Annotated in this window: 418 protein-coding genes, 3 tRNA genes, 1 other RNA gene and 10 pseudogenes (2 of these 432 only partly in view); 246 read left to right on the forward strand and 186 right to left on the reverse strand. The window is 34.5% G+C overall.

Going from position 1 to position 461,373, the window contains the following annotated elements; all coding sequences use genetic code 11:
* The 11 genes from FAF07_RS13065 to FAF07_RS13115 form a co-directional block, all read left to right on the forward strand.
* A protein-coding gene (locus tag FAF07_RS13065; RefSeq protein WP_221930758.1) for a VCBS repeat-containing protein crosses the window boundary here: on the forward strand, positions 1 to 742 show its 3' portion. Its footprint begins 2,495 nt before the window's first position; 742 of the gene's 3,237 nt are visible here — the last part of the coding sequence; its start codon lies off the left edge, out of view; it ends in the stop codon at positions 740 to 742.
* 38 nt (positions 743 to 780) lie between these two features.
* Complete coding sequence (locus FAF07_RS13070) at positions 781 to 2,145, forward strand: glucoamylase family protein (protein WP_142785520.1); 1,365 nt, start codon at positions 781 to 783, stop codon at positions 2,143 to 2,145.
* A 6-nt stretch (positions 2,146 to 2,151) separates the two neighbouring features.
* Positions 2,152 to 2,943, forward strand: coding sequence for a carboxylesterase family protein (locus FAF07_RS13075; protein WP_142785521.1), 792 nt, complete (start codon positions 2,152 to 2,154; stop codon positions 2,941 to 2,943).
* Between the two features lie 3 nt (positions 2,944 to 2,946).
* Positions 2,947 to 5,202, forward strand: a complete 2,256-nt coding sequence (locus FAF07_RS13080) for a glycoside hydrolase family 3 N-terminal domain-containing protein (RefSeq protein ID WP_142785522.1) — start codon at positions 2,947 to 2,949, stop codon at positions 5,200 to 5,202.
* Between the two features lie 71 nt (positions 5,203 to 5,273).
* Entirely contained in the window at positions 5,274 to 7,901 is a 2,628-nt protein-coding gene (locus FAF07_RS13085) for a glycoside hydrolase family 2 TIM barrel-domain containing protein (RefSeq protein WP_142785523.1), read from the forward strand.
* Positions 7,901 to 8,788, forward strand: coding sequence for an alpha/beta hydrolase (locus tag FAF07_RS13090; RefSeq protein WP_142785524.1), 888 nt, complete (start codon positions 7,901 to 7,903; stop codon positions 8,786 to 8,788). The genes FAF07_RS13085 and FAF07_RS13090 overlap by 1 nt, the downstream gene beginning before the upstream one ends.
* On the forward strand, positions 8,785 to 10,452 hold the full coding sequence (locus FAF07_RS13095; protein WP_142785525.1) for a sulfatase family protein: 1,668 nt from the start codon (positions 8,785 to 8,787) through the stop codon (positions 10,450 to 10,452). The genes FAF07_RS13090 and FAF07_RS13095 overlap by 4 nt, the downstream gene beginning before the upstream one ends.
* 108 nt (positions 10,453 to 10,560) lie before the next feature.
* On the forward strand, positions 10,561 to 12,420 hold the full coding sequence (locus FAF07_RS13100) for a family 43 glycosylhydrolase (protein ID WP_142785526.1): 1,860 nt from the start codon (positions 10,561 to 10,563) through the stop codon (positions 12,418 to 12,420).
* A gap of 40 nt (positions 12,421 to 12,460) precedes the next feature.
* On the forward strand, positions 12,461 to 14,509 hold the full coding sequence (locus tag FAF07_RS13105) for a glycoside hydrolase family 97 protein (protein WP_317130298.1): 2,049 nt from the start codon (positions 12,461 to 12,463) through the stop codon (positions 14,507 to 14,509).
* Between the two features lie 10 nt (positions 14,510 to 14,519).
* Positions 14,520 to 15,359 (forward strand): endonuclease/exonuclease/phosphatase family protein, encoded by an 840-nt coding sequence (locus FAF07_RS13110; RefSeq protein ID WP_142785528.1) that lies wholly within the window; start codon positions 14,520 to 14,522, stop codon positions 15,357 to 15,359.
* Positions 15,360 to 15,369: 10 nt separating this feature from the next.
* Positions 15,370 to 16,746 carry a sugar porter family MFS transporter gene (locus FAF07_RS13115; protein WP_142785529.1) on the forward strand — a complete coding sequence of 459 codons (1,377 nt, stop codon included), beginning with the start codon at positions 15,370 to 15,372 and terminating at the stop codon, positions 16,744 to 16,746.
* 317 nt (positions 16,747 to 17,063) lie between these two features.
* Here FAF07_RS13115 and FAF07_RS13120 read toward each other — a convergent pair whose 3' ends face one another.
* The 4 genes from FAF07_RS13120 to FAF07_RS13135 all read right to left on the reverse strand — a co-directional run bounded on the left by FAF07_RS13120 (position 17,064) and on the right by FAF07_RS13135 (position 20,726).
* Entirely contained in the window at positions 17,064 to 17,792 is a 729-nt protein-coding gene (locus tag FAF07_RS13120; protein ID WP_142785530.1) for a head GIN domain-containing protein, read from the reverse strand.
* A gap of 130 nt (positions 17,793 to 17,922) precedes the next feature.
* Complete coding sequence (locus tag FAF07_RS13125; RefSeq protein ID WP_142785531.1) at positions 17,923 to 19,746, reverse strand: PspC domain-containing protein; 1,824 nt, start codon at positions 19,744 to 19,746, stop codon at positions 17,923 to 17,925.
* Positions 19,739 to 20,083, reverse strand: a complete 345-nt coding sequence (locus FAF07_RS13130) for a PadR family transcriptional regulator (protein ID WP_142785532.1) — start codon at positions 20,081 to 20,083, stop codon at positions 19,739 to 19,741. Before FAF07_RS13130 ends, FAF07_RS13125 begins: the two co-directional genes overlap by 8 nt.
* A gap of 196 nt (positions 20,084 to 20,279) precedes the next feature.
* Positions 20,280 to 20,726 (reverse strand): DUF4870 domain-containing protein, encoded by a 447-nt coding sequence (locus FAF07_RS13135; protein WP_142785533.1) that lies wholly within the window; start codon positions 20,724 to 20,726, stop codon positions 20,280 to 20,282.
* A 146-nt stretch (positions 20,727 to 20,872) separates the two neighbouring features.
* Here FAF07_RS13135 and FAF07_RS13140 point away from each other — a divergent pair, with 146 nt between their 5' ends.
* The 3 genes from FAF07_RS13140 (at position 20,873) to FAF07_RS18705 (ending at position 22,668) form a co-directional block, all read left to right on the forward strand.
* Positions 20,873 to 21,328, forward strand: coding sequence for a DUF4442 domain-containing protein (locus tag FAF07_RS13140; RefSeq protein WP_142785534.1), 456 nt, complete (start codon positions 20,873 to 20,875; stop codon positions 21,326 to 21,328).
* Positions 21,329 to 21,546: 218 nt separating this feature from the next.
* A complete protein-coding gene (locus FAF07_RS13145) occupies positions 21,547 to 22,347 on the forward strand; it encodes a TIGR00266 family protein (protein ID WP_142785535.1) in 801 nt (266 codons plus the stop codon).
* Between the two features lie 123 nt (positions 22,348 to 22,470).
* The gene (locus FAF07_RS18705; RefSeq protein ID WP_142785536.1) at positions 22,471 to 22,668 is read left to right on the forward strand and encodes a hypothetical protein; all 198 of its coding nucleotides are present in this window, start codon (positions 22,471 to 22,473) and stop codon (positions 22,666 to 22,668) included.
* 41 nt (positions 22,669 to 22,709) lie between these two features.
* Here FAF07_RS18705 and FAF07_RS13155 read toward each other — a convergent pair whose 3' ends face one another.
* On the reverse strand, positions 22,710 to 23,648 hold the full coding sequence (locus FAF07_RS13155; RefSeq protein WP_142785537.1) for a hydrogen peroxide-inducible genes activator: 939 nt from the start codon (positions 23,646 to 23,648) through the stop codon (positions 22,710 to 22,712).
* A 105-nt stretch (positions 23,649 to 23,753) separates the two neighbouring features.
* On the opposite strand from FAF07_RS13155, the gene FAF07_RS13160 reads away from it, so the two are divergent.
* Positions 23,754 to 24,233 (forward strand): Dps family protein, encoded by a 480-nt coding sequence (locus FAF07_RS13160; RefSeq protein ID WP_142785538.1) that lies wholly within the window; start codon positions 23,754 to 23,756, stop codon positions 24,231 to 24,233.
* Between the two features lie 169 nt (positions 24,234 to 24,402).
* On the opposite strand, the gene FAF07_RS13165 is transcribed toward FAF07_RS13160, so the two are convergent.
* Together FAF07_RS13165 and FAF07_RS13170 are read right to left on the reverse strand one after the other, a co-directional pair.
* Entirely contained in the window at positions 24,403 to 24,816 is a 414-nt protein-coding gene (locus FAF07_RS13165) for an RDD family protein (protein WP_142785539.1), read from the reverse strand.
* Positions 24,817 to 24,905: 89 nt separating this feature from the next.
* On the reverse strand, positions 24,906 to 25,379 hold the full coding sequence (locus tag FAF07_RS13170) for a DUF2141 domain-containing protein (protein WP_246067702.1): 474 nt from the start codon (positions 25,377 to 25,379) through the stop codon (positions 24,906 to 24,908).
* A 189-nt stretch (positions 25,380 to 25,568) separates the two neighbouring features.
* Between FAF07_RS13170 and FAF07_RS13175 the strand changes: the two genes are divergently transcribed.
* Complete coding sequence (locus tag FAF07_RS13175) at positions 25,569 to 26,171, forward strand: trimeric intracellular cation channel family protein (protein ID WP_142785540.1); 603 nt, start codon at positions 25,569 to 25,571, stop codon at positions 26,169 to 26,171.
* 155 nt (positions 26,172 to 26,326) lie between these two features.
* Here the strand turns inward: FAF07_RS13175 and FAF07_RS13180 are convergent, their stop codons facing one another.
* Positions 26,327 to 27,031: a peptidylprolyl isomerase gene (locus tag FAF07_RS13180; RefSeq protein ID WP_142785541.1), complete on the reverse strand. Its 705-nt coding sequence runs from the start codon at positions 27,029 to 27,031 to the stop codon at positions 26,327 to 26,329.
* Positions 27,032 to 27,069: 38 nt separating this feature from the next.
* Here FAF07_RS13180 and FAF07_RS13185 point away from each other — a divergent pair, with 38 nt between their 5' ends.
* From FAF07_RS13185 to FAF07_RS13200, 4 genes are all read left to right on the forward strand, one after another.
* Positions 27,070 to 27,711 carry an NUDIX hydrolase gene (locus FAF07_RS13185; protein ID WP_142785542.1) on the forward strand — a complete coding sequence of 214 codons (642 nt, stop codon included), beginning with the start codon at positions 27,070 to 27,072 and terminating at the stop codon, positions 27,709 to 27,711.
* A gap of 52 nt (positions 27,712 to 27,763) precedes the next feature.
* On the forward strand, positions 27,764 to 28,561 hold the full coding sequence (locus tag FAF07_RS13190; RefSeq protein ID WP_142785543.1) for a lysophospholipid acyltransferase family protein: 798 nt from the start codon (positions 27,764 to 27,766) through the stop codon (positions 28,559 to 28,561).
* A gap of 537 nt (positions 28,562 to 29,098) precedes the next feature.
* Positions 29,099 to 31,390: a DNA topoisomerase 3 gene (locus tag FAF07_RS13195; protein WP_142785544.1), complete on the forward strand. Its 2,292-nt coding sequence runs from the start codon at positions 29,099 to 29,101 to the stop codon at positions 31,388 to 31,390.
* A gap of 4 nt (positions 31,391 to 31,394) precedes the next feature.
* On the forward strand, positions 31,395 to 31,967 hold the full coding sequence (locus FAF07_RS13200) for a pseudouridine synthase (RefSeq protein WP_142786628.1): 573 nt from the start codon (positions 31,395 to 31,397) through the stop codon (positions 31,965 to 31,967).
* A 196-nt stretch (positions 31,968 to 32,163) separates the two neighbouring features.
* Here the strand turns inward: FAF07_RS13200 and FAF07_RS13205 are convergent, their stop codons facing one another.
* On the reverse strand, positions 32,164 to 32,799 hold the full coding sequence (locus FAF07_RS13205) for a hypothetical protein (protein WP_142785545.1): 636 nt from the start codon (positions 32,797 to 32,799) through the stop codon (positions 32,164 to 32,166).
* A 3-nt stretch (positions 32,800 to 32,802) separates the two neighbouring features.
* The gene (locus FAF07_RS13210) at positions 32,803 to 33,297 is read right to left on the reverse strand and encodes an RNA polymerase sigma factor (RefSeq protein WP_142785546.1); all 495 of its coding nucleotides are present in this window, start codon (positions 33,295 to 33,297) and stop codon (positions 32,803 to 32,805) included.
* 673 nt (positions 33,298 to 33,970) lie between these two features.
* Between FAF07_RS13210 and FAF07_RS13215 the strand changes: the two genes are divergently transcribed.
* Complete coding sequence (locus tag FAF07_RS13215; RefSeq protein ID WP_142785547.1) at positions 33,971 to 36,124, forward strand: TonB-dependent receptor; 2,154 nt, start codon at positions 33,971 to 33,973, stop codon at positions 36,122 to 36,124.
* A gap of 132 nt (positions 36,125 to 36,256) precedes the next feature.
* Here the strand turns inward: FAF07_RS13215 and FAF07_RS13220 are convergent, their stop codons facing one another.
* Together FAF07_RS13220 and FAF07_RS13225 are read right to left on the reverse strand one after the other, a co-directional pair.
* Positions 36,257 to 36,811, reverse strand: coding sequence for a hypothetical protein (locus tag FAF07_RS13220; protein ID WP_142785548.1), 555 nt, complete (start codon positions 36,809 to 36,811; stop codon positions 36,257 to 36,259).
* A gap of 212 nt (positions 36,812 to 37,023) precedes the next feature.
* On the reverse strand, positions 37,024 to 38,883 hold the full coding sequence (locus FAF07_RS13225; protein WP_142785549.1) for a PLP-dependent aminotransferase family protein: 1,860 nt from the start codon (positions 38,881 to 38,883) through the stop codon (positions 37,024 to 37,026).
* A 463-nt stretch (positions 38,884 to 39,346) separates the two neighbouring features.
* Here FAF07_RS13225 and FAF07_RS13230 point away from each other — a divergent pair, with 463 nt between their 5' ends.
* Positions 39,347 to 40,489: a saccharopine dehydrogenase family protein gene (locus FAF07_RS13230; protein WP_142785550.1), complete on the forward strand. Its 1,143-nt coding sequence runs from the start codon at positions 39,347 to 39,349 to the stop codon at positions 40,487 to 40,489.
* A gap of 95 nt (positions 40,490 to 40,584) precedes the next feature.
* Here FAF07_RS13230 and FAF07_RS13235 read toward each other — a convergent pair.
* The 5 genes and pseudogenes from FAF07_RS13235 to FAF07_RS13265 form a co-directional block, all read right to left on the reverse strand.
* Positions 40,585 to 40,786, reverse strand: a pseudogene (locus tag FAF07_RS13235) (integrase core domain-containing protein); the annotation flags it as partial.
* Positions 40,786 to 41,702, reverse strand: a pseudogene (locus FAF07_RS13240) (IS1595 family transposase). The pseudogenes FAF07_RS13235 and FAF07_RS13240, both read right to left, overlap by 1 nt.
* 69 nt (positions 41,703 to 41,771) lie before the next feature.
* Positions 41,772 to 42,814 (reverse strand): annotated as a pseudogene (locus FAF07_RS18890) (IS3 family transposase); the annotation flags it as partial.
* 338 nt (positions 42,815 to 43,152) lie between these two features.
* Positions 43,153 to 43,512, reverse strand: a complete 360-nt coding sequence (locus FAF07_RS13260; protein WP_142785554.1) for a hypothetical protein — start codon at positions 43,510 to 43,512, stop codon at positions 43,153 to 43,155.
* 2 nt (positions 43,513 to 43,514) lie between these two features.
* The gene (locus FAF07_RS13265; protein ID WP_142785555.1) at positions 43,515 to 45,584 is read right to left on the reverse strand and encodes a hypothetical protein; all 2,070 of its coding nucleotides are present in this window, start codon (positions 45,582 to 45,584) and stop codon (positions 43,515 to 43,517) included.
* Between the two features lie 604 nt (positions 45,585 to 46,188).
* Between FAF07_RS13265 and FAF07_RS19110 the strand changes: the two genes are divergently transcribed.
* A complete protein-coding gene (locus FAF07_RS19110) occupies positions 46,189 to 46,470 on the forward strand; it encodes a group II intron maturase-specific domain-containing protein (protein ID WP_394344977.1) in 282 nt (93 codons plus the stop codon).
* 113 nt (positions 46,471 to 46,583) lie between these two features.
* On the opposite strand, the gene FAF07_RS13275 is transcribed toward FAF07_RS19110, so the two are convergent.
* From FAF07_RS13275 to FAF07_RS13305, 7 genes are all read right to left on the reverse strand, one after another.
* Positions 46,584 to 46,979 carry an XRE family transcriptional regulator gene (locus tag FAF07_RS13275; protein ID WP_142785557.1) on the reverse strand — a complete coding sequence of 132 codons (396 nt, stop codon included), beginning with the start codon at positions 46,977 to 46,979 and terminating at the stop codon, positions 46,584 to 46,586.
* 4 nt (positions 46,980 to 46,983) lie between these two features.
* Positions 46,984 to 47,172, reverse strand: a complete 189-nt coding sequence (locus tag FAF07_RS13280) for a type II toxin-antitoxin system HicA family toxin (protein ID WP_142785558.1) — start codon at positions 47,170 to 47,172, stop codon at positions 46,984 to 46,986.
* 310 nt (positions 47,173 to 47,482) lie between these two features.
* Positions 47,483 to 50,839, reverse strand: a complete 3,357-nt coding sequence (gene secA / locus FAF07_RS13285; RefSeq protein ID WP_142785559.1) for a preprotein translocase subunit SecA — start codon at positions 50,837 to 50,839, stop codon at positions 47,483 to 47,485.
* A gap of 173 nt (positions 50,840 to 51,012) precedes the next feature.
* Positions 51,013 to 51,234, reverse strand: coding sequence for a DUF2795 domain-containing protein (locus tag FAF07_RS13290; RefSeq protein ID WP_019387375.1), 222 nt, complete (start codon positions 51,232 to 51,234; stop codon positions 51,013 to 51,015).
* Between the two features lie 196 nt (positions 51,235 to 51,430).
* A complete protein-coding gene (locus FAF07_RS13295) occupies positions 51,431 to 52,003 on the reverse strand; it encodes a cob(I)yrinic acid a,c-diamide adenosyltransferase (protein ID WP_142785560.1) in 573 nt (190 codons plus the stop codon).
* Positions 52,004 to 52,101: 98 nt separating this feature from the next.
* The gene (locus FAF07_RS13300) at positions 52,102 to 52,875 is read right to left on the reverse strand and encodes an O-methyltransferase (RefSeq protein ID WP_142785561.1); all 774 of its coding nucleotides are present in this window, start codon (positions 52,873 to 52,875) and stop codon (positions 52,102 to 52,104) included.
* 119 nt (positions 52,876 to 52,994) lie between these two features.
* Complete coding sequence (locus FAF07_RS13305; RefSeq protein ID WP_142785562.1) at positions 52,995 to 54,857, reverse strand: ABC-F family ATP-binding cassette domain-containing protein; 1,863 nt, start codon at positions 54,855 to 54,857, stop codon at positions 52,995 to 52,997.
* 102 nt (positions 54,858 to 54,959) lie between these two features.
* On the opposite strand from FAF07_RS13305, the gene FAF07_RS13310 reads away from it, so the two are divergent.
* From FAF07_RS13310 to FAF07_RS13465, 32 genes are all read left to right on the forward strand, one after another.
* Positions 54,960 to 55,754, forward strand: a complete 795-nt coding sequence (locus tag FAF07_RS13310) for a polysaccharide biosynthesis/export family protein (RefSeq protein WP_142785563.1) — start codon at positions 54,960 to 54,962, stop codon at positions 55,752 to 55,754.
* An 8-nt stretch (positions 55,755 to 55,762) separates the two neighbouring features.
* Entirely contained in the window at positions 55,763 to 58,228 is a 2,466-nt protein-coding gene (locus FAF07_RS13315; RefSeq protein ID WP_142785564.1) for an exopolysaccharide transport family protein, read from the forward strand.
* A gap of 46 nt (positions 58,229 to 58,274) precedes the next feature.
* Positions 58,275 to 59,153, forward strand: a complete 879-nt coding sequence (locus FAF07_RS13320; RefSeq protein WP_142785565.1) for an ABC transporter permease — start codon at positions 58,275 to 58,277, stop codon at positions 59,151 to 59,153.
* Entirely contained in the window at positions 59,153 to 60,433 is a 1,281-nt protein-coding gene (locus tag FAF07_RS13325; protein WP_142785566.1) for an ABC transporter ATP-binding protein, read from the forward strand. Before FAF07_RS13320 ends, FAF07_RS13325 begins: the two co-directional genes overlap by 1 nt.
* The gene (locus FAF07_RS13330; protein ID WP_246067703.1) at positions 60,430 to 61,191 is read left to right on the forward strand and encodes a TylF/MycF/NovP-related O-methyltransferase; all 762 of its coding nucleotides are present in this window, start codon (positions 60,430 to 60,432) and stop codon (positions 61,189 to 61,191) included. The genes FAF07_RS13325 and FAF07_RS13330 overlap by 4 nt, the downstream gene beginning before the upstream one ends.
* Before the next feature lie 2 nt (positions 61,192 to 61,193).
* Positions 61,194 to 61,895, forward strand: a complete 702-nt coding sequence (locus FAF07_RS13335) for a class I SAM-dependent methyltransferase (RefSeq protein ID WP_142785567.1) — start codon at positions 61,194 to 61,196, stop codon at positions 61,893 to 61,895.
* Entirely contained in the window at positions 61,892 to 63,019 is a 1,128-nt protein-coding gene (locus FAF07_RS13340; protein WP_142785568.1) for a glycosyltransferase, read from the forward strand. Before FAF07_RS13335 ends, FAF07_RS13340 begins: the two co-directional genes overlap by 4 nt.
* A gap of 1 nt (position 63,020) precedes the next feature.
* Positions 63,021 to 63,851, forward strand: coding sequence for a glycosyltransferase (locus tag FAF07_RS13345; RefSeq protein WP_142785569.1), 831 nt, complete (start codon positions 63,021 to 63,023; stop codon positions 63,849 to 63,851).
* Positions 63,848 to 64,819: a glycosyltransferase family 2 protein gene (locus FAF07_RS13350; protein ID WP_142785570.1), complete on the forward strand. Its 972-nt coding sequence runs from the start codon at positions 63,848 to 63,850 to the stop codon at positions 64,817 to 64,819. The genes FAF07_RS13345 and FAF07_RS13350 overlap by 4 nt, the downstream gene beginning before the upstream one ends.
* Before the next feature lie 4 nt (positions 64,820 to 64,823).
* Positions 64,824 to 65,648: a glycosyltransferase family 2 protein gene (locus tag FAF07_RS13355; RefSeq protein ID WP_142785571.1), complete on the forward strand. Its 825-nt coding sequence runs from the start codon at positions 64,824 to 64,826 to the stop codon at positions 65,646 to 65,648.
* Positions 65,649 to 65,664: 16 nt separating this feature from the next.
* Positions 65,665 to 66,459 (forward strand): methyltransferase domain-containing protein, encoded by a 795-nt coding sequence (locus FAF07_RS13360; RefSeq protein ID WP_142785572.1) that lies wholly within the window; start codon positions 65,665 to 65,667, stop codon positions 66,457 to 66,459.
* Complete coding sequence (locus FAF07_RS13365; RefSeq protein WP_142785573.1) at positions 66,456 to 67,310, forward strand: glycosyltransferase; 855 nt, start codon at positions 66,456 to 66,458, stop codon at positions 67,308 to 67,310. Before FAF07_RS13360 ends, FAF07_RS13365 begins: the two co-directional genes overlap by 4 nt.
* Positions 67,274 to 68,134: a glycosyltransferase family 2 protein gene (locus tag FAF07_RS13370; RefSeq protein WP_142785574.1), complete on the forward strand. Its 861-nt coding sequence runs from the start codon at positions 67,274 to 67,276 to the stop codon at positions 68,132 to 68,134. The genes FAF07_RS13365 and FAF07_RS13370 overlap by 37 nt, the downstream gene beginning before the upstream one ends.
* The gene (wecB, locus tag FAF07_RS13375) at positions 68,134 to 69,249 is read left to right on the forward strand and encodes a non-hydrolyzing UDP-N-acetylglucosamine 2-epimerase (protein ID WP_142785575.1); all 1,116 of its coding nucleotides are present in this window, start codon (positions 68,134 to 68,136) and stop codon (positions 69,247 to 69,249) included. Before FAF07_RS13370 ends, wecB begins: the two co-directional genes overlap by 1 nt.
* Positions 69,242 to 70,486: a glycosyltransferase family protein gene (locus FAF07_RS13380; RefSeq protein WP_142785576.1), complete on the forward strand. Its 1,245-nt coding sequence runs from the start codon at positions 69,242 to 69,244 to the stop codon at positions 70,484 to 70,486. The genes wecB and FAF07_RS13380 overlap by 8 nt, the downstream gene beginning before the upstream one ends.
* A 3-nt stretch (positions 70,487 to 70,489) precedes the next feature.
* Positions 70,490 to 71,401, forward strand: a complete 912-nt coding sequence (locus tag FAF07_RS13385) for a glycosyltransferase family 2 protein (protein ID WP_142785577.1) — start codon at positions 70,490 to 70,492, stop codon at positions 71,399 to 71,401.
* Between the two features lie 178 nt (positions 71,402 to 71,579).
* A complete protein-coding gene (locus tag FAF07_RS13390) occupies positions 71,580 to 72,230 on the forward strand; it encodes a methyltransferase domain-containing protein (protein ID WP_142785578.1) in 651 nt (216 codons plus the stop codon).
* Positions 72,230 to 73,231: an N-acetylneuraminate synthase family protein gene (locus tag FAF07_RS13395; protein ID WP_142785579.1), complete on the forward strand. Its 1,002-nt coding sequence runs from the start codon at positions 72,230 to 72,232 to the stop codon at positions 73,229 to 73,231. Before FAF07_RS13390 ends, FAF07_RS13395 begins: the two co-directional genes overlap by 1 nt.
* On the forward strand, positions 73,228 to 74,388 hold the full coding sequence (gene neuC / locus FAF07_RS13400; RefSeq protein WP_142785580.1) for a UDP-N-acetylglucosamine 2-epimerase: 1,161 nt from the start codon (positions 73,228 to 73,230) through the stop codon (positions 74,386 to 74,388). The genes FAF07_RS13395 and neuC overlap by 4 nt, the downstream gene beginning before the upstream one ends.
* Positions 74,388 to 75,086 carry an acylneuraminate cytidylyltransferase family protein gene (locus FAF07_RS13405; RefSeq protein WP_142785581.1) on the forward strand — a complete coding sequence of 233 codons (699 nt, stop codon included), beginning with the start codon at positions 74,388 to 74,390 and terminating at the stop codon, positions 75,084 to 75,086. The genes neuC and FAF07_RS13405 overlap by 1 nt, the downstream gene beginning before the upstream one ends.
* Position 75,087: 1 nt before the next feature.
* Positions 75,088 to 76,794 (forward strand): asparagine synthase (glutamine-hydrolyzing), encoded by a 1,707-nt coding sequence (gene asnB, locus FAF07_RS13410; protein ID WP_142785582.1) that lies wholly within the window; start codon positions 75,088 to 75,090, stop codon positions 76,792 to 76,794.
* Between the two features lie 56 nt (positions 76,795 to 76,850).
* Positions 76,851 to 78,248, forward strand: a complete 1,398-nt coding sequence (locus FAF07_RS13415) for a hypothetical protein (protein ID WP_185956435.1) — start codon at positions 76,851 to 76,853, stop codon at positions 78,246 to 78,248.
* Positions 78,239 to 79,324, forward strand: a complete 1,086-nt coding sequence (locus tag FAF07_RS13420; RefSeq protein ID WP_142785584.1) for a glycosyltransferase family 4 protein — start codon at positions 78,239 to 78,241, stop codon at positions 79,322 to 79,324. The genes FAF07_RS13415 and FAF07_RS13420 overlap by 10 nt, the downstream gene beginning before the upstream one ends.
* A gap of 88 nt (positions 79,325 to 79,412) precedes the next feature.
* The gene (locus FAF07_RS13425; RefSeq protein WP_142785586.1) at positions 79,413 to 80,558 is read left to right on the forward strand and encodes a glycosyltransferase family 4 protein; all 1,146 of its coding nucleotides are present in this window, start codon (positions 79,413 to 79,415) and stop codon (positions 80,556 to 80,558) included.
* Complete coding sequence (locus tag FAF07_RS13430; protein WP_246067704.1) at positions 80,552 to 82,090, forward strand: glycosyltransferase family 2 protein; 1,539 nt, start codon at positions 80,552 to 80,554, stop codon at positions 82,088 to 82,090. Before FAF07_RS13425 ends, FAF07_RS13430 begins: the two co-directional genes overlap by 7 nt.
* A gap of 2 nt (positions 82,091 to 82,092) precedes the next feature.
* Positions 82,093 to 83,085, forward strand: coding sequence for a glycosyltransferase family 2 protein (locus FAF07_RS13435; RefSeq protein WP_142785588.1), 993 nt, complete (start codon positions 82,093 to 82,095; stop codon positions 83,083 to 83,085).
* A gap of 29 nt (positions 83,086 to 83,114) precedes the next feature.
* Positions 83,115 to 84,026, forward strand: a complete 912-nt coding sequence (locus FAF07_RS13440) for a class I SAM-dependent methyltransferase (protein ID WP_185956436.1) — start codon at positions 83,115 to 83,117, stop codon at positions 84,024 to 84,026.
* Position 84,027: 1 nt separating this feature from the next.
* The gene (locus tag FAF07_RS13445) at positions 84,028 to 85,149 is read left to right on the forward strand and encodes a glycosyltransferase family 4 protein (RefSeq protein ID WP_142785590.1); all 1,122 of its coding nucleotides are present in this window, start codon (positions 84,028 to 84,030) and stop codon (positions 85,147 to 85,149) included.
* Positions 85,146 to 86,231, forward strand: a complete 1,086-nt coding sequence (locus tag FAF07_RS13450) for a glycosyltransferase (protein WP_142785591.1) — start codon at positions 85,146 to 85,148, stop codon at positions 86,229 to 86,231. Before FAF07_RS13445 ends, FAF07_RS13450 begins: the two co-directional genes overlap by 4 nt.
* Positions 86,218 to 87,576, forward strand: coding sequence for an O-antigen ligase family protein (locus FAF07_RS13455; RefSeq protein ID WP_142785592.1), 1,359 nt, complete (start codon positions 86,218 to 86,220; stop codon positions 87,574 to 87,576). The genes FAF07_RS13450 and FAF07_RS13455 overlap by 14 nt, the downstream gene beginning before the upstream one ends.
* A complete protein-coding gene (locus FAF07_RS13460; RefSeq protein ID WP_142785593.1) occupies positions 87,530 to 88,540 on the forward strand; it encodes a glycosyltransferase family 4 protein in 1,011 nt (336 codons plus the stop codon). The genes FAF07_RS13455 and FAF07_RS13460 overlap by 47 nt, the downstream gene beginning before the upstream one ends.
* Before the next feature lie 59 nt (positions 88,541 to 88,599).
* Positions 88,600 to 89,991, forward strand: a complete 1,392-nt coding sequence (locus FAF07_RS13465; protein ID WP_142785594.1) for an exopolysaccharide biosynthesis polyprenyl glycosylphosphotransferase — start codon at positions 88,600 to 88,602, stop codon at positions 89,989 to 89,991.
* Here FAF07_RS13465 and FAF07_RS13470 read toward each other — a convergent pair.
* Both FAF07_RS13470 and FAF07_RS13475 read right to left on the reverse strand, forming a co-directional pair.
* A complete protein-coding gene (locus FAF07_RS13470) occupies positions 89,985 to 91,154 on the reverse strand; it encodes a lipoprotein N-acyltransferase Lnb domain-containing protein (RefSeq protein WP_142785595.1) in 1,170 nt (389 codons plus the stop codon). The genes FAF07_RS13465 and FAF07_RS13470 overlap by 7 nt on opposite strands.
* Before the next feature lie 173 nt (positions 91,155 to 91,327).
* Positions 91,328 to 92,398: a putative type IX sorting system protein PorV2 gene (locus tag FAF07_RS13475; RefSeq protein ID WP_246067705.1), complete on the reverse strand. Its 1,071-nt coding sequence runs from the start codon at positions 92,396 to 92,398 to the stop codon at positions 91,328 to 91,330.
* Positions 92,399 to 92,615: 217 nt separating this feature from the next.
* Here FAF07_RS13475 and FAF07_RS13480 point away from each other — a divergent pair, with 217 nt between their 5' ends.
* The gene (locus tag FAF07_RS13480; protein WP_142785596.1) at positions 92,616 to 93,347 is read left to right on the forward strand and encodes a CDP-alcohol phosphatidyltransferase family protein; all 732 of its coding nucleotides are present in this window, start codon (positions 92,616 to 92,618) and stop codon (positions 93,345 to 93,347) included.
* Between the two features lie 16 nt (positions 93,348 to 93,363).
* Positions 93,364 to 94,233, forward strand: coding sequence for a DUF808 domain-containing protein (locus FAF07_RS13485; RefSeq protein ID WP_142785597.1), 870 nt, complete (start codon positions 93,364 to 93,366; stop codon positions 94,231 to 94,233).
* 55 nt (positions 94,234 to 94,288) lie between these two features.
* On the opposite strand, the gene FAF07_RS13490 is transcribed toward FAF07_RS13485, so the two are convergent.
* The 6 genes from FAF07_RS13490 to FAF07_RS13515 all read right to left on the reverse strand — a co-directional run bounded on the left by FAF07_RS13490 (position 94,289) and on the right by FAF07_RS13515 (position 98,603).
* The gene (locus tag FAF07_RS13490; protein WP_142785598.1) at positions 94,289 to 94,465 is read right to left on the reverse strand and encodes an Arc family DNA-binding protein; all 177 of its coding nucleotides are present in this window, start codon (positions 94,463 to 94,465) and stop codon (positions 94,289 to 94,291) included.
* A 46-nt stretch (positions 94,466 to 94,511) separates the two neighbouring features.
* A complete protein-coding gene (locus tag FAF07_RS13495; protein WP_142785600.1) occupies positions 94,512 to 95,375 on the reverse strand; it encodes an SPFH domain-containing protein in 864 nt (287 codons plus the stop codon).
* A gap of 335 nt (positions 95,376 to 95,710) precedes the next feature.
* Positions 95,711 to 96,451 carry an LPS export ABC transporter ATP-binding protein gene (gene lptB, locus FAF07_RS13500; protein WP_142785602.1) on the reverse strand — a complete coding sequence of 247 codons (741 nt, stop codon included), beginning with the start codon at positions 96,449 to 96,451 and terminating at the stop codon, positions 95,711 to 95,713.
* 22 nt (positions 96,452 to 96,473) lie between these two features.
* On the reverse strand, positions 96,474 to 96,821 hold the full coding sequence (locus FAF07_RS13505) for a carboxymuconolactone decarboxylase family protein (RefSeq protein WP_142785603.1): 348 nt from the start codon (positions 96,819 to 96,821) through the stop codon (positions 96,474 to 96,476).
* A complete protein-coding gene (tatC, locus tag FAF07_RS13510; protein WP_142785605.1) occupies positions 96,814 to 97,638 on the reverse strand; it encodes a twin-arginine translocase subunit TatC in 825 nt (274 codons plus the stop codon). The genes FAF07_RS13505 and tatC overlap by 8 nt, the downstream gene beginning before the upstream one ends.
* Positions 97,638 to 98,603 carry a KpsF/GutQ family sugar-phosphate isomerase gene (locus FAF07_RS13515; protein WP_142785607.1) on the reverse strand — a complete coding sequence of 322 codons (966 nt, stop codon included), beginning with the start codon at positions 98,601 to 98,603 and terminating at the stop codon, positions 97,638 to 97,640. The genes tatC and FAF07_RS13515 overlap by 1 nt, the downstream gene beginning before the upstream one ends.
* 194 nt (positions 98,604 to 98,797) lie before the next feature.
* On the opposite strand from FAF07_RS13515, the gene FAF07_RS13520 reads away from it, so the two are divergent.
* From FAF07_RS13520 to FAF07_RS13535, 4 genes are all read left to right on the forward strand, one after another.
* Positions 98,798 to 101,002 carry a RecQ family ATP-dependent DNA helicase gene (locus tag FAF07_RS13520; protein ID WP_142785609.1) on the forward strand — a complete coding sequence of 735 codons (2,205 nt, stop codon included), beginning with the start codon at positions 98,798 to 98,800 and terminating at the stop codon, positions 101,000 to 101,002.
* A gap of 360 nt (positions 101,003 to 101,362) precedes the next feature.
* On the forward strand, positions 101,363 to 102,295 hold the full coding sequence (locus FAF07_RS13525) for a peptidylprolyl isomerase (RefSeq protein WP_142785610.1): 933 nt from the start codon (positions 101,363 to 101,365) through the stop codon (positions 102,293 to 102,295).
* Between the two features lie 171 nt (positions 102,296 to 102,466).
* Positions 102,467 to 104,104 (forward strand): lipocalin-like domain-containing protein, encoded by a 1,638-nt coding sequence (locus FAF07_RS13530; protein WP_142785611.1) that lies wholly within the window; start codon positions 102,467 to 102,469, stop codon positions 104,102 to 104,104.
* A 50-nt stretch (positions 104,105 to 104,154) separates the two neighbouring features.
* On the forward strand, positions 104,155 to 104,637 hold the full coding sequence (locus tag FAF07_RS13535; protein WP_142785612.1) for a GNAT family N-acetyltransferase: 483 nt from the start codon (positions 104,155 to 104,157) through the stop codon (positions 104,635 to 104,637).
* Here FAF07_RS13535 and FAF07_RS13540 read toward each other — a convergent pair.
* Positions 104,634 to 105,191, reverse strand: a complete 558-nt coding sequence (locus FAF07_RS13540; protein WP_142785613.1) for a thioredoxin family protein — start codon at positions 105,189 to 105,191, stop codon at positions 104,634 to 104,636. The two genes, FAF07_RS13535 and FAF07_RS13540, sit on opposite strands and share 4 nt — an antisense overlap.
* Before the next feature lie 342 nt (positions 105,192 to 105,533).
* On the opposite strand from FAF07_RS13540, the gene FAF07_RS13545 reads away from it, so the two are divergent.
* Positions 105,534 to 105,869, forward strand: coding sequence for a tRNA-binding protein (locus tag FAF07_RS13545; protein ID WP_142785614.1), 336 nt, complete (start codon positions 105,534 to 105,536; stop codon positions 105,867 to 105,869).
* Positions 105,870 to 105,925: 56 nt separating this feature from the next.
* Here FAF07_RS13545 and FAF07_RS13550 read toward each other — a convergent pair whose 3' ends face one another.
* Positions 105,926 to 106,309 carry a PUR family DNA/RNA-binding protein gene (locus FAF07_RS13550; RefSeq protein WP_142785615.1) on the reverse strand — a complete coding sequence of 128 codons (384 nt, stop codon included), beginning with the start codon at positions 106,307 to 106,309 and terminating at the stop codon, positions 105,926 to 105,928.
* 157 nt (positions 106,310 to 106,466) lie between these two features.
* On the reverse strand, positions 106,467 to 108,224 hold the full coding sequence (locus tag FAF07_RS13555) for an ABC transporter ATP-binding protein (protein WP_142785616.1): 1,758 nt from the start codon (positions 108,222 to 108,224) through the stop codon (positions 106,467 to 106,469).
* A gap of 223 nt (positions 108,225 to 108,447) precedes the next feature.
* Between FAF07_RS13555 and nusB the strand changes: the two genes are divergently transcribed.
* The 7 genes from nusB to FAF07_RS13590 all read left to right on the forward strand — a co-directional run bounded on the left by nusB (position 108,448) and on the right by FAF07_RS13590 (position 114,568).
* The gene (nusB, locus tag FAF07_RS13560) at positions 108,448 to 109,392 is read left to right on the forward strand and encodes a transcription antitermination factor NusB (RefSeq protein ID WP_246067706.1); all 945 of its coding nucleotides are present in this window, start codon (positions 108,448 to 108,450) and stop codon (positions 109,390 to 109,392) included.
* Positions 109,393 to 109,637: 245 nt separating this feature from the next.
* Positions 109,638 to 110,132 (forward strand): DUF1573 domain-containing protein, encoded by a 495-nt coding sequence (locus FAF07_RS13565; RefSeq protein WP_142785617.1) that lies wholly within the window; start codon positions 109,638 to 109,640, stop codon positions 110,130 to 110,132.
* A gap of 8 nt (positions 110,133 to 110,140) precedes the next feature.
* Positions 110,141 to 110,440, forward strand: a complete 300-nt coding sequence (yajC, locus tag FAF07_RS13570) for a preprotein translocase subunit YajC (protein WP_142785618.1) — start codon at positions 110,141 to 110,143, stop codon at positions 110,438 to 110,440.
* A gap of 491 nt (positions 110,441 to 110,931) precedes the next feature.
* Complete coding sequence (locus FAF07_RS13575; RefSeq protein ID WP_142785619.1) at positions 110,932 to 111,123, forward strand: hypothetical protein; 192 nt, start codon at positions 110,932 to 110,934, stop codon at positions 111,121 to 111,123.
* 194 nt (positions 111,124 to 111,317) lie between these two features.
* Positions 111,318 to 112,124 carry a pyrroline-5-carboxylate reductase gene (gene proC, locus FAF07_RS13580; protein WP_142785620.1) on the forward strand — a complete coding sequence of 269 codons (807 nt, stop codon included), beginning with the start codon at positions 111,318 to 111,320 and terminating at the stop codon, positions 112,122 to 112,124.
* Between the two features lie 147 nt (positions 112,125 to 112,271).
* Positions 112,272 to 114,038 (forward strand): ABC transporter ATP-binding protein, encoded by a 1,767-nt coding sequence (locus tag FAF07_RS13585; protein ID WP_142785621.1) that lies wholly within the window; start codon positions 112,272 to 112,274, stop codon positions 114,036 to 114,038.
* An 8-nt stretch (positions 114,039 to 114,046) separates the two neighbouring features.
* Positions 114,047 to 114,568: a DinB family protein gene (locus FAF07_RS13590; RefSeq protein ID WP_142785622.1), complete on the forward strand. Its 522-nt coding sequence runs from the start codon at positions 114,047 to 114,049 to the stop codon at positions 114,566 to 114,568.
* A 223-nt stretch (positions 114,569 to 114,791) separates the two neighbouring features.
* On the opposite strand, the gene FAF07_RS13595 is transcribed toward FAF07_RS13590, so the two are convergent.
* From FAF07_RS13595 to FAF07_RS13630, 8 genes are all read right to left on the reverse strand, one after another.
* A complete protein-coding gene (locus FAF07_RS13595; RefSeq protein WP_142785623.1) occupies positions 114,792 to 114,998 on the reverse strand; it encodes a hypothetical protein in 207 nt (68 codons plus the stop codon).
* Positions 114,967 to 115,542, reverse strand: a complete 576-nt coding sequence (locus FAF07_RS13600; RefSeq protein ID WP_142785624.1) for a hypothetical protein — start codon at positions 115,540 to 115,542, stop codon at positions 114,967 to 114,969. The genes FAF07_RS13595 and FAF07_RS13600 overlap by 32 nt, the downstream gene beginning before the upstream one ends.
* Before the next feature lie 362 nt (positions 115,543 to 115,904).
* Positions 115,905 to 117,008, reverse strand: coding sequence for a hypothetical protein (locus FAF07_RS13605; protein ID WP_142785625.1), 1,104 nt, complete (start codon positions 117,006 to 117,008; stop codon positions 115,905 to 115,907).
* Between the two features lie 61 nt (positions 117,009 to 117,069).
* Entirely contained in the window at positions 117,070 to 117,846 is a 777-nt protein-coding gene (locus FAF07_RS13610) for a helix-turn-helix transcriptional regulator (RefSeq protein WP_142785626.1), read from the reverse strand.
* Between the two features lie 265 nt (positions 117,847 to 118,111).
* Complete coding sequence (locus tag FAF07_RS13615; RefSeq protein WP_142785627.1) at positions 118,112 to 119,152, reverse strand: serine hydrolase domain-containing protein; 1,041 nt, start codon at positions 119,150 to 119,152, stop codon at positions 118,112 to 118,114.
* A gap of 101 nt (positions 119,153 to 119,253) precedes the next feature.
* Positions 119,254 to 119,991 carry an NAD(P)-dependent oxidoreductase gene (locus FAF07_RS13620; RefSeq protein ID WP_142785628.1) on the reverse strand — a complete coding sequence of 246 codons (738 nt, stop codon included), beginning with the start codon at positions 119,989 to 119,991 and terminating at the stop codon, positions 119,254 to 119,256.
* Positions 119,992 to 120,006: 15 nt separating this feature from the next.
* Entirely contained in the window at positions 120,007 to 121,095 is a 1,089-nt protein-coding gene (locus FAF07_RS13625; RefSeq protein WP_142785629.1) for an acyltransferase family protein, read from the reverse strand.
* A 22-nt stretch (positions 121,096 to 121,117) separates the two neighbouring features.
* Entirely contained in the window at positions 121,118 to 121,711 is a 594-nt protein-coding gene (locus FAF07_RS13630) for an ankyrin repeat domain-containing protein (protein ID WP_142785630.1), read from the reverse strand.
* Positions 121,712 to 121,945: 234 nt separating this feature from the next.
* Here FAF07_RS13630 and FAF07_RS13635 point away from each other — a divergent pair, with 234 nt between their 5' ends.
* The gene (locus FAF07_RS13635; RefSeq protein WP_142785631.1) at positions 121,946 to 124,009 is read left to right on the forward strand and encodes a helix-turn-helix domain-containing protein; all 2,064 of its coding nucleotides are present in this window, start codon (positions 121,946 to 121,948) and stop codon (positions 124,007 to 124,009) included.
* A 111-nt stretch (positions 124,010 to 124,120) separates the two neighbouring features.
* Here FAF07_RS13635 and FAF07_RS13640 read toward each other — a convergent pair whose 3' ends face one another.
* Positions 124,121 to 125,329 carry a multidrug effflux MFS transporter gene (locus FAF07_RS13640; protein ID WP_142785632.1) on the reverse strand — a complete coding sequence of 403 codons (1,209 nt, stop codon included), beginning with the start codon at positions 125,327 to 125,329 and terminating at the stop codon, positions 124,121 to 124,123.
* A 133-nt stretch (positions 125,330 to 125,462) separates the two neighbouring features.
* Here FAF07_RS13640 and FAF07_RS13645 point away from each other — a divergent pair, with 133 nt between their 5' ends.
* Positions 125,463 to 126,071: a DEAD/DEAH box helicase gene (locus FAF07_RS13645; RefSeq protein ID WP_142785633.1), complete on the forward strand. Its 609-nt coding sequence runs from the start codon at positions 125,463 to 125,465 to the stop codon at positions 126,069 to 126,071.
* Between the two features lie 233 nt (positions 126,072 to 126,304).
* On the forward strand, positions 126,305 to 126,442 hold the full coding sequence (locus FAF07_RS18575; protein WP_185956438.1) for a hypothetical protein: 138 nt from the start codon (positions 126,305 to 126,307) through the stop codon (positions 126,440 to 126,442).
* Positions 126,443 to 126,450: 8 nt separating this feature from the next.
* On the opposite strand, the gene FAF07_RS13650 is transcribed toward FAF07_RS18575, so the two are convergent.
* The gene (locus FAF07_RS13650) at positions 126,451 to 126,945 is read right to left on the reverse strand and encodes a hypothetical protein (protein WP_142785634.1); all 495 of its coding nucleotides are present in this window, start codon (positions 126,943 to 126,945) and stop codon (positions 126,451 to 126,453) included.
* A gap of 11 nt (positions 126,946 to 126,956) precedes the next feature.
* Positions 126,957 to 127,457: a pyridoxamine 5'-phosphate oxidase family protein gene (locus FAF07_RS13655; protein WP_142785635.1), complete on the reverse strand. Its 501-nt coding sequence runs from the start codon at positions 127,455 to 127,457 to the stop codon at positions 126,957 to 126,959.
* A 195-nt stretch (positions 127,458 to 127,652) separates the two neighbouring features.
* Between FAF07_RS13655 and FAF07_RS13660 the strand changes: the two genes are divergently transcribed.
* Together FAF07_RS13660 and FAF07_RS13665 are read left to right on the forward strand one after the other, a co-directional pair.
* Entirely contained in the window at positions 127,653 to 128,741 is a 1,089-nt protein-coding gene (locus FAF07_RS13660) for an amidohydrolase family protein (RefSeq protein ID WP_246067707.1), read from the forward strand.
* 48 nt (positions 128,742 to 128,789) lie between these two features.
* The gene (locus tag FAF07_RS13665; RefSeq protein WP_142785637.1) at positions 128,790 to 129,965 is read left to right on the forward strand and encodes a C45 family autoproteolytic acyltransferase/hydolase; all 1,176 of its coding nucleotides are present in this window, start codon (positions 128,790 to 128,792) and stop codon (positions 129,963 to 129,965) included.
* Positions 129,966 to 129,972: 7 nt separating this feature from the next.
* Here FAF07_RS13665 and FAF07_RS13670 read toward each other — a convergent pair whose 3' ends face one another.
* The 7 genes from FAF07_RS13670 to FAF07_RS13700 form a co-directional block, all read right to left on the reverse strand.
* Positions 129,973 to 131,514 carry an acyl-CoA carboxylase subunit beta gene (locus FAF07_RS13670; protein WP_142785638.1) on the reverse strand — a complete coding sequence of 514 codons (1,542 nt, stop codon included), beginning with the start codon at positions 131,512 to 131,514 and terminating at the stop codon, positions 129,973 to 129,975.
* 11 nt (positions 131,515 to 131,525) lie between these two features.
* The gene (gene accC, locus FAF07_RS13675; protein WP_142785639.1) at positions 131,526 to 132,965 is read right to left on the reverse strand and encodes an acetyl-CoA carboxylase biotin carboxylase subunit; all 1,440 of its coding nucleotides are present in this window, start codon (positions 132,963 to 132,965) and stop codon (positions 131,526 to 131,528) included.
* A gap of 3 nt (positions 132,966 to 132,968) precedes the next feature.
* Positions 132,969 to 133,454, reverse strand: a complete 486-nt coding sequence (locus tag FAF07_RS13680; RefSeq protein WP_142785640.1) for an acetyl-CoA carboxylase biotin carboxyl carrier protein subunit — start codon at positions 133,452 to 133,454, stop codon at positions 132,969 to 132,971.
* A 132-nt stretch (positions 133,455 to 133,586) separates the two neighbouring features.
* A complete protein-coding gene (locus FAF07_RS13685; protein ID WP_142785641.1) occupies positions 133,587 to 134,258 on the reverse strand; it encodes a PrsW family intramembrane metalloprotease in 672 nt (223 codons plus the stop codon).
* A gap of 9 nt (positions 134,259 to 134,267) precedes the next feature.
* On the reverse strand, positions 134,268 to 134,825 hold the full coding sequence (locus tag FAF07_RS13690; RefSeq protein ID WP_142785642.1) for an NUDIX hydrolase: 558 nt from the start codon (positions 134,823 to 134,825) through the stop codon (positions 134,268 to 134,270).
* Positions 134,826 to 135,992, reverse strand: coding sequence for an aminotransferase class V-fold PLP-dependent enzyme (locus FAF07_RS13695; RefSeq protein WP_142785643.1), 1,167 nt, complete (start codon positions 135,990 to 135,992; stop codon positions 134,826 to 134,828).
* Positions 135,993 to 136,000: 8 nt separating this feature from the next.
* Positions 136,001 to 137,089, reverse strand: coding sequence for a M42 family metallopeptidase (locus FAF07_RS13700; protein ID WP_142785644.1), 1,089 nt, complete (start codon positions 137,087 to 137,089; stop codon positions 136,001 to 136,003).
* Between the two features lie 263 nt (positions 137,090 to 137,352).
* Between FAF07_RS13700 and FAF07_RS13705 the strand changes: the two genes are divergently transcribed.
* The 5 genes from FAF07_RS13705 (at position 137,353) to FAF07_RS13725 (ending at position 144,073) form a co-directional block, all read left to right on the forward strand.
* Positions 137,353 to 138,240, forward strand: a complete 888-nt coding sequence (locus FAF07_RS13705; RefSeq protein WP_142785645.1) for an ABC transporter ATP-binding protein — start codon at positions 137,353 to 137,355, stop codon at positions 138,238 to 138,240.
* Between the two features lie 32 nt (positions 138,241 to 138,272).
* The gene (locus FAF07_RS13710) at positions 138,273 to 141,926 is read left to right on the forward strand and encodes an ABC transporter permease/M1 family aminopeptidase (protein WP_142785646.1); all 3,654 of its coding nucleotides are present in this window, start codon (positions 138,273 to 138,275) and stop codon (positions 141,924 to 141,926) included.
* Between the two features lie 347 nt (positions 141,927 to 142,273).
* Positions 142,274 to 142,951: a DUF4294 domain-containing protein gene (locus tag FAF07_RS13715; RefSeq protein WP_142785647.1), complete on the forward strand. Its 678-nt coding sequence runs from the start codon at positions 142,274 to 142,276 to the stop codon at positions 142,949 to 142,951.
* Positions 142,951 to 143,577, forward strand: coding sequence for a PAQR family membrane homeostasis protein TrhA (gene trhA / locus FAF07_RS13720; protein ID WP_142785648.1), 627 nt, complete (start codon positions 142,951 to 142,953; stop codon positions 143,575 to 143,577). Before FAF07_RS13715 ends, trhA begins: the two co-directional genes overlap by 1 nt.
* Before the next feature lies 1 nt (position 143,578).
* Positions 143,579 to 144,073, forward strand: a complete 495-nt coding sequence (locus FAF07_RS13725) for a GNAT family N-acetyltransferase (RefSeq protein WP_142785649.1) — start codon at positions 143,579 to 143,581, stop codon at positions 144,071 to 144,073.
* 100 nt (positions 144,074 to 144,173) lie between these two features.
* On the opposite strand, the gene FAF07_RS13730 is transcribed toward FAF07_RS13725, so the two are convergent.
* The 3 genes from FAF07_RS13730 to FAF07_RS13740 form a co-directional block, all read right to left on the reverse strand.
* The gene (locus FAF07_RS13730; protein ID WP_142785650.1) at positions 144,174 to 144,602 is read right to left on the reverse strand and encodes a DUF4268 domain-containing protein; all 429 of its coding nucleotides are present in this window, start codon (positions 144,600 to 144,602) and stop codon (positions 144,174 to 144,176) included.
* Positions 144,603 to 144,680: 78 nt separating this feature from the next.
* Entirely contained in the window at positions 144,681 to 145,355 is a 675-nt protein-coding gene (locus FAF07_RS13735; protein ID WP_142785651.1) for a ZIP family metal transporter, read from the reverse strand.
* A gap of 49 nt (positions 145,356 to 145,404) precedes the next feature.
* Positions 145,405 to 146,136, reverse strand: coding sequence for a class I SAM-dependent methyltransferase (locus FAF07_RS13740; protein WP_142785652.1), 732 nt, complete (start codon positions 146,134 to 146,136; stop codon positions 145,405 to 145,407).
* A gap of 294 nt (positions 146,137 to 146,430) precedes the next feature.
* On the opposite strand from FAF07_RS13740, the gene FAF07_RS13745 reads away from it, so the two are divergent.
* Positions 146,431 to 147,588: a THUMP domain-containing class I SAM-dependent RNA methyltransferase gene (locus FAF07_RS13745; protein WP_142785653.1), complete on the forward strand. Its 1,158-nt coding sequence runs from the start codon at positions 146,431 to 146,433 to the stop codon at positions 147,586 to 147,588.
* A 202-nt stretch (positions 147,589 to 147,790) separates the two neighbouring features.
* On the opposite strand, the gene FAF07_RS13750 is transcribed toward FAF07_RS13745, so the two are convergent.
* From FAF07_RS13750 to rlmD, 3 genes are all read right to left on the reverse strand, one after another.
* Positions 147,791 to 148,522, reverse strand: a complete 732-nt coding sequence (locus tag FAF07_RS13750; RefSeq protein WP_142785654.1) for a DUF6048 family protein — start codon at positions 148,520 to 148,522, stop codon at positions 147,791 to 147,793.
* Positions 148,488 to 149,033: a DUF6452 family protein gene (locus tag FAF07_RS13755; RefSeq protein WP_142785655.1), complete on the reverse strand. Its 546-nt coding sequence runs from the start codon at positions 149,031 to 149,033 to the stop codon at positions 148,488 to 148,490. Before FAF07_RS13755 ends, FAF07_RS13750 begins: the two co-directional genes overlap by 35 nt.
* 129 nt (positions 149,034 to 149,162) lie before the next feature.
* Positions 149,163 to 150,575: a 23S rRNA (uracil(1939)-C(5))-methyltransferase RlmD gene (gene rlmD, locus FAF07_RS13760; RefSeq protein ID WP_142785656.1), complete on the reverse strand. Its 1,413-nt coding sequence runs from the start codon at positions 150,573 to 150,575 to the stop codon at positions 149,163 to 149,165.
* Positions 150,576 to 150,730: 155 nt separating this feature from the next.
* Between rlmD and FAF07_RS13765 the strand changes: the two genes are divergently transcribed.
* The 3 genes from FAF07_RS13765 (at position 150,731) to rocD (ending at position 153,178) form a co-directional block, all read left to right on the forward strand.
* On the forward strand, positions 150,731 to 151,273 hold the full coding sequence (locus tag FAF07_RS13765; RefSeq protein ID WP_142785657.1) for an RNA polymerase sigma factor: 543 nt from the start codon (positions 150,731 to 150,733) through the stop codon (positions 151,271 to 151,273).
* Positions 151,274 to 151,372: 99 nt separating this feature from the next.
* Entirely contained in the window at positions 151,373 to 151,759 is a 387-nt protein-coding gene (locus FAF07_RS13770) for a DUF6768 family protein (RefSeq protein ID WP_142785658.1), read from the forward strand.
* Between the two features lie 135 nt (positions 151,760 to 151,894).
* Positions 151,895 to 153,178, forward strand: a complete 1,284-nt coding sequence (gene rocD / locus FAF07_RS13775; protein WP_142785659.1) for an ornithine--oxo-acid transaminase — start codon at positions 151,895 to 151,897, stop codon at positions 153,176 to 153,178.
* A gap of 95 nt (positions 153,179 to 153,273) precedes the next feature.
* Here the strand turns inward: rocD and FAF07_RS13780 are convergent, their stop codons facing one another.
* The 3 genes from FAF07_RS13780 to FAF07_RS13790 are packed head-to-tail and all read right to left on the reverse strand — an operon-like array spanning position 153,274 to position 155,935.
* The gene (locus FAF07_RS13780; protein WP_142785660.1) at positions 153,274 to 153,609 is read right to left on the reverse strand and encodes a CCC motif membrane protein; all 336 of its coding nucleotides are present in this window, start codon (positions 153,607 to 153,609) and stop codon (positions 153,274 to 153,276) included.
* Between the two features lie 9 nt (positions 153,610 to 153,618).
* Positions 153,619 to 153,924 carry a DUF2752 domain-containing protein gene (locus FAF07_RS13785; protein WP_317130300.1) on the reverse strand — a complete coding sequence of 102 codons (306 nt, stop codon included), beginning with the start codon at positions 153,922 to 153,924 and terminating at the stop codon, positions 153,619 to 153,621.
* Positions 153,925 to 153,967: 43 nt separating this feature from the next.
* Positions 153,968 to 155,935, reverse strand: coding sequence for a T9SS type A sorting domain-containing protein (locus FAF07_RS13790; RefSeq protein WP_185956439.1), 1,968 nt, complete (start codon positions 155,933 to 155,935; stop codon positions 153,968 to 153,970).
* 136 nt (positions 155,936 to 156,071) lie between these two features.
* Here FAF07_RS13790 and FAF07_RS13795 point away from each other — a divergent pair, with 136 nt between their 5' ends.
* A complete protein-coding gene (locus FAF07_RS13795; RefSeq protein WP_246067708.1) occupies positions 156,072 to 156,308 on the forward strand; it encodes a hypothetical protein in 237 nt (78 codons plus the stop codon).
* Positions 156,298 to 156,855: a Smr/MutS family protein gene (locus FAF07_RS13800; protein WP_142785662.1), complete on the forward strand. Its 558-nt coding sequence runs from the start codon at positions 156,298 to 156,300 to the stop codon at positions 156,853 to 156,855. Before FAF07_RS13795 ends, FAF07_RS13800 begins: the two co-directional genes overlap by 11 nt.
* A 5-nt stretch (positions 156,856 to 156,860) precedes the next feature.
* Here the strand turns inward: FAF07_RS13800 and FAF07_RS13805 are convergent, their stop codons facing one another.
* Entirely contained in the window at positions 156,861 to 157,772 is a 912-nt protein-coding gene (locus tag FAF07_RS13805; protein WP_142785663.1) for a hypothetical protein, read from the reverse strand.
* Positions 157,773 to 157,874: 102 nt separating this feature from the next.
* Here FAF07_RS13805 and FAF07_RS13810 point away from each other — a divergent pair, with 102 nt between their 5' ends.
* The gene (locus FAF07_RS13810) at positions 157,875 to 159,038 is read left to right on the forward strand and encodes a cysteine desulfurase family protein (protein ID WP_142785664.1); all 1,164 of its coding nucleotides are present in this window, start codon (positions 157,875 to 157,877) and stop codon (positions 159,036 to 159,038) included.
* A gap of 113 nt (positions 159,039 to 159,151) precedes the next feature.
* On the opposite strand, the gene FAF07_RS13815 is transcribed toward FAF07_RS13810, so the two are convergent.
* Positions 159,152 to 161,617, reverse strand: a complete 2,466-nt coding sequence (locus FAF07_RS13815; protein ID WP_142785665.1) for a TonB-dependent receptor plug domain-containing protein — start codon at positions 161,615 to 161,617, stop codon at positions 159,152 to 159,154.
* A gap of 12 nt (positions 161,618 to 161,629) precedes the next feature.
* Positions 161,630 to 163,315, reverse strand: a complete 1,686-nt coding sequence (locus FAF07_RS13820) for a M23 family metallopeptidase (RefSeq protein WP_142785666.1) — start codon at positions 163,313 to 163,315, stop codon at positions 161,630 to 161,632.
* Between the two features lie 175 nt (positions 163,316 to 163,490).
* Here FAF07_RS13820 and FAF07_RS13825 point away from each other — a divergent pair, with 175 nt between their 5' ends.
* From FAF07_RS13825 to rny, 4 genes are all read left to right on the forward strand, one after another.
* A complete protein-coding gene (locus FAF07_RS13825; protein ID WP_142785667.1) occupies positions 163,491 to 163,781 on the forward strand; it encodes a hypothetical protein in 291 nt (96 codons plus the stop codon).
* 15 nt (positions 163,782 to 163,796) lie between these two features.
* Positions 163,797 to 164,090 (forward strand): cell division protein ZapA, encoded by a 294-nt coding sequence (locus FAF07_RS13830; protein WP_142785668.1) that lies wholly within the window; start codon positions 163,797 to 163,799, stop codon positions 164,088 to 164,090.
* A gap of 55 nt (positions 164,091 to 164,145) precedes the next feature.
* Positions 164,146 to 164,252, forward strand: a non-coding RNA gene (gene ssrS, locus FAF07_RS13835) — 6S RNA.
* Positions 164,253 to 164,309: 57 nt separating this feature from the next.
* Positions 164,310 to 165,884, forward strand: coding sequence for a ribonuclease Y (gene rny / locus FAF07_RS13840; protein WP_142785669.1), 1,575 nt, complete (start codon positions 164,310 to 164,312; stop codon positions 165,882 to 165,884).
* 273 nt (positions 165,885 to 166,157) lie between these two features.
* Here the strand turns inward: rny and xerD are convergent, their stop codons facing one another.
* Complete coding sequence (gene xerD, locus FAF07_RS13845; protein ID WP_142785670.1) at positions 166,158 to 167,066, reverse strand: site-specific tyrosine recombinase XerD; 909 nt, start codon at positions 167,064 to 167,066, stop codon at positions 166,158 to 166,160.
* Between the two features lie 222 nt (positions 167,067 to 167,288).
* On the opposite strand from xerD, the gene FAF07_RS13850 reads away from it, so the two are divergent.
* Complete coding sequence (locus tag FAF07_RS13850; RefSeq protein ID WP_142785671.1) at positions 167,289 to 167,771, forward strand: outer membrane beta-barrel protein; 483 nt, start codon at positions 167,289 to 167,291, stop codon at positions 167,769 to 167,771.
* Between the two features lie 134 nt (positions 167,772 to 167,905).
* Positions 167,906 to 168,319 (forward strand): type II 3-dehydroquinate dehydratase, encoded by a 414-nt coding sequence (gene aroQ, locus FAF07_RS13855; protein ID WP_142785672.1) that lies wholly within the window; start codon positions 167,906 to 167,908, stop codon positions 168,317 to 168,319.
* Positions 168,320 to 168,478: 159 nt separating this feature from the next.
* Here the strand turns inward: aroQ and lpdA are convergent, their stop codons facing one another.
* Positions 168,479 to 169,855, reverse strand: a complete 1,377-nt coding sequence (gene lpdA / locus FAF07_RS13860) for a dihydrolipoyl dehydrogenase (RefSeq protein ID WP_142785673.1) — start codon at positions 169,853 to 169,855, stop codon at positions 168,479 to 168,481.
* Positions 169,856 to 169,972: 117 nt separating this feature from the next.
* Here lpdA and FAF07_RS13865 point away from each other — a divergent pair, with 117 nt between their 5' ends.
* On the forward strand, positions 169,973 to 171,268 hold the full coding sequence (locus FAF07_RS13865; RefSeq protein ID WP_142785674.1) for an NAD(P)/FAD-dependent oxidoreductase: 1,296 nt from the start codon (positions 169,973 to 169,975) through the stop codon (positions 171,266 to 171,268).
* On the opposite strand, the gene FAF07_RS13870 is transcribed toward FAF07_RS13865, so the two are convergent.
* From FAF07_RS13870 to msrB (FAF07_RS13880), 3 genes are read right to left on the reverse strand one after another with little or no spacing between them, the layout of a single operon-like run.
* Positions 171,252 to 171,812: a DUF1572 family protein gene (locus tag FAF07_RS13870; RefSeq protein ID WP_394344959.1), complete on the reverse strand. Its 561-nt coding sequence runs from the start codon at positions 171,810 to 171,812 to the stop codon at positions 171,252 to 171,254. The genes FAF07_RS13865 and FAF07_RS13870 overlap by 17 nt on opposite strands.
* Complete coding sequence (gene msrB, locus FAF07_RS13875; RefSeq protein WP_142785676.1) at positions 171,796 to 172,197, reverse strand: peptide-methionine (R)-S-oxide reductase MsrB; 402 nt, start codon at positions 172,195 to 172,197, stop codon at positions 171,796 to 171,798. The genes FAF07_RS13870 and msrB (FAF07_RS13875) overlap by 17 nt, the downstream gene beginning before the upstream one ends.
* On the reverse strand, positions 172,190 to 172,675 hold the full coding sequence (msrB, locus tag FAF07_RS13880; RefSeq protein WP_142785677.1) for a peptide-methionine (R)-S-oxide reductase MsrB: 486 nt from the start codon (positions 172,673 to 172,675) through the stop codon (positions 172,190 to 172,192). Before msrB (FAF07_RS13880) ends, msrB (FAF07_RS13875) begins: the two co-directional genes overlap by 8 nt.
* A 169-nt stretch (positions 172,676 to 172,844) precedes the next feature.
* On the opposite strand from msrB (FAF07_RS13880), the gene FAF07_RS13885 reads away from it, so the two are divergent.
* On the forward strand, positions 172,845 to 173,660 hold the full coding sequence (locus FAF07_RS13885) for a M48 family metallopeptidase (RefSeq protein WP_142785678.1): 816 nt from the start codon (positions 172,845 to 172,847) through the stop codon (positions 173,658 to 173,660).
* A gap of 88 nt (positions 173,661 to 173,748) precedes the next feature.
* Complete coding sequence (locus FAF07_RS13890; RefSeq protein WP_142785679.1) at positions 173,749 to 175,044, forward strand: MFS transporter; 1,296 nt, start codon at positions 173,749 to 173,751, stop codon at positions 175,042 to 175,044.
* 184 nt (positions 175,045 to 175,228) lie between these two features.
* Here the strand turns inward: FAF07_RS13890 and FAF07_RS13895 are convergent, their stop codons facing one another.
* From FAF07_RS13895 to FAF07_RS13915, 5 genes are all read right to left on the reverse strand, one after another.
* A complete protein-coding gene (locus FAF07_RS13895; protein ID WP_142785680.1) occupies positions 175,229 to 175,942 on the reverse strand; it encodes a head GIN domain-containing protein in 714 nt (237 codons plus the stop codon).
* 25 nt (positions 175,943 to 175,967) lie between these two features.
* Positions 175,968 to 177,056 (reverse strand): hypothetical protein, encoded by a 1,089-nt coding sequence (locus tag FAF07_RS13900; protein ID WP_246067709.1) that lies wholly within the window; start codon positions 177,054 to 177,056, stop codon positions 175,968 to 175,970.
* Positions 177,034 to 177,591, reverse strand: a complete 558-nt coding sequence (locus tag FAF07_RS13905; protein ID WP_142785681.1) for a hypothetical protein — start codon at positions 177,589 to 177,591, stop codon at positions 177,034 to 177,036. Before FAF07_RS13905 ends, FAF07_RS13900 begins: the two co-directional genes overlap by 23 nt.
* Before the next feature lie 7 nt (positions 177,592 to 177,598).
* Positions 177,599 to 178,165 (reverse strand): RNA polymerase sigma factor, encoded by a 567-nt coding sequence (locus FAF07_RS13910; RefSeq protein ID WP_142785682.1) that lies wholly within the window; start codon positions 178,163 to 178,165, stop codon positions 177,599 to 177,601.
* A gap of 117 nt (positions 178,166 to 178,282) precedes the next feature.
* The gene (locus FAF07_RS13915; RefSeq protein ID WP_142785683.1) at positions 178,283 to 180,832 is read right to left on the reverse strand and encodes an ATP-dependent Clp protease ATP-binding subunit; all 2,550 of its coding nucleotides are present in this window, start codon (positions 180,830 to 180,832) and stop codon (positions 178,283 to 178,285) included.
* Between the two features lie 260 nt (positions 180,833 to 181,092).
* Here FAF07_RS13915 and gyrA point away from each other — a divergent pair, with 260 nt between their 5' ends.
* Both gyrA and FAF07_RS13925 read left to right on the forward strand, forming a co-directional pair.
* Positions 181,093 to 183,627, forward strand: a complete 2,535-nt coding sequence (gene gyrA / locus FAF07_RS13920; RefSeq protein WP_142785684.1) for a DNA gyrase subunit A — start codon at positions 181,093 to 181,095, stop codon at positions 183,625 to 183,627.
* A 16-nt stretch (positions 183,628 to 183,643) separates the two neighbouring features.
* Positions 183,644 to 184,897 (forward strand): tetratricopeptide repeat protein, encoded by a 1,254-nt coding sequence (locus FAF07_RS13925; protein WP_142785685.1) that lies wholly within the window; start codon positions 183,644 to 183,646, stop codon positions 184,895 to 184,897.
* 47 nt (positions 184,898 to 184,944) lie between these two features.
* On the opposite strand, the gene FAF07_RS13930 is transcribed toward FAF07_RS13925, so the two are convergent.
* Both FAF07_RS13930 and FAF07_RS13935 read right to left on the reverse strand, forming a co-directional pair.
* Positions 184,945 to 185,694, reverse strand: coding sequence for a C40 family peptidase (locus FAF07_RS13930; protein WP_142785686.1), 750 nt, complete (start codon positions 185,692 to 185,694; stop codon positions 184,945 to 184,947).
* A gap of 9 nt (positions 185,695 to 185,703) precedes the next feature.
* Positions 185,704 to 186,882: an acetyl-CoA C-acyltransferase gene (locus tag FAF07_RS13935; RefSeq protein ID WP_142785687.1), complete on the reverse strand. Its 1,179-nt coding sequence runs from the start codon at positions 186,880 to 186,882 to the stop codon at positions 185,704 to 185,706.
* Between the two features lie 210 nt (positions 186,883 to 187,092).
* On the opposite strand from FAF07_RS13935, the gene FAF07_RS13940 reads away from it, so the two are divergent.
* The 7 genes from FAF07_RS13940 to FAF07_RS13970 all read left to right on the forward strand — a co-directional run bounded on the left by FAF07_RS13940 (position 187,093) and on the right by FAF07_RS13970 (position 192,231).
* Positions 187,093 to 189,141: an HD family phosphohydrolase gene (locus FAF07_RS13940; protein WP_142785688.1), complete on the forward strand. Its 2,049-nt coding sequence runs from the start codon at positions 187,093 to 187,095 to the stop codon at positions 189,139 to 189,141.
* Positions 189,142 to 189,233: 92 nt separating this feature from the next.
* Positions 189,234 to 189,321 (forward strand) — tRNA-Ser (locus FAF07_RS13945).
* 32 nt (positions 189,322 to 189,353) lie between these two features.
* Positions 189,354 to 189,428 (forward strand) — tRNA-Pro (locus FAF07_RS13950).
* Between the two features lie 228 nt (positions 189,429 to 189,656).
* A complete protein-coding gene (locus FAF07_RS13955; protein ID WP_142785689.1) occupies positions 189,657 to 190,913 on the forward strand; it encodes a site-specific integrase in 1,257 nt (418 codons plus the stop codon).
* Positions 190,914 to 191,101: 188 nt separating this feature from the next.
* Positions 191,102 to 191,509, forward strand: a complete 408-nt coding sequence (locus FAF07_RS13960) for a hypothetical protein (RefSeq protein WP_142785690.1) — start codon at positions 191,102 to 191,104, stop codon at positions 191,507 to 191,509.
* Positions 191,510 to 191,681: 172 nt separating this feature from the next.
* Complete coding sequence (locus FAF07_RS13965; protein ID WP_142785691.1) at positions 191,682 to 191,948, forward strand: addiction module protein; 267 nt, start codon at positions 191,682 to 191,684, stop codon at positions 191,946 to 191,948.
* The gene (locus FAF07_RS13970; protein ID WP_142785692.1) at positions 191,938 to 192,231 is read left to right on the forward strand and encodes a type II toxin-antitoxin system RelE/ParE family toxin; all 294 of its coding nucleotides are present in this window, start codon (positions 191,938 to 191,940) and stop codon (positions 192,229 to 192,231) included. Before FAF07_RS13965 ends, FAF07_RS13970 begins: the two co-directional genes overlap by 11 nt.
* Before the next feature lie 254 nt (positions 192,232 to 192,485).
* On the opposite strand, the gene FAF07_RS13975 is transcribed toward FAF07_RS13970, so the two are convergent.
* Entirely contained in the window at positions 192,486 to 193,001 is a 516-nt protein-coding gene (locus FAF07_RS13975; RefSeq protein ID WP_142785693.1) for a hypothetical protein, read from the reverse strand.
* Between the two features lie 150 nt (positions 193,002 to 193,151).
* Entirely contained in the window at positions 193,152 to 193,712 is a 561-nt protein-coding gene (locus tag FAF07_RS13980; protein ID WP_142785694.1) for a hypothetical protein, read from the reverse strand.
* Positions 193,713 to 194,368: 656 nt separating this feature from the next.
* Between FAF07_RS13980 and ltrA (FAF07_RS13985) the strand changes: the two genes are divergently transcribed.
* Positions 194,369 to 195,649, forward strand: a complete 1,281-nt coding sequence (ltrA, locus tag FAF07_RS13985; RefSeq protein WP_142783376.1) for a group II intron reverse transcriptase/maturase — start codon at positions 194,369 to 194,371, stop codon at positions 195,647 to 195,649.
* Positions 195,650 to 196,250: 601 nt separating this feature from the next.
* Positions 196,251 to 197,504, forward strand: coding sequence for a group II intron reverse transcriptase/maturase (gene ltrA / locus FAF07_RS13990; protein ID WP_142785222.1), 1,254 nt, complete (start codon positions 196,251 to 196,253; stop codon positions 197,502 to 197,504).
* 105 nt (positions 197,505 to 197,609) lie between these two features.
* Here ltrA (FAF07_RS13990) and FAF07_RS13995 read toward each other — a convergent pair whose 3' ends face one another.
* Positions 197,610 to 198,143 carry a toxin-antitoxin system YwqK family antitoxin gene (locus FAF07_RS13995; RefSeq protein WP_142785695.1) on the reverse strand — a complete coding sequence of 178 codons (534 nt, stop codon included), beginning with the start codon at positions 198,141 to 198,143 and terminating at the stop codon, positions 197,610 to 197,612.
* Between the two features lie 700 nt (positions 198,144 to 198,843).
* On the opposite strand from FAF07_RS13995, the gene ltrA (FAF07_RS14000) reads away from it, so the two are divergent.
* On the forward strand, positions 198,844 to 200,124 hold the full coding sequence (gene ltrA, locus FAF07_RS14000; protein ID WP_142783376.1) for a group II intron reverse transcriptase/maturase: 1,281 nt from the start codon (positions 198,844 to 198,846) through the stop codon (positions 200,122 to 200,124).
* Between the two features lie 500 nt (positions 200,125 to 200,624).
* Here the strand turns inward: ltrA (FAF07_RS14000) and FAF07_RS14005 are convergent, their stop codons facing one another.
* Positions 200,625 to 201,971, reverse strand: coding sequence for an IS110 family RNA-guided transposase (locus FAF07_RS14005; RefSeq protein ID WP_142785696.1), 1,347 nt, complete (start codon positions 201,969 to 201,971; stop codon positions 200,625 to 200,627).
* A gap of 409 nt (positions 201,972 to 202,380) precedes the next feature.
* The gene (locus FAF07_RS14010) at positions 202,381 to 203,154 is read right to left on the reverse strand and encodes a hypothetical protein (protein ID WP_142785697.1); all 774 of its coding nucleotides are present in this window, start codon (positions 203,152 to 203,154) and stop codon (positions 202,381 to 202,383) included.
* 398 nt (positions 203,155 to 203,552) lie between these two features.
* Between FAF07_RS14010 and ltrA (FAF07_RS14015) the strand changes: the two genes are divergently transcribed.
* On the forward strand, positions 203,553 to 204,833 hold the full coding sequence (gene ltrA / locus FAF07_RS14015) for a group II intron reverse transcriptase/maturase (protein ID WP_142783376.1): 1,281 nt from the start codon (positions 203,553 to 203,555) through the stop codon (positions 204,831 to 204,833).
* Positions 204,834 to 204,924: 91 nt separating this feature from the next.
* Here the strand turns inward: ltrA (FAF07_RS14015) and FAF07_RS14020 are convergent, their stop codons facing one another.
* Both FAF07_RS14020 and FAF07_RS14025 read right to left on the reverse strand, forming a co-directional pair.
* Positions 204,925 to 205,284 (reverse strand): MmcQ/YjbR family DNA-binding protein, encoded by a 360-nt coding sequence (locus tag FAF07_RS14020; protein WP_142785698.1) that lies wholly within the window; start codon positions 205,282 to 205,284, stop codon positions 204,925 to 204,927.
* Entirely contained in the window at positions 205,281 to 206,171 is an 891-nt protein-coding gene (locus FAF07_RS14025) for a LysR family transcriptional regulator (RefSeq protein WP_142785699.1), read from the reverse strand. Before FAF07_RS14025 ends, FAF07_RS14020 begins: the two co-directional genes overlap by 4 nt.
* A 98-nt stretch (positions 206,172 to 206,269) precedes the next feature.
* On the opposite strand from FAF07_RS14025, the gene FAF07_RS14030 reads away from it, so the two are divergent.
* Positions 206,270 to 207,037 carry a hypothetical protein gene (locus FAF07_RS14030; protein WP_142785700.1) on the forward strand — a complete coding sequence of 256 codons (768 nt, stop codon included), beginning with the start codon at positions 206,270 to 206,272 and terminating at the stop codon, positions 207,035 to 207,037.
* Between the two features lie 180 nt (positions 207,038 to 207,217).
* Here FAF07_RS14030 and FAF07_RS14035 read toward each other — a convergent pair whose 3' ends face one another.
* Positions 207,218 to 208,033, reverse strand: coding sequence for an FRG domain-containing protein (locus FAF07_RS14035; protein ID WP_142785701.1), 816 nt, complete (start codon positions 208,031 to 208,033; stop codon positions 207,218 to 207,220).
* A gap of 92 nt (positions 208,034 to 208,125) precedes the next feature.
* The gene (locus FAF07_RS14040) at positions 208,126 to 209,232 is read right to left on the reverse strand and encodes a tyrosine-type recombinase/integrase (RefSeq protein WP_142785702.1); all 1,107 of its coding nucleotides are present in this window, start codon (positions 209,230 to 209,232) and stop codon (positions 208,126 to 208,128) included.
* Between the two features lie 148 nt (positions 209,233 to 209,380).
* Between FAF07_RS14040 and FAF07_RS14045 the strand changes: the two genes are divergently transcribed.
* From FAF07_RS14045 to FAF07_RS14060, 4 genes are all read left to right on the forward strand, one after another.
* Positions 209,381 to 209,764 (forward strand): LIM domain-containing protein, encoded by a 384-nt coding sequence (locus FAF07_RS14045; protein WP_142783758.1) that lies wholly within the window; start codon positions 209,381 to 209,383, stop codon positions 209,762 to 209,764.
* A gap of 959 nt (positions 209,765 to 210,723) precedes the next feature.
* Positions 210,724 to 211,062, forward strand: a complete 339-nt coding sequence (locus tag FAF07_RS14050) for a single-stranded DNA-binding protein (RefSeq protein ID WP_142785703.1) — start codon at positions 210,724 to 210,726, stop codon at positions 211,060 to 211,062.
* Between the two features lie 70 nt (positions 211,063 to 211,132).
* Positions 211,133 to 211,516, forward strand: coding sequence for a DUF6876 family protein (locus FAF07_RS14055; protein WP_142785704.1), 384 nt, complete (start codon positions 211,133 to 211,135; stop codon positions 211,514 to 211,516).
* Between the two features lie 17 nt (positions 211,517 to 211,533).
* Positions 211,534 to 211,731 carry a hypothetical protein gene (locus tag FAF07_RS14060; protein WP_142785705.1) on the forward strand — a complete coding sequence of 66 codons (198 nt, stop codon included), beginning with the start codon at positions 211,534 to 211,536 and terminating at the stop codon, positions 211,729 to 211,731.
* Positions 211,732 to 212,808: 1,077 nt separating this feature from the next.
* Here FAF07_RS14060 and FAF07_RS14070 read toward each other — a convergent pair.
* Together FAF07_RS14070 and FAF07_RS14075 are read right to left on the reverse strand one after the other, a co-directional pair.
* Positions 212,809 to 213,171, reverse strand: coding sequence for a hypothetical protein (locus tag FAF07_RS14070; RefSeq protein WP_142785706.1), 363 nt, complete (start codon positions 213,169 to 213,171; stop codon positions 212,809 to 212,811).
* Positions 213,172 to 213,181: 10 nt separating this feature from the next.
* Entirely contained in the window at positions 213,182 to 214,054 is an 873-nt protein-coding gene (locus tag FAF07_RS14075; protein WP_142785707.1) for a hypothetical protein, read from the reverse strand.
* 124 nt (positions 214,055 to 214,178) lie between these two features.
* Between FAF07_RS14075 and FAF07_RS14080 the strand changes: the two genes are divergently transcribed.
* Positions 214,179 to 214,595, forward strand: a complete 417-nt coding sequence (locus tag FAF07_RS14080; protein WP_142785708.1) for a helix-turn-helix domain-containing protein — start codon at positions 214,179 to 214,181, stop codon at positions 214,593 to 214,595.
* A gap of 608 nt (positions 214,596 to 215,203) precedes the next feature.
* Positions 215,204 to 216,463, forward strand: a complete 1,260-nt coding sequence (locus FAF07_RS14085) for a site-specific integrase (protein WP_142785709.1) — start codon at positions 215,204 to 215,206, stop codon at positions 216,461 to 216,463.
* Between the two features lie 148 nt (positions 216,464 to 216,611).
* Here FAF07_RS14085 and FAF07_RS14090 read toward each other — a convergent pair whose 3' ends face one another.
* On the reverse strand, positions 216,612 to 217,148 hold the full coding sequence (locus tag FAF07_RS14090) for a BfmA/BtgA family mobilization protein (protein WP_142785710.1): 537 nt from the start codon (positions 217,146 to 217,148) through the stop codon (positions 216,612 to 216,614).
* Between the two features lie 449 nt (positions 217,149 to 217,597).
* On the opposite strand from FAF07_RS14090, the gene FAF07_RS14095 reads away from it, so the two are divergent.
* Positions 217,598 to 218,593 carry an IS110 family RNA-guided transposase gene (locus tag FAF07_RS14095; RefSeq protein ID WP_142785711.1) on the forward strand — a complete coding sequence of 332 codons (996 nt, stop codon included), beginning with the start codon at positions 217,598 to 217,600 and terminating at the stop codon, positions 218,591 to 218,593.
* A gap of 110 nt (positions 218,594 to 218,703) precedes the next feature.
* Here FAF07_RS14095 and FAF07_RS14100 read toward each other — a convergent pair whose 3' ends face one another.
* From FAF07_RS14100 to FAF07_RS14130, 7 genes are all read right to left on the reverse strand, one after another.
* Positions 218,704 to 219,216, reverse strand: a complete 513-nt coding sequence (locus tag FAF07_RS14100; protein ID WP_185956440.1) for a hypothetical protein — start codon at positions 219,214 to 219,216, stop codon at positions 218,704 to 218,706.
* Complete coding sequence (locus tag FAF07_RS14105; protein ID WP_142785712.1) at positions 219,213 to 220,415, reverse strand: hypothetical protein; 1,203 nt, start codon at positions 220,413 to 220,415, stop codon at positions 219,213 to 219,215. The genes FAF07_RS14100 and FAF07_RS14105 overlap by 4 nt, the downstream gene beginning before the upstream one ends.
* Complete coding sequence (locus FAF07_RS14110) at positions 220,415 to 222,613, reverse strand: general secretion pathway protein GspD (RefSeq protein ID WP_142785713.1); 2,199 nt, start codon at positions 222,611 to 222,613, stop codon at positions 220,415 to 220,417. The genes FAF07_RS14105 and FAF07_RS14110 overlap by 1 nt, the downstream gene beginning before the upstream one ends.
* A 23-nt stretch (positions 222,614 to 222,636) precedes the next feature.
* The gene (locus FAF07_RS14115; protein WP_142785714.1) at positions 222,637 to 224,043 is read right to left on the reverse strand and encodes a GspE/PulE family protein; all 1,407 of its coding nucleotides are present in this window, start codon (positions 224,041 to 224,043) and stop codon (positions 222,637 to 222,639) included.
* Positions 224,044 to 224,047: 4 nt separating this feature from the next.
* Positions 224,048 to 224,527, reverse strand: coding sequence for a hypothetical protein (locus tag FAF07_RS14120; RefSeq protein WP_142785715.1), 480 nt, complete (start codon positions 224,525 to 224,527; stop codon positions 224,048 to 224,050).
* Positions 224,528 to 224,920 carry a prepilin-type N-terminal cleavage/methylation domain-containing protein gene (locus tag FAF07_RS14125; protein WP_142785716.1) on the reverse strand — a complete coding sequence of 131 codons (393 nt, stop codon included), beginning with the start codon at positions 224,918 to 224,920 and terminating at the stop codon, positions 224,528 to 224,530.
* A 116-nt stretch (positions 224,921 to 225,036) separates the two neighbouring features.
* Positions 225,037 to 225,702, reverse strand: a complete 666-nt coding sequence (locus FAF07_RS14130) for a response regulator (RefSeq protein ID WP_142785717.1) — start codon at positions 225,700 to 225,702, stop codon at positions 225,037 to 225,039.
* A gap of 311 nt (positions 225,703 to 226,013) precedes the next feature.
* Here FAF07_RS14130 and FAF07_RS14135 point away from each other — a divergent pair, with 311 nt between their 5' ends.
* The 15 genes from FAF07_RS14135 to FAF07_RS14205 all read left to right on the forward strand — a co-directional run bounded on the left by FAF07_RS14135 (position 226,014) and on the right by FAF07_RS14205 (position 246,396).
* Positions 226,014 to 226,835, forward strand: a complete 822-nt coding sequence (locus FAF07_RS14135) for a tail fiber domain-containing protein (RefSeq protein ID WP_185956441.1) — start codon at positions 226,014 to 226,016, stop codon at positions 226,833 to 226,835.
* A gap of 61 nt (positions 226,836 to 226,896) precedes the next feature.
* Positions 226,897 to 227,442: an OmpH family outer membrane protein gene (locus FAF07_RS14140; protein WP_142785719.1), complete on the forward strand. Its 546-nt coding sequence runs from the start codon at positions 226,897 to 226,899 to the stop codon at positions 227,440 to 227,442.
* 71 nt (positions 227,443 to 227,513) lie between these two features.
* A complete protein-coding gene (locus tag FAF07_RS14145; protein ID WP_142785720.1) occupies positions 227,514 to 229,328 on the forward strand; it encodes an O-antigen ligase family protein in 1,815 nt (604 codons plus the stop codon).
* Entirely contained in the window at positions 229,321 to 231,333 is a 2,013-nt protein-coding gene (locus FAF07_RS14150) for a hypothetical protein (RefSeq protein ID WP_142785721.1), read from the forward strand. The genes FAF07_RS14145 and FAF07_RS14150 overlap by 8 nt, the downstream gene beginning before the upstream one ends.
* Positions 231,334 to 231,548: 215 nt before the next feature.
* Positions 231,549 to 235,700, forward strand: coding sequence for a hypothetical protein (locus FAF07_RS14155; RefSeq protein ID WP_142785722.1), 4,152 nt, complete (start codon positions 231,549 to 231,551; stop codon positions 235,698 to 235,700).
* Between the two features lie 2 nt (positions 235,701 to 235,702).
* Positions 235,703 to 239,545, forward strand: coding sequence for a DUF6443 domain-containing protein (locus FAF07_RS14160; protein WP_142785723.1), 3,843 nt, complete (start codon positions 235,703 to 235,705; stop codon positions 239,543 to 239,545).
* Between the two features lie 12 nt (positions 239,546 to 239,557).
* On the forward strand, positions 239,558 to 239,983 hold the full coding sequence (locus tag FAF07_RS14165) for a hypothetical protein (RefSeq protein ID WP_142785724.1): 426 nt from the start codon (positions 239,558 to 239,560) through the stop codon (positions 239,981 to 239,983).
* 137 nt (positions 239,984 to 240,120) lie between these two features.
* Positions 240,121 to 240,852 (forward strand): hypothetical protein, encoded by a 732-nt coding sequence (locus tag FAF07_RS14170; RefSeq protein WP_142785725.1) that lies wholly within the window; start codon positions 240,121 to 240,123, stop codon positions 240,850 to 240,852.
* A 4-nt stretch (positions 240,853 to 240,856) separates the two neighbouring features.
* Complete coding sequence (locus FAF07_RS14175) at positions 240,857 to 241,216, forward strand: hypothetical protein (protein ID WP_142785726.1); 360 nt, start codon at positions 240,857 to 240,859, stop codon at positions 241,214 to 241,216.
* The gene (locus FAF07_RS14180) at positions 241,206 to 241,667 is read left to right on the forward strand and encodes a hypothetical protein (protein ID WP_142785727.1); all 462 of its coding nucleotides are present in this window, start codon (positions 241,206 to 241,208) and stop codon (positions 241,665 to 241,667) included. The genes FAF07_RS14175 and FAF07_RS14180 overlap by 11 nt, the downstream gene beginning before the upstream one ends.
* Positions 241,664 to 242,932, forward strand: coding sequence for a hypothetical protein (locus FAF07_RS14185; protein WP_142785728.1), 1,269 nt, complete (start codon positions 241,664 to 241,666; stop codon positions 242,930 to 242,932). Before FAF07_RS14180 ends, FAF07_RS14185 begins: the two co-directional genes overlap by 4 nt.
* Positions 242,920 to 243,252 carry a hypothetical protein gene (locus tag FAF07_RS14190; protein ID WP_142785729.1) on the forward strand — a complete coding sequence of 111 codons (333 nt, stop codon included), beginning with the start codon at positions 242,920 to 242,922 and terminating at the stop codon, positions 243,250 to 243,252. Before FAF07_RS14185 ends, FAF07_RS14190 begins: the two co-directional genes overlap by 13 nt.
* The gene (locus FAF07_RS14195) at positions 243,242 to 243,706 is read left to right on the forward strand and encodes a hypothetical protein (protein WP_246067710.1); all 465 of its coding nucleotides are present in this window, start codon (positions 243,242 to 243,244) and stop codon (positions 243,704 to 243,706) included. The genes FAF07_RS14190 and FAF07_RS14195 overlap by 11 nt, the downstream gene beginning before the upstream one ends.
* A complete protein-coding gene (locus tag FAF07_RS14200) occupies positions 243,706 to 244,839 on the forward strand; it encodes a type II secretion system F family protein (protein WP_142785730.1) in 1,134 nt (377 codons plus the stop codon). The genes FAF07_RS14195 and FAF07_RS14200 overlap by 1 nt, the downstream gene beginning before the upstream one ends.
* Before the next feature lie 576 nt (positions 244,840 to 245,415).
* The gene (locus FAF07_RS14205; RefSeq protein ID WP_142785731.1) at positions 245,416 to 246,396 is read left to right on the forward strand and encodes a site-specific integrase; all 981 of its coding nucleotides are present in this window, start codon (positions 245,416 to 245,418) and stop codon (positions 246,394 to 246,396) included.
* On the opposite strand, the gene FAF07_RS18710 is transcribed toward FAF07_RS14205, so the two are convergent.
* From FAF07_RS18710 to FAF07_RS14220, 4 genes and pseudogenes are all read right to left on the reverse strand, one after another.
* A complete protein-coding gene (locus FAF07_RS18710; RefSeq protein ID WP_221930751.1) occupies positions 246,347 to 246,607 on the reverse strand; it encodes a transposase in 261 nt (86 codons plus the stop codon). The two genes, FAF07_RS14205 and FAF07_RS18710, sit on opposite strands and share 50 nt — an antisense overlap.
* A 149-nt stretch (positions 246,608 to 246,756) precedes the next feature.
* Entirely contained in the window at positions 246,757 to 247,290 is a 534-nt protein-coding gene (locus FAF07_RS14215) for a hypothetical protein (protein WP_246067694.1), read from the reverse strand.
* Positions 247,291 to 247,344 (reverse strand): annotated as a pseudogene (locus FAF07_RS19115) (hypothetical protein); the annotation flags it as partial.
* Complete coding sequence (locus tag FAF07_RS14220; RefSeq protein ID WP_142785348.1) at positions 247,337 to 247,924, reverse strand: transposase family protein; 588 nt, start codon at positions 247,922 to 247,924, stop codon at positions 247,337 to 247,339. The pseudogene FAF07_RS19115 and the gene FAF07_RS14220, both read right to left, overlap by 8 nt.
* A 152-nt stretch (positions 247,925 to 248,076) precedes the next feature.
* Between FAF07_RS14220 and FAF07_RS14225 the strand changes: the two are divergent.
* Positions 248,077 to 248,607 (forward strand): annotated as a pseudogene (locus tag FAF07_RS14225) (IS1595 family transposase); the annotation flags it as partial.
* 448 nt (positions 248,608 to 249,055) lie between these two features.
* Complete coding sequence (locus FAF07_RS14230) at positions 249,056 to 249,385, forward strand: hypothetical protein (RefSeq protein WP_142785732.1); 330 nt, start codon at positions 249,056 to 249,058, stop codon at positions 249,383 to 249,385.
* A 163-nt stretch (positions 249,386 to 249,548) separates the two neighbouring features.
* On the opposite strand, the gene FAF07_RS14235 is transcribed toward FAF07_RS14230, so the two are convergent.
* Together FAF07_RS14235 and FAF07_RS14240 are read right to left on the reverse strand one after the other, a co-directional pair.
* On the reverse strand, positions 249,549 to 250,907 hold the full coding sequence (locus tag FAF07_RS14235; protein WP_142785733.1) for a DEAD/DEAH box helicase: 1,359 nt from the start codon (positions 250,905 to 250,907) through the stop codon (positions 249,549 to 249,551).
* Positions 250,908 to 250,949: 42 nt separating this feature from the next.
* Positions 250,950 to 251,840, reverse strand: coding sequence for an aldose 1-epimerase family protein (locus FAF07_RS14240; RefSeq protein ID WP_142785734.1), 891 nt, complete (start codon positions 251,838 to 251,840; stop codon positions 250,950 to 250,952).
* Positions 251,841 to 251,934: 94 nt separating this feature from the next.
* Between FAF07_RS14240 and pabB the strand changes: the two genes are divergently transcribed.
* Positions 251,935 to 253,227 carry an aminodeoxychorismate synthase component I gene (pabB, locus tag FAF07_RS14245; RefSeq protein WP_142785735.1) on the forward strand — a complete coding sequence of 431 codons (1,293 nt, stop codon included), beginning with the start codon at positions 251,935 to 251,937 and terminating at the stop codon, positions 253,225 to 253,227.
* Here pabB and FAF07_RS14250 read toward each other — a convergent pair.
* A complete protein-coding gene (locus FAF07_RS14250; protein WP_142785736.1) occupies positions 253,224 to 253,916 on the reverse strand; it encodes a sigma-70 RNA polymerase sigma factor region 4 domain-containing protein in 693 nt (230 codons plus the stop codon). The genes pabB and FAF07_RS14250 overlap by 4 nt on opposite strands.
* A 148-nt stretch (positions 253,917 to 254,064) precedes the next feature.
* Between FAF07_RS14250 and tilS the strand changes: the two genes are divergently transcribed.
* The 9 genes from tilS (at position 254,065) to FAF07_RS14295 (ending at position 265,450) form a co-directional block, all read left to right on the forward strand.
* Positions 254,065 to 255,351 carry a tRNA lysidine(34) synthetase TilS gene (tilS, locus tag FAF07_RS14255; protein WP_246067711.1) on the forward strand — a complete coding sequence of 429 codons (1,287 nt, stop codon included), beginning with the start codon at positions 254,065 to 254,067 and terminating at the stop codon, positions 255,349 to 255,351.
* Positions 255,352 to 255,382: 31 nt separating this feature from the next.
* A complete protein-coding gene (gene ade, locus FAF07_RS14260; protein WP_142785738.1) occupies positions 255,383 to 257,005 on the forward strand; it encodes an adenine deaminase in 1,623 nt (540 codons plus the stop codon).
* A 2-nt stretch (positions 257,006 to 257,007) separates the two neighbouring features.
* Complete coding sequence (locus FAF07_RS14265) at positions 257,008 to 257,976, forward strand: YheT family hydrolase (RefSeq protein ID WP_142785739.1); 969 nt, start codon at positions 257,008 to 257,010, stop codon at positions 257,974 to 257,976.
* Positions 257,977 to 258,054: 78 nt separating this feature from the next.
* On the forward strand, positions 258,055 to 258,516 hold the full coding sequence (locus tag FAF07_RS14270; RefSeq protein WP_142785740.1) for a (2Fe-2S)-binding protein: 462 nt from the start codon (positions 258,055 to 258,057) through the stop codon (positions 258,514 to 258,516).
* Between the two features lie 20 nt (positions 258,517 to 258,536).
* The gene (locus FAF07_RS14275; protein ID WP_142785741.1) at positions 258,537 to 260,690 is read left to right on the forward strand and encodes a xanthine dehydrogenase family protein molybdopterin-binding subunit; all 2,154 of its coding nucleotides are present in this window, start codon (positions 258,537 to 258,539) and stop codon (positions 260,688 to 260,690) included.
* Between the two features lie 8 nt (positions 260,691 to 260,698).
* Positions 260,699 to 261,715: an XdhC family protein gene (locus FAF07_RS14280; protein WP_142785742.1), complete on the forward strand. Its 1,017-nt coding sequence runs from the start codon at positions 260,699 to 260,701 to the stop codon at positions 261,713 to 261,715.
* A 211-nt stretch (positions 261,716 to 261,926) separates the two neighbouring features.
* Entirely contained in the window at positions 261,927 to 262,547 is a 621-nt protein-coding gene (locus FAF07_RS14285) for a nucleotidyltransferase family protein (RefSeq protein WP_142785743.1), read from the forward strand.
* Complete coding sequence (locus FAF07_RS14290; protein WP_142785744.1) at positions 262,547 to 264,853, forward strand: FdhF/YdeP family oxidoreductase; 2,307 nt, start codon at positions 262,547 to 262,549, stop codon at positions 264,851 to 264,853. Before FAF07_RS14285 ends, FAF07_RS14290 begins: the two co-directional genes overlap by 1 nt.
* 6 nt (positions 264,854 to 264,859) lie before the next feature.
* On the forward strand, positions 264,860 to 265,450 hold the full coding sequence (locus FAF07_RS14295) for a DUF4202 domain-containing protein (RefSeq protein WP_142785745.1): 591 nt from the start codon (positions 264,860 to 264,862) through the stop codon (positions 265,448 to 265,450).
* 238 nt (positions 265,451 to 265,688) lie between these two features.
* Here FAF07_RS14295 and FAF07_RS14300 read toward each other — a convergent pair whose 3' ends face one another.
* From FAF07_RS14300 to FAF07_RS14355, 12 genes are all read right to left on the reverse strand, one after another.
* Positions 265,689 to 267,353 (reverse strand): ABC1 kinase family protein, encoded by a 1,665-nt coding sequence (locus tag FAF07_RS14300; protein ID WP_142785746.1) that lies wholly within the window; start codon positions 267,351 to 267,353, stop codon positions 265,689 to 265,691.
* Positions 267,354 to 267,481: 128 nt separating this feature from the next.
* A complete protein-coding gene (gene moaA / locus FAF07_RS14305; RefSeq protein ID WP_142785747.1) occupies positions 267,482 to 268,489 on the reverse strand; it encodes a GTP 3',8-cyclase MoaA in 1,008 nt (335 codons plus the stop codon).
* A gap of 86 nt (positions 268,490 to 268,575) precedes the next feature.
* Positions 268,576 to 269,487 (reverse strand): bifunctional molybdenum cofactor biosynthesis protein MoaC/MoaB, encoded by a 912-nt coding sequence (gene moaCB / locus FAF07_RS14310; RefSeq protein WP_142785748.1) that lies wholly within the window; start codon positions 269,485 to 269,487, stop codon positions 268,576 to 268,578.
* A gap of 23 nt (positions 269,488 to 269,510) precedes the next feature.
* Positions 269,511 to 269,876: a four helix bundle protein gene (locus FAF07_RS14315; RefSeq protein ID WP_142785749.1), complete on the reverse strand. Its 366-nt coding sequence runs from the start codon at positions 269,874 to 269,876 to the stop codon at positions 269,511 to 269,513.
* A gap of 45 nt (positions 269,877 to 269,921) precedes the next feature.
* A complete protein-coding gene (locus tag FAF07_RS14320) occupies positions 269,922 to 270,365 on the reverse strand; it encodes a molybdenum cofactor biosynthesis protein MoaE (RefSeq protein ID WP_142785750.1) in 444 nt (147 codons plus the stop codon).
* A 62-nt stretch (positions 270,366 to 270,427) separates the two neighbouring features.
* On the reverse strand, positions 270,428 to 271,510 hold the full coding sequence (moeB, locus tag FAF07_RS14325; RefSeq protein ID WP_142785751.1) for a HesA/MoeB/ThiF family protein: 1,083 nt from the start codon (positions 271,508 to 271,510) through the stop codon (positions 270,428 to 270,430).
* A 73-nt stretch (positions 271,511 to 271,583) separates the two neighbouring features.
* A complete protein-coding gene (locus FAF07_RS14330) occupies positions 271,584 to 271,817 on the reverse strand; it encodes a MoaD/ThiS family protein (protein ID WP_142785752.1) in 234 nt (77 codons plus the stop codon).
* Entirely contained in the window at positions 271,801 to 272,385 is a 585-nt protein-coding gene (gene mobA, locus FAF07_RS14335; RefSeq protein ID WP_142785753.1) for a molybdenum cofactor guanylyltransferase, read from the reverse strand. The genes FAF07_RS14330 and mobA overlap by 17 nt, the downstream gene beginning before the upstream one ends.
* On the reverse strand, positions 272,386 to 273,126 hold the full coding sequence (locus tag FAF07_RS14340; protein ID WP_142785754.1) for a sulfite exporter TauE/SafE family protein: 741 nt from the start codon (positions 273,124 to 273,126) through the stop codon (positions 272,386 to 272,388).
* A 52-nt stretch (positions 273,127 to 273,178) separates the two neighbouring features.
* The gene (locus tag FAF07_RS14345) at positions 273,179 to 273,526 is read right to left on the reverse strand and encodes a four helix bundle protein (RefSeq protein WP_142785755.1); all 348 of its coding nucleotides are present in this window, start codon (positions 273,524 to 273,526) and stop codon (positions 273,179 to 273,181) included.
* Positions 273,527 to 273,570: 44 nt separating this feature from the next.
* Positions 273,571 to 273,909, reverse strand: coding sequence for a winged helix-turn-helix domain-containing protein (locus tag FAF07_RS14350; protein ID WP_142785756.1), 339 nt, complete (start codon positions 273,907 to 273,909; stop codon positions 273,571 to 273,573).
* Position 273,910: 1 nt separating this feature from the next.
* The gene (locus FAF07_RS14355) at positions 273,911 to 275,089 is read right to left on the reverse strand and encodes a molybdopterin molybdotransferase MoeA (RefSeq protein WP_142785757.1); all 1,179 of its coding nucleotides are present in this window, start codon (positions 275,087 to 275,089) and stop codon (positions 273,911 to 273,913) included.
* A gap of 101 nt (positions 275,090 to 275,190) precedes the next feature.
* Here FAF07_RS14355 and FAF07_RS14360 point away from each other — a divergent pair, with 101 nt between their 5' ends.
* Together FAF07_RS14360 and FAF07_RS14365 are read left to right on the forward strand one after the other, a co-directional pair.
* The gene (locus FAF07_RS14360) at positions 275,191 to 276,729 is read left to right on the forward strand and encodes a YifB family Mg chelatase-like AAA ATPase (protein WP_142785758.1); all 1,539 of its coding nucleotides are present in this window, start codon (positions 275,191 to 275,193) and stop codon (positions 276,727 to 276,729) included.
* 199 nt (positions 276,730 to 276,928) lie between these two features.
* Positions 276,929 to 277,669 (forward strand): DUF6503 family protein, encoded by a 741-nt coding sequence (locus tag FAF07_RS14365; protein ID WP_142785759.1) that lies wholly within the window; start codon positions 276,929 to 276,931, stop codon positions 277,667 to 277,669.
* On the opposite strand, the gene FAF07_RS14370 is transcribed toward FAF07_RS14365, so the two are convergent.
* Genes FAF07_RS14370 through deoC (FAF07_RS14385) form a run of 4 tightly spaced genes read right to left on the reverse strand, consistent with a single transcriptional unit; the run spans position 277,670 to position 280,121 of the window.
* Positions 277,670 to 278,191: a phosphoglycerate mutase family protein gene (locus FAF07_RS14370; protein WP_142785760.1), complete on the reverse strand. Its 522-nt coding sequence runs from the start codon at positions 278,189 to 278,191 to the stop codon at positions 277,670 to 277,672.
* Between the two features lie 15 nt (positions 278,192 to 278,206).
* A complete protein-coding gene (locus tag FAF07_RS14375) occupies positions 278,207 to 278,746 on the reverse strand; it encodes a GNAT family N-acetyltransferase (RefSeq protein ID WP_142785761.1) in 540 nt (179 codons plus the stop codon).
* A gap of 7 nt (positions 278,747 to 278,753) precedes the next feature.
* On the reverse strand, positions 278,754 to 279,452 hold the full coding sequence (gene deoD / locus FAF07_RS14380) for a purine-nucleoside phosphorylase (protein WP_142785762.1): 699 nt from the start codon (positions 279,450 to 279,452) through the stop codon (positions 278,754 to 278,756).
* Between the two features lie 3 nt (positions 279,453 to 279,455).
* Complete coding sequence (deoC, locus tag FAF07_RS14385) at positions 279,456 to 280,121, reverse strand: deoxyribose-phosphate aldolase (protein ID WP_142785763.1); 666 nt, start codon at positions 280,119 to 280,121, stop codon at positions 279,456 to 279,458.
* A 164-nt stretch (positions 280,122 to 280,285) separates the two neighbouring features.
* On the opposite strand from deoC (FAF07_RS14385), the gene FAF07_RS14390 reads away from it, so the two are divergent.
* Positions 280,286 to 280,939, forward strand: a complete 654-nt coding sequence (locus FAF07_RS14390) for an OmpW/AlkL family protein (protein ID WP_142785764.1) — start codon at positions 280,286 to 280,288, stop codon at positions 280,937 to 280,939.
* 143 nt (positions 280,940 to 281,082) lie between these two features.
* Here the strand turns inward: FAF07_RS14390 and FAF07_RS14395 are convergent, their stop codons facing one another.
* The 3 genes from FAF07_RS14395 to clpB form a co-directional block, all read right to left on the reverse strand.
* The gene (locus FAF07_RS14395) at positions 281,083 to 281,487 is read right to left on the reverse strand and encodes a hypothetical protein (RefSeq protein ID WP_142785765.1); all 405 of its coding nucleotides are present in this window, start codon (positions 281,485 to 281,487) and stop codon (positions 281,083 to 281,085) included.
* A 156-nt stretch (positions 281,488 to 281,643) separates the two neighbouring features.
* Positions 281,644 to 282,327: a deoxyribose-phosphate aldolase gene (gene deoC, locus FAF07_RS14400; RefSeq protein ID WP_142785766.1), complete on the reverse strand. Its 684-nt coding sequence runs from the start codon at positions 282,325 to 282,327 to the stop codon at positions 281,644 to 281,646.
* A gap of 443 nt (positions 282,328 to 282,770) precedes the next feature.
* Positions 282,771 to 285,380: an ATP-dependent chaperone ClpB gene (gene clpB, locus FAF07_RS14405; RefSeq protein WP_142785767.1), complete on the reverse strand. Its 2,610-nt coding sequence runs from the start codon at positions 285,378 to 285,380 to the stop codon at positions 282,771 to 282,773.
* Between the two features lie 201 nt (positions 285,381 to 285,581).
* Between clpB and ytxJ the strand changes: the two genes are divergently transcribed.
* The 4 genes and pseudogenes from ytxJ to FAF07_RS14425 all read left to right on the forward strand — a co-directional run bounded on the left by ytxJ (position 285,582) and on the right by FAF07_RS14425 (position 289,660).
* Positions 285,582 to 285,971 (forward strand): bacillithiol system redox-active protein YtxJ, encoded by a 390-nt coding sequence (gene ytxJ / locus FAF07_RS14410; RefSeq protein ID WP_142785768.1) that lies wholly within the window; start codon positions 285,582 to 285,584, stop codon positions 285,969 to 285,971.
* Positions 285,972 to 286,064: 93 nt separating this feature from the next.
* Positions 286,065 to 286,499: pseudogene (gene tnpA / locus FAF07_RS14415) on the forward strand (IS200/IS605 family transposase).
* Between the two features lie 145 nt (positions 286,500 to 286,644).
* Positions 286,645 to 288,420 (forward strand): DUF885 domain-containing protein, encoded by a 1,776-nt coding sequence (locus FAF07_RS14420; RefSeq protein WP_142785769.1) that lies wholly within the window; start codon positions 286,645 to 286,647, stop codon positions 288,418 to 288,420.
* A 406-nt stretch (positions 288,421 to 288,826) separates the two neighbouring features.
* Positions 288,827 to 289,660: an IS5 family transposase gene (locus FAF07_RS14425; RefSeq protein WP_142785770.1), complete on the forward strand. Its 834-nt coding sequence runs from the start codon at positions 288,827 to 288,829 to the stop codon at positions 289,658 to 289,660.
* 65 nt (positions 289,661 to 289,725) lie between these two features.
* Here FAF07_RS14425 and FAF07_RS14430 read toward each other — a convergent pair whose 3' ends face one another.
* On the reverse strand, positions 289,726 to 290,904 hold the full coding sequence (locus FAF07_RS14430; protein WP_142785771.1) for a hypothetical protein: 1,179 nt from the start codon (positions 290,902 to 290,904) through the stop codon (positions 289,726 to 289,728).
* A 201-nt stretch (positions 290,905 to 291,105) separates the two neighbouring features.
* Positions 291,106 to 292,389 carry a fumarylacetoacetase gene (gene fahA / locus FAF07_RS14435; RefSeq protein WP_142785772.1) on the reverse strand — a complete coding sequence of 428 codons (1,284 nt, stop codon included), beginning with the start codon at positions 292,387 to 292,389 and terminating at the stop codon, positions 291,106 to 291,108.
* Positions 292,390 to 292,591: 202 nt separating this feature from the next.
* On the opposite strand from fahA, the gene glyA reads away from it, so the two are divergent.
* Positions 292,592 to 293,863 (forward strand): serine hydroxymethyltransferase, encoded by a 1,272-nt coding sequence (glyA, locus tag FAF07_RS14440; protein WP_142785773.1) that lies wholly within the window; start codon positions 292,592 to 292,594, stop codon positions 293,861 to 293,863.
* 143 nt (positions 293,864 to 294,006) lie between these two features.
* Here glyA and FAF07_RS14445 read toward each other — a convergent pair whose 3' ends face one another.
* Positions 294,007 to 294,360, reverse strand: coding sequence for a nuclear transport factor 2 family protein (locus tag FAF07_RS14445; protein ID WP_142785774.1), 354 nt, complete (start codon positions 294,358 to 294,360; stop codon positions 294,007 to 294,009).
* Between the two features lie 70 nt (positions 294,361 to 294,430).
* Entirely contained in the window at positions 294,431 to 295,996 is a 1,566-nt protein-coding gene (locus tag FAF07_RS14450; protein ID WP_142785775.1) for a hypothetical protein, read from the reverse strand.
* Positions 295,997 to 296,245: 249 nt separating this feature from the next.
* Between FAF07_RS14450 and FAF07_RS14455 the strand changes: the two genes are divergently transcribed.
* Positions 296,246 to 297,355: a formylglycine-generating enzyme family protein gene (locus FAF07_RS14455; RefSeq protein WP_142785776.1), complete on the forward strand. Its 1,110-nt coding sequence runs from the start codon at positions 296,246 to 296,248 to the stop codon at positions 297,353 to 297,355.
* Between the two features lie 603 nt (positions 297,356 to 297,958).
* Here the strand turns inward: FAF07_RS14455 and FAF07_RS14460 are convergent.
* Positions 297,959 to 298,043, reverse strand: a tRNA-Ser gene (locus FAF07_RS14460).
* A gap of 184 nt (positions 298,044 to 298,227) precedes the next feature.
* Here FAF07_RS14460 and FAF07_RS14465 point away from each other — a divergent pair.
* The 3 genes from FAF07_RS14465 (at position 298,228) to FAF07_RS14475 (ending at position 301,999) form a co-directional block, all read left to right on the forward strand.
* Positions 298,228 to 298,857 (forward strand): NAD(P)H-dependent oxidoreductase, encoded by a 630-nt coding sequence (locus FAF07_RS14465; protein ID WP_142785777.1) that lies wholly within the window; start codon positions 298,228 to 298,230, stop codon positions 298,855 to 298,857.
* A 285-nt stretch (positions 298,858 to 299,142) separates the two neighbouring features.
* Positions 299,143 to 300,336 (forward strand): DegT/DnrJ/EryC1/StrS family aminotransferase, encoded by a 1,194-nt coding sequence (locus FAF07_RS14470; RefSeq protein ID WP_142785778.1) that lies wholly within the window; start codon positions 299,143 to 299,145, stop codon positions 300,334 to 300,336.
* 124 nt (positions 300,337 to 300,460) lie between these two features.
* A complete protein-coding gene (locus tag FAF07_RS14475) occupies positions 300,461 to 301,999 on the forward strand; it encodes a family 16 glycosylhydrolase (protein ID WP_246067712.1) in 1,539 nt (512 codons plus the stop codon).
* Here the strand turns inward: FAF07_RS14475 and ribB are convergent.
* The 6 genes from ribB to tpx form a co-directional block, all read right to left on the reverse strand.
* On the reverse strand, positions 301,996 to 303,156 hold the full coding sequence (gene ribB / locus FAF07_RS14480) for a 3,4-dihydroxy-2-butanone-4-phosphate synthase (protein WP_246067713.1): 1,161 nt from the start codon (positions 303,154 to 303,156) through the stop codon (positions 301,996 to 301,998). The two genes, FAF07_RS14475 and ribB, sit on opposite strands and share 4 nt — an antisense overlap.
* 16 nt (positions 303,157 to 303,172) lie before the next feature.
* Positions 303,173 to 305,098, reverse strand: a complete 1,926-nt coding sequence (locus tag FAF07_RS14485; RefSeq protein WP_246067714.1) for an LptF/LptG family permease — start codon at positions 305,096 to 305,098, stop codon at positions 303,173 to 303,175.
* A 177-nt stretch (positions 305,099 to 305,275) separates the two neighbouring features.
* The gene (locus tag FAF07_RS14490; protein ID WP_142785780.1) at positions 305,276 to 305,911 is read right to left on the reverse strand and encodes a LolA family protein; all 636 of its coding nucleotides are present in this window, start codon (positions 305,909 to 305,911) and stop codon (positions 305,276 to 305,278) included.
* A gap of 94 nt (positions 305,912 to 306,005) precedes the next feature.
* On the reverse strand, positions 306,006 to 308,390 hold the full coding sequence (locus tag FAF07_RS14495; RefSeq protein ID WP_142785781.1) for a DNA translocase FtsK: 2,385 nt from the start codon (positions 308,388 to 308,390) through the stop codon (positions 306,006 to 306,008).
* Between the two features lie 63 nt (positions 308,391 to 308,453).
* Entirely contained in the window at positions 308,454 to 308,822 is a 369-nt protein-coding gene (locus FAF07_RS14500) for a diacylglycerol kinase (RefSeq protein WP_142785782.1), read from the reverse strand.
* Positions 308,823 to 308,834: 12 nt separating this feature from the next.
* Positions 308,835 to 309,335, reverse strand: a complete 501-nt coding sequence (tpx, locus tag FAF07_RS14505) for a thiol peroxidase (RefSeq protein WP_142785783.1) — start codon at positions 309,333 to 309,335, stop codon at positions 308,835 to 308,837.
* Between the two features lie 268 nt (positions 309,336 to 309,603).
* Here tpx and katG point away from each other — a divergent pair, with 268 nt between their 5' ends.
* The gene (gene katG, locus FAF07_RS14510) at positions 309,604 to 311,853 is read left to right on the forward strand and encodes a catalase/peroxidase HPI (protein WP_142785784.1); all 2,250 of its coding nucleotides are present in this window, start codon (positions 309,604 to 309,606) and stop codon (positions 311,851 to 311,853) included.
* A 548-nt stretch (positions 311,854 to 312,401) separates the two neighbouring features.
* Here katG and FAF07_RS14515 read toward each other — a convergent pair.
* From FAF07_RS14515 to nhaC, 4 genes are all read right to left on the reverse strand, one after another.
* On the reverse strand, positions 312,402 to 312,659 hold the full coding sequence (locus FAF07_RS14515) for a DUF6952 family protein (protein WP_142785785.1): 258 nt from the start codon (positions 312,657 to 312,659) through the stop codon (positions 312,402 to 312,404).
* A 53-nt stretch (positions 312,660 to 312,712) separates the two neighbouring features.
* Positions 312,713 to 313,021, reverse strand: a complete 309-nt coding sequence (locus FAF07_RS14520; protein WP_142785786.1) for a thioredoxin family protein — start codon at positions 313,019 to 313,021, stop codon at positions 312,713 to 312,715.
* A 6-nt stretch (positions 313,022 to 313,027) separates the two neighbouring features.
* Entirely contained in the window at positions 313,028 to 313,672 is a 645-nt protein-coding gene (locus FAF07_RS14525) for a peroxiredoxin (protein WP_142785787.1), read from the reverse strand.
* A gap of 137 nt (positions 313,673 to 313,809) precedes the next feature.
* Complete coding sequence (gene nhaC, locus FAF07_RS14530; protein WP_142785788.1) at positions 313,810 to 315,285, reverse strand: Na+/H+ antiporter NhaC; 1,476 nt, start codon at positions 315,283 to 315,285, stop codon at positions 313,810 to 313,812.
* 93 nt (positions 315,286 to 315,378) lie between these two features.
* Between nhaC and FAF07_RS14535 the strand changes: the two genes are divergently transcribed.
* Complete coding sequence (locus FAF07_RS14535; RefSeq protein WP_142785789.1) at positions 315,379 to 316,395, forward strand: metal-dependent hydrolase; 1,017 nt, start codon at positions 315,379 to 315,381, stop codon at positions 316,393 to 316,395.
* A 9-nt stretch (positions 316,396 to 316,404) separates the two neighbouring features.
* On the opposite strand, the gene FAF07_RS14540 is transcribed toward FAF07_RS14535, so the two are convergent.
* A complete protein-coding gene (locus tag FAF07_RS14540; protein ID WP_142785790.1) occupies positions 316,405 to 317,610 on the reverse strand; it encodes an aminotransferase class I/II-fold pyridoxal phosphate-dependent enzyme in 1,206 nt (401 codons plus the stop codon).
* 157 nt (positions 317,611 to 317,767) lie between these two features.
* Here FAF07_RS14540 and FAF07_RS14545 point away from each other — a divergent pair, with 157 nt between their 5' ends.
* From FAF07_RS14545 to FAF07_RS14560, 4 genes are all read left to right on the forward strand, one after another.
* Positions 317,768 to 318,226 carry an Lrp/AsnC family transcriptional regulator gene (locus tag FAF07_RS14545; protein WP_142785791.1) on the forward strand — a complete coding sequence of 153 codons (459 nt, stop codon included), beginning with the start codon at positions 317,768 to 317,770 and terminating at the stop codon, positions 318,224 to 318,226.
* A gap of 14 nt (positions 318,227 to 318,240) precedes the next feature.
* A complete protein-coding gene (locus tag FAF07_RS14550) occupies positions 318,241 to 318,867 on the forward strand; it encodes a CPBP family intramembrane glutamic endopeptidase (RefSeq protein WP_142785792.1) in 627 nt (208 codons plus the stop codon).
* A 98-nt stretch (positions 318,868 to 318,965) separates the two neighbouring features.
* Complete coding sequence (locus FAF07_RS14555; protein ID WP_142785793.1) at positions 318,966 to 319,481, forward strand: hypothetical protein; 516 nt, start codon at positions 318,966 to 318,968, stop codon at positions 319,479 to 319,481.
* 51 nt (positions 319,482 to 319,532) lie between these two features.
* Positions 319,533 to 320,222 carry a hypothetical protein gene (locus tag FAF07_RS14560; RefSeq protein WP_246067715.1) on the forward strand — a complete coding sequence of 230 codons (690 nt, stop codon included), beginning with the start codon at positions 319,533 to 319,535 and terminating at the stop codon, positions 320,220 to 320,222.
* 793 nt (positions 320,223 to 321,015) lie between these two features.
* On the opposite strand, the gene FAF07_RS14565 is transcribed toward FAF07_RS14560, so the two are convergent.
* Positions 321,016 to 321,231 carry a hypothetical protein gene (locus FAF07_RS14565; RefSeq protein ID WP_142785795.1) on the reverse strand — a complete coding sequence of 72 codons (216 nt, stop codon included), beginning with the start codon at positions 321,229 to 321,231 and terminating at the stop codon, positions 321,016 to 321,018.
* Between the two features lie 395 nt (positions 321,232 to 321,626).
* On the opposite strand from FAF07_RS14565, the gene FAF07_RS14570 reads away from it, so the two are divergent.
* From FAF07_RS14570 to FAF07_RS14585, 4 genes are read left to right on the forward strand one after another with little or no spacing between them, the layout of a single operon-like run.
* Positions 321,627 to 322,142, forward strand: a complete 516-nt coding sequence (locus FAF07_RS14570) for a hypothetical protein (protein WP_142785796.1) — start codon at positions 321,627 to 321,629, stop codon at positions 322,140 to 322,142.
* Positions 322,143 to 322,194: 52 nt separating this feature from the next.
* Positions 322,195 to 322,884: a hypothetical protein gene (locus FAF07_RS14575; RefSeq protein ID WP_246067716.1), complete on the forward strand. Its 690-nt coding sequence runs from the start codon at positions 322,195 to 322,197 to the stop codon at positions 322,882 to 322,884.
* On the forward strand, positions 322,878 to 323,585 hold the full coding sequence (locus tag FAF07_RS14580; RefSeq protein ID WP_142785798.1) for a hypothetical protein: 708 nt from the start codon (positions 322,878 to 322,880) through the stop codon (positions 323,583 to 323,585). Before FAF07_RS14575 ends, FAF07_RS14580 begins: the two co-directional genes overlap by 7 nt.
* Positions 323,578 to 324,393, forward strand: a complete 816-nt coding sequence (locus FAF07_RS14585) for a sensor histidine kinase (protein ID WP_246067717.1) — start codon at positions 323,578 to 323,580, stop codon at positions 324,391 to 324,393. Before FAF07_RS14580 ends, FAF07_RS14585 begins: the two co-directional genes overlap by 8 nt.
* Positions 324,394 to 324,396: 3 nt before the next feature.
* Here FAF07_RS14585 and FAF07_RS14590 read toward each other — a convergent pair whose 3' ends face one another.
* From FAF07_RS14590 to FAF07_RS14605, 4 genes are all read right to left on the reverse strand, one after another.
* Positions 324,397 to 325,776 (reverse strand): aldehyde dehydrogenase, encoded by a 1,380-nt coding sequence (locus FAF07_RS14590; protein ID WP_142785799.1) that lies wholly within the window; start codon positions 325,774 to 325,776, stop codon positions 324,397 to 324,399.
* A 29-nt stretch (positions 325,777 to 325,805) separates the two neighbouring features.
* Positions 325,806 to 326,501 carry an RluA family pseudouridine synthase gene (locus FAF07_RS14595; protein ID WP_142785800.1) on the reverse strand — a complete coding sequence of 232 codons (696 nt, stop codon included), beginning with the start codon at positions 326,499 to 326,501 and terminating at the stop codon, positions 325,806 to 325,808.
* 58 nt (positions 326,502 to 326,559) lie between these two features.
* Positions 326,560 to 327,378 carry a 3-methyl-2-oxobutanoate hydroxymethyltransferase gene (gene panB, locus FAF07_RS14600; protein WP_142785801.1) on the reverse strand — a complete coding sequence of 273 codons (819 nt, stop codon included), beginning with the start codon at positions 327,376 to 327,378 and terminating at the stop codon, positions 326,560 to 326,562.
* A 342-nt stretch (positions 327,379 to 327,720) separates the two neighbouring features.
* A complete protein-coding gene (locus FAF07_RS14605) occupies positions 327,721 to 329,145 on the reverse strand; it encodes an L-serine ammonia-lyase (protein ID WP_142785802.1) in 1,425 nt (474 codons plus the stop codon).
* Positions 329,146 to 329,643: 498 nt separating this feature from the next.
* On the opposite strand from FAF07_RS14605, the gene dnaK reads away from it, so the two are divergent.
* Positions 329,644 to 331,548, forward strand: a complete 1,905-nt coding sequence (gene dnaK, locus FAF07_RS14610) for a molecular chaperone DnaK (protein WP_142785803.1) — start codon at positions 329,644 to 329,646, stop codon at positions 331,546 to 331,548.
* 111 nt (positions 331,549 to 331,659) lie between these two features.
* On the forward strand, positions 331,660 to 332,889 hold the full coding sequence (locus tag FAF07_RS14615) for a class I SAM-dependent rRNA methyltransferase (protein ID WP_142785804.1): 1,230 nt from the start codon (positions 331,660 to 331,662) through the stop codon (positions 332,887 to 332,889).
* Between the two features lie 219 nt (positions 332,890 to 333,108).
* Here the strand turns inward: FAF07_RS14615 and FAF07_RS14620 are convergent, their stop codons facing one another.
* Both FAF07_RS14620 and FAF07_RS14625 read right to left on the reverse strand, forming a co-directional pair.
* The gene (locus FAF07_RS14620) at positions 333,109 to 333,537 is read right to left on the reverse strand and encodes an acyl-CoA synthetase family protein (RefSeq protein WP_142785805.1); all 429 of its coding nucleotides are present in this window, start codon (positions 333,535 to 333,537) and stop codon (positions 333,109 to 333,111) included.
* 104 nt (positions 333,538 to 333,641) lie between these two features.
* Positions 333,642 to 334,409, reverse strand: a complete 768-nt coding sequence (locus tag FAF07_RS14625; protein WP_142785806.1) for a hypothetical protein — start codon at positions 334,407 to 334,409, stop codon at positions 333,642 to 333,644.
* 306 nt (positions 334,410 to 334,715) lie between these two features.
* On the opposite strand from FAF07_RS14625, the gene FAF07_RS14630 reads away from it, so the two are divergent.
* From FAF07_RS14630 to FAF07_RS14640, 3 genes are all read left to right on the forward strand, one after another.
* Complete coding sequence (locus FAF07_RS14630) at positions 334,716 to 335,663, forward strand: NAD(P)H-dependent flavin oxidoreductase (protein WP_142785807.1); 948 nt, start codon at positions 334,716 to 334,718, stop codon at positions 335,661 to 335,663.
* A 75-nt stretch (positions 335,664 to 335,738) separates the two neighbouring features.
* A complete protein-coding gene (locus tag FAF07_RS14635) occupies positions 335,739 to 336,344 on the forward strand; it encodes an MSMEG_1061 family FMN-dependent PPOX-type flavoprotein (RefSeq protein WP_142785808.1) in 606 nt (201 codons plus the stop codon).
* Positions 336,345 to 336,578: 234 nt separating this feature from the next.
* The gene (locus tag FAF07_RS14640) at positions 336,579 to 337,784 is read left to right on the forward strand and encodes a hypothetical protein (RefSeq protein ID WP_246067718.1); all 1,206 of its coding nucleotides are present in this window, start codon (positions 336,579 to 336,581) and stop codon (positions 337,782 to 337,784) included.
* Between the two features lie 7 nt (positions 337,785 to 337,791).
* Here FAF07_RS14640 and FAF07_RS14645 read toward each other — a convergent pair whose 3' ends face one another.
* Together FAF07_RS14645 and FAF07_RS14650 are read right to left on the reverse strand one after the other, a co-directional pair.
* A complete protein-coding gene (locus tag FAF07_RS14645) occupies positions 337,792 to 338,367 on the reverse strand; it encodes a GNAT family N-acetyltransferase (RefSeq protein ID WP_142785810.1) in 576 nt (191 codons plus the stop codon).
* Between the two features lie 2 nt (positions 338,368 to 338,369).
* Positions 338,370 to 339,008: an alpha/beta hydrolase gene (locus tag FAF07_RS14650; protein WP_142785811.1), complete on the reverse strand. Its 639-nt coding sequence runs from the start codon at positions 339,006 to 339,008 to the stop codon at positions 338,370 to 338,372.
* A 52-nt stretch (positions 339,009 to 339,060) separates the two neighbouring features.
* On the opposite strand from FAF07_RS14650, the gene FAF07_RS14655 reads away from it, so the two are divergent.
* The 5 genes from FAF07_RS14655 to FAF07_RS14675 all read left to right on the forward strand — a co-directional run bounded on the left by FAF07_RS14655 (position 339,061) and on the right by FAF07_RS14675 (position 343,776).
* A complete protein-coding gene (locus FAF07_RS14655; protein WP_142785812.1) occupies positions 339,061 to 339,486 on the forward strand; it encodes a PaaI family thioesterase in 426 nt (141 codons plus the stop codon).
* Between the two features lie 5 nt (positions 339,487 to 339,491).
* Positions 339,492 to 340,613, forward strand: a complete 1,122-nt coding sequence (locus tag FAF07_RS14660) for a chorismate-binding protein (RefSeq protein ID WP_142785813.1) — start codon at positions 339,492 to 339,494, stop codon at positions 340,611 to 340,613.
* A gap of 51 nt (positions 340,614 to 340,664) precedes the next feature.
* Positions 340,665 to 342,422 (forward strand): 2-succinyl-5-enolpyruvyl-6-hydroxy-3-cyclohexene-1-carboxylate synthase, encoded by a 1,758-nt coding sequence (gene menD / locus FAF07_RS14665; RefSeq protein WP_142785814.1) that lies wholly within the window; start codon positions 340,665 to 340,667, stop codon positions 342,420 to 342,422.
* Positions 342,423 to 342,523: 101 nt separating this feature from the next.
* The gene (locus tag FAF07_RS14670) at positions 342,524 to 342,862 is read left to right on the forward strand and encodes a DUF2853 family protein (RefSeq protein WP_142785815.1); all 339 of its coding nucleotides are present in this window, start codon (positions 342,524 to 342,526) and stop codon (positions 342,860 to 342,862) included.
* 83 nt (positions 342,863 to 342,945) lie between these two features.
* Positions 342,946 to 343,776 carry a CvfB family protein gene (locus FAF07_RS14675; protein WP_142785816.1) on the forward strand — a complete coding sequence of 277 codons (831 nt, stop codon included), beginning with the start codon at positions 342,946 to 342,948 and terminating at the stop codon, positions 343,774 to 343,776.
* On the opposite strand, the gene FAF07_RS14680 is transcribed toward FAF07_RS14675, so the two are convergent.
* Together FAF07_RS14680 and FAF07_RS14685 are read right to left on the reverse strand one after the other, a co-directional pair.
* Positions 343,768 to 344,199, reverse strand: coding sequence for a hypothetical protein (locus tag FAF07_RS14680; RefSeq protein WP_142785817.1), 432 nt, complete (start codon positions 344,197 to 344,199; stop codon positions 343,768 to 343,770). The genes FAF07_RS14675 and FAF07_RS14680 overlap by 9 nt on opposite strands.
* A gap of 342 nt (positions 344,200 to 344,541) precedes the next feature.
* Positions 344,542 to 345,675: a TlpA disulfide reductase family protein gene (locus FAF07_RS14685; protein WP_142785818.1), complete on the reverse strand. Its 1,134-nt coding sequence runs from the start codon at positions 345,673 to 345,675 to the stop codon at positions 344,542 to 344,544.
* Between the two features lie 85 nt (positions 345,676 to 345,760).
* Here FAF07_RS14685 and mnmE point away from each other — a divergent pair, with 85 nt between their 5' ends.
* From mnmE to FAF07_RS14710, 5 genes are all read left to right on the forward strand, one after another.
* On the forward strand, positions 345,761 to 347,170 hold the full coding sequence (mnmE, locus tag FAF07_RS14690; RefSeq protein ID WP_142785819.1) for a tRNA uridine-5-carboxymethylaminomethyl(34) synthesis GTPase MnmE: 1,410 nt from the start codon (positions 345,761 to 345,763) through the stop codon (positions 347,168 to 347,170).
* Between the two features lie 475 nt (positions 347,171 to 347,645).
* Positions 347,646 to 348,443, forward strand: coding sequence for a type IV toxin-antitoxin system AbiEi family antitoxin domain-containing protein (locus FAF07_RS14695; RefSeq protein ID WP_142785820.1), 798 nt, complete (start codon positions 347,646 to 347,648; stop codon positions 348,441 to 348,443).
* Positions 348,444 to 349,307: a nucleotidyl transferase AbiEii/AbiGii toxin family protein gene (locus FAF07_RS14700; protein WP_142785821.1), complete on the forward strand. Its 864-nt coding sequence runs from the start codon at positions 348,444 to 348,446 to the stop codon at positions 349,305 to 349,307.
* Between the two features lie 95 nt (positions 349,308 to 349,402).
* Entirely contained in the window at positions 349,403 to 350,155 is a 753-nt protein-coding gene (locus FAF07_RS14705; RefSeq protein WP_142785822.1) for a metallophosphoesterase, read from the forward strand.
* An 802-nt stretch (positions 350,156 to 350,957) separates the two neighbouring features.
* Positions 350,958 to 351,488: a hypothetical protein gene (locus tag FAF07_RS14710; protein ID WP_142785823.1), complete on the forward strand. Its 531-nt coding sequence runs from the start codon at positions 350,958 to 350,960 to the stop codon at positions 351,486 to 351,488.
* A 590-nt stretch (positions 351,489 to 352,078) separates the two neighbouring features.
* Here the strand turns inward: FAF07_RS14710 and FAF07_RS14715 are convergent.
* The 6 genes from FAF07_RS14715 to FAF07_RS14740 form a co-directional block, all read right to left on the reverse strand.
* The gene (locus FAF07_RS14715) at positions 352,079 to 352,561 is read right to left on the reverse strand and encodes a hypothetical protein (RefSeq protein WP_142785824.1); all 483 of its coding nucleotides are present in this window, start codon (positions 352,559 to 352,561) and stop codon (positions 352,079 to 352,081) included.
* A 93-nt stretch (positions 352,562 to 352,654) separates the two neighbouring features.
* Positions 352,655 to 352,954, reverse strand: coding sequence for a cytochrome c (locus FAF07_RS14720; protein ID WP_142785825.1), 300 nt, complete (start codon positions 352,952 to 352,954; stop codon positions 352,655 to 352,657).
* Positions 352,955 to 352,977: 23 nt separating this feature from the next.
* Positions 352,978 to 354,165, reverse strand: coding sequence for a porin (locus FAF07_RS14725; RefSeq protein ID WP_142785826.1), 1,188 nt, complete (start codon positions 354,163 to 354,165; stop codon positions 352,978 to 352,980).
* The gene (locus FAF07_RS14730) at positions 354,165 to 354,593 is read right to left on the reverse strand and encodes a c-type cytochrome (protein ID WP_142785827.1); all 429 of its coding nucleotides are present in this window, start codon (positions 354,591 to 354,593) and stop codon (positions 354,165 to 354,167) included. Before FAF07_RS14730 ends, FAF07_RS14725 begins: the two co-directional genes overlap by 1 nt.
* 305 nt (positions 354,594 to 354,898) lie before the next feature.
* The gene (locus tag FAF07_RS14735; RefSeq protein WP_142785828.1) at positions 354,899 to 355,321 is read right to left on the reverse strand and encodes an HYC_CC_PP family protein; all 423 of its coding nucleotides are present in this window, start codon (positions 355,319 to 355,321) and stop codon (positions 354,899 to 354,901) included.
* Positions 355,322 to 355,500: 179 nt separating this feature from the next.
* Complete coding sequence (locus tag FAF07_RS14740; protein ID WP_142785829.1) at positions 355,501 to 357,729, reverse strand: TonB-dependent receptor family protein; 2,229 nt, start codon at positions 357,727 to 357,729, stop codon at positions 355,501 to 355,503.
* A gap of 320 nt (positions 357,730 to 358,049) precedes the next feature.
* On the opposite strand from FAF07_RS14740, the gene FAF07_RS14745 reads away from it, so the two are divergent.
* Positions 358,050 to 358,580 carry a Cif family virulence factor gene (locus FAF07_RS14745; RefSeq protein ID WP_142785830.1) on the forward strand — a complete coding sequence of 177 codons (531 nt, stop codon included), beginning with the start codon at positions 358,050 to 358,052 and terminating at the stop codon, positions 358,578 to 358,580.
* Between the two features lie 101 nt (positions 358,581 to 358,681).
* Here the strand turns inward: FAF07_RS14745 and FAF07_RS14750 are convergent, their stop codons facing one another.
* Positions 358,682 to 359,182: an RNA polymerase sigma factor gene (locus tag FAF07_RS14750; protein ID WP_317130302.1), complete on the reverse strand. Its 501-nt coding sequence runs from the start codon at positions 359,180 to 359,182 to the stop codon at positions 358,682 to 358,684.
* Positions 359,183 to 359,387: 205 nt separating this feature from the next.
* Between FAF07_RS14750 and FAF07_RS14755 the strand changes: the two genes are divergently transcribed.
* The 60 genes and pseudogenes from FAF07_RS14755 to FAF07_RS15040 all read left to right on the forward strand — a co-directional run bounded on the left by FAF07_RS14755 (position 359,388) and on the right by FAF07_RS15040 (position 428,285).
* Entirely contained in the window at positions 359,388 to 360,545 is a 1,158-nt protein-coding gene (locus FAF07_RS14755; RefSeq protein WP_142785832.1) for a FecR family protein, read from the forward strand.
* A gap of 186 nt (positions 360,546 to 360,731) precedes the next feature.
* Positions 360,732 to 364,001, forward strand: coding sequence for a SusC/RagA family TonB-linked outer membrane protein (locus FAF07_RS14760; RefSeq protein ID WP_142785833.1), 3,270 nt, complete (start codon positions 360,732 to 360,734; stop codon positions 363,999 to 364,001).
* A 41-nt stretch (positions 364,002 to 364,042) separates the two neighbouring features.
* Positions 364,043 to 365,383: a RagB/SusD family nutrient uptake outer membrane protein gene (locus tag FAF07_RS14765; protein ID WP_142785834.1), complete on the forward strand. Its 1,341-nt coding sequence runs from the start codon at positions 364,043 to 364,045 to the stop codon at positions 365,381 to 365,383.
* Positions 365,384 to 365,621: 238 nt separating this feature from the next.
* Positions 365,622 to 368,051: a fused MFS/spermidine synthase gene (locus tag FAF07_RS14770; RefSeq protein WP_221930760.1), complete on the forward strand. Its 2,430-nt coding sequence runs from the start codon at positions 365,622 to 365,624 to the stop codon at positions 368,049 to 368,051.
* A 734-nt stretch (positions 368,052 to 368,785) separates the two neighbouring features.
* Positions 368,786 to 369,199, forward strand: a complete 414-nt coding sequence (locus FAF07_RS14775; protein WP_142785836.1) for an HYC_CC_PP family protein — start codon at positions 368,786 to 368,788, stop codon at positions 369,197 to 369,199.
* A 109-nt stretch (positions 369,200 to 369,308) separates the two neighbouring features.
* The gene (locus tag FAF07_RS14780) at positions 369,309 to 373,148 is read left to right on the forward strand and encodes an efflux RND transporter permease subunit (protein WP_142785837.1); all 3,840 of its coding nucleotides are present in this window, start codon (positions 369,309 to 369,311) and stop codon (positions 373,146 to 373,148) included.
* Positions 373,141 to 374,406: a TolC family protein gene (locus tag FAF07_RS14785; RefSeq protein WP_142785838.1), complete on the forward strand. Its 1,266-nt coding sequence runs from the start codon at positions 373,141 to 373,143 to the stop codon at positions 374,404 to 374,406. The genes FAF07_RS14780 and FAF07_RS14785 overlap by 8 nt, the downstream gene beginning before the upstream one ends.
* Before the next feature lie 10 nt (positions 374,407 to 374,416).
* Positions 374,417 to 376,264, forward strand: coding sequence for an efflux RND transporter periplasmic adaptor subunit (locus FAF07_RS14790; RefSeq protein ID WP_142785839.1), 1,848 nt, complete (start codon positions 374,417 to 374,419; stop codon positions 376,262 to 376,264).
* A gap of 23 nt (positions 376,265 to 376,287) precedes the next feature.
* Positions 376,288 to 376,839: a DUF3347 domain-containing protein gene (locus tag FAF07_RS14795; RefSeq protein WP_142785840.1), complete on the forward strand. Its 552-nt coding sequence runs from the start codon at positions 376,288 to 376,290 to the stop codon at positions 376,837 to 376,839.
* Between the two features lie 448 nt (positions 376,840 to 377,287).
* The gene (locus FAF07_RS14805; RefSeq protein ID WP_246067719.1) at positions 377,288 to 377,734 is read left to right on the forward strand and encodes a hypothetical protein; all 447 of its coding nucleotides are present in this window, start codon (positions 377,288 to 377,290) and stop codon (positions 377,732 to 377,734) included.
* A gap of 144 nt (positions 377,735 to 377,878) precedes the next feature.
* On the forward strand, positions 377,879 to 380,266 hold the full coding sequence (locus FAF07_RS14810) for a multicopper oxidase domain-containing protein (RefSeq protein ID WP_142786643.1): 2,388 nt from the start codon (positions 377,879 to 377,881) through the stop codon (positions 380,264 to 380,266).
* A 44-nt stretch (positions 380,267 to 380,310) separates the two neighbouring features.
* Complete coding sequence (locus tag FAF07_RS14815; RefSeq protein WP_142785841.1) at positions 380,311 to 380,841, forward strand: hypothetical protein; 531 nt, start codon at positions 380,311 to 380,313, stop codon at positions 380,839 to 380,841.
* A gap of 47 nt (positions 380,842 to 380,888) precedes the next feature.
* The gene (locus FAF07_RS14820) at positions 380,889 to 381,080 is read left to right on the forward strand and encodes an SHOCT domain-containing protein (RefSeq protein ID WP_246067720.1); all 192 of its coding nucleotides are present in this window, start codon (positions 380,889 to 380,891) and stop codon (positions 381,078 to 381,080) included.
* Between the two features lie 4 nt (positions 381,081 to 381,084).
* Positions 381,085 to 381,471: a DUF302 domain-containing protein gene (locus tag FAF07_RS14825; RefSeq protein ID WP_142785842.1), complete on the forward strand. Its 387-nt coding sequence runs from the start codon at positions 381,085 to 381,087 to the stop codon at positions 381,469 to 381,471.
* Between the two features lie 28 nt (positions 381,472 to 381,499).
* A complete protein-coding gene (locus tag FAF07_RS14830; protein ID WP_142785843.1) occupies positions 381,500 to 382,129 on the forward strand; it encodes a DUF3347 domain-containing protein in 630 nt (209 codons plus the stop codon).
* The gene (locus FAF07_RS14835) at positions 382,130 to 382,582 is read left to right on the forward strand and encodes a heme-binding domain-containing protein (RefSeq protein ID WP_142785844.1); all 453 of its coding nucleotides are present in this window, start codon (positions 382,130 to 382,132) and stop codon (positions 382,580 to 382,582) included.
* A gap of 15 nt (positions 382,583 to 382,597) precedes the next feature.
* Positions 382,598 to 383,161 (forward strand): DUF3347 domain-containing protein, encoded by a 564-nt coding sequence (locus FAF07_RS14840; RefSeq protein ID WP_142785845.1) that lies wholly within the window; start codon positions 382,598 to 382,600, stop codon positions 383,159 to 383,161.
* 979 nt (positions 383,162 to 384,140) lie between these two features.
* Complete coding sequence (locus tag FAF07_RS18715; protein WP_221930761.1) at positions 384,141 to 384,326, forward strand: hypothetical protein; 186 nt, start codon at positions 384,141 to 384,143, stop codon at positions 384,324 to 384,326.
* A gap of 196 nt (positions 384,327 to 384,522) precedes the next feature.
* Positions 384,523 to 385,059, forward strand: a complete 537-nt coding sequence (locus FAF07_RS14850; protein WP_142785846.1) for a YybH family protein — start codon at positions 384,523 to 384,525, stop codon at positions 385,057 to 385,059.
* A 7-nt stretch (positions 385,060 to 385,066) separates the two neighbouring features.
* Entirely contained in the window at positions 385,067 to 385,633 is a 567-nt protein-coding gene (locus tag FAF07_RS14855; protein ID WP_142785847.1) for a helix-turn-helix domain-containing protein, read from the forward strand.
* An 88-nt stretch (positions 385,634 to 385,721) separates the two neighbouring features.
* A complete protein-coding gene (locus FAF07_RS14860) occupies positions 385,722 to 386,042 on the forward strand; it encodes a four-helix bundle copper-binding protein (RefSeq protein ID WP_142785848.1) in 321 nt (106 codons plus the stop codon).
* A 60-nt stretch (positions 386,043 to 386,102) separates the two neighbouring features.
* The gene (locus FAF07_RS14865) at positions 386,103 to 386,336 is read left to right on the forward strand and encodes a heavy-metal-associated domain-containing protein (protein ID WP_142785849.1); all 234 of its coding nucleotides are present in this window, start codon (positions 386,103 to 386,105) and stop codon (positions 386,334 to 386,336) included.
* Positions 386,337 to 386,376: 40 nt separating this feature from the next.
* Positions 386,377 to 387,378, forward strand: a complete 1,002-nt coding sequence (locus tag FAF07_RS14870; protein ID WP_142785850.1) for a potassium channel family protein — start codon at positions 386,377 to 386,379, stop codon at positions 387,376 to 387,378.
* Positions 387,379 to 387,432: 54 nt separating this feature from the next.
* Entirely contained in the window at positions 387,433 to 389,937 is a 2,505-nt protein-coding gene (locus FAF07_RS14875) for a heavy metal translocating P-type ATPase (RefSeq protein WP_142785851.1), read from the forward strand.
* Positions 389,938 to 389,950: 13 nt separating this feature from the next.
* Complete coding sequence (locus FAF07_RS14880) at positions 389,951 to 390,538, forward strand: DUF2911 domain-containing protein (protein ID WP_142785852.1); 588 nt, start codon at positions 389,951 to 389,953, stop codon at positions 390,536 to 390,538.
* A 37-nt stretch (positions 390,539 to 390,575) separates the two neighbouring features.
* Positions 390,576 to 390,943: pseudogene (locus FAF07_RS14885) on the forward strand (hypothetical protein); the annotation flags it as partial.
* A gap of 21 nt (positions 390,944 to 390,964) precedes the next feature.
* Positions 390,965 to 391,447: a DUF305 domain-containing protein gene (locus FAF07_RS14890; RefSeq protein ID WP_142785853.1), complete on the forward strand. Its 483-nt coding sequence runs from the start codon at positions 390,965 to 390,967 to the stop codon at positions 391,445 to 391,447.
* Between the two features lie 89 nt (positions 391,448 to 391,536).
* Entirely contained in the window at positions 391,537 to 391,713 is a 177-nt protein-coding gene (locus FAF07_RS18580; protein WP_185956445.1) for a hypothetical protein, read from the forward strand.
* A 12-nt stretch (positions 391,714 to 391,725) separates the two neighbouring features.
* Entirely contained in the window at positions 391,726 to 392,292 is a 567-nt protein-coding gene (locus FAF07_RS14895; protein ID WP_142785854.1) for a helix-turn-helix domain-containing protein, read from the forward strand.
* A 107-nt stretch (positions 392,293 to 392,399) separates the two neighbouring features.
* The gene (locus FAF07_RS14900; protein WP_142785855.1) at positions 392,400 to 392,942 is read left to right on the forward strand and encodes a hypothetical protein; all 543 of its coding nucleotides are present in this window, start codon (positions 392,400 to 392,402) and stop codon (positions 392,940 to 392,942) included.
* A 111-nt stretch (positions 392,943 to 393,053) separates the two neighbouring features.
* A complete protein-coding gene (locus FAF07_RS14905) occupies positions 393,054 to 393,797 on the forward strand; it encodes a helix-turn-helix domain-containing protein (protein ID WP_142785856.1) in 744 nt (247 codons plus the stop codon).
* A 70-nt stretch (positions 393,798 to 393,867) separates the two neighbouring features.
* Entirely contained in the window at positions 393,868 to 394,182 is a 315-nt protein-coding gene (locus tag FAF07_RS14910; protein ID WP_142785857.1) for a DUF2147 domain-containing protein, read from the forward strand.
* A 6-nt stretch (positions 394,183 to 394,188) separates the two neighbouring features.
* Positions 394,189 to 394,842 (forward strand): class I SAM-dependent methyltransferase, encoded by a 654-nt coding sequence (locus FAF07_RS14915; RefSeq protein ID WP_142785858.1) that lies wholly within the window; start codon positions 394,189 to 394,191, stop codon positions 394,840 to 394,842.
* 256 nt (positions 394,843 to 395,098) lie between these two features.
* Positions 395,099 to 395,569 carry a DinB family protein gene (locus FAF07_RS14920; protein WP_142785859.1) on the forward strand — a complete coding sequence of 157 codons (471 nt, stop codon included), beginning with the start codon at positions 395,099 to 395,101 and terminating at the stop codon, positions 395,567 to 395,569.
* Positions 395,570 to 395,964: 395 nt separating this feature from the next.
* Positions 395,965 to 396,540, forward strand: coding sequence for a sigma-70 family RNA polymerase sigma factor (locus tag FAF07_RS14930; protein WP_185956446.1), 576 nt, complete (start codon positions 395,965 to 395,967; stop codon positions 396,538 to 396,540).
* A gap of 346 nt (positions 396,541 to 396,886) precedes the next feature.
* A complete protein-coding gene (locus FAF07_RS14935; protein ID WP_142785861.1) occupies positions 396,887 to 397,687 on the forward strand; it encodes an arsenite methyltransferase in 801 nt (266 codons plus the stop codon).
* A 526-nt stretch (positions 397,688 to 398,213) separates the two neighbouring features.
* Positions 398,214 to 398,768: an RNA polymerase sigma factor gene (locus FAF07_RS14945; RefSeq protein ID WP_142785862.1), complete on the forward strand. Its 555-nt coding sequence runs from the start codon at positions 398,214 to 398,216 to the stop codon at positions 398,766 to 398,768.
* 74 nt (positions 398,769 to 398,842) lie between these two features.
* Complete coding sequence (locus FAF07_RS14950) at positions 398,843 to 400,072, forward strand: FecR family protein (protein ID WP_185956447.1); 1,230 nt, start codon at positions 398,843 to 398,845, stop codon at positions 400,070 to 400,072.
* Positions 400,073 to 400,227: 155 nt separating this feature from the next.
* Positions 400,228 to 403,656, forward strand: coding sequence for a SusC/RagA family TonB-linked outer membrane protein (locus tag FAF07_RS14955; protein WP_185956448.1), 3,429 nt, complete (start codon positions 400,228 to 400,230; stop codon positions 403,654 to 403,656).
* Positions 403,657 to 403,666: 10 nt separating this feature from the next.
* Positions 403,667 to 405,088 carry a SusD/RagB family nutrient-binding outer membrane lipoprotein gene (locus FAF07_RS14960; protein ID WP_142785865.1) on the forward strand — a complete coding sequence of 474 codons (1,422 nt, stop codon included), beginning with the start codon at positions 403,667 to 403,669 and terminating at the stop codon, positions 405,086 to 405,088.
* A 198-nt stretch (positions 405,089 to 405,286) separates the two neighbouring features.
* A complete protein-coding gene (locus tag FAF07_RS18585; protein WP_185956449.1) occupies positions 405,287 to 405,457 on the forward strand; it encodes a hypothetical protein in 171 nt (56 codons plus the stop codon).
* Positions 405,454 to 405,627: a hypothetical protein gene (locus FAF07_RS18590; RefSeq protein ID WP_185956450.1), complete on the forward strand. Its 174-nt coding sequence runs from the start codon at positions 405,454 to 405,456 to the stop codon at positions 405,625 to 405,627. The genes FAF07_RS18585 and FAF07_RS18590 overlap by 4 nt, the downstream gene beginning before the upstream one ends.
* Before the next feature lie 155 nt (positions 405,628 to 405,782).
* Positions 405,783 to 407,264, forward strand: coding sequence for an aminotransferase class V-fold PLP-dependent enzyme (locus FAF07_RS14965; RefSeq protein WP_142785866.1), 1,482 nt, complete (start codon positions 405,783 to 405,785; stop codon positions 407,262 to 407,264).
* Between the two features lie 24 nt (positions 407,265 to 407,288).
* The gene (locus FAF07_RS14970) at positions 407,289 to 410,327 is read left to right on the forward strand and encodes an amidohydrolase family protein (RefSeq protein ID WP_142785867.1); all 3,039 of its coding nucleotides are present in this window, start codon (positions 407,289 to 407,291) and stop codon (positions 410,325 to 410,327) included.
* 18 nt (positions 410,328 to 410,345) lie between these two features.
* On the forward strand, positions 410,346 to 411,662 hold the full coding sequence (locus FAF07_RS14975; protein WP_142785868.1) for an amidohydrolase family protein: 1,317 nt from the start codon (positions 410,346 to 410,348) through the stop codon (positions 411,660 to 411,662).
* Positions 411,655 to 413,034 (forward strand): alanine/glycine:cation symporter family protein, encoded by a 1,380-nt coding sequence (locus tag FAF07_RS14980; protein ID WP_221930762.1) that lies wholly within the window; start codon positions 411,655 to 411,657, stop codon positions 413,032 to 413,034. Before FAF07_RS14975 ends, FAF07_RS14980 begins: the two co-directional genes overlap by 8 nt.
* 10 nt (positions 413,035 to 413,044) lie before the next feature.
* A complete protein-coding gene (locus FAF07_RS14985; RefSeq protein ID WP_142785869.1) occupies positions 413,045 to 414,310 on the forward strand; it encodes a M14 family metallopeptidase in 1,266 nt (421 codons plus the stop codon).
* A gap of 80 nt (positions 414,311 to 414,390) precedes the next feature.
* Positions 414,391 to 414,483, forward strand: a pseudogene (locus FAF07_RS18895) (IS1595 family transposase); the annotation flags it as partial.
* A gap of 16 nt (positions 414,484 to 414,499) precedes the next feature.
* Positions 414,500 to 414,671: pseudogene (locus FAF07_RS18900) on the forward strand (IS1595 family transposase); the annotation flags it as partial.
* Positions 414,672 to 414,747: 76 nt separating this feature from the next.
* Entirely contained in the window at positions 414,748 to 415,029 is a 282-nt protein-coding gene (locus FAF07_RS14990; RefSeq protein WP_142785870.1) for an NHL repeat-containing protein, read from the forward strand.
* 140 nt (positions 415,030 to 415,169) lie between these two features.
* Complete coding sequence (locus FAF07_RS14995; RefSeq protein WP_142785871.1) at positions 415,170 to 417,428, forward strand: heavy metal translocating P-type ATPase; 2,259 nt, start codon at positions 415,170 to 415,172, stop codon at positions 417,426 to 417,428.
* A gap of 187 nt (positions 417,429 to 417,615) precedes the next feature.
* The gene (locus tag FAF07_RS15000) at positions 417,616 to 417,828 is read left to right on the forward strand and encodes a heavy-metal-associated domain-containing protein (RefSeq protein ID WP_142785872.1); all 213 of its coding nucleotides are present in this window, start codon (positions 417,616 to 417,618) and stop codon (positions 417,826 to 417,828) included.
* Positions 417,829 to 417,842: 14 nt separating this feature from the next.
* A pseudogene (locus tag FAF07_RS15005) lies at positions 417,843 to 418,619 on the forward strand (M90 family metallopeptidase).
* Between the two features lie 136 nt (positions 418,620 to 418,755).
* A complete protein-coding gene (locus tag FAF07_RS15010; protein WP_142785873.1) occupies positions 418,756 to 419,067 on the forward strand; it encodes a DUF6660 family protein in 312 nt (103 codons plus the stop codon).
* A 122-nt stretch (positions 419,068 to 419,189) separates the two neighbouring features.
* Entirely contained in the window at positions 419,190 to 423,524 is a 4,335-nt protein-coding gene (locus FAF07_RS15015; RefSeq protein ID WP_142785874.1) for a CusA/CzcA family heavy metal efflux RND transporter, read from the forward strand.
* A gap of 4 nt (positions 423,525 to 423,528) precedes the next feature.
* Positions 423,529 to 424,740, forward strand: coding sequence for an efflux RND transporter periplasmic adaptor subunit (locus FAF07_RS15020; protein WP_142785875.1), 1,212 nt, complete (start codon positions 423,529 to 423,531; stop codon positions 424,738 to 424,740).
* Positions 424,741 to 424,743: 3 nt separating this feature from the next.
* On the forward strand, positions 424,744 to 425,157 hold the full coding sequence (locus tag FAF07_RS15025; RefSeq protein ID WP_142785876.1) for a Fur family transcriptional regulator: 414 nt from the start codon (positions 424,744 to 424,746) through the stop codon (positions 425,155 to 425,157).
* A gap of 224 nt (positions 425,158 to 425,381) precedes the next feature.
* The gene (gene merTP / locus FAF07_RS15030) at positions 425,382 to 426,026 is read left to right on the forward strand and encodes a mercuric transport protein MerTP (protein WP_142786645.1); all 645 of its coding nucleotides are present in this window, start codon (positions 425,382 to 425,384) and stop codon (positions 426,024 to 426,026) included.
* Positions 426,011 to 426,217 carry a GDCCVxC domain-containing (seleno)protein gene (locus FAF07_RS18905; protein WP_142785877.1) on the forward strand — a complete coding sequence of 69 codons (207 nt, stop codon included), beginning with the start codon at positions 426,011 to 426,013 and terminating at the stop codon, positions 426,215 to 426,217. The genes merTP and FAF07_RS18905 overlap by 16 nt, the downstream gene beginning before the upstream one ends.
* 115 nt (positions 426,218 to 426,332) lie before the next feature.
* A complete protein-coding gene (locus FAF07_RS15040) occupies positions 426,333 to 428,285 on the forward strand; it encodes a heavy metal translocating P-type ATPase (RefSeq protein ID WP_142785878.1) in 1,953 nt (650 codons plus the stop codon).
* Positions 428,286 to 428,539: 254 nt separating this feature from the next.
* Here FAF07_RS15040 and FAF07_RS15045 read toward each other — a convergent pair whose 3' ends face one another.
* The 3 genes from FAF07_RS15045 to FAF07_RS19120 all read right to left on the reverse strand — a co-directional run bounded on the left by FAF07_RS15045 (position 428,540) and on the right by FAF07_RS19120 (position 429,739).
* Positions 428,540 to 428,914 carry a GerW family sporulation protein gene (locus FAF07_RS15045; protein ID WP_142785879.1) on the reverse strand — a complete coding sequence of 125 codons (375 nt, stop codon included), beginning with the start codon at positions 428,912 to 428,914 and terminating at the stop codon, positions 428,540 to 428,542.
* 11 nt (positions 428,915 to 428,925) lie between these two features.
* Positions 428,926 to 429,426: a hypothetical protein gene (locus FAF07_RS15050; protein ID WP_142785880.1), complete on the reverse strand. Its 501-nt coding sequence runs from the start codon at positions 429,424 to 429,426 to the stop codon at positions 428,926 to 428,928.
* A gap of 145 nt (positions 429,427 to 429,571) precedes the next feature.
* Complete coding sequence (locus FAF07_RS19120; RefSeq protein WP_394344960.1) at positions 429,572 to 429,739, reverse strand: hypothetical protein; 168 nt, start codon at positions 429,737 to 429,739, stop codon at positions 429,572 to 429,574.
* 120 nt (positions 429,740 to 429,859) lie between these two features.
* On the opposite strand from FAF07_RS19120, the gene FAF07_RS15060 reads away from it, so the two are divergent.
* The 3 genes from FAF07_RS15060 to FAF07_RS15070 are packed head-to-tail and all read left to right on the forward strand — an operon-like array spanning position 429,860 to position 432,407.
* Positions 429,860 to 430,642 carry an MlaE family ABC transporter permease gene (locus tag FAF07_RS15060; protein ID WP_142785881.1) on the forward strand — a complete coding sequence of 261 codons (783 nt, stop codon included), beginning with the start codon at positions 429,860 to 429,862 and terminating at the stop codon, positions 430,640 to 430,642.
* The gene (locus FAF07_RS15065; protein ID WP_142785882.1) at positions 430,639 to 431,406 is read left to right on the forward strand and encodes an ABC transporter ATP-binding protein; all 768 of its coding nucleotides are present in this window, start codon (positions 430,639 to 430,641) and stop codon (positions 431,404 to 431,406) included. The genes FAF07_RS15060 and FAF07_RS15065 overlap by 4 nt, the downstream gene beginning before the upstream one ends.
* A complete protein-coding gene (locus FAF07_RS15070) occupies positions 431,403 to 432,407 on the forward strand; it encodes an MlaD family protein (RefSeq protein ID WP_142785883.1) in 1,005 nt (334 codons plus the stop codon). The genes FAF07_RS15065 and FAF07_RS15070 overlap by 4 nt, the downstream gene beginning before the upstream one ends.
* A gap of 222 nt (positions 432,408 to 432,629) precedes the next feature.
* On the opposite strand, the gene FAF07_RS15075 is transcribed toward FAF07_RS15070, so the two are convergent.
* From FAF07_RS15075 to FAF07_RS15160, 18 genes are all read right to left on the reverse strand, one after another.
* Positions 432,630 to 432,938, reverse strand: a complete 309-nt coding sequence (locus tag FAF07_RS15075) for a carboxymuconolactone decarboxylase family protein (protein ID WP_142785884.1) — start codon at positions 432,936 to 432,938, stop codon at positions 432,630 to 432,632.
* Position 432,939: 1 nt separating this feature from the next.
* Complete coding sequence (locus tag FAF07_RS15080; RefSeq protein WP_142785885.1) at positions 432,940 to 434,487, reverse strand: alpha/beta hydrolase; 1,548 nt, start codon at positions 434,485 to 434,487, stop codon at positions 432,940 to 432,942.
* A 49-nt stretch (positions 434,488 to 434,536) separates the two neighbouring features.
* Entirely contained in the window at positions 434,537 to 435,736 is a 1,200-nt protein-coding gene (locus FAF07_RS15085) for a S41 family peptidase (RefSeq protein ID WP_185956451.1), read from the reverse strand.
* Between the two features lie 74 nt (positions 435,737 to 435,810).
* On the reverse strand, positions 435,811 to 436,509 hold the full coding sequence (locus tag FAF07_RS15090; RefSeq protein WP_142785887.1) for a CPBP family intramembrane glutamic endopeptidase: 699 nt from the start codon (positions 436,507 to 436,509) through the stop codon (positions 435,811 to 435,813).
* On the reverse strand, positions 436,502 to 436,987 hold the full coding sequence (locus FAF07_RS15095; RefSeq protein WP_142785888.1) for a hypothetical protein: 486 nt from the start codon (positions 436,985 to 436,987) through the stop codon (positions 436,502 to 436,504). Before FAF07_RS15095 ends, FAF07_RS15090 begins: the two co-directional genes overlap by 8 nt.
* Positions 436,988 to 436,997: 10 nt before the next feature.
* Positions 436,998 to 437,573: an outer membrane beta-barrel protein gene (locus FAF07_RS15100; RefSeq protein ID WP_246067721.1), complete on the reverse strand. Its 576-nt coding sequence runs from the start codon at positions 437,571 to 437,573 to the stop codon at positions 436,998 to 437,000.
* A gap of 148 nt (positions 437,574 to 437,721) precedes the next feature.
* Positions 437,722 to 437,910: a YgaP family membrane protein gene (locus tag FAF07_RS15105; RefSeq protein WP_185956452.1), complete on the reverse strand. Its 189-nt coding sequence runs from the start codon at positions 437,908 to 437,910 to the stop codon at positions 437,722 to 437,724.
* Between the two features lie 10 nt (positions 437,911 to 437,920).
* Positions 437,921 to 438,226, reverse strand: coding sequence for a hypothetical protein (locus tag FAF07_RS15110; RefSeq protein ID WP_142785890.1), 306 nt, complete (start codon positions 438,224 to 438,226; stop codon positions 437,921 to 437,923).
* Positions 438,227 to 438,408: 182 nt separating this feature from the next.
* On the reverse strand, positions 438,409 to 441,603 hold the full coding sequence (locus tag FAF07_RS15115) for an efflux RND transporter permease subunit (RefSeq protein ID WP_142785891.1): 3,195 nt from the start codon (positions 441,601 to 441,603) through the stop codon (positions 438,409 to 438,411).
* 102 nt (positions 441,604 to 441,705) lie between these two features.
* A complete protein-coding gene (locus FAF07_RS15120; protein WP_142785892.1) occupies positions 441,706 to 442,788 on the reverse strand; it encodes an efflux RND transporter periplasmic adaptor subunit in 1,083 nt (360 codons plus the stop codon).
* Positions 442,789 to 442,880: 92 nt separating this feature from the next.
* Complete coding sequence (locus FAF07_RS15125; RefSeq protein WP_142785893.1) at positions 442,881 to 444,194, reverse strand: TolC family protein; 1,314 nt, start codon at positions 444,192 to 444,194, stop codon at positions 442,881 to 442,883.
* A gap of 289 nt (positions 444,195 to 444,483) precedes the next feature.
* Complete coding sequence (locus tag FAF07_RS15130; RefSeq protein ID WP_142785894.1) at positions 444,484 to 444,939, reverse strand: pyridoxamine 5'-phosphate oxidase family protein; 456 nt, start codon at positions 444,937 to 444,939, stop codon at positions 444,484 to 444,486.
* A gap of 57 nt (positions 444,940 to 444,996) precedes the next feature.
* Entirely contained in the window at positions 444,997 to 446,217 is a 1,221-nt protein-coding gene (locus FAF07_RS15135) for a metallophosphoesterase (protein WP_142785895.1), read from the reverse strand.
* Positions 446,218 to 446,808 (reverse strand): CDP-alcohol phosphatidyltransferase family protein, encoded by a 591-nt coding sequence (locus tag FAF07_RS15140; RefSeq protein ID WP_142785896.1) that lies wholly within the window; start codon positions 446,806 to 446,808, stop codon positions 446,218 to 446,220.
* A 98-nt stretch (positions 446,809 to 446,906) separates the two neighbouring features.
* Positions 446,907 to 448,880: a heavy metal translocating P-type ATPase gene (locus FAF07_RS15145; RefSeq protein WP_142785897.1), complete on the reverse strand. Its 1,974-nt coding sequence runs from the start codon at positions 448,878 to 448,880 to the stop codon at positions 446,907 to 446,909.
* A 515-nt stretch (positions 448,881 to 449,395) separates the two neighbouring features.
* Entirely contained in the window at positions 449,396 to 450,274 is an 879-nt protein-coding gene (locus FAF07_RS15150; RefSeq protein WP_142785898.1) for a hypothetical protein, read from the reverse strand.
* A gap of 68 nt (positions 450,275 to 450,342) precedes the next feature.
* Positions 450,343 to 450,993, reverse strand: coding sequence for a DUF6799 domain-containing protein (locus tag FAF07_RS15155; protein ID WP_142785899.1), 651 nt, complete (start codon positions 450,991 to 450,993; stop codon positions 450,343 to 450,345).
* Positions 450,994 to 451,124: 131 nt separating this feature from the next.
* The gene (locus tag FAF07_RS15160) at positions 451,125 to 451,577 is read right to left on the reverse strand and encodes a DNA-binding protein (protein WP_142785900.1); all 453 of its coding nucleotides are present in this window, start codon (positions 451,575 to 451,577) and stop codon (positions 451,125 to 451,127) included.
* A 150-nt stretch (positions 451,578 to 451,727) separates the two neighbouring features.
* Here FAF07_RS15160 and FAF07_RS15165 point away from each other — a divergent pair, with 150 nt between their 5' ends.
* Together FAF07_RS15165 and FAF07_RS15170 are read left to right on the forward strand one after the other, a co-directional pair.
* On the forward strand, positions 451,728 to 452,102 hold the full coding sequence (locus FAF07_RS15165; protein WP_142785901.1) for a hypothetical protein: 375 nt from the start codon (positions 451,728 to 451,730) through the stop codon (positions 452,100 to 452,102).
* Between the two features lie 79 nt (positions 452,103 to 452,181).
* On the forward strand, positions 452,182 to 454,272 hold the full coding sequence (locus FAF07_RS15170) for a TonB-dependent receptor domain-containing protein (RefSeq protein ID WP_142785902.1): 2,091 nt from the start codon (positions 452,182 to 452,184) through the stop codon (positions 454,270 to 454,272).
* Between the two features lie 443 nt (positions 454,273 to 454,715).
* Here FAF07_RS15170 and FAF07_RS15175 read toward each other — a convergent pair whose 3' ends face one another.
* The 9 genes from FAF07_RS15175 to FAF07_RS15215 all read right to left on the reverse strand — a co-directional run.
* Positions 454,716 to 455,114 carry a hypothetical protein gene (locus FAF07_RS15175; RefSeq protein ID WP_142785903.1) on the reverse strand — a complete coding sequence of 133 codons (399 nt, stop codon included), beginning with the start codon at positions 455,112 to 455,114 and terminating at the stop codon, positions 454,716 to 454,718.
* A gap of 120 nt (positions 455,115 to 455,234) precedes the next feature.
* Entirely contained in the window at positions 455,235 to 456,131 is an 897-nt protein-coding gene (locus tag FAF07_RS15180; protein WP_142785904.1) for a mechanosensitive ion channel family protein, read from the reverse strand.
* A gap of 9 nt (positions 456,132 to 456,140) precedes the next feature.
* The gene (locus FAF07_RS15185) at positions 456,141 to 456,437 is read right to left on the reverse strand and encodes a chaperone modulator CbpM (RefSeq protein ID WP_142785905.1); all 297 of its coding nucleotides are present in this window, start codon (positions 456,435 to 456,437) and stop codon (positions 456,141 to 456,143) included.
* Between the two features lie 2 nt (positions 456,438 to 456,439).
* Positions 456,440 to 457,327, reverse strand: coding sequence for a DnaJ C-terminal domain-containing protein (locus FAF07_RS15190; RefSeq protein ID WP_142785906.1), 888 nt, complete (start codon positions 457,325 to 457,327; stop codon positions 456,440 to 456,442).
* A 218-nt stretch (positions 457,328 to 457,545) separates the two neighbouring features.
* Positions 457,546 to 457,998 (reverse strand): hypothetical protein, encoded by a 453-nt coding sequence (locus FAF07_RS15195; RefSeq protein ID WP_142785907.1) that lies wholly within the window; start codon positions 457,996 to 457,998, stop codon positions 457,546 to 457,548.
* Between the two features lie 163 nt (positions 457,999 to 458,161).
* Positions 458,162 to 458,836 carry an ABC transporter ATP-binding protein gene (locus FAF07_RS15200; protein WP_142785908.1) on the reverse strand — a complete coding sequence of 225 codons (675 nt, stop codon included), beginning with the start codon at positions 458,834 to 458,836 and terminating at the stop codon, positions 458,162 to 458,164.
* Position 458,837: 1 nt separating this feature from the next.
* A complete protein-coding gene (locus FAF07_RS15205; protein ID WP_142785909.1) occupies positions 458,838 to 460,100 on the reverse strand; it encodes an ABC transporter permease in 1,263 nt (420 codons plus the stop codon).
* Positions 460,100 to 461,179, reverse strand: a complete 1,080-nt coding sequence (locus FAF07_RS15210; protein WP_142785910.1) for an efflux RND transporter periplasmic adaptor subunit — start codon at positions 461,177 to 461,179, stop codon at positions 460,100 to 460,102. Before FAF07_RS15210 ends, FAF07_RS15205 begins: the two co-directional genes overlap by 1 nt.
* A gap of 102 nt (positions 461,180 to 461,281) precedes the next feature.
* Positions 461,282 to 461,373 carry the 3' portion of a site-2 protease family protein gene (locus tag FAF07_RS15215; RefSeq protein WP_142785911.1) on the reverse strand. It continues 994 nt past the right edge of the window, so the window shows 92 of its 1,086 coding nt (coding positions 995-1,086); its start codon lies off the right edge, out of view; the stop codon is at positions 461,282 to 461,284.

Consider the following 461,373-nt stretch of genomic DNA (forward strand, 5'->3'; position numbering starts at 1 on the left):
AAATAGTTCAGATAAATGGGGATTAAAAGATACAAGAGGATTATGGTGGTCAATTACGACAAGTGATTTGGACAACGATGGCGATGATGACTATATTATTGGAAATCTTGGTGAAAATAATAAATTTAAAGCTTCTAAAGAACATCCTTTTAAAATCTATGCAAATGATTTCGACAATAATGGTAGCAATGATATAGTATTGTCAAATTTTTATAAGGATAACTATGTTCCCGTTAGAGGCAAAGAATGTACGAGTCAGCAGATGCCCTTTATATCGGAAAAATTTAAGGATTATAGCACTTATGCCTCGGCAAACCTAGTAGATATCTTTACCGAACAAAAACTACAGAACGCCGTAGAATACGAGGTCAGTAATTTTGAGAGTATTATTTTGATTAATGATGGTAAACGGTTAGTCCGTAAACCTTTAGTTATTCAAGTGCAGGTTTCCCCAATTAAATCCTCAATAGTTGAAGATTTTGATAATGATGGAAATAAAGATATTCTGATAGTGGGTAATCATTATCCAACAGAAGTTGAAACGGTTCGCTATGATTCAGGAATAGGAACAGTTCTTATGGGAGATGGCAAAGATAATTTTAATGCCATACCTCCTTCAAAAAGTGGCTTTTATGTTCCTTATGATAGCAGGAGTGTTGCATTGGTTAAGGGAAAAGATAAAAATTATATATTAATTACTAATAACAACGACATGCCAATATTGTATACCTATAACAAATGAAAAGAAGTTTAATTTTACAAATCCTTATATTGAAGCGAATGGATAACGTAAAAATACTTTTACTAGTACTTTTTGTAACTATCCTCTCTTGTAGTAAAAATACACAAAACAATAGTCCAACAGGCGATCTTCCTGACCCTGATCCTGAGCCAAAAATAACTAATGAAGAACTAATGGATTTGACCCAACAAACTACATTCAAATATTTTTGGGATTTTGCCAATGCAAATTCCGGTGCTGCAAAAGAGCGCTACCACCCTAATGAACCAACACTCAATCAAAATGTAGTAACTTCTGGTGGTACAGGTTTCGGGTTGATGAGTATTCTTGTAGCCATTGAGCGGGGATTTATTACAAGAGCACAAGGGGTTGAAAGATTAACTAAAATACTCGCTTTTTTAGAAAATGCCGATAGATTTCATGGCGCATGGTCACATTGGATTGATGGAAATTCAGGGCGTGTGATACCTTTCAGTGCCAATGATGATGGGGGCGATTTGGTGGAAACCGCATTTTTGGTACAAGGACTTATTTGCATAAAAGAATATTTAAAAAATTGCTCAGATACCGAAAAAGCTCTGGCAACAAAAGCAGATACCCTTTGGAAAGGTGTAGAATGGAATTGGTATACCCAAAATCAAGACGTTTTATACTGGCATTGGAGTCCTAACTTTGGCTTTGAGAAGAACTTAAAACTCACGGGCTATAACGAGGTATTGATTACTTATATTTTAGGAGCAGCCTCTCCCGATTATAGCATCACTAAAGGGGCATACGAAAAAGGTTGGGCAAGTTCTGGGGGCATTGTTTCTTCTAGCTCACAATATGGTTTTCCTTTGGTACTTAAGCATGCAGGTGGCTCAAATTTTGGAGGGCCTTTGTTTTTTAGCCATTATTCTTTTTTAGGATTGAATCCTAAAAATTTAAGCGATCAATATGCCAATTACTGGAACCTTGTTGTGAATCACACTAAAATTAACCGTCAATATTGTATTACAAATCCAAAAAGCTATACTGATTATGGTCCAGATTGTTGGGGTCTAACGGCTAGTTATTCTAGAAATACCGATGGTGCTAGAGGGTATTCAGCCCATAGTCCATCAAACGACAAAGGTGTTGTGTCGCCCACAGCAGCTATAAGTTCTATACCATATACCCCATCCGAATCTCTAAAAGTTATGCATTATCTATATCAAAATAAGGACAAATTATTAGGTCCCGCAGGATTTTATGATGCCTTTAGTCCGCATTTTAATTATTGGGTGACCGAAACCTATTTAGCTATCGATCAAGGGCCGCAAATTGTCATGATTGAAAACCATAGAACGGGTTTGCTTTGGAATTTATTTATGCAAAATGAGGATGTTAAAAAGGGATTGAATAAATTAGGGTTTAATTATTAATATAGAATGGCATATTCAAAAAACATAAAATTATTGGTATTGCTATTCATTTTCTTCGGAAGTAAAATGAGTGCACAAGAAACATTTTATAAGGCGGAAAATTTCATCAATAATCAAGATACATTACAGTACCGCATTATGTATCCTAAAAATTTTGATAAAACAAAGCCATATCCAATAGTATTATTTCTGCATGGAGCAGGAGAGCGCGGTAATAATAATAAAACACAATTGGTTCATGGAAGCTCGGTATTTGCTTCAAAAAAGAACAGAAAAAATTTTCCAGCCATCGTTATTTTTCCACAGTGCCCCAAAACATCCTATTGGGCAAATGCAAAAATCGATAGGTCAACAAAACCCATAAAATTGGAGTTTCCTCTAGACATCGATCCTACAAAACAGCTCGATTTGGTTATGCAGTTAATGGATAATATGCTTGCTAAGCCATACGTTGATGACACTAGAATTTACGTCGGTGGTCTATCAATGGGAGGTATGGGTACTTTCGAAATTTTGTATAGAAAACCTGAACTGTTTGCGGCAGCCTTTACTATTTGTGGCGCTGGTAATCCTGAAGCCACAGAGAAATATGCTAAGACAACGCCACTTTGGGTATTTCATGGAGCCAATGATGATGTTGTAAATCCGCAATCTTCAGTCGATATGATAAGTGGAATATTAAAATATGGTGGAAAGCCGAATTTTACACTTTATGCTAAAGACAATCACAATAGTTGGGATTCTGCATTTTCAGAACCTAATTTATTATCCTGGTTATTTTCAAACACTAAACAATAACATATGACCACATCAACTAAATCCAACATTTTTATAGTTAGCATTTTAATACTTTCTGTTTTGGGGTGTAAAAACCCGAAACCAAACGTAAAATTAAGTGAGACAGTATTTGATTCTAAAGTGGATTCCTTAATGAATTTAATGACTTTAGAAGAAAAAATTGGACAAACTGCTATGTATAGTGGTGGTTGGTCTGTTACTGGTCCTACGGTAAGTACAAATAATAAAAAGTATATTAAGGAAGGTAATGTGGGTGCGATGCTAAATGTATATTCTGTAAAAGGCACCAGGGAATTGCAAAAACTGGCAGTTGAAGAGACCCGATTGGGTATCCCATTATTATTCGGGTATGATGTAATTCATGGCTTCAAAACTATTTTTCCTATCAATTTGGGACTTGCTGCAAGTTGGGATTTAGAAGATATTGAAAAAGGTTCAAGAATTGCAGCCGAAGAAGCTTCGGCAGTTGGTATTCATTGGACGTTTGCACCTATGGTGGATATTGCGCGCGATCCACGTTGGGGTCGTATTTCCGAAGGCGCTGGCGAAGACGTGTATTTAGGAAGTAAAATTGCAAAGGCCTACGTTAAAGGGTTTCAAGGAGACGATTTATCAAAGCACAATACAATCCTTGCCTGTGCAAAGCATTTTGTAGGATACGGAGCAGCCCAGGCTGGACGCGATTATCATACCGTTAATATGGGTGAAGGTGAATTACGTAATGTGTATTTACCACCTTTTAAAGCTGCCGTTGATGCTGGGGTAGAAACCTTTATGACCGCTTTTAATGAAGTAAACGGTGTTCCTGCAACAGGCAATAGTTTTATCTATAGGGATATATTAAGGGATGAATGGGATTTTAAAGGCTTTGTTCTTTCAGATTACACAGCAATTTTCGAAATGGTGCAACATGGTTTTGCTGTAGATAATAAAGATTCGGCGCGTTTGGCAATGAATGCAGGCATTGATATGGATATGATGGGTGATGTAAACCGGTTATATTTAAAAGAACTTGTGGATGAAGGCAAAGTAGATGTCGCTTATATTGAAGATGCTTGCAGAAGAATTCTTTTAACTAAATTCAAATTAGGTCTATTTGATGATCCTTACAGGTATTGTGATGAAGACCGCGAAAAAGAAGTTATTTATAAACCAGAATTTTTACAAGCTGCCCGTCATAGTGCCGCTATTTCCTCGGTTTTATTAAAGAATAATGATGAGGCGCTCCCACTTTCTTCAGAAAAAACCATTGCGCTTTTGGGACCTTTAGTTAAAGACAAGGAAAATATACTGGGTAATTGGGGAGCGGCCGGTGATCGGAAAGGAAAAGCAATAAGCGTTTATGAAGGAATTCAGGAATATTTGACCGACAGTAAAATTATTTATGCCCAAGGTTGTGATATTGAAACTGATGATGAAAGTAAATTTAATGACGCTGTAATCGCTGCAAAAAAAGCAGATATGGTGGTTATGGTAATGGGCGAAGATTATGATATGAGTGGGGAAGCGGCCTCTAGAACGAATATTAAATTACCCGGCAATCAAACAAAATTTATTAAGCGTATTCGTGAAGCTGTGCCAAATAAAAAGATCGTGTTGGTCTTAATGAATGGTCGACCACTTGATTTAAGTGAAGAGGATACGCTTGCCGATGCCATTTTAGAAACTTGGTTTCCAGGAACCATGGGTGGTAATGGGGTTGCCGATGTGCTTTTCGGAACATATAATCCGTCAGGAAAATTAACTGTTACGTTTCCGCGCAATTTGGGGCAAGTGCCAATTTATTACAATATGAAAAACACGGGACGCCCAATTCCTGCAAGTAATCCTCATGAAGATTATAAATCTCATTATCTAGATTCTCCAAATACACCTTTATATGTGTTTGGTCATGGATTGAGCTACACAACTTTTGAGTATTCAGATTTTAAGTTGTCTGCTGAAACCATTGGGATGTCCGATTCCTTAACGGCATCGGCAACTATAACAAATACAGGGGATTATGATGGGCATGAGGTCGTGCAACTATATGTACATGATAAAGTGGGCAGTGTTACTAGACCTGTAAAAGAACTTAAAGGGTTTGAAAAAATATTCCTTAAAAAAGGCGAAAGTAAAACGGTAAGTTTTGATTTAAAAGTTGAAGATTTAAAATTCTATAACAGTAAAATGGAATTTACCGTGGAACCTGGCGAGTTTGAAATAGCCATCAAAGGGACTTCAGATTTTGATTTTGAACATGTATTCACACTGGAATGATTAATAGCAATTAACCAACCTGCATGGTTTCCAAAACCTTGTAGGTTTTTTTAAAACCAAAACCTTTAAACATGTTGAAATTTAAAACCACATTTAAGACAAGTTGCACTGTATTGGTTTTAATGTGCATTATGTTTTCATTTGAAATCATGGCTCAAAAAAGCACGATAAATTCAGGTTGGCAATTTACATTAAATGATAAATCATCAAGCGATTGGGAAACTATAAACATTCCCCACACATGGAATAAAGAGGATGCTTTTGATGATATAAGAGGGTATTATAGAGGCATAGGTTGGTATAAAAAAACACTTTTTTTTTCGAAAGATGGTGAGGATTTAGAGCACTATTTGCATTTTAAAGGGGTTAATCAGGAAACTGATGTCTTTTTTAACGGTAACCTTGTTGGTAATCATAAAGGGGGTTATACCGTGTTTAATTTTAATATTACTGAATTAATAAAATTTGATGCTTATAACTTAATTGAAGTAAAAGTCGATAATAGTCACAACGAAAATATTCCACCATTGGATGCCGATTTTACGTTTTATGGTGGGATTTATCGTGATGTCCAATTAATTTCAAAACCAAAACAACATATTTCGCTTTCCGATTTTGCTTCAAGTGGATTTTATGTAGATTATTATCATGTTTCGGAAGAAAAAGCAGGCATTGAGATAAAAATATTGATTGATAATTTTGAAAATAAGCCATCAAACAACAAGGTTAAAGTAATAATTTCAGATGCTGAAAATAAAATTGTATATACTAAAACTTTAGATTTTCAAAGTAGTGCAAAGGCTTCTGAAGCTTTAAATATGAAGTTGTCGGAGGTTTACAATCCCAAATTGTGGTCGCCAGAAAATCCTTATTTATACAAATTGCACATATCATTATTAGACAGAGATAACAATCTTTTGGATAAAAGGCGACAGAATATTGCCTTTCGTTGGGTAAGTGTAGATGCCAATAAAGGCTTCTTTTTAAACGGAAAACCATATAAATTAGTTGGCGTAAATCGGCATCAGGATTATGAGGGTTTTGGTAATGCGGTTCCTATGCATCTTCAAGAAAAGGACATCCATTTAATAAAAAACATGGGGGCAAACGTCATTCGATTTGCTCATTATCCGCACTCTCAGGATTTATATAAATTATGTGATGAGTTAGGCATTTTGGTATGGTCTGAAATTCCAATTGTGAATAAAGTTACCAATACCAAAGCATTTTTTGATACCTGTTTAAAAGTGCAGGAAGAACATCTAAAACAGTATTATAATTATCCATCGGTGGTCATGTTTGGGTATATGAATGAGATTTTTTTGAGACAAGCTTTTGATAATACATCAACCAAAGCAGAAAAAGAAACCTCAAAGATTTATACCTATGAGTTAGCAAAACTGTTAGAAGATTTTACCAGAAAACACGCACCAAACAGGATTACGGTTATGGCCTTACATTTTAACGAACTTTATAATGAAACCAAAATAGCAGATCTTTCTATGTTGATTGGTTGGAATTTATATTTTGGTTGGTATCATGATACTATTGAAGACTTAGGCATATTTTTGGATGACCAGCATAAGCGTTATCCAAATCGATGCATTATGGTTTCAGAGTACGGGCCTGGAGCAGACGTAAGGATTTCTGCAAACCCACCAATTAAATATGATTATTCGCAGGATTATCAATTAAAACTTCATACCAGTTATCATCAGCAAGTTATGGATCGTGATTTTGTGGCAGGTATGACCGCATGGGACTTTGCCGATTTTGGTTCAGAGTTTAGAGGAGAAACCATTCCGCATGTCAACCAAAAAGGATTAGTGCAATACAATAGAGAACCTAAAGAGGTATATTACTGGTATAAATCGGTTTTGAACAAAAAAAATCCTTTTGTCCATATAGCACTAGACCATAAAGAAGAACTCATTTTGATAAACCAAAGCGAACAGAATATTACATTTTTTTCAAATCAAGATAAAGGAAAATTATATGTTAATAATGTGTTTTTCCAAGATGTGATATTCAGTAATGGAATGGCCAACATAGCAATCTCTTTTGTTAAAGGCAAAACCAAACTAAGGATTGAAACTGATTCTGGATTCGACGAAAAAATCATTAGGGTTAATAGCATACAGAATTTAAAAACCGACCCCATAACGGTATTGGCAATCAATACAGGCACGCCAATTAATTTTGTTGATAGTGAGTCTGGTATCACCTTTTTAGGCGACAGGGCCTATTCAGAAAACCTATATGGCTATGTTACTAATACTTCTGGTAACTGCCTACAGAAATTAATACCCAACAACGTTAAGAATACACATCTAGAAGCCGTATTTCAAACCATTCTGGAAGATTGCTCAACATATAAAGTGGATATTCCAAATGGGAATTATAAAGTTACGCTATATTTTGTTGAACCTCAACTAAAAGGAAATATGGATATTATTTATAATTTGAATACGGATGAAAAAACGGAGACAAGTGATATATCGCGGCGTATTTTCGATATTTTTTTGAACGATCAATTGGTAGCCGGTCATTTTGATATGGCCAATGAATATCCTGAAAAATATGGCATAACAAAAAGTTCTACACTTAACATCAATGATGATTCAGGTCTAACCATTTCCTTTATTCCAATAGAGGGCAAACCCGTATTGAGCGGTATTTTAATAGAAAAAACATTTTGATGAACCTTAAATATTTTATACCAGTATTATTTTTTAACTGTTTTGTGTTTTCTCAAAACTTAACAACTTATACGTATGCAATAAAAGGAATAGATACTTTAAAAATGGATGTTTATAGTCCGAAAAAAATAAAGAAAACAGATAGTTTGCCAGTATTGCTATGGATGCATGGTGGTGGTTTTTCGGGTGGCAAACGGGATAATGTGGATGAAGTAAAAATGATGAAATACTTAGCAACGAAAGGCTATATTGGCATTTCAATAAATTATAGGTTACTTAGAAAAGATGATACGCTTAGCTTTGGTTGTAATTGTCCTAGAGCCGTTAAGTTGGAAACCTTTAAGCAAGCAACTATCGATTATTTGGATGCCGCAAAGTTTGTTTTTGAAAATAGATTGCTACTTCAAGTCGATGTGTCACATATTATAGCTGGTGGCAGTAGTGCCGGGGCAGAAGGGATTTTAAATGCTGTCTATATGAAAGAATATTTTATTGATGACCTAAAAGAATATACGCAAGTTAAGTTTGCAGGTGTTTTTTCATTGGCTGGGGCTGTAGTAAATGCAGATTATATAACCAGCAAAAATGCCTTACCCACGGTAATGTTCCACGGAACAGCAGATGATTTGGTGCCTTTTGGAAGTGCAGCACATCATTATTGCACGCCTGAAGAGCCAGGGTATTTAATGTTAGATGGCTCTGAAACCATAGCTAAAAAATTGGACAATCTAGGAAAAGCTTTCTATCTAAATAAAGTGATAGGTGGTAAGCACGAACTGGCTTCCATCCCTTTTGATCAATTGCAGAACGTATTACGGTTTTTCGAGAAAACCATATTTAAATCAGAAATTATTCAAACCAAAAAAATAATAACCAAGAACCCATGAAAAAGCTTTTGTTCTTTATTCTAATTCCGGTCGTATTTCAATCTTGTAAAGAGGCGAAAAGTAACGAGGTTGTTGAAACCCAAAAACCGCGTCCGAATATCATCTTTATCATGGCTGATGACCATGCTACTCAAGCTATTAGTGCCTATGGGCATCCTATTAGTAAATTAGCACCTACACCAAATATTGATAGAATAGCAAAAGAAGGTGCAATCTTTAGAAATAATTTTTGCACTAACTCCATTTGCGGACCAAGTCGTGCCGTCATCCTAACAGGAAAACACAATCATATTAATGGTTTTAGAATGAATGGCGACCGTTTTGATGGCAGCCAACAGACCTATCCAAAAATTTTACAAAAGGCAGGTTATAAAACCGCCATGTTTGGGAAATGGCACCTGCATGGGGAACCAGAAGGGTTTGATTATTGGAATATTCTTCAGGACCAAGGCAATTACTATAATCCCAACTTTATTTCCGTAAATCAACAAACGCAAAAAGTGGATACTACTATGGTTATGGGGTATGCTACCGATATTGTAACTGAAGACGCCATACGTTATTTAGATAAGATCAAAGATAAAAATCAACCTTTTATGCTTATGGTTCAGCACAAGGCGCCACACAGAAATTGGATGCCTGCTTTACGCCATGTTAACAAATATGATTCAATTCAATTTCCTGTTCCCGACACCTATTTTACAGACCATAAAGGCTCTACGGTTTCAAAAGAACAATACCAAACCATTTATAGGGATATGTACGAAGGCCATGATTTAAAAATGACCAAGAAAAAAGGAAGTTCAGAATTGGCCCATAATCCTTGGAAAACAGATTTTGAACGGATGACGCCGGCGCAACGAGCTGCTTGGAACAAAGCTTATCAGCCAAAAAATGATGCTTTTCATGATGCTGATTTAGCAGGGAAAGATTTAGATCTATGGAAACTGCAACGCTACTTGCAAGATTATTTGGCAACAATAGCCGCGGTTGATGAGGGCGTTGGGAGGATTTTAGATTATTTAAAAGCGCATGATCTAGAGGACAACACCATCGTGGTCTACACCACAGACCAAGGATTTTATCTGGGTGAAAAAGGCTGGTTCGATAAACGTTTTATGTATGAAGAATCCTTGGCAATGCCCATGCTTATGAAATATCCCGGAGTGGTAAAACCCGGAACGGAAATTACGGCATTGACCCAAAACCTTGATTTTGCTGAAACATTTTTGGACTTTGCACAAGTGGACATTCCAGAAGATATGCAAGGAAAATCTTTAAAACCAATATTGACGAATACTATTGAAGATGAAGATTTTAGAGATGCTATTTATTATCATTATTATGATTTTCCTGCGTTTCACATGGTCAAAAAAATGTATGGTGTAAGAACGAAACGTTACAAATTATTTCATGTGTATGATGATATTGATGCATGGGAATTGTATGATTTAAAAGAAGATCCTTCAGAGGTCAACAATGTAATAAATGATGATGCTTATAATGAAATTGAACAGATTTTAAGAAAGCGATTGGCCGAATTGCAACAACAATATCAAGTGACCGAAAAAGAATTTGAACGTGCCAGAAAAGACCAAATCAAAAGAAATTATAAAGGATTTGAACGTTTAAGAGGGAAACCTATGGAAGCTTATGAGCATTAATATCCTGCAAGGTTTTTGTAACCTTGTAGGTATAATTTAAATCAAAGAGAAGAGACCTACAAGGTTACAAAAACCTTGCAGGTCTTATTAAAAAACAACTATTTATAGATGAAACACTTACTAGCACTTACTGCAATAACTTCTCTATTGGCTGCCTTCTTGTTAGTGAATTCTTGTCAAGAAAACATATTCAAAGGAAACACCTCAGATACGACAAAATCAGAAATAAGTACTAAAAAGCATTTTAAAACCTATTGCAACCCAATTGATATAGACTATTCCTATATGTCGCATTATCGAGCTAAAAATAATGTATCCTATCGTTCGGGCGCAGACCCAGCTATTGTAAATTTTAAAGGAAGGTATTATATGTTCGTAACACGTTCGCATGGCTATTGGGCTTCGGATGATATGAGTAATTGGACATTTATAAAACCCCAGAGCTGGTATTTTAATGGGTGCAATGCGCCCGCTGCGGCTGTAAAAAATGGTAAAATTATTTTGTTGGGGGATCCTTCAGGTAGAGGAGCAGTTATCGAAACCGAAAACCCGGAATTAGGCGATTGGAAAACCAATTATGCCGTCATAAATGTTCCGGGCGGCGTGCAAGACCCTAATTTATTTGTTGATGATGATAATAAGGTTTATTTATATGAAGAATCTTCTAATAAATGGCCCATTCACGGCATTGAGTTAGATGCTGAAAATTATTATATTCCAATAGGTGAACAAGTGGATTTGTTCAATCTGCAACCAGAAAAACACGGTTGGGAACGTTTTGGTCAAGATCACGATTCCGATTTAAAACCCTTTATAGAAGGTCCTTGGATGGTAAAATATAACGGCACATATTATTTGGAATATGGTGCACCGGGAACCCAATGGAATGTCTATGCCGATGGGGTTTATACCAGTAAAAATCCGTTGGGGCCTTTTGAATACGCACCCTACAATCCGATTTCATACAAACCTGGGGGTTTTTTAAAAGGCTCTGGCCATGGTAGTACGGTTAAAGATAACAACGGAAATTATTGGCATTTCTCAACCATGGCCATTTCGGTAAATTTTAAGTTTGAACGTCGTTTGGGCATGTATCCTGCAGGTTTTGAAGATAATGGACAAATGTATGTCAATACGGCTTATGGTGATTATCCGCATTATTTGCCGAACACCAAAGTTGATAACCATAAAAACCGATTTACGGGTTGGATGTTGTTATCCTATAAGAAGCCTGTAAAGACCAATTCGGGATTAGTGAAAAAGGAAATTAATGTAGTTGATGAAAGTGAAGGCGGATTTATGCAGGAACAAATTACCGATTTCAATATCCATAAAATCAATGATGAAGAAATACGTTCCTATTGGGTATCAGAAGCCAATAACGATTCTATTTATGTAGAAATGGATTTGTTGAAGCCTATGAGCGTGAAGGCAATCCAGCTGAATTTTCAAGATTTTAATGCCGAAGTTTTTGGAAGACCAAAAGGCATCAAGCAGCAATTTGTAATTCAAAGTTCCCTTGATGGAAAAACTTGGAGAACCATCGCCGATTATTCTGAAAATGTAAAAGATATGCCCCATGCTTATCTAGAACTCGAAAGCCCAGTAAATGTGCGATATGTTAGATATAACCATGTGTATTGTTATAATAAATATTTGGCCATTTCAGAATTCAGGGTTTTTGGAAACGGCAAGGAGCCATTACCCCAAACCCCATCAAATTTTAAAGCGGAAAGGCAAAAAGATAGAAGAAACACCAACCTGACTTGGAATAAAGTCGAAGATGCTACTGGCTATGTGATTTATTGGGGAATATCAAAAGACAAACTAAACCTTTCGGCTTTAATGTATAACAAACCAAATTACAACTTACGAGCTTTAACCACAGATCAATCTTATTATTATCAGGTGGAAGCGTTTAATGAAAACGGGATTTCCGAAAAGAGCCCTATATTATTTACAAAATAAACAAGAACAAATGATTCGATTTTCAATACTTTTTTTAAGCGTGATAGTATTATTTTCCTGTACTTCCGAAGAAAAAAATCTTTTAACCGAAGTGCTTTCGCCAGATAAAAACATTCAGGTAACCTTTTTTTTATCAGAGAATCAGGAACCATTTTATACGGTAAATTATAAAAATGAAAAAGTAATCGATTCCTCGAAAATGGGATTTGAATTTAAAGATGCGTTACCCTTAAGTTCAAATTTTAAAATAAAAAACAGTCAAGAATCCACTACCGATGATACTTGGGATATGGTATGGGGTGAAGATGCACAAGTCCGTAATCATTATAACGAACTTAAAATTGAATTGGAAGAAACTTCAGAATTAAAAAGAAAACTGAACATCATTTTTAAAGTCTATAATGATGGGGTGGGGTTTAGATACGAATTCCCCAAACAAGAGCATTTAAATGATGTGGTTATTACAGATGAAAATACTGAATTTAACCTAACAGGCGACCATAAAGTCTGGTGGATCCCGGGGGATTGGGATATTTATGAATATTTGTACAATACTACTAAATTTTCAGAAATTGATGCCTTAAAATACTATGAGCCGGGAACACATTTAGGGCAAACTTATATGCCTGAAAATGCCGCAAATACCCCACTGACCATGAAAACAGAGTCTGGGGTGTATTTAAGTTTCCATGAAGCAGATTTAACGGATTATGCAGGCATGACTTTAGCGGTGGACACCTCAGCATTAAAAATGAAAAGCGAGTTGGTAGGTAATAGTCAAAACATAAAAGTAAAACGTCAAACGCCTTTCGAAACGCCTTGGCGAACCATTCAAATTGCAGATAGAGCAGGCGATTTATTGGAGTCTAAACTTATTTTGAATCTTAATGACCCAAATACCGTAGCCGATATGGGTTTTTTCAAACCCACAAAATATATGGGTATTTGGTGGGACATGCATATAGGAACTGGCAATTGGGATTATTCAGGAGCATACCATGCCGCTAACACAAAATATGCCAAGGACATGATAGACTTTGCTTCCAAACACAAGATACACGGGATGCTGGTAGAAGGCTGGAATACCGGTTGGGAAAAATGGTGGGATAAAAAGAACAAGAAAGAGCATTTCGATTTTGTAACCCCTTATCCTGATTATGACTTAGAAGAAGTTGTAAACTATGGAAAATCAAAAGGTGTAGAATTGGTGATGCATCATGAAACTTCGGCAGATATTATACGTTATGAAAAGCAATTGGATACCGCTTTTGCATTGATGAAAAAACTTGGAATTCATTCAGTAAAAACAGGTTATGTAGGCAGTATCATTCCAGAAGGTGAATATCATCATGGGCAATATATGGTCAACCATTACCAAAAAGTTCTGGAAAAAGGCATAGCATCCCAAGTGGCGATAAATGCACACGAACCCATAAAGGCAACTGGCAAAAGACGCACATTTCCGGTAGCTATTTCGCGTGAAGGCGTTCGTGGGCAAGAGTACAATGCATGGTCCAAAGACGGTGGCAATCCGCCAGAACACTTAACTATTGTACCGTTTACGCGTATGCTGGGTGGCCCTATAGATTATACCCCGGGAATTTTTAATACGACGTTAAAACCGTATGCCGAAAACAATCAAATCAATACCACTTTGGCCCACCAATTGGCTTTGTATGTGGTTTTGTACAGCCCGATCCAAATGGTGCCAGATTTAATCAAGCATTATGAAAACCATCTGGCTTTAAAATTCATTGAAGATGTTGGTGTAGATTGGAACGTCTCTAAAGTTTTAGACGCTGAGATTGGTGATTTTATTGCTGTTGCTCGCCAAGAAAAAGGGACAGAAAACTGGTTTGTGGGTTGTATAACCGATGAAAATAAACGCATTGTTAAAGTGAACTTGGATTTTTTAGATGATAGTAAAACTTATATTGCCAAAATATATAAGGACGCCAAAGATTCACATTATATGACCAATCCTGAAGTTTATGAAATCTCTGAACAAGAGGTCAATAACAGCACTGTTTTGGAAATCGATTTAGCCGCCGGTGGTGGGTGTGCTATATCATTAATGCCAAAAAAATAAACCTAAAGACATGAAAAACATTTGCTGTTTTTTTATATTGTTCAGTTGCTTGGGCGTTTTGTTTGGTCAAGAGACCACAAAAGTAATGACTTATAATATTAAACTGGATTATCCGAAAGGAGGGGAGAGCAGTTGGAATAATCGGAAGGAATCTGTGATGGGTCAAATTAATTTCTACGAACCAGATATTTTTGGTGTTCAGGAAGCTTTACCAAATCAAATGAAATACATGGATAGTACGCTGGTAAACTATAATTATGTAGGCGTTGGTCGTGATGATGGTAAAAATAAAGGGGAGTATTCCGCTATTTTTTATAAAAGGAACGCATTCAAGATCTTAGAAAGTTCAACATTTTGGTTGTCTGAAACACCAGGGAATGTGTCAATGGGCTGGGATGCCGTTTGTAATCGTATTTGTACGTATGTTCTTTTGGAAAATAAAAATTCGAATGAGCGTCTTTGGGTATTCAATACACATTTTGATCATGTTGGGAAAATTGCACGTATGGAAAGCTCTAAATTAATTCTTCAAAAAATAAACAATTTAAACAGTGAAAATCTTCCTGTAATTTTAATGGGTGACCTTAATTTAACACCCGAGACCAAGAGCATTCAAATCATAAAAACTGTGTTACAAGATGCTATTGAGGTTTCAAAAACAAAACCATTTGGACCATCTGGTACATTTAATGGATTTCATTTTGACCGGCCAGTTACCAAAAGAATTGATTATATTTTTGTAAGTAATAATATTAACGTCTATAAATATGCGATATTGAGTGATTCTAAAGATTGTAAATACCTTTCAGATCATTTACCTGTTTATATAGAAATTCAATTAATTAACTAAAACACAGATTATGAATAAAAAAACTTTTTTATTATTAATAGCGGCAGTGTCTGCATTAGGCGGATTATTATTTGGCTATGATACCGGTGTCATTAATGGTGCTCAATATTATTTAAGTAAACATTTCGATTTAGATTCGGCAATGAAAGGTTGGGTTGTAGGAAGTGCTCTTTTAGGATGTTTAGTTGGCGCCATTGTAGCTGGCCCTTTAAGTATAAAATTTGGCAGAAAATACTCTTTAATAATTTCAGCTGTGCTATTTTCAATTTCAGCCTATGGTTCTGGTTTGCCATCGATTTTTCCAGAATCCGTTTCTTTATTGGTCTTTTTTAGAATTATAGGAGGTCTTGGTATTGGTATTGCATCTATGAATGCACCCATGTATATTGCAGAGATTGCACCAAGTAGCATAAGAGGTAAAATGGTTACTTATTACCAATTGGCAATAGTTGTTGGTTTTTTTGTGGTGTTTTTAGTAACCTATTTTATTGGAAATAATTTATCTGAAGAACAAAACATAGCATTTGGATGGAAACGTATGTTTTGGTCGGAATTAATTCCAAGTTGTCTCTTTTTAATATTGCTGTTCTTTGTGCCTAAAAGTCCACGTTGGTTGGCGCTTAAAGGAAAAGATGATGATGCTTTGGCAACATTGGTAAAAATACATGGTCCGGAGCAAGCTAACAAAGAGATATTAGAAATTAGACACTCACTAAAAACAAGTGATAAGACTCATAAGGTGAATTACTTTTCAAAAGTAATATTGGGAATCATTGTTATAGGAACTACTTTGTCTGTTTTACAGCAGTTTACAGGAATTAATGCCGTACTATATTACGGTGCGGATATTTTTGAAAAATCATTAGGATTTGGGAAAGAAGACGTTTTGGCACAACAAATACTACTAGCGTTTATTAATCTAATATTCACTTTTATTGCGATGTTTACTGTAGATAAATTTGGTAGAAAACCATTAATATATATTGGATCCATAGGAATGATTGGCGGGTTTTTATTATTAGGAATCTCTTTACAACAACAAGCTGTTGGGATTATATCTTTGCTTGGCGTGCTCCTTTTTATAGCGTCATTTGCACTTTCCATGGGACCAGTAGTTTGGGTCTTGCTATCAGAAATGTTTCCAAATAAAATACGCAGCGTTGCCATGTCTGTTGCAGTAGCAGGACAATGGGCAGCAAATTATGTGGTTTCGCAATCTTTCCCTATGGTTATGGATAGCAAAGTAAATAATAGTGCTTCTTGGAATGGTTCGTTACCCTATTTTATATTTATTGCATTTATTATTGTTATTATAATTATTACTTATAAATATATCCCTGAAACTAAAGGAAAAACTCTTGAGGAAATTGAAGGATTTTGGAAGTAATAATTTTAATGAGTTGTTCTATGCTATTTTTCAGGAATGTGAGTAAATATTGACTAAGGTTTTATTGCAAAAACCAATGATCTGATTATCTAATATTTAGGTTTGCTAAATATTTTTATGGTATAAAAAACAGTTTCATATAATTCAATGTACTTAAATTTAATAAAAAACTAGATTAACGTTTCAAGCTCTCACTATAATCAAAATAGTTTATAGTACTTATAAATCAAATATAATTTACCCTAAATGTAAAAGGCCTTCAAATACATGAAGACCTTTTTTTGGTTGATTGTTTTAATTAGCGCTAAAAATATTAACTATTGCTTTCTAATACTGCCAGAAGTGCCATCTTCTGTATTCACGATTTCTGGATTGCCGTAATATTTAATATCGCCACCACTAGTCGCTTTCGCTGTTAGCTCTTTAGCAGTATTAACACTAATATCTGCGCCACTGGTGGCCTTCACATTACTGGATTGTGCTATTAAATCTGAAGCTTTTATATCACTTCCACTAGTAGCTTCTGCACTTAGGGTAGTCGTCTTTCCAGACACTCTTAAGTCACTTCCACTGGTTGCTTTACAAATTAAGTTTGAGGTATTTACATCTAAGGTCATATCACTACCACTAGTCGTTTTAAGTTGTAAGTCATCTACTGAAATAGTGTTCGTTGAGTAAACATCGCTCCCGCTAGTCGCTTTAATTTTTGAAATTGATTTAAAGGTGACATGTACTTTCTTCGACGTTGATTTTCCAATATTTTCTGAGGTGTGAATTTTTAGAACATTGTTTTCAACCTCTGTAATGATAATGTCGTGCAGATTCTCATCGGCTTCAATGGTGACACTGGCAGTATTGTCTTGAGTTAAATACACATCTAAACCCTCACTGGCTTCGATTGCGGTAAAAGGTTCATTAATGGTTCTATCCTCCATTTGAACGTTTCCATTACCTCTTACGCCAGGTTGAAGACGCATATCAAAATTGCAGGAAAAGAGGGTTAAACTTAATAAAGTGGCTAAAATAATTTTTGTTAATGTTGTCATGATGAGTGGTTTTTTTTGATTAATTGCTATGGTTACTGTATCGCTTTTTGATTGATGATTCAAATATCTAATAATATGATGTGGTTTTATAACTTAATTATCTGAACTGTCATGTTTTATGGATGACTTGTTAATCGTCATCCGATTTTATGCTAATCCCATTTTGGTCAATATTCACTCGTACGGTTTCGCTATTGGCTTTCAAACCATTTTTATCTATAACTAAACCAGAGCTATCAACCGTTACTTCTAAGCCGTCATTATCTATTTTTAATGACCCATCGTCATCTTCTAAGTCCACATCTATTTCGTATTCACTCGGGCAATCCAAACACGCGATGTCATCTTCTTCAATTTTTAAATAATGACTTACATCATTAGAAGATACAATGTTGTCGTTGTATTTTCTGTAATTCAAATAAGACTTGGTATTCTTATTAAAGTTAACTACCGATCCTTCGGGTAAATGAAGAATAATAGTGATTTCTTGGTCGCTAAACTTATTATCTGGATCTGTAGTTAAATAAGCGTCTAGGAGCAATGTATCACCATGTTGTGTATAGCTGTAGTTAATGTTTTTAGCGCGCGCTATGGCTTGGTCGTAATTCCTGCCGTCTGCACTTTTTTCAATACTTATAGTCGCAAGACTATCTGTGGTAGATTTCACTATAATTTCTATATCTGATGAGTATATGGTTTTTTCACCGTTTTCATTGTGGGCGACTCTAAAAGCAGAATGTCGTCGATAGGAATCATCACCATACACATCATTGCTTATCATTTTCACATTCAGCGTGTCGTTCGAAATAATATTAAATTCCTTCTTGTCAATAACCCGCTCATTAAAAGCATGCGCACTCGCTTGTCTTATTCCAACAACGGTTAGACCAATAATAGAAATTAACCATAAGCCCAAAAGTGTGAATTTTGCAATTCTTCCAATAGATTTTAGGTTGTTAACTAATATTTTCAATCCTAAATACGAGAGTAAGAAAAATGGAATCCCAACGGCGAAAAACACAAGTAAAGATACCAACCAAACTGGCGTGTTACCAGCATTTACAACATCTACTAGATCTAAACCTGGAATATGAATCACATCGGCGACACCTATTGAAAATAAAGCAATAATCAGCCCTATTAAAGTAGCTGCTCCAATTATAAGTAAGATAATGCCAATGAACTTTGCAAACACTTTAAAGAAAAACATGATGATTTCACCAATAGTATCGAAAAAAGTTCTTGAAGACGATTTTATTCGGTTGCCTTGTTTCGGTAAATCGACATTTTTAGCGGCATTCGAAACTGAGTCTGAAACGTTTTTCGCTGCTACCGAAACCGAATCGGTTACATTTTTGGCAACATCGGAAACACTGTCAAACCCGTCTTTAATTTTTTTTTCGATGTTCGAAATGTTTACGGGTTCTCCGGTCATCATTATTTTTTCGGCAGTAGTTTTTGCCTCAGGAACTAAAATCCATAACAAAATATAGAGTAGAATTCCAGTACCAGCACCAAATATTAAAAGGATCCAGGCGAGTCTAATCCATATGGCGTCAATTCCAAAATAATGTGCCAATCCAGAGGATACGCCACCTATATAAGAGTTGTCTGTATCTCTAAACAATTTCCGAGATGTGCTCGTTTTTTTAGTGTAAGTGCTTTGAGGTTCATCTTCAAAAATCTCGTCATCGACTAAGTAATCTTCAGGTTGTCCCATAATCGAGATCACTTCATCTACCTCTTTAATTCGGATGACCTGTTTATCATTTTCTACGCGCTCGTTAAAAAGTTCTGCTATACGCGATTCTATATCAGATATGATTTCAGATCGTCCTTGAGAGTCTGTAAATGAACGTTTTATAGCCTCAAGATAGCGCTGTAATTTTAAGTATGCATCCTCATCTATATGAAAAAATATACCTGCTAAATTTATGTTGACTGTCTTATTCATTGTTAGTTGTTTTTTGGCTTGTTACTATATTTACTGCATTCTGTAATTCACTCCAAGTCGTGTTCAGTTCTTTTAAAAATAACTTTCCGGTTTCTGTTAAACCGTAATACTTTCTTGGTGGTCCGGAAGTCGATTCTTCCCATCGGTAATTCAAAAGACCGGCGTTTTTAAGTCGTGTAAGTAGTGGGTAAATAGTTCCCTCAACCACAAGCAACTTAGCGTCCTTTAAGGTGCCCAGTATTTCTGCAACATAAGCATCGTCGTCTTTTAAGACCGATAGTATGCAGAACTCTAGCACGCCTTTGCGCATCTGTGCTTTTGTGTTTTCTATCTTCATGTTTTAAAGTGTTTTAATAAATTGAAACTGTTCATTTTTTGATTGATTAAAATTGATTATTGATGAAATTATTTTTTCTTTTTCTGGGCGTTACCACAAGGGTCGGGCTTTCCGTTGCAATCTTTTTTCTCGTGCCTCAAAAAAAGGATTTCCACTGCAATCCCTAACGCAGTTCCGTCTACCATTTTACGAGTCGTTATTTTAAAAAATTGATAGTTAATGGGTATTTATACACTTCGCCATCTCTCGCTTTTAAACTTGCAATCACGATAAAAACGAGTTCGAGTATAAACCCGATTACTGCCAAAACACCAAGTGCGCCACCTACATAAAGTAGGGGTGAGGGTTTCCCAATATTAATATGAAAATCATGAAACCCATTAAAATCTATAAAATCAATGCCGTTAAAAAGTTTAAATATGAAAAACGGAATTGTTAAAGTGCCTAAAATTACTGCGTACAACAAAATGCTAATTTGAAAATTGATGGCTTGTTTACCATTAGCATCTATAAATTCAGATTTTTCCTTATTGGTTACCCATAAAATAATAGGGCCTATAAAATTTCCAAACGGAACTATAAATCTACTAAAGGTGGACAAATGAATGAAAGTGGCGATGTTTTTTTGATGATTATCTATCATGATTTAAAAGCATATAATAGTTTCTTATACAAATATATGTCTTTTAAAAGGTATTATGTTACACATAGTACTAAAAATTAACATAAATTTAACATTTACTGATCTGTATTTATTTCATAACTTAGTAAAAAATTAAAATTCTTAAAATGACCTTAACACGAAGAAAACTAAATACTTACACCATGTTTAAGCTGCCAGCAGCCTATTTATGTGGCGTAAGAACTAAATATATTGATAATGAAAAATGTATAGTAGGTGTTAGATTCAAATGGATAAACCAAAACCCATTTAAGTCTATGTTTTGGGCCGTACAAGGTATGGCGGCAGAGTTTTCAACAGGAGCATTAATGATTTCTAAAATCCAAGAATCAGGTAAACGCGTGTCTATGCTAGTCACAACAAATAATGCAACATTTAGTAAAAAAGCAATAGGTAAAATCAATTTTACATGTAATGAAGGAAAAGCCGTTGACGAAGTTCTTGAAAAAGCTATAGAAACAGGAGAAGGGCAAACACTTTGGATGCAATCTGTTGGTAAAAATGAAGATGGTGTTATAGTTTCAACTTTTAATTTTGAATGGAGCGTGAAAGTGAAACAGTAAGCAGTCTCAGTCTCAGTTAACAGTGAGTCACGTAACACTTTGCGGCTTTGTGTCTTTTCGAGGTTTTTTTTGTCTCCGTGCATCTCTGTGTAAACTCCGCTAAACTCTGTGAAATAACTTTTTCATATACTTAAAATTTTAAAAATTTTGTAACAAAACTCAAAGCAAATCAACATATAAACGTATCAACAACAAACAACTTAACGAAATACAGTATTATGACAGCACACGAAATCGATTACAGAATTTACGGCGAGGAAATGCAATACGTAGAGATTGAACTAGATCCTCAAGAAGGCGTTATTGCCGAGGCAGGAAGTTTTATGATGATGGACGATGGTATTAAAATGGAAACTATTTTTGGTGACGGTTCTCAAAAAGATTCGGGCTTTTTAGGTAAAATATTAGGAGCCGGTAAACGCATACTTACGGGAGAGAGTTTATTTATGACAGCTTTTTATAATAATGTTATTGGAAAGCGCAATGTGTCTTTTGCATCGCCATATCCAGGTAAAATACTTCCCATAGACTTAACGGAATATAGGGGTAAGTTTATTTGTCAAAAAGATGCCTTCCTTTGTGCGGCAAAAGGTGTAAGTGTAGGTATTGAATTTTCTAAAAAACTTGGACGTGGGTTGTTTGGTGGTGAAGGTTTCATCATGCAAAAATTAGAAGGAGATGGGATGGCTTTTGTACACGCTGGTGGTACCATGGCAAAAAAAGTATTGCAAGCCGGTGAGATTATGAAGGTAGATACTGGATGTATTGTTGGGTTTACCCAAGATATTGACTACGATGTTGAATTTGTTGGTGGCATTAGAAATACCGTATTTGGTGGTGAGGGGTTATTCTTTGCTAAACTTCAAGGTCCAGGAACCGTCTATATACAATCATTACCATTTAGTAGACTGGCTGGCAGGGTGTTAGCATCTGCTCCAAGAGGCGGTGGTAAAGATAAAGGTGAAGGCAGTATTTTGGGTGGTCTAGGTGATATTTTAGATGGCGATAATCGATTTTAATGTTAAATTCATCCTTTTATTAAATAAATATTAATTTTTTTCACTACATTTAGGTATTAAATTTTAAATAAAAAAAGCCTATTCTAAATTCTACTTTATTTACAACCTAAACCTAATTAAATCATGGCAAGAGCAATGTTAGAATATACCAAAACTGTGCTTAAAAAAGTTAGTTTTGACACAACGTTGTTTTGCAGAGAAGTACAAAAGGCCATATCTCGTTTATTGCCTTATGAGATTGAAGAACTTAAAATTTTCATTCATTCTCTTGTACAGCAAAACCCCGAATTAAATCAATGTTTAATTTATTTAAAACCTTAATAAAAAAAGCGACCCATGGGTCGCTTTTTTATTGGACTATTTTATTTAGGTAAAGGACTTATAATCTTTACGTTTTGAAAAGCAATAGCACCACGAATAATACCAGATATAACATCTTGTAATGCCTCTACAATTTGCATTTTTAATTCACTTTTATGGTAAATAATACTAACCTCTCTTGCAGGTGTTGGCTCATTAAAGTAATGGAGATTTTGTTTTTCATCATCATTAATATCTAGCGTGTGTAAATAGGGAAGGAGTGTCATTCCTAAACCTTCGTTTGATAGTTTTACAAGTGTTTCTATACTTCCACTTTCTAACTGAAATTCATCCTCAGTTTGACTTTTCAATACTTTGCATAAATTTATAACACCATCACGAAAGCAATGCCCATCTTCTAACAGTAGCATATCATGAATATCTAGGTCGGCCACATCAATTTTTTTTGAACTGTGTAAACGATGACTTTTTGGTATATAGCTTACAAAAGGCTCAAAGTAAAGTACACGTTCTTTAATAATCTCATCATCTAAAGGCGTTGCGGCAATGGCGGCATCTAAATGGCCATCTTTAAGTCTGGCTATTATTTCTTCAGTATTTAATTCTTCAATTTTTAATTTTACTTTGGGGTGCTTTTTAATGAAGGTCTTTAAAAACATGGGTAGCAGTGTCGGCATTATAGTAGGTATAATTCCTAATTTAAATTCGCCACCAATAAATCCTTTTTGTTGATCTACAATATCTTGAATTCTATTCGATTCGTTCACAATGTTTCTGGCCTGTTTCACAATTTTTCTACCAACATCAGTTAACTCAATAGGCTTTTTGCTCCTATCGAATATGAGAACATCTAGCTGATCTTCTAATTTCTGAATTTGCATACTCAAGGTGGGCTGGGTTACAAAACATTTTTCAGCAGCTTTTGTGAAGTTTTGGTTTTCGGCGACAGCCAAAACATAATACAATTGGGTTATGGTCATTAGGGTATCAAATTAGGCTATAAAAATATAAAAACTATCAATAAAATTGATGCTAAAAATTGTTAATAATAGATTAAATTAGTGGTATATAAAAACTAAAAGAAAATGACATTAAATAGTATAGGTTTAGACACCTCAAAAACGAAAGATTTAGCAAACGATTTAAATGACTTGCTGTCTAATTTTCAAATATATTATCAGAATTTACGAGGCCTTCATTGGAATATTAAAGGGAAGCGTTTTTTTGATTTACATGTTAAGTTTGAAGAATTATATACGGATGTTAATCTAAAAGTAGACGCCATCGCAGAACGTATTCTAACCTTAGGCGTGACGCCGTTACATACTTTTGAAGATTATTCGCAAAAGGCAAAAGTACCTGTGGGGAAGAATATTTCTCAGGATGATAAAGCGGTGCGATTAATAGTGGATTCTTTAAGCGAGCTATTGACGATTGAGCGCGCAATTTTAAATAAATCTGATGATGTAAATGATGAAGGCACAAATTCGATGATGAGTGATTTTATCACAGAACAAGAAAAGACCGTTTGGATGATGAAAGCATGGTTAAACGAAACCATTTAAAAAAAACAGAATTCATAATAAAAAAAGAGACTGTCTTAAAAGTCGATTTTATTCGTCATTACGAGAAATTTTAATTTCGAAGTAATCTGTTAATCGATAACTTAAATTTAGCAGATTGCTTCTCCCGAATACTCGGGATCGCAATGACGGTTTTTTAGACACCCTCTTCTTATCGCCTTGCAATAAGCGTATTTGAGGCTATGTCGTATAACGTCTTGGAACCTTTATAATAGATAGCGCTAATAATATAAGATAGCGCAATGACTTCTGGAATGATTATGAGTGCCCAAATCCACATGGGAAGTTCTGGGTTATCAAAGCCATAATAGCCCATCCAATGCATGCCAGCATGAGCGAATTCCCATGGTAAAAATTTGAAGATGTTCCTTTTTGGAGGTTTGTTATGAGATATTTCAACATAAATTTTCATAAGTCGCTTTCCTATAGTACCTCTATTTTTACTTATCTCAGAGAGGTAGAAATATAAAAATGTGGGTAGGCTAAGCGTTATAAAACTGACTATTTGTGCTCTGTAGGGGTGAACTTTTTCTATGTTGATAGAGTAGTTAGATGTAATTAACATGGTTACTCCAAATAATAAAGAAGCATTGGCATAATATGACTAGGTAATCAATAATGATGGCTAAGAGTCGTTTCCCTAAGAGTATGATTCTAAAAAATAATGGTCACTTCCAAGTCCTCTGTGCTTAATTCAAACTTTGCAGATTCAAATTGTGGTGGACCAAAACTCATTGAATTATTAGACATACCATACGATTCTATTGGCATGCCATTATCTTCAAAATCCATACGCTTATTATCATTTTCATCATGTATCGCTAAAATGGCATAATTGCCAGGAGCTACACCTGAAAAGATTGCCGTAATCTTGCCGTCTACAATGTCTTTTGATTTAGATTGGATGCCTTCACTTTTCATAAAGGTGTCTTCGTTGTGTAACGAAAGGATGACGTGACCTTTGTTGTTATGGATATTCTCAATAGTTACAGTGATTGATTTGGTGTTATCCTCTTGTGAATATCCAAATGTGACTGTCCCAATGATAGCCATAACGAGCATTATTAATTTGTGATACCTTACTATTGAACGTTTTTGGCTGTGTTTAGCTGTTAAGAAATTTTTCATGTTATAAGTTTTATTATTATATTTTTCAAACCTAAAAAGAAAGAACCATTATAAATAATAGAGCTTACCGAATTGTCGTTTTTAAATGACGAATTGTTGAGGTGTTAATAAATGAAACTATTCAATCCGGCTATTGGTTTGTAAATGCCGAATTTAAAGCCTATTATTACTGCCAATTTGTTTTAAAAAATGTTTTACACACTTGATATTTTAGGAACCATCGCTTTTGCCATTTCAGGTGTGTTGGTAGCATTTAATAAGCGCATGGATTTGTTCGGGATCTTAATTATTGCATTCGTAACAGCAGTTGGCGGTGGCACACTTAGAGATATACTTATTGGGGAAACTCCCGTAAGTTGGATGAAGGATATGACGTTCTTTTACGTTGTATTTATTTCAGCAATTTTCGCCATCATTTTCAGAAGTAAAATCAATTATTTGAGAACCTCTCTGTTCCTATTCGATACCATTGGCATCGGTTTATATACCGTGGTTGGTATTGAGAAGGGCATAAATGCAGGTTTACATCCTATTGTTTGTATTGCCTTGGGAACCATGACAGCCTCCTTTGGTGGTGTGATTAGGGATATTTTGTGTAATGAAATCCCAGTTATTTTCAGAAAAGAAATTTATGCCACAGCTTGTATAATTGGAGGTATTGGCTATTTTGTTTTACGAAAATTGCCTATTCAAGATAATTGGGTGTTTGTTATAGCTGGCGCAACAGTTATAATTATTAGACTGCTCGCAGTAAAATTCAAGATTGCACTGCCTAATATCTATAGAGATTAGTTTATAATTTCTGCTTTCCTAATATAAATATTACGCAATGGCCAGTAAGCTTCATCTGTTTTCTGTTTTTCGAACATTTTTGAAACACCCTCTGAAAGCCATGTAAATACTGGAAATTTTTTAAATTTGGGTATTGCAAAGCAGAAAACAAAAGGTTAATTTAAAATCTCAACTTTTCTAATATAAATATTGCGCAAGGGCCAGTCGGCTTCATCTGTTTTTACGGCTGCTATTTTATCAACAACACTCATTCCGCTTATTACCTTTCCAAAAATAGTATAATCACCATCTAAAAAATGCGCGCCTCCATGCTGCTGTATAATAAAAAACTCAAACGGAGATGCTAGTTTGTAGGGGTTGTCAATTTCGCTACTGGGCATAGATACAACACCGCGCTCATGCGTGTAACCGCGTTTAGTGTCTGTGGGCAATAAGTATTTTCCAATTTTGGCACGTTTGCGTGCTGTTTTTCTATCGTCACTATTTCCAGCCTGAACAATAAAATTATCAATCACCCGATAAAATTGGGTGCCATTAAAGTATTTCTGTTTTGTTAGAAAAATAAAATTAGCACGATGGAATTTAGTTTTAGTGAACAATTCAATATCAATAACTCCAAAATCAGTGGTTAAGCGTACGGTATTTTCTTTATTTTCTTTTTCATACTGAAGAAAAAATTCCATAGCATTTTTAGAATTTAACTTGGGAAATTTGCGTTCTGGTTTTTTAATGGAATCTTTAGTGGATATCTTTTTTTCTACAGATGACGTATCGGTTTTAGAAACCGTTTTTTTATCAGATTGCTTATCTTCACAATTCAGAAATAAAAGGAATACACATAAAAAGGATAAACGTCTCATTAATCTTTTTAAATTAAAAATAAAGCGCACTAGAGCTTATGAATTTTGATGATTTTTTAAAATCGATAGCTAAAATAAAAAATATCCAGCTACCAGCCGAAGCATCCCAGTTTAAAATGGTGCCTCCGTTTAGGCAAACCTTATTGAAACGCCAACAAAAAATGATGAAAGATGTTAAAAGAGCAGGTGTGATGGCCTTGTTTTATCCCGACAATCATGGGCAAACCCACTTTGTATTAATATTAAGAAACACGTATAATGGCGTGCATTCTGCGCAAGTGGCATTTCCCGGTGGCAAATTGGAGCCTGATGATGCGTCTCTAAAAGATGCCGCTATTAGAGAAACCTATGAAGAAATCGGTGTGCCGCAACGTACTATTGAAGTCGTTAAAACACTATCTGAAGTCTATATTCCTCCAAGTCATTTTTGTGTCCAACCCTTTTTAGGTGTTTTGCAGGCAACTCCCACTTTTAATAAGCAAGATGACGAGGTTGAAGCTATTATTGAAATTAGTTTGAAGCATTTTCTCGATGAGCAAAATGTAATCACAGAGCGTATTTCAACATCCTATAGTGTTGAGGTTGAAGTGCCTGCCTTTCATTTAAACAATCACGTGGTTTGGGGAGCCACAGCCATGATGCTTAGCGAAATTAAAGACTTATTGAATGAAGCATTCTAGTTTGATAGATTTGTTACATTTGTAAATATCTAACACAATGTAAAATTGATTTATGGGGTTATTTAAAAAAAATCCTTTCGGGCATATACTATTCGTAAAGAAATGGTTGATTAGAATTTTCGGACTTCTAACCCACAGAAGGTTTCGAGGGTTTAACGAACTCCAAATAGATGGCTCCGAGATAATTAAAAATCTTCCAGAAACTAATGTGTTGTTCATTTCTAACCATCAAACCTATTTTGCAGACGTGGTTTCTATGTTTCACGTATTTAATGCCAGCTTAAGTGGACGGGTAGATTCCATAAAAAACATTGGCTATATATGGGATCCGAAATTAAATATATATTATGTCGCTGCAAAAGAAACCATGAAGTCAGGCCTATTGCCAAAAATATTGGCTTACATGGGATCTATTAGTATAGAACGCACATGGCGAGCAGAAGGAAAAGATGTGAATCGCCAGGTGAAAATGAGTGATATTTCCAGTATTGGGAAAGCGCTGGATGATGGTTGGGTCATCACTTTTCCGCAAGGCACCACCACACCCTTTAAACCTATTAGAAAAGGTACAGCACATATTATTAAGCGCTACAAGCCTGTGGTAGTGCCTATTGTTATTGATGGTTTCAGACGTTCATTTGATAAAAAAGGATTGCGAATTAAGAAGAAAAACATTCTACAATCTTTTGAAATTAAGGAGCCATTGGTTATCGATTATGATAATGAAAGCACTGAAGATATTGTAAAACGCATTGAATATGCCATTGAACAGCATCCATCATTCTTAAAGGTCATTCCTCAAAAAGAATTGGAAGCTCTTGAAGAATTGAATAAACAACGGAGGTGGTAATAATTTCATTTATTAACTGTTTTCAATTCAGTTTCAATTAAAAAGATTGCTTCGTGCCTCGCAATGACGAATCTGAATTTCACTTAACTATATAATTATAACTTTTAGAGTTTATGCTAAGTGTCATTGCGAGGACGTAGGACGCGGCAATCTGTTAATTGGTTAGATAATTACAAGGAGTTAGGACGTGGTAATCTATCAAGTGGAACTCAACTTAAATAAAAATTTGGGCGTTACCCTATCGGGTCGGGCTTTCCGTTACAAGTTCGCGCTCGTAGCTCGCTGTGGGCTTTTATTCATGTCTTTCTATTTTAGAATAATGAATTCATGAACATAAATGTTTCACTGCAATCCCTAACGCAAATAGCGGCATGAATAAAAGTATATTGTAGCCTCTCTCGTTTTTAGGACACTTCTAAATTCGACAAAAATTTGATATTAATTCCAACCCAACATATAGTTAATAACTCCTAACAAATCTCTATCAAAAAACATATCAAAATTTCTATTTTGCAAGTCATAATTTAAGAAAAAAAAATGAAAGTCTGTATTGCTGAAAAACCTAGTGTAGCCCGCGAAATTGCTTCAGTTCTTGGAGCGAACACCAAACGTGATGGCTATTACGAAGGTAACGGCTATGCGGTAACCTACACCTTTGGTCATTTGTGTACACTCAAGGAGCCCAATGATTATAAGCCGTATTGGAAAAGTTGGGATTTAAACAACTTGCCCATGCTCCCTGAAAAATTTGAAACTAAAGTGGTAGCAAATTCAGGTATTCAAAAGCAATTCAAAATAGTTAAAAGTTTATTTGATAGAGCAGATTTGGTGATTAATTGTGGCGATGCAGGGCAGGAGGGAGAATTGATTCAGCGCTGGGTGATGAATGAAGCCAATTATAAAGGCGAGGTGCAGCGCTTGTGGATTTCGTCATTAACAACCGAAGCGATTAAGGAAGGGTTTGAAAACCTAAAACCCTCTGCAGATTATGATAATTTATATTACGCAGGGTTTTCCAGAGCCATTGGGGACTGGTTATTGGGCATGAACGCCACCAGATTGTATACCGTAAAACATGGTGGGTATAAGCAAGTGTTGTCTGTTGGCCGTGTGCAAACCCCAACTTTAGCGATGGTAGTCAATCGTTTTGCAGATATTCAAAATTTTAAGCCGCAACCGTATTGGGAATTGCAAACGCTGTATCGGGATACCCTTTTTAGCTATGAAGAAGGGCGTTTTTTGAAAAAAGAAGATGGTGAAGCGTTAGCTAATAAAGTCAAGGAAAGCAATTTCGAAATAGAATCTGTTACCAAAAAGAAAGGGAAAGAGTATGCACCTAAACTATTCGATTTAACTGGGCTACAGGTGTATTGCAATACCAAGTTTGGATTTTCGGCAGATGAAACCTTAAAAATAGTTCAGAAATTATACGAACAAAAGGCAGTGACTTACCCAAGAGTGGACACCACATTTTTACCAAACGATGTCTATCCTAAAGTATCTGGCATACTTCAGAAGCTTTCTAACTACGCCACATTAACACAACCGCTTTTAGGAAAAAAGATTAAAAAATCCACCAAGGTTTTTAACGATAAAAAAGTAACCGATCACCATGCTATTATTCCCACGGGGATTCAAATCAATCTGCAATACAATCAACAACAGGTTTACGATATTATTGTAAAACGCTTTATTGCTGTGTTTTATGACGATTGTACGGTTGCAAATACGACAGTTATTGGGCGTGCTGCTCATGTAGCATTCAAAACCACGGGAAAGGAAATTTTGAGTAAAGGTTGGCGGGTAGTTTTTGAAAACCCGAATGCCAAGGAAAAGGAATCAGGGATTTTACCCACGTTTGAAAAAGGTGAGAAGGGCCCGCATACGCCCTCTTTTTTAGAAAAGGAAACCAAGCCGCCCAATCAGTTTACAGAAGCCACTTTACTGCGTGCTATGGAAACGGCTGGCAAACAGGTGGAAGATGAGGATTTACGGGATTTAATGAAAGAAAATGGTATTGGCCGCCCCTCAACACGCGCCAATATTATTGAAACACTTTTTAAAAGAAAATATATTAAACGTAACAAAAAGCAGGTGTTACCAACGGATACGGGGATTCAGCTTATTAATACGATTCAAAATGATTTACTCAAATCTGCCGAATTAACAGGCTCCTGGGAAAAGCAGTTAAAAGATATTGAAAAAGGCACATTTAGTGCTGGTGCCTTTATAAAAAACATGAAGCAGATGGTAGATGCTTTAGTGTACGAGGTGCGCAGTGAAACCAAACGCGCCAATATATCGCATGCCATCACGGTTCAAAAACGAGAAGCTAAGGCGGTTAAAAAGAAAGCGGCAGGCATAACCTCAGAAACCTGCCCAAAATGCAAAGCGGGGTCTTTAATAAAAGGTAAAAACGCCTATGGTTGTAGTAGGTATAAATCGGGTTGTGATTTTGTGATGCCTTTTAGTGTTTACGGAAAGAAAATTTCAGAAAAACAATTTATACGTTTACTTCAAAAGGGCAGTACCGTTAACCTTAAAGGTTTTAAAACAGAAACTGGAGTGGTGGAAGGGTTACTGCGTTTTGATGATGACTTCAAATTAAAGTTAGAACCTAAAAAGGTTTCCGAAAAAGTAAAAACTGGTGAATTAACTTGTCCGAAATGTAAAAAAGGAACTGTTATAAAAGGCAATTCGGCTTATGGATGCAGTGGGTATAAATCGGGCTGTGATTTTAAAATGTCCTTTGATACCATTAGAGAAAAAATAAATGGACAAAAACCAACCAAGGAATTGGTTTATAAGATATTGAATGGATCAGTCTGAAGTTATGCATAAACACTATATATTGTACAAACCCTATGGTTATTTGAGTCAGTTTATGAGCAATTCACGACAGCAAAAAACAAAAAATTTTCTCGGTTCGCTCTATGATTTTCCTGAAAACAGTATGGCTGTTGGTCGATTGGATGAAACGTCAGAAGGTTTGCTTTTAGTGACTACCGACGGTAACATGAGTCATACTATAAATAGCCAGAAAGTAGAAAAAGAATATTATGCTCAGGTGGATGGCGACATGTCTTTGCGTGCGATTGAGCGATTAAAGGCTGGTGTAGACATAGGTTTTAATGGATCTAAATACTTTACCAAACCTTGTAAAGCATTTAAATTGGATGCTATCCCAGGATTGCCTTCGCGTTCAAAGAAAATACGGGATGATAGGCATGGGGTAACATCTTGGGTGTCTGTAACGCTCACCGAAGGCAAATTTAGGCAAGTTAGAAAAATGACTGCTGCTGTTGGTTTTCCAACACTGCGTTTGGTTCGGGTTCGAGTGGGTGCTATCGAAATTGGTAATATGCAATCTGGTGATGTTGTTGAGGTTGATGGTTTTGTGCGTTAGGGATTGATGCGGCATCCTTTTTAAAACTTATTTGTTATAAGACATGTATGATACTTAAAATCATTAAAATACCCAGTATGTCCTTTTTGAAATGACACTTTAAAAAGATATAGCGAAACATTTGTGTTCATGAATTCAATAATTCAAAATAGAAGTGCATGAATAAAAGCCCGACCTTTAGGTAACGTTCATAAAACTATACTTCTAGCTTTTTTAATTCCTTATAATTCCTGTTTAAGCGTTTTAATAACCAGCCGTAGATGAGCTTGTAAAAGAGCCAAATAATTGCCACGAAAATGGTAATAGTTATAAACATAAAGCCGTAAAGGAAGAGCATCTGTTTGTCATTAAAATGGGATATTTTACTCATGACCTTGGGGTCGTTTGTAAAGGTGAAGTAAAAGCCAATAATTAATGAAATACCCGCCATAATTAAATTATAAAGCACGTAGTATTTGATAATTTTACGAGTTTTTAAGATGCTTTCCATGAGTCTTTTTGCGTTGTCTGTAACGGAAATAGACTTATAAGCCTTGAAGAGCAGGTAAATAAACAGTAAAATAACGGCATAGCTAAAAATGGTAAGTGCGGTAAATAAACCGGTATTAGCATACATAGTCTCTAACTTGCTTCTATATGAGTCTGATACTATATAAGGTATGGTATTAACCAAAATCCAAAATAGTAACTCTGCTATGCTAATGTACAAGAGCGTCTTAACTATTGAAGACGATTTTTTATGTAACATCGGGTAGATGTCTGTCACCGAAAGTTTCTTGTGCTCTGCATCTTGTTTCTTCCAGTCTTTCTTTAATAAATCTAATTCATCCATAGGTTACGGATTTAAAATGGTTCTAAGTTTTGTTTTAATCCTATTCATCTTCACACGTGCATTCACTTCACTAATACCAAGTGTTTCACTTATTTCTCTATAATCTTTATCTTCTAAATAAAGAAATACCAGTGCTTTTTCAATGTCGTTTAACTTGTGCACCGCTTTATACAATGTCTTTAACTGTTGTTCTTCGGTGTCATCATAATCCTCAGCTTTCATTTTAAAGGCGACACCTTCAAAATCTTGGGTGGTTATTTGACGTTTGGATTTTCGGTATAAGGTAATCGCCGTATTTAAGCCCACGCGATACATCCACGTGCTGAATTTTGAGTCACCCCTAAACTTCGGATAGGCTTTCCAAAGTTGTATGGTGATCTCTTGAAATAAATCATTATGAGCGTCATAATTATTGGTGTATAAACGACACACTTTATGAATGATATTTTGATGCTTTTCAAGCAATTCAACAAAGCTATGTTCTAGTTGTTTATTCAAAAGTTTCGGTTAGTTATTCTGTAAGTAGCATTTCAGGGTTAATTGTTACAGTATTTGTTGTATCATATCTTAAATTCTTCTTTTAAGAGCCGTGTTATTTTATAATTAACGTGATGAGTAATAGAATGTAGCTCATTTTAAAATTATTAAATTAAGACTTTATATTATATTATATAAAAATTTGATAATTAATTTGTTAATAACACTTAATAGATTTTGTCTATGAGCCTCTTTTGGTCTAAAATCTACTGTCTGAAGGTGTTATAAGATAAGTGAAAAATTATACTCACATATGAAAAATCAAAAGACGCATCAAACAAATATATGGTAAATTAATTATCAGAAATACCACGCAATGCCTGCCTTGTCTATGCTAATATATAACTTTTTATTTAAGACTTTTTGTGATGAAAAAGATGCTATTTTACTTAGGTATAAATCGCAATAGTAGATACAATTTGAGGAACCAAAATCGGACTGTCTGCCATAAAAATTATAGGAACGATTCTATACATACAATAGTAATATTTAACATAAAGAAGCTGTTAGTTTTCCAAATGCTTCAATTCAGCATTAGATAATTACAATTCGGTTATTAAATGTTTTAGGTATAAAATGTTTAGTTCAATTTTACGATATCAAATTAAAAACGAACGATACCATAACTTAAATCATGCAAAAGCTACCAATCATTTTTATCACATGTTTAACCCTCCAAATAACGGCGCAAACAACCGTCAACGGCACCGTTGTCAATTCGAAGAACACACCCATAGAAGGCGCAAATATATATTTAGAAGGAACATATGATGGCGGAACAACAAATGAAAAAGGTAGGTTTTCATTTAAAACTAACGAAACAGGAAGTCAAACCTTAATGGCTTCTTACCTCTCTTATGAAACGTTTACTATGATGGGCGATGTATCGTACATGGAAAACTTATCCATCAAGTTGCGCGATGATGTGAATACACTAGATGCTGTTGTGCTGTCTGCTGGAACATTTCAAGCAGGCGATAACAGCAAAGTAAATGTTTTAAAGCCCTTAGACGTCGTAACTACGGCTAGTGCCTTGGGTGACTTTGTTGGCGCCTTACAGACCTTGCCAGGTACTACAACGGTAGCCGAAGATGGGCGTCTGTTTGTGCGAGGTGGAGATGCCGAAGAGACTCAAATATTTATCGACGGTATTCGAGTGTTCACGCCTTATACGCCTACAACCAATAATGCCCCTACACGCGGACGTTATTCGCCATTTCTATTTGATGGAATTACTTTTTCCACAGGCGGCTATTCGGCGGAATTCGGGCAAGCCTTATCCAGTGTCTTGTTGCTAAATACGATCGATGAACCCGATCAAGAAAAAACCGATATTGGTATCATGTCGGTCGGAGCTACGCTTGGAAATACTCAAAAATGGGAAAGCAGTTCTTTGAGTGTTAATGCATCTTATATTAATTTGGCGCCTTATAATGCTCTATTTCCTAACAGGAACGACTGGGTGTCTCCATTTGAAACGTTTTCAGGAGAAACGGTGTTTCGGAAAAAAACAAATTTGGGTTTATTTAAATTGTATGGTGCGTTTGATGCCACCAATTTCGAAGTCATACAAGAAGATATTAATTATGCCGATGGTGTACGTATTAAACTGAATAATAAAAATTTATACTTTAATAGCTCGTATCAAGGGACTTTAAATGATATGTGGTCTGTGTTTGGAGGCATGAGCTATACGCTTGCAAATAATAAATTAAATTTTATGGATAGCTCAATTAATGATATCCAAAACTCATTACACGCTAAATTGAAATTTAAGAACAGAATTAGTAATCGCTTAAAGCTTTATTTTGGAGGTGAATACTTTTTAACCGATTTTGAAGAAGACTATTCAGATACTACCGTTAATGATGCACGTTACGGTTTTGACAATAATATAGCCGCTGTTTTTGCTGAAGCTGATGTTTTTATATCGAAAAAATTGGCCTTTAAAGCTGGAATCCGTGGTACATACAGTGAGCTATTTAAGGCGTTTAATTTGGCTCCGCGTCTGTCGTTGGCATATAAAACATCTGAAAAAACTCAAATCTCGCTGGCCTATGGAAACTTTTATCAAAATCCATCCAGCAACGTTTTGAAGTTTAATCAAAATTTAAAGTCTCAAAATACGACACATTATATCATTAACTATCAGTATAATGCAGATAGAAAAATTTTTAGAGCAGAGGCCTACTATAAGAAATATGACGATTTAGTAAAGTATGACACAGAATTCCCGCTATTTGATAGTGCCTTTAATAACAACGGGTACGGTTCAGCCAAGGGCATTGATTTTTTCTGGCGTGATAGTAAAACCATTAAAAATTTAGATTATTGGGTGAGCTATTCCTTATTGGATACAGAGCGCGATTATAAAAACTACCCTTCAAAAGCACAACCAAATTTTGCAAATACTCATAATTTGTCAGTTGTTGGAAAATATTGGATCAATGACTGGCGCAGTCAAGTTGGTTTTAGCTATGCATTTGCTTCAGGGAGAACATATACGAATCCAAATAGCCCTGGTTTTTTGAATGACAAAACAAAATCCTTTAATAGCTTAAGTATCAATTGGGCATATTTAATTAGTCCGCAAAAAATCTTGTATGCCTCTGTAAACAATGTTCTAGGTTTTAAAAACATTAACGGCTATCAATATGCCGATATACCAAATGAAAACGGTCAATTTAATAGGCGGGCACTAACGCCTGCCACAGATCAATTTTTCTTTGTCGGTTTCTTTTGGACCATTAGTGATGATAAAAAAAGCAATCAATTGGATAACTTGTAGGGGTAAAAAAAGGTGAACATAAGACTCTAGGTAATACACATTTAAATTATAAAGAGTAGGCGCAGAATATAGCAAGATTCTTATTTGACAACATGTCTGCTATGATGTTAAAATTTGTTTTCAATTTTACATTTACACAGATAAATATTTTATAGCATCCTCAATAGATTTTATGAAGTTTTTAGATGTGTCAAAATATCTTATCCTATTTTCTTTGCAGGATTTTTCTATTTGTCTACTATGAGCTATCATATTTTTAACATGATCTATTACATATGCATCAGATTTATCTTCTAGCCAATCATTTTTTTCATTGCTAAAATCCTTTATTTCTTTAACCTTTTTATCAATACTAACATCTGTATAGCCCATAAAACATATAGTTAGTTTGTCTGGATATTTTTTAAATAATTCTATTATTAATTCAGGGAGTATGGCTTCTCCTTCAATAATACAATCCGTTTCAACAGATAACATACTTTCAAACATGGCTTTCAAGAAACTCCATAATCTTTGAGCTATGTCATCTGGAAATAATTTATCATGTATTCCATACTCTGGAATACCGTTTGTAAATCCCATCATAATCCAATCAAGAGATACATATGGTATTCCCTTTTGGATCGATAATTTTTTTGCAATTATTGTCTTTCCGGACCTTGATGCTCCGCTAATTACATATAACATATTAATTACACCTCTTTTTAAATTTACTATCTATTATATAAGCCCGTCTGTATGTTTCTTTTAACCAAAAAATTAATTTATTATGAATGTTTTTGGCATTGTTTTTAATATGAACCTCCTAGGTTTTTTTGCTTGAAATAATCCTTAATCATTCTAAAAAAATCACTCATTAAAAGGATTATGTTGGAAGGCTCTTACCACCTTACAAATTTTCAAATTTGTCCAACAAAATCCAAAAAGACTTTTTTGTGACGTTCAAGATCCATATTGGGAGAAAGTGCTACACGGGCAATATAATCTTTGTCGCCTTCTTTAGTCGTCCCTTGAGTAGATGTTGCAGGAATCGTCCAATAACACCCATTTAACTGCCCATAGCTCACACAATACTTGCTTTCATTGGGGATTTTTGTAATCATTAAATTGATTAATTTATGATTTAATGCTCTTTTATAGGCTTCTTTTTCTTCATCCGTATTGCCTTTAGTGGGAAGATCTAATGAAAACACAGACGGAGTAAAGCCTTGTTCTGCCAATGCTGACGAAACAAAATTAATTTTCGCATCTGGTAAAGTATCGTGGATAAAGTTTACAAATTCACGTGTATTCTTATAAGCATCCTTAATTCTTTGATTCATGGAAGGCAATTGCTTAGCTAATATTTCCATTTGAAGATCTGTAGCCTCGTTATCGCAAAGTCTTAGATGCATCTCTATTTTTTCCATCAAATCATCCGTTTTTTTATTTCCTACACAATAGCCGGCAGTGCATTGCCCGCCACTTGGGAATTTAGATCCACTAGCATAGGAAATTGCCCTAACCTTTGACAGTATGTCGCCTTCACCTAAAAAGTGCACATTGGGACAAAATGTTTGATCTAAAATAAAAATGGGATCGACAGCAATTTCACCTTTACTAGTTTTACGTCCTTTACTTAAAACATCTCTTAATTTTATAAGATCTGGAACTTCAACTCTAGGATTGGTGGGTATTTCAGCAATTATGTATGGAATAGCATCTTCTTTTGCAATTTTGTTTAAAACGATATCAATACTTTGCACCATGTCATTGTCGCCATCCACTGGTAAATCCACCACTTCAACATTATCTATGCAAGTAGCCACACGTCTTGCTTGGTCATTTGTGCCACCATAACAATTTGGAGGAACAACAAATTTTATAGCTTTCCCTTCATGATTTTCTAACGCATCGTGAACTAGCCCCATCATAATTGCATATTGGATAGATAGTCCACTTGAACCCACTAGTGCCTTTGTATTTGTGCCGGTAATGGTTGCAATAGATTCTAAGACATGTTTTTTGTTTCTCTCGACATTGCTTTTCTTACTATGAAAAGAAGACTTCTCAATGAGTGTCTCTAATGCAGCAAGACAATTGGCTGGCGTCATGGCTATGGTCTCTCTTCTTCGGACATGCTGAATTTCTGAAATATAACTTTCATTTTGCTCACCATTTACTAATAAAACACTTCCAAGATGCCCATGAAGATTAACAAAAAAGTCAATCCCGAGAGCTATCGGGATTGGGGTGAGATCAAGAGTGCTGATTTCATCTTGTTCTGAAATGAAAATGGTACTTCCGTCAAACACAGAAATATTTTCTAAATTCTTAACATGCTTTAATTCAAAGTTATAACCATAAACACGTTTGATTACTTCAGTATCAAAAAAATCAGGTAATTGATCTGTATAAACAATTTGGGTTTTTTTATTAATCAATAAATTCTTTCTCAGAATGGCTAAAATGGGGATTGTTTTTGATGAAAAGCTGATTACACTTTCTGGTTTTAGATGATGCAAGTTAGCAATTACCCATTCTAGAATACAAGATAATGGGTGACCTAATCTTATATAGTCATAAGCAGTCGGTAATTCACTTAGTGCCGATGCTTCAGAATTATTGTCATTAAATAAGGTTTCAAACTGTTCTGAAAATTGAATTTTGGCCAAATTTTCATCATAAATATCCAGTCGATGAGTTGTTAGACTCAACCAGCCAGCTGGCATATTTTCTAAAACATCTTTAATATAATTTAGCATTTTATTGTATTCCATATTTTACACTATTAGAGGACCGGTAATCTACATTAATTAGATTTGTTTTAAAAGTGTTAATTGAATTTTATTATGTCGTGCCTAACGGTCTAGTTTAAAAAAGTAGGCAAATAAAAAAATTCTTGAAACCGACTATCCTTGAGGCAGAGCCATAGGGGTATTTCGCCGGTTTCATTTTGGCCTTTAGGCCAAAAACCGAAATTTTATATTTTACCTCACCCGGAACTGCAAAAAGGCAGTTCCGGCCTCTCCAAAAGAGAGGTGAATCGGAAACCCCGAGGCAGAGCCATCGGAGAATTATTTAGATTAAATAGTGTCCAAGAGGCATAAATTGAACTGATGATTATCATAGTAATTTATAATTATCAAAACTATTTTTATCACATATTTTGAAAATAATAATGCGGAATTGATATGGGCATTTTTATTTGTAAATTGATTTTGTTTTAAAAAACGTTAAGCTATGAATAAGTATCATACTATTATAATTGCAGGAGCAGGTGGTATTGCTCAGGCCGTAGGACTCATACTTGCCGAATGGAGTAAAGTATCTCCAACTATTTTTATTGGCAATAGAACACTTTCTAAAGCGCAAAGCCTAGTAAAATGGATTGAAGATGGCAGTACCAAATCTTGCTCCATAAAATCATTCCACCTTTCTGAGAAAGGTCTTACTAGAGAAATGAAAGATATATTTAATCAAGCAGATATAATCCTTGACTGCTTACCAGGAACCCAAGCACCAAAAATAGCACGCTATGCCAATGATTATAATATGCATTATGCAAACCTGACTGAATATGTTGCAGAGACTCAAGAAATCATAGAATTAGCAAAAGATGCAACAACAGGTTTTATCCTGCAAACAGGTCTCGCTCCAGGTTATATTGATGTGTTGGCTAATCATCTTTTTAAAGAATTTTGCACTGATTTTCAAGTTAGTAAAGTAGATAATTTAGTTTTTAAGGTAGGAGCGCTTACAAAAAATGCTGTTGCACCTCATTATTATGGATTCACTTGGAGTCCTGTAGGTGTCGCTACAGAATATATAAAAGAAGCCGAAGTGATTAGAAATTTTAAAAAAACAAGGCGTCCTTCCTTATCAGAACGTGTACCTATAATAATTGATGGAACTACCTATGAAGAAGACCTCACTTCGGGAGGTGCGGCAGACTTACCTGATGCATTAATAGGAAAGGTAAATTCGCTTGATTATAAGACTTTGAGGTATCCAGGACATTATGCTTGGATACAAGAACAAATTAATAATATAGACACTATTGATAAACCTATTGAAACCTTACAGTTAATTATGGAAAAACAAATTCCACATATTGAAGATGACCAAATTGTATTATATGCAGCAGTACAAGGTAAAGATGCCAATGGAAAATTGCAAAGACGAGAAGTCTCAAAGCAAATTTTTCCTCAAAAAGTAGGCAAGCATAAATTAAGAGCCATTCAAACAACAACAGCTGTACCTTTAATACAATCAGCTCAACTATTACTTGAATCTTCTTGTAAAGGAATCATATTGCAAAGTGAGATTGAACCAAAATGTTTTTTAAACGGAAATTTTATCGTTCCAGTTTATGGAAAGGTTTAAATATGTACTGCTTGTTAGCTCTTTTGAAGCGTTCAATACTTTAAGCTACTTCGAAATTTGACTTGCAACAAAAAAGTGGACAATTAGTTAAGAGACTATGCGGCTAAATTATTATTATACAATTCTAATTCAAATTCGTTAATGGATTTCATTCCTAAAGCAGAATGTCTTCTGTTTTTATTATACCAAGTTTCTATCCAACTAAAGATTGATAATTCAGCTTGAGATCTATATTGGTATTTATGTTTATATATCCATTCTACTTTTAAAGATAAAGAAAGATTTTGCATATCCGTTTAATGTCCATTAGCTGTAATGCTAACTATAACAAGTCTATCGAAAACCTTTTCACCAAAATATCTTCTATTGAGCTTATAAATGAACTCATTTAAACAAAGCTGTAAATATTTGGCTTTAATCTTGTGATATGTTCCCACGAAGTTCCTTTTTGCATTGCTTATAGCAATATGCACCCATTTCAAGGTCTCTTTTGTTGTTCGTTCGTTTGGCTTTTCGCTGATATGTATATCTACATAGTCGGCGATGTTCACATATGATGTGCTCTTATCGGTAAAAACTATAGAATCATCATTATCTATTGCTTTCTGTAGTGTTTGATCGTTCCCTCCATTTTATGGCCCGTAAGAACCTTCGCTTTGAAGTATCTAGCTTGACGCCCTACTTTTCCTGTATTTATACCTTCTAAAACAGTACTCTCTGCCATTATCATCACATTGGATTTGGTCCCACTGCCACGCCCTGCTTTCTGTGTCCGATGTTTATGGGCAGATGCCTCTATTGTAAAATATCCTTCGTCAGCCTCTATCATTCCCTCAAGAGTATAACGGTCGTCTCGCTGCCCCATTGCCTTGCGAAGCTTATGAACCATAGCCCAGACTGGTTCATAGCGCTTCAACCCCAATTGGCGCTGAATTTCCTTACTGGAAAAACCTTTTTTAGTTGTGCCCAATAAAAATATTGTCCTGTACCAAACCATAAAGGACAGTTTGGAACTCTCCATTATAGTGCCGCTACGCAAAGATATTCTTGCATTGCAAGATTTACATTGGTAACTCCACTTATTTTTGAGCCAATGGTGATTTGTGCCTCGGCACCGATGACAAACAACACCCTGTTGGTCACGTTGTTCTTTAAAATGCATTCTGCAACTATGCTCATCTGTAAAGTGTACTCCAAAAGAAAATATATCCATATTCAACTGTCTTGATATCAATTAAATATATGGAATTTTATTCAAATTAGGGATATTTACGGATATACAAAAGAAAGGTTCAGCTACAGCATTATCCCAACAATTACCTTTTCTACTCATAGACTGTCTTATCATTCCATCATAATTCTTAATCATTTTAGTAAAAGCATAACTTGCATACTGTGAACCTCTGTCAGAATGAAAAATAAGTTCTTCTGTTATATGATTATTTTTAATAGCCATATTCCAAGCTCTGACAATGGTATTCTCCGTGGTTAAATCATCACTCATAGACCAGCCTACCACTTTTCTGTTGAATAGATCAATAATGACCGTTAAATACATCCAGCCTTGGCCTGTTTGTACATAGGTCATATCTGATACCCATACTTGATTTATTCTAGAAGCTCTAAAATTCTGATTCAAAATATTTGGAGCTATAGGGTGTTTATGGTTAGAATTTGTTGTGACTCTAAATTTACGTGTCCTTCTTGCATATAAATAGTTAGCCCGCATGATTCTAGCTACTCTAGGTCTTGAAACATACTCGCCATAGGTTTGTTCTAATTCTACTTGAATTCTTGGAGCTCCATAACTATCAAAACTATCATCAAAAATAGTCGATATAAGTGCTGTCGACTTTTGATTGTAAACCCATCGCTTTGAAGGGCCTTGTTTTAACCAATTATAATAACCACTTTTACTCGCTGCTAATACACGTCACATCTTTTCAACTGGAAATTTCAATTTATGCTGTTTTATGAACGTAAATTTTTCCTGTCGCTCTCGGAAATGCGAAGCATTCATGAATACCTTAATTGAAAATAAAAAACTATGAACTAAAAGATGCTGATCGCCTTTTTTAAGATATCGCGTTCTAACTCCATATCTTTTAACTGTCTCTTCAATGTTGCAATCTCTCGCTGTTCATCGGTCTGTTTTGGCTTACCATGTCCTGGAAAACTGGTTTTTGACTCTCGTCGCCAACGATGTAAAACTGAAGTAGGTATATCTAATTCTTTACATGCTTGTGAAACATTGCCCCGGGAATAGCTTAATCCTATAGCTTTCTGCTTAAATTCTATTGTGTAATTTCTGTGGCTTCTGGTCATAATTCAAAGTTAAGTTATTAACCTAGAATCTCTCTTCTTACTGTCCAGTCAAATATAGTAAGTCCAGTGTTCTATTACCTGCATAATTGTATGATCAGATAGATATTGAACAAGTACAAAAGCTTTAAAGGAAGCAAAATCAAAGCAGTAAAATGGCTTAGGTTTATTACAAAGTCATATCCAAATCTGTTCAATCATTGGGGACTGGGATACAAACTGGTCTAAATACAATTTAGGCTTTATCGACTGTATAACAAGAGCCGTATGAATCGAGAGGTTCACGTACGGTTCTGTGAGAGGTTTAGGGGTGAAATTCCCCTTTACCTACTCGACTTTATTTACCATGGTCTGTTTCCTATATTTAAATCAATATTTTTAATGATTTTTCCATTAGTGTAATTTACAGCAACCCTTTGCCCTTTCGCTTTAAATAAAATTAAATAAAAACCATTAAATAAAGCTCCTTCATAAGGGTTTTCTAAATCGTATTTCTCATCTGATTCGACTTCCCAAATCAAAATTCCATTAGCATTAAAAGCAATAACATTGTTATAATTGATTTTTTTTAATGGTCGTGATGCATTTAAAATAACAATATGTAAATCATTAAAGTCATATACTTTGTAAATAGTTTCGTTTTGAAATTCTAAACTTTTTTTATTTAAAATAACTGATTTCTTATCACTTGAAATTTTCATAATTATAAATTTTGAATATTACTAAACCAAGATGGGTCAAAAGTATCTGGATAAGGTATTTCAAATTGGGTAACACCTCCGTTTGTCCCAAATTGAGTAACATCTCCTGCTTCGCCTGTTCTCATTTTTGTACCAGATGGAATATTTACATCAACAATTTTATTAGGAGTGTTAGGTAAAGATAGAAAGTCTTGGATTTGAGTAGGTGTCATTCCTTGAATATCACTTGCTTTTACCATCCATCTACCATCTGGAAGGGTCGACCCCTCTGTAAATACTCTGACAAATTGTTCGGTTTCTGACGTAACAAATTCTGTTACAGGCTTTCCTAATTTATATGGAGCATTTAACCCAGCTTGTATGAATTCAGCATTCACATCATCCGCTTTTCTAAACAGAACAGAGCCATCCATAGCTTTAATACCATGTTTGGAAACCTCCATAACATTATTTGCAATTCTCCCCACTTGGTTACCAGAATTATCAAGTAATTTCAAGATACCGTTACTATCTAAAACAGTTTTTATTCCATTCTCTATGGCTGTGGCAATACTTCCCAAAAAGTTGTAGGCAAGTTTAAAAATCTTAAAGGCACTCTTGCCGACATCGTAAATCTTGGAAACTATTTTGGCAAGTTTAGCCCAAGGCACGAATTCCATAATAATGCCGACCACACCAATTACGGCGGTCGTATAATCTCCGCTACTTAAACCAGCTAAAGTATCTTTACCAGCATTGAAAACACCGCCACCCGGAAGGAACTCAATGCCAATTTCCAACAAAAGAGGTCCCATAAGTTTAAAGAGCGCCCCCCATTCCTCGGCATTTTGAGGCCAAAACTCACCAACAATGGATTTTACACTTGAAAACAAAGCGGTTTCCATAGTGTTTTTCGTGTAGCTTTCCTGTTCCTGTAAATCTAAACTGGAAAAGAACATATTAAATGTAGAATGAATAGTAGGGTTGTTGTTCTTTACAATATCATAAATAGCCCTACTCTTTGCCCATAAATTAGCTCTATCTGTAACATTAAGTGTACTGTCATAAAGGTTTATGGCCAATAAAGTGCTTAAATCTTGAAATACAGGTTGGTTGGTCTCCATGAGATAACCAATCAAAGCACTATTTTTTTGTGCGATCTCACCTTCAGATGGAATTCTGGACAAGGGCGCTTCAATAATTTCGGTAAGTACATCAATAACATTAAAATCTTCTTCTTGCCCAGCTGGAGGAGGCATGGTTGTAATTGGAGATGGTGTTCCCCCATTATCTGGGACATCACCAACATATCCTCCGCCAGTGTCCGTTCCTCCACCAGAACCATCAGAACCGCCTGTATCACCACCAGTTCCAGAACCACCACCACCGCCAGTACAAGTAATTGTGTACTCAATAATAACATCGCATTCACCAGGATGTTGGCAAACAGAACCTTCTCCATATACGAATTCCCTACCATCTGGAATACGATGGTATACTACAAAAGTTACAGTACAACCACCACTGGATTTTGCAGATAAGCCTCCTTTGGAAGATGATTTTCCCGAAATAGCAGAAGTATCATTACTGGACGAAATAAAATTATAATCTGTGTCAAACTTTGAAACGGATAGAAATTTTTTAGAGTTGTTTTTAACAAACTCCAACTGGTCATATTCGTACCTTAAGATGAATTCCTCTATTGTTCCGTCATGATTTTTTTGGATGACGTAATTATCAAAGGTAAATAATGGTTGGGTTGGGTTTTTAATCCTAAAAGTATAGGCTTCATATTCTTTATAGGAAGCTTTAGAGATATCATCTGTTAATATACTATAATCGTTAGTGCTTTTTGATGTTGATGAAGTTTTGGATTTATAAATGTCAATTTTTGAGGACTTTGTTGAAATAATTGAACTAAAAAGTGGGTTGCTCTCAATTTCATTAAGAGAAACCGTTTCTACGATGAGATTATTGTTCTTAAATTCCTGTAAATCGATGATTTCATCTTTGCTACAGGATTGAAAGAAGAGCGAAATACCGAAAATCAGAATTCCGATTCTTAAATAATTTTTAAGTTTTTGTTTTTTCATACCGTTTGGTTTAAAGTTAATAAAAATGTTAATTGGTTTGGTCAAATTAACCACAATGTGTTTGTATATGGTTTGTTGCGTGTTTAAGCACCTAATTTAGCAAATACAAACCAAATAGAAAATCCGCGAGGATTTTCGTAAGTAGGCTAGAACCAAGCAATTTCATAGGACACGGTGTTGAACGAATCCTCCCAAAAGGTCGGAAGCCCTTCTGAATAGTTCAGATGGATTTTTTTTATAAAAGCAATAGATTTATTAACTTATAGCTAAATTTTAAATCTATTATTATGTTTAAAAAAAAGTAAAACCATTGCTGAACGCGCCTTTTCGGAAGTAGAAGGTTTCAGCGTTGCGGTTGTTGGAGGCAATAAAGGAGCGGTTCAGAGCCTGTAAATTGGAACTGAACCGTGAAAGGACCAAGATAGTCTATTGCCGAAGAAACCAAAAACGCCAACCACCTTTTAAAGTTTATTATCAGAAATTCGATTTCTTGGGCTACACATTCAAGCCGAGAATGGAAATGAAAGGGGGTAAAATTCGAATGGGTTTTACCCCTGCCACCAGCCAAAAGAGCATCAGCAGGATAACGGCAGATTTGTTCAGGATGAAGATACACCGATGGGTGCATTTTCCATTGAGCAAGATAGCCGCATTGCTACGGCTCAAAATACGAGGATGGCTCAACTATTACGGCGTGTTCCGAAAGTCCGAAATGCGCAGGTTGTTCAAGGTGCTGAACCAACGGCTCGTGAAATGGGTACGCAACAAATACAAACGGTTCAAGCGAAGACATTGGTATTACGCGCTCAAACATCTTAAAGGTATAGCCAAAAGCTATCCCAATATGTTTGAGCATTGGAAATACGAGGGTTTTCGTCCGTGCTGACTTGGATTTAAAAGAGCCGTATGAACCGAGAGGTTCACGTACGGTTCTGTGAGAGGTTTAGGGGTGAAACTCCCCTTTACCTACTCGACTGTGGCAAATGCATCTACGTTCTGCTATGCCGTTTGCAACAGATTTAATCCACTTAATTCCTGTCCGATTTGGTGGATTCCGCTCAAAATTTTCTCGGTCTGTTTCACTGACGGTTTTTTCGTTCCCGAAACATATTGAGATAATAAAGTTGCGTTCATTCCAATTTTATCGGCAAGGAATTTTGCGTTTAAAACTTTATAAAATTTGAAGAACTGCTTAAAGTCAATTTCAAATCCGATGTCACTCGGTTTAACTTTTACTTTCTCGTCCTCAAAATGTAATTCGGTCGCCTCGTAAGCATTATTAATCAGCTCGGGAATTGATAGTCCAGTCGTAAATATTGGATAATCCGCAGAAAATGCAGAAAATCCAGTACTTGTTTTCTCGACCGTCAGTTTTATTTTTTTCATTTTTGCCATAATCCTATCTTTTAATTCCAGCGTCTTTAAGGATTTTCTTTTCCAAACCTTTACCCATTTCTGAACTTCCGTGATTTGGAAAGATAATTGTTCCCTTTTTTGTTTCGTGTCGCATTTTTACGTGCGAACCTTTTTGCGATACCGCATACCAGCCATCTTTGGTCAATATTCGATAAAGTTGAGAACATTTCATTCAGTTTCGCTTTGGTTTCAGAACTCAAAGGTAAACTATTATTTACTTTTTACAAACTAAATTTTAATGCGAGGACGATTTTTTTCCATTCAAAATGTTAAAAGCCCACTAGACACACTTTAAACCATAAAGAGGCCGTCTAAAAAGTCATTTTTATTCGTCATTACGAGAAATTTTAATTTAGAAGTAATCTGTTAATCAGTAACTTAAATTTAACAGATTGTTTCTCCCGAATACTCGAGATCGCAATGACGATCTTTTTAGACAGCCTCTTTTTTTAAACTTAGATTAATAGCTATGCAGATATAAATTAATCTTCTACCAAAACCCAGTCGCCTTTGGCAATTAAAGGTTCTGCTTGTTTGTATTTCAAGGTCTTATTTTCGCCATTGAGCACATGTTTAATGGTCACACGATCATTACGCCCAATTTTCGGGCGTTCACGTACTATGGTTTCTACTACTTCCTGTTGACGTTGTGTATTTCCTGCAGCTCGGTTTTGTGCAGAACGTTCATCTAGATTAGGAATCTCGTCTTTTTGCGTTTTTAAGTTTTCCTTTTTACGGGTTTGTCGCGCTTCCTGAATGGTGTTTTGGGTTTCCTGTGGCAATTCACCTTTAAATAAGAATGATATCACATCTTTATTCACTTGGTCAATCATCGCTTTAAACAACTCAAAGGCTTCAAATTTGTATATTAACAATGGGTCTTTCTGCTCATGTACTGCTAATTGAACAGATTGCTTTAGCTCATCCATTTTACGTAAATGGTTTTTCCAAGCATCATCAATTATAGCTAAAGTGATATTCTTTTCAAAATCGGTAATTAATTGTTTACCACCAGTTTCATAAGCCTTTTCAAGATCGGTGACTACGTTTAAACTCTTTACGCCATCTGTAAACGGCACGACGATACGTTTAAATTTATCGCGCTGCGTTTCATATACATTTTTAATTACAGGATACGCAATATCGGCATTGCGCGCCATTTTTTCCTTATAATGCTCAAATGCCGCTTTGTAAATTTTAGAAGTGATTTCTTGAGCCGGTAGCGTACCAAATTCTTCTTTGGTAATTGGGGAACTCATTGAAAAATACCGAATTAATTCAAATTCGAAATTCTTAAAATCGTTGGCACCTTTGTTAGTTTCGGCAATACCTTCCGAAGTATCAAAAATCATATTGGCCAAATCGACGCGAAGACGTTCGCCAAACAGAGCATGATGACGTCGCTTATAAACAACCTCACGTTGCGCATTCATAACATCATCATATTCCAATAAACGTTTTCTAACACCAAATTGGTTTTCTTCTACTTTTTTCTGTGCACGTTCAATAGATTTTGAAATCATAGAATGCTGAATCACTTCGCCTTCTTTCAATCCCATTTTATCCATCATTTTCGCGATACGTTCGCTACCAAATAAGCGCATTAAATTATCTTCAAGCGAGACGTAAAATTGCGAGCTTCCTGGATCTCCCTGACGTCCGGCACGACCACGTAACTGTCTGTCAACACGACGCGAGTCATGACGTTCTGTACCTACAATAGCTAAACCACCAGCGGCTTTCACTTCGTTCGATAATTTAATATCGGTACCACGACCCGCCATATTGGTGGCAATGGTCACTTGACCTGTTTTACCGGCTTGATCGACAATTTCTGCCTCTTTTTTATGCTGTTTTGCATTTAATACATTATGTGGTATTTTTCTAATGCTAAGCATTTTCCCCAATAACTCACTAATTTCTACAGAGGTTGTACCAATTAAAACGGGACGACCAGCTTCTGCCAGTGTCGTGACATCATCAATAACAGCATTGTACTTTTCGCGCTTGGTCTTATAAACTAAATCTTCCTTATCATCACGTGCAATAGGGCGATTGGTAGGGATCTCAACCACATCCAGTTTGTAGATTTCCCAGAATTCTCCAGCTTCCGTTACCGCGGTACCTGTCATACCTGACAGTTTGCGGTACATTCTGAAATAATTTTGAAGGGTAACCGTGGCAAAAGTTTGGGTGGCATCTTCAATTTTTACATTTTCTTTGGCTTCAATGGCTTGGTGAAGTCCGTCACTATAACGACGACCATCCATAATACGGCCCGTTTGTTCATCAACAATCATCACTTTATTATCCATCACCACATATTGGGTGTCTTTTTCAAATAAAGCGTATGCTTTTAATAGCTGATTTAATGTGTGGATGCGTTCCGATTTTACACCAAATTCCTTAAACAACTCTTCTTTAAGATTCGCTTCTTCTTCCGACGATAAATTTTGATTTTCAATTTTAGCAATTTCAATCCCAATTTCCGGCATCACAAAAAAGTCTGGATTGTCCTTTCCTGAAATGTACTCGATCCCTTTATCGGTTAATTCAATTTGATTGTTTTTTTCTTCAATAACATAATACAGTTCGGCATCAACCTGCGGCATTTCGCGGTTGTTGTCCTGCATGTAATGATTTTCTGTTTTCTGAAGTAATAGTTTAACGCCTTCTTCACTTAAAAACTTGATAAGGGCTTTGTTCTTTGGAATACCACGATACACACGAAGTAATTGTAGACCTCCTTCTTTAGTATCTCCAGCTTTTATCAGTTTTTTGGCTTCGGCCAGAACACCCGTTAAATATTTGCGTTGTACACCAACAATATCATCAACTTTTGGTTTTAATTCGTTAAACTCATGACGTTCGCCTTGCGGAATAGGACCGGATATAATCAAAGGGGTTCGCGCATCATCAACCAACACAGAATCCACCTCATCTACAATGGCAAAATGGTGCGGGCGTTGTACGAGATCGTCTGGTGAGTTGGCCATATTATCACGTAAATAATCAAAACCAAATTCGTTATTGGTTCCGTAAGTGATATCTGCATTATACGCTTTTTTACGTGCTGCAGAATTGGGTTTGTGATAATCTATACAATCTACCGTCAATCCGTGAAAATGAAATATAGGCGCCATCCACGCACTATCACGTTTTGCTAAATAATCATTCACGGTGACGAGGTGAACGCCTTGACCTGAAAGGGCATTTAAATACATGGGTAAGGTCGCTACAAGGGTTTTACCTTCACCAGTTTGCATCTCTGCAATTTTACCTTGATGCATGGCAACGCCACCAATAAGCTGTACATCATAATGAATCATATCCCATATAATAGGTTTTCCAGCCGCATCCCAAGAGTTAGACCAAATAGCCTTCTCATCATCTAATGTCACATAATCATTTTCTCCAGACAATTCCCTGTCAAACGCATTCGCGGTAACTTCTATAGTGGTGTTGTTTGTAAAACGTTTGGCCGTTTCTTTAATAACCGCAAAGGCTTCTGGTAAAATATCATTTAATACGGCTTCCGTAGTATTGTAAATATCATCTTTAAGCTTATCTACATCTTGATAAATATCTTCTCGTCTATCAATGTCTTCTGTGTTTTCAGCTTCTTCAAGTAAGTTAGCAATTTGCTCATTAATGGCTTTTGTCGCTTCTGCAATAGTGGCTTTAAAGGCTGTAGTTTTAGCTCTTAATTCGTCATGTGATAAACTGGATATGGCAGATTCAAAGGTTTTAACTTGATCTACAATAGGGCTGATGGCTTTAACGTCTTGTTTAGACTTGTCGCCAACAAATATTTTTAATACAGAATTTAGAAAACTCATGTGTTTTATGTTTAAAATAACACGATTAAATGAACGTGCTGTAAAGGTTTGTTTGTTATTGGTTGAAGCTTTTATAAAAGCATTCAAAGATACATTTTGTTATGATGTTTATAAAGATTAGAGCAAAAAAAAAGTCTCATTTTGAGACTTTTTTAACTATTCATTATGCTTTATTAATATTCGTCCTCATTCCAGAGGTAATCTTCGTCTGTTGGGTAATCTGACCAAATTTCTTCAATGGAGTCGTACGAATCGCCTTCGTCTTCAATAGACTGTAGGTTTTCAACAACCTCCAAAGGAGCACCAGTTCTAATAGCGTAATCTATCAACTCGTCTTTTGTTGCTGGCCAAGGTGCATCGCTTAAATAAGATGCCAATTCTAATGTCCAATACATTTCTTTATGTGTTTAAATTTTTGCAAAAATAATTTTTTAGTTTAAACAGACAAGAAAAAAATGAATTATTTAATCATTATTTTTAAGAACGTATTCTTTTGTAATTTAAACAGTTGAAATTAAGTTTTGCGTTGTTACTGCTTTTTGCAATTTTTTAACTGGAATACTTTTATAAGAATCTTGATTAGAAAAGGGGTTATTCTTTTTCAGGAATCCATTTAATTTCATTTGCTTGTAAGTCGTAGGACAACTTTCGTGCCAATACGAAAAGGTAGTCAGAAAGGCGGTTTAAGTACATTAAAGCTTTTGGGTCTATTGGTTGCATATCATTTAAAGCTGTTGCTAAACGCTCGGCCCTTCGGCAAACACAACGGGCTATGTGACAGAATGACACCGTTTGATGACCGCCAGGTAAAACAAAATGCGTCATAGGTGGTAAAGCATCATTCATGCTGTCCATTTCTTTTTCTAGAAGATTTATGTTTTCCTCAGAAATTTTAGGAATGTTTAAACGCGCTTTACCATTTTTTAAAATAGCTTTCTCAGGATCTGTAGCCAAAATGGCGCCTACCGTAAATAACCGATCCTGAATATGAACAATTAAATCTTTATAGTTTTGGTGGATGTCTTGATCGCGAATTAATCCTAAATGAGAATTGAGTTCATCCACAGTGCCATAACTTTCAATTCTAATATGATGTTTTGGTACACGTGTGCCACCAAATAATGCTGTAGTGCCTTTATCTCCTGTTTTTGTATAAATCTTCATAGTACGAAGTTAAAAGTTAAAAGTGAAAAGTGAAAATTTTTTTGCCATGAATTCCCGAATATTTCTAAAGACTAAAGACTAAAGACGGCAAACTCTTTTCAAACTCTTATTATAAAGTGTTCCTTAACTTGTTCCTTTCTAAAAAACACAAATCCCCAGAAAAAAGTATCTACGGTGATGGTGACTTTGGGATGTTGTTTGATGGTTTCCCAGGCTGCTGTCATGTCTTTAGACCAATAAATATCATCAAAAATAAAAACCGAGTCATTATGAGCTGTTTTTAGCAGCTGTTCAAAATAATTTAAAGTCGCTTTTTTTTGATGATTGCCATCAAAGAAAATAAGGTCAAAAGTCGATGATGGTATTGTTTTAATAACCTCATCAAAATTACCAGTTAATAATTTGATATCACTAAGATGATGCTTTTTAAAATTTTTCTTTGTGAATGACGAAATATTTGGACAGCCTTCAATAGTCGTGATTTTAGATTCAGGATAGCCTAAGCTCATAGCATGAGTTGCTATACCTAACGATGTGCCCAATTCAAGAATGTATTTCGGTTTGAAATAGTGCGTAATTCTGTATAGAAGCTGCACTCTTTTTTTTGTAGTACCAGCATTTCTAGCCATGTCTGAAATCTGGCGAATTTGCTTTGACATGACTTGAGAGCCGACACCCAAATCTGTTACTTTTATTTTGGTTTTATTATGAATAAGCGTTTTTCTGAAATGTAATAGCTTTATATAATCATCAAAATACGAACGATCATAAAAACATGTAGTGACCAAATTATAGATAAAAGGGGAGTGGACACCATGTTGATTTTTAGATTTGAATATGAATTTTATGTATTGATATATTTGATACCACATTTATACTTTTGTTAAAAGTTGAAAAGTTGAAAGGAATTTCGTGTTTACATATATTACCATAAACCATAAACCATAAACCATAAACCATAAACCATAAACCATAAACCATAAACCAATATCTATGCTTCCAGTTTAGACGATAATTCAAACCAGCGTTCTTCTTTTTGATTGATGTTGTCAATGATGGTCTGTAATTCTAGTGATAATTTAGTAATCTCATCCTGTGAGAGGGACGTATCCAGAAATTTATCTTCCAGTTCTTTTTTGTTAAAACCTAAGGCTTTCAACTTGCTTTCGATACTGTTAAGTTCTTTTTCCTCTTTATAGGACAATTTGTTATCTTCGGTTTTTTTCCAACTTTTCTTTTCTTTTTTGTCTTCGGAAGTATTTGAAATTACAGGTTGACTATCTTCATAAACACGATAATCTGTGTAATTACCTGGAAAATTTTCAATAAGGCCATCGCCCTTAAAAACGAATAAATGATCGACAACCTTATCCATAAAATATCGGTCATGCGATACGACGATAATGCAGCCCGGAAAATCCAATAAGAAGCTTTCTAATACATTAAGCGTAACAATATCCAAATCGTTTGTAGGTTCATCTAAAATCAAAAAATTAGGATTTTGAATTAAAACAGTACACAGGTATAAGCGTTTACGTTCACCACCACTTAGTTTTTCGACAAAATCGTACTGCTTTTTTCTACTGAAAAGAAAGCGCTCTAAAAGTTGCTGTGCGCTAATCTGTTTCCCTTTTTTTAGTGGAATATAATCTCCAAATTCTCTAATAACATCAATAACCTTTTGCTCAGGCTTAATGGTGATGCCATTTTGTGTGTAATAGCCAAATTTAACCGTGTCCCCTGTAATAACCTTACCAGAGTCTGGTTGAGCGCTTTGCGTTAAAATATTTAGAAAGGTTGTTTTTCCAGTTCCGTTTTTACCAATAATTCCTGCACGTTCCCCTTTTTGGAAAGTATAGTCAAATCCGTCAAGAATGATCTTGTCTTTAAACGATTTTGATACTTTATGAAACTCCAAAATCTTGCTACCCAAGCGCTCCATATTCAGTTCTAGTTGCACTTCATGGTCATTACGTCGCTGCCCTGCGCGATGTTTTATATCCTGAAAATCGTCAATTCTAGATTTAGATTTTGTGGTTCTCGCTTTAGGTTGGCGACGCATCCAATCTAATTCCTTCTTAAAAAGCTGTTTGGCTTTCCCTGTTTCTACCGCTTCTTGTTCTATTCTAGCTTCACGCTTTTCCAGGTAATATGAATAATTTCCTTTGTAACTATAAAGCTGTCCTTCATCCAGTTCAATAATTTCATTACAGACCCGCTCCAAAAAATAGCGGTCGTGAGTCACCATAAACAAAGTGATATTTTCTTTTGCAAAAAAGGCTTCCAACCACTCAATCATTTCTAAGTCCAGATGATTGGTAGGCTCATCTAAAATAAGCAAATCGGGTTTGTTAATAAGCGCATTTGCAAGTGCTAAACGTTTTTTTTGTCCGCCAGATAAGGTACTGACCTTGGCATTTAAATCTTCTAATTTAAGCTTAAAAAGAATTTGCTTATACTGGGTTTCAAAATCCCAAGCTTGATGCTGCTCCATGGCTTCAAAAGCGATTTGGTAGGCTTCAGCATCTTCAGAGTTTAAAAGGGCTTTTTCGTAATTCGAAATGACTTTTAAAATATCGTTATCACTGGCGAAAATAGTTTCCTCAACCGTAAGGCTTTCATTAAATTTCGGGTCTTGGGAAAGAAAGGAAACCGTAATGTCATTTCTATAGATGATGTTTCCAGAATCTGGGGCATCATCACCGGCGAGCATATTTAGAATGGAGGTTTTACCCGTACCGTTTTTTGCGATAAATGCAATTTTCTGGTCTTTATGTACGCTAAACGAAATGTCTTGAAAGAGCTTTAATTCGCCGTAAGATTTCGATATATTTTCAACAGTTAAGTAATTCAAAATGTCTTTCTTGCAAATAACGTACAAATTGCCAAAATTTACTAGATTAGTTTTGGTTTTCCTATTGAAAGGCTATATTTGTGAATAATCAATTTTCCGAAAATGAAACGATTAACCCTTATAACTTGTTTAATCGTAGCTACGCTGTTTTCTTCATGCATTACAAATAAAGATGTTGTTTATTTACAGGATAAGGGCACTGCTACAGATAGCACAAGTATTATTAAGCAGCTATCCAAACCCTATAGGGTTCAAGTAAACGACATTTTAAGTATTAATGTGAAGGCTTTAGATAATGAGTTGACTGCCATTTTTAACCCGGCTGGAAGTGTTGGGGGGACTTCTCAAGGTCAAGGAGCGCTTTATTTTAATGGCTTTACTGTAGATTTACATGGCGATATTGAATTTCCTATTTTAGGAGAAATCAGTGTCTTGGGGTTTACCATTAATGAAATTGAAGAAAAAGTAAAACAGCTATTATTGGAAATCTATTTTAAGGAGACCGCAGATATATTTGTGACTGTTAAATTAGCAGGGTTAAGATACACCGTAACGGGTGAGGTGGGCGGTACTGGTGTGTACACACTTTTTCAAGATCGTGTAAATATTATTGAGGCCTTAGCCAACGCAGGTGACATTAGTCAAACGGGGGATAGAACGGATGTCTTGGTAATAAGGCAATATCCCGATGGACAAAAAATACATCATATTGATTTGACTGATATAGCTGCCATGCAGTCATCGTTTTATTATATACAACCCAATGATATGATATTGGTAAAACCTTTGAGGAGAAAGGCTTTAGGAGCAGGTCAAACAGCCATACAGAATATAACCACCATAGCTTCTATATTATCTGTGCTGGTGTCCACTTATTTTTTAACTCGAAACCTATAATTTTAGATATGACTGAAGAATTTGATATGTCAGAGTCTAACAGCTCATCATTTGATATCAAAAAATTCCTATTTAGAGCGTTAAGCTATTGGAAGTTTTTTTTAATTCTTTTAGCGGTTGGTTTCTTTATTGTATATCAACAAAACATACGGGAAGAGTTTTCATATCGGTTAGGAACTAAAATTTCAATTGAAGACGATAGTAATCCGCTGTTTACCTCTAATGCGAGCTTGACATTTAACTGGGGTGGTGTTACCTCTAAGGTACAGACCATGATTGTGACCTTAAAATCAAGGTCGCATCATGAGAAGGTGGTAGATAGATTAGAGTTTTATAAGAGCTACTTAAAACAAGGCCGGTTTAGAATGCAGGATGTTTATAAGGCCGTGCCTTTCATTTTTAATCATGATTATAATGCGCCACAACTTCTTAATACACCTGTTAAAATAACATTTTTAAGTTCAGATTCCTTTGAGTTGGAAACCCAATTTTTGAGTTCAGTAGTGTCTGCACAAAATTACTTAACAAAACAAATTTCGAGCATTGACGTACCAATTGGACTTTATAAAAAACAATATAAATTAGGGGATTCCATTTCACTTCCTTTTTTGAAAGGGGAGGTCGTATTGCGAGAAAATCGTCAAGCTATTATAGGAAATCCATTTTTTATTCAATTTGGCAATTTTAATGCTATTGTTTCCAGTTACCAAGCACGAATGGCTGTCGCCAATACTAGTAATTCGCCCATTATTGATATTTCACTCATTGATAAAAATACAGTTAAAATCGTTGACTATTTGAATGCTGCTGTAGCAGTTTTGAGCGAAGATCAATTAAATAGAAAAAACCAATATGCCACAAATGCCATTGCTTTTATTGATAAGCAGATCGCTAGGGTAAAAGGAGAACTGTCTGATAATGCGGAAGCATTGAATGATTACAGAAAGAAAAATAAGATATACAGTTTAGATGATCAGGGCACATTGCTAAATGAAAAGCTGACGAGATTTGACAATGAAAAAGAAGCCATTAACAGACAATTAAATTATTATTCTAGTCTGAAAAATTATTTACTTACAAGTAGCACGTTCACCGAAATACCGGCACCTTCTGTGGCAGGAATTGAGGACGGCAACATTTTAAGTAATGTCTCTAAAATAAACGATCTGTCTGTTCAGAAATCTAAATTGCAATACTCTGTACGAAGTGATGCCTCAGTGTTTAATGATTTAAACAGGCAAATTGAAGGTCTGAAGAACGTGCTTTTAGAAAACATCAGCTCGGTTACTAATGGATTACGAAGAGATTTAGAAGCGGTAAGTACGAATCTTAGAAAGGTAGAGTCTCAATTTTCAAAACTCCCAGAAGATCAGCAAAAACTGATCAGTATTACGCGCCAATATTCATTAAGTGAACAAACTTACAATGTGTTTTTGGCAAAACGTGGCGAGGCTGAAATTATTAAAGCATCTAACGTTTCAGACATACTCGTTATAGATTCAGCTAAAAATACAGGTGCTATGGTCTTGGGCAGAAATCTTAATATACGCTATGTTTTTGCATTCTTTATTGCGCTATTGATTCCGTTACTTTTGGCCTTTATATTGACTTTTCTAGATAATAACATTCATAGTCCAATGGATGTCGAAAAACTATCAACCATTCCTATGTTGGGTGTGATAAGTAAAAACACTCTAGATAATAACTTAGTGGTTCATAGAAAGCCAAAATCGGCGGTTGCCGAAGCTTTTCGTGCCATTCGCTCTAATTTGCAATATTTTTATAAAGTAAACACAAAGAATGGCGATGGTACAAAAACTATAATGATTACCTCTTCTGTGAGTGGGGAAGGGAAAACATTCTGCTCTATCAACGTCGCTACTGTATTTGCTTTAAGCGGAAAAAAAACCATCTTGGTTGGACTGGATTTAAGAAAACCGAAAATTTTTGGAGATTTTAACATTCAGAACGATATAGGCGTTGTGAACTATTTAATAGGGCAAGAATCAATTGATAATATTATCCAGGCTACAGACGTTGAACATTTAGATGTGATTACCTCTGGTCCTATCCCGCCAAACCCATCGGAATTGTTGATTAGTGAAAGGTTAAATGATCTTATTTCAGATTTGAAATCTAAGTACGAATATATCATATTAGATACACCTCCAATTGGGTTAGTGGCCGATGCGTTGGAATTACTGGATTACGTTGATGTAACCCTGTATGTTATTAGACAGGATTTTACTAAAAAAGGCATGTTCAATCTGATTAACGAAAAATATAGAACAAAACAGATTAAAAATATTAGCCTCATTTATAATGGTTATGATCAGCGAGCAAATTATGGTTATGGCTACGGTTATGGTTATGGCTACGGTTATGGTTATGGAAACTATGCCAACGGGTATCATGAGGAAGACAATAAAAAATTAACCTTGTGGATGAAAGTTAAGACATTCTTTATCAAATGAAACTAGCTAGATTGATTTATCTGAAATTGATATTAATATAAGATAATTGGATAAAAAACAACCACATGATAATTGGCTTTATACAATCACGCCAAAAAGCCAATTAATTAACTTAAACATCAAAGAAATTTGGCGCTATCGTGATTTGCTCTTTTTATTTGTAAAACGGAATGTTATAACCGTTTATAAACAAACTATTTTAGGTCCGCTGTGGTATTTTATCCAGCCTCTTTTTACCTCTGTAATATTCACCTTAATTTTTAACAATTTAGCAAATATACCCACAGGAAGTGGCATTCCTTCTTTTTTGTTCAATCTGGCGGGAATTACGACTTGGAATTATTTTAAAGAGTGCCTAACAGGAACAAGTGACACATTCGTACAGAATCAAGGAATATTTGGAAAGGTGTATTTCCCCAGAGTGATTGTACCATTATCTACGGTTGTAACCAATTTGGTAAAGTTTGGAATTCAGCTTTTAGTGTTTATAGGGTTTTATATCTACTTTGTTTTCTTTACAGATAGCGCTTATAACGTTACGCTTCAAAAAGCCATTATCCTATTACCCATATTAATTGTTTTAATGGGAATTTTCGGATTGGGTTTAGGTATGATAATTTCATCGATGACCACCAAATATCGAGATTTAAAATTCCTCATAGCATTTGGGGTGCAATTGTTAATGTATGGCTCTGCAGTCATGTATCCTTTATCTTATTTTAAAGAAAAACTACCTCATATTTCTTGGGTAGTAGAATACAACCCTATGACAACTATGATAGAAACCTTTAGATATATGACTTTAGGTATTGGTGATTATTCCATGTCAAAAATAATGTATGCGACACTTATTAGTATGGCCACGTTTTTAATAGGGCTTATTATATTTAACAAAACAGAGAAAAGCTTTATAGACACCATTTAATGCAAAAAGATATTATTTTAAAAGCCGAAAACATTTCTAAACAGTACCGACTAGGTTTGGTGGGAACAGGCACTATCAGTCATGATTTTAATAGATGGTGGCATAGGATACGAGGGAAAGAGGATCCTTATTTAAAAATTGGTGAGGCTAATGATAGAAGTACTAAAGCAGATTCAGACTATGTTTGGGCGTTAAAAGATATTAATTTTGAGGTAGAACGTGGGGAGGTATTAGGGATTATAGGAAAAAATGGTGCAGGTAAATCGACGCTTTTAAAAATTCTATCTCGGGTTACTGCACCTACAACAGGGGTAATAAAAACAAAAGGCAGAATCGCCTCATTATTAGAAGTAGGCACTGGATTTCACCCAGAAATGACTGGACGGGAAAACATCTATTTGAACGGCGCTATTTTGGGCATGACCAAAAAGGAGATCAATTCAAAAATAGATGAAATCATCGAATTTTCTGGTTGCGAGCGTTATATTGATACCCCAGTAAAAAGATATTCGTCTGGTATGACAGTACGGTTAGCCTTTGCTGTTGCAGCTTTTTTAGAACCTGATATTTTAGTGATAGATGAGGTTTTAGCAGTAGGTGATGCAGAATTTCAGAAAAAGGCGATTGGCAAAATGCAGGATATTAGCAGGGGAGAAGGAAGGACGGTTTTGTTTGTGAGCCATGATATGGATGCGATATCTATTTTAACGTCCAGACTTATTGTTCTTAAAAATGGTATGATACATTTTAATGGACCATCTGATTTAGGAATAAAAGAGTATTTAAAAACAGGTTCAAACGATTCTAATTATTTATATATAGGGGGCAGTAATGAAAAACCAAAAATCACAGAGATTTTCATAGATACAAGTCTTCCAAATAATGTTCATGAATTCGGAAAAAAAATAAATTTCATCTTTACTGTTCAAATGCCTTTTAAAGTTGATAATTTAGCGTTATCCTTTCAAATACTTGATGATTCAGAAGTGCCAGTAACCCACTTATGGATAATAGATTCAGAGAAAAGCATAAACAGGGAAGCTGGTAAATATAAATTTAATTGTGAAATAAGATATCCAAAATTATATATGGGAAATTATTCATTACGAGTTTATTTGTCTGATTCTAAGCTAAAGCAACAATATGATTATTTAGAGTCGGTTTGTGATTTTAAAATTCAAATGATGAAAAATGTACGTCAAGATTATAAATGGAGTAAAGGAGCTTGTAAGTACATAGAAGACTCTAATTGGGAAGTTATTAAAGAAAAGGAGTTATGATAACAAAGATTAAAAGAAAGATTTATACTAGGTTCTTTAAGGAATTTCAAAATAAAGCAAACCCAAACCCTCCTATTAACTATTCAGATATTGAGAATGATGAAAAAAAAATAATTGATGAAGTTGCTCAATTTACATTAACAAGTTATGAAAGGATAGTTAGTTTAATAAGATCAATAAAGCATGTAGAAACAAATAATATTAAAGGAGACATAGTTGAGTGCGGCGTGTGGAAGGGCGGTAGTATGATGGCAGCATTGAAGACTCTAAATGCTTTAAAAAGTTTTAACCGGAATATATATTTATACGACACTTTTGAAGGAATGAGCGAGCCTACAGAATATGATAAGTCTTTTAAGGGAGAATCTGCCACAGATGCATATAAAACCAAAGATGAATATTGGAATAGGATAAAATGTTTTTCTACATTAAATGAAGTTCAAAAAAATATTTTTAGTATAGGATATCCTAAAGATAAAATCCATTTTGTTGAGGGAAAAGTAGAAGACACTATTCCTAATGTTAAGATCCCAGAAAAAATAGCAATTCTAAGATTAGATACGGATTGGTATGAATCTACTTTACATGAATTAGAATATTTGTTTCCCAAGCTTGTAAAAGGTGGCATACTAATAATTGATGATTATGGTCATTGGCAAGGCTGTAAAAAAGCGGTTGATGAGTATTTGGATAAGAATAAAATAGAAATGTTTTTACAAAGAATAGATTATACTTGTAGAATGGGGGTAAAAATGTAGTCATGGATAATTTCATTAATATTAATTTTAATAAAAAAAGTTTAGACACCTATTCAATTCGGAAAGCTATATTAAGAGCGCTAACAAAAAACCTTTCTAATTTGTCAGGCAATTTATTGGATATAGGGTGTGGAAAAATGCCTTATAAACAATATATATTAAAAAATAGTTCAGTAAAAAGATATATAGGTTTAGACATAGAAAATGCTATAGAATATGATGCATATATAAAACCAGATTATACATGGGATGGGGTTACCATGCCTTTTGAAAACAATAGTTTTGATTGTGCATTGGGAACAGAGGTTTTGGAGCATTGTCCTGAGCCAGATATTATATTAAACGAAATTTTCAGAGTGTTAAAACCAAAAGGTGCTTTCTTTTTTACAGTTCCTTTTTTATGGAATTTACACGAAGTTCCAAATGACGAATACCGGTACACCCCTTTTTCGTTAGAACGCCATTTAAAAAATTCTGGATTCAAAAAAATTGATATAAGGGCAACAGGGGGGTGGCATGCTTCCATGGCTCAAATGATGGGGCTTTGGGTTAGAAGAAGTGATATGTCTGACATTAAAAGACGTATTTTGTCAAGATGTATAAAACCCGTGATGCGCTTTTTAATTAAACATGATAAACCTGATACCGTTATTTTTAAAGAAGGACAAATGATAACTGGTTTGTATGGAATAGCTATAAAATGAGTATAAAAAAATTGAATATAGCAATATTTTCACCTAGTAAAAACCCTTATTCTGAAACTTTTATTCAAGCACATAAAAACTGCTTAAAAGGGAACGTTTTCTACTACTATGGAATTGGTTCGGGAATTAATCTAGAATCTGGACAAATTAGGATGTCTAGATTTAAAATTCTATTACTCAAAATTTATGCTAAACTAACTAAGAAACCTTCAGCTTTTATTTGGGCACAAAAATTATTGCACTCTTTAAAAATTAATAAGATAGATGTCATTCTTGTGGAGTATGGTGTGCATGCGCACCACCTAAGAAACATGTTAAAGGTTTCCGCTTTACCCATTGTAGTCCATTTTCACGGATATGATGCTAGCATCTATAAAGTAATTGAAGACTGTGAAAAATATAAGGAAGTATTTCAATTATCTACAACCATAATTGCTGTATCCAAAAAAATGGAAGATGCCTTATTGGAACTTGGGTGTCCTAAAAATAAATTAATATATAATGTTTATGGACCCCAACTTGAATTTGCTAAAATAAAGCCAAAATTTTTAAAAAAGCAATTCATAGCAGTTGGTAGATTTACAGATAAAAAAGCACCATATTATGTTATTTTAGCTTTTAGAAAAGTATTGGAAGTTTATCCCAATGCAAAGTTGTTGTTTGCTGGAAGTGGTTATTTAAAAGAAACTTGTGAGAATTTGGTTAAATATTTTGACCTAACCAATAATATTCGTTTTATGGGTGTCATTTCCGCAAAACAGTATCGTTTTTTATTAGAAGAGTCACGGGCTTTTGTACAACACTCAATTACAGCTTCCAATGGCGATATGGAAGGTACGCCATTATCAATATTGGAAGCCAGCATTTCAGGTCTACCTATAATTTCTACTCATCATGCGGGAATACCAGATGTTGTTTTTCATGGTAAAACAGGGCTTTTGTCAAAAGAACATGATATTGATACCATGAGTAAGCATATGCTAATGCTGTTAAAGGATAAAAAATTGGCCAAAAAACTTGGTGCTAATGGAAAAAACCATATTAAAGAGCATGTGAGTTTAGAAAGGCATATTGAGGGGTTACAGAGAGTTTTGGAAATGGCTAGGAATAGTAAACAAGATTAATATGATGCTGCTTCATATTTTGATTACACGTTTTAACATAAAAGAATTAACTTGGCAAAAAAGTAAAAATGAGAAAGCCGTGGGCGACTTGGTGTGGCTTGAAAAAAGAATTGATTTATTTCTTAGGTTTTGTTTGCCGTCGGTACTTAATCAAACTTCCAAAAACTTCTATTGGCTAATTTTTTTTGAAGAAGGCACTCAAAGGTACTTGGCAAAAGTTTTAGAGGAATTAAAAATGAATAGTTTTATAATTCCTATTTTTGTAAATGGGATGGATGGATTTAACACGGCCTTGCGTTCTAAAATTCATGAATTGATGCCCATAACGACTTCAAGACTCATAACAACCCGATTGGATAACGATGATGCCATACACAAAGATTTTATTGAAAATATCCAAAAAGCTTCAAATGAAAATATTGATAAAATGCTATTGGACTTCTCTAATGGCTTATGTCTTTATATTGTGGGAACACCAAAACTAGCTGAGTATAAGTTTCCAAAAAACCAGTTTATATCACTTGTTGAGGAAATTAATAAAGAAGAACAGCCCAAGTTTGTTTTTAGTAATTATCACCACGATTTAGACAAAGCATACTCATTAAAAACTTTGCCCGAAAAAGCCCAGTGGCTTCAGATTGTTCATGAAGATAATTTAATTAATACATTTAAAGGGGAGCTTACTTTTGAAAAATCTTTAGAGGGCTATCCCGATTTTAAAATCCATTTCCCTAGAAATTACAGTTTATTGGTTATTGAACAAAAAGTAAAAAGAGGACTTCACAAATTACCAGGCTACTATTTTTTTAAAAATCTTTTTAATCCAAAATGACTACTCTAGTTTCCATTATTATTCCAACATATAATAGAGCACATTTAATAAATGAAACTTTAGATAGTATAATGGCGCAAACTTATACCAATTGGGAGTGTATAGTTGTGGATGATGGTTCTACCGACAATACCCCGGAAGTTATTGAGATATTTAAAAAGAAGGATAAAAGGTTTAAGTTTTATAGTAGGCCAAAAAATAGGAAAAAAGGAGCTAGTGCTTGTAGGAACTATGGTTTTGAATTAAGTAAGGGAGACTATATAAATTGGTTTGATGATGATGATATAATGCACCCTGATAAGCTTAAAATCCAAATGGAGGCCTTAAGTAGGAGTATCTTTAATTTTTCAGTTTGCCAGTCTTTAGTATTTGATAAATCTATTAAAAATATTATTGGCTTAAGACATGGCAGTATTTATTCAAATCAAACACTTAAAGATTATATTTCAAGAGCAGTTATTTGGATGACACCTTCTGCGTTATGGAAGAAATCCTTTTTAGAGACTTTTGATAAGTTGTTTGATGAGAATTTACAAGCCGCCCAAGAATGGGAATTTCATTGTAGGGCTTTATTTTTTTCTCCAGGTTATCAAGTTTGTAATAAGCCTTTAATATACTTAAGAAAACATTCCGACAGTATTTCTTATAACAATGATGTTGAAAAAAGGGACTTAAATTACTATCTAGCTAGAGATAAAATATATTATTTTTTAAAGGAAAAGGGAGTTAGAAGTGATTTTTTATCTCTTTATTTTATTTCTTGTTATAAAAACGCTCTTAAAAAGAAACAATATAGTTTTGCTTTTTCAGAATTGTTAAGTAAAATAATTAATAACAAATACATATTAGTGACTTGTAAATTAAAATTAATGACTTCTTTTTTTATATATAGGGTCTTTAATAAAGGAGAATTCTTATTTAAAGGGAATTATTTAAAACAAAAAACTATTTTTAGTAACGATACGTAAAAAAATGCTAGTTTCAGTTATAGTGCCAACTTACAATCAAGCAGAATATATTAATGATGCTTTGCAATCTGTTTTAAACCAATCTTTTAAAAACTGGGAGTGTATCATAGTTGATGATGGTTCAACTGACAATACAGCTGAAATCGTAAAAAACTGGCTAAGTAAAGATAATCGATTTAAATACTTGTATATAGAAAACAACGGGGTAAGCCATGCTAGAAACAAAGGTATAGAACAGGCTAAAGGTTGTTTTATACTACCTCTAGATGCCGATGATTGCTTAGGTATAAATTATATGGAAAAATGTTTAACAAAAATAAGGAATCCTTCTGTTAAAATAGTATATGGTAAAGCGTCGTTTTTTGGTGGAAAAGAGGGAGAACTACTTTTAAGACCACCATCATTAGAAAACTTATTGAAATTTAATTGTATACATTGTTCAGGGCTTTTTAGAAAAAAGGATTGGGAAATAAATAAAGGATATGATGAAAACATGACATTTGGTTTTGAAGATTGGGAGTTTTGGATCAATATGTTAAAAAAAGGAGGTCATGCATGTTTAGCAGAAGAATGTACATTACATTATAGAATTAAATCAGTATCAAGAAGTACAAAGATTGTTTCGGATAACGATAAGAACAAACAAATGAGGAATTATATATTTAAAAAGCATATAAAATTATATGGATATGATTATGCTTATGAAGCCTATATAGACAAGTTGAATTTAGAAAAAAAGTTAATCAACATACAATCTTCATTATCATTAAAAGGATTAATAAATATATTGGTTATAAAAATCAAAGCTTATTTTTTTGGCAATACTTAAATACAAAACAAATAAAATGACCAAGTTTGTAGCACTTTATAGTGCATTAAAAACCAAATCTTTTAAGCAGGTCGTTCTGTTTATTGTAAATAAATTATTTCCATATAAAGAAGAATCCATTAAAATAAGTGAAATTTATTTAAGTCATTTCAAAAACAAATGTGGCATTGAAATAGGTGGTCCTAGTAATATATTTTCAATTAAAATCCCACTATATTCAGTCGTTAAAACATTAGATGGCTGTAATTTTAGTAATAAAACTATATGGGAAGGAAATATTATTGAAGGCGACAATTACATTTATTTTAAGAATAAATCTGGTAAGCAGTACATTTGTGAAGCCAATAATTTGAGCATGATAAAAAATGAAAAATATGATTTTTTAATTGCAAGTCATTGTTTAGAGCATTGTGCAAATACACTTAAAACTATTGAAGAATGGCTTCGAGTTGTTAAAAAAGGAGGGGCTATTTTACTTATTTTACCGGACAAGAAATATACTTTTGATAATAAACGCCCTATAACAACTTTTAAGCATTTAACTGAAGATTACAACAATAATATTGATGAAACAGATTTAAGTCATTTAACAGGGGTTTTGGAATTACACGATTTAAATTTAGATAAAGCAGCGGGAACAAAAGAGGCGTTTAAAAAAAGATCTTTAGATAATTTTAATAATAGGTGTTTACATCATCATGTTTTTGATTTTAAATTACTTGAAGATGTTTTTACTTATTTTAATATTAAAATCTTAGATTTAACTTTCAAAAAACCACATCATCAAATAATCCTAGGTGTAAAACAATGATTTCAATTGTTATCTGTTCTCGACAAAAAGATATTGATCAAAAATTAAAGGACAATATTAAGGCTTCTGTTGGGTGTGATTTTGAGTTAATCGTTATTAATAATTCAAATAGCACTTACTCAATTTTTCAAGCCTATAATATTGGGTTGAAAAAAAGTAAAGGTGCGTATGTTTGTTTTTTACATGATGATATTTCTATACATACTTTGGGCTGGGGAACTATTATAAATAAGATTTTTAACAATAATAACGATATCGGCTTATTGGGAGTTGCTGGTGCAACTGCAAAGTCTAAAATGCCATCAGCATGGTGGCGTTGCCCTGAAAGCCACAAACGAATTAAAATCACTCAGCATTCAAAACATACATCCGTTGAAGATTATAATAGCGGGTTTGTGGATAGTTTGTTAGAACAAGTTGTGGTTATTGATGGTGTTTTTATGGTATTGCGAAAAGATGCTCGCATTAGTTTTAGAAATGATATTGCGGGCTTTCATAATTACGATTTAAATATTTCTTTTGAATATGTTAAACATAAATACAAAATTTTTGTAACTAATGAAATTAGTGTTGAGCATTTTTCGGCAGGTTCTTTAAATAAAGACTGGATTGAATCAACGTATAGAATCCATAAACTTTATGCCGATGTTTTACCTTTATCCATACAGAATGAAGGTCTGGGTAAACATCTGGAAATAAATAACTCTAAAAGGTTCATAAAGGATTGTTTTAAATATAATTTAAATGAAATAGCTTTTTCAACTTGGACCAAACTGTTTTTAATTAATCCTGTATCAAAGTATCATATTAAGTTTTGGACTATTTTAATAAAAAAATTTTCATGGATGTAAGTATTATTTTTGTTAATTACAATACATCTCAGCTCACACAAAATGCTATAGAATCTGTCTATAAGAAGACTAAAAACATTGAATTTGAAATTATTGTGGTAGATAATAATTCAGTAGATAATTCAGTGTCCGAAATCAAAGCCATATTTCCTAAAGTCGTGATTATTGAAAATAAAGAAAATATAGGTTTTGGTAGGGCGAATAATAAAGGTATAAAAGTAGCTAAGGGCAACTATTTATTTTTATTAAATACAGATACGTATTTAATAAATAATGCAGTAAATATTTTGTTTGATTTTATGGTAAAAGAAGCAAGCCATGATATTGGAGTATGTGGTGCAATGCTGTATAAAGAAGACTTAACAGCAAATGTTTATGCTGGAAATTTTCCTAGGTTTGAATTGTTTTTAAAAGGTTCTTTTTGGAGATATTTTTATTTAAATTCTAATTTTGACAATAAAATGAGAAAACAACTCCCTGAAATACCTAGTACATTGTTAGAAGTCGATTATGTTTCAGGGGCAGGTTTTTTTGTAAAAAGGAACGTAATAGATGAAGTTGGGTTTTTTGATCCACGATTTTTTATGTATAGCGAAGATGTTGAACTTTCATATAGAATAAACCATATCGCAAAAAAAAAGTGTGTAATTGTTCCAGATGCAAAAATAGTGCATATAAGTCAGGGTTCTAGTAACCTAAAAAGTAACGGCAAAAAATTTCAAAAGCAAATTATAAATAGTAGAGGTGTTTTTTATAGAATAACTAAAGGTAGGCTGGCAGAATGGATTTATATAATAACAAGTTATAAAAGGTTGTATTTTTAATGAAACTACTTATCTGTTTTGGCACGCGACCAGAAGCTATAAAAATGGCACCTATTTGTTTAGTGCTCAAAAAAGAGAACATACCATTTAAATTATGTGTAACTGCCCAGCATAGAGAAATGCTTGATCAGGTTCTAGGTTTTTTCGATTTAGCACCAGATTATGATCTTAACATTATGCAACCTAACCAAAGTTTGAATATGTTAAGTTCAAGAATATTATCTGAAATGGATAACATATTTGAAAAAGAAAGTTTTGATTTGGTTTTGGTTCATGGCGATACTACAACATCATCTTTAGTTGCCTTGGCTGCCTTTCATAGAAATTGTAAGGTCGCTCACGTAGAAGCTGGTTTAAGAACTTACAATAAACATTCCCCCTTTCCAGAAGAACTTAACAGGCAACTCACTGGGAGAATAGCTGATTTTCATTTTTCGCCAACAAAAACATCAAAGCAAAATCTTTTAAATGAGAATGTTCAAGAATCAAAAATTTTAATTACAGGAAATACCGTCATTGATGCATTGTTTATCACATTAAATAGAATTGATAATGGATATACGAATGCTTCAATAGAAAATTTAAAAAAGAGAATAGATTGTAGCAAAAAAAATATTTTAGTCACTGGACATAGAAGGGAAAGTTTTGGAATTGGATTTGAAAATTTATGCAACGCAATTTTAAAATTATCTCAAAATAAAGACATTGAAATTGTGTACCCAGTTCACCTAAACCCTAAAGTACAAAAAACAGTATATCACAGATTGTCTGGAATAAAAAATATTCATTTAATAGCACCTTTAGATTATCCCTCGTTTATTTGGTTGATGAGTAAATCCAATTTAATAATATCAGATTCAGGAGGTATTCAAGAAGAGGCTCCTTTGTTAAATATTCCAGTGTTGGTAACTAGAGAGACCACCGAACGTAATGAAGGAATAAAATCGGGATGTTCAATTTTGGTTGGGACAAATACAACCAGAATTATTGAAGAGGCAAATAGAATATTGAATGCTGGGAATATAAAATATAAAATGAGTAATCCCTATGGGGATGGATTTGGGGCAGTAAAAATCGTGGATTTTATTCAAAATAATATTTTTGAAGATGCCTAAACATATTGTAATTGTTGTAGATTCTATTGATATTGATGATAGTAGCGGCTCTAAAGCTAATGTGGCTTTAATTAAGAGCTTAATTAAGTTGGGATATAAAGTTTCAGTTTACCATTATACCAGAAAACAGATTGAAATTGAAAAAGCTACTTGTCAGGTTATTAAAGAAAAGAACAATAATTTGCTGTATGTTTTAAGTCGTCTACAAAGAGTTTTTCAAAGAACATTTAAAATAAATTTAGCTAAATATTTAGAGCCATTATTTGGATTTTCTTTTACGTTTTTTAATGATGTAAACAGTATTAAAGCTGAGCTGGAGAAGATTGATATTTCAAAAGTAAATTTAATATTAACGCTAAGTAAAGCGGCAAGTTTTAGACCGCATTATGCTGTAAATAAATCACCAAAATTCCATGATAAATGGATGGCATATATACATGATCCTTATCCATTTAGTTGTTACCCAAAGCCATATGATTGGAAAGAACCTGGATCTAAAATAAAAGAACAATTTTTTTTAGATATTTCCAGTAATGCTAAATATTCTGCTTTTCCAAGTTTATTGCTTAAAGAATTTATGGGAGAGACTTTCAAGAATTTTAAAAAAACAGGAATTATTATTCCACATCAAATTATTGATATTGATTTGAAAGGACATAAGGCGCAAAGTTATTTTGACAGCAATAAATTTAATGTTTTACATGCTGGTAGTTTACTTAAACAGCGTAATCCCGAAGGTTTGATTAAAGGATTTCAATTGTTTTTAGATAAAAATATAAAAGCTAAGGAGCACACAAAATTAATACTGTTAGGAAGTGCAGATTATCATAAAAAAATGATAGAAAACTACTCTAAAAAATTACCGCAACTACATATTGATTTATCTCATATTTCATTTAAAGACGTTTATTGGCTCCAAAACCATGTTTCAGTAAATGTTATATTAGAAGCAGATTCGGAGATTAGCCCGTTTTTACCAGGTAAATTTCCACATTGTGTATCTGCAAACAAGCCCATTTTTCATTTAGGGCCAAAAAACAGTGAAACTTTTCGATTACTAGGAGGAAACTACTTGCACCATTCATCCATTGATGATGTTAATAACATAGCATATTGTATAGGGCAATTATATAATTTATGGTTGAAAAATGGAGATAAATTAGAATTAAATAGGCAAGACTTAGAATATTATATTTCAGCAGACTATTTAGAAAAAGTACTCTTAAAAGTAATTTAATTCATGAAAAAATTCTCTATAATTATTACTACAAAGGATAGAATTAAAGACTTGTCTTTAACCCTAAATAAAATAAAACACTTATTTGATAGGGTGGATGTGGAGTGTATTATTTGTGATGATGGATCAAACGATGGCACGTCTAAATATATTAATGAGCACTGGCCAAATATTTTATTAATACAGCATCAAAAATCTATTGGATTAATAGCATGTAGAAATAAGTTGCTAAATTTAACTAAAGCAAAATATGCTATAACCTTAGATGATGATGCACATTTTATTATTGAAAATCCTTTAGGAATAATAGAATCTTATTTTAATAGCAATTTACGGTGTGGTGCATTGGCATTTAGATTATATTGGGGTAAGCTACCACCAAAAAGTACTGATTCTAATGATATTTCAGAACGCGTTAGAAGTTTTGTAGGTTGTGGTCATGTGTGGAATATGGTAGCTTGGAAATCCATTCCTAATTATCCCGAATGGTTTGTGTTTTATGGAGAGGAAGAATTTGCATCATACCAGTTGTTTAAAAATAATTGGGAAATACATTACCTTCCTGCGGTTTTGGTTAACCATCGCGTGAATATAAAAGAACGTAAAAAGAATAAGGATTATAGAATACGTTTAAGACGATCTTTAAGGTCTGGCTGGTATCTTTATTTTTTATTCTATCCATATAATACCATTCCAAGACGATTTTTTTACACCTTATGGATTCAAATAAAAACTAAAGTGTTTAAAGGGGACTTCAAAGCCTTAATGGCAATTTTACAAGCATTGGCAGATGTAGTGATTAACTTCCCGCGCTTAAATAAAAATGCCAATAGATTATCAAAAAAAGAGTTTACTGAGTATTTAAAACTTGAAGAAACAAAGTTATATTGGACTCCAAAAGATGAACTCGTTTAAACTTTTTGTTTTTAACCGAAAATGAGTTAAAATTTGTTTAGATAAGGCACTTTTTGCAAGGCATTACAGCGTTACGCATAAGAAAAGTAACGAAATATGGGCAAATTTCAGCCATTTTTTAGGAAATAGAAAAAGTTTAAACGAGTTCGATTTATAAATTTATGGGCACTAAGTAAAATTGAATATAGATATCAATACATATAAGAATAGAGGTGGTTTTGCAAAAGCCATGTTGGATAAATATATCCCGCACGCACCAAATAAAACTGTTAGTGATATTGGTGCTGGATTTGGGCACATGCGTAAAGACATTGAAAACGTAAACGCTAAGTGGCAACCTTTCGATTTCATTAAAAAAATGGATGAAACCATTATCTGGAATTTAAATAATCCTGCACCAACAACGGCTGATAAAGCAGGAATAGTTATACTTTTAGAAGTTTTAGAGCATCTTGATAATCCGCTTTTAGGCATACAAAATATTTCAAATCATATAGAAAAAGGGGGCGTTTTAATTTTGAGTACCCCAAATCCGCAGTCTAGTAAAAATACATTAAGTTTGTTTTTAAGAGGGTCGCTTTACGCGTTTCAAAAAAAGCACATTAAAGAAAATCATGTTTTCACGCCATGGAAACATGTAGTTTGCGAATTTTTAAATCGAAGTGGTTTTGAGATTTTAGAATATGCTATTGTAGATATGCAATATAAAGATAAAAAAAGTACCTCTTTAAAAGATTGGTTTAAGTCTAAAATAGAAGCATACATAGAATATAGAAATCCATTTGCAAAAGGGATGAGTTACGGTATAGTAGCAAGAAAGATAAAATAATGAGCATTAAACTAATAGCTGAAATTGCACAAGCACATGATGGAAGTATTGCTACTGCCCATAGTTATATTGATGCGCTCGCAACGACAGGTATTGATGTTATTAAATTCCAAACTCATATAGCCGAGGCTGAGAGCAGTATTTATGAACCTTTTAGAGTGAAATTCTCAAAACAAGATAAAACCCGTTTTGATTATTGGAAACGCATGGAGTTTACACTAGAGCAATGGATAGATTTAAAACGACATTGTAATGATATGGGTTTAGAGTTTATGAGTTCTCCTTTTAGTAATATGGCGGTAGATTTGTTGGAGCAAGTAGGGGTGAAAACATATAAAATAGGCTCTGGAGAAGTGAATAATTTTTTGTTATTAGAAAAAATAGCTCAAACGGGTAAACCTATTATATTATCTTCAGGGATGAGCTCTTTTCAAGAATTGGATAAAACGGTAGCATTCCTAAAATCTAAACAAGTAGCGTTTTCAATAATGCAATGTACCACATCATACCCTACAAAACCAGAGCAATATGGTATAAATGTCATTCAAGAACTAAAATCAAGATATCATGTTCCGGTTGGATTTTCAGATCATTCTTCAAAAATTGAAACGGCTATCGCTGCTGTAGCTTTAGGTGCTGAGATTTTGGAGTTTCATGCCGTTTTTAGTAGCAATGATTTCGGGCCAGATGTTACGTCATCACTTACTATTGAAGATGTTAAAACGCTTTCAGAGGCTGTTCGGAACATCGAAAAAGCCCAAATGCATCCAGTTGATAAATCCGATAATTCAAAATTTAGCGAACTTAAATCTATTTTTGAAAAATCTTTAGCCATAAACAAAGACTTACAATCTGGACAGATTATCAAGTTTTCTGATTTAGAAGCAAAGAAACCAGCCAATAAGGGAATTCCTGCATCTAATTTCGAAGCTATTATTGGAAAACAGATAATAAGAAATATGAAAAAGTGGGATTTTTTAACCATACACGATATCAAATGAGTTTAAGAAGAATATGTGTTGTTATTACGGCAAGACCATCATACAGTCGAATAAAAACAGCTTTAACAGCAATAAAAAAGCATCCTAAATTAGAATTACAACTTGTTGTGGCTGGTTCTGCTTTGTTGGATAGATATGGTAATGCGGTTGATTATATTGAAAATGACGGATTTAAAATAGACGCAAAAGTATTTATGGTTTTAGAGGGAGAAAACAAGACGTCGATGGCAAAAACTACAGGATTGGGAGTAATGGAGTTAGCAAATACCTTTTATAATTTAAAACCAGATGCGGTAGTTACGATTGCAGACCGTTTTGAAACCCTGGCTACCTCAATTGCCGCTTCTTATCAAAATATCCCTCTAATTCATGTTCAAGGAGGAGAAGTTACGGGGAATATTGATGAAAAAGTCCGTCATGCAAATACAAAACTAGCTGATATACATTTAGTAGCTTCGGAAGATGCAAAAGCAAGAGTTATTAGAATGGGAGAGGATGCTGATTATGTTTTTAATACAGGTTGCCCTTCAATCGATATTGCGTATCAGGTTAGTAAATCTCCAGAATTGAATTTTAACCCTATAACAAAATATGGTGGTGTAGGACATACAATTAATTGGCAAGAAGGTTATATTGTCGTGATGCAACACCCTGTTACTACAGAATATAATCAAGCAAAAGAAAATGTGTTAACGACGTTAAAAGTAGTTCATAACTTAGGAATTCCCACATTCTGGTTTTGGCCAAATGTTGATGCTGGTGCCGATGGTACTTCTAATGGAATTCGATCGTATCGAGAAATTCATAAACCCGAAAACATTCACTTTTTTAAAAATATGGTTCCCGAAGATTTTTTACGTTTACTCATAAATAGTAAGTGTTTAGTGGGTAATTCTAGCGTTGGAATTAGAGAGTGTGCTTATCTGGGAGTACCAGTTGTAAACATAGGTACTCGGCAAAACGGAAGAGCAAGGGGGAATAATATGATAGATGTTTCTTATGTGTTGGATGAAATTAAATTAGCCATATTAAATAGAATTGAAGTTAAAGATGTTATATCTAATGATGCTATGTATGGCGATGGGAATTCAGGTGAGAAAATCGCTGATATTTTAGCAGAAGTTGAATTGCGTTTTCATAAAACTATTGCTTATTAATGAGGATTTTAGGACTTATACCAGCAAGAGGAGGCTCTAAATCCATACCTAAAAAGAACATTAAAATCCTTAATGGTAAGCCTTTAATTCAATATACCATTGAAGCTGCTCAAGATTCGAAAAAATTAACTAATTTAATTTTAAGTTCGGATGACGAAGCTATAATTGAAGTTGCAAAAAAACTTAATTTGGAAGTGCCTTTTGTGAGACCAAAACATCTTGCGGAAGATAAATCGCCCACTCTTGGGGTAATTCAGCATGCTTTAAAATTTTACGCTGAACAAAATATTTGTTTTGATGCAGTTTGCTTACTTCAAGTTACTAGTCCTTTTAAAACGGGTAAGTTTATAGATGAAGCTATAAAAAAGTTTAAAGAAAGTGATTGTGATGCTTTAGTTTCTGTTCAAAGAGTTCCAGATGACTATAACCCACATTGGACTTTTAAAAAAGACAAAAAAGGAAATTTAGAATTATTTACTGGTGAAAAAGAAATAGTTTCCAGACGTCAGGATTTACCAGAAGTGTATCATAGAGATGGACTAATCTATATTACAAAAACCAATGTTCTGTTAGAACAAAATTCTTTATACGGTTCCAAATTAGCTTATATAAAATCACCTTCGAATTATACCATAAATATTGATACTCTGGAAGATTGGAAAAAGGCAGAGGCTTTTTTAAACTTAAATAACATGTAGAATGTGTGGTATTGCAGGTCTTATTGGAACAGGAGATTATGAGTTTCAATTAAAAAGTATGCTAGAGCTTCAAGCTCACAGAGGTCCAGATTTTACAGGAACTTTCTTTGATAAAGGCTTTATTGCATTAGGACACAACAGACTTTCCATAATTGATTTATCCCAAAATGCTAATCAGCCTTTTAGAGATACTTCAGGCAGATATATAATGGTCTATAACGGTGAAATCTATAATTATTTAGAACTTAAAGAACATTTGAAGCACGACTACAATTTTAAAACCTCGTCTGATACTGAAGTATTATTGGGAGTTTTTATAAAGTATGGTAAAGATTGTTTAAAAATGCTTAATGGTATGTTTTCGTTTGCCATTTGGGATACGCTTAAAAAAGAATTATTTGCTGCAAGAGACCGTTTTGGTATCAAGCCATTTTATTATTATAAGAATAAAGATATATGTATTTTTTCTAGTGAAATCAAAGCGATTCATAATTCTGGAGTTAACAGAAAACCAAATGAAACGGCTTGGTCTAATTATTTTGCAAATGGAAGTTATGGTTTGCCAAATGAAACATTTTGGGAGGACATCAATCAATTATCAGGAGGTCATTATTTAGAATTTTCTGATAATCAAGTAAAAATAACAAAGTGGTATGATTTTGTAGCTAATGTAAAACATCAAAACAAAATAAATGATTATAAAGAAGCTAAAGAGATTTATGAGGACTTACTGATAGATAGTATTAGTTTAAGGTTTCGTGCAGATGTTCCTGTTGGGTTTAACTTAAGTGGTGGTTTGGATAGTTCGGCGTTACTTACTATGGCAAATATTTCGCAAAAAGATATGTCGAAGATTGAGGCATTTACATTTTACACAGGAGATAAAAATTATGATGAACTGCCATGGGTAGAACAAATTATTGCGCGTTATAAGAGTCCGTTAAATAAAGTTTTGCTATCTTCATGTGAAGTCCCTAGTTTATCTCGTTTTATATCGAATATGCAGGATGAACCTTTTGGAGGCATACCAACATTAGCGTATTCAAAATTATTTGCTTCTGCATCAAGAAAAGGCGTAAAAGTGCTTTTAGATGGACAAGGAATGGACGAACAATTAGCGGGTTACGATTATTATAGAAATAATTCTAATACTACAATTCAAGGCGTAAAAAAGAATCCGTTTAGAAAGCATATTTTGCATGCATCTTTCATGGGTAATATCTCAAAAAACGAATATCCTAAGCCTTTTGATTCAGCATTAAAAAATATTCAGTACAGAGATTTATTTTACACTAAAATACCCAGGACTTTACGTTTTAATGACCGGATTTCTATGGCACATTCAACAGAGTTAAGAGTACCATTCTTAGATTATAGATTAGTGGAATTTGGTTTTTCGCTTCCTACTGAATTTAAAATAAAAAATAATCAGGGTAAGTGGCTTTTAAGGAATATAATAAACCGCTACGTTGATAGTCATGTTTCCTATACACCAAAACGCCCTTTACAGACTCCCCAACGTGAATGGATGGGTACGGATTTAAAGGATTTTGTTCAAAATCATATAAATAATATTAAATCTGGTGCGCATAGATCGTGGTTTAATGAAAAGGAAATAGATTTGGAATGGAACAAGTTTTTAGCTGGTGATAATCAATCAAGTTTTCATATTTGGCAGTTGGTTAACTTCTCTATGTTATCTACTTAATAACCCCATTTTTATCACTAAAATGGTATCTTTAACGTTTAACAATCAATCTAAATTTGCAAGACACAAAATCAAAATTGGCTTTAGTAATCACCGATGGTGTTGGTTTTAGAAATTTTATTTTAAGTGATTTTTTAAAATTTGCAACACAATCTTTTAAGGAGGTCGTTATTTTATCGTGTTTACCAAAAAAAATCTACAACGAACATACTAATTTAAGAGTAATCGAATTAGATGTTTTTGAAGAAATATTTAAAACATGGTTTTTTAGAAAAGCAAAGGAAATAGCACATCTTAAATTGCACGAGAAAGGAAATCTAGGTATTCAAGATAATTTAAAAACCAATGATTCAAAACTTAAAACCACTAGGGGTTATGCGACGCGTTTTATTTATAGATTAACAGCGCTTTTTCATTCAGAATCAGCGATACAAAAGTTTCAGAAACTTCAAAATTCGACTTTTAAAAGCCATAAAATAACAAAAACATATCAGTCTATTTTAAAAGAAGAACAATTTAGTATGTTGTTTTTTACGCATCAAAGGCCGCCATATATCGCGCCATTGGTTTATGCGGCACAACAACTTAAATTAAAAACGGCAGCCTTTATTTTTAGTTGGGATAATTTAGCTTCAAAAGGACGAATGGCTTCAAATTTTGATTATTATTTAGTGTGGAGCAATTTAATGAAACAAGATTTACTTCAATTTTACACATCAATTAAAGAGCATCAGGTTAAAGTTGTGGGTACGCCTCAATTTGTTCCTTATGTCATGGAAAAATATAAGATGTCTAAAAAAGAATTTTTAGATGTATTCAATTTAGACCCAAATTTAAAAACCATTTGTTTTAGTTGCGGTGACATTTCTACAAGTAAAAACGATGAATTATATATTGAAGCCATTGCCGAAGCTATTCAAAATAAAATTATAGGACCTGTAAATTTTATTGTTAGAACCTCACCTGCTGAAGATCCAGTACGCTTTGAATCTCTAGGATATTTTTTTCCATTTATTAAATGGCATTTCCCAAAGTGGAAACAAGTCCGTCCAAATCATCAAGAATCTTGGTCACAACGCATACCCACACTAGAAGATGTTAAACAATTACGGGCTTTATTGGAATATTGTGATTTAAATATCAACATGCTTTCGACTATGAGTTTAGATTTTATGTTGTTTAATAAACCTGTAATTAACCCTGTTTTTGGTAATGCTAACAATGGTTTGTATAACGATCAGCGTTTTCTTGGATATGCCCATATTGAACATTTGGTAAATAGTAAAGCATCAAAGGTGGTGAAGAGTAAAGCCGAATTTTTAAATGCTATTTCAGAATATTTAGTAGAGGATAACGGTGCGATAAATCGTGAAAAATTTATAAAGCAACAAGTAGGAGTGGCCTTAGAACAAACAAATAAATTACTAGTAGATAGTATAAAGGCATGGGCATAAACCCCAAATACATCGCCATTATTTGCAACTACGAACTTCTTGAAGATCGCGTAGGGGGTATGGATCATTTTTTTTGGGCTTATAATAAAAAATGCACTGAACAGCATATTAAAGTGGATTGGTTTTTTCCTAATGTAGCGAGGCATGGCGATTATCATAAGTTTAATATCATGCCATCTAATAACATAAAGTTAGAAGATTATGTTATAAATTATCTGAAATCAAACCGTCCAAAATATTCACATATCATTACCCATTTTGTCGAGTTATGCACATCTTTTTTTTTAGAAATCAAAACCTGTCAAAATGCTAAAGTTATAGTCGTAGATCATAACCCAAGACCGTTACATGGCTATTCTTTTAAAAAAAAATCAAAAAAAAGAATAAAAGGCATCTTATATTCAAAATATATTAATCAATTTATAGGGGTCTCAGAATATACAAGCAATGCTATTTTAAATGATTTTGGAGGTTTTTTAAAGCCCAAAACCCAAACTATTTATAATGGGGTTTTAATAGATGATATCATCGCTAAAACTACCAAAAGAAGTAAAGGGAATCCAAAGTTTTTAGTGGTTTCCCACTTGCGGGAATCTAAAGGGATTCAAGATTTAATTAAAGCTGTTGATTTTTTGGCAGATGATTTGAAATCGGACCTAAAAATTGATGTATATGGTAATGGCCCGTTTAAAAGGGAATTATTGACACTGGTGACGTTTTATAATTTAGAATCTGTTTTTAACTTTAAAGGCAATCAATCCAATTTAAATGCCTTGTATCAAAATTATGATTATTTAATTCAACCCACGCATATGGAATGTTTTAGTTTATCAATTTTAGAAAGTCTTGCTGCTAATATTCCTGTAATAACGACGCCTGTTGGAGGTAATACTGAAGTTGTGACCCATAACAAAAATGGATTTATATTTGATGCTAAGAATATAAAAAAACTATCTCTTTTATTGAAGATTATCATCAAGGGAGAACAAAGTATAAAAGGAAATACCAGAACTTTAATTGAAACCAGATTTACAATTGATAGTATGGTTAAAAATCATTTAAATCTTTTGAACTAATGAAATGCCAGCATTAAATTTTATTCAATTATTTACTCATAATTATAGGCATTACATTTGACTTTTAAAAATAAATGGATACGAACAAATGAAAATTGCATTTTTAACCCCAGAATATCCACACCCTAAAACAGGGAATGCAGGAGGTATTGGTACAAGTATTTTAAATTTATCCAAAGCATTGTCTAATTTAGGACATGAAATAAGTATTCTTATTTATGGACAGGATGAAGACGACTATTTTACTGAGGAAAATATATGTTTTTACAAAATAAAAAATATAAAAGTAAAGGGTTTGTCTCTCATCCTTACCCAAAAAAAAGTAGAACGATTAATTAATTCATTATATGAATCTGGAAAAATTGACATTGTAGAAGCCCCTGATTGGACGGGTTTTACAGCTTTTGTTAATCCCAAATGTCCATTAGTTGTTAAAGAACATGGCAGTGACACCTATTTTTGTTATTTAGACCATAGAAAAGTAAAGTATAAAAACAAATTTTTAGAAAAACGGGCATTAAAGAAAGCAAATGGCATTATAAGTGTAAGTAACTTCACAGGCAAATTGACCAATGAATTAATGGGATTAAATAAAAGTTTTACGGCTATTCCAAATAGCATTAATGCTTCTTTATTCAAACCAAAAGAAAGGGATGGCAAAACGTTAACTATACTTTATTTTGGAACATTAATCCGTAAAAAAGGACTTTTTGAATTACCAGAAATATTCAATTTAGTAAATAAATCCAACACAGAGGTTAAATTACTTCTTGTTGGAAAAGATAGCATGGATATCCAAACAGGTTCATCGTCAACTTGGGAACTAATGAAACCACTTTTTAATGAATCATCTATAAAAAAAGTCGATTATCTGGGCACAGTTGCACATTTTAAAATCCAAAATTTAATTAACGATGCTACAGTTTGTGTTTTTCCAACCTTTGCGGAAGCCCTGCCAATTTCTTGGTTAGAGGCTATGGCTATGGAAAAGGCTATTGTTGCATCTAATATTGGATGGGCAAACGAAATGATTGCCAATAAAAAAGAAGGTTTTTTAGTGCATCCCACAAATCATAAGCAATTTGCTGAACGTATTTTAGAGTTGTTAAACGATTCTAAAAAACAAGAACTATTTGGTAAAGCAGCAAGAGAGAAAGTTAAAAAACATTTTAGCCATAATCTAATTGCAAAATGCTCAGTTAAATTTTATAAAAAAGTAATAGAATCTTGCTGAAATTAAAAGAATATATTGCACCAAACGGCAACGTTTTATTATATAACGGTTTGCCAGATTTTAAACGTCTTGCTAAATTAGCACAGGAAGAAGGCGATATTTGGCATAGCAGCTTAGACCAAGGTTATAAGAATGCATTTCCAGAAATTATATATCAAACAGTCGTGTTTTTTTGGTATGCTAAAGATTTCGACAATTTAAACCACTGCGTAAGTTGGCGAATTAGTCCAAACGCACTTGTTATACGAAAACATGTTTGGGAAACTTTTGGTGGCTTTGATAGTGATTATGAAAATTTAGAGATGGCTGCCTTGGATTTTGGTTTTAATATACTTCGGTATCAAGCTGCTATTCCTTTATATATAAATGGATTATTCGAAAATATAGAAAAAGAAATAAAGGTATCAACTAATGATATTTACACATTTTACGCCAAGAATTTTAAGCGTTCACATAGTGTTTATATGCTATTTCGTCGTGGGATTTGGAAAATAAAAGAAATCAAGGCGTATAGTTTCGCAAGAAAAAAATTTGAGTTTAAAGATAAGACTAAGGTTCTTAAACCACGTAAATTACATGACATAGAAGGAAGGCCCAATGTAAGTTATATTATTCCAACCATGATGCGTCAGCAGTTTACTTTAAGTCTTTTAAACGATTTAGAGACTCAAACGTATAAGCCTTTTGAAGTGATTGTAATTGATGCTACACCAGAAGCAGCCCGCAATACATCTCTTTATAATGCAAATAATTATTCTTTCAATGTGGTTTTTAAATGGCAAACTACAAAAGGAAGCTGTAAAGCAAGAAACGAAGCGATAGATTTATGTACTGGAGATTATATTGTTTTTGGTGACGACGATATTAGAATTCAACCTGAATTTATTGAAAATCATATCAGATTATTACAAACCTACAATGCAGATGCTTGTAATGGTTTAGATATTAGAGCAGATAATCAACAGCAGGATTTGGATGATTTAGATGAAAAGTTAACTATTTTAGGAGATGCCCGTTGGAAGGTTGGAGCAGCCCACTCATTTAGTAATGCTAATTCATGTGTATCCAGACGTATACTAAATCTTATAATTGGAAATGATATAAATTATGATGGCGGATATGGTGAAGACAGCGACTTTGGTTTATCTATAGTCAAATTAGGTGTAACCGTTTTACATAATCCGTTTTCAGTTAATTTACATTTAAAGCCACCAGTAGGAGGTTATCGTTTGTGGAACCTACAAGCTGGTTTAAAAGGCAAAAAAAGAAAAATGCAACCTTGGGAATTAGATAAACCCGTTAAGCACATTATTCCAAAACCGAGCCCTACCATTATGTACCTATTGTTTAAACATTTTGATAATGCTCAGCGCAGGGAGTATAAAATTAAATACTTTGTATTTTATTTTACAAAAGCTAAATTGATAGATATACCTTTAAAAATTTTAAAGCTTCCTGTTAAGATTTTACAGTTTAATAAGTCAGTGTTTTATGCCAAAAAATTGATTGTTTTAGGGAAAAGAACTAAATGATTATGAATTTTTCATTGATTGTATGTACTTACATGAGAGCAGAGCCATTGTTAAGCCTACTCAGGTCTGTAAATGAACAAACCCTATATCCCAACGAAATTATAATCGTTGACGGATCAACAAACAATGACACGCAAATTATTTTAAACGAAAATAGTTTTAAAAATCTAAATTATTTTAAGGTTGAAGATGCACAAAGAGGTCTGACCAAACAACGCAATTTTGGGATTGAACAGGTTTCAGAAAACTCCGGGATTATCTGTTTTTTAGATGACGATGTCATTTTAGGACCTGCATATTTTGAACAATTAATGGCCACGTATGTAAATTACCCTGATGCCATTGCGGTAGGAGGTTATATCACCAATGAAGTGACATGGCAATTAGCAGATGATAAAAAAGACCCTTCAAAATTTTATTATGATGGTTGGATGCGAAAGGAATCTTTTCGATTTAAAATAAGACAATTTTTTGGTCTACAACCCGATACTAACCCTGGTTTTTTGCCAACGTTTTCGCACGGGCGATCTATTGGATACTTGCCACCATCAAATAATATATATCCAGTGGAGTTTTTTATGGGTGGTGTGTCTTCTTATAAAAAAGAGGTGTTCAGCGGCATCAAGTTTTCTACTTATTTTGAAGGCTATGGCCTGTATGAAGATTTAGAGTTTTGTTTACGGGTATCCCGCTTGGGAAAGTTATATTTAAACACGGCTGCAAGATTGGAGCACCATCATGAAGCAGCGGGGCGTCCAGATAATTTTGTGCATGGTAAAATGATAGTACGCAACAGTTGGTATGTTTGGAAAGTTAAATATCCAGATCCCACCTTTAAAGCGACGCTAAAATTTCACTTGACGGTATGGTTGCTCATGATAGTTCGATTTTCCAATAGTTTTTATGGAAACAATAAAAAGGAAGCACTCACTGAAACTTTTGGTAGATTTACAGGATGGCTGTCCTTATTTTACAATAAACCCAACATGCAATGACCAAGTTAGAGTTTCTGAAAAAACACCTAATGAATCCCTTGACAGAAAAGCAGGGTGTGACTATTGGTGATGAGAATGTGATTTTTGATGATGGCACTAGGTTCAAATCAATAAATAGTGTACCAATCATTATTGACGAATCCAGAAGTATTTTTAAAGTAGATGATATATTAAAAAGGAGACCTACAGCTCAAAATTTAAATTATAGAAAACGCAGTTTAAAAAATGATATTAGAAAAAAGGTATTGCCCGGTTTGTCAAAAGACTTTAATCAGATCAAAAGATATAAAGCATTGGCAAACAGATCTGGGATTAAAAGCGTTTTGGTCATTGGAGCTGGAGATAAAGTCGGTTTTTATAATGACATGTTTAAAAACGCATTGGTTATCACTTCTGATGTCCATTTGCAATTTCATCCAGATGTCGTTTTTGATGCACACCAAATCCCATTTATAGATGGAAGCTTTGATTTAATAATTGCTTCACAGGTATTGGAGCACACCTTTAAACCATGGGAAGTGGCAAATGAGCTTGAGCGCGTGGTTAGTAGGTCTGGGTATTTGCTGGTTGAGACCCCTTTCAATTTTCCTTATCACAGTCCACCCTATGACTTCTTTAGGTTTACATTTACCGGTCTAAGAAGTTTATTTCCAAATTGCGAATTGGAAACATTTGAAGCTTCTGAAGGCAGTGCCAGTGCTGTGGCCACCTATAATGCCCAGTTTTTAATCGATTTATTTTCCAATCGCTATTTAAGAATGCTCATGGTATTCCTTACAAGATATTTATTTGGGTGGATGAAATATCTCGATAAATTAAAGAGCAATACATCATATTTAAGCTTATTTTCACCTATGGGATTTAGTATGGTATTCAAGAAGGATGACGTGAAACGCTCCAATATGGAGTTGCTGGATGACTATTATAAGCTGAAATCGTGATATGAGGTTTGCCGTAATTACACATGTAGAACATAAGATTGTAAGCGGTAAAATTTACGCTTATGCGCCCTATGTACGTGAAATGAATCTCTGGTTCAAACATGTTGATGAGGTGGACATAGTCGCACCAACTAGTCAAGGCACACCATCGGATATTGAGATAGCCTATCAGCATGACCAGATTCACTTTGAAACGATTCCATCCATAACATTCACAAGCATAAAGACATCGGTTTTGTCTGTATTTAAGTTACCGTCAATCCTCTCTGCCATCTTTACGATGTGCCAGAAAGCAGATCATATCCATTTACGTTGTCCTGGGAATATTGGACTGTTAGGATGTTTGGTCCAGATTTTATTTCCCAAGAAAACCAAAACCGCGAAGTATGCAGGAAATTGGGACCCTCGTGCAAAACAACCATTTACGTATAAGCTCCAAAAATGGATTTTGAGCAATAGTGTTTTAACCAAAAACATGCAGGTGCTTGTGTATGGTACATGGGAAAATCAATCAAAAAATATTAAACCTTTTTTTACGGCATCTTATTCGAATTCAGAAAGAGAGCGTTATCAAGAGAAACAATATAATTATAAACTGTACTTTATTTTTACGGGCGGCATAGTAAAAGGAAAACGCCCATTATTGGCTATTCAGATTATAGAAACATTAAATAAAAAAGGATATCAGGCGACCTTAGATATGTATGGTGAAGGAGAATTGCTGTCAGAATTAACAAGTTATATTTCTGATAATCAACTGCAGCACGTGGTGAGTCTAAAGGGTAATTGCAGTAAAGCTGTCATTAAAAACGCTCTAAAGTCTGCTCACTTTTTAATGTTACCATCGAAATCTGAAGGATGGCCCAAAGCAGTGGCAGAAGCCATGTTTTTTGGTGTCATTCCCATTGCGACCAACATATCCTGTGTTCCTAATATGTTAGATTTTGGGCAACGAGGAATTTTAATTGAACCCAATAGATCGCAGGCCGTAAAGGAAATTATTGCTCATCTAAATGAAGAAGAACGCTTAAAACAAATGAGCAAGGCGGCGCTTAATTGGTCTCAAAATTATACTTTAGATGTGTTTGAAAAAGAAATTTCTAAATTATTGATTTCTGGATGAGGGTTTTACAATTAATTGATTCATTGGATGCAGGGGGCGCAGAGCGCGTGGCGGTTAACATGGCCAATGCCTTGAGTTATAAAATTGATTCTTCTTATTTATGTGCTACTAGAAAGGAAGGCTTATTAAAATCAAGCTTGAGTACAAAGGTGAGTTATCTTTTTTTGAACAAAACGAAGACCATTGATTTTAAGGCCATTATTAGATTAAATGGTTTTATTAAAAAGCATGATATTGAAATTATTCATGCACACTCCACCTCTTTTTTTTTAGCTGCTGTGATGAAATTTTTCAACTCAAAACTTAAGATTATTTGGCACGACCATTATGGCCATAGTGAACACCTTGATAAAAGAAAATTTTTAATATTGCGTTTGTGTTCAGGCTATTTTTTACATATAATAAGTGTGAACAGGATTTTGGCAGATTGGGCTAAAAAACATTTAAAGACTAAAGGCGTTACCTATTTGCCAAATTTTGCTATACGTGATACCTCTAAACCCAAGACGACATTAAAGGGTAAAGATGGAAAGCGCATTCTTCATTTGGCTAACTTACGACCACAAAAAGACCATTTGAACTTGCTACATGCCTTTTCAAAAGTTAGAAAAAATCATCCAGATTGGAGTTTACATGGTGTGGGTAAAGATTTTGATGATGCCTATTCAGAAGATGTTAAAAACCTTATTAAAACGCTAGATTTAGATAATCATGTTTTTTTATACGGAAGCAGATTGGATATCACACATATTATCAATCAATCTGATATTGGAGTATTATCATCAAAGTCAGAAGGATTGCCTATAGCATTACTGGAATACGGTTTGGCAGGCTTACCAACAATCGCTACAAATGTCGGTAATTGCAAGGAGGTCATTTCAAATGATAGTGAAGGTCTGCTGATAAATCCCGAAAATGAAGAGGCTCTAAGTATAGCATTAAAAACGTACATTACGGATGTTAGTGGTAGGGTCAAGTCGGGACAGCATTTAAAACGCAAGGTAGAGACCAGCTTTTCAGAAGAACAAATCATTAATAAACTTTTAAAAATATACAGTAAAGCCACAAATGGAACTGTCTAATTACCATAAACTTTTAATTTTTCATGTGTTTTTAGGAGCAGCTATTTTTGTGTTTAGACCACTTGCTACGCTGTATTTCTTTATAATAACCATATTCTTTAGTTACAAGATTTTGATGGTCTCTAAAAAAAACAAGTCATTCTATGTCTTATTGGCTTGTGCCTACATAGTAGGAATTGAAGTATTCCTCAGAATGAACAATGGCACCTTTTTCTATGAGGCAATTAAATATTTAGTAATAATTTTCATTTTAATGGATATGTTTAGCTCCAGTTTTAATTCAGGGGCACTGGTATATGTCATTTATATATGCTTATTAATACCGGGTATATTTGTGGCCTTTACCAATATGGGTTTTGATACTGATATAAGAAAGGCGGTAGCCTTTAATTTGAGTGGGCCAGTATGTCTGGGCATTTCGGCTATATTTTGTTACAGGCGAAAAGTAAGTTTTAAACAACTTAAAATGGTTTTGACAACCTTTGTACTACCGCTAGTGAGCACCATGGTGTATTTATTTTTATATACTCCCGATTTACAGTCTGCCATTACTGGAACAGAATCTAATTTTGCGGCATCAGGAGGCTTTGGTCCAAACCAAGTCGCAACCGTTTTAGGGATTGGTATGTTTGCACTGGCAGCTCGTTTTTTTATGTCCAGAGGAAACATACTATTGAAATATTTAGATTTGCTGTTATTGGGGCTAATGGGGTTTAGAGCCATTGTAACCTTTAGTAGAGGTGGCGTATTTACAGCGTTGATTATGATAGTAGTATTTATTGCAATTTACTACTTCAAAGTAAATACAAAATCAAGGCGGACTGTGTTAAGGTCAATATTTGTTTTTTTAGGGATAGCATTGTTTACATGGATGATTAGTTCCATTCAAACATCAGGATTTATTGATAAGCGTTATGCGAACCAAGATGCAGCGGGACGGGATAAACAAGATTTGACTACGGGACGCACCGATTTAGTTACTTTTGAAATTAATGAATTCGTTAATCATCCTTTTTTAGGAATCGGGGTGGGTAAGGTGAAGGAAGTTCGTTTATATGAAACAGGTATTTTGGCAGCATCCCATAACGAAATTAGTCGTATTGTCGCAGAACACGGTTTATTGGGCATATTTGCTTTCTTGATTTTGTTATTTACACCATTAATTTTGCGAACTAAGGATCGATCAAACTTATTTTTTTATTCGTTTTATCTGTTTTGGTTGCTTACTATAAACCATTCTGCAATGAGAATAGCTGCTCCAGCATTTCTGTATGGTTTGTGCCTATTAAATATAACATATGAAAAAAATCCTGTACATAGGAAACCAGTTATCACAAAAAGGTAAAACCGCTACCGCTATTGATACGCTTGGGGATTTGTTAATTGCTGAAGGATTTGTGGTCAAGAGAGCTTCCAACAAAAAAAACAGGGTTTTAAGATTACTGGATATGTTGTTTAGTGTTTTAAAATTCTCGAATAAAACCGATTTGGTTTTAATAGATACCTACAGTACTCATAATTTTTATTATGCTTATTTCGTGAGTCAATTGTGCAGGGTATTACGTTTGAAATATATTCCTATTCTTCATGGGGGTGATTTACCACAGAGAATAAAAAAAAGCCCTAAATTAAGTAGGGCTATATTTAGTCATGCGCATATTATTGTGGCACCTTCATTATATACAAAATCAAGATTTGAAGCCTTAGGTTATAACAATTTGATTTGTATTCCAAACGCTATTGAAATTAAAGATTATGAATATCGAAAACGGATTATAGATACACCCAAATTACTTTGGGTGCGTACATTTGCCAAAATATATAATCCGTTATTAGCCATAAAAATTTTAAAAGATTTAAAAGATAAAGGACTAAACGCACAATTATGTATGGTGGGTCCCGAAAAAGATGAAACTTTAGAAGATGCTAAAGCATTGGCAAAATCATTAGATCTCGACATTAATTTTACGGGCAAATTATCAAAACACGAATGGATAAAGTTATCAAAATATTACAATATATTTATAAATACCACAAATGTTGATAACATGCCCGTTAGCGTTATTGAGGCCATGGCACTTGGTCTTCCTATTGTTTCTACAAATGTTGGAGGATTGCCTTATTTGATTGAAAACGACAAAGATGGTATCCTGGTAAATGCCGAAGCAATTGATGAATTTCTAAAGGCGATAGATGATTTAATGAATAATCCTGAAAAAGTGAAAAGAATTAGCATTAATGCCAGGGCTAAGGCCGAAAGTTTTCAATGGAATACCATTAAACACCTATGGTTTGAGATCTTACGCTGAATCATCGTCAAATTAAATTAACTTATTATCTTTACTGGTATCCAAATTACTCATCTCTCATGTCTAATTCGAGTATCCATTTTAATATTTCTGAACGCAAAATTTTACTCAGGATAATAGATATTCTATCTATACTGTTCGTGTTATACTTTGTAAGTAACACGTTCAATTTTGATTATTTTACCATAACCAAAGAGAATTGGAGATGGGTTTTTGTTCTAATAATATATATAAGCATATTCGGAACTATTTTTGAACTTTACGATTTGCAAAAATCCAGTAAAATAGATAAAACATATGCCAACATAGTACTTGCTGTTTCTGTTACTGTGCTATTTTATTTTTTAACACCGTATTTTACACCGCTATTACCAGATAATCGTTTACAAATATTATACTTTTATTTTTCTATAATGTTTGCATTGTTTGGTTGGCGGTCCGCATATATCACATTTATTGTGTCCCCACGATTTTTTAAAAAAGTGCTTATAGTTGGAGAAACGTCTAATATCGATGTCATTTTGGAGGCTTTCAAAGAATCTGATCCTAATTATAAAATTGTTGGTTTTATAAATTGTGAAATCGAAAACCAAGGGCGTCTTCAATTTGAAGCTATTAAGGAGTATAAACCTAGTGAGATTTATAAAGTTATTGCCGACGAACATATCTCTGAAATAATAGTAGCCAGTTATAATTCTGATATCATTACACCAAAAATAAATGGTATGCTTATTAAATTATTAGAAGAAGGTTTTCCCATTAAGGAATATACACAAGTGTTTGAGGACATGACACAACGTGTCCCTATACAATTTATTGGAAAGGATTTTTACAAGTATTTTCCATTTAGCCGAAACAATAAAAATAAACTGTATCAATTCTTTCATCGCTTACTGGATATTGCTATTTCTATTATAGGTATTATCTCTGGTATCGTTGTATTGCCTTTATTTTTTTTAGGTAATGTTATAGGAAATAGAGGGGATTTATTATATTTTCAGGATAGAATTGGAAAGAACGGAAAAGTTTTTAAGATGATTAAGTACCGTACAATGATCAAAAATGCGGAATCTTCTGGAGTAGTGTGGGCAAAGAAAAATGATAACAGAATAACCCCTTTCGGAAAATTTTTAAGACATTCAAGACTCGATGAAATACCACAATTCATAAATATCTTGATAGGAGATATGAGCATCATTGGCCCACGGCCAGAGCGCCCTCATTTTGTTAAACAGTTGTCGCAATTGCTGCCATTTTATGAAACGCGACATATTATCAAACCTGGTCTAACGGGTTGGGCTCAGGTTAAAACACGTTACGGCTCATCTGTGGATGACAGCTTGTTAAAATTACAGTATGATTTGTATTACATAAAATACCGCAGTTTCTTTTTGGATGCTAATATTATTATAAAAACATTAAGCACTATAATTTTCTATAGGGGTCAATAAGTTTTTTTAAAATGTTTGATTAGAAATAGGTAACGCAAGAATAAAGCTATAAGTAATGGCATTAACCCTATAGCAAATACCTGTACCCCTATTATCCAATGCAATGTTAACAGACATAATAAAATAACAAGAAACTTTACATAATTTATAAACCAAGCTTTAGCCTGTTTTTTATACACTTGACCTACCATCAAAATATTTAATGCGCAGGCCCATAGCAGATTATAATTCTGGTGCGTGGCAGTATGATCGGTAGCAAACCACAATAATAATATAATCACACCAACTATACCTGTTATAGCGAATAGTGTCACATCTAACCAAATTTGTCTTGTGTTATTCTTGTTATCTTTATACGTCAACCATATAATAATGGCGCCTATTATACCCAATATAAATAGCGGACTTGTTAAAAAGTTTGATGGCTTAGCGATTTCTTTTTGCGTGAATAAAATTTTTGTGTCTTTCACCAGAGCCTTATTGTTTATTTGAGCTGAGTCAAAGAATGTATAGATATTCTCGGGTAAAAACATGTGTTGTTCTGGTGTGGCTGCTCGATCAATTACAGATCCCAAAGCTAAATCGATGCCAAAACTTCCCCATGAATTTTTGTTGAGATTATTTTGAATTAATGTTCTAAAGGTTTCAGGCTTATAATCTTTTGGTAGATTGAATGTAAGGTCGCCATCTATCGCTTTATTAGTAACATCCTTTATTTTAGTCGCGCAATTGTCATAAAAAAAGTCATATAAATAGGCTCTGTTTTCAGGTTTGTAGTTGTTAATTAGAAAATTATACAAGCTCTGCTTTTCATCCTGTGTAAGATTTAGAACTTGTTCTGTGATGCTTCTGTTATAGTAAACATAGGATTGGTAAAATTGATTAAATTCTGTTCTGTCAATCAAATAGTTAAGCTTGCCTTGGGCAAATTTTAAATAGAAGTTTGGTGTATCAAAATCGTATTTGCCGTATCCATAAGTCACGTCAATCCTGTTTGAACGATCCTTAATTCTATAGGCATTATGGCCAAAGGCATCGTTTAATGAGACACCTGGCTCAATAGTTAGGACACTTATTTCGGCATCATTCGAAAGTATTTGACCTTGTGCATATATTGAAATTGAAACAAATAGGAATACAAAGTAGAATAATGATTGTCGCATAAAGGCCATATTGAACTCGTTTAAACTTTTTGGATTGAGGCGAAAATTAGCCATTTTGTAACCAGTTGAAGGCTTTTTTGAGTTGCATAGCATCGCTACGGAACGAAAAAAAAACAAAAAAAGAGTGCAAAAGGACAGTTTTTTAGCTAATTTAAAAAGTTTAAATGAGTTCATTATCTAAAGATACTAAAATTGAGTTTCAATGAAAATACATTGGAATACAAAGCAATGCTTTGATCGCCTATATCTGTAAAGGCGTAATCTATTTGAATCCCGTTATATTTGAAGCCAACGCCAAAACTAGGTTGAAAACTTAACTGCTCGGAGTTATCAAATTGTCTTTCATTTTGAAAATTACCAACCCCAGCTCTTAAATAGACCATATCAATATAACCAAATTCTAAACCCAAGGCGGGATTAATACTTGCAAAAGAAGATGAGATGACATCGTTATTTTCTTCAAAGCGGACATTTACATTGGCGGCGGCCAGTAAGGTATAATCATAGTGGAAGGTCATTAATTTAGACACTCCAATTTGTAATTTAGGTATCGTAATTTCTGTAGTTTCTGGTAATTCTTGGTTTTGACCTTCAACAGCATCTTGAATGGTCTTAAATTCATCTTCATTAATACTCCAAGAATTGTAGGTGGTTGTAATATCACGTGCCATAACGCCAAACTTCCAATCGTTATCAGTTTCAAATTGAATGCCTACATCTAAACCAAAACCCCAAGAAGAAGCAAAATTGCCAATAATTCTTCGAATCACTTTAGCATTCACTCCATAATTCAGACCTTGAATTGGCAATTTTCTGGCATAGGAAAAGGTGAGACCATAATCGGCGGTTGAAAAAAGACTGATCCGGTCATAGTTTATATTGCCCTGTTCATCAATAAGCTGCGTAGTATTTAGAATATCATCCACAGCAAACCTAATAAGAGACAGACCTACCGCACTTCTATCGTCCAATGGCATGGCAAAAGCGGCATAATCATAATTGGCAATATTGGCAAAGTAACTGGAATGCATTAAAGCGAGCTGATTATCTTCAAGATTGGTCAGTCCTGCGGGATTCCAATATCCAGAATTAACGTCGGCCGAATGCGAAGTCACCGCGCTACTCATCCCCAGTGCAGCAGCGTCTACACCAATATTCATAAACTCATTAGAATACTTTCTAACCGTTTGTGAAAATAATGAGACCGATAAAACACAAAATAATGTGGTTATGTAAGGTTTCAATCGCAATTTTTTTACAAATATGCACATAATTTATAACCTATAAACTTGAAATTATAATAGATATTGTTTGATGATTGTTTTAGACGCCATTTGTTTATTATTTTTACAAAAATTTAATTCAATCTACATGAAACATCTATAACTAAAACTTGATACCCAAGTTAAATGATTAAATGGATGTCGCATGTGACCAATAAAAAACAATAAATATAAACACATGAAAAAATATATTCCGAATGCGCTAACACTTCTTAATCTATTCAGTGGTTGTATTGCCGTCATTTTAGCAGTAAATAACAATTTCGTTTTAGCGGCGTTATTTGTTTTCTTAGGAATCTTTTTTGATTTCTTTGATGGCTTTGCCGCCAGAAAACTGAATGTTCAAAGCGAATTGGGATTGCAGTTGGACTCCTTGGCAGATATGGTTACCAGTGGTTTGGTGCCGGGGATTGTCATGTTTAAACTACTTCAGTTAACAGATCCAAATTGGAGTAGTGGTTCAGAGTCTGCTTACGAATTTTCAAATTTAGGAATTCTGCCGTTATTGGGATTGTGTATAACGCTGGCCTCGGCATACCGTCTGGCTAAGTTTAATTTAGACGAAGAACAAAAAACATATTTTAAAGGTCTCCCCACGCCTGCCAATGCCTTATTGATTATGTCATTGCCGCTTATTATGGAATTTCAGAATAACGATATCATCAATGCCATCATTTTAAATAAATGGTTTTTAATAGGAGTCACGCTTTTAAGCTGTTATATACTTAATTCTAATATTAAGTTATTCGCTTTAAAGTTCAAAGATTATAGTTTTAGAGCTAATATGACTCGCTATATCTTTTTAGTTTTGTGCTTAGTATTATTAATCGTATTGCATTATGCAGCAATTCCTATAATCATCATATTATATGTAGTGATGTCGGTTTTGGACAGGGTTAATATTAAATAATTAAATAAGATAATACATGGCATCAGGGTTTTTTGCGTTATTCGACGACATAGCAGTTTTAATGGATGACGTTGTTGTCCTGAGTAAAATAAGCACAAAAAAAACGGCTGGTATTTTAGGTGATGATTTAGCTGTGAATGCAGAAAAAGCAACTGGCTTTGTGGCTTCAAGGGAAATACCTGTTCTATGGGCAATTACAAAGGGTTCTGCAAAAAACAAATTAATTATACTGCCCATTGCCTTCTTGTTAAGTGCATTTGCACCATGGGCCATTACTTTAGCTTTAATTTTAGGTGGTATTTATTTAGCATTTGAAGGTGTTGAAAAAATTTATGAATATGTTGTTCCACATCATCATGAAGTTGAACATTTAAGTACAGAGCCTATATCTAAGGAAAAGGTTTTAAGCTTGGAAAAGAAGAAAATTAAATCGGCCATATTTACAGATTTTATTCTTTCGGTAGAAATAGTAATCATCGCTTTAGGTACGGTATTGGATCAGCCCATTTTAACTCAGATATTGGTAGTGACCGTTGTGTCCATAATTGCTACCATCGGTGTGTATGGTATTGTGGCACTTATAGTAAGAATGGATGATTTAGGATACAGATTGGTGCAGTTGAATGATAAGGAGCGCAGTGTTTCTAATGCTATTGGTAATTTTTTGGTGAATGCCTTGCCTTGGGTAATCAGAAGTTTATCTGTAATCGGGACCATCGCCTTGATTTTGGTAGCTGGTGGTATTTTTTCTCATAATATAGAATTCCTTCATCACTTTTTAGAAGGGATTCCTAGTTTCCTAAAAGATGCTATTATCGGATTGGCAGTAGGTTTCGCTGCTCTACTATTGGTGAAACTCTTTAAATCTATTTTTTCAAAGAAATAAGTCGCTAATTTATAGTGAATCCAATTTTTTTTGAGCAGTTAAAGGTCTATAAGTTTTACTCGTCTAAATTAGAATCTTTATTTTTAGGGAGGCGTTTAGCTTTTTTTAAACTTTCATTTAATATCCATTCTATTTGACCATTGGTACTACGGAATTCATCCGAAGCCCATTTTTCTATAGATTTCATTACATCTTCATTTATACGTAAAGCAAATGCTTTTTTCTTCGCCATTATTTTAAAGTAACAAACTGTTTACAGTAAAAAGTAATTTTAACAATTAATGATTTAATGTGCCTGCATTTACTACGGGCGCCGCATCTTTATCGCTACAAAGTATTACTAGAAGATTGCTGACCATAGCTGCTTTGCGTTCTTCGTCTAAATCAATAATATCTTTTTTATCCAATTCATCAAGTGCCATTTCAACCATGCTTACGGCACCTTCAACAATTTTGTGTCTAGCAGCAACAATAGCAGTAGCCTGTTGGCGTTTTAACATGGCGTTTGCAATTTCCTGTGCGTAAGCTAAATAACCTATTCTAGCTTCAAGAACTTCAATACCAGCAGTATCCAATCGTTCCTGAATTTCTTTTTCCAGGGCTTCACTTACTTCATTTATACTGGAACGTAAAGTAATATCTTCCGTAAGGCCTTCATCGGCAAAATTATCATAAGGATACATGCTAGCAAGTTTTCTAACGGCGGCATCAGTTTGCACACGCACAAAATTTTCGTAATTGTCAACCTCAAACGCTGCTTTATAGGTGTCTCTTACGCGCCATACTAAAATGGTACTGATCATAATGGGATTGCCCATTTTGTCATTAACCTTTAAACGTTCACTATCAAAATTACTTGCCCGTAATGAAATTTTCTTCTTGGAATAAAAAGGCAAGATCCAAAACAAGCCATTCTTTTTAACCGTGCCAATGTATTTTCCAAAGAGTAACAATACTCTAGAATTATTAGGTTGCACCATAATAAACCCGGGTAATATAAAAAATACAACTAGTAATAAAAACAAAGTGTATGTCACGGATTCGGTAAAAAAAATAAGCAATATACCAGAGATGATGATACTTAAAATGATGAACAACATAAGGTATCCGTTTAGTGGGACTATTATTTTCTCGTCTTTCATAATTAGTAATGTTATTTAAAATGATATCATATTGATATTATAAAGATATGAAATAATTATATAGCGTTCCAAAAAAATGTCATTATTTTTTGGAATGAATAAAATTTTGTGTTTTTTGGAATTGTTGTTTTGGGTTATAGTGCAGAAGGAAAGCTAAATGAAACACAGTAGAAGGTAATTACAATACTGAGTTCTATAATTAGTCATTTTGTCTTGATGTAGTTATGTTCTCCTGAAAAGTTTGAAAACCATGGTAGCATACCATAGGTTTTTTAGAGTGATAATGAGTATAAGGCTAGTATTTTAAGTCTTTTTCAGAAAGAATGAAAAAGTGCCTACTCTCGAATCTTCTTTTTCCGAAGTTCAAAGTTTTGACCTAAATACACCTTTCGTACCATCTCATCATTGGCCAGTTCTTCAGGTTTCCCAGCTTTTAGAATACTGCCTTCAAACATTAAATAGGTTCTATCTGTAATGGCCAAGGTTTCCTGTACGTTGTGATCGGTAATTAAAATACCAATATTCTTTTTGGTGAGTTGCGCTACAATACGCTGAATATCCTCTACGGCAACAGGGTCGACACCAGCAAAAGGTTCATCTAATAAAATAAAACTTGGATCTGTAGCTAAAGCACGGGCAATTTCTGTACGTCGGCGCTCCCCACCAGATAATAAATCGCCTCTACTTTTTCTAATATGACCTAAACCAAATTCTTCAATAAGCGATTCCATTTTGTCCTGTTGCTCTTTCTTGCTAAGCTTGGTCAATTGTAATACGCTTAAAATATTATCTTCAATACTTAATTTTCGAAACACCGAAGCTTCTTGAGCCAAATAACCAATACCGTTCTGGGCACGCTTATACATGGGGTACTTTGTAATGTCTTGATTGTCCAAATAAATAGAGCCCCCGTTGGGTTTAATTAAACCAACAATCATATAAAATGATGTTGTTTTCCCCGCACCATTAGGTCCCAAAAGTCCCACAATTTCCCCTTGTTTTACTTCAAGGGAAACATCTTTTACCACTTTTCGTCCGCTATAGGACTTCATCAAATTTTCGGCTCTTAAAATCATATTGCAATAACGTAATATTTATTTAATTATTGGCTTCTAAAGCATCCCAAAACTCATAGGCGCGACGTAAATGAGGAATAACAATAGTACCGCCAACTAGGGTGGCAATACTTAAAGCTTCAACAACTTCTTCTTTATTTAAACCCAATTTATAGCTGGTTTCCATATGGTATTTAATACAGTCATCGCAACGTAACACGGCCGATGCCACTAATCCGAGCAGCTCTTTTGTTTTGACATCTAAGGCACCTTCCGCGAAAGCGTTGGTATCTAAATTAAAGATGCGTTTGATAACTTTATTGTTATCTGCCAAAATTTTATCATTCATTTTAGAACGATAGTCGTTAAACTCATTAACAATATCAGACATGTTGTTTTTCTTTTATTTTCTGATTTCTAACTACAACTTTTGAAATATAAATACTCACTTGATATAATATCAAAATGGGGATGGCTACAATAACTTGACTTGCAATATCTGGAGGCGTTATAATTGCCGAAAGAATTAATACAATGACCAAAGCATATTTTCGATAGGTCTTTAAGAATTCTGGTGTTACTAAGCCTATTTTAGTTAAAAAATAGACGATGATGGGTAATTCAAAAATTAATCCTGATGCTAAAGCGGAAGACCGAACCAAAGCGATATATGAACTGATATCAATTTGATTATCTACAACTTTTGAAATACTATAATTCGCTAAAAAATTAAGAGATAAAGGCGTTACAATATAGTATCCAAATAATACACCAATAAAAAACAACAAGGATGAAATTATGATAAAACCACGAGAATGTCTGCGCTCGTTTGAATGCAGCCCTGGGCTAATAAATTTCCAGAGTTGGTATATAATGTATGGAAATGCTATGATGAAGCCTGCTAAAATAGCAGTCCATATATCTGCCGAAAACTGTCCGGCCATCGTACGGTTTTGGATAATCATAGGCATTTCTTCAGCACAAAATGTGGTATTGACACCTATAAAATTTGCTACACTACATAAAAAATGATAGGTTGGGAAATTCATTTCCAATGGAGCAAAAATAATAGCATCAAAAATAAACCTGCTAAAAATAAAAGCAAATGTTGCTACAATAACTACAGCCAAACAAATCCGAATTAAATGCCATCTTAAATCTTCAAGATGATCTAAAAAAGACATCTCATTTATATCTTTTGTCGCCATTATATAATCCCTTCTTTTATTAAATCATGAATATGAACAACCCCAGCATATTTACCATTTTCTTCAACCAAAAGCTGCGAAATATCGTTGATTTCCATAAGCTCCATAGCATCCACAGCCATAGCCTCATTTTGAATGCGCTTTGGGTTGGCACTCATAATATCCTTTGCGGTTAATTTGGAAAAATCATCCACTTTGGTAAGCATTCTACGTAAATCGCCATCCGTAATGATGCCTACAATGTCTCCGTTTTCAACAACTGCGGTGACTCCGAGCATCTTTTCTGTAATCTCTATAATCACATTTTTAATACTGGTACTACCATTTACTTGAGGTTTTTCATTAACCGATGAAATATTATGAACACGTAAATATAATTTTTTCCCTAAGGCACCTCCTGGATGGTATTTAGCAAAATCTTTGCTTGAAAAACCACGTAACTCTAATAGGCATACCGCTAGGGCATCGCCTAATACTAATTGTGCAGTGGTACTTGTTGTGGGGGCCAGATTATTGGGGCAGGCTTCTTTTTCAACATAAGCATTCAAAATATAATCTGCGTGTTGCCCCAAAAATGATTCTGTATTACCAGTAATGGCTATAATTTTATTTTTTGCACTTTTAATAAGCGGTACCAAGACTTTTATTTCGGGTGTATTACCACTTTTTGAAATACAGATTACTACATCGTCTTCAAGAATAAGACCTAAGTCACCGTGAATGGCATCTGCAGCATGCATAAATATAGCGGGTGTGCCTGTAGAATTTAAAGTAGCAACAATTTTGTTGGCAATTATGGCACTTTTACCAATACCCGTGATAATGACGCGTCCTTTAGAATGGTATATAAGCTCTACAGCCTCAGCGAAATGGTGATTAACTAAGCTAGATAAATTAAAAATGGCTTTACTTTCCAATTCAATGGTTTGTTTGGCAACATTAATAATGGAATCTTTACTATTCAAAATTTATCATTTTTTTTAGTTGATGCTTTTAAAGATTTTATTACCTTTAAACTTAATCAAAATTACAATTCAAAAATTCGTTACAAAACTAACGAAAAAAATATGAGGGTTCTCTAAATACTGCGCTAAATTAATCAGTATCAATTCAAATATTTAGTGCGTATTAAATAAGTAAATTAATTTTTAAATAATTCATGTTAACAGCAAAAAGTGACCTGCATGCTTCGCTAAAAAAATATTTTGGATTTAGTAAATTCAAAGGACTTCAAAAACCCGTTATTGAAAGCCTGGTAGCACGTAATAATACATTTGTTATTATGCCAACGGGCGGTGGAAAATCGCTTTGCTATCAATTGCCAGCATTAATGCAAGAAGGCACGGCCATAGTAGTCTCGCCTCTAATAGCTTTAATGAAAAACCAAGTGGATGCGATTCGTGGTATTTCAAAAGAAGAAGGCGTGGCACACGTTTTAAATTCTTCACTTAATAAAACAGAGGTTAAACAGGTTAAAGAAGATATTACCAATGGTGTGACCAAGCTACTTTATGTAGCACCAGAATCATTAACAAAAGAAGAGAATGTTGAATTTTTGCGCTCTGTAAAAGTGTCTTTTCTAGCCATTGATGAGGCCCATTGCATTAGCGAATGGGGTCATGATTTTAGACCAGAGTATCGAAATTTGCGGCATATTATTGGCAGGATTGGAGATGATATTCCTATCATAGCACTTACGGCAACGGCGACTCCTAAAGTACAGGAAGACATTATTAAGAACTTGGGTATTCATGGGGCTACAACATTTAAAGCCTCTTTTAATAGACCCAACTTATATTATGAAGTTCGTCCAAAAACAAAAGATGTTGATGCAGACATCATTCGATTTGTAAAACAAAACGAAGGAAAATCAGGCATTATTTATTGTTTAAGTAGAAAACGTGTAGAAGAACTGGCGCAAGTACTCCAAGTTAACGGTATTAAGGCCGTACCTTATCATGCTGGTTTAGATGCCAAAACACGATCGAGTCATCAAGATAAATTCTTAATGGAGGATGTCGATGTGGTGGTGGCTACCATCGCCTTTGGTATGGGCATTGATAAGCCCGATGTGCGCTTTGTTATTCATCATGATATTCCTAAAAGTATAGAAAGTTATTATCAGGAAACTGGTAGGGCAGGACGTGATGGTGGTGAAGGGCATTGTTTAGCATTTTATGCCTATAAAGACATTGAGAAGCTTGAAAAATTTATGTCTGGCAAACCCGTTGCAGAACAAGAAATAGGGCATGCTCTATTACAAGAAGTAGTGGCATTTGCAGAAACGTCTATCTCTAGACGTAAATTTATTTTACATTATTTTGGAGAAGCATTTGATAATGAAACAGGTGAAGGCGGGGAGATGGACGATAACATTAGGCATCCGAAGAAACAAAACGAGGCCAAAGAGAATGTTAAATCGCTTTTAGAAATCATACAGAATACTCATGAAAAATATAAGTCTAAAGACCTTGTAAATGTTATAATCGGTAAAGAAAATGCCTTAATCAATTCTCATAAAACAAATGAGCAACCCTTTTTTGGAAACGGAAAACACGAGGATAACAAATATTGGATGGCACTGTTGCGGCAAGTCCTAGTAGCTGGCTATCTTAAAAAAGATATTGAAACTTACGGTGTTATAAAGCTTACCGATTCTGGAAAAGCATTTATTGAAAAACCAGTGTCTTTTATGATGACGGAAGATCATCTATTTGATGGTGCACAAGAAGATGGCTCAATCATTACCGCAGAGAAAGGTAGTGGTGCGGTGGCAGATGAGATGCTAATGGGCATGTTAAAAGATCTGAGAAAAAAGAATGCCAAAAAATTAGGCGTACCTCCATTTGTTATTTTTCAAGATCCCTCTTTAGAGGACATGGCACTTAAATATCCTATTAATGTTTCCGAGTTAGCCCATGTGCATGGTGTTGGAGAAGGAAAGGCTAAAAAGTACGGAAAGGATTTTGCGGCATTGATTTCTAAATATGTAGATGAAAATGACATCACCAGACCCGACGATTTAGTAGTGAAATCAACAGGGAGCAATTCGGCAAATAAGCTATATATCATTCAAAATATAGATCGAAAATTGCCCCTTGACGATATAGCATCTTCCAAAAGAATGAAGATGCCAGATTTAATTAAGGAGATGGAAATGATTGTCTATTCAGGCACCAAACTCAATATAGATTATTGGATTCAGGATATTTTAGATGAAGATCAGCAAGAAGAAATCCATGAGTATTTTATGGAATCCCAAACGGATAACATTGATACCGCTATTGATGAATTTGATGGCGATTACGATGATGAAGAACTCAGACTCTATCGTATCAAATTCATCAGTGAGGTTGCTAATTAAATTTAAACACATCTTAAAAATTTGGGCGTTACCATCCCGATAACTATCGGGATGGTCGGGCTTTCGGCAGTCGCTTTTTTTGAGAAAAACAAAAAAAGAGCTCCAACAAAGCCTCAATCCCTAACACAACCTTTCTGCCAAGGCACAGCATTACACCCTATTAGGGCTTATCAAATAATATCGTCTACAAAAAAACAACTAGTCATTTTAAAGTGACTTCCATTCTGTTAAAAACCAGTGACTTCGTTACAAATCGTAAATGTAAATTTTAAAATTTCTAGCGCTTAAGCCATTACTGTTTTAACTTACTTTTATATCTTTGCACTCCCAAAAGCACACGGGATTTAAAAAAACAAAACAATGCAAGACGGTATATACGCAAAATTTAATACAACAAAAGGAGCCATTTTAGTAGCCTTAGAATATAAAAAAACACCAGGAACAGTTGGTAACTTTGTTGCTTTGGCAGAAGGTAATTTAGAGAATTCGGTAAAGCCTCAAGGCACACCATATTATGATGGTTTAAAATTCCACAGAGTCATTCCAGATTTTATGGTTCAAGGTGGTTGCCCACAAGGTTCTGGCTCTGGAAATCCAGGGTACCAATTTGATGATGAATTTCATCCTAATTTAAAACACGACGCACCAGGTATACTATCTATGGCTAATGCAGGCCCTGGAACTAATGGAAGTCAGTTTTTTATCACGCATATTGAAACACCTTGGTTAGATAACAAGCACACTGTTTTTGGAAAAGTCATAGAAGGACAGGATGTCGTTGATGCTATCCAGCAAGGTGACAATATTGAAAGCATTGATATTATTCGTCAAGGCGTTGATGCTGAAAAGTATAATGCTGTAGAAGCCTTTAGAACCTTTGAAGGTTCAAGAGAACAAAAATTAGCTGAATCTAAACAAGCTGCAGAAGTAGAATTAGAGAAATTGGCATCAGGTTTTAAAAAAACAGATAGCGGATTGCGTTATCAAATTCTTCAAAAAGGAAATGGTACAGATGCACAAGCTGGAAAAACGGTGTCTGTTCACTATAAAGGGCAATTGTCAGACGGAACTGTTTTTGATTCATCTTATAAGCGTAACGAACCTATTGATTTTCAGTTAGGCTCAGGTCAAGTTATTTCTGGTTGGGATGAAGGCATTCAATTATTAAAAGTAGGTGATAAAGCACGTTTTGTCATTCCAAGCCATTTAGGTTACGGTAGCAGAGGTGCTGGTGGTGTGATTCCTCCAGACGCTACTTTGATATTTGATGTAGAACTTGTCAATGTAGATTAAATTTTCATAAAATAAATTTATTAAGCACCTGTCAGTCAGGTGCTTTTTTGTTTTTATAGTATAGTGGATTTTTTATTTGTAGTGCCATTTGTAGTATTTATTTAGTTAATCATCTTAATTTTTTGTCATAAACTGGTTTTAGAATTAGATTTATGCTCTAAATCGGAATCCATGAATTATAAAACGACGCTATCCATATTAGTAACCTTACTATCGCTATTCGCATATTCACAAGATTGGAAAGTATATCCCTATACGCCTAGCACGACGCCTGCAAGTGAAATTGCATTCCCAGTTGATGAAGGACGCCATACAGCAGATCCTGTTGAGTGGTGGTATACATCCGGCTCATTTACGGGTGATACCTCTGGAAACGTATACAGTTTTATGCTCACGTATTTCTATTATCCGCAAAGTGGTTTTGACGGCTTTAGGATTTTGAATGTAACGGATGAGGCTACTGGGGAGTTTTTTCAGGACACGCAACCGGTTAATTATACATTGCTGTCAGAAACAAATGTAAATATTCAAACGGAATCATCTTTTTTCTTACCCGTTGTCGAGTCATGGAAAAACAAAATGAATGCAGGAAATCCAATCGCTTTTGAATATGAGCTATTTGCATCCAGCTCAGCGATAACCTTAGATGTCGAGTTGGTAACAACCAAGCGACCGCTAATTGTGGGTGGTGATGGGTTTTTTGATCAAGGACTAGATAATTATACATACTATTATTCCCAAACGGGTAACGCTTTAACAGGGGATTTTACATTAAATGGAACTACAGAGACCGTTAGCGGGAATGCGTGGATTGATAGACAGTATGGCGATTTTAATCCGTTTACAGGCGAAGATTATGAATGGTTTAGTATTCAGTTAAGCAATGGAACCGATTTAAATTTTTGGAATGTTTTTAATGCAGCCAGACAAATTCCTAACAATTCTAATTATGTCATGTTATCTGCCTACGTAGATGAAAATGAAAGTACGCAATATGTTACCAGTGACTTTGAAATAGAACGATTAGAGTATTTTACAACAACTGATGATGCTAAAAGTTACTCAAAAAAATGGCGATTAACGTCGGCATCTAAAAATTTAGATTTGGTTATTACGGCGAATCATACCACAACCGAAGTCGATATCAGTTTGATAGCATTTCGCTTTTTTGAAGGTTCAGTTTCTGTTTCTGGTACAGATAATGGCGTTGCAGTTACTGGTGTTGGTTTTGCGGAATTATTGCATGATTATTTTGATCCAGATGTTAGTATGTCATCACCTTCGGGAGGTACATATAATCCAACATCACCAATTACATGGACCCTTAATAATCCAGATGAAGGAAGACCAGTAACATACGATTTGGAATACAGTATTGACAATCAAGCCACTTTTACACCAATTGCTACGGGATTAACGGTAACATCCTACACATGGGATGGCAGCGGATTAACTACTGGCGACGACGTTTGGTTTAAAGTTAAAGCCTACTCTGTTGATAATACCTTAAACTCTGAAGTTATAAGTACGTCGGCGTCTTCTGCAACTTTTTCAAGCCAAGACTTAAGCAAAAACTTATTACGGTTCTATCCCAATCCAGTTCAGGATAACATGTATATTACATTTTCAGAGGTAATAAATTCAGGGACTTACGATATTATTAATTTGAATGGGAAATCCATATTTTCTCAAGACTTTGCCAGTACAAAAAATTTGGAAATTAATACGAGTTCATTTGCATCTGGTCTTTATTTTCTAAGCGTCCGTTCTAATAATACCCAAGAGCTCATAAAATTTATTAAACAATAGGAGTGCGTTTTTTTGAGTTAATTTGTATAAGTAGATCGTAATTGCAAAATATGATAAGGTTAGTAACTATTAAAGATGCACCACAATTATTAAATATCTACAACTATTATGTTTTAAATACCATTTTGACATTCGATATAGAACCCTTGTCCTTATCGGCTTTTAAAGTTAAGATGACTGACATTTTATCCCATTATCCCTTTATCGTATTTGAAGAAGACCATGATATTTTAGGGTATGCCTATGGTAGTAAATGGCGGCCAAAACCTGCGTACAAGAAAACGGTAGAAACTACGGTTTATGTTAAACATGGTCTTCATGGGAAACAGATTGGAACAAAACTTTACGCAAAATTGCTGGAATTATTGGAGCAAGAACAATATCACAGTGCACTTGGTGCTTTAACGCTGCCTAACGATGCTAGTGTAAACCTTCATGAAAAATTCGGTTTTAAAAAAGTAGCCCACTTTAAAGAAGTTGGTTATAAGTTTGATATATGGTTAGATGTTGGTTTTTGGCAATTACAATTCTAATTTTTCCATTTGATATTGCAACCTATACTTGGTTTCTGCGGGTTTAAATTTTCTTTTTCATCAATTAAACAATCAACAGCATGTCTAATGTCTTTACCAGTAACAGGAATGCCATTTCCAGGTCTTGAATCGTCAAGTTGACCACGATAGACCAATTTTAAATCCGAATCGAAAACATATAAATCAGGCGTGCACGCCGCATCGTAGGCTTTTGCTACACTTTGGTCTTCATCATACAAATAGGGGAAGGGGTAATGTTCTGCTTTAGCGTGAATGGTCATTAATTCTGGACCATCTTGCGGATAATTTATAGCATCATTACTTGAAATGGCAATAAAGCCAATACCTTTTTTCGAATAATCATGCGCTAATTTTACTAGTTCACTATTCACATGAATTACAAAAGGGCAGTGGTTGCAAATAAACATAATCACCGTGCCTTTATCTCCTTTACCGTTTTTTAGTGATAATTCATTATTACTAATGGTATCTATCAAGCTGAAGGATGGAGCGGTATTTCCCAATGGTAGCATATTTGATGGAGTACGAGCCATAATTTTATTTTTATTCAAAGTACGTTATAATTTGTATTTTTAAAAAATGAAATGTTTAAAAAATGGCTTTTTTATATAAGATTATTTTACATGACATTTTCAATAACATTTTATAATTAACGTGAACTCAATATAAACTTAAACAGATGAGTAGTATTTATGTTATTGATAGACAGGGTTTTGTCATATCGACTGAGCGAAGCATGAGCGACGAGATATCACAGAAGGATGAGATTCCTCCTCGTACCTCGGTCGGAATGACATAGTTTCTTTATTAAAATGCTTAAATCCCTAATTATCAATGAATAATATATCGAACTCACGTTAATTAAATTCCATGAGATGACCGATACCATTACTTTTGACGATTTTACGAAGGTTGATCTGCGCGTAGGAACGATAATAGAAGTCTTAGATTTTCCTAAAGCGCGAAACCCATCCTACCAGCTTACTATTGATTTTGGAGCATTAGGTATTAAAAAATCCTCAGCTCAAATAACATCGCTGTACAAAAAGGAGGACTTATTGCATAGACAAATTGTGGCGGTTGTAAATTTTCCCAAAAAACAGATTGCCAATTTTATGAGTGAATGTTTGGTAGTAGGCGCTGTAAACAAAAAAGATGTGATGCTTTTAAAGCCTGAAGAACCGGTTAAAAATGGCAGTTCGGTTAATTAGCATTTTCACTAAATTAAAAAAACCGCTAACTAGCGGTTTTTTATAATGTATTAATACTAAATATCGTCGAAATCGATATCTGTGAAACTCTCTGGAGTTTTTAATTCATCTTCAGTAACTTTAGGTGTATCATCGTATTCTTTTTTGAAATCTTTTTGATGACGCTCACTAATTACTTCATCACCTTTTTCATTAATAATGTAATCGGTCATTTCGGCTAAGATTTCTTTAAATTCAGAAAAGTCTTCTTTGTAAATGTAAATTTTATGTTTTTTATAATGAAACGATCCGTCGTCGTTTGTAAACTTTTTACTCTCAGTAATGGTAAGATAATAATCTTCTGCTTTTGTTGCTCTTACATCAAAGAAATATGTACGCCTACCTGCACGCAATACTTTTGAAAATATCTCCTCTTTCTCCATCATATCATTATTGTTCATAGTTGTGGTGTAATTTATTTTGTTAAGGTTATCTGTACCAAAAATCTAAAAAAAACACTTACAAAGCAACAATTTGAGAAGTTTCTTTTGTTAATATTGAATTTTATTTTAAAGTATGCGTATTTTAATAAAAGAATTACAACTGAAGAAATATAGATTATGAGCTACTCGAAGGGGTTTCGCTAGATTGTTTTAAATACAAATGTTGGTAGTAGCCATCCTCATTAATAAGGGATTCATGCGTGCCTTTCTGCACAATTTTACCATTATCTAAAACAATGATTTTATCAGCATTTTTAGCTGAAGAGACTCTATGGCCCACTATTATAGTGGTTTTTCCCTTGGTGAGTTTATTTAATTTTTTTAGTATTTTCTCTTCGGTTTCTGTATCCACTGCTGATAAGCAATCATCAAACAATAAAATTTTTGGTGCTTTTATAATGGCTCTAGCTATAGATACACGTTGTTTCTGCCCACCAGAAAGCGTAATACCGCGTTCACCTAAAACGGTATCGTAACCCTTATTGAAATCTATAATATTTTTATGAACTTGAGCATTTTTTGCCGCTTCAATTACTTCAGCATCTGTGGCGTCTTCCTTACCAAACTTGATATTATTTTTAATACTGTCTGAAAACAGAAATGCATCCTGTGGCACATAGCCAATGCTATTACGTAAATCGGTTAAATTGTGGTCTTGAATTGGTAAATTGTTTATTACAATATGACCTTCATCAATATCATAAAGGCGACCTATTAAATCTAAAATAGTGGATTTTCCAGAGCCAGTCTTTCCTAAAATAGCTAATGTTTCACCTTCCTTAATACTAAAACTTATACCATTTAAAGCAGTGATATTAGTATCGTCATAAGTAAATTTTACATTTTCAAAACGAATATCACCAGTAATGTCTGTGTGGGTTTGTGCCGTATTTTTTATTTCTGGTTCAAGTTTTAGAAATTCATTTATACGCTTCTGTGAGGCTTCGGCTTGCTGCACAATGGAAGTCACCCAGCCTACCGTGGCTACTGGCCATGTTAACATATTTACGTAAATTACAAATTCGGCAATTGTTCCTAAACTTTCAATCTCACCGTTAATATATTGCATCCCGCCTATGTAAATAACCAATAAATTACTCACACCAATTACTAAAATCATCATTGGAAAAAACCAGGCTTGCACTTTTACTAAACTGATTTGCTTTGCCTTACTAGTAGCGGAGAGTGTATCAAAATTTTTGGACGTAAGTGGCTCTATACCGTAGGCTTTAATAACCGAGATACCGCTAAAAGACTCTTGTGTATAAGTGGATAGTTTAGATAAGTATTCTTGTACAACGGTACTTCGCTTATGTATTTCCTTACTTAATTTATAGATGGCAAGTGAAAGAATGGGTAGTGGGACTATGGTGTAAACTGTCAATAGGGGCGCTTCCCTAAACATGTATATTAATGCAATAACAAAAAGCGTGACGGTATTAATACTGTACATAATGGCGGGACCAGCATACATGCGCACCCGACCAACATCTTCGCTTATTCTGTTCATTAAATCGCCAGTTCTGTTCTTTTTATAAAAATTTAAAGACAGTTTTTGATATTGTTCATACACCTCGTTTTTTAAATCGAATTCAATATAGCGCGACACGTTGATGATGGTCTGGCGCATAAAAAATGTTAATATTCCGGCAATAATGGCGGCCCCAATAATGTAGAAAATAATTTCGGCAAGTTCGCCTTTAATATTTCCGCCAGGGCCGTTTTTATATTTTTCAACTACTACAAAAATTTCCTTGACATAGCGTGGTGTAAATAATAGAAATATTCTAGCTACAATGGTAATAATGATACCAATAACAAGGTGTGCTTTATATTTTAGAAAGTATTTATTTAGATGTTTAAGTTCCTTCATATCTCGATAATAATCATTGAGGCTTTATGCGGTATTAAAGAACGCAAAGATACAGGTTTAAAACAATAATCGGCATTTTCAACATTTCCATCACTGTTAAATATAGCCTAAATTATAGATAAAATATTCTGCTTTTAATGGAAGGTATTTTTTAAAATAGTATTATTTTTGCGGCTCAAAAGCAATAACGATTATTCGTTTTTAAACTAAGTTCCTTGTAATTATGCTAAACAGAAGACATATACGTGTAAAAGTCATGCAAACCATATATGCCTATAAAGGCAGTGAAAGCGATGATTTTAGTAAAGATCAAAAATTCCTACTGTTCAGTATAGATAACATGTACAACCTGTACCTTCTGTTGGTGTCGCTCTTGAGTGAAGTTCAAAAAAGAGCCGAAGCCGATTTACAAAAAAAACAAAAGAAACATTTAGCAACCTCTGAAGATAAAGATCCAAACAGGAAATTTGTTAATAATGAGTTGTTATTACTGTTAAAAGAAAACCTTCCACTTAAAGATCATTTAGAAGCACATAAAATCACCAATTGGGATTTAGATGCTGAATATGTTGATATCATTTTTAAAGCCATCACTTCAAGCGAATTGTATAAAGACTATATGCAGACCAGAGTTTCAGGGTTTAGGGAAGACAAAGATTTTATTGTAGATATTTTTAAGGAAATTATAGCGCCCAATGAAAAGCTTTACGAGTATATGGAAGATAAAAACCTAACTTGGTTAGACGACCTTCCTACAGTAAATACAACTATCTTGAAGTTGTTGCGTAAAGTGAAACCAAGTTCATCAGAAAATCATTTTATACCGAAGCTTTATAAAGACGCGGAAGATAAACAGTTTGCAATAGACTTATTTAAAAAAACACTTCTGAATCAAACGACATTAAATAGTGAGATTGCGCTTAAAACCCAAAACTGGGATTCAGATCGTATTGCCGATGTGGATTTTGCTTTACTGCAAATGGCTATTTGCGAATTGAAAAATTTCCCGTCTATACCAGTTAAAGTCACCATGAACGAATACTTAGAGATCGCCAAAGAATATTCAACCCCTAAAAGCAGCATTTTCATAAATGGTATTTTAGATAAGTTGGTTAAGGAATATCAGGAAAGTGGTGATTTGAAAAAAGTGGGTCGTGGCTTGCTTTAATTTTTGAACTCATCTTGGTTTTTTTCTATTTCCTAAAAAGCGGCTGTAATTTGCCCATATTTCGTTACTTTTATTATGTGTAGCCATGCTATGCTTTTCAAAAAGTGCCTCATCTGGACAAATTTCATCTCATTTTCGGTTAAAAACAAAAAACCAAGATGAGTTCTTTATTAAGAGTTAAGTAAAAAGTTTTTAATCGATTAAATAATTCTTACTTTTATCCCCAAATTATAAAATTACATATTGTGAAAAAATTAATATTAGCATTAAGTGCACTGTGTTTAGTGGCATTTACCTCCTGTAAGGAGGACGCATCAAAAAAGATTGATGAAAATAATGTAGCTGAAGCTGCTGAAAGGGACGCAAGTTCTTCTGAGTTTCCAATTATAACGTTTGACAAACAGGTTCATGATTTTGGCGAAATTGAAGCCAAGACTCCAGTTGAAACGGTATTTAAATATACCAACACTGGTGATGCACCTTTAGTTATTACAGATATTAAAAGTTCATGTGGTTGTACGGTACCACAAGATTGGAGTAGAGAGCCTTTAGCCGCTGGAGAATCTGGACAATTTACTGTTAAGTTTAATGGAAGTGGTGCTAACAAAGTATCTAAAAGCATTACGGTTACAGCAAATACAGAAAAAGGAACAGAAGTAGTAAAAATTACGGCATTCGTAAAGGCAGACCCTAATGCGAAAGCAAAAGGAATTAGTGCTGCTGCAAACCCTGTACAATAAATTATATAATGGGAGAAGGAGGAATAGGTCAGTTTTTACCGTTTGTTTTAATGTTTGTTATTGTGTATTTCTTTATGATTGCACCACAAATGAAGCGCGCTAAAAAAGAGAAGAAGTTTGCTGCAGAATTAAAACGAGGCGATAAGGTGATTACCAAAAGTGGTTTACACGGTAAAATTTTAGAGCTGAATGATAAAGACGGTAGTTGCATTATTGAAACGATGTCTGGTAAAGTTAAGTTTGAACGCTCAGCCATATCAATGGAAATGAGTACTAAACTCAATGCACCAGCCGTAGTAAAAAAGTAAATAAAATCTATATTTAATAAAAAGAGCTTCCTTTAAGGAGGCTCTTTTTTTGCTTTAATAGCTTGAAGGATCACGTATTATAATTATCTTAACCATTAGCATTTGCTATCGGCGGTCTGTTTTTGTACATTTGCGCCATGGAAAAGAGAAATCATGAAAGACGGAATTGCAGAATATTTAACTTCAACTATCTGGTTTTTAGAAATCAGTCAGACAAATTTATTCCTCCAGCGAATTAATTTGAACTTCAAGAGCAGCTAAAGTTCGCTCTATTATCGGTAGTGATTAAAAAGAAGTGCTTTATTAAGATTTGCCATTTTTTTTTAAAATCTACGATTAACATTTTCACACTTACAGTCTTAAGTAAAGAATCTCATTAGCATGCAGCAATAATAGAAATAAAACTATTAACACTTGTTCTAAGCTATCGCAAATTGATAAGGATAGGATTTACAAATAAACAATTGTCAACTATTACAAACATCAAACAAATGAAAATTATATATATTAAAAGAAAAACAACCCAAGAAAAAAGACATAGTGTTGCTATGGGTGAATTAACTACAAAAGTGACCTATATTAAAAAGTATTTATTGGGTTTACCGCTTAAAACGATACATAAATACAGAGAAACATATTACGGTGAAGTAAAAGACTGTAATGATTGTATGTTGTTCGTTTAGAGTATTTTTAAAGCCACTATTAAGTTACCTAGAAACAGAATAACACATGAAACATCCATAACTAATCCCGATAGCTATCGGATAAGAAACAATAAGTATAGATACATGAAACGAGCATGCTAAAAGCTTTATCACCCAAGGGAATGATTAATAGCGAACAGCATGTGACCTGTGAAAACAATAGATATAAACACATGAAAGTACTCGTAATTGGAGCTGGTAATATGGGGCTCACCTATGCCGAAGGCATGTCTAAATCTAAACTTCTTAAGAAGGAGAATATTATGGTTTTAGATACCTCTGAAGAAAAACTTCAAGAGCTTAATAAAATAGCGCATTTTGATACTTTTGAAAAACTGGATGATTGTGTTCCTGAAGCAGATATTATTTTTGTTGCAGTCAAACCGTACCATGCGGAAGGTGTATTTGCAGCTCTTAAGCCGCTTGTCCAATCGCAGCAAATTATTGTATCCATAATGGCTGGGGTTACCATTGAATCCATTCAAGAACTAACAGACCTGGAGAAAATAGTTAGAGCCATGCCAAATTTACCGGCAAAAATTGGAAAAGGATTAACATCCTTTGTTATTTCTTCAGAAGTGTCCAGAATTGAAATGCTAACTATAGAAAGTCTATTGGATACCACAGGGAAATCAATTCAGGTTTCAAGCGAAAAATTAATTGATGCTTCCACGGGAATTTCAGGGAGTGGCCCAGCATATGTTTTTTATTTTATGCAAAGTATGATGGAAGCTGCATTAAAAATGGGCTTTTCAAAAAAGGATTCAACCGTTTTAGTAAGTCAGACTTTTTTAGGTGCCATTGAACTATTTAATCAATCCAACTTATCACCAAATTCGTGGATGAAAAAAGTAGCATCAAAGGGTGGAACAACACGTGCAGCATTAGATTCTATGGAAGATAATAACGTAAACGAATTAATAAAAGATGCCGCTTTTGCTGCGTTTAACAGAGCAGTAGAATTAGGTAAAGAACACTAAGTTTATTATAAGAAATTACAGTTCTTACATATTTATCGTTTAATCCAAGCCCTTGAAGTATGAGTGGTTTTTTAATTTACACGGTTACCACATATTCAGGCTTATAATGAGTATTTTTACAACTTATTTTATAGAATAATAATTTAGATGCAACACCTTAAAGGCTCTCCAAAAGATAAAACAAAATCAAAAGTAACCATGGCGCAAGCCTTTAAAACCATTATTTGGCCACGCCGAAATCTGGTTTTTATTGGCTTAATTCTTATCGTCATTAGAAGTTTGTCCGGTTTAATTCTACCCTGGCAGAGTAAAGTATTACTGGATGAGGTCGTGCCAAGTAAAGATGTGTCACTATTATATAATTTGATAGTTATTGTCCTAATCGCTATTTTAGTGCAAGCCGTGACCTCCTTTCTTTTAACACGTATCTTAAGCGTGCAGGCACAATACCTCATTAGCGAATTACGGGCACAAGTGCAGAAAAAAGTACTGTCCCTGCCCATCAGTTTTTTTGATAATACCAAATCTGGTGCCTTGGTATCTCGTATTATGAATGATGTTGAAGGTGTGCGAAATTTAATTGGGACGGGTTTAGTGCAACTCGTAGGCGGCACATTTACAGCTATTGTTTCTTTGGTGATTTTGATAAAAATAAATCCATGGATGACCCTTTTTGTATTCATTCCACTATCTATATTTGGGTACATAGCCTTAAGAGCCTTCAAATACATTCGACCTATTTTTAGAAATCGAGGTAAAATAAACGCCGAAGTCACCGGGCGATTAACAGAAACATTAGCGGGTGTTCGCGTCATAAAAGCCTTTAATGCTGAAGCGCAAGAAAACGTCGTGTTTGAAAAGGGTGTTGACAAATTATTTCAAAATGTTAAAAAAAGCCTGACGGCCACAGCTTTAATGACCAGTTCATCAACCTTTTTAATAGGTGTTGCTACCACAGGTATTATGGGTATTGGCGGGTATTATATGATGCAAGGTGAAATGACGACTGGAGATTTTTTGTTCTTCACTTTAATCCTCGGGTTTATGATTGCACCCATTGTTCAAATGAGTAATATAGGGAGTCAATTAACCGATGCCTTGGCGGGTTTGGATAGAACTGAAGAGCTTATGAATATGACAGCTGAGGAGGACGATTTGGAAAGAAGTATCCAGCTCAACACCATTCAAGGGGATATTGCCTTTGAGGATGTATCGTTCTCATATGAAGCAGGTAAAGAAGTCCTTCATAATATAAATTTTAAGGCACCAGCAGGATCTGTTACAGCTTTAGTGGGTAGCTCGGGGTCAGGAAAATCTACTATAGCAGGCTTATCTGCTACATTTTTAAATCCAAAATCTGGTAAGGTGACCATTGATAATCAAGATTTATCCAAAGTTAATTTGAGCAGTTATCGCAAGTTTTTGGGCGTGGTGTTGCAAGATGAATTTTTATTTGAAGGCACTATAAGAGAAAACATCATGTTTCCGAGACCAAATGCATCAGAAAGCGATTTGCAGAATGCTGTTAAAGCGGCATACGTTAACGAGTTTACAGACCGTTTTGATGATGGTTTGGAAACGTTAATAGGCGAACGCGGGGTAAAACTTTCTGGCGGACAACGTCAACGATTGGCCATTGCAAGAGCCATATTAGCAAATCCTAAAATAATTATTTTGGATGAAGCGACCTCAAATTTAGATACAGAGAGTGAAGCATTGATTCAGAAAAGTTTATCTGAACTTATAAAAAACAGAACCACTATTGTCATAGCGCACCGGTTAAGTACAATTAGACGCGCAGATCAAATCCTTGTGATTGAAGCTGGACACATTATGGAACGTGGTACGCACGACGAATTAATCGCCACTCAAGGCAGGTATTATGATTTATATACTTATCAAGCTAAAATTTAATTCATCCTATGAAAACTAAAGATTTGTCATTCACTGAATATAATGCATACTATAGTCAATACCTCAATATGCTTTCGGGTAATTTAGATTTGATAGGTGGTTATAATCAGGGCTTATCACAGATTATAGAATTTTTTAAAACAATTCCAGAAGGCAAATTGACTTATAGCTATGCAGCTGGAAAATGGACCATAAAAGAAGTGTTTCAGCACATAATAGATACTGAACGTGTATTTATGTATCGATGTTTTCGAATAGCAAGACGTGATATAACAGCTCTGGCAGGGTTCGAGCAGGATGACTATATAGCACCTTCTAAAGCGAATAAAAAATCTTTAGAACAATTGCTTGAAGAATACCGAACAGTAAGGGAAAGTAGTATCGTGTTTTTAAAGAGCCTTTCTGAAGTGGATTTAGAGTATTTAGGAAACGCCAATGGAACATCGCTTTCCGCTCGGGCAGCAGCTTTTATACTCTTAGGGCATGAAAAGCATCATGTGGAAATTATTCAAAATAGGTATTTAGCGTAATCTATTTATAGAACCCTGTAAAATTAACTCCGAGTTATACGTTGTGACGTTCGGCGGTATTAGCCCGATAGGGCTAGATACTGCTGAATGAATTTGGTTATGGTTCCGTTACGGTATAGTGTGCGAGTTTCATTCTACTCTCACTATAAATTAAACAGAAAGACTTGGATCTCTAATTAGGAATTTTAGAAGTAATGAACTAGAGTAACTGTTACCACATGTTTTATTTGTCATCAGGAAATTCACCAACCAATTTACCATTCTCGTTAAAAAATTGAAGTTTAGCAATATCTGTAGAATCAATAAATATTTTTACTCTTTCTTTTCCCAATCTATCTCTCATTGACAGTTGAGGAATTTCATTCTCACTGCCAAGAAATAATCTTTCAGAACCTAATTCACGAGACTTTTTCAGTGCATTTATTTTCATTAATTATTTCTTTTTTCCTTTTATCCGAGATGCTATCATATTTAAATTCATGTATTAAATCTAAGTTTTTTCCAAAACTGCCATTTCCTTTTCTATCATAAAAAGTTATACCGGATTTTACAAGATCGTGAATATTTTCTTTATGCTCTAAATTTATTACTTGATTGTCATTATATCTGTCAAAAGATAAATGACCAACACCGTATTTTCTTCCATCCGGAAATTCACCACTATTAAAGACAAGCCCACCTATTTCATCACCTTTTTCATTGAAGAAAATCATTCCTGCCATATGCTGTCTTTCAATCATATTTACAGGATATTCTTTTCCGTTTATTCTTGGTGCAGCAATACGTTGTTTATTGGAAATTGCCATAACAGTTGTACCGTCTTCATTTACAATATTTATTCTTTCAGCAGTTAATACTTCAAATTTGGTATTTGTTTTTTGGGTAAAACTCATTAAAAGAAATGAAAATAATATAGCCCAACAAAAAATATTGCTTACAATTAATAATCGAATTTGATTTTTAGATAAGTTCATTTTAATAAATTATTTATTGGTTAATATATTAAAGACGAATTAATTAAATGTCTGTTGCAATTCTCTTTAAATGTGTTGCGGTTTGTATATGGTTTGCTCCGTTCGTGTGTTACGTTGGATAGGTATTAATTAATAAAAGAAATAACCTAAATGGAAATCTTATGGATTTTTCTATTACCGATTAACATTCTTTATTATTGGTACGAAGAAACCATTCACTGAAATTGTCTTGTATATCTTTCACTTGAGAATACAACTAATACAACTTAATGTTACAACCAAAAGCACTTTGTAAGCTCCGAGCTTGTAATATTATTGTAATAGATAATTTGTTTTTTTTATAATTTATATTTAGGTCGCCGTCACAATGTTATGAGTTTAGTTATCGTATCTGATCCTATTCCCCTTAGTCTTGAAGTATGTTGTTTATATAGCAACTCACTATTCTTTTTGATACGGTAGGTTTCGATACTCATCCATTTTTCTTTTTCAGTCATATAGTCTTCATTAAAAAGTAGCTTTGACAAATCCCTTATAACTTTATAGTTTGAAAAACCGTGGGCATTCTCTTTCTCTTCTGTAGCATTGTTGATGAATTTGCCTATAATTTGAATTGTGGTTTTATCAGATTTTACCAATTCAACTAGTTTTGCCCTGTATTCTAGATCTGTTTGTTGAAGTAAAGGGAATTCAACATAATCGGAAAAATGTTGCCCTTCATGTGTTAGGTAGCTAACCTTGAAATTTTCTGTATCCTTATCATAGGCTTTATCTACTGCATAAAGAGCTTTCCTCTTTGCCCAACCACTTGCATAACTTCTTCCGAAAGTTGTATAATGGGACCATCCTGTTGAAATAAAATCATGCATTAGGTGTACAGTTACATTAACTGAGTCGTCAATCAGTTCAATATGGTATTTTTTGACGTGCTCTTTTTTCCAAAGAAATAAATCATAGAGATGTCCTGTTTTGCCAAATGCATTTGAGTAATAACCTCTTTCATTCAAAAAATCGTTAGAGTATTTGTATAAATCATGTTGAATAGAACCTAGAGGAATTTTCTCAAATTTATATTTGTTCTCATACAAATAGTTAGCCATGGTTTTGATGAATAATGAGTCAGCCTTTTCCACGGTTAAACTATCTAGCATTACAGTCTTCCAATAGTTATGAAACTTGTCCACAATCTCAATAATTATTGAATCTTTTGTTTTATAATCATAGGTGTCAGATTTGTTAATAAAACGTGCATAATACTTATCTTTTAACCTCAAATCTTTTTCATTGAGAGTTTTTTCATTAATTGTATCTAATATATTAAATACATTAACCAGTTCCCCTCTTAAAGCAAGTGGGTATATCTTTTCAAAGTTAGGATTGCTTGAATCAGTAGTGCTTTCTGAATTCTTCTTTGTCATGCAGGAAATAAGAAATAAAAGTAAAAATGCTACATATATTAATTTCATGGAATGAATATTTTAGAGACTTTAAAAATACTCTTAGCATTTCAAATAAACTTGTATCAGATTAACCCAAAAACAAGTCTTTTAAGGATTTAGGTGAGATTTTAAATGCAGAACGAAATGAATTTGAAAAATGAGATTGATCATAAAACCCTGCTTCTAATGCAATATCAGTAAGGCGTTTATTAGAATGTAACATCAAGCTGGCATTTTTGAGTCTTACCATTCTTATATAATCACCTAATGTGATTCCACTTATTTTCTTAAACTTTCTTGCAAGATAGTTTGGATGTAAAGCAACTGAGCTTGCAATTTCACTCAAAGTCAATGAATCACAATATTCTTCTTTTACCTTGCTAATCACTTGATTGTACCAATTTGGAATTTTTGTTAATAGTTGAGTGTTATACCTATCAGCTAATGTCTCAGTAATTAGACAGTCCAATTCATTATCTGAATAATTATTAAATGTTTTAATTAAAATTTGTAGAAATTCAAAATAAGCAAAGTTGATATTTTTATTATTGAATAGCTGCAATACATTATTATTAGAAATGGTGATTACTTCAATATTGAAGCAAAATCCAACATTATTTATAAATGTGTTTTCATGTTCATATTCTTTAGGCCGTAAAATAATTGTTCCAGGATCTATAATACTTTTAGAGAAGTTATTGTTTTCTATATATGCAGCTCCAAGATTTACTGAGTAATATGGATTAGCATGGTTATGTTTTGGAATTTTTTCTCCAATATTATGATGCGAAATAGAAACGTGATAATTCTTGAGTGTGCGCTCAAATTTGATAGATCCAAAATATTTTGTAGGAGGTAAATTCATATCGCTTCAAAATGTGTGGTATTACACAGATAAAGCTCCGTTTCAAAGAACGTTATCGGGTGTTAAACGAAATTATCATTTTTTTCTGATAAAATAAAAAAACGATCGGTATCAGAATAATTTTCTTATGTCAACTAGAGAGGATAATAATCTAAGTATTTATCAGAGTAATTTTCCACGTTAATACCAAATTAAAAAATTGGCGGTGTTTTTAAAGGTAACGAACTTTTGATTTATAACGATTTCCTTATTGATTAAATAAAATTTATGAATTTTTTTCCCTTCTCAATATTTTCACAATACGATTAATGACGATTTGTGATAAATTCCAATGGTATCCATTAAAATCAGTTGTATTCATAAATTGAACCACAACCATGTCTTGATCTTTGTGGTATTCAGCAAGACATTGATAACCAGGAATCAGACCTCCGTGTTCATACTCGTAAATGGAAGAATAGATTTCCTGTTCATCTCCGTTAAAAACAGAACCATCATTTAATGCACGCAAAAATATCCCAACATCTTGTGCTGTCGCTATCATTGAGCCATAATTATTTGCTTTTAAATCGGCTTCATATCCAACGTAATAGCCACTCATCACATCGTCTATATTCACTTCATTAAGCGAACTGAACGTATGGTTAAGCTCCAGTGGTATTAAAATCTCCTTCTTGATAAATTGGTGATGGCTATAACCCACTATTTTGTCAATGAGTCTGGAAAGCAACAAATAATTGGTGTTGCAATATTCATAGTCTTCACCAGGTTCGAAGTTAGCCGGCAAATCAAGTGCGTATTCAAGGACATCCTTATCACCTTCCTGTGGATTATCCCAAAAACCAGGATGGTTGGTAAAAATAGGAAGGCCACTGCGGTGTTGCGCCATCAACCTTAAAGTGATTTTATCTGCATATTCAATTCTGCCCATAAGCTCCGGGAAGTAATCAGCGAGCGTTTTATCTAAAGACAAACGTTTATCATTGACTAATTTTGCTATAGAAACAGCGACATATAACTTGTTGATACTCCCAATTTTGAATAAGGCGTGTGGGTCGGCAGGTATTTTGTTTTCTCGGTCTTTCCAGCCAGCTGCATAAAATGCTGGTGGTTTGCCTGCTTCGTCTACATAAACAATCATGCCATCAAACCCATGACCAATGGCTTCATTTACTTGTTCTTGAACCGTATCGGGTAATGGTAATATCCAAGCCTTAACCAATATCCACGGGACGAAGAACAACGAGGATATACTCGCCATAATAAATACTATTCTTAGTATTCGTTTTGTTTGTTTTTTTATCATACTGTCATATTTTTTTAGGACGGTGCACTTTTAAATTGCTCATAACTATAAGGATATGAAATCGTTTTAATATTTTATCACTAAAATTAAACGACTTAAGTTTATTTTTTATCAACAGACGATTTATTGTAGATTACAGGCATTTGTCCTTTCCACTTCTTCCATAAATCATCATCGCTTATTAAATTAGCCATAAAGTGCCCAACATTAATACGACTGATTTTACCTGCATTAAAAATAGCGCTTTTGGTAGGCGAAGGGTGTATTTCGTAATCGGTAACTTCATTTTCATTTGTTAGCCCATCTGGTCTAACAGCAGTCCATTCTATACATTCATTGTTCTGTCCGATTTTAGTTCGTAAATAATCTGCTGCTGTTTCGTTATCTACATGTGGCGGTAAAAGTAAACGAAGAAGGGCAATAACACATTTTTGTGCAAATGATATCGGTTCATTTAAGTCACGATTGCGATTACCTGTAGTATTCATCAAAACAAATCGTACAGCTTGCTCTGGTTTATTAGCTTTTATGGCATCACATAGTCTGCGCGTAGCATCTGTAACCAATTTCCTAGGCTGCCCATAGATACCTTTCCAGGTTAGATTATGACCAAGACACGATACAATGGCCTGACAATCCCGACTATATTCGCTCATTTCCCTGTCACTTAACTCTAAAATACTTGCAGAGATGATTTGAAAGTTGTCATTATTTCTCCATGATTCTGGCAACTTTTCCGGAGACCTTACAATTGCTTTAACTTTATGCTTTTGAATGAGAAGTTGTTCAACCAAATGTCTTCCTGTTGCGCCACTTGCACCTACTACTAAAACTGTCATATTATTTTTATCTATTTATTTTTTCAAAATACTTATTTGCTGTTCTGCTTTGTTGAATTTCCATTTAAGTCCAAACAAAGGTCTTAAGACATTTACCCTTCTAATGATGAATTCATAAATGAGATAACAAAAACTACCAGTAAAAGCTACTACAGCTATGAATTTTAGCATGGGATGTATCGCCAAAGGTAAGATAATCGAGGCTCCTACATACAATCCAATCATATGGATTATATAAACTGGATAAGCAGCTTGACTTAAGTAGCTCAGTAAAGTGCTAGGTTTATTTAGATATTTATAACTAAAGCCGAAAACCCCAAATATCCAACAGTTCGATTCGATAGCCATGAGATATCCTGGTGTTATGGTTTCAAATACAAATAATCGAATGGCATATAAAATTCCCGCTAGGCCTATATACAACCATCGCCATTTTAAAACCGTTTGCCAGAATTCTTTCCCGCTATAAACCAGAAGAAAACCAAAAAAGAAGGCAATAAAACCTAGAATAAATCCGTGCCAAGTCTGAGCATACATTTCAAATAACCGAGGCTTAACTAAAACAGCTTCCAATATAAAAAAGACAGTTATTGATAAGGGACCAATGGGATGCTTCATTAGCGATGATAATCCTTTCCTGAATCTGCCTTCCTCATGTTTCTTTAAATAGAAAAAAAGAGGCAACAGCACTATCACATAAACAAAAATATTCCCTAAAAACCACAAATGACCCATATGTGGATAATAACTCAAAGGCATATTGTAGTAGTCTTGAAAAATATACATATGTAAAGGCGTTATAGCAATAATCCCAAAGATGAATGGTAATAGGATTCGCTTTGAACGCTCAACAAGCAATTGTTTCCAATTTCGCTTTTTTAAGGCAAAATAAAGTCCCATACCAGATACATAAAATAAAAGTGGAATTCGCCAGACGTTAAGCATAGTCATTGGTGTCCATAAATCTTCAATAGGTTCGTCGTTTCTTATAAAACCAATAAACATGGCCCATGGTTGGAATATTATGGCTATATGATAGATCAATAATAGACCAATAGCAATTATGCGAAGCCAATCAATATCGTGTCTTCTTTCTGTTGTCATTTGAATGGTGTTTTTCATCTAATTACTGTAACATCATAGCAATAACTGGACGCGTTTTCTCTATTTCGGTTAAATCAATCTGCATGCCAATTGGCTCGAATTGTAGTTGGAGCATTTCATAGAATGGCTTAATTTCGTCAAAAGGTACCATTACAGTTTCTCTAGGTGTAGCATCAAAGTTATTTCGAATCGTTTTATCTGCTTTGGCGTCTATAAGCATTTGCACAATTTCAACACGACAAAAGAAAGCGGCAGCATGCAAAGCTGTAGATCCATCATTGTTTTTAATAGATAAATCTGCACCAGCATCTATCAATGCTTGAGCTATATCATTTTTGCCAAAAGAGGCTGCAGAAATCAAAGGCGTCGAACCACTCATGGCTTCTTTTTCGTTAATATCTGTATGTGCTTTAATATGTTGTTTAACAACCTCAAGGTTTCCAGATAGTACTGCTGCATTAATATTCATTTCTGGTTTTGCTATTAATGTCCCAGTATTGGTGCTTGTATCTGATTTTGAATTCTTATCAGACTGTGCACAAGCATTTGTTAGCAAAAAGGCAACGAATGAAATGATTAACAAGGTTTGCATTGCATTAATTTTTAATGTTTTCATGATTTTAATTTTTAGGTTTAGTTTTTTTATTTTTGATTATACAAAGGTGAGGTTAAAGAAAATGCAGTACATATGAGCTATGCGGCTAAATATGTAAAGTTTGAAAAAACAATAAAAACTATGATGCAGGAGTATAAATTATGACGCAAATTCTAATAAATTCACCAATATGTGAACGCACATATCACATGTATGTGTATAAATTGTTCTAATTTAGGCGGAGTATATAAGAGTATGTCACACGAACCAAATATTGAAGATAGTTTTATTGACCAGATAGAAACCATTATTCTAGAGAATCTTTGTAATGAACAATTTGGGGTTTCTGAACTTGCAGAAACCATGAACATGAGTCGTTCTAACTTGCTCAGAAAAATAAAGAAAACTACTGCACTCTCGGCAAGTCAATTTATTCGTCAGGTACGTTTAAAAAAGAGTATGCAAATGCTCCAAGAAACGCAATTAACAGTTTCTGAGATTTCATATCAGGTTGGCTTTGGAAGTATATCTTATTTTATTAAATGCTTTCGAGAGTATTATGGGCATCCACCTGGAGAGGTTGGAAAAGGGACATTGGTAGAAGAAAAAGAACCTGTTCAAACTCATTATTTTAAACGACATCAAAGACAAATAATTGCTACATCTACATTATTCTTAGTACTAGTAATATCATTTTTTATTTTCAGTAAAAAAGAAACAACTAAGGCTGTAGAAATTGAAAAGTCTATAGCGGTCTTACCTTTCAAAAATGAGAGCAATAATTCTTCAAACCTATATTTTGTTAATGGGCTTATGGAATCGGCCTTAAACAACCTTCAGAAAATAGAAGATTTACGGGTAATTAGTAGAACCTCGGTAGAGAAATACAGGCATACGAATAAGAGCATCCCTGAGATAGCCGAAGAACTGGATGTAAACTATCTCGTAGAAGGTAGTGGACAGCGTGTTGGAGATCGGGTTTTATTGAATATCCAATTGATAGACGCTTCAACGGATACTCCAATTTGGGTGAAGCAGTATAATCAAAAAGTTGTGGATGTGTTTGATTTACAAAATGAGGTGGCTAAGAAAATTGCTGATGCTATTAAGGCAAAGGTAACGGCTTTTGAAATGGAACAAATTGATAAAAAACCTACTGAGAACTTATTAGCTTATGATTATTACCTCCAAGCTCTTGATCCGTATAATACAAGAACAATGGAAGGATTAGAGGAAGCCATTTCACTATTTGAAAAGGCAGTTGAGGAAGATTCACAATTTGCGCTAGCCTATGCTTACATTGCTTTTTCATATTACTATATCGACTTATTCCAAAAGCAAAAACAATATACAGAGCTAATTAACAATAATGCAGATAAGGCTTTGTTATATAATGCTAAATCTGCCGAAAGTCTTATCGCAAAGGCAGTATATTACATGCATATCAAGGAGTATAGATTAGCACTGCCCCATCTGGAGAAGGCACTGGAATACAACCCTAATTCATCAGCTGTGGTTAATATGCTTTCTAGTTTATATGCCAATTACATTCCCAATACCGCAAAATATCTAACCTATGCCTTAAAAGGAATACAACTCGATATTGCTGCCAATGATTCCATTACCAAAAGTTATATCTATTTAAACCTAAGTAATGCGCTTATCCAAAATGGTTTTACTGAAGAAGCGAGCAAGTATATTGATGAGTCCCTAAATTATAGTCCCAATAATTATTTTGCTCCATATGTAAAAGCCTATATCCTGTATGCTAGACATAGAGATATTGAGCAAACTAAAAAAGCATTAATGTTAGAGTTACAAAAGGATACTACGCGTCTCGATATCCTACAAGAAGTGGCGAAATTGCATTATTATCAAGAGGATTATGATACAGCGTTTCTATATTATGAAAAGTTTGTTGAAGCTAGAATAGAATCCGATTTAGATATTTATCCTCATGAAGATATCAAGATTGGTTTGGTCTATGAAAAGATGGGATTAGATGAAAAGGCTTCTGAATTTTTTACTTCATATGCTGACTTTTGCGAAAATGATGAATCTATCTACAAGTCAGTTAGTGTTGCAGCGCTATATGCACATGAAGGTAAAATTGACGAAGCCATTGAGCAACTTAAGGTTTTTGCAACGAAAAGTAATTATCAATATTGGCTATTGTTATTTATGAAAATGGATCCAGTTTTTAAACCGCTAAAAAATCATCCAGAGTTTAATAACGTTATGCAAAAGATTGACGAACGCTTTTGGGAAAATCACTCGCAACTGAAAAACACACTAGAGGATCAAGGACTAATTAAATAGTGTATTTACTATAGCCACCTGTAAATACGAGATATTTTTTTATGTCCAAGGTAAAAAAATCAATAATTCAATATCAGAATGTTTTTTTGGTTAATTGAATTTCAGCATACTCTAAGCGTTTATCAGTTTAATATTTCGCTTTAAAACCACAAAAACTAAAACCGATAACACTCCAAAAAAAGAAAAGCCAATAAATAAGGGTAAGACAGAATCGATTACGAAACTCCCAATATAATTTGCTATGGGTACGGCCAAAACGGTTGATATAAATCCATTTATAGCAGCGCCAATACCAGCAATATGTCCTAAAGGTTGCATCGCTAAGGCTCTCAAGTTTCCGAAGAGAAAACCAACTGCAAAGAACTGCATCGCAAAAAACCCAATAAGTACCGCAATGCTCGGATTGTTTCCAGACCAAAACAAGATCACGTATAATAAGGAGATTGTGGCGTAAGCAATAGCAGATATATAAGCCATTCGCATCATACCGTATTTAACAACCAATACGCTGTTTAAATATGTGGCTAATCCTACCGAAACTGCTAGACTTGCAAATATATAGGGAAACATATCTGCAAGATTGTATTGGACTTGAAATATCTGCTGAGATGTACTTAAATATACCATAAACGATCCGGTGATGAATGCGGATACAAAGGTAAAGGCAACAGCTTCCTTATATTTAAAAAACTCGCATACGCCATCTATAAATAAATGTGAGGTGAATGTAATACGCTTTTCCTTTGGAAGTGTTTCATCTTGTCGAAACCAAAACCATAGCATGACTAGAAACCCAAACATGATATTGAAGTAAAATATAGATTCCCAATTGAAAAAAGTCATTAAGAATTGCCCTAAGGTAGGTGCTACCACGGGAACCAAGATAAAGAACATAACGACAATAGATAAAATTTTAGCCATATAATCGCCACTATATCGATCTCGAATCATGGATATACTAAGACTTCGTGGAGAGGAAAGTCCGATGCCCTGGAGAATTCGTCCAAGTATCATAATTTCGAAATTTTTTGTCGACACACAGATAAAACTGGCTATAAAAAACACAGCAAATCCGAAGAATACGATAGGCTTTCTTCCAAAACTATCCGATAAAGGCCCAAAAATAAGCTGTCCGAAACCTAAACCCAGAAATATCATAGTAATCATTAGTTGATTATCACTGGTTTCAGTCACGCCAAATGCATCGCCAATTTCAGGCAAAGCAGGGAGTAAGGCATCTATAGAAAGCGCTACGATGGACATTAATGATGCCATTAATGCTACGAACTCAAACTGTAACTTGTGCTGTGTTTTTTGCATCTGGCAAAAATAAGCTAATTATGCCGAGTAAAACACCATATATTTAAATACAATACACTTTTTTAGTAGGCTCGAAATAACCGTAATTCGCTATTTAAAAACTTATATTTGCCATTATTCAAAGACTTAAGCTATGCCATTTAAAAAATTGATCGAACCCCTTGATGATGCCTTAAAAGTTAATGGGCTAGAAGCCCCTAATAAGTTGCAGCAAAAAGTTTTATCTAGAATTAAAGGAGGGAGTTCTTTGTTTATAGTCGCTCCTAAAGGTTCTGGGAAAACGATGACGCTTGTAATAAGTGTGATTCAAAAATTAAAAAAGGCTTTTGAGGACGCCCCAAGAGCACTGATATTTGTTAAAGACAAGCAAGCTGCTTTGGAGTTAGAGGAGCTTTTTAACACCTATAAACGTTGTACGGATTTAAGGGTGTATTCTGCATACGATGAGCATAACATAGATACCCAACGTGATGAGATTTATATTGGAACAGACATCGTTATTGCAACACCAAAACGGTTGAATAAAATATTCTTTTTGAACGGTATTAATTTGAACCAATTGCAAATGTGTATTGTAGAGGATGCTGAATTTCTATTTAGAAATGAAAATTTCGCCGAGGTTAACAGAACGCCACAGAGTATTGGGAAATGTCAATATTTAATATTCACATCACATTTTGATACCCGATTTGAGCGCTGGAGAGAGTCTTTTATGTACAATGCGCAGATGGTAAAAGTTTAAACCTGAGTTTTACTAATATTCAAAATTTAACAGCTTTAATTTCAACAACAAATAATTCTTTTCATATCCTGCAAGGTTTTCAAAACCTTGTAGGATTTTAATAAGTAAAACGTTAAACAAACTTTTTTGCAGATCTCATGAATTTTGACGCATTTACAATTTTGATGCGCTTTATTATCATTAAATTTTATTCCCATTAAAAAAAGATTTATTTTTAATGCAAAGATAAATTAATGGAAAAATTACTAAGGATTATAGGTGCTGCATGGGGAGCAAAAAAAATAGGGGGTGGTAAATGCGGATGCATTGGTACCGTGTTTGTTTTTATAATTCTCTACTGGTTGTTAGGCTACGTGTTTAACGTGCTGTAGTTACTATTTTACTCAAGGGTCAGTTTTAAGGATTTTCTGTTTCTAGGCAATGAATCTATTACTGATACATTCAAATTAATTAAGGGCTCTATTTTATATAGCCCTTTTTGATGCGGTGCATTTTCTATAATGTAAATATGATTAAGAATAGTATCATATTCAACTTCTAGTTTACCTAATTGAATATTCTTATTGTAAAGTTCTATTACCAAATCATTGGATTTAATTGTAACACGCCATGCCTGTGCATCATCCCACACGCTTCGCCCTAAAGAATCAACCTCTACCTGTGCTGATAAGTAGAGGCTGTCCAAAGTATTGTTATTATCAAAATCGAAAGCTATTCCTTTCTTTAAATTATAAGGCATTATAGGTGCTTTCAAAATGTCCTTTTCAGCTAAAATGTCATCTTCTAAACCATCGCTATATTGTTGTTTAAGGTTATTGCAAGAAAAACATAGGCAAATGGATAGTATAAATAAAATAGCTTTTAATGGTTTCATATCATCAAATCTTAAGGGTTTATTTTTCCATGTTGACTAATATCTGGTTCGTCACCTGTAATAGCACTCAATCCCATTTTTAATATTGTAGTGAAAGTATTGTGCTTTGGCTCCCAATAATAGGCTTCAATAGGGGTGACCTTAATGGCTGAAAGATTAGGGTCTTGAACACCATCAAACCACATATCATCGCTTTTTCCATAGAAATCTTCCAACACAGACTGATCTGTAACAATTTCAGCATCCGCATAAACTTTCATAAATGAATAATCACTTGGCTTTGAATAGATGAGCATAATGTTACTGTCAGCTTTTATATGAGCATTATGTGTGCTGTCTTTGCCACTTAAAAACCAAATGCAGCCTTGGTCATCTACTTTTTTTGTGCTCATAGGAATCGCGTGAAAGGGTTTACTCCCTAATTGTGTTGCCATCATAGTGAAGTCGATATCTTCTGCTAATTCCTTAATTTTTTTAATGGCGTTATCATCGAATAAGTTTGTATTGTTCATAGTTTTATTTTTTTTATAAAGTTACATCAAGAATAGAATTTCATTTTGCTCATTTCATGGGAATTTTAACTCTTTAAAAAATGTAGAAAGATTTATTGAATAAAGCTTAACTAGACCTCCTGTTAAACCCATCTTAAAAAAATAATCTCTTTACAGCCATATGACTATCTTTAGATTTAAATAAAATACATGCTTATGAATTTCAAATTTTTACATCCTATGCTTATGGGTATATTAATAATTCAGACTGCTTTTGCACAAGAGTTAACCTTTGAAGATTATAATCCGAATTCATCTCTAGTAGTTCCAGGCAAGATTATAAACAAAGCGAAATATCCATTTATAGATATACATGGGCACCAGTACCGAATGCCTACCCAAAACCTGTCGCCAGTAATTGCCGCTATGGATACCTTAAATATGGGTATTATGGTAAATTTGAGTGGGCGCTCTGGTGAGGATTTAAGAAAGTCAGTTAAAAATATAGCGGATCACTATCCCAACCGTTTTGTAGTTTTTGCCAATATTAATTTTGATGGCGCTGGAGCAGTAGGTTGGATCGATAAAACAGTCAATCAACTTAGAGCAGATGTTGAAAATGGGGCACGGGGCTTAAAAGTTTACAAGAGCTTGGGCATGTATAGTAAAGATGTGGAAGGTAAGCGGTTGGCCATTGATGATTCCCGATTAGATCCCATTTGGAAGGCCTGCGGTGATATGGGAATCCCCGTTCTGATTCATTCAGCAGATCCAAAGTTGTTTTGGGCTGATTTTGATGGTGATAACGAGCGTTGGTTAGAACTCAGAACCCATCCGCGTAGAAAACGGGGTGCGACCAATCCGGCACCTTGGGAGCAGATTATTGCCGAACAACACAACATATTTAAAAAGCATCCAAAAACAACTTTTATAAATGCACATATGGGTTGGTACGCTAACGACTTAAAAACCTTAGGAAATCTGTTAGATGCTATGCCAAATATGAATGTTGGGATTGGTGCTATCATTGCCGAATTGGGAAGGCAACCACGCTACGCGAGGGCTTTTTTTGTTAAATATCAGGATCGCATTCTGTTTGGAAAAGATAGTTGGAAACCCGAGGAACTCCCTACCTATTTTAGAGTCCTTGAGAGTGATGATGAGTATTTTCCATATCATAAAAAATACCACGCGTTTTGGGCCATGTATGGTTTAAATTTGCCAGATGCTATTTTAAAGAAAGTTTACTACAAAAATGCGCTTCGTATTGTGCCAGGACTAGATAAAACCTTGTTTCCTAAATAATTATGACTTAATTTTAAGGTGTAGGCATAAAAAATAAATCTTTTTATTATGAAATTTATATCAACCATCTTGCTATTTTTAATCGTCAGTGGGGTATGGGCGCAGTCCCCCAAACTTGAAAGAAGTCTTAAAGAAGTCACGTTCTCGAGGAGAGGTTATGAACTCGGTTTTCAACATGGGAAACTACTAAAGATTGAAATTGACGATTTGGTTACAAAATGGAAAATGAATACCACAAAAGCTTTTGGAAAAGATGCTGATATCATCCTGAAAGAATTTTTTAAATATGCCAATTTTACGGATGCTATTAAAAAATGGACACCAGATCTTTTTAAAGAAATTGAAGGTATAGCAAATGGGTCTAAACAGCGTTTTAATGATATTTTAGTTTTGAATTTATTAGATGAATTCTGGGTGTATATAGATCAGTTATATAACCATCACTGTACAGATATTGGCGTGGCTTCAATACATGGAAGTCCTAGTTATGTCGCTCAAAATATGGATATTGAAAGCTATACCGATGGTTATCAAACTTTGGTTAGACTAGAGAAAACTAATGAGAGCCCGGAACAGCTTATATTAACCCACCCTGGCCTAATAGCATTAAATGGTATGAATGAAACAGGTGTTGGTGTTGTGGTGAATACCATTATGCAATTAAGTGCATCCACAGCAGGGCTACCCGTCGCCTTTATAGTTAGAAAAATTATTGATAGTACTGATAAGGATGATTTATTAGAATTTTTGACTTCCGTAAATCATGCATCTGGGCAGAATTATATCGTAGGGATTCGTGGTGAGGTTTTCGATTTTGAAGCATCAGCAAACCAAGTGATACAGTATAATCCAAAAAATGAAAACGGTACGGTGTATCACACCAATCATCCCATTGTGAACAATGATTTAAAACCATGGTACAACCAGTTTAATCCCAACCTAGAGGCGGACGAAAAGCCACATTCAAACAATAGTTATATCAGATTATCTGCTGTTAAAAAACATGTTATTGATAAAATGAAAATCACAGAAGAAGACATTAAAAATGCCTTACGCTCTAAAGATGATACAATGAATCCCGTCTGCCGATCGAACCAAAACAATGGTAGAGTATTTACATTTGCATCTACAATTATGTCCTTAAGCGGAAAACCATATTTAAAAATCACAGCTGGTCCGCCTGACGAATCAGAGTACAAACGAATTGATTTTACTTCAGAATAATTTTTTCCTATAATGGAATATTACCATGCTTACGCTTGGGTCTATCTACTTTTTTATCCTTTAACATCGAGAATGCCTTTATGAGTTTACGGCGTGTATTTTTTGGTAGAATCACTTCATCTATAAAGCCACGTCTTGCCGCACGATAGGGGTTTGCGAATTTTTCAGCATACTCCGCTTCTTTTTCTGCAAGTTTTTCTATGGGGTTTTCAGCTTCAGAAATTTCTTTTTTAAAGATGATTTCACTCGCACCCTTAGCACCCATTACCGCTATTTCTGCTCCTGGCCAGGCGTAATTTAAATCGGCTCCAATATGTTTGGAATTCATCACATCGTAGGCACCACCATAGGCTTTTCGTGTAATTACGGTCACTCTAGGTACGGTAGCTTCACTTAAAGCGTACAATAGTTTTGCACCATGGACAATAATACCATTCCATTCCTGATCTGTGCCCGGTAAAAATCCTGGAACATCGACCAGTACTAATAAGGGGATATTAAAGCAATCGCAGAACCGTGTAAAACGTGCTGCTTTTTTAGAGCTATTCACATCTAGAACACCAGCTAAAAATTGCGGTTGATTCGCAACAATGCCAATACTGCGTCCGCCTAAGCGGGCAAAACCAACAATAATATTTTCAGCGAAATCCTTGTGGATTTCATAAAAGGAATCCTCATCGATAATACCACCAATAACCTGGTGCATGTCATAGGGTTTATTGGGGTTATCTGGAACTATATCAGTTAGGACGTCTCTTATTTCATCTTGTAACTTAAAGTCAAGTTGTTTTGGAGGTTCCGTGTTGTTTTGCGGCAAATAGCTAATGAGTTTTTTAACATCTTCCAAACACTCTACATCATTGACAGATGTTTTATGCGCCACACCAGATTTTGAAGCATGCGTGAAGGCACCACCCAATTCCTCACTTGTTACGGTTTCGTTTGTGACGGTTTTAACGACGTTGGGACCGGTAACAAACATATAACTGGTGTTTTCTACCATCATAGTGAAATCGGTCATAGCAGGAGAGTACACAGCACCTCCTGCGCAAGGCCCCATGATTGCTGAGATTTGAGGGATAACTCCCGACGCTTGAACATTTCTAAAGAAAATATCAGCATATCCTCCTAGCGATCTTACACCTTCCTGTATCCTTGCTCCACCTGAATCGTTAAGACCAATAATGGGTGCACCAACTTTTAAAGCTAAGTCCATAATTTTACAAATTTTTTCGGCATGGGTTTCAGATAAAGCGCCACCGAACACGGTAAAATCCTGTGCGTATATATAAACCAATCGTCCGTTAACCGTACCATATCCAGTGATGACGCCATCACCGAAATAGATGTCATTCTCCATTCCAAAATCGGTAGTTCTATGGGTGACCAAAACACCAATTTCTTCAAAAGACCCTTCATCCATTAAATAATTAACCCGTTCTCTTGCTGTTAATTTTTTCTTGGCATGTTGTTTCTCAATACGTTTTTCACCACCACCTAAATGCGCTAAGGCGATACGTTCGTTTAACTTATCTATTTTTGAGTTCATTTTAGTCTGGTTTAATTAGGCGTGCGCAACAGTTTCTGGTCTTCTAAGTACTGTTTCAATGCGATTAGCGCTGCAATTTTAGCTTCGTTTTCAGTTTCTTCTTTTAAAGCTTCTGGCGAATAATATTTTTTAACAAAGTGAGTATCGAAATTCCCGGAACGAAAAGCCTCGTGTTCACACACATATTTTCCAAATAGCAAGGTGGTTTGAACGCCAGAAACATGATATTCGTTTATAGCTTTGATCATGAGCTGAATGGCTTCTTCCCGAGTTTTACCATAAGTTATAAGTTTAGAAAGCATAGGGTCATAATAAATAGGAATATCCATGCCTTCTTCAAACCCATTATCAACGCGAATGCCTTCTCCAACCGGTAATTTATAAATGTCTAAATGGCCAACACTTGGAAGGAAATCGTTCAACGGATCTTCTGCATAAACCCGTAATTCTAGGGCATGACCATGGATTTTTAGATCCTCTTGTTTTAGTTGAAGTGCTTCTCCGCGGGCGACTTTAATCTGAAGCTCGACCAAGTCAACACCAGTAATCAGTTCCGTTACAGGATGCTCCACTTGAAGTCTGGTGTTCATTTCCAGGAAATAGAAATTCAAATCTTCATCTAAAAGAAATTCAACCGTTCCGGCTCCTAAATAATCGCAAGCTTTAGCCACTTTAATGGCAGCTTCACCCATTTCGACACGCAATGCTGGCGTAAGAACAGAAGATGGCGCTTCTTCAACTACTTTTTGATGACGTCTTTGAATACTGCATTCCCGTTCGAAAAAATGCAAGGTATTCCCATGGCTATCTGCCATGACTTGAATTTCAATATGTCTTGGTGAAGACACATATTTTTCTATAAAAACAGAGCCATCTCCAAAAGCAGAGGTTGCTTCGCTAATGGCACGCGCCATTTGAGATTGTAAATCACTTTCTTTTTCAACAATACGCATCCCTTTTCCACCGCCGCCAGCCGAAGCTTTAATTAAGATAGGGAAACCAATTTCTTTAGCGATATCCTTTGCTTTTTCAAAATCTGTTATGGCTTTGTCAATACCTGGTACCATGGGAATATTATAATGGCTCACAGCCTCTTTAGCTGCAAGCTTACTGCCCATAATTTTTATTGCTTTTGAGCGCGGTCCAATAAAAATGATATTATTGTCCTCACACAATTCTGCGAAATCGGCATTTTCACTTAAAAATCCATAGCCTGGATGAATGGCATCTACATGAAGATTTTTTGCAACTTCTATAATTTTATCACCCCGCAAATAGGATTGATTTGATGGTGGCTCGCCAATGCAAACGGCCTCATCTGCAAATTTTACATGCGGTGCGTTCCGGTCCGCAGTAGAAAAAACAGCCACCGTTTTTATGCCCATTTTCTGAGCCGTTTTCATAACTCTTATAGCTATCTCGCCTCTATTGGCTACTAGTATCTTTTTCATAAATTATTCAAACTCAATTAACAATTGATTTTTTTCTACAGCATCTCCTTTACCAGCAGTAATAGATTTGATAACACCGTCTCTTGGAGAGGTAATAATATTTTCCATTTTCATGGCTTCAAGTATTAATAGCGTATCATCTTCTTTAACATCTTGTCCAATTTTAACGTTAATATCTAATATTAAACCGGGCATGGGGGCTTTAATTTTATTGACATGCTTGGTGCTTCCTATAGCAAATCCCATATCCTTTATTAAAACATCTAGATCATTGATTATATTGATGTTATATGTCGTATTGTTAACCTTTATTTTATATGATTTTTTAATAAAATCGCTGTCTTCTATTAAAACGTCATAAGATTTATTATTGTGAAGAACATGACGTTCAGATTCAGAAACACGTAAGGTGTCTAGATTTGAAATATCATCATCAGATAAATCGAAATGAAAGGTGTCATTTACATTTGCCTTAAAGCTTTTGCTCATAGATGTATTAATTAATTGAACGTAAATATAATAATTTATTATGCCATTTTCATAAGCATTTATCGCTGTATCAAAATGAAGTAATCGTGTAAATTTGGCAGCAAAATTATTCTTAGAATATGAGCATTATCATTATTTAAAATTAGATTGCTCTTGATGTTGTTTGATGGCTTTTCGAGATAATAAAACACCGATGAATAAAGATACGAACGCACCTATCCAAATACCTGGAATGAAATCGATAAAAAGGAAAAAGTTATAAGTTCCGTGAAACAGAGCTGCCAGTAGTAGACCAAATAGATTTAGACCAATTCTATTTTTTGAAAATTTAGCTTTACCCATATAATAGCCCATTAAAATACCAAAGGTGGCATGTGCAGGTACTGCTGTAAATGCTCTTAGCAAGGCTACTTGATAGCCACCTTCAATCACATAAAAAATGTTCTCCGTAATCGCAAATCCCATGGAAACCATAACCGCGTAAACAATGCCATCAAAAGGTTCATTAAAGGCTTTGTTTTTCTGGGCGTAATACCTAACAATAATATATTTGCTAAACTCTTCGGTAAGCCCAACGACGAAAAAAGCTTTTATAAATTGCTGAAAAATACTGGTTTTATTAGGAAGTGGTAGTATAATATCAAAACCATAATAGAGCATGGTGGTGATCATGATACTCACAATGGCCCCTAAAAGGAAATTCGCTAATAGCAAGCGCTTGGGTTCTTTTTCATATTTATCCTTATAATTGATGAAGAGGATTATAAGGATTACCGGTGTGGCAGCTAATAAGATTAAATTCATTTATAGGAATTAAGATGACTTGGAGGCGTGAATGATATTTTGAAGGACACTTTGGTAATAGTCTTTGTTTGATGGAACAAAGTGGTTATCATTTCCTATATGGTTAATCAGTGCTTGAAATTTGTCGAAGGACACCAGTTTCAATGCTGCTACCTCATCTTCCTGTGGGATTAATTTTGATAGAGGGACTTTTAAAATGGAGATAAAGGTATGATGGAATTCGTTATCAAAAATGGTATTATCATAACTTTGAGTACACTTAAAAACACCGATTTTTTTTAAATCATTTTCATTAATGTCTATCCCAATTTCTTCCTTGGTTTCCCTAATCGCGCCTTCGATGATGCTTTCGCCAGAATCAATATGACCGGCAATAGAAACATCCCAGAGGAGTGGGCAAATGACTTTTGATGCCGCCCTTTGCGATAGTAAAATCTTGTTATCAAGTGTATAAAACCAAATATGAGCCGTATTGTGATAGTAACCTTTTTGGTGAATGATAGACTTTAACGCTGACCTACCCGTTGATTCCCCATGCTCTGTAACAATATCAATTAATTCATCCATTTAAGTTGTTTTTAGAACAGCAGCGATGCATGTAATAAGGTTGTCAAAATCACTTTCAGTATTGAATAGGTGGCAGGAAATCCTTATATATTTTCCGCGAATAGAAACATAGATCTTCTGTTTTTCCAGTTCATTTTTTAAATAATTGACATCCAATCCAATTGGTAGCTCAATACCAAAGAGATGATGGGTACGATACCTTGAATTTTCGATGGTACAACCCAAGTTTTCTAATTTTAAAACGGCCTGAGATGAAATAGATTTACAATACTCTTGAATCGCTTGGGGTGTCCAGTCTAAAACCTGTTTTAATGCTGCAATCTGCATTTTAACATATATAAAATTACCGCACTCACCCACATTATATCGGTTTGCTAAAGGTTTGTATTGGGATTCATAATTGGTTAATCCTGCGAAATTCTCACTATCTTCTCTATTGTACCAGTTTTCTTCAATAGGTGATCCGTTTTCAAAATATTTACCATAATACGCATAAGCACAACCATAAGGCCCAAAGAGCCATTTATAGCCTGCGCAAATAAGGGCATCTGGTTTTATGTCTTTGACCGAAAAGGGCAATGCACCTACAGATTGTGAACCATCAATAATTAGCAACGCCTTGTGAGCGGTTGCTTTTTTTCTAATCACTTTTAAATCAAAAAGCATCCCATTAGTCCAGTGAATATGACCCATGGCGACAACGGCTGTTTTGCTGGTTATCGCTGCTAAGATGGCTTCATTTAAACGTTTTCCTTTAAGGTTGCCAGATTGTGGGATACTCACCGTTTTTAAAGTAGCACCATATTTTGTTGCTAATTTTTGCCACACATAGACATTGCTGGGAAATTGCTCGTCTACGATTAGAATTTCATCTTCAGGTTTTAACCTAATATTATTGGCAACGCTTGCCATACCATAAGACGCCGATGGGATTAAGGCTATTTGGTTATAATCGTCCGCTTCAATAAGTTCTGCAAATAGGGTTTTAAGTTCTTTAACTGGTTCAAAATAATCTGAAATAGAAATCGTAAACGCATGCTGCTTCTGTAACAGACCATTCAAGCCTGCTTCGTGAATGGCCTTAAACGATGGCGATTGACTCGCTATGTTTAAATAGGTAACATCCTTAGGGATATTGAATATATGCTTTTGATTATCTAGCAACATAGTTTAAACTATTCAAAATAACTGAACGATTCGCCATCCTTAATATTTAATAGCGTTTCATAAATTAATTTAATCACATTTTCTACATCGTCCCTGTGCACCATTTCAACCGTGGTATGCATATAACGTAAAGGCAACGAAATTAGGGCAGAGGCAACCCCACCATTGCTATAAGCAAAAGCATCAGTATCTGTACCAGTGGCTCTTGACAAGGCAGAGCGCTGGAATGGAATCTTTTTATCTTCAGCAGTTTCTGTAATTAAATCGCGCAATTTTTGTTGTACAGCTGGGGCATACGCCACTACGGGACCTTTGCCAATTATTAAGTCACCTTGGGTTTTCTTTTCAATCATAGGTGTTGTCGTATCATGTGTCACATCGGTCACAATAGCGACATGGGGTTGAATGGTATGTGTAATCATTTCAGCGCCACGTAATCCGATTTCTTCTTGAACCGAATTGGTGACGTATAGTCCAAAGGGTAAGGTTTTTTTGTTTTCTTTTAACAAACGTGCCACCTGTGCTATCATAAATCCTCCCATACGATTATCTAAGGCGCGACACACAAATTTATCGCCATTCAATACATGAAATTCGTCAGGATAGGTAATAACGCATCCTACATGAACCCCCATTTTCTCAACTTCTTCCTTGTCTTTTGCACCCACATCAATGGTGATGTTGTCTGGTTTTGGCGCCTGTTCTTTTGATTTATCACGGGTATGGATTGCTGGCCAACCAAAGACACCTTTTACAATACCTTTTTTGGTATGAATATTTACAATTTTACTTGGTGCTATTTGATGATCGCTACCACCGTTTCTAATCACATAAATTAAGCCATTATCACTGATATAGTTGACATACCAGGATATTTCGTCGGCATGCCCTTCAATAACAACCTTATACTTTGCTTTAGGATTGATGACACCTACTGCAGTACCATAGGTGTCGGTAATAAACTCATCTACATATGGTTTTAAATACTCCATCCACAACTTTTGACCCGTCCACTCGTAACCTGTAGGTGCTGCGTTATTTAAATAGGATTCTAAAAATGTTAGTGATTTTTTATCAAGAATGCTTTTTTTAGCCATGAGATTGTAATTTATAGTTTTAGTCAATATAATTTTGACCATTAATAATTTGATGTATTTTGTAAAAATAACAGGATTTCTTTAGTTATTGACATAACTGAAATAATAATTTGTAACAAAGTTCACTATTTAAGTACTAATCAGCAATAACTCAATTTAAAGCACAAATCAACATGAAATATCCATAACTAAAACTTGATACCCAAGTGAAATGATTAAATGGATGTCGCATGTGACCAATAAAAAACAATACATATAAACACATGAAATTAATCATCAAAGATTTAACAAAAACCTATAAAAATGGTGTGAAAGCCATTGACAATTTAAACTTAGAAATAGGATCAGGAATGTTCGGTTTATTAGGGCCTAACGGTGCTGGTAAATCCTCTTTGATGCGTACCATTGCAACCTTACAAAGTGCCGATTCTGGTACGATTACGTTTGGTGATATTAATGTCATGGAAGATAAAATGGAACTTCGAAAAATTCTGGGCTACTTACCACAGTCTTTTGGTGTGTACCCAAAAATGTCCGCTGAGGATTTGTTAGATTATTTTGCCACCTTAAAAGGGATTAGCTCGAAGTCCGATCGGGCCAAAATAGTTGACGAGGTTCTTGAAATCACTAATTTATCTGATGTTCGAAAGAAAAATGTTTCTGGATATTCTGGTGGTATGAAACAACGTTTTGGTATTGCGCAATTGCTTTTGAATAATCCGAAGCTTATTATTGTAGATGAACCTACGGCAGGTTTGGACCCCGCAGAACGCCATCGGTTTTTAAATGTACTACGTGAAGTCGGCACCAATTGCACAGTCATATTTTCAACCCATATTGTTGAAGATGTTAAAGAACTTTGTAATGAGATGGCTATTTTAAATGGTGGTCGCATTTTAAAGCACACCACGCCAGTTGAAGCGACCAGTGAGATTAGTGGTAAAATATGGACCAAGGTTATTTCGAGAGACGAATTGGAGGCTATGGAGGCATCGTACAATATGCTATCATCCAACTATAATCAAGACAATACCTTAAACATTCGTGTTTACGCAGATGATAAACCAGCAGATGATTTTATTCAATCCACCCCGCAGTTAGATGATGTTTACTTTATTGCCTTAAAGCATGAAGAAATTGAAATCGTCTAATTAATCGAATAGCCAACACTAAAATCACGCACATGTTTACAACCATATATAAGCACGAACTAAAATACTGGTTTAAGAAACCCGCTTTTTACATCTATGCTGCCATCTTTTTTATTCTCGCGTTGTTCCTCTCTGCAGGAGCCGCTGGAATTTTTGATTTTTTAACTGTCACTACAGGTTCTGCCTTAATTGTAAATTCCCCCATAAGTGTCACGGGCATTTTAAATAGTCTTACCGTTTTTATATTCTTTTTGTTTCCGTCCATTATTGGGATGTCTATCTATCGGGATTTCAAAAGTGATATGCATACCATTTTATATTCCTACCCGTTCACAAAAGTAAACTACTTATTCGCTAAATTTTTTAGTGGGATTACGGTGGTTTCGATTATTGTATTAATCGTAGCTATAGGAACCATTATTGGTTTTAGATTACCAGGCACCAATGCATCCTTGGTTGGACCTTTTGATATCATGTCTTATGTTTCGGCTTACTTTGTATATGTGTTACCAAACATTCTACTATTTGGCGCCATCGTTTTTGCAGTGGTCACATTCACACGAAACGTCGCTGCCGGCTTTATAGTGGTCATTATATTAATGTTTGCCCAAGGACTTTTAGAAACCTTGTTTTCAGATCAAGATAATCGTTTCCTAACAGCCATTTTAGATCCTTTTGGATCTAGTGCATCAAACTATTACACACGGTATTGGACCATTGCAGAACAGAATGAATTGCACCTGCCAATAAAAGGTGTTATTCTTTACAACCGTTTATTATGGTTGGGAATAGCTTCAATTATTTTCGGAATGGTTTACAAACTATTTTCATTTAGTCAAAATGCCATGTCCCTAAACTTTAGAAAGCATACAGGTGTTCGTGCTACAAAATCTAATTTTGGTGGGATTACCAAAATTAATTTACCTAAAGTTCAATTTGATTATTCTTTCATTCAGAATTTAAAAACGACTTGGAAGCTCTCTAATGTAGATTTTAAATATATAATTAAGAGCTGGCCTTTTATCAGCATCGTTTTGGTTGGGCTTATTCTTATGCTCATTTCCTTATCTGAAATCGGAAATTTATTCGGTACAGCAACCCTTCCGGTTACTTGGAAAATGTTGGGTAACGGCGGCACCTTTGGCATTGCCATTATGGTATCCACGTTTCTGTATGCCGGTATGCTTGTGCATCGTGGTAAAATGGCTAATACCAGCCAATTGGTCGATACAACACCTGTGCCTAATTGGACGCTTTTATTATCAAAATTTGTGGCCTTATTAAAAATGCAATTTGTGTTACTTACAGTTATTTTGGTGTCTGGGATGCTTTTTCAAATATATAATGGGTATTATGATTTTGAATTGGGGCATTATTTTAAGGAGCTTTATATCATGCGGTTTTTGCAATTTGCTATTTGGGCCATGTTAGCATTGTTTATTCAATCTTTAATAAGGAATCCGTATTTAGGACTCTTCATTTTGTTGATCATTCTTATTGGTTTTCCGCTCATATTTTCATCACTGATAGAACAGGATATTTTTAAATTTAATCAAGGGCCATCGTTTAGATTTTCAGATATGAATGGATACGGGAATTCCTTACCTAAGTTTTTCGTTTATAAGCTGTATTGGTTTATTGCGGGTGTGGGCCTGTTAATTTTGGCAGGATTATTTCGGGTTAGGGGACTGCCTAATTCTTTTAAAGAACGCCTTTCAATTTTTAAAGACCGCTTTGTTGGACCAGCTAGAATGGGTTTTCTATTGGCATTAATTGCTTTTGTAACTATTGGCTCTACCATTTATTATAACGATAATATAGTTAATGAAAGTTTTACATCAAAAGAACGCGAGCAGCAAACGGTAGATTGGGAAAAGATATATAAAAAATATCAAAATGCCCCGCAACCAAGAATTGTAGCCGTGAAAGCAGCTATGAATATTTTCCCAAAGGCCTTGAATTTTGATGCTAGTGGGACATACACTTTGGTAAATAAAACCAATACGGTTATAGATAGTATTTTCTTAAATCACAATAATTATCCGAGTCATTTTAAATTTAACAAAGAAACCCATTTGGTTTCTGAGGATACGGTTTTTCATTTTGATATTTATCAACTGCAAAAAGGTTTACAACCTGGAGATACCTTAAAATTGGATTTCACGGTTAAGAACGAACCGAATACCTTATTAAAAGATAATTCGCCCGTTTTAGAGAATGGAACCTTCATTAATAATATGCAGATTTTTCCATCCTTGGGATACTCGGGTGGTGAACTGTCCGATGATGAAACCCGGAAAAAGTATGGTTTACCACCAAATGATTTAAAACCACATCCATCAGACTCAACCGCTTTAGGGAACCATTACATTTCTAAAGATGCCGATTGGATAGATTTTGAAGCTACGGTGAGCACCTCTGAAGATCAAATTGCCATCGCACCAGGATATTTGCAAAAAGAATGGACTGAGAATGGCCGTCGCTATTTTCATTATAAGATGGATAGTAAAATACTTAATTTTTATGCCTTTAATTCTGCGCGATACGCTGTTAAAAAAGATAAATGGAACGATGTGAATTTAGAAATCTACTATCATAAGCCACATACCTATAATCTGGAACGTATGATGGATGGCATGAAGGCGTCATTGGCGTATAACTCAGAAAATTTTAGCCCGTATCAACATAAACAGGCAAGAATTATTGAGTTTCCTAGAACTTCAGGGAGTTTTGCGCAGTCCTTTCCCAATACCATTCCGTTTTCGGAAGGTGTTGGTTTCATCGCCGATGTTGACGAAACTGAAGCAGGCGGTGTTGATTATCCTTTCGCTATTACGGTGCACGAAGTGGCACATCAATGGTGGGCGCACCAAGTGATAGGTGCAGATGTTTTAGGTGCTACGATGCTTTCTGAAAGTTTGTCAGAGTATGTGTCCCTTAAGGTCTTAGAGCATCAACAGGGAAAAAGCAAGATGCGTAAATTCCTTAAAAAGGCTTTAGATGATTACTTAACTAGCCGTTCTTTTGAGCGTAAACGCGAAAAACCGTTGATGTATAATGACGGACAAGGATATATACGCTATCAAAAAGGATCCTTGGTGTTTTATGCCATAAGCGATTATATTGGAGAAGATGTGTTGAAGAATGCGTTAAAACAGTATGTTGAAAAGGTGAAATTTCAAGAAGCACCCTATACAACCTCTATTGAAATGGTGGATTACATTCGTGAAGCGACTCCAGATTCCTTAAAATACACCATTAAAGATATGTTCGAAACCATAACGCTTTATAATAATCGCGTGGTTAACGTATCGTCGAAGGCATTGGACAATGGTAAATACGAGGTCGACATTGAATTTGAAGTGAGCAAATATAGAAATGATGATACGGGCAATAAATACTATGGAGAGAAAGTTGGTGACACGCTTTCTTATAAAACGGAATCGATGAGGCGCCCTTTGTTATCAGTACCATTGGCTGATTATATAGATATTGGTATTTTTGGAGAAGCTAATGACGATGATGATGACGATAAAGAAATAGAACTTTACTTAAAGAAGCATAAAATAACAGCAATCAATAATAAAGTGACTATTGTGGTTGATAAAAAACCGGTTGAAGTTGGTATCGACCCATACAACAAATTGATCGATACGAAATCCGATGACAATAGAAGGCGTTTGTAAGTTCCTTATATTACATTGAACTCATCTTGACTTTTTGTGTTTAACCGAAAATGAGATGAAATTTGTCCAGATTAGGCACTTTTTGAAAGGCATAGCATCGCTACGGATAAAAAAAGTAACGAAATATGGGCAGATTTCGGCCATTTTTTAGGAAATAGAAAAAGTCAAGATGAGTTCATTAATTAAAACTCACTGGTATCATTTTTGCTGGTGAGTTTTTGTTTTTAAACGAGTTCTTTATAAAGTGTCATTTAAAATTCACACAGAAATCACAATATTCATATAAAAACAAGTGTTATCGCTTTGTAAATTATTAATTTTGAAACCTAAATAGAAGGTTGTTTTTTATGAAGATATTATTGAAATATATTTTTCTAATTATCCCTATAATAACGTTTGCCCAGATTGATGAAATGGAGCAGGACTCCACTACAATAAAATATTTAATTATAGAAGGGGATTCGATGCCAAGAACCGCTATAAATTTAGACGAGGTCATGCTCTTGCATAAACTTAAGTTTGATAGTAAGAAAGACCGCATCCGTTATTTGATATTAAGACGAAAAACGATTAAAGTCTATCCCTATGCAAAAATGGCAGCAGATCGATTGGATTCATTAAATTCCAGACTGGCAACTTTAAAGCGAAAGCGCGATAAAAACAGATATACTAGAATGATGCAGAAGTATATTGAAGGTGAGTTTTCTGATGAATTAAAAAAGTTGTCCAGAACCGAAGGTCAAATTTTAATCAAGCTTATTCACAGGCAAACAGGTAAAACCACTTTTGAATTGGTAAAAGAGCTCCGCAACGGTTGGCGTGCCTTTTGGTTTAATACCACGGCCAGTATGTTTGATATTTCAATGAAAAGGGAATTCGATCCGTACCATGACAAGGAAGATTATCTTATTGAAGATATTCTGCAACGTAACTTCCAAAGCGGAAAACTGGAAAGACAAAAATCGGCTCTTGATTTGAATTTTTATGATTTGACCGATAAATGGTTATTCTCTAAAACGCAATAATGCGCATACAAACCCCTTTTGAAGAAAAACTTAATGCCATATCCCATGGCATCGGAATCCTTTTTGGAATTGTTGCCCTCATCATGCTCTTTGTCTATGAAGGTGAAAAAACATCTTGGAGTCTAGCAAGTGTTATTATTTATGGGTTTTCCATCATCATTTTATTTTCTGCATCCACCTTCTATCACGCTGTGAGAGATGAGAAACGGAAACACTATTTCAGAATTATTGATCATATAAGTATTTACATTCTCATCGCTGGTACGTACACGCCTGTGTGTTTAATTGCACTAGAACAAAGTTTAGGTTGGACACTCTTTTTTGTGGTTTGGGGTATTGCCGCCTTTGGTGTTATTTTAAAATTATTTTTCACAGGGCGCTTTGAATTTTTTTCAACGCTGTTATACTTAGTCATGGGCTGGCTTATTGTATTTGATTTTACAAACCTTTTAGATGTGATGGAGAGTCATGGAATTTTATTATTTTTTGCAGGAGGATTGGCTTACACCGTTGGCATTATATTTTATGCCGTTCAAAAAATACCTTATAATCATGTCATTTGGCATGTGTTTGTTTTGGCTGGGGCGATTTTTCATTTTTTAATGATTTTCTTTTACGTTATTTAACATGGTTAAAATTCACAAAGGATCTACCAGAACGGATTTTGAGATTATTGAAAAATTAGCAGACACTATTTGGCGCAATCACTACATTCCTCTAGTTGGAAAAGCACAAATAGATTATATGCTTGCTAAATACCAATCGGCTGAAGCTATCGAAAATCAAGTTGCTGATGGCTTTGAGTATTACGTGCTCAATTACAGTAAGATACCTGTAGGATATATAGCTATCAAACAAGAAACTAACAGTCTTTTTTTAAGTAAAATTTATGTTTTAAAAACTTTTCGAGGTAAGAAAATTGGTAAAAGCGCTATGGACTTTATTGAAGAAAAAGCTAAAGCTTATCATTTAAATGCCATCCGGTTGACGGTAAATATTCATAATGCCGATGCTATCGCAGCATATGAAAAATTAGGTTTTGTAAACATTGGGCCTTTGGTTACAGATATTGGAAATGGTTTTGTTATGGATGATTATGAGATGCAGAAAAAATTTAAATAGAAACCGTCATTACGAGGAGCAAAGCGACGTGGTAATCTTTTTTAAATTGAAATTAGAATTAAAAATTAAACAGATTGCTTCTCTAAGTTCGCAATGACGTTTACCCCTCAATAACCTCTTTATACTCCTCAAAAAAAGCTTCAAACAGATTCATTTTGTCATTGAAAAATACCATCACATCGCGCCAGGTATTTTTATTATGAATAGACACTTTTTGTTCTAACGGTACATAAATTCGAGAGATTTCCTTTTCGTTTTCTAAAAAATAATCTTCATCAAAAATAGCATCAGGGAGATAGTCGTCAATAAGGATAGTTTTTAAGGCTTGAAGCTTTTCCCAATGTTTGATGCGGTGTTCTAAATCATCCTCTAAATCTAAAGCTATTAAAGCCCGTTTGGTATCAAAATGAAATTTAAAACGCATGCCTTTCAATTTGGTATCATATAAAATCCATTTTCTTGGAAATGATTTCCCAAAACTCGTCCAGAATTCCTGCCGCAGTTGTCTTGATTCTTCTTTGCTAAACACTATTTTAGTTAAAAGTTAAAAGTATAAATTGAATATTTAAATTGCCAACAGCCAACAGCCAACAGCCAACAGCCAACGCTAGATAAAATAGGCAATCCCAACCCCAAGAATGATGGCAATAAACTTAGATAAATCAAATTTATGGCCCTCTCCACTTTCAAATAGAATGGTTGTTGATATATGAAAAAAGATGCCGATAACCAAGGCATTTATAATATGAACATAATCTGCAATAGCTGTCCATGAGTTAGAAATATAAGTTCCCAGAGGCGTCATGGCTGCAAAAATTAAAAGAAATGCAGCAATATGTAGTTTACTATAATTAGATTTTAACAAGAAGGTGGTAATTAAAGCTGCGATGGGTATTTTATGAACCAGCACACCATAAACCATATCATTATGTTCATGAATAGGAAACCCTTCCAAAAAACTATGGATACACAAACTCACAAATAGTAACCATGGAAATGTGCTATCATGCTTATGAACATGGACGTGCCCATGTTCTGCACCTTTTGAAAATAACTCCAAAAAAATTTGAAGCAAAATACCGCACATAATAAACAGTCCGGTAAGTTTAGCGTCTAGGTGATTATAAACTTCTGGCAGAAGTTCAAAAAGGGTTAAGGCTAATAAAAAAGCACCACTAAAAGAGAGTAGGAGCTTGGTGTTCCAAGATTTTTGCTTTTTAGTAATCAAGGCTATAACAAAACCTAAAACAACAGCCAATATAGGAAAAAGAAATTTATTCATTTAAAACAATATCCTCACAACCGTGAGTTTAATTAACTATAGATTATACCTATTTAAAAATCATCACGAGACGTTCAGACGTTTTGGTATTAAATGTATTCAACTTATAATCCCCGAAAACATCCAATAAATAGACGCCAGCCTGTTCAAAAAGCGCTTCAAAATCAGCTAAAGTAAAGGCTCTGACACGCTCCTGAAATTCATAATCTTCACCAACTGCCGTAAATTTAATATCCTTTACAATATAGCCATCTTCAACATAGCGCTTTAAGTAAAAATCGACACCATCAACTGTTTTCACCTCTTCGGGCACCAAATTATCAATGACAAACTCACTGTTCATAAAATCGATCACCCCAAAACCCACATCGTTCAGTTCCTCTTTTATCGCCTTAATAGTCTTTAAATTATCTTCTTCATGTTCAAAATAGCCAAAACTGGTAAACAGATTAAATACGGCATCAAAAGTTTTTCCGTAAGGATCACACATATTATGCACATCAAAATGCAAGGAATGATTTTCAAACTGCTTAGCATATTCAATGCTGTTCTCACTTAAATCCACACCAGTAACATGATACCCCATTTTATTGAGATAGACCGCATGTCGGCCTTTACCGCAAGCCAAATCTAAAATAGTGCCTTGCTCAGGAATATTTAAATAATTTGTGAGGGCATCCATAAAAGCATGCGCCTCACGATCATCCCTATCCTTATATAAAATGTGGTAAAACGGCGTATCAAACCAAGACGTAAACCATTTCGTGTTATTTGTACTCATATACAGGTCCTACAAAAGCAGGAATCTTTTTTAATTATTTTGGGGTTCCCACGCTCTGGCGTGGTCAGGCTTTCCGCTATATCTTTTTAAAAAGTCTCGTTTTTATAATGACGAGAACGGAAACGACGCTAATTGTTTTATTCATTAGCACATGGCTTCGGCAAAAAAATGGCCTCACCATAACGTTTCAATATTTTTAAAAAGGATGCCGCATCAATCCTTAACCCATTATCTGCAATTGCTAGTTAATTAAAGCAAAATTACGTTATTTTTGTATTGTATTTGATGTAAACAATGGAAGAAAATTTTAACATGGTGGCCAAAACCTTATTTGGCTTTGAAGATTTATTAGAAAAGGAACTCACGCAACTTGGGGCACTATATGTAAAAAAAGGCGTGCGTAATGTATCTTTCTCGGGGGATAAGGGCTTTATGTATAAGGCCAATTTAGCCTTAAGAACGGCCATTAAAATTTTAAAACCCATACATTCCTTTACCGTAAACAGCGAAAAAGATCTTTACGATAAAATCTATGCTATGGATTGGAGTAAGTATATGAAATCCACGGGTTCATTAGCTATAGACGCCACCATACATTCCGAGTTATTTACACATTCCTTATACATTGCCCAAAAAACAAAGGATGCCATTGTAGATAAATTTAGAGATACTACCGGAGAGCGTCCCAATGTGGATTTAAAATTTCCAGATTTAAAAATTAATGTACATATCGACAGGCGCAAGTGCACCATTTCCTTAGATTCATCAGGAGATTCGTTACATAAACGCGGGTATAAAACAGCGACTAATATTGCACCCATTAACGAAGTATTGGCTGCAGGTCTTATAATGCTATCGGGATGGGACGGACAAAGCGATTTTATGGATCCCATGTGCGGATCGGGCACCATGCTTATTGAAGCTGCGATGATTGCCTGTAACATTCCCCCAAACCTCATGCGAAAGGAATTTGCTTTCGAGCGTTGGGGAGATTGGGATGTCGATTTATTCGAAAAAATTGAAGAATCGCTGTTGAGCAAAACCAGGGATTTTCATCATAAAATCATTGGTTACGATAAAGCACCAAGTGCCGTGGCCAAGGCAAAAGAAAATGTAAAAAACGCCCAATTAGAAGATTTTATTGAGGTTGGCCACGAAGATTTCTTTAAAACCCAAAAAGGAGGAGACGAAAAACTACACATGGTATTTAATCCGCCGTACGGCGAACGTTTAAATATCGATATGGAAGCATTTTATGCTAACATTGGCGACACGCTTAAGCAAAACTACCCAGGCACCGATTCTTGGTTTATTACCTCTAACCTCGATGCACTTAAACATGTGGGTTTACGCCCTTCTCGAAAGATACAACTTTACAATGCCAAACTAGAAGCACGTTTAGTAAAATATGTGATGTATGAAGGGAGTAAAAAAGGGAAGTATATGAAGTAGTAAATTCTAACGAACGAACGTCATTGCGAGGTACGAAGCAATCTCATGAATTGTAGCTTTATCGTTTAAAAGAAATATTGCATTGTTGTTTTAGATAACTATCGGCAGATTGCTTCGTCCTGCGTCCTCGCAATGACGGAAAGTTTTAACATCCAGTAAAAAATGAACAGATTGCCGCGTCGTACCTCCTCTCAATGACGTATTATTTCACCTTCTTATACAGCGGAATGCGATACGAAATAGTATAGCCGTAACCTACGCCAATACGGGTGCTGTCATAGGTTTTATTAAAACCAGGGATATAAACGTTCTCAAAATTAGTAGGCTCGGTTTCGCTTGCTAAGAATTTTAATTGAACATTTAAACCTAAATAGAGGTTGTTGAATAATTCGGCTTTGATTCCTAAAATAAGTTCTGCCCACAGTGCCGTTAAACCCTTAAATTCCTGTAAATCGTTGGAGGTGAGTTGTGGCGCCCAATATTGGTTGGTGCTGTAAATACTATAACTGTTCAAGTTTTGACTAAAGGTACTGGCTCCAATACGAAAACCGCTATAAATCATGTTATCCATGTTTAACCAGTTTTGATACATATTGTAATCTATCCCAGCCTTAAAGTAGCTACCTTTACTGGTGATATCTAAATAATCAGTGATCGTGTTTTTTTCATCAAAACCGATTTCTCCAGCAAGGTATAGCTTGTTTCTTAAACGATAATCTGCCGCAATTTCAAATCCAGTGTAATCGTCATCAACAGAGGAACGAATTAATTTTCCAATATCACCGCCTATACGTAAACCGTATTTTTGTTTGATTTTGATAGAATCTATAGCCACATTTGTTTCACTGTTTTCTTGCGAATGCCCTAAGCCACAACAAAAAAGCAAGGCTATTAAGCTACTAGTGAGATATGGTAAAATGTGCTGCTGTTTCATCTTCTACAGATTGGTTGTCGGTTACAGGTTGTCTTGAAAGGATCCAATTATCACCATCTTCTACAATAGTGAGGGTGACGTTTTTAAAAATGGTTTTATATCCACAGGCGCGTGATACATAGACTTCTTCGCGACTATAATTAATGGTAATCCTATCTTGATTGCCATCAATAAAGTCATCGCTAGTATCATCGGGTGTGTCGTTATCATTTACAGAGGCTTCTTTTATTAGAATATATTCTGTGGTATTGACGTCTGTTCTTAATGGGAGTATCAAATTGTTTGAGGACACAATGCCATATCCAGGTAAAAACTCGTCGTTATCTACCCCAATAATAAATAATCCAAAAACGTTTTTTTTGCTTTCTGGATTATTTGCATCATACACATCAATAATTAATCTTGGCGTTGTTGGGGTTTCAGCTGGACATAAATCATCACGTTCGCAACTTATGGTTATTCCTACTATCAAAACGATACCGGGCAAAAGCAAGAATTTAAAATATTTCATGTGTTTATATGTATTGTTTTTTATTGGTCACATGCGACATCCATTTAATCATTTCACTTGGGTATCAAGTTTTAGTTATGCATGTTTCATGTTATGATATTAAAAGATTTCGGGTCCTTTTTACAATAACTATCGTCTTTCCAAAAGTACAACATTTTCCACATGAAACGTTTGGGGAAACATATCTACTGCCTGTGTTTTTGTAACTTTGTACTGCGCATCCATTAAAGCCAAATCTCTAGCCTGTGTAGCACTGTTACAACTTACGTACACTACTTTTTTTGGAGCGATATTTAAAATTTGCTGTACCACATCTTTGTGCATCCCATCGCGTGGCGGATCTGTTATCACCACATCGGGTTGCCCGTTGGTTTCAATAAATTCTACATTAAACACCTGTTTCATATCGCCCACAAAGAAATGAACGTTATTAATATTGTTTAATTGTGCATTTTCCTTGGCTGCTGTAATAGCATCAGGAACGGCTTCAACACCAACCACTTTTTTTGCGTTTTTTGCTACAAATTGTGCGATAGTACCTGTGCCTGTATATAGATCATAGACCAACTCATCACCTTTTAAATTTGCAAAATCCCGTGTAATTTTATACAGTTTGTAGGCTTGTGCCGAATTAGTTTGGTAAAAGGATTTCGCATTGATTTTGAATTTTAACCCTTCCATCTCTTCAAAAATATGGTCTTCTCCCTTATAGCAAATCACGTTTTGATCATAAATAGTGTCATTTGCTTTTCCATTAATCACATATTGTAATGATGTAATCTCTGGAAATGTCTCACCAATAAAATCCAATAGGAGCTTCCGTTTCTCTTCATCTTCTTTAAAGAATTGAAGCATTACCATAATATCCCCGGTACTGGATGTTCTTATCAACATGGTACGTAAAAAACCGGCTTGATTTCTGGTATTGAAAAATTCCAAGTTGTTTTCTACAGCAAATGTTTTTACGGAGTTTCGTATGGCGTTGGATGGATCTTCCTGCAACCAACATTTATCAATATCTAAAATTTTATCCCACATGCCCGGGATGTGAAATCCTAATGCATTTCTATCACCCAGATCGTCATCGGTTTGTATTTCTTCCAAAGTCAGCCAACGGCTATCACTAAAAGAAAATTCCATCTTGTTTCTATAGAAATATTGATTCTCGCAACCCAAAATGGGGGTGATTTCGGGAAGTTCGATATGCCCAATTCGAGTTAAATTATTGGTGACTTCTTTTTGCTTGTAAAACAACTGATGCTCATAGGCCATGTGTTGCCACTTGCAACCACCACAGGTTCCAAAATGCTGACAAGCAGGTTCTGTTCGTTTGTCTGATAAGGTATGAAATACGGTAGCTTTTCCTTCAAAATAAGCTTTACGTTTCTTAAAGGTTTGCACGTCTACGACGTCGCCAGGTACGGCGTTTGATAGAAATATGACTCTACCATCTGGTGCTTTTGCGATGGTTTTTCCTTTAGCTCCGGCATCGATAACCTCTACCTGCTCAAAAACTTGTTTTCTTGTTTTTTTTCTTGACATGCTGCAAAAATAATAATAGCCACAAATAAATATCATTTAATTTGCATTAACTTTAATGATATTTCCCCACAATCCATTAAAGTTGTAAAAAACCTTTAAAAAAGTGAACCTTTTAGCCTTTTTATAGTCTTCAATATATAAGTGCGAAAGTTTTTATGAACGATAAACAGCAATTGATAGATAGACAACTGGTTTTAGATTATCAATCTGGAAATAAACAAGCCTTAGTGACATTAGTGAGACGTTGGCATGCTGTTTTTTGTAAAAAGGCCTTTTGGATTCTAAAAGATGCTGATGTGGCAAAGGACATTGCACAAGACAGTTGGTCTATCATTATTAATAAAATAGACCATTTAAAGAACCCAAATAGTTTTGGTTTTTGGGCCTCACGAATTGTGTACAATAAATCTTTAGATGTTATTAATGCTGATAAAAGAATCCGTAACACTTATGACGATTACGGTTATGAACATGATTATATAGAAAATGAAACAGGGGATTTTGAGAAGGCTTTAAAGAAACGACTTTATGCGGCGATAAGAGAGTTACCAGAGCACCAACAGACGGTGATTAGATTGTTTTACATAGAAGATTATTCTTTAAAAGAAATTAGTAAACTTTTAAATATATCGATAGGAACTACCAAATCCAGATTATTTCATGCTAGGGAAAAATTGAAATTAATAATAAAAAAATAAACAAATGAAACATCCATAACTAAAACTTGATACCCAAGTGAAATGATTAAATGGATGTCGCATGTGACTAATAAAAAACAATAAATTAAATATAAACACATGAAAACGAATAACGAAGAGATTGACAGATTAATAAAAGAGACACTCACTGAGGAAGAAGGGAAATTTTACGATGCCCTAGAAGAACAAAATGTGCTGCATATGGTTGGCGGATTATTTCAAGGCAAAAACAAGTGGATCATGTATTTAATGAATGTAATGACCTTGATTTTATTTGCGCTGTTTGTATATTGTATCATTCAGTTTTTTGATTCAGAACTTACTAATGATATGATAAAATGGGGGCTGGGAAGTATATTGTTTATGCTCGGAGTTAGTATGTTAAAAGTTTTTGCTTGGATGCAAATGGACAAAAATGCTTTAATTAGAGAAATGAAGCGATTAGAATTACAGATATCTTCGCTATCTGGAAGAATGTCTGAATAAGTTTTTTATGCCATTAAATATTTAGTAATTTGCGAGCCCTAAGGGGTGATTTCTCTCCCACGCTGAATTTTCGACACTTCGAAAGGATAAAGGTACAGTAGGAATGGTTATTTTATCAATTTAAATTTAATTAAAATGGCTGTTTTAGACCAATTAACTTCGCAACAAGCGATAGATTTAGAAAACAAGTATGGTGCACACAATTACCATCCGCTTCCAGTAGTACTGAATAAAGGAGAAGGTGTGTATGTATGGGATGTAGAAGGTAAAAAATATTATGATTTTTTATCGGCTTATTCCGCAGTAAACCAAGGGCACTGTCACCCAAAAATTGTGAATGCCATGACAAATCAAGCGCAAACCTTAAGCTTAACGTCCCGAGCATTTTACAATGATATCTTAGGTAAATACGAGAAATTTGCCTGCGAATATTTTGGTTTTGACAAGTTACTACCTATGAATACAGGTGCTGAAGCTGTAGAAACAGCATTAAAACTTTGTAGAAAATGGGCTTATGAAGTTAAGGGGATTTCAGAAAATGATGCCGAAATTATTGTTTGTGAAAATAATTTCCATGGACGAACCACAACTATTATTTCTTTTAGTAACGATCCTGTGGCACGTAAAAATTTCGGTCCCTACACGGATGGATTTATAAAAATAGAATACGATAATTTAGACGCTTTAGAAAACACTTTAAAAAGCAATCCAAATGTTGCTGGGTTTTTAGTGGAGCCTGTCCAAGGAGAAGCGGGTGTTTATGTGCCTGCCGATGATTATTTAAATAGGGCAAAAGCATTATGTAAACAATATAATGTGCTGTTTATTGCAGACGAGGTACAAACGGGAATCGCACGAACTGGACGTTTATTAGCCACTTGTGGCGATTGTAATTGTGAAAACAAAAATTGCTCAGGCACTCCAGATGTTAAACCAGATGTTTTAATATTAGGTAAAGCTTTAAGCGGTGGCGCATACCCTGTGAGTGCAGTATTGGCCAACGACAGCGTGATGCATGTTATCAAACCAGGAAATCACGGGAGTACGTTTGGCGGCAATCCTATTGCAGCAGCCGTTGCTATAGCAGCGCTTGAAGTGGTTAGAGACGAAAAACTCGCAGAAAATGCATTTCAATTAGGAAACCTATTTAGAAGTGAGTTGAATAAATATATAGCCACCAGTAGTATCGTGAACTTGGTTCGTGGTAAAGGCTTGCTTAACGCGATTGTAATTAATGATAATGAAGATAGCGATACGGCGTGGAATATTTGTATGGCACTTAAAGATAATGGCTTATTGGCAAAACCAACACATGGCAATATCATTCGTTTTGCACCACCATTGGTGATGACGGAAGATCAGTTATTAGATTGCGTTAGTATTATTACTAAAACACTGAAGCAATTTGAATTAAAATAAATTCTTTATACTTGGTATAACTACCGATTAGAGAAAAACTGATATATAAAAAGCGTCCAATTTGGACGCTTTTTTATTTCAGTATACTATTTATATTAAGCTTGCTGATTTCTCTGAGCTTCTTCCATAGCTTCTCTTATGGGCTCCATCAATTCATCCCAGCCCACAGTCGAAATTCTATAGATGGCCAATATAAAATATAAAACATTTATGATTAGAATCACTAACGCTACTATTTTTGCCGTATTCATCGCCTTCATACTATTGGGGTCATAATTTTCGGGGTTCAGTTTAGCTTCATTTAATTTGGTATGTGCTATGTAATAGGCAATACCTGCTAAGATAAATCCTAAACCGCCTAAGCAACAGCATAGTAGACCAGTAATAGCCAAAATGTAAACAATGGTTGGATTGAGTTTTTGTGTTTCCATGTGAATTTTTTAATAGGTTAATTTAATAATATAGCTAATGATTATAATGAGCACAGACGAAATTGCCAGTATTCTAATGACTTTATTTGAATTTTTAAATTTAAAGAAAAAATTCAAGCCCAAATAAATAAATAAAAAAATTAAAGGATAGATGGCAGGATACCTGTAAAATGCGCCTATTAAATCACCTTGAAATAATAAGGATACCGCACGTTGTAAACCGCAGCCCAAACACTCAACACCAAATAGTTGTTTGTTGATGCAGGGCAACATATAATCATCTATGACTTGCAAAGGTGTGGTATTTTGTTCCAAACAAATTTAGAAAATATTATAGGATAAAACTTAAAAGCCATATTTATTTCCGATTAGAAATAACCAATTTTTTACTGAATATCTGGTTGTCTGAGAGTTCAACCTTTAGAATATAAACCCCATCGCTTAGAGATCGCGTAGAATATTGATAGCGCTTTTTAGATGAATTCTCATTGGATTTCATAATCGATTTCCCAGAAACATCCAATAAGGTAACCTGTGTTATTTTCAGAGCATTTGGGTTGACAATTTTAAGTTCGGAAATAGCGTTGTTTTGAAATACTGAAAGGTCTTTAAAACGGTCTTCCTCAATACCAAGAGCACTATTCTGTGAAAAAGTGATCTCAAAACGATTGTTATAGACGCCTTCAGGAAGCGTTATGTCAAACGTTCCGGTTTTTATATCGGTATAATTTCCTATGGTATTATCAAACAAATACAAAGCAACATTTTCAGGAACATCCTTTAATTCAAAAGCTTTAATTGAAAATTTGGTATCGTCTCTATCCGCTTTAAACCCAAAAGGAATGCGCGTGGTTTCATCATAACGAATTGACTTAATCACCAATTCTTTATCTTCAGATATCAAATAAACATCGGTATTTAATTCAGTGGCTGCATTTGTACCATCAAAAAATCGATTATAGGTTTGGTTGTTGGGGGTGCTATTTCTAAATGCAATAAGTGTTTCTTTGTAATAGGTTTCATTAATATGGGTATGAAGTCTAATCTTGGGGACAATGGTTGGATTTTTACTTATCGCTTTATAATCTACGCCGTTATGAGAGATGGGTACTACATCAGTTGTATCAGTATTTTTAGAAGTGCTTTTATTAAAAATGGAACCATCTCCACCAGCACTTGAATCTTCAGGAAAATATACCCGCATAGAATTATTAAATTCTGCAAAACCACCACCAGGCGCACCTCCGTTATCTATACTGCTTATTACAAAGCCTTGACCAACAGCTGCAAAGCGTCTTGAGTTATTAGTGAGAAAATCTGTACCTATGCCTGCAGAACCCCCAATGCCGCCTCCATTTCCATTGTAAAATTGAAAAGGTGCAGGCACATATATACCATTGTCAAATAAATCCCCTAGAGGTCCAGGAATGTAAATGCCATAGCCGCCTTCATAAGCAGCTAAATTATGCGAATTGGTAACGGCTTGTTCCCAGAATAAAATTTCACTGTTTAAAATCGTACTATTTTCTGCAAGAAACAGCTTCAAATCTAAGGCAGAAGGATATGGGTTACCCGATAAAGTTTCTACCCGGTTAGGCAAACCGACCAAAGGTTCAGCATCTGTTCCATCAAAATAACAACTTACAAGAATGTTACCATTGTTGGGCCTTCCTCTAAAATCCAATACATTATCTGCTGTTGGGCTTCCTTTCAATGTAAATCCATAACCAGGTCCAGCATCACCAGTATTAAAAATTTGATTCCAACCATAATAACCTTCAGCATCTATTAAGGTATACATCCAGTAACTGGCCAAAGATGTAGCTGTACTGTTATATGCTGTGGTGTATGGATACGTTATAGAGTTAACATTGGTCAAATCTGCATCGTTTGCTGGATCGTGTATATTAGTACCATTAAAAGCCACATTAGCTTGTGTATTATCAGCTGAAACGCCAACAGGGGAACACCAAAAATTGTATTCGTAAACGCCACTGGTTTGGTTTTGGTAAACAGAAAGCTCACCAGCATCAGAATTTTTGGTATCCGTATTCTGAAGTAGTTGCGCATCACCTCTTAAATAGAGATTAGAAGTAGGTGTTTCTAGACGAATATCATCATTAACAAAAAGCACAACATCCCTAGCGTATACGAAACTATTAGTGTCTACATATAAATCTTGAGCAAATAGATAGGGGAAGGCGTTGAGTAGAGCGAACACTAAAAATAGCTTATTTAGACTATTAAATTGAGAATCCAATTTCATCAACTTAAAACGACTCATGTCATATAAACTTTGTGTAAAAATCAGGGCGATTTTTTTCATAGTTAGCATTTCTGTAATCGTAAAAATAGACAAAATTATTAAAAAGAGGACGCTATAGTCGGTTTTATCGGTTATTTTTGCAGGATAACGATGTAAACAAGCTTGCCCTGTTTTGAAATTATTGATATTTTAATACTTGATAAGAGGCCTTTTGGGTGTTGCATCTAATCCGTTTTATGTGAAGTACTTAAACTATATTTTAATTGTGGTAGGCGCTATTGTGGCGTTATATGCTAAAGTAGATGAAGACCAGAACCAGTTTATTTTAATTGGTGGGATTATGATACTTATGATTGGAATTTATCGTATTTCTAGAAAAATCCCAAGCAAGAGTGCCGATGAATTAAATGAAAATGAAAATCATGACATTTAAAATTGGTGATTCTGTTTCGGTTTTAGATGAAGACTTTTCCGGACTGATAAGGCAAATTAAGTCTGAAACGGTTACTATTGAAACTAAGGATGGTTTTTTGTTGGATTTTGAAGCTCACGAATTGGTTTTGAATAATCAAAATTCTCAAATGCAATCAGAGATATTTTCGTTTGACCCTATAGAAGAGGTTATTAATGAAAAGGAGCAACCTAAGCGTAAAAACCAGGCTAGAGTAAAGCCAAAAGAGCGTTCTGAGCCGACTATGGAGGTGGATTTGCATATTAACCAATTAGTGAAATCTCCTAGAAGGATGAGTAACCATGATATGTTAACCCTTCAGCTTGACACCGCCAAAAGGCAATTGGAATACGCCATAAAAAACCGTATTCAGAAAATTGTTTTTATCCACGGCGTAGGTGAGGGCATTCTGAAAATAGAATTGGAATATTTATTTGGACGGTATGATAATTTAAAATTCTACGATGCCAATTACCAAAAGTATGGTTCGGGTGCTACCGAAGTCTATATCTATCAAAGTAGTAAATAACCCATTTAATTGAAAGTAGGTGTTACTTTTCTAGTGGTATTTAATCGGCTATCGTCTAAAGTTCCAAAATCAAAAACATCCTGTGATATTAATTGCAAATCGAAATTAGAAATAATCAACGAAACCTGATAACTTAGAACAATCGTGTGTTCTCTATATGCCGTGGCCTCAACAGTAGTCACTACTTCAGCATTTAAATAATCAGGAATTTCACCATTAGTTATATCATTGCCTGGGTTATTGTCTGCTGAGTCATTTTCTTCATCGCGTGTGGCGACAGTGTCACCATCATCATCATTGTCTAAATAATCAGGAATAGAATCGCCGTCTGTATCTTGCGCATCACTTAAATCGCCATCCTCATTAACATCTGGGTTTTCGTCTTTAGTTCTAACATTGTCTCCATCATCATCAAAATCTAAATAATTTGGAATTCCATCACCATCGGTATCATCATCACTTAAATCGCCATTCCCATTTATATCTTCAAGTTCAGCAGGAATCCCATCGTCATCATCCTCTACCAAAAAAGTGGTTATTGTTGCGCTGCCATCATTACTTTCAATATCTTGAGTGATGTTGACATCTGGTGGAATGACGTTGCAGAATAAATTAGTGGGAAGTGATTCATCGCGATACATTCTAAAATTAAAAGGATTCGCAGCACTTAAATTAAATGTTTCTTCATAGGTGTTTTCCTCATTCACTTCTAAAAGATCAGCAAAACTTAAATTAGAAATTTTTAGAGATAGCGTCTCTGCAGGGTCATCTTTTGTTTTGTAAAAAACCAAATCATTGTCCCCGCAAACACTAAATGAATCTTCAAAATCAAACTCTAAAGTGATCACATCACCATCATCACAGGAATATTGAATAGAAATAATAAGTGCTAATAAAACAAAAAATACCTTACGCATAGAGTTCTGGTTTTTGACAAAAATAATGGAATTGTATTTTATAACGCATCATATTGATAATAATTTTATTTCAAGTATTTTTGCGCAAACTAAATCACCTAAATGCAACATTTATATTTTGATAACGCAGCCACTACACAACTCCGTGATGAAGTTATTGAGTCGATGTTAGATGTATTGAAAAATAATTACGGAAATGCTTCATCTTCACATAGTTTTGGAAGGTCATCTAAGGCATTAATTGAAAAATCAAGAAAATCCATTGCAAGTTTTTTAAATGTGTCTGCAGGAGAAATAGTATTTACCTCTGGCGGCACCGAAGCTGATAATTTGGTGATAAAAAGTGCTGTTGTCGACTTAAAGGTAACGCACATTATAACCTCTAAAATTGAACATCATGCGGTATTGCATACTACTGATTGGTTGCATGAAAATTGTCAGGTTAAAGTGAGTTACGTCGACCTAGATAAAGATGGACATATTGATTACATACATTTGGAACAATTGCTACAGACCGATAAAAAGACATTGGTGAGTTTAATGCATATAAATAATGAAATAGGAAATATTTTAGACATTAAACGGGTAGCCAATTTGTGTAAAAAACATCAGGCTTTGTTTCATAGTGATGCCGTACAATCCATTGGGCACTACGATTTGGATCTACAGGATATTCAAGTGGATTTTATGGCAGCAAGTGCACATAAATTTCATGGACCAAAAGGTGCGGGATTTGCATTTATAAGAAAGAACTCCGGTTTAAAGCCATTAATTTGTGGTGGAGAGCAAGAGCGGGGACTTCGTGCTGGAACTGAAAGTGTTCATAATATTGTAGCCATAGAGCATGCTTTGAAAATGGCTATGACAAATTTAGAAACAGAATTTGCTTATGTTAAAGCATTAAAAACCTATTTCATCAAGCAAATGCATATCCATATTCCGGATGCTGTGTTTAATGGAAGCTCGGGTGATATAGAAAAAAGCACCTATACCTTAGTCAATGTCTGCTTGCCGGTGCCTTCAGAAAAGGCAGCAATGTTGCTTTTCCAATTGGACTTAAAAGGCATCGCATGTTCTAAAGGCAGCGCATGCCAAAGTGGGAGCACAAAAGGATCTCATGTATTGAATGAGGTTTTAAGCGCAGAACATTTGCTAAAGCCGTCTATTCGGTTTTCATTCAGCATTTATAATACTAAAGGTGAAATTGATTATGTAATCAAAACCTTGAAAGAGTCATTAATTTCCAAAGCGGAGGGAAATAAATAATACTAAGTTAAACTTTTTGATATTCCTCAGAAGCTCCTTTGATTTAAGGCGCTTTGTTTCTATTGGAAAATATTGGTACTAGTACGCTTTAATTATAAAGATAATCAATAGCCTTAAAACTTCATCGTAGTTCGCACATTAAAAACACGCGGTGTTAAATAATTTGGAATCGCATACTGCCGTTTACTGTACACATCCCTAACCCATGTGTTGGTAATGGAATTCTGTACATCGAAAATATTAAAGATTTCAAATCCAAAAGACAGTGCTTTAAATGGTTTTTTCCATCCGCTATCAAATTGCTTATTATCATCTACCAAAACAAATTGCAAGCCTAGATCGGCACGTTTGTAATCGGGTAATCTATTCTGAAAGTCGTAAGGATCTGCATAACTTGGCGAACCTCCAGGGAGCCCTGTATTATAAACCAGATTTAAATACATCTTCATGCTGGGTACATTAGGGACGTAATCTTGAAAAAGCGCTGCAAATTTTAAACGCTGATCCGTTGGCCTCGCAATATAACCTCTATTGTTTATATTTTCTTCTGTCTTTAAATAGCCAAAACTAAACCAGGATTCTGTACCCGGAACAAACTCACCATTAAGCCGCATATCCAATCCATAGGAATAGGCTTTGGCATCATTATTAGCGCTATAGCGGATACGCACATTTTCAAGTGTGTAAGCATTGACATCGGACAAACCTTTATAGTATATTTCTGAAGTTAATTTAAACGGTCTGTCCCACATTTTAAAACTATAATCATTGCCTAATACCACATGAAATGATTTTTGAGCTTTCACATCTGCTTGCACCATGCCCGCCGCATCTCTTAATTCTCTATAAAAAGGCGGTTGGTAATACAAGCCTGTAGCAATTCTGAAAAGCATATCTTTTTCCCAATAGGGTTTTATGGCGAACTGCGCACGCGGACTAAAAACCGTTTGATTTGATGAGGCTATGTCATCACCCTTTACAGACCAATGGTGTACTCGAATACCTGCATTATACCACACATCGCTTGTACCTAATGTAGAGCGTTTACTCCATTGCGCAAAGGCTTGTAATCTATTAATTTGGGTGTTATTAGTGGCACGCACATTTTGAAACGCTTCTAAGGGACCAGAATAGGCTTCATACGGTTGTTCGTTTCTAGGAAATGTGTTGGGAGGCCTAATGGAGAAGCCGGCAGAATCGATGGCTTCCCATTCAATCAAGCGGTCACGGATATCTTCATTGGTATATTTTACAGACCATTCTATGCGGTTATCACTAATTTTAAAATCGCCTTTATACTCAACCGTTGTAATTAAGGCATCCAAATCATTTCTGCCATGATTGAGTTGGCTACCAACTCCTTCACTGAACTCTACGTCTCCTAAATCTTCATCCCCAATATTGGTATTGACTTCTCCCAATCTATATTGTGCTAAAATATCAAAGTATTCTTCTTCGGTAGTGTGATATCTTGAGGCAATCAATTTTAAATTCAAATCGTCATTAACAAAATACGTGCCTTTAAAAGCACCGAAATACGTCTGATAGCGATCCTTTTCCTGACCTTCATAAAATACGAGTAGCGCAATAGGATCACTTAAGGTTCCAAAATTGGTCTGACGTGTTTGAGGCTCATAATCATATGTGTTTATCGCAGCATTTCCTAAAAAGCTTAAATGAAATTTGTCAGAAAACCTGTAGGTTAAATAGGTCTGGGCATCTGCAAAAGACGGTTTAAAGTTGGTTTCAGTTTCTTTGGCATCAACCAACAAACTATTATCTCGGTATCGCAGGCCAACGATGCTCGTAAATTTTGAGTCTCTACTTATGTTTTCCACGGAAAGACTGCCTCCTAACAAACTTAAATCGGCATTAACTTCAAATTGATACGGGTTTTTATAGGTAATATCAAGCACCGATGATAGCTTGTCACCATACTTCGCTTGAAATCCACCCGCTGAAAAATCTACATTTTGAACCAAATCGGTATTAACAAAACTTAGGCCTTCCTGTTGGCCAGAGCGCACTAAAAAAGGTCTGTAGACTTCTATACCATTTACATACACTAAGTTTTCATCGTAATTTCCACCACGTACAGAATACTGTGTACTAAGCTCATTGTTATTGCTTACTCCAGGAAGCGTTAAGAGTAAGTTCTCTACGCCCGCATTAGCTCCTGGAATTTTTCTAATGGTTTCGGGTTTTAAGGTAATAATGCCCTCCACTTCTTTTTGACGCCTGCCAGAAATAGTGATTGTAGCAATTTGTTCAACTGTGGTAAGCATAACAGGGTTGAACTCATAACTTTCTCCTTTTTTTAAATTAAAAGAGGTTTTGATTTTTTTATACGAAATATGACTGAACTCTAAAGTGATATCTTGATTAGAAGTTATTTGAATTGTATAAAAGCCATTTTTATTTGTAGTGGTGCCCTTATTTGTATTGGTTTTAATATTGACTCCTGAAATTGGCAAATTGTTCTCGTCTAGCACGACACCTTTTACAGTCGCTATTTGAGCATAACTTAAAAAGGTAAATAATATTAAACAGCAGGTGGGTAGTAAGAATTTAGCTTTCAAAAGTTATAAAATTTATTTTCTATAAAACACAGTTTCAAATGTAGAATTATTTCCAACATTATCTGTCACAATCAGTTTCAAATTGTTTTTAGTCTCTTTTATAACAGCATCATTAAAATCGTGCGTTAAGGTTTTTGTTTTATAATCATATTCCATTAATATCCATTTCCCGTTTACGGTGGCTCTATAATTAGAGATGCCAGAGCCTTCATCATCTATTTTCAATTTTAAATATCGAAATTTACTTAGCCACTGTGCTTCTTTAAAATTTAAAGGATTTATGGTGGGTTTCAAAGTGTCTGAAGCTAGGGCATAAGTGCCAAGGGTTTTGGTGTTTGTTGTAAGCATATCACCTTTTCTTCTGGTATAAGAATATAACGGATAATTCTTGTAACCCACTAAGCGTGCAATATATAATTTGCTCTTATCACGATCAGAATACGCGCCTACATCATAACTTATAGTGAAACTCTTTTTCACAGGAATGATATCTTCATGTAGTTTGAGAGTATCGCTGTTCACCTCAAAATCAATATAAAAATCGTCATAAAAAGTATCTTGATAGAAATCTACAGCGACGTGACCTTCTTTAAGATTAACGGTTTGGGACGCATTAATAAAATAGGGCGTTTTTTTTGGTGGAACCGGTGTAGAAACGCTATTCTCTTTACCTTCAATAGATATGGTAACCCAGGAGACATTATCATGAAAATCTGAAATTTTTATTTTGTAAATAGAGGAGGTGCTATCTTGAATGGATATATACCCATTATTGATTGAAGGTTTTAATAAGCTTAGCGGATTGTTATCATTAAAGAGTTTCTGCACACGATTTTTCTCCTTTTTATACACTTCATAATCAATAAGTCTGTTAATGTGTTTGGTTTCACTAAAAGAAAATTGCTTAAAATCGATCTCAAAATTTTTGTTTCCGTTTACAAAGGTTTCAATACCGTAAACGCCGTTTTTATTGGCGGCTAAGTCCTGTCTATCATTAGTTTCAATTCCAAAACCAATGGTACCGTATGCTTCAATGTTTTCAACAGTGTATTCACCATTTTTTAAAGGAATTAAACGAAGCTTCAGTTTGGTGTTAGATTGATTAATATAAGAATCATCTCCAATGGGGTAGGCGTAAATCGAGTTCACAAATGGCTTCGTAGTGTCTGTAACATACATCCCAAAGAGCATCGGGTTTATGGGCCTTTCGGCTTTGTCTCGAATTTCAAAGTGTAAATGTGGGCCGCCAGAACCACCCGTATTTCCGCTATAAGCTACCAAACTATCTTTTAAAACTTTTAAATCTCCAGCATTTGGAAACAATTCTATTTCATAAGATTCCTTTTCGTATTGTTTCTTCTTAACGTAAGCCTCAATGTCTGGAGCAAACTTTTGTAGGTGCGCGTATACCGTAGTATAACCGTTTGGGTGGGTAATATAAAGTGCTTTACCGTAACCATAGTGAGACACTTTTATTCTGCTCACAAAACCATCGGCAGCTGCTTTAACCCGTAATCCAACACGTTGTTTTGTTTTAATATCTAACCCAGAGTGAAAATGATTGGAGCGTAACTCTGCAAAAGAGCCAGCAAGTATGGTGGGAATTTCTAATGGATTGCTAAAATAATCCTGGGGATAATTATTTTGACCATGACTAAAGAATGAGGAAAGTAAAAGTATTATTAGGATTAATCTCATAAATTTCTATTAAAGCGAAGTTATTAATTTGATGCGAATGTGCCAAAGATTATACAATAATCAAGCCATTGTTCTGAATATGAGTGATAACGGCGCTTTTCAAATTTTATGAGAAAACAATTGTAATTTATCACTAGGTATGTTAACTTTGTAATATAAGTATTGAAATTTGCAAATGAGTAATATTGAAGATATTGTAGATTCTTTAGAAAACAAAATTAGCAAAGTATTACACAAATTAGAGCTTTTAAAACTCGCTAATTCCAAATTGAATGAGGAGTTGCAAACATCAAAGCAAGCACTTGAAAATCAGAAATTACATATTGTAGACTGGGAAGAAAAGTACGAAGCATTAAAGATGGCAAATACAATACTTGGTAGTGACGACAACAAAAGAGAAACTAAGCTTAAAATAAACACATTAATTAGAGACATAGATCATTGTATTGCTCAACTCTCAGATTAATGTTAACTAAATTCAATGTCAGAAAAGCTTAAAATAAAGCTATCTATAGCTAATCGTGTATATCCTTTAACTATTGAATCAAGTCAAGAAGAAGGTTTACGTAAAGCAGCTAAGAATATTGAAGCTATGATTAAGCAATTTGAACAGAGCTATTCTGTGAGGGATAAACAAGATGTTTTAGCCATGTGCGCTTTACAATTTGCATCTCAAGTGGAGCAGAAATCGATTGATAAAGCAAATGTAAATGAACATGTAGAGGAGAAGTTAAACGCTTTAAACAGTTTGTTACAAGATTATATAGTTTCTTAAACGTTCTTTAAAATAAATAAAAGTTACTGCCTACATTGGTTATTATTTTTGATAAACTCAACGTTAATTCTTTAAAAAGGGTGAGTTTAAGTTGTAAAAGCAGGCTGCCTTGAGCAGATCCTTGATCAGCTTGTTAGCCCTAAACTTGTTTTTAAGGAGTTTATACAAAACATTATACTGGTGTAGGCTTTTTTATACACACAAATCAACTAAACAATAATGAATAACTCAATTATACTAATTGCAGGAGGCGTATTGCTCGGTCTCATAATAGGTTTTATAATAGCAAAAATTTTAGAACGAAATAATGCTTCAAAATTCTTAAAACAGGCAAAGAAAAGTGCTTCAGCCATATTGAAAGAAGCCAAGATTGAAGGCGAATCCATGAAGAAGGATAAAATTCTTCAAGCCAAGGAAAAATTTATTGAATTAAAATCTGAGCACGAAAAAGTCATTTTATCCCGGGATAAGAAAATGGCTGAATCTGAAAAACGCACGCGTGATAAGGAGTCGCAAGTCTCAAGTCAACTTGCAAAAAACAAAAAGCTAAATGATAGTTTAGAAAGTAAGATTAAAGATTACAACCATAGGCTGGATGTTTTAGAAAAGAAGCAAGTAGAGATTGATAAACTTCATAAAAATCAAGTACAACAGCTTGAGGTCATTTCAAGTCTGTCAGCAGAAGAAGCCAAAGAGCATTTAGTGGAATCTTTGAAAGGCGAAGCTAAAAACGATGCCATGGCTTTTGTTCAAAGTGCTGTAGAAGAAGCAAAGTTAACTGCGCAACAGGAAGCTAAAAAAATCATCATAAACACGATTCAACGTATCGGTACAGAAGAAGCGGTAGATAATTGTGTGTCTGTATTCAATATTGAATCAGATGATGTTAAAGGTCGAATTATTGGTCGCGAAGGTCGAAATATTCGAGCTATTGAAGCTGCAACAGGTGTTGAAATTATTGTTGACGATACACCAGAAGCAATTATATTATCCTGTTTTGATTCTGTCCGACGGGAGATTGCAAGATTATCACTTCACAAATTAGTAACAGATGGAAGAATTCATCCAGCGCGAATTGAAGAAATTGTTAATAAGACGAAAAAACAAATAGAACAAGAAATTATAGAAGTCGGTAAAAGAACGGTTATAGATTTAGGAATTCATAACCTGCATCCTGAACTTATAAAAGTAGTGGGTAGAATGAAGTACCGGTCGTCTTACGGACAAAACCTTCTACAACATTCACGCGAAGTGGCCAAACTTTGTGGCGTTATGGCAGCAGAATTAGGTTTAAACCCGAAATTAGCAAAACGAGCTGGACTACTACATGATATTGGTAAAGTGCCAGATGCCGAAGCCGATATGGAAACACCACATGCTATTTTAGGTATGCAGTGGGCCGAAAAATATGGTGAAAAAGACGATGTCTGCAATGCTATTGGTGCCCACCATGATGAAGTAGAAATGAAAAGTTTATTGGCGCCAATTATTCAGGTGTGTGATGCTATTTCTGGGGCCCGACCAGGAGCAAGACGTCAGGTCTTGGATAGTTACATTCAACGTTTAAAGGATTTAGAAGATATCGCCTTTGGATTTACAGGCGTTAAAAAAGCATACGCCATTCAAGCAGGTAGAGAATTAAGGGTTATTGTTGAAAGTGAAAAAGTTGATGATCAAAAAGCAGCCGATTTATCGTTTAGTATTTCCCAGAAAGTACAAACAGACATGACTTATCCAGGACAAGTTAAGGTAACCGTCATTAGGGAAACACGGGCTGTTAACATAGCTAAGTAATATATATTTAATACATTATGTCCGATTAAAGAATCAAGACCGCTTCGCTATTAGAACCTAGAACATAGACTTGATTGTAACTAATTGATAAACAGTGAACTTTAAATTCATAACTTTCTAAAAAATAAAATTTTTCAGTAACCGCAAAAAGCAAGCCCCTCTTTTTTATAAGCCTTGAAAACCCTGTGTTCGCAAAGGTTTTCTTTAAACGAACTATTTTTAATCGGACAACAATATATTTAATAGTATAGTTTACAAATTGCCTCTAATTTTTTAGAGGTTTTTTTGTTTCCTTGGGTGAAATTCTTCCATAACATTTGTTAAATGACTTTTGTCTAAATGCACGTAGATTTCTGTGGTCGTGATACTTTCGTGTCCCAACATGAGTTGGATGGACCTTAAATCTGCCTTATTTTGGAGTAGATGCGTTGCAAAAGAGTGTCTAAAAGTATGTGGCGAAACATTTTTCTTTAATCCCACTTTCTCTGCCAACTGCTTTACAATAGTGAAAATCATTGCTCTACTCAATTGCCTACCGCGTCTATTTAAAAATAAGGTGTCCTCATGACCCGCTTGGATGGGTAAATGAATGCGAACCTCTTTTCTATAGATGTTAATGTATTTTTGAGTAATGGCTACAATGGGTACAAAACGTTGTTTATCGCCTTTTCCAGTGACTTTAATAAATCCCTCATCAAAATATAAATCTGAAAGTTTTAACGATATTAATTCGCTTACTCGTAAGCCACAACCGTAAAGCGTTTCTAAAATAGCTCTGTTACGTTCACCTTCGGGTTTACTAAGGTCTACCGCTTCAATAATCGTATCGATTTCCTTCTCAGATAAAGTATCTGGCAATTTCCTGCCTATTTTTGGCGATTCAATAAGTTCTAATGGATTTGACTTTCTGTAATCTTCAAAAATTAAATAGTTGAAAAAACTACGTAAGCCAGAGATTAAACGCGATTGTGATCTTGCATTTGCTGTTTTAGCACTGTCATAGATAAATTGTTGAACGATTTCAGAGGTAATATTTATAGGAGACAGACTTAGGTCGTTACTTTCTAAAAAAGCCGTGAGTTTTTTAACATCATGGGTATAATTATCAATGGAATTTTTTGATAGGCCACGTTCTATTTTTAAATAGAGTTGATAGTCTGTTAATGCGTTTTCCCATTTCATTACCGTAAAAATACATAATTAGTGCATAGCCAAGCAATTTTTAAATACGTAGTTATACGTATTTATTATAAAAATTGTTAATAACTATTATTTTAAGTACTTTTAAATCAGTACTTTAATAATTATTGTGAATAAAATTGTTAATAACGTGATATAAAAAGTAGTATTTTTCAATAAAATTTATTTAGTTTGTATCTGTTTAATCAATTAAATTAAAACATTATGAAAAAATTATTTTTATTATCGACTTTTGTAATTTTTGCATTTGGCAACGTAAATGCTCAAGGAGCAGGTTTTGGCGTAAAAGCTGGATACAATGCTGTATCTTTTGATTTTGGTGGAGCTTCTGTTTCTGAAGGAGGATTCTTTGTTGGATTGGGATATGAATTCGACTTAAGTGAGAGTATCGATTTAGAACCATCTTTATTATACAGTTCTGTAAAAGATCTGAGCTCTTTATATATACCGGTAATGTTTAAGTACAATTTATCTGAAGAATTTAATATTCAAGCAGGCCCTCAAGTCAACTACATCTTAGAGGATGAATTTGATGAAGCAGCATTTGGTTTGGATATTGCAGTTGGAGCTGGTTATGATATTACAGAAGACTTTTTTGCAGAAGCTAGATACGGATTTCAGGTTTCAAGAGATTTGGAAGGTGTTGATGTGAATACTTTTACAATCGGAGTTGGATATAGATTCTAATATTATAAATATTTAAAAAAAACCGAAGCCTAGCTTCGGTTTTTTTATGCTCGTTTTTTTGATATATTTACCTAATCAGTGGAAAATATTTTATCTGATGAAACTAGACAGTTGTCTAAAATTTATACGTACGAATGAAAAAACTAATCATCATCAACGGGCCAAATTTAAATTTGCTCGGGAAGCGTGAGCCTGCCATTTACGGAAGTTTGTCTTTTACTGAGTTTTTAGATACCATTAAAGATAAATATAACAATGTGGAGATTGATTATTTTCAGTCCAATGTAGAGGGTACTCTGATTGATAAACTGCACGAGGTTGGATTTGATTATGATGGCATTATTCTTAATGCTGCCGCTTATACGCATACTTCAGTTGGCATAGGCGATGCTGTAAAAGCCATTGAAACACCAGTTGTAGAAGTGCATATATCCAATACGTTTAACAGAGAAGAGTTTCGACATCAATCGTTTGTGTCGCCTCATGTAAAAGGTGTTATTCTTGGCTTTGGATTACAGAGTTATGAGTTGGCCATTCAAAGTTTTTAAGAAGTCTCATCTAACAAACAGCCCCATCTAGCCTCCCCGAGGGGGAGGAATCCTTACTCAGACAAATAGATAATAGATAACAAAAATGCGATCCTTAAATTAAAGAATCGCATTTTTTATAATTTCGAGTAAGAGTTCCCCCTTCGGGGGTTAGGGAGCTTATAAATGTATCACTTCACCATAAGCATCGGCTACAGCTTCCATGACAGCCTCACTCATTGTAGGATGCGGATGTACTGCTTTTAATATTTCATGCCCAGTCGTTTCCAATTTTCTTCCTAAAACCGCTTCAGCAATCATATCAGTAACGCCAGCTCCAATCATGTGGCAGCCTAACCATTCGCCATATTTAGCATCAAAAATGACTTTTACAAAACCATCTTTATGGCCACCAGCACTCGCTTTTCCAGAGGCTGAAAAAGGGAATTTACCAACTTTAATATCTAAGCCTTTATCCTTTGCTTGTTGCTCGGTTAAACCAACAGACGCAATTTCAGGTGAACAATACGTACAACCTGGTATGTTTCCGTAGTCCAGTGCCTCAACATGTTGCCCTGCAATTTTTTCAACACAAAGTATGCCTTCCGCGGAAGCGACATGCGCTAAGGCTTGACCCGGAGTCACATCGCCTATGGCGTAGTATCCAGGAATATTGGTTTGATAAAAATCATTTACCAAAATTTTATCTCTATCGACAGCAATACCAACGTCTTCTAATCCAATATTTTCAATATTCGATTTGATGCCTACAGCTGATAAAATGATATCTGCTTCTAAAACTTCTTCACCTTTACTGGTCTTAACAGTAGCTTTTACGCCTTTACCAGATGTATCCACACTAGTCACTTCTGAAGATACCATAATTTTTATACCACTCTTTTTAAAACTTCGTTCTAATTGCTTTGAGACGTCATCATCTTCAACGGGTACAATTTTTGGTAAAAACTCAACGATAGTCACCTCTGTTCCCATGGAGTTATAGAAATACGCGAATTCAACGCCAATAGCTCCAGAGCCTACAACAATCATTTTCTTGGGTTGCGATGGTAAAGTCATGGCTTCTCTATAACCAATAACTTTTTTGCCATCTTGTAGTAAACTTGGTAGTTCACGAGAGCGTGCGCCAGTTGCAATTATAATATGGTCTGCTGAATATTCTTTGCCATCTACATCAATCTTCTTGCCTGGTTTTAATGTTCCAAAACCTTCAATAACGTCAATTTTGTTCTTCTTCATTAAAAACTGTACACCCTTACTCATACCATCTGCAACCCCACGGCTTCTTTTTACAACAGCCTCAAAATCCTTATCAAATGATTTTACTGATAATCCGTAGTCTCCAGCATGTTTTAAGTATTCAAAAACCTGAGCAGATTTTAATAAGGCTTTTGTTGGGATACACCCCCAATTTAAGCAAACTCCACCTAGGCTTTCCTTTTCAACAATTGCTGTTTTTAAGCCTAACTGTGATGCTCTAATTGCAGTTACATAACCACCAGGACCACTACCGAGAACAATAATATCGTATTTACTCATGAGAATTTTTTAATCGTTATTACAAGCTACGAATTTACAAAACCAATTTTGAATAAAGAATTTAGAACCCTTTAAATTTACATCTTTATACTACCTTTGTTTTGCAAGTATTAATTTATGAATATACCCAAAACGAGCTACCCACGAATCGTTATAATCGGCGGAGGGTTTGCAGGCATTGCTTTAGCAAAAAAATTATCTAAACAAGAAGTGCAAGTCGTGCTCTTGGATAAACATAATTATCATACATTCCAACCCTTATTGTATCAGGTTTCTACTGGAGGTTTAGAGCCAGATTCCATTGCCTATCCAATTCGGAAAATACTCAAGGATTTCCCTAATTTTTATTTTAGACTGGCACATGTGAACGCCGTTGATACTGATAAGAATAAAGTGAGAACCGATATTGGAAACTTAAAATTTGATTATTTGGTAGTGGCCACAGGATCTAAGACCAATTATTTTGGAAATGCAGAGATTGAAAAGCATAGTATGGCCATGAAAACGGTACCGCAGTCTTTGAATTTGCGGAGTTTAATTCTGGAAAACTTTGAGGAAGCCTTATTAACGTCAGATTTGCATGAGCGTAATGCACTCATGAATTTTGTGATAGTTGGGGGAGGACCAACAGGCGTTGAGCTTGCTGGGGCATTGGCCGAAATAAAGAAAGGTATTTTACCAAGAGATTATCCTGATTTGGATACGCGGTCTGCTCAAATACACATCGTTCAATCTAGTGACTGTATTCTAGAAGGTATGAGTGCTCAAGCGTCGTCGAAGGCTGAGGATTTTTTGGAAAAACTTGGCGTTCAAATTTGGAAGAATGTTAGAGTGACTAATTATAACGGAAAAACAGTTACTACCAATACCGATCTAACCTTTGAAGCGGAGACCTTGGTATGGGCAGCAGGTGTAAAAGGGGCTACAATTCACGGATTAGATGCTGAAGATTTTATTACTAACGGCAATCGTATCATGGTAAATGCATTTAATCAAGTAAAAGGATTTGAGCATATTTTTGCTATTGGCGATGTGGCGTCATTGATCACTGAAGAATTTCCACATGGTTTACCCATGATGGCACAACCAGCCATTCAACAGGGGCAGCAATTAGGTGATAATATATTACGACTGATTGAGAATAAACCATTACAAGCATTTAAATATAAAGATAAAGGGTCTATGGCTACCATTGGCAGAAATAAAGCGGTAGTAGATATGAAAAATTTCAGGTTTCAAGGGGTGTTTGCTTGGTTTGTTTGGATGTTTGTACATCTCTTTTTTTTAATAGGATTTAGAAACCGGATGGTCGTATTTATAAATTGGGTGTACAACTATGTACGCTTTGATAGAGAGGCTCGATTAATAATTAGACCGTTTAAAAAGAAACATAACATTACAAATCATCAGTAAAATGCCTTCGATCTTTTGCTTGATTAAATTTTTCCATGTTGTATGTGGAAGACTCACCTTTAGGTATTGATAAGGACTGCCATTCTGGTCCTTTTAATAATTTCCCCAGAAAAACAATTTGCCCAACATGATAGGAGTAATGGCATAATTGTCTGTTAATAGCCTCAGTAACCGAATGTCCTTGATTTCTAATATAAACCATGTGTTCCAAATGCTCATCTGTTAAATCATTAAGTGTATGGAATAGTGTTTTCCAGCCTTTGTCCCATGCTGTTAGAATTTCTTCTTTAGATAGATATGTGTTTTCAAATTCTGAATCTCTTTGGCGCCATTCTTTTTCGCCATCTTCAGTTAAAAAATTTGTCCATCTACTCAACATATTTCCGACCATATGTTTTACTATAACAGAGATGGAATTCGCGTTTTTTGAAATATCATTTTGTAATTCATCAAACGACAGTTGATCGAAAGTCTGATCACCTAAACGCTTATAATATTTAAATTGCTTTTTAGCGCTAATAAGATAGCTACTTTTCATCTTCATTAAAATTAATACTAACTGAATTTACACAATAACGTGTTCCGGTTTCTGTTGGGCCATCATTAAAAACATGCCCTAAATGACTTCCACAATTAGAACATACAATTTCGGTTCGAGTCATACCATGGGTTTTATCCAAAATGTAGTCCACCGTTCCTTTAATGGATTCATCAAAACTAGGCCAACCGCAGTGCGCATCAAATTTACTATCACTTTCAAATAATTGCTGATGGCAAGCAGCGCAGGCATAAGCGCCTTTTTCAAAATGAAGATTGAATTTTCCTGTATGCGGTCGCTCCGTCCCTTTAGTTCTTAATACGCGATACTGTTCTTCAGTAAGCGCTTCCCGCCACTCATTTTCTGTTTTTTTAATGTTATAATCACTCATTTTCTGGTACAAATTTTAAGGCAGCGCCGTTAATACAATGTCTTTTTCCTGTAGTATCTTTTGGACCGTCGTTAAAAACATGGCCTAAGTGACCACCACAGGTAGCGCAATGTTCCTCAGTTCTTACATAACCCAAATTTCTATCTGTAGAAAATGCGACATTCCCTTCAATTACCCTATCAAAACTAGGCCAACCGGTACCGGAATCAAATTTATGTTCGCTTTTAAATAAGGCCGTATGGCATCCAGCACAGTGATAGGTTCCTTCCTCATAATTTTTGTTTAAAGGGCTAGAAAAAGCACGCTCTGTACCGGCTTTTCTTAAAACATTATACTCTTGTGGTGTAAGCTCCGCCTTCCATTCAGCATCTGTTTTAGATACTAGGAAGTTTTCTTTTTCTTTAGAATTTTTCTTCTGTGCACCAGAGTTACAGCTACTAAATATAATAGCTATTAGTATTATGGTTAATTTTTTCATTTTAGCAATTTTAATTAAACGTTTCTTTTATGTCGAAAATAACGAATAATCTTAACATAATTATGATGTGTATATTCTAATAACGTAATGTGCTAAAACTTAAATGAAATGAGTTCGCAATAACCTAGCAATTTTCGTAATTTTATAAAAATAATTTAAACGATCACTTATGAAATTCTCAAAGATAATAGTATTCATTGGAGCCGTTTCCATGATTATGTCATGTTCCACGAATCCTTTTACACAGAAAAAAACACTGGCCTTAGTGCCTAATTCCCAGTTGTTTCCAACGGCATTTGCACAGTACGACCAGTTTTTAACAGAAAATAAAGTCATAACAGGTACAGCTGAATCTGCTATGATTACTAGAGTAGGACAGCGAATTGCGGTTGCTGCCGAGCGATGGTTAAATGCAAACGGACATCAGGGGTATTTAAACGATTACAAATGGGAATATAATTTGGTAGATGATGAGGCCGTTAACGCTTGGGCTATGCCAGGAGGGAAGATTGTGTTCTATACGGGAATCTTACCAATAGCTAAAGGGGAAACGGGGGTAGCTGCGATTATGGGACATGAAGTTGCGCATGCCTTAGCCAATCACGGACAGCAGCGTATGAGTGCCGGTATGTTGCAACAAGTGGGTGCTGTTGCCGGTAATATTGCCATAAAAGATGAGCAATCCAGAAATATTTTTAATCAGGCTTATGGGGTAGGTTCTTCAGTAGGACTGATGTTACCGTTTAGTAGAAGTCATGAGACGGAAGCCGACCAAATTGGGTTGTACCTAATGGCTGTGGCAGGGTACAATCCTGATGAAGCCGCGGAACTATGGAAAAGAATGAAAGCCAACAGTGGCGGGCAAGCACCACCGGAATTTTTGAGTACACACCCATCTAACGACACGAGAATTAATAATTTAACTAAATGGGCTCCTTTGGCAAAAGCAGAGGCTAAGAAATTTGGGGTGACATCATTTAAATAAAAAAGTTTAAACCACTTCAAAATTTAATATCACTTTTAAAATATTTGATTACATTACAAGCGGTTCATAAAAGAGCCGCTTTTTTATTATGGCAGTATTAGAAAAAGGGAGCAAAAAACTTTTAAATGCTTGGGCCTTTTACGATTGGGCAAATTCAGTTTATACCTTAACGATAGCCTCATCAATATTCCCAATTTTTTATTCGGCATTATTCCTTTCGGAAATAAAAAAAGTAAATGCTTTTGGTTTTGAATTTAAAAGTACGGCCTTAATAACTTTTGTGACGGCATTTACCTTTTTGGTTGTAGCGGTGATGTCGCCAATCCTTTCTGGCGTTGCTGATTATATTGGTAATAAAAAAGCATTTTTAAAGTTTTTCTGTTATACTGGAGGGATTGGATGTATCGGTTTATATTGGTTCAGTTTAGAGCATATCTACATTAGCATATTATTTTACTTTATGGGGTTGATAGGGTATTGGGGAAGTTTGGTGTATTATAATTCCTATTTACCTGATATTGCTTTTCCAGAGCAACAAGATAAAATAAGTGCTAAAGGTTTTGCAATGGGTTACGCAGGAAGTGTTATTTTACTTATAATAAATTTGGCGATGGTGATGAGTCAAGATGATGGTGCCGCTAAAATGCAAATGATGCGCTACTCCTTTATCACAGTAGGATTATGGTGGATTTTATTTAGCCAATATGCTTTTTATTACTTGCCTAAAGGAACCTCTAATGGTCATAAAGTGACCAAAGCAGTCATTTTTAATGGCTTTAAGGAATTAAAATTAGTGTGGCAAGAACTGATTAAAGATTTAAGGCTGAAGCGCTATTTAAGTGCTTTTTTTGTGTTTAGTATGGCTGTCCAAACCATTATGTTGGTTGCCGTGTATTTTGGTGAAGAAGAAATAGCTTGGAAAAATGACGCTGAAAAAACGACAGGCCTGATAACGAGTATTTTGGTTATTCAAGTGGTAGCGATTTTAGGCGCTTTTTTAACGTCTCGGGCTTCGGCTAAATTTGGGAATATTAAAACATTGATTGTTGTAAATGCCATATGGATGGGGCTATGCTTCTATGCGTATTTTATGATAACGCCTATGCAGTTTTATATTGCAGCTTCTGTTGTAGGTCTGGTCATGGGGGGAATACAATCTTTAGCACGTTCGACATATTCAAAATTTCTTCCTGAAACTGACGATACAACCTCTTATTTTAGTTTTTATGATGTGGCCGAAAAAATAGGGATTGTAATCGGAATGGTTATTTTCGCATTTATTGATCAAATAACAGGTAGTATGCGAAATGGTATTTTATTTTTGTTTATTTTCTTTTTGATAGGTATTATTCTATTATTTCGAGTCCCAAAGGGACGTATTTAAAATATTATTTATATTAAAAGAGGGTGTCTAAATAGACCGTCATTGCGATCCCGAATATTCGGAGAAGCAATCTGTTAAATTTAAGTTATTGATTAACAGATTACTTCGAAATTAAAATTTCTCGTAATGACAGATAAAATTGTCTTTTAAGATAGCATCCTTGTTACCGTTACCTTCGTAACTATTAGTTTGAAATACTTCCAGAACCTGTAATTTTAGTATCTAATTTTGGGCTTCCTTTATAAACAATATCACCAGAACCTACGACGCTGGCTTTAAGGTTTGTGTTGCTCACTACTTTTACATCACCAGATCCTGCAATAGAAACCTCTGTATCATTCGCTTGTAAATCAAATCCATGGAAATCTCCAGAGCCAGCAACTTTAACTTTTAAGGTATTGGTTAATCCTTCTAAGGTAATATCCCCAGACCCAGCAATGGCACTTTCGATAGCATCTGTTTTGACATCCAATTTAATGTCCCCAGATCCTGATAAAGAAACGTGAAATTTACGGGTTGTTATGGTATCTTCATTCATCAAATCACCTGAACCGGCCAGAGATACTTTGTTGATATCTTCGAATGGAATGGTAATTACAATTCCTTTTTTGCTGTAGATACTTTTTCCTTTCTTTACTTTTACAATTAGTGCGTTGTTTTTAACTTCAGTAACGATATACTCCAGTAAGTTTTCATCGCCTTTAATTTTGATATCGCCTTCTTTACCCGATACAAGGATAAAATCCATAGAGCCAGCACATGTAACAGCATCGTAATTTGATGTTGTCCTGGTTTCAGTTTTTATTTTGCCATTTCCTTTAATAGATTTGCCCCATTGTGCATACCCAGTTGAAATAAAGAGAATGCTTGCCAGTGTTAATAAAAGTTGTTTTCTCATGTTCGATTTTTTAATTGATGAATGATTAATTTTTGTTAAATGTTAAGTTGCCATATTCTGATACTATATGCATAGTTGAACCTGAATTTTGTTTGCCATAGTAACCTGAATAGTATTTGTCACTTGATTCTTCTACTTTTTTAGTGAAATTGAAACCATTGCTATCTCTAAGTGAAGCATATTCTAATTTAAATATGAAATTAAAATTATATGTAGGTGCTAAACCAATGGTTATGCCTGCGTATTCAGACTTTATTGTCACATCACCAGCATTTTCATTTAGCCTGCTAATTTTGATAGATCCATAATCTGCATTCAAATTTATAGTTTTATAAACATCCCCTATAACGCTGGTTACATAGTCCGCATTTCCTGAGATGTTATTAGCTTTTTCAATAGTTACCTTTCCATAATCGCAGTTGTAATTAATGTCTTCTGCCACTTCAATTTTAGAGTTGCTATAATCTGCATTAATATCTAAAACTTTTGCTTTGGCAACTACAAAATCACTGTAATCTGCATTAATTTTACCACTTTTAATATACTCAAAATAACAGTTTTTGGTATAATCAAAGTTCAGTATATTATTGTCGCTCATTAATTCTTTAGTGGTTATTTTTCCGTAGTCACAATTAATTTCAGCACGTCCTTCTAGTTTGTCAACCGTTATGTTTCCATAATCATTATTCAAATTGATGTTGTTGGCAATTGGCAGTTTAATGGTGTAGTTTATAGACATTTTTACGTTATTATTCTTCCCCCATTTCCACCAAGAATTGGAATTTTTACCATCAATTATAGTTTTTGCAGCCACCCTTTCTGGTGACGCCGAAAATTTAACTGTAATATCATCTAATTTTTTTTGGACTTTATCTGCATCATTTCCACTTGTGGTTATGGTAACTTCTATGACTATTCTATTTTCATTCCAAGTAATAATATCGATATTCCCATAACTATTGTTAACTTCTAAGGAAGCGTTCTTGTTTACTGTAAATTCCTTGCTGATTGTTTTCTTTTTATCGTGCTTATAATCCGTTTCTACGGACGCTGATACCAACAAAGGCATCATGAATAACAGAGATAGGAATTTAAATTGTAGTGCTCGTTTCATTTGTGATTGTTTTTAATTGATTAATGCTATTTATTTGTTCTAAGGTGTTTTGAAGGAGTGTGGTCCTATATTGAAAATTTGAAATCATCGCATAAATAACTCTTTGGTCTTGACCGCTTTCCTTTAAATCTTCTTTTAATGCGTTGTATTCTTTTTCTAAAATGTTTAGCTGTGTCATGGTGTCTGCAATCAAGGCTTGAACTTCTGGAGAGGCAGCTGCTTGAATACTTTTTAATTCCTCATTAATTGAGAGTGTATAAAAATCTTGCGTTTGTTCCATTTTAGGTGAAACGCTTGATAAGTCTGAGGTTTCTTCACTTTTTTGAAAACCAATTACTAGAGTGATAAGTAATAATAGGCTAGCGGCAATAGCGAATAAAGGTTTCCAATCTTGTTTTCTAGAGGTCGTTCCTTTTTCTTTATTTGCAGTTTTTAGTTTTTCAATAAAACGCTGCTTGTGAAGGCTATTGGGCGTTTCAATATCAAACTCATTTTCTAGATTTTTGAAGATATCTTCTATAGTAGTTTTACTCATTTGTCGTTCAATTTTTGGTTTCGTAAACTGTTGCAAATTTCTGTCTTAATTGCTCTTTTGCTCTTGAAATAATCGTTCTGCAATTCGCATACGAGATGTTTAAAATCTCACTTATTTCTTCATAATCATAGCCTTCTATAAGGTTTAGTGTTAATGCCATCCTATAATTGTCCTTTAATTGTTGCATCGTATCTAACACCTGTTTGGCCTTGTAACTACAATGTTCGTCACTTTCATGTGTTGATGTATCTGATTCAATTTTATACAAAATGCCGTCAATTGGTACTTCATCACTTTTACTTATTTTATGATAATGATGAATACTATTATTAATAACAATTCGCTTTAACCAAGACCCGAAAATACGAGGGTCTTTTAAGGTTTCAAGTTTAGTAAATGCGACTAAAAAAGAGTCTTGCATAATGTCTTCTGCTTCAAAACTGTTTTTTACAATTCTGAAAGAGGCATTGTACATAGCATTGTAATATCTGTTATAAATCTCTAATTGTGCCGACTCATTTCCAGAAATACAAAGTGTAATTAATTGCTCAATATTTAGTTGGGTTGGTTTCAATAAAACAATTGGTTATAGTAAAGAGGATAACTTCTTTTATTTGTTACAGTTTTCAAAAAAAAAATCCTACGTTCACATTGAAAGTAGGATTTAATTTAATACGTATTCTATATCAACTTAGGATTCTGTGGGCTTTTCAGCTTTATCAATAGTGATATTTAATTCCTGGGTTTTTTTATCTAAATCAATATTGATTTGATCGCCTTCAGTTACTTGAGACGTAATAATCTCTTCTGCCAGAGCATCTTCAACATATTTCTGAATGGCTCTTTTAAGAGGTCTTGCTCCGTACTGTTTATCAAAACCTTTATCGGCAATATAGTCCTTAGCGCTCTTGCTTAATTTTAGAATATAACCTAAGTCTTTAATTCTAGTCAGTAACTTATCCAATTCAATATCGATAATTTGATTTATATCTTCTTTCTCTAAAGGATTAAACACAATCACATCATCAATTCTATTTAAAAATTCAGGAGCAAACGATTTTTTAAGCGCATTTTCAATGACGCTTCTGGCATTGGCATCTTCTTGTGCCTTTTGCGACGCTGTGCCAAAACCGATACCTGAACCAAAATCCTTCAACTTACGGGCTCCAATATTTGAAGTCATAATAATGATGGTGTTTCTAAAATCAATTTTCCTTCCTAAACTGTCGGTTAAGTAGCCATCATCTAGAACTTGAAGGAGCATATTAAATACATCGGGATGTGCTTTTTCAATTTCATCTAAAAGAATAACGGCATAAGGTTTTCTTCTTACTTTCTCTGTTAATTGTCCGCCTTCTTCATAACCAACGTATCCTGGAGGTGCTCCAATTAATCTGGAAATAGCGAATTTTTCCATGTATTCGCTCATGTCAATTCTAATCAGTGAATCATCACTATCAAACAGCTCACGAGATAACACTTTCGCTAACTGTGTTTTACCAACCCCAGTTTGTCCCAAAAATATAAATGAACCAATGGGTTTATTTGGATCTTTAAGACCAGCACGATTACGTTGAATGGCTTTAACCACTTTTGCTACGGCTTCGTCCTGTCCAATAACTTTGCCTTTAATAAGGTTCGGTAATTCGGCTAATTTATTAATCTCTGTTTGCGCAATTCTATTTACCGGAATTCCGGTCATCATAGACACCACATCTGCTACATTATCTTCTGTAACCGTTTCGCGGTGTTGTTTGGTATCTTCTTCCCATTTTTCTTGAGCGGTAGACAATTCTTTTTCAATGCGTTTTTCGTCATCTCTAAGTTTGGCAGCCTCCTCGTATTTTTGTTTTCTTACAACCGAATTTTTAGTTTCCTTGACATCTTCTAACTCTTTCTCTAATTCAAGAATTTGTTTTGGCACTTCAATATTGGTAATATGTACACGCGACCCAGCTTCATCTAGAGCATCAATCGCTTTGTCCGGTAAGAAGCGCTCGGTCATATATCTATTGGTCAATGTCACACAGGCCTTAATGGCTGCATCAGTATAATCTACATTGTGATGTTCTTCGTATTTTTCTTTAATATTATTAAGAATTTCGATGGTTTCTTCAACAGTAGTTGGTTCGACTATCACCTTCTGAAAACGACGTTCTAAAGCACCATCTTTTTCTATATATTGTCTGTACTCGTCTAAAGTTGTGGCACCAATACATTGAATTTCGCCTCTTGCCAATGCGGGTTTAAACATGTTGGAGGCATCTAAACTTCCAGTGGCACCGCCAGCACCAACAATGGTATGAATCTCATCTATAAAAAGAATCACATCGTCATTCTTTTCCAGTTCGTTCATAACGGCTTTCATGCGTTCTTCAAACTGACCTCTGTATTTTGTTCCTGCAACCAAACTTGCTAAATCAAGTGTAACTACACGTTTGTTAAATAGGGTTCGCGATACTTTACGTTTTATAATTCTAAGCGCTAAACCTTCTGCAATCGCCGATTTACCAACACCTGGTTCCCCGATTAAAAGCGGATTGTTTTTCTTTCTTCTACTTAAAATTTGTGATACGCGCTGAATTTCTTTTTCTCGTCCTACCACAGGATCAAGTTTACCTTCCTCTGCCAAAGCTGTTAAATCACGACCAAAATTATCTAAAACAGGTGTCTTGGACTTTTTGTTAGATTTGCCCGTGGGCGTACTAAAAATACTGTCCTTAGTGCTTTCGTCCTCCGGATTGGAATCGTCATCTTGAAAAGATTCAGCCTTTGGTTCTATATAATTGCTATCGTTTGTAATCATAAATTTAAATTGTTCTTTAACATTGTCATAATCTACTTTTAGCTTATTTAAAAGCTTGGTAGTTGGGTCGTTCTCATTCCTTAGAATGCACAGTAATAAATGTGCCGTATTAATGGATGTGCTCTGAAATAATTTCGCCTCCAAAAAAGTTGTTTTAAGCGCGCGCTCTGCTTGCCTAGTGAGATGCAAATTCTTTTTCTGATTAGATGTTACGGTTATATTTGGGTTTGCAGGGCTTAATATTTCTACTTTTCGTCTTAAATGATTGAGATCAATATCAAGGGCATTTAATATATTTATCGCCTTACCATTACCATCGCGTAACAGTCCAAGCATTAAATGTTCGGTACCAATAAAATCATGGCCCAAACGCAATGCTTCTTCTTTGCTATAAGCGATTACATCCTTTACTCTAGGTGAAAAATTATCATCCATATTATTTTTCTTTCTGCATTAAAAATACTAAAACATTTTACCAAAGGCAAAAACTGTACCTTAATTTATGTATAAGATGCTAATTGACGAAAAAATCTTAATAAAATCAAAGTTTTAAACGTCATACTTATTAACTAAAAACAGACTTGAAATTGTTAATAAAAAATCTGAAAATCATCGATGAAATCACCTGCCCTTGCTCATGAAATTCTTATATTAGCACGTTTTGAAATACTTGTAAAAACTTAATAATATTTTATATGGCAGAAGGAGAAAAATTGATCCCTATTAACATTGAAGATGAGATGAAATCGGCTTACATTGATTATTCAATGTCGGTCATTGTGTCACGTGCTTTACCAGATGTAAGAGATGGTTTAAAACCAGTACACAGACGTGTGCTTTATGGCATGCATGAGTTGGGTGTTAGAGCAAATTCAGCACACAAAAAATCGGCAAGAATAGTTGGAGAAGTTTTAGGGAAGTATCACCCTCATGGTGATACTTCGGTTTATGACGCTATGGTGCGTATGGCTCAAGAATGGAGCTTGCGGTATATGTTGGTAGATGGCCAAGGAAACTTTGGTTCGGTTGATGGAGATAGTCCTGCGGCTATGCGTTATACAGAAGCGCGTATGCAAAAAATATCGGAAGATATGCTTGCAGATATTGATAAAGAAACGGTCGATCATAAATTAAATTTTGATGATACACTGCAAGAACCAACAGTGTTGCCAACACGAATTCCCGGACTTTTAGTTAATGGCGCCTCAGGTATTGCTGTAGGTATGGCCACCAATATGCCGCCACATAATTTAACGGAAGTGGTTGATGGAACTATAGCCTATATTAATAATAACGATATCGATATTGATGAATTAATCAAACACGTTAAAGCTCCAGATTTCCCTACAGGTGGAACCATTTATGGTTACGACGGTGTTAAAGAAGCTTTTCATACAGGTCGTGGCCGTATCGTTATGCGTGCTAAGGCGAATATTGAAGAGGTAGCAGGTCGGGAATGTGTCATTGTTACAGAGATTCCTTATCAGGTTAATAAAGCAGACATGATTAAGAAAACTGCTGACTTGGTTAATGATAAAAAGCTAGAAGGCATTTCTACAATTCGTGATGAATCCGATAGAAATGGAATGCGAATTGTATATGTTCTAAAACGTGATGCAATACCAAACATTGTATTAAATAAATTATTTAAGTACACAGCGTTACAGTCCTCATTTAGTGTAAATAACATTGCATTAGTTAATGGGCGTCCTCAAATGTTGAATCTAAAGGAATTGATTCATTATTTTGTAGAGCACAGACATGAAGTTGTAGTAAGACGTACGACATACGAACTGCGAAAAGCGGAGGAACGCGCTCATATTTTAGAAGGATTAATTATTGCTTCAGATAATATAGACGAGGTTATTAAAATAATTAGAGCGTCTTCAAATGCCGATGAAGCTCGAACTAATTTAATTGAACGTTTTAAATTATCCGAGATTCAAGCCAAGGCCATAGTTGAGATGCGTTTGCGTCAATTAACCGGTTTAGAGCAAGATAAATTACGTTCTGAGTATGACGAGATCATGAAAACGATTATCGATCTTAAGGATATTCTTGACAAAAAAGAACGTCGAATGGATATCATAAAAGGCGAATTAGAAGTTGTAAGAGATAAGTATGGAGATGAGCGCCGTTCAGTCATTGAATACGCAGGTGGAGATTTGAGTATTGAAGATATGATTCCTGATGAAAAAGTGGTGATTACCATTTCTCACGCGGGTTATATTAAACGTACATCACTTACAGAATACAAAACGCAAAATAGAGGTGGCGTTGGCCAAAAAGCTTCAACAACACGTAATGAAGATTTCTTAGAGCATCTATTTGTGGGTACCAATCACCAATACATGTTATTCTTTACCCAAAAAGGTAAATGTTTCTGGATGCGGGTTTATGAGATTCCGGAAGGTAGTAAAACCTCAAAAGGAAGAGCGATTCAGAATTTAATCAATATTGAACAGGATGACACCGTTAAAGCATTTATATGCACACAAGATTTAAAGGACGAAGACTATATTAACAGTCATTATGTCATAATGGCTACCAAAAAAGGTCAGGTCAAAAAAACCTCTTTAGAGCAATATTCGCGACCTAGAACTAATGGAATAAATGCCATTACCATTAAGGAAGATGACATGCTTTTAGAAGCTAAATTAACCACGGGAGAAAGCCAAGTTATGTTGGCACTTAAATCTGGTAAAGCCATTCGTTTTGAAGAAGCTAAAACCAGACCAATGGGTCGTGGTGCTTCTGGCGTACGAGGTATTAAATTGGCAAACGACAAAGACGAAGTCATTGGTATGATTGCCGTTGACGATATGGAAAGCAATATTCTTGTGGTCTCTGAAAATGGTTATGGAAAACGCTCTAGTTTAGAGGATTATAGAATTACCAATCGTGGCGGGAAAGGTGTGAAAACAATTTCAATTACAGAAAAAACGGGTAACTTAGTATCCATTAAAAATGTGACGGATGATGATGATTTAATGATTATCAATAAATCTGGAATAGCGATACGCATGGCTGTTGAAGATTTAAGGGTTATGGGTAGAGCCACGCAAGGCGTTAAATTAATTAACCTAAAAGGAAATGATTCTATCGCTGCCGTTGCCAAGGTAATGCATGATGAAGACGAGGTTGTAGATGAAAATGCCGAAATCATTGATGGTTCAGATGATGGCACAACTCTTGATATAACAGAAGACGATAACAATATAGACAATTAAACTAAATACTTTTAAAATGAAAAAACAATTAATTATAGCTGTAGCACTTTCTATAAGTGCATTTTCATTCGCGCAAAAAAAAGAATTAAAGACAGCCGAAAAAGCAATCAAATCGAGTAACTATTCTGAAGCAAAAGCATCCTTAAATCAAGCGGAAGCTATGATGGGTTCTATGGATGATAAATTAAAATCTAAATTCTATTATTTAAAAGCACAGGCATTGTATGCTAACGGCGCTGGTAGTAATGACGAGGTTGACATGGCTTTGGAAATGCTGGATAAAGCGAAGGGCGAATATAGCTCTGAGGTTGCAGAGTTGAAAAGAACCATGGTTGGGAATTTTCTAACTAAAGGAAATGCATCATATGAAAGTAAAGATTTCTCTGTGGCTTCAAAATATTTTGAAAGAGCGTACAGAGCAAAAGAGTCAGATACTTTATTTTTATACTATGCTGCTTCTACAGCGGTAAGTGTTCAAGAGTATGATAGAGCGTTAAAACTATACGAAGAATTGAAAGACTTGGGTTATACCGGTATTGAAATGCAATATTTTGCAACAAATGTTGAAACTCAAGAAGAAGAATCGTTTAATGATAAGAATATGAGAGATCTTTCAGTAAAAGCAAAATCTCACATTAAACCTGTGGAGCGTATGTCCGATTCTTATAAGCCTGAGATAGTGAAAAATATCGCGCTTATATATGTTTCTCAAGGTGATAACGAGAAAGCATTAACAGCAATGAAAGATGCTCGTGCAGAAAGTCCAGATGATGTTAATTTGATTCTTTCTGAGGCAAATGTTCATTATAAAATGGGTAATAAGGAAGAGTTTAAGTCGCTTCTGGAAATGGCCACTGAAAAAGATCCAATGAATCCAGAATTACAATATAATTTGGGTGTAATAGCTTCTGAATCTGAGCAATTGGAAGAATCAATGGCGTATTACAAAAAAGCCATAGAATTGGATCCTGACTATGTTAATGCTTACATAAACATATCGGCACTCATTTTAGGTAAAGAGCAACCAATGATTGAAGAAATGAATAATTTAGGGAGTTCTGCAGCAGATAATAAACGCTATGATGAATTGAAAGATGCACGTCAAGATTTATATAAAGAAGCCGTACCATATTTAACTAAAGCTTTAGAAATAGATGCTAATAATTTTAGTGCAGCTACGACATTGATGAATATTTATAGTATTCTTGGTGAAACAGATAAGTATAAAGCCATGAAGGTTAGGGTAGATGCCCTAAAGGGAGAGGAGTAAAAGCTGATAAAAGATAGTATAAAAAAAGCCGCTTAAAGTGGCTTTTTTTATACTATCTTTTTAATAACCCGTAGCTTATGGGTGTGCATTTTAGTGTCCACGTTATATATTCCAGAATGGTCTAACATATCTATTCTAACCTTACCATGGGCATGAATAATATAGTTGTTGTCCATGATAATGCCAACGTGAACGATAACACCCTCACTATTATCAAAAAAGGCTAAATCTCCAGGTTCACTTTCTTCAATAAAACTAAGCGCTTCACCTTGGGTAGCCTGTTGAGAAGCATCTCGCATAATTCTGAATCCATTCAATTTATAAACCATTTGGGTAAAACCGGAACAATCGATCCCAAAAGGTGTTTTTCCTCCCCATAAATAAGGGACATTTAAGTATAAAAAAGCGGTATTAATAATATTGCTTTTAGAATTTAAAGTCTTTGTAAAATCACCATCAAAAGAATGCCCAAGAATAGACAGGCAGTTTAGAGAGGATCCCAGAACAATAGGATAAAGTGCATTGTTTTTTGCTTGGATGAATTCCACCAGATCTGTTGACAATTTTAAATCTTGATGCTTTATATGCGTATAGTCTTCTTTAGAAATTTCTAAATACTGTTTAATATCAATCCAACCTTCATAGGCGTCGAACTCTAATCTAATTTTACTCCACTGCTTACGCTGTTCAATAACCTTAAAAATTTCACCATAAAGCACTTGCGATACCAATTCGCTAACATCGGTGGCTTCACTTCTTAAAGGAATAATACTTAAATTACAAACGCCGTATTGCATCAAGTTTGTTTAATTTCTTTCAATAACCATTGCAGAGGCACCACCACCGCCATTGCAAATAGCCGCAGCGCCAATGCGTGCATTATTTTGCTCTAAAACATTAAGCAACGTAATCAAAATCCGAACACCAGAACATCCTAGTGGATGACCAAGTGATACGGCACCTCCATTGAGATTAACGTTCTTGTCATCAAGGCCTAAAATTTTCATATTTGCCAAACCAACAACAGCGAATGCTTCGTTAAACTCGAAGAAATCAACTTCGTCTAATGTCAAACCTGCTTTGTCTAAAGCTTTTGGTAGTGCTTTTGCTGGAGCAGTAGTAAACCATTCTGGTTCATGTGCAGCATCAGCATAGCTTTTAATGGTTGCTAACGCTGTTAAACCTAATTCATCACAGGTCTGTTTACTCATTAATACCATAGCGCCTGCACCGTCATTTATGGTTGATGCATTGGCGGCAGTCACGGTTCCGTCTTTTGAAAATGCCGGACGTAACTGAGGGATTTTCTCCATTTTAACATTGGTGAATTCCTCATCTTTACTAACTACAATAGGTTCTCCTCGCCTTTGAGGAACTTCAACAGAAACTATTTCATTATCAAATTTTCCAGCTCCCCAAGCTTCAGCAGATCGCTTGTACGACTGTATTGCATAATTATCTTGATCTTTCCTTGAAAACTCATATTTGGTCGCACAGGCATCTGCACATACGCCCATGGCATTTTGATCATAAGCATCAACCAAGCCATCTTTTTGCATCCCGTCAATAAGTGAGGTTGGTCCAAATTTAGTACCAGTTCTTGCATATAAATAATGCGGAATAAGGCTCATATTTTCCATACCACCAGCCACAATAATGTTGGCATCACCAAGTGCAATAGCTTGCGCCGCCTGCATTACCGCTTTCATACCAGAAGCACACACCTTGTTAATTGTTGTACAAGGCACCGTATTAGGAATTCCTGCATATATGGCTGCCTGTCTTGCTGGAGCTTGTCCCGTTCCTGCTTGCACGACATTACCCATTATGACTTCTTCAACTAATTCAGGTTTTAAATTAATCTTATTTAGAGCGCCCTTAATGGCAATAGAACCAAGTTGTGGGGCGGTAACTGTAGATAAAGCACCCATAAAACTGCCAATGGGCGTTCTAGCTGCAGATACAATAACGACTTCTTTATTCATTTTAATTCAAGTTTAGTTTAGTGCCACGAAAATAATCATTTTTTAACACAAATTATAGCTTTGATTTGTTATAATAGACTGATAATTTATAGAATTTGCTACATTTGAATTCTTAAGAAATATGTTAAGATGAACTATCTTCCGTTTTTAGAATGGCCACAATAAGTTCTTTTAACTATTCTTTATATTATTTTCCAATTAGAAACACCAATGAGAGACCTTGTAAACAATTTATATCGAAATCACTCCTTAATATACAAGGCATTACTTTTCATCTTTACCACCGTACTTATTGTTTATCTATTTCCGAAAAGTGGCAAGTTTAAATATAATTTTGAAAAAGGGAAACCGTGGCAATCGGAAAACCTATATGCGCCTTTCGACTTTGCTATTAAAAAATCTGATGAAGAACTAAAGAAAGAAAGACAAGCTATTTCTGATAACTCCTTATTATACTTTAATATAGACGCATCCATTGCTGGAAAAGTTAAAGAGCGCTATGAGGAGAAATTTGAAAATGCCATTTCAGATACTATTTCTAACGGTCATTACAGATTACTATTGAGGCATGGAGAAAAAATAATCGACGATTTATATGAATATGGAGTTTTAGATGAAAATTATGAATTCTCTAAAGAACGCCGTGTGGCTATTCTTGAAGATCGTGTTGAAAAAGAAGAGGCCTTGTATTTTAATTTAGTAAAGCAGGGTGATGTCAAGTCTATAATAGAAAGTGTTTTGGTTGAAAATGATTTAATGGACTATAGTACAGATATGACCGCTCTATTTTTTGATATCATTGAGCCTAATTTAACTTTCGACAAGGCTATAACTGATAGTTTTTTAAAAGAGGAGCTTGATAAAATTTCATATGCCAGAGGGAATATTGAAAAGGAAACTTTAGTTGTTGCTAAGGGAGAAGTTGTTGATGCAGAAAAATTCTTAGTATTAAAATCCCTTCAATCTGAATTTGAAACACAAGTTTGGAATGAAACCAGCTATTATTGGGTAGTTGTGGCTTACACAATTTTAGTGGCATTGGCATTACTCATGCTACTGCTGTTTTTAAGGAAATATAGATTAACTGTGTTTGAAAATAATACGAAAGTCACATTTATATTTTTCAATATATTCTTGATGATCTTCATTACTACGCTGGTCATTAATTACAATGCTAAATACATTTATGTAGTACCTATATGCATCCTGCCTTTGATATTTAAAGCATTTTTCGATGCTAGATTAGGGCTCTTTGCACATGTAATAACCGTATTGCTGTTAGGGTTTATTGTGCCAAATAGCTATGAATACATGTTTCTACAAATTATAGCCGGAATAGTAACCATATTGACAGTTTCAGAACTTTACAAACGAGCCAATCTTTTTATTTCAGTTGGTCAAATCACTTTGATCTATATAATAGCATATTTTGCATTTTTCGTCATTCATGAAGGAACAATAGAAACATTGGAATGGGAGACATTTATTTGGTTTATTCTCTGCGGACTTGCGACATTATTTGTTCAGCCTTTAATATATGCTTATGAAAAAATTTTCGGATTAGTTTCTGATGTCTCTTTATTGGAATTGTCAGACACCAATACTAAACTTCTTAAAGAACTATCTAATAAAGCTCCCGGAACATTTCATCATTCACTCAATGTGGCTAATCTTGCTGAAGCTTCAGCAAATGAAATAGGAGCAAACGCTATGTTGATTAGGGTAGGAGCGCTTTATCATGATATTGGAAAAATGGTAAACCCTACTTATTTTACCGAAAATCAGTCCACAGGGATTAACCCTCATGATGAATTATCGTCAAAGGAAAGTGCAAAAATAATTATTGAGCACGTCATTGATGGTATTGAGATTGCTAAAAAGAATAACTTACCAGATAGAGTGATTGATTTTATAAGAACCCATCATGGTACTAGTCTGGTCTATTATTTTTATCAACAAGAGAAAAAGGATTTTAATGAAGTAGATAAAGATGATTTTACCTATCCTGGACCAAAACCTTTTAGTAAAGAAACTGCTATTTTAATGATGTGTGATAGTGTAGAAGCGGCTTCTAAAAGTTTGAAAGAACCTACGTCAACTAAGATTGATGCTTTTGTTGAAAATATTATTGATAAGCAAATAGAAGAGGGGCAATTTTTAAATGCCGACATAACCTTTAGAGAGATACAATCCATTAAAAAAGTACTAAAGCTCAAGCTTGCAAATATTTACCACCTGCGCATCGAATATCCTGAATAATTTTTATAAAAAAACAAATAAAATAGTTGTGTTCTAAAAGAGTATATACTAAATTTGCATCCGCAATTTATTGTATTAGTTCTTAATAGAATGGAGAGGTGCCTGAGTGGCCGAAAGGAACGGTTTGCTAAATCGTCGTACCCCAAAAGGGTACCCAGGGTTCGAATCCCTGTCTCTCCGCAAATTTCCTTTGGAAGTTTAGATAACCAATTCGGGGTGTAGCGTAGCCCGGTTATCGCGCCGCGTTTGGGACGCGGAGGTCGCAGGTTCGAATCCTGCCACCCCGACATTTACGGTATCAAACGATACCAAAAAATAGCTAATCTTATGATAATCAATGATTTTCATATTTTTTGACATCAAAAGATTAGCTTTAATATCAATTGGTAGGTTACCTATTCGGTTACCTAAAAAATTACCAGATTTTTCACTACATTGGTAATCCAATAACAATTTACTTTCGCAACGATTTGACTTTCGTAAACAAATCGAATATTCATCTAAAGCGAGAGTACATGCAAACTTCAAAGACATTCAGTATCCATTTTTGGTTGAACACAGCCAAAAGAAAGAACGGTATTGCACCCGTTTATGCCCGTGTTACGGTCAACGGAAAACGTGCAGAAATCAGTTTAAAACGTTACCAATCGGTTACCTCTTGGGACCCCAAAACCAAAAGGGCCAAACCGAGAACCCCAAATGCCCCAGCCCTTAATGCCTATCTGGACCAGGTGTACGCTAACCTCTTGGGCTGCCAAAAACAATTATTGTCAGAGTTCAAGCTTATAACATCAAGAGCTATAAAGGCCAGGTATTTAGGAGAGGACGAGAACCAAAAGACTTTATTGGAACTCGTGGACTACCATAATGCCACTATGAAAACCGTGCTAAAACATGGCACGTTGAAGAACTATTATTCCACAGAGCGGTACATAAAACGATTTCTAAAGGCAAAGATAAAGTCCAGTGATATCTATTTAAAACAATTATCCTATAGTTTTATCATTGATTTTGAGCAGTACCTAAGAAAAGGGCCATCAATCAACAAGGGACAACCTTTGCACAACAACGGCGTGATGAAACATCTGGAACGCCTAAAAAAATTAATGAATTTGTCACTTCAATTGGAATGGATAGAGAAAGACCCTTTTGTACGTTTCAAACTTAAATTCACGAAGTACCAACGTGAATACCTATCGGAAACAGAACTTCAAATATTTGAAGCAGGTATATTAAAAGAAGCGCATCATATAAATGTAAGGGATGTCTTTGTGTTTTCATGCTATACAGGACTATCCTATACCGATGTGAGGTCACTTACAGACCATAACATCGTTAGGGGTATCGATGGCGATTATTGGATCTTTACCCAACGGGAAAAGACCGCACAGCCTGTTAAAATCCCATTACTGGATAAAGCACTGGACATCATCAAAAAGTATGATAATGGTGTAGAGCACAACTCAAAACTACTACCAGTATTTAGTAACCAAAAAACAAATGCTTATTTAAAAGAAATAACGGCTCAATTTGAAATAAGCAAGAACATCAGCTTCCATTCCGCCCGACATACCTTTGCAACAACAGTAACCCTATCAAATGGTGTACCCATAGAAACGGTATCAAAACTATTGGGGCATTCCAAATTGTCAACGACTCAAGTCTATGCTAGGGTTATTGAACAAAAAGTCAGTGCCGATATCAGAAATTTAAGAATGAAGCTCAACAATAAAACATTTAACCAGAAGTCTCAGCAGATTTCCACAAATTGATGTCCTTTTAAGGAGACAATCTTATTAATCCAATATAGGCACAAGGTAAGCCCGTAAAATGTTTCCATCAAAAGAGTTCGGCATAATCAGGCTCGTGCCTCGCTCTTTTTATTCCACTTCCTTTTGAGCTAAAATTTTACTAGCACTTTGGATTGTACAAATATTGTTTAATCTAAAATCATTTTATTATGGAAACAAAAGCAAAACAAAACGGAGCAGCAAAAAGACAAAATGCAACCGTTAAAAAGGAAGTACAAAAGAAGTTGACAGAGGAAGCTATTGGAAAATCGACTGCACCCAAAAAAGCAGAAGTGCCTCAAAAAACACCTGTTAATTTGGATGACCGCATCCAGAACTTTGAAAAGCTGAAAGGACTAGCAACTCAGCGAGAACGATTGACCGAAACCTTGAGCGAACTGACTAAGTTCAATTACAACCAAGGCGATTCCGCTTCGTTCCACATCAGGGATTCACACAATCTGGAGTTTAAAACGACCAATACGAATCTGATTAAATTGGTAACAACCCATTTACAGACCACTTTGGAAACTCGAAAGTCAGAGATTGAAAAACAGATTGTTCAATTTGAACTCTGATATTTTTCAGAACCTTAAAACAGGAAACCTGCTCGTAAGAGTAGGTTTTTTTTATCCGCGCTTTGTTGTGCCAAATACTTTTGAGATCAACTAGTTTTATGCCAGTATCTGTTAAGGTTATTATATTTAAATAGTATAATTAAAACACATAATATGTATTAAAAACGTATATTTGAGTTATTATAAAAGTATTATGGGCGCATTAGAATTAAGAAATAAATTAATAGAACAGTTTAATTTATTCATTCAGGATGATTCAAAACTTATGGCTTTGGATGGTATTTTTGATTCTATAAATACAACTGAAGCGCCATCGATCGTTTCTGAAGAACACTACAAAATTGTTGAAGCACGTCGTAACAAAAGACTAACTGGAGAGACAAAAGGGCAAAGTTGGGAAGAGGTTAAAAGTAGGTTGAAAAAGAAGTATGGCTTCTAAACTGACCATTGAACCTGAAGCACAGATTGAAATTGAAGAAGCCATAGATTGGTATGAATCTAAACAAACTGGACTTGGCGAAGAATTTTACAATTACTTAGATGGCTATTTCAAAACCTTAAAAGAGGCGACGTCATTATTTCCAATTAAACGTAAACCTGTATTTAGGGAATTACCATTAAAACGATTTCCATATGTAATTATCTATGAGCATACTGAATCGGAAATTTTTGTGTATTCGGTATTCAACACGCATCAAGACCCAATTAAAAAAATCAAATAATAGTTTATTTTATCCTAATTCCCATGCTTTTATATAATAACCAGAGGATCAAAACCAATATTAATTATATACGTTCTTTGTTCTCTATAGTGTTTGTTTCTTTATGAATTGATACTTGTCAATAGCTAATGATTTATCTCTCATGTTAGGAATAGACAAAATCATAGCATTAATAAACTTCTTTGTTTCATCGATAAAAAATTCAACTACTTTTTTATTAACTAAATGAACCATTCCATAAGTGTCAGATTCGATTAATTTTTTTCTGTAAGGAATGAATAGATTCGCTTATATTTGTTCAAAACTTCTATTTCAAAATCATTATTATTTCCTGTTGGATGATATTCTATAGTTAATTTATTTCCATGAGAAATTGCATTTCTAATTTGAAAAAGAAAGTTTATACTTTTCCATAATTCGCTGTCTTTTTCATTAATCGCTTTTTTTAAATCTTGGTTATAAACTAATTCCCAGTTTTTCCCTAATTCCCGAAAAAAAGAATTGTCAATAGTTTTTTCTAAATCCAAAAGTATTCTCGTATAGAATTCTTTGTCTTTTTCTGAAAAATTCTCAACATCATAAAATCGTTGTTCAATCGATGAGTTAATTATCTGGCCACTCATTCCTTCAATTAGAGTAGTGCATTGGATTAATACCGTATAATAAATTCCACGAAGTTCTTTTTTGTTTTTGGACGTTATTGCCATTAAAAATTTAATCGATTTAAATATTTCATAAAATGGATAATAATCGTAAGAAGAAAAGTCCATTTTATTTAATGTCAGATTACTAATGGATAAGTTGAGTAGTATTGTCCGAGAAGTCTAGTTTTTGAGAAAAAGATTGTCAATTAATCTTTTTTGGCAATCTTTTTTGAGTTTCTACTAATTACACCAAAAAATTGTTGTGTGTAGTTTTTATTAATTTTCTTCTATTTGGAATGAATTGATAATTTTACTCATTTTATATATTAATTTTTTTGCGCTTGTTTGATTAGTCCAAGACATAATTTGATAATATCTGGACTTACTTTCAATGATTGAATATCTATAAAAAACATGGTAGTTATCATCCATATCTACTCCTGTCATAGTAAATGTAATTTTCTTATCCTTTTTGTCCAATTCAAAGATTTCATCAAATACTTGAAAATCTTTAAGATTAGTTTCTTCTCTAAAATGATTTAAAACCACTTTGTAATATCCATTAATATCTGGTGCTGCATCATAAACTTTTCTCTCTATTTTTTTAAAAAAACCATCCTTTGATTCATCCATTAAAATAATGTAAAAATCATCTTTTAGATTCTCATATTCGAAAGTAGTGTGTCTATTTAATCCCGTTGTTTTACTTAGACTTTCTGGAATTAATATTGAGTATTTGTTTTCAACAACCTTTGTTTCGTACTTTTCGTTAACGCTATTTTTTTCTTTACAGGAGGCAAATATTATTAGTACAATTAAGTAGTGAATTTTATTCATATTGGTTTTAAGGCTTATTGGTCAGTATTGTCTTGGCAACGGTCTCGTATAAGAATAGTTGCGGGTTTACGTGCGAGGATTTTCCGCAGGAAAATCAGACGTAGTAAACTTGCAACGACCTTTGGTTAAGCTCAAAATTGAGCAATTATTTTTATACATTGTGTGTGCCCAGCATGGGCATCTTTTATTTACGGAAAGGTAAATAATTAATCTAGAGGGTGCAAGTCCCTTATGTACAGGAGTAACGTCTTGAAGCATTAGTAAGTCGCAAGGGTGAAAACCGTGAGGTTCTATCTGAAGGAAGCGGAACTACAAAACTCGGTACTGACGAACAGAAATCGTATACAGAGGCATATTTACTTGGGTAAGCAAGCACATCATTGTAACGCCCAACGAACACCAAAAGGGTAAATATGTAGATACGGCAGTGATTGAGAGAAAGAAGATGTCATTACCTGGGGAGGTCTCCAAAACTACGAGTTGGTTATTTGGAGAAGTCAGCAGAGGTCATAGTACCTACGGGAAACGAGTTGAGGCAATACCTCAGATGGTCTCACAAGTAGGGAAGGACAGAACATTAAATTACGTTGGAATTCGATTAGGATGCCTAGCTAGCCTAGTTTTAAACCAACAGGAGTACACGAATTATTAAACCTATGATTGAAAACGTATTATCAGCAACAAACCTTTTTAAAGCAACACGACAAGTGGAGCGCAATAAAGGCGCGAGCGGTGTAGATGGTATGAAAACAACGGAGCTTTCCGCTTATATATTAGAAAACCGTTCGACTATACTATCGACTATTCGCACAAACAGCTATAATCCAAATTCAATATTAGGAGTAACCATTCCAAAAGGACAGGGTAAAACCCGACTATTAGGAATACCAACTGTAGTCGATAGGTGGCTTCAAAAAGCGGTAAGTCAACAATTAATGGTTCATTTTGAATATGATTTTGAACCCGTTAGTTACGGTTTCCGTCCACAAAAGAACATCCAAAAAGCAGTATTACAAGCTCAAACGTATATCAATTCTGGTTATCAAGATATTGTAGATATTGATTTAGAAGGATTCTTTGACCAAGTAGACCACTGTATCTTACTGCAACTTATTTACCACAAGGTAAAATGTCCGACCACTTTGCGATTAATCCGAAAATGGCTTAGAGTTCCCATATTAATAGATGGAAAACTCCAAAAGCGCAGAAAAGGCATCCCGCAAGGCAGTCCAATTAGTCCCTTATTATCTAATATTATGTTAGATGTTTTGGACAAAGAAATGAAAAGCATGGGCTTGCGTTATGTTCGCTACGCTGATGATTTTAGCGTTTACGCCAAAAGCAAAAGCGAGGCTAAACAAATAGGAAATAGACTGTTTGTCTTCTTAAAAGATAAACTTAAATTACCTATAAACAAAGCCAAAAGTGGCATCCGCAGACCTGTAAACTTTGAGTTACTCGGGCATGGTTTTGTACCCATCTATAAAAAGGGTGTAAAAGGACAATATGTACTAGTGGTAGCCAATAAAAGTTGGGCAAAGTTTAAACGTAACCTAAAAAGTATAACCAAGAAAACCAAACCCATGTCGTTGTTAGAACGACTCGAACGACTTAATCAAGTCTGCCGAGGCTGGATGAACAATTACCGCTTAACCAACATCTATGCAAAAAGTAAAAAGCTAGATGAGTGGCTAAGAAATCGGTTGCGCTATTGTATTTGGCACGATTGGAAGAAACTAGAACGGAAACGTAAAAACCTAATTCAATTAGGTATAGAAATCGGACAAGCCTATGCTTGGAGTAGAACAAGAATGGGAGGCTGGGCAGTTGCTCAAAGTCCTATTCTAAAGACTACTATTACAGTCTCTAGACTTAAACGAAAAGGGTATAAACCTTTGTTAGATTACATTAATAATACGCAAACTTCAATTTGGTGAACCGCCGTATACGAGACCCGTACGTACGGTGGTGTGAGAGGCGCAGTGACGACTTTTAAGTCGTCACCCGTCTACTCAATGTGTGCTGTGAGGTGTCTATTGACACCGTAACTAAAATTAAGATGGAAGTAGACCTTCCGATTAGGGCTTTTAGGAGCACTAATCAAACCACTTTTATGATGTGCCAGCGGTAACAACGGTGCATGAAGCGATAGAAGAAAAGGCTGTTTAAAACAGTCAGGTGTGAATAAGAGAGATGAGCGAAAGCGAACCATCCGATGAAGTGACGAAAAGGCAAGTTGTTGTCAAAACCTAAGGACTATCGAGGTTTTAGGGATAAGTATAGCGGCAACCTAATTACTGGCTATACGGCAACCGTCATAAAGGAGGCATGACTTTTATTTAGGCTTTATTTTGGAACACAGGAAACCTAAACAAAGTATGAAAGGGAAAAACCAAGCAGGAAGTACCTGTAAGGCGATTACCAATATTTGTTTAGGTGGCGGATGAATCCGTATTAGTGTTGAAGCCTCTGTAATGGAAGTGGAGCAAAGGGATTCAATTATGTAGTTTAGAATTAAAAACAACTTAAAAAGTAAGGATGATTTTTAAGGAACAAACAAAGTCAGTACCCATTACAAAGATGATGGTATGGGATGCGTATAAACTGGTAAAAAGGAACAAAGGAAGTGCTGGAGTGGATTTACGGACCTTGGAGGAATTTGAAAAAGTTCGTTCTAAAGAATTGTATAAAATCTGGAATCGGTTATCTTCTGGGAGTTACTTTTCATCAAATGTTAAACGTGTAGATATTCCAAAAGACGGCGGTAAAACACGTCCATTAGGAATCCCAACGGTTGGCGACCGAATCGCACAGCAGGTTATCAAAACGTATATCGAACCGCGCTTGGATGCTGAATTTATGGACAACTCTTATGGTTATAGACCAAACAAGAGTGCGCACCAAGCTGTAAAAGAAGTGCAGAAAAACGCACGAAAATACAGTTGGGTAATAGATTTAGATATTCAAGAATTTTTTGAGAATGTCAACCACGAATTACTCTTTAAAGCGCTACAAGTTCATGTTCCTGAAACATGGGTGCAAATGTATATTAAGAGATGGTTAGAAGCACCTATCCAACTTGAAGATGGTACATTAATACACTCAAAAGGAAAAGGAACTCCGCAGGGAGGAGTAATTAGTCCATTGCTATCCAATTTGTTTTTACATTATTGTATAGATAAATGGCTTGCAAGTCATTTTCCTGAAATACAAATGGTTCGTTATGCTGATGATATGATTATTCATTGCAGCACACAACGGGAAGCAAAGTATTTGCTTGATAAAGTAACCGAACGTTTTAAGCAATGTGGGCTCCGTGTTCATCCGCAAAAGACGAAAATAGTGTACTGCAAGAAACAGGGAAGAAATCTAAAAGGATTACCAGTGCAGTTTGATTTTCTAGGTTTTAGTTTCCGTCCTATTATGATTAAACTAAGAAAGGGAGGATTCTTTTTACAATATGATTGTAAGATGAGCCGAAAATCTAAGAAGCGAATTCTAAAAGATTTAAGGGAATTGAACATTCATAACAAAACTCAATCTAATTTACAAGACCTAGCATTTATGCTAAACCCTAAAATTAGGGGTTGGATAAATTATTATGGGAAAATAAAGCGTAACGCTCTTAAACCTGTTTTTTACTATCTCCATCATCGCATTATTAAATGGATTTTGAACAAGTATAAACGCTTCAAAAGAAGTCGGGTTTTAGCCGTAAAATGGTTAAGACGTATTACTAAAGATTATCCAAATATGTTTTATCATTGGGCGTTGGGTTATCAGTTAACCTAACTATTGACTACATAATAAGAGCCGTATGAATTGAGAGGTTCACGTACGGTTCTGTGAGAAGTTAGGGGTGAAAATCCCCTGGCTTACTCGACTGTAGGTAGTTTTTTATCGGTTACGCATATCCGCTTCATTCAAATAACTACTTTTTTCAATATCAATAATATCCTTTTTAGTTGGCTTAATTTTTTTGCCTTCAGAATCGTAAAATATCCATTCGTCAGTAACAAAACCAAAATTAATTTCATCACCACCTTCACAACTCGTAACTATATTCTTTTCTCCAATTCTATAAACACCTTTGGATTTTAGTTTTCCGTTTGGATAATAATAATTCCATTCTCCAATTTTGTAACTATAAATAATACCACAAGGCCCAGCAGTACAGCAATTCACATAAGAGTCAGTTTTGTATTCTCCAGTTTCTTTCAGTTTTCCATTTTCATAAAATTGACTCCACAATCCAAATCTTGCAGCTTTTGTTAGATAATCAGAATCAATTTGACCAATGCTTTTTAAAAATCCGTTTTCGTAAAACTCCAATTCAGTTTTTTTAGAAATCGATTCCGATTCAGAAACTAATTTTGTCGACTTACAACTATAGAGACAAACTAAAATTAGAATATAAAATGCTCTTTTCATTTTTTTTTAAATTACCTACAACGGATTTGTATAAGAATAGTAGGGCGGAAAAAAAGCGACTACCATTCGGTTAAACACAAGCCGAATTTTTAAATTTTTCTTATTATTTTTTATTCAATAAGCCAAATTTAAAAATTTGTCGACCTTGAAAAAGCACCATTACCGTTGGGTTAAGCACTCATTGCCCTATTATTTTTATACGTTGTGTGTGCCCAGCATGGGCATCTTTTATTTACGGAAAGGTAAATAATTAATCTAGAGGGTGCAAGTCCCTTATGTACAGGAGTAACGTCTTGAAGCATTAGTAAGTCGCAAGGGTGAAAACCGTGAGGTTCTATCTGAAGGAAGCGGAACTACAAAACTCGGTACTGACGAACAGAAATCGTATACAGAGGCATATTTACTTGGGTAAGCAAGCACATCATTGTAACGCCCAACGAACACCAAAAGGGTAAATATGTAGATACGGCAGTGATTGAGAGAAAGAAGATGTCATTACCTGGGGAGGTCTCCAAAACTACGAGTTGGTTATTTGGAGAAGTCAGCAGAGGTCATAGTACCTACGGGAAACGAGTTGAGGCAATACCTCAGATGGTCTCACAAGTAGGGAAGGACAGAACATTAAATTACGTTGGAATTCGATTAGGATGCCTAGCTAGCCTAGTTTTAAACCAACAGGAGTACACGAATTATTAAACCTATGATTGAAAACGTATTATCAGCAACAAACCTTTTTAAAGCAACACGACAAGTGGAGCGCAATAAAGGCGCGAGCGGTGTAGATGGTATGAAAACAACGGAGCTTTCCGCTTATATATTAGAAAACCGTTCGACTATACTATCGACTATTCGCACAAACAGCTATAATCCAAATTCAATATTAGGAGTAACCATTCCAAAAGGACAGGGTAAAACCCGACTATTAGGAATACCAACTGTAGTCGATAGGTGGCTTCAAAAAGCGGTAAGTCAACAATTAATGGTTCATTTTGAATATGATTTTGAACCCGTTAGTTACGGTTTCCGTCCACAAAAGAACATCCAAAAAGCAGTATTACAAGCTCAAACGTATATCAATTCTGGTTATCAAGATATTGTAGATATTGATTTAGAAGGATTCTTTGACCAAGTAGACCACTGTATCTTACTGCAACTTATTTACCACAAGGTAAAATGTCCGACCACTTTGCGATTAATCCGAAAATGGCTTAGAGTTCCCATATTAATAGATGGAAAACTCCAAAAGCGCAGAAAAGGCATCCCGCAAGGCAGTCCAATTAGTCCCTTATTATCTAATATTATGTTAGATGTTTTGGACAAAGAAATGAAAAGCATGGGCTTGCGTTATGTTCGCTACGCTGATGATTTTAGCGTTTACGCCAAAAGCAAAAGCGAGGCTAAACAAATAGGAAATAGACTGTTTGTCTTCTTAAAAGATAAACTTAAATTACCTATAAACAAAGCCAAAAGTGGCATCCGCAGACCTGTAAACTTTGAGTTACTCGGGCATGGTTTTGTACCCATCTATAAAAAGGGTGTAAAAGGACAATATGTACTAGTGGTAGCCAATAAAAGTTGGGCAAAGTTTAAACGTAACCTAAAAAGTATAACCAAGAAAACCAAACCCATGTCGTTGTTAGAACGACTCGAACGACTTAATCAAGTCTGCCGAGGCTGGATGAACAATTACCGCTTAACCAACATCTATGCAAAAAGTAAAAAGCTAGATGAGTGGCTAAGAAATCGGTTGCGCTATTGTATTTGGCACGATTGGAAGAAACTAGAACGGAAACGTAAAAACCTAATTCAATTAGGTATAGAAATCGGACAAGCCTATGCTTGGAGTAGAACAAGAATGGGAGGCTGGGCAGTTGCTCAAAGTCCTATTCTAAAGACTACTATTACAGTCTCTAGACTTAAACGAAAAGGGTATAAACCTTTGTTAGATTACATTAATAATACGCAAACTTCAATTTGGTGAACCGCCGTATACGAGACCCGTACGTACGGTGGTGTGAGAGGCGCAGTGACGACTTTTAAGTCGTCACCCGTCTACTCAATTGTGGGCAGGTTTTGACCCATTACGCAAATAGTTGGCAAAAAACCAGTGGCCATTGTCCAAAAACCCGATTTTTTATATTGCAGATAAACAACGGCCAAAAAAATAAAGCGCCCAGATTGGAGTTTCGGCAGTTGGCAGATGGAAAAAGGCCACTGGTAAAAAACGGAAATTCAGTTACCGAACCCCGAAAAAGGGAAACGGCCAAAAAAATATCCGCAACCTTGCTCATCCGCCAGGGAACGACATTAACAAACAGGCAGGAACGTTAGCTGGAATTTTCGTTTTTGTGCGCCAAAAAAATTGGGTTTTTACGCCCGGGCTTGGCGGAAATTGAATTCCAAAATGCTAAAAACGAGCCGGGTTTTCTCTTTAAAGAACTTCTGAGTAACGTTTTTTTTACACCCTGTTTTTACTGGCTTTCAGACGAGTTTGATTTTACCCATTCTTGCATCTAAATTAGCAATTTGTTTTTGAAGTTCGATTACTTTTCTCTTTCTTTTTTGGTCAAGATATTCATAAATAGTAGGTGGATTGTATTGTTGTTTTTTATAAAGCATATTCCAAAGTATGGTGGCTACTTTTCTTGCCGTAGCAGAAACAGCAACAGACCTCCCTTTCCTGTAGGCAATTCTGTTGAAGAAATTAGAAAGGTGAGTGTCTTTTAAATTTCCAATAGAATTTGCGGCTTGTCTTAGTGCAATTTTAAGTCTATTACTACCTTTAGGTGTTCGACTGCTAAGAATTCTTCCTCCAGAGACTTTATTATTTGGCGCTAATCTAAGCCAGGATGTAAAGTGTTGTGCGTTTTGGAATTTTAAAATGCCATTTTCGCCAAGTTCACTCATTAAAGTTAGTACAGTACCGTGACTAAAACCTTCTATAGCGTATAAATCAATTCCGTCAAAGTATTGATAAGAAATAAGGTTTAAATCTAGATTTTTTGGTGTGTTTTTATTTATTCTTTTATGTACTTTCTTATCAATACAAAGGGATTTTTTCACATCATCTTGATTGATAAATTCATCCAAAAGCTTTTTTATTTCCATATCACATTCTAAGATTAATCTCTGTGCATCTTGATATTTTTGTAGTTCTTGTTTTAAAACAAATAAATAATCTTGGCGGTTATTACTTTGTAGTGCTTTTGCAATTTCTTCTTCAGATTTTTTACAATTTCCGTGTCGTAGCTTTGCAAGTTCTTCACTGCTAGTTTGACCATTACATATTGCATTTATAATGCGTAAACCTGTTAATCCAACAATATCTTTTACTACCACATCCAATCTAAGATTCATCAGTCTCATATTTTTAGCCATTCTTTTAGAGGCTTTTGAAGTTGTATCAATTAAATTACCACGATGCCTTACTAAGGTTCTTAGATGTTCTGTTTGTAAATCAGGCAAAAAACTTCCCCGTAAAAGCCCGAGGGTATGTAGCTTTTGAATCCACATACAATCTAGTACATCTGTTTTCTTTCCTTGGATATTTTTGGTGAATTTTCCATTGGTTAGAATTACTTCAATAGCTGAATTTTGTAATTCAGTAAATAAGTTTTGCCAATATGAACCGGTAGATTCCATAGCCACAGTTTTTACATCATTTTCAAGTAGCCACTTGAGTAGTTCTTTCATATCTTCAGCGTAGACTCCAAACTCTCTTACATCTGAGAGGTCTTGATTAATTGCTACAAAATGTGAGCGACTGCCAATATCAATTCCAGCTGCATTAGGATTGATGATTTCCATTTTTAATTTTCTCTTTGCCATTATTTTTGGTTTTAAATGAATAAAAAACCCAAAGAGAATGTATATTGTAAACAAGAAAATATTCTGAACGAGATATCCATAAAGGATTCATCAGTGTAATTATCACAAGCCTTTGATAGGTCAATATCAAAGGCTTTTCACATTCCAACCAGAATTGCGCACGAGCTTTTAAGGCATCAATTTGAAATCGGTCTTGCAATGGGCTAATCAGTAAGATACAAACGTTACCTTAAAGTAATTATTTTTTTGGAAAAGAGGGGAATTGCCCACAACGTTTATGTGTAAGGAACGTTGCGTTTTTGTATGCGAGGATTTTCCGCAGGAAAATCAGAGTTAGCAAAAAAGCAACTGCCTTTCGGTTTAACTAAAATAAGTAATGTTTTTTACACGGTGTTGGCTGTAGTGCTTATTAGTCTTCTATTTTTAGATCTTTTTTTATTTCGTTTATTAATAATTCCTCCAATGTAATAAATGGACCATTAGACTTAAATTTATTTCCAGATTCAAAAAACTTTGCTAAATTTTCTTTTCTAATCTTTGACTCTAATCCTTGAACATTTTTGAGCGAATGATGCATAAAAAAGTCTTCAAAACAACTTTGAAGTTCCTTGTTTATGTTCTTTAGTGCTGCCAAAATCTCCTTTTTAATAAACGGTTGATTATAGATATAGTATTTAATAAAGTCATTAAAATCTTGTCGTAATTCTATTCCCATTTCCTCAGATCCGTTGTATTGAAATTGTTGAATCTTACTTTTCAGATCAAAAAGTTTCTTTAGAAGTGTTTTGTGAATTTCTAATTTTTCTCTGTAAATACCAGAATAAGCAACCTTAAACTTTTCTATTTTTTGATCAACATTTTTTTTAATAATGAGATAGAAAATCATATTTCCAATAATTGCAATTAAACCTGGGACAATTAGATAAATTACTTTCATTTTATCGATTTTTTGTGCATTACAGCCAACGGTTAGTATAAGAATAGTAGCGGATTTCAAGGCACGTACCTTTCGATTTATTACTAAACTTTTTACAAAGATACTCTCTTTGAATTTATCACTAAAACCGCTATTATTTTTATACAGTGTGTGTGCCCAGCATGGGCATCTTTTATTTACGGAAAGGTAAATAATTAATCTAGAGGGTGCAAGTCCCTTATGTACAGGAGTAACGTCTTGAAGCATTAGTAAGTCGCAAGGGTGAAAACCGTGAGGTTCTATCTGAAGGAAGCGGAACTACAAAACTCGGTACTGACGAACAGAAATCGTATACAGAGGCATATTTACTTGGGTAAGCAAGCACATCATTGTAACGCCCAACGAACACCAAAAGGGTAAATATGTAGATACGGCAGTGATTGAGAGAAAGAAGATGTCATTACCTGGGGAGGTCTCCAAAACTACGAGTTGGTTATTTGGAGAAGTCAGCAGAGGTCATAGTACCTACGGGAAACGAGTTGAGGCAATACCTCAGATGGTCTCACAAGTAGGGAAGGACAGAACATTAAATTACGTTGGAATTCGATTAGGATGCCTAGCTAGCCTAGTTTTAAACCAACAGGAGTACACGAATTATTAAACCTATGATTGAAAACGTATTATCAGCAACAAACCTTTTTAAAGCAACACGACAAGTGGAGCGCAATAAAGGCGCGAGCGGTGTAGATGGTATGAAAACAACGGAGCTTTCCGCTTATATATTAGAAAACCGTTCGACTATACTATCGACTATTCGCACAAACAGCTATAATCCAAATTCAATATTAGGAGTAACCATTCCAAAAGGACAGGGTAAAACCCGACTATTAGGAATACCAACTGTAGTCGATAGGTGGCTTCAAAAAGCGGTAAGTCAACAATTAATGGTTCATTTTGAATATGATTTTGAACCCGTTAGTTACGGTTTCCGTCCACAAAAGAACATCCAAAAAGCAGTATTACAAGCTCAAACGTATATCAATTCTGGTTATCAAGATATTGTAGATATTGATTTAGAAGGATTCTTTGACCAAGTAGACCACTGTATCTTACTGCAACTTATTTACCACAAGGTAAAATGTCCGACCACTTTGCGATTAATCCGAAAATGGCTTAGAGTTCCCATATTAATAGATGGAAAACTCCAAAAGCGCAGAAAAGGCATCCCGCAAGGCAGTCCAATTAGTCCCTTATTATCTAATATTATGTTAGATGTTTTGGACAAAGAAATGAAAAGCATGGGCTTGCGTTATGTTCGCTACGCTGATGATTTTAGCGTTTACGCCAAAAGCAAAAGCGAGGCTAAACAAATAGGAAATAGACTGTTTGTCTTCTTAAAAGATAAACTTAAATTACCTATAAACAAAGCCAAAAGTGGCATCCGCAGACCTGTAAACTTTGAGTTACTCGGGCATGGTTTTGTACCCATCTATAAAAAGGGTGTAAAAGGACAATATGTACTAGTGGTAGCCAATAAAAGTTGGGCAAAGTTTAAACGTAACCTAAAAAGTATAACCAAGAAAACCAAACCCATGTCGTTGTTAGAACGACTCGAACGACTTAATCAAGTCTGCCGAGGCTGGATGAACAATTACCGCTTAACCAACATCTATGCAAAAAGTAAAAAGCTAGATGAGTGGCTAAGAAATCGGTTGCGCTATTGTATTTGGCACGATTGGAAGAAACTAGAACGGAAACGTAAAAACCTAATTCAATTAGGTATAGAAATCGGACAAGCCTATGCTTGGAGTAGAACAAGAATGGGAGGCTGGGCAGTTGCTCAAAGTCCTATTCTAAAGACTACTATTACAGTCTCTAGACTTAAACGAAAAGGGTATAAACCTTTGTTAGATTACATTAATAATACGCAAACTTCAATTTGGTGAACCGCCGTATACGAGACCCGTACGTACGGTGGTGTGAGAGGCGCAGTGACGACTTTTAAGTCGTCACCCGTCTACTCAATTATAGGGCGTTTTACTTCTTTTTGAGTTCTAATTTCAACTTTTTCGGAAGGTTTGTAACAACCAAATTATATGAGATGTCTAACCATTCATAAAGTAATTTGTCCGAGATTGTTCCGTCCATTATTACATTGCTCCAATGATTTTTGCTGAAATATGATGGCTCTTGCATAGATGGATATTCCGCTCTTAATTCTTCAATAGTTTCTGATTTACATTTGATGCTAAAACTTGAAAATGTATTGATGTCAGTTGCAGTAAACATTTTTCCAAGTACTTTAAAAACCAATACATTCGACAACTTTGGAAAAGGTATTTCTTCCGTTACTCCTTTTTTGGATAGACAATAGGTTCTGTATTCTTCTATATTCATAACGGGATATTCATTTTTTCTTTAAATAATCTTATTTCATATAAATTTTGACTATTTGATTTGTTCGAACAGTATATTTTATTTTCAACTATATCTAAATTTGGAATGGCGATTTTTATCTCTTTGTTACTCAGGGCATTTTGACAAATAGACAATGGTATAATACACAAGCCATTCATAATTTTCATGGTGTTGATAATGTCCAAAAATGAAGGGAATACTATTTTAGCCATTATTTGCGAACGCTTATTGAAATGTTGTCTCCAAAACATATTTACAAAAGGAAGTTCATTATCAAATGCAAACCAATTTTGATAGTTCATCCATTTTTCAAGTTCCTTGGTGTCAAATGGTTTTTCAAATAGTTGATTTGGAATTATTATGTCATTTGATGCTACTAAAACCAACTTTTCTGTATTTAATTTTGTAAAACTATGAGGATACATAGTATATTTATTAATGCCCATAAGAATGTCTATGGTTTCATTCTCCAAAGATTTAACTAACTCGTTTGAAGTTCCAAAATTTAGTGTTACAGCCATATCTAATTTGGGCAACATTTCCGAGAGTTCTAATCTGTAATAATCGTAACTACAACCAATTACAATATTTGGATATCTTTTCTTTTCGTTTTTAGTGAAATATGTTTCTGCTTTTTCTAAAGCAATTATTGGTGCTGATATTTGAGTGTATAGAAATTTTCCGTACTCCGTTGGAATAGTTTTTCTTGCTGTTCTAACAAATAATTTTTTTCTTATTCTACTTTCAAGTGCTGATAGTTGTTTGCTCACTCCTGGCTGTGTCATAAATAGCTTTTTTGACGCTTCAGAAATACTATCACATTCGTAGATTGTTTTAAAAGTTCTGTACCATTCAAAATTTATCATATAACTAAAGTTTTATACGAAGCAAACAAATATAATATTAATTACCGCATAAAATCGAATTTTATGAAATAGCTTTGTGCTGAACTTAATTACATAAAATGAAAAAGTACACTTTACCTACATTATTACTGTCAATGCTTTTGTCTTGTTCGATAGGTAATAGTAAAAAGAATGAAATATCTAATAATAAAATAAGAAATAATATCACAATGAAAACAGAGTTAAAAACAAAAATAATTTCGATTAGAAAAGGACAAAGCATTGACTTTTTAGTAGGTGTAATTAATCCTGAAACGGAAAAATTAAGAGAAGAATATTTTGGTAATATTGTTCCCGTAGCGATGAAGAACGGATTTAAAAGTGAACTTCAAATGCTAATAAGTGAACCAATAGTTGAGAATGAATTTAAAGCAACTTTTTGCGGTCTTATGAGTTGGCCAAATGCTAAATCTCGTATTGGTTTTAGAAATGATATGGAAAATCATTCTTATGATTACCTTTCTCAAAGAGAAAAAATATGGCCAATATTCAATAATATTGAGCATAATAATATTGAAAGAGACTATGAATTTTCTGTAAGCAGTGATAAAGTCTATGTAGTTACTGCTTATTGGATAACTGACCAATCTCTTTTTAACACGAAAAAAAGAGAAACACCAAAAAACATTGAAAACGCAGGGGGAAAATTTCTAATCACATTAAAAGATGGAAAATCATCAAATAGTGATTACGAGCCAAATTATATTTCTATTACCGAGTGGAATTCTGTTGCTTCCTTTAAAGCATATTTAGATACTGGCGATAATTCAATTGAAAATTCTGGAATAATTAAATCAAGTCAGTGGGTAACAAATCCACTATTTTAAATAGTGGATTTGTTATTCTTGGTGTCCGTTTTTAATGCCCTATAACGAATTTTTATAAGATTTGTGCGACTTAAAAATCGGAGATTTTTCGGTTGTAGCAAATCGTTTGTTGAATGTTTGTCAGTTTGTACTAGTTCAAATTTAAGCATAAATTTTATGAGTTGTTGGCTGCTGGTTTTATTATTTCGTCATTAATGTTGTTCTTTTATGAGTTGTTTCAATTTCAAACTTAAGTCTAGATGTCAGTCCTTCTAAACCAGGATAAATAAAACCTCGATGTATTCCAACATAGTAAAGTTCGTTTAATATATCTTGCTTTTTGTCCTTGTCAATTGTTATTTTAATAAATGTATCAAAAATTCTTGGCGATTCATTTAAGGGAATAAAAGGCTGATCTCTTTCAGGAATTTCGTGAATTGTAAAACAGCCTGATTGATTTGTTATTCGTGAATCTAAGTGCGAAGGAAAAATAATGTTCTCACAAATGTTTCCTGATAAATTAATTTTTTTTGCTAGCCAAGTACTTTCACTCCAACAATTATTGGTTGAAGAAAGTCCATAAAGCCAAACATTTGCATCTTTTTTATTTTTATAATTTTCTACTGCAAAATATAAAGCAACTAAAGGATTGGTTGTCCAGTCTAAAAGTTTTGTTGGAAGACCATAATGTTGAGCCATTGTAAGCCATTCAATGTCATTATTCGGTATCGATTTTATATATGGTCTAGATTCTGCTTTAAATTGTCTCATTATATATTTCTCAATACTGTCCCAATTCGCCCAAGATTCTTTCCTATCTATTCTAAAAAGACTAGGAACAAGTTCATATGATTTGTCATTATGACCTCTAAAAAACCATTGTGAAATATGTCTATGTTCTTGATGATTTACAAACTCTATAAATTCACTTAAAGATTTAATATTTGTATTTGGTGTCATATGTTTTACAGTCTTTCTGATTAGATTTTTTTTGATTTTTTTAATAAATTCAATCATATGTAATTCTGTTTGTAAACGGTCTTTCTAAACTTGCAGCCAACAATTGTATAACCACCACTTTTTAGTTTTTAGTATTGCAGTTATATCTTTTATGTCTGCAATGTACTATTTTTCAATAAAGAATCAAATGGGCTTGTAATGGTTTTATTGTTAATTTCAATGGTTCTAGTATATATTTCAGTAGTTTTTGGGGAGTTATGGCCTAGCATATTTTGCAAATGACGTATGTTTACATTGTTTTCAATACAATGCGTAGCAAAAGAATGGCGCAATGTATGAACTGTTGCCCAAGGGTTTGAATTGGTTTGCGCAACGGATTTTCTAAATATGGAACGAATACTGGTTGTACCGTATTGACCTCCTGTTTGTCCTTCGAACAACCAATAGGAGGGTTTGTATTGTTTGTAATAGGCTCTTAATAAGAGTACTAGTTGTTTGGATAATATAGTTTTTCGATCTTTTTTACCTTTGCTATCTTTTATAAAAAGATAGCCGTCATTTGAGTGCACGTCTGTAATGCGTAAGTTTATGAGTTCGGAAATCCGCAAACCAGAGCTATATATAGTACACAAAATAGCTCTGTGCTTTATGTTTTTTGGTGCTTGGATGATATTTAAAACCTCACTTTTGCTTAATACATTGGGTATGCTCCTGGCTTTCTTGGGTCTTTGGATATCGTAATACTCTCTGGGCATTTTTAGTGCATGCTCATAATATGCCTTTATGGCATTGATGAGTTGGTTTTGATAGCTTTCGCTGATATGGCTTTTTTTGATGAGTTCATATACAAATCCTTCAATATCTTCTTTGTTGACCTCTTTAAGGTTCCTTTGCATAAATTTCCCTAGAAAAACGGTGAACATTTTTTTATATACCTTTATGCTTGACACGCTGTATTGCTTTAAAACTAGTGCTTTTTCTAATTCAAAAAGGGCTTCTAAAGCATCTTGGGTCAACGCTACTGTCGGTATCGGTGTAAAACGGATATCTTTTTCAATCGTATAATTCCCACCACATATTTCTTTTAAAGACTTAAAATTTTTATCTGTATTTATAACCGACCATAATTTTTGGTGCGGATGCCAAAAACTACCATCCATTTTCTTTATAGCATTCCTAATTTCAATTAATTTGTAAGGAATAAACACCTTGATCCGTTTTGCCTCTTTAAGAGGTTGATATATAGTTGGTTGCATGGTTTTTTATTATTAATACTACATATTAGTGTATTAAAAGTACTTAAAAAAAGAGCAAAGAAAGTAGGCTTAATGAAAATATCAGTATTTTAACCGTTAGAAACGACTAATTGTAAAAACCTTATAAACAGTTATTTAAATTCGTAAAATGATAGGTAATAGAAAACCTGTAAAGGTGACATGTAAGATATGCAGTAAAACGCTTATAGGCAGAAAGGATAAGTTATTTTGCTCTGTAAAATGTAAAAATTATTACCACGTTAATCTAAGAAAGGCAACTGATATTGTGGTAAAAGAGTTGGACAATATTTTACATAGAAACAGGAGTATCCTTTTAGAAATTATGGGGAAAAGAAAAGTACAATGTACCGTAGAAAGGATGGTTCTTGAAAAAAATCATTTTGTATTCAAATACCATACCCATCTACATACCAACAGTAAAGGGAAAATCTATCATTATGTATATGATTTTGCTTGGATGGAATTTTCAAATGATGACATCTTAATCGTTAGGAAAACCAAGCACATTTAGTTGTTGAGCATATTTTTTTGAATAAAAGTGTTTAATTTTCTGCAATGCTTTTTGGTGTTTTTTTTAGTATCTGCCGAAAAATTATATAAAAGTCATAAAATCTCAGTAAACATAATAAATCTTATTATTTCAAAAACACTAATTTATAATAACTCAAAATATACCTTTCAGCTGGGCTTTGGCTCAGTAGAACAAGGGGACGATCAACATTCAAAATAGAAATTTAGGCCTTTTTAAAACCTGTTTTAAATGGGTACTCCGTTTACATAATCCACTCAGCACATTTTCTTCCATTGCGTAAAAACTACATTCCAGAAAAAGAGCTTCAATAAAAAAGGTCTTGGACCTAATCCACACTTTTGACTTTCCATTTTCGTTAACCTTTTCCGCTTCTCTCGAAAGAAACACTTCATTTACAAGTAAAAGTGTGGATTAGGTCCGCTTAAACAGAGCAAATATCAAAAATCGGAAAGCCAAACCCTGAATTTTCTTAATCAAATTATCGGCAAAGCCTTCTTAGGGCTTTTGCTCGATAATTCTTAAAAATTCAGGGTTTGTCCCAGTCATTTTAAGGGGTTTATAATAGATGACGCCTTTTGTTGTTTTTCGGGGCATCGAAAAACAGGCATGGCATAAACACTTCTAACTTAAACACATGTATTGAACTCGCTTAACTTCCTGTACGCTCATTCCATAAATGTGTTTAAGAGAATTGCTAATACCATTGTGGAACTTGTCAAGACCATGCAAGTTTTAGAAAAAAATAAGGTTTCTACTGCCTTGTTTTTAACCCGTTGGTAAAAACGACGTCGCAGACACTCCTGATTTGTTTCCTAAAAGTCTTGACAAAACCCACTTGATCTATTGTGCGGGGCACGAAAGAAATCATACAAACACCCCTTAAAATTTAATCTGTTTTAAATCCAATAGGGGAAATATTAATCTAAATTTTTTAAATCATGAGTACATTAAAAAACAAAGTACAGTTAATCGGAAACGTTGGGCAAGAACCAACCATTACAAACCTTGAAGGCGGAAAAAAAGTTGCCCGTTTATCATTGGCAACCAACGAGCATTTCAAAGACGGTAAGGGCAAAAAGCAGACCGATACCAATTGGCATACTGCTATTGCTTGGGGCAAGACCGCTGACATCATTGAAAAGTATGTGACCAAGGGCAAGGAAATTGCTATTGAAGGAAAATTATCGTCAAGGTCTTATGAAGATAAAGACGGTGCGAAACGCTATGTAACCGAAGTGGTAGTGAGTGAAATATTACTACTAGGAAGCAAGGAGTAAACAAAATAAAGAGTGTGCTACTTTAGATGGAAACACCCTCTTTTCATTATTAATCTAAATCAGAAAAACAATGAATACCAAAGTTAACACATTACAGGAAAATTTGCAACAATTTTGTGGCGCAGAACAATTTTTTCAATTGCCACTCATTAAGACCCGATTTACGGACGGCGTACATTATCTAGCCCAAAAAGCAGCCTGCTTTTGGCTCATTACGGATGCCTCTGTTTTTGCCAAGAGCCTTATTGACAAAAGTCATTTTTTCATAACCATTGATTTTAAAAGGCTTTCGGAAGCAGAAAGAAATCAAAAGGGATGCGAAGCCATTATAAGCTATGGCGACGGCAACGAAAACATATTGGAAACACACCGATACACCGTAACCGATTTTCCATTGGATGAATTGCGCTTGTATTTCGTGAATAATACACTGATGTTACCGAGTGAATATTAAATTTAAAAACGATGATCATGGTCTATTTGAATTATAATAATCTCGATGCAGACACCCAAGACCGTTTGCTCCAAGATTCCAAAAGCGATGTGGAGCAAAAATTTGGGAATGACCTTAAATGCTATGCTAAAAAGCACCATTTGGATTATAATACAATATTGGAAGAAGAAGCCATACGGAATCTTTACAGTTACCAATATGTGTTCAATATTTAACGGTAACGTTAAAAATAAACATCAATAAAAAGAGCCTTTGAAAACTTCAAGGGCTTTATTGTTTCTTACAAATGCCAATCCTCAAAATTAAACGGTACAAGTCAAGAATCTGACGTCCAAAATCTCAAATTTCCTTAAAATCATTTTTGTTGGTTGAAATTGATGACATTTGAGGGCTTTTTTTGTTTTCAATTAGCCATTGTAACCCTTATCTTTATAAGACTGTCTATCGGCAGTTCAATGATACCTAGTTATGCTTTTTACATTTGACTTTCGCTCATAACTAGTCATTCAAAAAAAAAGGAAATAGATGGAATTTTTTAATTCCATTAAGCAACTGATTTTTTAAATCAGGTTGTATAATTTTTTGTCCCTACGGGACGAAAAGGTATAGCAAGAGGGTAACACGCTGGTGCGATGTTTCGGTTTTCAGTTTTTTCAAAACCCTATTAAAATCAATGGTTTTCAGCGATTGATTGTTTTGATTTTTGAATTTTAAGCATCGTTTTTTCAGAAAAAATCCTCTCAGCCCAATAAAACCATCAAATTTTTTCAGAAAAAATGGATAAAGGATTTGAAAAAGAGCGATTTGAAAAGCTAGGAATTAAAATTTCCGTAGCAATTAAATTCAGAAAATTTTGTAAAAAAAATATCAAAATCACAATCGATGACATTGTTATTAATGATTGAATTTTTTAAGAAAATGGCATTTCGTCAAATGAGACTTTGGGTCCTAATATGCAAACATTAGAGAGCGAAATTAGAAAAGAATTAATGCTGTAATTGACATAATAAAAGATATCAAAAAGAACCATGACAAACCTACAACTGCAATGTTGCAACCCTTGTTTATGGAGTTTGAACCTAAAGAAAAGAAGCTTATTTTGGAAAAAGAAGTAAAGGAAAAGAAAGTTCAGTTCGTCGAAAAACTAGACCCAAATAATCAATTATAACATAATGTATTATAAGTGTATTACCACCAACTAAACATTGATATGCTCCAATTAAATAAAGACGAAACTTAATTGGATTCATTATGTAATTCAAGCTACTTGTTCAGCTAAATTTCAATCAAGTTCATGTATCGTTTTTCTTTTCAGAAGCCACGTTTTCTTTGCCATTAAGGGTATCCGATATTTTGTCCAAGCAGTGCATTTGACTATGCGGTAGGAGTTCCATAATCAGTTCTATAACTTTTGTAACACTGGAACTTGGCATACAATGTTTGTTTGCTGATGATATGAATATACCATTTCCATCTAAAGCGAAATAACAAACTTCTAAAAGTGTTGCAATATAATCGGTAATATCTTCATGACTTGATACTTCTAATTGGATGGTTTTCCGTGTCCGCCTTCCGCAAGGTTCACTTTTTATTCCAGAAAAGTTGGATACTAATTTCTTTATGGCCTTTATTTTTTTAGTATTCTTTTTCATCATTTAAAAATTATTACTGATTAGATGATTTGCAATGGAGGTTCTTAAGGTGTTCCAATTGTGCTTCGCCCAATGTTTTGGCTTCATCAAAAAACAATTCACAGCGACTATAAGCTTTATCTGTATCCATATCTGAGAATTCATTTTGAACTTTGAACCGCATAATATGGTGCGCATTACACAGCATATAATACATACGATGTAATCCATAAGTTTCTTTTGGGAATATGGTCTGCGGTATTCGGGTAAAGTGGCTACATAAATGCAACAGATAGGGCAGTGTGTAATGCTGTGGTTTAAATTCCCAAAACACATATAAGAGCGCCATACATATCTGTTCTAAAGCATAGTGCATAATCGCCAATCTAGAAGTAGAATCTTCTTCGGGCTCAATGGTGTTTAGAATGGTAAGTAGATATTCTGCGCGCTCCATACGACCCTTCCATACTTCTTGAATACCTTTATAAACACATGGATGAAAATGCGAACCATAATTGCTGAATTTTGATAAAGAGTCATCACTTTTATACATACAAGATGTATGGAAAATAGCTTGAGATAAAAAATCATCTCCATAATTTAATCGCTTTTTAACCTTTGACAAGGTATACATAATGGTATAGACCTTACAGCGCTGTTGCATCTTGTTATAGAGATCATCCATAAAGTTTCCCTGACCTTTAGAAATGGGTTTATGTGTGATAATAAGCAGTGTATAGGTTACTATTTTTCGAGAAGTTACATTTTGCGGTGAGAGATAAGTATTTTGTTTTTTCTTTTCTTTAAGGACACTTAATACATATACGGAATGCAATGTGACTAACTCTTTTAATAGTTCAAGGAGTTCTTTTAGTAAAGGGGATTTTGTGGTCAAAGTTGCCTTCATGGTTTTTTCTTTTTGTAAACTAATTGCTATTTTGCTAAGTACAGAACCACATTAAGTTGTGTTTTACTAGAAACGGGTTGTTTTTTACCTGTTTTATTTTAGGAAATATTACTATATTTGATATATGGAAACAGCTACAAAACCAAATCACATTGGACGGAAAATAAGTCGCATCCGTGAACTTCGGGGCATGAAGCAAGAAACACTTGCAGAAGCGCTTAATATTAGCCAACAGGCAGTCTCTAAAATTGAGCAAAACCCAGAAATTGAAGATGATAAATTGGAGGAGATTGCTAAACTATTAGGAGTGACTTCAGAAGCCATCAAAAATTATAGTGATGAAGCTGTATTTAATAATATCCAGAATAATTACGATGGTTCAGTTATAAATGCAGGTCCTACCATAAACCACCATTGTACTTTCAATCCTCTTGATAAGCTTTTAGAAGCTAATGACGAAAACAAAAAACTTTATGAGCGTTTATTAAAGGCTGAACAAGATAAGATTGAGTATTTAGAAAAGCTTTTAAAGGAAAAATAGTATTTTGTACATATATGCTTAAAAGTGAACCTTAATAGTGTTCCTTTTTAATATATTATTATTCCTTTACCCATTATATTTTCATATAATTTATTATAACATCAAATTCTTAAATTAAGTCCTTTGGTTTTAACCTCAATTAAAAAAGTAGTTTCCTATTCTATTTTGTTGTAAGATTTAATTCGTATTAGATTAGTATTGCTATTCAAATAATTCATAAAATTTGCATTAATTTATTGTTCAATATTGATGTTTTCAATTATATTTGTCACAAATTTAAGTAAGTTATATCAATGCAGAAGTTACCTATTCGGTTACCTGTATTTGAAAAATTAGGATAACTAATTGATAATTAAAATATTAGGGAATGGTCGTTAGTTCTGCCACCCCGACGAACCTAGAAATAGGTTAAACTAAAACACTGTTAATTGTATGATTATCAGTGTTTTTTGTTTTATATGATATCAAATGATATCATTTGATATCATATAAAAGGTGTGCAATTAGGTGTACACTTTCTTCACAGAATTGTCGTAATTTTAAAGAGCTTTTAAGAGCAATTTGACTTTTGTCTTTACAAACCCTTTGTTCAATTAAAGCCTTTAAAAATGCAGACAAACAGCACATTTTCAATCATTTTCTTTACAAGAAAATCCAGAAGCGTTACGAACAAGTTATCCATCTACATTCGTATTACGGTGAATGGAAAACGTTCAGAAATCAGCCTTAAAAGAAGCATCTTATTTAAAGATTGGGATGCTTCCAAAAATAGAGCGCGAGGAAAAAACTATAAAATAAGAATATTAAACACCTATTTAGACCAAGTATATAGCCAATTACTTGATTGTCATAAACAACTACTTGATGAAGGTAAAATAGTCTCAGCTAATGCCATTAAACGACGCTATTTAGGAGAGGATGACACTCATAAAACTCTAAAAGAGCTTATTGCTTATCATAATACCAATATGATTACGGTACTAAAATCTGGTACAATGAAGAATTACTATACTACTGAAAAGTACTTACATAAGTTTTTAAAGCAAAAATTAAAAATGGATGATATTTACTTAAAGCAATTGAATTATCGGTTTATCTGTGATTTTGAGCAATTCCTTAGAACGTATAAGAACAATAAAAAACAACTAATGCTTTCCAACAATGGCGTGATGAAGCATTTGGAACGGTTTAAGAAAATAATAAACCTTGCCTTTAAATTAGAATGGATTCTTAAAAACCCATTTGTACAGTTTCAATTGAAGTTTGATAAATTTGATAGACAATACCTTACTGAAAGAGAATTGGAAAGGATAGAAAAGACCAATTACAAAAACGAAAGATTGGAAAGGGTAAAGGACTGTTTTATATTCTCTTGTTATACAGGATTATCCTATATAGATGTCAAGGAACTAACTCTAAATCAAATAACCAGAGGTATAGACAATAATCATTGGATATTTACTAAAAGAGAGAAAACAAATGAAACGGTCAAGATACCCATCTTGCCCAAAGCGATGACCATAATCGATAAGTATAAAAGGGATAGTGAAAAAAAAGAGAAAAATCCTCTGCTACCATTATGCTCAAACCAAAAGGCAAATAGCTACCTAAAGGAAATAGCAAAAGATTGTGGAGTACATAAAAACGTAACGTTCCATGTTGCCAGACATACCTTTGCAACTACGGTGATGCTGTCTAATGGTGTTCCCATAGAAACGGTTTCAAAACTGTTGGGACACACCAAATTAACTACGACTCAAATATATGCTAGGGTAGTAGAATCAAAAATAAGCGAGGATTTTCAAAACCTACTGATACGATTTGAAACCAAAAAGCAAAAAAGACTAAAGGAAGTTTCAGAAGGCTAAAAAACGTTTTTAAAGCGTTGGATTTAGAGGCTGGGTATTTAAAACGATTTTTAATACTAGTTCCAATGTGGGCGCGGGGAATCCAACGGTTTAAAAATGCAGCAAGCTCGCCCAAGCGAGCGCGGTAGTAAAAGAACAGAAAAAGGGGTTATGTAATTTTAATACTATTTTTCAATTCTTGATAATCTTCTTCAGATACTTTTAATACATAATGCCTACTACTAAAAGTATTTTTGACAAGTTTGAAATCTTTTAGAGTGTCTTTGAGTTTGTACTTAAGTTCATCAAATTCAGTTTGCTGTTTAAAGTAGGCATCACGATAATAAGTTAATTCCTTATTTTCGGTTGTTAGTACTGGTTCTTTAAATTTTATTTTTTCAACATACTTCGGTTGTCTTTTTTCAACGCCTTTAAAAAGTGATTCCAACATTTTCTTGGTGGGCTTCAATTGTGTTTCTTCAACATTTCTTAAAATAGAGACTACTGCATCCATGCGTTTGCCGATAATGTTGGAATATGATGTCAGGTTCATTCCTAAAGTATCGTAAGGAGACAGATTATTATCCTCAAAAAAAGCAATCATAAAATCTAAAGTTTCAGAATAACTAGGACTGATCTTTTTAGAATAATTTTTAAATTTAACTAAGGTTTTCTTCTTTAGCCGAATGGTATTAAAATCATCCATAATTTATGAGATTGTTACAATGAAATATTGATTTTACTGGGGTGAAAATGGAATTTACGCAAAAAATCAGAATTAACAATATTTATTTACAGGTTAATTTATTGAAAATCAATAAATTATAAATCAGTAACATCGCGCAGCGTGTTACCCTCTTGCTTTTCCCCCTTAGTTTTACAAACACGCTTTATTTAGGGATTATTTATATGTTAGTGAGTTGCTTTAATTGTTAACTTTCTATCGGGGAATACTCCCTATAATAATAAACTGTGACCAAACTGATAGGGGCGAATTATACGCTATTCAAAGCTTCGGGCTTATACTTTATTTGATAAAAGCCCTTATCAGTTATCTCCGGAACGGCATCAGATGGAAATTCAGGTTTTTAGACCTATTATCAGGGGTTCGATGGTTATCTGGATACTGGTCATTTATCTAAAATCTTATCTATTATGAACAAACAAAACTTTAACTACTTTATCGGTATTGACATATCGAAAAAGTTCTTTGACGTTGCTATTATCGAAAATGATAGGACTACCTCTTACGTTTTTGAAAACACTAAAAAAGGGACTAATGCTTTTATTAGGCTTCTTAAAAATCAAAAGATTCCTTTGGATAACACGCTGATATGTATGGAACATACTGGTGTCTACGGAAAGCTTATCATTACCAAACTCGTTGAAAAACAAGCCAACTTCTGTGTTGAAATGCCTATACAGATCACTAAGAGTATTGGTCTTCAACGAGGTAAAAACGATAAAGTTGATGCCAAAAGAATCGCTTTTTATGCATCTAAAAATTACCCAGAATTGGAACTTTATAAGCCTATAGCCGAAGTTCTTGAAAAAATGAAGATACTGCTTAAGATTAGAAAAAAGCTTGTTAACACTAGAGCTGACATCAATAAATACCCTAATGAACTTGAACGTTTCTCTCCTGAAATTGGAAAACTTGCCAGGAAAAACCTGAAAAGAATCAACAAAAATCTTGAGGATGAAATCAAACGTATTGAAGCTGAAATTAAAAAACTGATTCTTTCTGATGATAAACTCAATAAAACGGTCGGTTTGGTGACTTCTGTAACTGGGATTGGTCAAATCACAGCACTTCATCTTACCGTTTTTACAAACTTCTTTACACGCTACGACAATCCTAAACAACTGGCTTGTTACAGCGGTGTAGTGCCTTTTGAATACACTTCTGGGTCTTCCATTCATCGAAAGTCCAGAATACATCCTATGGCTAATAGAACACTTAAAAAACACTTGCATATGAGTGCTTTGGCAGCTATTAATCATGATCCCGATATCAGAGCATATTTTCTGAGAAAGGTTGAGGAAGGAAAGAATAAAATGCTTATTGTGAATAATGTGAGGAACAAGCTTGTACATCGAGTTTGTGCAGTCATTAAAAGACAGCAACCCTATGTCAAAAATATAGCTTGATTTTTTTGTCATTTTTATTAGGTTTTAACATGGAAATCCCCCCTTAACAAGATAGTCATTGTAAACAGGTTAATTATAAATAAAACTATATTCATTGATTTATTAATCAATTAGGAAAAACTCTTTAACAAAACACTCGCTTGCAAATAGTATTTCCCAGTTCTGAAATTCTTTTTCTTCTCAAAATGAAGATTAATAATTTCACCAAATTTGGTTTTTTGCTCCAAATGATGAACAAGTTTTAGAATTGAATTATAATTTCCCTCCATAGTAAATTGATAGGTTTTAACAGTTAATTCATTTGACTTAGAGATATGAGGCTCTAAAAAACTAACCACTTTTAAATTATGGTCAGTAGAAAAGGTATTGATAGTTTTCAAAAGATTGTTTTGAATAGAACCCCCTTGAATTTGATATTTGTTTAAAAGTGAATCATAATAGGTTTGTTTTTGTTTTAAAAGGGATAATTGTTTAGGGGTGTTTTTAAACAACAAAGCTTCTTTTTCCAAGTCATTGTATTCGTTTTTTAAGACTAATGTATTGGATATAGCCAATTGATAACATAAAAATAGTGCCATTATAAAACCAATTACTAATGCGATATTTTTAGTTTTATGTGTCATGGCAGTATACTTATTTTTAAACTAAAAAGTGAGGTTGTTGTTTTGGAGTCGCTATAAGTTTCAACCTCTACTTTATTAATCCAATTCATGGTTTCCAAAACCGAAATCCACTGGGAATAAGACACGCTATTAATAGAAGTTCCAGAAACCATAATCGTATTTTGATTTAGTGCGATGGCTTTATCTTTTTTAATATTTTTTAATATAGGCTGATAATTAATTTCAGAGAGTAATATAGATTCAGGTAAACTACCAATAATAGCATTAACATAAAAGGAGCTTTTAGATACACTACTTTTTAACATATCGTCAGTCATTTTTTGGGCGTTGCTTACCTTTTCATTTAGTGTAATAATTTTACTCTTTGTTGTTTGATTTAATTGTGAGGTTTCATTGAGTTGATTAACCCCATTATAATAGAAATTGAAAAACAAAAAGTTAACTAATAAAACACTAAGAATAAAAACTAATCCCATTTTTAAAAACAAGCTGTAAAACCGAATCTGTTTAAAACTATTAATGAGTATCGCTTTTTTTTCTTGAAAGTTTGTCGTTGATTTATAATTATTCAAGATACTGCTTAATGCAGCCGATAAGGATAGTAGGTATGTATTAGAACTATCTAAGCCATTAATATTATACTGTTCTTCCTTAATAGTTTCATCAAGTACAATGGTTTCAATGACTTTATTTTTTACAGTTATGGATGCATTTGAAGTAGAAATAGTATCCACTTTTAAGTAAGAAGCAACACTAGATATAACAGAATTCCCAAATGAAAGATTCACAATGGATATCCCTAAATCCGTATATTTTTTAATAAGTTCATCCACAAAACTCTTCCTACATATAGATATAAAAGGCCTTGTATCCTGTTGGATGACTTCATAATAAAACTCAGTCATATTTATATTTGGAAAGGCTTTATTAACTAATTTGATGGATTCCAAGGATTCATTATCCAGACTTTTGGTAAGTACATGCTCATTATTGATAACAAGAAAAGCATGTTGTTTTTTAGAAAGTTTTTTTGAAAGATTACCAATGGATTTTGAAGAAAATAAATCATCAATAATAACCTCTTTTTTGGCTTTCTTTAAAACGGTAACATGTAAGGTTTTTTTACCATTCTTTGAGCTATGTTCAATCCCACAATAGCGATTTCCAAATTGCAGATATGATATAAAGCGATTAAACATTAATTAATGACTGTGGGTTTAATAAGGATGGTTAATTTTGATTTTCTATCCTCTCTTTTTCGTTTACTAAAAAGCCATTTAATAACAGGAATTCTAGCCAATAAAGGCATACCAGAACCTGAATCATTTTTTACTTGTTCTTCCAAACCACCTAATACCACTATATCTTGATCCTTCACCCGGATAATGGAGGTAAATTCTCTAGAATTTAAATCGGGCGGTGCATCATCTGCAATACGTCCCCCAAAACTAGATTGGATGACATAAATATCTAACGTAACCTGCCCATCACCAGAAACTAAAGGTTTAATGGTTAGTCCCAACTCCGCATCTATAGGCTCGAAATTCGTGATTTCAGAAGTTTGAGGATTATCAGTACCATAAATATTACGTTGAGTAACCGCATAATATGACGTTTGTCCGTTAGATAATGTGGCTTTATGGCCGTTCAAAGTCGCTAACTTTGGGGTAGAACGTATCTTGATATTCCCATTGGTTTCCAATGCTTTTATGTTGGCAAAAAATTCAGGCACAACTTTTCCTAAGTTGAAAGACCCTATACCGTCAAAGCCACCAATAACTTTGTTAATGGTTTTCGACCCTAAAGTAATATCAGTTTCAGGAAAAAGACTTCCTTGAGTATTGACTTCATTTTCACCAATACCCCAACTTATACCAGTTTCCACAGAAGAACTTCTATTCACTTCAATAATCATCACTTCTATTAAAATAACAGGAACAGGTTTATCTATTTTTTTGATAAAAGATTTAAAGCGTTCAATATTTGCACCAGAACCATTGACATAAAAACTGTTCATCTCAAAGTCAATTTTAATGTCTAAATCCTTTTTGATTTCATAGGGTAGTACATCAATTAAAGCTTGTCCACTATTTGACTGTTGGTTAAAATTGGATGTATTATTTGTATTTAGAGACTGTCTATTTCTATTGTTATTAGCACCTCCATTATTAAATTGGTTATTTGAGTTATTATTAAAGCTATTCGATGTATTATCAAAAGAGCCACTATTTCTAGAGCCAATATTTCCATTTCTATTATTACCTCCAGAAGGATCTGCAAACATTTCAACCGTGCGGTGCATTAAATGAATTACCTCTACTTTACGAACACTAAGTTGGTTTTCTGTTCCGAAATAATAAATATTGCCCTCTTTTTTATAAGTAAAAACACCACTTGCAGCAGATACAGAGATATTTTCATTTTGAGAATTACCACGATTACCATTTTGTTGAACACCCAAATTCGCTTGTAAATTTCCAGATGAAGTTGATACCTGTGATTCAAACATTTTGGTAAGCAATTCATCAAAGGAAATTGATCTAGCTTTAAAGGTCACATGTCCAGCATTCTCTAAAGGTGTTGCTGTAAAAATATTAATATTAAGATCGGTGCCAATAGCATGGATTATAGTGGCAATGGACGTGTTATTAAAATCGACTTCTAATAGTTTATTGTAACCATCCAATATTTTGTAGGACAGATTTTGATTTCTTCTGGTTTTAGAATTGTTTTGGTTTGCGTTTTGTGAGACTTCATCAGCTTCAAATACATAAAAATTATCTTTTGTTTTTTCAACGTATAAATTATTAGCCAATGCAAATTTGTCCATAGCAGCATCAAAGGGCGTGTCTTTAGTATAAAAGGTTAATGTTTTGTTTTCTAATCCAGGAGAAAAAACTAAGTTTTTAGCACTTTCATCCATGATACGTTTAAAAACGTCATACAGCTTGTCGTTTTTAATATCCATGGTAATACTCGTACTTTCTGGATAGTATACAACTGGAATAATGTGCTCTTGGGGAATTTCAACAGGTGATGTATATTTTTTTATTGATAGTATGCTTCCTGTAAACTCAATGGTTAGTTGATACTCTTTACATAAAAATACCAAAAGATCTGAGACGGTAACATTGGAAAAATTATTGTTTGCAATGGTTATTTGATTAAGTTCAGGTGCAATATTAATGTTAACGCCATGAGCGTTAGAAATAGCCAAAATAAAATTAGCTAATGAAATATCACTAACACTAATCTCTGTTTTTGCTTGTTCGGTGAGACCTAAGTTTTCAACGGATAGGAGTTCGAGTTGATTTTTAATATTGGAAATCCGTTGGTCATCACTTTGTGAAAACCCGTAAGAATAGCTTAATAACAGTATATAGATTAGTTTCTTCATATATATATTGAGCCGTGATTTGGCTAATCAATTAATAGAGCATAGACTTCTTCTATGGAAGTTAAACCCTGTTTGACCAAATCAATGGCGTTGTGTTTTAAAGTAGAAATATGATGTTCTTTCAAGTAGGTATCAATTTCTAAATCGTTAAGTTTTATATGAGGTATTAAGGATTTGGTAATGGGAATGATTTCATAAATCGCTTTTCTACCTGAATAGCCAGTATGATAACATTTAGGGCAACCTGTAGCAGTAAAATGATACTTTAAATCTTTAGGAACATTAAAGTTTTTAGGAAAGATTTCTTTAGAAATACTAGTTTCTTCTTTACAGTCAATACATAATTTTCGAACTAAACGTTGTGCAATACTAACATTTAACGTACTAGCAATTAAAAACGCAGGAATCCCCATATCTATTAATCTAGAAATGGTCGCCCAAGCAGAATTAGTATGAATAGTAGACAATACTAAATGTCCTGTTAAAGCAGCTCGAATAGCCATATTAGCAGTTTTTACATCACGGATTTCACCAACCATAATGATGTCAGGGTCTTGTCGTAAAAAGGTTCGTAAAGCGCTGGCAAAATCTAAACCAATGTTTTCTTTTAGTTGTACTTGATTAATACCTTCCAAAGTATATTCAATAGGATCTTCGATGGTTACAATATTCGTTTTATCATCATTGAGCAACTTCAAAGTGGCGTATAACGTGGTTGTTTTACCCGAACCAGTTGGCCCAGAAATAAGCACTATCCCATTGGGGTTTTTTGTGGCTTCGCTATAGATTTTTAGCTCTTTATCAGTAAACCCTAAATCTTTAATGTCAATATGACCCGTATCTTTACTTAAAAGACGGAGGACTATTTTTTCACCGTGTAAAGTGGGTAAGCTGGATACCCGAATATCAAATTCATTATACCCAGTTTTAATTGTAATACGACCATCTTGAGGAAGCCTCTTTTCGGAAATATCTAAACCCGCTTTTATTTTAAGCTTATTGACGATAACGGGGTATTCCGATAAAGCTATTACAAAATGTTCTTTTAGTTTACCGTCTAATCGAAACCGTACTCTGCATTTATGTTCATAAGGCTCAAAATGAATATCACTACTCCCTATATCTTTTGCAGACAACAACAATTTTTCAAGAAAATCACTGGAGTAATGTAAATCTTCTGTTTTGTTAAAGTCTCGCTTTCTAAAATTGTTAGATAAATAAAGATTAATATTTTCGGAAGTCTCAGGACGCAATTCAATGTCCTTTCCAAATACTACTCGAAGTTCTCTTTTTAAACTTTCAGTAAGGGTTTCTGATTTAAAAACCAGCGTTCCGTTATAAGACTCTACAGGAATAATTTTATAGTGATAAGCCTGTTCAGAGCTTAAAATCTGAAGGAGATTGGTGGGAATGTTAAAGTCATTAGTCATAACTTTAAAGGGTATATAACACATCCACATAACCTGACCAATGGCCAAAGTAGGTTGCTAAAAAAAACAAACTCATATAACCTGCCAGAGGAACAGTTAGTGTTTTTTTATTTTTTGACAACAGCAGATGTAAAAGCAAGGAAAATATTAGGGCACTTATAAAAATGACAACAAACGCCATTGTTGAAAATGATAAGGATAACGCAAAAAACAATAATACATCTCCTAAACCAATGGTGTTAAAAACAGGTGTTTTAAGTTTATACTTGGCGTATAATAGGATAACAACAACAAATATTAATATAAAAATCACATTCATTTTTATAGACATAAAAAACAATTCTGAAAGTGTACTTTTATAAAATAAAAAACCATTCAACAGTCCAATAATGGGAAATAGAAACCAATATACCATGCGCTCTTTGGTGTCTTGAAAAAAAACAAAAAGCAAACTCAGGGTTAATATGGTTTTAGCGATAATCATCTAATCTTTTATAAGTTGTTTTGGAGTACCGTTTTCATCAATTTCCCAAACATTAAAAATACCGTCGCCATCAAAATCGGTAATAGCCGTTGCTTTAGCTTTAAAACTACTATTGGTGGCATTTAAAATTTCGTAACTGTAATTGCTCGTACCATTTTCGTTAACTGTTTTAGGTGCTTCAAAGTCGATTTCGTTTAAATCAAATGAATATTTAGAATACATGTACCTATAAGTAGTTTGGGAGTTATATATAAACTTCAGTTGCGTTTGTGCTTCAACACTTTTTGTTTTGGCAATTAAAGGCATGAGGTTGGGTAGGGCTAGTAATAATAGTATACCAATAATAACGAGTACAATAAGAACTTCTTGGAGATTATAAGCTTTAATTTTCATTATGCAAAAACAATATTATTAGAAAAATAAATATAGGGAAGATTACATGCAGATACACTAAAAAAAACCTTACTATTAGTAAGTTTTGACCTTATAAATAGTAAGGCTTCAAGTGCTTAAACAAACCCTTTTTCTTTAGCCGCATTTATAAGGGTTAAATCATTTCCTTTTAGGGTATCAAATAGTTCTCTTAGATGCCGTTTTCTTTTTTCAACTCCACCAATTGAAAGTGGTAGAATTTTTACCAAATCTTTCGTCTTTGTTCCTTTTGAAATCTCAGAAAGAAGGAGTTTATCTACCTTACTTAGTATAATGTTACTAGAAATTTTTTTCCTTAATAATTTTAATATGGTTATGCTGTAAAAAGGTTCATTTTTAAACGCACTTTTTAATGCCTCAGAGACTGTGTTTGCAACAATATCTCCTTTAAATAATAGTCCATGAGGATTTATGTATTGCAATATGAAATCAAGAGTAAATGTATCAAAGTGCCCAGTAATAACAACTATTTTAGTTTTTGGAAAACGTTTTTTCAATTCAAGACCAATGTCTTTCCCTGATTGAAATTTACTACCCTTAGATTTTGGCAAACGTATATCTAGAAATACATAATTAAATGGTTTGTTTCTGTTGTTAATTAAATTTAAAGCAGATTCACAACAAATAGCTGTATAAATTTTAAATTGAAAATTTGTGTTATTTTCTGCAAATTTAGTAATTGCATTTTCGTAAGCATTTAGAATTATTGGGTGATCATCAATCAATAGAATATCATTAATCATGTGTGTGTGTTTTTTAAATTTCACAAAGTATTCATTTTTTCAAATATATGTAAGATCATACATTAAATTTAGTATAATCTTACGTTGTATGGTTTTTGTATAGGTGTTTTAATCTTATTTGTGGGGGGCTTTTAGGCATTAAATCGCTTTGAAAGATTACTGAAGTTTGATTTGAAAAGTAATGATAATATGAAAGGATTTAAAATGATTGACTTACAAATTATAAGGTTCTTCATCCTAAAGAGTAAGGTTGATTTTTAAATATTTAAAAGATAAACTTATAAGTTTGTGTTTATAAATATATGTTACTTATGAAAATTACTCACTTACTTTTAGGATTTATGTTGTTTTTTTTTGTGCAGCAAAATTATGGTCAAATTCAAGTAAATTCTACCGGTAAAGTAGGAATTGGTAATTATGCTCCTAATAACTCCTATTCAATTACTGCTCAAACTTCTTTTGTGTCTAATCTGAATATTAATTATGGCTACGTTTATGAGTCAATAGGTATTGGCACGAGTTATAATAGTTCTTACAAGTTATATGTTCGTCCCAATCAGAATTATGTTACAAACGCAGTACGTATATCTGACGGATCATATGGAACAAGTAGCTATACCCTTTATGTAAGTGGAGATGCCTATGTATCTGAAGGAGTATTCACAAGTTCTGATAAACGCCTTAAGAAAGATGAGCGGATTATAGAAAAAGATGGGTTTTTAGCCAAACTACGTAAAGTAAGAGGAAAGAAATATAAGTACAAAACTAGAGACGAGCTTTTAGAAATGCATAATGCTGGCACAGCAAAATTCCCCTTAGACACTATTTATAAGGTTATAAAAAAAATTAAAGCTAATGGAGAAATTGAGTATGAGCATACTGATGAAATAGATGAAATTGTTGTAGATGTACCTAAATTTGATGAGGGAGAGCAATATGGCGTTGCTGCACAAGAAGTTATGACAGAATTTCCAGAGTTAGTGTCTTTAGATGAAACAACTGGTTTATATGGTGTAAACTATCAAGGTTTTGTACCATTACTTCTAGAAGCTTTTAATATTCAGCAAGAAAAAATAGCTCAGTTGGAAGTAGAAATAAGTAATTTAAAAATAACAAAAAAAAATAAAGAATAAAAAATGCGTAATTGTTATTAAATATAAGCAATGAACACATTTTTTATAAAGTATAAGTAGAATGAATACCTCTAAAACAATTATAGCCATTTTAGTATTGGCGATATTAATTCCCTTATCTATTTTCTTTAAACCAAATAAACTTAAAGTAGCCTATGTTTTTGTCGAAAATGTGATGCAAGAATATCATGCTCTACAGGATATAGATGATAAATTAATACTAAAGGAGGCTGTTAAAAAGAAAAAGCTTGATGCCTTTTACGAAAATATTCAAGAAAAAATAAAATGGCTTAATGAAAACAACAAGAAAATAGAAGAAGATGAACGTATTGACAAACAACATGAAATAATAGACTTAGAACGGATTCATAGACAAATGCAAAGCCAAACTATTCATGAATTAGATAGCTTAAAAACATTATGGATGAAACCTGTTTATGATGAAGTTAATGAGTATATCAAAACCTATAGCAAAGACAATGGTTTTGATTATGTACTTGGTAACCTTGGAAACGGAAACATAATGTTTGGCAATCATATTTATGATATTACACTTGAAGTTATAGATGGTTTAAACGTTGCATACAATAAAAAAATTATAGAATAATTTTTATTTTAAAACATCATATTTAAAAGTTAATAATAATACCTTTTGAAGGTGTTTTAAACATAATTTTTTTGAATTTAAAAGCATATATCCGCTTTCTTTCTACAGTCTCTGGTCTAGTTTTTATATTAATACTGGCTACGCCTTTTGTGAAATCAGGTCAATTTGTAAATACTATACTTACACCTAAACTCATTTGGTTTAGTGCTACCTGTACACTTTTTATAATCTTAAGTTTTTTAGTTTCTTTAACTAAACCTTCCGATTTTAAATTTTTAATTAACAGAATTGACATAGCAGTGCTCTTGTTTTTTCTTTATTTGCATATCAATCAGTTTTTTACGGGGCTAACATATATTTCATCAAAGGCCTCTGTTGCTACAGTTTGCTTGCTAATTTATATCACTCTTAGACTAAAACTTAGCACCATTAATATAGATAAAATAATCCTTAAGCTTATTCCTGTGCCTTATATATTGGCATTAATAACAGTTTTAATAGGATTTTACCAATATTTCTTTAGCGCCACACAAATCAATGAACTCTTAATTACTGCTGCCATGGGAAATTCTGGCGCTGTTGCTTCTTATTTAGCAATTCTTTTACCGTGGATGATAATTTTTGCAAATACATCTAAAAGAGAATATAGAAGATTTCTATATTGCGGCATTATCATTCTTTCTATTGTTTTATTGATTTTAACAAAAGCAAGAGCAGCATGGATTGCAGTAATAATTAGTTACTTATTTATTCTTATAGTAAATAACAAAACCGAAATTAAAAAAATCGCTAGACAGCAAGCTAAAACGAAATACATATTTATTATAGCTTTTATAGCATTTTTTTGCTTTAGCTTGTATGCCATTTTTAATTTAAAAAAAGATTCAGCAAATGGACGTTTATTCATTTGGAAAAGAACCATAGAACTGATATCGGATCATCCGTTTACAGGAGTAGGTTACAATTTGTTTGGGAGCGTATATCCAACTTATCAAGCTAACTATCTAAAAAGTAATCCTCAGGATCCTCTAAGTTTGTTGGCTAACGATGTAAACCATACGTTTAATGAATACTTATATATTGCTGCTGAATTAGGGCTTATTGGATTTATCCTGTTTCTTAGTATTTTACTTCTTCTTATAAAACCTTTTAAAGATCATCTAAGAAAAATAAATAAAACGCTTTTAGCTTGTTACGGGGGTGTTTTTGTATTCTGTATTTTGTCCTTTTTTACCTATCCGTTCAAAATTTATTCTGTTCAGTTGTTATTTATAATCTGTATTGCAATTATTTCTTCAACTTCTATTAAGAATCCTGTTTTTTCTATTAATAATCGTACTAAGATAATCTTAAGTGCTTTTCTATGTGGTATAGCCCTTTTAATTGTTAGCTCTGAGTTACAAAGATTAAAAAAAGAAAGATTATGGTTTCCAGCTTATAATTTACGTACTGAACTTAGCTGGAATACACGTTCAAGAATATTTGAAAGGCTATATGAATATAATCAAGATAATTGGGATTTTTTAAACGTCTATGGAGCGGAGTTAGCTGCAAATGGTTCAAATAAAAAAGCTATCGAAGTTTTAGAAAAGGCTACTGATTATATGAAAACATCCGAAATATATACCACCTTGGGTATGTCTTATGAGGAGGTTGGAGATTTTAAAAATTCAAGAAATGCATACGAAATGTCAATACATATAGTGCCACATAAATTCTTCCCAAAATATCGATTGGTATATCTATACAAAAAAATGGGGATGTTAGAAAAGGCACTTCAGCTTGCCAAAACTATTATAATTACACCTGCAAAAGTGAAATCTTCTACTGTTACAGGAATAAAATATGAGATGAGAGAATTTATTAAAGAAAATAATTATGAATAAGATACTGTTCGTTTTCCCAAAAAAAATAATACATCTCTATTTTTTTTCTTTGATTTTGTGTGTTGGATGTATTTCTAAAGATGTAGAAAAATATACAGAGGCTTTAAACCCTAAATTAGCAAATAATCAAGAAGTTATTAAAGCAATCAAGCATTATCAGAAAAAAGGAGAAAGTCAAAAATTAGAAGCACTGCTATTTATTCTAAAAAACATGGATAATCATTATGCACTTAGTAATATTTTATCCAAGGAATACGACTCCATTTTATCTCCTAAAGAATTTGGTGGACAAATGCCAACTGATGATAGTAAACATGGTATTGCATTGAAAAGATTGATTATCATGGAGGAGAAATATAAAGATATTAAACCTCGTTTAACAAAAATTAGATATGATATTAATCTATTAGAATCGAAGTATTTAATTGAAAACATCGATATCGCTTTTCAATCTTGGGAAAAGGCACCATGGGCAAAAGATTTATCATTTGTTGATTTTTGTGAAAATGTACTCCCATATCGAGCAGATCATGAGCCTATCCATTATTGGCGCAAAACCGCCTATCAAAATTTTGAATGGGTAATGGAAGCAGATGCTCAAATTGATAGGTTTAAAGCCTGTTCTATAATTAACGATTCTATAAAGAATGTATTGAGTAATATGATTGAGATGAATATGTACCCTATAAGGCTCACGTATGATAATATGTATAAATTTAAATTAGGAATTTGTGAAGATGAGACTGTATTTGCGTTACTATCTATGCGTTCTGTTGGGCTTCCAGTAGGGATTGATTTTGTTCCGCAATGGCCTTGGAGAAGTATGGGGCATTCGTGGAATTATCTCTTATTGGAAGACGGTAGTACAGTACCATTTATGGGTACAGAAACGAATCCAGGAGAACCTCATTTTGAAAAAGATAAAAAAGGGAAGGTCTATAGGAAAACATTTTCAAAGCAGGAAGGGGTATTGGCTGAAATAGAAAAAGATCACAAGAGTATTCCTAATTTTTTTAGATCGCCTTATTTCAAAGATGTTACCCATCTCTATGCCAAAACTCATAACATAACTTTACCCTTAGAATCAAGTTCTACAAGCTTAGGGAAGTATGTGTATTTATCTGTATTTGATAATCAAAATTGGGTGCCTATAGATTGGTCAGTTAGAAAAGAAAACGAAGCTATTTTTTCTAATATTGAAGGTGGAATTGTTTATTTACCAAAATACTATAATAATGGTCATTTTGTGTATACAGAGCAACCTGTTATTATTGATAAAAAGGGTAAGGTCACTCAATTGATTCCTGATACCAATAAAACACGAAAAATAACCCTAAAAAGGAAATATCCTTTAAGTAAACATATGGATGACTACCTCAAAAATATGGTAGGAGGACGTTTTGAGTTATCGAATCATGCTGACTTTAGTGAAACTGTAACAATGGGAACAATAAAAGATAAACCACAAACTTACTTAAGAAGTGTAAAAAATAAAGTTTCTAAAGCTAAATATAAGTATTTACGATATGTTTCTTCAGAAAAAGATAGTGGACGTTGTAACATGGCTATTTTAAAAGCCTATGGATTAAAAGGGAATAGGGAAATAAATTTAAAAGGGAAAGTTATAGGAACAGAAGGTTCATACAAAGGATATGGAGCTGAAAAACAGATGACTTTTGATAATGATCCATCCACTTTTTTTGATGCGTCCGAGGAAGATTGGGGTAAAGCATGGATAGGATTAGAGTTTGATAACCCAACACAAATATCTAGAATAGAATTTATGCCTAGAAATGATACGAACACCATCTTTGAAGGTCAAGAGTATGAACTATTTTATTGGGATAAAGGTTGGCATGGCATGGGAAAAAAGGTTGCTGATGCTTCAGAAGAAATCACTTTTGAGGGAGTGCCTGTTGGAGCCTTATATCTATTGCACAACCATACAGGAGGAACAGAAGAGCGGATTTTTACTTTGGAAAATGAACAGGTAAAGTGGTATTAATAACAGTAAATCATTTATTAAAAGACTATTGAAGTGTGGTTTAAAAGAGTTTTAATAGTTAAGATAGAATTTAAAATGATTGACTTACAAACTGTAAGGTTCTTCATCCTGATGAGTAAGGTTGATTTTTAAACATTTAAAAGAGAAACGTATAAATTTATGCTTTAAAGCATTTCTATTGTAGAATTTTGCAAATCTAAGAATCTTAAATTATTATGAACAAACAATTTCATTATTTATTCAATATAATTTTTATTATAATAACAACAGTTGCTCTCTCTGCCCAAAGTTCTTATTCTGGTGTAGCTTCTCAATTCGGTGTAAAAGCCCCAGATGTAGCAGCTTTTGAAGCTGTAAACCTTTTTCCATTAAATGAATATACAGGTAGAGCTAATATTAATATTCCTATCTATGAGATCAATATAGACGGTATAAAAGTGCCAGTAAGTCTATCGTATAATACAGGCGGTGTTATGGTAGATGACTTAGCCTCTAGAGTGGGATTAGGTTGGTCATTAAACGCAGGGGGTATGGTCTCTAAATCTATAAGAGGTAAAGATGATTTTGCATATAGTTATATTGTTGTCACTGAGAATGAACTTGGAGTCACTAGTAGAGGTTATTTAATGGGTGCTGAACACTTTAGTGGTAGTTCAAATACTTTTGAAGGGGTTACAGATGGGGAACCGGATTTATTTAACGTATCAGTTCCAGGTATTCAAACCAGTTTTGTTCATGCCACTAATCGAAGTACAGTAGAGTTAAATCAACAAAACAATATAATTGAAACTACTATTACTCCCTTAGAATCTGGGATGGCATTAACTTATCCATTTCCAGGCTGGATAAATGCTTTAAATCAACAGTTGCATTTTGGAACAGGGATAAATTCTTATGATGTGCATAAAATAAAAATATTGTCTAATCAAGGAATTGAATATCAGTTTAATGAATGGGAACATATCTATAACAATACTAATGCCGGAACAGCTTTTTATCATTCATCTTACCCTTTAAGCAGGTTAATATCTAATAGAACTAAGCAGGAGATAAATTTTCAATATGAACGTGTGGATTTATATCAATTTGATTCTTTCAATACAACAAAAGTTAATTCAAATTCTAATAATATAGAAAATACAGAAGCAAAGACTAGCTTGTGGTTAAAAAAGATTATTCGAATACAATTTGATGAGGGAGATATTTTTTTTCATTATGATTTAAATCGTTTAGATTTACCAGGAGATAGTGCTTTAACTCAGATAGAGATACGAAATAAAAATGGAGATTTAATAAAAAGAACACACTTTAGCTATTCTTATTTTTTAACTGGAGGTTGTAGTGCAACTAATTGTAAAAGATTGCGTTTAGATGAAATCTATTTTAGTAATGATATTAACGAATATTTACCTGGTTATAAATTTGAATATAATAACACTATTTTACCCGAAAGACATGCGCCGCAAACTGATTTTTCAGGCTATTATAATGGAACGCCTGTAACCACCTCACCACTTAGTCAATTCCCTACACAATATTTTTATATAGATTCTAATAAATCTCTATTGCCATTTACGATAAATGGAGATAGTAATTATTACACACTTACAGGAACATACAATTTAAATGCATCATTGCCACATGCTAAAGCTGCGTCTTTAGAAAAAATAACGTATCCAACAGGGGGCTATAATATTTTAAATTATGAACTAAATTCATTTAAAATATATAACACAGAAATAGAAGGGGGTGGATTAAGAGTTAAGCAAAACATATTGTATAATGAAAATGGAATTGTAGAAAGAGATATTAATTATAATTATATCACAGAAACTGGAAGTACTTCAGGTGGAATATTGAATATTCCTAAGTTTTCAGACGTAACTAACACAAATTATAGTCAACCTATAACTGTTTCTAATATTCCACAAAACATAACTTTTATAAGTCAAAATAGGAGAGTTAATAGATTAAACTATACTCATGGAGCATTAGTTGGTTATTCAAGAGTAGTTATTGATGAAATAGGCAATGGAAAAACAATTAAAGAATATACAAACCCATTATCTAATCCAGATATTTTACCAATTGCTGTTACTAACCAAAGTACAGGAGGAAATTCATTTAATATTCCAAAGTTTGAGTGGTTACAATTTAAAATAGATTATGGTTTTTTTCCGTCATTAATACTAGATAAAGGAATTCAACGAGGTAATCTATATAAAACTCAAATTTTTAATAATGATAATCAACTATTAAATAAAACCGAATTTAGTTTTGACCACCAAACATTTCAGTCAATTCCAATAGGTGAAGCATTTAATTATCCTAATTGGGAACCTTATGATGGCCCATGTTGTAGAATGGTGGCTGGAACAAACCTATTTGTTGAGCGAAATATGGTTACACAAAAAACTGAAACAAATTATTTAGAAAACGGTATCCATATTATTAATAACAACTACCTATATCATTCAGACTATGATTTTATTAAAGAAGAATTTGTTGAATCTGCAGCAAATGAAGTCCTTAAAAAAAGGTGGTATTATCCAATAGATAGTGAAGTTTCAAATCTACCTTTTGTAAATAGTTTGATTGGTAAAAATAGAATTAGTACGCCTGTTAAAACACAGTCATTATTAAATACTAATTTATTAACTGAAGAAATAATTAATTATAGCGATTTTAATTCTGGAGAAATAATAGAACCCAATTCAGTAAGCTTGCAAAAAGCGAATTATCCTAGTGAAACAGAGGTTGAATTTGATGTTTATGACCCTGAAAATGCAAATTTGATTCAATTTAGTAATAAAGATAATACACCAACTACTTTGATTTGGGGATATAATAAGAAAAAAGTGGTGGCAAAAATTGTTGGTGCTATTTATACTGATGTATTAACAACAGGAATTGACATGGATATTATTAATAATCCTACATCAGATTCAGATATTCTATTAGAACTAAATAAAATACGTGATTTCTATATTGATAATAAAGCCGTAGAAGTAGTCACAAGTTTATATAATCCCCTAGTAGGTCTTACACAAAGTCAAGATGAAAAAGGTTATAATGTAACATATTCGTATGATGAATTTAATAGATTTCAGTACATAAAGGATGAAGAACAAAATGTAATTAAAGAAAATCGGTATAATTATAGCGATTGGCAAGTAATGCCAGAAAAATTATCTGCAATACTTTCTTATGAATCGATTAGTGAAGGGGTAGGTGGTCAATATAAAATAACAGCTGATCCCTTTAATGGTTCAGGTAATTATAGATATACTTGGACACATGGATTAACAGTTGAAAATGAGACAGCTTCTAATGATTTAATTATAGCGAACGATGAATACACTTACATAGAGACATCTCCTGGTATTGGTCCGGATGTGCCTTTTCCTGTATATGAGTTTAACCCTAGCTTAAGCGAGGAGGAGTTAAAACTAGAATACGAAAATGTAGGTTGGAATTTTGAATCTAGTATATGTAATAGTGTTGCCCCAAACCCTAGACAATATATTGCTGTAAAATGCAAAATAAGAGATTTAAATACGGGGCAAGAAATACAAAGACAGCTTTTAATGCCGCGATTTTTAAATTTTCCTCCAGCATCTCCAGCATCTCCAAATCTAGTTGTATCACAACTCAGCTATAGCAACCCTGTTACATATAATGCTAGTATTTACTATTGTGGAGGTTCTGGTGATTTCAGATTTAAATGGAATGGAAGCAATACAGAAACTACTTTTAGCTACACTCAAGGAGTTTATTCTTGTAGCCAAAGCAGTATAACTGTTACCTGTATAATGAGAGATGTGGTAACTGGACAAATATTTAATCTTAGTAGTAATTTTTCAGCTGACTGTTCTGAAGAAGAGCAAGATTGCTTTATAGCTGGTACGGAAATAGAAATGGTAGATGGGACCCATAAATTAATAGAAGATGTAATACGAGGTGACATTATTTTAACCTATAATATTAGTAAAAAAGTATTAGAAAAAGGAATTGTAGAAAATATATCCAGCCCTATTCACACAAATTTTGTGGAAATTACTTTTAGTAATAAAAAAACAAATACAAATACTTGGGATCACCCCTACTATGTTAAGGGAAAAGGTTGGTGTTCCTATAATCCGGACCTTACATTTAAAAATTATAATTTAAAAGTAAACACTTTAAATGAAGGTGATATCTGTATGATTTATGATTCCAAAAACCAAAGTATTAAAGAAACCCGAGTTACAAATCTAAAACCAATAAAAAAGAAACAGCAAACTTTTAATTTAACTGAAGTTAGTAAAAATAATAACTTCTTCGCCAATGGAATATTAGTGCATAATAAATCAAACCAAAACAAATAATAATGGCAAAAATTCTTACAATACATCAAATAGGAAAAACCATTATTATACTTTTTGTATCAATGGTCATTAATATTACTTATGGGCAAGATAAAAATTATATTCATACGGTTGTTTATAAGCAACCATATTTGGAAAGTAATTTAAGTAATGCAAATACTAATGATAAAATAGAGTCTATTACTTATTATGATGCATTGGGACGTTCAGAACAAACAATAGCAATTCGTGCCGGTGGACAAGAGCAAGATGTTATAAGTTTTAAAAATTATGATGCTTATGGTAGAGAAAATAAAATTTACCTTCCTTTTGCTAAAAGTGCTAATAATGGAAGTTATGAAAATAATCCTTTAAATTCCGTCAATAGTTTTTATAATACTGCTAAATATGAAAATACAACCAATCCATATTCTGAAGTTTTATTTGAGGCTTCTCCGATGGGTAGAGCTTTAAAACAAGGATCGGCTGGAACAGATTGGAAGTTAAATACAACGAGTGATTCTGATCATACTACAAAATTTAAGTATCAAATTAATGAAGCAAATGAAGTAAAACAATTTGATGTATCTCACCCAAATAGTGATTTAGAAAAAACAGAATTAGAATATATAGGCAATTACCCACTAGGGGAGTTATATAAATCTGTTGTAAAAAATGAAAACTGGCAACCTACACAAACCCATATTAAAGATAATACAATAGAAGAGTTTACAAATAAAATAGGTAGGCTAGTGCTAAAGCGTACTTACAATGATAATCAACCTCATGACACATATTATGTGCATGATGATTTTGGAAACCTAACCTATGTTATACCTCCATTGGCTGCCGATCAAGACATAAGTGGTACTACACAAACCGATATTACTTCTAATGCAATAGTATCTAGTGGTGAAGTTCTAAATTTAGAGGCTTCAAATTCAATAACTTTAATGCCTGGTTTTAATGCTAAACTAGGAAGTACTTTTAGTGCAAGAATTGTTAGTCCAAATGTGTCTAACCAAACCGATATACTAGACAATTTATGCTACATCTATCATTACAACAAAAGAAATCAGATTGTAGAAATGAAAATTCCTGGTAAGGAATGGGAATATGTTGTTTATGATAAATTAGATAGACCTATACTTACACAAGACGCACTGCAACGAGATGAAAATGTTTGGTTATTTACTAAGTTTAATAAATTTGGAAAAGTTGTCTATACAGGAAAATATTCCTACACACCTATAGGAACTAATAGTAATTCTGGTCGCTTGGAGTTACAAAATCAAGTAAATAATCAATCTAATCCCAAATGGTATGAAATAACAGGAACTTCTAATGTAGATGGTCAAAACTTACCTTACACCAATCAAAGTTTTCCAACAAATAGTTTAACTTTACATACTATTCATTATTATGATGATTATAATATGGATACAGCTGGAATAGGTTTAACACTTCCCACAACCATATTGGGTCAGCAAGTATCAAATAAAACAAAATCCTTAGGGACCATAAGTAAAGTTAGAATATTAGACACTTATCAATGGGAGACCACTGTATCCTATTATGATAAAAAAGGAATGCCTATTTATGCTGCTAAGAAAAATGAATATTTAAGTACTGTAGATAAGAGCAAAATAAAGTATGCCTTTTCAGGGCAAATAGTAGAATTTGAAAATTCACATACAAAATCGAGCGTGACAATAGTAACTAATAATAAATACACATACGATCATGCTGGGCGAGTTTTAACACAAACCCAATCTATCAATGGGGGTGATCCAGAATTATTAGCTAATAATGCTTATGATGAACTAGGGCGTATAGAAAATATAAAAGTAGGTGGAGCCGTAGCAACAATCCCAGAAAATTCAAATGGATTACAAACTATAGACTACAAATACAATATTAGAGGTTGGTTAAAACAAATTAATAACCCTACATCTTTAGGCGATGATTTATTTAGTTTAAAAATAGGCTACAACCAAGGAAGTAATGCTTTATATAATGGTAATATTAGTCAGACCAGTTGGAAAACAGCTAGTATTAACCCAACTAGTAATCCTGTTAGTAATGCGTACAACTATACTTACGATGCTTTAAACCGTATTACAAGTGGTATAGATAACACTAATAATTACAGTCTTTCTGGAGTTAGTTATGATAAAAATGGGAATATACAAACCTTAGAGCGTAAAGCTATTGGAGGGCTAATGGATAATCTTACTTATACCTATGATGAAGGGAATAAGCTTAAAAGTGTTACCGATGCTATTATAGGCTCTTTAGGGAATGATGGTTTTAAAGATGGTAATACCAATGGTGATGATTATACCTATGATGAAAATGGCAATATGCTTAAAGATTTAAATAAAGGTATAAACACTGATATTATATATAACCATTTAGATTTACCCAAACAAGTAACATTGCCAAATGGCACTATTCAATATTTTTATGACGCTACAGGTAAAAAATTAAAAAAAATAATTACAGAGGGAAGTGTTGTTAAAACTATAGAATATGCAGGTAAGTATATTTATGAAAACAATGTTTTAAAGTTTTTTAGTCATGCAGAGGGCTATGCAGAACCAGATGGTTCTGGTGGTTTTGACTATGTTTACCAATATAAAGACCACTTGGGCAATATCAGGTTGTCATATTCAGATATTGATGGTAATGGTAGTGTTGCCAATTCTGAAATTGTTGAAGAAAACAACTACTATCCCTTTGGGCTTAAGCATAAAGGGTATAATAGTATTGTTTCCGCCAATACAAATGATGTTGCTAATAAGTTTAAATTTAATGGTAAAGAACAGGAAAAAGCATTGGGTTATAATATGTACGAGATGGATGTGCGTAGTCTCGACCCTGCATTGGGCAGATGGACTAGTATGGACCCTGTAACTCACCATAGTATGAGTACCTATAATGCCTTTGATAATAACCCCGTACTAATTTCAGACCCTAGTGGAGCCGATGGTATGATAGGTTCTAATGGCGGTTCTGGATGGACACTCTATTCTGGGCAAATGGGTACACAATCTTATGGTTATGGACATGGCTTTGGTTCTATAGACTCAGCAGCTTTTAATTATGCCGCACAACAGCCAAATAGTTCTGAAGAGAATGTAAATGACCCTAATAATAGTAGTTCTGGTTCTAGCGTAACTGATTCTGAAGGCTCTCAAGGAAGTGGTGCAATAAGTGATGCAGAATGGGCAAAATTAACAGCAGGGTCAATGGTATTAAACGAAGTAACTGTTATTGCAGGCAATAAAGAATCTTATGATGCTGCTATACTTAACATTGTTGGGCAGATTTATGCCACTGAGTGGTATGATTCCAACAGTTTTATGGAAAATATGTTATCCACAGGAATGTTTGTGGTAAATTCTGGACTTGGAGGTGTTTCAACAGTTATTACGTACAAAGGAAAGTATCATCTTTCAAATGAAGTTTTTCATATTAATAAAACAGGAAAGAGCCTCTCTAATAGATGGAGATGGAGATGGGATAAAAGATACAATAACCCTGTTGCCAAAGCTTGGAGAATTACACAATTAGAGAAAGTTAAAGGGATAAGAAATTTAAGTACTAAATTAACAAAAGCTGGAGGTGTATTAATTATTGCAGATATTGCACTGTCTGGAGAAATAAAAGTATCGCATGGTATTAATGGTTTAGCTACAGGTTTAGCATTAACTGGTTTTGGAGCACCTATAGCTGCGGTCTGGTTTATTGCAGATTTAGGAACGGGAACTGCAAATTACTTTTTAGGCAATGGGTTTAGAACTATAAGTGATATAATAGATGACAATACTGGAAGTATAGAACTTTATGATGGATTATATTAAATATAAAAAATAATGAAGAAAAATATTGAAAAAAAAATTATTTTTCCTGCCTTGAATTTGACTGCTCAAGAATGGGATTTTAGCACCTTAAATGATATAAAACTAGAGGGTCAATTTTATTTGGGTTCAAATGACTTATTTTTCAACAAGTATTATTTAGAATCATTATTTATAGACGTGAAAGGTAATTTATATAAAATTATAGGAAAAGAGGATGTTGGTAAATGGAGAAAGTATATTCCTTTTTTTATGAAAAGTAAAATATCCTTTGAGGATTTAAATAGTAAAATACCCTTAAACGAAGTCAAGACACATATTATTAATAAAATAAAAAACATTAAATATAGTGATGAAAAAAACGATAAATTTTTAACGGAGTGGATTAAAAGAGTAGAAGATTCTAAGTCTATGAAAGAACTTTTAGAAGAAAACATGTAGCTCATTAAATGAAGGTGCTTTAGCATTTTTAAAATACAATCATCTTCAAATCTAGAAGAAGTTAACCGTCAAAATGGAAAACAATATTATAGACATTTTATATTAAAATGATAATGAAACATAAAAAAACAATTTTTATGATAAGAATGATTTTTTTATTTTTTAGTTTAATTCTTTTAGTAAGTTGTAAAACGATAATCTCAAATCAATTTTCACAAACAAAAACCACGCAACAAGTCAATTTAGGCAGCGTTGGTTTAGATAAAGATTTTTTGTTGCAACAAGAATTCAATAATGCCGCCATACCAACGTATAATAAACCGATAAAATTAAGAGTAAGTATTAAATCATTTAATAAACAAACGTATAAAATTTTAACAAAAGCAAAAGTTTCTCAACCCGCTAACTTTAGTGTAATATATATAGATTCTATTCCTAAAAAGCCGCAATACCTTCAATTACAAATAGCCGATAAGGTAAGTGTATTAGAGGATCTAAATAGTAAGGCTAATTACAGCTTAAAAGACTATTTAATTCTTAATAAACGCACCAATATAATAACAGATATCTCCATAGCTTTAAACCAAAATGATTTAGAAAATATAGCCAATGCAGATGCTGTTTTTTTAGTAGAAGAGAGTTATAAAAAATATGTTTTGCAATATTATAAAACAAGTACTGAAGTTGAAAAAATCTCTTTTAGTGAGGGCATTATATTTGGATATAAAACTGCAAATTGTTGTTGGCAAGAAAATAGTAAACACCAATTAAGCATTGTAGATTTAGTAAGTGATTTTAATAATTGCCCCAACAAAACTTATAGATCAGCCAATCGAGCTAAAAAGAAAATCAATTATTTTAAATTATAGCATCATGAAGCGTTATTTAGGTGTATTCTGTTTGAGCTTATTTTTGGTTTCCTGTGACGATATTATTGGGGTACCTGATATTTCAGAAAAAAAAGTAGTTGTTTTAGCACCAACCAATAATGCCATTTTAGACACAGTTGCAGTTGTTTTTACGTGGGAAGCTCTTGAAGACGCAGAAATGTACCATATACAAGTGGCTAAACCTACTTTTGAGGATGCTTTACAAATTGTAAAAGATAGTTTGCTAACGGGTACAAGTTTTTCAACAAGCCTAAATACAAAAAGTTACGAATGGCGCGTTCGAGCTGAAAATTCTGGGTATAACACAAAATACACCAAACAAGGTTTTTCCATTGAAGAATAAAACAAAAACATACGTCCTTTTAATTGCGGTTTTGAGTATTTGGGGCATTATTGGATATAGAATAATAACAACGATAAATCCATCAAAACCCAAAATAGAAAACCAATATTTTGATGTGGCTTTCAATCCAAAAAATAATACTAAAGTGGATACATTTTCAATTCAAACAGTTAACAGAGATCCTTTTTTAGGAACACTATTAGTTTCAAACAAAACAAGAATAAGCAAAAAGAACACTAGTAAAGTAAAAGTTAATTGGATACCAGTTACCTATCATGGTAGTATTTCTAAACAAGATGCTAAAAACAAAGTGTTCATTATTTCGATTGATGGAAAGCAATACCCTATGAAAGTTGGACAGACGGTTAATGAAGTGAGGCTTATTAGAGGATATACCAATGCTGTTTTGGTTAGCTATAAAGGCGAAAGAAAAGCCATTAAGAAAACATGAATTTTTTAAAAGTAAAAGCAGGCGCATTACAAATGACCACGTTTGTGGTAGTTGTTATAGCGTTGTTATTGGCTGCTTTTATCATTTTAATCCACACACATAAAACGTTTAAAGTTCAAACTGATTTCGTTATAGAAACCATTAAGAATACAGACAGAGGTTTGCGTTATTCTTTAAATAATAACATGCTATTAAACGATACGATTTCAATTAGTCTAGATGACGAAGATTATAAAACCTTGAAAGCACATCGCGATTATTGGGGGCTTTTTGAAAAAGTAACAGTAGTTTCAACCCTAAGGAACAAAGTCTTTAAGAAAGTAGCTTTAATCGGAGCAGAGCAACCTAAAATTGATAGAACTGCACTTTATTTAGAAGATAATAACCGTCCATTGGTTTTAGTAGGAAACACTATAATTGATGGGGTCACTTATTTACCAAAAAAAGGCGTTAGAACAGGTAATATTTCTGGACATTCCTATTATGGTGAACAGCTTATTTATGGAAGACAAAAAACTAGCTCTAAGTTACCAAAACTGAATCCGGAACTGTTAAAACAAATTAAAGCTTTTACTGAAATTTATACAACCATCGATTCAGATCAATTTATAGATTTGAATACAATAAGAACTTTTCAAAATTCATTTTACAAGCCATTACAAATAATTTATAGTTTAGAACAGATTAATCTTTCTGAAATTAAATTGACAGGGCATATTTTGGTGCAATCGAAAACTAAAATCACGGTTGATTCTTCTTCTAATCTAAAAGATGTTATTTTAATAGCTCCAGAAATAGACATTAAAAATAATGTTATTGGGACATTTCAGGCTTTAGCAACTAAATCCGTCCAAGTTGGAAGCAATTGCCAATTGAACTACCCAAGTGTCTTGATTTTAAATGAAGAACATCAAACTAAAGCATCTCCAACTAATGTAAAAGAATCTCCTTTCATTAAAATGGAAAAAGGCTCAGTAATAAAAGGGATAATTACTTACTTAGGAGACACAAAAAATTATAAAGCACAAGTTTTAATTGATGACAATGTTACCATAACAGGAGAAGTTTATTGCAATAAAAATGTAGAACTTTTAGGGAAGGTAAATGGAAGTGTTTTCACATCTGGATTTGTGGCAAATCAATCAGGTTCGGTATATCAAAACCATATTTACAATGGCACTATAGTCGTTAATAAATTGCCAGAAGAGTATGTAGGATTATCATTTATAAACTCTAAAAAAGACATTGCCAAATGGTTATACTAAAAAAAATAGAAGCATCATCCTTAATGGAAACATTGGTCGCTACAGTACTTATAGTGGTAGTGTTTATGATAGCTAGTATGATACTGAATAATTTATTTTCAAATACTATTAAGACTAACACTAGGGTTATTGATGCAAAGTTAAATGAAATTGAATATTTATTTAGGCATGATAAAATTCAAGTGCCTTTTTATGATGATTACAAATCTTGGGAGATAGCCATAGAACACAATAAGAATAAAGGTCAAAATAGTATTAGGCTTGAAGCCAAAAACACCGAAACCAACAAAACCATTTTAAAAGAAATTAGTGCTAACTAAACACAAAATATCAGCGTATACAATAAGTGAAATGATTGTGGTTCTTATTATCACAAGTATTGTTGTTGGTATGGCTTTTTCCGTGTTAAGAATGGTTCAAAAACATATGAATAGTATTCAACATAACTTAGAGAAAACTACGGAGTTAAACAAACTTGAGCAGTCTTTATGGCTAGATTTTAATAGACATTCAAAAATTGAATATGATACTATTGAGGATGAACTCGTCTTTTCATCTGAGATAGATACAATATCCTATAGATTTTCTGAAACTTATATTATTAAAGATATAGATACTTTTAATATTCCATTAAAAAATAAAACGTTCTTTTTTGATGGTACCGAAGTACCTAATGATGTCATTGACGCTTTAAAAATAGAAACATCAAAAGTATTTCAGAATCAGCAACTTTTTGTCTTCAAACAAAATGATGCGACTTTATTTATGAACTAATGGCATTTCAATTAGAAAACATATCGAAACCAGTTTCATTAAAAAAAGAACCTACTGACCATTTAAGTTTTCTAAAACAAGAAATCACATTTTTTAATAATACCTTTTCAAATAAAATAAAAGAAGATTTTTATACAGAAATAAGTGTACTATTAAAAGCAGGGGTATCCTTAAAAGATAGTTTAGACCTTATTGAGAATTCTCAGAAGAAAAAACAAAATAAAGAATTACTAAAAAAAATATCGCAAGATATTGTTTCAGGTCAATCATTATCCGATGCTTTAAAAACCCACAAACAATTTACAGATTACGAGTTTCATTCCATTAAAATAGGAGAAGAAACAGGAACGTTAGCTAAAGTAAGTGAACAATTAGGTAATTTCTTTGCCAGAAAAAATGAACAACGTAGAAACCTAATAAGTGCCTTAACCTATCCATTTATAATTTTAAGTACAGCAGTTTTGGTAGTTGTGTTTATGTTACAATATGTAGTGCCTATGTTTCAAGATATTTTTAAGCAACAGGGTGTTGAATTACCAAACATAACTAAATTTATAATTAGAGTTTCAGATTTTTTAGGAAGTTATGGTTTTGTAATATTCATTCTATTAATTGGAATTCTAGTATTGCAACCATTTTTAAACAAAAAGAAAGGATTTAAAAAAATAAAGGATAAATTCATTTTAAAACTTCCCTTTATCGGCAACTTTGCGAGACTGGTTTATTTATCGCAATTCACACAAGCGGTGTCACTTCTAACGGCTTCTAAAGTTCCAGTTGTAAATAGCATTCAATTGGTAAAGCAAATGATTAATTTTTATCCTTTGCAACATGCACTTGAAACTGTGGAACAGCATATTTTGAAAGGAGAATCATTGAGCAAAAGTTTAAGTCAACATAAATTATTTGATGATAAAATGATTGCCCTTGTAAAAGTAGCTGAAGAAACCAATCAAACCGAATACATTTTTGATAGACTTAATATGCAATACAATACGCAAGTACAGCAACTATCAAAAATGTTATCTACCATTATGGAGCCATTTATTATTCTAATTGTTGGGGTTTTGGTAGGTGTTATTCTAATAGCTATGTATTTACCAATGTTTAAATTGAGTAGTGTTATGGGTTGAAAGTAATAGACCGAATTAATTTGCCACATAGATAAGGAAATATAATTTGGTATTTTTGTAAGAGACAGAAAAGAATTAGATTTAGTAACAATCTTACAAACTAAATATTTCAACTTTTATTTCAAAGAATAAAAAAGTAAATTTTATTTATGCTTTTTTAATAGAAATTGTATATTTGCTCACCATAAAAACAAATAAAATTTGTTTTTAAATAGTTTATTTTGACTTTAGTGTACAATTAGGTGAACACAAAAAGATGAAAATTACAAAACAGCAGTAAATACAGGTGGTTTGAACAATCTATTTAATCCTGCCACCCCGACAAATTATAGCATCAATCTATACCAAAAACCTGTTAATCGTATGATTATCAGGTTTTTTTGGTTTTAGGAATATCATAAGAATTGATATGTTCTGATTAAAAACGTCAACAAATCGGATAACAAATTAAAATATCGAAAAGTGTTGACCAGATTTATAGCCAACGGTTTACGACTCAATAAATAAATGTATCTTTATAAGTGATTTGACTTTCGTCTGATAACAACGAATTATTGTTAATTAAAAGACGAAATAATGAAAACATCTTCCACCTTCAGTATTTTGTTCTGGGCGGACTTCTCCAGAGCAAAGAATGACCAAGCATCAATTTATGCAAGAATTACGGTAAATGGTAAACGAGCTACCATCAGTTTAAAACGAAAAGTTTTAGTACCTGATTGGGACGTCCATAAAAACAGAGCTCGGGGAACAAACCAAAAATCGAGAATCCTGAACAGTTATTTAGATGAAACTTACAATCATCTGTTTAAATGTTATCGTGATTTAATGAATGAGCATAAATTGATTACCGCCCAAGTTATTAAGGCTCGATACTTCGGTAATGACGAAAATAATCGCTCAATTACTGATATTATCAATTACCATAATGAAGATATGGTAAACAAGTTAAAGTGGGGAACACAAAAAAATTACTACACTACACAAAGTTATATCTCCAAATTTCTATCGAAATTCTATAAGACCACAGACCTTTACTTACGGGAACTCGATTATCACTTTATCATTAAGTTCGAGAAATACCTTCGAGACTATGTACCGGAAGACCATCAAAAGCCAATGGGCAATAATACCGTGATGAAGCATATCGAGCGTTTTAGAAAGATGATAAACTTATCGTTGAAATTAGGGTGGATTGAACGCGACCCATTTATCAATTTCAAAGCTAAATTCATTAAAAACGAAAGAGGCTTTTTAAGTCTTGAAGAGCTTCAAGAGATAGAAAACAAACAATTTACCATTCATAGACTGGAATTGGTAAAGGATTTGTTTGTTTTTAGCTGCTATACCAGTTTGAGCTATATCGATGTTATCCATTTGACTGCGGATAATATCTGTATAGGAATAGACGGCGAACTTTGGATTTATTACAAACGTGAAAAAACGACAAAACCCATAAGAGTGCAAAAAACGGACAAACCGGTTCTTCCTCATATTTGGGGAAACATCAACCAGTTTGAGATAATATCACCTTCTTACGCAATAGATCAAAGCTAGCCCTGCCATACATTTGTCTTTTTATACTCTTTATCCGGTTTACATGGCCTTCCACAGCACCATTGCTCCAGGGCATGTTAATTCCGTTTTTAACGGCTTTAATATCCCTCAATAAACCATTGGCAAAAGAGGTTAAGCCCGGCATTTTGTATTTTGAGCGTTTTATAAATTCAATCCATCGGTTTATATTGCCACATCCTCTTTTTAACATCGTTTTGAAAATCTGCACCAATTTTCGAATGACCTGTAGTTCTGATATATTATCTAATAGTGTTTGTGGATACTTTCGCTCATCAGGATCTTTAATAACAGTTAAGCAAGAACCAATATATTTAGCCAGTGTCCTTGAACTTAAGGGTTTTATATAGGGGATTTTTGAATTTGTGCAAAATCCGGCGTGGATATTTCAAATCTTTCCTTTATGATATTTATATTGTGGTAAGCCTGCGTTCTACTTCCTTTGTATCCCAATTCATAAATCTCGTCTATTATATCTTTCATCATATATCCTTGGTCATTTAATCGAGCAACAATGTGCTGGGCAAATAACTCAATATTGGTTGACTTAGAGCTTATTCTGGGAGGTAATGATTCTAGTGGGAGATATGAATGAACAGTATTACGGCTTATGCGCAAATCCCTTGCAATCTTTCGTTTAGATATGCCCTTAGCCTGTAATTCCTTAACCTTATTGAAGGTATCCTGCCTCTGGTCTACTTTTATTTCAACTATTTTTTGGACTTTTGATAATGGTTGCGACTTTTTTCCCTTATCACAGCCTGCATTCTGACCATCGGACATATTTAAAAGCCCATTGCTTTTATCTTTAATAAGCTTTTTAATTTTTGGATTCACACTTTTGAAATACTTGTCCAAAGCATCGGATAGGTTCATTAATAAATGAAATCGGTCCGCGACCTGTTCAGCATTTGGACAAACTTCATTGATAGCAGAAGCATACGAACTGGCCCTGTCTCGAAGGTAAAATATCAATAGGCTTTGAAGTCTCCATATCAATGAGGATGGTTCCGTAACTTATCCCTTTTCGGTATGCAAAATCATCAACGCCAAGCACCTTTGGCTGTATTATTGGTGGTAGTTGTTGTCTGTGGACTATTCGTGTAATGGTTGGGCTGCTAACCGAAATTAGTAGTTGTTTAGACAGTATACTGCCCAGTTTTCCTGTTAATTCAATTGACAAGGCATCCAGTATCTTTGATACCCTTTTTGTCCTTCTTGAATACCTCAGAATATATGGTGTTTGTTCTGAGAATACTTTTCGGTTACATTGTGGGTTTTGGCATTTAAATTTGCGCGTCTTTAGGATAATAGTGGTTTTGTTTTGAAATACTGGAAGATCTGATAGTGTTCGGGTATAATGATCGTGGACTTTATTGCTATATTTTTCACATTTCGGACATTTTGATCGCTTAGCTTTTACTGATGCGTATATTTTAACAATGGAGCAAGAGTAATCAATATTATTTACAATTAGCACAGGCATGCCAATCAGTCGTTTTATGGTCATAAGTAGTTGTCTGATAACTACTTAAAGATAATAAATATGGTCTTACAAAACAAAAGAATATGCTTTTATTTATCTGACTATCAACAATATAAGACGCCAACCAATGTTTGTGGATTTCCCCAAATATGAGGAAGAACCACTTTGTCCGTTTTTTGCAGGCTGACGAAGGATATTTTACAATAGAGGCATCTGCCCATAAACATGGGACACAGAAAGCAGGGCGTGGCAGTAGGACCAAATCCAATGTGATGATAATGGCAGAGAGTACTGTTTTAGAAGGTATAAATACAGGAAAAGTAGGGCGTCAAGCTAGATACTTCAAAGCGAAGGTTCTTACGGGCCATAAAATGGAGGGAACCGATCAAACACTACAGAAAGCAATAGATAATGATGATTCTATAGTTTTTACCGATAAGAGCACATCATATGTGAACATCGCCGACTATGTAGATATACATATCAGCGAAAAGTCAAACGAACGAACAACAAAAGAGACCTTGAAATGGGTGCATATTGCTATAAGCAATGCAAAAAGGAACTTCGTGGGAACATATCACAAGATTACAGCCAAATATTTACAGCTTTATTTAAATGAGTTCATTTATAAGCTCAATAGAAGATATTTTGGTGAAAAGGTTTTCGATAGACTTGTTATAGCTAGCATTACAGCTAATGGACATTAAACGGATATGCAATAAAACATTAAAACGATTTCATATCAACTCTTTATGTGCAAGCTAAAAACCAATCAAAATCATATAAAAATAATTTTTTTTTTTATTTATCTCTTTACTGACTATTTCTTTTCAAATATCCGCTCAAGATGGTCTTGACGAATCAAAATCATTAGGATTAATTTCTTATTTAAATACTATAAAAGAACTATCTGAAAACAAAATTTTATGGTCTGAATCAAAATATACCCAAAGAAAAACCAAGAGACTTGAATCAATAAAAAAAGCAAAAAATGAAACAGAAAAAAAAGAATTAGAATATAAACAGAAGTTAGACGATGATATTAGACAAGGAATCCAAAATAAATATGCTCAATTAAGATGGAAAAACAACTTATTAATTAATCAATTTTCTGCAGATATAGTTGATAAAAACAGAATGTCTATTTATAGAAATATGAACAAATACTTGTCAAGTGGGAAAGACATTACTAATAGACTAAAAAAGTTTGAAGTACTTTTAAAAACAGTAGATGGAAGCTATTTGGACCTGATTTATTCTAAATACAAGACTGGTGGACCTCAAAGTGTAGCTGGATTACAAGAAATATTTACTCTCGCTGGAATTAATCCGTATACAATCTATAAGGACATAAAAGCATCAAAAGAAAAGAAAATAGCAACTCTTGTAGGATACATTAAGGAAATGAGATTAAAACCATTATCGGAATTGACATCTGCAACTAAGCCAAAGCAAGAAGAAAAAGACAAAAAGGATAAGGATTGAAAAACGAAAAAAGCAGCATATAAAAATGGTTACAAGTAATTGATTGTTCTCACCTACTTCTGAAAATCCGCGAGGCTTTTTCAGTTTGCTGTGTACTTGCAAAGTTAAGTGCTAACCCACGCAACTTCTCATAGCCGTGACCGATAAGCGTAATCCCAAAACCCTACTTCTTAAAATTTTTATTCCGCTTATTATAATTTTTATCACCCTTGGTCTTAGGCTTTTTATACTTGGCGGCAATTTTAAATTTATAGGAACCGCCTAAATTTTCTTTGGCATTCTTTTCAGATTTCTCATGAAACGCAGGTCCAGGAGCATCATCGTCCCTGCGTTTATTGGGGTTGTTACGCTCTTTAATTATAGGGCGTTCTTCTTCAATAAGTTCTGTAGAAATAGTCACATCTTCAGGAATCGGCATTAACGGGATCGTCATGTGCATAAGCGTTTCAATACGCGCAATAGCGTCTGCATCTTTTTTGGTTGAAAACACCAGCGCTTCGCCTTTGCGTTCCGCACGACCGGTTCTACCAATACGGTGCATATAATTTTCAGGATAATCTGGGGTGTCAAAATTTATCACGTGAGACACATTATCTATATCCAATCCACGCGCCATAACATCGGTGGCTATTAAAATGCGGTTCTCACCATCTCTAAATTGCTCGATGCTGCGCAATCTGTAATTCTGTGTTTTGTTGGAATGGATGAGGCACAACTCGTCATGGAATTTTTCATCTAATTGGGCGAATAACTTATCGGCCATTTTCTTATAGGCGACAAAAATCAACACTTTATTATAGGTGTCTTTATCGCTTAACAAGGCATGAAGTAAATTGACCTTGGTGTAAAAATTAGGCACATTATAGCGCTGTTGACTAATATTTTCAAGTGGCGTTCCAGAAACGGCAATAGAAACACGTTCTGGACTTTTAAAGAATTCGTTAATTAAAATATCAACATCACGGGTCATGGTAGCAGAGAACATGATGTTCTGCCGCTTTTCGGGCAGGATATCAAAAATGTTAATGAGTTGGTGCCGAAAGCCGAGGTCAAGCATTACATCCACTTCATCAATCACCAATTTCTGTACGGATTTAAGTTGTAGCACCCTGCTTAAAGCCAAATCGTAAAACCGACCGGGAGTTGCTACCAAAATATCTAAACCATTAGCAATAGCCTGTTTTTGCGTATTAATATTGGTGCCACCATACACGCCTAAAACACGATTATTAATGTATTTTGAAAGTTTTTCAATTTCATCAACCACCTGTACCACCAATTCTCTTGTGGGTACCAATATTAAAACCCGCGGATTTTCCTGTGATGAAAACTTGAGGTTTTTTAAAATGGGGAGCATATAGGCAAAGGTTTTTCCTGTACCGGTTTGTGCAATACCAACCATGTCCTTACCCGAACTCACCACATTAAAGGCTTCTGCCTGAATAGGCGTAGGCGTTGTAAATCCTAAATCACCTAAGGCGTTATATAAAGGGGTGTTTAAATTTAAATCTTGAAATGTCAAAACAATGCTATTTAGCTGGCAAAGTTAAGCTTATTATTCGTTTTATGCGAGGTGCTTAGGGTGTATTTCAATACGGTAATTGGCTTCGAATGTCTTACCGGCGTCCAATGCGATGATGCCCTCTTTTTCTTTAAGCTGTTGATTGCTGTCTTCATGGTCTGCCACACCAAGCCAAGGTTCTATACAAACATAGTTGCCAGTTGGTTTTGCCCAAATGCCTAAATAAGGAAATGGCTCGTAATGCACCGACAAAATAGCACCATGTGTTTTGCTTTTTAAAGTGACTTGTTTAGATTTTAAATCTTTAAATACCAGCGCATCTTTATCGAACAAGTCGTGTGTTAGTGGTATTTGATTTGAATGTTTTAAAACGGTTTCTGTGTTTGAGGAAATTAATCCATTTTCCATATTAATATGATGGCGTTTTACGCTTTCTAGGTGCTCAAATTCTAATACATAATCATCATACCTTTCATTATCAAACACAGGACATTTAAAGGCGGGATGGCCGCCAACAGAAAAATACATGGTTTTGGTATCTATATTTTTTACGGTGTGCAAGACTTCAATTATATTGTTTTTAAGCGTATAGGTGATGTAAAATTCAAAATGAAACGGATAGGATTTTAGCAAATCCGCATCAGAAGATAATGTAAATATTAAGCTGTTTTTAGTCTGCTGATACAACTTGACATGGGCATTATTCCTAACAAAACCATGCTTAGGTAACTGGTAACTTTGATTGTCATAAAAATAAGTATTGTTCTTTAAGGCGCCAATAATAGGGAAGAGATTCGGGGCAAAGCTTCCCCAAATGTCAGGATCGGCATGCCACATGAATTCAGTACCCGTTTTCACAGCGGTTATGCCGCATAATTCCGCGCCAGTTTGCAGAACATTTATTTTTAATTGGTCATTTTCTAAACTAAACATAGGTGTAGCGGATTACAAAAGTTTAAACGAGTTCATATGCAAAATTTGTATTTTTTTCATAAATCTAACTAACTTTACCCTATAAATTTTCACGTTGAGACTAAAGAAGACCTATTATATCCCAGATTTAGAATCCTTTAGGGAAAAGTTACTGATTTGGGCGCAGCAATTTGATGAGATTGTTTGGCTAGATTCTAATAATTACAATCAAGAGCATTCTAACTATGATGCGGTTTTAGCAGTGGATGCCTTTACCAGTATTAAAACGGATTTCCATCAGGCTTTTGAGGATTTAAAAACCTATCAAACGCATACTAAAGATTGGATATTTGGCTATCTAACCTACGATTTAAAGAACGATGTAGAGGATTTAAAATCGAATAATTATGACGGTTTAGAATTTGCTGATTTGTTTTTCTTTCAACCCAAAAAAATATTTCTATTTAAAAATAACGAACTCGAAATTCAATATTTAAATGCGGTTAGCGATGAGATGGATACCGATTTTGAACTGATACAAAATTACAAAGAAACAGAGCGCACCCATACATCCAATAATATTAAAATTAAGCTTCGAATCCATAAAGATGAGTATTTTCAAAAAATAGAATCTATGTTGGCTCATATTCACAGAGGCGATATTTATGAAGCTAACTTTTGTCAAGAGTTCTATGCCGAAAACACCACGATTAATCCACTAGAGATTTATAAAAAATTAAATGCCATTAGTAATCCGCCATTTGCTACGTTTTTAAAAATAAATCATAAGTATTTGTTGTCCGCATCACCAGAACGCTATTTAAAGAAGGACGGACAAACAGTTATTTCCCAACCCATAAAGGGGACTGCAAAACGTTCAAACAATGAAGCGGAAGATTTACAATTAAAAACCGATTTACTAAATGATGAAAAAGAACGTAGCGAGAATATTATGATCGTAGATTTGGTGCGTAACGACCTATCTAAAACGGCTATAAAAAGCAGTGTTTCGGTAGAAGAACTGTGTAAAATTTATACCTTTGAGCAGGTACATCATATGGTTTCTACGGTGCGTTCAAAAATCGAAGCGGTAACGCATCCTGTGGATGTGATTAAAAGTACATTTCCTATGGGAAGTATGACGGGTGCTCCAAAAATTTCAGCAATGAAAATCATTGAAACCCTTGAAGAAACCAAACGCGGATTATATTCAGGAGCCGTTGGGTATTTTTCGCCAGATGGCGATTTCGATTTCAATGTGGTGATCCGAAGTATTTTGTACAACTCCCAAAAGCAATATGTCTCTTATTCGGTAGGCGGCGCCATTACTTCAAAAAGCGATCCTTTAAAAGAATACGAAGAATGTTTGGTAAAGGCTAAAGCGATGCGCGATGTTTTAGAAAATTAATCTAAATGGTTTCTAAATGTTTTGATGGCCAAATTTAAAATGCGCTCTACACGTTTGGTTTCAATATTCTTAACTTTAGCAATTTCGGCATAAGTCAATTCTCCAAATACAAAAAGATCAATAATATCAGATACTGTAAACGGCAACCAGGTATAGAATTTTCCCAAGGCATTTTTCTTTAAAATAGGCGTGGCGTCTTCAATTTCAAAGGCACTAATAACCGCTGAATTATTGTCATCATACAAAAACACGTGCTCATGTTTGTGGTCTTGTTTGTATGAAATATCATTAAGTTCGTCATTCATGATAAAATCAAAATCTTCATCAACCGTATAATTTTCCTCTAAACCATCCAACTCTTCTTCTAAAATAGTATGGGTGCTCATGGTGTTTTTATGAAAGGCTTCTCTTTTAAAAAGCGCATCTAAATCACTGTCAACAATTTTAAATAGTTTAATCTTTATAGCGGAGGATTCCGAATCTATATCATAACCGTTTTCGTAAAATTTGGCTATGCCTTCATCAATTAAATCATTTGATGTATACATGTTTTTAGGAATGATGCCAGTTGATTCTGCAATATAAAGTCTGTGTTTTACATAAGCCTGCAAATGCTGTGTGGTTGAAACAACTTTTTTATCAAATACTATTTTTAGGGCTTTATCATTTTGTTTTTCAAGTGAAGACATGATATAAAGTATTAAAGATTTCTCCTTAAAGATACGAAATTTGCAAGTTAGGAATATGAGAAATATCATTTGATTATAAAATTATGATGTCTATTTAAATCCGCAAAGTTGTATATTTGAACTTGTGCTACAGCAATTTAAAAACCACATGAACACACATTTTGATTTCTTAAACGAAAGCAGGCTTCTTATTGCCATTTCTGGAGGATTGGACAGTGTGGTCCTTGCACATTTATGCCATCGCTTACAACTCAATTTTGCTCTGGCACACTGCAATTTTAATTTAAGAGGTCAGGAAAGTGATGCTGATGAAGGCTTTGTATTAGAGTTGGCCGAAGATTTAAATGTGGAAGTGTTTATTCAGAATTTCGATACTGAAAATTTTGCCTCAGACGAAAAGTTAAGCATCCAAATGGCAGCACGCGCATTGCGTTATTATTGGTTTGATGAACTGAGCACGCAACTTAAGTTCGATTATATTCTAACGGCGCATCATGCTGATGATAATTTGGAAACGTTTCTCATTAATTTATCAAGAGGTACGGGTTTAGATGGTTTAACCGGGATTCCAGAAATTAAAAATAATGTTGTTAGACCGCTGCTTAAGTTCTCGCGAGAGCAAATAGAAGATTACGCGAAAAAAGAGCATATCAAATGGCGTGAAGATAGTTCGAATGCTTCAACAAAGTATTTACGTAACAGATTAAGGCATGATGTCGTCCCCGTTTTAAAGGAAATAAATTCCGAGTTCTTAACTAATTTTGAAAAGACCCAAGGGTTCTTAAAAGACTCTAAAACAATCATTAATGATAAAATGGATGAGGTGTCGAATAAAGTGATTAATCATATGGATGAGGATACCATCGCTTTTAGCATTGCCGAAATTAAGAAACTAACAAACCCCAAGCCTTATCTTTATGAACTGTTAAAGGATTTTGGTTTTACCAAATGGCATGATGTTTTAAACCTTATAGATGCACAATCAGGAAAACAACTTATATCTAAAACCTGGCGGCTGATCAAGGATAGGGAATTTTTATTTCTAACGGCTATCTCTTCGGAAAACCACCAAGAATTTTCAGTTTCTGGGATTGATGAAACTCTACAAATGCCACTAGGAACGCTCACGGTTAATAAAGTTGATAACATATCAGATAAAACCTCAGGTGCCATATTTGTTGATGGTGATAACTTAAAATTTCCTTTAACTATTAGAACATGGAAAGATGGCGATGTGTTCTATCCTGTTGGCATGACGGGCAAGAAAAAATTAAGTAAATATTTTAAAGATGAAAAAATGTCTTTATTGGATAAAGAGAACACATGGTTGCTTTGTTCTCAGGATGCTGTGGTTTGGGTTATAGGAAAGCGTGCCGACTCGCGTTTTAAAGCCACAGAACATTCCAAACAGATTTTAAAAATAGAATTACAATAAGATCCATGTCATTATTAAAACAATCATATTAATGAAAGTAAAAGGTCAGATAGTAGATATAATAAACAGACGTATTTTTAAAGGGGAAGTCGCTTTTGAAGATGGTAAAATCAGCTCTATTATTGAGAAAGATCATGACGTTGCCCATTATATATTACCTGGTTTTATTGATGCCCACATCCATATAGAAAGTTCCATGTTGGTGCCAAGTGAATTTGCGAAATTAGCCGTTCAACATGGCACAGTGGCAACCGTTTCAGATCCGCATGAAATAGCCAATGTGCTTGGAGTAGAAGGGGTTCAGTTTATGATTGATAATGGTAAAAAAGTGCCATTCAAATTTAATTTTGGTGCACCGTCCTGTGTGCCGGCCACTAACTTTGAATCGGCTGGTGCGGTTATAGATGATGAAGCTATAAAAACCCTAATGGGGCATCCAGATATTAAATATTTAGCAGAAATGATGAATTATCCAGGGGTTTTATTTGACGATGCTATTGTTGCTAAAAAAATAGCTTGGGCAAAACATTATAACAAACCCGTTGATGGTCATGCCCCTGGTGTAAGAGGTGATAATATCACGAAATATATCAATGTAGGAATATCTACAGATCACGAATGTTTTACCTACGATGAGGCGCTGGAGAAGCTTCAAAAAGGCATGAAAATTTTGATTCGTGAGGGAAGTGCTGCTAAGAATTTTGAGGCACTTATTGATTTGCTTCCCGAGCATTTTGAGCAGATGATGTTCTGTAGCGACGATAAGCATCCAGATGATTTAATTCTAGATCATATCAATAAACTTTGCGCGCGCGCAGTGGCTAAAGGGATGGATGTGTTTAAGGTGTTGCAAGTAGCATGCATTAATCCGGTACAGCATTACAATCTCGATGTTGGTCAACTAAAAATAGGTGAAGCCGCCGATTTTATTATCGTTGAAGATCTAGAAGGCTTTAAAACACTAGAAACCTATATAGATGGCGTTTTGGTGTATTCTAATAATCAAACATATATCAAATCTGTCAACTTTGAAATTTTAAATAATTTTAATTGCAGTACAAAACAGGTTTCTGATTTTTTTGTTCCAGCATCCACAAATAAAATACGGGTTATTGAGGCTTTAGAGGGCCAGTTGGTAACCAACGCGCTTATTGAAGCGAGTACGATTGAAGATGGAAATCTCATTTCAGATACAGAACATGATATTTTGAAAATGGCTGTCGTTAATCGGTATGAAAACCAAAAACCAGCCCTGGGGTTTATCAAAAATTTTGGTCTAACCGAGGGCGCCATTGCCTCATCTGTTGGACACGATTCACATAATATCATCGCCATTGGCGTAACAGATGAAGCCATTTGCAAAGCGGTTAATTTGTTGATTGAAAACCAAGGAGGTATTTGTGCTGTTTCTAACACGGATGAAAAAATAGTCTCCTTACCTGTTGCTGGTATTATGAGCGATAAGGATGGTGCAACTATTGGAAAGCAATACGCTGAATTAGATGCCATGGCAAAACAATTGGGTTCAAAATTAAATGCACCATATATGACCTTGTCTTTTATGGCTTTATTGGTTATTCCATCATTGAAATTAAGCGATAAAGGTTTGTTTAATGGCGACGATTTTAAATTCACCCCTTTACAAGTTCATTAGACATGCCAGTTATTGAATCCACTTACAACCCCTCTTTCTTATTCAAAAACGGATTTATATCTACCGTATACTCTGGACTTTTTCGGCAGGTATCTTTAAAACAAGAACGCGAACGCCTAACACTACCAGATGGTGATTTTTTGGACTTAGATTGGAGTTTTTCCAAAGAACAAAGTAATCAGGTTATCATTTTGCTTCATGGTTTGGAAGGGCATGGGCAAAGACCTTATGTTACTGGTGCCGCTAAATTGTTTAATGATAATGGAGTAGATGCTGTTTGCGTCAACTTTAGAGGGTGTAGCGGTGCCGATAATTTGAAGTACAGAAGCTATCACTCCGGAGCTACCGATGATTTGGAAGCCGTTATTACCCATGTGCTATCTTTAAAGAAGTATCATAGTATTTACCTAAAAGGCATTAGTTTAGGTGCTAATATTATCTTGAAATATTTAGGTGAAAGAAGTGATGTCCCTGAAGAAGTGAAAGCAGCGGTATCAGTTTCAGTGCCCTGTTATTTACAAGGATCGGCAGAAGAACTGCACACATTAAAAAACAGGCTGTACCACGATCGGTTTAAAAAACATTTGGTCAATCGATTAAAGATAAAGCAAAAACAATTTCAAGATCAACTTTCTATAGAAGCCATAAAATCGATTAAAACGCTAACCGATTTTGACGATGTTTATACATCCAAAGCCCATGGGTTTAAAGATGCCTCAGATTATTATACGAAATCCAGCAGTTTACAGTTTTTGAATACTATTAATACGCCAACACTCATTATCAATGCATTAAATGATTCCTTTTTATCACCAGAATGTTACCCGGTAAAAGAGGCACAGAACAATCCTAAGCTTTATTTGGAAATGCCAAAATACGGTGGACATTCAGGATTTATTGATAAAAACAACAACTACTACAACGAGAAAAGAGCTTTAGAATTTATTAAAAGTATGTTAAGCAATAAATAACACAACCATTACTTTAATATTTTTTGTATTTTTAAGAGGAATTATCCAATCGTTAACATTCTTCAAAAAATATAAACCATGCCAACGTTCAATTTAAAGATCAATAAAAAAAACCATACTGTGGAAGCAGATATGGATACACCCTTACTTTGGGTATTACGGGATTCACTAGACCTTGTGGGTACTAAATACGGTTGCGGGATAGGGCAATGTGGCTCATGTACCGTACACGTGGATGGGAATGCCATGAGAAGTTGTTTATTGCCAGTGTCTCAAGCCGAAGGCATGTCTATTACCACCATAGAAGGTTTGTCAGAAGATGGGAAGCATCCCATACAAGTAGCTTGGAAAGATGTAGATGTACCGCAATGCGGATATTGTCAATCAGGACAGATTATGACGGCATCTGCGTTTTTAGAAAAGAATCCAACGCCTTCAAAATCTGAAATTAGAAATGCCATGAACGGAAATATTTGCCGCTGTGCTGCATACAACAGTATTGAAAAAGCAGTGAAAGTGGCCGCCGAAAAATTAAGTTAATTATTTAAAGAAAACACATCATGAAAACCTCTAACCAATTAACGTTCAGCAGAAGATCTTTTTTAAAATCTACGGCACTCGCCAGTGGCGGCATGCTTATAGGCTTCAATTTATTTAACGCCTGCAAAGAAGATGCGGCACCGCCAATAGATATTAGCCAATTGAATTTTAAGGATTTTAATGCCTTTATCAAAATTTCAGATGAAGGTAAAGTCACCATATTTTCACCTAATCCCGAAATAGGGCAAGGAGTAAAAACATCCATGCCCATGCTTATTGCTGAAGAATTGGATGTCCCTTGGGAAGATGTCTACGTTGTACAGGGAGATTACGACCCAGTAAACTATACACGACAGGTGGCTGGAGGAAGTCAATCCATTCGTTTAGGCTGGGAGCCTTTACGTCAAACAGGTGCCACTGCAAAACAGATGCTTGTTAATGCAGCGGCTGCACGTTGGGGTGTATCAGCGTCTGATTGTAAGGCTAAAGTGGGTGTCATTACCAATGCTAACGGTGAGACATTAGGATATGGAGATGTGGTGGGAGATGCTGCAACTTTAGAAGTTCCAGAGGATGTGAAATTAAAAGATCCAAAAGATTTTACTATTATAGGAAAAGGAAAAAGCAATGTAGATATAGATAAGATTATAACAGGAAAACCCTTATATGGATTAGATTATAAAGAAGACGGGATGAAATATGCTTCCGTGTTGAGACCTCCAGCATTTGGACAAGTTTTAGAATCGTTTGATGATACGGCTGCTAAAAATATTAATGGCGTTACCAATATTATTAAATTTGGGAATAAGGTGGCTGTAATAGCAAATAGTACCTGGGCTGCCATGAAAGGTAAAAAGGCATTGAAGGCTAATTGGGCGCAAGACTCTGATGCCGAAAGCACTAAAATACACAATGAAAAGTTACTTGGTTTACTTAATGGAAAGGATTTTGAAACCAAAAGAAAAGATGGCAACGTTAAAAAAGCATTCGCAGAAGCTGATACGGTTTTAGAGCGTCTCTATGAATCACCATTTTTACCACACAATTGCATGGAACCCATGAATTTTTTCGCCAATGTGACCGCAGAAAAAATTCATTTAGTGGGACCCATTCAAACCCCGGAGTGGACAGCTGGCAGGGTGGCAACGCTTTTAGATAGGGATGTTAAGGAGATTGATTTAAAAATGACCCGTATGGGTGGTGGTTTTGGACGCAGACTTTATGGTGATTTTGCCTTAGAAGCTGCTGAAATTTCCAACTTGGCACAACTTCCTATAAAAGTGGTTTTCTCTCGGGAAGACGATATGGCCGCAGGGACCTATAGACCAGCCATTAAATATAAAATTGCCGCAGCCATTAAGGACGGAAAAATTACAGGATATCATCTTAAAGAAGCTGCTATAAATGGCAATATGTACGGGCTTATCCCTAATTTCTTTCCAGCTGGAGCTATTGAAAACTACCAAGTCGATGTGGCGAATTATCAGAGTAATATTACCACTGGCGCTTGGAGAGCACCATATACCAATTTTCTAGCTAGCGCTGAACAAAGTTTTTTTGACGAGTTGGCTGAGGTTTTGGAAGTAGACCGTATTCAACTGCATTTAGATTTACTTCAAAAGGTTAAAGGTACTACAGATGAACGTATTGAGTATAGCGCAGAACGATTAGAAGGCGTTATCAAAATGGTGGTCGATAAATCCAATTGGGGAAAAACCAAGGAAGGTGTTTATCAAGGGTTTTCAGTTTACTATTGCCATAACACGCACGTTGCAGAAGTTGCAGATATCATTTTGGAAAACGGTATTCCCGTAGTTAAGAAAGTAACTTGTGCTGTAGATTGCGGCATTGTAGTCAATCCATTAGGAGCTCTTAACCAAATTAAAGGTGGTATTATTGATGGGATAGGGCATGCCATGTATGGCGATCTAAGCTTTGCCAATGGTATGCCGCAATCTAATAACTTCAACAGTTATCAATTAATTAGAATGGACCAAACGCCAGAGGTGGATGTTCATTTTATTAAAAATAATTTAGCACCAACAGGCTTGGGCGAACCGACTTTGCCCCCAGTAGGAGGTGCCATAGCCAATGCTATTTATGCTGCTACAGGTAAACGGCTTACTAAACAACCTTATATGAGTAATATGAAAATGGAAAAAATGGTTGGATAAGGATTTTTATGACGCACGAATTTAAAAATATTGTAAATGAAGCGCAAAATGCCGCTAAAAAAGGTGTAAAATCGGTTTTGGCATCCGTAGTAGCCTTAGATGGTTCTTCCTATAGAAGACCTGGGGTGAGAATGCTTATTTTAGAAAACGGCAGTATGATTGGCGCTGTTAGCGGTGGTTGTGTTGAAAAAGAAATTCTACTTCAATCAGAATCGGTTTTCTCATCTGGTGTTTCAAAAATAATGACTTATGATGGACGCTATCGGTTGGGTTGTGAGGGCGTTCTTTATATTTTACTTGAAGAATTTGCTCCCGATGAAGCTTTTTATGATACTTTTCAGAACTGTTTGACACAAAGACATGTATTTCGCTTACAATCATTTTGTTACAAGAAAACAGGAATTTTTAAGACTATAGGTACCCAGGTTTTAATCAATAACAAGTTATATAAGTTATCAAAATTTGAGATTTCTGAAGCGCAGAAGGAACATGCCGTTTTCGAACAACTTATGACGCCTTGCTTTAAGTTACTGATTATTGGCGCAGAACATGACGCTGTTCAATTATGTCAATTTGCTGCTTTAACAGGTTGGGAGGTCACGATTATTTCTGGTGTTTCTGAATCAAAATCAATAAGCGATTTCCCTGGAGCTTCCGGTTTTCAAACCGTTTCAGCAGAATCATTAGATGTCAAATCCATTGACAATCAGACCGCAATCATCTTAATGACCCATAATTTTGCCATTGATTTAAGATATTTGGTGACCATAAGAGAAACCAACCCATGTTACATTGGTTTATTAGGTCCCAAAAGAAGAAGAGCAGATTTATTGTCTCAATTCATCGAGTATTGTCCAGATATAGATGAAGCGTTTTTGGAGCGCATTCACGGGCCAGCTGGTATTAATATTGGAGCAGTAACGCCACAAGAAATTGCTATCTCTATAATTGCTGAAATTTTATCGGTTATAAGAGAGCAGGAGCCCATGCCCTTAAATCGTAAAGCGGGATCTATTCATGCTTAATAATGTGAGTTCGGTATAGACATGCCTGTAATTAACTAAAAATTAGTAATGTATGCTTTAATGTCAGGTTGAGTGCAGTCGAAACCTATAAAATTTATTGATTTTCATGACCTTTCAACTGTGCTCAAAGGGACAATTACCAATATAATTAACTTTTAAACAGAATTGTTTTTACGCCGAACTCACGTTAATAGGGATATCCAAATACATCATGCTCAATAAATCTTCAAATATTATCGTAGTGGTATTAGCCGCAGGCGCATCAACACGTATGGGTATGCCCAAGCAGTTATTGCCATGGGCTAACACAACCCTATTAAATCATAGTATTGATACCGTTTCAAAATTAGATGGACTGGCGGAAATCATTGTGGTTTTAGGTGCCCATTATTCAACTATAAAAAATCATATCACAAATCGTCAATTGACTATTTTAAATAATGAAAAGTGGCAATCTGGACTTGGAGCTTCGATTGCTTGTGCCACGAAACATATTGAAAGTTTGAAGCATGAAACACACGGTATTTTATTTACACTAGTCGATCAACCCTTAATTCCAGATGAATACCTACAGAAATTAATTCACAATTTTAAAGATTTTAATGATATTATTGCCACCCGGTATGAGGATAAAAAAACGGGTGTTCCAGCACTTTTTGGTATACCTTATTTTAAAGAGTTATCAAATTTAAACAATGATTTTGGTGCTAAACAGATAATGAAAACCTATGAATCTCGTATTAAGACTTTAAAACTAGACGTAAATAGTGTAGATTTAGATACTCAAAAGGAATATAACGATTTATATAAACAGCACTTCGAAAATAAATAATGAGCACCACACCCCAAGATAAAGCAAAAACCCCAGAAGCGTTTCTCGATTTAAAAATCACAAAACCCGATAAGAATAGTGTCGGTTTTGCTGCCATAAAATCGACCATATCCCAAACTATCAAGTATATGGATCCCATAAAGGCGATCAAAATTATGCGTAAGATAAATCAAAAAGGGGGTTTTGATTGCCCGGGTTGTGCATGGCCAGATCCTGATGATGAGCGCTCTTCGTTAGGGGAATACTGTGAGAATGGCATAAAAGCCATGGCTGAAGAAGCTCAAAAAACTTTAGTCACTCAGGATTTTTTTGAAATGCATTCTGTGGATGAGCTCGCACAATTATCTGATTTTGAAATTGGAAAATCCGGTAGACTTTCTGAGCCCATGTACCTAGCAGAACATGCTACACATTATAAACCCATCACTTGGGAAGATGCTTTTGAAAAAGTGGGGACACATTTAAATGCCTTAGGCTCTCCAGATGAAGCTGTTTTTTATACATCAGGAAGAACCACCAATGAAGCCGCTTTTTTATATCAGTTGTTCGTGCGTGAGTTTGGAACGGCCAATTTGCCAGATTGCTCAAATATGTGCCATGAAGCCAGTGGCAGTGCGCTTAACGAAACACTTGGTATAGGAAAAGGATCGGTTACATTAGACGATTTATATAAAGCCGATTTGGTCATGGTCATCGGGCAAAACCCTGGTACCAATCATCCTAGAATGCTATTGGCACTTGAAAAATGCAAAAACAATGGTGGTAAAATTATGGCAATCAACCCGCTTCAAGAAGCTGGTTTAATGAAATTTACAGATCCACAGAGCGTTTTAAAATTATTAACTAGTGGCACCAAATTGACTGATGTATTTGTGCCCATTACCATCAATGGGGATGTGGCGTTCTTCAAGGCCATACTCCTTAAATTATTAGAAAAGGAAGAACAGCTCGGGAATGTTTTTGATAAAGCATTTATCGAATCCTATGCAAACGGTTATGACGTCTTCATTGCAGATTTAAAAACTTATAATTTTGAAGATTGTCTAGAAAAATCTGGTGTAACAGAAGCCATATTTAATGATGCTTTTGAATTGATTTTAAACAACGAAAATATTATTATATGTTGGGCCATGGGATTGACGCAGCATCAAAACGCGGTAGATAACATTCGTGAGTTGGTGAATTTATTACTACTGAAAGGCAGCATTGGTAAAGAAGGAGCAGGAACCTGTCCTGTTCGTGGGCATTCTAATGTCCAAGGCGACAGAACAGTTGGCGTGTGGGATGCAGCGCCTCAGGCATTTTTAGATAAAATCGAAGCAAAATATGGATTTAAGCCAACAACAAAACATGGATACTCTGTTATAGATTCTATAAAAGCGATGTATGAAAAAAAGGCTAAAGTATTTTTTGGCTTAGGCGGAAATTTTATTTCAGCGGTTCCTGATACGGCGTATTCAGCCGAAGCTTTATCCAATTGTAACTTGACCGTGCATGTGAGTACAAAACTGAATCGGTCACATTTGGTAACCGGAAAAGAAGCACTTATCTTTCCATGTTTAGGTCGTGCAGAAAAGGACTATCAAAAAACCGGGGTTCAAACACAGAGTGTGGAAAATTCTATGGGCATCGTATCCTCAACAAAAGGTATATTGGAGCCTTGTTCAGAGTCACTATTAAGTGAGGTCGCAGTGGTTTGTGGGATAGCCAATGCCACGTTAAAAGGACGTTCTAAAATCAACTGGCTTGCTTATAAAGATGATTATAATTTAGTGCGAGATGATATAGCCGAAGTAGTTAGTGGTTTTGAAAATTTCAATGCCAAATTAAAACAACCTGCTGGTTTTTATCTGCCCAATGGTGCTCGCGTTAGAAAGTTTGATACCAATACCGGACGCGCCAATTTTTCTATTAATAAACTCCCAAGTTGGACATTAAAAGATTCCGAACTTATAATGATGACCATTAGGAGCCATGATCAATTCAATACCACCATTTATGGTTTAAATGACAGGTATCGCGGCGTGTTTAATGAGCGTCGTATTATATTTATGAATCGGGATGACATGAAATCTAGGGGTTTGGTGGAAAAGCAAGTGGTCAATTTAAGGTCGGAATTTAAAGGTGTAATTAGAAAAGCCAATAAGTTTAAAGTCGTAGGCTATGATATTCCAAAAAATTGTTGTGCCACGTATTTCCCAGAAACCAATGTTTTAGTACCGCTGGATAGTTATGCTCACACGGCAAAAACACCAGCATCAAAGAGTATCGCAATAACCGTTGAACCAGATATTCAGATAAACTAAAATACTATGCAAGAATCTAAATTTAAGCGAGCTATTGTATTGATAGATGAATACAATCAAAAAGATCCAAATCAGGTTACCGTTGATGGAAATATCTATCCAAAAGAGTTGTTATACTCACAACGCATGACGACAACACTTTTAGGTTTTGAAACAAATCCTTCTGAGGCGCTACAAATTGCGGCTCGGGCACAACATATTTGCAGATGGCAAATTCCTAGAAAGGACTATCCCATGACAAGAGTAGGCTATTTGAAATGGCGAGAAACCTTAAAGAAAATGCATGCAGAACTAACCGCTGATATTTTAAATACTGTGGGTTATGAAAAAGAATTTATAAAGCGCGTGTCTTTTTTAATCAACAAAAAGCAGATTAAAAAAGATGAAGAATCCCAAACACTTGAAGATGTGATTTGTCTAGTGTTTTTAGAGTATTACTTGGGAGATTTCGCGGTAAAACATGACGACGATAAGGTTATAGATATTTTAAGGAAAACCTGGAAAAAAATGTCTAAAAAAGGTCATGAAGCGGCACTTAATATCAAGTATTCCGATAAAGAACTTAAGCTTGTAAAAGCTGCGCTTGAATCTCAATAGCAATAGCACTCCTACCTTGAAAAGAAGGTTGTGATAAAATATTCTTAAATTTTTATGTAGCTGATACCTACTATTCATTGTATCTTTTTCTCGTGCCTCAAAAAAGGATGCCGTTTCTATCAGGGCTAAAAAAATAAGTAAAGTTGCAATTTAGGTTTTGAGTTGCTAGCCTTACTTTATGAGATTTCTCGTTGCTCATGCTTCTTCTAATAGCTATCGGAACTGTCGAAATGAAAAATTATTTTTTATTCTTAAAATTTTCGTCTTTGACCATAATTTGATAAATGACATAGAATCCTATTAGTGCAGCCGCAAGAAAAAGTAAAATGGCAAGTGCTGGATATCCAAGAATGGTCCACGATGTTGGAATTTTAATAAGCATAGCAGCACCAATAATCATTGAGGCTATAATGATACCTAAAGTGATACGATTCGCCACCTTTTGAAAAGCATCCGTAAAACGGGTTTCGTCAATGGCATTCACCTTCATCTCAAATGTATTGTTCGCCAACTTATCAAATATTTGGTTTAGGCGTTCTGGCATTTTTTCAGCTAATTTCTTCGTTTCCAATGCTACATTAAACAGATTTTCGGGTTTCATTTCATCGGTCATTTTCTTATGCATTAACTCTTCAATATAACCTCTAATGGTCTTATTGATATCATAATCGGGAGATAAAGCAGCGACAATTTGATCTAGATTGAGTAGTATTTTTGCAAGCATATTAAGCGCTACCGGTAATTTAATGTTGTTCATAGCCGCAATACGATTCACTTGAATAATAAATCGACCGGTTTGCATACTTTCCGCAGTTTTATTTTGATTTTCCAACAAAAGCCTGCTTATGCTTTTCTCGAAACTGTCAATATCTGCCGTAGTTTTGTCGTAAGTACTAATTTCTAATACAACTCTTATGACTTCGGCACTATCATATTTGCTTAGGCCAATCATAAGTTGTAAAATGTGCTCTTGTAAATTTTCAGGAAACTGTGCGACCATACCCAAATCCATCAAGGCCAATTTATTGTATTTGGTAATATGAATATTACCAGGGTGCGGGTCTGCATGCGCTATACCGTCAACAATGACTTGTTTTAAATAAGCTTTTACCAAATCGTCCACTAAAGGCGTCAAGTCGTTTTCAATTCGTCTTAAGGGATTGATTTCTGTTACCTTTTTGCCTTCAATGTACTCCATAGTGAGCACCTTGTATGTAGAATAGTCTAAAATGGGCTCTGGAATTTGCAAACGCTGAAATGACTTTAGGTTTTCTCTTAGCAAGATTAAATTTTGGGCCTCCGCTTTATAATCCAATTCTTTTAATAAAGTGAACCGCAATTCTTCTATTAATTCGGCAACATTATATTTTTTAGCGTCTTTTGAATGTTTTACAGACCAGTCTGCTACCTCTTTTAAGGTATCCAAATCGGACAGAAATTTCTCCCTAACATTTGGCCTTTGAATTTTAACGGCCACCAATTTTCCAGAATGCAACCGTGCTTTATGAACCTGTCCTATAGAAGCGCTCGCAAGCGGTTCTTCGTCAAAAGATTCAAAGGCTTTCGAAATTCTAGTGCCAACCTCTTCTTCAAAAATATCATGAACCGTTTTAAAATCTATAGGGTCAACATCGTCTTGTAATTCACTAAGTGCCATTAGATGCGCTTTCGGCAATAAATCTGGTCGGGTAGATAACAGTTGCCCCAATTTTATATATGCTGGCCCCATACTTTTAAGATCATTGGTAAAATCTTTCGGGTCTATATCATAGGTGTTATCTTCTGATGCCTCGTTATCCATGGCTTTGTCTGAAGCGTAGTTAACTAGGTCGCTGTTATAATACTTAATAATGAAACTAAAGAATTTACGGTATCTTTCTATACGTTCTGGTAATATTGACATGGCTGTGGTTTTGTTGAATTAATATTAAGATAAAGTTACAAGAAACCTATAATTCGTTTGTTGTTAATGGAACAATAATTAACTCAAACCAAACGAAGTATAAATAGTAAAAACAGTCCAGTTAAGCGCTAGCCCCCAATAGTAATCATGCTTCTATTGTTATTGTGCAATTTTGGTTCTTGAAGTTTTGCTAAAGTATCCATGCCGCCTCGCACTTTTAATTTGGCTTGCACTGCTTTTTGAATAACAGGCTCAATAGATTTTCCTGCTCGGAGCGTGGTCAATAAATCAGATTCCGTTGCAGAAAACAAACAATTTTTTAATTGACCGTTTGCCGTTAAACGTAACCTGTTACACGAATCGCAAAATGGATTGGTAACCGAACTGATGATTGCGAAACTACCCTTGTAGCCTTTTATTTTATAGTTTTTGGACGTGTCGTTTGGCGCATCCTGTAAACGTTCAATTTTATCTTCGGTGAAAGTTTTATTAACATAATTCATGACTTCAGCATAGGACACCATTTTACTCAGATCCCATTTATTGCCATCAAAGGGCATAAACTCAATAAAGCGAACAGAAATTGGTAAATCTTTAGTGAAATTAATAAAATCTATAATTTCATTATCGTTAAAACCTTTCATTAAAACAGCATTTACTTTCACGTTAAATCCTTTTTTAACTAGAAGTAATATGTTTTTATAAACAATATCAAACTGGTCTCTACGTGTAATTTGTTTAAACTTCGCTCTGTCTAAAGAATCCAAACTTACATTGATACTTTTTACACCATTTTCTTTCAAAACATCAATAAATTTATGAATAATTACAGCGTTTGAAGTGATGGATAACTCAACGGGGAGAGCGGCTAATTTTTCTAAAATGATTGGAATGTCCTTTCTAATTAGAGGTTCGCCGCCTGTAAGTCTAATTTTATTCACCCCATGTTTCACAAAGATTTTTGCTATATCGTAAATTTCCTCATAAGTCATCAAGTGACTTTTAGGAGAAAGTGGCACCCCTGCTTCAGGCATGCAATAGGAACAGCGCAAATTGCAGCGCTCAATCAATGAAATACGTAAATAAGCATGGTCTCTACCATATGCATCCCTTAAAATTTCTGAATTATCTTTCATTTTTTTAATTTAAACCTGTCCCTTTTTTTATTATTTTCAACCAAGAACCAAGAACCAAGAACCAAGAACCAAGAACCAACAACCAACTAATCATGTCTAGCACCTTGTAGAATTCTGAAAATGTGTAAAACTGATGGAAAAATAGCATCCATAGATTCTTTGGCACCGTTTGTTGAGCCTGGTAAGGCCAAAATTAAGGTGTCTTTTATAGTGCCAGCGACACTTCTTGATAACATGGAGAATGGCGTTCGGTCTTGTCCGTAACTTCTAATGGTCTCCTCAATGCCAGGTATTCTTCTATCCAATAATGGTAGCAACGCTTCTGGAGTTACATCACGTCCGGAAAGCCCTGTTCCACCGGTGTAAATAATTAAATCGACACCGCGTTCTTGAAACGTTTTTGCTTTTTCTTGAATATCATGAATTTCATCAGGGATAATAATATAATCTTCAATTTTTACATCACAGGATTCTAATTTCTCTATAATTGCCTTTCCAGCTTTGTCTTCTTTATGTCCTGCCGCAATAGTATCAGAACACACAATAACGACTGCTTTTAAATCTTTTCTAAAACGGTCCCTGAAATCAGATTTGCCACCTTTTTTGTTCAATAGTTTTATAGCGTGAATTTCGATGCCTTTATCAATTGGCTTAAGCATATCGTACATATTTAATGCCACCACACTGGCACCATGCATCGCCTCAACTTCAACACCTGTTTTATAAATGGTTTTTACAGTGAATAAAACGATAATTTCCAATCCATTAATATCGTACTCTACACTGGTAAATTCAATAGGTAAGGGATGACAGTCTGGTAGAATATCTGGTGTTCGTTTTACCCCTAATAATCCTGCCGCTTTGCTCATGGCGAATACGTTCCCTTTTGGGACAGTATCGGTTTGAATAGCAGTAATCGTTTCAGGTTTACTAACCTTTACAATGGCTTGGGCTACTGCGGTTCTTAATGTTGTTGCTTTGTGTGTGATATCGACCATAATGTGTTGATTCGTTAAATCGTTTATTTGTTTAACTGTGCTTTTCGTAATGCATTAAGCTTGTTAGAAATCTTTTCAATTTCTGTTCTAAGTATTTGATAATTATTCTTGTCTATAAAATTTAATTCCCTTGCAATAATAATTTGGTTCAAAACTTCCATTAATGAGCTAAAAGAAAGTGTTGTGAAATGCGCTTTATCCTTGTTGGTCTTTCTTGATGTGCCTTCAGCTAAATTTGAAGCAATAGAAACTGATGCTCTTCTAAGTTGACTTGTTAACCCAAATTTTTCTTCACTAGGGAAATCTTTTGTTATGATATAAATGAGTTTTATTAATTCCTTAGAATCAATCCAAACATTTAGTTTTTCAAATGAAAATGTGTACGGCATTTTTACGATTTAACAATTAAACATATCCACGATTAAACAAAACAATTATGTGTTTATTTTCCACTGATGTGAATCATCTTCAAATATCTCTTTTCCAAAAACAGGCGCATGTGCTTTTATTTCTTCAACTATATATTCCAAAGCTTTAAAAACCACTTTTCGTCTTGGAGAGGATACAAATACAAATAGGCAAATTTCTCCAGCTTTCACGGTTCCTAAACTGTGATAGATATGCATACAAATAAGTTCAAATTTCTCAAAAGCAGCTTCCCTGATTTCATGAAATTTTTGATTGGCCATATCCTCATAAGCTGTATATGTTATGGCGGCTACTGTTTTGTTTTCTATAACATCGGCACGTACTTGTCCTAAAAATATGTTGTGAGCGCCTATGCTCGTTTTTGTTTGATGTTTGTATATAGATTTTCCAATAAATTCAGAAGAAATAGCACCTTGGTGAAATACGTTCTTTGGTTTTTTATCTTTCATTGTCTTTTATTGTTTTAGACCTACAAGGTTGGTTAAACCTTGTAGGTTGTTCTTTAATGGTTTTATTCCTGCAAGGTTTTAAAAACCTTGTAGGATTCAATTATTTCTGAAGCGCCTTCATTAATACTGAAACAGTTTTGAATATCTAATTCTTGTAAAATTTCAACCGCGCGTTTACTTCGTATTCCCGATTGACAAAAAATAGCTTTCTTTTTTGTCGCATCAATGTTGTCTAAACTATTTTCTAATTGATTCAATGGAATATATGTAATGGGAAAATCTTCAATTTTGGGCTGTTCGTGCGCTTCTCTAACGTCAATAAATTGAATGTTTTCTTCAGACAGAAAATCTTCAATGCAAACAGAATGAATTTCACAATTAAAGTCCAACGCCCTTTTATGAAAGTTTTCTTTGTCCTTTATAACCGATAGAATTGTTTCTTCAGATCTATTAATTTTCAAAATCGATTTTTGAAACGTTAATGCATTATAACAGAATAATTGCCCTGAAAGCACCTTGCCAATTCCCAATATCATTTTTAGAACTTCGTTGGCTTGCATGCTACCTATAATTCCGGGCAGCACACCTAACACTCCAATTTCTGAACAATTTGGGATGCTGTTCTTTTTGGGCGGATTTGGAAAGAGGCAGCGGTAACTTGGGCCGTTATTATAGTTGAATACCGAAACCTGTCCTTCAAACTTGTAAATCGCTCCAAATACTAAAGGCTTATTTGTAATTATGCAAGCATCGTTAATTAGGTAGCGGGTTTCAAAATTATCGGATCCATCAACAATAATATCGTAGTTATTGAACAAATCAATGGCATTTTTATGTGTTAGCTTTTTAGGATATGCCAAAATGGAAATACTGTTATTTAAGTCTTCTAGACGCTCTGTTGCAGCTAATGCTTTATTTTTTCCTAAAGATGATGTTCCAAATAAAATCTGTCGTTGCAAGTTTGAAATGTCAACAGTATCAAAATCGATAATACCAATAGTCCCAATTCCTGCAGCCGCTAAATATTGTAGTATGGGACAGCCCAATCCACCTGCACCAATAACCAATACTTTGGCATTGGAGAGTTTATCTTGACCAGCTTGCCCGATTTCTGATAAAATGATATGTCTGTTGTATCTACTCACTTGTCGTTATAATTGTTTGTTTATTGATTTGTGTAACCGATTTAACGACTAAACGAATCCACTATTTTGATAATTATCCTCCCGCAAAAGGTGGTAATAAAGCAATGTCTTTCCCTGTAACTTCAGTTTCAATAGAAACCAATTCCTGATTTTGTGCGACTTGAAAATCTTTCGATTTTAAAAGGTTATATTTTGAATATAACAGATCTAAAAGCTCAGAAATTAAAGTACCTGAAAACTCTAAAGATTCTTCTTCCATTTGCGTCAATTCTGCTATTTGACCAAAATATTTAATGGTTATGTACATCTTCAATTAATTTTAATTCTTCCTTGGTATTTACATTTGTTGTAAACGTGGTGTTTTCTTGTTTTAAAATGATATTTTTTGTTTTACAAGTTCTTACCGCCACTCTTAATCTTCTTTCATCTCCCTGTAACAAGATTAAAAATTTATCTTTACAGGATCTATGGTATACCGCTATGAGTGGCATGGTTTTACCGTTACTCTCAATTTGGATGATTTCTGATTCATCATCAATAGCATCCACTAATTTTTGTAATATGTTTGAATTAATCAGAGGAATGTCGCAGCTCAAAATTAAGTTATATGCTGTTGATGAGGCTACCAATCCTGAACATATGCCTGAGATAGGACCCGTATCTTTGGTTATGTCATTGATACGTTTTAAACCAAATTTATCATAATCTGGGTTATCTGAAACAATAAGAATTTCATTTGTTAAAGGCTTTAGTGCGTTGATACTATACTGAATAAATGGCTTGTTTTTAAATAACAGAAATCCTTTATCTGTTCCCATTCGGGAACTTTTTCCTCCGGCTAGTATAATGCCCGTTATGTTGTGTTTTTTAATCATTTATGCAAAGAATAATTTAACACAAGCTATCACTAATACAAACGCTAACATGTAACGGAGTTTTTGATTGTTGATTTTTTTACTACCATAATAACCGCCCAAAACACCGCCTACAACAGCAATGGCAACCAGTAAAAAAGACTCTTTTTCCAATATAACGCCGCTGCTCAATTGACCAATTAGGCCAGAAGCTGAATTTACCCAAATAAACAGTGCTGACACTGCTGCGGCTTCTTTCATTTTGCCCCAATGGAATAGCAGGATTACGGGGGTTAATATAATACCGCCACCAATACCAATAAGACCTGAAAAGAATCCTATAACACTTCCAATTACCAAACCTTGCCACAGTTTAATTTGTTTTACAGAATCACTTTCCTTTCCAAATACATTCAACATTTTTAGAATAGCGAATACCAATAAAACAGCAAGAATTTTTTTATATAGCGATGCATCAACTTCTAAAGTACCTCCTAAGAAGGCGAATGGAATGGATGTTATGGCAAAATACAGAAACATTTTTTTATTAAAAAAGCCTTCTTTATAATAGTAATAGAACGAAATTCCAGCCACAAAAAGGTTAAGAAGTAGGGCCGTAGGTTTCATGCTTTCTGGCGCAAACGAAAATAAAGCCATAAGGGCTAAGTAACCACTCGCACCACCATGACCCACACTAGAATATAAAAATGAGACTATGGGTAGGATAAGTAAAAAAAAGTATATGTTTTCGTTTTGTAACATTTTTTGAGTGCCTAAAGTTATAAGTGCCTAAAGTATTTAAAGTTATAAGTGCCTAAAGTTTGTTTGAGATAGAAGTAAAAAGTGCTAAAAGTTCTTTTGCTTCATTCATTGTCGAATTCAATACTTCATTTTTTAGCCCATTAAAATCTTTAATTATTTCCAGCCAATATTCAGTTTCACTAGCTTCACTTTCAGATATTTTATTTTTGAAATCCCTTTTACTCCGAGATCTATTTGCTTCACGATAATTTGCCCCAATGCTAGTACCAGACTTTGTAATTTGGTTGCGAATAACGTTTCCTTCAATCGTGTTGGGTAAGCTAGTCGATAGTTTGATAATCGATATTCCAAATTGCCTTGTTCGATATTCCAGTTTCTTTGCAAAATCCTTGTTCTCCATAATTTGAATTTTAGGCACTTTAAATAGTTGTAACTTTAGTGCACTTATAACTGTTTTATTTTTTCCAGTTCCTTATCCAAAAACGCCCAACAATTCTTATTGATTTCATCAAATGCAATAATGAGTGCTTTTCCATAATCGGTTAATTCGGCACCACCACCACCTTTTCCACCCGTACTACTTATAGTCACAGGCTTTATCGCCGTTTTATTAACTGAATCTATAAGATGCCATGCTTTTTTATAGGATAAGCCCAAGGATTTAGCTGCCTTAGAAAGTGAGCCTGTTTCTCCTATGGCCTTTAAAAGCTGCACACGGCCTTCTCCTAAAAGTACATGCTCTTTAGACTCAATCCAGATTCTGCTTTTAATTTTATAACTCATATTAAACAGGTAATAGAATCGTTTCAACGGTATCATTTTTAGAGATATGCTCTACGTTTTCCGGTACAAAAACCAAGGCATTCGATATGGCAAAGGTTTGTTGCATGGCAGAACTTTGTCCTTCTAAAATGTCAACATGTCCATCACAATAAACAGCCTTTAAAAATTGTGGTCGATCGCCTTTTTTTATAAAATTAGACATTGATTTTGCTTTAATTCGCGGTAGTTCAACAGTATCATGATACATCATTTTTTGCAATGTGATATAGGCATAAATATAAAAGCAAGTCAATGCTGCTGCAGGATTTCCTGGTAGTGCGAAAATATGCGTATTGTTTTTTGTTCCGAAGAATAGGGGCTTTCCTGGTTTTTGTTTTACCTTGTAAAAGATCTCTTCAACTTGTAAATCGGTGAGTGCCTTCCCAACAAAATCATAATCGCCAACAGAAATCCCACCGGTGATAATCACCAAATCATGGTTATCAATAACCTCTTGTAATTTAGAGCGTGTCTTCTCATAGTCATCTTCCACTTTATGAATGGTGACATCATAAAATTTAAGACTGTAGAGCGCACTCAAAAGCATTTTCGAATTGCTTTCATATATTTTTCCGTAGGCCAAGGGTTGTCCAGCTTCAATTAATTCATTGCCTGTAGTGACTATAGCAATCACTGGTTTTTTACGAACAGAAACTTTCTTTATACCTAATGAACTTAAATACCCAATGGCGGCAGGCGTTAATTTTGTATCTTTTTTTAATGCCAAATCGCCTTTTTTAACCTGTTCTCCCATCGGACGAATGTTATGACCATCAGATAATTGATGCTCGATAGATATGGTATGGCCATCTGTTTTAACACGTTCCTGCATCATAACAGCGTTTGCCGTATCAGGAACGGGAGCGCCTGTAAAAATTCTAACTGCTTCTCCTTTTTTTAAAATCGGTTGAAAATGATCACCGGCTTTCACTTCTCCAATAAGATGATATGTTAAACCATCCTGTAAATTTAAGGCATATCCGTCCATAGCCGATTGTCTAAAAGGTGGCATGTTTATTAGTGCGTAGACGTCTTCATTTAAAATATAACTGCCCGCTTTTTCAACAGCTTTTATGGTGCTTTTATGCAACGGTTTGCTGTTAGCTTTTACATGGTTTATAGCGTCTTGAATGCTAATCATAAATCAATCGTTATATCTATACGAATATAACGAAAATTCTTAGAATTACGGATTCAATTATATAAAATACATTTCTTACATTTAAGCTTTAAACCAATTATATGCTTAAGAAAATTTTTGGTAGTGCCGTATTTGGGGTGGAAGCCACAACCATTACCGTAGAAGTGAATGTAGATTCCGGTATTGGCTACCATTTAGTTGGACTGCCCGATAATGCCATTAAAGAAAGCAACTATCGTATTGCTGCCGCTCTTCAAAATAATGGCTATAAAATTCCAGGAAAAAAGATTACCATCAACATGGCACCTGCCGATTTACGAAAGGAGGGTTCTGCTTACGACCTAACTTTAGCCATTGGTATTCTAGCGGCATCAAAGCAAATTCAAGCTGAAGATTTAGATCGCTATTTGATCATGGGTGAACTATCACTAGATGGTAGTTTACAACCTATTCGTGGCGCATTGCCCATTGCCGTTAAAGCAAGGGAAGAAGGTTTTAAAGGCTTTATTTTACCTGTCCAAAATGCAAAGGAAGCGGCCATTGTTGACGGTCTTGAAGTTTATGGTGTTGATAATATCAAACAGGTAATCCACTATTTTGATAAAGGGGAAGCTCTTGATCGTACGGTTATCGATACGCGTAAGGAATTTTATAAAAATTTGGATTTCCCAGAACATGACTTTTCCGATGTTAAGGGACAAGAGGGTATTAAACGGTGCATGGAAATTGCGGCTGCAGGCGGACATAATATTATTTTAATTGGGCCTCCGGGAGCGGGAAAAACTATGTTAGCCAAACGTTTGCCATCCATTTTACCACCCATGACCTTACATGAAGCTTTAGAAACCACCAAGATTCACTCCGTAGTGGGTAGGGTACAAGCGCATACGGGCTTAATGGCACAACGCCCTTTTAGAAGTCCGCATCATACGATAAGTGACGTGGCACTTGTTGGTGGGGGCGCTTTTCCACAACCGGGAGAGATTTCCTTATCACATAATGGTGTTTTGTTTTTAGATGAATTGCCTGAATTTAAACGCGGTGTTTTAGAAGTGTTGCGCCAACCTTTGGAGGATCGGGAAGTCACTATTTCTCGGGCTAAGTTTACCGTAACATACCCATCCTCGTTTATGTTGGTAGCCAGTATGAACCCCAGTCCGGGAGGTTATTTTAACGACCCTAATGCGCCGGTAACTTCAAGCCCTGCGGAAATGCAACGCTATTTAAGTAAAATTTCCGGCCCCTTGTTAGATCGTATTGATATCCATATTGAAGTGACGCCGGTTCCTTTTGAAAAACTGTCGGATGACCGAAAAGGGGAGACCTCGGTTGATATTAGAAAACGAGTAACTAAAGCCAGAGAAATTCAGACCAAACGTTTTAAGGATTCTGATGCCGTACATTACAATGCGCAAATGAATACCAAGCAAATTAGGAAATATTGTCTTTTAGACGACGCCTCCAAGCAACTCCTAAAAACCGCTATGGAACGTCTAAATCTTTCAGCACGGGCCTATGATCGTATTTTAAAAGTGTCTCGAACCATTGCCGACCTGGAAGGTGTTGACGTGGTTAATGGCTCACACATTAGTGAAGCCATTCAATATAGAAGCTTGGATAGAGAGGGTTGGTTGGGATAACCAATTCCTGTGGAGGCAGGAATATTCAAGTTAGCAGTTATAAATAGCTGCTAGCGCGAGCATCTAAAATGATCTGAAGGATAGTTGTAAGAGATAATAAATGCTAATCTTCAAAAGATATATCCATCATTTTTAAGATTTTTTATCATCTTCTTGTTATCTTTCTAACCTAATCTCGACACAGTTTAAAAACAAATTCATGCGCAGTACAGTAACACTTTTTATTTTAGTCTCATTGTTTCTATTTGGATGTAAAAAAGACACACCATTCACCGCTCAAGAGATTGTCGATAAAGCCATTGAAGTTTCTGGTGGTGACCGTTTTGAGAACAGTACGATTTCATTCGATTTTAGAGACAGGCACTATAAAGCCTATAGAGATCACGGCAAGTTTCAATTGGAACGTATTACCAAAGATTCATTACAAGTCATAAGAGATGTGCTTTCAAACGACGGGTTTCAACGTATGCTAAATGATAGTGTGGTTAAAGTGGCAGATTCCATGATTCCCAGATATTCCAGTTCAGTGAATTCGGTACATTATTTTTCGGTACTGCCTTTCGGTTTAAATGTACCAGCAGTGAATAAAACCAAACAGGGAAAAGTGTTGATTAAAAATAAGGTGTATTATAAAATTAAGGTGACTTTTAATCAAGAAGGTGGCGGTGAGGATTTTGAAGACGTTTTTATGTATTATATTGATAATAAGTCTTTTAAAACCAATTACGTCTCGTATTCCTATAATGAAAATGATGGTGTTGGCTTGCGGTTTCGTGAGGCCTTTAATGAACGTTTTGTAAACGGGATTCGGTTTGTTGATTATAATAATTACAGACCAAAAACAGAATATGCCACTTTAGAAAACCTGGACTCGTTATTCAAAGCTGATGCCTTGGGATTGCTTTCTAAAATTGAGCTGAAAAATGTTACCGTAAATTGATCAGTTTACTACCGTAAGTTCAGATGTTTTTGTGTCTCCATTAATCGTAACTTTATACAAATTGGCATTGTTGTCATCATCGATGGCTTCGTGTTTTTGTTCACCTAAAATAGTATTCACAAATTTTGGTGTGCTATCGCTATGTCCAACCACTAAAATGGTTTTACCTTTAGTGTCTTCAAGAAATTTTTCAACATCTATATTATTGGGGTCATAAATAGTCAGTTGCAGATTGTTTTTTTTAGCTGTTGGCATTCCCGTTGCTTGGGTTCTATTAAAGTTTGTGGCATATACGGCATCAAAGTCTATGCCTTCAAAGGTTTTACTCCAACGTTCGGCACGTTGCTCGCCTATTTCTAAAAGGTTAGGATTGTCGTTAGAAGGATTACTGCGATCCTTTTCAGCATGCCTGATAAAATAATAGGTCGAGGTTAGCGTATCGTTATCAGTGGATTCAGGGTTTTTTTTAGAATCTGCGCAAGCTGTAAAAATAAGTAGATAAAGTAGTGTGATGAGTTTCATAATAGAATGTTGATTTTAAAGCATTTTATACATTACAACCATGCCTCGTAAATGCTCATGGATTAAGTTAAAGTCTAATTTAAGACTATTTATTTTTTTAAACCCCTGTTTTTTATAAAATTTGAGCGCTTGTGCTTGGGTATCCATGGCTTTTAACCAAATCAAATCATCGTTATGTATTCTGGTTTGGTTTCCAATCCAATCGAGTAAGCTATTTGCAATGCCTTTGCCTTGAGCCGCTTCACTAAGATAAATACGATGGATAAATGTGGCTTTCATGTCGGGAAAATCACTTAATACGGTATGATACTGAACACGGATGATACCAACACATTCCTTCTTATACATCACAAAATGATAATCGGTGTGAGGCGTTTTGAGTTCCTGTAGTAAATTTTCTTTCGAAAAGGATTCATTTAAATACCATCTACAATCTTCATCTTTCCATAGATGCTTATACGCTGGCGGATAGATGCGGTTCATGAGCTTAACTAATTGCCCATGATGATCTATGGTCATGGGGTCTAAGTGTAAATCATTTGAAATAGAAATCATGGTGCGATTATGCGAGCTCCAAGGCGACTTCTATCATCCCTTTAAAGGTGGTTTCCCGTTCTTTCCTCGTCGTACGTTCACCAGTGACTAAAGAGTCTGAAATAGTTAAAATAGTCAAAGCGTTTACTTTATGTTTGGCTGCCACGGTATATAAACCCGCCGTTTCCATCTCTACACAAAGTACGCCGAATTTGGACCATTTTTTATACGACTCAAAATCATCTGCATAAAACTCATCAGAAGTAAATACATTACCCGCTTTTATAGGGATGTTTTTAGATTTAGCAGCTTCTATAGCTCTCTGAAATAATTCAAAGTTTGCGGTAGGGGCATAATCAGCGCCACCAAAACGCAACTCATTAACACCAGAATTTGATGACGCAGCCATAGCTAAAACTATATCCCTGATTTTTACATGTGCTTGATAAGAGCCTGCACTACCGACGCGAATTAGGTTTTTAACCCCATATTCAGTGATTAATTCATGCGTATAAATGGATATGGAAGGGACGCCCATACCTGTGCCCATAACCGAGATGGGTTTATCTTGATAGGTTCCCGTATAGCCTAGCATCCCTCTTACTGTATTGAAACACACTGGGTTTTCAAAAAAAGTTTCAGCAATCCATTTGGCACGCAATGGGTCTCCTGGCAACAGAATGGTTTCTGCAATCTCGCCTTTTTTTGCCTCAATATGTATACTCATTATTTAATAATTTAAATTTGAAGTTGTTCCGCTAACAATAGCTATCCCTGATGAGGTGCCTAAGCGATGTACGCCAAGGTTAATATATGTCAAGGCCGTTTGGGTATCTTTTATGCCGCCTGATGCTTTTATTTTAACGGAGTTGTCACAAACACTTTTCATAAGTTTGATATCGTGAATGCTGGCACCACGCGTCCCAAAACCAGTTGAGGTTTTTATAAAGTCGGCACCGCCCTGTATAGCAAGTTCACTGGCCTTTATAATTTCGAGATCATCCAGATAGCAGGTTTCTAAAATGACTTTTAAAGTTTGATTTGGCATACTGTTTTTTACAGCCTGAATATCGTTTAAAACCCCGTCAAAATCTTTGCTTTTTAAAAGTCCAATATTCATCACCATGTCAATTTCATCAGCACCGTGACTTAACGCTGATTTAGTTTCCTCAACTTTCGCTTGGGTACTCATGGCACCCAATGGAAACCCAATGACACTGCATACTTTCACAGGGCTATTATTTAATTCAGATTTTACTAACGCCACATAACAACTATTAACACAAACAGAGAAAAACTTATATTCTTTAGCTTCTTCACAAAGTTTAATAATATCGTTTTTTGTAGCTGTTGGTTTAAGGAGTGTGTGGTCTATATAGGTGTTTAAAAGTTTCATAGCAATGCTAAAATTAAGTTTATTTTTTAAATAAAAACGGATTAATAACTAACAATTTATAAAATACTAAGATGCGCATAAAATTTATTTTTAAACTATGATTTATGTCAGTTTTTTATCATTTGTTGAGTACTATTTTCGCTATAAATTACAACTAATAAATCATGAAAAAAACAATTTTTACAGTCTTAGCTATGTGTTTTATTTTTACAGCAGTTAGCGCACAAGAGAATGAGCCCAATCCAACTATGGGTTTTAGCAAATGGCAAGTTAGATTACGTGCTATTGCTATAGTTCCAAACGAATCTGCAACCATTCCGGTTATTGGAGGTGATGTGCAAATATCAAACGCTTATGTTCCTGAATTAGATTTCACCTATTTTTTTAATAAAAATTTAGCTGCTGAATTAATTTTGGCCACTTCAAAGCACGATGTTAAAGCTATTTCAACAGCTGCTGGAGATATTCCCTTAGGAGATGTTTGGTTGTTACCACCAACACTTACATTACAGTATCATTTTGATGGAGATGTTGTACATCCTTATTTTGGTGCAGGTTTAAATTACACTTTATTTTATAATGAAAGTGCAGGGCCAGTGGCAGACAGAGTGAGTTACGATAATGCTTTAGGGTTTGCTTTTCAAATGGGCTTTGATATTGATTTAAACGATATCTGGTTTATTAATATTGATGCAAAATACTTGCTGTTAAATACCGATGCTACGGTTAATGCTACTTCGGCATTAGGAGCTACTGTTGTGGCTGATGTTGATATTAACCCATTTATAGCTGGTATCGGATTTGGAATGAGGTTTTAGTTTAAAACACAGTATACCATAAAAAAGCTAAACAAAATCTTTGGGTTTGTTTAGCTTTTTTGTTTTTTAAATGAATTTATAAACTTGAAAAAAGTAAGGTTACTTTTGTGGCAAAGTCTTTTAAGACTGTGTGGCCTATATAATTATTTATTTCCATTGTTTTTAAAATCTTTCAACTCTTGTAAAACAGATTGGACCCATTGCACAGCTTCACTTAAGGTATCAAAAATCTCATAGGGCTTTTCATAAAATTTCTGTTCGTATTCTGCACTCTCACGCATCATTGATGTTTCGGGAACTATCGCAATAGCGACCAAATTAGGAATTTTTTCTGTCTCTCTATATACGAGTGGATTAACCGAGTAAGAGTTGACCCGATTTGAGATATACACCATATTCTTTTCTGAAAAGTGGCGTTCAATAATGTCATTCAACTTTTCATTATGCTCAGGTTGAATAGTCACGCCTTCACGAATTTGAGCGATTAAAAATTCATCAAAAATGAATATTTCAGAATTTGGTAAACTATAATAATGGAACATGCCCATAAGCGAATCAATTAATTAGTTTTTGCGTTTGCAAAGATAATTATATTAATTATTATTAAAGTGTTGAAAGAATACGAAAAAGCTTAAAAAAATATCAGTAAGTATGCACATATGCTTGACGTGAATGACTTTCTGTAAAATTGAAACTATAGAAAGTTAGACATTAACTTCTAATAATTCGGATGTCAATTTAAAACGTTTCTTAGAAAAATTAATGTCCTTAAAAGAAATGCTTACTCTGCTCACTCCAGCTTCAATATATTTTGAAGCGATACTCAAGCGTTTAATACCCCCAGAAGCTTCAATTCCAGCTCGCCCTTTGAGTGTTTTTTTCATAATGTTGATAGCAGTTAGTGTGGCACCACTTTTGGAAAAACCGCTAGATGTTTTAATAAATTGGGCTTTGGCATCAACACAAATCTCACAGGCTTTAATTATTTCATTTTTAGTCAATTCAGAAATTTCAATATTGACCTTTAGCGGGATGGCTCCAATGGCTAATTTAACATCGGTGATATCTTTTAAAACAGCTACATAATTTGTGCTTTTTAAATGCCCTAAATTAATCATCATTTCAATTTCATCAGCACCATTTTCAATAGCCTCTTGTGCTTCATAGATTTTTGATTGTGTAGTCGTGGCACCTAATGGAAATCCCACTACAGTGCAGACCTTGATATTAGAGTCTTTTAATAATTCGGTCGCAAGAGGTACGTATGAGCTGTTAATGCATATGGTGCGCATATCACTTTGTTTTGCTTCATAACAAAGATCAATGATATCACGATTTGTGGTAGTAGATTGAAGTAATGTGAGGTCTATATGTTTTGAAATATTCATTCTTAATAAGTAGGTTTTCGGGTTAATTCTTGCTTTACTACAACAAAAAAATTAGCCTAATTGGGTTAGGTTAATGCAGTAAAACGGGAGCTTGTACTAAAGCTAATCTATTAAATTATTCATTAAAATAGGATTAAAAAGTAAATTAAAAATGAATGCAAACTATTAATAATTTAAAAATCATTTTTCTAAAGAGTTAACTCATTGATTTTTAAAATATTGCAATGTGGCATAGGTTTAACAGTTTATCCGATGAACGGTTTGAATGGAATCAAGCAGGGTTAAATAAGACAAATAATAGGAAAGATTTAATGAGCCTGGTGCAAAAAAAAGCAACGGCACTCTTTTTAGAATGTCGCTGCCTTTAATTTGCCTACTTTTCAGTAGGACTAACCAACCAATATATAGACTTGTTTTATTCTTAAATGTTACATGATTATATGTTAAATTTCTTCAGTAACCAAATCGCTCTGATTTCTAAAAACCAAGGTATCATCAAACGCATCTAAAAGTATGATGCTATCTGTGGAGACCTTGCCAGAGAGAATTTCTTTACTCAAAGCATTTAAGACTTTCTTTTGAATAACACGTTTTACTGGGCGTGCACCGTATTCGGGATTATAGCCTTTTGCTGCTAAATACGCAATGGCTTCTGCCGTTGCATCAAAGGTAATGCCTTGTTGTGCAATCGTTTTGGTAATTCCTTTTAACTGTAAACCAACAATTTCGACTATGTTTTCTTTACTTAACGGTGTAAACATAATGGTGTCATCAATACGATTTAAAAACTCAGGACGTACGGTCTGTTTTAATAAAGCCATAACATCTACTTTTGCGGCCTCTATAGCCGAATCGACATTTTTTGTGGCTTCAAATCGTTCATGTATAATGGTGCTTCCCATATTTGAAGTCATAATTATAATCGTGTTTTTAAAGTCCGCAATACGCCCTTTATTATCCGTCAAGTGTCCTTCATCTAGAACCTGCAATAAGATGTTGAATGTATCTGGATGTGCTTTTTCAATTTCATCAAGTAGCACGACAGAATAAGGTTTGCGTCTCACGGCTTCCGTTAATTGTCCACCTTCATCATAACCCACGTATCCTGGAGGTGCGCCGACCAATCTGCTCACGGCATGACGTTCTTGATATTCACTCATATCAATACGCGTCATGGCGCTTTCGTCATCAAACAGATATTCTGCCAATGCTTTGGCTAATTCGGTTTTACCTACCCCAGTAGTTCCTAAAAACAGGAAGGTGCCAATGGGTTTCTTTGGATTTTGTAAGCCCGCACGACTACGTCTCACAGCATCACTTACGGCTACGATAGCTTCCTCTTGACCCACCACACGTTTGTGCAATTCATCTTCTAATTTTAACAATTTTTCGCGTTCACTTTGAATCATTTTAGTAACAGGAATGCCTGTCCATTTTGCCACCACTTCAGCAATATCATCATAAGTCACTTCTTCTTTGATCAAAGAGCTTTCCGATTGATTTTCTTGCAATTCTTTTTGAAGTATTTCTAACTGCTCTTGGGCTTCTTTTATTTTACCATAACGTAATTCTGCTACTTTTCCATAGTTACCCTCGCGTTCTGCGCGTTCTGCTTCCAGCTTATAATTTTCAATATCCTGTTTTGTATTTTGAATATTGTCAACCACTTCTTTTTCGCTTTTCCATTTTGCAAAAATTTCATTACGCTCTTCTTTAATATTGGCCAAATCTGATCGCAATGCTTTTAACTTGGTCTCATCCTTTTCGCGTTTTATAGCTTCGATTTCTATTTCTAATTGCATGATTTTTCTATCCAAAACATCCAATTCCTCAGGTTTCGAGTTGATTTCCATACGTAATTTTGAAGCGGCTTCATCCATTAAATCAATGGCCTTATCTGGTAAAAACCTGTTGGTGATATACCGTTGTGATAATTCTACAGCTCCAATAATCGCTTCATCTTTAATTCTAACTTTATGATGTGTTTCGTACTTTTCTTTAATCCCTCTAAGAATAGAAATGGCACTTTCTGTATCAGGCTCATCCACCATCACTTTTTGAAAACGACGCTCCAACGCTTTGTCTTTCTCGAAGTACTTTTGGTATTCATCTAAAGTAGTGGCACCAATAGCGCGAAGTTCTCCTCTAGCTAACGCCGGTTTTAAAATATTGGCTGCGTCCATAGCGCCTTGTCCACCACCTGCGCCAACTAGGGTGTGTATTTCATCTATAAACAAAACAATATCACCATCACTAGTAGTTACTTCTTTAATGACGGCTTTTAGGCGCTCTTCAAACTCTCCTTTATATTTGGCGCCCGCAATAAGAGAGCCCATATCCAATGCAAAAATTTGCTTGTCTTTTAAGTTTTCAGGAATGTCTCCATCAATGATCCTGTGCGCTAATCCTTCAGCAATTGCTGTTTTTCCCGTACCGGGTTCACCCACCAAAATGGGATTGTTTTTTGTTCGTCTTGATAGAATTTGAAGGATTCTTCTAATTTCCTCATCGCGTCCAATAACGGGATCGAGCTTGCCGTCTTTTGCTAATTGGTTTAAATTTTTTGCATATTTATTGAGTGCATTATAGGTTTCTTCCTGACTTTGCGAGGTCACGTTTTCGCCTTTGCGCAGCTCATTAATACTTGCCGTTAGTGTTTTTTCAGTAATGCCTTGATCCTTTAACATCTGTGCTATTTTGCTATTGGATTTAAATACCGCAATAAGCAAGTGCTCAATAGAAACAAATTCATCTTTCATTTTCTTGGCAACAATAGAGGCTTCGTTTAAAGTTTTGCCTGCATCTCTTGAGAGCATGATGTCTCCACCAGATACTTTTGGGAAACTTTCCAGTTGTTTATCTAGAGCCTGTTCTAAGATAGAAACGTTTACATTCAGCTTTTTAAGGATAAAAGGCAATACGTTTTCATCAACTTCAAAAATGCCTTTAAAAATATGTTCATTTTCAATTTGTTGATGCCCAAAACCTTGAGCAAGCTGCTGTGCTTGCTGTATCGCCTCTTGAGATTTTATGGTATAATTATTTAAATTCATGTTATTTTATGTTTTGATTCCCGTAAACGGGAAAGTGTTAACTTCTTTCAATTTGGTAAGTAATGGTCAATAATCTTACCACGGTTTTATGAGAGACAAAATGTCGTTTTAATCAATAAATCACGTGACTTTTAGTCAGTTTGTAAGTAATTCAAAATTGTTTTGACTACTTTGTAATACCCTAATAAAAGATTGACTATTATGAGTTTTATAAAAAAAATGTTTGGCTCTTCTTCTGAGCCAAAAGAAGAAAAAATATTGCCTTGGATTGCTTTAAACACCACTTCTCAATTAGATGCTATCGCTAGCAAATCACTTACCAAAACCCAAGTGATATTTAAACATTCTACGCGATGCGGTATTAGTCGTATGGTGATGAATCAATTTGTGGATGGGTATGATTTAACCGAAAATGATCTAGATCTGTACTACTTAGATTTAATTAGCTATCGAGATGTGTCTCACCATGTAGGGACGCAGTTTCAAGTGATGCACGAGTCTCCACAACTATTGATTATTAAAAATGGTGTTTCCGTTGCGCATGCCTCTCATGGGCAAATTAATGATTTGGATTTGGGCAAGTTTGTTTAAGTAGCATCCCTGTTTTATTATCAAGTTAAAGGTTAAAACCCTGCAATTTCATTGCAGTTACTTTAGTTTCTATAAATGTTTTAGTTTTGTTGTATGTCAAACTACCGCAAGAATTCACATTCGATAAGTAATTTAAGTTGTCATCTAGTTTGGGCAACAAAATATCGTTATGCCGTTTTACAAGGTGATATTCAAAATCGCTGTCGAGATTTGTTGATACAGATATGTAATTCTGAGGATGTCCATATATTAAAGGGAGTTGTAAGTAAAGATCATATTCATATGCACTTTGAGTACCCACCATGATTGAGTGTAAGCGTTTTGGTAAAGAAATTAAAAGGTCGTTCATCTCGTCTTTTACAACAGGAATTCCCGAAGTTAAGCAAACAGTATTGGGGTCGTCATTTTTGGGCTGTTGGTTATGGTGTATGGAGTACAGGTCAGATAACAGATGAGATGGTTCAAGAATATCTTGAGCATCACAAGGATAAGCCCAATTCGGAAAAAGGCAACTGGATATTAGAGTAATGTTAAGAAAGAATTTCATTCTTTTGTTTAAAACTATGGACTTCCAGTCCATAGTGGTTTATTTCCTTTCAATTAAGTGTTATAAAGTTTGGGCAATTTCATTTACTTTATTCATATATTTAGGTTTTAAACCAAAAATGGAATTATGAATAAGATATTGTTTTTCAGTATGGTACTAACATTTCTTGTGTCGTGTAAGCAAGAAAGTAAAAATGAGAGCTCAGAATCTACATTGGATTTTGAACAATTGTTAGAAGATTATAGTATAGAAGGTTATGAATTAAACCCCGTAGTCGCTACCAACGCAGGAGACAACCGTTTTAATGACCAATTCCCTAATTATTTATCTGACGCCTACAAAGCCAAGAAAAAGGCGTATTACACTAAGTATAGGAACGCGTTAGATAGTATTGATGAATCTCAATTAAGTGAAACAGAAAAAATGAGTAAAGCTGTTTTGCAATGGGATTGTGACATTAATCTTGAAGCCTTAGCGTTTAAGAAGGATTTAATGCCAATAGATCAAATGTGGTCTAAAAACCTAGATTTTAATCAGTATGCAGGCGCTACCAATGCGCAGCCTTTTAAAACGGTAGAGGATTATAAAAATTGGTTAACCCGTGTTGATGCCTATTTAGTTTGGTTAGCATCTGCTCAGGATAATATGAAAAAAGGAATAGAAAGTGGTTATGTATTACCATCTTCATTAATAGTGAAGGTGATTCCCCAATTTAAAGGTTTAGCAAAAGACGATATACAAGATAATTTATATTATGCACCAGTAAATAATTTTCCTGAAACCTTTACCACTGAGGAAAAAGAAGAACTTACCAAGGCATACACCGATATGGTTACCAATAAAATTATACCTGCTCACAAACAAATGGTAGATTTTTTAATGAATGATTATTTGCCAGCGGGTAGAGGGTCTAGCGGTATTACAGGTACACCATTGGGGGGTGCCTATTATGCACATCAAATTAAAAAGTATACCACAACGGAAATGACCGCCGATGAGATTCATAATTTAGGTTTAAGCGAAGTAGAAAGAATTCGTTCAGAAATGGAAGCGGTGAAAAAAGAAGTTGGTTTTACTGGCGATTTAAATGCTTTTTTTAATCACGTGAGAACTAAAAAGGAATTAATGCCCTTTAAAGAACGCTCGCAGGTTATTGCTTTTTATGATAGCATGTACGAAGTTATGAAACCCCAAATAGCTAAGTTATTTAAATACACACCCAAAACACCGTTTGAAGTAAGACGTACAGAACCTTTTAGGGAGAAATCTGCCGCTGCAAATTACAATTCAGGGTCTTTAGATGGCAGTAGACCTGGAATATTCTTTACTCCAATTCCTGATGTATTGGCATATAATATTTTTGATAAAGAAGATTTATTTCTTCATGAGGCTATACCTGGTCACCATTTTCAAATTTCCCTAGCTCAAGAAAGCGATGTGTTACCAAGTTTCAGAAAAACACTCTGGTATAGTGCCTATGGAGAAGGGTGGGCTTTGTACACCGAATCTATGGGAAAGGAATTAGGACTATACAAGGATCCCTATCAATATTTTGGGATGCTGAGTTCTGAAATGCACCGAGCCATTAGGTTAGTTGTGGATACCGGATTGCATGCTAAAGGCTGGACAAGAGAGGCCTCCATAAAATATTCTTTAGAAAATGAAGCAGAATCTGAAAGTGATGTGATTAGTGAAATTGAGCGCTATATGGCTAATCCGGGACAGGCATTATCTTATAAGATTGGTCAGTTAAAACTTAGAGAGTTAAGAGCTAAAGGAGAAAAGGTTTTAGGTGATAAATTTGATATTAGAGAGTTTCATAATCAGGTTCTTGAAACAGGCTGTATTCCACTACAATTATTAGAAAATAAAATTGACAATTGGATTGCTAGCAGTGAATAATGCATGTGGTTAAAAATACCATCAGATAGAATCTATCTATTTATTCTTTTTCTAAACCCTTTTATAAAGATGTAAAGTTCTATATGTCAGGTTTTTGACATCTCATTCTAGTTTTTAGGGAAGGGGTATTTTCATGGAAAACTTTATCAAGTATGCCTATATTTGGGAGCTATTTTAAGTAAAAGTCCTAGCGAATGCCTTTATTGCAAGCTTTTTAAAATCAATAATAAAAATCTAAGACAAATTCTATCTCGTTATTATCTAGCCATAATGTTAATAACTAACCCCTAATATTTCTTTTCTTCTACCAATTTTCTAGTGAAGTGATTTAAACTTTTTAAAGCAAATTAAAAAGGGTTGCCGATATTTGCGTTACCATACGAAAAATATTAAAAAGCAACCCCTTATGTACACAGTACTAGACAAAGATACAATAGAAATGGAAATTATTCCACACCTACCATTACCAAAACGAGGATTTCCACCAACGGTCCCCTTGGTTGAGATTGTTAATGCCATTCTTTACAAGCTGAAAACAGGTGTTCAATGGCACCAATTACCAACGCGGGTGTTTTTTGAGGAAAAGTCGTTATGTTGGGAATCCGTATATTATCATTACCGAAAATGGAGTGTCAACGGAGTCTGGAAGGCGTGTTGGATAGGTTTCTTAGATAAGCACAGAGCAAAGCTAGACCTTTCTAGTGTGGATTTAGATGGTAGCCATACACCAGCCATCAGAGGAGGCGAACAGGTGGAATATCAAGGCAGGAAAAAGCGAAAGACCACCAATGCGCTCTATTTGAGTGACAGACAAGGGTTGCCCATCGCAATGTCTGAACCTTTAGCGGGCAACCACAATGATCTTTATGATATCGAAGTGCAATTTGAAGTGGTTACCGGAACACTAGAACAAGCGAAAATTTCTGTAGATGGTCTATTTCTCAATGCTGATGCAGGATTTGATTCAAAAGATTTCAGAAAATCCTGTAGCAATAAAGATATTAATGCCAATATATGTTTTAACAAACGTAACGGAAATACAGAAAGGGACGAATATTTCGACCAAGACCTATACAGCCAAAGGTATGCCATAGAACGAACCAATGCTTGGATGGATAGCTTCCGATCACTGCTAAATAGGTTTGACACAACGGTCGCTAGCTGGTTAGGATTTAATTATCTGTCATTCATTGTTATAGCTCTCAAAAAATTTAAAAAAAAAGAAATACAAAAAGTTTAAATGAGTTCCATATCAAAACAACACTTAAACAAATGAACTCCGTATAATATTTTAGGTCTTTTTCTTTAATTTAAAGTATAGGAATTAATGATATTTTTAAGCTGAAGTTTTAAGTCTTCACCGGCATCATAAATCATTTGTTCTTCAGTAGGGAAGGGTACTGCACGTCGCTCTAAAAATGGTATCAAGTCGGTTTCCAAGGCTCTTCTGTCACCTCTAGACGTGGCATAAACATGTTCGAAAACAAAGGTGCTAGAAACGGGAAACGCATCAACCAATTGCTTGGTGTTTAAATTGATATACTCTACGTTACCGGTGACTTGTGTGGATTTAAATTGTTTAAATTCGTAGTATTCGCAGCGGACCGTTTTTAAATTATCTACTTGAATGTTATTACCAAGACTGTCTTTAACAATTTTTCCACGATCGTCTAACAAATTTTTTTTACCGTCTGCAATCTCTTTCTCTTTGATGATTTGATGCTCTTTAATTTGCTCCGGTGAAATATCTATGCCTCTTAAATTCACAAGCATATTATAATCGTAATTTACACTATCTTCTGAAGAACTATGGTATACCGCCCAGAAATTGTTAAGACCATAGCTACTAAAATTTAATAAATCATTTTCTAAGCGCTCTGGGATGATTTTTCCTGAATCGTTCATCATATTCACTAAAATATAGTCCGTGCCTTTTTGATGCGCGACATCCATTAATTGACGTACATCTTTATAATTGGGATTAATATTTTCAATATCCTGTAAAGCATTGTAGGCATTTCTAATATCTAATTTATTACTAGAGGTTAATAATGGTTTTGTATTATTATAGATTTGTTCGCTTGCGTTGTTTTTGTAATTTATAATTTGATTGATGTAGTTATTAAAAGTCAATTTAATTTCCCGACCATTGACATATAGCGGTAAGAGTGGTTTAATACGTTCTTGACGCTCATTTAAACCCACATACCTATCATAAATACGAATATAATTTTCTGGATTATTGTCTTTTTTTAGGAAATCGATATCACTTAAATCACGTTCGGTCGCTTTAATATAAGCTTCTTCTAGCATGAGTATAAAATCCGCTTTTCCTCTTTTATCTTTATTTGTTCGCAATTTACTAATGGCATCAGAAATGGCGCTGTCGTAATGACCGACGCTTAATTTTTTCTCCATTTTTTTGCTGATGCTACAAGCTATCAATAAGGCAAGTGCTATAGTAGAGAGTAATAATTTCTTCATAGGTTACATATTAGATTGTGGGACTATCATTTTATGATGGACTAAAGTAGGAAAATAATAGACAAAATACTAATAAATCCGATGAAAAGACATTGAGTGTTATGCGTAAGTGTAATTAGTGAAGCCATCCTATGAGCTTAAATACTCAACATAGGATGGCTTAAAAGTTTTTTTTAAATTATATAGTGAACGGGAAGCGCTTTATTTTTTGGAATAAATAGGAAGCAAGGTTGTGGCTACTTCACCAAAACCAATGCGTGTGCCGTCTTTTTCGCAATGACCACGCATAATAACGGTATCGTTATCATTTATAAATTTACGTTCGGTACCATCTTTCATTTTAAGTGGTTTTTCACCACGCCAAGTTAACTCTAGCATTGAGCCATAAGATTCTGGTGTAGGACCAGATATGGTGCCACTACCCATCATGTCTCCAGAATTTACAGGACATCCGTTAACGGTATGATGCGCTAGTTGCTGCGCCATATTCCAATACATGTATTTGAAATTTGATTTACTAACAACCGATTCTTTAGCACCTTTTGGCTGAATGGACACTTCTAATTGAATGTCAAAACTTTTTTTGCCTTTGTATTTTAAATAATTTAGCTGAGGCTTTAATGGTTTCGGACCTTCAACACGGTAAGGTTCTAAAGCATCTAAGGTTACAATCCACGGTGAGATTGATGATGCAAAGCTTTTAGCTAAAAACGGCCCTAATGGGACATATTCCCATTTCTGAATATCACGCGCGCTCCAATCGTTCAATAGTACCAATCCGAATATATAGGTTTCCGCTTCTTCAAGTGGAATGGGTTCACCTAAATCGTTGGCATCGGTAGTAATAAAAGCCATTTCTAATTCGAAATCTATTAATTTACTCGGTCCGAAGACAGGTTCTGAAGCACCGTTGGGTAAGGTTTGCCCTTGTGGACGGTGTACTGGAATACCTGATGGAATAATGGATGAGCTTCTACCATGATAACCTACAGGAATGTGTAACCAGTTTGGTAAAAGGGCATTATCAGGGTCTCTAAACATCGTGCCTACGTTTGTGGCATGTTCAATGCTTGAGTAAAAATCTGTATAATCCCCAATGTGAACTGGGAGTTGCATTTCAATCTCGTCTAAACGAAACAATACGGTTTCTTTATTTTTCTTGTCATTTTTAAGCGATGTGTTTTCAGCATCAAAAATCTCTGCAATTCTATTTCTTACAGCGCGCCAAGTTTTTCGGCCATCAGCTATAAAGTCATTTAAAGTGTCTTGAAGGAAAATGTCATCTGTTAAAGGAATACCATCAAAATAGCCTAATTGATGCAAGGCTCCTAAATCTATAGCGGTATCACCAATACGTGTTCCAATGGTAATCACATCATCTCTCGTCAAAAAGACACCAAATGGTATATTTTGAATAGGGAAATCTGAATTCTTATCAACGTGTAACCACGATTTTCTATCTGGATTGTTAGCGGATAATGGCATAACTTATGAGTATTAAATGTTTATATTATTCTAATCAAACCTACACATTTTTTTTATTTTAATAGAAATAAACGCGCAAAATTTGGGTTTAATGTAACCGTTAATAAAATGGTTTACAACTTAAGGGTAAATATATGTTTTTTGAAGTATTTAAATAATCTATTTGCTATTTTTGCTCAACTTTAACTAGAATATAAACTTTATGCAACGCGACGAACAAATTTTTGAACTCATTGAAGCAGAAAAAGAACGTCAATTACACGGTCTGGAACTTATTGCTTCAGAAAACTTTGTTAGCAACCAGGTTATGGAAGCTGCAGGGTCTGTTTTAACCAATAAATATGCCGAAGGATATCCTGGAAAGCGTTATTACGGCGGCTGTGAAGTGGTAGATGAGGTCGAACAAATAGCAATTGATAGAGCAAAAGCATTGTTTGGAGCGGCTTACGTAAATGTACAACCCCATTCTGGAAGTCAGGCAAACACTGCTGTTTATCATGCTTGTATTAAACCTGGCGATAAAATATTAGGCTTCGATTTATCTCATGGTGGGCATTTAACCCATGGATCTCCAGTTAATTTTTCTGGTCGTTTATACAACCCGGTTTTTTACGGGGTAGAGAAGGAAACTGGCGTTTTGAATTATGATAAAATACAGGGAATAGCCACTAAGGAGCAACCCAAGTTAATCATCGCTGGTGCATCTGCATATTCCCGTGATATAGATTTTGAGCGTTTCAGAGTGATCGCAGATAGCGTTGATGCGATTTTATTGGCAGATATCTCACACCCTGCAGGATTGATTGCTAAAGGTATTTTAAACGATCCGTTACCACATTGCCATGTTGTAACCACAACAACCCATAAAACATTGCGAGGTCCACGAGGAGGCATGATTATGATGGGGCAGGATTTTGATAACCCTTTTGGTATTACCTTAAAAAACGGAAGTCTTAGAAAGATGTCTTCTTTATTAGATTCTGCTGTTTTTCCTGGAAATCAAGGAGGTCCTTTAGAGCATATTATCGCTGCTAAAGCCATTGCATTTGGTGAGGCTTTGACGGATGAATTTTTACATTACCAATTACAAGTGAAGCAGAATGCTGCAGCTATGGCAGAAGCTTTGGTAGCCAAAGACTATCACATTATTTCAGGAGGAACAGATAATCATATGATGCTTATCGATTTGCGAAATAAGAATATTTCTGGTAAAGATGCTGAGCAAGCGCTTGTAAGGGCCGATATTACGGCTAACAAAAACATGGTGCCTTTTGATGACAAATCGCCATTTACAACATCTGGAATTCGTTTAGGAACTGCTGCTATAACAACACGCGGTTTAAAAGAAGCCGATATGTTAACTATTGTTGAATTGATAGATGATGTGATTGCGAACTTTGAAGACGATAGCGTTTTGGAAACGGTAAAAACAAAAGTGAATGCTATGATGAGCGATAAGCCTTTGTTTGTTTAAAAATTTTAGATTTTACACAATAAAAACCCTGCTTTAAGCAGGGTTTTTATTTAATTTACTTCTCTTTCCAGCGGGCCTTCCCACAATACTTGTTCAATCATCCATTTATCACCGCATTTAGAAAGCAAAATATAATCAATACCTCACCAGGCAGTAACTTTGGCTGATGCTATGACCTTACCAATATCTAAGACTTCCACTTTTTTTGGAGCTTTTTCATTAGGAAATTGCTTTTTCTCTAGCACATTTCTTGCATAACCAAGGGCTTTACCATAACTCATATAATCTTCTTGATAGTATTCTCCAGAAGTTTTGTCTTTCCAAAACCCAAATTTATTTAATGACGGTTGTAAGCTTTCTTTAAGTTTACTTTCGTCACCTTCGTAAAAGCCTTCAATATAGTTCATGCAGGCTTTTTCAACCCCCTTATGATTTTCGCTAATTTGCGCAAATGAATACGATGATAGTAATAAAAATAGGATAAGTGCGTTTTTCATGATTTCGTTTTTTTGATTGATTACAAACTAAAAATACTTAAAAACGAATCATTTAGATATTAAGACTGCGTTAATCTTCCTCTGGTAAAACGATATGCTGATAGGCTCCTAAATCTGGCGAAGATGTTCTATTAACATTCCAAATATCAATTGGTACTTGAGTAGCAAAAGAAGATAAACCTTGATTAATACCAGCGGATGCTTCTCCAATTACCAACAGATTTAATCCGGTATTTTGAAAATCTGGGTCTTCATTAAAAATATTACCATCGTAATGATTTGCGTCATTAAAGTCATAATTTAGGCTAGTTAAATCACTAGTATTCGCATCGAACCGAATCAGGCAATTGGTAAATTTAAAGTTGAAGTTAACGGCATCATCTTCAATTTCATCCAGCACAATTTCGGGATTATCATTACCGTAAATAATACAGTTATTAAAATTGGCTTCAGATAAATCGGCAATGGTGGCATTGTTATCTTCGTCTAAAACAAAACTATTAAGGAGTACGGCAGGCAATTGTCTAAAACCTCTATCCCAATAATTAGTAATCGTACTGTGTGTAAAATTGTACTTACCGCCCAATGTTCCTGCAAATGAAGATTGCCCGGAATTATTAATCACCACATTCTCGCCATGAATGGACGTGTTTCTTCCTAAAATCCCAAAATTACTAGAGTTATAAATTTGCGAATTTGTAATGGTTAATTTATCTGAAATAGCATCCGGATTTCCGTCACATAATATCCCAACGGAGGCATTTTTAATAGTGGCATAATTAATCGTATTATTGATACTGCCATCTAGCAGCCAAATAGTGCCCCACTGCCCAGGTGTTTCTGAAAAATCAGACTCTAAGCGATCACCTTCAAAAATAACCTCGTTCTCTAAAGTATCTTGATTGTCACTAAACGCTCCGTTAACCTGTAGCGATGCGCCATTGGATACGATGAGTCCTGAATCGGCATGAAAGTGAATGCGTGATCCTGCCTCAATAGTTAAGGTTTCGCCAGCAGGTACCGCCGAAAAGCCATAAATAACATAGGGTTTCTTGTTTGTAAAAGTCAATTCTTTAGGAAGAAGTTCTCGACCTTGGAGATCGGTTTCAACCAGTTCACCATCTATGTTTAGCGTGAGGGTTTCTACTATTTTCGTGGTATTATCCCTCTCAGGATAAATAAAAACAGCATCTTGAACTAAGGTAACTAAATGGACGTCTTGAAGATTAGCACCCGAATCAAATTCTATTTTATCGGTGTATAAAAATTGACCATTCGTACTACTAAAAGCATTGATATCTATGGTAGATTCGATAAAAATAAAAAGACTGTCTTTGCCCAATATCTGGATGTCTTCAAATTGCTTACCTGCGAGTCCATCGACATTTAAGCGGTAATTGGACATTTCTCCATTAGCTAATTTTATTGAAGGAATAAGAATATCATCACTGCTTCGGTTGTATACTTTTAAGTTATAGGTACTAGAACCAATATCTGTAAAAACAGTATCTAAATACACTGTGTCTTTGGAAAACTCTAAGCGTCCCGTATTTGGTGAAAACTCAAAATCCTTTCGGCAGGAGCTCCAAAGGATTATAAATAGTAAGGCAGATAAAATATATAGGGATCGTTTCATTATAATTGCTAAGGCTTATTACGAGCTAAAAATATAACTTTTGATTTTATGAAATAGTATAGATTGTACTAAAAATTGAGAAATTGAAAATTTGTTTGCTATAAAAGCAATATCATGACTGCTAAAACATGTTATTTTATTGAATAGCGTTATATTAGAAACTTCTTTGAAATTCGTTAGAATATCAGAAGATGAGTTTAATAAGGGATGTAGTGAAATTAAAAAAAACATAAAACAATATACTTTAAAATGAAAATCAATTATTACAAAACTCTTAGACTGGTTTTGATTTGTAATCTTCTATTTTGCGCTTTAATAATTATAGGATGTAAAGATTCCGAAAAAAAAGCTCAAACTCGAACAGCAATTGAAATTCCAGAGGTTCCAGAAGCGCCTAATGGTATGGTCTGGATTCCTGGTGGCACTTTTAATCAAGGGGCGGTGCCACAAGATGATACTGCCATGACTCATGAAAAGCCCGCACATGCTGTTAGGGTAGATGGGTTTTTTATGGATATGACTGAAGTAACTAACGCAGAATTCTCAAAATTCGTTCAGGCTACTGGTTATATAACTACCGCGGAGCAAGGTATTATTTGGGAAGATATGAAACAACAACTACCACTTGGCACCCCGAAACCCCATGATTCTATTTTGCAACCAGGCTCTTTAACGTTTAAAAAAGTAAAAAGCGCTGTACCTAATTTGTTTGATTACTCCCAGTGGTGGCATTGGAGCATTGGTGCCAGTTGGAAACACCCTCAGGGTGACGGTAGTTCTATTGAAGGAAAGGATAATTACCCTGTTGTACATATCTCTTTTGAAGATGCTGAAGCTTATTGCATTTGGGCGGGTAGAAGACTACCTACAGAGGCAGAGTGGGAGTATGCCGCTAGAGCTGGAAAATATGATGCCATTTACTTTTGGGGGAATGATGATTCTTTGCTTTCAAAAATGGCAAACACCTGGGAAGGTGAATTCCCATTAAATAATACCACTATGGATGGATATGAAAGATTGGCACCCGTAAAATCGTATCCTGCCAATGGTTTCGGATTATTTGATATGGCCGGTAATGTTTGGGAATGGACCAACGATTGGTACCATGTCAACTATTATAAAGAACTTTCCAACATGGGATCTACAGTCGTAAACCCTCAAGGAGCAGGGGAAGCTTATAATCCTAATAATCCGTACATTCAAGAAAAGATTATAAAAGGCGGATCATTTTTATGCAGCGCCTCGTATTGTGCAAGTTATAGAGTTTCCTCAAAAATGGGTACGGATACAAAATCGTCTTTGGAGCATTTGGGCTTTAGAACCGTTGCGACTTTGGATATGCTAAAAAAGACTAAGTGATACTTATACGCCGACTCTTTTATAAATTCTGATTGAAACCACAGGCGATCTGCCATTGGGACTAGAATCATTTTTTAAACATTTTCCGTTTCTTATAATTAATGAAGTTGTTTGACTTAAATATATGACTTATTTGTTTTTAAACTGTTCTTGTAATTTTTTAAATGAAATAAATACTATGACACCGAAGGCGAAAAGCATGCTTGTAAATTGTAATATATTTAACCAAATTTCCATGTGCAAAAAAAGTAATATATATCTAAGGAGATTGACATAATACGATATATATGTAACCTATTAGAGCCTTACTCTTTTTAAATGATAATATTAGAGATATTTGGATTTCTGAAATTGTACATTCAAAATGATTGCACGGGTTACTGAAGTAAATTTTTTAGTAGAATTTAGACAAATATAGAAAGGTTGTAGTAAACAAATACTTATCTTCTTGCATACTTTATGGAATGCATTGGTGTTGTTTATAAACTGAATTCTTGATACCCAACTGAATATTTAAAACGACTATCAGATTGATGGTTTGATAATTGGTAAAATTAAAAAACCCCATAAACATAATATTTATGGGATTTGATTAATTCCTAGCGGAGAAAGAGGGATTCGAACCCCCGGAGGTGTGACCCTCAACAGTTTTCAAGACTGCCGCATTCGACCACTCTGCCATTTCTCCTTGAGTGCCGTATCAGGTTGCCCTGATATGCGGGTGCAAATATAGAACCCTTTTTTAATTCTTTCAAATATAATATCAATTTTTTAAAAATAAATTTAAGCACGCCCACTATTGGTTAATTCTATCAGTCCACTCAATAAATTAAACCGTTAATCCGTATTTTTGCAAAAAAAATTACCCTGTAATGGATACCATAAAACAATTGGAATGGCGCTATGCCACCAAGAAATTTGACCCTAAAAAAAAGTTAGAAAATAATAAGTTACAAGTACTAAAAAAAGCCTTTAACCTCACAGCAACATCATTTGGTTTGCAAACCATTAAAATGTTGGTTATTAAAGACGAGCAGCTCAGAGAAACATTAGTGCCCCATGCATTTCAGCAGAGACAGTTGTTAGAGGCCTCGCATTTATTGGTTATTTGTATCCAAGAAGATATTGATACTACAGATGTAGTCAATTATTACAAAAATATCAAGTCCATTCGTAACACCTCAGATAATATTCTTAATCCCTATAAACAGCAACTCGTAGACATGATGGAAAACATGACGGTGAGCGGGCAACAACAATGGTCTAAAAACCAAGCCTACATTGCTCTCGGAAACTTAATGACGGTTTGTGCCATCGAGCACATAGATTCCTGCCCAATGGAAGGTTTTCTGCCAAATAAATTTGATGAGCTGCTCCATTTAAAAGAAAAAAATTTAAAATCCGTTCTACTCCTTCCGGTAGGATATCGTCATAAAGATGATATTTTTGCAGACCTCGAGAAAGTAAGAAAGCCAATTCACGAAGCCGTTATAGAATTCTAATCAAGCTGATTAATTTGGGCGTTACCACTCCCGATAGCTATCGGGAGTTCGGGCTTGTAGTTTATCTTGAGCGTAGTCGAAAGGCTATATCTTTTTAAAACGACATAGTTATAAATAAGCAGCGTGGCTATCAGTGTATTGTTTACGTACTAATAAATGTAGTGCTAGCAATTTAAAAAGGATGCCGCATCAATCCCTAACGCAGAAGACTGGAAAACTTAATGAATTTCACTTTTTTTATTGCTTTTTTTAGTTGTAATTTTGAGACAAAATTGAAACGATATTATGCCAGGATTTGAATTATTTGGAGATTTAGAACGCAAGGAAGTACACAATGTTTTAGACAGTGGCGTGTTAATGCGCTACGGATTTGACGGTATGCGTAATGGCCACTGGAAGTCCAAGGAATTAGAAACAGAGTTGCAAAAAGCCTTTCAATCTAAACATGTCCAACTGGTGTCAAGCGGAACGGCAGCAGTCTCTGTAGCATTGGCCGCAGCGGGTGTTGGAGCAGGGGACGAGGTTATTATGCCAACCTTTACATTTGTGGCCAGCTTTGAAGCTATTATGATGCTTGGTGCTATCCCGGTTTTGGTAGATATAGATGACACGCTAACGCTAAACCCCGAAGCTGTCGAAAATGCTATAACGCCAAAAACGAAAGCCATCATGGTCGTCCAAATGTGCGGTAGTATGGGGCATATGGGTGCGCTTCAAGCCATCTGCAATAACCATAAGCTTCTTTTAGTTGAAGATGCATGTCAAGCGATTGGTGGTTCTTATAAAGGAAAGCCTTTAGGAAGTATTGGCGATTTGGGGTGTTTCTCGTTCGATTTTGTAAAAACCATTACCTGTGGGGAAGGTGGTGCAGTCATTACCAACAATCAAGAATTTTATACAAATGCAGATCACTATAGCGATCATGGTCATGACCATAATGGAAACGATAGAGGCGCAGAAACGCATCCGTTCTTAGGCTATAATTTTAGGATTTCAGAACTGCACGCAGCAGTGGGGTTGGCACAAGTAAAGCGTTTGCCCGAGTTTCTAGATATTCAGAAAAGGAATTATACCATATTACGCAATGCCTTGTCACAAATTCTAGAAGTCACCTTTAGAACCATACCAGAAGGTGGCGAGGAGAGCTATGCCTTTTTAAATTTCTTTTTACCAGATTTGGAAATAGCACGTCAAGTTTCTGATGAGTTTAAGGCTAACGGGATAGATGCTTGTTTTCATTATTTTGATAACAATTGGCACTATATCAGGAAATGGGATCATCTAAAAGATTTAAAATCGTTATTCCCAATTTCTACGGAAGTAAAGCAAGGTTTAGAGTACCTTCAAACTAAAACCTTCCAAAAGTCTGATCATTATATTGGCAGAAACATCTCTTGCCTAATAAAACTCTCTTGGACTGAAGATGAAGTGAAAGCTAGAGCGCTTAAAATGGTTGAAATTATCCAGAATTCCATTTAGTTATATTCTAATTATTTAAAAAATTCTTAAAAACCATACATATCTAACGGGTGTATGGTTTTTGTATGGTGTAAATGTTTTTATGCGGAATGTTTAGTAGTTAGTTTTATAAAAAAATCAAACTATGAAATTCAACTACTTAAAAGCTTCATGTTTCATATATTTCATTTTTCAGTTATCCTTCGGTCAACAGATGCCAATAGACTTTTCTGATTCTGCTGATAACTTTAGTGTTTGGGGTGGAAGCAGTTTTTCTACTAGACAATCGCCAACAGATTCAAATAATCCAGTAGGGCAGTTTGAGCATGCAGCTTCTACCGGAGGACAAGGCTTTTATATAGATTTATCGAGCCCCATAGATTTAGAGCTTCAAAAAACCATAACATTATCGTTTTATGCATTCGACCCTAATGTACATACCATAGGATTAAAGTTAGAGAGGGGCACAAATTCAGATATTCAAGTGGATTTAAATATGTCTTCAGAAAATGCATGGACACTCATGACATTCGATTTTTCAACCGTTGGTGGTACAGGAGAGTATAGCAGGTTAACCATAATAATCGATGATGGCATCGCGACACCAAGAACCTATTTGATTGATGATATTGATGATGGCTCAACGCCTACAGATCCTAATGCTATCGATGTGGAGTATACTGATTTGGTGTGGGCTGATGAATTTAATGAATCTGGAAAAAATGCTATTAATGCTACTAATTGGTTTCACCAAACACAATTGCCAGGAGGAGGGAGTTGGTTTAATAATGAAGAACAACATTACACAAACCGCATAGAAAATTCGTTTGTTGAGAGCGGTTTTTTAAATATCGTAGCCATCAAGGAGTCTTTTGCAGACCAAGGAGAAACAAAGCAGTATACCTCCGCCAGATTAAACTCCAAGTATGCATTCACTTATGGTAGAGTAGATGTTAGGGCAAAGTTACCCAGTGGTGATGGTACTTGGCCAGCCATATGGACTTTAGGAAAAAATATAAATGAGGATGGAGGTTATTGGGATAATCAAGGCTTTGGCACAACTAGTTGGCCAGCTTGTGGTGAGATAGATATTATGGAACATGGTTTGGGTACCGTAAATCATACTTCAAGTGCGTTGCATACACCATCGAGTTCTGGAAACACTAGTAATACGGCCTCTCAAGAAATTAGCGACGTAGCAAATAATTTTCATATATATTCGGTAAACTGGTCACCTAATCAAATCACTTTTTTAGTGGATGGCGTTGGATTTTATACTTACAATCCTACTAATAAAAATAGTGATACTTGGCCTTTTGATAAAGACCAATATATTCTACTTAACATAGCCATGGGAGGTGTAGCAGGAACCATTGACTCTAATTTTACTGAAAGTAGTATGGTAATCGATTATGTGCGCGTATATCAAAACTCTGGGTTAGGTACGAATGAAATTAGAGCAAATGAATTCAAGATTTTTCCTAATCCAGCTTCAGATACTATCAAGATCGTGACTAATGAAATTATTGATAGTGTAAGGCTATATAGTATTTTAGGGAATCTTATTATGAGCAAATCAGAATCAACCCATGTTATTGATGTTTCTGGTTTAACCCCTGGTGTTTATGTATTAAATGTTAATTCTGGTTCTAAAAGAACCACAAAAAAAATAGTTGTGAATTAATATTTTACATACTCTACAATCTCTAAGCCATAACCAATCAATCCAACGCGTTTGGTTTGTTCGGTATTAGAGATAAGTCGTAATTTATGTATATTCAAGTCATGTAGAATTTGTGCACCTATACCAAAATCCCTGGTGTCCATGTTTATTCGAGGTGCTTTAACAACCTTCTCATTTTTTTGATTCTCTTTAAGAAATGCCAATCTTTTTAAAATATTCATTGACTGAGATTCTTGATTGATAAAAATAATGGCGCCTTTACCAGCATCATTAATTACCTGGATCATCTTATCTAGTTGCTTATCAATATTATTGGTTAAGGTTCCTAAAATATCATTGTTGACGAGTGTTGAATTGATCCGTGTAAGAACGGGTTCATCGTCATGCCATTGTCCTTTGGTTAGCGCTATATGTATTTGATTGTTAGTTGTTTGCTTATAGGCTCTTAATCTAAAGCTTCCAAAGCGTGTTTCAATTTGAAAATCTTCTTTTTTCTCAATTAAGGAGTCATGTTGCATACGATAAGCCACGAGATCTTCAATTGAAACAATTTTTAAATCTAGTTTTTTTGCCACCTTCATCAGCTGCGGTAAACGTGCCATAGTACCGTCTTCATTCATGATTTCCACAATAACACCAGCTGGCTCTAATCCCGCTAATCTTGCAAAATCTATAGCAGCCTCTGTATGCCCCGTGCGTCGTAGAACACCACCTTCTTTAGCTACCAAAGGAAAAATATGTCCCGGTCTTGCCAATTCAAAAGCCTTCATATTAGGATCTATGAGTGCTTTAACAGTTTTGGCTCTATCACTAGCAGATATTCCGGTAGTAACACCATGACCTCTTAAATCTACCGACACCGTAAAAGCCGTTTCTAAAGGATCTGTGTTATTACGCACCATCATGCTAAGTTCCAATTCCTTACATCTGTTTTCGGTTAAAGGAGCACAAATAAGACCTCTACCATGTGTCGCCATAAAATTTATCATTTCTGGAGTCACCTTATCGGCAGCAGCCACAAAATCGCCCTCATTCTCGCGGTTAGCATCATCTACTACGATAATAACCTTACCATTTCTAATGTCTTCAATAGCATCATGTATGGTGTTTAACTTAAACGGAGACGTGTTATTTGGTGTCATGGTATCTATAATCATGGCGTAAAGATATTGCTTATTTTAAAGAATTTATACAATTTAGCTTTAAGTCTTCTTCAAATTTTGCTTTTAAAATGAAATGTGTTAATGCATAAACTGGCAGACCAATAACAAGTAGTAATGCATTGGGGCGCTTATTTTTTTTACGAATATGCTTATAAAAACGGTATAAATTCATAATTGATTTTAAATAATAGATCATCAATAGAACCAGAGCAACTAAACACAATTGAATTGATGCCGTGGCAATAGAAGGCAACCGGTTATTTTTAAAAACGAAATAAAGCACTAAAAGAATAATGGCTATACAATATAATATGAGGCTATACTTTGAATGCGCATTAAATTTGTTATAAATCCTGTCAGATTCATCATATGTTAATTGGATAGGAATGCCACTTTCTCTTAATTCATCATTTGAAATACCACGACGATGTAATAACTTTAAGGCTTCGTACCTACTAAATTCATCTAAGCCTAAAGTTTTATACTTGACAATAACATCTTTTAATTCATCAACGGTATATGCTTCAAGAAAGGTATAGCTAATGGCATCTTTAGGTTTTATATTGAACGCTTTTCTTAAGGGGTCTAAAACATTTCCAAATTCAAATAAGCCCCTGTCTTCAGTAGCTCTCTTGGTTAAAAATATGCCTAATGGTAACATGATTAAAGTTGAAAACCAGCTGGCCAATATGGGATTAAAGTCTCCCGATTTTGCACTATTTATAGCGAAAATACCGATAAAATGATAGGTTAAAAAAAGCAGTATGGCAACGACCATAGGTAAACCAAGACCGCCTTTTCTAATAAGCGCACCTAAGGGAGCACCCACAAAAAATAATATGACACAGGCAAAGCCTAAAGCCAATTTTTCATGAAAGGAGATAATGTGTTTATTGAAATTAGATTGCGAAAATTGTAAGTTAGCCTCTTTAGTAGCAATAAGCTGTTTCGTGCTATTTGAAGCCTTAGCTGCCAAATCAACAATTTGAATCTTCTTCTTGGTATCAAAAAGATCTAAAATATTATCAGCGATTATTGAATCTTTTTCAGTCTCAGTTTCAGTTCTGTCATCAATCTTGGACTTCGTTTTTTTATTAGTAATTAATCTAGAAAAACTTGAGCGTTGATAAAGATTTTTACTGAAGTTTTCGTGTTCTGAATCGCGTTTTTTTATAAGTGAATCAATGGCTGTACCTAAGCCACTAATATTTAGCATATTATATTTATCTGTATACGATTTTTCATCAAAATCGACTTCATTAAGTTCAGATAAATCAATGTTCATGGTGTATTTTTCAAACGCACTTTTTGCAAAAGGTTTCTTTTTGCGTTCTTTCATTTTCTTTGGAAGAATGTCATTGTAATAGTTACCATCAAAGAGAATGAGCTGTAGGACATTAGAATTTTCTTTACTTACTAATTCACCAGTTTTAGATTTAATAGTCGTCGCGTTGGTTCTGCCGTTAGCGCCTTTTATATGAATTGTTACATCTCTTAAAAACTGACCTCTATCACCACTTTTGTCCGCAAATTTAATATTGTAATTTCCAACCTCGTTAAATTGACCTTCAGCCAACAACATGGCAGGTTTTAATTTCGCTATATTTTTTCTTAAATTGAACGAGTTGTATTCTGCCCATGGAATAACGTTATTAGAGAAGAAAAAGGTTAAAACGCCTAGCAGAACAATAAACACACTAAGTCCAGTCATGGCACGTTGGAGTGAAATGCCAGTAGATTTCATGGCGGCAAATTCATAATTCTCGGCAAAACTACCAAAAACCATGATTGAGGATAACAGAATTGTCAATGGCAATACCAAAGGCATAAGCTTAGGCATAAAATAAACCAAGAACTTAAATATCACTACGATATCTAAATCTTTACCCGCTAACTCTTTAATATATAGCCAAATAGTCTGTAATACAAAAATCATCACGAGTATTAAAAATACACTGATGAAAGTTTTTAAATAGGAGGTTAGTATGTAACGATCTAATATTTTCACACGGTTAAATGTTACTTATCTTTTTTGGTTGGTTAATTTTTAATAAAATGCGTTACCTAAAAACTATTTTTTTAAAGGAAATAGATAGCTGTATTTTATGAGATGCTAATCTAGCCTATTAATATAATAGTCACTGTATTTATCGGCATCAAAAGTAAATAAGGTTTTTGACAACGGTTCGTTTGTTTTAAAAGAATTAACAGTAAGCGTCGTCTTTGTTTTGTTTTTCCCAACCTGAATGAGATTGTAAATATGCTTCGTTTGAGAATCTATACCTAATAGAATATAATTGATTTCTGAATCAGAATCAATCGGAGTTAATTTCACATACTGAATTTTTCTGCCTTTAATATTCTGTTCGATGTCTAAATCATAAGTATAACCATCTTCATAAAAAGACAGCATTTTGCTCGGGGTAATGGCATCTTCTTCGTTATCGCTTTCTGATGAAATGGTCACTTCTTCATCTTCAGGGCTAATGCTATATAAGGTTTTACCATCAAATATTCTGGTGACACCAAGAATGTTTAATTTGTATTTATCACCTTCCATAATAACATCACCCTTGGTTTCTTGCTTAATATTTTCTGATGTATTTTCAAGTACGTATTTAAAGCCTATGGAGATAGATTCATAACTTTTAACTTTCTCAGAAACGTCATTAAGTAAAATCTTTCCTTTATTTTGGGAAAACACGCTAAACGAGAGTGATATAAAAAATAGTAATAAAAAGTTTTTCATGTGTTTATATGTATTATTTTTTATTGGTCACATGCGACATCCATTTAATCATTTCACTTGGGTATCAAGTTTTAGTTATGGATGTTTCATGGTATTAAATTTCATTTTCTAAATGTTTATCTAAAGCTGCTAAATCTGTTACTAAAACTTGACGGGCTTTGCTGCCTTCAAAAGGCCCTACAATACCAGCAGCTTCTAACTGATCGATGATTCTACCAGCACGATTGTAGCCTAGTTTTAGTTTTCGTTGTAATAAAGAGGCCGATCCTTGTTGCGCCGTAACAATAACAATAGCCGCATCTTTGAATAGTTTATCCCTATCTGAGATATCTACATCAAGACTTGTGCCACTTTCTTCGCCAACATATTCCGGTAACATATAAGCCTCAGGATATGCTTTTTGAGAGCCAATATAATCTGTAATTTTTTCAACTTCGGGTGTATCAACAAAGGCACATTGCACACGAATAACATCGTTGCCTTGGGTGAACAGCATATCACCACGACCAATTAATTGGTCGGCTCCAGAACCATCTAAAATCGTCCGTGAATCTATTTTTGAAGTTACCCTAAACGCAATACGCGCAGGGAAATTAGCTTTTATAATACCAGTAATAACATTTACCGAAGGACGTTGTGTTGCAATAATTAAATGAATACCAATAGCACGCGCCAATTGGGCCAAACGTGCAATAGGGGTTTCAACTTCCTTACCGGCAGTCATAATTAAATCTGCAAACTCATCAACCACCAATATAATGTAAGGTAAAAATTGATGCCCTTCATTCGGGTTTAGTTTTCGTGCCTTGAACTTGGCGTTATACTCTGCAATATTTCTGCAAAGTGCATTTTTAAGAAGCTCATAACGGTTGTCCATCTCAATACACAAGGAGTTAAGGGTATTAATAACCTTGGTATTATCCGTGATAATGGCATCTTCGCTATCTGGTAATTTTGCTAAATAGTGGCGTTCAATTTTATTAAAAAGCGTAAGCTCCACTTTTTTCGGGTCAACCAAAATAAACTTAACTTCTGCAGGGTGTTTTTTATACAAAAGCGAGGTTAAAACGGCGTTTAATCCAACCGATTTCCCTTGACCAGTCGCACCCGCCATTAAGAGGTGAGGCATTTTTGCCAAATCTACCACAAAGGTTTCATTACTAATAGTCTTACCTAAAGCAATTGGAAGCTGCATTTCTGAAGTTTGAAACTTTTTTGAAGCAATAACAGAACGCATGGAAACGATGGTCGAATTCTTATTAGGGACTTCTATGCCAATCGTGCCTTTTCCAGGAATTGGGGCTATAATCCGGATTCCAAGCGCAGATAACGATAAGGCGATATCATCTTCAAGATTTTTAATTTTTGAAATCCGAACGCCAGCTTCTGGCACAATTTCATACAGCGTCACCGTAGGACCTATCGTGGCTTTGATACTGGCAATACCAATTTTATAATTGCTTAAGGTTTCAACAATTTTATTTTTGTTTTCTTCAAGTTCTTCCTGATTGATTTTTATGCCTTCAGTATCGTATTTCTTTAATAAATCAATTGGTGGAAATTGATAATTACTCAATTCTAAAGTGGGGTCAAATTGTCCAAAATCTTCAACAAGTTTATTGGCAAGGTTGTCAGATTCAGAAATCTCATTAGGCACATGCTCAATTTTCATCTCCATATTAGTATCCTCCTCTTCTTCTTCAACGACGCTGACCTCTAGCTCCGTTTTTACTGGTTCAACTGTATTTGAAGTTTTCTTGGGTGGTGCTTTGTCTTCTAAAGGGATTTCATAAGCAGATTTAATGGCTTCAGCTTCTTCAGATAAGTTGTTGTCCAAAGGAATTATAAGATCGTCTTTCATATCTGAAAACTCACTTTTAATATCTTTTTTTGCCGATTTAAAAAGCTTGGTAAAGCTCTGGAAGGTTACTTTAAAACGAATGGCTAAATAGCTTATTAAGCCAAAAAGAAGAAGTAGAATAACACCTATTTTTCCTATATAATCTTGTAGAAATGTATTGATTTCGTAACCTATGGTTCCGCCTAGGATATCCATTTTTTCTCCGAAAAACCCAAATAAAACAGACACCCAAATCACGATTAAAATACCCCAGAACCAATGTTTTCTCAATTTGGCTTTATTGATATCCATTAAAACATAGACGCCAGAAAGAAAAAATAATCCAGAGAAGATAAAAGATGCAATACCAAAACCGCGTTGAATAAAAAAGTCACTTAACCAGGCTCCAGATTTATTAAGCCAGTTGTCGGTTTTTACATCGCGTGATGTAAAATTGGATAAGGTACTTTGATCTGCTTCTCCAGTAAAAAAGAATGAAATAAATGCAATACATAGCAGAATGCCAAATATAACAAGGAAACTGCCCAATACCAGTTTTTGCTGGTTAGACAGTTTAAAACTTGGGGATTTAAGCTTTTTATTAGGTGTTTTTTTGGGTTTGGTCTTTCTTTTCGCCATTCATGCGTTTTTGATTGGAACAAAAATACAAATTACTAACGTTTATTTTAACGGTAATAGTATTTAAAAAATCTTAGGAAGATAGATTATAAAACCTATAATGCTAGCAAAAACAGAAGCAATAAATACAGCACCTGCGGCAATATCCTTAATAATCCCGATTTTTTGATGATGCTCTGGGTGAATAAAATCTGCCATGGCTTCAATAGCCGTGTTAATGCCCTCAATACTCATGATTAATCCAATAGCCAAAAGCTGAATAAGCCATTCCGTTGCGGAAATATTGAAAATGAATCCGGCACTGGTAACCAAAATAGCAATAACAAATTGAATTTTTATACTGGCCTCAGATTTTAAAAGTAATAAAGCACCATTAAAAGCATAGCCAACACTTCTTATTCTATTAAGAAATAAGGATTCTTTTTTTGTCATAAGAAAAGGGCATTATTTAATTGCTGCTAAGGCGGCATCATAGTCTGGCTCTTGGCCTATTTCTGGAACTTGTTCTGTATAAATAACTTTGCCTGAATCATCAACAATGATAACACATCGTGAAAGTAAGCCATCAAAACCACCACTAATCATATCTAATCCGTATGCTTTACCGAAAGCACCAGTTTTAAAATCTGAAAGCATCACCACATTGTCCAAACCTTCTGCAGCACAAAATTGGTCTTGGGCAAAGGGTAAATCTCTAGAAATGCACAATACTTTCGTGTTTGGTATGGCAGCGCCAGTTTTATTAAAGGTTCTAACAGAGGTTGCACAGATGCCTGTATTTACACTTGGAAAAATATTTAAGATTAGGGTATTCCCCTTAAAATCATCCATGGTTTTAGTTGACAGATCGACTGCCACTAATTCAAAATCTTTTACTTGAGAGCCTATTTCTGGTAAATTTCCTGATGTTTCAACTGAATTTCCGCCTAAAGTGATATGTGCCATTTTGTAAATTTTTAAATTGGATTTAAAAGTATGAATATTTATGTTCTAAATATCATTTTCTATTCAAAAAACATTTAGGAGCAATAATAAATTGGTTAAATATTTACAATTAATACGTGTTGCTAGGTTGTTCAATTTCAAACTTCAAAAAAGGAATTGACACTATAGCTTTTGCCAATTGTAAAATAATGATTAAAAATTACTGAAGCTTCTTTTTTAAATTCAAATTTTATAACTTTAAAAATTAACAACTAAAAAATATTAACTAATGGAAAATTATGAGCATACTAACGGATCACCTAATGGAAATGTTTGGGAGTTAAACGAGTCAAGTAAATGTCCATTTTCTAGCGGTGCTGTTAAGAAAACGGCTGGTGGCGGAACGACAAATAGAGATTGGTGGCCCAATGCTTTAAAATTAAATATTCTGCGACAGCACACAGATCTATCTAACCCAATGGGTAAGGATTTTGATTATGCTGAGGAATTTAAGAGTTTAAATCTCGCTGATCTCAAATCGGATCTTTACGATTTAATGACTACCTCTCAAGATTGGTGGCCTGCCGATTATGGACACTACGGACCGTTTTTTATTAGAATGGCCTGGCATAGTGCAGGCACATACCGTATAGCGGATGGTCGTGGCGGATCGGGTTCTGGTTCACAGCGTTTTGCGCCATTAAACAGTTGGCCGGACAATGGGAACTTAGATAAAGCACGTTTGCTGTTATGGCCTATTAAACAAAAGTACGGGAAGAAAATTTCATGGGCAGATTTGATGATTCTTGCAGGAAATTGCGCTTTGGAATCTATGGGATTTGAAACCTTTGGTTTTGGTGGAGGTCGTGAAGATATTTGGCAACCTGAGGAAGATATATATTGGGGACCAGAAGCTGAATGGCTTGGAGATAAACGCTATACAGGAGATCGTGAATTGGAAAACCCGTTGGGCGCTGTACAAATGGGACTCATTTATGTGAATCCAGAAGGGCCAAATGGTAATCCAGATCCGCTTAAATCTGCTGTCGATATTCGTGAAACCTTTGCACGTATGGCTATGAATGATGAAGAAACTGTCGCATTAGTTGCGGGTGGTCATACCTTTGGTAAAGCACATGGTGCCGCAAATCCTGATGAATTTGTGGGAAGAGAACCGGCTGGGGGTAATATCGCAGCACAAGGTTTAGGCTGGGAAAACTCATTTGGTAGTGGTGTAGGTGATGATACCATCACGAGTGGTATTGAAGGGCCTTGGACACCACATCCCACACGATGGGATAGTGAATATTTTGATGTCTTATTTGGATATGATTGGGAATTGACCAAGAGTCCCGCTGGTGCACACCAATGGACGCCCACTGCAGACTCCAATGCAAAAAGAGCCCCAAGAGCAGGAGATGCCAGTAAAACACAGGCACTCATGATGACCACGGCGGATATGGCACTTAAAATGGATCCCATCTATGCACCAATTTCCAGACGTTTTCATGAGGATCAAGATGCGTTTTCAGAGGCGTTTTCGCGTGCGTGGTATAAACTGACGCATCGTGATATGGGACCCGTGTCTTTATATTTAGGACCAGAAGTGCCATCGGAAGAATTACTTTGGCAAGATCCCATTCCTGAGGCGACCTATAAACTTGTTAGTGATGCAGATATAGCACATTTAAAAAGTAAAATTTTAGATTCCGGATTATCTGTTTCTCAGTTGGTATCCACGGCTTGGGCATCGGCTTCAACCTTTAGAGGCTCGGATAAGCGGGGTGGTGCGAATGGGGGACGACTTCGATTGGCGCCACAACGGTTTTGGGAAGTTAACAATCCAAAACAACTTTATGCAGTTTTAGAAGTATATAACGAAATTCAGAAAACATTTGATGACTCGCAATCTGGCGGGAAACAAATTTCCATAGCAGATTTAATCGTTTTGGGTGGTAGTGTGGGTATTGAGAAAGCTGCTAAAGCTGCGGGACACAATATAAACGTGCCATTTACTCCAGGTCGCACAGATGCTTCCATAGAGCAAACCGATGTTGAATCGTTTGCATCGCTGGAACCATCGGCAGACGGTTTTAGAAATTATTTAGGGTCAGATCATATGGCCGATGCAGAGGAAATGTTAGTAGATCGGGCTCAATTGTTAACGCTTTCTGCGCCCCAAATGACCGCTTTAATAGGCGGTATGCGGGTTTTAAATACGAATTTTGATCATTCTAAACATGGTGTGTTTACTGAGAACCCGGAGACCTTAACGAATGATTTCTTTGTGAATCTTCTAGATTTAAGCACCACATGGAAAGCAACTTCAGATGATGAGATATTATTTGAAGGTCGCAATCGTGCCACAGGAGTACTTAAATGGACAGGAACTAGAGTGGATTTGATTTTCGGTTCGAACTCCGAATTACGTGCCATTGCTGAAGTTTATGGGTGCAACGATTCTGAAGACATGTTTGTTAAGGATTTTGTAGACGCCTGGACTAAAGTAATGCGCTTAGACCGCTTCGATTTGGCTTAATTAAATGTTCTAGATACAATTTTCTATCGAAAATTACTCGAACAGATATTTAATTGCGTTTAAAAATAGAAAATGCACAATGGGTTAACATTATAAATTGAAAACCGAACCATCCATACTACTTGGAGTTCCGACTGGGGTCGGAATCAACGATTTTAGAAATAATAAGCTAAGGGCAAAATAGAACAGATGTCAATTTAGGATTGAATTCATAAATGTCTTTAAAAACTAAAATCAATTATGTATTGGTGAAGGGTGCGCAGCAATTTCCCAATAAATCGTTTTGATTTTTTGGTTCTTTGGCATCAAGGCAAAAGAACAAAGAAAAGTAACCTTGTAACTGAAATTGAATGTCAACTAGCGCTTGGGAGTTTTTCTTGTTTTCCGAACAATTTTAAAACACTCTAAGAAAGCCTTGTAAATACTGGAAAGTTTTTAAAATTTGGGTATCGCAAAGCAGAAAAAAGGAAAACGCACAACGGGTTAGCATTATAAAAAAACCATTTCTTCCGAAGACTATCGGAAGAAATGGTTTTTTAAGATTAATATTATTTATCAATAGAGCCAAGTACCCGAGACATAAAAGTGTTCAATGCCTCTTTCTTCGGTGTGCCATCTTTTACCATTTTTTGAACCTCTAATGCGCCATACATATTTGAAACCAATTCTCCAATAACATCCAATTCTTCATCTTTTAAAGATGACACTTCTGTTAGATTTTCAAGGGTTTCGATAGTCTCTATGATGAAGTCTTCATCATTATCTTCAATAAACTGACTTAAATGCTTAATTACTGGTAACTTCATCCCATCTTCCGTCTTCCCAAAGGGAAGAAACTAATTTTAATGTATTAATAAGTTTAGCTAATTTCTTCAACAAGTTCTTTTAAAACATCAAACTTATTGGTTTGAACTTGATTTACAAAAGCGCCTTTTTTGAAGGTCGCGAATGTTGGTAAATTATCAACCGTTGCCAATTTTCGTGATTCCGGAAATTTTTCCGCGTCAGCGATAACAAAAGTTATAGCTTCTAATTCAGAGGCTAACTTTTTAACTTTAGGTTTCATAATTCTACAATTACCGCACCACGTAGCAGAATATTGAACAACAACGATATCGTTACTGTCTATAATGTCTTGCAAATTATCCTGTTCTAATTCTTGAACCATGTCGATTTAGTTTACGTGTGCCGCCAAATAATCTGCAACACCATTTCTATTGGCATTCATAGCATCTTTTCCTTCTTCCCAGTTAGCAGGACAGACTTCACCTTTTTCTTGAACGTGTGTGTAAGCATCAATTAAACGTAAAAACTCCTGAACGTTTCTTCCTAAAGGCATGTGATTTACACCTTCGTGCACTACAGTACCATCTTCATCTATAATGTAAGTCGCTCTATAAGTCACATTGTCACCATCAACAGTTACAACGCCAGTTTCGTCATTATAAGTTTCGTTTGAGATATCCAATATCCCTAATGTTGAGGCCAAGTTTCTATTAGAATCAGCTAGAATTGGATACGTAACACCTTCTATGCCACCGTTATCTTTTGCAGTATTCAACCATGCAAAATGTACTTCGGGCGTATCACAAGAGGCACCAATTACAATAGTATTTCTCTTTTCAAATTCGCCTAAAGCTGCTTGAAAAGCATGTAATTCTGTAGGGCACACAAATGTGAAATCTTTTGGATACCAGAATAACAAGACTTTTTTCTTATTGTTTATTGCTTCTTCAAGAACATTTAATTTAAACGTATCTCCCATCTCGTTCATTGCGTTTACATTTAAATCTGGGAATTTTTTTCCTACTATTGCCATTTTATATTATTTTAAAAATTAGTAATTCTGTTTTATGAGCGCAAAACTAATTCACAACAATAGAAATTGAAACAAGATAAAATTTTAAATACTTATTGATTAATAGTATTTATTTATGGCTTTTGAAAATGAGAGGATTAGCGCTTTTTAGAACTGATTTGTCTGATTTTAATATTTAAGGCTGCAAACAGAAGTGTGGTAAACGGACTTAGCCAATTGAAGATGGCATACATAAAATATTCTGCAACACCAACACCCAATACGCCAGATTGATAAGCGCCACAGGTGTTCCATGGAATTAAAACCGAAGTTACTGTTCCGGAATCTTCGAGCGTTCTACTTAAGTTTTCTGGTGCTAAACCACGATCTTCAAAAGCTTTTTTAAACATCTTTCCAGGAATAACGATTGCTAAATACTGATCGGAAGCAATAGCGTTTAAACCTAAACAGCTAATTACTGTACTTGCAAATAAGCCAAAAATGGTTGTAGCAACAGAGAGTAAAGCTTTGGTAATACGAGCAAGCGCGCCAATGGCATCCATAATACCGCCAAAAACCATAGCACAAATTATAAGGAAAATTGTCCAAAGCATTCCATTCATGCCACCAGCAGAAAAGAGATCATTTAGTTTTTCGTTTTCAGTTGTTATTTGTGTGTCAGTAAGAACAGCTGTAATTAATGCTCCTAACTTTGAATCTGCAAGGCTATTTAAAATGTCTGCCTGAAAGATAAATGCAAAAACTGCGGCAAGAAGCACACCCGCGCCTAGAGCTATTAATGGCTTCGTTTTGAGAAGTATCAAAGCAATAACTACGGCAGGAACAGCAAATAACCATGGCGAAATGTTGAAAGTGGTATCAATGGTGCCTAATAAGCTGCTAATATCTGCACTTCCAGAGGTTTCAATATTCATACTAATAATGCCGAATACAATTAATGTAATAATAATCGTCGGCACAGTCGTGTATGTCATATATTTAATATGCGTAAACAAATCGGTTCCAGCCATAGCGGGCGCTAAGTTTGTGGTATCACTTAGAGGCGACATTTTATCTCCAAAATAGGCTCCAGAAATTACGGCACCGGCTATCATTCCCGGATTTATCCCAAGGGCCGTTCCGATGCCGACAAGGGCAATACCCACCGTGGCTGAAGTGGTCCATGAACTTCCGGTTGCAATTGAAATAATGGCTGCAATAATTACCGATGCAGGTAAAAATATTTCGGGACTTAAAACCTGTAAGCCATAATATACCATAGCGGGAATTACGCCACTAACCAGCCATGTTCCAGCCAATGCGCCAACAAGCAAAAGAATCATGATTGGAATAAAAATACTTTTAAGATTTTCCCAAATCTCAACGAGCATTCTCGAAAAAGAAACTTTGTTAAAAGCACCTACAATGGCAGCAACTAAACCCCCTAAGAGTAAAATAATTTGATTCGTGTAAGCGCCAAACCATTCTTGATCTTCAACAAAAAAGATATTGTAAGCTAGCATGCTCATTAGGATAACGACTGGAATTAAAGCTTCATAAAAATTTAATTCTTTATTTTCTATAATATTTTGATCGTTTGCTTTAAATTCTGAAATATTATCGTCGTCCTGCATATAATGGTTTTTTGTCACGTAATGTTACAACTTTCAGTAATGCTGTGCAAATGGAATTACTTGCGTATGTTTGTTTTCTTAAAAAAGTAATTTATGGATTCCCTAACCCAAATTGTCCTTGGTGCCGCCTGTGGTGAAGCAGTCTTAGGCAAGAAAATTGGTAACAAGGCATTATTATTTGGAGCCATAGGCGGTACTATTCCAGATTTGGATGTTTTTGTTGGGAATTTGCTCTATAACAATAACATTGACGAGATGCTTTTTCACAGAGGGTTTATGCATTCCATTCTATTTTCTGTATTGGGAGCGTTTTTATTTGGGTGGTTGTTTTATAAATTATATGATACAAAAAGTAGAAAGCACACTACCCAATTGAAAGATTGGATAATACTCTTTTTTCTAGCTCTATTTACACATATTATTTTAGATTGTTTTACACCCTATGGCACCCAGTTATTTACACCATTTAATGATTATCGGGTGGCGTGTGATAATATTGCGGTAGCAGATCCTCTCTATACGCTGCCTTTTCTAATTTGTATGCTTGTGCTTATGTTTTATAAAAGACATAGCAAAAAACGCCTACTTTGGTTAAAGTTAGGCGTTGGAATCAGTTCGGTTTATATGCTTTTTACGGTCGTTAATAAAATGTATATGGATTCTGTTTTTGAAACCTCATTTCATTTTGCAAATATTCCGTATTCCCGATTTAGAGCGCAGCCTACTATTTTGAACAACGTGCTATGGTACGGCATTGCCGAAACCAAAGACGACTATTATGTGGGTTATTATTCATTGTTCGATAAAGCGTCATTGACGAGCGATTTTAAGAAAATTCCTAAAAATCGTTTACCCTTGGTTAGTGAAGACTTGGATGCACTCTCATGGTTTAGTGATGGGTATTACAATATCTATGAAATGGAAAATGATACATATCATTATAATGATTTACGTTATCCGCTTTTAAAACAAGAGAACCCTAAATCTTTCGTGTTTAGTCTTATACTATATAAAGACGAAAATCGATTAAATATGAAACCTTTTGAACCTGAAGCAGATGATTTTAAAACATCGATTTCAAATTTATGGGAACGCCTAAAAGGTATTTAGAAGAAACCCCTAGGAATTCAAAATATGTAGGGACTTCATACAGTCACGCATCATGTTGTAGGTGCGCTCAATATCGGCATCCAACCCAATTGAAAAACGAATTAAACCATCACTTAAGCCCATGGCAGCTTGTTCATTCTCAGGTATTTCAGACGATGTGGAACTTCCAGGAGCACTAAATAAGGTTTTATAAAATCCTAAACTCACGGCTAGGTAACCTAAGTTTTTATGTTGCATCATTTCCATAAGCGCATTTGCGGTTTCTATAGAGCCCACATCAATCGTCAGCATGCCGCCAAAACCATATTGAGGATTCATCATGCGCTTAAATAAGTCATGTGACGGATGCGATTTTAGACCTGGATATACCGTTTTTAAGCCGTCAGCTTCAAATTTTTCAGCAAGATATAAACCGTTTTTGCTATGCTGTTGCATTCTAATATGAAGTGTTCTTAAATTTTTTAGAATAGAAGCAGCTCTTAAACTGTCCATTGTTGAACCCAATAGCATGCAAGCGCCATCATTTACACTGCGTAAATCATTTATGAATTCTTGGGTACCACATACCACACCACCAACCGTATCGCTGGAGCCGTTAATGAATTTTGTTAAACTATGAATAACAATATCGGCACCCAATTCTGCTGGGGAAATTGAAAGTGGTGAAAAGGTATTATCTACTATTAATTTTAAATTGTATTTTTTTGCTAATGCTGCTAAACCTTCTATATCGGCCACTTCTAAAAGCGGATTACTCACAGATTCGCAGTACAGCACTTTTGTGTGTTCTGTTATGGCAGCTTCTACACTATCTAGTTTTGTAATATCCACAAATTTGGTTTTAATATGAAATCGCGGTGTAAAGTTCTTTAAGAAGGCGTAAGTGCCACCGTAAATCGTTCGGCTAGACACAATATGGTCGCCTGCACCGCATAACTGCAATAACACTGGCGTAATCGCGCCCATACCTGAAGCGGTTACATTTGCTGTTTCTGTACCTTCCATAGCCGCTAAAGCTTCACCTAAATATAAATTAGAAGGGGTGGAGTGACGGGAATATAAATAACAGCCATCTGCGTTACCTTCAAACGTGTCGAACATGGTTTTTGCAGAAAGAAAGGTGTATGTTGATGAATCTGAAATAGAAGGATTAACCCCTCCAAATTCTCCAAAGTATTGTAAGTCTTGTATATTGTTAGCAGGTTTGAAAGCCATAATTATAAGTTTTTATTTAAACAAATTACGAATAATTAAGACTATAAAACAATATAAGATGAATTATACAGAAAATAAATCTAATATAATATCTATTTATAGATAAATAAATTATAAATTTGAGCTTATTACAGGATTACATGATAATTTATCAACTATGATTTTTGACGCCACCGATAAAAAGCTATTGGAATACTTACAACAGGACAGCAAGCAAACCAATAAAGAGCTTTCCAATAAATTGAACCTATCGGTCACGGCGGTTTACGAACGTATTAAAAAACTTGAAAAAGAAGGCTTTATAAGTAAGTATGTGGCATTGGTGGATAAAGAAAAAATAAACAGAGCCTTTGTCGTTTTTTGCCATATTAAACTGGTACAGCACAGTCAAGCATATGTGGTTAAATTTGAACGCGAAGTGGCCAACTTAACAGAGGTTTTGGAGTGTTATCACATCAGTGGTGATTATGATTATCTTCTAAAAGTTTTAGTAAAGGATATGGTAGCCTTTAGGGAGTTTATGGTGAATAAGCTCACCACGATTAACCATATTGGGAGTACACAAAGTATGTTTGTTATTAATGAGGTCAAGCATTCCACTGAAATTAATGTATGATGAACTCGTTTAATATGAAAACACTCACGTATCGTGGTTTAGAATTTTTAATTATTTTTATTCTGTTGCCGGTTAGTTTTACTATAAATTATTCTATTTGGGTAAAATTGCTACTCGGTGTTTTTGGCTTTGTATATATTATTTTTGTGCTTTTAAAAGTGCATAATATAAAATTTAAAGTAGCGCCCCATCTTAACTGGAAAGCCTTTTGGAAACACACCTTATTTAAGGGGATTGTTATTGCCACCATCACTATTATTTTTGTTTGGATTACAGATAAATCGCTGCTATTTCATGTGGTATGGAATAAACCCATGCTTTGGGTTATCATTGTAGTTTTGTATTCGGTTTTTTCGGTATATCCCCAAGAGTTAATTTACAGGACTTTCTTTTTTGAACGCTATCGATCGGTATTTAAAAGTGATGATCTATTCATTTTTATTAATGCCCTGGTTTTTGCTTTGGCGCACGTGTTATTTAAAAATGTTTTGGTTTTGATATTAACCTTTTTTGGAGGATTGCTTTTTGCAATCACGTACAGAAAAACCCAATCTACTTTATTGGTATCTATAGAGCATGCTATCTATGGTAGTTGTTTGTTTACGGTTGGCATGGGTGAAATGCTTGGGTTTCCTGTATAAATTATGGATGAAATGTTATTTTAAGGCACAAAGCTTTAGGTTGGTTAAATCTTTTTAGTATTTTAGAGCAGCTATTACTAACTAACCAAATTATAAATATGAAAAAATTAGCGTACATTATTTTAGGATTGATTATTGGAGCCATACTTACTTACCTTTTTTGTCCGAGACAATTAGATATACCAACTGCAGATACTAAAGGCAATAAACCCCCAGGCGTTATTACTATTTTAGAAGCCGAAGAATTAAGCGCCAATTGGGAAAAGAATAATAAAACCGAAATAGATTCTACTATAGACGTTGAAGGTCCAAGAAAACCGATGCGTTCGACCATGTGGACCTTAAAGGATGTGGAAGACTATTTATATTATGCAAAACATCAGTCGGACACGATAGGCTTTTCCATGACGGGCGTTCGCGTGTATTTGGGAAATTATGGTGAAAATGCTGAGCGAAGTAAAAAAAATAGAAACACCATGTTTATAGTGCCAACAGGTTATAAAAAGATATCTAAAGGAAGTGTGATTCCAAACCTTTTAAATGCAAAAGATGAAGATATTCCTGTTGATCCTTTAAATGAAGGTGATGGAGGTGACGGAGGATATCCCCAATAAATATCCGTGATTGAGTTTCTCTTAGCACATTATTCGCTCCTAACACACACGTTGGAGTTTTTAGCAGCTGTTACAGGTATTTTTTGTTACAAAAAATACAAAGATACTGCAGCTAAATATTTTATTTATTTTCTTATTATTATTGCGTTTTCAGATTCCTTCAATTATTACGCATTTTATGTTAATCCGAATAAGGCTTTAAGTTTTTTAATTGGGACAAGATTTGAAAAAAACCATTGGTGGACTACGTTATATTGGAAAATCGGAGCCATTATGTTTTTCGCTTTTTACTATCGAAAAATTTTACTCTCAAAAGTTTTTAAAAATATTATTAAGTATGCTAGTTATGGTTTTTTATCAATCTCAGCTATTTATATTTTATTTTATTTTGACGAATTCTTTTATAAATTTTTTCCAATAATAAGTGTGTTAGGTGCTGTTATAGTGTTTTTATGTACCGTTTTTTATTTTTTGGAAATATTGCAAAGCGATGATATATTAACCTTTTATAGATCATTGAATTTTTACATTAGTGTCGCTATTTTTATTTGGTGGCTTATTATAACACCTCTTGTTTTTTATAACATATATTTTACATACGAAATTGGTAACCCTAATAGAGACTGGAATTTTGTGTTATTAAGAAGGCAAATCTATTTATTTTCAAATATATTTATGTATTTAACTTTTACCTATGCTCTCATATGGTGTCAGCCTGAAAGCAATGAAAATATATGTTAGAATTTCTAACAGCACATTTCAATTTTATAGTCTATGGTTTCGAGATCGTATCTGCCGCCATTGGTCTTGTATATTATAAAAAGTATAAAAACACGACCACCCTTATTTTTATATAATTTTTGCTGTATACTGTTTTTGTGGAACTTGGAGGCGTCAGTCTTGTCTATTTCAAGCACACCACAATCATTCAGTTCGTTCGTGGTTTTGTGATTAGAGCGATGACTTGGTATACTGAGACCGTTGCAAAAGGCCACACATGTCTCAAAAAAGGATTTATTAAGAATAGAAAGTCCATTAGATGTTGCTGTGAAAAAGATAGGTAGAGAACCCAATAAGCAGGGCGCTCTATGTCAATTAAAGCATTATTAATATTTTTCCATAATAGAAATACATTAATTTAGTGTAAAACTAAAAGGACATATTGCTTTTGATAAATAAATTTGAAGAAAAATCATATATTTGAAACGGAAATTTACTAATTTTAATCGAAAGAATTCCTCGAGGCTCTGCCTCGGGGTTTAGCTGAAAAGTTTGAAAAATGGAGAGTTTTTCATAACACTTTGAAAAAGTGTACTTTCGGATTATGAGTGAGCATATTTTAAAAAGAGACAACAAAACCCTGTTGCTGTATCATTTAGTTTTTCCATTGAAATATCAAAAGGCAGTTATAACAAAAGAAATAGGAGAGGGTTTGAAAGATATTTATTACAAACTAAAGAAACACGTTGTGCACTATTTAAGAAAAACTACATTTGAAATAATAAATTGATGAATAAACATTATTTAATAATTTCTATATTTTCAATACTATCACTGATGTCTTGTGACCCACACTATAACTCGGTTTTCCTGTAGCACTTTTCCCTTTGGTATAGTGCCGTTTTAAAACCTTTATGATGGGTTGCCAATCTAAAAGGGTATTGATTTGTGTGAAAAACGTGCGCTTTATTTTGCGTGAACGCATATCGCAAATGCTATCGGCTAAGGTGGGGTGCTTTACTAATTCCATAAATAAAAGATACGGAATATTACAAAATTATACAACTCCTTTCAACGGTCTTATACTTATACTGTATTTAAAAGTGATAATCTATTCATTTTTATTAATGCCTTGGTTTTTGCTTTGGAGCATGTATTCTTTAAAAATGTTTTGGTTTTGATATTAACCTTTTTTTTGAAGGATTGCTTTTTTCAATCACGTACAGAAAAACCCAATCTACTTTATTGGTAACTATAGAGCATGCTCTATATAATAGTTGGTTATTTACCGTTGGTATGGGCGAAATGCTTGGGTTTCCTACATAAATTATCGACGAAATGTTATTTTAAGAAACAAAGCCTTAGGTTGCTCAAATCTTTTTACTAATTTAGACCAGCCTATTACTAACTACCCAAATTATAAATATGAAAAAATTAGCGTACTTTATTGTGGGATTGATTATTGGAGCCCTTTTAACCTACTATTTTTGTCCAGGGCTAGTAGACATGCCAACCATGGATGCTAAAGTGGATAAACCCACAGGCGTCATTACTATTATAGAAGCCGAGGAATTAAGTGTCAATTGGGAGAAAAATAATAAAACCGAAATAGATTCTACTATAGACGTTGAAGAACCAAGAAAACCAATGCGCACGACCATGTGGACCTTAAAAGATGTGGAAGACTATCTGTATTATGCAAAACATCAATCGGACACGATAGGCTTTACCATGACGGGCGTTCGCGTGTATTTGGGAAATTATGGTGAAAATGCTGAGCCAAGTAAAAAAAACAGGAACACCATGTTTATTGTGCCAACAGGGTATAAAAACACCTCTAAAGCTAGTAGTGCTCCAAATTTCAATCTTGTTAAAGAGGAAGATATTCCTGTTGATCCTTTAAATCAAGGTGGTGGTGGTGACGGAGGATATCCCCAATAAATAATCCGTGATTGAGTTTCTCTTAGCACATTATTCGCTCTTAACACATACGTTGGAATTTTTAGCAGCTGTTACTGGTATTTTTTGTTACAAAAAGTACAAAGAGACAGCTGCTAAGTATTTTATTTATTTTCTGATTATTATTGCTATTTCTGATTCTTTAAACTATTACACATTTTATGTTAGACCAAATAAGGCTTTGAGTTTTTTAATAGGTACAAAATTTGAAAAAAATCATTGGTGGTCTACATTATATTGGGATATAGGTACAATACTATTTTATGTTTTTTATTTTTTCAAAGTTTTAAAAAAACATTTATTTAAAAGCATCATAAAATATTCAGGCTTTACTTTTTTAATGTTTTCATTAGTTTATATAGCACTAAACTGGGATTTGTTTTTTGTTCAGTTTTTCACAGTTCTTGATGTTTTAGGTGCTATAATAATTATTATGTGTTCAGTGTTTTATTTTATTGAAATTTTGATAAGTGATAAAATTTTAGAGTTCTATAATTCTATAAATTTTTATATAAGCGTAACCATTTTTATTTGGTGGTTAATAATAACGCCACTATCATTTTATAATGTATATTTTACTTATAATATAGAAACATCTTTTTTAGATATGGATTTTGTGTTATTAAGAAAGCAAATCTTTCTATATTCAAATATATTTATGTATTTAACTTTTACGTTCGCTCTGATATGGTGTCAGCCTGAAAGCGAGGAAAAAATATGCTAGAATTCCTTACAGCACATTTTCATTTTATAGTTTATAGTTTTGAAATAGTTTCAGCTATCATAGGCCTTTTATATTACAAAAAATATAAAAACACGACCACACTCATTTTTATATACTTCTTGTTATATACGGTTTTTGTAGAGCTGTTAGGTGCTAGTTTGGTCTATTTCCAACACACAGCAATCATTCAATTTCTTCGTAGTTTTGGAATGAGATCGATGATTTGGTTTAACGTATTCTGGATGTTCGGGAGTGTCCTCTTTTTAGCATACTATTACCATGCTATTTTAAAAACCAAGCGTTATAAACAGTATGTTATTTTACTTTCGGCAGTTTTCGGAATGGTGTTTATAGGATATGTTATTTTTGATTTTCAAACCTTTCTGGTTGCCCACTCTCCAATCTATCAACTTTTAGGAGCAGCTACAATAACCATATGTATCACCATATATTTTATTGAATTATTAAATAGCCAAGATATATTAATTGCATTTCGAAGTGTAAGTTTTTATGTTTCTATTAGTATATTCTTTTGGTGGATCATTGTTACACCGGCGTTTTTATTTGATGCGTACAACACCGTAAGCGATTGGGACTTTGTAAATTTAAGGCGCCGCATTTTCTTATTCGCAAATATATTTATGTATACTTGTTTTATTATTGGCCTCATTGTTTCCAAACCAGCTTTAAAAAATGATTAACTTTTTATTTACCTTACTGCAAAGCAAAGCGGTATCCACGTCTGCAGAACGTTATTTATTAATTTATATGATAGCCGTACTGGTTATTGTAACCTCCTTGGTAATTTTGTTTTTTGTTGTTTTTCAAAAAAGAAAAAATAAACTGCTTTTAGAGAAAGTGAAACAACAGCAGAATTTTGAAAACGAAATAGCACAAGTTCAAATAGAAATACAAGAACAAACTTTAAAAAATATTGGTTGGGAACTGCATGATAACGTCGGTCAATTGCTGTCCTTTGCCAGTATGCAGTTGAGTATTTTAAAAATGCAAATGAATGATGATGACAAAGACAAATTTAAGGACACATCTGAAGCACTTAAACAGAGCTTAAATGAAGTACGATCCTTATCTAGAGCATTGAACAACGAGGTGGTGCTTAATATTGGTTTTGAAGAATCCATTACAAATGAATTGGACCGTTTAAACAAAATGAAGTTTGCTACCGCAGAACTTGTATCGAGAGGTCAAAAGATCAAATTTAAAGATAGAAAACACGAAATCGTAATCTTTAGGATTTTACAGGAATTTTTATCCAATTCGGTGAAATACTCGGAAGCTAAAAATCTTAAAATTGTGTTAGAATATACGAATAATCATTTATTGGTCACGGCCTCTGATGATGGCAAGGGCTTTAACAAGGAAAGCGTAAAAGCCGGTTCTGGACTTATTAATATAAAAAGTAGAGCAAAATTAATTCATGCAGAAATCGAGTTGACTTCAGAAGAAAACCAAGGCACTTCATTGGTTTTAAAATATCCTTTTTTGTAATAATTAACTAAAGTATTTAAAAACAGTTTTCAGCAATTTTAACTTATTTTTATACGGCGCATATCGAAAATTGGGATCAAACCAAGTGCCGCGTTTCACTAGAGCTTTGTTATGTGTGAAGGTATCGAAACCAAACTTACCATGATATTGCCCAATACCGCTGGAGCCAACACCACCAAAGGGTAATTTCTGGTTTCCGAAATGGATTAATGTGTCATTAACAGCACCTCCACCAAAACAAAAGGTCCGTAATATTTTAGCCTTAAATGCTGTGTCTTTTGAAAACGTATAGAGTGCCAAAGGCTTGTCGTAATTCCAAATAACAGCTTTTAGGTCTTCAATAGTACCATAACTTAAAATGGGTAAAATAGGCCCAAAAATCTCTTCCTGCATTACTTTACTTTCTAAAGTAGGTTCATCAATTAGAGTAGGAGCGATGTATAAGTTTTCGGAATCTATAGCACCTCCAAATACCACGTTCACATCTTGTAACATCTTGTTAAGTCGCTCAAAATTGCTCGCATTAATAATTCTAGCAAAATCTGGTGAGGTCTTAGGGTCATTACCATAAAAACTTATGATTTCAGATTTTAATAGACCAATAAATTTTTCTTTGATATTGGATTTGATTAACACATAATCTGGAGCAATGCAGGTTTGTCCTGCGTTTAAAAACTTACCCCAAACTAGACGTTTGGCAACCAGTTTTAAGTCTATGGAATCATCAATAATACAAGGTGATTTCCCTCCCAATTCTAAGGTAACAGGAGTCAGGTGTTTTGCAGCTGCTGCGGCTACAATTTTACCGACTTTCACGCTACCAGTAAAAAATATATAATCCCAATGTTGGGCTAATAATTCGGTAGATACGTCCACACCTCCTTCTACAGAAATTGCTAGATCTTTAGGGAATACGTTCTCAATAATTTCAGTGAGTAATAGGCTTGTGTTTTGGGTAAGTTCACTGGGTTTTAAAACGACCGTATTACCTGCGGCTATAGCCATAATTAGTGGTGCCATAGCTAATACAAACGGATAATTCCACGGGGCAATAATTAAAACAATGCCGTAAGGGTCTTTATAAATATAATCACTAGATGGAAAGGTTAATATAGACGATCTTACGCGCTCTGGTTTGGACCATTTCTTGGTGTTTTTAATAGCTAAGTCAAGTTCAGAAATCACCAATGCAAATTCACTAAGGTGTGATTCAAATTCTGGCTTTTTGAAATCTTCATACAGAGCATCATAAATTGCTTGTTCTTTAGATTCAATTTCAGCTTTCAACTTTTTCAGAAAATTAATTCTATAACTGACATCTTTGGTTATTTGCGATCTAAAAAAGTGCTTATGAGCCGCATGAATTTTGGGTATCGTGTTCACGTAAATTTTATTTAAAGGTAATAAAATAATTAGGAGCAGGCATCCCAAATAGCATCTTTGGGAAGTGGCGCGGTGATGTGGAGTTCTTCTTTTTTAACTGGATGTATAAACGAGATATGTCTGGCATGTAGATGAATGCTTGCATCTGGATTACTTCTATTAAACCCGTATTTTAAATCGCCTTTTATTGGGCTTCCAATACTTGATAATTGCGTTCGTATTTGATGATGCCTACCTGTTTCCAAGTTGATTTCTAGCAACACATAATTATCTAACTTTTTGAGCATTTTATAATGAAGGATGGCTTTTTTACTATCTGCAACTTCTTTAATATATGTCGACGATTTATTATTCTTAGGATTCTTTTTTAGCCAATGAATGAGCGTGTCTGCTGATTTTTTTGGTTTGTTTTTTACGACTGCCCAGTATGTTTTTTTGGCTTCCTTCTCGGCAAATAATTTATTAAGCCTAGGTAAGGCTTTACTTGTTTTAGCAAAAATAACAATGCCCGTTGTTGGGCGATCCAATCTATGAACAACGCCTAAATAAACATTTCCTGGTTTATTATACTTTTCGGCAATATATTCCTTAACTACCTCACTTAAAGCTTTGTCTCCCGTTTTATCACCTTGAACAATATCACCTGCACGTTTGTTGACAATGATGATGTGATTGTCTTCATAAAGAATTTGAAGGTTATTTCTATTAGAATGAATTTTAGACACGAATTTCACAAATTGGCACGGATATTATTTACTGTTAACTGATACTGAATACTGCAAACTAGTATTGCTCTTTATCACTAGGAAAATCTACAGATTTTACATCCTTAACATATTGTGAAATAGCTTGGGTCATGTCTTCATATAAATTCATGTATCGACGTAAAAATCGGGGATGAAATTCATGGGTCATACCCAGCATATCATGCAAGACCAAAACCTGACCATCAACCCCGTTTCCGGCCCCAATACCGATTACTGGAATACTCACGCTCTCTGCTACTTGCTTAGCAAGTTTAGCAGGGATCTTTTCTAAGACAATGCCGAAACAGCCAATGCGTTCTAGCATCTTTGCATCTTCAATTAAATCAGATGCTTCTTGCTCTTCTTTAGCGCGCACCGTGTACGTGCCGAATTTATAAATGGATTGCGGGGTCAATCCCAAATGGCCCATAACCGGAATTCCAGCATTTAAAATACGCTTTATAGATTCTTTAATTTCTCTGCCACCTTCCATTTTAACCGAATGCGCACCGCTTTCCTTCATAATTCTGATGGCGGAACGGAGCGCTTCTTTTGGGTCACTTTGGTAGCTTCCAAAAGGCAAATCAACCACCACAAGTGCACGATCTATGGCTCTAATAACCGAGGATGCATGATAAATCATCTGATCTAAAGTAATTGGTAATGTAGTTTCATGGCCTGCCATCACATTACTAGCCGAATCACCAACTAGAATGACATCGATACCAGCTCCATCAACAATTTTTGCCATCGTATAATCATATGCGGTAAGCATGGATATTTTTTCACCATTGGCTTTCATATCAACCAATGTTTTAACGGTGATACGTTTGTATTCTCGTTTAGCTACAGACATGCTTTAGTTCGTTTTTAGTTGTCGTAAAAGTAGTAAAATAAGAAGATACTTTTAGACTTTTTATTTAAGGCGAGCTTTGATTGTTGGTTATCAGTTATTTTGATTAAAATTTCTAAAAAGAGTTTGAATAAGCCTGATTTTGATAGCTATCTGGATTGGGCCAGCGACTGAAATTCTTTTTGTTGGGCAAAGATCAAATAGAAGATAGAAAATAGAGAAGAGAAAAAGAGAATATTATTGAAGACAAAAGACGGAAGAAAAAACTATGGATTTTAAACGTTTGAGCAAGCCTGAAAACTGCGACTGAATTCTGAGACTAAAAACTGCGACAAGAAACAGAATCTAGCAATCCGTTAAATAAACACCCACAGCCAACCCGCCTTCACTTGTTTCTTTATATTTTGAATGCATGTCCTTAGCTGTTTCCCACATGGTAGCCACCACTTTATCTAAGGGAACTTTTACATTTTTAGGGTCGGTATCTAAAGCCAATTCAGCAGCATTTATGGCCTTGATGGCGCCCATGGCATTGCGTTCAATACAAGGAATTTGTACTAAGCCGCCGATAGGGTCGCAAGTTAATCCCAGGTGATGTTCCATAGCGATTTCCGCTGCAACGACTACCTGTTCTGGTGTGCCCCCTAATAGTTCACAAAGAGCACCAGCTGCCATGGCTGATGAGACACCAATTTCGGCTTGACAACCTCCCATAGCTGCACTAATGGTGGCTCCTTTTTTAAAGATGCTCCCAATTTCGCCAGATACCAGTAAGAATTTTTTAATATGCTCAAAATCGGCTTCGTGATTTTCGATTACTAAATAGTACATAAGCACTGCAGGAATGACACCTGCGCTGCCATTTGTTGGAGCTGTAACGACGCGTCCCAAAGAGGCATTGACTTCATTTACAGCAAGTGCAAAACAACTTACCCATTTTAAAATTTGTCTAAACTTGACTTCTGTAGATCGTATGGATGTTATCCATTCTTCAGGCGTGTCATATGGCAAACTTCCGGTGAGGGTTTTATGGGTGTCATAGGCGCGACGCCTTACATTTAAACCACCAGGTAAATTACCTTCTGTATGGCAACCAATGAACATGCATTCTAACATCGTCTTCCAAATACGTTGGAGTTCAAAATCTATAGATTCTATGGGTCTAATGGATTTTTCGTTTTCTAAAACGACTTCGGAAATGGGTTTGTTTAACTGATTGCAGAACTTTAAAAGATCATTCCCGTTTTCGATGGGATAGGGGAAGGTGCAATAGAAGATAATCTTGTTCGCTTTAGAAATTTTCCGTTCTTCTTTAACCACAAAACCACCACCTATGGAATAGAAGTTGGAGTTTGTTTTTCTCCCATTTATTGTGGCTGAGAAACGCATCCCGTTGGCATGAAATGGTAAAAATTCCCTGTTGAATATAATATCTGTTTTGGGGTTGAACGCTATTGATTTCTCATTATTTAATAGTAATGTATTGGTGTTTTTTATTGAAGCAATTGTGACATCAATTTGGTTGACAGGAATCGTTTCTGGATTGGCACCAGTTAAACCCAACATAATGGCGTAGTCTGTGGCATGCCCTTTACCTGTGAGCGATAAAGAGCCGTATAGGTCGATGGATACTTTTTCAACCTTATCAAATTTGCTGGAATCTTTTAGCTCTTGGATCCAACGTTCGGCGGCACGCCATGGTCCCAGTGTGTGCGAACTTGAGGGGCCGACGCCAATTTTTAACATATCGAAAACCGAAATACATTCCATGTACTAATTTTTAATGAAACAAATATAATATGTTTTAGGGCCATTTGATGTTTTTTGGTCTTTAAGAATGATTCTTGGTCTTAGTCGTGACTGAGACTGTAAACATGCTATTTAGGACTATCGCTGCAAACAGCTGCGCAAGGGATTGCAGCGGCATCCTTTTTTGAGATTATCGAAACCAAAATATTTTTTGGTTGAAGATATCGAAGCGAAGCTTTAAAAAAGATACAGCGAAACATGTATGTTCATGAATTCATTAATTTAAAATAGGATGCATGAATAAAAGCCCGACCCGCCGAAGAAGGGATGCGCCCAATAAAAAAATAACGTAAGACAAATGACAGGAAGCCAAAGTTTTATCGCATTTGACTAAGGCTGCCTACTGATGACTGCGACTGAAATATGACACTGTGTCAGCATTTTTGAGTTGGCATAATCATTGACTTTAGTAAAGAGAATTAAAAAAAGAATTTTCAACACTATAAAGTATAATATATTATGAGTAAAATAATTGGAATTGATTTAGGAACAACAAACTCTTGCGTTTCTGTGATGGAAGGTAATGAGCCAGTTGTAATACCTAATGCAGAGGGGAAAAGAACAACGCCTTCTGTTATCGCTTTTGTTGAAGGAGGCGAAATTAAAGTTGGTGATCCAGCAAAAAGACAAGCTGTAACAAACCCAACAAAAACGGTTTCTTCTATTAAGCGTTTTATGGGTAACAAATATTCTGAATCCAGAAAAGAAGCAGAACGCGTACCTTATAAGGTACTAAAAGGGGACAATGATACGCCGCGTGTAGATATTGATGGTCGCTTATATACACCTCAAGAATTATCTGCAATGATTCTTCAAAAAATGAAGAAAACTGCTGAAGATTATTTAGGTCACGATGTGACAGAAGCCGTAATTACTGTGCCAGCTTACTTTAATGACTCGCAACGTCATGCCACTAAGGAAGCAGGTGAAATTGCAGGCTTAAAAGTTCGTAGAATTATCAACGAGCCTACTGCAGCAGCATTGGCTTACGGTATGGATAAAAAAGGAAAAGACCAAAAAATAGTGGTTTTTGATTTTGGTGGAGGAACGCATGATGTATCTATCCTAGAATTAGGAGATGGTGTATTTGAAGTATTATCTACCGATGGTGATACACATTTAGGTGGTGATGATGTTGATGAGAAAATCATTAATTGGTTAGCAGATGAGTTTGAAAAAGAAGAAAGTATGGATTTGCGTAAAGACCCTATGTCTTTACAACGTTTAAAAGAAGCTGCTGAAAAAGCTAAGATTGAATTATCCTCTGCTGCACAAACTGAGATTAACTTACCTTATATTACAGCAACAGCTAGTGGCCCAAAACACTTAGTACGCACATTAACACGTTCTAAATTTGAGCAATTAATTGACGATTTAGTAAAACGTACTATCGAGCCTTGCCAAACTGCTTTAAAAGCAGCAGGTTTATCTAAAAGTGATATCGACGAAATTATTTTGGTGGGTGGATCTACACGTATCCCAGCAGTTCAAGAAGCTGTAGAGAAATTTTTCGGAAAAGCACCAAGTAAAGGCGTTAATCCAGATGAGGTAGTTTCTTTAGGCGCTGCGATTCAAGGTGGTGTTTTAACAGGTGATGTTAAAGATGTCTTACTTTTAGATGTTACACCGTTATCATTAGGGATTGAGACTATGGGTAATGTATTTACAAAACTTATAGAAGCCAATACAACCATTCCTACCAAGAAATCACAAGTATTCTCAACAGCGGCAGATAATCAGCCTTCTGTAGAAATCCATGTGTTACAAGGTGAAAGAGCAATGGCTGCCGACAATAAGACTATTGGACGTTTTCACTTAGATGGTATTCCACCCGCAAGACGTGGGACACCGCAAATTGAAGTGACGTTTGATATTGATGCCAATGGTATTATAAAAGTATCGGCTACAGATAAAGCGACAAATAAGACACAGGATATTCGTATTGAAGCATCTTCTGGATTAACAGAAGAAGAAATCCAAAAAATGAAAGCAGATGCAGAAGCAAATGCTGAGTCGGATAAAGCAGCAGCAGAAACTGCTCAAAAATTGAATGAAGCGGATTCTATGATTTTCCAAACGGAAAAGCAATTAGAAGAGTTTGGTGATAAATTATCTGATGATAAGAAACAACCTATCGTTGACGCTCTAGAAGAATTGAAGAAAGCTTATGAGTCTAAAGATTTAGAGGTGATTACACCAGCTTTAGACAAAATTAACGAAGCTTGGAAAGTGGCCAGCGAAGAAATGTACAAAGCTCAAGCAGACGCACAACAAGGAGGAGACGCCCCAGGACCGGATGCTAGTCAAAATGGACAAGAAGAAGGTAGCGATGTGGAAGATGTAGATTTCGAAGAAGTGAAGTAATATTCAGTCATTCTGAACTTGTTTTAGAATCACATTATAATTAAAACGCAATCATTAATTTGATTGCGTTTTTTGTGTTTGAATAAGCTACTTTTACATGAAACATTGAATATGCATTTTTCTCCAAAAATAAAATCAAACTACACGCCAAAACGTTTAGCGGTTAAGCTAAACTCAAAAGGGGAGCAGTTTGTAGTTCAAGGCCATCCTTGGGTGTTTTCAAATAATGTTTTCAAAATTAATGAGGATGCAAAATCGGGTGATTTAGCCATCATTTTTGGTAAAAACAAGAACCGAGTTATTGGTTTGGGTTTATATGATGCAAATTCACCTATTCGGATTAAAATGCTGCACAGTAGTATTGAGCAAGTGGAGATTAATGCAGATTTTTTTCAAAAAAAGATTGAAGAGGCTTTTTCAAAAAGACGCCCTTTATTAAAAACCAATACTACTAGCTATCGTTTATTATTCGGAGAAAATGATGGGTTTCCAGGTTTAATAGCTGATGTTTATGCATCGGTTTTAGTGGTTAAGATTTATTCTGAAATATGGTTACCTTATTTAGAAGTTATCATACCATGTTTACAACAAACATCAAAAGCTGAAACTGTTGTTATTAGGTTAAGTAGAACTTTAGAACAATCAAAATCGCACCAACTTAAAAACGGAGACGTTGTTTACGGCACGTTTGAAAATGAAGTTGTCCATTTTATTGAACATGGCGTTAACTTCTCTGCCAATGTAATAAAGGGGCATAAAACAGGTTATTTTCTAGACCATCGCGCCAATAGAAAGCAAGTAGGCGTGTGGAGTAAAGGAAAAACAGTTTTAGATGTGTTCTCTTATGCTGGTGGCTTTTCGGTTCACGCCTTATACAACGGCGCGAAGGAAGTTACAAGTTTGGATATCAGCAAACAAGCCTTGGAAATAGCTTTACAAAACGGTAAATTAAATACTTATATTGGTACACATAAAACCATTGCTGGTGATGCCTTTGAGACACTCAAAACACTCATAAAAAACAAAATCAATTATGATGTTGTAGTTATTGATCCACCTAGTTTTGCCAAACAAAGTTCTGAAATTGAATTGGCTAAAAAGAAGTATGCGCAACTAGCAAAATTGGGTGAAAAATTAACAGCTAAAAAGGGCTTACTCGTTTTAGCATCTTGTTCTTCTAGGATTGTATCTCAGGTTTTTTTTGATATTAATAGTCAAGCTTTGTCTTCTTCAAATAGAGATTACCAAATTGCTTTAAAAACAGGACATGATATAGATCATCCTGTGTCGTTCCCCGAAGGTGCCTACCTAAAATGCGGCTACTATCAATTTTTGGAATAAGATGAACCAACTACCTCAATCTAAAGATTCTCCGACCCTTGGGTCGGGGTTTCCTGTTTGCCTCTCCTTGGGAGAGGTCAGAACTGCCATTTTCAGCAGTTCTAAGTGAGGTAAAATATAAAATTTCGGTTTTTGGCCTAGAGGCCAAAATGAAACCGGCGAAATACCTCTATGGCTCTGCCTCGAGGATAGTTGGTTTCAAGAATTTTTTTATTTTTTTTAGCTATTCAATATATAATTATTAATTGTAGCTCTAGTTTTCCCTGATGCTAGTGATGCTAGTGATGGTATGTCATCAATATATTCAATATGTATTACAGCATCATTTCCTAAAAAGTGTTTAAACTCATTTATAAGGATGGATTCATCATTAAATTTATTTGTGACTTTTAATTTAATGGTATATTTTTTTTGCCCTTCTTGAATTAACTGACTTTGAACAACTCCTTTACTCAAGTGCGGTCTTACTATTATCATAGATGAAACAACCTCTCCTTTGGTATTGAAAATCATATCAGACTTTCTTCCTTCAATTCTTTTAAAAACAGGAGGTGATACTGAGTAGTCAATGGATCCAATATCACCAGTGTCATATCTTATTATGGGTATACCATATCCAAATAAATCTGTAACTACAATCCGACCCAATTCCCCATTTTCAGAAGAAGTATCTTCATCAATTTTTAAAATTTCAATATAGTAACTAGCCCAGTTAATAATAAAATCATTATCTGAAGATGGTGCTTGTTGTGCTAGAATGCCATTTTCACTATTGGAATATCTAAAAAAACAGTTGTATTAAAATAATATTTCATTTTTTCCTTGGTATAATTATTTAATCCTTCTGAAGTTGCAATTGCAGATTTAATATTTGTATTTGTAAAAGGGCTGTAATTATTTTGATCAAGAAAAACACACATTTTTTCTAGTGCAGAGGCATAACCCAGAATACTTTTAGCTTTTTTTGATCTGAGTTTACCAATTATTTTTGAAATATATTTTCGATCATTAAAAAGAAGAATGTCGACAGGTTCGATATTTTTAAGCCACTTTGAAATCGTAGAAATTGAAATCAACCAAAGTCTCATATAGAATAATTTTTGACCAACTTGATAACCAGTTAATTTATAGAAATAGATGTTATCTGCTTTATTTCTATCAATTTTATTTTTATTATGATATAGACTGATTGTAGCACCAGTTGAACCGCTTGATGAAACATATTTTTTTTGTTTTTTTATGTAAGATTTAGATTGAAACTTGACTTTATTTTCCCGTATGACATTTTTATCAATAATCGGAAAACCCTTAATAGCTGAACTCTTGTAATCATTATAAAAAGCGGTTGTTAAGGTGGCATGTTTCAATAATTTTTCTAAATATGATTTTCGCAAAGCCTTAGAACGATCAGTTGTGAAATTGTTTTGGATTAATTCTATTTCATTTAGGTGTTTTTTAATATTACTCCCTTTTAGAGCATCTATTAACCAAAAAAAATAATATCTTAGGTTTAATGACATTTAATAATTATTTATAAGAATTAATTGGTTTGCAATAGTTATTTATATTGATTCCAAATAAACGCTCATTTTATATTACACACTATAAAAATAGATTAAATGTTAATAATTCCGCCCAATAGTAATTTACAGCATCTTATTCAAACAATATTTTTAAAGAAGCCACTAGTTTAGATATTAGCAAACTAGCTTTAGAGATAGTTATTGATAACAAATATCTGAATGTATTACAGATTTATCAGCTAATAAGGATGTTTTTGTTATGCATGCATAATATTTGTTATATTTGATGAAATCAATTTATCAATGGAAACCAAACTCACCCAGCTTCTTAATATAACGTATCCCATTATCCAAGCGCCTATGTTTTTAGTGTCTAACGTGGCTATGGTGACAGAAGCTATGAAAAGTGGTATAGCAGGTTGTATTCCTGCACTTAACTATCGCACATTGGATGAATTAAGAGCCGCTTTAAAAGCCTTAAAAGCGGCTAAGCCAGCTGGCGGGTCTTTCGGTTTTAATTTAATTGTGAATAAATCTAATGTAAAATATAAGGGTCAGTTGGAAGTGATTTGCGAAGAAGGCTGCGATTTTATAATCACCTCTTTAGGAAGCCCAGAAGAAACCATAAGGCAAGCACATCAAGTAGGCATAAAAGTTTTTTGTGATGTAGTAGATTTAAAATTTGCAAAAAAAGTTGAAAATTTAGGAGCCGATGCCGTTATTGCAGTAAATAATCAAGCAGGAGGGCATCGTGGCGATAAAAGTCCAGAGGCATTGATTAGAGAATTGGTGTCACATTGCAACATTCCAATAATTTCGGCAGGTGGTGTAGGGTGTAAAGCAGATATAAATAATATGTTGGCTTATGGTGCGGAAGGTGTTTCGGTTGGAAGCCCCTTTATAGCATCGATTGAAGCGGGCGTTACGGATGACTATAAGCAGGCCTGTGTAAACTATGGTGAAGATGATATTGTTATGACTGAGCGTATTTCTGGAACCCCTTGTACCGTTATCAACACACCCTATGTTCAAAAAATAGGAACAAAGCAGACCTGGTTAGAATCCGTTTTAAATAAAAACAAGACGCTGAAAAAATGGGTAAAAATGATTCGTTTTTCAATTGGTATGAATGCCACTAAAAATGCTGCCACAAAAGCAACGTATAAAACGGTGTGGGTGGCTGGACCAAGCATAGAACATACGCATGCTATTTTACCGGTTAAGGACATTGTTTCCAATCTGGTGAATTAGCTTTATGAAATCAGTCTTTAAGGTTTTTCATCAACTTTTGTATGTATAGCATTATTCGAATAGACCTATAAAGAGATGAATATAACTAACGCCAATCAACTTCGAGATTTATATGGTTTTCCATCTGGAAGAGCAAAAGATAAATCACAAACCAAACTAGACAAGCACAGTATTAATTTCATTAATCATGCGCCCTTTTTAGTGATGTCAACATGCAACAAATCCAATAAAATGGATACCTCACCCAGAGGTGGTGCCGTAGGTTTTGTTAAGGTATTGAATGCTACACAAATTATTATCCCTGATGCAAAAGGCAATAATCGTTTAGATAGTCTCTGTAATATTCTTGATAACAATTCGGTTGGTTTATTGTTTTTCATTCCAGGGGTTGATGAAACATTAAGGTTGAATGGAAAGGCACAGATATCAATAAACGACGACTATTTAAAGCATTTTAAAAACGATAGCAAGCCACCAAAAAGTGTGATAATTATATCTGTAGAAGAGGTGTTTTTACACTGTGCCAAGGCATTTATGAGATCCAGTTTATGGGATGGAGCTTCTAAAATAGATCGCTCAGAATTTCCAACGATGGGGCAAATATTTAAAGATCAATTGGAATCAAAAGAACCCGCCGAAACTCGTGAAGCTATGATTAAGCGCTATAAAAAAGATTTGTAATAGCGTTATTTTTATTTCTTTGAGTCCCTTTTTTGACCTTTAAATGTCTATATTTATATCTAAACTTACACAACCAATTTTAGACTATTTTAATTTGTTTTCTTCGGAATATAATAAATATTACTAATAAGCTGATAGACTTAGACTTAAACAGAATATAGACATTTAATGAAAAAGATTTTTATAATAATTGGGATCCTCTTGATTCTTTTTTTCGGATTACTTTACTGGTCAATGTCTAGTACTTCCAAAACATTTGAAACCAGCAAACTTGTCAATTTTGAAAACATCAATGCTATTGATTTCAAAAAGCATGATTCCGTTTTAATTTCCGCAAGCACATTATATCTGGCAGATGATATTAAAATCATGATGCAAGGTGAACAATATAGAGCAGCTTGGTCGGCACCAGTTAAAGTCCCCATTCTTTTTTTAGATACGCTTTTTGGAGGTGTTAAAATACTTAAGGAAGGTGGTGGGAAGCAGACCCATTCTTTAAAAATTGAAGCCCCAAATGGTATAATTTATACTTTAAGAAGTATTAATAAAGACCCTAAACCCTTAATACCTGATTTCGCTAAAACTTTAGGTTTAGAAAATATTGTGGTAGATGGGGTTTCGGCCCAACATCCGTATGGTGCTATTTTAGCTGCCGAATTGCAAGAAGTTGCTCAAATTTTGCACACGCACCCTCAGGCTGTTTTTCTTCCGAAGCAAAAAAAATTAGGACAATATAATGATAAGTACGGCAATAGATTGTTCTTACTGGAGTATGAACCTGAGGGCGATATCAATTGGACAACTCTTAAGAATATATATAAACTTCTAGACACCGAAGATTTACAAGAGCTTAAGAAAAAACACCCACAAAAAGTTCATATAAATGAGCGAGCCTTAGTTCGTGCTCGATTATTTGATTTGGTGATTGGTGATTGGGACAGACATACAAAGCAGTGGGGATGGGCGGTACAAAAAAAGGATTCAAATTATGTGGCTTTTCCAATAGCTGCAGATAGGGATAACGCCTTTTTTCATACAGATGGCATTATTCCATCAATCATCTCTAATGAAAATGTGGTGCCAGAGTTACGGTCTTTTACTAAGGATATTGATTTTATGGAAGGTCTTGTGTATCCCTTTGATCGTTATTTTTTAATCCATACTCCAGAGTCTGTATTTGTGGAAGAAGCCAAGTCGCTTCAGCACGTTTTATTTGATGAAGTTATAGATGAAACGCTATATGTTTGGCCAGAAAATATAATCGATTTAGATGGAAAAACAATTACTGATAAAATTAAATCCCGAAGAGATGATTTGGTTGAATATGCACAAACATTTAAAAAAATAATTGATAAAAAAGGTGTTCTTGAAGAGGCATTGAAAGGCTCTAAAGGTTTGGAATTAAATGATGGTTTATCTAAGTGTTTTGAATGCGACTAAGGATGAATCAATAAAAATTTAAAAATATAGTCTTCTTTATCTGCAGCCACTCTTCCTTTAAAATGCCATAACAGCAGGTACTTCTTTTAAATCCATCTAGCATCAGTTTGTCTTTCCTTAAAATCCCTTCAAGCGTCGCACCAATGTTTTCCACAGCTTTGCGCGACCGGACGTTACGTTCATCAATTCTAAATTCTACCTTATCGTATTGCAGATCTTCAAAAGCATATTGGAGCATTAAAAACTTTATATTTTTATTAAGCCCTGTACCTTGAAATTGTTTCCCTATCCAGGTCCAGCCAATATGCAAAACTTTATTAACAACATCAATTAATCCAAATCGGGTACTACCCGCATAAGCCTGTTGTGCTTTATCAAATATTATAAAAGGCATGGTGTTATTGTGGTAATAGCCGTCAATAGCAGTTTGTACGTAGTTTTTCAAATCCTCTGTGGTGTCTATCTTACTAGGCGAATATTGAACCAAATTGGGCTGTTGCGCTATTTCAGAAAGCAGCTTATAATTCGATAAATCAAGCAGAGTAAGCTTAACGCGTTCATTTTCTAATATTGGCACATTCATGGTTATTTAACTATGCTGTTGATGATATGTTTTTTTACTTCGTGCTTGCCTTCGAAAGACAGCATTTCTAAGCGGTCTCCAAATAATTCTAAAGCGTGTTTCTTTTCAATTTCAATTCGCTCTTTATTTAGATAGTCATCATTATTTCCATAAGCGAATATAGCTTCCCCTTCAAAAAAATGAAAGTTCTCTGCAGTTAATTCTTTAGGAAGTCCGCCAGAAAGAAATACTAATTTCCAACATGACCTTTTTCGTCTCGCAACATAGCGCGCGGCAATACTCACGCCCTGGGAATACCCTAGCATAATGGTTTTAACGTGATTTGGTAATTGTTCCGTTTTAAGAATTTCGTCTATATAATTTATGATGTTTTTAGTATCGGCTAAGGTATTTTCTTTAGTAAGCCAACACGCACCCACATGTTTAAAATTGCGGCCCATGTAATATTTACTGGCAGCTTGTGGTGCAATAATATAGTTTTCATCTGCATCCAAATCTGTAAAATATTTTAAAAAATACCGACTTAAATAGCCCAAGCCATGGCATACCACCCAAACATATTTTGTAGTATGGGTTAAGGTATTTAACGTTGAATAGGAGTTGGTGATTTGATAGGATATTTCTTTTTCAGTAGAATTCATTTAAGGATTGGTTTTGTATTTTTACAAGCGAGTTTAAAAATAAGTTATTTCTATGCAATTATCTAAAAAAGACGTTTTAGCGGAAGCCAATAAAGTGAGTAAAAACACACTAATGGAAACCTTACAAATTGAAATTATTGACTATGGCGAAGACTTTTTAGTCGCTAGAATGCCAGTAAACTCAAGAGTCTACCAGCCAGACGGGGTGCTTCATGGAGGCGCAACGGCAGCACTAGCAGAAAGTGTTGGGAGTTTTGCTTCGGTAATTTTTTTAAATTCTGAAAAGCTATTTATAAGAGGAATTGAAATTACTTCTAATCATTTAAAAAGTGTTAAAGATGGCTACGTTTATGCGCGAGCTACATTCATTCATAAAGGCAGAACAACGCAATTATTGGATATTAGAGTGACAGATGATAATGATAACCTGATTTCTGTGTCTCGATTAACCACTATTTCGCTTCCAAAAAAAGGATAAGGTTTATGACTTTAGAAAATTTTTATGATCGTATTTCGAGTCAATTAAAATCCCAATTACCATTCGTAGTTTATCGAAAGCCAAATGAGGAAACAACGCAGGCGATATTTCAACATACCAACGATTTATATCAAACATCCACCTTTACTGAAAGTGGTTTTGTGTTTGCTCCCTTTGATAATGAAAGGGATGCTGTTTTAATGCCCTTTGCCCATTCTGAAAAACTTTCAATAGAAGAAAAACAGAGTGAACTTTTAGTAAGTCATACGAATACGAAAAGTAGTTCATCTATAGAAGATGAATTACAGCATATAGAACTTATTAAAAGAGGTATCAATGCCATTGAAAATACGGACTTAAAAAAGGTTGTGCTCTCAAGAAAAGAAACCATGGCCTTATCTGACGATAATCCTATTTCTATTTTTAGAAAACTTTTGAGCCATTATAAATCGGCATTTGTGTATTGTTGGTATCATCCTAAAGTAGGGCTGTGGTTAGGTGCAACACCTGAGACCTTATTAAAATTGGAAGGGAATAATTTTTCAATCATGTCTTTAGCTGGAACGCAAAATTATGACAATACTCTGAAAGTTACCTGGAAACAAAAGGAACTCCAAGAACAACAGTATGTCACCGATTTTATTTTGGATACTATAAAACCTGTTGTTAAGGATATAAAAGTATCAGAGACGGAGACTGTTAAAACGGGTAATTTATTGCATTTGAAGACGAAAATCTCTGGTCATGTGAATCCTCAAACCTTGGATTTTAAAAAATTGCTTGAAGCCTTGCATCCCACACCAGCTGTTTGTGGATTACCCAAGGCGACAGCCAAAGCATTTATATTAAAGCATGAGGGTTATGATCGTGAATACTATACAGGGTTCTTAGGCGAACTTCACCTAGAAAAAGAAACCATGCCACGATCTGCAAATAGGAATATCGAAAATAGAGCTTATGCTATAAAGCGAAAATGTTCGGCACTTTATGTGAATCTGCGCTGCATGCAAATTATAGATCATCAAGCTACTATTTATGTTGGTGGTGGTATTACAAAAGATTCTATTACGGAGAGTGAATGGGAGGAAACGGTATCAAAATCCTTAGTCATGAAAAAGGTGCTTTAATGCCTTAATTTAGTCTGCTATTCCTTATTTTTGTGTATAGAAATTTTCTACATGATTTACCCAGAAATTCAGCTTGCACAAACGGTTATACAACTTTGCAAAGCTAAATCTATTAAGCATATTATTATTTCACCAGGTAGCAGAAATGCACCTTTAACTATTGGATTTACAAATGACGATTTTTTCACCTGTTATAGTATTGTAGATGAACGATGTGCCGCTTTTTTCGCTTTGGGAATCGCTCAGCAATTACAAACGCCCACTGCTTTAGTATGTACGTCTGGAAGTGCCCTGTTAAATTATTATCCAGCCATTGCCGAGGCTTATTATAGTGATATTCCATTGGTTGTATTATCTACGGATAGACCGAAGCACTTAATAAACATAGGTGACGGGCAAACGATTAATCAAAAAGATGTCTTTAAGAACCATATTTTATATTCAGCGAATTTAAAATTAGATTTATATGAAAACGGATCAGTCGAGTCTGAGGAAGAATTACCTATTTTCAAAAATTTAGAAAATAAATTTGAAACCTTATTGGGCATAAAAGAATCTATTCAAGAGTTTAACGAATCTGAAATTAATAAGGCTATTAATCAATCTATTTTAGAAAAAGGCCCCGTGCATATCAACAGTCCTTTTGATGAACCGCTCTATAAAACGACCACAGAGTTAGTGGTACATGTTAAATCCATCGCGCCTGTTAGTAAGCCGATGTTTTTAGAAGATGATACGATTAAAAAATGCCTGGATATATGGAATAGCACTTCAAAAAAAATGGTTTTGGTGGGTGTAAATTATCCAAATGCCATTGAACAAAAATGGTTAGATGCATTAGCATTGGATGATAGCCTTATCCTTTTTACCGAAACAACATCAAATTTACATAACGCTGAATTTTTTCCAAGTATAGATCAATTAATTGCGCCGTTAGATGAGGATGGTTTTAAAAAACTACAGCCAGAGCTGTTAGTTACTATGGGTGGATTAATAGTTTCAAAAAAAATTAAAGCGTTTTTAAGAACACACAAACCTAAGCACCATTGGCACATAGACTTAAAGAAGGCTAACGATACGTTTTTTAGTTTGGATGAATTTATTCAAACAACGCCTAATTTTTTCTTTTCACGTTTTTTGCCAAAAACCCAAAACGTCAAAAGTCAATACAAACCCTATTGGGAAGGGATAAAGGCATCAAGACAAATAAAGCACGAGCAATATCTTGAAAGTATTCAATTTAGTGATTTTATAGCATATGACATCATCTTAAAATCCCTTCCGAATCACATCAATTTGCAACTAAGTAATAGCTCAACCATACGTTATACACAGTTATTCAATTTAAATAAAACGCTTAATATCTATTGTAATAGAGGAACTAGTGGTATTGATGGGAGCACATCTACTGCCGTTGGTTGTTCAGTTTCATCTAAAAATCAAACAGTATTTATTACAGGCGATTTAAGCTTTTTTTACGACAGCAATGCGCTGTGGAATAATTATATGCCTAAGGATTTTAGAATTATTTTAATCAATAATCAGGGTGGTGGCATCTTTAGAATTCTTCCGGGTGATAAAAACACAGAAAATTTTGATACGTATTTTGAAACGAAGCACCATTTAACTGCTGAGCATTTGTGCAATATGTATAATTTCCACTATGAAAAGATCTCTAATGAAGCGGATTTACATTCATCTTTAGATGCTTTCTATATGAATAGTGAGCAACCAAAATTGTTAGAAATTTTTACTCCAAGATCCTACAATGACGATGTGTTGCTCAAGTATTTTGAGTATTTGAAGTAATTACTAAAAAAGCCTTATCACGGTACTTTTAATATTAGTATAAAAAAGGTATCTTTAAATGCTCGTTTTAATAATGAGTTCAACAATAAAGAAAGAATATTATGAGTAAACGTGATGAGTTAATTGCAAAATATGCTTCAGATTTAAAAGATAAATTTGGGGTAAATCCAGATATGGATTTGTTGACTAAAGTGGCTATTGGTTGCGGCCCTTCTATTTACAATGCCGATTCTGCTACGGTTTCAAGTTCAACTGAATCTGAATTGGTCAGGGTAAAGAATAATTTTTTGATAAATAAATTGGGACTCAAAGACAGTAGCGATTTGGATAAGGCGATTGATAAAGTGATGGAAACCTACGGAAAATCAAACAGAAATAAATATCGTGTTGTCGTTTATTATATGCTAACTAAACATTTTAAAAAAGAATCTGTTTATTAAAAGACCAGAATACATAATATAAAAAGCACTACAATTGTGGTGCTTTTTCAGTTTTAAAAAATGAATATGATTACCTTTGCCGCATGATACATTTAGGGCAAAAAAATACGTTAGAAATACTTAGGGAATCAGATCATGGGGTCTATTTAATTGATGATGAGGACAATGAAGTGCTATTACCAAATAGATACGTGCCGGATAGTTTTAAGATTTATGATAAATTAGAGGTTTTTGTCTATTTAGATAACGAAGAGCGACCTGTAGCGTCTACAGATATGCCGTATATTATGCTCAACGATTTTGCATTGCTCCGGTGTAATCAAGTTACAGATTATGGCGCTTTTCTTGACTGGGGTTTGGTAAAAGAATTGTTTTGTCCGTTTAAGGAACAGGCATTTAAAATGAAACCCGGTGGCTGGTATTTGGTGTATTGTTATTTAGATGACAAAACAAATAGGTTAGTGGCCTCTAGTAAAACAAATAGATTTCTAGATAATAGCGAACTCACGGTCGATCAGTTTGATGAAGTTGAGCTGATAGTATCCCACCCATCAGATATTGGGATGAATGTTATTGTAAATAAAATCCATGCAGGTCTTATTTATAAAGATGATATTTTTTCTGATATCAGTGTTGGTGATAAACTAAAAGGCGTAGTAAAAAAGGTGAGACCTGGGAATAAACTGGATATCTCATTAGGCCAAATAGGTTATAGAAATATTGAACCCAATGCCGAACGTATTATGCATGAATTGCATGATAACAGTGGCTTCTTAAATCTTACAGATAAAAGTGAGCCGGAAGCTATTAAAGTACAATTACAAATGAGTAAGAAGAATTTTAAGAAGGCCATAGGAACGCTGTATAAGCAACGTATGATTGAGTTAAAACCTGACGGAATCTATTTAGTCTAGTGTGACAATTATTTGATCTTTTACCGTATTGTACACGGCATCCATCGCTTCGTATAAATTATCAAAGTTTATTTTTTGTTCCGCTACACAAAAACTATTTTCTATCTCAGCACTCATCTTTCCAGCGCTATTATGACCAATAACGGCGTAAGCGCATAAATTCTTTGTGCGGGATTTAAATAAATCAATATCCATAAGTTTTACCGAATAGGCATTGATGCGATTCGTAATAACACCAAACGGTCTAGAGAGACCAAAGTAATTAATAAGCTCAAGAAAAAAATCTTCAGAACTAGAAATATCAATGTGGACACCTTCCTTAAATTCAATCACCGCAATGTGATTAAAAAAGTAGATGCTACCTAGTTCTTTGTCTACCGATTTTAAGATGTGATCGGATAAATTGGATTCAATAATTCTCATATAAGGCATTTATGCACAACCATAATTAAATGGTTTAGGTTTGGGGGGCTCGCTTTTAATTTTGAATATTATAAAAAACGACTGCAAATATAATATGCATGCATACTATTTTTACAGGTGAATATAAAATTGAAGAATTTTTATATAATTCGTGAAAATTTTAAGAATATTACAAATTTGAAAAAGTTTAATGCGTGCTAATCTTAATAAATGATTTAATGGAAGACTAATATTTAGGAGTCACATAGATGGCGGAATAGAAAAGTGATAGAAACGGATTACACGAAAACGCAGATTCCAGCTTTTAAGCTATGATAGCTAGCAAATTTCATGTTATGGTTGTTAGTTTAAAAGTTCAGCAACTTTATTTTCTAAAGCCTCTCCTCTTAAATTTTTTGCGATAATTTTACCTTCTGTATTCAGAATGAAAGTAGCCGGTATTCCAGTAACATTATACATTTTTGCAATAGGGTCATTCCAGTGCTCTAGGTTGGAAATGTGATGCCATGTTAATTTATCCTTTTCAATAGCATCTATCCAACGGTCTCTGTGGCCATTTCTATCTAAAGAAACGCCAATAATTTCAAGCCCTTTATCATGATATTTATTATACATTTTTACCACATTAGGGTTCTCTCTCCTACAAGGGCCACACCAAGATGCCCAAAAATCTATAATAGTAACTTTGCCTTTAATATCATTTAAAGACAATCTATTTCCTTCTGGTGTGAATGCTTCAAAGTTTGGGGCTATTTTACCTATTTGAGTAGCAGCTTGCTGTGTTTTCAATTTCTTTTGAGTGACTATGTAATTGTTAATCTTTTTTCCGTAGGAAGACGCTTTTATAGTGGCGTCTAACTTTTCATAATTGGCTTCAATACTTTTTAATGAATCGGGTCGCGTTTTTATGATATCTATAAGTAGAATTGCTGCCAAATAAGAATCTTGATCTTCTTGAATAAAATTGATGGTATGATTAAAAATGGCTTTGTTCATGTTCTTAATATCGGTATCTAAAGCTTGTAATGTTAAAGTATCATTGTTGCTATATGCTTCGCGTTGTTTCCTCACAATATCCGATATTTCATTACCAAGTTCTTTACGCTCATCAAGAAATTTTGTAAAGGTTTCATTGTTTTTTGTTCCCTGAATTTTTGAGGCTTGCAGGGTATCTTTATTCACCTCTATGCTAATTTCACCATGTTCGACTATTAAGGGTAAACCACCGTTTATTCCATTAATAAATAAAAATTCCAAGGAAGGTTCATTTCTAATCCCGCTAAATGTAAACCTTTCTTTCATTACGATAGCAGTATCCTTTGCAACCATCAAACCTTTTTCATTAGTAGCTTTTAGATACGCTCTTATTCCGTTATGAATTCCAGGTGCATTGGCCTCAATGGTATACGAATCGTATGTCTTTTCTTGACAAGACAAAACGAGTAAAATGCATAGGAAAGCTAAAAGGTTTTTCATTTCTTAATTTTTTATCAAATATAAATATTTCTTGTTTATACAGCTAAGGCATCTTTAGACATTTCAATTTTAGTATTTTTGCTTCATGATATATGATAATACTATAATTGCATTAGCAACACCTTCTGGAGCCGGTGCTATTGCTGTAATAAGGCTATCTGGAAAGCAAGCCATTTTATTTGCTGAAAACCATTTTAAGTCTGTTTCTGGAAAAGTATTGAAAGAACAGAAAACGCATACGATTCATTTAGGACATATTATAGATAAAAACAGAACGATTGATGAAGTTTTGGTATCGCTGTTTAAAAACCCAAATTCTTATACAGGGGAAGATGTCGTTGAAATTTCGTGTCATGGCTCTAATTATATTCAGCAAGAAATCATTCAGATGTTTTTAAGAGAAGGATGTCGTATGGCAACGGCAGGAGAATTTACGTTGCGCGCATTTTTAAATGGCAAATTAGATTTGTCGCAAGCAGAAGCAGTTGCCGATTTGATATCCAGTGATAACGCAGCGTCTCATCAAATTGCTATACAACAGATGCGCGGTGGTTTTTCATCTGAAATTGCTAAGCTTCGCGAAGAGCTTTTAAATTTCGCCTCCTTAATTGAATTGGAACTTGACTTTGCAGAAGAGGATGTTGAGTTTGCCGATAGAACACAATTTAAGGAATTGGTAGACCGTATTATTTTTGTTTTGAAACGTCTTATTGACTCTTTCGCGGTTGGTAATGTGATAAAAAATGGTATCCCTGTGGCTATTGTTGGAGAGCCAAACGTTGGTAAATCAACCTTGTTAAATGCCCTTTTAAATGAAGATCGCGCCATTGTTTCAGAAATTGCTGGTACAACACGAGATACTATTGAAGATGAAATTTCTATAGGCGGCATTGGGTTTCGTTTTATAGATACGGCGGGCATTCGTGACACTATTGATGTTGTTGAAAGCATCGGTATAAAAAAAACGTTTGAAAAAATAGATCAGGCTCAAGTGGTGGTTTATATTAGCCCCCTAACCCCCGAAGGGGGAATTGCTCATGGCACGCTAATCGAAATTGAAAAAATTAAAAATAAATATCCTCTTAAAAATCTTATTGTAGTTTTCAATAAAATCGATATGTTTTCTAATGAAAAGATTGCAAATATTCAATCGTCAATCGTCAATCGTCAATCGTCAATCGAAAACATACAATTTATTTCTGCCAAAACGGGTCAAGGCATGGTAGAATTTAAAAATATGTTGCTTGATTTTGTAAACACAGGTGCTTTGCGAAATAACGATACCATAGTGACTAATTCGAGACATTATGACTCTTTAATAAAAGCTCTTCAAGAAGTGGACAAAGTTAAGTTTGGTCTCGAATCAAACCTTTCAGGAGATTTATTAGCCATCGATATTCGTCAAGCTTTATACCATTTCGGTGAAATTACAGGAGAAATTACTAATGATGATCTTTTAGGAAACATTTTTGCTAATTTTTGTATTGGAAAGTAAATAAATAGTCATTTTATTTGATATCATTTAATTCGTTTTGATATTAAATTACTGATAATCAGATTTATAAAAAAACACATATTTTCCTTCTCTTTCTTTTGTAAGTTTATTATTTCGTAATTTTTACACCATTTTCACATCTTTTTTCTTAAATTTTAAAAAGGTGTAAAAATTACACCTCGTTTTTGGTAATTTCGCCAAAAATGTCACTTAGAGACATTATAGGACTTCTTAAGACTACTTAGAACCACTTAAAAATTCTTAACTCTCTTTAATTTCAATTCCAATGAGTAGTAATATTCATACACTATGTTATTTACATAAATTATTTGTTTTAATATTGATGGTCTCTACATTAAATGTGCAAAAGATGATTTTTTCATTTTAACAGTAATTTTTTAAATAAAAAAACTATCTTTACCATTCGTGTAACAATAGACCCTATTTTTTAGGGTTTATTGCAACATAAAAGGTAATGGCAAAAAGCACATACATATCAGAGAATTTAAACGAAGCCCAAATAGACTTATTAAAATATTTGGAGGATTATGAAATCCTTTATTTTAATTTGAAGGAGTTGGAGTTGCCAAAAAACCTAATCAGCAATGTCAATGAGTTAGTAGAAAACCTTTATCAAAAAGGTTTGCTAAACCGTATAGAGCGAGGGGTATATGCTAAACCCAATTATAACAATGTAAATGTGCTGGCAACTTATATAAGCTCTAATAGCACAATTGCTTATTGGTCAGCGTTACATCATCATGGTTTAACAGAACGTTTTCCTAATATAGTGTTTGTGAAAACTACACAGAGAAAAAGAGACACACAAATATTGGGTTCTACGGTAAAATTTGTTACTGTAAAAGAAAATAAAAATATAGGAGCGATTCAAGAAGGGTATGGAGACGATAGTTTTACGATAACCGATATAGAAATGACCTTGGTAGATTGCTTAGATCAACCCCGTTATGCTGGTGATTTTACCGATGTAATAAAAGCCTTTGCTAATGCAAAATTAACCAACAACAAATTAATAGAATATACTAAGACTTATGATAATATAGCCCTAACAAAGCGTGTAGGGTATTTAGCAACATTATTTCATGAAGATAAACTGCAAAGCTTTATTAATTATGCCAAATCACAAGTAAACAAAAGATACAGTTTAATAGATGCTGGTGGTTTACAGCAAGGAGAATTTATAAGTGAATGGAAACTGCGATTAAACATCAGTAAAGAAAACCTATTACAAATGGCACAAACCGAGTATTAAATGATTTTACAAAGAGAGATTATACAAAAAGCCCAAGAATGGAAAGTGCCCCCCGATACGGTAGATAAAGATTATGTTTTGGGGCATTTTCTATCGGTGTTTGTAGCTCATTATAAGGATGAGTTAGTATTTAAAGGCGGAACCTGTTTACGAAAATGCTATATAGAAAACTACCGATTTTCAGAAGATTTGGATTTCACAGCTTTAGATAAAAACTTTGTATTAGAGCAAAAAATGCTGCAAAGTATAGCTAAAATTACTGAAGAAGGAACAGGGATTCAATTTAGCGTCGATAAAATCAAACCCTTGAAGTTTCAAGATGAACCTAAAGGCTTTCAGGTTTACATAAAATACTGGGGAGCTAACCATTCCAAAAACCAACGACCATTACCGTCTAACCGTTGGCATACTAAAATAAAACTGGAAGTGAGCACTGACGAGGTTATGTTGTTAGATACTGAATCGTTGTCTATTATGCATCCGTATTCCGATGTCTTAACAGGAGAAAAGCAAAGTAGATGTTATAGCATTAATGAAGTTGTTTCAGAAAAATTAAGAGCATTAAAACAACGTTCTTATACTGCGCCTAGGGATTTTTATGACCTATTCCATTTAACGCAAAAATTTTCTAAAAAAGATTGGGAAATAGTGATTCCCATCTTTCTTAAAAAAATGGAACATAAAAATTTGGAGTACAAATCACCTGAGGATTTAATTGACGATTCTAAAATAACAAACGTCAAACGTGCTTGGAAAACCAGTGTAGCTCATCAAATTAAAGAAGGACATCAACCTGATGGAGATGAAATCATTGTAATAGTAACACAACGTATTAAAACGTATTTACCTAATCTCAAAAAATAAAAATTAAGTTTTTGGAAGTATGAACGCATCCCAAATATTCAGGTGCTTAAAATAAACACAATGTAAATTGCTTAACGGTATAATTTTATGACTATATGAAAATTCAAATTTGCTCAGATTTACATTTGGAATTTTCTAAAAATAGAGAATGGCTAAAACATAATCCGTTGGTGCCAAAGGGTGAGATCTTAATTATCGCAGGCGACACTTTTTATCTAGAAAGAGATTATTCTAAATTAGACTTCATAAATAAAATTTCTGAAGATTTTGAATACGTTTATTTAATACCAGGCAATCATGAATATTATGGTGGATATGATGCAGCAACAGCTTTATTTTCAAAACAAATAGAAATTAAAAAAAATGTACATATGTTAAACAATACATCTGTACAAATTGGTGATGTTAACTTTATATTTTCAACACTTTGGTCTAAAATAGAGAAGAATATTAATGAAATAAAATGGGGAATGAACGATTTTAGATTAATCAAGTTTGAAGAGGAACGATTCACCATTAATGATTATAATATGATTCATAATAAAGCCTTTGATTTTATATCAAATGAAATAAAAAAAGAAGGAAAAAAAGTTGTTATTACCCATCATTTACCAAGTGACCATTGTAATGTTGATGAATTTAAAGGTAGTGATCTCAATGAAGCATTTTGTGTTGAAAAAACAGAATTTATCTTAAATAGTGATGTTGATTATTGGATTTATGGTCATTCGCATAGAAATAAAGACGATTTTAAAATTGGAAATACTAATATGATAACGAATCAATTTGGTTATGCGGAATGGGGTGAACACAAAACATTTGATTATGAGAAAATTATTGAAATTTAATTGTGAAATGTAGTGTTATAGAAATAAACTAATAGGTGTAAATGATTTATTAAAATATTTGTGCCATTAAAATTATTATATAGAACCGTACCATTCATTTGGGCCTATTTTAAATGTCAAGTATTTTGAGCAAAAAAGTTGACATGTGTTAAAAGGAACGTATAATAATGAATTTGGATATTTGGTGTATAGACAATTACCTATAGAGGATGATGTGTTAAGCTTACCTAAAAAAAATAAGAGTAAGTTTTATATTAAGCTATTCACGTAAGAGAATATTCTTCATGTGTTAAGTAAAAAAAAGGCTTGTTGTCAACTGCAGTAAAGCTTCGAGGAAGTTACCAGATTTTGGTAATAATCTCGCGTTTTTAGTAAAAATATTTTTAGCGTAGATATCATAATAATACCAAAGGAAAACATAGTATTACACCATATTTACACCTCGATGGCTCAAAGGGACTGCCTTCAAAGGATTGTTACTTATTGCATCGGGAAGTAAATAAGTATTTTCTTTGGTGATATTTAATTCGTTTTGATGTTTTTTAATTGATAATCAAAGCTTTTTGCTAATTATAATTTTCTTTCTTTTTCTTTTGTTTGTCTTTTTTTATACAATTTGTACACTTATTGCACGCTTTTAGTAAGATAATTCTTTGAAAATATTCATAATTAGCCAGTTTAGTCTAAAAGAGTAAGCCTGCTTTTTATAAATGTTTATCCAAAATTTATAGGCGAATATGATTTTAATCATAAAAAATTCAATGGGTTATCATTAATTTTGTAAGCAAAATAAATATTGATTATGAAAACACAACTTTTTAAAAACTGGAAGTTTCTGTTGTCAATTATGATTATAATATTATTTTTTTCTTGCGAAAAAAGTGATGATTTAATTAATAACGATGTTACAGGAACCTATATTGGAACTCTAACAACAGATCTATCTCTATCTAATAATAGATCGAGCGAAACAACTAAAGCACAGCCTATTCCTGCAACAGTAGTAGTTAGTGAAGTAGGAAATCAAATTCAAGTATATTGTTTTGCTGAAGATTTCGAAACTACGATCATCCTTGATACTTACGATCATTATGAGAATGTCAAGGTTTGCTTAACCGGAGAAGCATTTGAAAACATGTATGGTCATATGCTTGGACAAGGTCACATGAATGGGAATATGCAACATAACGGTACAGGTTGGATGGAACATCTAAGCGATGAACATCAAGAAGATGATGAACATTTTGGAAGTTTTGACATGCAACACCATTCATTTAATTACCTGTTCAGAATGGATGATAGGGACTTTTATTTTGAAGGAATAAAAAAATAGTTCATCCATTATTTCCAATTTTCAGGCTTAGATTACTTCAGCAGCACTTACAAGCATGACTGATTTAGTTTCAATTCCTGTATAAAATTGAAAATTAAACAAAAATAGGTTGGGTCATGACCCAACCTATTTTTTATATTTACACACTTTGTGGGATAGACCTTTAAATTATGGGTAATCTTGAAAAACCTTTGCTAGTAATAAATTGCTATTCATTTTCTTTTTCTGGAATTGAAAAAAAATCTTATAAATACTATTGCAATTAGAATTACAAAGAACCACCAACCCATATATATTCCCTATAATAATAACCTTCAACATCGTTCATAATAATTTTAGATTTTATCCATTAATTAATTCTGTCGGAAACAATAAACTTATTATTTCATTTTATTATCTAGTTAAGGGTTAAAACCCTGCAATTCCATTGCAGTTACTTTAGTTTCTATAAATTTTTAAGAGCATTTTTGCCATTTCGACAGAGCGAGGAACGAGCAACGAGAAATCTTATCTTAATGAGATTCCTCTTCGTGCCTCATTCGGAATGACAAATTATTCTTAAAAAAAGAATTTCATTTTTTTGTTCAAAACTATGGACTTCCAGTCCATAGGAGTGGTTTATTCATATCCGCCATGTTCATTCCCTTGTCGCCCATCATTTTCATACTCGATTTCATACAATCATTGCTCATCATACCATTTTGGTTCATCATTTGCATCATGTTGCCCATCATATTTTCATCATTCATCATCTCACTCATCATGGAGTGCATCATGTGTTTGTTACCCATCATATTTTTCATCATCGTACTATCGTTCATCATTTGCATATCATTGCCTTTCATCATATTTCCCATCATCATCTTGTTGCCCTGCATCATTTGCATTGCATGATTACTACGCTGCATATTATCCATAAATTCTGTCATAAAATCGTGATTTCCGGTAATGGTATTAAAGATTTCTGTGCGGGTTTCAGGATTTTCCATTAATGTTTGAGGATCCGATTCCTGTTTGCAACTGTTTAGGCTTAATAGCCCAATTGCAGATAAAACAATTACTAGTATTTTCATAATTCCTTTTTTTTATTAAGTTAAACGTTCATTTTAATAAGCCCATTCCCAATGACCCATTTGGCCATAGTTAAGGGAATGGGTTATCAGCTATTAATTGGCAGATTTCAAAAAGGTTTCAATTTTATTAATTTCCATAGCTGTTAAATTCGCCCTTATCCTCATGTGCAAACTTATGGTTCCCCAATCGGTGTCGTTGTAATCAGCCGGAGAAGGTGCCAAATGACATCTGTTACAGGTTTCTCCCCAATATTGCGCTCCCGATTTTTCAATTTTAAAGTCATCTGTATCTGCATTTACATACGCATTTTTGGATGAAGAACAGGCCGTAATCGTGAGTCCCATAACTAAGATGGTCATTGCTCCTGTTAATATTTTATATGTAGTTTTCATATCTGTTATGTTTTATAATTATATTAAAATCCAATGGCCCAGTGCACAAAGAAGCCATTGGCTGTGCCACCTCCATCATGACCGCCAACGCTGTCCGTTGTCTGGTATGCAATTTTTATAACCGACCTCCATGTTAACCAATAATTTAAGCCGAAGGCATATTGATCAGATTGTTCTTCCCATTCGGCACCTTCTGGCGTATTGAGATTTGAATACCTTCCAACCAGTTCTAACTTTTTCAAAAAATCACTGCTAGCCATGGTTGGGCGATAGCTTAATTGAGCATAGAAGGAGTTGCTTTTATTATCGAATGTATATTCCTCTTCATCTCCGTCTTCATGAGTTTCGGTAAAAGTAGCATCATCAATATCAGAATTATTGTATTGCCCTTTTATATCAATAAATCCACTAATAGCAGGTATTTGTTTTATGAAAGCAAAATCAATTGCATATAAGAACGCTCCAGTATTTTCATATTCAGAATCTGTTGCCCCAACCTTGCTTGTTGAATATGTGGAAAAACCTATTTCTGTTGAGGAATCTGCAAAGGGCAATAACCCAATACGTCCTCCAAAAGCTTTACTGGTATTGTTGTCTTCAAAATTTTGAAACATAAGCATTCCAGCCTCTTCCGGTTCTTCACTGCCATCCTTTAATCGTGGGCCATTGGTTGAATAAACTGAATAGTTTAAAGAAGGGCCTCCAAGATCAAAAGCACCTCGAAGTTCCACCCCAATACCTGATGCAGGCGCAATACCATCATGACCAAAGCCTAAAGGCCTTGTTGGAAGCCTGTTAATCCAAGCGGGATGTAACCGTTCCATAAATGTTCCAAAAGGAAGCAGAAATTTACCAGCACGAACCGTCATGTTCTTATTTAAGATGTACATAACATCTGCGTATTCCAAACCTACTTCCAACTCGTTGTTTTCAAGTACAAATTCAAGTTCAGCCTCAAACATAAGTCTGTCGGAATGTTTGAACAGGAAAATAGGGGCAAATGCTGAGCCAACGTATGAAGATTCCTTTTCGCCTTCGGCATTCATAAAGTTTAATCCAGTATGGCCATAACCCCTAATCATAAACTGGGTTTTGCTTGGTTTGTACGGTTGAGATTCTGTTATACTATCAGTCTCAAAGTTGTTGTACGTTTGCCCATAAGTAATATGGCAAAACCCTACAATCGTTATTAGTATAATTAGCTTTTTCATTATTTAAGTGTTCTTATATAGTTAATAATTTCCCAGCGTTTTTTTTCTGGAATTGAAGCTTTGTAGCTAGCCATTGGCGCTCTTCCTTCAGCAATTTTCCAAAAAATAGCACCATCAGATTGAGATTGGACAGCTTCACTGGTCAAATCTGTTGGCTTAGGCGTTAATCCAGCTCCTGCCATACCATCTCCTTTGCCTTTTGGGCCATGGCAGACAAAGCACAGCACCTTGTAAAGTTTTTTCCCGGATGCCGCGGCATTAGCGTTCCCTTTTAAAGGGTTTACTATCTTGTCTGCACTGGCAGGTGCGACCCATTTCTTCTGTTGTACAGCTACGTAATTATTTTTGGGCGGATTTGTAAAACTTACAAACAGTGCAAACAATAAACCTGTACATGTAATACTGATTAATATTTTTTTTGTTTTCATTTTTATTTAATTGGTTTTTATAATTATTAAATTTAATAGTCGGTCAGATGTTTTATCTGCACAACTTTCGTTTTTATCTATATAATTTCATCATAGAAATTACGTTTCCAGTTTTCTGTGTTTTTATAATCTGTCATATTCATTCCCACTACTTCTTTAAATTGTTTTGATAAGTAACTTACGCTACTATAATACAACAAGTGATTAAACAGTATTGTTGAGAAATTGGCACAACAATTGGTAGCCAGAAGTGAAATTATGGCTATATATAGATGTAGATTAAGTTTAATCTACGGTGTAGAAAATCAAATTAAATAAGTCTCGTGTAGAATTTGTATGTCCTTGAATAACAAGGGCGGTCTATAATGTTTAAAAGGAACAATATTTTCATCTAGCCCTTCAAATAGATTTATATAAGTGTAAAAAAAAGTGTTTAGGAAAACTATATCTTCAGCCTGAAGTTCATTATTGGCTTTCTTGATAGTATCATCTCCTGTTTTTACATACGATTGACTGCTACAACAACCTTTTTCTTGAAATGTTGTGCATTTCTTGGTAGTACTATCTTTCTTTTGAACTTTGTCTTTACAGGCTTCCGCTTTGCCAAAAATAGCCATATCCACCAATTTATTACAGCAAAAGTGCATATTCACCGTAAAAGAAGAGGTGGAAAACAGTATGAAAACTGCTAAAAAGAAGGATGATATTTTAGTAAAAAAAGATCTCACATTATAAATTTAAGAATAATTGTCCAACATTCAAAATATTTTGAAACTAAACAAAACCTGTTAGTGTATTTAATATTAGGCTTTTAGAGGTTGAAAACATTAATTTAATTATACAAATGTAATTTTAAAGATGGAACAAAAAGATGACATTTGTCATCTTCTTAATGATTGATCACTTTCTAAAAACCATAAGCCAAAGAAAAATTTATCCCAAAAGGATGACCAGGACGTAAACCTGCTGGTACCCGAGATACGGCATACGTGGTGTCAAATACATTTATAATGTTTGACGATAGCATAATATTCTTGTTCAAAAAATAACGAGCCGATACGTCCATAACTAAACTAGAAGCTACTTTAAATTTTTCTGGTATAGGTCCCGAACCAGCTTTGGTTCTAAGCGATCCAATATACCTGGAGTTTATATTTACATCAAACCTTTTATGTTGTAAACCAATAGCCAAACTCAATTGGTTTTTTGCAATATATGGTATCTCGTCACCTGTAGTCACTACTCCATAAATGTCTTCATTGCTATCAAAACTTGTCAAGAACTCAGTATCAGTTAACGTATATGATAATGATATGGGAAGCTTAAATTGTTCAGTTGCATTTCGTAAGAAGTCATAGTTCAATAAAAATTCTATTCCACTTACTCGAACCTCCCCAGCATTAAATTGATCAAGACTTCCCGTGCCTCCGGTTGCTGCCAAATCACTTCCCAACAGGTTTTGATAATCGTTGTAGTAGGCCACCAACTCGCCTTTTAGTCCTTTATGGTTAAATCGGGTTCCCAGCTCGTAATTTATACTCTTTTCTACATCCTGTCCAGGTGTATTGCTTGGGGGGGAAAACCCTTTGTGCGCCCCACCAAAGACTGAGAAATTATTATTGAATCTATAATTTGCGCCCATACCGGGAATCCAAACATCCACGGTATTCTCTCTGCTTGCCAAATCTTGACCGGTCCTTGAGGGATCGTTTTTACCATAATCCGCCCTGCCCAATCTAATGTTTTCGTACCGCAGTCCAGGGGTCAAGGTTAAATTGTCAATATGGATGGTGTACAGTAAATGTGCCGCCAATGCTTTTGCATTGCTTATACGGTTGGCATCTGTTCCTTTTTCTCCAACGGTTGTACGTGTTAATTCTTTATTCTGAAAGGCATATCTATCCACCCATTGAAATCTGTCTTCATCATCTTCGTGGTAGCGTATGCCAGCTTCCAAGGTTTGCAACCAGTTTGCACCCCATTTTAATTTGGCAATGGATTGAATGCCATTAGATGTATAGACCCTGTTGTTTGCTTTTATCCCGAATACATCTGGTTGCGTGTTATCATTCCCCAAAAGGGTTTGGTATTCCATGGGAAAATCTTCTGGTGTCGAAAGCACATTATTAATACTTACACGTTCTCCAAGATTTACATCATCCAATTTGTACCAATTACGCTTGAACTTATTTAAATATGCCGTGGTATTTACCACTAATGAAGGCGACAATTTTATGAAATGTGTTAGTTGATATTGCTGGTGTTTGGCATTCATAATATCTTCCGATGATGCCCTGTATCTTCTGTAAGGGTTCTTTTCAAAATCTTCATCGGTTAATCCCAAATAGGTTTCGTTTGCCTTTTCTTCGGAATATTGAATTTTAAATGTTAGCGACTGATAGGTTTTAGCATCCATATTTGTATTGAGCCTAAACTTTGCTGAATAATCAGATTTGTCAAACCCTGTATTGCCACCCCCGTCAAGATCTTTAAACCCATCGGAATTATAATTGAAATAATCGGTTACAAAACCAAAATTTTTAAAACTATCGCCTATAATTACCTGGGTGTTTTTGGAATTGTAATTTCCTGCGGACATGGACACACTACCAGAATATTCATTGGGGATTTGCGAAGATATCATATTGATAGCTCCACCAGTTGTATTAGGACCATATTGTATTTGGCTACTGCCTTTGAGTATTTCCAGCCCTTCCATCCGTCCAATGGTTGGAAAATAATATGCAGCCGGGGCACTGTAAGGGGCAGGGGCGATGAGCACACCATCTTCCATTAAATTGATTTTTGCGCTCCTCTCTGGGGATGTCCCACGCAGGCTTATATTTGGACGCAACCCAAAGCCATCTTCTTCATAAATGTTCACTCCAGGGATGGTTTGCAGGGCTCTATTAATATCAGTATATAAAAACTTTTTTAAGTCTTCTTTTGTAATATAGCTTGCAGATCCGGTTTTGTTTTTAATCTCAAATTTACTACCAAGCATAGTATGCCCTATAAGAATGACTTCTTTTAGTTGTTCTGCTTTTAGTTTTGTTGTGTCTTCTTTTGGTGGATTTTTTTGTGCCCATATTGAAGAAAATTGTAAAATGGAAATAAGGAAAAAAAGAGTTCTCATTTGTGATATATAATTTAGAATGAATATAAATAGCGACAAATGTAATATACTACTTTTAAAAAGCCAATATTATTTAGAATAATTCTTAATAATATTTTCGGTTCATTTGGAATATCAAATTCAAATTGCAATAATCGGATATTATAATTTTGGCTTCAAGACTAAGGCGTCATAGACAAAACAGTATTGAATGAATTTAAAATTTAAACCATGAACAACTTTGTTTTTGCTATTTATTAATGCACATCGAGTTATATATAATTAAATTCTTTAGGTTTGTAAATTAGATAACAACCATTTAATTCACTAAAACAAAAAGTATGAACACGTATTTAAAATCAATCGGACTAATATTCATTACTCTTATAACATTTACAAACTGTAAAGAGCAAAACGTTGAAAAAGAAGAAGAAATAGTTGCTGTAGACGTTTCAGTAGAAAAAGAAGCTGTAGCAGCAGTTATGAAAAACTATAAAGATGCCGTTCAAAATTTAACTACCGAAGGGACAAAAGAACTTTTTACAAATGAAGCTACAGTTTTTGAATCTGGAGGCTCTGAAGGTACCTATGAAAATTATGAATCCCATCATCTTGGGCCAGAATTAAAAACGTTTGATAGTTTTACCTTTTCAGATTATAAAATTGATGTGAAAATAGATCTACCTTATGCGTTTACTACTGAAACCTATATTTTTACCATAGGCCTAAAAGCCAACGAAGAAAAAGGCAGGGAAGCAAGAATTATTAAAAAGAAAGGTGTTGCCACATCCGACTTAAAGAAAGTAGATGGACAATGGAAAATTACCAAAACACATTCTTCGTCAAGAGATATAAGAAAGGTATCTCATTAACACTATTTCTTTGAAATAATTTTTTTTTATTAGAACTAATCAAATTTAAATGATAGGATTAAATAATTTTTCGCATAGTATTTTATCTTTAAAAGATATATTTATCCAACTTGCAATTCAATAATTTTTTTATCAAATAACAAGAAAAGAAGTGTATTCATATTAGGATTGAGATCTACCCTTTCACGAATAAGGCAAAAAGCTTTTGTTATATGCGCTTCTACTGTTTTGGTAGAAACATTAAGGTATTCTGAAATTTCTATATTACTTAAACCTTCTTGCTTGCTTAGTAAGAAAACCCTTTTACATTTTGGGGGCAAATTTTGAATTTCTTTTTGGACCAAGAGATAGAGCTTTTCCAAAACAGTGTAATCTTCTTCTACGATAACATCAAGTGCTTCAATATATTTTTTTTCAAGCAGTGTTACAGCTCTGTTCTTTCTATATTGGTCTATGTATTCGTTATAAACAGATTTGTACAAAAAGCTTTTTATAGAAAACTTTTCATTTAAATAATTGCGTTTTTCCCATGTTTTTATATATACATTCTGTACAATATCCTCAGCTTGGGATTCATTGCTCACTAAACTATTTGCATACACACACAATTGGTGATTGTAAGAGTTTACCAAAAAAGAAAAAGCATCTTCATTGCCTTTTTTCAGGTGCGCTATCAAATTAGCGTTTTCTTTAAACTTACGGCGCATTCGTTGCTGAATATTAATTTTTTGTTCAATAATGCAACAATATTAATAAAAAAAAACCAAATACATTAGGGTTTTGTAAATGGGCTTCGTAATATAATTAATGAAGAGCACTAAGGGGAAAAAATTACTGGCAAAATATTTTACAAATTCCATAACAGCAACCGAGTTGGATGATCTCATGTTATGGCTTGAAAAACAGGATACCGAAGACCTTTTCATTTCCAGTTCTAAAATAGACTACGCAATTCGCAACAATATGTCCCAATACAATACAAAAAAAGCAGAAAAAATGCTGCTCGATAAAATAAGAAAAGACAAAACTATTTTAAATAGGCTTAAAATCACGAAGTTTTTTAAATATGCAGCAATAGCAATTCTATTTGTTAGTATTGGTTATTTTGTTCAAAACAATTTTAACCCATCAAATAAAATTGATGTGACAACTATCAATAAAAATGAGATAATCTTACAATTAGAAGACGGCAACATAAAAGTGCTCTCTGAAGATGGTACGGAAAAAGTTGTAAATAAAGATGGCAAAATCATAGGCGCACAAAAAGGAAATCAATTAATATATGATAACAAGCCTACTCTGGAAACATTGGTTTACAATACATTAACAGTGCCTTACGGAAAAAGGTTTGAATTAAAACTATCCGATGGCACTCATGTTTATTTGAATGCAGGCACATCTTTAAAATATCCGGTTAAATTTCTGAAAGGGAAAAAACGACAAGTTTATTTAAATGGAGAGGCCTTTTTTGATGTCACAAAAGATACCAATCATCCTTTTATTGTCAATATGAACAATGTAGGCGTTAGGGTATTTGGTACAAAATTTAATGCATCCTCTTATCCTGAAAATGATGAAGTGACTACAGTATTGGTTGAAGGTTCCGTCAGTGTTTTTGATAACAATATGGATTATGATGAAAAAACGGCATCACCATTAAAATCTGGATACTTAGCATCTTGGAATAAACATAATAAAGAAATTTCAATTGAAGAAGCTGATTTAGAAATGCATACCGCTTGGATAGAAGGGCGAATTCTATTTAGGCATGTACCATTTAAAAATATAATAAAAAAACTAGAGAGACATTATGATGTAACTATTATGAACAACAATAAAAATTTAGATAAAGAGTTTTTTACCGCTAGTTTTGATATAGAAACCATAGAACAAGTCATGGAAACATTCCACAAAAACTATAATATTAATTACTCTTTAATTAACAATCAAATAATCATTAACTAAAACAATTTAAAATATGGTATAAAAAAACTTTATAAAACTAAAACAAAATCCAAAAAAAGACTATTTCCTTATATTTTGTATGTCCAAATAATATAATAAAAGGAAAAAATCGGAAAATGCTGTAACATCTTCCGATTTAAAACATGATTAATAAATAATATTAACCAATTAATTCATTACAAAAATATGAAAAATCCATTTAAGCAAAGGAGTTTAAACTCTTTTCAAATAAAATTCGATTTAAAAATGAAGCTTACCACATTATTTCTAATCGTTTCTTTTCTCAATCTCTATGCAAATGAATCTTATGCCCAGAAAACCAAGATTACATTACATATGGAAAATGCTACTATTGAAAACGTTTTGTACAAAATAGAATCACTAAGTGATTTTAAATTTATGTTCAATGACAATGAAATTGACTATAAGAAGAAAATTACGGTTATCGCTAATCGCGAACGCATATCCTCTATTTTAACCCAAATATTTTCAAATTCAAACGTAGCTTTTGAAGTCTATAAAAAACAAATTATATTAAAAATCGACCCACTAAAAAACCAAGTCAACATTAGTCCCGTTAAAGCGGTAGGACTAATCCAACAAACGATTACTGGAAATGTTTCAGATATCAACAACCAACCATTATTGGGTGTAAATATTGCTGTAGAAGGCACCACCACAGGAGCAATAACAGATTTTGATGGTAATTACAGTATTAAAGTAGATTCCGATCAGGCTGTGTTAGTGTTTACCTATATAGGTATGAAAACTGTTCGCAAGGCAGTAGGGCAAAATACTACAGTAAATGTTAGAATGATTGAAGATGATCAATCTCTACAAGAAATTATTATTACAGCAACTGGTGCTCGTAAAAGAGTAGAGATGGGTAATTCAATAGCCAACTTAAAAGTTTCCGACGATGTTAAAGAACGGCCTATCAATAATGTTTTTGACATTCTTCAAGGGCAAGCTGCTGGTGTGTCAATTGGTGCTAGTGGAGGATCTGTTGGTATGGGGTCAAGAATCAGGATTAGAGGTTCTAATAGTGCATCATTATCCAACGAACCTGTAATATATGTTGATGGTGTTTTAATAAACAACGAGTCCAACTCTATATCTTTCGAGACAGGAGGACAATCTCCTTCAAGACTAGATGACATTAATCCAGAAGATATTGAGTCTATAGAAGTTGTAAAAGGCCCTTCGGCTGCAACACTTTACGGCTCTATCGCTGCAAATGGTGTAATTTTAATTACAACAAAAAAAGGGAGTGCTGGAGATCCAAGGTGGTCTGCATTTATGGAAACTGGTTTCGTAGAAGATGTCGTTACCTACCCTAAAAATTATCAGGCATTTGATGCTTCTGGAAACCCTGGCTTTAATTTTGAAGCTGCAGAAGGAACTTTTGTGCATGATGTAGTTAATTCTTTTCAACCACTTAACGATTCCCGTACTTCACCTTTTCGTACTGGCCAATCGGTTGGTGCTGGTTTAAGTGTATCAGGTGGTAGCGAAGCGCTTACATATTTCTTATCTGGAAGCATGAGCGATAGTGAGGGAGTCGTACCGGTAAGCAATATAAGAAAAACCAATTTCAGAGGAAATTTTGGAGCACAAATCACAGATGAACTAAAGATGAGTTTAACGACAAGTTATACAAATAGTGATTTGGAATTACCTTTAAATGATAATTTTGCGCTTGCTTTAATGAGTCAAGGCCTTAACGGGACATCTTCAATTGATGTCAACGATGGCTGGGGAGAATTTACCCCTGCTGAACTTTTTACAATTGATACAAGACAATTAGTAAATCGTTTTACCAGTGGATTGGAAACCATTTGGAAACCATCTGAAAAGATAAATGTTCGTGTATTTGGAGGTCTTGATTTTACGTCACGATGGGATTCTCAATTCTTCCCTACTGGAGAAGCACCAGCATTTCTAAATTATGATGAAGGTGCTCGTTTTTCAAACAGGTTTAACGACTTTGTTTATACATTTGATGCTGTAGGTTCATACAGCACAAATTTTTCTGAAAACATAACATCACGTACATCTGTAGGTCTTCAATATTTACAAAAACTTACTCAAGGTACTTTTACAACAGGACTACAATTGGTAGCTGGTAGCAATTCTATTGCTGGTGCAGCTGTTACTTTAAGTGATGAGCAAACTATAGAACAACGTACCATTGGTGCATTTATAGAAGAACAGGTAGGGTTTAATGATAAACTCTATGTAACTGGTGCTGTTCGTACAGATAGAGGAAGTTCATTTGGTTCTTCTTTCAAATCTGTTTTTTATCCTAAATTAAGTGCTTCTTGGTTAATATCTAATGAAGATTTCTTTAATCCAAATGATAAAAGCTGGATTAATTCACTAAGATTAAGAGGCGCATGGGGTGCTTCTGGTGTACAACCTGGTACAAATGATGCATTACGCTTTTTTGATCCAATTGCTGCAACTGTAGATGGTGTTAGCGTTACAGGTGTTACCATTGGTGGTGTAGGAAATGCCGATCTTAAACCAGAGCTTTCAAAAGAATTGGAATTTGGTGCAGATATAAAATTATTCTCCAATAGAATAAGTCTTGATTTAACTTATTTTAACAAGCAAACAGAAGACGCATTGATTTTTAGACAACTACCGCCTTCACTAGGTGTTGGTGCTGGTCGTTTTGAAAACTTAGGGTCGGTTAAAAATACAGGTTTGGAAATTACTTTAAATACAAGCATTGTTGAAACTGAAAAATTCTATTTCGACCTAGGCATAGTAGCATCCTTTATTGATACTGAACTTAAAGAATTAGGAGAAGGCATTGAGCCTGTTATTTTTAATACCGGCATTCAAAGACATATAGAGGGCTATCCTTTAGGTGGTTACTGGGATGAAGAATATACTTTTAACGATGCTAATGGAGATGGTTTTATAGGGCAAAATGAAGTTCAAGTAGGAGAAACAGTTTATTTGGGAACGCCATTTGCTACTACTGATATTACATTTTCCCCAACCGTAGGTTTATTTAACAATGCCTTGGTTTTTAGGGGATTATTGAATTATAAAGGTGGCCAAAAACTTTATAACAATACTGGAGCATGGAGAAATGGCAATAGTAATACCCAGGAGCTAAACGATCCCAATGCATCTTTGGCAGGACAAGCAAGAGCCGTAGCTTCTAAATTTTTTGGCACCAATGCAGGGTACATTGAGGATGCATCGTTTTGGAGGTTAAGGGAAATTTCGCTTACTTACAATGCACCTCAAAAATTTGTTAGTAATATTGGGTTTTCACGAGTGAGCCTTACTTTATCTGGTCAAAATTTAGGTATATGGACCGATTACTCTGGATTGGACCCTGAAATAAGTTCAAGTGGTCAAGACAATTTCGAAACCGAGGAATTCCTTAGTCAGCCACCAACACGTTCATGGAAGATTCGTTTAAATCTCTCATTTTAATAACTAAATTATTTAATAAATAATAAAGATATACTCGAATTATGAAAAAATTAATAAAAAACACAAATATAAATAGAAGTTATAACGGGCTATTTTTAGTTGGTCTTTCACTACTTCTTGCGCTTGGAACGGTATCATGTGATAGTATAGTTGATGTTACCGATCCAGATATTGTAACTCCTGAATCACTAAACAGCGAAGCAGGAATACAAACACTTAAAGCGGGATCCTTGGGTGATTTTGCTGTAGCAATGAGTGGGTCGGCTGCTGGACATGGTGCGACAACTGGGTTAATATCAATGAGTGGTTTAATGGCCGATGAGTACGATTATTCTGGAACTTTTCCTACCAGAAGAGAAGCCGATACCAGAATCCTTCAAAACATCAATAGTGATATGGATAATATTTTCTCTAACATGCACAGAGCACGTGCTGGAGCAGAAGCTACTATAGACTTAGCTCAAGGCTTTGGTGGTGTTCCAGAAGTTGAAAGTGAAATGCAAAGTATTGTAGGATATACCTATGTTATGTTTGCTGAAACTTTTTGTGGTGGTGTACCTTTTAGTAAAGTACCATCTGGTGGAGGAGACATTATTTATGGGGAGCCATTATCACAAACCGAAATGTTTAATGTGGCTATTACCTGGTTTGATCAAGCATTTTCTAGTAGTAGCGGAAACTCTGATTTAGCTAATCTGGCACGTGTAGGAAAAGCACGTGCAATGCTAGGATTAGGTCAAATTAGTGCAGCTGCAAATGAAGTTGCTACTGTAGCAACAGATTTTGTTTACAACATAGAGCATTCTGTTAACAGCAGAAGACAGGAAAATGGTATTTATATCATGAGTACAGTTAGACGTCAGTTCTCCATAGCCGATGGAAAGGGAGGTAATGGTTTAATGTACCGTTCAGCGAATGATCCCCGTACACCATGGGATGGTGGTACTGACTTTGGACAAGATGACATTACTTTGTATTATAATCAATTAAAATATACGGATGAAAATGCGTCTGTTGCTTTAGCTTCAGGAATTGAAGCCCGTTTAATTGAAGCTGAGGCTCTAGCTGATTCAGATGATGGAACTGGTACTCATACTATTCATAATGCCCTCAGAGCAACTATGAGTCTTCCTGCCATAGATTTTTCTGGTTTAACAGGTGATGATCTCATATTAGCACACATGGCTGAAAGAGCTTTTTGGTTGTATAGTACAGGACATCGTCAAGGTGATTTAAGACGTCTTGTAGATGTTTATGGTATGCAAGCCTCTGATGTGTTTCCATGGGGAGATTATTTTAAAGGTGGTAGTTATGACTCTAATCTAACGTTTCCAGTCCCTCAATCTGAAGCTAATAACCCAAACTACGTAGAATGCTTATAGCTCTTTGTGGTAAGTTTAATTGTTTTTAGTCAAAAAAAGGGGCTCTTAAAAGAGCCTCTTTTTTATTTCAATCTTCATTTAATTTTATAAATTGTATCACCAAATATAATTATAGTATATGCCTAATCAGCTTCATAGTTCAAAACCAATAAGTACTACACGCTTTTCTGTTTTATCGTTTTTATTTTTTTTATCGGGAACTTCAGGGTTAATATTGCAAGTAGTTTGGATGTACCGTTTGGGCTTAATTTTTGGAAATGCAGCTTACGCTACCGCAGCCACATTAGCTGCTTTTTTTCTAGGATTAGCCATTGGAGGTTGGTTTTTAGGGAATGCTTCGGCCCAGTTTAAACGACCACTGTTTGTATATGGCCTTATGGAAATTGGTATCGCTTTAACAGCCCTTCTTTTAATTCCGGGGATAGAATTTTATGAAACACACTATGCCTCAGTAGTAGCTTTAACTGATGGTAAACAAAGTTTTCTAACAATATTAAAATTTATTTTCAGTATTACCCTCCTTCTTTTACCAACGGCACTTATGGGAGGAACCTTTCCTGTTTTAGCGCAATTTATAGGAAAAGAAAAGCGCCAACTAGCAAATAGAGGCACTATTTTATATGCGGTGAATACCTTAGGAGCCTCAATTGGAGCTTTATTAGCTGGATTTTTTTTACTATCTAAATATGGTGTGGATACAACCTATTATTTTACCATAGTTTTAGTGGCAAGTATTGGTTTTTCAGCAATCTTAATGGACAGGTTATTTATAACAAATAAAGAAACATCAGTAATTAAAAAGGATAATAAAGCTTCTAAAACTATAACCAAATTAGATAATATTAATTATTTAGAGTTAAAAATATTAGCATTTTCCTCAGGCTTATTGGCTTTATCAATCGAAACTATTTGGACAAAAATGTTCGCTCAGGTTTTACAAAATTCTATATATTCTTTTTCTGCAATTTTAGTAGTATTCCTTTTTTCCTTAGGAATTGGAGGCGTTCTTTCGCACAAGTTAGTAAAAGTATCTCGTCATCCTAAATATGTATTATTAATACTTCTATCTTTAGGAGCCATCTCAGTGGGTTTTTCACCTTATGTATTCAACACATTAACAAAAGGCTTAGGGTATCTTGCTCCCAGCGCATCATGGTTTGCTTATCTTATAGCTGTATTTAAGTTAAGTTTTCTAGTTGTTTTTTTACCAACCGTAATATTTGGTGCTATTTTCCCTTTTTTATTAAAAGCATCACCAGTTATAAATCAATCTCCTGGTAAATTTGTAGGTAGACTAGTCTTATTCAACTCAATAGGTAGTACCATTGGCCCCATCTTAGCTGGGTTTATTTTACTTGATGCTATAGGTATTTGGATGACAATTAAAATTATTGCCATTTTATATGGCTTTTTGGCGCTATATATTTATTTTACATTTAATATTAAGGTCGTAAAAAAATGGTTATTGTTACCAATAATAGGGATTATTGGTGTAGTCTCAATTACTAATCCACCAACTGTAAAATTACAAAAAGGAGATAAAATTTTAAAGATGTGGCAATCTAGCGATGGGTTTGTATCTATTGTTGAGTCTGGAAAAAATATCCAAATGAGACTGGATAATTTTTATGTGCTTGGTGATTCTCGTTCAATTTTGGTTGAACAAATGCAAGGGCATATACCTCTGTTAATTCATCCTTCACCAAAAAAGACACTTTTTTTAGGAATGGGAACTGGGATTACAGCTGGAGCTTCATTGAGTCACAACGTAGAACGTGTTGTTGTTGTAGAACTAATTTCAAATGTCATTCCTGCAGCAAAAAAGTATTTTTCATCTTGGACAAATAATCTTTTTAATGATAAACGTGTCGAAATTATTGCCGATGATGCACGTAATTTTTTACTTGGTTCCAACGAAAAATTTGATGTTATCGTAGGAGACCTTTTTACGCCCTGGCATGCAGGCACAGGCAGCCTCTATACTATTGAGCATTTTAAACAGGCCAAAAAAAGCCTTAAAAAAGGTGGGATTTTTGCGCAATGGTTACCTTTATATCAACTTACCCCTAAAAGTTTTGAGATAATTTCGGCAACTTTTGCCTCTGTTTTTCCTAATGTAACTTTATGGCGAGCAGATTTTTCGGGATCACGTGCTAGTATTGCCCTAATAGGTCAGGAAGATGGTGCTAAACTCAGCCACAAAGTTCTTAAGAAGAATATTTCTAATTTAGTTGAGACTAAAGAAAGTGCATCTAATAAATCTATCGACCATATGGCTGGTCTCTTTTACCTGGGAAATTTAGACGCTCTTAAAAATCGTTTGACAGGAACTGTAGTAAATAACGATGACAAACGGACAGTGGAATATAAAACCCCAATTTTATCACAACAGGCAAATGCTGGGAGCGAAACGTATATCGTTAATCAAGAATTATACAACCTTTTGTCTACGTTGGCTACTAATCTTCCTGCTGAAAAAGATCTGTATCTTTCTAAATTGCCTCCAAGGGAACTAAAGTATGTGAAAGTCGGCTTAAAGTACTTTCGTTATTTACAGTTAATTTCTGATGGGAATGAAATCGAGGCTGAAAGCATTCTTGAACAAATACATCTTTTATCACCAGGCTTTTTAAAACGTAAAAAAAATCCTTCTAGTATTAATGACTGATAGTTAATAAAAATTAACACTATATGGGTCATCTAGAACAAAAGTAAATTATTTTAATCCGTTATTACACAAGCATTTTTTTCTTCATCCTGTATAATTTTAAAACCATTGGAATGAAGCATATTTATTACAGAAAAAGTGTATATCTACCGTAAAGGAAAAGGTGGAAAACAGTTATGAAAACTGCTAAAAAGAAGGATGATATTTTAGTAAAAAAAGATCTCACATTATAAATTTAAGAATAATTGTCCAACATTCAAAATATTTTGAAACTAAACAAAACTCTGTTAGTGTATTTAATATTAGGCTTTTAGAGGTTGAAAACAATAATTTAATTATACAAATGTAATTTTAAAGATGATAAATGTCATCTTCTTAATGATTAATCGCTTCTTAAAAACCATAAGCCATAGAAAAGTTAACCCCAAACGGATGAACAGGTCTTAAACCAGCAGGCACCCTAGACACTGCATAAATAGTATTGAATAGATTTATAATATTAGAGGACAACGTAAGGTGTTTATTTAAACAAGATGATATTTATCATAAAATATAACGAATAGATAGCTTTAATTTGCAAAGATAATTAGTGGAGTTTGGCTGAATATTACGTTATCTAGGTTTCAAAATAACCAAAATAGCTCAACTATTTTCAATCAAAACATAATTTTAAAAATCTAAAATTATGTTAAACAAAATTATAGTGTTAAAATTTTTGTAGCTTTGTAAAACTAATGAAGAAGACTTTTTATAAAATATCATCCTTTTTAATGGCATTATTAGTAATGCTCTCAACGGTGTCTTTCACAATCGAAAGTCATTATTGTGGTGATATTTTAGTTGATGCTTCGTTCTTCGGTACAGTTGAAACTTGTGGTATGGATTCACTACAAGCTAAATCTACAAAAGATACTCTTGAAAGAAAGCATTGCTGTAATAATGAGCAAATTACCATAAATGGTCAAAATGAGTTAAGCGTTTCGTTTAATAACCTGACAAATGATCAGCAAATTTTTGTTGCATCATTTGTATATGCTTATATTAACCTTTTTGAAGGTCTGGAAAACAAAGCATCCTCATTTTCAGAATACCCTCCACCACTTATTGTCAAGAATATCTACAAGCTTGATGAGACTTATTTAATTTGATTTTTAAACAATAGACTTTATTATCCAATGGATACTATTCCATTAGGATGGTTTTTTGTATTCGGTATTTTCTTAATACCAATGTTTAATTGTTTAATTATCAAAATTTATGTTAAATAAAACTATCCGTTATTTTCTTGAAAATAAGTTGATAACATTTATATTACTCGCCGCATTTATTGTTGGAGGATTTATTACAGCACCTTTTAACTGGGAAACCTCGTTAATAGAGCGAAATCCAGTACCTGTTGATGCGATTCCTGATATTGGCGAAAACCAACAAATTGTATTTACCGAGTGGATGGGCCAATCTCCCCAAGATATTGAAGATCAAATAACCTATCCATTAACGACCTCTTTACTAGGAATTCCAGGTGTAAAAACTATACGAAGTAATTCCATTTTCGGGCTATCCAGTATTTACATCATTTTTAATGAAGATGTAGATTTCTACTGGAGCAGGACACGAATACTTGAAAAACTAAATTCATTGCCACCTGGTACAGTTCCTAATGAAGTGACTCCAGCCCTTGGCCCTGATGCAACGGCCTTGGGTCAAGTGTATTGGTACACCTTAGAGGGAAGAGACCCTAAAACAGGTAAAGCAACAGGAGGTTGGGATCCTCAAGAATTAAGAACTATTCAGGATTTTTATGTACGTTATTATTTAACTGCTGCATCTGGAGTTTCAGAAGTTGCTTCCATTGGGGGCTTTTTAAAGGAATATCAGGTTGAAATTGATCCTGATGCCATGAAAGCCAATAATGTAGATGTTGGTATGATCATGAACGCTGTAAAAAACAGTAATCTTGATATTGGTGCCCGAACTTTAGAGTTTAATAAAGTTGAGTATTTAGTACGAGGCTTAGGATATATTAAAAATTTATCTGATTTAGAAGAAAGTGTCGTTGCGGTAAAGGATAATGTGCCCATACGACTAAAAGATGTCGCTAAAATACAATTTGGACCAGCGGGTCGTAGAGGAGGTCTCGACAAAAGTGGTGTGGAGGCTGTTGGAGGTGTTGTTGTAGCACGTTATGGCGCCAACCCGCAAGCGGTGATCCAAAACCTGAAAGATAAAATTGAAGAAGTTGCCCCGGGCCTGCCTTCTAAGACCCTGGCCGATGGAACAGTTTCTAAGGTGACCATAGTGCCTTTCTATGACCGTTCAGGTCTAATTCAGGAAACCATAGGGACTCTCGAACTAGCACTTTCCCACGAAATACTGATTAGTATTTTAGTGGTAATCGTATTGGTTCTTAATCTTAGGGCCTCCGTATTAATTTCAAGTATATTGCCCGTTGGCGTATTGATGACCTTTATATTAATGAAATATTTTGGTGTAGACGCCAATATTGTAGCCCTTTCGGGTATTGCCATTGCTATTGGGGTCATGATTGATGTGGGGATAGTTTTTACCGAAAATATAGTGAGGCATTTGGAAATGCCCGAAAATGAAGGCGTAAGAGGTAAAAAATTGGCGCAGGTCATTTATGTTGCCACGGTGGAGGTGGCATCGGCCGTAATTACTGCTCTTGCTACCACAGTCGTGAGTTTCTTACCTGTTTTTGCCATGCAGGCCGCCGAAGGTAAATTGTTTAGACCTTTGGCGTGGACCAAAACGTTTGCGTTGATTTCAGCACTGTTCATTGGAATTATGTTTATTCCTGCCTTGGCAAAAATTTTGTTTTCCATTAGAATTGATACAAAGAGAACGAGCCGAATATTTAATGCAATCTTGATCAGTTTTGGATTTGTTTTCCTAATCGCTTATGGAAGCATTATTGCCATAGCCCTAATTGCTATTGGGATAAATAATTTGCTTACGCAAGTGCCAGAAAAAACATTTTTAAAAGGAAAATTAAAGCTTCCTTATTCCGAAAAAATAGCCAATTATATCAATATAGCTATCGCAATTGTAATTTTAGTCTACTTTCTGACTATAGAATGGATGCCTTTGGGAGTATCAAACTCCACATTTGTCAACTTTATTTTTGTGATATTAGTAATAAGTTTGGTTTTGGGGACATTAATGGCCATAGTGCATTTTTACAAAAGCATCTTAACCTGGTGTTTGGATAATAAATGGAAATTTTTAATGATCCCTATTTTCGTGGTTTTCTTTGGTGTAACCATTTGGTTAGGGTTTGGCAAAGTCCTTGGTTTTATGCCGGAATTCACTAAAAACAATGTGGTTTGGGAAAAATTGGACAAAAACTTCCCCGGGTTGGGTAAAGAGTTTATGCCAGCCTTGAATGAAGGGTCTTTCTTATTGATGCCAACTACCATGCCCCATTCAAGTATTACCGAGAATATGGAAGTTATTGCAAGTATTGATAAACACGTCATGAGCATACCTGAAATCGGGTCTGCGGTAGGTAAATGGGGACGTGTGAACTCAGCCTTGGATCCTGCACCTACATCCATGTATGAAAACACCATAAATTACATTCCAGAATATATTTTGGACGAAGATGGGCACAGAGAGCGTTTTAAAGTCAATAAACACGACGCTTTTGTTTTAAAAGATGGTACCACCTATACATATGGTACTGACGAGTTTCGTAAAATAACGGAAGAAGAACTTATTCAAGATGATGACGGTGAAAACTTCAGGCAATGGCGCGAACACATCGAGAAACCAGATGATATTTGGAATGAAATTGTTAAACACGCCAAATTCCCAGGATTGACTTCTGCACCAAAGCTACAACCAATACAGACACGATTAATCATGTTGGCCACGGGAATGCGTGCTCCCATGGGCATAAAAGTATTTGGTCCAACATTGGAAGCGATTGAAAAAGTTGGGTTTGAACTGGAGAATATTTTAAAAGAAGTCCCTAGTGTTAATCCCCCAACGGTGTTTGCGGATAGGGTAGTAGGTAAACCTTATTTAGAGATAAAACTAAACCGACAAGCCATGTCGCGATATGGATTGACCATTAAGGACATGCAAATGCAATTGTCGGTAGCCATTGGTGGTAAGCAACTCTCAACAACCGTAGAAGGCAGGGAACGATTTCCTGTTCGTGTGCGTTATGCTAGGGAATTTAGGGATAATCCAGATGATATTAAAAAGATATTGATACCAACGCCTGCGGGTGTTCAAGTTGAATTAGGTGAGTTGGCCTCATTAGAATATGTTAGAGGACCACAAGTGATCAAGAGTGAAGATACCTTTTTAACGGGTTATGTTATTTTCGACATGAAAGATGGCTATGCCGAAACCAATGTAGTTGAGGACGCTCAGGCACTTATCAAGAAAAAAATTGATTCAGGGGAATTTAAATTACCAGATGGCGTGACGTACCGTTTTACGGGAAATTACGAAAATCAAGTTAGGGCATCAAAACGTTTATTGATTGTTGTCCCTATTTCATTAATTGTAATCCTATTAATTCTATATTTTCAGTTTAAATCTATGGTGCCCTCACTTATGGTATTCTCAGGAATATTTGTGGCCTTTGCCGGTGGTTTTATTATGATTTGGTTATATGGACAAGGTTGGTTTTTGAACTTTGACGCATTTGGGGTGCACATGCGTGATTTGTTTCAGCTGCATACCATAAACTTAAGTGTCGCCGTTTGGGTAGGATTTATAGCACTATTTGGTATTGCTACGGATGACGGGGTGATTATGGGAACTTATCTGACCCAGGTATTTGATAAGAGACATCCAGATACGGTCAAAGATATACGGGCTTCGGTAATTGTGGCAGGGTCCAAAAGGGTTCGCCCTGCAATGATGACCGCAGCGACGGCCATTATCGCTTTAATCCCTGTACTTACAGCTACTGGTAAAGGTTCCGACGTGGTTATCCCCATGGCCATCCCCACCTTTGGGGGGATGTTGCTACAGGTCATGACCATGTTTGTGGTTCCTGTACTTTACAGTATGTGGAAGGAGAAAGGATTAAAAAAACAATTAAAATTAAGTAATGCTTAAATTTATAAAGATGACAGCGAATACTAAAAAATATCTTTTCTTGAGTCTAGTTGTACTGTTTACAACAAGTATTTTCAGTCAAGAAAATTTGAATAACTATTTGGAAATAGCAGCCAATAATAACCCTGCTTTAAAGGCAAAGTTTAATGATTATATGGCTGCTATGGAAAAAGTACCTCAGGTAGGTACTTTACCCGACCCCACTTTTGCTTTTGGGTATTTTATCCAACCTGTAGAGACAAGGGTTGGTCCACAAAGGGCAAACTTTAATTTAATGCAAAGCTTTCCGTGGTTTGGCCTGTTAAGCGCTAAAGAGGATGTTGCGACCGAAATGGCAAAAGCCGTGTACGAGGATTTTGAAAACACAAAATCCAATATCTTCTTTGAAGTAAAAGCAGCCTATTACAACTATTATTTTATTGAAAAGGCCATAGAAATTACTAAAGAGAATATTGAAATACTCGAAGTTTTTAAACGCCTGTCTTTAGTGAAGATTGAAGCGGGAAAAGCCTCTATTGTAGATGAATTGCGTGTTGAATTGGAGTTGAATGATCTAGAAAACCAATTAGAACTGTTTTTGGATACAAAAGATGTTTTGCGGATAAAGTTCAACAACTTATTGAGCAGGGATGATATGTCTGAAATACTGGTTCCAGAAGTATTGTGGCAAGAAGAAATTCCTTTGGAACAGTTGGATATGCTCGACGAAATATATGCCTCAAACCATCAAATAAAGAGCATAGAGCATAAGTTGAACGCTTTTTTAAATCAGGAAATTGTAGCCAATAAAGAAGGACTGCCAAAGTTCAATGTTGGTGTGAACTACACCATAGTAGGAAACAACCCTAATTCAACAGCATCAGATAATGGTAAAGACGCGTTCTTGTTTCCATCTGTAGGGGTTACCATTCCTATATATCGCAGGAAATATAAAGCTTTAATAAAAGAAGCACAATACAGACAAAAAGCAGAAATATCCAGAAAAGAAGACAAAAAGAACACCTTGAGTTCGGTTTATGAAAACACGCTTAAAGACTTTAACGATGGCGACAGACGGATTGCTTTAAATTTAAGACAATCTAAAATCGCAAAAAAAGTATTGGATATATTAATTGTTTCGTACTCTACAAACGCTAAAGACTTTGAAGAAGTATTGCGCATAGAACGCCAATTACTTAAATATGAGTTAGAACATCAAAAAGCATTAACCGATAAAAATGCCGCAGCAGCATTTATGGATTATTTAATAGGAAAATAAAATGAATATCATGAAAAAATACAAAAAATATATCATAGCAGCCGGTATTCTAATACTCGGAATTATTTTAGGAAACGTGTTTTCAGGTGGGGACTCAGAAACGACGCATACCGAGGGCGAACACGAATATGTTCAAGATCCCGAAACACAATTATGGACTTGCTCCATGCATCCACAAATAAAGATGGAAAAACCCGGAAATTGCCCAATTTGTGGTATGGAACTTATTCCGTTGGAAGCGTCCAGTGATTCTTCAGAAAACATTGCAGCCAATGAAATTGTAATGAACGAAGAAGCTTATCAATTGGCAAATATACAGACTACAGTAGTCGAAAAGGCAAGTGCCAATAAAGAGATACGGTTGTTGGGTCGCGTAAAACCTGATGAACGTAGATTGTATTCCCAAGTGTCACATATACCTGGTCGTATAGAACGTTTGTACGTTAATTTTACTGGTGAAAAAGTGTATAATGGTCAAAAAATAGTACGTATCTATTCACCGGAATTAATCTCAGCCCAAAAAGAACTTTTCGAGGCCATTAAGTCTAAAGATGTTTATCCACAGTTATATACCGCATCGCGTAATAAATTAAAGCTTTGGAAACTGACAGACAAACAAATTGAGGCTATTGAGGCTTCAGGAAGCGTTCAAGAACAGATTGATATTTTATCCGATCATTCAGGTTATGTAATGAGTAGAAATGTAGAGGTGGGAGATTATATTAAGGCTGGTGGCAATTTGTTTGATATTGCCAATTTAAGTTCAGTTTGGGTCATGTTTGAGGCCTATGAGGCAGATATCCCTTGGATACACATTAACGACAAGGTAAGCTTTAATATACAGGCTATTCCTGGAAAGGACTTTGAAGGTAAAATTACCTATGTGGATCCTTTTGTGTCCTCTAATACTAGGGTTGCCAAAGTACGTGTAGAGGTAAAAAATCCATCAAACAAGCTTTTGCCGGAAATGTATGCAAGTGGCATTATTCAGGCAAAAATGAAAGGGATGGAGAATACCATTGTCATCCCAAAATCGGCTGTACTATGGACAGGAAAGCGAGCGGTTGTTTATGTAAAGGTTCCACACGAAAAGACCATCTCCTTTGTGTACAGAGAAGTTACTCTGGGACAAGATATGGGGCAATTTTATAGTATTCAGGAAGGCTTGGAAGAAGGTGAGATTGTTGCCACTAACGGTGTGTTCAGGATTGATGCCTCTGCGCAATTATTGGGCCAAAAAAGCATGATGAACCCCGAGGGCGGAAAAGTTAATTTAGGAGGTCATGCCGGTATGGATATGGGAGATGACACAAAATCTGGTAACGAAGATCATTCAAATATGGACAAGGAGGACTCTAAAAAGGGAAATGATACCGACCATACAGATATGAATCAGCGCATTCCTACAACCGATGCTTTTAAAAGCCAGTTAGAGCAAGTGTTTAACGCCTATATTAAGTTAAAGGACGCCTTAGTAGGCGATGATAGCAGTCCGGCAAGTACTTTCGCTGAAATGGTATTGAGCGCCATGAAAAAAGTAGATATGAAACAATTGTCCAATAATGAAGCACATAACCACTGGATGACCATATCTAAAGAAGTTACAGGGTCTGCGACCTTCATTTCAGAAATTTCGGATATAGAAAAACAGCGTGGTCACTTTAAGCATCTGTCTGCACATTTATCCAAAGGCGTTAAACTTTTTGGGGTAAACCAAAAAGTTTACGAGCAATTTTGCCCAATGGCAGACAACAATAAAGGGGCATATTGGCTAAGCCTTAATGAACCAATAAAGAACCCTTATTATGGGAGTAAAATGTTGACCTGTGGAGACACAAAAACAGTAATTATAAAATAATAAAAACTTAAAAATAAAAACAGATGAAAAAATTAAAATTTAAAGTAATAGTAATAATGGCCTTAATAATGGGCATGTCAAGTGTCATTTATGCACAACACGATCATAGTAAGATGAACATGAAACAGGACAATCATGGTATGATGGATCACAACAACAACAGCAATATGGTAAAGTTAAACGATAAAAACCTAACCAAAGCATACATGCATTATACCATGATAAATGAAGCATTGGTTGAAGCTAAATCTGAAAAGGTACAAAAAGCCTCAAAAATGCTTGTTGGGGTTTTAAAGAAATACGGTAAAGCAGCTGATGCGCAAAAAGTAGCTGAAGACATGGCTTCAAAGTCCAATATTATGGATCAGCGTATTGTATTTTCTAAACTTACCGCAGCATTTGAACCTTTGTTAAAGGATAATGTAACCGAAGGTGAAATTTTTAAGAACTTTTGTCCTATGGCAAACAATGGTGGCTCATACTGGTTTTCAAATTCCAACAAAATTGCAAATCCTTACATGGGTAAGGCTATGGCAACTTGCGGCAGTGTTAAAGAGACGTTTAAGTCTATCTAGTTAATAGCAGAAGCTGGTTTTCGAATTGTTTGTAACATATTCTTAAGCCAGCTTATTAATCAGAAAAGTCAAAGTCATGAAAGAAATAAATGTATTTATTCGCATTGACAAAGTAAATGATGTGGCATTAAATTTACAAAAAGTAATTTTTGTTGTTTTAGTGTTTTTGAAGGCGATGGTTCTGGAAAATATTCCGATCTAAATAAAGAATGCCAAGTCCAGGGCATCCTTTTTTATACTACAGGATTGCAAAATTGGAAATAGTATGTAATAAAGAAGATAAATACAATTGTTAAGATAATAAAACAACACGCACATACAGGTAAAAGTGGCAATGGGTTAATTTATGTAAGTCATGCGGAGAGTAAATTACGAATTGGAGATTGATAAAATCTTCTAAATAAAATTTAATAATCGAGTACTTTAAATAATCAATAAAAATTAAAAAATGAGACAATTAAGAACAACATTTAGTCTTGCAATGTTTACAATACTAATTTTAACAGCAACATCATGTAAAAATGAAACCAAGAAAAATGAAACCTTAAAAATGGACGATAAAGAACTCATCGCTGAAAACAAGGTTGAAGTTAAAACAGAAACGACACAAGCTTACCAAGTAGGCTCTCAAGTGCCAAACGAATTGGTCTGTATGGTTAACAACGCCTATATGGGAAAACAACAAATAAAAGTTCCGGTTAATGGTAAGATTTATTATGGTTGCTGTGACATGTGTGTAGAGAAATTGAATAACGATACAATGTCGAGGAATGCCATAGACCCGTTCAGCAATAAACAGGTTGATAAAACGGAGGCATACATTGTACTCATGAACCGTGAAGGTGCAGTAGCTTATTTTGAATCAAAAGAGAATTATTTAAAATATGTAAAATAACATTAAGGGTTTTTTTGAATAAAATTAACATACTACGTGTAAAAAAAAACCTTAAATAAGTTAAAATTGAAACGAATAGAGGTAAGTATTTTTCTTGTTAGACTCTATTTTAACTTCATATTAAATAGTATGAAAACAAAAAATATGAATAGCTTAAAACATTTAATAATCTTATTGTTAATACCCTTGAGTTCTGTTTTTGGCCAATCTGTTGAAGGTAATGTAGATAACTTGCCTGTAAAGGAATACACCATAACCCTTCGAGAGGAAATGGTCAACAAAGCTGGAAAAGAGGTCAAGGGTATGACCATAAACGGTAGTATTCCCGGACCAACTTTAGAATTCACTGAAGGCGAATACGCAGTAATTTATGTTAAAAATGAATTGAGTGTTGAATCCTCAATCCATTGGCACGGACTTTTACTACCTAACTTCTACGATGGTGTTCCCTATTTGACAACACCTCCTATAGAACCTGGACATACACAAAAATATGAGTTTGCTTTAAAACAATCTGGAACCTATTGGTATCACTCACATACCATGCTTCAAGAGCAAAGCGGTGTGTATGGTTCATTTGTAATAAAGCCAAAAGAAAAATCTTTGGAGTATGACAAGGAATTGGTGTTGATGATTTCAGATTGGACCAATGAAAAGCCAATGGACGTACTTCGAACCTTAAAAAGAGGAACGGAATGGTACAACATTAAAAAAGGAACAGCCACTCCTTTAAATCAAGTGATTGCAAGAGGTGCATTTGGTGCTCAATTGGATTTTTGGAGACAACGTATGGAAGGAGCAGATATAGCAGATATATACTATCCAGCCTTTTTAATTAACGGTGAAGAAAAAATTGAATATCCTCAATTCAAGCCCGGAGAAAAAGTGCGATTGCGGATTATAGACGGTGGGGCTTCTACCTCATTTTGGATGACTTTTGGAGGGGAGGATCCGTTATTGGTCTCTGCTGATGGTCTTGACGTCGTTCCTGTAAAAAGGAACAAAACCTTTATTGGTATTGCAGAAACCTACGATTTTATCGTAACAATCCCTCAAGAAGGAAAAATAGAATTTAGAGCTACTGCCCAAGATGGTTCCGGGCAGGCATCGGTGTATTTAGGAAACGGAAAAATTCTTCCTGCCCTTGATGTGCCCAGACCAGATAAGATTGGAATGATGCAAAAAATGGCCAAGATGAAAATGAAAATGGGTGCCCACGCCCTTAAATTCCAATCTGGTAAAGACGAGCGTTTTGAAATGAAAGAGGAATATGGAATGCAGATGGACGATATGAAAGGGATGAATATGGACGGTAAGATGAACCCGCCTGCCGGACGGGCAGCAATGGAACATTCCAATATGAAGAAAGACAAAATGGCGAATGATATAAAAATGGATTCTACTATGGCACATAAGGATCATTCCAAAATGAAAGATGGTAAAATGAAGATGGACGAACCTGAAAAATCCAAAATGATGGATATAAATGGAACCGACTCAAACGCAGTGCAGGGAATGGATATGTTTTCAGAATATAATTACGACTATTTAAGATCCCCAGAAAAAACAACCTATGCACCAGATGCTCCCGTAACTGAGATTTTATTGAACCTTACAGGTAATATGAACCGGTATATATGGAGTATGAACGGTGTCCCTCTATCTGAAACCGATAAAATAAAGATAAAAGGAGATCAGGTTACCCGAATTAAATTGAATAACCTCACCATGATGCACCACCCCATGCATTTACACGGTCACTTTTTTAGAGTCATTAATAAAAATGGGGAATACTCACCTTTAAAACATACCGTGAATGTCCCGCCAATGCAAGAAGTAACTATTGAATTTTATGGAGATGAATATGGTGACTGGTTTTTCCATTGCCATATTTTATATCATATGATGGGTGGTATGGCCAGGGTAATCAGCTATGATACACCTCGGGACGAACGTATGAAAGAATTTCCCGTTTCAAAATTGATTAAAGAAACAGATCTATGGTATTCTTGGGGAATGGTTGATGCGGCTTCCCATATGACAGGTGCCATATTAACGACCTCCAATATTCGCAATCAGTTTACACTTTTAGCAGAATATGGATGGAACGAAAATATTGAAACGGAGTTTACTTATGAACGTTATCTCCACGATTATCTACGCGTTTTTGGAGGGGTAAATCTTGAAAATGAAATGGAAGATAGCCTGGATGAGATCACTACAACCGCTATAGCCGGAGTACGATTTTTAACACCCTATCTATTCAATCTGGATGTTCGAATGGATAGTAAGCTTCGCCCACAAATAAGTTTGGCACGGGAAATTATGATTTTCCCAAGATTGGCCATTTTTGGGGAGTACGAATTCCAGGCCGATTTTGGTTGGGTGGACGATTTGCCTACTGGCGAAAACCTTAAGGAAGAGATAACCTGGAACGCAGGTATGGAATATTTTCTAAGTAAAAATTTCTCTTTAATGGGAAGCTATGACAACCGCTTTGGTGCTGGCGGTGGGCTTTCTGTGAGATTTTAAAAACGAATAATTTCTAAATAAATATTAATTTAAATCAAATTAAAATGAAAACAATTGTAAAAACATTATTGATTATCGTAACAGTAGGCACATTGGTTAGCTGTAAATCCACCTTTAATGCTTCCGAAACGATGGAAAATCAGGAAAACAGAAATGCGCTCTATCAAGAGATTATTTCAAATCCGAGCCAATTCAGCGAATTTATTGACCTGGCACAACAGAATGAAGGGACCAGAAAGCTAATGATGCAGAACCATATGCAAATGATGGAATCTGGAAAGATGAAAACAATGATGGAGAAAAATCCTGAAATGAAACAGAAGATGAAATCGCATATGCAAAAAATGATGGAGGAGAATCCTGAAATGAAAGAAAAGATGCAGACGATGGTGCTCGATAAAATGCTGGAAAGTCCTGAAGGAAGAAAGATGCTGATGCATAAAATACATGAAAACAAAGAGATGCAAGGGGAAATGAAAGCAAAGATGATGCAAAAAATGAAGGAAAATCCCAAAATGAAGGAGAAAATGAAGCACAAGAAAGAAGGTTCCAAAGAACATAAGCACAACAAATAAATTTGCTCTTATAACCAATAAAAAATTGAAATTATGATGATGTACTGGTGGGTAATTGTTTTGGTAGTCCTTGTTCTGGGAATATTGATGTATTCTGGGAAGAATGGGAATATGTTAAAAAGAAACAGGACCCTATGGGTATTTTGGACGAACGTTTCTCCAAAGGAGAAATATCCAAAGGAGAAATATCCAAAGAAGAATATGAAGAAAGAAAACAGAGTATTAACTTAAAAAAATAAAAAAATGAAATATTATTTTAACAAAACTATCAATGGAACTTTTGAAGAGGCAATCGATAAAGTAACAAAAGAATTAAAAGAAGAAGGCTTTGGAATCCTAACAGAAATAGATGTACAGGAAACCTTGAAGAAAAAACTAGATGTAAATTTTAAAAAGTATAGAATACTTGGAGCGTGCAATCCGCCTTTTGCACATAAAGCATTACTGGCTGAAGACAAAATTGGAACGATGCTGCCTTGTAATGTTATAGTACAGGAAATTGATAATGGTATTATCGAAGTCGCTGCAGTAAATCCGATGGCATCGATGCAAGCTGTACAAAACCAAAAACTTAACAAGATTGCCAATGAAATAACAGCAATGCTTGAAAATGTAATAGAAAAGCTTTAAATAAAAATTAACACTAAAACAAATAAAAATGAGAAAATTAAAATTATCAATGGGAATTTTAGCAATAGCATTTGCAACCCTAACTGTAGCATCATGTAAAGATGCAAAAACAGAACAAACTAACTCAGATGATCATAATTCAGAAATGAGTGCAGATGAAGATCATTCAAAAATGACCCACGACAATAGCGACGGTCACCACGATGGAGAAGAAATGGCAATGAGTGGAGATGCAACTGGATCGTCACAAACTATATTAAAGGACTATTTCAATCTTAAGAATGCTTTGGTGTCAGATGATAATGGTAAGGCCAAAGGACTTGGCGCAACCCTTGCAACAAGTTTCGGTAATCTAGATGTTTCAAAATATACAGATACCCAAAAAGCCGATTTAAAAGATATCGTTGAGGATGCCGTAGAGCACGCCGAACATATTTCTGAAAGCGATATAGCCCATCAACGTGAGCATTTCAAAATATTGAGCAAAGATGTGATTGATATGGTCGCCATTACCGGAACGGATGACAAAATGTACGAAATGTTTTGCCCAATGTACGATGGTGGCAGCCCTTGGTTAAGCATGGATAAAGAAGTGAAAAACCCATACTATGGCAGTAAGATGTTGACCTGCGGAAAAGTGCAAAAGCAAATTAATTAAATGAGGATTGTAAAGATTATAGCAGCAGTATTATTGGTAGCGTTCGTGGGAATTCAGTTTATTCCTACAAAACGCAATCAAAGCGATATTGTGCCTGAAACTGATTTTATGCTGGTGAATAAAGTCCCGGAAACTATTCAGAAAAAATTACAGGTATCCTGCTATGATTGTCATAGCAATAATACCCAATATCCTTGGTACAATAAAATCCAGCCTGCAGCTTGGTTTTTGGAAGACCACATCAAAGAGGGCAAGGCCGAACTTAATTTTAACGCATGGGATTCCTTGTCCAACAGAAGAAAAGCAAGTAAGCTACGGTCTATTGTAAAGCAGATTGAAGGTGGTGAAATGCCTCCGGATTCTTATATTTTGATTCATAAAGACGCAAAATTTTCAGAAGCAGAAGCAGAAGGAATGATCAATTGGATCACAAGATTAAAAGACAGTTTATAATTAAAATTGAAACAAATGAAAAATATAACAATGAGTATAGCAGCAATGCTATTGATGGCCGTTTCTTTTGCAAATGCACAGGAAAAGGAAAAAATGAACCACGATCACGGAGATATGAAAATGGATCATAGTAAAATGACGAATAAACAAAGCGATGCAAAGGCTGAAACCATATTAAGTGATTACTTCAGTTTAAAAGATGCTCTGGTAGGAGATGATACCAAAAAAGCGGCACAAGCAGGTACTAAACTGGTAGCCTCTCTTAAAGCCTTTGATATGACGAGTTACAATAAAGAAAATCAAAAAGAACTGACCGATATCATTGAGGATGCAACAGAACACGCCGAGCATATTTCTGAAAGTGCCATAGACCATCAACGCGAGCATTTTAAGACTTTGAGCAAAGATATTACAGATATGGTGGCTATAACAGGAACAGAAAATATGCTGTACGAACAGTTTTGCCCAATGTACGATAAGGGTAGCGCTTGGTTAAGTACAAGTAATGAATTAAGAAATCCATATTATGGCAGTAAAATGCTTAAATGTGGAAAAGTGCAAAAGGAGATTACTAATTAGGGTATACACATTTAGTAGGTGAACGAGATATCTAATTCATAAAAAGGCAAATAAAACGTTTCATTGTTGATTGGTTATTAGTTAAAATTTCCCTTTTTATGGTATTAGAAAAGTCCTAGTTCGGGAAGGCTGAAAATGGCGATGGTTAGTGTTGAACCCTTCCCTAATTAGGCACAAGAAATTTGAAAAGAAGAAGTTTATTGAAAGATACTTGAATTTGAGAGAAAGACTTGTTTTTTTGATTGATGGAATACCGTCTAACTCTCACTTTCAGGTATTATTTTAAAAGGCTTCAGGCTTTTTAAGGTAAAAACAGTAAAATTAATATGGGATATGGATGAAAGAATGTTATAAAAGCGGTTATGATAAAAAACCAAAACAATCTAGCAAAAGAAAGTGGCTCAACTATTTATTGTATACAGTAATTGCGTTTATAGTAATGGGAGCTTTGCTACTACAGTTTAGCAATGTAACATAATTCACAAGTGGCAACCCATTAATAATTAACTAAAATGAGAGTAGACAAAAACAAAGAGTTTATACCCGCTTTAGGCTATGATTGGCTTACAAATTTTTAGGATAAAGCTATCAAATTCACAATGCCAGAGAAAGAATTTAGAAATAAATGGATTACTTAAATCCAGGTAATGACGAGAGAATTCTTGAGTTTGGATTCGGTTCAGGTCAGAATTTGATTTTAACGAGCGGGAGAAACATAAATACTCATTATGTAGGTTTAGACATTAATCCAAAGGTGAAATACATTGCTCAATAAAAATTAAATAAAAGGCAAATTAATATCAAACTTAATTTATATGACGGGACTTTTTCCCCATATGCAGATAACTCTTTTGATAAACTATTCAGTTCATTAGCTTAATAAAGAGACCAAGATTTTATATTTAGAGGAAATTAATAGAGTACTTAAACCAGAAGGGCAATTAATAATTGTGGATTGGGGAAAGCCTAAATCTAAGGCATGAGGATTCTATTTTATGTTGTTCAAATTCTCGATGGTTTTGAAACAACTTCGAATAATGCAAAAGGATTGATGCCAGATTATATAAGTAACACTGGTTTTTCTAATGTTCAAGAATTGAGTTATATTAACACGAAAATTGAGAGTTATTGTTATTATAAAGGATTAAAAATGAACTCATCTTGACTTTTGTTTTTAACCGAAAATGATTTGAAATTTGTTTAGATTAGACACTTTTTGATAGGCATAGCATCGCTACGCATAATAAAAGTAACGAAATATGAGCGAATTTCAACCATTTTTCAGGGAATTGAAAAGATCTAGATGAGTTTAATAACTCAAAACATAAAATAAAAATCAAACTAAATAACAAAGTACAACCATGAAAGACAGGACTTACTATTTAAAATCGATTATATTTTCAGCTATAGCAATCTTATTATATTCAGGATGTAAAAAAGAAAACAAAGAATCTACGGCGGTCAAAAAAACGAAAAAAAAAACAGTTGATATTTCAATAGAGAAACAAGCTGTATTAGAAGTAATGAAGACCTACAAAGATGCCATTCAAAACTTAACAACAGAGGGCACTTTTGATCTATTTACGCCTACTGCCACAGTTTTTGAACAAGGTAAAATAGAAGGCACTTATAAAGACTATATCGACGGACATTTAGGACCTGAACTTGCCCATTTTAAAAGTTTTACATTCTCAGATTATGAGATTGATGCCACTGTAAATTTACCCTATGCCTATACAACTGAAAATTATCTATACACCATTGTTTTAAAGGCAGATGAAGAAAAAGAAACAGAGGAACGCACCATTGAAAGTAAGGGCGTCGCAACCTCAATACTTGAAAAAATTGATGGTACATGGAAAATTATCCATTCACATTCATCCTTTAAAAAATTATAATAACAGCATGATACAATCCCTTTACATAAAAAACATGGTCTGCGATAGATGTATTAAGGTGTTAAAAACCGAGATTCAATCTAATACTATTGACCTATTGGAAATTGAATTGGGTAGAATTACACTTAATATTAATTCCGATACCGAATTAGAACGCTTAAAAAATGTTTTGAAAATAAATGGCTTTGAACTTATTGATACTCCTGATGGTAAATTGACGGAAGATGTTAAAATCAATCTTATAAAATTGATGGAAAACTTACCGATAGATTTAGAGAAAAATCTATCGGCCTATCTTTCAAGTTTAATGCATCGGGATTATTCCAAAATGAGTAAGGTTTTTTCCACTACTGAAGGTCTCACTATCGAAAAATATTTTATCAAGCTGAAAATTGAAAAAGTAAAGGAATTGATACAAATGCAAAGGTATAATTTTACGCAAATAAGTCAATTGTTGGATTATAACCATATTAATCATTTAAGTCGTCAGTTTAAAAATGAAACAGGAATGAGCTTGTCCAAATACAAATCTGAACAGAAGAATTTTAGAAACCCATTGGACAAAATTATATAGATTTAAACCATAATTATAGTACAAATTCCTTAAAAAAATAAATATACTTGGGTATTAATTAATTATTAACATTTAAAAACTCAAAAAAATGAGAAATGAACAATTAATCAGTGCACTAGGGAATTGTATTAACCATTGTAACTACTGTGCTGACGCCTGTTTGGACGAGGACAATGTAAAAATGATGGTAAAGTGCATTCGCATCGACAAAGTGTGTGCAGAAGTTTGCAGTGCCTTAAGTCAGGTATTGGCAACAAGTTACAGCGATGTTAGGGGCTTAGTAGAATATTGCAAAAAAGTTTGTGAAGCCTGTGCTAAGGAATGTGAAGGTCACGACCACAAACATTGCCAAGAGTGTGCAGATGCCTGCAGAAAATGTGCAGACGCCTGTGCTACTTATTTAAATTAATGAGTAACAAGAGGTTGAATTTTAAATTTTAAGAGTTCAACCTCTTATTTAAAATTTTTTATGATGAAAAACAACTATAAAATAACAGGAATGACCTGTAACAGCTGTAGAAAACATGTCGAAAAAACCCTTAATTCCGTTGAAGGTGTTAAGGAAGCCCAGGTAAACTTACAGTCCGAAATAGCAACTATAGAAACAGAAGAAAAAATAGACTTACACCAATATAGTGAGGCACTGCGTAAAGCTGGGGGAAATTATGATATCAGCCCGATCGCATCAATTGAGGAGGAATAGAATATATAAAAATCAATAACCTTTTTTAAAACATATATCCATGAATTATATCTTGCTGAGCCTGGGGGTTTTGATCTATATAGCAATAATTGCCGATATAATAATGACGACCCTCACGGTTAAGGGAGGTGGTTGGCTAACAGGCAAGATATCTCATTGGGTATGGAAACTATTTTTAAGAATCTCCGGTAATAACGGAGAATCAACTCTTTTAGCCCATGTTGGTTATCTTCTATTGGTACTTATTGCCATGATATGGGTGGTAATGTTCAATCTAAGTTTTATTTTACTTCTAGCGTCCGATGTGGACTCGGTTATTAATAGTACTACAAATTTACATGTCAACTTATGGGAAAAAATCTATTATTCAGGTTTTGTAATATCCACGCTCGGTATTGGCGATTTTATAGCCTCAAGTAATTTGTGGCGCAGCATCACAATTTTATACTCATTTACGGGATTGATTTTTATAACGATGTCCATTACCTATTTTATACCGGTATTGACGGCAGTTATAAAAAAACGTAAATTGGGCATAAGCCTGAGCAGCTTGGGCAATACACCACAAGACATTGTATTGAATGCTTTGGATGCCGATAATTCTGATTATTTTAAATTTCAACTTCTCAGCTTATCCGATGCTTTGGTGGAACATAGTCAAAACCATAGGGCATATCCCGTAATTCATTACTTTCATAATAATAAAAAAGATAATACCATTATACTACAGATAGCAAGGCTAAATGAGGCTATACATATTTTACGAATGTATGTAAAAAAAGACCGTCGACCCAATAAAAGACAATTGACAACTATGGAATCGGCCCTAAACAACTATGTTGAAGTTGTTATGGAAGTGAGCGGTGCGACGTTTAAAAAATATAATTTCGATAAAATGGAACTAAATGAGCTTAAGGCGATAGGAGTAGTGCAAGAAAATGTCGAAAAAGAAGAACAGGATGAAATGATTCAGAAAAGAAGAACAGTGCTTCGCACCTTGGTTAAAGAAGATGGTTGGGACTGGGCAGACGTAGCATCCTAATCACTAAATTTAACAGTCGTTTTTCAGTATTCAAAACCAATTAATTCAAAAAATATGACCCATACTTATAAAATTTCCGGAATGACCTGCAATGGCTGCAGAAGCCATGTAGAGGATGTGCTCAATAACATTGAGGGCGTAAAAAATGCCACGGTAGATTTGGAGCAGAAAGAAGCCACAATAGAAATGGACCAGCACCTGCCGATCGGTACTTTTAAGGATGCCTTACAAAAAGACGGCGATCTTTACAAGATCCATATCCCAGGCGAAGAACCAAAAGAAGAAATTAAGAAAGCCCAAAAGCCAGATGCCAATGGAAAAGGCACTGGCACATTTTACTGCCCAATGCACTGTGAAGGGGACAAAACTTACGATAAACCTGGCGATTGCCCTGTCTGTGGCATGGATTTGGTGGAAGAGCAAAACCTATCCGTTGTTTCTTCAGAACAATGGACCTGCCCGATGCATCCTGAAATCGTTAGGGACGAATCTGGAAGCTGCCCGATCTGCGGTATGGACTTGGTCCCTATGGAGCCAAATCTTTCATCTGAAGAAAAAACCTATAAAAAACTTATCAAAAAGTTTTGGATCGCCGTTGCATTTACCCTGCCCATTTTCTTCATTGCCATGAGCGAAATGATTCCCAATAATCCGTTATATGATGTCATGGAGCAAAAAAATTGGAACTGGGTACAATTTGTATTGTCCATTCCAGTGGTGTTTTATGCCACTTGGATGTTCTTTGAACGCGCTTACCGTAGCATAAAAACATGGAACTTAAATATGTTTACCCTTATCGGTATAGGTGCCGGGGTGGCTTGGTTGTTTAGTGTTGTGGGTATGCTCTTTCCTGATATTTTCCCAGATGAATTTAAAACGATGTCCGGAGCGGTCCATGTTTATTTTGAAGCCGCCACCGTGATTCTAACATTGGTGTTAATGGGTCAGGTATTGGAGGCGCGGGCACATAGCAAGACCAATTCTGCTGTAAAGGAACTTTTAAAGCTTGCTCCCAACAAAGCGATACGTGTAGTCGATGGAATGGAAGAAGAAGTCTCCATCGACAAAATAGAAAAAGGCGATATCCTTCGTGTAAAACCCGGCGATAAGATTCCCGTAGATGGGATGATCACAGAAGGAAGTACCACAGTGGACGAGTCGATGATTTCTGGCGAGCCGATCCCCGTTAATAAAGTAGAGGAAGATAAGGTAAGCAGCGGAACTATAAATGGCAATCAGTCCTTTTTGATGAAGGCCGAAAAAGTAGGTTCTGAAACATTACTGTCACAGATTATAAAAATGGTCAACGATGCCAGTCGAAGTCGTGCGCCCATTCAAAAACTGGCTGATACCGTATCAGGGTATTTTGTCCCGGTCGTAGTTCTAATATCGATAATAACTTTCGTTATTTGGGCTATTTGGGGGCCGGAACCCGTTTATGTTTATGCGTTTGTGAATGCTATTGCCGTATTGATAATTGCCTGCCCGTGTGCATTAGGTCTGGCAACACCTATGTCTGTAATGGTGGGTGTCGGTAAAGGCGCTCAAAATGGTGTCTTGATAAAAAATGCTGAAGCTTTGGAGAAAATGGACAAGATAGATACCTTAATTGTCGATAAAACCGGCACCATAACCGAAGGCAGACCCACAGTTGAAAAAGTGGCAGCATTTAACGATTCGTTTTCAGATAAGGACATTTTACAATACATTGCTTCCCTAAATAGTTCCAGCGAACATCCCTTAGCTGAAGCTACCGTAAAGTATGGGAAAGAACAGAATACCGAATTTTTTAAGGCGAAAGATTTCAGCGCTGTAACTGGAAAAGGTGTGGAAGGCAGTGTAAACGGTAAAACCCTGAGCCTGGGAAATGAAAAGATGATGGCATATGCAAAGGCATCAATTTCCGTTAAAATGGAAGCGGAAGCCCAATCTTTTCAGAAACAGGGGAAAACGGTTTCTTATTTGTCCATTGATGGAACCGTCGCTGGTTATGTGGTCATTAGTGACAAGATAAAAAAAACCAGTGCAAAGGCGATCAAGGAACTACAGGATAAAGGGATCAATGTGATTATGCTCACGGGCGATAATCACGAAACGGCTCAATCTGTAGCAAGCGAACTCCATCTTGCCGATTTTAAAGCGGGTATGCTACCCGAAGATAAGCTCAAAGAAGTTGAAAAATTGCAAGCAAATGGCCGTGTTGTGGCTATGGCGGGAGACGGCATCAACGATGCGCCCGCTTTGGCAAAGAGTGACGTGGGTATTGCTATGGGCACAGGTACGGACGTGGCCATTGAAAGTGCTATGATAACTCTAGTAAAAGGCGATCTGCACGGTATCGTTAAAGCACGGAATCTAAGTGACGCAGTCATGAAAAACATCAAACAAAATCTGTTTTTTGCTCTAATTTATAATACCCTAGGTGTCCCGATTGCAGCTGGAGTGCTATTTCCTTTCTTTGGATTATTGCTCTCGCCGATGATTGCTGCTTTGGCTATGAGCTTTAGTTCGGTTTCGGTGATTGCCAATGCGTTACGATTGAGAACACAATCTATTTAATCAATATAATATAATGAAAAATAGCATTTTATTTTTATGTATCATGATTTTGGTATCCTGCAAAGACACCAAAACAAAGGTTCAAGAACAAGCACCTGAAACTGAGACTGAACAAAAGGGAACAATCTCTGAACCAGAAAAAAAGAAGCCTTTAAGTCCGCACACTTCAGCAATGGCCATAATTGGCGACGCCCATATTCATATCGATTATTCTTCACCAGGTGTAAGAGATCGCATCATATTTGGTGGATTGGTTGGCTATAACAACGTATGGCAAGCTGGAGCACACAACGCTACTTGGATAGAAACCAACAAAGAGTTAACTATTTCAGGAAAAGTATTGCCAGCAGGAAAATATGGGTTCTTTACTGTTCCGTCTAAAGACGATTGGACAATAATGATTAATAAAAATTGGAATCAACATGGTAAGGATGAATACGATGAAAAGGATGATGTGATTCGGTTTAAAGTAAGCCCTGAAATTTCTGAAGATATCCAGGAGTATTTAGAATATAAAGTTACTAAAACTAGTGATAATTCGGGGACAATAAATATGAACTGGGAAAAAGTTAACATTGAATTCCCGTTTACAGTTAACTAATATGGTAAAAAGACAAACCGCACTAAAGATAAGAAAAGCACATGGCTATATGTTGTCACATTTAGAGGTCGACAACATTAATAAAATTGAACCGTTGGAGCACATCATGAATATAGAGGAAGGCCTTTACCGGCTTATGAAATCTCATATAAAACAGATGAAAGCCTCAAAGCTTATGTGGCCATAGCTAATGGAGCGTTTCAAACCGTACGACACCGCAGTTGGCGCTGGTTCGACTTTTTATGGATGACACATACCATGGACTATGAAGGAAGAGGTAATTTAAACACCATTGTTTTAAGGGTATTTTCATTATTAGGATTAATCACAGTATTGAGTGGCTTTTTACTTTGGTATACATCACCACCAACCATTAGAAAATTGAATAAAAATAAACGTAAATAATAAACACTAAAATCAAAAATTATGGAAAATTCAAATCAACACAAAAAAAAGAATCAATACACAAAATTTGTAGGGATGCTAGCTGCATCTTTTATAGCAATGTACATTACAATGTATCTAAACTCATACGAGATAGATCACGTTTATTTCAGTCTTACACGATTTTATATGAGTTGCATGGGTATCGCTGCAATGGCTATAATAATGTTTGTGGCTATGCGTAATATGTACCAAAACAAAAAGAAGAATATAGCTATTGTCTTGGGGAGTGTTATTCTTTTCGGAGGTGCGTTAGGTCTTGTGCGAGCGCAAGCCCCAATTATTGGTGATGTACTCTGGATGAAAGCTATGATTCCTCACCACTCTATAGCCATTTTAACAAGTGAGCGAGCGGATATTAAAGACCCAGAGGTGAAAAAATTGGCAGAGGATATCATCAAGGCACAAAAGAAAGAAATCGAAGAAATGAAGGCGATGATTAAACGGTTGGAAGGCAAAAATTGATAAAGGCGGATAAGGTCTTAAAAGGTCATACTTGTTAGATTGATAATGAATTTGTTTTTTCAATAGTAACTAAGATTTATCTTTTTATTATGAGTGAAAGTAGAAGAGGTAGAAGAAAGAATAAAAAAAGCAGACATCAACAGAAAAGTAATATCTCGAAAAAAGATAAAATTGTTGGAGTACTGGGAATAATAATCATTGTCATATTGGCAACCGTTATGGCCTATTATTATTCCCTTTCAAAAGCAGGAATGACATTGTTTTAAAGCAAATAGAATATGAGTGAGACTATCCACATAAAAAATATGGTCTGTCCAAGGTGTATCTCTGCAGTATCGAATATTTTACAAGAGCTAGAGATTCCATATGGCTCAATTAAATTAGGAGAGGTCGAATTAACATCATCCTTAAGTATGGAAACTAAAAATGCTTTTTCCAAAGCACTTCAAAATTCTGGCTTTAGTTTGATTGACAATCGTAAGAGTCAGCTTATTGAGCAAATGAAAACTTTGGTTGTAGATAAAATCCACCATTCGTCCGATGATTTAGATATAAAATGGGCAGACTATATAAGTGAAAAATTAAATCTTGATTATAAATACCTAAGTTCCCTTTTTTCATCGGTTGAAAGTATTACGTTTGAGCAGTACATCATCAATCAAAAGATTGAGCGGGTAAAAGAACTCATTGTTTATGACGAATTGACTTTAAGTGAGATAGCTTTTAAACTTAACTATAGTAGTGTAGCCTATTTGAGCAATCAATTTAAAAAAGTTACCGGAATGACACCTACACAATTCAAGAAAGTCATCGATAAGAACCGTAAATCTTTGGATGATATTTAAGTATTTATTAAGTAAAAGGAGATTCATTCTAATTGATGCTTTTTGGAATTATTAGTATCAATTTTAGAGATTTTAAGTATAAAAAATATTCAACTAAAACAAATATTATGAAAACAAAACTATTTACTTTAGCAATCGTTTTAATAACATTTTGTGAGGTTAATGCCCAAAAAACTTATAAAACTGAAGAAGGTCATATTTTGATGATGACTTCGGTTGACAGTAAACCCGTCAAGGCAGAAAGCCATAAATTGACCCTATATCTTGATTATGATTCCAAAATAATTAATGGCGTCCTTGACCTGAAAACCTTATCAACGGATGTTTCTGAAATCAACACCATTTTACAAGAGCAAAAAGACCCTTTAATGCTCCGGTTTACTGGCACTATTCCTTCACATGATTTTTTGTCAAAACGGCACGACCCTATTAATTTCGATTGGCTGGTAACTGTTACCTATCAAGGGAAATTCTATATGTCACAATTTAAAGCTATCATTACACATATTGAGCATGGAATAGCAATGTCATGCTTGATAAGTGCAAGTGGCCAGGTTTTAGTGTCAGATACAGGTTTGGATTCCCTAATAGAAGGCATAGATAAGACTATTGAAGTACAGTTTGCTCAGTTGGTGTTAAAATTGGAATAGCTATATATTTTGAGATATTAAACCTTATTCTGAAATTAATCCAGTAAATATGATGGTTCAGAAATTCAGCAAATTCTACAAATCATTCAGCAACGATACCATAGTATAGAAATGAAACAGCAAAAACCAATATTAAGATTTATTAATGGTGGTGCTGTTTATATAGGTAAAGACATTTCGACAAAAACCCATCGTCATCATGCCATACAATTGACTATTTCGTTTAAACAAACTTTCGAAATTACAACTCCTAATGAGACTTTTAAAAATTGCAGATTTGTAATAATTCCTGAAAATGTTCCTCATCAATTTTATTGTCCCTCAGAAGATTATCAAGTTTTCATTTATCTTGACCCATTTAATAAGCTATCACAACTTCTAAAAAATAAATTCACATTAAAATCAAATGTTATTATCGCTGACAATCTACTCTACAAAGTCCCACCATTAATAGAATGGTTAGTGATGAAAGGATGTGAAATGCAAGCATTGGTAATAAAATTTATTGAGCTAATAACAAATTGTACTATTGCCGATTCAAATAAAGATATACGAATTACAAAAAGTATCAAATACTTAACCAACAATTTGGATAAAGCAATTAAAATTTCTGAAGTTGCAAGCTTTGTTTGTTTATCTGAAAGTAGATTTGCTCATTTGTTTAAACTACAAGTAGGCATTCCTTTCCGGAGATATATTTTATGGTTAAGAATTCAAAAAACGTTATTATCATTTGTAACTGGCAATTCATTTACGACAGCTTGTTATGATGGGGGATTTACAGACTTACCTCATTTTAATAGAACCTTCAGAGAAATGTTTGGCAATACTCCTTCTTCCATTTTAAAAGGTTAGCAAGTTTATACAAGTTTAGAGCCTTTTCATATTTTAATTTTGCTCTTAAATAAAAATACGGTATAAGAAAATGATAAAAGTAATTCCGCTCTGCATAGTTTTTCTATTCTTAACCGTTGGTCCTTTATTTGCCCAAAACAATAGCGACCAAATACTTGGAAAGTGGGTTAGTGAAGATAATATTAAAACGGTGGAAGTTTTTAAAGAAAATGGGAAATACTCTGCAAAAATAACTGATTCAAAAAACAAGCAGCAAATTGGAAAGTTAATAGTTTGGGGGTTGCAATATGATATTAAAGAGAAAGAATGGTCTGACGGAGAAGTTCAATTGCCAGACATGGTACTTTCTGCAGGTTGTTATGTGAAAATAATGAGTGAAAAATAACAAAATATGACAAAGGGAAAAGATTTTATTCCTGCTTTAGGCTTCAATTGGTTGACGGGTTTATATGACTTGACAATTAAATTAACTATGCCAGAAAGAAAATTTAGGGCTAACCTTATTGACATTTTAAACCCCAAAGACAATGAGTCGATTTTAGAGTTTGGTTTTGGAACTGGACAAAATATAATTCTTGCCTATCAACGAAACTCTAAGACCAAATTTACAGGTGTTGACATTGACCCAAAAGTCAAACAAATTGCCGATAATAAGAAAAACAAACTTGGAATTACACTGCATTTTGATCTCTATGATGGAAAAACATTTCCTTATACAGACAATTCCTTTGACAAAGTGTTTAGTTCATTAGTTTTTCATCATCTTGACAAGGAAACTAAATTATCCGCCTTGAAGGAAATCCACAGAGTATTAAAACCCGACGGACAACTTATTATTGGCGATTGGGGTAAAGCAAAATCTAAAACAATGAGAGTAGCATTCTATGCAGTGCAAATCTTTGATGGCTTTAGAACCACGAATGACAATGTAAATGATCTTTTACCAAAGTATATAGAAAAAATTGGTTTCAAAAATGTGGACGAGATAGATTTCATAAACACAGCGATTGGAACCTATTCATATTACCGTGCAACAAAAGAGTAAACAAAATGCCAGCCTATTTCAGGACAAGACAGTTTAGTGCTTAACGAAAGTTCAGTGATATTTATAAACACCTCTAAATAGAATATTACGCGATAGCGAAATATACTGTTTGAACTTTTAAAAATGAATAAATTAAAAACAAAATATAACGTTTTCGGTCAGTGCAAGCCCTAAAGTATGTGACTTTAACTTTTTAAACCATCTACCTTAACGAACATTAGAAGTCGAAAATCGAGCTAAAAACAAATTATAATCAATGAATTCAATCGAAACTATTTTATTGAACTTTTCCGAAATCAGAAGACGGAGCATAAAACTATGGAGCGAAATTCCAAATGAATACCTGAATTGGAAACCTGACGAAAATGCGTTCACGATTATCGAAATGATAAGACACGTTCTAGAAGGCGAACATCTTTTCCATAAAATCGTGGGAAATCGCGGGAATTTAGGAAATTACAAATCGCCATGGGAAGGACTAAAATACTCGGACTTAAAAAGTGAACTGAAATTTGCCGAAAATCATCGATCGGATTTTTTGAGTATGATAAGAGGACTTAAAGAATCGGATTTAGAAAGCATACGAATTGAAAGAAAAGAAGTCGGACAAAGCAAAACACTTTGCGATTATTTAAACCGAATAGCCTATCATGAATCAGTGCATACTGGGCAAATGTTAGGTTATTTGAGAACAGCTAAAATTGATAGACCAAAAATATGGGATTGATTAAAAGTCAGTTGCCAACATCGATAAACAGCAAATAGCGGGTATTCCAGTAAAAGTGATATTTTAGACACCAAGCAACAAACAACTAAGCCGACAAGTTTACATCCCTACTCTGCGCTACTTGCGTCAAACAAGACCGTCACCAAACATTTATAAAAAACGAAATGATTCACCCAATAGTCGGAAATACAAGTTCTAGAAAAACAACGTATTCAACTGAGTTGAAAAGAATAGCGAACGGAATTATCTTTTCAATTGACAAATGGAATAGCATACTATTATGATGAAATTTATTTAAATCTAAGAAATATAAAAGGGTACCTGAATACATGCACATTATAAAATTAAAATGTCAAAAAATATTATCTTCGTTCCGTTACAGCCTTGAATCCAAGATGACAAAAATTAAAAAATATACAGACGTTTCTTCTTTATGGTCCGATTATAAAAATGGATTGCAATTTTACATTCTAAAAAAAGTCAAGGATAAAGATATCTCTAATAACCTGTCTCATGAGGTGCTGATGAAAATTTATAATTCTTGCTGTTCTAATAATGAAATTAAGAATATACGATCGTGGATGTTTCAAATTGCACACAACACAACCATTGATTACTTAAAGAAAGAAAATAAATTCACGAATGAGGTTCCTGAAATTTTCGAGAAAGATGAAAATAATTCATATAAGGAAGCCGAAGAATTAATGAAACCTCTTATTGAACTCTTACCTGAGAAGTATGCTGTTCCTCTTCAATTAGCGGATATAGAAGAGATAAAACAAGTAGAAGTTTCAAAAAAATTGAATTTGAGTTTAACCGCTACAAAAAGTAGAATTCAAAGAGCAAGAAAACTATTAAAAGAAAAAATAATTGAATGCTGCAACTTGGAATTAGATAAAAAAGGGAACCTTCTTTCTTTAGAAATTAAACAAAGTTGCGAACCGCTACAGAATCATTTAAAAAAAGAATAATCCTTAAATTTTGCATCTTTTTTGCATCTATTTAGTCTTGGTATTGATATTAATATAAAATCTCGAAAAAATGGAATCAAAAGAATCAAAAAAAACTTCTAAAAACTCAATTTGGAATAGGAATAGAAATTATACAACGTATTCATCAAAAGGACCATCATGCAGACTAGCTTCTAAAAGTATTTTTGGTGCACATCGAAGATATTGTTGAGAGCATATCTTTCATTAGATAATTATTTGAAAAAACTTCCAAATTTAGAAGTTTTTTTTAAAAAAATTTTTTCAAAAATTTTGCGTCTTTTTAACAAGAAGTTAGTCTTGGTTAAAAACATAAAATAATATTAAAATGGAAAAAATTTCAAAAAAAAACATTAGAGAATCTGTAATGGCAAACTATAGAGAAGTAGCCTTGAGAAATGATTTAGGTGAAAACAGTAAATCGAATTGTTGCAGCGGCCCTGAAAATGATTTAACTTATATTTCTGAGGCATTGGGGTATTCTAGCTCAGAATGTACTAATGTACCGGAAGGTTCAAACTTAGGTATTGGTTGTGGTAACCCACAAGCAATTGCTTCACTTAAAAAAGGGGAAATAGTTTTAGACCTTGGTAGTGGCGCTGGATTTGATTGCTTTTTAGCCTCGAAGAGTGTCGGAGAAAAAGGACAAGTTATTGGAGTTGATATAACCGCAGAAATGATTTCAAAAGCCAGAAACAATGCAAAAAAAGGAGGTTATAATAATACAGAGTTTCGACTTGGAGTAATAGAACAACTTCCAGTTGCTGATGCAATAATTGATGTGATTATTTCGAATTGTGTCATAAACTTATCTCCAGAGAAAGAGAAGGTATTTAATGAAGCATTTAGAGTTTTGAAACCTGGTGGACGACTTGCAATATCAGATATAGTTGCTGTTTCGGAATTTCCAGACGAATATAAAAATGATATCTCGCTAATTTGTGGTTGCATGTCTGGGGCTTCTTCAATTGATGTATTACAAACCTTTCTTTGCAACGCAGGATTTTCAGAAATTAAAATTGAATCGAAAAATAAAAGCCGAGAATTTATTAAAGATTGGAGGCCAGAATCAGGAATTGAAGATTATATTATTTCAGCAACCATTGAAGCCGTTAAAAAGAAATGGTAAAAAATTTAGCATTGGCCTGGGCTTAAAATTCAGGTTATTCAGATTTAATGGATAGGCGGTCAAAGTGAGCCACCTTCAGCGAATTAAAGTGAGCATAGCAATAATTATTACAACTCATTTTATAGCTTAGGCTGAAATGATTTTTTAAATGGCTCGCTTTGACCGTTTTTTGCAATACACTCATCAATTTTGTTATAAATATACTCAATATGTCTATCGATTTTCTTTTGATTGGAATTGTTTTTCAAAGCCTCCAGATCTTTTTTAGCAGTAGTTTGTTAAGCTGTACAATTTCCTTTTGAAGAGCTTTGATCCGTATTATTTCATCTATCGTTTCCACTTTTAATCTTGTATTCATTAGGTCTTTACCTTCGTGTTTTCTAATCTATTCATTGATTGTTGTAGGTGAGATACTATAGAGTTTTCCTAATTCGTCACTACTCATCGATTCGCAATGTCATTTGTCAAATTAAACTATATTAGCATAATATTATTGGCAAACATTTCTTATTGTTCAATTTAACAGATGAATTCAAAAGACTTAATAATCCTTACGAAGCTTAAAAATGGAGATCCTACTGCTTACAAAGAATTGTTTGATTTGTATTATATGCCATTGAGTATCTACGCTTTAAAATATTGTGACTCTTTTCAATTGTCCGAAGACATTGTACAAGATCTATTTGTAAAACTTTGGGATGAAAAGATATATATGAAATTTGAAGGAGCTATTAGCCCCTACCTTTTTAAATCTGTAAAGAATAACACTCTACAGGTGGTTAAAAAGAAAACGAAATATCATTTCGAAGAAATTGAAGATCAAATTAATAGATTAATGGAAGTTGAAAATGTTGATATGACGAGTATTGATGAGAAAAAAAAGAAATTATTAAAAGAAGTCGAGGCCCTACCCGAGAAAAGCAAGGAAGTTTTTAAAGCTATTGTACTTGAAAATTTAAAGTATAAGGAAGTGGCAAAGCAGTTTGGTATTTCAGTAAATACGGTTAAAACGCATTATTCAAGAGCCTTAAAGAAGCTTCGTAGCTCACTAGATGCAATCATAATGTTGCTTCTAGTTTAAAAAAATCAAATTTCTTGTCACCCATTTTTGTTCTTTTGTTATATATAATATATAAGAGATCAATAATGCATAAAATGAATGCCCATATTTTAAAACTTATTTCCGCTTATACTACTAATGAAATAAGTGAAAAACAATTTAACGATTTACAACAATGGTTAAATGAAAGTGTTGAAAACAAGCAAATGTTTGCCGACTACCTACACTTTTACAAAAAATCAAGACGCATAGGACTTGCCGAAAACTTAGACAGTGATAAAGCTTGGAATACTATACTAGTAAAACTTAAAGAACCTTTACAACCAGTTGCTGCTGCTCAAAATCAAGATTTCAAAGAACCAAGTAAACCAATATTTGCACTACGCAGAAAAACATGGTTTAAATATGCTGCTGCTGCTGTGGTTGTTGGTATTTTGGCATCGGGTTATTTCTTCAGGTACAATTTCTTTAATAGATCTATAGACGACAATGCTAATACCACAATTATTGTAAATAACGACATCCAAACTGGTACAGATAAGGCCACCTTAACTCTTTCCGATGGTTCAGAAGTCGCTTTGGAAAAAGGGCAAAAGTATGTTGCAAATAATTTATCGAGTAACGGTGAAGAAATAATTTATGAGGTCACATCAACGACAAAGCCAGAAATAGTATACAATTATTTGACTATCCCAAGAGGAGGACAATTTCATATTACATTAGCCGACGGTACAGAAGTATGGCTTAATTCAGAAAGCCAATTAAAATACCCCGTAGCGTTTATTGACGGAGACATCCGCCAAGTGGAACTAATGTATGGAGAAGCTTATTTTGATGTCTCACCAAGTATAAATCATAATGGAGCAGGATTCAAGGTTTATCATAAGATGCAAGAAGTTCAAGTTTTAGGTACCGAATTCAATATCAAAGCCTATAAAGGTGAAATAAATATCTATACAACATTGGTTGAGGGAAAAGTTGCGATTGATAACGACATTGTAGTTAAAAACTTAAAGCCTAGTGAGCAATCAATTCTAAATATTGGGAATAAAAATATAATTATTGCTTCGGTTGATATTTATGATGAAACCTCATGGAAAAGCGGGGTCTTTAGTTTTAAAAACAAACCTTTAAAAGATATCATGAAAGTATTATCAAGATGGTATGATACGGAAGTGTTTTTTTTAAATAAAGATCTGGAAGAAGTCAGGTTTAGAGGAGTGTTGAGCAAGGATCAAAATTTGGAAGATATTCTATTAACTATAAAAAACACTAATTTTATTAATGCCTATGAAATAAACAACAAAAAAATAATCTTAAAATAAAAATAAAAGGGAACGAAGTTTACACCGTTCAAAGTACCACTATCACTCCCTTTTTGAGTATTAATTAATTGTTTAATCAACTAACATGCAAATTTATGAAAATTAATTTAACCAAAGTTTTTTTCTGTCGTAAAAAAAAGCTCTTAATCAACATCATGAGAACTTTTATTTTCTTGTTCTGTACCACAATTTTTGGTTTTTCGTCAGATAATATGTTATCGCAAAACACAAAAATTGAAATAGATATAGATACAACCCTCACCATCGATGAGGTTTTTGAGTTAATTCGTAACCAAACCGATTACACTTTTATCTATCAAGAAGATTTATTTAAAAATGCACCAAAAGTGTATCTTAAAAAAGGAATAATCAGAGCCAATAAGCTCCTCGAAAGAAGTCTTAATTATGGGGATTTTAACTTTAGCCTGTCTGATAAAAAAACAATTATTTTAGAAAAAAGCCCTGATGATAATGGCTCGCAGCCACAGCGGCAAATTAGTGGGACAGTTACAGATAAAAACGGAATGCCCTTACCAGGAGTAAATATTATTATTAAGGAAAAAAACAAGGGTGTTGTCAGTGATTTTGAGGGGAGTTATAGCATAGATGCCAACACTGATGATATATTGGTTTTTTCTTATTTAGGGTACGCCACTCAAGAGATTAAAGTAGATAATACAGTAACCTTAAATATTGTATTGCTAGCAAATTTTGATGAGTTAAGCGAAGTTATTATTACTGCAATTGGCACAAAACAATTTGTTGACGAATCTGGGTCAACCAGCTCCATTGTTAAAACCGAAGGTATTGTTAAGTCAGGCGAGGCAGGAGTTATTAATGCTTTGGCAGGTAAGGCGTCTGGTGTAAGAATTGGGAAATCAAATGGCGATCCAGGTTCAGGGTCTGCAATCCAAATAAGAGGTGCCAATACCATTCAAGGCGCAAGCCAACCTTTAATTATACTCGATGGCGTTCCTGTGAGCAATGACAATATTGGGAATGTTACTATTAGCCAACAATCTAGATTAGATGATATCAATTCCAAGGATATCGAATCGGTACAAGTTTTAAAAGGAGCATCGGCAGCAGCACTATGGGGTTCACGAGCCGCCAACGGTGTAATTGTTATTACCACTAAAAATGGAAGCTTGAACCGTAAACCAACAGTACAGTATTCCTTTACACAATCGTTTGATGAGATTAACGTAAGAACCCCATTGCAAAATAAATTTGGACAAGGACGAGGTGGTGTTAGAGCAATAAATAGAAGTGAATCATGGGGAGATAAGATTTCAGACCGTTCAGGAGGTCCAGATGAAGTAGATGAAACCGGACGGTATTTTCAATCAAATACCACAGAAAATATATACTATCCCGTAACTGCAAAAAACTCCAAGGAAACCTTTGTTGATAGTAACTACGATCAAGTGTTCCAAACTGGTGTTTATGCCCAACACAACATCTCTGTAAGTGGTGGAGGTGAAAAGGCATCGTATTTTTTTAGTTATGAAAACCTTAACCAAGAGGGCATCATAAAAAATTTCGATTACAAACGTCAAAACTTACGGCTCAATACGCAGGCACAACTTACCAATTGGTTAAGCTGGAGCAATAAAGTATCTTATACCAACACAGATTCAAATAGGATAATACAAGCCGGAGAAAACACAAATGGCATTTTGTTGGGGCTTTTACGAACTGCAGCAGATTTTGATATTTCAGATTATATTGGTACTTATGTAGCAAGTAATGGCGATGTGTTTCCTGACAGGCAGCGATCTTATCGCAGACAATTCGGAGAATCTGAAAATCCTATTTATAACAATCCGCTATGGACTATAAATGAGCAGAAAGCACCTAATGAAGTCAATCGGTTTATTATTTCCCCTGAACTGACCATCGCTCCGATTAATTGGTTGAAGATTATTTTGAGAGGTGGCTTGGATTATTATTCAGATTTCAGGAGCTCTTTTTTCCCTATAGGTTCAGCAAGTGGTGCGAGAAGTGCCGGTTTATGGACACAAACCGATATAACAAGCCGGGAACTTAATTTTGATGGCATAGTTATCGCCACACAGGACATTAATAAGGATGTAGAAGTTTCAGCCACATTAGGATGGAACTTTAATGACAGACAACGGTTTTCCAATACCAATACCGTTAGTCCATTTGCTGTAAATTCCAGCCTTCCTACACCCGATCTTAACCCAGATCAAGCAGCGACATCTTGGAATAGGAACATACGAAAAATCCGTTCTAATAGAGGATATGGTATTTTGGCGTTCAATTTATTTGATCAATTGTTCGTCAATGTTTCGGGAGCTTTAGAGGCCTCTTCCACTATAAAAGGAAGCTTCTTTTACCCTTCGGCAGATTTGGCTTGGCAATTTAGCGATTTAATTGATTCGGAAACTTTAAGCTTTGGCAAATTAAGGTTTGCATGGGGGAAAGTAGGTATACAACCCGCACCTTATAAGTTTGATACCTTGGCATCAACTGGTTTTTCAACTTTTGGAGGCAGCTTTTTAGTAGATTCGGAAAAAGGAAATTCAAATTTAAAACCTGAAATAAAGACCGAATGGGAAGTAGGAACAGATTTAAGGTTTTTTAAGAACCGAATTAGTTTGGGACTAACCTACTACAAAAATGAAACAAAGGATATCCTTTTTGCGGTTAATACCAATCCGAGTTCAGGATTTAGCACAAATTATACTAATGCTGCCGTAATTGAGAATAAAGGTTTTGAAGTTGATCTTAATGGTAAAATAATTGACAATCAAGAATTAAAAATTTCACTTTATGCAAACTTTAACGACAATAAAAATGAAGTGGTTGATATTGCTGGTGCCGAAACCGTTGACATTGGTGGAACTTCCAAAGCGGTAAAAGGATTTCCAATGAGTTCTTTCTGGTTACCAGGCACACTCCGTAACGAAGACAACAGTTTGGCACTTGATGCAAATGGTTTTCCGCAATTGGACACGGATAGACGTGTAATTGGCGACCCAAATCCAGATTGGCGCGGCGGCTTGGGCATGGAACTGAAATGGAAAAACCTCGATTTTAGCTTTCTGTTCGAGCACTCACAAGGTGGTGAGTATATAAACAGGACCAGAGTTGTACTTTATGGTTTTGGAGTTCATGAAGATGTTGCTAATGAAGTTACACTTACCGAAGATTTAACAAACTTAAATGGTAATGTATTCACTGCTGGGACAACAGTTCGTGGCAATATAAAAGATTTTGGTGCTGGAAACGTACTTCTGGATGAGTCTTGGTACCGTGGCATTGGAGGCGGTCTAGGTTTCAATAAAGTAAATGACCTATATATCGAGGATGCTACATGGACCAAATTGCGAAACGTGACCTTGGGATATACCTTTAACCAACTCAAAGTGTCGTCTAAACTTTCACTCGAATCTTTAAGGATATCGGTTACAGGTAGAGACCTTATCCTTTGGACCGATCTGGTGGGAGTTGATCCGGAAACTAACAATTATGGTGTTAGTAATGCTTTTGGGATGAATTATTTTAATAATCCGGGCACCCGATCCATATTGTTCAATCTTCAAGCTAATTTTTAAATCTTAAACTATGAAATCTATATATATAAAATACATACTTGTTTTTGCAACGATAATTTTAAGTGGTTGTGAAAGTTTGGTGGATAATCTTAATGACAATCCAAATCAACTAACCTTGGATACCGTAGATCCAGGGCTGTTTCTAAATGGGGTGGAATTGTCGAATATAAATATTCATTTAGGCTCGACCGTAAGTGGGCAGGCAGGTGCCCCGAACCGGATTGCCGCCTATTACTCAGGGCAGTTGATAGGATTGGAACAGGTTGATTTACAATGGTTTCTATATAACGTAACAACGAGTACTCTTAATTGGGACGGGTATCAAAACGTAATCACACCCTTACGGGAAATACGGGGTAGAACAACAGATAACCCATTGTATCAGGGCATAACCAAAGTTCTGGAAGCACATCTTATTGGTACCTATGCCTCGCTTTTTGGCGATATTCCGTATGCTGAAGCTGTCAGCGATATTGAAGCCCCCAAATTTGATGATCAGCTTGCCGTTTTTGAAACATTGCAATCACTTCTTCAAGATGCCATCGATAATCTTAACAACGCTATCGGTAGTGGTGTTATCGAAGATTTTCTTTTTGGTGGCGATAGGATAAAGTGGTTGGAAAATGCATGGACTTTGAAAGCACGTTATTATATGCATACAAAACAGTACGAAAATGCCTATAATGCCGCACAGAACGGTATATCTTCCAATGAAAACAGCATGATGTTCAAACCATTGGATATACCTGGGGAAAACACCGTCAAAAATAAATTTTACATAGTTCTTGCAGGTGGCCCCAATATCAGCACAAGCGGTAGTTATCTGGCGCAACTACTCGAGCCTACCAGTAGTGTTTCCCGCAACAATGCCAAAACCGATGAAACCGCGCGAGCAGGTTATTACACGATTGATCCCGAAAGCTCTGGATCGAACTTGGGCGTTGCCAATGAACTTGAACCCCAGCCCATTATTACCTATCAAGAGAACTTATTGATCCTTGCTGAAGCTGGAGCGCGTATTCAAAGTTTTACAACAGGTTTGGGGCATTTAAATGAACTCCGTAATTTTCTGAGTACTGGCACGTTTTTAAATTCCAATTTTTCATCAGAGCCTTACACATACGATGCCTATATAGCTTCAGATTTTGATGCTGGGGGAATTGAAAATATGGACGGTATAAACCCTGATAGAGCCTTATTGAGGGAAATAATTGAAGAACGGTACGTTTCAGGATTTACAACCTTTATGCCTTTTGACGATGCAAGACGATTGAAAAAGAGTGACTCTGATGTTGCTGTTCCATTTCCTTTAAATGTACCAACGGCAACACAAAACGTAGAACGCTTTTTATATCCTGAAGATGAGATTCTGTCAAATCAGATGGCACCGGAAGATCCTGGCTTATTTGAGGCTACAAAAGTAAATCAGTAGTAATAAATGTAATATCTACCAATACAGGCTAGGGTTTTGATTAATGGGTTCTGTCTGTATTATCCATAAATTAAAATCAAGGGTTTATAGCTGATAGTTTGGAGTATAAGAATCTTATGTTTTAACTGCATGGTTATTTGTAGTCTTTTAAAGTACTTATAAACTTATACTACAACAAATAAATAAAAATATTTAATTATGAAAAAATCAATTTTATCATGTATAATGATTTGCCTTATGGCACTATTTACGGTCAATATTGGGTTTGCACAAGAAAAAACCTCTGAATTCGAGGTGCTCGGTAATTGTAACGGCTGCAAAAAACGCATTGAAAAAGCGGCATCAGCTGTTGAAGGGTTTCTTCTGTGAACTGGGACAAAGAGACTAAAATCATACAAGTTACCATGGCAAGGCATACCAATATTATTGATGTTGCAAATGCAATTGAGGGAGCTGGTCATGATACCGAATTTGACAAAGCGGATCATGTTGCTTATGATGATCTTCCCGGATGTTGCCAATACGACAGAAATCAATAGAGTAACCCGTCTGGATAGGACTTGTCAATTCGAATAAATTTCATGATAGATAAGTGTTCTAAACGTACAACGAGTTAAAGGTTTTATTAAACAAATTATAAGACTGTTTGAACATAAAATTCAATTTTCTTTTAGACAGTCTTTACTTTTAAAATATGGTTGAAGAGAAACAAACAACATTAGCACAATATTTTCAAGAATTTAGGGAGAATATTATTGGAATCAATGCAAAAATTGAAACGCCTTATGGTTCTAAACCACTCATTTATGGAGATTGGATTGCAAGCGGAAGATTATATGGGCCCATTGAAAAAATACTACAGGATCGCATAGGTCCCATGGTTGGAAACACTCATTCTGAAGCCAGTTATACAGGGAGATTAATGACTAATATTTATGAAGAAGCACATAATATCATTAAAAAACATGTCAATGCTTCTCATGATGATGTTATCATTACATCAGATTCTGGAATGACAGGTGTGCTATGTAAATTCCAGCGCATTTTAGGCCTTAAAATCCCTGAAAAATATGCCAACCAAATCCATATTCCTGAAGAAGAGCGACCAGTCGTTTTTTTAACACACATGGAACATCATTCCAACCAGACAACTTGGTTGGAAACAATTGCAGATGTTGAGGTGTTAGATCCTTCTGAAAACTTATTTGTTAATGCAAATAATTTAACAAAAGCTTTAATTAAATATAAAAACAGAAAAATTAAAATTGGATCGTTCACTGCTTGCTCCAACGTTACTGGAGTTGGCACCAACATTTATGAATTGGCTGAAATAATGCATGAAAATGGAGGATATTGCTTTGTTGATTATGCAGCCTCTGCACCTTATGTAGATATGGATATGCATCCTGAAAACGATGTCCAACGCTTGGATGCCATCTTTTTTTCCCCTCATAAATTTCTTGGTGGACCAGGCAGCTCTGGCGTTCTGATTTTTAATAAAGCTCTATACAAAAATAAAATTCCAGATCATCCTGGAGGAGGTACTGTAACTTGGACAAATCCTTGGGGCGAACATCATTATTTTGATAATATTGAAGTACGTGAAGATGGTGGCACTCCGGGTTTTTTACAAGCCATAAAAGCGAGTTTGGCAATTAAGTTGAAAGAGAAAATGACAGTCGAAAAAATCCGTCTTCGTGAAAATGAACTTGTCAAAGCATGTTATGAGAAAATATCAAATATTTCTGGACTGCACTTACTTGCCAAAGATGTTAGATATAGGCTGGGAGCATTTTCATTTTACATTGAAAATATACACTATAATTTAGTTGTTAAATTGTTAAATGATAGATTCGGCATCCAGGTTAGGGGTGGTTGTTCATGTGCAGGAACTTATGGCCACTTATTATTGGAAGTCTCCAGGGAGCAATCCAAAAAAATAACAGATGAAATTAATCGCGGCGACCTTTCAGAAAAGCCGGGTTGGGTTCGTTTATCACTTCACCCTACCATGACAGATAAGGAATTGCAATATATTATTGACGCCATCAGCCAGCTTATGCAATGTCATAAACAATGGCGTAAGGACTACACATATTCTCCTATAACCAATGAATTTTATCATAAAGACGAAGCAAACTATCTTGTGAATACGTCAGTATTTTTTGAAGTATGATGTTTACAATAAAATAAAGACCCAATGAAAAAAAATAAAGTAATTACATATCAACGCCCATTATGGCTGGCTTTTATATATACATTTTTAATGGTGTATATAGGAAATAGCCAAGAGACATTTCCTAAAAATGGTGTTTCAGACCAACTTCCAAATACTTTTGCCATTACCAATGCAACCATAATCCCAGCACCAGGTGAGGTCTTAAAAAATGCCACATTATTAATAAGAAACAAAAGCATTGAAAAAGTGGTCAATGGAAGAAGTGTACCAAGTGGTTACACCGAAATAAATGCAAACGGAAAATATATTTACCCCTCTTTCATTGATGCTTTTAGTACATACGGACAGCCCGAAGTTAAGAATTCACCACGTGGAAACCCTTATGTTAAAAGAGAACAAATACAATCAAATACAAAGGGATCATTCAATGCTAATGAAGCTATAAAATCTGAATATAATGCATCTGAACATTTTTTGGTTGATAGAAATCGAGCACAACAGCTTCGTAAACAAGGATTTGGACTTGTAGCTACGTTTAGACCCGATGGTGTGGCCAGAGGAACAGCATCTTTAGTTGCCCTTGGAGAAAGTAATGAAAACCAAGAAATGTTACAATCAAAAGTGGCTGCTCATTTTTCCTTTCATAAAGGCAGTTCAACCCAAGATTTCCCCATTTCACCTATGGGAAGTATTGCATTATTACGTCAAACCTATTATGATACTGAATGGTATAATCAATTTAAAAACAAACCTTTTATGGATCAATCGTTGGAAGCCATTTTAAACATAAAAAAACTTCCACAAATATTTGAGACTAATGGTTGGTTAAGTACATTAAGAGCACATAAAATAGCAAAAGAATTTAACATTAATTATATCCTCAAAGGAGGTGGGGACGAGTACCAACGGGTTGATGAAATTAAAGCATTAAATGCAACATTTATAATTCCGCTTAATTTTCCCGATGCTTATGACGTTTCAAATCCTTTTGATACTGAAAAAATTTCCTTGACCGATTTAAAGCATTGGGAACTGGCACCATCTAATCCTGCGCGTCTCGAAGAACACGATGTAGCCTTTGCTATTACATCTCACGGACAAGGCAAAATTGATGATTTTTTATCCAATCTTAAAAAAGCTGTAGCTTATGGCTTAAGTCCTAAACAGGCTTTATATAGTTTAACAGTATTGCCAGCTAAATTGTTGCATCAGGAAGATAGAATAGGAACTTTAGAAAGCGGAAAATTGGCAAATTTCATAATTATTTCTGGAGAAATTTTTGATAAGAAGACGGTTATTTATGAAAACTGGGTTCAAGGCAAAAAATATATTGTTGTCCAAGAGGATGATCCTTTAATTATTGGAACCTATTCTCTTTCGGTTGATGGTGAAAATTATTCTTTGGTGGTTGAAAAAGCAAAAAAGGGTTATAATGCAAAGCTTCTTGATCAGAGTTCAACAGAAATAAAAACAGATTTTAAATTGACCGGAGATATAGTAACCCTTCAATTTAATAAAGATTCTGAATCTTTTTATCGTTTAGGAGGTTGGATAAATAATGACCCAGAGAAAATGGTTCTACAAGGTAAAGGGCAACGCAATGATGGTAAATGGATTGAATGGAAGGCCACTAAACCAAAAGAGCCATTACAAAATATAACAAATCAACATAAGGAAACGGCTTTGCAAAGAAAAGAGTTAGGCGATGTCATTTTTCCGTTTGTAGCCTTCGGCAGCCCTGAAAAACCAGTACAACAAGATATATTAATAAAAAATGCAACAGTATGGACTAACGAAAAGGAGGGTATTTTAACCGAAACCGATGTGTTGCTAAAAGATGGAGAGATAGTTCAAATTGGTAAAAATCTAAAAGCATCTATAGCAAGAATAATTGACGGAACAGGGAAGCATTTAACTGCGGGCATTATTGATGAGCATTCCCATATTGCGTTAAGTGCCGTAAACGATATTGCAACGGTATCTGCCATGATAAGAATGAGTGATGCTTTAGATTCAGAGCGAATCAATATTTACAGAGCATTGGCAGGAGGCGTTGTTGCAGCCCAAATATTACATGGTTCGTCCAATCCAATTGGAGGCCAGTCTGCATTTATCAAGTTACGATGGGGAGAAATTCCTGAAGGCCTAAAAATCAAAGAAGCCAAACCTTTTATAAAATTTGCTTTAGGAGAGAACCCCAAGCGGTCAAAAAGTGTACCTTCAATACGGTTTCCAAGGTCTTTGATGGGGTTGGAACAAGTATATACCGATGTGTTTACACAAGCATTGGCGTATAAAAAGGACTGGCAAGAGTTTAATGCTTTAAAAAAGAAAGACAATACAGTAAAACCTAGAGTAGATTTAGCTAATAAAGCATTATTAGAAGTTGTGGAAGGCAAACGGTATATTTCTTGCCATGCCTACCAGCAAGGTGAAATGTTAATGCTCATGAATGTAGCAGAACGATTTAATTTTAACATTAATACTTTTACGCATGTTTTGGAAGGTTATAGGATTGCAGACAGGATGTTGAAACATGGAGTAGGCGGCTCTACATTTTCAGACAAATGGAATTTTAAATGGGAAACCAGAAATGCCATTCCCTATAATGCAACAGTAATGCATAATGAAGGTGTTGTTACAGCTATCAACTCTGATAGTCAGGAAACTATACGGCATCTTAATCAAGAGGCTGCAAAATCTGTTAAGTATGGCAATATGAGTGAACAAGATGCTTTAAAACTGGTGACACTTAACCCTGCTCAACTATTGCATTTGGACGATACCATGGGAAGCATTACAGTTGGAAAATCTGCCGATGTTGTTTTGTGGTCAGAAAACCCACTTTCAATTTATGCAAAAGCCGAAAAAACAATAATAGAAGGCATTGTGTATTTCGATATTGAAAAAGACAAGCAATTAAGAAAAGGTATTCAAACTGAAAGAAACAGGATCATCAGTGCAATGAAGAATGCCATTAAAACAGGTTCAAATGTTGAACCACACATATCCATATCAAAACCAGATTTCACCTGCGAGTATTTAGGTGTTCAAAATTAATTGTTAAATCCAATACAAATGAAACATATTAAAAACTATAAAATCTTAATTTTACTAGTTGCTTGCTGCATGTCATTTAGCATTTTTGCACAAGAGAAATTAGCTATAAAAAGTAAAAGTGAACCTGTTATACTAGTTGGAGGCACATTGCATATTGGTACAGGCAAGGTGATGCAAAATGCTGCTATAGGGTTTGAAAATGGTAAAATTTCAATAGTTGATAAATTAGAAAACACAAAGATTGATAATTCTGTGTATAACGTAATTGATGTCTCTGGGAAACATATTTACCCTGGATTTATTTTGCTTAATTCTTTAATTGGTATTGAAGAAATTAGTGGTGTACCACACTCAAATGATAGAAATGAAGAAGGTAGGATTAACCCCAATTTAAATACAGCTTTTGCTTTTAAATCAGATTCAGAATTTTTACCAGTTTTAAGATTTAATGGTATTTTAACCGTTGAAACTGCTCCGAGAGGTGGTATGGTTTCAGGTACATCGTCAGTAATGAAACTTGATGGTCGAAATTGGGAAGAATCCTTATACCAATTTGGCACAGGCATACATTTAAATTGGCCAAGTTCCAGTCGGACTTCTTATGATGCGGCAACGCATACAAGACGGTCAAATCCTAATAAAAATTACAGTGCTAATGTAACAGAATTAAAAAATTTATTTACACAAGCGATTGCTTATGGGAAACAAGAAGATAGAAAACCTAACTTAAAACTTGAGGCCTTTCAAGGGCTATTTAATGGTACACAATCGTTGTTTATCCATGCTGTTGAGCCTAAAGAAATTATTGAAAGCATTCAAGTTTCAAAAAAAACGGGAATAGAGCATGTTGTACTCATATCCGCAGAATCGACTTTATTGGTTGTAGATTTTTTAAGGAAAAATAATATTCCTGTAATTCTGCCACCAACACATAGTGTACCAAGTAGGGAGGATATGGATTACGATCTGCGATATAAACTGCCATATCTTCTTTCTAAAGAAGGTATTGTAGTAGCAATAAGCCATCAAGGGATGTTGTCAACATCTAGAAATTTACCATTTTATGCAGGCGTAGCTGCAGCTTTTGGTCTAGATAAAGAAGAAGCCCTAAAAACTATATCTTTAAATGCGGCAAAAATTTTAAGAATTGATAATACGTTGGGTTCTCTTGAAGTTGGAAAGGATGCCACTCTATTTGTATCAACTGGAGATGCTTTGGATATCAGAACAAATAAACTTACCCATACCTTTATACAAGGAAAAAACATAACGTTGGAAGGTAAGCAACAGAAACAATATAAACAGTATTCAGAACTACTGGGTCATAATGAATAGTTTGATACAGCGTATTGAAGATGTAACGGTAGCATTTAGTAATTGGATCTGGGACATTCCTTTATTGATTTTGCTCATTGGTGGTGGTATTTATTTTTTGATCTATTCTAGATTATTGCCATTTAAACATTTTTGGTACGCCATAGCCATATTAAAGGGTAAATATGGCAACAAAAAAAATTCAGGTCAAATAAGTGCATTTCAAGCATTATCTACTGCGCTTTCTTCCACTATAGGAATGGGTAATATCGCTGGTGTTGCCATTGCAATATCAATGGGAGGGCCAGGTGCATTATTTTGGATGTGGATAAGTGCCATTATTGGCATGACAACAAAATACTTTACCTGCTCCTTGGCCATAATGTATCGTAGTAAAGATAGTTCAGGTGAAATACAAGGAGGTCCAATGTATGTCATTACTGAAGGGCTGGAAAAAAAATGGAGACCACTAGCGATATTTTTTTCAATTGCAGGGCTTATAGGGTCTCTACCTATTTTTACGGCCAACCAATTAACACAAGTGCTAAACGACATTTTACTTCCAGCTTTGGGGTATCAAGAATCTATTGAATCAACACTCATTTTAGGCATTATAATCAGTGTTTTTGTTTCTATTGTAATTTTGGGAGGCATAAAAAGAATTGCAAGTTATGCCTCAAAACTTGTACCAGCTATGGTCATATTATATTTCTTGTCGGTTAGTTATATATTGATAGTTAATTATATGGCTATAGTTCCCTCATTATGCCTCATCTTTCAAGATGCTTTTACAGGCAACGCCGTTTTAGGCGGTAGTATTGGCAGTATCATAATTGTTGGTGTGAGAAGAGCGGCATTTTCAAACGAAGCAGGTATAGGTACTGCACCAATGGCACATGGCGCATCAAGCAATCAAGAACCTGTAAGGGAAGGTTTAATAGCCATGTTAGGCCCTTTTATTGATACCATTATTGTTTGCACCTTAACGGCTTTGGCAATTCTTGTTACCAATAGTTGGTTACAGCCAAATATAGAAGGAGTGACCATTACATTATATGCTTTTATTCAGGCCATGCCAAGTTATGGAGCATTCTTACTGGTGTTTATCGTGTCAATTTTTGCCTTTACATCTTTATTTACCTATTCGTATTATGGTTCTAAATGCATCTCTTTTTTATTGGGGACAAAATTTAAAAAGGCTTATAATTATATTTATATCGCCAGTATTATCATAGGCGCTGTTTCTTCTATGGCAGGAATTGTAAGTTTAATTGATATAAGCTTTGCCATTATGGCTATCCCAACAATGGTATCCGGAATTATTTTGGCACCTAAAGTAATGCAGGCCACTAAATTGTATTTTAACAAACTTGAAAACGAGTCAACCCATTAACAAAAAATGTATGAAAAAAATAGCCTTGATATTCAGTTTTGTATTTTTACTAAATACGTACGCTCAAAAACCTGTTTTTAAAGGACAAGAGCCTATAAAACAAATTGTAACAACGGTAAAACCAGTACAAAAACAATGGAAAGGAATATTTCCTTTTGAAACGGATGCTGTTTATTTTTCCAATAATTTTGAAGGCGGTCGATTAAATGGTATAGCTCGAGAAAATGACAGTACATATACGGTACTTATAACTCCTGAAAATACACCGATAAACATAAGTCCCTGGTACGCTTTTAAAGTTTGGTCTAAACAGAAAAAACAAATTTATGTAACCCTTACATATAGTGAAGGCTATAAGCATAGATATAATCCTAAATTAAGTAATGACGGATTAAACTGGACATCCATAGATTCTACAAATTATGTAGAATATGAAAAAGGGGACAAAAATTTTGGCCCAGGTTCACTTGCATTAAAAGCACAAATGACGTTAGGAGTAAGTTCAGATACCTTATGGGCAAGTGCCCAAGAACTTCAAACCTCAAAGCATGTTAAAAAATGGGTTGAAGGCCTATCAAAGAAAACATTTATCTCAAATCAGCAAATTGGCAAAAGCAAGGAAGGAAGACCATTGACTGCCTTGAGTATTGGTAATAAAAGATCAAAAAGAATGCTTATGGTCATATCGCGGCAGCATCCACCAGAAGTTACAGGGTATTTGGCAATGAAAGCTTTTGTAGAAACCATCAGTTCTAATTCAAGACTGGCTAAAAAGTTTAGAAAAAAATTCACAACCTATATTGTTCCTTTGATGAACCCTGATGGGGTTGATAATGGGAATTGGAGACATAGTTCTGGGGGAATTGATTTGAACAGGGATTGGACTCATTTTAACCAACCCGAAACATTGGCAGTGAGTAAATTTATTGAAGAAAAGGAGAATGAAACAAATGGTAAATTCTATTTCGGCATAGATTTCCATTCTACTTGGGACGATATTTATTATACCATAGCCGACAGTTTCAAAGGCAATATGCCTGGATTGGTGCCAGAATGGTTAGATAATGTAAAGAAAGCTATTCCTGATTATAATCCCAATATCAGACCCAGTGATACAATGGAGCCAGCTATCATATCACGTAATTATTTTTATGTTGCTCATGGTATGGAAGCCTTAGTTTTTGAGATTGGCGATAACACGCCAAGAGGGTTTATAAAAGAAAAAGGAAGGTTAAGTGCCATTGAATTAATGAAACTGATGCTTTCTAAATTATGAATTTTATGCTATTAGTATTTTTTAAAAGGTTTTAATTAGTCATTTAGTTTCCGTATATTATTGCTTTAAAACATTGAATTATGGAGCAATTTAACGGTCAAGACATACTATCCTTTATAAAAGAATTACCAAATGATGAAGCTTGTAAGGCTTATTTAGCCAAAATAAAATGGCAAGTAGCCAAAAATATCCCTACCAACCCATGTAAGTAAATGGCATATACAAGCCTATTTTGATGAATTCTGTTTTAGAATTAATAGATCACAATTTCAACAAAGCATCTTTCATAAAACAAATACAGAGAATGGTAATTGCTAAGCCTATTTATCAAAATCAAATAAAACAGATACTAAGTGTATAACTCATTTAATTAGTTTGGTTTGGTTAAAAGATTTTTTTGAACTTACAGCTCTAAATGATTTAATTTATGTATGCAGATGCATAACAACCAAGTTCAAATCTTTGATTTAAAAGGGAACTTTGTAAGAATGATTGGTTGGAATGAAACCATAAAAGCAGCCAAAGGTGTAAAAGTAACTGATATCCAAGTCATCTTTGCAGATTTTGAAGGCAGCAGAGTATTAGTTTACGATTTAAATGGTAATCTTATTCAAATTATATCTGGCGAATTCAATCAGCCAACAGATATTGTAATTGTTAGCAATAAAATATTTGTAGTAAATTATAAAGGAAAAAAGGCTTCTGTATTTAAAAATTAATGTAATAGTTTAAATGAGTTCAATATATCTTTTTGAACCAAAAACGAATTCAGCAAATTCTACAAATCATTCAGTAAATAACGTAATACATTAAAGCCCTTTAATTCTGAAATTTGTAGTCTACAAATAAGAATAGGATTATGGAGACAATAAACGTATTTGAAACCAAAGAAAAGAACCGTAAACAAGGAATAAAGGAATCATTTCCTGTTACAGGAATGACCTGTGCTTCTTGTGCAGCTAGCGTTGAATCTGTATTAAAACACACAGAAGGTGTATTTGATGCAAGCGTAAACTTTGCAAATAGTTATGTTCTTGTAGAGTACGATAAAGAGTTGAGTTCTAATCAACTTCAAAAGGCACTTCGTGAGGTAGGTTATGATATTATTATAGATGCAGAAGACCCTTCAGAAGTTCAACAAGAGCTTCAACAAAAGCATTACCAAGATATAAAGAACCGTACTATTTGGTCAGCGATTCTTACACTTCCGATTTTTGTGTTGGGAATGTTTTTTATGCAATGGGAACCTGGGAAATGGATATCGTTGATACTGACTATTCCTGTCCTATTTTGGTTCGGACGTAGCTTTTTTATCAATGCTTATAAGCAAGCTAAATATGGTAAGGCGAATATGGATACCTTGGTAGCCTTGAGTACAGGAATCGCTTTTCTCTTTAGTGTCTTCAATACTTTTTTTCCTGATTTCTGGTTGAGTCGTGGTATCGAGCCTCACGTCTATTATGAAGCGGCTACGGTAATTATAACTTTTATTTCCTTGGGGAAACTATTGGAAGAAAAGGCAAAGTCAAATACCTCTTCGGCCATTAAAAAGCTAATGGGATTACAACCCAAAACGCTAAAAATTATTGAGAATGGGGAAGAAAAAGAAATCCCTATTTCGGCTGTGCAAGTCGGTCAGACCATTTTGGTGCGCCCGGGAGAAAAGATTCCTGTAGATGGAGAAGTGTCCAAAGGAAGTTCTTACGTAGATGAAAGTATGATTACGGGAGAACCTGTTCCCGTTGAAAAATCAAAGGATGAAAAAGTATTTGCAGGAACGGTAAACCAAAAAGGTAGTTTTCAATTTATTGCTGAAAAAGTAGTTGGAGAAACCTTGCTGTCACAAATCATTAAAATGGTCCAGGAAGCTCAAGGAAGCAAGGCACCAGTTCAAAAACTGGTTGATAAGATTGCTGGTGTTTTTGTTCCAGTCGTTTTAGGTATATCTATCATTACGTTCATTGTTTGGATGTTAATTGGCGGCGATAATGCATTTTCGCAAGCCTTATTGACTTCTGTAGCAGTGTTGGTTATTGCTTGTCCCTGTGCTTTAGGATTGGCAACCCCTACTGCCATAATGGTGGGGATTGGCAAAGGTGCAGAAAACAATATTCTTATAAAAGATGCAGAAAGTTTAGAACTCGGTCATAAAGTAAATGCGGTCATTCTTGATAAAACAGGTACAATTACAGAAGGAAAACCTTTAGTGACTGACATACTTTGGAAGGATAAACTTGAAAATCAAAATCAATACAAGCAAATTCTTTTGGCAATAGAAGCACAATCAGAACACCCCTTGGCAGAAGCGGTAGTCAACCACTTAAAAGATGAAAATATTGAAAAAGCTGAAATTGCTTCTTTTGAAAGTATTACAGGAAAAGGTGTGAAAGCTCAACCAGAAAATGGTTCAAAATACTATGTTGGAAACCATAAACTCATGCTTGAGAAAAATATTCAAATCGATTCTTCCTTAATGCAAACAGCAGAAAGTCTTGAAGAGCAAGCAAAAACAGTCATATTTTTCGGTAATAAAAAACAAGTATTGGCGATACTTGCCATTGCAGACAAGATTAAAGAAACTTCAAAAAAAGCAATAGCGACGCTTCAAGAAAGGGGCATTGAGGTTTATATGCTTACTGGAGATAATAATAAAACAGCATCTGCTGTGGCAAAACAGGTTGGGATATCGAATTATCAAGGCGAAGTTATGCCTTCAGACAAGGCAGCTTTTGTTAAAAAATTACAAGCTGATGGTAAAATAGTGGCTATGGTGGGAGATGGCATTAACGATTCTCACGCTTTAGCACAAGCCAACGTGAGTATCGCAATGGGCAAGGGTTCTGATATTGCAATGGACGTGGCAAAAATAACCTTGATAACCTCAGATTTGCAATCCATTCCAAAAGCATTGGAACTGTCAAAAAGAACCGTATTGGGTATCCGTCAGAACCTATTTTGGGCATTCATCTATAACATCATTGGAATACCTATTGCAGCAGGAGTTCTTTATCCCGTAAATGGCTTCTTATTAGACCCAATGATTGCAGGAGCAGCAATGGCTTTCAGTAGCGTATCGGTTGTTGCCAATAGTTTAAGACTTAAACGAATAAAACTTTAAGAGGCCTTTTTGGAAGATATGATTAGAATTTTTATAAATTATTTTTGATGCAGAACGAGACAAAATCTTCTAAGGATAGCATCGCTATCATTCAAAATTTTAACGAAGTAATGTGCAAAAAGAAGCATAAAAAAATAATTGATATCTTTTAAAATGACCTCTATTATTAATGATAAATTCAAATACAATGAAAACTTTAAAATTTAAAACGAATATCAATTGTGGCGGTTGTGTATCGAAAGTAACCCCTTTTTTAAACAAACAGGAAGGTATTGAAAGCTGGGAAGTGGATACCGCTAATCCAGATAAAATTTTAACCATTAAAAGCGATGGTGTAACAAAGGAAGATGTAAAGGCTACATTGCAAAAAGTAGGCTTTAAAGCGGAAGCTGTAGATTAATACCTCGTTTTAATATGGTTTATATATTAATTTTGGTTGTGATTCTTCTGTTTGCTATTCATTTTTATCGAAAAGCGAAACGGCATAGCGTAAAGCCTTTTCCAGAGTATTGGCACAAATTATTAATGGAAAAGGTCCTTTATTATAGAAATCTTTCAAGAGACAGACAGTTTGTTTTTCAACAAAAAATGATGCAATTTTTAAGTGAGGTTTATATAGATGGTGTGCAGTTTGAATTAGAAGAATTAGACAAAATTTTAATTGCAGCAAGTGCCGTAATTCCTGTTTTTGGCTTTAAAGAATGGCACTACACTAATTTAAGTGGCATTCTATTGTATCCAGATAATTTTAATGAAGATATGCAATTTAGCAGTAAGGATAACCCACGCAATATTGGTGGAATAGTCGGGAACGGACGTTTTGAGAAACAAATGATTTTATCTTAAAAAGCATTGTATCACGGTTTTAAAAACACAACCGATAAAAGCAATACGGGCATACACGAATTTGTGCATCTTATTGATAAGTTGGATGATAGTACAGATGGTGTGCCAGAGCGATTATTAGAACATCAATATGCAATACCTTGGCTGAATTTAATCCATAAGGAAATAGAAGCGATAAATGACAATCATTCTGATATCCGAAAATACGGAGGTACAAATCAGGCTGAATTTTTTGCAGTAGCTTCAGAATATTTCTTTGAGCGTCCAGAGTTGCTAAAAAAGAAACATCCTGACCTATATAGAATAATGGTTATAAGCTTTAATCAGAAGCCTGATCAAAAATAGCGCCTAGTTTTCTTTCTCATTGAAAAACCACCGTCTTTGACGGTGGTCATGTTTTAAAGGCTCTTCTATTATAAAAAGTTTCATACTCATATTATTTGCACAACCATTGCATTAAATAATTTATATCTTTGCTACAATGAAATTTTTAGCATTCATATTATCAATTTATATTTTTGTGCTTAATTTAGCACCTTGCGAAGATTATACTCTGCTTGATGATGAGCTTAAAACAGAAATTTCTCAGGCAGTTGACGATGACCATCAGCATCAAGGCTCAGATTTATGCTCGCCTTTTTGCATTTGTCAATGTTGTCATATTAATGCCATGCACCTCAAATTCGTAAATGTAAAGTTTACTATAGCTTATATTTCTACTCAAGATTTTTTCTACCTAAACGGTTTAGAAAAAGATTTTTCTACTTCAATTTTACAGCCCCCAAGAGTATAATTCAGTTTTTTAAAGGATAACTATATCCATTTTTGAGCCTTTAAGGTTCTTTTCATTTCGATTGATTTCAATTTTTATATCAGAATTATATCGAGAAGTTTAACTGAATTAATACATTTTTTATGATTAATAAAATCATTGATTTTTCAATCAATAACAAATTCATTATTGGTTTGCTTACGCTTACCATTGTTGGAGCTGGTATTTGGAGTATGACCCAAGTACCAATCGATGCTGTTCCAGATATTACCAACAACCAAGTGCAGGTCATTACACAAGCTCCCAATTTAGGAACAGAGGATATTGAGCAGATTATAACCTATCCTGTAGAGGTAGCCATGAGTAACCTACCTAATGTTCAAGAGATCCGTTCCATTTCTCGTTTTGGCTTATCGGTTGTTACCATTGTTTTTGACGATGATATGGGAACCTATCTACCGCGTCAATTAGTCGCTGAAAAACTCAATGAAGTCAAAGCACAAATTCCCGATGGGTTTGGAGAACCTTCAATGGGGCCAATTTCATCTGGTCTAGGGGAAATCTATCAATACACACTTAAAGTCAAACCAGAATATAAAGACACGTATTCGGTTACAGATTTGCGTACCATGCAAGATTGGATCGTTCAACGCCAAATGGCAATGGTAGAAGGTGTGGTTGAAGTTAATGCTATTGGCGGAAAAATTAAGCAATACGAAGTCGCTGTCGACCCAAACGAGTTACGGGCCATAGGATTAACAATTACAGATATATTTGAAGCGCTTGAAGCCAATAACCAAAATACAGGTGGTGCCTATATCGAAAAAAACCATCAAGCCAATTTTATTCGTGGCGAAGGCTTGGTACGTAGTTTAGATGATATTAAAAAGATTGCTGTTAAAAACACAAACAACATTCCCATTACTATTGGAGACATTGCCAAAGTACAATTTGGTTCAGCCATTCGCTATGGCGCATTAACCCAAGATGGAGAAGGCGAAGTTGTAGGCGGTTTGGTAATGATGCTTAAAGGCGCAAATTCAAACGATGTTATCGAGAATGTAAAAGACCGAATGGCCCAAATAGAAAAGTCGTTGCCAGAAGGCGTCATTATTGAACCTTTATTAGATCGAAGCAAGTTAATAGCAGAAACCACATCAACGGTGGCTACAAATCTCATTGAAGGTGCATTGATTGTCATTTTTGTACTTATCTTTTTATTAGGAAATTGGCGTGGAGGTTTAATCGTGGCATCCACAATTCCATTATCGCTATTGTTTGCATTTATCCTAATGAATGTATTTGATGTCTGGGCCAACCTAATGAGTTTAGGCGCAATAGATTTTGGGATTATTGTCGATGGCGCAGTCATTATTGTTGAAAGTACCGTTTTTCTTATCGCATCTCAAATATTAAAAAAGAAGAATCTAAGCGCAAAAGAACGTGATGGTGTTGCGGCAGATGCTTCAAAAAAGATGATGAATGCTGCCTTTTTTGGGCAGCTTATTATTCTAATTGTCTTTCTTCCTATTTTGGCATTACAAGGCATTGAAGGGAAGATGTTTAAACCCATGGCATTAACCTTTATTTTCGCAATGATTGGTGCCATGGTACTTTGTTTGACGTATGTGCCTATGATGTCCGCATTAATTTTAAGAGCACCAAAGTCAGATAAAAAATCGTACGGAGATAAATTCGTCCATTGGGTAGAACGTAAATACCAACCTTTGTTGGTTAGAGCCTTGCAAAAAGGAAAACTGATAATCGGTATTGCTGTTGTTTTGTTCGGAATGACTGTTTTTATGTTTACAAGAATGGGTGGCGAGTTTATTCCACAGCTCGATGAAGGCGATATTGCATTTCACGCCATTTTGAAACCAGGTAGTTCTCTTACTGAAACTATTGAAACGACAACAAAAATTGAACAAATTGTAAAAGCAAAGTTCCCAGAAGTTGAAAAAATTGTAAGTCGTATAGGGGTTGCCGAAATACCAACAGACCCAATGCCTATGGATTTGGCAGATATTTTTGTGATTTTGAAACCTAAAAGCGAATGGACCTCGGTAGCATCTAAAGATGAACTCATCGAAAAAATGAAAGAAGCGGTTGAAATAATTCCTGGTGTTAATTACGAATTTACACAACCTATCGAAATGCGTTTCAATGAATTGCTTGAAGGTGTTAGGGAGGATATTGCCATAAAACTCTACGGAGAAGATATCAATGTACTCTCTCAAAAAGCAGAGGAAATAACTAGAATTATTGCAGGTACAGATGGTATTGGAGATATGAAAGCCGAAGCCACAACAGGTCTGCCGCAAATGACAATTACTTATAACAGAAGTAAATTGGCGCAATATGGACTGCAAATAAATACCTTGAATCAAATCGTCCAGTCAGCATTTGCAGGTGGAACGGCAGGCACTATTTTTGAAGGTGAAAAACGATTTGATTTAGTGGTGCGGTTAACTGCTAACAATCGTAACGACATAACCGATGTTCAAAATTTATTTATCAATTTGCCTTCAGGTACTCAAATCCCACTTCGTGAAATAGCAGATATAACCTATAAATCAGGTCCGATGCAAATAAGCAGAGACAACACCAACAGAAGAACCTATGTAGGGATAAATGTTAGGGGGCGTGATGTCAAATCGTTGGTAACCGAAATCAAATCAAAGTTAGATGCTAAACTCGAATTACCATCTGGTTATTTTATTAGATATGGTGGCGCATTTGAAAATTTAGAACGTGCCAGTAACCGATTGCTGACGGTAGTGCCAATAGCATTATTGCTCATTTTTGTACTCATATATTTTGCTTTGAAATCATTACCACAAACTTTAATGATTTATATCGCAATTCCTATGGCAACCATTGGTGGGGTGGTGGCATTGTGGTTAAGGGATATGCCATTTAGTATTTCCGCAGGCGTAGGATTCATAGTATTATTTGGTGTTGCGGTTTTAAATGGATTGGTGATGGTTAGTGGTTTAAATGAATTGAAAGATGAAGGCGTTGCCAATCTTAAAGATAGAATTACCGAGGGTACAAAACGACGCATTAGACCTATTATGTTAACGGCTTTTACAGATGTTTTAGGGTTTTTACCTATGGCCGTTTCGGCATCAGCTGGTGCAGAAGTGCAACGACCTTTAGCAACTGTCGTGATAGGCGGTTTACTCACCTCTACCTTACTCACATTGTTTATTTTACCCATATTATACCATGGGGTAGAAACTAAATCTTTAACATTTAAAACGAACAAAAAAATGATTACTGTTACGGCAATAATAGCATTTCTTTTTATACTACCTATCCATGCAAATGCACAACAAACTAATGATACACTTCCTGTAATAACACTGCAAGAAGCTGTAAAATTATCAAAAGAAAATTATCCGCTATTAAAACAAAAACAATTAGAAATTACCAAACAAGAACAGTTAAAAAGTACCGCTTATGATTTTGGTACGACTCAAATTTTTACAGGAGGTGAAGAAGTTAATAATGGAAAAGGTATTTTTACCACTATTGGAATTGGTCAATCCAACATCGATGTGTTTGGTGTTTCTGCTAAAAAACGATTGCAGGAACAACGCATTCAATTTGCCCAAAAAACATTTCAGCTTTCAGAATTAGAGCTGGAATTGGAAGTGAAAAAAGCGTGGGCAAATGCCTTACAGAGTAAAAGGAATTATAATTTATATAAAGAGTTGGATTCCATTTATACCAACTTTGGAAAAGCAGTAGCATTGAATTATGAAGTAGAAGCCATTTCAAGATTAGAATATTCAGCAGCAAAAAATCAAGCATTACAGATTAAAAACAAGTTTATGCAATCAAAAAGTAACTATAATATTGCATTACAACAATTAAATCTATGGTTGGTTTCCGATACATTCTATACTATTCCTAATGCTATTGAAATGACTAACGAAATGGATATGGATGCTTTTATTTTGGAAACACATCCTTTATACAATATAGCACAATTGGAGGTAAAAGAAGCAGAAGCAACATATAAGGCTGCCAAAGCTGATAATTTACCTAAGTTAAATCTTCAAGGTGGTTTACAAAACGCAAACGGTAATTCAGGTTTTTATACCTATCAAGCAGGTATTTCAATTCCGTTTTTATCAGGTACGACTAAAGCAAAAATTAAAACCGCAAAAATTGATACCGAAATTGCTAAAACAAATATTCAGTTCAAAAAACAAGACCTGCAATCCCAGTTTATACAATCAAAAGAAAATTATAAAAAGTGGAAAAACTCTTGGCTATTCTATAAAAATGAAGTGTTACCGCTTGTAAAAGAACAAAAAGCAGGTGCTTTATTTGCCTATAAAGAAGGAGAAATAGATTACACAGGCTTTACACAACTCATAAAAGAAGCCATTCAATCTGAATTAGAAGCTCAAGAAGCATTAATAAATTATTTAGAAAGCACATTTCAACTACACTATTTTAATCAATAAGACAATGAAAAACATACCATATAAATTTTTTGCTATAATCTTACTGTCAATGATACTGACCTCTTGCAATAGCGACAAACAAACGGCAGATAGCACTAATTCTAATGCAGATAGCACTAATTCTAATAGTGAAGCAATAAAGGAAGATTCTAATGAGGGGGAAGAGGTCATGCTTTCACAGCAGCAGTTTGAAGCCTTACAAATGAAAATTGATACCCTTGCAGTGCGCAATATGAGTGGTTATGTAGAGGCCAATGGCACATTGGAAGTGCCACCTCAAAATGAAGCAGCCATTACTTCCGTTGTTGGAGCAAACGTGGTGTCTATAAAAGTAATTGAAGGTGATAAGGTAAATAAAGGTCAAGTAGTTGCCTACCTCTCGCATCCTAATATTATCAAAATGCAAACTGATTATCTTAATGCGTATAGTAACAGTAATTTTTTAAAGAAGAACTATGAACGTCAACAAAAGTTATACGATGCAGGAGTAGGGTCTGGCTCAAATTTTCAAAAAGCAGAAGCAGAATATGAAGCCTCTAAAGCGATGGTAAATGGATTAGAAGCTCAATTACGACTATTAAATATCAATGCTTCATCAGTGAGCAATGGTACAATCGCACAAAGCATTTCATTACGGAGTCCAATAGATGGTTTTGTCCAAAAAGTTGAAGTCAAAACAGGACAATATGTAGAACCGCAAACCGAACTGTTTGAAATAGTAAACACACATCACGTGCACGCAGATTTAATGGTCTTTGAGAAAGATGTAAATAAAGTTAAGAAAGGTCAAAAAGTCATTTTCAATGTGCAATCTATTACAGACGAAGAACTTACAGCAGAAATCTACTCGGTAAGTAAAACCTTTGAAGACAATCCTAAAGCAATTCACGTTCATGCTGAAATAGAAAACAAGAAAGGTAATTTAATTCCAGGAATGTATATTAAAGGTAAAATTCAAGTAGAAAACTCTAAAATAAAAGCATTACCAGAAAGTGCCATCATAAAAGAAGGCGATAGATTCTACGTATTTTCAGCGGAAAGAGAAAATAAAGATTGGAGTTTTAAACCCATTGAAGTGGTTTTAGGAGCAAAAGATGGCCATTGGATAGCTGTTCAATTTCCTGAGGAATTAGAAGAAAATACAAAATTTGCTTATAATAATGCGTATTATCTTATTGCCGAAATGAAAAAAGGAGAAGCGGAACACGAACATTAGAATATGCAAACAATAGAACAACTTTTAGAGTCAAAAAATATACGCGTAACGGCAATGCGCTTATTAATTTATAAGTTTCTTGCAGAAAAACAAGTAGCAGCTACATTAAGTGATATAGAAAATGCTTTTGAAAAGGCAGACAGAACCACTTTATATAGAACCATAAAAACCTTTGAAGAAAAAGTGATTGTGCATCAAATAGACGATGGTACTGGGATTACTAAATATGCCCTATGTGAAAAGGGATGTAATTGTGACATTGAAACCGATTTACATTTGCACTTTCATTGTACCAATTGTAATGAAACAACTTGTTTAACAGAGCATAAAATTCCTCAAATTAAAGTGCCAGACGGTTATGTTTCAGAAAATGTGAATTTGGTAGTAAAAGGCATTTGCGATAAATGTAGTAGTTAATAAAGCACTTCCATTGCACTGTATTTTAATACATCTTTGTATTTATTAGATATAGAAGTGGTTTAAACTTTTTTCAATTGGCTGCAAAAGGCTCCTTTTCACCCCTTTTTCGCCTTTTTATTACTTCGTAGCCCTGCTATGAAGTGCAAAAAAGTCTTTAAAATGAATAAAAAATAGCTATTTTTCGCTTCAATCAAAAAAGTTTAAACCACTTCATAATAATGATGAAAAACAAATTAATAGGAGCAAGCTTATTTACAGCAGTCACAGCGTCATTGTGTTGTATTACGCCTGTTTTAGTGTTAATTGCTGGAACAAGCGGAATGGCCTCAACATTTTCTTGGATAGAACCTTTTAGACCGTATCTGATTGGATTTACAATGTTAGTTCTTGGTTTTGCTTGGTATCAAAAACTAATCCCGATAACTATCGGGACTAAAAATGAAATCGACTGTGAATGTGATGTGGCCGACCTGCCTGCCGGCAAGGCAGGGAAACCAAAATTTATACAGTCAAAAACCTTTTTAGGCATTGTAACTGCCTTTGCAATTATAATGTTGGCTTTCCCCTTCTATTCAGGGGTTTTTTATTCAGACACGAAAAGGCAAATAATGGTGGTTGATAAATCGGATATGAAAACAATCGAATTTAAAATTAGCGGAATGACCTGTGAAAGTTGTGAAGAACATGTTGATCACGAGGTAAATAAACTAAAGGGTATTATAAATTCAAAGGCCTCATACAAAAAAGGAAATGCCATCATTGAATTTGATAGCACTAAAATTAATGAAGTTGAAATTGAAAAAAGAATTAACTCTACAGGTTACAAAGTAACCGACAAAAATAAAGACGAATGGAAGTCCAATTAAAATCAGAAATTACTTGTCCAGACTGCGGACATAAAAAAGTAGAAGATATGCCAACAAACGCTTGCCAGTTCTTCTATGAATGTGAGAATTGTAAAATAGTTTTAAAACCAAAAGAAGGGGATTGTTGTGTTTATTGTTCATACGGAACAGTGCCTTGTCCACCAATCCAAGAAAACAAAAGTTGTTGTTAACTCAAATAAGATATGAATCGGTTGGTCACATGTACTTGCGATAAATATAGCAGCCAATAATTCACTTCCATGGCACTAAATTAGCGTAATATCCCTAGTAAATAGATAAATGTTTATGAAAAAAAAGAAATTAAATTTAAGAGATATTAAGCCTCAATCTGAAACAGAACATCATCACGATGATGGTCACGACCATAATGAAAACAAAAGTGGATTTAAGGCCTATATACCTGCAATTATAAGTTTTGCAATGCTCATTATTGGAATTGCTTTAGACTATTTCGATATATCCTTTTTCAAAGATTGGTTGCGTTTAGGGTGGTATGCTGTAGCATATATCCCTGTTGGACTTCCTGTTGTAAAAGAAGGTTGGAAAAGTATTAAAAGAGGCGATGTTTTTACAGAGTTCTTTTTAATGTCCATAGCAACCATTGGAGCCTTCATAATTGGCGAATATCCAGAAGGTGTTGCGGTCATGCTGTTTTATGCTGTTGGAGAGTTGTTTCAAAATGCAGCAGTCAATAAAGCGAAAGGTAATATTAAAGCATTGTTGGATGTGCGCCCCAAAGAAGCCAATGTTTTTAGAAACGGTGATGTTATAAGCATCAGTCCAGAAACTGTTGAAATTGGAGAAAAAATTCAAATTAGAGTTGGTGAAAAAATTCCATTGGATGGTGTTTTAATTTCCGAAAAGGCATCATTGAATACAGCAGCTTTAACAGGCGAGAGTAAACCAGATACGATTATAAAAGGAGCAAATGTTTTTGCAGGTAGTATTAATTTAGAAAGCGTCATTGAAGTTGAGGTTACCAAAGAATTTAAAGACAGTTCCATTGCCAGAATATTGGATTTGGTTCAAAACGCAACCGCTCGAAAATCAAAAACGGAGTTGTTTATTCGACAGTTTGCGCGCGTTTACACACCAATTGTGGTGTTTTTAGCAATAGGAGTTACGTTCTTGCCATACTTTTTTGTAGATGATTATGTGTTTAGGGATTGGCTGTATCGCGCCTTAATCTTCTTGGTGATTTCGTGTCCTTGTGCTTTGGTTATTTCTATTCCTTTGGGTTATTTCGGTGGTTTGGGTGCCGCTTCAAAAAATGGAATTTTATTTAAAGGCGCTTCGTTTTTGGATGCCATGACCAAAATAAATACGCTGGTTATGGATAAGACAGGTACAGTAACTAAAGGTGTTTTCAAGATTAAAGAAATTAAAGCTATCAATTGGGATGAAAAAGAATTTATGAAGTATCTCATGGCTATTGAAGAACAATCTACACATCCCATTGCCAAAGCCATCTTAGAGTATATAGCTGAAGGAACAGATTATGAGGCTTCCGAAGTATCCGAAATAGCAGGAAAAGGACTAAAAGGCATTGTGAATGGTAAAACTGTTTTAGTCGGTAATAAAGCCTTGATGACTGCTAATAATATAAATGTATTAGAGGAAACTGAAACGATTGTAGAGTCCATAGTATTAGTATCTATAGATAATGCATTTGCAGGCTATGTGGTTATTGCAGATGAATTAAAGGAGGATGCTAAAGAAACAATTACAGCACTACATAAGGTAGGGATTAAAAACATCATGATGCTCTCTGGTGACAAGGATTCCATAACACAAAAAATAGCTTCTGAATTGAATATTGAAAAAGCCAAAGGTGGTTTATTGCCAGAAGATAAATTAAATGAAGTTGAAAATTTAAAGCAAAATCCTAATAATAAGATAGCTTTTATTGGCGATGGTATTAATGATGCACCAGTGTTGGCAGTAAGTAATGTAGGCATTGCCATGGGAGGATTAGGAAGTGATGTTGCTATTGAAACCGCAGATGTTATCATTCAAACAGACCAACCTTCAAAAGTGGTAAAAGCCATTAAAATAAGTCGTTCCACCCGAAAAATTGTATGGCAAAATATAGTATTGGCATTCAGTGTAAAAGTGATTGTTCTAATTTTAGGAGCAGGTGGTTTGGCTACTATGTGGGAAGCTGTTTTTGCAGATGTAGGCGTCGCATTATTGGCCATATTGAATGCAGTTAGATTGCAGCGAATGAAATGGGATTGAAAATCTTAAACAAATAGAGTTCCTGCGTTTCCAGGACCCAACATACTACCAAAACTTGCGATTGTCTTTGTTAATACCTCAGAATATAAACTAAAAAGGGTTACCCACTTCTCTTGAGTCTTTCAGCGACAATAATAACTTGTAGTACGACTTGAACTATATTATAAATATTGGACAGAATGAATGTATTAAATTTTATATCAATACATTCATTCTGTCCAAACTGTTGAAAATTTTGTTTAAAACGAATAAGTTTAAGCACTCATTTCGCTCTTAGATCTTTTTTCAACAAATTTTTCAATTAGATCTGGTACTTTTTCAAAAGCAGCAGAAAGGCCATGTGCTTTGCCAGTTTCAATAAAGGAAATCTCTTGATCTTTAGTTACCAAAAAGCCTATTGGCTCAATGCCAACACCAGCACCAGCGCCAGCGCCCTGACCTTTTCTAGCTTTTGCTTTGGTTTCAACACCTTCGCCACCACCAGAGCCAAATCCCATGCCCACTTTAATTACTGGGACACATTTAAATAGTCCTAATTCAAATGGTTCACCAACGACGGTTTCGGTTTTAGTTTCAGACTTTATAAAGTCTGTAACTTTTTCTAATAATTCTTCAGAATGTAAGTCCATAATGTAATTTTTTAAAAGTTAATAAATGATTTGATTATATAAATTGGTCTGTTTTTAATAAGCAAAACCAATTGATTCTGTCCTTGAAAATTGATATGATATTTTCCTCCGTTATAATTTAATAGAGCAAATACAGGGTATAGTTTAGCATTCAAAATTAAATCTCCAGTATCAATATTGATAAAAAAATCTTTGACTTTAAATGTTTTTAACATTTTTAAAACCCTAATAAATGGTAAGTGTCTTTTGTTTTTATCTACGTCGTTTTTTTTAGATTTTCCTCGTTTACTTAAACGCTTTTTTTTTAATGGGTATATGTAAAATTTCATCAACAAAACGTTTAATTTAATCCTGAATACTTCTGTGTCGTGTCCTTCTAAATTTGCCTTAACTATACCTTGTAATTGTATGTAGTATTGTTTAGATACAGTGTCTATACATATAATAACGGGCACCAATAGCAAGGCAATTATGAGCAGTAAACAGATTACTATGACTATAGAAAGAGTCATGATTAAATTTTAGTTTAAAGTAAACATTGGCGCGTATATAAAACAATGATATATATCAATTTAAAGTAATATTTCTGATAGTTTTCCTTGTTGTTTTCGTATTAAATCAGAAAGCTCTTCTCATAAAAAAGTCTTTAATCTAAATTTAAAGATAAATGTCCTTGAGGGTTATTGAAATGATAATGGCTATGGCATTGTAGCCATTGACATAGCTTCCTATAACAGCATCGCAATCAGCCTTTAATGTTTCTACTGGAAAATTATTGAGCGCCCCACCATCAACATAATAAGAAACTTCAATTTTTACGGGCAATACACCAGGAAAATTACAATCAAGGCCACTTGCTCGAAATGATATTTATCAGACCAATGATTTTTATCATTTCACGTATACCGCGATTGCCATACATTTGGATAGAATGCTATATTCAATATGTCAGGATTCGGTAATATACGTGCCCAATTAAAGGCCTTCTTAGTTGAAATTGGGGAGCTGTCCTACTTTACGGCACGTTTTTTTAACAATGTTTTCAAACCACCTTTTGAATTGAAGGAACTATGGCGCCAATGCTATAATATGGGAAATCGCTCCTTAGTACTGGTAGGCATTACAGGTTTTATAATTGGACTCGTACTGACCTTGCAAACCCGTCCAACCCTCATGGAATTTGGTGCCGTATCATGGATGCCGTCCATGGTCGGTATTTCTATCGTAAGGGAGATTGGCCCAATAATTACGGCCTTGGTCTGTGCTGGTAGAATTGGCTCCGGTATAGGTGCGGAACTGGGTTCTATGCGCGTAACAGAACAAATTGATGCTATGGAAGTGTCTGGAACCAACCCTTTCAAATATTTGGTGGTGACCCGGGCATTGGCGGTCACGTTAATGCTTCCGTTATTAGTGGTGGTAGGAGATGCGATTGCGTTATTTGGATCTTTTTTGGTTGAAAGCGTAAAAGGTAACGTCTCCTTTGTTCTCTATTTTAACAAGGTGTTCGATTCGTTGGAATTTGGTGACATTGTGCCTGCAACCATTAAATCATTTTTCTTTGGTCTGGCCATTGGCCTTGTGGGTTGTTTTAAGGGCTACTATTGTAAAAAAGGAACGGCTGGTGTTGGAAAGGCAGCAAACTCTGCGGTTGTTTTTTCATCATTGTTATTGTTTATTATCGATTTTATGGCTGTTTTGGTAACCGATATATTTTATGGTTTATGACAGAGCTCCATAACATACCAGATAAAGAGGTTGTTCTTGAAATTAAAGGTTTGCATAAGGGCTTTGGAGATAACCATGTGCTTAATGGCTTCAATATGCAATTGTACCACGGTGAAAACTTAGTGGTCATGGGGAAGTCAGGTTCTGGAAAATCGGTGATGATCAAATGCCTGGTAGGGCTCATGGAAGCCGATAGCGGTTCTATTTCGGTAATGCACAGGGACATTACCAAACTGGATCAGGGTGCACTGGATACGCTACGAGCAGATATTGGCTTTTTATTTCAAGGCAGCGCACTATATGACTCCATGACTGTCCGAGAAAATTTGGAGTTTCCTTTACGGCGGCATACCAGAAAAAATGATCAAACCGTTGACACCGAAAAGTTGGTTGTTGAAGCTTTGGAAAATGTCGGTTTAGCGAGTGCCATCGATTTAATGCCGGCAGAACTATCTGGAGGGATGAAACGGCGAGTAGCTTTGGCAAGAACCCTTATTCTACGACCAAAAGTAATACTGTATGATGAGCCCACTAGTGGATTGGACCCCATAACGGCCAAGGAAATTATTATCCTGATGCAGGACATTCAAAAAAAATATGGCACCTCCTCACTCATCATCACCCATGATGTGGATTGTGCACGGGTTATTTCGGATAGGATGATATTGCTCATAGACGGCATCGATTACGCTGTCGGAACATTTGCCGAATTATCAACCTTAAAGGACCCCAAAATTAAAGCTTTTTTTAAACAAGAACTATGAGAGATACAGGCCCACAAAAATTACGGTTAGGACTCTTTGTCATCATAGGCACGGTTTTGTTTATTGTGGGTGTTTATGTAATTGGGCAGCGGCAAAACATGTTCAAAAAAACATTTGCAATAAGTGCTTTTTTTCAAAATGTAAATGGCTTGCAAAAAGGGAACAATGTACGCTACTCGGGAATTGGCATCGGGACAATTAAAGAGATCGCCATGGTTAATGACTCTACAATCAAGGTAGACATGGCCATTGAAGAATTTATTGTGGCCCACATTAAAAAGAATGCCATTGCTACGATTGGCTCAGACGGGTTGGTCGGTAACATGATTGTCAATATCGTTCCGGGCAAGGGGAGCTCTGAAGCCATTGGCAATGGCGATATTATTGAATCTTATAGCAAATTGGGAGCAGATGATATTTTGAGCACCTTAAGTGTGGGTTCTGAAAATGCCGCGATCCTTACCTCGGATCTATTAAAGATCACAACCGCTATGATTGAGGGCAAAGGTACTTTGGGTGTGCTATTGAATGATACGATCATGGCAGAAGGTTTAAAGCGATCCGTCAACAACCTCAGAGTTGCTAGTAGAGGGGCAACAAATGCAATTAACGGATTAAATACAATCATCTCTTCGATAAAAACAAATGACGGCACCGTTTTGGGCATGTTGATGAATGACACTATATCTGGCATAAAACTAAGAAACATTGTTGGTCATCTTGAAACCTCAAGTATTGAGATTGAAACTGTCTTGGCAAATATCAATACCGTTGTTGATGATTTCAGTTCTAGTGAAGGTGCCTATGGTTATATTCTAAAGGACACGTCTTTGGTCAATAATTTAAAGTCTGCAATCAAAAACATAAATGAGGGCACAGATAGGTTCAACCAGAACATGGAAGCCTTAAAGCACAATTTTTTAACGCGAGGCTATTTTAGAAAATTGGAACGGCAAGAAAAAAGAGAAATGAAAAAAGGCGAAAATCAGAAAATACACTAAAAACAAACTATTATTCCCAACGGATGATGCCGTAATGAAATCTGTCTTTTTAGCACTAAGAGAAAGCATTAAAAAATGGACAATTGCTATTAGAAATTAGGGCATCATATTAGATCAGTTTCTGGCAATCTATAAAAAAAGGGTCAGACTTTAAGTAAAAGTCAAACCCTCGTTATTTTAAGTTACACACTTTTTAGGATAGTGTCAGTGAGTTCAGACCCATTAATTTTCATCAAAACTCTCTAAAACCAATGGCAAATATTTTGATGCAGCTTTCATTCCAATTACAGATAAACCTAAAAGAACCGTTGTTTTCATTTCTGGCCTTGTTGCTCCTGCATTCTTCGCCATTGGCACGTGCATTTTGACGGCTCTTTCATCATCTGCAATCATTTTCATTCCGATGTATATCAATTGCTTGGTTTTATTATCTAAACCTTCGTCTGCAATTAATGATTGAATAAAGCCTGCGTAAGCTCTTTGAATTTCAGGCGCTTCTTCAACAAATGTTTGTAATGGATTATTGTTCATATTATTTAATATTTAGATTTGAATAACTTATTGATATGCTTTCGTATTTATTTTCAAGCGCTTTGAGTTCTATTGGAATCTCTTTGATATACTTATCAAAAAATGATAATACCAAGGCTCTTTGTAATTCCATCGCATTTTTGTCGCCTTCGGTTATATATTTTAAGTCTGTAAAATTATCGTGAGAGAACCCATTGATGGTGATTTGATAGCAATCTTGTACAGCGTTTTCTATAAATGTCAATGCTCTTAAATATTGATTTCCTTCTTGATTACTTGAAACAAACATAAATGGAACTTTGAGTTTGTTATGATACAAATCTCCAAATTGAAATCCATCCAAATTTATTCCTGCCCTTATATCAGTGTTACCGGAACATATTTGCCCAGCAGTTGCTCCACCTAAAGAATGACCAAATATTCCTATTCTATCAAAATCGAATATGCTGTGGATAATTTCATCATTATTATGTATTGCCTTTATCTTCTCAAGTGCTACTTCCGTATCTGATGCCCATAAAGTTGTGCTTTCATTATGTAAAGGAGTAAGTTGCAGCATTTTTCTATAGGCTTCTGCATTTTCTTTAATATCGTTTGAATTTAATATTGTGGATTGCCACCTCCCAATTTCCGAACTATTTAATTCTGGTTCTCTTTTGCTATAAAATTCATTGTCAGTTGTGTTGCTAATAACCTCTCCGTTATCTTTTATAAGCAAAGCAGATTCGTTTTCGTGTCCAACACTTACAATAATATATCCATGACTAACAAGTTCTTCAAACACAGTTTGGTAAACTTGGGTAAAACCACCGTATCCATGATTATATATAAGAACCGGAAATGTTTTATTAGAAACGGGTGGAGCATTTAAAATAGTATTACTCTCTATTTCAGAGAAATAACTGGTGGCAAAAGTTGGAATTCCTAAAAAATCAGAAGCATTTGAAATGACTTGTTTCGTTCTAAATGGTTCTTTTTCCTCAGAGAGTGAGTTCGTTGGGTACCAAATTTGAAATGAAAGAAGTCTTTCATTTCCTGATTGGGACTTATTGTAAAAAAAGGTGCGTTGTCCAACTTTATATTCACCTGTTGGGTCAAGCATTTTCGGCAACTCTCTTATTAATTCATCTTCTTTTCCAAAAGCAATTTCCAATATTTTAAAAATAGTGTTTTGTTTTGCAAATACAGCCTTGAAAGATTGCACAATATTTTCTGAGTTAACTTTCTTTGTTGTAAGCTTACCATACTCAAAATAAAACTGACCATTATAATTAGTTGAATCTACTTTGTATTCCACATTTTCGACATCATTTCTTGAAAATACAAACTCGTATATAGAAACAATCTCACTTTTATTCTTTATTGGCATTAATTCAGTTGTATAAAAAATTGCGTTCTCATCAAAAATCAACTTTATTTCATTTAGATTTTTTGAATTTTCAGCTTTTTCCAATCTCTTGATGAGTTGATTGCCTTTGTTCTTATGAGAGGCTTTATTATTGCAACTTACTACTAATAAAATTAAAAATACTCCTAAGATATTTTTCATATATTTTCTGTTTTATGTCTCTAATTTTTTCTAATTGAATAAAACACTTTCAATTGTTGTTTAAATATTCTATTGCCTTTAATAGTTGTGTGTCCTTGTCTTTTAACAAATCTTCTCGTTTCATTTCTATGGCGATATCAGGTGTAATTCCATTATTTTCTGGATTAAACCCATTTGGATATTCAAACTTGTAAATTGGGATTACTAAAGCAATACTATCGTTTATTAAATATCCGTTTCCCCACAACATTTGACCGGGTGTTTGATTTCCAATAATTTTCCCAATTTTAAAATATTGAATTATTCCTGCCATATTTTCTGCTCCCGAAATACTCATTTCATCAATTAATATAGCAACTTTGCCTTGATACTTACTGCCTATAGGTTCTATAAAATCTTCATTTTGTTCATTTCTATTGATATAAGTTCCGTATTTTCTCCTTTCTGAAACAAACCTACCGAGCAATAATTTCATAGCTTCAATTGAACCACCGTCATTTCCCCTTAAATCAATAATTAATCCCTTTGATTTCTCCACTTTTTCTAAATTGCTTAATACATGATCTAAATTGGCAGGATTAAAAGCATTAAATGATAGGTAAGCAATATCCTTTGAAATAAAATAACTTTCAGAATGCAAGAAGGCTAGTGGCAATCCACCACCTAATGATATTCCGTTTTGTCTTTCTGTTCGTGTTAATATTTCAGAATGGGATTTATTATGTTCATCTAAAAAGACTAGTTCAACCCTTGTCCCTGATTGACCATAGATTAGCCTTAAAACTTCTGATGTAAGATGAAATGTTCTATTTATATCATTGAACGGTGGTTTGAATTTTACTAGCTTTTCGATTTCAGATAGTGTTAAACTTTCAATTCTTTCAATAATGAAACCTACATTAATATTTGCAATGTCTGCTGAAAAGTTTTTTAATACCTTTGTAACTACTATTTGATTTTTAATAACTCGGATATCAATTCCTATTTCACCATTACTAAATATATATGGTGACACTGTTTTGTTTAATTCAGATATTAACCCAACACCACAATGAGAGCTATTAAGTTCAAATAGCATTATATTTAGTAATGAAAAAAGGGAGTCGGTGTTATTACAAGCTTCAATTTGGGCTTTGTAATCCATATGCTTTTTCTCCCAGTCAATTCCATTAAAATTTGGGTCATAGAAATGCTCGTTAACAGTATTCCAAACCTGTTCAAATATTTCAATTCTTTCGCTCTTTGCCATTCCTGTTTCTTGTGATTGACAAGAAGTGAAGAGAAAAGGGCTTATAAAAAGAAGTATGTATGTAAGTTTGTTCATTATCTAAATTGAATTATAAAAAAAGCAAACTGTATGCCGTCATAAAGGGCGTGAGATACTATTAACGGTAATAATCTGCGATATTTATAAAAGTAAAAACCCATAATGACACTTTTAAGTCCTATAGAAATTATTCCAGCAGTTCCTTGATATAAATGGGCTACTCCAATTAGTGCAGAAGCCAAAAATATTGCAGCAATATGCCAATTCTTGTTGTCATTAATATTCCACAAGCATTTTAATAAAAACACTCTGGATAATTCTTCAAAAAGTGCAATACCAATCCATAAAACAGGTCCAAACCAAATAATCATTAACAACGGATTATTTGCCAAATCAATCATTGTATTAATCAATTCGGTGTTTGGCGGATTTTCATTGGGTATCCATTGATAAAGCGTTGCTCTTTCTAAAAAGAACAAAGCAAAATAGATTGCAGTTAAACCTAAACCTATTAAAGTATCCCAATACCAAGTTCCTTTACCAGAATTAAATGTTTCTTTAAATGTATCCCTTATCAAGTACTTATTAAGAAATAAAATCAGAAGGCTTATACCAGCACCAAAAATCAAAGGATAAACTGTCATATCAGTTGTCGAGAAATTTTCAGTTTGTGTCAGTCTATACCAAATCATTATGATATTGATTGGTAAAATTGCAATGCTGATTGCTAAAATATTTCGTAATGTTTTATTCATTCTTTCTTGGTTTTCCAATGACTCCAACGTAGTAGAGATATTTTTGAATAACAGGTGGAAGGGAATCCATATCTTTTTGGATTATGAGGTCCTCGGTGAGAGGAGCAGCTTTTATCTCAGTTAAAACATCGTCTTTATAATGGTTTTCAAACCGACATATTGCTAAATAAATAATAGCAGTTATAAGAATAATACCATTTGCTATGGGACCAAATTTGGTATCCTTCCAATAGATAATAATTAAGATTTGAGATATGAAGACTGCTAGAATTGCAAGCACGATCCACCAATTGTGATTTTGAATAAAGAACATAAAAGTAACTATAAATAATAGTGCAGTTGAGCCCCAAAGTATTCCCAATGGTTTGGAAATACTTTGGGATAATTGGCTTATTTCTGCTAACTGAAACGCTTTTATAAAACCTAAAAAATGTAAAAGGGCATGAGTTAACATTAGAAAACCAAAGAGATATTTCATGGTATACTATTTAAAACGTCTTCGCAATCCCAAGCCCAAAAGCCACATAATTAAGATCTACATCAATGCTTAGATCGTCCGTAACCTCTAAGTCCCTAGTGAGACTATGATATCGAACTGTTGGACGAAAGCTCCAATCATTACCAATATTATAGTCTAATCCAGCTTCAATCTGCCAACCCAAACCATGACCGGAATCGTCTATAAGATCTCCATCGCTATCCTCAAATTCTAAATGATTGTAAATGGCACCTGCTCTTAATAGGTAGGAAAGATTTTCGGAAGAACCAATAGGATGGATGAACTGTAACCCTAAGGTATAGCCTGTTTCATCTAAGTCGGCATCAGAATCTTCAATAGGAAAGTTATTGTAACCCCAACCAAGATACGCATGTAAATGTTCCATAAAACGGTAACCTACAGTGGCCTCAAACCCAAAGCCAGTTCTTATTTTTGACGCTCCTAAATCTTCAGATGGAAAACTAAGAGCTGGCCTTAATTCTGCCGACCATTGGTTTTGTGTAAAAACCATACTTGACATAAGCAGGAATATTGCACACATTAAGTGAATTTTTGGATTCTTCATTATACTGTGTTTTAGATTAAAATTTAATCAAAAGTATAATTGCACTATGGTTGACACAATGATATTAATCAGTGTAGAGATACATAAATTGAAACCTGTTTACAAAATGATATTGGCCAGTGACGCCCCATTAATAAGACTTTTTTGGCTAATCTTTTACTTTGAATACTTTTTCTAAAATAGTGTCCATTAAACACCATTTTGAAATGCCGGATTGCAATAAATTGGTACCTACAAAAGCCGTGAACCAGAGCCAATTTATGTTTACATAAATGGCTAATAACAAGCTTATTAATATAAATGTTCCTGCAATGCTTCTTACGATTCTATTTTTCATAATGATTTATTTAAATGAATTTTTCAATGGGAACCACTATTGCTTTAATAGGGTTATTGGTTACTAATTCGGCATTGAATTCCTTGATTAATTTGAATGCAGCATCGATATTTTTGCCTTCCGTAAACGAAAAGAACATTCTGGAATCTGCCCCTCCTTTGCTACTTGGAAACCAGCTTGAAGTCATTAATAATGCTGCTGGGTTTTTATAGCCATCGATATCTGATTCGCTAAAATTCTCGATTTTTGCGTCTTTAAATAGTTGTATAATATCCTTATGATATTCCTCTACAACAGTTACGATTAATAGTTTCATGTGTTTATATTTATTGTTTTTTATAGGACACATGCTGTTCGCTATTAATCATTCCATTGGGTGATAAAGCTTTTAGCATGCTCGTTTCATGTGCTTATATTTATTGTTTTTCTATTGTCACATGTAACATCCATACAATCATTTTTATGTGTGACTAAAGGTTTAGTCATGGATGTTTCATTTTATTTGTAATTTTTGCGTTCAATCATAAAATACACCAAGGGCACAACTAATAAAGTGAGCACTGTAGACACAATGGTTCCTCCCATTAATGAGATTGCCAGTCCTTGAAAAATGGGGTCAAATAAAATTACAAAGGCTCCTATGACTACTGTTCCGGCGGTTAATAAAATTGGTGTTGTTCTAACAGCTCCTGCTTCAATAGCGGCTTGTTTTAATGGGATGCCATCATCCAATCTAAGATTGATAAAATCAATCAATAAGACTGAGTTCCTTACCATAATCCCTGCTAAAGCGATCATACCAATAAAAGATGTTGCCGTAAAAAAAGCGCCCATAACCCAATGCCCTAGTATAATGCCAATCAAGGATAACGGAATAGCCACCATCATAACTATAGGTGCCTTAAAATTTTGAAACCAACCTACAATTAACAAATAAATAATGATGATTGCTCCCATAAATGCGATACCTAAATCTCTAAATACTTCAAGCGTAATTTGCCATTCGCCATCCCATTTCACGGTGTAGTTATCTTCAAATTCTGGTTGTCCTAAATACATTTCATCCAGTTTGTAACCCTCAGGAAGTTTTACGTCTTTCAATTTATCTTCCATTCCTAAGATTGCATATACAGGACTTTCTAGTTTTCCAGCCATATCGGCCAATATATACACCACGCGTTTTTGATTTTTTCTGTAAATGCTTTTTGCTTTTGTTGTTGACTGAATATTCACCAAATCACCAATAGTAATCATACGTCCTTGTTTCGATTTCACTTTTAGTTGTGAAATATCACTAATGGTTGATTTTTCTTTTTCATCCAAGGCTAAAATTAAACCAACTTGATTTGAAGCATTTTCATCGTACAATGTTGTAATCGCCCTATTGGATAATGCCATATTCATGGTGTAAGCAATTTGTTGTGGTGCTACACCATATAACATGGCTTTTTCTTTATCGATGATGAATTCATATTCCACCTGATTGGCTTCAACCATCCAATCGATATCCACAACATCATCTGTGTTTTTAAGGATATCCTTTATCTGGTTGGCGACATCAATTTGCTGGTCGTAATCCGGTCCATAAACCTCGGCTACAATGGTTGATAATACAGGAGGGCCTGGGGGAACTTCAACCATTTTTACATTCGCATTGTATTTTGAAGCTATTTTTTGAATCTGCGGACGTAATAATTTGGCGATATCGTGACTTTGTGCATTTCGTTCTTCTTTATCAATCAAATTCACCTGAATATCTGCCATATTGCTACCACCACGTAAATCGTAATGACGCACCAAACCGTTAAAGGTTATTGGCGCTGAAGTTCCAACATAGCTTTGATAGTTCACTACTTCTGGTCTTGTAGATAAATACTGTGCAATCTCTTGTGAAACCACAGCAGTTCGTTCTAAAGTCGTGCCTTCTGGCGTATCGATAACCACTTGAAACTCATTTTTATTATCAAAAGGCAACATTTTTACAGCCACCGATTTGGTAAAGAACAATACCATAGAACCCATTAATAGTAGGAATGTGAGTCCTAAAAACAACCAACGTTTGGATTTACTCTCTAGTAAAGGACGTTCGAACTTATCATACATTTTGTAGATAAAAGTCTCTTCCATTGGTTTTTCAACCTTTTCTTCTTCACCCTTTTTATCTTTTTCACGAAGGAAAATAAAACCCAAATAAGGTGTAATTGTTAAAGCAACGAATAATGACAAAATCATCGCAATAGAAGCTCCAATTGGCATCGGACTCATATATGGCCCCATTAAACCAGATACAAAGGCCATTGGTAACACCGAAGCAATTACAGTAAATGTTGCTAATATAGTGGGGTTACCAACTTCATTAATGGCATATAAAGCCGCTTGTTTAAATGGCAAGCGTTTCATTTTGAAATGCCTGTGCATATTTTCGGCTATAATAATGGAATCATCTACCACAATACCTGTTACAAATACTAAGGCAAACAATGTAATTCGGTTTAGTGTGTAATCCAGCATGTAGTAGCTCAACAAGGTTAAAGCAAAGGTAATTGGCACGGACAAGAATACAACCAATCCACCACGCCAACCCATGGCTAGCATGACCACGAATGTAACTGCAATGATAGAACCTATAAGGTGTAATAATAATTCTGATACTTTTTTAGAAGCGGTTTCTCCGTAATTTCTTGTGATTTCTACGTGAACGTCATCTGGAATCAAATTAGTGCGTAAATGTTCTACTTTATCTAAAATTACATCTGCAATTTTCATGGCATCAGCTCCTTTTCGCTTTGCGATAGATATAGTAACTGCTGGATATTCCGATTTATAGGTTGTTCCTTTATCACTGGCTTGACCAAAGCCTAGACTTACGTAATTGATTGGCACTTCCGGACCATCAACAATTTTTGCAACTTGCTTTAAATAAATGGGCTGATTTTGCTGAACACCTACTACTAAATTCTCTACATCTTCTACCGTTTCCAAAAATTTTCCTGTATTTACAAGGAATTCCGTATCACCTTTATCAAAACTTCCAGCGCTTAACTGTTTATTATTGGCTTTGATCATTTCAGAAATAGCCAAGAAATCCAAACCGCTTGCAGCGAGTTTATCCTTGTCTAATATCACTCTTAATTGACGGTCTCTACCACCAATTTCATGAGTTACTGCAACATCATTTATCTTTTCAATTTCACCTGTTAGTTCCTGAGCAATTTGCTTTAGTTGGTAATCATCATGATTTTCACTCCATAATGTTAATCCAAGCATGGGCACATCGTCAATGGCACGTGTTTTTACCAATGGAAACGTTACACCTTCTGGCATTTGATCCATGTGTTTATTGATTTCGTTGTATAATTTTACAAACGAACGCTCAATATCTTCGCCAACATAAAACTGGACAATCACCATGCCTTGTTCCTTCATCGACGTTGAATACACATATTCAATACCTTTTATGTTGGAAATCAATTTCTCCAATGGCTTGATAACCCGAGATTCCACTTCAGTTGGGCTTGCTCCTGGATATCCCACGAAAATATCTGCTATTGGCACATCAATTTGGGGTTCTTCTTCACGTGGAATTAAAAAGGAACTATAGACTCCAATAACCATAAACACAATCATTAAAAGCACTGTAAGCTTAGAGCTAATAAAGACTTTTGCTATTTTTCCTGCTAAACCTTCTTTCATCTTTTAAGCCCCTTTTAATTTCCCAAAGGAAAAAAATATTACGGGGTGTTTTTTAATTAATATTTGTTTTATACTATTCTAAAGCTGAACACTGAAAACTGTCTACTGAATACTAATTTTAGCTCCGTTAAATAATTTTCCTTCCGCAGACACGATATACGGTTCATCAGGAGATAAACCTGATAAAACCTCTACATGGCCTCCATAAGTTCTTCCTAAACGTAACCAACGCAATACAGCTGTGTTGCTTTGACTTGTAGTGTAAACACCTGATAATTGACCACGAGTAACAATAACTTCAGTTGGAATTAAAACCATATTTGATGCGGTTGCTTTTTTAGCTATTGGAAATTGAACTGTGGTGTACATTCCTGATAAAATAGTAGCGTCTGTTTTATCTAAAGCTACTTTTACCAAGAATTGTCCACCTGTATTTTTTGCCGATGTACTTACTTCAGTCACTTTTCCTTTTATGGTTTTGTTTATTGATTTTACAACCACATCGACTTCAATTCCTTTTTTGATTTGTGATATTTCACTTTCTGGAACCATGGCCATTACCTCAAACTTCCCCGGAGTTTCAACAGAAATCAAAGGCACTCCTGGGTTTGCCATATCGCCAGCGTCAATATTTTTGCTAGTAACTACACCACTAAAAGGTGCTGTAATATTCGAATAAGCGAATTGAGAATTAACTTCGTTCTTCATCTGGTTTGCAGCTTCTAAGCGTGCTTTAGCCATTTCATAACGGGCTGTCATATCATCCATTTCCTTTTGGGACGCACTGTTGTCTGCAAACAGGTTTTTAAAACGATTGTAATCTTTTTGGGCATTATTAAAAGCAGCTGTTGCTTCGGTAATACTTGCGTTTGCTTGCGCACGTTTTGCTTGTAGGTCGGCATTGTTAATAGAAACCAATAATTGTCCTTTTTTAACTTTATCGCCAACATCTACGTGAACCTTGTTTACAAAACCCATCATACGCGTGCTTAAATCGGCACTATTTTCTGCTTGAATTTTTCCACTTGCAGTTACAAACGGATTTTCTCCATCTGTTTGTACCAAATTTACCTTTACAGCAATTGGAGCCGAATTATCTGCGACTACTTTTTTTTCATCGCTACCACAATTCGTCATAAAAATTGATAATGTGATTAGGGCGATCATGTATGTATATTTTTTCATTGAATTTGTTTTTTTATTTTAAAACCTTGCAGGATAATCCTATTTATGTTATTTGCCGACTGCTCACTGCGACTGAATACTGCATACTATTGTCATTCCTTAGTTAAAAATTGTAAATAGGCTTGTGCATAATTATATTCGAAAACGGTTTGATAATAGTCCAGTTGTTTTTGTGCATATTGCGTTTCAACCATTAATAAATCGGATGTTTTTTCAAGACCTTCTTTAAATCTATTGGTTCTAATTCGCAATGATTCCTTGGATTGGTTTAATGCCAACTCCGTTAGTTTTAACCTGTTTTCAGCATCTAGGAACATGCGTTTTGCTTTATTGAATTCCAGATTGCTTTGCGATACGTATTGCTCATATTGTAACTTCGATTTTTCAAAAGTAGCTCTGCTTTTTTGGGTTTTTCCGAAACGTTTGGAGCCTTCAAAAATGGTCCAGCTTAACTGCGCTCCAAATAAATAGCCGTTGGCATCTCCTTGAAAGACCTGGTCATCATACAATTCATAACTTCCAAAAGCATTTAGTTGTGGTAGAAATGTCATTTTATCAGCTTTATATAGAGATTCATAAGAGTCAGTTGCTAATTGCATCGCTTTAATATCTGCGCGGGTTTCGGGAATTATTTGGTTTTTTGTCCCAAATGTTGACACCTTCAAACTATCTTGGGGCTGATATAGTACGTTTATGGGGTCATTCATTAAAAATGATAGGTAATCTGAGGTATTCTGTACATTACTTTTTGCTGTGTATAATTGGTTTTCAACTTCGGTGACGCGCACTTCCATCGCTAAAACATCGGCACGTTGTAAGTAGCCTTGTTTAAAACTATTGTTTGCCAGTTTATTGTTTTCGTATGCAGCTTCCAATACTTTTTCCAATACATGCACCGCTTTATATGCCAACTGCAATTGCATATAAGCTTTTTCTACTTCAAACATTAAATAATCATGTGTGCGTTTGGTCTGTAGAGCCGTGGCCTGCATTTTGGTTTTAGCTGCTTTGCGTTGGTATAAACCATCTAAATTAATTAATGGTTGCTGAATTTCGAACTTGGTCGCAAAATTTTGAATTTGATTGGGGTCATTTAATAGGTCTGGATTAAAGTCGTTTTGTGAAATAATTTCCTGATTCAATTTGGAGCCAAAAGCCATTAAGGGGTTTGTGGTGGAAATACCAGTATGCGAAACCGAAACATTAGGAAGAAAAAGGGCGTTGGTTTGCCTAAATTCGGCTCTAGCTTCATTAAACTCTTGCTCAGAGATTTTAATGGATGTATTTGTTTCCGCTACTTTGTTCAATACTTCGGCTTTGGTAATTGGAATGCCTTGTTGTGCATATAATTTTGCTGCAAACCCTACGATTAGACCAAAAATTATGATAACTATATGATTCTTCATTGCTTTTTAATTTCGTGCGCAAAATTAGATTTATATATCCTATATCTGTGTAACTTATGTTACTTGCAGCAAAAGAATCAAGACTCCCACACGTGCGGGACTGATAGAATATAGACTCAAGACTTGATTGTGATTAGCTGATGATCAATTTAAAATAGATTTATAATTTCAGAAATCCTAATATTTTTACTTTTCCTAAAAACAAAGGGTGCATCTTAAAAAAGTCTTTCAGCCTATACCCAATATTTGGTTCAGATGGTTCACAAATTTTAACCGGACACTGCTAGTATTATTTGATTCTTTTTTTACCTGAAATATCTTCAATTTTGATTAGGAATACGGCAGGGACATTGTCTTTATAGATTTTACTGGAAAACTCGCTAATGAAGTTAAGTTTTTTATGCTCTTTTTCCATGATTACATCCTTAACCCCTAAAGAGAACTTGTGTAAATAAGCCTTGGCATCACTACCAAAACGTTGTTCAAATTGACCGTGAATTAGTATAGATTTCCAATTGGTTACCGTCTCAATTTCTTCGACTTGCATTGATACTGTATTATTTTTGCGCATGGCATTTATTTTATGCCCATCGCCAGAGTAACAAATAATGGCATTGTTCTCTCTATCAAAATAATAGGTGATAGGGATCACATAAGGCCTTTTTTGATAGATGTAGCCTAGGTGTCCTATATAATTATTTTCTAGAACGAACTTAATTTCTTTATCCTCTAGATTGATAAACATGGCTTTAGATTTAATGGGTAAGATAGCGCATTGCAGGCTATATATAAATGATAATTATCAGTCTGTACCTTTAAGTTGTATTAAAGTGATTTCAGGTCGCATCCCTAAGCGTCCTGGAAACCCTAGCCAGCCCAATCCTCGGTTTACATTTAGATATTGTGTTCCTAGCTTGTACAAACCAGCCCAGTGGCGGTATTTGTATTTAATAGGACTCCATTGTTGGTTTTTAAATTGAAATGCTGCTTGCATACCATGTGTATGTCCAGCTAATGTCAATGCGATATCGGTTTTATTAATAACTTCTTCGTTCCAATGTGTTGGGTCATGCGACAGTAAAATTTTAAAAGGGATATCATTAGTATGTATTAAGGGTTTTTGTAGATCTCCATACTGTTTAAATGGAGGTTTTCCCCAATTTTCAACACCCACAATAGCTATTTGCTCACCGTTTTCTGAAATAATCACTGCTTCATTCAATAAGAGTTTGAAACCAATATCATGATAGAATTGTTTAATGGCATTAAAATTTTCTTGTTTTGCTTTTATTGAATCCCATTGGCTGTAATCACCATAATCATGATTTCCTAAAACAGCAAATTTTCCTTTTTTAGCCTTTAACTTATTGAACACTTTATCCCATCCGTGTAGTTCCCATGAAAAATTATTTACCAAATCACCGGTCATGCAGATGTAGTCCGGTTGTAAATCATTAATCTTTTTAACCGCTTTTTCTAAAATGGCATAGCGATAATTAAAGCTTCCTAAATGGATATCTGAGATATGCACAATGCGTAAACCATGAAATGATTTTGGTAAGTTTTTAGATAAAATGGTATGGTGATGCACTTTAAATCGATAAGCCGCTTTAAAAATGCCATATAGGATCACAAAAAATGGCAGAAAGCCTGAGAACAACCCAATGATAGGAACTACAATGATTGATTCCGAATCAGAAAGTATAAAATTCGTGAAATAAAGGATAGAAATAACGACAACAAAAATGAATTTGGGTATAAACGAAGAAATAGCCAGCCCATAAAATGATGAAATCAATAGGTGTTTTCTAATAGGATTTATATCGTCTAACCTTACTTTTAAGATTATTATTGAACTGATTAATCCAATAGTAAAAACCCAAAAAAGTATATTGATACTTAATCTAATTATTGGTGAAGCGATAAATTGTGTAATAGATTGCAACCAATAGAATGCTAGTATGTCTATAACCAAAATTGCTATACACAATAAGATGATGGTGAATAATGAATACGACCTCATTTATGACTTCTTTTTTAATCGCCGTTTATCGCGCAAAGCCCACAAAATGCTTTTTACATCCGAGGCCCAATTATCGTACATAAATATAAGGGTTATTTCTTCAAAGGTTTCTAAAAGTCCAATCGCAATCATAATATAAAACAAACTGTATTCTGGTCCATAAAAAAGTGATGTTAGAATAAATATACTTTGTATAATAGCCGATAGTTTTGCTAAATAGGTATGAAAAGCAGTTGCTCTGCCATATTTAAGATATGCAATTACCATTTGAATAATGTAGGGTATAAAAACAATAAGAATTAGTACAAGATTTGTTTTTATGAAGTTAGTTTCAAAATAAAACAGCCCAATTAGCCCAACAATAAGTGTTACTTGGTCACCAAATGAATCGAGTTGAGACCCTCTGGGACTTACTATTTTTAATTTTCTTGCCAAAAAACCATCAATAGCATCTGTACAATAACTTATTAAAAGCAGCCATGAGAAAACTAAACGTAAATCGAACCCAATTAGCACTAATAAAAAAGGAGCAGCAAATATTCTGTAGAATGAAAACCAATCAGCAATATTAAAATTTTTGAATGTGAGCATACGCCTTTATTTTAAACGAGTTCTTTAATAAAAATAGAAAACATACACTAAACCAGAAATGAGAATTATCAGCTTTCTTTAACTGTGTTCTTTAAAATTTAATTCTTATTAAAACGAAGCAATCTTAAAGCGTTGATAACTACTACTAAGGTAGAGCCTTCATGAAAAGCGACTGCTAAACCAATGTTTGTAAGACCTAGAATGGTAACGGGAACTAGCAATACTACAACTCCTAAACTTATGAAGATATTCTGTTTTATTATGCGTTTCGATTCTCTACTTAATCCTATTACAAAGGGTAAATTTTCAATTTTATCAGACATTAATGCCACATCTGCAGTTTCTAAAGCAACATCGCTTCCAGCTGCTCCCATAGCGACACTAACAGTGCTTAATGCCATTGCTGGTGCATCATTCACACCATCGCCAACCATAGCAATTTTACCGTAGCGTTGTAATAGTGATTTTATTGCCGTTACTTTATCTTCAGGTAGCAAATTACCTTTGGCTTCGGTAAGGCCTATTTGTTTGGCAATAGCATTACCGACATTTTGATGGTCTCCAGTAAGCATTACCATATGTTTAATGCCTATTTCTTTTAATCGCTTTAAAGTGGTTGTTGCCGCTTTTCGCGGTGTATCCATAACACTTATTAAGCCTATAATCTCTTTTTTATATGCTACAAGCATTACAGTATGTCCGTTTTCCAAAAGGTTCTTCATTTTAGAAATGATATCATCATCGACCTTTATACTAGAGTCTTCCATCAACTTGACATTTCCTATAAATACTTGTTTGCCATCATAACTAGCTTTAATTCCTTTTCCTTGAATGGCATTAACGTTGGACGCTTTATTTTGGGACTCGATACTGTATTGTGCTTTAATGTCCTTTACTATCGCCTTTGCGAGTGGATGATTACTCAAACTTTCCACTTCAAGCACGAGCTCAACAAAAAGATTTTTATCAAAATTATTGATAGGCATTACATTGGTGAGTTTTGGTTTTCCTTCAGTTAAAGTTCCCGTTTTATCAAATGCTATTGTTGTGATCTCACCCAAATCTTCTAAGGCTTTTCCTCCTTTAATGAGCACGCCTTTTTGAGCTGCTCTTGCAATACCACTTAATACGGCACTAGGTGTTGAAATAGCCAACGCACAAGGACTTGCTGCTACTAAAACGGTTATGGCTCTGTATAAACTGGTTTTAAAATCTTCGTCAATAATTAAATATGCAAAACACAAAAGGAAAACGATGAGTATGACGATTGGGACATACCATTTCTCGAATTTTTTTGTAAGCCTTTGTGTAGGCGATTTTTGTGTTTCAACTTCACTTACCATTTTAATTAACCTTGAAACGGTAGAATCTTGAGTTAGTTTAAGTACTAATACTTCAAGACTTCCATCGCCATTAATTGTTCCTGTAAAAACGATATGTTTTTTGTCGATCTCTTTAAATCCTGGTAAATTGCTTGAGTCTTGAATATATGTTTTATCAACGGGCATGCTTTCACCTGTTATTGGCGCCTGGTTTATACTACTGCTTCCGCTAATAATAACACCATCTGCTGCAATTTTTGTATTGGGCTTCACAACGATAATATCATTGATACGCAGATTTTCTATGGGGATGTCTTTTAATTTACCGTTATTTTTAACCAAGGCTGTTTTTGGGGATAAGTCACCCAAAGCTTCAATAGATTTTTTAGCCTTATTCATGGCATAATGCTCTAAGGCATGCCCAAGACTAAAAAGAAATAGGAGTAAAGCCCCTTCGGTCCAACTACCAATGTATGCCGCTCCTGCAGCAGCAGCAATCATCAAAAAATCGATATCAAAACCACCTTTAGCGATTTTATTTGTAGCTTCAATGCTTATATAAAAGCCTCCAAAAAAATAAGCGATGAGATAACTTGATAAAGAAACGTAATTATTAAAATCGGTTAACTTTTCAACTAGAAATCCTGTTAAAAGGAAAACCCCGCAAAGGATTGCAAAATAAAGTTCTGTGTTTTTTCCAAAGATTTGATTCTGCGAGTGGTTATGAGGGTTTTCCTTTTTATCTACCATGAAATGACTTTGGGCTAAATTTAGAAAAATTTATTCAATTTATTAATATGAATAGCTTCAACCTAAATAGCTTCATTGTTTAAATCTTCTTTAATATTTTCCATGTTTAATTTGAATGTAAAGATTCTCCGATCCTTGGGTCGGGGGTTCCTGTTTACCTCTCCTTGGGAGAGGTCAGAACTGCCATTTTCAGCAGTTCTGGGTGAGGTAAAATACAAAATTTTGATTTTTGGTCCAGAGGCCAAAATGAAACAGGTGAAATATCCTATGTCTTGTCTCGGGGATAGTTGGTTTTCAAGATTTTTTTTATTTATTAAAATAACACCTACCATAAGAAAAGTGGTGTTTTCGTCATTAATGTAAGTTTGCTCCTTTATGTTTTTAGGTTGTTGTATCGGTAGTAACTATAATATTAATTCAGCTTCAAAAGTTATATAGAGAGCCTATTTTATATGCACTCAGAATCATAACAGTATGCCGAGTGAAATTTATTACTGGTTTTATCATGATATTTTTTAAAACCTATAACTAGCGCCTACTAGCCAATAGAAGGTGTTTTCTAAATCTTCTTTATAAATGGTATCCTCTATAGTTAATGTAGCTGGATTTTGTGGTATTACTAAAGTTGGTGAAAATGACAGTGTAATAGATTTATTCACATACCAAATGGGTAAGCTAAATTCTATTGCCATTAAATCAAATTTTTCACTTTCTTGAAGCATTGTTGTTACTGTAGTGCCTCCTGTTCCTTGGCCTGAACCTCTTCCACTGCCAAAGCGATTGTATATATAGTACTGTTCGTAAAAGTTTTGAGAACCAAAGTAAATTCCAATTGCTGGAGAGATTTGAAAATTTTGATCGTCAGTAATAAAATCATGACTTATTTCAGATGATAAAAAGATATCAGAATCACTACCACTATTAAAAAAGGTAGTAGCAGACAACCCTAAATTTATGATATTAAAATCATAAATTAAACTAGCGGTTAGATCTGCTTCAACTTCCGATATGACATTATAACTATCATCATTAAAAAAATATTTGGTAAAAGAGAGATCCCCTCTAATTTTTTTACCAGTAAAATCATATCCAATGGTTCCTAAAAATAAATCGATCCTACTTTCTTCTGATTTAGTGAGATACGACAATGATCCCGAAGCGTAAAATCCAGTTTTATTGTGATACGTAATTGAAGGGTATAAATATGGCGCAGTAATAGAATCTTTTCTGCCTAAAAAAACAGCATCACTAATAAACCCAAGGCTTAATGTAAAATAAGATTCGTCATCGGTTTTGGTTTGGTAATCTGTATTTTTACTGTTTTGACTTAATGCCGTGTTATTAGATATAATAGTAAGTAAAAAAATAATCCAAGTATGCTTTAAAATTTTCATGGTTTATGTTTTTAAATTTGAAAAAAGGAATGTTATCATTGGTATTACAACATCCCTTTTTTCTAAAATTAAGAAGCTCCTTTTTTCTTGGCTTGCTTTTTAATTACTGATTTTTTTTGAATCTTATTTTTCATCATAGGTTTTTTTGCAATCATTTTACGATGCTGAAGTGTGCTTTTAAACATGTTTCCATCCATATTTAAGCATTCACCATCTTGAAGACGTAGTTGCTTACGATTTTTTGTTTGGTAAGTACCGTCTGGATTTACAACAACGCCATCATTAAGTTTTAACTGTTGGCGAATTTGATTTTGAGATAGGTTTTTAATTTGATAAGCTTCACCATCCATAACCATAATTTGATATCTGTTTTGGTTTCGTTCTTGAATTTGTGCTTGTGATAAGCCTTTATTTTCTTGTTGAACTTTATAGCGGTATTGATATTCATTACGGTATTTTATACCATCATTATCTAAACATTCGCCATCTTTTAATTGTAAACGAATACGATCTCTGGTTTGATAAGTGCCATCTGGATTTACTACGGTGCCATCATTCAATGTAATTTTGTCTTTTAACCGAATTTGATCGCGATCCTTAATTTGTAAAACATCGCCATCAACTAACATAACACGGTCGCGGTCGCGATCTTGATCTTGGGCCTTTAATGTGGTAGTGCCTAAAACGATAAGCAGTACTAAAAAAATCATTTTTGTCATCTTAATAATATTTAAATTTATATTTGGTTTAAAATTAATACAGCACTAATGTCTATACAATGATATCCATCAGTTAGAGTTTCATGTTTAACATAGTTTATATGATATTTAATTTATATTTCTCTTGTTCATCACACCTTTTTTTTACGCCAACCACTCCATACCGGATATCCATTTTTATCTCTTAAATTGAGTTCTACATCATCTTTTATAGCACGCATGACAATAATTGTAGGGGCGTTTTTATATATAATTCTTGAACCTGTAATAATAATCTTATCGCCTTTAATAAATTGAATGTCTTGATTATCAACAAACCAAGCGGGCCCTAAATGCACAGAAATGGTTTCAGATTTGGTTTTTACTTTTAAATGAATGCCATAGGACATCTTTTCATCATATAAAACTCTATCAATAGATTCTACTGTGCCTGTTAAAGTTTTAACTGTTTTTGGATTGAATAATCTTCCGTAGTTTGAGTTGCGTCCCCAACCCGTGTTTCGTTGTTGTGCAAAAACATCTGTATTTGCACTTAACACTATTACCACTAGAAATAATAATGTTTTAAATGTTGAGCGTTTCATGTTTTTATGTTTATAAGACATAAAATTAATCTTGGGTGATTTGTGCTACAATGATATTGCTCATTTTTAGTTTTATTGAATCAACCGAGGCTTTACTTTTATGACTTATGTCACATAATAGTCTTTACAGAACAGTTATTTTTACGTGTAATGAAAATAAGCAATGGTATCATTTCATTTTTATTGGCAATAACCCTGTTGCTAAACGCTTTATATGTAAGCGTTACATATGCTTATTATAATATTGATACTTTGGGTTTTATTGAGAAATTATGTAAAAATAAGGATGCGCCCGAATTGCAGTGTAATGGAAAATGCCATTTAAAAAAAGTTTCTCAATCTCAAAATAAAGAACAAAAAACACCAGAAAGCATAGATTTTAAAGTGTTATTGCTTTACATAAACACTGTTACAAATCACTTGTTTTTGCAACAAAACGCTTCAACAAAACAAATAGTTATAGCATACCAAAACCTATATTCTTTCTCGAGAATAAAAGTTTGTTTCCATCCCCCACAAGTATAGTCCGCTTTTTAGATTTTATGTTCGAGTGCATGGTCACATTGAACACTTTAATTTTTAAATAACTATAAATATTATAAAAATGAAAATACTTTATAGTGTACTTTTATGTGCACTTATTTCTGCAATGTCGTTTTCTCAAGAAAAAAATGACACTGCCAAAGATTCAACAGCCCAAAAGCAAGTTAAACTTGATGAGGTTTTAATTACAGGAAATGTAAAAACAGATCCTATTTTAACATCTATTTCATATAATTATGCTGAAAAAGTAGTTCAGCCAAAAAACGTAGCCGATTTATTTAACAATATTAATGGCTTTTCTGTTATAAAAAGAGGAAATTATGCCATAGACCCTTCGTTTAGAGCGTCTCAATATGAGCAACTAAATATTCAATACGATGGCGGAACTAAAGCCATGCACGCTTGCCCCAATAGAATGGACCCGATAACTACTCATATTATTCCAGAGGAAATCGAGAAAATTGAAATCATAAAAGGACCATATACGGTGCGTTATGGACCCACTTTTGGAGGCGTTATAAATATGGTCACCCAAAAACCAGATTATCAAGACAGAGGATTTCATGGTAAAGCCTCAGCTGGATACGAAAGCAATGGAAACTCTTTTGTTAATATGTTTCAGTTACAATACATAAAAGATAAATATGATATTGTTGGAAATGTTGGTTATAGAGATTTTGGTAACTATGAAGATGGTAACGAAATAGAAATCCCATCTTCGTTTAGAAGTACAGATTATGGAATAAAATTAGGTTATAACTTTACAGAAAATCAACGTTTACAAGCGCATTGGAGACAATCTTTTGGAAGAGATGTACTGCACGCCGCACTGCCGATGGATACAGATTATGATAACAGTAGTATCTTATCTTTAGATTATAAAATCTCTGATCTGGGGAAAACCATAAAAAGTTTAACTGCAAAAGCTTATTATAGTTATGTCGACCATTTAATGCATAACAGAAACAGACCAACGTTTATGATGACAGAAGCAGCATCGGATGTGAATGCAACAACTATTGGTGGAAAATTAGAATTAAATTGGAAACCTTATGAAAAACTTAGTGTTTTTAGTGGTTTTGATGTGATGCATATTGCTAGAGATGGAGGCAGAACACGATTAGTTAAAATTATGAACGGTAACCCTCTACCAATGCCAATGATTTTTAATGACAAAGTCTGGCAAGACTCTTACGTAGATGATTTTGGGGTATTTACAGAAGCGAAATGGTCTGTAAATAACTCAACTATAATAACTGCTGGTTTACGTTACGATATGGTTATATCTGACATCAAAGATCCTGAAACCGATTTTGCTGCTATGTACGATTTAGAAAAGCGTACAGAAAACAATGTAAGCGGAACCGTTTCTGTTAAAACAATGGTTTCAGATAACTTTACTCTAGAAGCGGCTTATGGTCGTGGTGTGCGTTCTGCAAATATGATAGAGCGCTATATTAACCATTTTACAGTCGGTCAAGATCCTTACGAATATATTGGAAACCCTAATTTAGATGCTGAAGCAAACAATCAATTTGAAATAGGTTTTAAAGGGCGTTCAAACTTAAACACTTTTAAATATGCGACATCTTTTTACTATGCTTCATTTGAAAACTACATTGTAGCTGTTGTGGATGAAAGTTTAAACAGAAAGTATATGCCCATGGCAGAACCACGACACCCTAAAGTTTTTAGGAATTTAGATAAGGCTTATAAAACCGGATTTGAAGCAATGGCTCAAGCTAATTTCTTAAAAGGCTTTTATTTAAAAACAGAATTGGCTTATGTATATACTAAAAATAAGGATTTAAATGAACCCTTGCCACTTACAGCTCCTTTTAACACAAGGCTTTCTCTTGGTTTTGAAAAGGAAAAATACTGGGCTAATATGCAGTATAACATAACAAGTAAACAAGAGCATATTGCTGAAAGTTTTGGAGAAACTAGAACTAACGGTTACCAAACATTGGATATTCGCCTAGGAGTAAAACCATTTAATCATGTAACTTTTGGTGTGGCCGCTTTAAATGTATTTGACGAAGCTTACAACAACCACTTAAACTTTTCTTTTACAAATCAGGCAGGTTTTGGAAGAACACCAATTACAGATCCAGGAAGAAACTTAACGGCATTTCTTCAATATAAATTTTAATCAATAGAATTCCCCGAGGCTTTGCCTCGGGGTTTCCGATTCAACTCTCTTTTGGAGAGATCGGAACTGCCTTTTTGCAGTTCCGGGTGAGGTAAAATACAAAATTTCGGTTTTTGGTCCAGAGGTCAAAATGAAACCGGCGAAATACCTCTATGGCTCTGCTAGGATAGTCGGTTTCAAGATTTTTTTTATTTAAAAAAACTCGTTTAAACTTTTTATATTTCCTAAAAAATGGCTGAAATTCGCCCATATTTCGTTACTTTTTTCATGCGTAATGCTACTATGCCTTGCAAAAAGTACCTTATCTGGACAGGTTTTAACTCATTTTCGGATAAAAACAAAAAGTTTAAACGAGTTCATTATTGACAGGCTTAAAAGGTTTTAAAATGAGTCTTTTTTAAGTTTTAGGAGGTTGTGCCACGGTTACCGTTGTTGGCCTTTCGTTATTTCATCTTTAATTGTGTGTTTCCTTTGAAATATTGTTGCAAGCAAATACTTTGGTCATCTAAAAACTCTTCAATTTCTTCAATAAATGATTCTTTTTGTTGTTGACGATTTATTGTTAGATGAATAACTATAACGTCTGGATCTGGATGAATGCCGGTTGTAATGGTCCAAGTTAATGCATTAGGGCATTCTACCAATGCAAAACGCAGTCCACCTCTAATAAGGGTTCGGGTTAAAGTGAATTCCCCCCAAATACCTCCAATATCAGCTTCAGTTTTATTTTGATCACCAATAACAAAAATCTCATTGCCAATCATTTCGAGATTTTCAATAGTTAGTTCATCTTGAATAGTCTTGTCTTGTGTCTTTACTTTAATAATTCGGAAAAACTCCATACTGCAATTTATTGTTCTTAGTAATTTGTCAATCAAGCAAGATTGAGTTTTAATGAAGGCTAACAATTATACACGTTGTGCCTATTACAAGTCCACCCTGACAAATCAAATATAAAACTTTTAAGACAGCTTATCTTTAAGTTCAGGTATTTTAATAAGCTCTAAAGTAGACGATGCTATTTTTACTTTGCCATCTGTTTTATCAACTGCCTCTCGAATTCCATCATTTAAAAGATGCTTTGTAGAACGTCTTTTTTTGTAATCTACAATATACCTTAGATTGAATTGTATCCAATTATCGGTCAAGGTGATGGCTAATGTTGAATTTACTTGAGCATCTTCAATATAATATTTGTTAACCACGTCATACCATTGTGATTTTGAATTAGTGGTGTATTCAGAAAGTGTTTCAGACGCGATTTTAATCACTATAGATTTTGCTAATTCCATATCAGATCCATATCTAACAGGAATATTAAATTCGTCCCAAATAAAAGGAAAGTCTCGTGAGTAATTATAAATAGGGCCTTTAAATACAAATGCATTGCTTAATTTTACAATGCGTCCACTATAATTATCACTGCTTACCCATTGCCCAATTTCCATCATGGTAGTGTAAATACTATCGACATCTATCACATCGCCTTTAATGCCGTTTATTTCAATCCTGTCACCTGGTTTATATACTTTAACTATAAATATGTATAATGAACCTGCAATACTTAAAATGAGCTCTTGTAAAGTAAATGCAATACCCGCTGAAAACAGACCAATAGCTAAGGTGAAATCTTTAATATTTCCTGTGAAGTATGAAAATGACAAAATAACTAAAACAATGTACCCTAGTATTTCTATGCCTTTTTGAGACTTGTAGCGCACAGCGCTATCTGTAACCTGCTTTCTTAAAAAACGCCTTATTAGCTGAATTATAAAAAGCACAAAAGCGATCAATAGGGTATACCTTAAAACACCAAAAAGTGTCGGGTTTTCTATAATCCATTGTTTGATCGTTTCCATTTCTACCCATTAATAATCTTCATAAAGACGCAGCCTGTTATGTAATGCGTTAATTTCTTGCTTTAAAAAATCGACTTGCTTTAGTAAGTTACAAATGGCATCAACACCTTCTAAGTTAATATCCAAACCATAATGCAATCGTATTATTTTTTCAATGTCCTTTATTTGTGTGGTATGAATATAATAATTGTCTTTTTCAGCTATCAATTCTATAAGTTGAAACTCCTGCAACATACTCATAAAAGATACTGGAACTTCATAGCGCTTACATATTAACTTTACGGGTATTAGATCTTGTGCCTCCATAATTAGCGTAGTTTTTGTAACTTTTCTATCAGTGTTTTTTCTTGACCAGTAAGTTTAGTGGGTGTTTTTATTTGGTAAGTGATATATAAATCACCAAACTGACCTTCTTTTTTATACTTGGGAAAACCTTTTCCTTTAAGTTTTACTTGCGTACCGTTTTGAGTTTCTGGTTTTATGTTGAGTTTTACTTTTCCATCAAACGTGTCAACCATAAGCGTGCCTCCCAATAAGGCTGTATATAAATCTAAATCTACGGTTATGTGCAGATTAGCCTTATCCCTTTTAAATTTAGAATGGTTAATGATTGAAAACTGAATAATTAAATCGCCATTGGGTCCGCCATTGACCCCTTTACCACCGTGACCTTTAATTTTAATGATCTGTCCATTTTCTACACCGGCAGGAATGGTAATTCTAATGTTTTTACTGTTAACTGTTAAGGTGCGTTTGTGCGTGGTGTAAACATCTTTTAAGTCCAGTTTTAATTCGGCATTGAAATCCTGACCTCTAAATTGAACTTGTCTACCACGCCCTCCTGAAGATGCACCACCAAACATGTTCTCGAAAAAATCTGAAAAATCTTCTTGAGAAAAACCTCCTGAAGCACCTTGATAACTGCTTTGATATTGCCGTTGTTGTTTTTTTGCTTTCTCGTATTCCTCCCCATGCTGCCAATGTTCCCCATATTGATCGTATTTTTTTCTATTTTCTGGATTGCTCAACACTTCATTGGCTTCATTGATTTCCTTGAATTTCTTTTCGGCAACTTTATCGTTGGGATTTAAATCTGGGTGGTATTTGCGTGCTAATTTCCGATACGCTTTTTTAACATCCTTTTCTGATGCTGTTTTTGTAATGCCCAATATTTTATAGTAGTCAATAAATGACATATAATTGGTTTTAAGGGTTTTAATATGGTGCTTTAAAATCTACTTTAAACATTCCAGATAGTCTTCCTTGATTTTAGTATTAATTAGGGTTTATTTACAGATAGTATAGCTATAAGGTTTTCTTCTAAAATGTATATAACTCTGGAAAATCAGTTTCTATTACAGTGGTTAGCTTGGTGGTCTCATTTTCTAAGGCTTGTGATTTATTCATTACTTGCTTAATTAAACATCCAGACCTGTTTCGGTTTTTCGTTTTCTAAAATATCTTTAATCATACTATAAATAACTCTTTTCATTTCTCTTTCATTATTTATAAACTCAAGAATATCATCTTCAAGTTGTTCATTTTCAATTCTAAATTCTTCAGTGTTATAAATATAAGTATTATTAATAATATCAACAATACTCTCTAAATTTGTTTTGATGCATCGTTGTATGTATTCACACTGGTTGCGTAGATCAAAAGTATCTCTTTGCAGTTCTCTTAATTCATCCAAGTTTTCACATAACAACAGTTTAGAAAAATGTTTTTCAATGAGAGACTCTAAGAATTTCATTTCAAATAAATAAAAATCTAAATCGTTCTTCCAATGTTCTGTTAGAATAAATAAATCATTCCAACTCGCTTGTTTGATATACTTTCCTTTAGGCCTGTTTCTAATATTATACATAAAGATGTTTTAAAATGTTAAGTGATTAAAATTAATTTTTAAAACCCTTATTTGAAATGACATATATCATGTCTTTTGAAATTAGAGTATTGATTTTTTAAATAATTATTGAGATAAATTTGTGCTCAGAATTCTGAGAAGTGAGATATGGCATTGAAGTGGTTTATGTTATAATCTTACCGTCTTCCATAGTAATAATTCTATTGGTTCGTTTGGCAAAATCTTCGTCATGCGTTACTACCAGAAGGGATAAGCCCTGTTCTTCACTTAATTTTTTAAAGATGTTGAATACATTTTCAGAGTTATGACTATCCAGATTTCCTGTAGGTTCATCTCCCATAATGAGCGTTGGATTATTAATTAGGGCTCTGGCTATGGCTACGCGCTGCTTTTCACCACCAGAGATGCGAGACGCTTTCTTTTTTGCCAGATGATCTATATTTAGCATTTTCAGCTTGTTGAACGCATCATGCTCAATTTCTTTACTTGTTTTTTCAGCAAGTTTTTTAGCTGGAAGCATAACGTTTTCTAAAACGGAAAATTCAGATAATAAATAATGAAACTGAAATACAAAACCAATATGTTTATTTCTGATATAGGAAAGATGATCTCTGGTTTGACCTGTGATTAATTCATTATTTATTAAAAGTTCACCTTCATAATCGGTATCCATAGTAGAAAGTATATAAAGGAGCGTAGATTTTCCGCAGCCCGATTTTCCCATAATGGAAGCGAATTCACCCTTTTTAATTTGGAAATTAATATCCTTTAGCACATGGAATAACACGGGCTTTTTGAAGTATTTGTTAATATGTTTGGCTTCTAATACAATACTCATGTTATTGGCCTCTTATTATTTTTACAGGATCTATCTTTTTTGCTTTTTGTGAGGGTAAATAACCTGCTAAAAACGTTGAAAGCATCGCAAACGAAAAGCCGATTAAAAAAAACGCGGGATTCAAGTTGATGGGGTAAGTTTCAATCGTTGGCAGTGCTTCAGTTTCAAATGGAATGGTGTCAATTAAATTTACCAAACCAAAACCAATAAGCAAACCTAAAATTCCTCCAACAAAGCCAATAATCATTGCTTGACTCATAAAAATAAGCTGCACATCTTTACCAGAAAACCCCGTGGCTTTTAAAATGGCAATATCATTCATTTTTTCATAAATAAGCATGTTTAAAATATTGTAAATACCAAACCCAGCAACTATAAGAAGTGTTATGGAAACCGCATAGGTAATCAGGTTTCGTATAGAAGTGCCTGTTTCAAATTGTGCGTTGGCTGTTTTAACATCAACTGCCTTTAAATTAAATTGTTGCTCTATTTTTTTTGATAGCGGTATAGCCTGTTCAATATCATACAGTTTCACATTAATGTCTGTAATATAATTTTTGGCTTCTCCTAAAATACGTTGTATGGTTTTTATATTGGTAAAGCTTTGAATAGCATCTATATCTGCAATACCGCTTTGATAGAGTCCAACGATTTTTAACGGGAAGATACCGCCATTAATAGGGCTAACTTGTACGCGGTCACCAATTTTTAACGACATTTTTTCAGCAATTCCAATGCCTAATAAAATTCCATTGTCTGTATTTTGCAATGCCTCAGCTGATCCTTCAAGAATGTAATCACTCATATTGAACAACCGAGCTTCATTAATAGGGCTAATACCAGTGAGATTTCCACCCAATTCTATAGAACCCGCCATGTAAAAAATTTGTGTTTTTACCTGCGGAAGTGCGCCACGAACCTGATTGTTTTCTTCTAAATATTTTATAATTGGTAAGGCATTATGAATTTTTTTTTGAGTGCGTTTTGGTTTTATAGAGTGTACGACATTAAAAGTTTCTTTCATATCATCATATAGCGAAACAGGTTGTTTTTTAGAAGGTTCAATCTCATTATAAATATGTATATGAGGTGTTTGATTAAGAATTAAATCGTCCAGCATAGTGTTTAATCCCGTCATAAAACACACCAAAGTAATGTAAGATCCAATACCGAAAGCAACTCCTAATGCCGCTGTTGCAGTTTGCTTTATTTTAGTGAGCAAGTGCGTTTTGGCAATATTTAATAAGACTTTCCAATTAGTCATTATTCTGGTTTATAGATGTATGTGTCTTTGGTAATTCCTGATTTTACTTCTATGAAATCCATATTCTGTAACCCTGTTGATATGGTTGTTAACCCGTCATCAGTTTTTACTTTATTAGCATCAATTAAATACGTTTTGGGAATTGTCAACACGGTATCCTTTTGTGCTATAATAATATTGGCTTCACCAGAAAGCCCAGGATATAAAACACTTGGAGCTATATCAAAAATAGCTTCCACTTTAAAGGTTTGGTTGCGTTCATCTTTTTTAGGATATATTTTTGATACTTTTCCTGTGAAAACTTTAGCATTATAGGCATCTAAATTTATAAGGACTTCTTGGTTTTCTGAAATGTGAACAATATCAACTTCATCAACCAGCATTTCAATCACAAAAGTAGTTGCGCTGCCAATAGTGGCCAAGGGTTCTAGAGTCGATACAATTTCTCCGGGCTCTTTGTATAAAGCGTATACTTTCCCGTTTATCTTACTTTTTACAGTAAAATCTTTGGTATTAATCAATGCTGTTTGATACATGTTTTGTGCCTGTTTAACAAGTGTTTGCAATTCGTTTCTGGTATTATAATATTTGTTTTGAATCGTTTTTAAATTGTTTGAAGCCAGTTGGTAATTAAGTTTTTTGGTATCGTAGTCCACTTTGGAACCAATATTCTGTTCCCACAGATTTTTTTGCCTGAAATAGTTAATTGAATCATTTTTAAGTTTCAGCTTTGCCGAAGCTATTTCATCTTCAATATTGCTTAAAATGGCGGCACTTCCGTTATAGTTCTCTTTAGCCAGTTCTAAAGTGAATTTTGCATTTTGAGTGTTCAGTTTTGGTGCTTTATTTATAATTTGAATCAAGGGCTGATTTTTTAAAACGTTATCGCCTTCTTCTACCAAATTATCATCTAAAATACCCGCGACAATGGCATAAGCCTGATATAAGCTATCGGGTTGAACGGTTACAGAGGAATACACAGATTCTGTTAATGCGCGTTGTTCAGGGAGAATTTTGTCTTCTTTATTAGAGCAAGACACTATGATTAATAGTACACCATATAATCCAATGGTTTTCATATGATTAAATTTGTTTTATCTCGTAGACTAATGGGTATCAGATATCACTTTCACACAATCGTTTTTTGTGTAAATGGAATTTTATTGATGGATGTTTTATTATTAATAAGCCAATTTAGTTTGTAATAATATATATTCATTTAGGTTGGTGGCATCGATAACGCCAACCAGTTTTTCTTGATCTACAACTGGTA

The sequence above is a fragment of the Changchengzhania lutea genome (genome assembly GCF_006974145.1).
GTDB classification, from domain to species: Bacteria; Bacteroidota; Bacteroidia; order Flavobacteriales; family Flavobacteriaceae; genus Changchengzhania; species Changchengzhania lutea.

Bases quoted from the DNA above. Each gene is read 5' to 3' on its own strand.
- FAF07_RS13070 (WP_142785520.1), top strand. From the start codon at position 781: ATGGATAACGTAAAAATACTTTTACTAGTACTTTTTGTAACTATCCTC.
- FAF07_RS13075 (WP_142785521.1), top strand. From the start codon at position 2,152: ATGGCATATTCAAAAAACATAAAATTATTGGTATTGCTATTCATTTTC.
- FAF07_RS13080 (WP_142785522.1), top strand. From the start codon at position 2,947: ATGACCACATCAACTAAATCCAACATTTTTATAGTTAGCATTTTAATA.
- FAF07_RS13085 (WP_142785523.1), top strand. From the start codon at position 5,274: ATGTTGAAATTTAAAACCACATTTAAGACAAGTTGCACTGTATTGGTT.
- FAF07_RS13090 (WP_142785524.1), top strand. From the start codon at position 7,901: ATGAACCTTAAATATTTTATACCAGTATTATTTTTTAACTGTTTTGTG.
- FAF07_RS13095 (WP_142785525.1), top strand. From the start codon at position 8,785: ATGAAAAAGCTTTTGTTCTTTATTCTAATTCCGGTCGTATTTCAATCT.
- FAF07_RS13100 (WP_142785526.1), top strand. From the start codon at position 10,561: ATGAAACACTTACTAGCACTTACTGCAATAACTTCTCTATTGGCTGCC.
- FAF07_RS13110 (WP_142785528.1), top strand. From the start codon at position 14,520: ATGAAAAACATTTGCTGTTTTTTTATATTGTTCAGTTGCTTGGGCGTT.
- FAF07_RS13115 (WP_142785529.1), top strand. From the start codon at position 15,370: ATGAATAAAAAAACTTTTTTATTATTAATAGCGGCAGTGTCTGCATTA.
- FAF07_RS13120 (WP_142785530.1), bottom strand. From the start codon at position 17,792: ATGACAACATTAACAAAAATTATTTTAGCCACTTTATTAAGTTTAACC.
- FAF07_RS13125 (WP_142785531.1), bottom strand. From the start codon at position 19,746: ATGAATAAGACAGTCAACATAAATTTAGCAGGTATATTTTTTCATATA.
- FAF07_RS13130 (WP_142785532.1), bottom strand. From the start codon at position 20,083: ATGAAGATAGAAAACACAAAAGCACAGATGCGCAAAGGCGTGCTAGAG.
- FAF07_RS13135 (WP_142785533.1), bottom strand. From the start codon at position 20,726: ATGATAGATAATCATCAAAAAAACATCGCCACTTTCATTCATTTGTCC.
- FAF07_RS13140 (WP_142785534.1), top strand. From the start codon at position 20,873: ATGACCTTAACACGAAGAAAACTAAATACTTACACCATGTTTAAGCTG.
- FAF07_RS13145 (WP_142785535.1), top strand. From the start codon at position 21,547: ATGACAGCACACGAAATCGATTACAGAATTTACGGCGAGGAAATGCAA.
- FAF07_RS18705 (WP_142785536.1), top strand. From the start codon at position 22,471: ATGGCAAGAGCAATGTTAGAATATACCAAAACTGTGCTTAAAAAAGTT.
- FAF07_RS13155 (WP_142785537.1), bottom strand. From the start codon at position 23,648: ATGACCATAACCCAATTGTATTATGTTTTGGCTGTCGCCGAAAACCAA.
- FAF07_RS13160 (WP_142785538.1), top strand. From the start codon at position 23,754: ATGACATTAAATAGTATAGGTTTAGACACCTCAAAAACGAAAGATTTA.
- FAF07_RS13165 (WP_142785539.1), bottom strand. From the start codon at position 24,816: ATGTTAATTACATCTAACTACTCTATCAACATAGAAAAAGTTCACCCC.
- FAF07_RS13170 (WP_246067702.1), bottom strand. From the start codon at position 25,379: ATGAAAAATTTCTTAACAGCTAAACACAGCCAAAAACGTTCAATAGTA.
- FAF07_RS13175 (WP_142785540.1), top strand. From the start codon at position 25,569: ATGTTTTACACACTTGATATTTTAGGAACCATCGCTTTTGCCATTTCA.
- FAF07_RS13180 (WP_142785541.1), bottom strand. From the start codon at position 27,031: ATGAGACGTTTATCCTTTTTATGTGTATTCCTTTTATTTCTGAATTGT.
- FAF07_RS13185 (WP_142785542.1), top strand. From the start codon at position 27,070: ATGAATTTTGATGATTTTTTAAAATCGATAGCTAAAATAAAAAATATC.
- FAF07_RS13190 (WP_142785543.1), top strand. From the start codon at position 27,764: ATGGGGTTATTTAAAAAAAATCCTTTCGGGCATATACTATTCGTAAAG.
- FAF07_RS13195 (WP_142785544.1), top strand. From the start codon at position 29,099: ATGAAAGTCTGTATTGCTGAAAAACCTAGTGTAGCCCGCGAAATTGCT.
- FAF07_RS13200 (WP_142786628.1), top strand. From the start codon at position 31,395: ATGCATAAACACTATATATTGTACAAACCCTATGGTTATTTGAGTCAG.
- FAF07_RS13205 (WP_142785545.1), bottom strand. From the start codon at position 32,799: ATGGATGAATTAGATTTATTAAAGAAAGACTGGAAGAAACAAGATGCA.
- FAF07_RS13215 (WP_142785547.1), top strand. From the start codon at position 33,971: ATGCAAAAGCTACCAATCATTTTTATCACATGTTTAACCCTCCAAATA.
- FAF07_RS13220 (WP_142785548.1), bottom strand. From the start codon at position 36,811: ATGTTATATGTAATTAGCGGAGCATCAAGGTCCGGAAAGACAATAATT.
- FAF07_RS13225 (WP_142785549.1), bottom strand. From the start codon at position 38,883: ATGGAATACAATAAAATGCTAAATTATATTAAAGATGTTTTAGAAAAT.
- FAF07_RS13230 (WP_142785550.1), top strand. From the start codon at position 39,347: ATGAATAAGTATCATACTATTATAATTGCAGGAGCAGGTGGTATTGCT.
- FAF07_RS13260 (WP_142785554.1), bottom strand. From the start codon at position 43,512: ATGAAAATTTCAAGTGATAAGAAATCAGTTATTTTAAATAAAAAAAGT.
- FAF07_RS13265 (WP_142785555.1), bottom strand. From the start codon at position 45,584: ATGAAAAAACAAAAACTTAAAAATTATTTAAGAATCGGAATTCTGATT.
- FAF07_RS19110 (WP_394344977.1), top strand. From the start codon at position 46,189: ATGAAGATACACCGATGGGTGCATTTTCCATTGAGCAAGATAGCCGCA.
- FAF07_RS13275 (WP_142785557.1), bottom strand. From the start codon at position 46,979: ATGGCAAAAATGAAAAAAATAAAACTGACGGTCGAGAAAACAAGTACT.
- FAF07_RS13280 (WP_142785558.1), bottom strand. From the start codon at position 47,172: ATGAAATGTTCTCAACTTTATCGAATATTGACCAAAGATGGCTGGTAT.
- secA (WP_142785559.1), bottom strand. From the start codon at position 50,839: ATGAGTTTTCTAAATTCTGTATTAAAAATATTTGTTGGCGACAAGTCT.
- FAF07_RS13290 (WP_019387375.1), bottom strand. From the start codon at position 51,234: ATGTATTGGACATTAGAATTGGCATCTTATTTAAGCGATGCACCTTGG.
- FAF07_RS13295 (WP_142785560.1), bottom strand. From the start codon at position 52,003: ATGAAGATTTATACAAAAACAGGAGATAAAGGCACTACAGCATTATTT.
- FAF07_RS13300 (WP_142785561.1), bottom strand. From the start codon at position 52,875: ATGTGGTATCAAATATATCAATACATAAAATTCATATTCAAATCTAAA.
- FAF07_RS13310 (WP_142785563.1), top strand. From the start codon at position 54,960: ATGAAACGATTAACCCTTATAACTTGTTTAATCGTAGCTACGCTGTTT.
- FAF07_RS13315 (WP_142785564.1), top strand. From the start codon at position 55,763: ATGACTGAAGAATTTGATATGTCAGAGTCTAACAGCTCATCATTTGAT.
- FAF07_RS13325 (WP_142785566.1), top strand. From the start codon at position 59,153: ATGCAAAAAGATATTATTTTAAAAGCCGAAAACATTTCTAAACAGTAC.
- FAF07_RS13330 (WP_246067703.1), top strand. From the start codon at position 60,430: ATGATAACAAAGATTAAAAGAAAGATTTATACTAGGTTCTTTAAGGAA.
- FAF07_RS13335 (WP_142785567.1), top strand. From the start codon at position 61,194: ATGGATAATTTCATTAATATTAATTTTAATAAAAAAAGTTTAGACACC.
- FAF07_RS13340 (WP_142785568.1), top strand. From the start codon at position 61,892: ATGAGTATAAAAAAATTGAATATAGCAATATTTTCACCTAGTAAAAAC.
- FAF07_RS13345 (WP_142785569.1), top strand. From the start codon at position 63,021: ATGATGCTGCTTCATATTTTGATTACACGTTTTAACATAAAAGAATTA.
- FAF07_RS13350 (WP_142785570.1), top strand. From the start codon at position 63,848: ATGACTACTCTAGTTTCCATTATTATTCCAACATATAATAGAGCACAT.
- FAF07_RS13355 (WP_142785571.1), top strand. From the start codon at position 64,824: ATGCTAGTTTCAGTTATAGTGCCAACTTACAATCAAGCAGAATATATT.
- FAF07_RS13360 (WP_142785572.1), top strand. From the start codon at position 65,665: ATGACCAAGTTTGTAGCACTTTATAGTGCATTAAAAACCAAATCTTTT.
- FAF07_RS13365 (WP_142785573.1), top strand. From the start codon at position 66,456: ATGATTTCAATTGTTATCTGTTCTCGACAAAAAGATATTGATCAAAAA.
- wecB (WP_142785575.1), top strand. From the start codon at position 68,134: ATGAAACTACTTATCTGTTTTGGCACGCGACCAGAAGCTATAAAAATG.
- FAF07_RS13380 (WP_142785576.1), top strand. From the start codon at position 69,242: ATGCCTAAACATATTGTAATTGTTGTAGATTCTATTGATATTGATGAT.
- FAF07_RS13385 (WP_142785577.1), top strand. From the start codon at position 70,490: ATGAAAAAATTCTCTATAATTATTACTACAAAGGATAGAATTAAAGAC.
- FAF07_RS13395 (WP_142785579.1), top strand. From the start codon at position 72,230: ATGAGCATTAAACTAATAGCTGAAATTGCACAAGCACATGATGGAAGT.
- neuC (WP_142785580.1), top strand. From the start codon at position 73,228: ATGAGTTTAAGAAGAATATGTGTTGTTATTACGGCAAGACCATCATAC.
- FAF07_RS13405 (WP_142785581.1), top strand. From the start codon at position 74,388: ATGAGGATTTTAGGACTTATACCAGCAAGAGGAGGCTCTAAATCCATA.
- asnB (WP_142785582.1), top strand. From the start codon at position 75,088: ATGTGTGGTATTGCAGGTCTTATTGGAACAGGAGATTATGAGTTTCAA.
- FAF07_RS13420 (WP_142785584.1), top strand. From the start codon at position 78,239: ATGGGCATAAACCCCAAATACATCGCCATTATTTGCAACTACGAACTT.
- FAF07_RS13425 (WP_142785586.1), top strand. From the start codon at position 79,413: ATGAAAATTGCATTTTTAACCCCAGAATATCCACACCCTAAAACAGGG.
- FAF07_RS13435 (WP_142785588.1), top strand. From the start codon at position 82,093: ATGAATTTTTCATTGATTGTATGTACTTACATGAGAGCAGAGCCATTG.
- FAF07_RS13440 (WP_185956436.1), top strand. From the start codon at position 83,115: ATGAATCCCTTGACAGAAAAGCAGGGTGTGACTATTGGTGATGAGAAT.
- FAF07_RS13445 (WP_142785590.1), top strand. From the start codon at position 84,028: ATGAGGTTTGCCGTAATTACACATGTAGAACATAAGATTGTAAGCGGT.
- FAF07_RS13450 (WP_142785591.1), top strand. From the start codon at position 85,146: ATGAGGGTTTTACAATTAATTGATTCATTGGATGCAGGGGGCGCAGAG.
- FAF07_RS13455 (WP_142785592.1), top strand. From the start codon at position 86,218: ATGGAACTGTCTAATTACCATAAACTTTTAATTTTTCATGTGTTTTTA.
- FAF07_RS13460 (WP_142785593.1), top strand. From the start codon at position 87,530: ATGAAAAAAATCCTGTACATAGGAAACCAGTTATCACAAAAAGGTAAA.
- FAF07_RS13465 (WP_142785594.1), top strand. From the start codon at position 88,600: ATGTCTAATTCGAGTATCCATTTTAATATTTCTGAACGCAAAATTTTA.
- FAF07_RS13470 (WP_142785595.1), bottom strand. From the start codon at position 91,154: ATGCGACAATCATTATTCTACTTTGTATTCCTATTTGTTTCAATTTCA.
- FAF07_RS13480 (WP_142785596.1), top strand. From the start codon at position 92,616: ATGAAAAAATATATTCCGAATGCGCTAACACTTCTTAATCTATTCAGT.
- FAF07_RS13485 (WP_142785597.1), top strand. From the start codon at position 93,364: ATGGCATCAGGGTTTTTTGCGTTATTCGACGACATAGCAGTTTTAATG.
- FAF07_RS13490 (WP_142785598.1), bottom strand. From the start codon at position 94,465: ATGGCGAAGAAAAAAGCATTTGCTTTACGTATAAATGAAGATGTAATG.
- FAF07_RS13495 (WP_142785600.1), bottom strand. From the start codon at position 95,375: ATGAAAGACGAGAAAATAATAGTCCCACTAAACGGATACCTTATGTTG.
- lptB (WP_142785602.1), bottom strand. From the start codon at position 96,451: ATGATTTTAAGAGCCGAAAATTTGATGAAGTCCTATAGCGGACGAAAA.
- FAF07_RS13505 (WP_142785603.1), bottom strand. From the start codon at position 96,821: ATGTCTGATATTGTTAATGAGTTTAACGACTATCGTTCTAAAATGAAT.
- tatC (WP_142785605.1), bottom strand. From the start codon at position 97,638: ATGGCGACAAAAGATATAAATGAGATGTCTTTTTTAGATCATCTTGAA.
- FAF07_RS13520 (WP_142785609.1), top strand. From the start codon at position 98,798: ATGTTAACAGCAAAAAGTGACCTGCATGCTTCGCTAAAAAAATATTTT.
- FAF07_RS13525 (WP_142785610.1), top strand. From the start codon at position 101,363: ATGCAAGACGGTATATACGCAAAATTTAATACAACAAAAGGAGCCATT.
- FAF07_RS13530 (WP_142785611.1), top strand. From the start codon at position 102,467: ATGAATTATAAAACGACGCTATCCATATTAGTAACCTTACTATCGCTA.
- FAF07_RS13535 (WP_142785612.1), top strand. From the start codon at position 104,155: ATGATAAGGTTAGTAACTATTAAAGATGCACCACAATTATTAAATATC.
- FAF07_RS13540 (WP_142785613.1), bottom strand. From the start codon at position 105,191: ATGGCTCGTACTCCATCAAATATGCTACCATTGGGAAATACCGCTCCA.
- FAF07_RS13545 (WP_142785614.1), top strand. From the start codon at position 105,534: ATGACCGATACCATTACTTTTGACGATTTTACGAAGGTTGATCTGCGC.
- FAF07_RS13550 (WP_142785615.1), bottom strand. From the start codon at position 106,309: ATGAACAATAATGATATGATGGAGAAAGAGGAGATATTTTCAAAAGTA.
- FAF07_RS13555 (WP_142785616.1), bottom strand. From the start codon at position 108,224: ATGAAGGAACTTAAACATCTAAATAAATACTTTCTAAAATATAAAGCA.
- nusB (WP_246067706.1), top strand. From the start codon at position 108,448: ATGCTAAACAGAAGACATATACGTGTAAAAGTCATGCAAACCATATAT.
- yajC (WP_142785618.1), top strand. From the start codon at position 110,141: ATGGGAGAAGGAGGAATAGGTCAGTTTTTACCGTTTGTTTTAATGTTT.
- FAF07_RS13575 (WP_142785619.1), top strand. From the start codon at position 110,932: ATGAAAATTATATATATTAAAAGAAAAACAACCCAAGAAAAAAGACAT.
- proC (WP_142785620.1), top strand. From the start codon at position 111,318: ATGAAAGTACTCGTAATTGGAGCTGGTAATATGGGGCTCACCTATGCC.
- FAF07_RS13585 (WP_142785621.1), top strand. From the start codon at position 112,272: ATGCAACACCTTAAAGGCTCTCCAAAAGATAAAACAAAATCAAAAGTA.
- FAF07_RS13590 (WP_142785622.1), top strand. From the start codon at position 114,047: ATGAAAACTAAAGATTTGTCATTCACTGAATATAATGCATACTATAGT.
- FAF07_RS13595 (WP_142785623.1), bottom strand. From the start codon at position 114,998: ATGAAAATAAATGCACTGAAAAAGTCTCGTGAATTAGGTTCTGAAAGA.
- FAF07_RS13600 (WP_142785624.1), bottom strand. From the start codon at position 115,542: ATGAACTTATCTAAAAATCAAATTCGATTATTAATTGTAAGCAATATT.
- FAF07_RS13605 (WP_142785625.1), bottom strand. From the start codon at position 117,008: ATGAAATTAATATATGTAGCATTTTTACTTTTATTTCTTATTTCCTGC.
- FAF07_RS13610 (WP_142785626.1), bottom strand. From the start codon at position 117,846: ATGAATTTACCTCCTACAAAATATTTTGGATCTATCAAATTTGAGCGC.
- FAF07_RS13615 (WP_142785627.1), bottom strand. From the start codon at position 119,152: ATGATAAAAAAACAAACAAAACGAATACTAAGAATAGTATTTATTATG.
- FAF07_RS13620 (WP_142785628.1), bottom strand. From the start codon at position 119,991: ATGACAGTTTTAGTAGTAGGTGCAAGTGGCGCAACAGGAAGACATTTG.
- FAF07_RS13625 (WP_142785629.1), bottom strand. From the start codon at position 121,095: ATGACAACAGAAAGAAGACACGATATTGATTGGCTTCGCATAATTGCT.
- FAF07_RS13630 (WP_142785630.1), bottom strand. From the start codon at position 121,711: ATGAAAACATTAAAAATTAATGCAATGCAAACCTTGTTAATCATTTCA.
- FAF07_RS13635 (WP_142785631.1), top strand. From the start codon at position 121,946: ATGTCACACGAACCAAATATTGAAGATAGTTTTATTGACCAGATAGAA.
- FAF07_RS13640 (WP_142785632.1), bottom strand. From the start codon at position 125,329: ATGCAAAAAACACAGCACAAGTTACAGTTTGAGTTCGTAGCATTAATG.
- FAF07_RS13645 (WP_142785633.1), top strand. From the start codon at position 125,463: ATGCCATTTAAAAAATTGATCGAACCCCTTGATGATGCCTTAAAAGTT.
- FAF07_RS18575 (WP_185956438.1), top strand. From the start codon at position 126,305: ATGGAAAAATTACTAAGGATTATAGGTGCTGCATGGGGAGCAAAAAAA.
- FAF07_RS13650 (WP_142785634.1), bottom strand. From the start codon at position 126,945: ATGAAACCATTAAAAGCTATTTTATTTATACTATCCATTTGCCTATGT.
- FAF07_RS13655 (WP_142785635.1), bottom strand. From the start codon at position 127,457: ATGAACAATACAAACTTATTCGATGATAACGCCATTAAAAAAATTAAG.
- FAF07_RS13660 (WP_246067707.1), top strand. From the start codon at position 127,653: ATGAATTTCAAATTTTTACATCCTATGCTTATGGGTATATTAATAATT.
- FAF07_RS13665 (WP_142785637.1), top strand. From the start codon at position 128,790: ATGAAATTTATATCAACCATCTTGCTATTTTTAATCGTCAGTGGGGTA.
- FAF07_RS13670 (WP_142785638.1), bottom strand. From the start codon at position 131,514: ATGAACTCAAAAATAGATAAGTTAAACGAACGTATCGCCTTAGCGCAT.
- accC (WP_142785639.1), bottom strand. From the start codon at position 132,965: ATGAAAAAGATACTAGTAGCCAATAGAGGCGAGATAGCTATAAGAGTT.
- FAF07_RS13680 (WP_142785640.1), bottom strand. From the start codon at position 133,454: ATGAGCAAAAGCTTTAAGGCAAATGTAAATGACACCTTTCATTTCGAT.
- FAF07_RS13685 (WP_142785641.1), bottom strand. From the start codon at position 134,258: ATGAATTTAATCTTATTAGCTGCCACACCGGTAATCCTTATAATCCTC.
- FAF07_RS13690 (WP_142785642.1), bottom strand. From the start codon at position 134,825: ATGGATGAATTAATTGATATTGTTACAGAGCATGGGGAATCAACGGGT.
- FAF07_RS13695 (WP_142785643.1), bottom strand. From the start codon at position 135,992: ATGTTGCTAGATAATCAAAAGCATATATTCAATATCCCTAAGGATGTT.
- FAF07_RS13700 (WP_142785644.1), bottom strand. From the start codon at position 137,089: ATGGCTAAAAAAAGCATTCTTGATAAAAAATCACTAACATTTTTAGAA.
- FAF07_RS13705 (WP_142785645.1), top strand. From the start codon at position 137,353: ATGAAATTAATCATCAAAGATTTAACAAAAACCTATAAAAATGGTGTG.
- FAF07_RS13710 (WP_142785646.1), top strand. From the start codon at position 138,273: ATGTTTACAACCATATATAAGCACGAACTAAAATACTGGTTTAAGAAA.
- FAF07_RS13715 (WP_142785647.1), top strand. From the start codon at position 142,274: ATGAAGATATTATTGAAATATATTTTTCTAATTATCCCTATAATAACG.
- trhA (WP_142785648.1), top strand. From the start codon at position 142,951: ATGCGCATACAAACCCCTTTTGAAGAAAAACTTAATGCCATATCCCAT.
- FAF07_RS13725 (WP_142785649.1), top strand. From the start codon at position 143,579: ATGGTTAAAATTCACAAAGGATCTACCAGAACGGATTTTGAGATTATT.
- FAF07_RS13735 (WP_142785651.1), bottom strand. From the start codon at position 145,355: ATGAATAAATTTCTTTTTCCTATATTGGCTGTTGTTTTAGGTTTTGTT.
- FAF07_RS13740 (WP_142785652.1), bottom strand. From the start codon at position 146,136: ATGAGTACAAATAACACGAAATGGTTTACGTCTTGGTTTGATACGCCG.
- FAF07_RS13745 (WP_142785653.1), top strand. From the start codon at position 146,431: ATGGAAGAAAATTTTAACATGGTGGCCAAAACCTTATTTGGCTTTGAA.
- FAF07_RS13750 (WP_142785654.1), bottom strand. From the start codon at position 148,522: ATGAAACAGCAGCACATTTTACCATATCTCACTAGTAGCTTAATAGCC.
- FAF07_RS13755 (WP_142785655.1), bottom strand. From the start codon at position 149,033: ATGAAATATTTTAAATTCTTGCTTTTGCCCGGTATCGTTTTGATAGTA.
- rlmD (WP_142785656.1), bottom strand. From the start codon at position 150,575: ATGTCAAGAAAAAAAACAAGAAAACAAGTTTTTGAGCAGGTAGAGGTT.
- FAF07_RS13765 (WP_142785657.1), top strand. From the start codon at position 150,731: ATGAACGATAAACAGCAATTGATAGATAGACAACTGGTTTTAGATTAT.
- FAF07_RS13770 (WP_142785658.1), top strand. From the start codon at position 151,373: ATGAAAACGAATAACGAAGAGATTGACAGATTAATAAAAGAGACACTC.
- rocD (WP_142785659.1), top strand. From the start codon at position 151,895: ATGGCTGTTTTAGACCAATTAACTTCGCAACAAGCGATAGATTTAGAA.
- FAF07_RS13780 (WP_142785660.1), bottom strand. From the start codon at position 153,609: ATGGAAACACAAAAACTCAATCCAACCATTGTTTACATTTTGGCTATT.
- FAF07_RS13790 (WP_185956439.1), bottom strand. From the start codon at position 155,935: ATGAAAAAAATCGCCCTGATTTTTACACAAAGTTTATATGACATGAGT.
- FAF07_RS13800 (WP_142785662.1), top strand. From the start codon at position 156,298: ATGACATTTAAAATTGGTGATTCTGTTTCGGTTTTAGATGAAGACTTT.
- FAF07_RS13805 (WP_142785663.1), bottom strand. From the start codon at position 157,772: ATGCGTAAGGTATTTTTTGTTTTATTAGCACTTATTATTTCTATTCAA.
- FAF07_RS13810 (WP_142785664.1), top strand. From the start codon at position 157,875: ATGCAACATTTATATTTTGATAACGCAGCCACTACACAACTCCGTGAT.
- FAF07_RS13820 (WP_142785666.1), bottom strand. From the start codon at position 163,315: ATGAGATTAATCCTAATAATACTTTTACTTTCCTCATTCTTTAGTCAT.
- FAF07_RS13825 (WP_142785667.1), top strand. From the start codon at position 163,491: ATGAGTAATATTGAAGATATTGTAGATTCTTTAGAAAACAAAATTAGC.
- FAF07_RS13830 (WP_142785668.1), top strand. From the start codon at position 163,797: ATGTCAGAAAAGCTTAAAATAAAGCTATCTATAGCTAATCGTGTATAT.
- rny (WP_142785669.1), top strand. From the start codon at position 164,310: ATGAATAACTCAATTATACTAATTGCAGGAGGCGTATTGCTCGGTCTC.
- xerD (WP_142785670.1), bottom strand. From the start codon at position 167,066: ATGAAATGGGAAAACGCATTAACAGACTATCAACTCTATTTAAAAATA.
- FAF07_RS13850 (WP_142785671.1), top strand. From the start codon at position 167,289: ATGAAAAAATTATTTTTATTATCGACTTTTGTAATTTTTGCATTTGGC.
- aroQ (WP_142785672.1), top strand. From the start codon at position 167,906: ATGAAAAAACTAATCATCATCAACGGGCCAAATTTAAATTTGCTCGGG.
- lpdA (WP_142785673.1), bottom strand. From the start codon at position 169,855: ATGAGTAAATACGATATTATTGTTCTCGGTAGTGGTCCTGGTGGTTAT.
- FAF07_RS13865 (WP_142785674.1), top strand. From the start codon at position 169,973: ATGAATATACCCAAAACGAGCTACCCACGAATCGTTATAATCGGCGGA.
- FAF07_RS13870 (WP_394344959.1), bottom strand. From the start codon at position 171,812: ATGAAGATGAAAAGTAGCTATCTTATTAGCGCTAAAAAGCAATTTAAA.
- msrB (WP_142785676.1), bottom strand. From the start codon at position 172,197: ATGAGTGATTATAACATTAAAAAAACAGAAAATGAGTGGCGGGAAGCG.
- msrB (WP_142785677.1), bottom strand. From the start codon at position 172,675: ATGAAAAAATTAACCATAATACTAATAGCTATTATATTTAGTAGCTGT.
- FAF07_RS13885 (WP_142785678.1), top strand. From the start codon at position 172,845: ATGAAATTCTCAAAGATAATAGTATTCATTGGAGCCGTTTCCATGATT.
- FAF07_RS13890 (WP_142785679.1), top strand. From the start codon at position 173,749: ATGGCAGTATTAGAAAAAGGGAGCAAAAAACTTTTAAATGCTTGGGCC.
- FAF07_RS13895 (WP_142785680.1), bottom strand. From the start codon at position 175,942: ATGAGAAAACAACTTTTATTAACACTGGCAAGCATTCTCTTTATTTCA.
- FAF07_RS13900 (WP_246067709.1), bottom strand. From the start codon at position 177,056: ATGAAACGAGCACTACAATTTAAATTCCTATCTCTGTTATTCATGATG.
- FAF07_RS13905 (WP_142785681.1), bottom strand. From the start codon at position 177,591: ATGAGTAAAACTACTATAGAAGATATCTTCAAAAATCTAGAAAATGAG.
- FAF07_RS13915 (WP_142785683.1), bottom strand. From the start codon at position 180,832: ATGGATGATAATTTTTCACCTAGAGTAAAGGATGTAATCGCTTATAGC.
- gyrA (WP_142785684.1), top strand. From the start codon at position 181,093: ATGGCAGAAGGAGAAAAATTGATCCCTATTAACATTGAAGATGAGATG.
- FAF07_RS13925 (WP_142785685.1), top strand. From the start codon at position 183,644: ATGAAAAAACAATTAATTATAGCTGTAGCACTTTCTATAAGTGCATTT.
- FAF07_RS13930 (WP_142785686.1), bottom strand. From the start codon at position 185,694: ATGCAATACGGCGTTTGTAATTTAAGTATTATTCCTTTAAGAAGTGAA.
- FAF07_RS13935 (WP_142785687.1), bottom strand. From the start codon at position 186,882: ATGAATAAAGAAGTCGTTATTGTATCTGCAGCTAGAACGCCCATTGGC.
- FAF07_RS13940 (WP_142785688.1), top strand. From the start codon at position 187,093: ATGAGAGACCTTGTAAACAATTTATATCGAAATCACTCCTTAATATAC.
- FAF07_RS13955 (WP_142785689.1), top strand. From the start codon at position 189,657: ATGCAAACTTCAAAGACATTCAGTATCCATTTTTGGTTGAACACAGCC.
- FAF07_RS13960 (WP_142785690.1), top strand. From the start codon at position 191,102: ATGGAAACAAAAGCAAAACAAAACGGAGCAGCAAAAAGACAAAATGCA.
- FAF07_RS13970 (WP_142785692.1), top strand. From the start codon at position 191,938: ATGGCTTCTAAACTGACCATTGAACCTGAAGCACAGATTGAAATTGAA.
- FAF07_RS13975 (WP_142785693.1), bottom strand. From the start codon at position 193,001: ATGGACTTTTCTTCTTACGATTATTATCCATTTTATGAAATATTTAAA.
- FAF07_RS13980 (WP_142785694.1), bottom strand. From the start codon at position 193,712: ATGAATAAAATTCACTACTTAATTGTACTAATAATATTTGCCTCCTGT.
- ltrA (WP_142783376.1), top strand. From the start codon at position 194,369: ATGATTGAAAACGTATTATCAGCAACAAACCTTTTTAAAGCAACACGA.
- ltrA (WP_142785222.1), top strand. From the start codon at position 196,251: ATGATTTTTAAGGAACAAACAAAGTCAGTACCCATTACAAAGATGATG.
- FAF07_RS13995 (WP_142785695.1), bottom strand. From the start codon at position 198,143: ATGAAAAGAGCATTTTATATTCTAATTTTAGTTTGTCTCTATAGTTGT.
- ltrA (WP_142783376.1), top strand. From the start codon at position 198,844: ATGATTGAAAACGTATTATCAGCAACAAACCTTTTTAAAGCAACACGA.
- FAF07_RS14005 (WP_142785696.1), bottom strand. From the start codon at position 201,971: ATGGCAAAGAGAAAATTAAAAATGGAAATCATCAATCCTAATGCAGCT.
- FAF07_RS14010 (WP_142785697.1), bottom strand. From the start codon at position 203,154: ATGCTTCAAGACGTTACTCCTGTACATAAGGGACTTGCACCCTCTAGA.
- ltrA (WP_142783376.1), top strand. From the start codon at position 203,553: ATGATTGAAAACGTATTATCAGCAACAAACCTTTTTAAAGCAACACGA.
- FAF07_RS14020 (WP_142785698.1), bottom strand. From the start codon at position 205,284: ATGAATATAGAAGAATACAGAACCTATTGTCTATCCAAAAAAGGAGTA.
- FAF07_RS14025 (WP_142785699.1), bottom strand. From the start codon at position 206,171: ATGATAAATTTTGAATGGTACAGAACTTTTAAAACAATCTACGAATGT.
- FAF07_RS14030 (WP_142785700.1), top strand. From the start codon at position 206,270: ATGAAAAAGTACACTTTACCTACATTATTACTGTCAATGCTTTTGTCT.
- FAF07_RS14035 (WP_142785701.1), bottom strand. From the start codon at position 208,033: ATGATTGAATTTATTAAAAAAATCAAAAAAAATCTAATCAGAAAGACT.
- FAF07_RS14040 (WP_142785702.1), bottom strand. From the start codon at position 209,232: ATGCAACCAACTATATATCAACCTCTTAAAGAGGCAAAACGGATCAAG.
- FAF07_RS14045 (WP_142783758.1), top strand. From the start codon at position 209,381: ATGATAGGTAATAGAAAACCTGTAAAGGTGACATGTAAGATATGCAGT.
- FAF07_RS14050 (WP_142785703.1), top strand. From the start codon at position 210,724: ATGAGTACATTAAAAAACAAAGTACAGTTAATCGGAAACGTTGGGCAA.
- FAF07_RS14055 (WP_142785704.1), top strand. From the start codon at position 211,133: ATGAATACCAAAGTTAACACATTACAGGAAAATTTGCAACAATTTTGT.
- FAF07_RS14060 (WP_142785705.1), top strand. From the start codon at position 211,534: ATGGTCTATTTGAATTATAATAATCTCGATGCAGACACCCAAGACCGT.
- FAF07_RS14070 (WP_142785706.1), bottom strand. From the start codon at position 213,171: ATGATGAAAAAGAATACTAAAAAAATAAAGGCCATAAAGAAATTAGTA.
- FAF07_RS14075 (WP_142785707.1), bottom strand. From the start codon at position 214,054: ATGAAGGCAACTTTGACCACAAAATCCCCTTTACTAAAAGAACTCCTT.
- FAF07_RS14080 (WP_142785708.1), top strand. From the start codon at position 214,179: ATGGAAACAGCTACAAAACCAAATCACATTGGACGGAAAATAAGTCGC.
- FAF07_RS14085 (WP_142785709.1), top strand. From the start codon at position 215,204: ATGCAGACAAACAGCACATTTTCAATCATTTTCTTTACAAGAAAATCC.
- FAF07_RS14090 (WP_142785710.1), bottom strand. From the start codon at position 217,148: ATGGATGATTTTAATACCATTCGGCTAAAGAAGAAAACCTTAGTTAAA.
- FAF07_RS14095 (WP_142785711.1), top strand. From the start codon at position 217,598: ATGAACAAACAAAACTTTAACTACTTTATCGGTATTGACATATCGAAA.
- FAF07_RS14100 (WP_185956440.1), bottom strand. From the start codon at position 219,216: ATGACACATAAAACTAAAAATATCGCATTAGTAATTGGTTTTATAATG.
- FAF07_RS14105 (WP_142785712.1), bottom strand. From the start codon at position 220,415: ATGTTTAATCGCTTTATATCATATCTGCAATTTGGAAATCGCTATTGT.
- FAF07_RS14110 (WP_142785713.1), bottom strand. From the start codon at position 222,613: ATGAAGAAACTAATCTATATACTGTTATTAAGCTATTCTTACGGGTTT.
- FAF07_RS14115 (WP_142785714.1), bottom strand. From the start codon at position 224,043: ATGACTAATGACTTTAACATTCCCACCAATCTCCTTCAGATTTTAAGC.
- FAF07_RS14120 (WP_142785715.1), bottom strand. From the start codon at position 224,527: ATGATTATCGCTAAAACCATATTAACCCTGAGTTTGCTTTTTGTTTTT.
- FAF07_RS14125 (WP_142785716.1), bottom strand. From the start codon at position 224,920: ATGAAAATTAAAGCTTATAATCTCCAAGAAGTTCTTATTGTACTCGTT.
- FAF07_RS14130 (WP_142785717.1), bottom strand. From the start codon at position 225,702: ATGATTAATGATATTCTATTGATTGATGATCACCCAATAATTCTAAAT.
- FAF07_RS14135 (WP_185956441.1), top strand. From the start codon at position 226,014: ATGAAAATTACTCACTTACTTTTAGGATTTATGTTGTTTTTTTTTGTG.
- FAF07_RS14140 (WP_142785719.1), top strand. From the start codon at position 226,897: ATGAATACCTCTAAAACAATTATAGCCATTTTAGTATTGGCGATATTA.
- FAF07_RS14150 (WP_142785721.1), top strand. From the start codon at position 229,321: ATGAATAAGATACTGTTCGTTTTCCCAAAAAAAATAATACATCTCTAT.
- FAF07_RS14155 (WP_142785722.1), top strand. From the start codon at position 231,549: ATGAACAAACAATTTCATTATTTATTCAATATAATTTTTATTATAATA.
- FAF07_RS14160 (WP_142785723.1), top strand. From the start codon at position 235,703: ATGGCAAAAATTCTTACAATACATCAAATAGGAAAAACCATTATTATA.
- FAF07_RS14165 (WP_142785724.1), top strand. From the start codon at position 239,558: ATGAAGAAAAATATTGAAAAAAAAATTATTTTTCCTGCCTTGAATTTG.
- FAF07_RS14170 (WP_142785725.1), top strand. From the start codon at position 240,121: ATGATAAGAATGATTTTTTTATTTTTTAGTTTAATTCTTTTAGTAAGT.
- FAF07_RS14175 (WP_142785726.1), top strand. From the start codon at position 240,857: ATGAAGCGTTATTTAGGTGTATTCTGTTTGAGCTTATTTTTGGTTTCC.
- FAF07_RS14185 (WP_142785728.1), top strand. From the start codon at position 241,664: ATGAATTTTTTAAAAGTAAAAGCAGGCGCATTACAAATGACCACGTTT.
- FAF07_RS14190 (WP_142785729.1), top strand. From the start codon at position 242,920: ATGGTTATACTAAAAAAAATAGAAGCATCATCCTTAATGGAAACATTG.
- FAF07_RS14200 (WP_142785730.1), top strand. From the start codon at position 243,706: ATGGCATTTCAATTAGAAAACATATCGAAACCAGTTTCATTAAAAAAA.
- FAF07_RS14205 (WP_142785731.1), top strand. From the start codon at position 245,416: ATGAAAACATCTTCCACCTTCAGTATTTTGTTCTGGGCGGACTTCTCC.
- FAF07_RS18710 (WP_221930751.1), bottom strand. From the start codon at position 246,607: ATGTTAAAAAGAGGATGTGGCAATATAAACCGATGGATTGAATTTATA.
- FAF07_RS14215 (WP_246067694.1), bottom strand. From the start codon at position 247,290: ATGAACCTATCCGATGCTTTGGACAAGTATTTCAAAAGTGTGAATCCA.
- FAF07_RS14220 (WP_142785348.1), bottom strand. From the start codon at position 247,924: ATGACCATAAAACGACTGATTGGCATGCCTGTGCTAATTGTAAATAAT.
- FAF07_RS14230 (WP_142785732.1), top strand. From the start codon at position 249,056: ATGAACAAATACTTGTCAAGTGGGAAAGACATTACTAATAGACTAAAA.
- FAF07_RS14240 (WP_142785734.1), bottom strand. From the start codon at position 251,840: ATGTTTAGTTTAGAAAATGACCAATTAAAAATAAATGTTCTGCAAACT.
- FAF07_RS14250 (WP_142785736.1), bottom strand. From the start codon at position 253,916: ATGTCTTCACTTGAAAAACAAAATGATAAAGCCCTAAAAATAGTATTT.
- tilS (WP_246067711.1), top strand. From the start codon at position 254,065: ATGAACACACATTTTGATTTCTTAAACGAAAGCAGGCTTCTTATTGCC.
- ade (WP_142785738.1), top strand. From the start codon at position 255,383: ATGAAAGTAAAAGGTCAGATAGTAGATATAATAAACAGACGTATTTTT.
- FAF07_RS14265 (WP_142785739.1), top strand. From the start codon at position 257,008: ATGCCAGTTATTGAATCCACTTACAACCCCTCTTTCTTATTCAAAAAC.
- FAF07_RS14270 (WP_142785740.1), top strand. From the start codon at position 258,055: ATGCCAACGTTCAATTTAAAGATCAATAAAAAAAACCATACTGTGGAA.
- FAF07_RS14275 (WP_142785741.1), top strand. From the start codon at position 258,537: ATGAAAACCTCTAACCAATTAACGTTCAGCAGAAGATCTTTTTTAAAA.
- FAF07_RS14280 (WP_142785742.1), top strand. From the start codon at position 260,699: ATGACGCACGAATTTAAAAATATTGTAAATGAAGCGCAAAATGCCGCT.
- FAF07_RS14285 (WP_142785743.1), top strand. From the start codon at position 261,927: ATGCTCAATAAATCTTCAAATATTATCGTAGTGGTATTAGCCGCAGGC.
- FAF07_RS14290 (WP_142785744.1), top strand. From the start codon at position 262,547: ATGAGCACCACACCCCAAGATAAAGCAAAAACCCCAGAAGCGTTTCTC.
- FAF07_RS14295 (WP_142785745.1), top strand. From the start codon at position 264,860: ATGCAAGAATCTAAATTTAAGCGAGCTATTGTATTGATAGATGAATAC.
- FAF07_RS14300 (WP_142785746.1), bottom strand. From the start codon at position 267,353: ATGTCAATATTACCAGAACGTATAGAAAGATACCGTAAATTCTTTAGT.
- moaA (WP_142785747.1), bottom strand. From the start codon at position 268,489: ATGAAAGATAATTCAGAAATTTTAAGGGATGCATATGGTAGAGACCAT.
- moaCB (WP_142785748.1), bottom strand. From the start codon at position 269,487: ATGGTCGATATCACACACAAAGCAACAACATTAAGAACCGCAGTAGCC.
- FAF07_RS14315 (WP_142785749.1), bottom strand. From the start codon at position 269,876: ATGCCGTACACATTTTCATTTGAAAAACTAAATGTTTGGATTGATTCT.
- FAF07_RS14320 (WP_142785750.1), bottom strand. From the start codon at position 270,365: ATGAAAGATAAAAAACCAAAGAACGTATTTCACCAAGGTGCTATTTCT.
- FAF07_RS14330 (WP_142785752.1), bottom strand. From the start codon at position 271,817: ATGTACATAACCATTAAATATTTTGGTCAAATAGCAGAATTGACGCAA.
- mobA (WP_142785753.1), bottom strand. From the start codon at position 272,385: ATGATTAAAAAACACAACATAACGGGCATTATACTAGCCGGAGGAAAA.
- FAF07_RS14340 (WP_142785754.1), bottom strand. From the start codon at position 273,126: ATGTTACAAAACGAAAACATATACTTTTTTTTACTTATCCTACCCATA.
- FAF07_RS14345 (WP_142785755.1), bottom strand. From the start codon at position 273,526: ATGGAGAACAAGGATTTTGCAAAGAAACTGGAATATCGAACAAGGCAA.
- FAF07_RS14350 (WP_142785756.1), bottom strand. From the start codon at position 273,909: ATGAGTTATAAAATTAAAAGCAGAATCTGGATTGAGTCTAAAGAGCAT.
- FAF07_RS14355 (WP_142785757.1), bottom strand. From the start codon at position 275,089: ATGATTAGCATTCAAGACGCTATAAACCATGTAAAAGCTAACAGCAAA.
- FAF07_RS14360 (WP_142785758.1), top strand. From the start codon at position 275,191: ATGCTTAAGAAAATTTTTGGTAGTGCCGTATTTGGGGTGGAAGCCACA.
- FAF07_RS14365 (WP_142785759.1), top strand. From the start codon at position 276,929: ATGCGCAGTACAGTAACACTTTTTATTTTAGTCTCATTGTTTCTATTT.
- FAF07_RS14370 (WP_142785760.1), bottom strand. From the start codon at position 278,191: ATGAAACTCATCACACTACTTTATCTACTTATTTTTACAGCTTGCGCA.
- FAF07_RS14375 (WP_142785761.1), bottom strand. From the start codon at position 278,746: ATGATTTCTATTTCAAATGATTTACACTTAGACCCCATGACCATAGAT.
- deoD (WP_142785762.1), bottom strand. From the start codon at position 279,452: ATGAGTATACATATTGAGGCAAAAAAAGGCGAGATTGCAGAAACCATT.
- deoC (WP_142785763.1), bottom strand. From the start codon at position 280,121: ATGAAACTTTTAAACACCTATATAGACCACACACTCCTTAAACCAACA.
- FAF07_RS14390 (WP_142785764.1), top strand. From the start codon at position 280,286: ATGAAAAAAACAATTTTTACAGTCTTAGCTATGTGTTTTATTTTTACA.
- FAF07_RS14395 (WP_142785765.1), bottom strand. From the start codon at position 281,487: ATGGGCATGTTCCATTATTATAGTTTACCAAATTCTGAAATATTCATT.
- deoC (WP_142785766.1), bottom strand. From the start codon at position 282,327: ATGAATATTTCAAAACATATAGACCTCACATTACTTCAATCTACTACC.
- clpB (WP_142785767.1), bottom strand. From the start codon at position 285,380: ATGAATTTAAATAATTATACCATAAAATCTCAAGAGGCGATACAGCAA.
- ytxJ (WP_142785768.1), top strand. From the start codon at position 285,582: ATGAGTTTTATAAAAAAAATGTTTGGCTCTTCTTCTGAGCCAAAAGAA.
- FAF07_RS14420 (WP_142785769.1), top strand. From the start codon at position 286,645: ATGAATAAGATATTGTTTTTCAGTATGGTACTAACATTTCTTGTGTCG.
- FAF07_RS14425 (WP_142785770.1), top strand. From the start codon at position 288,827: ATGTACACAGTACTAGACAAAGATACAATAGAAATGGAAATTATTCCA.
- FAF07_RS14430 (WP_142785771.1), bottom strand. From the start codon at position 290,904: ATGAAGAAATTATTACTCTCTACTATAGCACTTGCCTTATTGATAGCT.
- fahA (WP_142785772.1), bottom strand. From the start codon at position 292,389: ATGCCATTATCCGCTAACAATCCAGATAGAAAATCGTGGTTACACGTT.
- glyA (WP_142785773.1), top strand. From the start codon at position 292,592: ATGCAACGCGACGAACAAATTTTTGAACTCATTGAAGCAGAAAAAGAA.
- FAF07_RS14445 (WP_142785774.1), bottom strand. From the start codon at position 294,360: ATGAAAAACGCACTTATCCTATTTTTATTACTATCATCGTATTCATTT.
- FAF07_RS14450 (WP_142785775.1), bottom strand. From the start codon at position 295,996: ATGAAACGATCCCTATATATTTTATCTGCCTTACTATTTATAATCCTT.
- FAF07_RS14455 (WP_142785776.1), top strand. From the start codon at position 296,246: ATGAAAATCAATTATTACAAAACTCTTAGACTGGTTTTGATTTGTAAT.
- FAF07_RS14465 (WP_142785777.1), top strand. From the start codon at position 298,228: ATGGATACCATAAAACAATTGGAATGGCGCTATGCCACCAAGAAATTT.
- FAF07_RS14470 (WP_142785778.1), top strand. From the start codon at position 299,143: ATGCCAGGATTTGAATTATTTGGAGATTTAGAACGCAAGGAAGTACAC.
- FAF07_RS14475 (WP_246067712.1), top strand. From the start codon at position 300,461: ATGAAATTCAACTACTTAAAAGCTTCATGTTTCATATATTTCATTTTT.
- ribB (WP_246067713.1), bottom strand. From the start codon at position 303,156: ATGATTATAGATACCATGACACCAAATAACACGTCTCCGTTTAAGTTA.
- FAF07_RS14485 (WP_246067714.1), bottom strand. From the start codon at position 305,098: ATGATTTTTGTATTACAGACTATTTGGCTATATATTAAAGAGTTAGCG.
- FAF07_RS14490 (WP_142785780.1), bottom strand. From the start codon at position 305,911: ATGAAAAACTTTTTATTACTATTTTTTATATCACTCTCGTTTAGCGTG.
- FAF07_RS14495 (WP_142785781.1), bottom strand. From the start codon at position 308,390: ATGGCGAAAAGAAAGACCAAACCCAAAAAAACACCTAATAAAAAGCTT.
- FAF07_RS14500 (WP_142785782.1), bottom strand. From the start codon at position 308,822: ATGACAAAAAAAGAATCCTTATTTCTTAATAGAATAAGAAGTGTTGGC.
- tpx (WP_142785783.1), bottom strand. From the start codon at position 309,335: ATGGCACATATCACTTTAGGCGGAAATTCAGTTGAAACATCAGGAAAT.
- katG (WP_142785784.1), top strand. From the start codon at position 309,604: ATGGAAAATTATGAGCATACTAACGGATCACCTAATGGAAATGTTTGG.
- FAF07_RS14515 (WP_142785785.1), bottom strand. From the start codon at position 312,659: ATGAAGTTACCAGTAATTAAGCATTTAAGTCAGTTTATTGAAGATAAT.
- FAF07_RS14520 (WP_142785786.1), bottom strand. From the start codon at position 313,021: ATGGTTCAAGAATTAGAACAGGATAATTTGCAAGACATTATAGACAGT.
- FAF07_RS14525 (WP_142785787.1), bottom strand. From the start codon at position 313,672: ATGGCAATAGTAGGAAAAAAATTCCCAGATTTAAATGTAAACGCAATG.
- nhaC (WP_142785788.1), bottom strand. From the start codon at position 315,285: ATGCAGGACGACGATAATATTTCAGAATTTAAAGCAAACGATCAAAAT.
- FAF07_RS14535 (WP_142785789.1), top strand. From the start codon at position 315,379: ATGGATTCCCTAACCCAAATTGTCCTTGGTGCCGCCTGTGGTGAAGCA.
- FAF07_RS14540 (WP_142785790.1), bottom strand. From the start codon at position 317,610: ATGGCTTTCAAACCTGCTAACAATATACAAGACTTACAATACTTTGGA.
- FAF07_RS14545 (WP_142785791.1), top strand. From the start codon at position 317,768: ATGATTTTTGACGCCACCGATAAAAAGCTATTGGAATACTTACAACAG.
- FAF07_RS14550 (WP_142785792.1), top strand. From the start codon at position 318,241: ATGAAAACACTCACGTATCGTGGTTTAGAATTTTTAATTATTTTTATT.
- FAF07_RS14555 (WP_142785793.1), top strand. From the start codon at position 318,966: ATGAAAAAATTAGCGTACATTATTTTAGGATTGATTATTGGAGCCATA.
- FAF07_RS14565 (WP_142785795.1), bottom strand. From the start codon at position 321,231: ATGGAATTAGTAAAGCACCCCACCTTAGCCGATAGCATTTGCGATATG.
- FAF07_RS14570 (WP_142785796.1), top strand. From the start codon at position 321,627: ATGAAAAAATTAGCGTACTTTATTGTGGGATTGATTATTGGAGCCCTT.
- FAF07_RS14580 (WP_142785798.1), top strand. From the start codon at position 322,878: ATGCTAGAATTCCTTACAGCACATTTTCATTTTATAGTTTATAGTTTT.
- FAF07_RS14585 (WP_246067717.1), top strand. From the start codon at position 323,578: ATGATTAACTTTTTATTTACCTTACTGCAAAGCAAAGCGGTATCCACG.
- panB (WP_142785801.1), bottom strand. From the start codon at position 327,378: ATGTCTGTAGCTAAACGAGAATACAAACGTATCACCGTTAAAACATTG.
- FAF07_RS14605 (WP_142785802.1), bottom strand. From the start codon at position 329,145: ATGGAATGTATTTCGGTTTTCGATATGTTAAAAATTGGCGTCGGCCCC.
- dnaK (WP_142785803.1), top strand. From the start codon at position 329,644: ATGAGTAAAATAATTGGAATTGATTTAGGAACAACAAACTCTTGCGTT.
- FAF07_RS14615 (WP_142785804.1), top strand. From the start codon at position 331,660: ATGCATTTTTCTCCAAAAATAAAATCAAACTACACGCCAAAACGTTTA.
- FAF07_RS14625 (WP_142785806.1), bottom strand. From the start codon at position 334,409: ATGTCATTAAACCTAAGATATTATTTTTTTTGGTTAATAGATGCTCTA.
- FAF07_RS14630 (WP_142785807.1), top strand. From the start codon at position 334,716: ATGGAAACCAAACTCACCCAGCTTCTTAATATAACGTATCCCATTATC.
- FAF07_RS14635 (WP_142785808.1), top strand. From the start codon at position 335,739: ATGAATATAACTAACGCCAATCAACTTCGAGATTTATATGGTTTTCCA.
- FAF07_RS14640 (WP_246067718.1), top strand. From the start codon at position 336,579: ATGTCTAGTACTTCCAAAACATTTGAAACCAGCAAACTTGTCAATTTT.
- FAF07_RS14645 (WP_142785810.1), bottom strand. From the start codon at position 338,367: ATGAATGTGCCAATATTAGAAAATGAACGCGTTAAGCTTACTCTGCTT.
- FAF07_RS14650 (WP_142785811.1), bottom strand. From the start codon at position 339,008: ATGAATTCTACTGAAAAAGAAATATCCTATCAAATCACCAACTCCTAT.
- FAF07_RS14655 (WP_142785812.1), top strand. From the start codon at position 339,061: ATGCAATTATCTAAAAAAGACGTTTTAGCGGAAGCCAATAAAGTGAGT.
- FAF07_RS14660 (WP_142785813.1), top strand. From the start codon at position 339,492: ATGACTTTAGAAAATTTTTATGATCGTATTTCGAGTCAATTAAAATCC.
- menD (WP_142785814.1), top strand. From the start codon at position 340,665: ATGATTTACCCAGAAATTCAGCTTGCACAAACGGTTATACAACTTTGC.
- FAF07_RS14670 (WP_142785815.1), top strand. From the start codon at position 342,524: ATGAGTAAACGTGATGAGTTAATTGCAAAATATGCTTCAGATTTAAAA.
- FAF07_RS14675 (WP_142785816.1), top strand. From the start codon at position 342,946: ATGATACATTTAGGGCAAAAAAATACGTTAGAAATACTTAGGGAATCA.
- FAF07_RS14680 (WP_142785817.1), bottom strand. From the start codon at position 344,199: ATGAGAATTATTGAATCCAATTTATCCGATCACATCTTAAAATCGGTA.
- FAF07_RS14685 (WP_142785818.1), bottom strand. From the start codon at position 345,675: ATGAAAAACCTTTTAGCTTTCCTATGCATTTTACTCGTTTTGTCTTGT.
- mnmE (WP_142785819.1), top strand. From the start codon at position 345,761: ATGATATATGATAATACTATAATTGCATTAGCAACACCTTCTGGAGCC.
- FAF07_RS14695 (WP_142785820.1), top strand. From the start codon at position 347,646: ATGGCAAAAAGCACATACATATCAGAGAATTTAAACGAAGCCCAAATA.
- FAF07_RS14700 (WP_142785821.1), top strand. From the start codon at position 348,444: ATGATTTTACAAAGAGAGATTATACAAAAAGCCCAAGAATGGAAAGTG.
- FAF07_RS14705 (WP_142785822.1), top strand. From the start codon at position 349,403: ATGAAAATTCAAATTTGCTCAGATTTACATTTGGAATTTTCTAAAAAT.
- FAF07_RS14710 (WP_142785823.1), top strand. From the start codon at position 350,958: ATGAAAACACAACTTTTTAAAAACTGGAAGTTTCTGTTGTCAATTATG.
- FAF07_RS14715 (WP_142785824.1), bottom strand. From the start codon at position 352,561: ATGAAAATACTAGTAATTGTTTTATCTGCAATTGGGCTATTAAGCCTA.
- FAF07_RS14720 (WP_142785825.1), bottom strand. From the start codon at position 352,954: ATGAAAACTACATATAAAATATTAACAGGAGCAATGACCATCTTAGTT.
- FAF07_RS14725 (WP_142785826.1), bottom strand. From the start codon at position 354,165: ATGAAAAAGCTAATTATACTAATAACGATTGTAGGGTTTTGCCATATT.
- FAF07_RS14730 (WP_142785827.1), bottom strand. From the start codon at position 354,593: ATGAAAACAAAAAAAATATTAATCAGTATTACATGTACAGGTTTATTG.
- FAF07_RS14740 (WP_142785829.1), bottom strand. From the start codon at position 357,729: ATGAGAACTCTTTTTTTCCTTATTTCCATTTTACAATTTTCTTCAATA.
- FAF07_RS14745 (WP_142785830.1), top strand. From the start codon at position 358,050: ATGAACACGTATTTAAAATCAATCGGACTAATATTCATTACTCTTATA.
- FAF07_RS14755 (WP_142785832.1), top strand. From the start codon at position 359,388: ATGAAGAGCACTAAGGGGAAAAAATTACTGGCAAAATATTTTACAAAT.
- FAF07_RS14760 (WP_142785833.1), top strand. From the start codon at position 360,732: ATGAAAAATCCATTTAAGCAAAGGAGTTTAAACTCTTTTCAAATAAAA.
- FAF07_RS14765 (WP_142785834.1), top strand. From the start codon at position 364,043: ATGAAAAAATTAATAAAAAACACAAATATAAATAGAAGTTATAACGGG.
- FAF07_RS14775 (WP_142785836.1), top strand. From the start codon at position 368,786: ATGAAGAAGACTTTTTATAAAATATCATCCTTTTTAATGGCATTATTA.
- FAF07_RS14780 (WP_142785837.1), top strand. From the start codon at position 369,309: ATGTTAAATAAAACTATCCGTTATTTTCTTGAAAATAAGTTGATAACA.
- FAF07_RS14785 (WP_142785838.1), top strand. From the start codon at position 373,141: ATGCTTAAATTTATAAAGATGACAGCGAATACTAAAAAATATCTTTTC.
- FAF07_RS14790 (WP_142785839.1), top strand. From the start codon at position 374,417: ATGAAAAAATACAAAAAATATATCATAGCAGCCGGTATTCTAATACTC.
- FAF07_RS14795 (WP_142785840.1), top strand. From the start codon at position 376,288: ATGAAAAAATTAAAATTTAAAGTAATAGTAATAATGGCCTTAATAATG.
- FAF07_RS14805 (WP_246067719.1), top strand. From the start codon at position 377,288: ATGAGACAATTAAGAACAACATTTAGTCTTGCAATGTTTACAATACTA.
- FAF07_RS14810 (WP_142786643.1), top strand. From the start codon at position 377,879: ATGAATAGCTTAAAACATTTAATAATCTTATTGTTAATACCCTTGAGT.
- FAF07_RS14815 (WP_142785841.1), top strand. From the start codon at position 380,311: ATGAAAACAATTGTAAAAACATTATTGATTATCGTAACAGTAGGCACA.
- FAF07_RS14825 (WP_142785842.1), top strand. From the start codon at position 381,085: ATGAAATATTATTTTAACAAAACTATCAATGGAACTTTTGAAGAGGCA.
- FAF07_RS14830 (WP_142785843.1), top strand. From the start codon at position 381,500: ATGAGAAAATTAAAATTATCAATGGGAATTTTAGCAATAGCATTTGCA.
- FAF07_RS14835 (WP_142785844.1), top strand. From the start codon at position 382,130: ATGAGGATTGTAAAGATTATAGCAGCAGTATTATTGGTAGCGTTCGTG.
- FAF07_RS14840 (WP_142785845.1), top strand. From the start codon at position 382,598: ATGAAAAATATAACAATGAGTATAGCAGCAATGCTATTGATGGCCGTT.
- FAF07_RS18715 (WP_221930761.1), top strand. From the start codon at position 384,141: ATGAGGATTCTATTTTATGTTGTTCAAATTCTCGATGGTTTTGAAACA.
- FAF07_RS14850 (WP_142785846.1), top strand. From the start codon at position 384,523: ATGAAAGACAGGACTTACTATTTAAAATCGATTATATTTTCAGCTATA.
- FAF07_RS14855 (WP_142785847.1), top strand. From the start codon at position 385,067: ATGATACAATCCCTTTACATAAAAAACATGGTCTGCGATAGATGTATT.
- FAF07_RS14860 (WP_142785848.1), top strand. From the start codon at position 385,722: ATGAGAAATGAACAATTAATCAGTGCACTAGGGAATTGTATTAACCAT.
- FAF07_RS14865 (WP_142785849.1), top strand. From the start codon at position 386,103: ATGATGAAAAACAACTATAAAATAACAGGAATGACCTGTAACAGCTGT.
- FAF07_RS14870 (WP_142785850.1), top strand. From the start codon at position 386,377: ATGAATTATATCTTGCTGAGCCTGGGGGTTTTGATCTATATAGCAATA.
- FAF07_RS14875 (WP_142785851.1), top strand. From the start codon at position 387,433: ATGACCCATACTTATAAAATTTCCGGAATGACCTGCAATGGCTGCAGA.
- FAF07_RS14880 (WP_142785852.1), top strand. From the start codon at position 389,951: ATGAAAAATAGCATTTTATTTTTATGTATCATGATTTTGGTATCCTGC.
- FAF07_RS14890 (WP_142785853.1), top strand. From the start codon at position 390,965: ATGGAAAATTCAAATCAACACAAAAAAAAGAATCAATACACAAAATTT.
- FAF07_RS18580 (WP_185956445.1), top strand. From the start codon at position 391,537: ATGAGTGAAAGTAGAAGAGGTAGAAGAAAGAATAAAAAAAGCAGACAT.
- FAF07_RS14895 (WP_142785854.1), top strand. From the start codon at position 391,726: ATGAGTGAGACTATCCACATAAAAAATATGGTCTGTCCAAGGTGTATC.
- FAF07_RS14900 (WP_142785855.1), top strand. From the start codon at position 392,400: ATGAAAACAAAACTATTTACTTTAGCAATCGTTTTAATAACATTTTGT.
- FAF07_RS14905 (WP_142785856.1), top strand. From the start codon at position 393,054: ATGAAACAGCAAAAACCAATATTAAGATTTATTAATGGTGGTGCTGTT.
- FAF07_RS14910 (WP_142785857.1), top strand. From the start codon at position 393,868: ATGATAAAAGTAATTCCGCTCTGCATAGTTTTTCTATTCTTAACCGTT.
- FAF07_RS14915 (WP_142785858.1), top strand. From the start codon at position 394,189: ATGACAAAGGGAAAAGATTTTATTCCTGCTTTAGGCTTCAATTGGTTG.
- FAF07_RS14920 (WP_142785859.1), top strand. From the start codon at position 395,099: ATGAATTCAATCGAAACTATTTTATTGAACTTTTCCGAAATCAGAAGA.
- FAF07_RS14930 (WP_185956446.1), top strand. From the start codon at position 395,965: ATGACAAAAATTAAAAAATATACAGACGTTTCTTCTTTATGGTCCGAT.
- FAF07_RS14935 (WP_142785861.1), top strand. From the start codon at position 396,887: ATGGAAAAAATTTCAAAAAAAAACATTAGAGAATCTGTAATGGCAAAC.
- FAF07_RS14945 (WP_142785862.1), top strand. From the start codon at position 398,214: ATGAATTCAAAAGACTTAATAATCCTTACGAAGCTTAAAAATGGAGAT.
- FAF07_RS14950 (WP_185956447.1), top strand. From the start codon at position 398,843: ATGAATGCCCATATTTTAAAACTTATTTCCGCTTATACTACTAATGAA.
- FAF07_RS14955 (WP_185956448.1), top strand. From the start codon at position 400,228: ATGAGAACTTTTATTTTCTTGTTCTGTACCACAATTTTTGGTTTTTCG.
- FAF07_RS14960 (WP_142785865.1), top strand. From the start codon at position 403,667: ATGAAATCTATATATATAAAATACATACTTGTTTTTGCAACGATAATT.
- FAF07_RS18585 (WP_185956449.1), top strand. From the start codon at position 405,287: ATGAAAAAATCAATTTTATCATGTATAATGATTTGCCTTATGGCACTA.
- FAF07_RS14965 (WP_142785866.1), top strand. From the start codon at position 405,783: ATGGTTGAAGAGAAACAAACAACATTAGCACAATATTTTCAAGAATTT.
- FAF07_RS14970 (WP_142785867.1), top strand. From the start codon at position 407,289: ATGAAAAAAAATAAAGTAATTACATATCAACGCCCATTATGGCTGGCT.
- FAF07_RS14975 (WP_142785868.1), top strand. From the start codon at position 410,346: ATGAAACATATTAAAAACTATAAAATCTTAATTTTACTAGTTGCTTGC.
- FAF07_RS14980 (WP_221930762.1), top strand. From the start codon at position 411,655: ATGAATAGTTTGATACAGCGTATTGAAGATGTAACGGTAGCATTTAGT.
- FAF07_RS14985 (WP_142785869.1), top strand. From the start codon at position 413,045: ATGAAAAAAATAGCCTTGATATTCAGTTTTGTATTTTTACTAAATACG.
- FAF07_RS14990 (WP_142785870.1), top strand. From the start codon at position 414,748: ATGCATAACAACCAAGTTCAAATCTTTGATTTAAAAGGGAACTTTGTA.
- FAF07_RS14995 (WP_142785871.1), top strand. From the start codon at position 415,170: ATGGAGACAATAAACGTATTTGAAACCAAAGAAAAGAACCGTAAACAA.
- FAF07_RS15000 (WP_142785872.1), top strand. From the start codon at position 417,616: ATGAAAACTTTAAAATTTAAAACGAATATCAATTGTGGCGGTTGTGTA.
- FAF07_RS15010 (WP_142785873.1), top strand. From the start codon at position 418,756: ATGAAATTTTTAGCATTCATATTATCAATTTATATTTTTGTGCTTAAT.
- FAF07_RS15015 (WP_142785874.1), top strand. From the start codon at position 419,190: ATGATTAATAAAATCATTGATTTTTCAATCAATAACAAATTCATTATT.
- FAF07_RS15020 (WP_142785875.1), top strand. From the start codon at position 423,529: ATGAAAAACATACCATATAAATTTTTTGCTATAATCTTACTGTCAATG.
- FAF07_RS15025 (WP_142785876.1), top strand. From the start codon at position 424,744: ATGCAAACAATAGAACAACTTTTAGAGTCAAAAAATATACGCGTAACG.
- merTP (WP_142786645.1), top strand. From the start codon at position 425,382: ATGAAAAACAAATTAATAGGAGCAAGCTTATTTACAGCAGTCACAGCG.
- FAF07_RS18905 (WP_142785877.1), top strand. From the start codon at position 426,011: ATGGAAGTCCAATTAAAATCAGAAATTACTTGTCCAGACTGCGGACAT.
- FAF07_RS15040 (WP_142785878.1), top strand. From the start codon at position 426,333: ATGAAAAAAAAGAAATTAAATTTAAGAGATATTAAGCCTCAATCTGAA.
- FAF07_RS15045 (WP_142785879.1), bottom strand. From the start codon at position 428,914: ATGGACTTACATTCTGAAGAATTATTAGAAAAAGTTACAGACTTTATA.
- FAF07_RS15050 (WP_142785880.1), bottom strand. From the start codon at position 429,426: ATGACTCTTTCTATAGTCATAGTAATCTGTTTACTGCTCATAATTGCC.
- FAF07_RS15060 (WP_142785881.1), top strand. From the start codon at position 429,860: ATGTCAGGATTCGGTAATATACGTGCCCAATTAAAGGCCTTCTTAGTT.
- FAF07_RS15065 (WP_142785882.1), top strand. From the start codon at position 430,639: ATGACAGAGCTCCATAACATACCAGATAAAGAGGTTGTTCTTGAAATT.
- FAF07_RS15070 (WP_142785883.1), top strand. From the start codon at position 431,403: ATGAGAGATACAGGCCCACAAAAATTACGGTTAGGACTCTTTGTCATC.
- FAF07_RS15075 (WP_142785884.1), bottom strand. From the start codon at position 432,938: ATGAACAATAATCCATTACAAACATTTGTTGAAGAAGCGCCTGAAATT.
- FAF07_RS15080 (WP_142785885.1), bottom strand. From the start codon at position 434,487: ATGAAAAATATCTTAGGAGTATTTTTAATTTTATTAGTAGTAAGTTGC.
- FAF07_RS15085 (WP_185956451.1), bottom strand. From the start codon at position 435,736: ATGGCAAAGAGCGAAAGAATTGAAATATTTGAACAGGTTTGGAATACT.
- FAF07_RS15090 (WP_142785887.1), bottom strand. From the start codon at position 436,509: ATGAATAAAACATTACGAAATATTTTAGCAATCAGCATTGCAATTTTA.
- FAF07_RS15095 (WP_142785888.1), bottom strand. From the start codon at position 436,987: ATGAAATATCTCTTTGGTTTTCTAATGTTAACTCATGCCCTTTTACAT.
- FAF07_RS15100 (WP_246067721.1), bottom strand. From the start codon at position 437,573: ATGAAGAATCCAAAAATTCACTTAATGTGTGCAATATTCCTGCTTATG.
- FAF07_RS15105 (WP_185956452.1), bottom strand. From the start codon at position 437,910: ATGAAAAATAGAATCGTAAGAAGCATTGCAGGAACATTTATATTAATA.
- FAF07_RS15110 (WP_142785890.1), bottom strand. From the start codon at position 438,226: ATGAAACTATTAATCGTAACTGTTGTAGAGGAATATCATAAGGATATT.
- FAF07_RS15115 (WP_142785891.1), bottom strand. From the start codon at position 441,603: ATGAAAGAAGGTTTAGCAGGAAAAATAGCAAAAGTCTTTATTAGCTCT.
- FAF07_RS15120 (WP_142785892.1), bottom strand. From the start codon at position 442,788: ATGAAAAAATATACATACATGATCGCCCTAATCACATTATCAATTTTT.
- FAF07_RS15125 (WP_142785893.1), bottom strand. From the start codon at position 444,194: ATGAAGAATCATATAGTTATCATAATTTTTGGTCTAATCGTAGGGTTT.
- FAF07_RS15130 (WP_142785894.1), bottom strand. From the start codon at position 444,939: ATGTTTATCAATCTAGAGGATAAAGAAATTAAGTTCGTTCTAGAAAAT.
- FAF07_RS15135 (WP_142785895.1), bottom strand. From the start codon at position 446,217: ATGAGGTCGTATTCATTATTCACCATCATCTTATTGTGTATAGCAATT.
- FAF07_RS15140 (WP_142785896.1), bottom strand. From the start codon at position 446,808: ATGCTCACATTCAAAAATTTTAATATTGCTGATTGGTTTTCATTCTAC.
- FAF07_RS15145 (WP_142785897.1), bottom strand. From the start codon at position 448,880: ATGGTAGATAAAAAGGAAAACCCTCATAACCACTCGCAGAATCAAATC.
- FAF07_RS15150 (WP_142785898.1), bottom strand. From the start codon at position 450,274: ATGAAAATTTTAAAGCATACTTGGATTATTTTTTTACTTACTATTATA.
- FAF07_RS15155 (WP_142785899.1), bottom strand. From the start codon at position 450,993: ATGACAAAAATGATTTTTTTAGTACTGCTTATCGTTTTAGGCACTACC.
- FAF07_RS15160 (WP_142785900.1), bottom strand. From the start codon at position 451,577: ATGAAACGCTCAACATTTAAAACATTATTATTTCTAGTGGTAATAGTG.
- FAF07_RS15165 (WP_142785901.1), top strand. From the start codon at position 451,728: ATGAAAATAAGCAATGGTATCATTTCATTTTTATTGGCAATAACCCTG.
- FAF07_RS15170 (WP_142785902.1), top strand. From the start codon at position 452,182: ATGAAAATACTTTATAGTGTACTTTTATGTGCACTTATTTCTGCAATG.
- FAF07_RS15175 (WP_142785903.1), bottom strand. From the start codon at position 455,114: ATGGAGTTTTTCCGAATTATTAAAGTAAAGACACAAGACAAGACTATT.
- FAF07_RS15180 (WP_142785904.1), bottom strand. From the start codon at position 456,131: ATGGAAACGATCAAACAATGGATTATAGAAAACCCGACACTTTTTGGT.
- FAF07_RS15185 (WP_142785905.1), bottom strand. From the start codon at position 456,437: ATGGAGGCACAAGATCTAATACCCGTAAAGTTAATATGTAAGCGCTAT.
- FAF07_RS15190 (WP_142785906.1), bottom strand. From the start codon at position 457,327: ATGTCATTTATTGACTACTATAAAATATTGGGCATTACAAAAACAGCA.
- FAF07_RS15195 (WP_142785907.1), bottom strand. From the start codon at position 457,998: ATGTATAATATTAGAAACAGGCCTAAAGGAAAGTATATCAAACAAGCG.
- FAF07_RS15200 (WP_142785908.1), bottom strand. From the start codon at position 458,836: ATGAGTATTGTATTAGAAGCCAAACATATTAACAAATACTTCAAAAAG.
- FAF07_RS15205 (WP_142785909.1), bottom strand. From the start codon at position 460,100: ATGACTAATTGGAAAGTCTTATTAAATATTGCCAAAACGCACTTGCTC.
- FAF07_RS15210 (WP_142785910.1), bottom strand. From the start codon at position 461,179: ATGAAAACCATTGGATTATATGGTGTACTATTAATCATAGTGTCTTGC.